General features: G+C 65.7%; 413 protein-coding genes, 6 tRNA genes, 1 other RNA gene and 1 pseudogene (1 of these 421 only partly in view). 275 read left to right on the top strand and 146 right to left on the bottom strand.

Annotation, left to right across the window (positions count from 1 at the left end; translation table 11 throughout):
* Window positions 1-698, bottom strand: the 5' end (the start) of a protein-coding gene (locus QNO03_RS06240; RefSeq protein WP_289602543.1) for a PspC domain-containing protein. 883 nt of this gene lie to the left of the window's left edge; 698 of the gene's 1,581 nt are visible here — the first part of the coding sequence; the start codon lies at window positions 696-698; its stop codon lies off the left edge, out of view.
* A 134-nt stretch (window positions 699-832) separates the two neighbouring features.
* Between QNO03_RS06240 and QNO03_RS06235 the strand changes: the two genes are divergently transcribed.
* Both QNO03_RS06235 and QNO03_RS06230 read left to right on the top strand, forming a co-directional pair.
* Window positions 833-2,299, top strand: coding sequence for an ATP-binding protein (locus QNO03_RS06235; protein ID WP_354003881.1), 1,467 nt, complete (start codon window positions 833-835; stop codon window positions 2,297-2,299).
* Complete coding sequence (locus tag QNO03_RS06230; protein WP_229947238.1) at window positions 2,296-2,958, top strand: LuxR C-terminal-related transcriptional regulator; 663 nt, start codon at window positions 2,296-2,298, stop codon at window positions 2,956-2,958. Before QNO03_RS06235 ends, QNO03_RS06230 begins: the two co-directional genes overlap by 4 nt.
* A 38-nt stretch (window positions 2,959-2,996) precedes the next feature.
* Here QNO03_RS06230 and QNO03_RS06225 read toward each other — a convergent pair whose 3' ends face one another.
* Window positions 2,997-4,226, bottom strand: a complete 1,230-nt coding sequence (locus QNO03_RS06225; protein WP_229947240.1) for a pyridoxal phosphate-dependent aminotransferase — start codon at window positions 4,224-4,226, stop codon at window positions 2,997-2,999.
* A gap of 310 nt (window positions 4,227-4,536) precedes the next feature.
* On the opposite strand from QNO03_RS06225, the gene QNO03_RS06220 reads away from it, so the two are divergent.
* From QNO03_RS06220 to rplL, 8 genes are all read left to right on the top strand, one after another.
* Window positions 4,537-4,609, top strand: a tRNA-Trp gene (locus QNO03_RS06220).
* An 84-nt stretch (window positions 4,610-4,693) separates the two neighbouring features.
* Window positions 4,694-4,975, top strand: coding sequence for a preprotein translocase subunit SecE (gene secE, locus QNO03_RS06215; protein ID WP_227918785.1), 282 nt, complete (start codon window positions 4,694-4,696; stop codon window positions 4,973-4,975).
* 97 nt (window positions 4,976-5,072) lie between these two features.
* Window positions 5,073-5,849, top strand: a complete 777-nt coding sequence (nusG, locus tag QNO03_RS06210; RefSeq protein ID WP_289602540.1) for a transcription termination/antitermination protein NusG — start codon at window positions 5,073-5,075, stop codon at window positions 5,847-5,849.
* A 129-nt stretch (window positions 5,850-5,978) separates the two neighbouring features.
* Window positions 5,979-6,410, top strand: a complete 432-nt coding sequence (gene rplK / locus QNO03_RS06205) for a 50S ribosomal protein L11 (protein WP_227918781.1) — start codon at window positions 5,979-5,981, stop codon at window positions 6,408-6,410.
* Between the two features lie 113 nt (window positions 6,411-6,523).
* Window positions 6,524-7,231 carry a 50S ribosomal protein L1 gene (rplA, locus tag QNO03_RS06200; protein WP_229947245.1) on the top strand — a complete coding sequence of 236 codons (708 nt, stop codon included), beginning with the start codon at window positions 6,524-6,526 and terminating at the stop codon, window positions 7,229-7,231.
* Window positions 7,232-7,368: 137 nt separating this feature from the next.
* Window positions 7,369-8,442 carry a GNAT family N-acetyltransferase gene (locus QNO03_RS06195; RefSeq protein WP_289602537.1) on the top strand — a complete coding sequence of 358 codons (1,074 nt, stop codon included), beginning with the start codon at window positions 7,369-7,371 and terminating at the stop codon, window positions 8,440-8,442.
* Between the two features lie 320 nt (window positions 8,443-8,762).
* The gene (gene rplJ / locus QNO03_RS06190) at window positions 8,763-9,332 is read left to right on the top strand and encodes a 50S ribosomal protein L10 (RefSeq protein ID WP_229947248.1); all 570 of its coding nucleotides are present in this window, start codon (window positions 8,763-8,765) and stop codon (window positions 9,330-9,332) included.
* A 61-nt stretch (window positions 9,333-9,393) separates the two neighbouring features.
* Entirely contained in the window at window positions 9,394-9,768 is a 375-nt protein-coding gene (gene rplL, locus QNO03_RS06185) for a 50S ribosomal protein L7/L12 (RefSeq protein ID WP_229947251.1), read from the top strand.
* 116 nt (window positions 9,769-9,884) lie between these two features.
* Here rplL and QNO03_RS06180 read toward each other — a convergent pair whose 3' ends face one another.
* Window positions 9,885-11,114, bottom strand: coding sequence for an acetyl-CoA C-acetyltransferase (locus QNO03_RS06180; protein ID WP_289602536.1), 1,230 nt, complete (start codon window positions 11,112-11,114; stop codon window positions 9,885-9,887).
* A gap of 541 nt (window positions 11,115-11,655) precedes the next feature.
* Between QNO03_RS06180 and rpoB the strand changes: the two genes are divergently transcribed.
* The 18 genes from rpoB (at window position 11,656) to tuf (ending at window position 35,346) form a co-directional block, all read left to right on the top strand.
* A complete protein-coding gene (gene rpoB, locus QNO03_RS06175) occupies window positions 11,656-15,156 on the top strand; it encodes a DNA-directed RNA polymerase subunit beta (RefSeq protein ID WP_229947256.1) in 3,501 nt (1,166 codons plus the stop codon).
* Between the two features lie 190 nt (window positions 15,157-15,346).
* Entirely contained in the window at window positions 15,347-19,237 is a 3,891-nt protein-coding gene (locus tag QNO03_RS06170) for a DNA-directed RNA polymerase subunit beta' (RefSeq protein WP_229947259.1), read from the top strand.
* Window positions 19,238-19,355: 118 nt separating this feature from the next.
* Entirely contained in the window at window positions 19,356-20,123 is a 768-nt protein-coding gene (locus tag QNO03_RS06165; protein ID WP_229947261.1) for an IclR family transcriptional regulator, read from the top strand.
* A gap of 184 nt (window positions 20,124-20,307) precedes the next feature.
* On the top strand, window positions 20,308-21,582 hold the full coding sequence (locus QNO03_RS06160) for an MFS transporter (protein ID WP_289602535.1): 1,275 nt from the start codon (window positions 20,308-20,310) through the stop codon (window positions 21,580-21,582).
* Between the two features lie 144 nt (window positions 21,583-21,726).
* A complete protein-coding gene (locus QNO03_RS06155; RefSeq protein ID WP_289602533.1) occupies window positions 21,727-22,923 on the top strand; it encodes a 4-hydroxybenzoate 3-monooxygenase in 1,197 nt (398 codons plus the stop codon).
* Window positions 22,924-23,049: 126 nt separating this feature from the next.
* Window positions 23,050-23,874 carry a protocatechuate 3,4-dioxygenase subunit beta gene (pcaH, locus tag QNO03_RS06150; RefSeq protein ID WP_502874550.1) on the top strand — a complete coding sequence of 275 codons (825 nt, stop codon included), beginning with the start codon at window positions 23,050-23,052 and terminating at the stop codon, window positions 23,872-23,874.
* The gene (gene pcaG, locus QNO03_RS06145; RefSeq protein WP_229947267.1) at window positions 23,874-24,440 is read left to right on the top strand and encodes a protocatechuate 3,4-dioxygenase subunit alpha; all 567 of its coding nucleotides are present in this window, start codon (window positions 23,874-23,876) and stop codon (window positions 24,438-24,440) included. Before pcaH ends, pcaG begins: the two co-directional genes overlap by 1 nt.
* Before the next feature lie 3 nt (window positions 24,441-24,443).
* Window positions 24,444-25,865 (top strand): lyase family protein, encoded by a 1,422-nt coding sequence (locus QNO03_RS06140; protein ID WP_289602530.1) that lies wholly within the window; start codon window positions 24,444-24,446, stop codon window positions 25,863-25,865.
* On the top strand, window positions 25,862-26,674 hold the full coding sequence (locus tag QNO03_RS06135) for an alpha/beta fold hydrolase (protein ID WP_289602529.1): 813 nt from the start codon (window positions 25,862-25,864) through the stop codon (window positions 26,672-26,674). Before QNO03_RS06140 ends, QNO03_RS06135 begins: the two co-directional genes overlap by 4 nt.
* A 4-nt stretch (window positions 26,675-26,678) precedes the next feature.
* Window positions 26,679-27,080 carry a 4-carboxymuconolactone decarboxylase gene (gene pcaC / locus QNO03_RS06130; RefSeq protein WP_283995864.1) on the top strand — a complete coding sequence of 134 codons (402 nt, stop codon included), beginning with the start codon at window positions 26,679-26,681 and terminating at the stop codon, window positions 27,078-27,080.
* A 57-nt stretch (window positions 27,081-27,137) separates the two neighbouring features.
* Window positions 27,138-28,337 carry a thiolase family protein gene (locus QNO03_RS06125; protein WP_229947272.1) on the top strand — a complete coding sequence of 400 codons (1,200 nt, stop codon included), beginning with the start codon at window positions 27,138-27,140 and terminating at the stop codon, window positions 28,335-28,337.
* A gap of 29 nt (window positions 28,338-28,366) precedes the next feature.
* Window positions 28,367-29,050: a 3-oxoacid CoA-transferase subunit A gene (locus QNO03_RS06120; RefSeq protein ID WP_229947274.1), complete on the top strand. Its 684-nt coding sequence runs from the start codon at window positions 28,367-28,369 to the stop codon at window positions 29,048-29,050.
* Entirely contained in the window at window positions 29,047-29,712 is a 666-nt protein-coding gene (locus tag QNO03_RS06115; protein ID WP_289602526.1) for a 3-oxoacid CoA-transferase subunit B, read from the top strand. Before QNO03_RS06120 ends, QNO03_RS06115 begins: the two co-directional genes overlap by 4 nt.
* Window positions 29,713-29,720: 8 nt before the next feature.
* The gene (locus QNO03_RS06110; protein ID WP_502874549.1) at window positions 29,721-30,524 is read left to right on the top strand and encodes an IclR family transcriptional regulator domain-containing protein; all 804 of its coding nucleotides are present in this window, start codon (window positions 29,721-29,723) and stop codon (window positions 30,522-30,524) included.
* A 340-nt stretch (window positions 30,525-30,864) separates the two neighbouring features.
* Entirely contained in the window at window positions 30,865-31,239 is a 375-nt protein-coding gene (gene rpsL / locus QNO03_RS06105; RefSeq protein WP_146361060.1) for a 30S ribosomal protein S12, read from the top strand.
* Between the two features lies 1 nt (window position 31,240).
* Window positions 31,241-31,711, top strand: a complete 471-nt coding sequence (gene rpsG / locus QNO03_RS06100; RefSeq protein WP_146361062.1) for a 30S ribosomal protein S7 — start codon at window positions 31,241-31,243, stop codon at window positions 31,709-31,711.
* A 110-nt stretch (window positions 31,712-31,821) separates the two neighbouring features.
* Window positions 31,822-33,936 (top strand): elongation factor G, encoded by a 2,115-nt coding sequence (fusA, locus tag QNO03_RS06095; RefSeq protein WP_229947279.1) that lies wholly within the window; start codon window positions 31,822-31,824, stop codon window positions 33,934-33,936.
* A gap of 219 nt (window positions 33,937-34,155) precedes the next feature.
* Window positions 34,156-35,346 carry an elongation factor Tu gene (gene tuf / locus QNO03_RS06090; protein WP_227918747.1) on the top strand — a complete coding sequence of 397 codons (1,191 nt, stop codon included), beginning with the start codon at window positions 34,156-34,158 and terminating at the stop codon, window positions 35,344-35,346.
* 103 nt (window positions 35,347-35,449) lie between these two features.
* On the opposite strand, the gene QNO03_RS06085 is transcribed toward tuf, so the two are convergent.
* The 3 genes from QNO03_RS06085 to aroA (QNO03_RS06075) are packed head-to-tail and all read right to left on the bottom strand — an operon-like array spanning window position 35,450 to window position 41,792.
* A complete protein-coding gene (locus QNO03_RS06085; RefSeq protein ID WP_289602522.1) occupies window positions 35,450-37,456 on the bottom strand; it encodes an oxidoreductase in 2,007 nt (668 codons plus the stop codon).
* A gap of 8 nt (window positions 37,457-37,464) precedes the next feature.
* Window positions 37,465-38,715 carry an acyl-CoA dehydrogenase family protein gene (locus tag QNO03_RS06080; RefSeq protein ID WP_289602520.1) on the bottom strand — a complete coding sequence of 417 codons (1,251 nt, stop codon included), beginning with the start codon at window positions 38,713-38,715 and terminating at the stop codon, window positions 37,465-37,467.
* Window positions 38,712-41,792, bottom strand: a complete 3,081-nt coding sequence (gene aroA / locus QNO03_RS06075) for a 3-phosphoshikimate 1-carboxyvinyltransferase (RefSeq protein ID WP_289602518.1) — start codon at window positions 41,790-41,792, stop codon at window positions 38,712-38,714. The genes QNO03_RS06080 and aroA (QNO03_RS06075) overlap by 4 nt, the downstream gene beginning before the upstream one ends.
* Before the next feature lie 178 nt (window positions 41,793-41,970).
* Between aroA (QNO03_RS06075) and QNO03_RS06070 the strand changes: the two genes are divergently transcribed.
* The 35 genes from QNO03_RS06070 to glmM all read left to right on the top strand — a co-directional run bounded on the left by QNO03_RS06070 (window position 41,971) and on the right by glmM (window position 63,302).
* Complete coding sequence (locus QNO03_RS06070; protein WP_289602516.1) at window positions 41,971-42,102, top strand: hypothetical protein; 132 nt, start codon at window positions 41,971-41,973, stop codon at window positions 42,100-42,102.
* 519 nt (window positions 42,103-42,621) lie between these two features.
* Window positions 42,622-42,930, top strand: a complete 309-nt coding sequence (gene rpsJ, locus QNO03_RS06065) for a 30S ribosomal protein S10 (RefSeq protein ID WP_146361073.1) — start codon at window positions 42,622-42,624, stop codon at window positions 42,928-42,930.
* A gap of 16 nt (window positions 42,931-42,946) precedes the next feature.
* Window positions 42,947-43,603 carry a 50S ribosomal protein L3 gene (gene rplC, locus QNO03_RS06060; protein ID WP_229947286.1) on the top strand — a complete coding sequence of 219 codons (657 nt, stop codon included), beginning with the start codon at window positions 42,947-42,949 and terminating at the stop codon, window positions 43,601-43,603.
* Between the two features lie 4 nt (window positions 43,604-43,607).
* Complete coding sequence (rplD, locus tag QNO03_RS06055; RefSeq protein WP_229947288.1) at window positions 43,608-44,222, top strand: 50S ribosomal protein L4; 615 nt, start codon at window positions 43,608-43,610, stop codon at window positions 44,220-44,222.
* On the top strand, window positions 44,219-44,524 hold the full coding sequence (gene rplW, locus QNO03_RS06050) for a 50S ribosomal protein L23 (protein ID WP_229947289.1): 306 nt from the start codon (window positions 44,219-44,221) through the stop codon (window positions 44,522-44,524). Before rplD ends, rplW begins: the two co-directional genes overlap by 4 nt.
* 30 nt (window positions 44,525-44,554) lie before the next feature.
* Window positions 44,555-45,394 carry a 50S ribosomal protein L2 gene (rplB, locus tag QNO03_RS06045; RefSeq protein WP_229947290.1) on the top strand — a complete coding sequence of 280 codons (840 nt, stop codon included), beginning with the start codon at window positions 44,555-44,557 and terminating at the stop codon, window positions 45,392-45,394.
* Window positions 45,395-45,406: 12 nt separating this feature from the next.
* Window positions 45,407-45,688 carry a 30S ribosomal protein S19 gene (rpsS, locus tag QNO03_RS06040; RefSeq protein WP_104052734.1) on the top strand — a complete coding sequence of 94 codons (282 nt, stop codon included), beginning with the start codon at window positions 45,407-45,409 and terminating at the stop codon, window positions 45,686-45,688.
* Between the two features lie 38 nt (window positions 45,689-45,726).
* Window positions 45,727-46,092 carry a 50S ribosomal protein L22 gene (rplV, locus tag QNO03_RS06035; protein WP_229947291.1) on the top strand — a complete coding sequence of 122 codons (366 nt, stop codon included), beginning with the start codon at window positions 45,727-45,729 and terminating at the stop codon, window positions 46,090-46,092.
* Window positions 46,093-46,935 carry a 30S ribosomal protein S3 gene (gene rpsC, locus QNO03_RS06030; protein WP_229947292.1) on the top strand — a complete coding sequence of 281 codons (843 nt, stop codon included), beginning with the start codon at window positions 46,093-46,095 and terminating at the stop codon, window positions 46,933-46,935.
* Entirely contained in the window at window positions 46,936-47,352 is a 417-nt protein-coding gene (gene rplP, locus QNO03_RS06025; protein WP_055239353.1) for a 50S ribosomal protein L16, read from the top strand. It begins immediately after the preceding gene.
* A 2-nt stretch (window positions 47,353-47,354) separates the two neighbouring features.
* A complete protein-coding gene (rpmC, locus tag QNO03_RS06020; RefSeq protein WP_269437801.1) occupies window positions 47,355-47,684 on the top strand; it encodes a 50S ribosomal protein L29 in 330 nt (109 codons plus the stop codon).
* Window positions 47,681-47,986, top strand: a complete 306-nt coding sequence (gene rpsQ / locus QNO03_RS06015) for a 30S ribosomal protein S17 (RefSeq protein ID WP_279326965.1) — start codon at window positions 47,681-47,683, stop codon at window positions 47,984-47,986. Before rpmC ends, rpsQ begins: the two co-directional genes overlap by 4 nt.
* Before the next feature lie 394 nt (window positions 47,987-48,380).
* Entirely contained in the window at window positions 48,381-48,749 is a 369-nt protein-coding gene (gene rplN / locus QNO03_RS06010; RefSeq protein WP_055239356.1) for a 50S ribosomal protein L14, read from the top strand.
* Window positions 48,750-48,752: 3 nt separating this feature from the next.
* Window positions 48,753-49,112 carry a 50S ribosomal protein L24 gene (rplX, locus tag QNO03_RS06005; RefSeq protein WP_229947293.1) on the top strand — a complete coding sequence of 120 codons (360 nt, stop codon included), beginning with the start codon at window positions 48,753-48,755 and terminating at the stop codon, window positions 49,110-49,112.
* A complete protein-coding gene (gene rplE / locus QNO03_RS06000) occupies window positions 49,112-49,681 on the top strand; it encodes a 50S ribosomal protein L5 (RefSeq protein WP_229947294.1) in 570 nt (189 codons plus the stop codon). The genes rplX and rplE overlap by 1 nt, the downstream gene beginning before the upstream one ends.
* Before the next feature lie 90 nt (window positions 49,682-49,771).
* Window positions 49,772-50,170 (top strand): 30S ribosomal protein S8, encoded by a 399-nt coding sequence (rpsH, locus tag QNO03_RS05995; protein WP_146361106.1) that lies wholly within the window; start codon window positions 49,772-49,774, stop codon window positions 50,168-50,170.
* Between the two features lie 18 nt (window positions 50,171-50,188).
* A complete protein-coding gene (gene rplF / locus QNO03_RS05990) occupies window positions 50,189-50,725 on the top strand; it encodes a 50S ribosomal protein L6 (protein ID WP_229947296.1) in 537 nt (178 codons plus the stop codon).
* 2 nt (window positions 50,726-50,727) lie between these two features.
* A complete protein-coding gene (rplR, locus tag QNO03_RS05985) occupies window positions 50,728-51,111 on the top strand; it encodes a 50S ribosomal protein L18 (protein WP_229947298.1) in 384 nt (127 codons plus the stop codon).
* Between the two features lie 29 nt (window positions 51,112-51,140).
* On the top strand, window positions 51,141-51,821 hold the full coding sequence (rpsE, locus tag QNO03_RS05980) for a 30S ribosomal protein S5 (protein ID WP_229947301.1): 681 nt from the start codon (window positions 51,141-51,143) through the stop codon (window positions 51,819-51,821).
* Entirely contained in the window at window positions 51,821-52,033 is a 213-nt protein-coding gene (rpmD, locus tag QNO03_RS05975; protein ID WP_227918717.1) for a 50S ribosomal protein L30, read from the top strand. Before rpsE ends, rpmD begins: the two co-directional genes overlap by 1 nt.
* Window position 52,034: 1 nt before the next feature.
* Window positions 52,035-52,490, top strand: coding sequence for a 50S ribosomal protein L15 (gene rplO / locus QNO03_RS05970; RefSeq protein ID WP_229947302.1), 456 nt, complete (start codon window positions 52,035-52,037; stop codon window positions 52,488-52,490).
* A gap of 247 nt (window positions 52,491-52,737) precedes the next feature.
* On the top strand, window positions 52,738-54,048 hold the full coding sequence (secY, locus tag QNO03_RS05965; RefSeq protein WP_229947305.1) for a preprotein translocase subunit SecY: 1,311 nt from the start codon (window positions 52,738-52,740) through the stop codon (window positions 54,046-54,048).
* The gene (locus QNO03_RS05960) at window positions 54,045-54,617 is read left to right on the top strand and encodes an adenylate kinase (protein WP_229947307.1); all 573 of its coding nucleotides are present in this window, start codon (window positions 54,045-54,047) and stop codon (window positions 54,615-54,617) included. Before secY ends, QNO03_RS05960 begins: the two co-directional genes overlap by 4 nt.
* Window positions 54,618-54,664: 47 nt before the next feature.
* Window positions 54,665-55,489, top strand: a complete 825-nt coding sequence (map, locus tag QNO03_RS05955; protein WP_289602506.1) for a type I methionyl aminopeptidase — start codon at window positions 54,665-54,667, stop codon at window positions 55,487-55,489.
* 136 nt (window positions 55,490-55,625) lie between these two features.
* Window positions 55,626-55,886 (top strand): glycerophosphodiester phosphodiesterase family protein, encoded by a 261-nt coding sequence (locus tag QNO03_RS05950; RefSeq protein ID WP_289602504.1) that lies wholly within the window; start codon window positions 55,626-55,628, stop codon window positions 55,884-55,886.
* A 171-nt stretch (window positions 55,887-56,057) separates the two neighbouring features.
* The gene (gene infA / locus QNO03_RS05945; protein ID WP_055239372.1) at window positions 56,058-56,279 is read left to right on the top strand and encodes a translation initiation factor IF-1; all 222 of its coding nucleotides are present in this window, start codon (window positions 56,058-56,060) and stop codon (window positions 56,277-56,279) included.
* Between the two features lie 84 nt (window positions 56,280-56,363).
* On the top strand, window positions 56,364-56,477 hold the full coding sequence (gene rpmJ, locus QNO03_RS05940; protein ID WP_012397712.1) for a 50S ribosomal protein L36: 114 nt from the start codon (window positions 56,364-56,366) through the stop codon (window positions 56,475-56,477).
* 199 nt (window positions 56,478-56,676) lie between these two features.
* The gene (gene rpsM / locus QNO03_RS05935; RefSeq protein ID WP_227903828.1) at window positions 56,677-57,054 is read left to right on the top strand and encodes a 30S ribosomal protein S13; all 378 of its coding nucleotides are present in this window, start codon (window positions 56,677-56,679) and stop codon (window positions 57,052-57,054) included.
* 66 nt (window positions 57,055-57,120) lie between these two features.
* Window positions 57,121-57,522, top strand: coding sequence for a 30S ribosomal protein S11 (gene rpsK / locus QNO03_RS05930; RefSeq protein ID WP_104052715.1), 402 nt, complete (start codon window positions 57,121-57,123; stop codon window positions 57,520-57,522).
* A gap of 184 nt (window positions 57,523-57,706) precedes the next feature.
* Window positions 57,707-58,717: a DNA-directed RNA polymerase subunit alpha gene (locus tag QNO03_RS05925; RefSeq protein WP_229947310.1), complete on the top strand. Its 1,011-nt coding sequence runs from the start codon at window positions 57,707-57,709 to the stop codon at window positions 58,715-58,717.
* Window positions 58,718-58,782: 65 nt separating this feature from the next.
* Window positions 58,783-59,337, top strand: a complete 555-nt coding sequence (gene rplQ, locus QNO03_RS05920) for a 50S ribosomal protein L17 (protein WP_229947311.1) — start codon at window positions 58,783-58,785, stop codon at window positions 59,335-59,337.
* A 38-nt stretch (window positions 59,338-59,375) separates the two neighbouring features.
* Complete coding sequence (locus QNO03_RS05915) at window positions 59,376-60,305, top strand: tRNA pseudouridine synthase A (protein WP_229947312.1); 930 nt, start codon at window positions 59,376-59,378, stop codon at window positions 60,303-60,305.
* Between the two features lie 306 nt (window positions 60,306-60,611).
* Window positions 60,612-61,055, top strand: coding sequence for a 50S ribosomal protein L13 (gene rplM / locus QNO03_RS05910; RefSeq protein WP_227918698.1), 444 nt, complete (start codon window positions 60,612-60,614; stop codon window positions 61,053-61,055).
* A 39-nt stretch (window positions 61,056-61,094) separates the two neighbouring features.
* Complete coding sequence (rpsI, locus tag QNO03_RS05905) at window positions 61,095-61,592, top strand: 30S ribosomal protein S9 (protein ID WP_227918696.1); 498 nt, start codon at window positions 61,095-61,097, stop codon at window positions 61,590-61,592.
* 339 nt (window positions 61,593-61,931) lie between these two features.
* Complete coding sequence (gene glmM, locus QNO03_RS05900) at window positions 61,932-63,302, top strand: phosphoglucosamine mutase (RefSeq protein ID WP_289602491.1); 1,371 nt, start codon at window positions 61,932-61,934, stop codon at window positions 63,300-63,302.
* A gap of 24 nt (window positions 63,303-63,326) precedes the next feature.
* Here the strand turns inward: glmM and coaA are convergent, their stop codons facing one another.
* Complete coding sequence (coaA, locus tag QNO03_RS05895) at window positions 63,327-64,307, bottom strand: type I pantothenate kinase (RefSeq protein ID WP_289602490.1); 981 nt, start codon at window positions 64,305-64,307, stop codon at window positions 63,327-63,329.
* A 123-nt stretch (window positions 64,308-64,430) separates the two neighbouring features.
* On the opposite strand from coaA, the gene glmS reads away from it, so the two are divergent.
* The 13 genes from glmS (at window position 64,431) to tsaD (ending at window position 80,460) form a co-directional block, all read left to right on the top strand.
* Entirely contained in the window at window positions 64,431-66,317 is a 1,887-nt protein-coding gene (glmS, locus tag QNO03_RS05890) for a glutamine--fructose-6-phosphate transaminase (isomerizing) (RefSeq protein WP_289602488.1), read from the top strand.
* Between the two features lie 12 nt (window positions 66,318-66,329).
* Complete coding sequence (locus tag QNO03_RS05885) at window positions 66,330-66,680, top strand: holo-ACP synthase (protein ID WP_229947321.1); 351 nt, start codon at window positions 66,330-66,332, stop codon at window positions 66,678-66,680.
* Window positions 66,681-66,690: 10 nt separating this feature from the next.
* On the top strand, window positions 66,691-68,250 hold the full coding sequence (locus tag QNO03_RS05880; RefSeq protein WP_289602485.1) for an NAD(P)H-hydrate dehydratase: 1,560 nt from the start codon (window positions 66,691-66,693) through the stop codon (window positions 68,248-68,250).
* A 49-nt stretch (window positions 68,251-68,299) separates the two neighbouring features.
* The gene (gene glgX, locus QNO03_RS05875) at window positions 68,300-70,480 is read left to right on the top strand and encodes a glycogen debranching protein GlgX (RefSeq protein WP_289602484.1); all 2,181 of its coding nucleotides are present in this window, start codon (window positions 68,300-68,302) and stop codon (window positions 70,478-70,480) included.
* Complete coding sequence (gene treY / locus QNO03_RS05870; RefSeq protein WP_289602482.1) at window positions 70,477-72,813, top strand: malto-oligosyltrehalose synthase; 2,337 nt, start codon at window positions 70,477-70,479, stop codon at window positions 72,811-72,813. The genes glgX and treY overlap by 4 nt, the downstream gene beginning before the upstream one ends.
* Window positions 72,810-74,552: a malto-oligosyltrehalose trehalohydrolase gene (gene treZ, locus QNO03_RS05865; RefSeq protein ID WP_289602480.1), complete on the top strand. Its 1,743-nt coding sequence runs from the start codon at window positions 72,810-72,812 to the stop codon at window positions 74,550-74,552. Before treY ends, treZ begins: the two co-directional genes overlap by 4 nt.
* Window positions 74,553-74,672: 120 nt before the next feature.
* A complete protein-coding gene (gene mgrA / locus QNO03_RS05860) occupies window positions 74,673-75,719 on the top strand; it encodes an L-glyceraldehyde 3-phosphate reductase (RefSeq protein ID WP_289602479.1) in 1,047 nt (348 codons plus the stop codon).
* Window positions 75,720-76,244, top strand: a complete 525-nt coding sequence (locus tag QNO03_RS05855; protein WP_289602477.1) for a GNAT family N-acetyltransferase — start codon at window positions 75,720-75,722, stop codon at window positions 76,242-76,244.
* Window positions 76,241-77,521 (top strand): alanine racemase, encoded by a 1,281-nt coding sequence (gene alr / locus QNO03_RS05850; protein WP_289602475.1) that lies wholly within the window; start codon window positions 76,241-76,243, stop codon window positions 77,519-77,521. Before QNO03_RS05855 ends, alr begins: the two co-directional genes overlap by 4 nt.
* Window positions 77,518-78,135 (top strand): tRNA (adenosine(37)-N6)-threonylcarbamoyltransferase complex ATPase subunit type 1 TsaE, encoded by a 618-nt coding sequence (gene tsaE, locus QNO03_RS05845; RefSeq protein ID WP_289602473.1) that lies wholly within the window; start codon window positions 77,518-77,520, stop codon window positions 78,133-78,135. The genes alr and tsaE overlap by 4 nt, the downstream gene beginning before the upstream one ends.
* 62 nt (window positions 78,136-78,197) lie before the next feature.
* Window positions 78,198-78,866, top strand: a complete 669-nt coding sequence (gene tsaB, locus QNO03_RS05840; protein WP_289602471.1) for a tRNA (adenosine(37)-N6)-threonylcarbamoyltransferase complex dimerization subunit type 1 TsaB — start codon at window positions 78,198-78,200, stop codon at window positions 78,864-78,866.
* Between the two features lie 29 nt (window positions 78,867-78,895).
* Complete coding sequence (gene rimI, locus QNO03_RS05835) at window positions 78,896-79,381, top strand: ribosomal protein S18-alanine N-acetyltransferase (protein ID WP_289602811.1); 486 nt, start codon at window positions 78,896-78,898, stop codon at window positions 79,379-79,381.
* Window positions 79,378-80,460: a tRNA (adenosine(37)-N6)-threonylcarbamoyltransferase complex transferase subunit TsaD gene (gene tsaD / locus QNO03_RS05830; protein ID WP_289602469.1), complete on the top strand. Its 1,083-nt coding sequence runs from the start codon at window positions 79,378-79,380 to the stop codon at window positions 80,458-80,460. Before rimI ends, tsaD begins: the two co-directional genes overlap by 4 nt.
* Window positions 80,461-80,548: 88 nt before the next feature.
* On the opposite strand, the gene QNO03_RS05825 is transcribed toward tsaD, so the two are convergent.
* Window positions 80,549-81,694 carry a glutamate--cysteine ligase gene (locus tag QNO03_RS05825; RefSeq protein ID WP_289602467.1) on the bottom strand — a complete coding sequence of 382 codons (1,146 nt, stop codon included), beginning with the start codon at window positions 81,692-81,694 and terminating at the stop codon, window positions 80,549-80,551.
* Window positions 81,695-81,855: 161 nt separating this feature from the next.
* On the opposite strand from QNO03_RS05825, the gene QNO03_RS05820 reads away from it, so the two are divergent.
* The gene (locus QNO03_RS05820) at window positions 81,856-82,668 is read left to right on the top strand and encodes a shikimate 5-dehydrogenase (protein WP_289602465.1); all 813 of its coding nucleotides are present in this window, start codon (window positions 81,856-81,858) and stop codon (window positions 82,666-82,668) included.
* Between the two features lie 52 nt (window positions 82,669-82,720).
* Here the strand turns inward: QNO03_RS05820 and QNO03_RS05815 are convergent, their stop codons facing one another.
* The gene (locus tag QNO03_RS05815; protein ID WP_289602463.1) at window positions 82,721-83,950 is read right to left on the bottom strand and encodes a class I SAM-dependent methyltransferase; all 1,230 of its coding nucleotides are present in this window, start codon (window positions 83,948-83,950) and stop codon (window positions 82,721-82,723) included.
* Between the two features lie 53 nt (window positions 83,951-84,003).
* Between QNO03_RS05815 and QNO03_RS05810 the strand changes: the two genes are divergently transcribed.
* Entirely contained in the window at window positions 84,004-85,158 is a 1,155-nt protein-coding gene (locus tag QNO03_RS05810; RefSeq protein ID WP_289602461.1) for a MalY/PatB family protein, read from the top strand.
* Between the two features lie 43 nt (window positions 85,159-85,201).
* Here the strand turns inward: QNO03_RS05810 and QNO03_RS05805 are convergent, their stop codons facing one another.
* The 5 genes from QNO03_RS05805 to QNO03_RS05785 all read right to left on the bottom strand — a co-directional run bounded on the left by QNO03_RS05805 (window position 85,202) and on the right by QNO03_RS05785 (window position 89,530).
* Window positions 85,202-85,501, bottom strand: coding sequence for a hypothetical protein (locus QNO03_RS05805; RefSeq protein WP_289602459.1), 300 nt, complete (start codon window positions 85,499-85,501; stop codon window positions 85,202-85,204).
* 170 nt (window positions 85,502-85,671) lie between these two features.
* On the bottom strand, window positions 85,672-86,430 hold the full coding sequence (locus tag QNO03_RS05800; RefSeq protein WP_289602458.1) for an iron ABC transporter ATP-binding protein: 759 nt from the start codon (window positions 86,428-86,430) through the stop codon (window positions 85,672-85,674).
* A 37-nt stretch (window positions 86,431-86,467) separates the two neighbouring features.
* Window positions 86,468-87,484, bottom strand: a complete 1,017-nt coding sequence (locus tag QNO03_RS05795; RefSeq protein ID WP_289602456.1) for an iron chelate uptake ABC transporter family permease subunit — start codon at window positions 87,482-87,484, stop codon at window positions 86,468-86,470.
* Window positions 87,477-88,517, bottom strand: coding sequence for an ABC transporter permease (locus QNO03_RS05790; RefSeq protein ID WP_289602454.1), 1,041 nt, complete (start codon window positions 88,515-88,517; stop codon window positions 87,477-87,479). The genes QNO03_RS05795 and QNO03_RS05790 overlap by 8 nt, the downstream gene beginning before the upstream one ends.
* Window positions 88,518-88,582: 65 nt before the next feature.
* Entirely contained in the window at window positions 88,583-89,530 is a 948-nt protein-coding gene (locus QNO03_RS05785; protein ID WP_289602452.1) for a siderophore ABC transporter substrate-binding protein, read from the bottom strand.
* Between the two features lie 335 nt (window positions 89,531-89,865).
* Here QNO03_RS05785 and groES point away from each other — a divergent pair, with 335 nt between their 5' ends.
* The 10 genes from groES (at window position 89,866) to QNO03_RS05735 (ending at window position 104,282) form a co-directional block, all read left to right on the top strand.
* Window positions 89,866-90,162 (top strand): co-chaperone GroES, encoded by a 297-nt coding sequence (gene groES / locus QNO03_RS05780; RefSeq protein ID WP_229947356.1) that lies wholly within the window; start codon window positions 89,866-89,868, stop codon window positions 90,160-90,162.
* 76 nt (window positions 90,163-90,238) lie between these two features.
* Window positions 90,239-91,849 (top strand): chaperonin GroEL, encoded by a 1,611-nt coding sequence (groL, locus tag QNO03_RS05775; protein WP_289602450.1) that lies wholly within the window; start codon window positions 90,239-90,241, stop codon window positions 91,847-91,849.
* A 214-nt stretch (window positions 91,850-92,063) separates the two neighbouring features.
* On the top strand, window positions 92,064-93,581 hold the full coding sequence (gene guaB, locus QNO03_RS05770) for an IMP dehydrogenase (RefSeq protein WP_229947360.1): 1,518 nt from the start codon (window positions 92,064-92,066) through the stop codon (window positions 93,579-93,581).
* A gap of 155 nt (window positions 93,582-93,736) precedes the next feature.
* The gene (locus tag QNO03_RS05765; protein ID WP_289602448.1) at window positions 93,737-94,876 is read left to right on the top strand and encodes a GuaB3 family IMP dehydrogenase-related protein; all 1,140 of its coding nucleotides are present in this window, start codon (window positions 93,737-93,739) and stop codon (window positions 94,874-94,876) included.
* A gap of 99 nt (window positions 94,877-94,975) precedes the next feature.
* On the top strand, window positions 94,976-96,700 hold the full coding sequence (locus QNO03_RS05760) for a glycerol-3-phosphate dehydrogenase/oxidase (RefSeq protein ID WP_289602446.1): 1,725 nt from the start codon (window positions 94,976-94,978) through the stop codon (window positions 96,698-96,700).
* A 102-nt stretch (window positions 96,701-96,802) separates the two neighbouring features.
* A complete protein-coding gene (locus QNO03_RS05755; protein WP_289602810.1) occupies window positions 96,803-97,279 on the top strand; it encodes a PTS sugar transporter subunit IIA in 477 nt (158 codons plus the stop codon).
* Window positions 97,280-97,365: 86 nt separating this feature from the next.
* Window positions 97,366-98,184: an SURF1 family protein gene (locus tag QNO03_RS05750; protein WP_289602444.1), complete on the top strand. Its 819-nt coding sequence runs from the start codon at window positions 97,366-97,368 to the stop codon at window positions 98,182-98,184.
* On the top strand, window positions 98,181-98,597 hold the full coding sequence (locus tag QNO03_RS05745) for a DUF3817 domain-containing protein (RefSeq protein ID WP_229947368.1): 417 nt from the start codon (window positions 98,181-98,183) through the stop codon (window positions 98,595-98,597). Before QNO03_RS05750 ends, QNO03_RS05745 begins: the two co-directional genes overlap by 4 nt.
* A gap of 83 nt (window positions 98,598-98,680) precedes the next feature.
* Complete coding sequence (gene guaA / locus QNO03_RS05740; protein ID WP_229947370.1) at window positions 98,681-100,270, top strand: glutamine-hydrolyzing GMP synthase; 1,590 nt, start codon at window positions 98,681-98,683, stop codon at window positions 100,268-100,270.
* A gap of 157 nt (window positions 100,271-100,427) precedes the next feature.
* Window positions 100,428-104,282: a DUF4011 domain-containing protein gene (locus QNO03_RS05735; protein ID WP_331460322.1), complete on the top strand. Its 3,855-nt coding sequence runs from the start codon at window positions 100,428-100,430 to the stop codon at window positions 104,280-104,282.
* Between the two features lie 365 nt (window positions 104,283-104,647).
* On the opposite strand, the gene cpaB is transcribed toward QNO03_RS05735, so the two are convergent.
* The 3 genes from cpaB to QNO03_RS05720 all read right to left on the bottom strand — a co-directional run bounded on the left by cpaB (window position 104,648) and on the right by QNO03_RS05720 (window position 106,628).
* Window positions 104,648-105,304, bottom strand: coding sequence for a Flp pilus assembly protein CpaB (gene cpaB, locus QNO03_RS05730; RefSeq protein ID WP_289602442.1), 657 nt, complete (start codon window positions 105,302-105,304; stop codon window positions 104,648-104,650).
* Between the two features lie 342 nt (window positions 105,305-105,646).
* Entirely contained in the window at window positions 105,647-105,958 is a 312-nt protein-coding gene (locus QNO03_RS05725; protein WP_229947373.1) for an FmdB family zinc ribbon protein, read from the bottom strand.
* 52 nt (window positions 105,959-106,010) lie between these two features.
* Window positions 106,011-106,628 carry a 5-formyltetrahydrofolate cyclo-ligase gene (locus tag QNO03_RS05720; RefSeq protein WP_289602440.1) on the bottom strand — a complete coding sequence of 206 codons (618 nt, stop codon included), beginning with the start codon at window positions 106,626-106,628 and terminating at the stop codon, window positions 106,011-106,013.
* A gap of 67 nt (window positions 106,629-106,695) precedes the next feature.
* Between QNO03_RS05720 and galU the strand changes: the two genes are divergently transcribed.
* The 4 genes from galU (at window position 106,696) to QNO03_RS05700 (ending at window position 110,581) form a co-directional block, all read left to right on the top strand.
* Window positions 106,696-107,601: a UTP--glucose-1-phosphate uridylyltransferase GalU gene (galU, locus tag QNO03_RS05715; RefSeq protein ID WP_229947378.1), complete on the top strand. Its 906-nt coding sequence runs from the start codon at window positions 106,696-106,698 to the stop codon at window positions 107,599-107,601.
* A gap of 6 nt (window positions 107,602-107,607) precedes the next feature.
* Entirely contained in the window at window positions 107,608-108,222 is a 615-nt protein-coding gene (locus QNO03_RS05710; RefSeq protein ID WP_289602438.1) for a GNAT family N-acetyltransferase, read from the top strand.
* 81 nt (window positions 108,223-108,303) lie between these two features.
* Complete coding sequence (locus QNO03_RS05705) at window positions 108,304-109,269, top strand: hypothetical protein (RefSeq protein WP_289602437.1); 966 nt, start codon at window positions 108,304-108,306, stop codon at window positions 109,267-109,269.
* A 25-nt stretch (window positions 109,270-109,294) separates the two neighbouring features.
* The gene (locus tag QNO03_RS05700) at window positions 109,295-110,581 is read left to right on the top strand and encodes an aminoglycoside phosphotransferase family protein (RefSeq protein WP_289602435.1); all 1,287 of its coding nucleotides are present in this window, start codon (window positions 109,295-109,297) and stop codon (window positions 110,579-110,581) included.
* Window positions 110,582-110,601: 20 nt separating this feature from the next.
* Here the strand turns inward: QNO03_RS05700 and QNO03_RS05695 are convergent, their stop codons facing one another.
* Window positions 110,602-111,078: an Lrp/AsnC family transcriptional regulator gene (locus QNO03_RS05695; RefSeq protein ID WP_289602433.1), complete on the bottom strand. Its 477-nt coding sequence runs from the start codon at window positions 111,076-111,078 to the stop codon at window positions 110,602-110,604.
* A 133-nt stretch (window positions 111,079-111,211) separates the two neighbouring features.
* On the opposite strand from QNO03_RS05695, the gene QNO03_RS05690 reads away from it, so the two are divergent.
* The 8 genes from QNO03_RS05690 to QNO03_RS05655 all read left to right on the top strand — a co-directional run bounded on the left by QNO03_RS05690 (window position 111,212) and on the right by QNO03_RS05655 (window position 118,990).
* Window positions 111,212-112,459 carry an MFS transporter gene (locus tag QNO03_RS05690; RefSeq protein ID WP_289602431.1) on the top strand — a complete coding sequence of 416 codons (1,248 nt, stop codon included), beginning with the start codon at window positions 111,212-111,214 and terminating at the stop codon, window positions 112,457-112,459.
* A gap of 36 nt (window positions 112,460-112,495) precedes the next feature.
* Entirely contained in the window at window positions 112,496-113,416 is a 921-nt protein-coding gene (locus QNO03_RS05685) for an N-acetylglucosamine kinase (RefSeq protein ID WP_289602430.1), read from the top strand.
* Window positions 113,406-113,891, top strand: a complete 486-nt coding sequence (locus QNO03_RS05680; RefSeq protein WP_289602429.1) for an NUDIX hydrolase — start codon at window positions 113,406-113,408, stop codon at window positions 113,889-113,891. The genes QNO03_RS05685 and QNO03_RS05680 overlap by 11 nt, the downstream gene beginning before the upstream one ends.
* A 223-nt stretch (window positions 113,892-114,114) precedes the next feature.
* Window positions 114,115-115,215 carry an ABC transporter ATP-binding protein gene (locus QNO03_RS05675; protein ID WP_229947441.1) on the top strand — a complete coding sequence of 367 codons (1,101 nt, stop codon included), beginning with the start codon at window positions 114,115-114,117 and terminating at the stop codon, window positions 115,213-115,215.
* Between the two features lies 1 nt (window position 115,216).
* Complete coding sequence (locus QNO03_RS05670) at window positions 115,217-115,975, top strand: ABC transporter permease (RefSeq protein WP_289602427.1); 759 nt, start codon at window positions 115,217-115,219, stop codon at window positions 115,973-115,975.
* 2 nt (window positions 115,976-115,977) lie between these two features.
* A complete protein-coding gene (locus QNO03_RS05665; protein WP_289602425.1) occupies window positions 115,978-116,736 on the top strand; it encodes an ABC transporter permease in 759 nt (252 codons plus the stop codon).
* Window positions 116,733-117,686 (top strand): ABC transporter substrate-binding protein, encoded by a 954-nt coding sequence (locus QNO03_RS05660; RefSeq protein WP_502874548.1) that lies wholly within the window; start codon window positions 116,733-116,735, stop codon window positions 117,684-117,686. Before QNO03_RS05665 ends, QNO03_RS05660 begins: the two co-directional genes overlap by 4 nt.
* A gap of 86 nt (window positions 117,687-117,772) precedes the next feature.
* Window positions 117,773-118,990: a pyridoxal phosphate-dependent aminotransferase gene (locus QNO03_RS05655; RefSeq protein ID WP_289602422.1), complete on the top strand. Its 1,218-nt coding sequence runs from the start codon at window positions 117,773-117,775 to the stop codon at window positions 118,988-118,990.
* Between the two features lie 230 nt (window positions 118,991-119,220).
* Here QNO03_RS05655 and QNO03_RS05650 read toward each other — a convergent pair whose 3' ends face one another.
* On the bottom strand, window positions 119,221-119,466 hold the full coding sequence (locus QNO03_RS05650; protein WP_229950243.1) for an exodeoxyribonuclease VII small subunit: 246 nt from the start codon (window positions 119,464-119,466) through the stop codon (window positions 119,221-119,223).
* A 49-nt stretch (window positions 119,467-119,515) separates the two neighbouring features.
* A complete protein-coding gene (gene xseA / locus QNO03_RS05645; protein WP_502874547.1) occupies window positions 119,516-120,784 on the bottom strand; it encodes an exodeoxyribonuclease VII large subunit in 1,269 nt (422 codons plus the stop codon).
* Between the two features lie 151 nt (window positions 120,785-120,935).
* Between xseA and QNO03_RS05640 the strand changes: the two genes are divergently transcribed.
* The 3 genes from QNO03_RS05640 (at window position 120,936) to ychF (ending at window position 124,017) form a co-directional block, all read left to right on the top strand.
* Window positions 120,936-121,757, top strand: a complete 822-nt coding sequence (locus tag QNO03_RS05640) for a hypothetical protein (protein ID WP_289602419.1) — start codon at window positions 120,936-120,938, stop codon at window positions 121,755-121,757.
* Between the two features lie 67 nt (window positions 121,758-121,824).
* On the top strand, window positions 121,825-122,910 hold the full coding sequence (locus tag QNO03_RS05635; RefSeq protein WP_229950249.1) for a 4-hydroxy-3-methylbut-2-enyl diphosphate reductase: 1,086 nt from the start codon (window positions 121,825-121,827) through the stop codon (window positions 122,908-122,910).
* Window positions 122,911-122,931: 21 nt separating this feature from the next.
* Window positions 122,932-124,017 (top strand): redox-regulated ATPase YchF, encoded by a 1,086-nt coding sequence (gene ychF / locus QNO03_RS05630; RefSeq protein ID WP_289602416.1) that lies wholly within the window; start codon window positions 122,932-122,934, stop codon window positions 124,015-124,017.
* 89 nt (window positions 124,018-124,106) lie between these two features.
* Here ychF and QNO03_RS05625 read toward each other — a convergent pair whose 3' ends face one another.
* The gene (locus QNO03_RS05625; RefSeq protein ID WP_289602414.1) at window positions 124,107-124,463 is read right to left on the bottom strand and encodes a hypothetical protein; all 357 of its coding nucleotides are present in this window, start codon (window positions 124,461-124,463) and stop codon (window positions 124,107-124,109) included.
* A 547-nt stretch (window positions 124,464-125,010) separates the two neighbouring features.
* Between QNO03_RS05625 and QNO03_RS05620 the strand changes: the two genes are divergently transcribed.
* Together QNO03_RS05620 and QNO03_RS05615 are read left to right on the top strand one after the other, a co-directional pair.
* On the top strand, window positions 125,011-125,400 hold the full coding sequence (locus tag QNO03_RS05620; protein WP_289602412.1) for a hypothetical protein: 390 nt from the start codon (window positions 125,011-125,013) through the stop codon (window positions 125,398-125,400).
* A gap of 424 nt (window positions 125,401-125,824) precedes the next feature.
* Window positions 125,825-126,133: a hypothetical protein gene (locus tag QNO03_RS05615; protein ID WP_255764818.1), complete on the top strand. Its 309-nt coding sequence runs from the start codon at window positions 125,825-125,827 to the stop codon at window positions 126,131-126,133.
* 410 nt (window positions 126,134-126,543) lie between these two features.
* Here the strand turns inward: QNO03_RS05615 and QNO03_RS05610 are convergent, their stop codons facing one another.
* Entirely contained in the window at window positions 126,544-128,409 is a 1,866-nt protein-coding gene (locus tag QNO03_RS05610; RefSeq protein WP_289602411.1) for a hypothetical protein, read from the bottom strand.
* 841 nt (window positions 128,410-129,250) lie between these two features.
* Here QNO03_RS05610 and QNO03_RS05605 point away from each other — a divergent pair.
* The 3 genes from QNO03_RS05605 to QNO03_RS05595 all read left to right on the top strand — a co-directional run bounded on the left by QNO03_RS05605 (window position 129,251) and on the right by QNO03_RS05595 (window position 136,267).
* Window positions 129,251-129,532, top strand: a complete 282-nt coding sequence (locus tag QNO03_RS05605) for a hypothetical protein (RefSeq protein WP_289602409.1) — start codon at window positions 129,251-129,253, stop codon at window positions 129,530-129,532.
* Between the two features lie 406 nt (window positions 129,533-129,938).
* Window positions 129,939-132,977 carry a DEAD/DEAH box helicase gene (locus tag QNO03_RS05600; RefSeq protein WP_289602407.1) on the top strand — a complete coding sequence of 1,013 codons (3,039 nt, stop codon included), beginning with the start codon at window positions 129,939-129,941 and terminating at the stop codon, window positions 132,975-132,977.
* 2 nt (window positions 132,978-132,979) lie between these two features.
* A complete protein-coding gene (locus tag QNO03_RS05595) occupies window positions 132,980-136,267 on the top strand; it encodes a sacsin N-terminal ATP-binding-like domain-containing protein (RefSeq protein ID WP_289602406.1) in 3,288 nt (1,095 codons plus the stop codon).
* Window positions 136,268-136,662: 395 nt separating this feature from the next.
* On the opposite strand, the gene QNO03_RS05590 is transcribed toward QNO03_RS05595, so the two are convergent.
* Entirely contained in the window at window positions 136,663-137,289 is a 627-nt protein-coding gene (locus QNO03_RS05590) for a hypothetical protein (protein WP_289602404.1), read from the bottom strand.
* Window positions 137,290-137,788: 499 nt separating this feature from the next.
* On the opposite strand from QNO03_RS05590, the gene QNO03_RS05585 reads away from it, so the two are divergent.
* Window positions 137,789-138,655 carry an AraC family transcriptional regulator gene (locus tag QNO03_RS05585; RefSeq protein ID WP_289602403.1) on the top strand — a complete coding sequence of 289 codons (867 nt, stop codon included), beginning with the start codon at window positions 137,789-137,791 and terminating at the stop codon, window positions 138,653-138,655.
* A 102-nt stretch (window positions 138,656-138,757) separates the two neighbouring features.
* Here the strand turns inward: QNO03_RS05585 and QNO03_RS05580 are convergent, their stop codons facing one another.
* Window positions 138,758-139,357: a TetR/AcrR family transcriptional regulator gene (locus QNO03_RS05580; RefSeq protein ID WP_289602401.1), complete on the bottom strand. Its 600-nt coding sequence runs from the start codon at window positions 139,355-139,357 to the stop codon at window positions 138,758-138,760.
* A gap of 63 nt (window positions 139,358-139,420) precedes the next feature.
* Between QNO03_RS05580 and QNO03_RS05575 the strand changes: the two genes are divergently transcribed.
* The 5 genes from QNO03_RS05575 to QNO03_RS05555 all read left to right on the top strand — a co-directional run bounded on the left by QNO03_RS05575 (window position 139,421) and on the right by QNO03_RS05555 (window position 146,079).
* Complete coding sequence (locus QNO03_RS05575) at window positions 139,421-140,284, top strand: SDR family NAD(P)-dependent oxidoreductase (protein ID WP_289602399.1); 864 nt, start codon at window positions 139,421-139,423, stop codon at window positions 140,282-140,284.
* Between the two features lie 449 nt (window positions 140,285-140,733).
* Complete coding sequence (locus QNO03_RS05570) at window positions 140,734-142,383, top strand: peptide ABC transporter substrate-binding protein (RefSeq protein WP_289602397.1); 1,650 nt, start codon at window positions 140,734-140,736, stop codon at window positions 142,381-142,383.
* A 132-nt stretch (window positions 142,384-142,515) separates the two neighbouring features.
* Window positions 142,516-143,442, top strand: a complete 927-nt coding sequence (locus QNO03_RS05565) for an ABC transporter permease (RefSeq protein ID WP_289602395.1) — start codon at window positions 142,516-142,518, stop codon at window positions 143,440-143,442.
* On the top strand, window positions 143,435-144,388 hold the full coding sequence (locus QNO03_RS05560) for an ABC transporter permease (RefSeq protein ID WP_289602394.1): 954 nt from the start codon (window positions 143,435-143,437) through the stop codon (window positions 144,386-144,388). The genes QNO03_RS05565 and QNO03_RS05560 overlap by 8 nt, the downstream gene beginning before the upstream one ends.
* Window positions 144,385-146,079 carry an ABC transporter ATP-binding protein gene (locus tag QNO03_RS05555; RefSeq protein ID WP_289602392.1) on the top strand — a complete coding sequence of 565 codons (1,695 nt, stop codon included), beginning with the start codon at window positions 144,385-144,387 and terminating at the stop codon, window positions 146,077-146,079. Before QNO03_RS05560 ends, QNO03_RS05555 begins: the two co-directional genes overlap by 4 nt.
* On the opposite strand, the gene QNO03_RS05550 is transcribed toward QNO03_RS05555, so the two are convergent.
* Window positions 146,076-146,207: a hypothetical protein gene (locus QNO03_RS05550; protein WP_289602391.1), complete on the bottom strand. Its 132-nt coding sequence runs from the start codon at window positions 146,205-146,207 to the stop codon at window positions 146,076-146,078. The genes QNO03_RS05555 and QNO03_RS05550 overlap by 4 nt on opposite strands.
* 208 nt (window positions 146,208-146,415) lie before the next feature.
* On the opposite strand from QNO03_RS05550, the gene typA reads away from it, so the two are divergent.
* Together typA and QNO03_RS05540 are read left to right on the top strand one after the other, a co-directional pair.
* A complete protein-coding gene (gene typA, locus QNO03_RS05545; protein WP_229950276.1) occupies window positions 146,416-148,338 on the top strand; it encodes a translational GTPase TypA in 1,923 nt (640 codons plus the stop codon).
* An 86-nt stretch (window positions 148,339-148,424) separates the two neighbouring features.
* Entirely contained in the window at window positions 148,425-148,784 is a 360-nt protein-coding gene (locus QNO03_RS05540; RefSeq protein WP_289602389.1) for a hypothetical protein, read from the top strand.
* Between the two features lie 78 nt (window positions 148,785-148,862).
* Here QNO03_RS05540 and QNO03_RS05535 read toward each other — a convergent pair whose 3' ends face one another.
* Window positions 148,863-149,105 (bottom strand): putative acetyltransferase, encoded by a 243-nt coding sequence (locus tag QNO03_RS05535; protein WP_289602388.1) that lies wholly within the window; start codon window positions 149,103-149,105, stop codon window positions 148,863-148,865.
* Window positions 149,106-149,244: 139 nt separating this feature from the next.
* On the opposite strand from QNO03_RS05535, the gene fdxA reads away from it, so the two are divergent.
* From fdxA to QNO03_RS05520, 3 genes are all read left to right on the top strand, one after another.
* Window positions 149,245-149,568 (top strand): ferredoxin, encoded by a 324-nt coding sequence (gene fdxA / locus QNO03_RS05530; protein ID WP_229950282.1) that lies wholly within the window; start codon window positions 149,245-149,247, stop codon window positions 149,566-149,568.
* Complete coding sequence (dapC, locus tag QNO03_RS05525) at window positions 149,565-150,728, top strand: succinyldiaminopimelate transaminase (protein ID WP_289602387.1); 1,164 nt, start codon at window positions 149,565-149,567, stop codon at window positions 150,726-150,728. The genes fdxA and dapC overlap by 4 nt, the downstream gene beginning before the upstream one ends.
* A 185-nt stretch (window positions 150,729-150,913) precedes the next feature.
* A complete protein-coding gene (locus QNO03_RS05520) occupies window positions 150,914-152,206 on the top strand; it encodes a citrate synthase (protein WP_229950287.1) in 1,293 nt (430 codons plus the stop codon).
* Window positions 152,207-152,354: 148 nt separating this feature from the next.
* On the opposite strand, the gene galE is transcribed toward QNO03_RS05520, so the two are convergent.
* From galE to dapD, 3 genes are all read right to left on the bottom strand, one after another.
* Entirely contained in the window at window positions 152,355-153,371 is a 1,017-nt protein-coding gene (gene galE, locus QNO03_RS05515; protein ID WP_229950289.1) for a UDP-glucose 4-epimerase GalE, read from the bottom strand.
* A 62-nt stretch (window positions 153,372-153,433) separates the two neighbouring features.
* The gene (locus QNO03_RS05510) at window positions 153,434-154,303 is read right to left on the bottom strand and encodes a VldE C-terminal domain-containing protein (RefSeq protein ID WP_289602384.1); all 870 of its coding nucleotides are present in this window, start codon (window positions 154,301-154,303) and stop codon (window positions 153,434-153,436) included.
* Between the two features lie 12 nt (window positions 154,304-154,315).
* A complete protein-coding gene (dapD, locus tag QNO03_RS05505; protein WP_289602382.1) occupies window positions 154,316-155,287 on the bottom strand; it encodes a 2,3,4,5-tetrahydropyridine-2,6-dicarboxylate N-succinyltransferase in 972 nt (323 codons plus the stop codon).
* Window positions 155,288-155,317: 30 nt separating this feature from the next.
* Between dapD and dapE the strand changes: the two genes are divergently transcribed.
* Window positions 155,318-156,412 carry a succinyl-diaminopimelate desuccinylase gene (dapE, locus tag QNO03_RS05500; RefSeq protein WP_502874546.1) on the top strand — a complete coding sequence of 365 codons (1,095 nt, stop codon included), beginning with the start codon at window positions 155,318-155,320 and terminating at the stop codon, window positions 156,410-156,412.
* 82 nt (window positions 156,413-156,494) lie between these two features.
* Here dapE and QNO03_RS05495 read toward each other — a convergent pair whose 3' ends face one another.
* The 4 genes from QNO03_RS05495 to QNO03_RS05480 all read right to left on the bottom strand — a co-directional run bounded on the left by QNO03_RS05495 (window position 156,495) and on the right by QNO03_RS05480 (window position 159,911).
* Window positions 156,495-157,397, bottom strand: a complete 903-nt coding sequence (locus QNO03_RS05495) for an amino acid ABC transporter permease (RefSeq protein ID WP_289602380.1) — start codon at window positions 157,395-157,397, stop codon at window positions 156,495-156,497.
* Window positions 157,394-158,071, bottom strand: coding sequence for an amino acid ABC transporter permease (locus tag QNO03_RS05490; protein WP_229950297.1), 678 nt, complete (start codon window positions 158,069-158,071; stop codon window positions 157,394-157,396). The genes QNO03_RS05495 and QNO03_RS05490 overlap by 4 nt, the downstream gene beginning before the upstream one ends.
* Window positions 158,072-158,158: 87 nt before the next feature.
* Window positions 158,159-159,013 carry a glutamate ABC transporter substrate-binding protein gene (locus tag QNO03_RS05485; protein WP_289602379.1) on the bottom strand — a complete coding sequence of 285 codons (855 nt, stop codon included), beginning with the start codon at window positions 159,011-159,013 and terminating at the stop codon, window positions 158,159-158,161.
* A 118-nt stretch (window positions 159,014-159,131) separates the two neighbouring features.
* Window positions 159,132-159,911 carry an amino acid ABC transporter ATP-binding protein gene (locus tag QNO03_RS05480; protein ID WP_289602378.1) on the bottom strand — a complete coding sequence of 260 codons (780 nt, stop codon included), beginning with the start codon at window positions 159,909-159,911 and terminating at the stop codon, window positions 159,132-159,134.
* Window positions 159,912-160,065: 154 nt separating this feature from the next.
* Here QNO03_RS05480 and QNO03_RS05475 point away from each other — a divergent pair, with 154 nt between their 5' ends.
* From QNO03_RS05475 to QNO03_RS05450, 6 genes are all read left to right on the top strand, one after another.
* Entirely contained in the window at window positions 160,066-160,830 is a 765-nt protein-coding gene (locus tag QNO03_RS05475) for an LOG family protein (protein WP_289602377.1), read from the top strand.
* A 48-nt stretch (window positions 160,831-160,878) separates the two neighbouring features.
* On the top strand, window positions 160,879-161,220 hold the full coding sequence (locus QNO03_RS05470; RefSeq protein ID WP_289602376.1) for a DivIVA domain-containing protein: 342 nt from the start codon (window positions 160,879-160,881) through the stop codon (window positions 161,218-161,220).
* Window positions 161,217-161,795 carry a DNA-3-methyladenine glycosylase I gene (locus QNO03_RS05465; protein WP_289602375.1) on the top strand — a complete coding sequence of 193 codons (579 nt, stop codon included), beginning with the start codon at window positions 161,217-161,219 and terminating at the stop codon, window positions 161,793-161,795. Before QNO03_RS05470 ends, QNO03_RS05465 begins: the two co-directional genes overlap by 4 nt.
* Window positions 161,785-163,014 carry a hypothetical protein gene (locus QNO03_RS05460; RefSeq protein ID WP_289602374.1) on the top strand — a complete coding sequence of 410 codons (1,230 nt, stop codon included), beginning with the start codon at window positions 161,785-161,787 and terminating at the stop codon, window positions 163,012-163,014. The genes QNO03_RS05465 and QNO03_RS05460 overlap by 11 nt, the downstream gene beginning before the upstream one ends.
* 146 nt (window positions 163,015-163,160) lie before the next feature.
* A complete protein-coding gene (locus tag QNO03_RS05455) occupies window positions 163,161-163,328 on the top strand; it encodes a DUF3117 domain-containing protein (protein WP_146361313.1) in 168 nt (55 codons plus the stop codon).
* Window positions 163,329-163,338: 10 nt separating this feature from the next.
* Complete coding sequence (locus QNO03_RS05450; RefSeq protein ID WP_289602373.1) at window positions 163,339-164,976, top strand: leucyl aminopeptidase family protein; 1,638 nt, start codon at window positions 163,339-163,341, stop codon at window positions 164,974-164,976.
* On the opposite strand, the gene map (QNO03_RS05445) is transcribed toward QNO03_RS05450, so the two are convergent.
* Both map (QNO03_RS05445) and QNO03_RS05440 read right to left on the bottom strand, forming a co-directional pair.
* Complete coding sequence (map, locus tag QNO03_RS05445) at window positions 164,973-165,755, bottom strand: type I methionyl aminopeptidase (protein WP_289602372.1); 783 nt, start codon at window positions 165,753-165,755, stop codon at window positions 164,973-164,975. The two genes, QNO03_RS05450 and map (QNO03_RS05445), sit on opposite strands and share 4 nt — an antisense overlap.
* A 51-nt stretch (window positions 165,756-165,806) precedes the next feature.
* On the bottom strand, window positions 165,807-166,442 hold the full coding sequence (locus QNO03_RS05440; RefSeq protein ID WP_229950314.1) for an O-methyltransferase: 636 nt from the start codon (window positions 166,440-166,442) through the stop codon (window positions 165,807-165,809).
* Window positions 166,443-166,687: 245 nt separating this feature from the next.
* Here QNO03_RS05440 and sigE point away from each other — a divergent pair, with 245 nt between their 5' ends.
* Genes sigE through QNO03_RS05425 form a run of 3 tightly spaced genes read left to right on the top strand, consistent with a single transcriptional unit; the run spans window position 166,688 to window position 168,754 of the window.
* Window positions 166,688-167,296 (top strand): RNA polymerase sigma factor SigE, encoded by a 609-nt coding sequence (gene sigE, locus QNO03_RS05435; protein WP_229950316.1) that lies wholly within the window; start codon window positions 166,688-166,690, stop codon window positions 167,294-167,296.
* A gap of 3 nt (window positions 167,297-167,299) precedes the next feature.
* Entirely contained in the window at window positions 167,300-168,244 is a 945-nt protein-coding gene (locus tag QNO03_RS05430; RefSeq protein ID WP_289602371.1) for a zf-HC2 domain-containing protein, read from the top strand.
* Window positions 168,245-168,292: 48 nt separating this feature from the next.
* A complete protein-coding gene (locus tag QNO03_RS05425) occupies window positions 168,293-168,754 on the top strand; it encodes a twin-arginine translocase TatA/TatE family subunit (RefSeq protein WP_229950320.1) in 462 nt (153 codons plus the stop codon).
* 7 nt (window positions 168,755-168,761) lie between these two features.
* Here the strand turns inward: QNO03_RS05425 and QNO03_RS05420 are convergent, their stop codons facing one another.
* The 3 genes from QNO03_RS05420 to QNO03_RS05410 are packed head-to-tail and all read right to left on the bottom strand — an operon-like array spanning window position 168,762 to window position 171,838.
* Window positions 168,762-169,964 carry an Mrp/NBP35 family ATP-binding protein gene (locus tag QNO03_RS05420; RefSeq protein ID WP_289602370.1) on the bottom strand — a complete coding sequence of 401 codons (1,203 nt, stop codon included), beginning with the start codon at window positions 169,962-169,964 and terminating at the stop codon, window positions 168,762-168,764.
* A 4-nt stretch (window positions 169,965-169,968) separates the two neighbouring features.
* Window positions 169,969-170,559: a DUF1003 domain-containing protein gene (locus QNO03_RS05415; RefSeq protein ID WP_229950324.1), complete on the bottom strand. Its 591-nt coding sequence runs from the start codon at window positions 170,557-170,559 to the stop codon at window positions 169,969-169,971.
* Window positions 170,552-171,838, bottom strand: coding sequence for a magnesium transporter MgtE N-terminal domain-containing protein (locus QNO03_RS05410; protein ID WP_229950326.1), 1,287 nt, complete (start codon window positions 171,836-171,838; stop codon window positions 170,552-170,554). The genes QNO03_RS05415 and QNO03_RS05410 overlap by 8 nt, the downstream gene beginning before the upstream one ends.
* A 118-nt stretch (window positions 171,839-171,956) precedes the next feature.
* Here QNO03_RS05410 and QNO03_RS05405 point away from each other — a divergent pair, with 118 nt between their 5' ends.
* Window positions 171,957-172,880, top strand: coding sequence for a YflT domain-containing protein (locus tag QNO03_RS05405; RefSeq protein WP_289602369.1), 924 nt, complete (start codon window positions 171,957-171,959; stop codon window positions 172,878-172,880).
* Window positions 172,881-173,075: 195 nt separating this feature from the next.
* On the opposite strand, the gene QNO03_RS05400 is transcribed toward QNO03_RS05405, so the two are convergent.
* On the bottom strand, window positions 173,076-174,653 hold the full coding sequence (locus QNO03_RS05400; RefSeq protein ID WP_289602368.1) for an aminopeptidase P family protein: 1,578 nt from the start codon (window positions 174,651-174,653) through the stop codon (window positions 173,076-173,078).
* A gap of 102 nt (window positions 174,654-174,755) precedes the next feature.
* Between QNO03_RS05400 and QNO03_RS05395 the strand changes: the two genes are divergently transcribed.
* Complete coding sequence (locus tag QNO03_RS05395) at window positions 174,756-175,613, top strand: PHP domain-containing protein (protein ID WP_289602367.1); 858 nt, start codon at window positions 174,756-174,758, stop codon at window positions 175,611-175,613.
* A gap of 56 nt (window positions 175,614-175,669) precedes the next feature.
* On the opposite strand, the gene QNO03_RS05390 is transcribed toward QNO03_RS05395, so the two are convergent.
* Together QNO03_RS05390 and QNO03_RS05385 are read right to left on the bottom strand one after the other, a co-directional pair.
* Window positions 175,670-176,566 carry a DNA-methyltransferase gene (locus QNO03_RS05390; protein WP_289602366.1) on the bottom strand — a complete coding sequence of 299 codons (897 nt, stop codon included), beginning with the start codon at window positions 176,564-176,566 and terminating at the stop codon, window positions 175,670-175,672.
* An 18-nt stretch (window positions 176,567-176,584) separates the two neighbouring features.
* Complete coding sequence (locus QNO03_RS05385; protein WP_289602809.1) at window positions 176,585-178,219, bottom strand: DEAD/DEAH box helicase; 1,635 nt, start codon at window positions 178,217-178,219, stop codon at window positions 176,585-176,587.
* Window positions 178,220-178,639: 420 nt separating this feature from the next.
* On the opposite strand from QNO03_RS05385, the gene QNO03_RS05380 reads away from it, so the two are divergent.
* On the top strand, window positions 178,640-179,353 hold the full coding sequence (locus QNO03_RS05380) for a ferritin-like fold-containing protein (protein ID WP_289602365.1): 714 nt from the start codon (window positions 178,640-178,642) through the stop codon (window positions 179,351-179,353).
* Between the two features lie 153 nt (window positions 179,354-179,506).
* Here QNO03_RS05380 and QNO03_RS05375 read toward each other — a convergent pair whose 3' ends face one another.
* Genes QNO03_RS05375 through QNO03_RS05365 form a run of 3 tightly spaced genes read right to left on the bottom strand, consistent with a single transcriptional unit; the run spans window position 179,507 to window position 180,697 of the window.
* The gene (locus QNO03_RS05375) at window positions 179,507-179,806 is read right to left on the bottom strand and encodes a hypothetical protein (RefSeq protein WP_289602364.1); all 300 of its coding nucleotides are present in this window, start codon (window positions 179,804-179,806) and stop codon (window positions 179,507-179,509) included.
* 5 nt (window positions 179,807-179,811) lie between these two features.
* The gene (locus QNO03_RS05370; RefSeq protein WP_229950337.1) at window positions 179,812-180,036 is read right to left on the bottom strand and encodes a DUF3107 domain-containing protein; all 225 of its coding nucleotides are present in this window, start codon (window positions 180,034-180,036) and stop codon (window positions 179,812-179,814) included.
* 46 nt (window positions 180,037-180,082) lie between these two features.
* Window positions 180,083-180,697, bottom strand: a complete 615-nt coding sequence (locus tag QNO03_RS05365) for a TetR/AcrR family transcriptional regulator (RefSeq protein WP_229950339.1) — start codon at window positions 180,695-180,697, stop codon at window positions 180,083-180,085.
* 118 nt (window positions 180,698-180,815) lie between these two features.
* On the opposite strand from QNO03_RS05365, the gene moeB reads away from it, so the two are divergent.
* Window positions 180,816-182,006, top strand: coding sequence for a molybdopterin-synthase adenylyltransferase MoeB (gene moeB / locus QNO03_RS05360; RefSeq protein ID WP_289602363.1), 1,191 nt, complete (start codon window positions 180,816-180,818; stop codon window positions 182,004-182,006).
* Window positions 182,007-182,025: 19 nt separating this feature from the next.
* Here the strand turns inward: moeB and QNO03_RS05355 are convergent, their stop codons facing one another.
* Window positions 182,026-183,351, bottom strand: a complete 1,326-nt coding sequence (locus QNO03_RS05355) for a glutamyl-tRNA reductase (RefSeq protein WP_289602362.1) — start codon at window positions 183,349-183,351, stop codon at window positions 182,026-182,028.
* Window positions 183,352-183,495: 144 nt separating this feature from the next.
* On the opposite strand from QNO03_RS05355, the gene hemE reads away from it, so the two are divergent.
* The 8 genes from hemE (at window position 183,496) to hemL (ending at window position 192,289) form a co-directional block, all read left to right on the top strand.
* A complete protein-coding gene (hemE, locus tag QNO03_RS05350) occupies window positions 183,496-184,557 on the top strand; it encodes a uroporphyrinogen decarboxylase (protein ID WP_229950343.1) in 1,062 nt (353 codons plus the stop codon).
* Between the two features lie 2 nt (window positions 184,558-184,559).
* Window positions 184,560-186,137 carry a protoporphyrinogen oxidase gene (hemG, locus tag QNO03_RS05345; protein WP_289602361.1) on the top strand — a complete coding sequence of 526 codons (1,578 nt, stop codon included), beginning with the start codon at window positions 184,560-184,562 and terminating at the stop codon, window positions 186,135-186,137.
* 74 nt (window positions 186,138-186,211) lie between these two features.
* Entirely contained in the window at window positions 186,212-186,919 is a 708-nt protein-coding gene (gene hemQ, locus QNO03_RS05340) for a hydrogen peroxide-dependent heme synthase (protein ID WP_227918413.1), read from the top strand.
* Window positions 186,916-188,109: a ferrochelatase gene (locus QNO03_RS05335; RefSeq protein ID WP_289602357.1), complete on the top strand. Its 1,194-nt coding sequence runs from the start codon at window positions 186,916-186,918 to the stop codon at window positions 188,107-188,109. Before hemQ ends, QNO03_RS05335 begins: the two co-directional genes overlap by 4 nt.
* Window positions 188,109-189,065, top strand: coding sequence for a hydroxymethylbilane synthase (hemC, locus tag QNO03_RS05330; protein ID WP_289602356.1), 957 nt, complete (start codon window positions 188,109-188,111; stop codon window positions 189,063-189,065). The genes QNO03_RS05335 and hemC overlap by 1 nt, the downstream gene beginning before the upstream one ends.
* A 24-nt stretch (window positions 189,066-189,089) precedes the next feature.
* Complete coding sequence (locus tag QNO03_RS05325; protein ID WP_229950351.1) at window positions 189,090-189,953, top strand: uroporphyrinogen-III synthase; 864 nt, start codon at window positions 189,090-189,092, stop codon at window positions 189,951-189,953.
* Window positions 189,954-189,986: 33 nt separating this feature from the next.
* Window positions 189,987-190,970 (top strand): porphobilinogen synthase, encoded by a 984-nt coding sequence (gene hemB / locus QNO03_RS05320; protein WP_289602355.1) that lies wholly within the window; start codon window positions 189,987-189,989, stop codon window positions 190,968-190,970.
* Window positions 190,970-192,289, top strand: a complete 1,320-nt coding sequence (gene hemL / locus QNO03_RS05315) for a glutamate-1-semialdehyde 2,1-aminomutase (protein ID WP_289602354.1) — start codon at window positions 190,970-190,972, stop codon at window positions 192,287-192,289. The genes hemB and hemL overlap by 1 nt, the downstream gene beginning before the upstream one ends.
* Window positions 192,290-192,361: 72 nt before the next feature.
* On the opposite strand, the gene QNO03_RS05310 is transcribed toward hemL, so the two are convergent.
* The 4 genes from QNO03_RS05310 to QNO03_RS05295 form a co-directional block, all read right to left on the bottom strand.
* A complete protein-coding gene (locus tag QNO03_RS05310) occupies window positions 192,362-193,201 on the bottom strand; it encodes a MetQ/NlpA family ABC transporter substrate-binding protein (protein WP_289602353.1) in 840 nt (279 codons plus the stop codon).
* A 126-nt stretch (window positions 193,202-193,327) separates the two neighbouring features.
* Window positions 193,328-194,119, bottom strand: coding sequence for a methionine ABC transporter permease (locus QNO03_RS05305; protein WP_229950359.1), 792 nt, complete (start codon window positions 194,117-194,119; stop codon window positions 193,328-193,330).
* Complete coding sequence (locus QNO03_RS05300) at window positions 194,116-195,096, bottom strand: methionine ABC transporter ATP-binding protein (RefSeq protein ID WP_229950360.1); 981 nt, start codon at window positions 195,094-195,096, stop codon at window positions 194,116-194,118. Before QNO03_RS05300 ends, QNO03_RS05305 begins: the two co-directional genes overlap by 4 nt.
* Window positions 195,097-195,411: 315 nt before the next feature.
* Window positions 195,412-196,134 carry a 3'-5' exonuclease gene (locus QNO03_RS05295; RefSeq protein WP_289602350.1) on the bottom strand — a complete coding sequence of 241 codons (723 nt, stop codon included), beginning with the start codon at window positions 196,132-196,134 and terminating at the stop codon, window positions 195,412-195,414.
* 75 nt (window positions 196,135-196,209) lie between these two features.
* Between QNO03_RS05295 and QNO03_RS05290 the strand changes: the two genes are divergently transcribed.
* Genes QNO03_RS05290 through QNO03_RS05280 form a run of 3 tightly spaced genes read left to right on the top strand, consistent with a single transcriptional unit; the run spans window position 196,210 to window position 203,545 of the window.
* Window positions 196,210-196,719, top strand: coding sequence for an MGMT family protein (locus QNO03_RS05290; RefSeq protein ID WP_289602348.1), 510 nt, complete (start codon window positions 196,210-196,212; stop codon window positions 196,717-196,719).
* Window positions 196,716-200,081 (top strand): ATP-dependent helicase, encoded by a 3,366-nt coding sequence (locus QNO03_RS05285; RefSeq protein WP_289602347.1) that lies wholly within the window; start codon window positions 196,716-196,718, stop codon window positions 200,079-200,081. Before QNO03_RS05290 ends, QNO03_RS05285 begins: the two co-directional genes overlap by 4 nt.
* Window positions 200,078-203,545 carry an ATP-dependent helicase gene (locus tag QNO03_RS05280; protein WP_289602345.1) on the top strand — a complete coding sequence of 1,156 codons (3,468 nt, stop codon included), beginning with the start codon at window positions 200,078-200,080 and terminating at the stop codon, window positions 203,543-203,545. Before QNO03_RS05285 ends, QNO03_RS05280 begins: the two co-directional genes overlap by 4 nt.
* Before the next feature lie 42 nt (window positions 203,546-203,587).
* On the opposite strand, the gene QNO03_RS05275 is transcribed toward QNO03_RS05280, so the two are convergent.
* The 4 genes from QNO03_RS05275 to QNO03_RS05260 all read right to left on the bottom strand — a co-directional run bounded on the left by QNO03_RS05275 (window position 203,588) and on the right by QNO03_RS05260 (window position 207,152).
* On the bottom strand, window positions 203,588-204,277 hold the full coding sequence (locus QNO03_RS05275; RefSeq protein ID WP_229950371.1) for a hypothetical protein: 690 nt from the start codon (window positions 204,275-204,277) through the stop codon (window positions 203,588-203,590).
* The gene (locus QNO03_RS05270) at window positions 204,274-205,212 is read right to left on the bottom strand and encodes an ABC transporter ATP-binding protein (RefSeq protein ID WP_289602342.1); all 939 of its coding nucleotides are present in this window, start codon (window positions 205,210-205,212) and stop codon (window positions 204,274-204,276) included. Before QNO03_RS05270 ends, QNO03_RS05275 begins: the two co-directional genes overlap by 4 nt.
* Window positions 205,209-205,589, bottom strand: a complete 381-nt coding sequence (locus QNO03_RS05265) for a GntR family transcriptional regulator (RefSeq protein WP_289602340.1) — start codon at window positions 205,587-205,589, stop codon at window positions 205,209-205,211. Before QNO03_RS05265 ends, QNO03_RS05270 begins: the two co-directional genes overlap by 4 nt.
* Window positions 205,590-205,766: 177 nt before the next feature.
* Window positions 205,767-207,152: a phosphotransferase gene (locus QNO03_RS05260; protein ID WP_289602338.1), complete on the bottom strand. Its 1,386-nt coding sequence runs from the start codon at window positions 207,150-207,152 to the stop codon at window positions 205,767-205,769.
* 142 nt (window positions 207,153-207,294) lie between these two features.
* On the opposite strand from QNO03_RS05260, the gene nudC reads away from it, so the two are divergent.
* Both nudC and QNO03_RS05250 read left to right on the top strand, forming a co-directional pair.
* On the top strand, window positions 207,295-208,257 hold the full coding sequence (gene nudC / locus QNO03_RS05255) for an NAD(+) diphosphatase (protein WP_229950375.1): 963 nt from the start codon (window positions 207,295-207,297) through the stop codon (window positions 208,255-208,257).
* A complete protein-coding gene (locus QNO03_RS05250) occupies window positions 208,254-210,380 on the top strand; it encodes an ATP-dependent DNA helicase UvrD2 (RefSeq protein ID WP_289602335.1) in 2,127 nt (708 codons plus the stop codon). Before nudC ends, QNO03_RS05250 begins: the two co-directional genes overlap by 4 nt.
* 70 nt (window positions 210,381-210,450) lie before the next feature.
* On the opposite strand, the gene QNO03_RS05245 is transcribed toward QNO03_RS05250, so the two are convergent.
* Entirely contained in the window at window positions 210,451-211,572 is a 1,122-nt protein-coding gene (locus QNO03_RS05245) for a ThiF family adenylyltransferase (protein ID WP_289602334.1), read from the bottom strand.
* 126 nt (window positions 211,573-211,698) lie between these two features.
* On the opposite strand from QNO03_RS05245, the gene QNO03_RS05240 reads away from it, so the two are divergent.
* On the top strand, window positions 211,699-212,283 hold the full coding sequence (locus tag QNO03_RS05240) for a M48 metallopeptidase family protein (protein ID WP_289602332.1): 585 nt from the start codon (window positions 211,699-211,701) through the stop codon (window positions 212,281-212,283).
* A 100-nt stretch (window positions 212,284-212,383) separates the two neighbouring features.
* On the opposite strand, the gene QNO03_RS05235 is transcribed toward QNO03_RS05240, so the two are convergent.
* Window positions 212,384-213,868, bottom strand: a complete 1,485-nt coding sequence (locus tag QNO03_RS05235) for a zinc-dependent metalloprotease (protein ID WP_289602331.1) — start codon at window positions 213,866-213,868, stop codon at window positions 212,384-212,386.
* A gap of 277 nt (window positions 213,869-214,145) precedes the next feature.
* On the opposite strand from QNO03_RS05235, the gene QNO03_RS05230 reads away from it, so the two are divergent.
* The 4 genes from QNO03_RS05230 to QNO03_RS05215 all read left to right on the top strand — a co-directional run bounded on the left by QNO03_RS05230 (window position 214,146) and on the right by QNO03_RS05215 (window position 219,346).
* The gene (locus QNO03_RS05230; RefSeq protein WP_289602330.1) at window positions 214,146-215,339 is read left to right on the top strand and encodes a YlbL family protein; all 1,194 of its coding nucleotides are present in this window, start codon (window positions 214,146-214,148) and stop codon (window positions 215,337-215,339) included.
* A gap of 212 nt (window positions 215,340-215,551) precedes the next feature.
* On the top strand, window positions 215,552-218,542 hold the full coding sequence (locus QNO03_RS05225) for a UPF0182 family membrane protein (protein WP_502874545.1): 2,991 nt from the start codon (window positions 215,552-215,554) through the stop codon (window positions 218,540-218,542).
* Between the two features lie 142 nt (window positions 218,543-218,684).
* Window positions 218,685-218,758, top strand: a tRNA-Met gene (locus QNO03_RS05220).
* 81 nt (window positions 218,759-218,839) lie between these two features.
* A complete protein-coding gene (locus tag QNO03_RS05215; protein WP_289602328.1) occupies window positions 218,840-219,346 on the top strand; it encodes a DUF6328 family protein in 507 nt (168 codons plus the stop codon).
* A gap of 61 nt (window positions 219,347-219,407) precedes the next feature.
* On the opposite strand, the gene QNO03_RS05210 is transcribed toward QNO03_RS05215, so the two are convergent.
* Together QNO03_RS05210 and QNO03_RS05205 are read right to left on the bottom strand one after the other, a co-directional pair.
* Window positions 219,408-220,145 (bottom strand): PspA/IM30 family protein, encoded by a 738-nt coding sequence (locus QNO03_RS05210; RefSeq protein ID WP_289602327.1) that lies wholly within the window; start codon window positions 220,143-220,145, stop codon window positions 219,408-219,410.
* A 102-nt stretch (window positions 220,146-220,247) separates the two neighbouring features.
* Window positions 220,248-222,356: a TPM domain-containing protein gene (locus QNO03_RS05205; RefSeq protein ID WP_289602326.1), complete on the bottom strand. Its 2,109-nt coding sequence runs from the start codon at window positions 222,354-222,356 to the stop codon at window positions 220,248-220,250.
* 343 nt (window positions 222,357-222,699) lie between these two features.
* On the opposite strand from QNO03_RS05205, the gene QNO03_RS05200 reads away from it, so the two are divergent.
* From QNO03_RS05200 to QNO03_RS05185, 4 genes are all read left to right on the top strand, one after another.
* On the top strand, window positions 222,700-224,109 hold the full coding sequence (locus QNO03_RS05200; protein WP_289602324.1) for a S1C family serine protease: 1,410 nt from the start codon (window positions 222,700-222,702) through the stop codon (window positions 224,107-224,109).
* A 199-nt stretch (window positions 224,110-224,308) separates the two neighbouring features.
* Entirely contained in the window at window positions 224,309-225,148 is an 840-nt protein-coding gene (locus QNO03_RS05195) for an electron transfer flavoprotein subunit beta/FixA family protein (protein WP_229950395.1), read from the top strand.
* Between the two features lie 59 nt (window positions 225,149-225,207).
* Window positions 225,208-226,152, top strand: a complete 945-nt coding sequence (locus tag QNO03_RS05190; RefSeq protein ID WP_289602323.1) for an electron transfer flavoprotein subunit alpha/FixB family protein — start codon at window positions 225,208-225,210, stop codon at window positions 226,150-226,152.
* Window position 226,153: 1 nt separating this feature from the next.
* The gene (locus QNO03_RS05185; protein ID WP_289602321.1) at window positions 226,154-226,897 is read left to right on the top strand and encodes a PIG-L deacetylase family protein; all 744 of its coding nucleotides are present in this window, start codon (window positions 226,154-226,156) and stop codon (window positions 226,895-226,897) included.
* 46 nt (window positions 226,898-226,943) lie between these two features.
* On the opposite strand, the gene QNO03_RS05180 is transcribed toward QNO03_RS05185, so the two are convergent.
* The 4 genes from QNO03_RS05180 to QNO03_RS05165 form a co-directional block, all read right to left on the bottom strand.
* Window positions 226,944-227,744: a class I SAM-dependent methyltransferase gene (locus tag QNO03_RS05180; RefSeq protein ID WP_289602320.1), complete on the bottom strand. Its 801-nt coding sequence runs from the start codon at window positions 227,742-227,744 to the stop codon at window positions 226,944-226,946.
* 15 nt (window positions 227,745-227,759) lie between these two features.
* Window positions 227,760-228,227 (bottom strand): tRNA (cytidine(34)-2'-O)-methyltransferase, encoded by a 468-nt coding sequence (locus tag QNO03_RS05175; protein ID WP_230020863.1) that lies wholly within the window; start codon window positions 228,225-228,227, stop codon window positions 227,760-227,762.
* Between the two features lie 41 nt (window positions 228,228-228,268).
* Window positions 228,269-229,252 (bottom strand): J domain-containing protein, encoded by a 984-nt coding sequence (locus QNO03_RS05170; protein WP_289602317.1) that lies wholly within the window; start codon window positions 229,250-229,252, stop codon window positions 228,269-228,271.
* A 181-nt stretch (window positions 229,253-229,433) separates the two neighbouring features.
* On the bottom strand, window positions 229,434-230,165 hold the full coding sequence (locus tag QNO03_RS05165) for a nucleoside/nucleotide kinase family protein (RefSeq protein ID WP_289602316.1): 732 nt from the start codon (window positions 230,163-230,165) through the stop codon (window positions 229,434-229,436).
* A gap of 179 nt (window positions 230,166-230,344) precedes the next feature.
* Between QNO03_RS05165 and QNO03_RS05160 the strand changes: the two genes are divergently transcribed.
* The 4 genes from QNO03_RS05160 (at window position 230,345) to QNO03_RS05145 (ending at window position 234,293) form a co-directional block, all read left to right on the top strand.
* On the top strand, window positions 230,345-231,571 hold the full coding sequence (locus QNO03_RS05160) for a cysteine desulfurase family protein (RefSeq protein WP_289602314.1): 1,227 nt from the start codon (window positions 230,345-230,347) through the stop codon (window positions 231,569-231,571).
* Complete coding sequence (mnmA, locus tag QNO03_RS05155) at window positions 231,568-232,719, top strand: tRNA 2-thiouridine(34) synthase MnmA (protein WP_289602312.1); 1,152 nt, start codon at window positions 231,568-231,570, stop codon at window positions 232,717-232,719. Before QNO03_RS05160 ends, mnmA begins: the two co-directional genes overlap by 4 nt.
* Window positions 232,720-232,813: 94 nt before the next feature.
* Window positions 232,814-233,191: a chorismate mutase gene (locus QNO03_RS05150; RefSeq protein WP_229950412.1), complete on the top strand. Its 378-nt coding sequence runs from the start codon at window positions 232,814-232,816 to the stop codon at window positions 233,189-233,191.
* Window positions 233,175-234,293: a uroporphyrinogen decarboxylase/cobalamine-independent methonine synthase family protein gene (locus QNO03_RS05145; protein ID WP_354003880.1), complete on the top strand. Its 1,119-nt coding sequence runs from the start codon at window positions 233,175-233,177 to the stop codon at window positions 234,291-234,293. Before QNO03_RS05150 ends, QNO03_RS05145 begins: the two co-directional genes overlap by 17 nt.
* Window positions 234,294-234,314: 21 nt before the next feature.
* Here the strand turns inward: QNO03_RS05145 and QNO03_RS05140 are convergent, their stop codons facing one another.
* Complete coding sequence (locus QNO03_RS05140) at window positions 234,315-234,989, bottom strand: DUF4166 domain-containing protein (RefSeq protein WP_289602311.1); 675 nt, start codon at window positions 234,987-234,989, stop codon at window positions 234,315-234,317.
* 283 nt (window positions 234,990-235,272) lie between these two features.
* Here QNO03_RS05140 and mtrA point away from each other — a divergent pair, with 283 nt between their 5' ends.
* The 7 genes from mtrA (at window position 235,273) to secA (ending at window position 245,481) form a co-directional block, all read left to right on the top strand.
* A complete protein-coding gene (mtrA, locus tag QNO03_RS05135) occupies window positions 235,273-235,950 on the top strand; it encodes an MtrAB system response regulator MtrA (RefSeq protein WP_229950415.1) in 678 nt (225 codons plus the stop codon).
* Window positions 235,951-235,972: 22 nt separating this feature from the next.
* Window positions 235,973-237,667 (top strand): MtrAB system histidine kinase MtrB, encoded by a 1,695-nt coding sequence (gene mtrB, locus QNO03_RS05130; RefSeq protein WP_229950416.1) that lies wholly within the window; start codon window positions 235,973-235,975, stop codon window positions 237,665-237,667.
* Window positions 237,657-239,393: an LpqB family beta-propeller domain-containing protein gene (locus QNO03_RS05125; protein ID WP_289602307.1), complete on the top strand. Its 1,737-nt coding sequence runs from the start codon at window positions 237,657-237,659 to the stop codon at window positions 239,391-239,393. Before mtrB ends, QNO03_RS05125 begins: the two co-directional genes overlap by 11 nt.
* A 112-nt stretch (window positions 239,394-239,505) precedes the next feature.
* Window positions 239,506-240,510 carry a ComF family protein gene (locus tag QNO03_RS05120; RefSeq protein ID WP_289602306.1) on the top strand — a complete coding sequence of 335 codons (1,005 nt, stop codon included), beginning with the start codon at window positions 239,506-239,508 and terminating at the stop codon, window positions 240,508-240,510.
* Between the two features lie 126 nt (window positions 240,511-240,636).
* Window positions 240,637-241,362, top strand: coding sequence for a ribosome hibernation-promoting factor, HPF/YfiA family (gene hpf, locus QNO03_RS05115; protein WP_289602304.1), 726 nt, complete (start codon window positions 240,637-240,639; stop codon window positions 241,360-241,362).
* Between the two features lie 28 nt (window positions 241,363-241,390).
* Window positions 241,391-242,608: a winged helix-turn-helix domain-containing protein gene (locus QNO03_RS05110; RefSeq protein ID WP_289602302.1), complete on the top strand. Its 1,218-nt coding sequence runs from the start codon at window positions 241,391-241,393 to the stop codon at window positions 242,606-242,608.
* Window positions 242,609-242,700: 92 nt separating this feature from the next.
* Window positions 242,701-245,481 (top strand): preprotein translocase subunit SecA, encoded by a 2,781-nt coding sequence (gene secA, locus QNO03_RS05105; protein ID WP_289602300.1) that lies wholly within the window; start codon window positions 242,701-242,703, stop codon window positions 245,479-245,481.
* Between the two features lie 29 nt (window positions 245,482-245,510).
* Here secA and QNO03_RS05100 read toward each other — a convergent pair whose 3' ends face one another.
* Together QNO03_RS05100 and QNO03_RS05095 are read right to left on the bottom strand one after the other, a co-directional pair.
* Window positions 245,511-246,092: an Rv3235 family protein gene (locus tag QNO03_RS05100; RefSeq protein ID WP_289602299.1), complete on the bottom strand. Its 582-nt coding sequence runs from the start codon at window positions 246,090-246,092 to the stop codon at window positions 245,511-245,513.
* A gap of 36 nt (window positions 246,093-246,128) precedes the next feature.
* Window positions 246,129-246,986, bottom strand: a complete 858-nt coding sequence (locus QNO03_RS05095; RefSeq protein WP_289602297.1) for a LysM peptidoglycan-binding domain-containing protein — start codon at window positions 246,984-246,986, stop codon at window positions 246,129-246,131.
* 305 nt (window positions 246,987-247,291) lie between these two features.
* Here QNO03_RS05095 and QNO03_RS05090 point away from each other — a divergent pair, with 305 nt between their 5' ends.
* Complete coding sequence (locus QNO03_RS05090) at window positions 247,292-247,855, top strand: hypothetical protein (protein WP_289602295.1); 564 nt, start codon at window positions 247,292-247,294, stop codon at window positions 247,853-247,855.
* A 95-nt stretch (window positions 247,856-247,950) separates the two neighbouring features.
* On the opposite strand, the gene QNO03_RS05085 is transcribed toward QNO03_RS05090, so the two are convergent.
* On the bottom strand, window positions 247,951-248,184 hold the full coding sequence (locus QNO03_RS05085) for a helix-turn-helix domain-containing protein (RefSeq protein ID WP_229950433.1): 234 nt from the start codon (window positions 248,182-248,184) through the stop codon (window positions 247,951-247,953).
* A 297-nt stretch (window positions 248,185-248,481) separates the two neighbouring features.
* Between QNO03_RS05085 and QNO03_RS05080 the strand changes: the two genes are divergently transcribed.
* The 4 genes from QNO03_RS05080 (at window position 248,482) to QNO03_RS05065 (ending at window position 256,873) form a co-directional block, all read left to right on the top strand.
* Complete coding sequence (locus QNO03_RS05080; protein ID WP_289602292.1) at window positions 248,482-249,144, top strand: CpaB family protein; 663 nt, start codon at window positions 248,482-248,484, stop codon at window positions 249,142-249,144.
* Window positions 249,141-250,457: a CpaE/TadZ family protein gene (locus QNO03_RS05075; protein WP_289602291.1), complete on the top strand. Its 1,317-nt coding sequence runs from the start codon at window positions 249,141-249,143 to the stop codon at window positions 250,455-250,457. The genes QNO03_RS05080 and QNO03_RS05075 overlap by 4 nt, the downstream gene beginning before the upstream one ends.
* Before the next feature lie 83 nt (window positions 250,458-250,540).
* Window positions 250,541-255,379 (top strand): NAD-glutamate dehydrogenase, encoded by a 4,839-nt coding sequence (locus QNO03_RS05070; RefSeq protein WP_289602290.1) that lies wholly within the window; start codon window positions 250,541-250,543, stop codon window positions 255,377-255,379.
* A gap of 12 nt (window positions 255,380-255,391) precedes the next feature.
* A complete protein-coding gene (locus tag QNO03_RS05065; protein ID WP_229950442.1) occupies window positions 255,392-256,873 on the top strand; it encodes a sensor histidine kinase in 1,482 nt (493 codons plus the stop codon).
* An 81-nt stretch (window positions 256,874-256,954) separates the two neighbouring features.
* On the opposite strand, the gene QNO03_RS05060 is transcribed toward QNO03_RS05065, so the two are convergent.
* Window positions 256,955-257,203, bottom strand: a complete 249-nt coding sequence (locus QNO03_RS05060) for a WhiB family transcriptional regulator (protein ID WP_055239553.1) — start codon at window positions 257,201-257,203, stop codon at window positions 256,955-256,957.
* A 317-nt stretch (window positions 257,204-257,520) separates the two neighbouring features.
* On the opposite strand from QNO03_RS05060, the gene QNO03_RS05055 reads away from it, so the two are divergent.
* Entirely contained in the window at window positions 257,521-257,943 is a 423-nt protein-coding gene (locus tag QNO03_RS05055) for a hypothetical protein (RefSeq protein WP_229950444.1), read from the top strand.
* Window positions 257,944-257,981: 38 nt separating this feature from the next.
* On the opposite strand, the gene QNO03_RS05050 is transcribed toward QNO03_RS05055, so the two are convergent.
* Window positions 257,982-262,016 carry an FtsK/SpoIIIE domain-containing protein gene (locus tag QNO03_RS05050; RefSeq protein ID WP_289602287.1) on the bottom strand — a complete coding sequence of 1,345 codons (4,035 nt, stop codon included), beginning with the start codon at window positions 262,014-262,016 and terminating at the stop codon, window positions 257,982-257,984.
* Window positions 262,017-262,204: 188 nt separating this feature from the next.
* On the opposite strand from QNO03_RS05050, the gene QNO03_RS05045 reads away from it, so the two are divergent.
* From QNO03_RS05045 to QNO03_RS05020, 6 genes are all read left to right on the top strand, one after another.
* Window positions 262,205-264,220 carry an acyltransferase family protein gene (locus QNO03_RS05045; protein ID WP_289602286.1) on the top strand — a complete coding sequence of 672 codons (2,016 nt, stop codon included), beginning with the start codon at window positions 262,205-262,207 and terminating at the stop codon, window positions 264,218-264,220.
* A 139-nt stretch (window positions 264,221-264,359) separates the two neighbouring features.
* Complete coding sequence (gene glf / locus QNO03_RS05040; RefSeq protein WP_289602284.1) at window positions 264,360-265,547, top strand: UDP-galactopyranose mutase; 1,188 nt, start codon at window positions 264,360-264,362, stop codon at window positions 265,545-265,547.
* Window positions 265,544-267,574: a glycosyltransferase gene (locus QNO03_RS05035; protein WP_289602283.1), complete on the top strand. Its 2,031-nt coding sequence runs from the start codon at window positions 265,544-265,546 to the stop codon at window positions 267,572-267,574. The genes glf and QNO03_RS05035 overlap by 4 nt, the downstream gene beginning before the upstream one ends.
* Window positions 267,574-268,473, top strand: a complete 900-nt coding sequence (locus QNO03_RS05030; protein WP_289602282.1) for an ABC transporter permease — start codon at window positions 267,574-267,576, stop codon at window positions 268,471-268,473. Before QNO03_RS05035 ends, QNO03_RS05030 begins: the two co-directional genes overlap by 1 nt.
* Before the next feature lie 3 nt (window positions 268,474-268,476).
* On the top strand, window positions 268,477-269,208 hold the full coding sequence (locus QNO03_RS05025) for an ABC transporter ATP-binding protein (protein WP_289602280.1): 732 nt from the start codon (window positions 268,477-268,479) through the stop codon (window positions 269,206-269,208).
* Window positions 269,209-269,287: 79 nt separating this feature from the next.
* Window positions 269,288-271,252 (top strand): DUF6541 family protein, encoded by a 1,965-nt coding sequence (locus tag QNO03_RS05020; RefSeq protein WP_289602278.1) that lies wholly within the window; start codon window positions 269,288-269,290, stop codon window positions 271,250-271,252.
* A 7-nt stretch (window positions 271,253-271,259) separates the two neighbouring features.
* Here the strand turns inward: QNO03_RS05020 and QNO03_RS05015 are convergent, their stop codons facing one another.
* Window positions 271,260-272,528 carry a lipopolysaccharide biosynthesis protein gene (locus tag QNO03_RS05015; protein ID WP_289602276.1) on the bottom strand — a complete coding sequence of 423 codons (1,269 nt, stop codon included), beginning with the start codon at window positions 272,526-272,528 and terminating at the stop codon, window positions 271,260-271,262.
* A gap of 169 nt (window positions 272,529-272,697) precedes the next feature.
* Here QNO03_RS05015 and QNO03_RS05010 point away from each other — a divergent pair, with 169 nt between their 5' ends.
* Together QNO03_RS05010 and QNO03_RS05005 are read left to right on the top strand one after the other, a co-directional pair.
* Window positions 272,698-273,603 carry a glycosyltransferase family 2 protein gene (locus tag QNO03_RS05010; protein WP_289602274.1) on the top strand — a complete coding sequence of 302 codons (906 nt, stop codon included), beginning with the start codon at window positions 272,698-272,700 and terminating at the stop codon, window positions 273,601-273,603.
* A gap of 67 nt (window positions 273,604-273,670) precedes the next feature.
* Window positions 273,671-274,609, top strand: a complete 939-nt coding sequence (locus tag QNO03_RS05005; RefSeq protein WP_289602272.1) for a glycosyltransferase — start codon at window positions 273,671-273,673, stop codon at window positions 274,607-274,609.
* Here the strand turns inward: QNO03_RS05005 and QNO03_RS05000 are convergent.
* On the bottom strand, window positions 274,606-275,382 hold the full coding sequence (locus QNO03_RS05000; RefSeq protein ID WP_289602270.1) for a glycosyltransferase: 777 nt from the start codon (window positions 275,380-275,382) through the stop codon (window positions 274,606-274,608). The genes QNO03_RS05005 and QNO03_RS05000 overlap by 4 nt on opposite strands.
* A 184-nt stretch (window positions 275,383-275,566) precedes the next feature.
* On the opposite strand from QNO03_RS05000, the gene QNO03_RS04995 reads away from it, so the two are divergent.
* Complete coding sequence (locus QNO03_RS04995) at window positions 275,567-276,451, top strand: glycosyltransferase family 2 protein (protein ID WP_289602269.1); 885 nt, start codon at window positions 275,567-275,569, stop codon at window positions 276,449-276,451.
* Between the two features lie 93 nt (window positions 276,452-276,544).
* On the opposite strand, the gene QNO03_RS04990 is transcribed toward QNO03_RS04995, so the two are convergent.
* Genes QNO03_RS04990 through rfbB form a run of 4 tightly spaced genes read right to left on the bottom strand, consistent with a single transcriptional unit; the run spans window position 276,545 to window position 280,055 of the window.
* Window positions 276,545-276,925, bottom strand: a complete 381-nt coding sequence (locus QNO03_RS04990; RefSeq protein WP_289602267.1) for a DUF2304 domain-containing protein — start codon at window positions 276,923-276,925, stop codon at window positions 276,545-276,547.
* 5 nt (window positions 276,926-276,930) lie between these two features.
* Window positions 276,931-277,596 carry a glycosyltransferase family 2 protein gene (locus tag QNO03_RS04985; RefSeq protein ID WP_289602266.1) on the bottom strand — a complete coding sequence of 222 codons (666 nt, stop codon included), beginning with the start codon at window positions 277,594-277,596 and terminating at the stop codon, window positions 276,931-276,933.
* 4 nt (window positions 277,597-277,600) lie between these two features.
* On the bottom strand, window positions 277,601-279,052 hold the full coding sequence (locus tag QNO03_RS04980; protein ID WP_289602265.1) for a sugar nucleotide-binding protein: 1,452 nt from the start codon (window positions 279,050-279,052) through the stop codon (window positions 277,601-277,603).
* 4 nt (window positions 279,053-279,056) lie between these two features.
* Complete coding sequence (gene rfbB / locus QNO03_RS04975; RefSeq protein ID WP_289602264.1) at window positions 279,057-280,055, bottom strand: dTDP-glucose 4,6-dehydratase; 999 nt, start codon at window positions 280,053-280,055, stop codon at window positions 279,057-279,059.
* A 56-nt stretch (window positions 280,056-280,111) separates the two neighbouring features.
* On the opposite strand from rfbB, the gene rfbA reads away from it, so the two are divergent.
* A complete protein-coding gene (gene rfbA / locus QNO03_RS04970; protein WP_289602262.1) occupies window positions 280,112-280,978 on the top strand; it encodes a glucose-1-phosphate thymidylyltransferase RfbA in 867 nt (288 codons plus the stop codon).
* A 99-nt stretch (window positions 280,979-281,077) separates the two neighbouring features.
* Here rfbA and QNO03_RS04965 read toward each other — a convergent pair whose 3' ends face one another.
* Entirely contained in the window at window positions 281,078-283,723 is a 2,646-nt protein-coding gene (locus QNO03_RS04965; RefSeq protein ID WP_289602260.1) for a GH25 family lysozyme, read from the bottom strand.
* A gap of 320 nt (window positions 283,724-284,043) precedes the next feature.
* On the opposite strand from QNO03_RS04965, the gene QNO03_RS04960 reads away from it, so the two are divergent.
* Window positions 284,044-285,081: an acyltransferase family protein gene (locus QNO03_RS04960; RefSeq protein ID WP_289602259.1), complete on the top strand. Its 1,038-nt coding sequence runs from the start codon at window positions 284,044-284,046 to the stop codon at window positions 285,079-285,081.
* A gap of 42 nt (window positions 285,082-285,123) precedes the next feature.
* Here QNO03_RS04960 and QNO03_RS04955 read toward each other — a convergent pair whose 3' ends face one another.
* On the bottom strand, window positions 285,124-286,422 hold the full coding sequence (locus tag QNO03_RS04955; protein ID WP_289602257.1) for a hypothetical protein: 1,299 nt from the start codon (window positions 286,420-286,422) through the stop codon (window positions 285,124-285,126).
* A gap of 412 nt (window positions 286,423-286,834) precedes the next feature.
* On the opposite strand from QNO03_RS04955, the pseudogene QNO03_RS04950 reads away from it, so the two are divergent.
* The 3 genes and pseudogenes from QNO03_RS04950 to QNO03_RS04940 form a co-directional block, all read left to right on the top strand.
* Window positions 286,835-287,489: pseudogene (locus tag QNO03_RS04950) on the top strand (ATPase, T2SS/T4P/T4SS family); the annotation flags it as partial.
* A gap of 213 nt (window positions 287,490-287,702) precedes the next feature.
* A complete protein-coding gene (locus tag QNO03_RS04945) occupies window positions 287,703-288,674 on the top strand; it encodes a hypothetical protein (protein ID WP_289602255.1) in 972 nt (323 codons plus the stop codon).
* Between the two features lie 212 nt (window positions 288,675-288,886).
* Window positions 288,887-289,699 (top strand): TIR domain-containing protein, encoded by an 813-nt coding sequence (locus tag QNO03_RS04940; protein ID WP_289602253.1) that lies wholly within the window; start codon window positions 288,887-288,889, stop codon window positions 289,697-289,699.
* A gap of 553 nt (window positions 289,700-290,252) precedes the next feature.
* Here QNO03_RS04940 and QNO03_RS04935 read toward each other — a convergent pair.
* Both QNO03_RS04935 and QNO03_RS04930 read right to left on the bottom strand, forming a co-directional pair.
* Window positions 290,253-291,725, bottom strand: coding sequence for a HEPN domain-containing protein (locus QNO03_RS04935; protein WP_289602252.1), 1,473 nt, complete (start codon window positions 291,723-291,725; stop codon window positions 290,253-290,255).
* Window positions 291,726-291,838: 113 nt separating this feature from the next.
* Window positions 291,839-292,561 carry a DUF5677 domain-containing protein gene (locus QNO03_RS04930; RefSeq protein ID WP_354003888.1) on the bottom strand — a complete coding sequence of 241 codons (723 nt, stop codon included), beginning with the start codon at window positions 292,559-292,561 and terminating at the stop codon, window positions 291,839-291,841.
* A gap of 140 nt (window positions 292,562-292,701) precedes the next feature.
* Between QNO03_RS04930 and QNO03_RS04925 the strand changes: the two genes are divergently transcribed.
* Window positions 292,702-292,989 (top strand): hypothetical protein, encoded by a 288-nt coding sequence (locus QNO03_RS04925; RefSeq protein WP_289602249.1) that lies wholly within the window; start codon window positions 292,702-292,704, stop codon window positions 292,987-292,989.
* Window positions 292,986-293,459 (top strand): hypothetical protein, encoded by a 474-nt coding sequence (locus QNO03_RS04920; RefSeq protein WP_289602248.1) that lies wholly within the window; start codon window positions 292,986-292,988, stop codon window positions 293,457-293,459. Before QNO03_RS04925 ends, QNO03_RS04920 begins: the two co-directional genes overlap by 4 nt.
* Before the next feature lie 15 nt (window positions 293,460-293,474).
* Here QNO03_RS04920 and QNO03_RS04915 read toward each other — a convergent pair whose 3' ends face one another.
* The gene (locus QNO03_RS04915; protein WP_289602246.1) at window positions 293,475-293,759 is read right to left on the bottom strand and encodes a hypothetical protein; all 285 of its coding nucleotides are present in this window, start codon (window positions 293,757-293,759) and stop codon (window positions 293,475-293,477) included.
* A gap of 162 nt (window positions 293,760-293,921) precedes the next feature.
* Between QNO03_RS04915 and prfB the strand changes: the two genes are divergently transcribed.
* The 8 genes from prfB (at window position 293,922) to QNO03_RS04875 (ending at window position 300,553) form a co-directional block, all read left to right on the top strand.
* Entirely contained in the window at window positions 293,922-295,040 is a 1,119-nt protein-coding gene (gene prfB, locus QNO03_RS04910; RefSeq protein WP_289602245.1) for a peptide chain release factor 2, read from the top strand.
* A 167-nt stretch (window positions 295,041-295,207) separates the two neighbouring features.
* On the top strand, window positions 295,208-295,963 hold the full coding sequence (gene ftsE / locus QNO03_RS04905; RefSeq protein WP_229950519.1) for a cell division ATP-binding protein FtsE: 756 nt from the start codon (window positions 295,208-295,210) through the stop codon (window positions 295,961-295,963).
* Window positions 295,960-296,862 (top strand): permease-like cell division protein FtsX, encoded by a 903-nt coding sequence (gene ftsX, locus QNO03_RS04900; RefSeq protein ID WP_229950524.1) that lies wholly within the window; start codon window positions 295,960-295,962, stop codon window positions 296,860-296,862. Before ftsE ends, ftsX begins: the two co-directional genes overlap by 4 nt.
* 62 nt (window positions 296,863-296,924) lie before the next feature.
* Window positions 296,925-298,322, top strand: a complete 1,398-nt coding sequence (locus tag QNO03_RS04895; protein ID WP_289602243.1) for a peptidoglycan DD-metalloendopeptidase family protein — start codon at window positions 296,925-296,927, stop codon at window positions 298,320-298,322.
* Window positions 298,323-298,366: 44 nt separating this feature from the next.
* Window positions 298,367-298,840 carry an SsrA-binding protein SmpB gene (gene smpB, locus QNO03_RS04890; RefSeq protein ID WP_229950528.1) on the top strand — a complete coding sequence of 158 codons (474 nt, stop codon included), beginning with the start codon at window positions 298,367-298,369 and terminating at the stop codon, window positions 298,838-298,840.
* A complete protein-coding gene (locus QNO03_RS04885) occupies window positions 298,837-299,196 on the top strand; it encodes a hypothetical protein (protein ID WP_229950531.1) in 360 nt (119 codons plus the stop codon). The genes smpB and QNO03_RS04885 overlap by 4 nt, the downstream gene beginning before the upstream one ends.
* Window positions 299,197-299,259: 63 nt before the next feature.
* Window positions 299,260-299,631: a transfer-messenger RNA gene (ssrA, locus tag QNO03_RS04880) on the top strand.
* Between the two features lie 289 nt (window positions 299,632-299,920).
* On the top strand, window positions 299,921-300,553 hold the full coding sequence (locus tag QNO03_RS04875) for a uracil-DNA glycosylase family protein (protein WP_289602241.1): 633 nt from the start codon (window positions 299,921-299,923) through the stop codon (window positions 300,551-300,553).
* Between the two features lie 68 nt (window positions 300,554-300,621).
* Here the strand turns inward: QNO03_RS04875 and QNO03_RS04870 are convergent, their stop codons facing one another.
* Together QNO03_RS04870 and QNO03_RS04865 are read right to left on the bottom strand one after the other, a co-directional pair.
* Window positions 300,622-300,999: a hypothetical protein gene (locus QNO03_RS04870; RefSeq protein ID WP_289602239.1), complete on the bottom strand. Its 378-nt coding sequence runs from the start codon at window positions 300,997-300,999 to the stop codon at window positions 300,622-300,624.
* A gap of 82 nt (window positions 301,000-301,081) precedes the next feature.
* The gene (locus QNO03_RS04865) at window positions 301,082-301,582 is read right to left on the bottom strand and encodes a DUF1269 domain-containing protein (RefSeq protein ID WP_229950538.1); all 501 of its coding nucleotides are present in this window, start codon (window positions 301,580-301,582) and stop codon (window positions 301,082-301,084) included.
* Between the two features lie 194 nt (window positions 301,583-301,776).
* Between QNO03_RS04865 and QNO03_RS04860 the strand changes: the two genes are divergently transcribed.
* On the top strand, window positions 301,777-303,489 hold the full coding sequence (locus tag QNO03_RS04860) for an alpha-glucosidase (RefSeq protein ID WP_289602237.1): 1,713 nt from the start codon (window positions 301,777-301,779) through the stop codon (window positions 303,487-303,489).
* Between the two features lie 4 nt (window positions 303,490-303,493).
* On the opposite strand, the gene QNO03_RS04855 is transcribed toward QNO03_RS04860, so the two are convergent.
* The 8 genes from QNO03_RS04855 to QNO03_RS04820 all read right to left on the bottom strand — a co-directional run bounded on the left by QNO03_RS04855 (window position 303,494) and on the right by QNO03_RS04820 (window position 310,162).
* Window positions 303,494-304,588 carry a carboxylate-amine ligase gene (locus tag QNO03_RS04855; protein WP_289602235.1) on the bottom strand — a complete coding sequence of 365 codons (1,095 nt, stop codon included), beginning with the start codon at window positions 304,586-304,588 and terminating at the stop codon, window positions 303,494-303,496.
* 74 nt (window positions 304,589-304,662) lie between these two features.
* A complete protein-coding gene (locus QNO03_RS04850; RefSeq protein WP_289602234.1) occupies window positions 304,663-305,040 on the bottom strand; it encodes a fluoride efflux transporter FluC in 378 nt (125 codons plus the stop codon).
* Window positions 305,037-305,471, bottom strand: a complete 435-nt coding sequence (locus QNO03_RS04845; RefSeq protein ID WP_289602233.1) for a fluoride efflux transporter FluC — start codon at window positions 305,469-305,471, stop codon at window positions 305,037-305,039. The genes QNO03_RS04850 and QNO03_RS04845 overlap by 4 nt, the downstream gene beginning before the upstream one ends.
* The gene (locus QNO03_RS04840; protein ID WP_289602231.1) at window positions 305,468-306,250 is read right to left on the bottom strand and encodes a class I SAM-dependent methyltransferase; all 783 of its coding nucleotides are present in this window, start codon (window positions 306,248-306,250) and stop codon (window positions 305,468-305,470) included. Before QNO03_RS04840 ends, QNO03_RS04845 begins: the two co-directional genes overlap by 4 nt.
* Window positions 306,251-306,252: 2 nt before the next feature.
* Window positions 306,253-307,062: a histidinol-phosphatase gene (gene hisN / locus QNO03_RS04835; RefSeq protein ID WP_289602229.1), complete on the bottom strand. Its 810-nt coding sequence runs from the start codon at window positions 307,060-307,062 to the stop codon at window positions 306,253-306,255.
* A gap of 114 nt (window positions 307,063-307,176) precedes the next feature.
* Window positions 307,177-308,292, bottom strand: a complete 1,116-nt coding sequence (rsgA, locus tag QNO03_RS04830; RefSeq protein WP_229950556.1) for a ribosome small subunit-dependent GTPase A — start codon at window positions 308,290-308,292, stop codon at window positions 307,177-307,179.
* Window positions 308,289-309,608, bottom strand: a complete 1,320-nt coding sequence (gene aroA / locus QNO03_RS04825; protein ID WP_289602227.1) for a 3-phosphoshikimate 1-carboxyvinyltransferase — start codon at window positions 309,606-309,608, stop codon at window positions 308,289-308,291. The genes rsgA and aroA (QNO03_RS04825) overlap by 4 nt, the downstream gene beginning before the upstream one ends.
* Before the next feature lie 5 nt (window positions 309,609-309,613).
* Window positions 309,614-310,162: a DoxX family protein gene (locus tag QNO03_RS04820; RefSeq protein WP_289602225.1), complete on the bottom strand. Its 549-nt coding sequence runs from the start codon at window positions 310,160-310,162 to the stop codon at window positions 309,614-309,616.
* 186 nt (window positions 310,163-310,348) lie between these two features.
* Between QNO03_RS04820 and QNO03_RS04815 the strand changes: the two genes are divergently transcribed.
* Both QNO03_RS04815 and rsrA read left to right on the top strand, forming a co-directional pair.
* Window positions 310,349-311,152 (top strand): sigma-70 family RNA polymerase sigma factor, encoded by an 804-nt coding sequence (locus tag QNO03_RS04815; RefSeq protein WP_269437874.1) that lies wholly within the window; start codon window positions 310,349-310,351, stop codon window positions 311,150-311,152.
* A complete protein-coding gene (gene rsrA / locus QNO03_RS04810) occupies window positions 311,149-311,409 on the top strand; it encodes a mycothiol system anti-sigma-R factor (protein WP_255764679.1) in 261 nt (86 codons plus the stop codon). The genes QNO03_RS04815 and rsrA overlap by 4 nt, the downstream gene beginning before the upstream one ends.
* Before the next feature lie 110 nt (window positions 311,410-311,519).
* Here the strand turns inward: rsrA and QNO03_RS14685 are convergent, their stop codons facing one another.
* Window positions 311,520-311,594 carry a 50S ribosomal protein bL37 gene (locus QNO03_RS14685; RefSeq protein WP_369299106.1) on the bottom strand — a complete coding sequence of 25 codons (75 nt, stop codon included), beginning with the start codon at window positions 311,592-311,594 and terminating at the stop codon, window positions 311,520-311,522.
* Window positions 311,595-311,724: 130 nt separating this feature from the next.
* Between QNO03_RS14685 and QNO03_RS04805 the strand changes: the two genes are divergently transcribed.
* A complete protein-coding gene (locus QNO03_RS04805) occupies window positions 311,725-312,690 on the top strand; it encodes a zinc-binding dehydrogenase (RefSeq protein WP_229950570.1) in 966 nt (321 codons plus the stop codon).
* A 51-nt stretch (window positions 312,691-312,741) separates the two neighbouring features.
* Here QNO03_RS04805 and QNO03_RS04800 read toward each other — a convergent pair whose 3' ends face one another.
* The 6 genes from QNO03_RS04800 to QNO03_RS04775 all read right to left on the bottom strand — a co-directional run bounded on the left by QNO03_RS04800 (window position 312,742) and on the right by QNO03_RS04775 (window position 323,673).
* Window positions 312,742-314,526 (bottom strand): ABC transporter ATP-binding protein, encoded by a 1,785-nt coding sequence (locus QNO03_RS04800; protein ID WP_289602221.1) that lies wholly within the window; start codon window positions 314,524-314,526, stop codon window positions 312,742-312,744.
* On the bottom strand, window positions 314,523-315,560 hold the full coding sequence (locus QNO03_RS04795; RefSeq protein WP_229950576.1) for an ABC transporter permease: 1,038 nt from the start codon (window positions 315,558-315,560) through the stop codon (window positions 314,523-314,525). Before QNO03_RS04795 ends, QNO03_RS04800 begins: the two co-directional genes overlap by 4 nt.
* Before the next feature lie 12 nt (window positions 315,561-315,572).
* Window positions 315,573-317,105 carry an ABC transporter permease gene (locus QNO03_RS04790; RefSeq protein WP_289602219.1) on the bottom strand — a complete coding sequence of 511 codons (1,533 nt, stop codon included), beginning with the start codon at window positions 317,103-317,105 and terminating at the stop codon, window positions 315,573-315,575.
* A gap of 111 nt (window positions 317,106-317,216) precedes the next feature.
* A complete protein-coding gene (locus tag QNO03_RS04785; protein ID WP_289602217.1) occupies window positions 317,217-318,965 on the bottom strand; it encodes an ABC transporter family substrate-binding protein in 1,749 nt (582 codons plus the stop codon).
* A gap of 246 nt (window positions 318,966-319,211) precedes the next feature.
* Window positions 319,212-319,811: a GDSL-type esterase/lipase family protein gene (locus tag QNO03_RS04780; protein WP_229950587.1), complete on the bottom strand. Its 600-nt coding sequence runs from the start codon at window positions 319,809-319,811 to the stop codon at window positions 319,212-319,214.
* Window positions 319,812-319,875: 64 nt separating this feature from the next.
* Window positions 319,876-323,673 carry a multifunctional oxoglutarate decarboxylase/oxoglutarate dehydrogenase thiamine pyrophosphate-binding subunit/dihydrolipoyllysine-residue succinyltransferase subunit gene (locus QNO03_RS04775; RefSeq protein WP_289602215.1) on the bottom strand — a complete coding sequence of 1,266 codons (3,798 nt, stop codon included), beginning with the start codon at window positions 323,671-323,673 and terminating at the stop codon, window positions 319,876-319,878.
* Window positions 323,674-324,196: 523 nt separating this feature from the next.
* Here QNO03_RS04775 and QNO03_RS04770 point away from each other — a divergent pair.
* The 5 genes from QNO03_RS04770 to QNO03_RS04750 all read left to right on the top strand — a co-directional run bounded on the left by QNO03_RS04770 (window position 324,197) and on the right by QNO03_RS04750 (window position 329,417).
* Window positions 324,197-325,585, top strand: coding sequence for a hemolysin family protein (locus QNO03_RS04770; RefSeq protein ID WP_289602214.1), 1,389 nt, complete (start codon window positions 324,197-324,199; stop codon window positions 325,583-325,585).
* The gene (locus QNO03_RS04765) at window positions 325,582-326,646 is read left to right on the top strand and encodes a hemolysin family protein (protein WP_289602212.1); all 1,065 of its coding nucleotides are present in this window, start codon (window positions 325,582-325,584) and stop codon (window positions 326,644-326,646) included. The genes QNO03_RS04770 and QNO03_RS04765 overlap by 4 nt, the downstream gene beginning before the upstream one ends.
* Before the next feature lie 95 nt (window positions 326,647-326,741).
* Entirely contained in the window at window positions 326,742-327,725 is a 984-nt protein-coding gene (locus QNO03_RS04760; protein WP_289602211.1) for a metal ABC transporter solute-binding protein, Zn/Mn family, read from the top strand.
* Window positions 327,722-328,543 (top strand): metal ABC transporter ATP-binding protein, encoded by an 822-nt coding sequence (locus QNO03_RS04755; protein WP_289602209.1) that lies wholly within the window; start codon window positions 327,722-327,724, stop codon window positions 328,541-328,543. Before QNO03_RS04760 ends, QNO03_RS04755 begins: the two co-directional genes overlap by 4 nt.
* Window positions 328,530-329,417 (top strand): metal ABC transporter permease, encoded by an 888-nt coding sequence (locus tag QNO03_RS04750; RefSeq protein WP_229950603.1) that lies wholly within the window; start codon window positions 328,530-328,532, stop codon window positions 329,415-329,417. The genes QNO03_RS04755 and QNO03_RS04750 overlap by 14 nt, the downstream gene beginning before the upstream one ends.
* Here QNO03_RS04750 and QNO03_RS04745 read toward each other — a convergent pair.
* Entirely contained in the window at window positions 329,414-329,845 is a 432-nt protein-coding gene (locus QNO03_RS04745) for a Fur family transcriptional regulator (protein WP_229950606.1), read from the bottom strand. The two genes, QNO03_RS04750 and QNO03_RS04745, sit on opposite strands and share 4 nt — an antisense overlap.
* A 161-nt stretch (window positions 329,846-330,006) precedes the next feature.
* On the opposite strand from QNO03_RS04745, the gene QNO03_RS04740 reads away from it, so the two are divergent.
* From QNO03_RS04740 to QNO03_RS04730, 3 genes are all read left to right on the top strand, one after another.
* A complete protein-coding gene (locus QNO03_RS04740; RefSeq protein WP_289602207.1) occupies window positions 330,007-330,666 on the top strand; it encodes an MBL fold metallo-hydrolase in 660 nt (219 codons plus the stop codon).
* A complete protein-coding gene (locus tag QNO03_RS04735; protein ID WP_289602205.1) occupies window positions 330,666-331,532 on the top strand; it encodes a sulfurtransferase in 867 nt (288 codons plus the stop codon). Before QNO03_RS04740 ends, QNO03_RS04735 begins: the two co-directional genes overlap by 1 nt.
* Before the next feature lie 93 nt (window positions 331,533-331,625).
* Window positions 331,626-332,054 carry an HIT family protein gene (locus tag QNO03_RS04730; protein ID WP_229950612.1) on the top strand — a complete coding sequence of 143 codons (429 nt, stop codon included), beginning with the start codon at window positions 331,626-331,628 and terminating at the stop codon, window positions 332,052-332,054.
* Window positions 332,055-332,103: 49 nt separating this feature from the next.
* Here QNO03_RS04730 and hrpA read toward each other — a convergent pair whose 3' ends face one another.
* Both hrpA and QNO03_RS04720 read right to left on the bottom strand, forming a co-directional pair.
* A complete protein-coding gene (gene hrpA, locus QNO03_RS04725; RefSeq protein ID WP_289602203.1) occupies window positions 332,104-336,030 on the bottom strand; it encodes an ATP-dependent RNA helicase HrpA in 3,927 nt (1,308 codons plus the stop codon).
* A 13-nt stretch (window positions 336,031-336,043) separates the two neighbouring features.
* Window positions 336,044-337,042 carry a helix-turn-helix transcriptional regulator gene (locus tag QNO03_RS04720; protein WP_229950616.1) on the bottom strand — a complete coding sequence of 333 codons (999 nt, stop codon included), beginning with the start codon at window positions 337,040-337,042 and terminating at the stop codon, window positions 336,044-336,046.
* A gap of 103 nt (window positions 337,043-337,145) precedes the next feature.
* Here QNO03_RS04720 and QNO03_RS04715 point away from each other — a divergent pair, with 103 nt between their 5' ends.
* On the top strand, window positions 337,146-337,739 hold the full coding sequence (locus QNO03_RS04715) for a DinB family protein (RefSeq protein ID WP_502874544.1): 594 nt from the start codon (window positions 337,146-337,148) through the stop codon (window positions 337,737-337,739).
* Window positions 337,740-337,744: 5 nt separating this feature from the next.
* Here QNO03_RS04715 and QNO03_RS04710 read toward each other — a convergent pair whose 3' ends face one another.
* Window positions 337,745-337,888 carry a hypothetical protein gene (locus QNO03_RS04710; RefSeq protein ID WP_229950619.1) on the bottom strand — a complete coding sequence of 48 codons (144 nt, stop codon included), beginning with the start codon at window positions 337,886-337,888 and terminating at the stop codon, window positions 337,745-337,747.
* A 93-nt stretch (window positions 337,889-337,981) separates the two neighbouring features.
* Between QNO03_RS04710 and QNO03_RS04705 the strand changes: the two genes are divergently transcribed.
* From QNO03_RS04705 to QNO03_RS04695, 3 genes are all read left to right on the top strand, one after another.
* Window positions 337,982-338,956, top strand: a complete 975-nt coding sequence (locus QNO03_RS04705) for a GlxA family transcriptional regulator (RefSeq protein WP_229950622.1) — start codon at window positions 337,982-337,984, stop codon at window positions 338,954-338,956.
* Between the two features lie 169 nt (window positions 338,957-339,125).
* Window positions 339,126-339,899 (top strand): 3-oxoacyl-ACP reductase FabG, encoded by a 774-nt coding sequence (gene fabG / locus QNO03_RS04700; protein WP_289602200.1) that lies wholly within the window; start codon window positions 339,126-339,128, stop codon window positions 339,897-339,899.
* 2 nt (window positions 339,900-339,901) lie between these two features.
* Complete coding sequence (locus tag QNO03_RS04695) at window positions 339,902-340,354, top strand: MaoC family dehydratase (RefSeq protein WP_289602199.1); 453 nt, start codon at window positions 339,902-339,904, stop codon at window positions 340,352-340,354.
* Window positions 340,355-340,476: 122 nt separating this feature from the next.
* Here QNO03_RS04695 and QNO03_RS04690 read toward each other — a convergent pair whose 3' ends face one another.
* The 7 genes from QNO03_RS04690 to QNO03_RS04660 form a co-directional block, all read right to left on the bottom strand.
* Complete coding sequence (locus QNO03_RS04690) at window positions 340,477-341,757, bottom strand: ABC transporter substrate-binding protein (RefSeq protein WP_289602198.1); 1,281 nt, start codon at window positions 341,755-341,757, stop codon at window positions 340,477-340,479.
* A complete protein-coding gene (locus QNO03_RS04685) occupies window positions 341,757-342,902 on the bottom strand; it encodes a branched-chain amino acid ABC transporter permease (RefSeq protein WP_289602196.1) in 1,146 nt (381 codons plus the stop codon). Before QNO03_RS04685 ends, QNO03_RS04690 begins: the two co-directional genes overlap by 1 nt.
* On the bottom strand, window positions 342,899-343,777 hold the full coding sequence (locus QNO03_RS04680; protein ID WP_289602195.1) for a branched-chain amino acid ABC transporter permease: 879 nt from the start codon (window positions 343,775-343,777) through the stop codon (window positions 342,899-342,901). The genes QNO03_RS04685 and QNO03_RS04680 overlap by 4 nt, the downstream gene beginning before the upstream one ends.
* Window positions 343,777-344,496, bottom strand: coding sequence for an ABC transporter ATP-binding protein (locus tag QNO03_RS04675; protein WP_289602193.1), 720 nt, complete (start codon window positions 344,494-344,496; stop codon window positions 343,777-343,779). The genes QNO03_RS04680 and QNO03_RS04675 overlap by 1 nt, the downstream gene beginning before the upstream one ends.
* Window positions 344,493-345,287, bottom strand: a complete 795-nt coding sequence (locus QNO03_RS04670) for an ABC transporter ATP-binding protein (RefSeq protein WP_289602192.1) — start codon at window positions 345,285-345,287, stop codon at window positions 344,493-344,495. The genes QNO03_RS04675 and QNO03_RS04670 overlap by 4 nt, the downstream gene beginning before the upstream one ends.
* A 187-nt stretch (window positions 345,288-345,474) precedes the next feature.
* Entirely contained in the window at window positions 345,475-346,053 is a 579-nt protein-coding gene (locus tag QNO03_RS04665; RefSeq protein ID WP_289602190.1) for a TetR/AcrR family transcriptional regulator, read from the bottom strand.
* Window positions 346,054-346,440: 387 nt separating this feature from the next.
* Window positions 346,441-346,513: transfer RNA gene (locus tag QNO03_RS04660), tRNA-Arg, on the bottom strand.
* 312 nt (window positions 346,514-346,825) lie between these two features.
* On the opposite strand from QNO03_RS04660, the gene QNO03_RS04655 reads away from it, so the two are divergent.
* Window positions 346,826-348,592, top strand: a complete 1,767-nt coding sequence (locus QNO03_RS04655; RefSeq protein ID WP_289602188.1) for an HNH endonuclease — start codon at window positions 346,826-346,828, stop codon at window positions 348,590-348,592.
* Between the two features lie 339 nt (window positions 348,593-348,931).
* On the opposite strand, the gene QNO03_RS04650 is transcribed toward QNO03_RS04655, so the two are convergent.
* Genes QNO03_RS04650 through QNO03_RS04640 form a run of 3 tightly spaced genes read right to left on the bottom strand, consistent with a single transcriptional unit; the run spans window position 348,932 to window position 351,800 of the window.
* Window positions 348,932-350,452 (bottom strand): FAD-dependent oxidoreductase, encoded by a 1,521-nt coding sequence (locus QNO03_RS04650; protein ID WP_289602187.1) that lies wholly within the window; start codon window positions 350,450-350,452, stop codon window positions 348,932-348,934.
* Window positions 350,449-351,318 (bottom strand): FAD:protein FMN transferase, encoded by an 870-nt coding sequence (locus tag QNO03_RS04645; protein ID WP_289602184.1) that lies wholly within the window; start codon window positions 351,316-351,318, stop codon window positions 350,449-350,451. Before QNO03_RS04645 ends, QNO03_RS04650 begins: the two co-directional genes overlap by 4 nt.
* Window positions 351,319-351,326: 8 nt before the next feature.
* Entirely contained in the window at window positions 351,327-351,800 is a 474-nt protein-coding gene (locus QNO03_RS04640) for an FMN-binding protein (RefSeq protein WP_289602183.1), read from the bottom strand.
* Between the two features lie 159 nt (window positions 351,801-351,959).
* On the opposite strand from QNO03_RS04640, the gene argS reads away from it, so the two are divergent.
* The 9 genes from argS to QNO03_RS04595 all read left to right on the top strand — a co-directional run bounded on the left by argS (window position 351,960) and on the right by QNO03_RS04595 (window position 363,985).
* Window positions 351,960-353,609, top strand: a complete 1,650-nt coding sequence (gene argS / locus QNO03_RS04635; protein WP_289602182.1) for an arginine--tRNA ligase — start codon at window positions 351,960-351,962, stop codon at window positions 353,607-353,609.
* A gap of 3 nt (window positions 353,610-353,612) precedes the next feature.
* Window positions 353,613-355,037, top strand: coding sequence for a diaminopimelate decarboxylase (gene lysA / locus QNO03_RS04630; RefSeq protein ID WP_229950652.1), 1,425 nt, complete (start codon window positions 353,613-353,615; stop codon window positions 355,035-355,037).
* 25 nt (window positions 355,038-355,062) lie between these two features.
* A complete protein-coding gene (locus QNO03_RS04625) occupies window positions 355,063-356,358 on the top strand; it encodes a homoserine dehydrogenase (RefSeq protein ID WP_289602179.1) in 1,296 nt (431 codons plus the stop codon).
* Window positions 356,359-356,361: 3 nt separating this feature from the next.
* Complete coding sequence (gene thrC, locus QNO03_RS04620) at window positions 356,362-357,489, top strand: threonine synthase (RefSeq protein WP_289602178.1); 1,128 nt, start codon at window positions 356,362-356,364, stop codon at window positions 357,487-357,489.
* Window positions 357,490-357,498: 9 nt separating this feature from the next.
* On the top strand, window positions 357,499-358,491 hold the full coding sequence (thrB, locus tag QNO03_RS04615) for a homoserine kinase (protein ID WP_289602177.1): 993 nt from the start codon (window positions 357,499-357,501) through the stop codon (window positions 358,489-358,491).
* Between the two features lie 392 nt (window positions 358,492-358,883).
* Window positions 358,884-361,142: a transcription termination factor Rho gene (gene rho, locus QNO03_RS04610; protein WP_289602176.1), complete on the top strand. Its 2,259-nt coding sequence runs from the start codon at window positions 358,884-358,886 to the stop codon at window positions 361,140-361,142.
* A 146-nt stretch (window positions 361,143-361,288) separates the two neighbouring features.
* The gene (prfA, locus tag QNO03_RS04605; protein WP_229950666.1) at window positions 361,289-362,368 is read left to right on the top strand and encodes a peptide chain release factor 1; all 1,080 of its coding nucleotides are present in this window, start codon (window positions 361,289-361,291) and stop codon (window positions 362,366-362,368) included.
* Window positions 362,355-363,278, top strand: a complete 924-nt coding sequence (prmC, locus tag QNO03_RS04600) for a peptide chain release factor N(5)-glutamine methyltransferase (RefSeq protein WP_502874543.1) — start codon at window positions 362,355-362,357, stop codon at window positions 363,276-363,278. The genes prfA and prmC overlap by 14 nt, the downstream gene beginning before the upstream one ends.
* Complete coding sequence (locus tag QNO03_RS04595; protein WP_289602174.1) at window positions 363,275-363,985, top strand: L-threonylcarbamoyladenylate synthase; 711 nt, start codon at window positions 363,275-363,277, stop codon at window positions 363,983-363,985. Before prmC ends, QNO03_RS04595 begins: the two co-directional genes overlap by 4 nt.
* Window positions 363,986-364,062: 77 nt before the next feature.
* On the opposite strand, the gene QNO03_RS04590 is transcribed toward QNO03_RS04595, so the two are convergent.
* Genes QNO03_RS04590 through QNO03_RS04580 form a run of 3 tightly spaced genes read right to left on the bottom strand, consistent with a single transcriptional unit; the run spans window position 364,063 to window position 366,981 of the window.
* Complete coding sequence (locus QNO03_RS04590; RefSeq protein WP_289602172.1) at window positions 364,063-365,061, bottom strand: NAD-dependent epimerase/dehydratase family protein; 999 nt, start codon at window positions 365,059-365,061, stop codon at window positions 364,063-364,065.
* Window positions 365,058-366,080 carry a glycosyltransferase gene (locus tag QNO03_RS04585; RefSeq protein WP_289602170.1) on the bottom strand — a complete coding sequence of 341 codons (1,023 nt, stop codon included), beginning with the start codon at window positions 366,078-366,080 and terminating at the stop codon, window positions 365,058-365,060. Before QNO03_RS04585 ends, QNO03_RS04590 begins: the two co-directional genes overlap by 4 nt.
* Window position 366,081: 1 nt before the next feature.
* The gene (locus tag QNO03_RS04580) at window positions 366,082-366,981 is read right to left on the bottom strand and encodes a glycosyltransferase (protein WP_289602169.1); all 900 of its coding nucleotides are present in this window, start codon (window positions 366,979-366,981) and stop codon (window positions 366,082-366,084) included.
* 157 nt (window positions 366,982-367,138) lie between these two features.
* Between QNO03_RS04580 and QNO03_RS04575 the strand changes: the two genes are divergently transcribed.
* The 13 genes from QNO03_RS04575 to murA all read left to right on the top strand — a co-directional run bounded on the left by QNO03_RS04575 (window position 367,139) and on the right by murA (window position 379,947).
* The gene (locus QNO03_RS04575; protein WP_289602167.1) at window positions 367,139-369,070 is read left to right on the top strand and encodes a polysaccharide biosynthesis protein; all 1,932 of its coding nucleotides are present in this window, start codon (window positions 367,139-367,141) and stop codon (window positions 369,068-369,070) included.
* Window positions 369,070-370,065: an MraY family glycosyltransferase gene (locus tag QNO03_RS04570; RefSeq protein WP_289602166.1), complete on the top strand. Its 996-nt coding sequence runs from the start codon at window positions 369,070-369,072 to the stop codon at window positions 370,063-370,065. Before QNO03_RS04575 ends, QNO03_RS04570 begins: the two co-directional genes overlap by 1 nt.
* 144 nt (window positions 370,066-370,209) lie before the next feature.
* Window positions 370,210-370,692, top strand: a complete 483-nt coding sequence (locus tag QNO03_RS04565; protein ID WP_289602164.1) for a hypothetical protein — start codon at window positions 370,210-370,212, stop codon at window positions 370,690-370,692.
* A gap of 353 nt (window positions 370,693-371,045) precedes the next feature.
* Window positions 371,046-371,849, top strand: coding sequence for a F0F1 ATP synthase subunit A (atpB, locus tag QNO03_RS04560; RefSeq protein ID WP_289602162.1), 804 nt, complete (start codon window positions 371,046-371,048; stop codon window positions 371,847-371,849).
* Between the two features lie 72 nt (window positions 371,850-371,921).
* On the top strand, window positions 371,922-372,137 hold the full coding sequence (gene atpE, locus QNO03_RS04555) for an ATP synthase F0 subunit C (RefSeq protein ID WP_191807777.1): 216 nt from the start codon (window positions 371,922-371,924) through the stop codon (window positions 372,135-372,137).
* Between the two features lie 43 nt (window positions 372,138-372,180).
* Entirely contained in the window at window positions 372,181-372,729 is a 549-nt protein-coding gene (locus QNO03_RS04550) for a F0F1 ATP synthase subunit B (RefSeq protein ID WP_229950686.1), read from the top strand.
* Window positions 372,729-373,544, top strand: a complete 816-nt coding sequence (locus tag QNO03_RS04545) for a F0F1 ATP synthase subunit delta (RefSeq protein WP_289602149.1) — start codon at window positions 372,729-372,731, stop codon at window positions 373,542-373,544. Before QNO03_RS04550 ends, QNO03_RS04545 begins: the two co-directional genes overlap by 1 nt.
* 99 nt (window positions 373,545-373,643) lie before the next feature.
* On the top strand, window positions 373,644-375,281 hold the full coding sequence (atpA, locus tag QNO03_RS04540; protein WP_289602148.1) for a F0F1 ATP synthase subunit alpha: 1,638 nt from the start codon (window positions 373,644-373,646) through the stop codon (window positions 375,279-375,281).
* Between the two features lie 98 nt (window positions 375,282-375,379).
* Window positions 375,380-376,273: a F0F1 ATP synthase subunit gamma gene (locus tag QNO03_RS04535; protein WP_289602147.1), complete on the top strand. Its 894-nt coding sequence runs from the start codon at window positions 375,380-375,382 to the stop codon at window positions 376,271-376,273.
* Window positions 376,274-376,350: 77 nt separating this feature from the next.
* Entirely contained in the window at window positions 376,351-377,814 is a 1,464-nt protein-coding gene (gene atpD, locus QNO03_RS04530; protein ID WP_289602145.1) for a F0F1 ATP synthase subunit beta, read from the top strand.
* 5 nt (window positions 377,815-377,819) lie between these two features.
* Entirely contained in the window at window positions 377,820-378,113 is a 294-nt protein-coding gene (locus tag QNO03_RS04525; protein WP_289602143.1) for a F0F1 ATP synthase subunit epsilon, read from the top strand.
* 9 nt (window positions 378,114-378,122) lie between these two features.
* Window positions 378,123-378,551 (top strand): DUF2550 domain-containing protein, encoded by a 429-nt coding sequence (locus tag QNO03_RS04520; RefSeq protein WP_289602141.1) that lies wholly within the window; start codon window positions 378,123-378,125, stop codon window positions 378,549-378,551.
* 130 nt (window positions 378,552-378,681) lie between these two features.
* Window positions 378,682-379,947 carry a UDP-N-acetylglucosamine 1-carboxyvinyltransferase gene (gene murA, locus QNO03_RS04515; protein WP_289602139.1) on the top strand — a complete coding sequence of 422 codons (1,266 nt, stop codon included), beginning with the start codon at window positions 378,682-378,684 and terminating at the stop codon, window positions 379,945-379,947.
* A 173-nt stretch (window positions 379,948-380,120) separates the two neighbouring features.
* On the opposite strand, the gene QNO03_RS04510 is transcribed toward murA, so the two are convergent.
* The 3 genes from QNO03_RS04510 to nucS all read right to left on the bottom strand — a co-directional run bounded on the left by QNO03_RS04510 (window position 380,121) and on the right by nucS (window position 382,573).
* Entirely contained in the window at window positions 380,121-380,324 is a 204-nt protein-coding gene (locus tag QNO03_RS04510) for a cold-shock protein (protein ID WP_146361532.1), read from the bottom strand.
* Between the two features lie 241 nt (window positions 380,325-380,565).
* Window positions 380,566-381,795: an N-acetylglucosamine-6-phosphate deacetylase gene (locus QNO03_RS04505; protein ID WP_289602136.1), complete on the bottom strand. Its 1,230-nt coding sequence runs from the start codon at window positions 381,793-381,795 to the stop codon at window positions 380,566-380,568.
* Window positions 381,796-381,877: 82 nt separating this feature from the next.
* The gene (gene nucS, locus QNO03_RS04500) at window positions 381,878-382,573 is read right to left on the bottom strand and encodes an endonuclease NucS (RefSeq protein ID WP_229950706.1); all 696 of its coding nucleotides are present in this window, start codon (window positions 382,571-382,573) and stop codon (window positions 381,878-381,880) included.
* A 40-nt stretch (window positions 382,574-382,613) separates the two neighbouring features.
* On the opposite strand from nucS, the gene QNO03_RS04495 reads away from it, so the two are divergent.
* Window positions 382,614-382,958, top strand: coding sequence for an Rv1322 family protein (locus tag QNO03_RS04495; protein WP_229950708.1), 345 nt, complete (start codon window positions 382,614-382,616; stop codon window positions 382,956-382,958).
* 51 nt (window positions 382,959-383,009) lie between these two features.
* Here the strand turns inward: QNO03_RS04495 and QNO03_RS04490 are convergent, their stop codons facing one another.
* Window positions 383,010-384,320 (bottom strand): AI-2E family transporter, encoded by a 1,311-nt coding sequence (locus QNO03_RS04490; protein ID WP_502874542.1) that lies wholly within the window; start codon window positions 384,318-384,320, stop codon window positions 383,010-383,012.
* Between the two features lie 292 nt (window positions 384,321-384,612).
* Here QNO03_RS04490 and QNO03_RS04485 point away from each other — a divergent pair, with 292 nt between their 5' ends.
* The 7 genes from QNO03_RS04485 to QNO03_RS04455 all read left to right on the top strand — a co-directional run bounded on the left by QNO03_RS04485 (window position 384,613) and on the right by QNO03_RS04455 (window position 393,181).
* Entirely contained in the window at window positions 384,613-386,286 is a 1,674-nt protein-coding gene (locus QNO03_RS04485) for a DUF8094 domain-containing protein (protein ID WP_289602135.1), read from the top strand.
* A 50-nt stretch (window positions 386,287-386,336) separates the two neighbouring features.
* Entirely contained in the window at window positions 386,337-387,296 is a 960-nt protein-coding gene (locus QNO03_RS04480) for a tetratricopeptide repeat protein (protein WP_289602133.1), read from the top strand.
* Between the two features lie 9 nt (window positions 387,297-387,305).
* On the top strand, window positions 387,306-388,427 hold the full coding sequence (locus QNO03_RS04475) for an NADH:flavin oxidoreductase/NADH oxidase (RefSeq protein ID WP_289602132.1): 1,122 nt from the start codon (window positions 387,306-387,308) through the stop codon (window positions 388,425-388,427).
* 113 nt (window positions 388,428-388,540) lie between these two features.
* Window positions 388,541-389,314 (top strand): ABC transporter ATP-binding protein, encoded by a 774-nt coding sequence (locus tag QNO03_RS04470; protein ID WP_289602131.1) that lies wholly within the window; start codon window positions 388,541-388,543, stop codon window positions 389,312-389,314.
* The gene (locus tag QNO03_RS04465) at window positions 389,296-390,870 is read left to right on the top strand and encodes a transporter (RefSeq protein ID WP_289602129.1); all 1,575 of its coding nucleotides are present in this window, start codon (window positions 389,296-389,298) and stop codon (window positions 390,868-390,870) included. Before QNO03_RS04470 ends, QNO03_RS04465 begins: the two co-directional genes overlap by 19 nt.
* A 24-nt stretch (window positions 390,871-390,894) precedes the next feature.
* Window positions 390,895-391,203, top strand: a complete 309-nt coding sequence (locus QNO03_RS04460; protein WP_229950726.1) for a DUF3039 domain-containing protein — start codon at window positions 390,895-390,897, stop codon at window positions 391,201-391,203.
* A 184-nt stretch (window positions 391,204-391,387) separates the two neighbouring features.
* Window positions 391,388-393,181 carry a DEAD/DEAH box helicase gene (locus tag QNO03_RS04455; protein ID WP_229950728.1) on the top strand — a complete coding sequence of 598 codons (1,794 nt, stop codon included), beginning with the start codon at window positions 391,388-391,390 and terminating at the stop codon, window positions 393,179-393,181.
* Window positions 393,182-393,230: 49 nt separating this feature from the next.
* On the opposite strand, the gene QNO03_RS04450 is transcribed toward QNO03_RS04455, so the two are convergent.
* Window positions 393,231-393,848, bottom strand: coding sequence for an isochorismatase family protein (locus QNO03_RS04450; RefSeq protein WP_289602127.1), 618 nt, complete (start codon window positions 393,846-393,848; stop codon window positions 393,231-393,233).
* A 2-nt stretch (window positions 393,849-393,850) separates the two neighbouring features.
* Window positions 393,851-395,176, bottom strand: coding sequence for a nicotinate phosphoribosyltransferase (locus tag QNO03_RS04445; protein ID WP_289602125.1), 1,326 nt, complete (start codon window positions 395,174-395,176; stop codon window positions 393,851-393,853).
* An 86-nt stretch (window positions 395,177-395,262) separates the two neighbouring features.
* Between QNO03_RS04445 and clpS the strand changes: the two genes are divergently transcribed.
* The 8 genes from clpS to QNO03_RS04405 all read left to right on the top strand — a co-directional run bounded on the left by clpS (window position 395,263) and on the right by QNO03_RS04405 (window position 401,397).
* Entirely contained in the window at window positions 395,263-395,571 is a 309-nt protein-coding gene (gene clpS / locus QNO03_RS04440; protein ID WP_229950737.1) for an ATP-dependent Clp protease adapter ClpS, read from the top strand.
* Between the two features lie 58 nt (window positions 395,572-395,629).
* Entirely contained in the window at window positions 395,630-396,187 is a 558-nt protein-coding gene (locus QNO03_RS04435; protein WP_229950738.1) for a DUF2017 domain-containing protein, read from the top strand.
* A 94-nt stretch (window positions 396,188-396,281) separates the two neighbouring features.
* On the top strand, window positions 396,282-397,280 hold the full coding sequence (murI, locus tag QNO03_RS04430) for a glutamate racemase (RefSeq protein ID WP_289602123.1): 999 nt from the start codon (window positions 396,282-396,284) through the stop codon (window positions 397,278-397,280).
* Window positions 397,277-398,122, top strand: coding sequence for an MBL fold metallo-hydrolase (locus tag QNO03_RS04425; RefSeq protein ID WP_289602122.1), 846 nt, complete (start codon window positions 397,277-397,279; stop codon window positions 398,120-398,122). Before murI ends, QNO03_RS04425 begins: the two co-directional genes overlap by 4 nt.
* A 60-nt stretch (window positions 398,123-398,182) precedes the next feature.
* The gene (rph, locus tag QNO03_RS04420; protein ID WP_269437876.1) at window positions 398,183-398,947 is read left to right on the top strand and encodes a ribonuclease PH; all 765 of its coding nucleotides are present in this window, start codon (window positions 398,183-398,185) and stop codon (window positions 398,945-398,947) included.
* Window positions 398,948-399,592, top strand: coding sequence for an RdgB/HAM1 family non-canonical purine NTP pyrophosphatase (gene rdgB, locus QNO03_RS04415; RefSeq protein ID WP_289602120.1), 645 nt, complete (start codon window positions 398,948-398,950; stop codon window positions 399,590-399,592).
* A gap of 94 nt (window positions 399,593-399,686) precedes the next feature.
* Entirely contained in the window at window positions 399,687-400,388 is a 702-nt protein-coding gene (locus QNO03_RS04410; protein WP_289602118.1) for a DedA family protein, read from the top strand.
* Entirely contained in the window at window positions 400,381-401,397 is a 1,017-nt protein-coding gene (locus QNO03_RS04405) for a 3'-5' exonuclease (RefSeq protein ID WP_289602117.1), read from the top strand. The genes QNO03_RS04410 and QNO03_RS04405 overlap by 8 nt, the downstream gene beginning before the upstream one ends.
* A gap of 25 nt (window positions 401,398-401,422) precedes the next feature.
* Here the strand turns inward: QNO03_RS04405 and QNO03_RS04400 are convergent, their stop codons facing one another.
* On the bottom strand, window positions 401,423-402,034 hold the full coding sequence (locus QNO03_RS04400) for a TetR family transcriptional regulator (protein ID WP_229950752.1): 612 nt from the start codon (window positions 402,032-402,034) through the stop codon (window positions 401,423-401,425).
* A gap of 126 nt (window positions 402,035-402,160) precedes the next feature.
* On the opposite strand from QNO03_RS04400, the gene QNO03_RS04395 reads away from it, so the two are divergent.
* On the top strand, window positions 402,161-403,126 hold the full coding sequence (locus QNO03_RS04395; RefSeq protein ID WP_289602803.1) for an aldo/keto reductase: 966 nt from the start codon (window positions 402,161-402,163) through the stop codon (window positions 403,124-403,126).
* 16 nt (window positions 403,127-403,142) lie between these two features.
* On the opposite strand, the gene QNO03_RS04390 is transcribed toward QNO03_RS04395, so the two are convergent.
* Window positions 403,143-404,165, bottom strand: coding sequence for an ADP-ribosylglycohydrolase family protein (locus QNO03_RS04390; RefSeq protein WP_289602116.1), 1,023 nt, complete (start codon window positions 404,163-404,165; stop codon window positions 403,143-403,145).
* Window positions 404,166-404,631: 466 nt separating this feature from the next.
* On the opposite strand from QNO03_RS04390, the gene QNO03_RS04385 reads away from it, so the two are divergent.
* From QNO03_RS04385 to QNO03_RS04365, 5 genes are all read left to right on the top strand, one after another.
* On the top strand, window positions 404,632-405,669 hold the full coding sequence (locus QNO03_RS04385) for an aquaporin (protein WP_289602114.1): 1,038 nt from the start codon (window positions 404,632-404,634) through the stop codon (window positions 405,667-405,669).
* A 103-nt stretch (window positions 405,670-405,772) separates the two neighbouring features.
* Window positions 405,773-406,930, top strand: a complete 1,158-nt coding sequence (locus QNO03_RS04380) for an exonuclease SbcCD subunit D (RefSeq protein WP_289602113.1) — start codon at window positions 405,773-405,775, stop codon at window positions 406,928-406,930.
* Window positions 406,927-410,019, top strand: coding sequence for an AAA family ATPase (locus QNO03_RS04375; RefSeq protein ID WP_289602112.1), 3,093 nt, complete (start codon window positions 406,927-406,929; stop codon window positions 410,017-410,019). Before QNO03_RS04380 ends, QNO03_RS04375 begins: the two co-directional genes overlap by 4 nt.
* 109 nt (window positions 410,020-410,128) lie before the next feature.
* A complete protein-coding gene (locus tag QNO03_RS04370) occupies window positions 410,129-411,520 on the top strand; it encodes an MFS transporter (protein ID WP_289602110.1) in 1,392 nt (463 codons plus the stop codon).
* An 80-nt stretch (window positions 411,521-411,600) separates the two neighbouring features.
* Window positions 411,601-411,762 (top strand): hypothetical protein, encoded by a 162-nt coding sequence (locus QNO03_RS04365; RefSeq protein ID WP_229950763.1) that lies wholly within the window; start codon window positions 411,601-411,603, stop codon window positions 411,760-411,762.
* 94 nt (window positions 411,763-411,856) lie between these two features.
* Here QNO03_RS04365 and QNO03_RS04360 read toward each other — a convergent pair whose 3' ends face one another.
* The 6 genes from QNO03_RS04360 to QNO03_RS04335 form a co-directional block, all read right to left on the bottom strand.
* Window positions 411,857-412,843: a serine/threonine-protein kinase gene (locus QNO03_RS04360; protein ID WP_289602109.1), complete on the bottom strand. Its 987-nt coding sequence runs from the start codon at window positions 412,841-412,843 to the stop codon at window positions 411,857-411,859.
* 164 nt (window positions 412,844-413,007) lie between these two features.
* Window positions 413,008-413,817, bottom strand: coding sequence for an alpha/beta fold hydrolase (locus QNO03_RS04355; RefSeq protein ID WP_289602108.1), 810 nt, complete (start codon window positions 413,815-413,817; stop codon window positions 413,008-413,010).
* 3 nt (window positions 413,818-413,820) lie between these two features.
* Window positions 413,821-414,150 (bottom strand): biotin/lipoyl-containing protein, encoded by a 330-nt coding sequence (locus QNO03_RS04350; protein WP_229950768.1) that lies wholly within the window; start codon window positions 414,148-414,150, stop codon window positions 413,821-413,823.
* Window positions 414,143-415,108 (bottom strand): alpha-ketoacid dehydrogenase subunit beta, encoded by a 966-nt coding sequence (locus QNO03_RS04345; RefSeq protein WP_229950850.1) that lies wholly within the window; start codon window positions 415,106-415,108, stop codon window positions 414,143-414,145. Before QNO03_RS04345 ends, QNO03_RS04350 begins: the two co-directional genes overlap by 8 nt.
* Before the next feature lie 133 nt (window positions 415,109-415,241).
* On the bottom strand, window positions 415,242-416,261 hold the full coding sequence (locus tag QNO03_RS04340) for a thiamine pyrophosphate-dependent enzyme (RefSeq protein WP_289602106.1): 1,020 nt from the start codon (window positions 416,259-416,261) through the stop codon (window positions 415,242-415,244).
* Between the two features lie 138 nt (window positions 416,262-416,399).
* Entirely contained in the window at window positions 416,400-417,731 is a 1,332-nt protein-coding gene (locus QNO03_RS04335) for an amino acid permease (RefSeq protein ID WP_289602103.1), read from the bottom strand.
* A gap of 281 nt (window positions 417,732-418,012) precedes the next feature.
* Between QNO03_RS04335 and QNO03_RS04330 the strand changes: the two genes are divergently transcribed.
* From QNO03_RS04330 to QNO03_RS04320, 3 genes are all read left to right on the top strand, one after another.
* The gene (locus tag QNO03_RS04330) at window positions 418,013-418,489 is read left to right on the top strand and encodes an Lrp/AsnC family transcriptional regulator (protein WP_229950775.1); all 477 of its coding nucleotides are present in this window, start codon (window positions 418,013-418,015) and stop codon (window positions 418,487-418,489) included.
* Between the two features lie 80 nt (window positions 418,490-418,569).
* Window positions 418,570-419,952 carry a M20/M25/M40 family metallo-hydrolase gene (locus QNO03_RS04325; RefSeq protein WP_289602101.1) on the top strand — a complete coding sequence of 461 codons (1,383 nt, stop codon included), beginning with the start codon at window positions 418,570-418,572 and terminating at the stop codon, window positions 419,950-419,952.
* 29 nt (window positions 419,953-419,981) lie between these two features.
* Window positions 419,982-421,415, top strand: a complete 1,434-nt coding sequence (locus tag QNO03_RS04320) for an MFS transporter (protein WP_289602099.1) — start codon at window positions 419,982-419,984, stop codon at window positions 421,413-421,415.
* Here QNO03_RS04320 and QNO03_RS04315 read toward each other — a convergent pair.
* From QNO03_RS04315 to QNO03_RS04295, 5 genes are all read right to left on the bottom strand, one after another.
* Window positions 421,412-421,879, bottom strand: a complete 468-nt coding sequence (locus QNO03_RS04315) for a MarR family winged helix-turn-helix transcriptional regulator (protein WP_289602097.1) — start codon at window positions 421,877-421,879, stop codon at window positions 421,412-421,414. The two genes, QNO03_RS04320 and QNO03_RS04315, sit on opposite strands and share 4 nt — an antisense overlap.
* A 9-nt stretch (window positions 421,880-421,888) precedes the next feature.
* Window positions 421,889-423,004 carry an LLM class flavin-dependent oxidoreductase gene (locus tag QNO03_RS04310; RefSeq protein WP_289602095.1) on the bottom strand — a complete coding sequence of 372 codons (1,116 nt, stop codon included), beginning with the start codon at window positions 423,002-423,004 and terminating at the stop codon, window positions 421,889-421,891.
* Window positions 423,005-423,126: 122 nt separating this feature from the next.
* Window positions 423,127-426,273 carry an efflux RND transporter permease subunit gene (locus QNO03_RS04305; protein ID WP_289602094.1) on the bottom strand — a complete coding sequence of 1,049 codons (3,147 nt, stop codon included), beginning with the start codon at window positions 426,271-426,273 and terminating at the stop codon, window positions 423,127-423,129.
* A gap of 119 nt (window positions 426,274-426,392) precedes the next feature.
* Entirely contained in the window at window positions 426,393-427,886 is a 1,494-nt protein-coding gene (locus QNO03_RS04300; RefSeq protein ID WP_229950786.1) for a malate:quinone oxidoreductase, read from the bottom strand.
* Between the two features lie 129 nt (window positions 427,887-428,015).
* A complete protein-coding gene (locus tag QNO03_RS04295; RefSeq protein WP_289602092.1) occupies window positions 428,016-429,713 on the bottom strand; it encodes an ABC transporter substrate-binding protein in 1,698 nt (565 codons plus the stop codon).
* 126 nt (window positions 429,714-429,839) lie between these two features.
* Here QNO03_RS04295 and QNO03_RS04290 point away from each other — a divergent pair, with 126 nt between their 5' ends.
* Window positions 429,840-431,579, top strand: a complete 1,740-nt coding sequence (locus QNO03_RS04290; RefSeq protein WP_289602091.1) for an ABC transporter ATP-binding protein — start codon at window positions 429,840-429,842, stop codon at window positions 431,577-431,579.
* Between the two features lie 2 nt (window positions 431,580-431,581).
* Window positions 431,582-432,130: a tetratricopeptide repeat protein gene (locus QNO03_RS04285; RefSeq protein ID WP_354003878.1), complete on the top strand. Its 549-nt coding sequence runs from the start codon at window positions 431,582-431,584 to the stop codon at window positions 432,128-432,130.
* 122 nt (window positions 432,131-432,252) lie between these two features.
* Here QNO03_RS04285 and QNO03_RS04280 read toward each other — a convergent pair whose 3' ends face one another.
* From QNO03_RS04280 to bcp, 5 genes are all read right to left on the bottom strand, one after another.
* Window positions 432,253-433,197, bottom strand: coding sequence for an ABC transporter permease (locus QNO03_RS04280; protein ID WP_442860285.1), 945 nt, complete (start codon window positions 433,195-433,197; stop codon window positions 432,253-432,255).
* Window positions 433,194-434,198, bottom strand: a complete 1,005-nt coding sequence (locus tag QNO03_RS04275) for an ABC transporter permease (protein WP_229950792.1) — start codon at window positions 434,196-434,198, stop codon at window positions 433,194-433,196. The genes QNO03_RS04280 and QNO03_RS04275 overlap by 4 nt, the downstream gene beginning before the upstream one ends.
* A 99-nt stretch (window positions 434,199-434,297) precedes the next feature.
* On the bottom strand, window positions 434,298-435,992 hold the full coding sequence (locus QNO03_RS04270; RefSeq protein WP_229950793.1) for an ABC transporter substrate-binding protein: 1,695 nt from the start codon (window positions 435,990-435,992) through the stop codon (window positions 434,298-434,300).
* Window positions 435,993-436,227: 235 nt separating this feature from the next.
* Window positions 436,228-436,309 (bottom strand) — tRNA-Leu (locus tag QNO03_RS04265).
* 57 nt (window positions 436,310-436,366) lie between these two features.
* Complete coding sequence (gene bcp, locus QNO03_RS04260) at window positions 436,367-436,834, bottom strand: thioredoxin-dependent thiol peroxidase (RefSeq protein WP_229950794.1); 468 nt, start codon at window positions 436,832-436,834, stop codon at window positions 436,367-436,369.
* A gap of 191 nt (window positions 436,835-437,025) precedes the next feature.
* On the opposite strand from bcp, the gene QNO03_RS04255 reads away from it, so the two are divergent.
* The 3 genes from QNO03_RS04255 (at window position 437,026) to QNO03_RS04245 (ending at window position 439,666) form a co-directional block, all read left to right on the top strand.
* Window positions 437,026-437,550 (top strand): MarR family winged helix-turn-helix transcriptional regulator, encoded by a 525-nt coding sequence (locus tag QNO03_RS04255; RefSeq protein WP_289602089.1) that lies wholly within the window; start codon window positions 437,026-437,028, stop codon window positions 437,548-437,550.
* A gap of 110 nt (window positions 437,551-437,660) precedes the next feature.
* A complete protein-coding gene (locus QNO03_RS04250) occupies window positions 437,661-438,833 on the top strand; it encodes an RtcB family protein (RefSeq protein ID WP_289602087.1) in 1,173 nt (390 codons plus the stop codon).
* Between the two features lie 35 nt (window positions 438,834-438,868).
* A complete protein-coding gene (locus QNO03_RS04245) occupies window positions 438,869-439,666 on the top strand; it encodes a GNAT family N-acetyltransferase (protein ID WP_229950799.1) in 798 nt (265 codons plus the stop codon).
* A 66-nt stretch (window positions 439,667-439,732) separates the two neighbouring features.
* On the opposite strand, the gene QNO03_RS04240 is transcribed toward QNO03_RS04245, so the two are convergent.
* The 3 genes from QNO03_RS04240 to QNO03_RS04230 all read right to left on the bottom strand — a co-directional run bounded on the left by QNO03_RS04240 (window position 439,733) and on the right by QNO03_RS04230 (window position 440,513).
* A tRNA-Lys gene (locus QNO03_RS04240) sits at window positions 439,733-439,808 on the bottom strand.
* 173 nt (window positions 439,809-439,981) lie between these two features.
* Window positions 439,982-440,057: transfer RNA gene (locus tag QNO03_RS04235), tRNA-Lys, on the bottom strand.
* Between the two features lie 117 nt (window positions 440,058-440,174).
* Window positions 440,175-440,513, bottom strand: coding sequence for a hypothetical protein (locus QNO03_RS04230; protein ID WP_289602085.1), 339 nt, complete (start codon window positions 440,511-440,513; stop codon window positions 440,175-440,177).
* Window positions 440,514-440,637: 124 nt separating this feature from the next.
* On the opposite strand from QNO03_RS04230, the gene QNO03_RS04225 reads away from it, so the two are divergent.
* Window positions 440,638-441,603, top strand: a complete 966-nt coding sequence (locus QNO03_RS04225; protein WP_289602083.1) for a 2-hydroxyacid dehydrogenase — start codon at window positions 440,638-440,640, stop codon at window positions 441,601-441,603.
* Window positions 441,604-441,619: 16 nt separating this feature from the next.
* Here the strand turns inward: QNO03_RS04225 and QNO03_RS04220 are convergent, their stop codons facing one another.
* Entirely contained in the window at window positions 441,620-442,081 is a 462-nt protein-coding gene (locus tag QNO03_RS04220) for a hypothetical protein (RefSeq protein ID WP_229950806.1), read from the bottom strand.
* A gap of 149 nt (window positions 442,082-442,230) precedes the next feature.
* On the opposite strand from QNO03_RS04220, the gene ilvD reads away from it, so the two are divergent.
* The 6 genes from ilvD (at window position 442,231) to metG (ending at window position 451,249) form a co-directional block, all read left to right on the top strand.
* The gene (gene ilvD / locus QNO03_RS04215) at window positions 442,231-443,934 is read left to right on the top strand and encodes a dihydroxy-acid dehydratase (RefSeq protein ID WP_229950808.1); all 1,704 of its coding nucleotides are present in this window, start codon (window positions 442,231-442,233) and stop codon (window positions 443,932-443,934) included.
* A 405-nt stretch (window positions 443,935-444,339) separates the two neighbouring features.
* A complete protein-coding gene (locus QNO03_RS04210; protein WP_289602081.1) occupies window positions 444,340-446,244 on the top strand; it encodes an acetolactate synthase large subunit in 1,905 nt (634 codons plus the stop codon).
* A 3-nt stretch (window positions 446,245-446,247) separates the two neighbouring features.
* The gene (gene ilvN / locus QNO03_RS04205) at window positions 446,248-446,760 is read left to right on the top strand and encodes an acetolactate synthase small subunit (RefSeq protein ID WP_229950812.1); all 513 of its coding nucleotides are present in this window, start codon (window positions 446,248-446,250) and stop codon (window positions 446,758-446,760) included.
* A gap of 49 nt (window positions 446,761-446,809) precedes the next feature.
* Window positions 446,810-447,835: a ketol-acid reductoisomerase gene (gene ilvC / locus QNO03_RS04200; protein WP_229950813.1), complete on the top strand. Its 1,026-nt coding sequence runs from the start codon at window positions 446,810-446,812 to the stop codon at window positions 447,833-447,835.
* Window positions 447,836-447,997: 162 nt separating this feature from the next.
* A complete protein-coding gene (gene serA / locus QNO03_RS04195; RefSeq protein WP_289602079.1) occupies window positions 447,998-449,593 on the top strand; it encodes a phosphoglycerate dehydrogenase in 1,596 nt (531 codons plus the stop codon).
* 96 nt (window positions 449,594-449,689) lie between these two features.
* A complete protein-coding gene (metG, locus tag QNO03_RS04190; RefSeq protein WP_289602077.1) occupies window positions 449,690-451,249 on the top strand; it encodes a methionine--tRNA ligase in 1,560 nt (519 codons plus the stop codon).
* 84 nt (window positions 451,250-451,333) lie between these two features.
* Here the strand turns inward: metG and QNO03_RS04185 are convergent, their stop codons facing one another.
* The 6 genes from QNO03_RS04185 to QNO03_RS04160 all read right to left on the bottom strand — a co-directional run bounded on the left by QNO03_RS04185 (window position 451,334) and on the right by QNO03_RS04160 (window position 457,550).
* Complete coding sequence (locus QNO03_RS04185; RefSeq protein WP_229950817.1) at window positions 451,334-451,831, bottom strand: hypothetical protein; 498 nt, start codon at window positions 451,829-451,831, stop codon at window positions 451,334-451,336.
* Window positions 451,832-451,942: 111 nt separating this feature from the next.
* Window positions 451,943-454,459 carry an ABC transporter permease gene (locus QNO03_RS04180; RefSeq protein WP_289602076.1) on the bottom strand — a complete coding sequence of 839 codons (2,517 nt, stop codon included), beginning with the start codon at window positions 454,457-454,459 and terminating at the stop codon, window positions 451,943-451,945.
* Between the two features lie 2 nt (window positions 454,460-454,461).
* Window positions 454,462-455,232 (bottom strand): ABC transporter ATP-binding protein, encoded by a 771-nt coding sequence (locus QNO03_RS04175; RefSeq protein WP_289602074.1) that lies wholly within the window; start codon window positions 455,230-455,232, stop codon window positions 454,462-454,464.
* A gap of 68 nt (window positions 455,233-455,300) precedes the next feature.
* Window positions 455,301-455,615, bottom strand: coding sequence for an MmcQ/YjbR family DNA-binding protein (locus tag QNO03_RS04170; protein WP_289602072.1), 315 nt, complete (start codon window positions 455,613-455,615; stop codon window positions 455,301-455,303).
* A gap of 4 nt (window positions 455,616-455,619) precedes the next feature.
* Entirely contained in the window at window positions 455,620-456,339 is a 720-nt protein-coding gene (locus QNO03_RS04165; RefSeq protein WP_229950825.1) for a response regulator, read from the bottom strand.
* A 5-nt stretch (window positions 456,340-456,344) separates the two neighbouring features.
* Window positions 456,345-457,550, bottom strand: coding sequence for a sensor histidine kinase (locus QNO03_RS04160; protein WP_289602071.1), 1,206 nt, complete (start codon window positions 457,548-457,550; stop codon window positions 456,345-456,347).
* A 204-nt stretch (window positions 457,551-457,754) separates the two neighbouring features.
* On the opposite strand from QNO03_RS04160, the gene QNO03_RS04155 reads away from it, so the two are divergent.
* From QNO03_RS04155 to QNO03_RS04145, 3 genes are all read left to right on the top strand, one after another.
* Window positions 457,755-458,819, top strand: a complete 1,065-nt coding sequence (locus tag QNO03_RS04155; protein WP_229950830.1) for a 3-isopropylmalate dehydrogenase — start codon at window positions 457,755-457,757, stop codon at window positions 458,817-458,819.
* Between the two features lie 61 nt (window positions 458,820-458,880).
* Window positions 458,881-459,987 (top strand): branched-chain amino acid aminotransferase, encoded by a 1,107-nt coding sequence (locus QNO03_RS04150; RefSeq protein ID WP_289602068.1) that lies wholly within the window; start codon window positions 458,881-458,883, stop codon window positions 459,985-459,987.
* A 6-nt stretch (window positions 459,988-459,993) separates the two neighbouring features.
* Window positions 459,994-460,788 (top strand): MBL fold metallo-hydrolase, encoded by a 795-nt coding sequence (locus QNO03_RS04145; protein WP_289602066.1) that lies wholly within the window; start codon window positions 459,994-459,996, stop codon window positions 460,786-460,788.
* Window positions 460,789-461,373: the final 585 nt, after the last annotated feature.

Below are 461,373 nucleotides of genomic sequence, written 5' to 3'. Positions count from 1 at the left end.
ACGCCCGGCGATGTGCCGGGAGCACCGGATCCGTCCGCCGCGGGGTGGTGGGCGGAGAGATGCTGCCGCCCCTTCGCCGTGGAGAACCAGTAGATGAAGGCGACGCCTGAGCCGATCCAGAGCAGGGTCCAGATGACGCCCCCGAACCAGCTCTCCGAGCCGAGGAACGGAATGCCGGGGCCGCCCACGCCCAGGATGGCGAAAATGAGTGCTCCGGTCATCCCGGAGGTCCAGGTTCCGCGTGCAGCCTCTTCCAGATGGATCCTGCCGTCGGGTTCCGGGAGCAGGGCCCAGGCGACGCCGTAGACCAGGAAGCCGACGCCGAAGATACCCAGGACAACAAACAGGCCGCGGACCAGGACGGGGTCCAGTCCGGTCCGGGCAGCCAGGCCCGTGGCGACTCCGCCAAACCAGCGGTCCTCGCCGCGCACAATGCCTAGGGAGCGGACCCAATGATGGAAGCCGCTGTGGAATCCGCCGGATCCGGGGGCAGCAGTGGGGGAGGTGCCGGGTTCGCCGGGCGCTGCCGGTCCAGTGCTGGGCGAGCCGTTGCTGGAACCGCCTGCGGAACCGGTGCCTGCCGGCCCGCTGCCAGCCGGATGGCTGCCTGCCGGGGCCGGACGGGGGGACGGCTGCGGTGCGGGGCCCTCAGGCGCGGGGCCGTCGGATGCCGGGCCGGAGGATGGGGAAGGATTCATGTATCCAGTCTTCCCCCGGCGCGTCCGAGCCGCATCAGGGACTACCCTGACCCGCCCCTGAACGTCCCCTGAAGATCAGCAAATATTGCCGTCAGGGCCGGTGCGGCGAAGCTTCCACGTGTTTGGATAGGTCCATGAGAGAACCCTTGGTGCGTCCCCGCGACCGGATGATTGCAGGCGTCTGCGCCGGATTGGCCGCGCACCTCGGCTGGCCCGTGAAGCTGACCCGGATAGTCATGGCCGCGCTGGTGCTTGGCGCCGGCAGCGGGCTCGTACTCTATGGCTGGTTGTGGATCCTGGTCCCCACGCAGGAAGAGCAGGAAAAGAAGGAGCAGGTCCAGGCGAACCCCCGCAGCATCGCCGAAAACTACGCGCGGCAGCTCCGGGAAGGGACAACCCCCGCCCGGGCGCTGGGAAAGGCCGGCCAGCGGGAGATAGCGGCGGGCCTGGTGCTGCTGCTGGTGGCTGCAGCATTCATTGCCCAGCGGCTGGGAGCCGAGCTGAACTGGGGACTGTTCCTTCCGATCGCCGCGATTGCCTGCGGTGCGGTGCTGGCATGGAGCCAGCTCGACGCCGGCCGTCGCGCCGGGTTGGTGAACAGTGCGGGCGCGGACCGTACCTCCGGCCTGATCCGTGTGGCGGCAGGCCTGCTGCTCGTAGTCGCCGGGGTGCTCGTGGTGGTCTCCGGTGCGGTGAGCTGGGACATTCTGGTCTCCGGGCTGCTGGCCTCGGGTGCCGTGCTGGCCGGTGTGGCGCTGGTGTTTACCCCCTGGGCGGTGAAGCACTGGCGGGATCTGGAGGCCGAGAGATCGGGACGGATCCGGCAGACTGAACGCGCGGAAATTGCCGCACACCTGCATGATTCCGTTCTGCAGACCCTGGCCCTGATCCAGAAACGTGCAGGTTCCGAGCAGGACGTGATCCGGCTGGCCCGGGCGCAGGAACGGGAACTGCGGCAGTGGCTGTACTCCGACCGTGCACGCGCGGAAGACCATCTGGTGGAATGCCTGCGCCGGATCGCTGCTGAAATTGAGGACGCCTATGGGCACCCGATTGAGCTGGTGGCCGTCTCGGACGCTGAGTTGGACGAGCGGACGGAAGCCCTCGCCTCGGCCACCAGAGCGGCAGTGCTGAACGCAGCCCAGCATGCCGGCGGCACGGTTTCGGTCTACGTCGAATGCAGGCCCGAGCAGCTGGAAGTCTTTGTGCGGGACCGTGGTTCCGGATTCGATCTGGACGCAGTGCCGCCGGACCGGATTGGGGTGAGGGGATCGATCATCGGGCGCATGCAGCGTGCCGGGGGAAATGCCGCCATCCGCAGCACCGCGGACGGCACCGAGGTCCGGCTGGTCCTGCCGGTGCTCAAGGGTGCCGACAACGGGTACGGCGAAAGCTCCGCGGGACCCGGCCGCAACGGCACGGCAGCAAGCCATAACGGCACGCCGGCAACGGGCGCCACAGCAGTAAACTCCACAGCAGGAAGCCCCACAGCAGAAACCCATGCCACCGAAAAAACCGGTGCCGCGGCAGCCACCGGCGCAGTCCATGGGGAATCCCTGCCGGGCACTGCCGCATCGAGAAACGGAGCACAAGCACAATGACGGCTGCCCCCTTGGCGCCCATCGACGTCGTCGTGGTCGATGACCATGCCATTTTCCGTTCCGGACTGCGCGCGGACCTGGATGCCCGGATCAACGTCGTCGCGGAAGCGGACAGCGTGGAAACGGCAGTCGCGGCGATTACTGCGCGGCGGCCCGCCGTCGTCCTACTCGACGTCCACCTGCCGGGCGGCAACGGAGGCGGGGGCGCAGAGGTGCTGGCAGGGTGCGCAGGACTGCTCGGGGCAACCCGGTTCCTGGCGTTGAGCGTCTCGGATGCCGCCGAAGACGTCGTCACCGTGATCCGGGCCGGTGCCCGGGGGTACGTCACCAAGACCATCTCCGGGCCGGAAATTTCCGACGCCGTCCTGCGGGTGGCTGGCGGCGACGCGGTGTTCTCTCCGCGCCTGGCGGGATTCGTGCTTGACGCCTTCGGGACAGTGAGCGTGGCGGCGGTCGACGACGAGCTGGACCGCCTCTCGGCGCGCGAGCTGGAGGTCATGCGGCTGATTGCCCGCGGCTACAGCTACAAGGAGGTGGCCCGCGAGCTCTTCATCTCGGTGAAGACAGTGGAAACCCACGTTTCCTCGGTGCTGCGCAAGCTCCAGCTCTCCTCACGCCATGAACTCACCCGCTGGGCCGCGGACCGCCGCCTGCTCTAGGAACTAGGAACTAGGGGCCAGGGGCCAGGAGCCAGGAGCTAGGAGCCCTGCACACCCTTACCGAGGAAGTCCTGCAGCCGCTCCATGCCGGTGGCGAGGTCTTCGTCGCCCAGTGCGTAGGACAGACGGAGGTAGCCCGAGGGGCCGAACGCCTCACCCGGCACCACCGCAACCTCGACGGTGTCCAGGATCAGCGCAGCCAGCTCGGCGGAAGTCTGCGGGCGGACCGGACCGTCCTTGCCCGGGAATTCGCGTCCGAGCAGTCCCCGGACATCGGCATAGGCGTAGAACGCACCTTCGGGCATGGGGCATTCGATGCCGTCGATGGAGTTCAGGGCAGTGACCATGGCACGGCGGCGCCGGTCGAAGGCCAGTTTCATGTCATCCACGGCCGTGAGCGGTCCCGAAACGGCAGCCAGTGCAGCCATCTGCGACACGTTGGACACGTTGGAGGACAGGTGTGACTGCAGGTTGGTCGCTGCCTTGATGACGTCCGGCGCGGCAATCATCCAGCCCACCCGCCAGCCGGTCATGGCGTAGGTTTTGGCGACGCCGTTGAGCACAACCACCTTGTCGCCGAGCTCCGGCGCGGCCGTGGCAATCGACGTGAACGGCACGCCGTCGTACGTCAGGTGCTCGTAAATCTCATCGGTGATGACCCAGAGCCCGTGTTCCGCAGCCCACCGGCCAATCTCCGCCACCTGCTCCGGCGGGTACACAGCGCCCGTGGGGTTGGACGGCGAGACGAACAGCAGCACCTTGGTGCTCTCCGTGCGGGCGGCCTCGAGCTGCCCGACCGTGACCAGGTAGCCCTGTTCCGGCCCGGCGAAGACCTCCACCGGAACACCGCCGGCCAGCCGGATAGCCTCCGGGTACGTGGTCCAGTACGGGGTGGGGACAAGGACTTCGTCGCCCGGGTTCAGGAGCGTGGCAAAGGATTCGTACACGGCCTGCTTGCCGCCGTTGGTCACCAGGACCTGGGCGGGATCCACGGCGTAGCCCGAATCACGCAGGGTCTTGGCCGCGATGGCCTGCTTCAGCTCGGGCAGGCCACCCGCGGGGGAGTACCGGTGGAAACGCGGCTGGCGGGCGGCTTCCACGGCTGCCTCGACAATGTAGTCCGGGGTGGGGAAGTCCGGTTCGCCGGCGCCGAAACCGATGACCGGGCGTCCTGCGGCCTTGAGTGCTTTGGCCTTGGCGTCCACTGCGAGTGTTGCGGACTCGGCAATGGAAGCAATGCGCTCTGAAATACGGCCGGTGGAAGACATGGGATTCCCGTCTGGTGTGTGGCGGCGGCTAACGTGCTCTCGTCTGTCCTGGTCTGACAGGGCCTGTGAAGGTCTGTCCTGCCGGACGACGGCGGCGTACCCCAGTTTAGGCGCTTCCAATCCGCCCCGCAGGTCAGGGCGGCGTCAGGGCCGGTGGGCACCGGTTCGACGGGACGCCAAAGTTTGCGTAGACTGGTTCTTCGGTGGTTGACCTCACCACACTGTTTTGCGCCTGTCGGTCGGAATGATTTGCGAAATAATCTTCCGTCCGCTGTGGCTACAATGGTGCGGTAGGGGAATTTTCCTCCATAGGGTAGTGGCGCAATTGGTAGCGCAGCGGTCTCCAAAACCGCAGGTTGCAGGTTCGAGTCCTGTCTGCCCTGCGCAGAACTGTCATTTCCGGCAGCTCAGCAGTCCTTCATGGAATGAGCAGTCCCAGCGCGTGCTGCGATTGTGAACCGACACAGATGAGTGAGGCGAAGGTGACCGAGACAGCTGCCAGCAGCTCCAAGGGACACCCCTCCAGCGGGCCCAAGAAGCGCGGGTTCTTCGCCGGGATCGCTCTCTTCCTGCGCCAGGTGATTGCCGAGCTGAAAAAGGTGGTCACCCCCACCCGCAAGGAACTGCTGAGGTACACGCTCGTTGTCCTCGCGTTTGTGATGGTGATGATGCTTATCGTCACGGCTCTCGACTTTGCCTTCGGCAGGGGCGCGCTGTGGATCTTCGGATCGGGCGGCGGCGAAAGCTAGCCACAGACCTAAGGTTCCGCCCGCTGGGGATGGGAACCCGAGACCATGAGCTAGTGACAAACCCGATAGTGCTCTGAAGAAGAAAGCAGGAATCTACGTGTCCGAGCAAGAACTCGAATCACAGATCAATGACAACGCTGATCTGGATACCGAGGATCAGATGGCCGCAGCCGACGTCGACGAGGCGCCCGCTGCTGTTGATGCATCGGCCGACGAAGAAAACGCAGCCGACGAGGCCGCCGATTCCGCAGAAGACGCTGAGCCCGAAGAAGAAGATCCGGCTGTTGCCTTCAAGGCCAAGCTGCGCCGCCAGGAGGGTGACTGGTACGTCATCCACTCCTACGCCGGCTACGAAAACCGCGTGAAGTCCAACCTTGAGACCCGCATCCAGACCCTGGACATGGAAGAGGATATCTTCGAAATCCAGGTCCCGATGGAGGAAGTCGTCGAGATCAAGAACACCGCGCGGAAGATCGTCAACCGCGTCCGCATCCCCGGCTACGTCCTGGTGCGCATGAACCTCACCGACGAGTCCTGGGGCGTTGTCCGGCACACTCCCGGCGTCACCGGCTTCGTCGGCAATGCGCACAACCCGACTCCGCTGAGCCTGACCGAGGTGTACTCGATGCTCGAGCACACCATCGTTTCCCCGAAGACCGAGGCCGGCAAGCCCGCCCAGCAGCAGGCATCGAACATTGCCGTTGACTTCGAGATCGGCGAGCCCGTCACGGTCAACGAAGGCCCGTTCGAAACGCTCCAGGCCACGATCTCCGAGATCAAGCCCGAATCGCAGCAGCTGGTGGTCCTCGTGACCATCTTCGAGCGCGAAACGCCTGTGACCCTCGGCTTCGGTCAGGTCACCAAGCTCCAGTAGCTTTTAGATTTCGCTGTCCGCAGGTCCGCTTTAACCTGCAGCCAGCGTCCGGCCGCCAAGCCATGGCAGCCACCACCCCGGACGGACGCTCCTGTCCCCCGGGAACATAATTTAGAGAAGGACCCTTTCATGGCCCCCAAGAAAAAGGTCACCGGCCTCATCAAGCTGCAGATCAACGCAGGTGCCGCCAACCCGGCTCCTCCGATTGGTCCGGCACTTGGCCAGCACGGTGTCAACATCATGGAATTCTGCAAGGCGTACAACGCTGCAACGGAATCCCAGCGCGGCAACGTTATCCCGGTGGAAATCACCGTCTACGAAGACCGTTCCTTCACCTTCATCACGAAGACTCCTCCGGCTGCACAGCTGATCAAGAAGGCTGCCGGTGTTGCCAAGGGTTCCGCAACCCCGCACACCACCAAGGTTGCCAACCTGACTCAGGCCCAGGTCGAAGAGATCGCCACCATGAAGATGGAAGACCTCAACGCCAACGATGTCCAGGCAGCTGCCAAGATCATCGCCGGCACCGCCCGTTCGATGGGCATCACGGTACAGGGCTAAGTCCCCGTACTCGTTTCACATTCACATAACTGCCGCCGCCCCTGACGGGCGACGGCGCGTGGCAGGGCCCGGCGCGGTCCGACAGACCACAACTGCACAAGGAGAAAAAGCAGATGGCAAAGCGCAGCAAAGCATATGAAGCAGCTGCAGCCAAGATCGATGCGGACAAGCTGTACGCACCGGTCGAGGCTGTAGAGCTGGCGAAGGACACCAATCCTTCCAAGTTCGACGCAACCGTTGAGGTCGCATTCCGCCTGGGCGTTGACCCCCGTAAGGCTGACCAGATGGTCCGCGGCACGGTCAACCTGCCCCACGGCACCGGCAAGACGGCCCGCGTCCTCGTTTTCGCGACCGGCGAGAAGGCTGAAGCGGCAATCGCCGCCGGCGCCGACTTCGTTGGTTCCGACGACATGATCGAAAAGGTTGCAGCAGGCTGGACCGACTTCGACGCCGCAGTGGCTACCCCGGACATGATGGGCAAGGTCGGCCGCCTGGGCCGCGTGCTCGGCCCGCGTAACCTCATGCCGAACCCGAAGACCGGTACGGTTACCCCGAACGTGGCCAAGGCTGTCACGGACATCAAGGGTGGCAAGATCGACTTCCGCGTCGACAAGCACTCCAACCTGCACTTCATCATCGGCAAGGTGTCCTTCGACGCCCAGAAGCTGGCTGAGAACTACGCAGCAGCTCTGGAAGAGGTCCTTCGCCTCAAGCCGTCGGCATCCAAGGGCCGCTACATCTCCAAGGCGACCGTGTCCACCACGTTCGGCCCGAGCATCAGCGTTGACCCCAGCGTCACCAAGGTTCTCGCCGACGCCTAGTCAGCAGTAGCACCCGGGGGAGTCTTCCCTCGAAGGGCGGCCGCAGCATTTTGCTGCGGCCGCCCTTTGGTGTTTTCCGGGGAGTGCGGATTACCCGCCGTTTCGGCATCCCCGCGTCATCGGGCAGGATGTGTGCCATGGCACACATCGACATTGAGGTCCTGCAAGTTCCTTCAAGCCTGGAGGCGCCGGGTGCTGCGGACTTCATGGCCGTTGCCGAACTGCTCAACGCCCAGCAGCAGGAATTCTGGGGCAACAACGACTTTTACGGTCCGCCGCAGGCGCAGCTTGCCGGCCGCCGCAGCACTCCAACGAGGCGCCGCGAACTCCTGGCTGCCAGGGTCGGCGGCAGCATCGTGGGAGTGGCCCAGATGAACTCTCCACTGACCGATAACCTCCACAGCGCAACCGTGAACGTGGTGGTGTCCCCGGCTGCACGCCGCAGTGGTGTGGGAACCCGGCTTTATGCGGCCGCCGAACATCTGGCAGCCGCAGGGAACCGCCGGCTGCTGCTGGCGGAGACGGACCACCTGCTGGCCGGGGACGCTGTATCCGGAGCCGGTCCGGCGTCGTTCATCCCGGACGACGCAGCAGCCGCCTTCGCGGCCGCGCTGGGTTTCCGGCTGGAGCTGGTGGACCGGGTGAGCCGGCTGGATCTCGCGGACAACGACGCCGGGCAGGCAACGCTGCAGCAGGCGGCGTCGGCCGCGGGTGCCGGCTATGAACTGCTGTTCTGGCAGGGGGCGTGTCCGGATCACCTGGTGGACGCCTACGCGCAGCTGCGGCAGAAAATGAGCACGGACGCGCCGCTTGGCGGAATGGACCTGGCGGAAGAAGCGTGGGACGGGGCGCGGGTGCGTGAGGCGGAAGGGAAGGCCCGCGACATGGACGCCGAGGTGCTGGTTGCGGCGGTACGGCACGTTGCCTCCGGCGAGCTGGCAGGGCACACCGTCCTGGAGGTCTTCCGGAACAATCCTGCGGTGGTTTTCCAGGACGACACACTGGTCCTGGGCAGCCACCGCGGCAACCGGCTGGGCATGCTCCTCAAGGCCGCGAACCTGGTGCAGCTGCGGCAGGCCATTCCGGAAGCGCGCCGGGTCTATACCTGGAACGCCGAGGAGAACCGCTACATGCTGTCGATCAACGAACAGCTGGGATTCCGGGCCGTTGGGTACTCCGGGGAATGGCAGAAGGAGCTGTCCGCGGGGTAGCGGGGGCGTGCGGGGGTTGCCCGGTGCAGGCCCCGCCGCCGGGATTTGTTCCCCGCCGGAATCTCCCGTACTCTTGAACTACCAAAGACCGTCGGTCGATGTGCATTCAATCCCACCGTAAGGCTGAACCTTCAGCCCTCCACGTGTGGAACCCGGTTGGAGATACATCCGAAAGTCCCTTGATAGGGCGGCCTGCGCAGGTGAACGAACTGCACTCCGGAACTTAGTGTGTCCGTAGAGTGAAGCCCCGTGCATCTGCCCGGGGCGTTTTTTATGTTCGGGACCCGATCCACCGGCACTATTTCCCCGGAAGGAGGGTTATGGCAACGCCAACAAAGGTGTCAGCAGTCGAGGAGATCACTACCGATTTCAAGGAATCGACCGCTGCTGTCCTAACCGAATACCGCGGGCTCACCGTTGCACAGCTCAAGGAGCTGCGTCGTTCGCTCGGCCAGGACACCAAGTACTCGGTCGTAAAGAACACCCTGACTGGCATTGCAGCCAAGGAAGCCGGCATCGACGCGTTCGAAGGCCAGCTTGCCGGACCTACTGCAATTGCCTTCATCAAGGGTGACGCAGTTGCAGCTGCAAAGAGCCTGACGGATTTTGCCAAGACCAACCCGCAGCTCATCATCAAGACCGGTGTCTTCGAGGGCAATGCCCTGGATGCCTCCGGTGTAGCCGCACTGGCTGCCCTTGAGTCCCGTGAGTTCCAGCTTGCACGCGTCGCCGGTGTCCTCAAGGCACCGATGTCCATGCTCGCCCGCACGGCTGATGCACTGCGCACGAAGCTCGAAGAGGAAAGCGGCGCCCCCGCTGCCTCGGCTGCAGAAGAGGCTCCGGCCGCTGCAGAAGAAGCTCCGGCAGCAGAAGCAGCCACCGAAGAGTAAAACCTCTTCTCCACCAATCTCCGGTGCCTGCGTGCACCAACTATAGGAAGGACGCCACACCATGGCGAAGCTCACCAACGAAGAGCTCATTGAAGCTTTCAAGGAACTGTCCATCATCGAGCTCTCCGATTTCGTGAAGCTCTTCGAGGAGACGTTCGACGTCACCGCTGCTGCTGTTGCAGTTGCCGGCCCCGCTGCCGGTGCCGCTGAAGCCGCTGAAGAGAAGACTGAATTCGACGTCATCCTCGAAGCAGCCGGCGACAAGAAGATCGCAGTGATCAAGGAAGTCCGTGCCCTGACTTCCCTGGGTCTGAAGGAAGCCAAGGACCTGGTTGACAGCGCTCCGAAGGCCGTCCTCGAAGGCGCCAACAAGGAAGCCGCTGACAAGGCCAAGGAAGCTCTCGAAGCTGCCGGCGCCACCGTCACCGTCAAGTAGTTTTTACTGCCTCACAGCATAAAAAACGCTGACAAAAGCCCCCGTTCCGCAAGGAACGGGGGCTTTTGTGTGTTCGGGCTCCTGCTGGGAAGCCTGCTGCGCCCCGTTGCGCTCTGCTATGCGTCTTCGCGGTAAAGCAGCAGCGCTTCGCCCTGCCCGCCGCCGCCGCAGAGGGAGACGCCGGCCCGGCCCGAGCCGCGCCGGGCGAGTTCATGTGCCGCAGTAAGGGCAAGCCGGGCACCGGAGGCACCAATGGGGTGCCCCAGCGCGATCGCCCCGCCGTGGAGGTTGCACTGCTCCAGGTCCATACCAAGTTCATTCAGGGACTGCACGGCGACGGCGCCGAAGGCTTCGTTGATCTCGATGAAGTCCAGGTCCGAGGTGCTCCAGCCGGCCCGCCCCAGCGCGGCGAACAGTGCGTTGGAGGGCTGGGAATGCAGCGTGTTGTCCGGGCCGGCCACCTGGCCGGGCATGCCGACTGCGGCGAGGATCTCCAGTCCCTTCGCGTCGGCATACTCCCGGGTCGTGAGGATCAGGGCTGCAGCGCCGTCGGACAACGGAGAGGAGTTGCCGGCAGTGATGGTTCCGTCCGTATCAAAGGCAGGCCGCAGAGCCGCCAGGGTCTCCACGGTGGTCTTGGGCCGCACACCCTCGTCCTCGGTCAGGACCACGGGCTCCCCACGGCGCTGGGGTACCGTCACTGGAACGATTTCCGCGTCGAAGACGCCCGACGCCATGGCCGCAGCCGCACGCTGGTGCGAGGCTGCCGCTACTTCGTCCTGTTCCAGCCGCTTGATGGCCAGCTTGGTGTTGCCGCGTTCGGTGGAAATGCCCATGGAGTCGTTGTCGAAGGCGTCGGTCAGCCCGTCGTGGGCCACCGAATCAAGGGCGGAGATATTCCCGTAGTTCCAGCCCTGGCGGGAGCCCGGAAGCAGGTGCGGTCCGCGGCTCATTGATTCCTGGCCGCCGGCCACCACCACGGTCGCCTCGCCGCCGCGGATCAGCCGGGCGGCGTCGATGACCGCAGCCAGACCGGACAGGCAGACCTTGTTAACGGTGACGGTGGGAACCTCCCAGCCGATCCCGGCCTTGATGGAAGCCTGCCGGGCGGGATTCTGTCCGCAGCCTGCCTGCACCACATGCCCCATGATGACGGCGTCGACATCTGCGGCGGCTACGCGGGACTTATCCAGGGCCCCCTTGATGGCAAAGGCTCCAAGCTCGACAGCCGTGAAAGCGGACAGCTGGCCGTTCAACCGTCCCTGGGGCGTCCGTGCGCCCCCGACAATGACCACTTCGGGAACGGCTGCGCGGGCGGCGGAGGTGTTTATGGGTGCGTTTGTCACTCGTGGGTCGCTTTCGTCGTTGTATTCGTCATTGAAGACAGGGATAAGGCTACGCCAACCCGCAGGGCCGGGGGAGAGCGCCGTCACAGGCGCCTGCGGCCCCGCCCACCGCACTACGAGCGGAGAACCGCCCTTATGCGGTAAGGTATCTGTATCCGATGCGTGAACGGTGCGCCGGTGTTGCCTGTAGCTCCCCCTCAGGCCGGGATTCGATTGCCTGGTTCCGGGCCTGAATTCGATACTGGGTCCGACTGCTGGATGTCGATCCGGATCCCACCCGGGACGTCCTTTCGGAGGGGTTGAGCGAAGCAGGGTCCAATTACCGGCTAGACTTGTCTGCCCATAATGCCCTATAGTGGATATTTGCTTCCTCCTGTTAACCTTCAGCCTTCATATAGCGGTGGGCTTCGTTCCGTGCCGGGCAGTATCCGCAACCTGTGGATGTGCCCTACGCCGGACACTGGGACGCACACGGACTCGGTCCGCATCGTGCAGGGGAGGAGGCGTGAAACACGCCTGAAGGTCTGTGGAAGGATCCCTCTTGGTCGCCTCGAGCACCTCTAATAACGAAACCGCTACTAATCCGGAGAACGCAGCTTCCCGGATTTCATTCGCAAAGATTCACGAACCGCTTGACGTTCCCAATCTTCTTGCCCTGCAGACAGACAGCTTCGACTGGCTCGTCGGCAACGAGCGCTGGAAGGCGCGCGTTGAAAAGGCGCGGGAGACCGGCGAACAGGGTATTGCCACCACTTCCGGCCTGGCTGACATCTTCGAGGAAATCTCCCCGATCGAAGACTTCCAGGGCACCATGTCCCTGAGCTTCTCGGAGCCGGAGTTTGCCGACCCGAAGTACACCATGGCGGAGTGCAAGGACCGGGACGCTACGTACTCGGCCCCGTTGTACGTTAAAGCCGAATTCATGAACAACAACACGGGTGAAATCAAGCAGCAGACCGTGTTCATGGGCGACTTCCCCCTCATGACGGATAAGGGAACGTTCGTCATCAACGGCACCGAGCGTGTTGTTGTTTCCCAGCTGGTCCGCTCCCCGGGCGCGTACTTCGAGCGCACCGCTGACAAGACCAGTGACAAGGACATCTACACCGCGAAGATCATTCCTTCCCGCGGTGCATGGTTTGAACTTGAAATCGACAAGCGCGACCAGGTGGGCGTCCGCCTGGACCGCAAGCGCAAGCAGTCGGTCACCGTGCTCCTCAAGGCACTCGGCTGGACCGAAGGCCAGATCCTCGAGACCTTCGGTGAGTACGACTCCATCCGGGCCACCCTGGAAAAGGACCCCACGGAAACCCGCGAAGATGCCCTGCTGGACATCTACCGCAAGCTCCGTCCGGGCGAGCCGCCCACGGTTGAGGCTGCCCAGACCCTGCTGGACAACCTGTACTTCAACCCGAAGCGCTACGACCTGGCCAAGGTTGGCCGTTACAAGATCAACCGCAAGCTGGGCATCGACAAGCCGCTGACGGATTCCGATGCCTCCGTGCTGAACAATGACGACATCGTCGCCATGATCAAGTTCCTCGTAGCACTGCACGCCGGCGAGAAGACGGTTCCGGGCAAGCGCAACGGCGACGACGTGGACATCCGCGTCGAGGTCGATGACATCGACCACTTCGGCAACCGCCGCATCCGCGCCGTGGGCGAACTGATCGAAAACCAGATCCGCACGGGCCTGTCCCGTATGGAGCGCGTGGTCCGCGAACGGATGACCACCCAGGACGTCGAGGCCATCACGCCGCAGACCCTAATCAACATCCGTCCCGTTGTTGCTGCGATCAAGGAGTTCTTCGGAACCTCCCAGCTCTCGCAGTTCATGGACCAGAACAACCCGCTGGCCGGCCTGACGCACAAGCGCCGCCTGTCCGCGCTGGGCCCGGGCGGTCTGTCCCGTGACCGCGCAGGCATGGAAGTACGAGATGTGCACCCGTCCCACTACGGACGTATGTGCCCCATCGAAACCCCTGAAGGCCCGAACATTGGCCTGATCGGTTCGCTGGCTTCGTACGGCCGCATCAACGCCTTCGGCTTCATCGAGACCCCGTACCGCAAGGTCGAGCAGGGTGTCGTCACCGACAAGGTTGACTACCTCACCGCCGACGACGAAGTAGAGCGCACCATTGCCCAGGCAAACGCTCCGCTGCAGGCCGACCAGCACTTCGCCGAGGACCTCGTCCTCGTCCGTGCCCGTGGCGGTTCCGGTGAGCCCGTCCTCGTTGAGCCCAACGAGGTCGAGTACATGGACGTCTCCCCGCGCCAGATGGTGTCGGTGGCTACGGCCCTGATTCCGTTCCTCGAGCATGACGATGCCAACCGTGCCCTCATGGGTGCGAACATGCAGCGCCAGGCTGTGCCGCTGCTCCGTTCCGAGCGCCCCGTGGTGGGCACCGGTATGGAGAAGTACACCGCCGTTGACGCAGGCGACTCCGTGACCGCCAAGAAGCCCGGTGTTGTCACCGAGGTTTCCGCTGACCTCGTCACCGTCATGAACGACGACGGCACCGAGACCAGCTACCCGATCATGAAGTTCGAGCGCTCCAACCAGGGCAACGCCTACAACCAGCGCGTGCTGGTTTCCGAAGGTGCCCGGGTTGAGGTCAACAGCATCATCGCCGACGGTCCCGCAACGGACCAGGGTGAACTGGCCCTTGGTAAGAACCTGCTCGTGGCATTCATGTCATGGGAAGGCCACAACTACGAAGATGCCATCATCCTGTCCCAGCGGATGGTCTCCGACGACGTCCTGACCTCCATCCACATTGAGGAGCACGAGGTTGACGCCCGCGACACCAAGCTTGGTGCCGAGGAAATCACCCGTGACATCCCCAACGTCTCCGAAGAGGTGCTCTCGCAGCTCGACGAGCGCGGCATCATCCACATCGGTGCCGAGGTTGAAGCAGGGGACATCCTGGTTGGCCGTGTCACCCCGAAGGGTGAAACGGAACTGACCCCGGAAGAGCGCCTGCTGCGCGCAATCTTCGGTGAGAAGAGCCGCGAAGTCCGCGACACCTCCCTGAAGGTTCCCCACGGCGAGTCCGGAACCGTCATCGGCGTGCGTATCTTCGACCGCGACAACGACGACGAGCTGCCCCCGGGCGTCAACCAGCTGGTCCGCGTCTACGTGGCGCACAAGCGCAAGATCACGGACGGCGACAAGCTGGCCGGCCGCCACGGCAACAAGGGCGTCATCTCCAAGATCCTCCCGATCGAAGACATGCCGTTCATGGAAGACGGAACCCCCGTCGACATCATCCTGAACCCGCTGGGTGTTCCGGGCCGAATGAACGTCGGACAGGTCCTGGAAATCCACCTGGGCTGGGCTGCCAAGCAGGGCTGGAAGATCGAGGGTGAGCCGGACTGGGTCAAGGACCTGCCGAACCTGCCCCGCGAGACCGGCCCCACCACGGTCGCCACCCCGGTGTTCGACGGTGCCAGCGAGGACGAGATCACCAACCTGCTCGACTCCACCAACGTGACCCGTGACGGCAACCGCCTGATCGGTGCCTCGGGCAAGGCCCGGATGTACGACGGCCGCTCCGGCCAGCCGTTCCCGGACCCGATCTCGGTCGGCTACATGTACATCCTGAAGCTGCACCACCTGGTGGACGACAAGATCCACGCACGCTCCACCGGACCGTACTCCATGATCACGCAGCAGCCGCTGGGTGGTAAGGCACAGTTCGGCGGACAGCGCTTCGGTGAGATGGAAGTCTGGGCCCTGGAAGCGTACGGCGCCGCCTACACGCTGCAGGAACTGCTCACGATCAAGTCTGATGACATCCATGGCCGCGTGAAGGTCTACGAAGCCATCGTCAAGGGCGAGAACATCCCGGAGCCCGGCGTTCCGGAATCGTTCAAGGTCCTGATCAAGGAAATGCAGTCGCTCTGCCTGAATGTGGAAGTCCTCTCCACCGAAGGCAACACGATTGAAATGCGTGACTCGGATGAAGAAGTCTTCCGGGCCGCGGAGGAACTGGGTATCGATCTGTCCCGTGCAGAGCCCAGCTCCGTCGAAGAGGTTTAGCTGGTAGATCCGTCCCGGTCGGTGCCAGGACGGTCCGGAACGGCGGCAACGAAATTCCTAGCTCGCAGAGCTCGCAAGGAATATTAAAGCCGCCTAACCCGGACCGGCTGGCGCCGGCCCCGATGGTCACCTTCAATCTTTTCCGCACCCGAGACATTCAGATTTAGAGAACAAGAGAGAACAGGGACCCATGTCCAACGATTCCACGTTCGGCCTCATGCGAATCGGCCTTGCCACCGCGGATGAAATCCGCGGTTGGTCTTACGGCGAAGTGAAGAAGCCGGAAACCATCAACTACCGAACCCTGAAGCCGGAGAAGGACGGTCTTTTCTGCGAAAAGATCTTCGGTCCTTCCCGCGACTGGGAATGCTACTGCGGTAAGTACAAGCGCGTCCGCTTCAAGGGCATCATCTGTGAGCGCTGCGGCGTCGAGGTCACCCGTGCCAAGGTGCGCCGCGAACGCATGGGCCACATTGAGCTCGCCGCTCCGGTTACCCACATCTGGTACTTCAAGGGTGTTCCGTCCCGTCTGGGCTACCTGCTGGACCTGGCTCCGAAGGACCTCGAGAAGGTCATCTACTTCGCTGCCTACATGATCACTTCGGTCGACGAAGAGAACCGCCACGCCGAACTGCCGAACCTGCAGGCCGAGCACGACCTGGAGCGCAAGCACCTCGTCGACCAGCGTGACTCCGACATTGCCGCGATCGCCAAGGACCTCGAAGGCGAGCTTGCCCGCCTCGAGGGCGAAGGCGCCAAGGCTGCCGATAAGAAGAAGGCCCGCGACTCCGCCGACCGCCAGATGGCCAAGGTCCGCCGCGACGCCGACAACAACATCGAGCGCCTCGAGCAGGTCTGGGACCGTTTCAAGAACCTCAAGGTCGGCGACCTTGAGGGCGACGAGGGTCTCTACCGCGAACTGCGCGACCGCTACGGCCTGTACTTCGAAGGCTCCATGGGTGCCGAAGCCATCAAGAAGCGTCTTGAAGACTTCGACATGCAGGCAGAGTCCGAGAACCTGCGCGACATCATCCAGAACGGCAAGGGCCAGCGCAAGACGCGTGCCCTGAAGCGCCTGAAGGTTGTCAACGCGTTCCTGACCACCACGAACAGCCCGCTGGGCATGGTCCTCGACGCCGTTCCGGTCATCCCGCCGGAACTGCGCCCGATGGTCCAGCTCGACGGCGGCCGTTTCGCGACGTCGGACCTTAACGACCTGTACCGCCGCGTGATCAACCGCAACAACCGCCTGAAGCGCCTGCTGGATCTCGGTGCCCCCGAGATCATCGTGAACAACGAAAAGCGGATGCTCCAGGAAGCTGTTGACTCCCTGTTCGACAACGGCCGCCGCGGCCGTCCGGTCACCGGACCGGGCAACCGCCCGCTGAAGTCGCTGTCCGACATGCTCAAGGGCAAGCAGGGCCGCTTCCGCCAGAACCTTCTGGGTAAGCGCGTTGACTACTCCGGCCGTTCCGTGATCGTTGTCGGCCCGCAGCTGAAGCTGCACCAGTGTGGTCTGCCCAAGCAGATGGCCCTGGAGCTCTTCAAGCCGTTCGTGATGAAGCGCCTGGTTGACCTCAACCACGCACAGAACATCAAGAGCGCCAAGCGCATGGTCGAGCGTTTCCGCCCGCAGGTCTGGGACGTGCTGGAAGAGATCATCACCGAACACCCGGTGCTGCTCAACCGTGCACCCACCCTGCACCGCCTCGGCATCCAGGCCTTCGAGCCGCAGCTCGTTGAAGGTAAGGCCCTTCAGCTGCACCCGCTGGTCTGTGGCGCCTTCAACGCTGACTTCGACGGTGACCAGATGGCAGTCCACCTGCCGCTGAGCCCCGAAGCCCAGGCTGAAGCACGCATCCTGATGCTGTCCTCGAACAACATCCTGAAGCCGTCCGACGGCCGCCCGGTCACCCTGCCCTCGCAGGATATGATCATCGGCCTGCACCACCTCACCACCAAGCGTGACGGTGCTGCCGGTGAAGGCCGCGTGTTCGGCTCCATGGCCGAAGCCATCATGGCCTTCGACATGGGCGAGCTGCACCTGAACGCCCTGGTGAAGATGCGCGTGGACGGCTTCGTCCCCAGCGCAGGCCAGCCCGCTCCGGAAGGTTGGGAAGAGGGCACTCCTGCCCTCATCGAAACCTCCCTCGGACAGGTCATCTTCAACCAGACGCTGCCTGCGGACTACCCGTGGGTCAAGGAAGTTGCCGACAAGGGCCAGCTCTCCGCTATCGTCAACGATCTCGCTGAGCGGTACCCGAAGGTCGTCACGGCAGCAACGCTGGACAACCTGAAGGACGCCGGTTTCTACTGGGCCACCCGCTCGGGCGTTACCGTCGCCATTTCCGATATCGCGGCTCCGATCGACAAGCCGGCCATTATGGAAGGCTACGAAGCCCAGGCTGCCAAGGTTGAAAGCCAGTACGGCAAGGGCCTGATCGCTGAAGACGAGCGCCGCCAGGAACTGATCGACATCTGGAACAAGGCCACCAACGAGGTTGCTGCTGCAATGCGGGCGAACATGCCCGAATTCAACAACATCAACCGCATGGTGTCCTCCGGTGCCCGTGGTAACTGGCTGCAGGTCCGCCAGATTGCCGGTATCCGTGGCCTGGTGGCCAACCCTAAGGGTGAGATCATTCCGCGCCCGATCAAGTCCTCCTACCGTGAGGGCCTGTCGGTGCTGGAATACTTCATCGCCACCCACGGTGCCCGTAAGGGTCTGGCCGATACCGCTCTGCGTACCGCCAACTCGGGTTACCTGACCCGTCGTCTGGTGGATGTGTCGCAGGACGTCATCGTCCGCGAGGAAGACTGCGGCACCGAGCGCGGCCTGAACGTGACCATCGCGGTTCCGGATTCCAACGGCGAGCTGCAGCTGCACGAAGAGGTCGAGAACTCGGCGTACGCCCGTACGCTGGCCACCGACGTCTCCGATGCCCAGGGCAATGTCCTGGCAAAGGGCGGCGACGATGTGGGCGACGTCCTCATCGCCAAGCTGTTCGAAGCCGGCGTTACCGACATCAAGGTCCGCTCCGTACTCACCTGTGAGTCCGCCGTCGGTACCTGTGCACTTTGCTACGGCCGCTCCCTGGCCACGGGTAAGACCGTGGACATCGGCGAGGCCGTGGGCATCATTGCCGCACAGTCCATTGGTGAGCCGGGTACCCAGCTGACCATGCGTACCTTCCACACCGGTGGTGTTGCTTCCGCTGAGGACATCACCCAGGGTCTGCCCCGTATCCAGGAGCTCTTCGAAGCACGTACGCCTAAGGGTGTTGCTCCGATCTCCGAGACCGCGGGCCGGGTCACCATCGAAGAGACCGACCGCCAGATGCGTCTGGTTGTCACTCCCGATGACGGCTCCGAGGAAATCGCCTACCCGGTCCTGCGCCGTGCCCGCCTGCTGGTTGCCGACGGCGACCACGTAGAGGTTGGCCAGCAGCTGGTCTTCGGTGCGGTGGATCCCAAGCAGATCCTCCGTATCCTCGGCCCGCGCAAGGCACAGGAATTCCTGGTGGACGAAGTCCAGCGCGTGTACCGCAGCCAGGGTGTGGGCATCCACGACAAGCACGTCGAGGTTATTGTCCGCCAGATGCTGCGCCGCGTGACCGTGATCGAGTCCGGCGATTCCGATCTGCTCCCGGGTGAGCTGACCGAGCGCCGCCGCTTCGAGAAGGAGAACCGCCGCGTGGTTTCGGAAGGCAAGAAGCCTGCTTCGGGCCGTCCGGAACTCATGGGCATCACCAAGGCCTCCCTGGCCACCGAGTCCTGGCTGTCCGCAGCTTCCTTCCAGGAGACAACCCGCGTCCTGACGCAGGCTGCCATGGAAGGCAAGAGCGATCCGCTGCTCGGCCTCAAGGAGAACGTCATCATCGGTAAGCTGATCCCGGCCGGAACGGGCCTGCCCCGTTACACCGAGGTCACTGTCGAGCCGACCGAAGAAGCAAAGGCCAATCTCTTCACCGGCCCCAGCGCCTTCAGCGACTTCGACTACGCCGGCGTTGACGGCGGTCTGAGCCCTGAGTTCCACGCCATCCCGCTGGATGACTACGACATGGGCAGCGACTTCCGCTAACCAAGGCTGAACCGCCGGCTGTGCGCATGCGCACTCCCGGCGGCCCGGTATCAACGGCAGGTCCCGCACCCCAGGGTGCGGGACCTGCCGCGTTTAACGGCTGTGCCAGACTTAAAGGATGGCGAATTCCCCAAGCGGCGAATCCATGACGAGCCGGATCGTCCGGATCATCAGCGCCTTCGACGAAACCCACCAGTCCATGCCGGTGGCCGTGCTGGCCCGGCGCGCGGAACTGCCGCTGTCCACCACGCACCGGATGGTGAAGGACCTGGCCGGGCACGGTTTCCTGCAGCGGGAGCCCGACGGCGGCGTCCGGCTGGGCCTGCGCCTGTGGGAACTGGCCAACCGCAGCTCGGCGGCCCTTGGGCTCAAGCAGATTGCGATGCCGTACATGGAGGACATCCAGGCCGTGGTCCGGCAACACACCCAGTTGTCCGTCCTGCGGCAGGACGAGGTGTTGTTTATCGAGCGCCTTTCCAGCCATGGGTCGGTACTGAACCACGCCAAGGTCGCCGGCCGGCTGCCGGTCCACGTCTCCTCTTCGGGGATGGTGATGATGGCCCACTCGCCGCGGCACGTGCAGGAGGCCTATCTGCTCCGGCGGAACCTGGCAGACCGAGAAGAGCAGGACCTGCGTGCGTCCTGGACCCGGATCCGCCTCGAGGGCAGCGCCAGCCTGCCCGGTGCCGTCGTGCCCGACACCACCGGAATCGCCGTGCCCGTCTTCGGCGCCTCAGGCACGGCCGTTGCGGCCATCGGCGTCGTGGTGCCCACGGGCAGCGAGCACACTACGGCGACCGTCCCGGCCCTGATGACCGCTGCCCGCGGTATCTCGCGCGGACTTGGCGTGCGGGCCGACGCCGCGGGTCCGCACTACACGCGCTGACCCTGGCCGCAATCCACAGCGGCAGACTCCAGCGGAACGAAGCAGTGCAGCGTGGCGCTGCAGGGCTGCGCCTCTCTCCCGGGCGATAGTAGTGCCGGGTCCACAGCACTACCGGACGGGAACCATCCCCGGCGGCAGCGGTTCCGGGCCCAACAGAACAGGGCGGGCAACGCAGGGGGAAGCAGTGGCAGCATCAGGAGTGGCCTCGCTGCCCGCATTCCGTGGGTTATGGCTCGCCACGACGGCGGTGCATGCCGGGAGTGACATCGCCGTTTTTGCCGTGTCGGTGGGAATGATCACCGTGCTCGGAGCGTCGCCGTTCGAGGCCGGGCTCGCGGCCCCGCTCAGCAGCGCCGGGCCGCTCCTCTTCGGGCTGGTGGCGGGAGTGGCGGTCGACAGGTGGGGTCAGCGGCGCACCATGCTCGCCATGACCTGGCTCCGTGCTGCTGCCTACGCGTGTGCGGTTGCCTCGTTCTTCTGCGGCTGGCTGCAGGCATGGCAGCTGCTCCTGGTGATCCTGGTGGTGAGTATTGCGGACGTGTTTTTCATGGCCGCGTACACCTCGGTATTGCCCCGCCTGGTCGGCCGGCACCGGATCGCTGACGCTTCGTCTTCAGTGATGGTCGCCGAACAGGTGGTGTCCCTGGCCGGCCCCGCGGCAGGCGGCATCCTCGTGCGGTTCCTTCCGGCGCCGGCCGTCCTGGCGGTAAGCGCAGCCATGCAGCTGATCGCCGCCGCGGGACTTAGCCGGCTGCCCCCGGACAACCCCGCCCTGCCAAAGCCGGACCGGCCGGGCGTACGTGAGTCCATCGCGACGGGGATCCGGTTCATTGCCGGCCACCGCCTGCTGCTGGCGCTGATTTTGACGACCGCAACCAACAACTTTGCAGCCGGGATCTATCAGGCGGCTGAGACCTGGTTCATCCTTCACGATCTGGCCATGGATCCGGCCCTCTTCGGTGCCATCTGGTCCGTCAGCGCGGTTGGCGGCATTGCCGGTGCGGTGCTGGCTCCGCGGGTGGGACGGGCAATGGGTCCGCTCCGGGCCATGCTGCTCGCGGCGGTGATGATGCCGGTGAACTTCGCACTCATTCCGCTGACCGCGCTCTGGCCGCATCTCGCAGTGCCGGGCATCGGGCTGTCCTTTACCCTCTTCGGCCTGGCGCTTGGCCTGATGATGGTGAACAGCGCGGCCCTGACCACGGCGCTGATTCCGGATGACCTCCTCGCCAGGGTCTCGTCCACCCGCCGCACGCTCACCCAGGGTGCGGTGGTGCTGGGCGGCGTGCTCGGGGCGCTGCTGCTGGGCTGGATCGGCGCCGTACCGACGCTTTGGCTGGCCGTGGCGGTGGCCCTGGGCCAGTGCGTGTTCCTGCTGCGGATGGGGGTTCCGCGGCGGGGCATACCGCTGCCGTCGGAACTTCCCGCGGAACCGGATCCGCTGCCGGCAGCACCGTGAACCGGGGCACTGGATGCGCCGGAACGGCAGGCAGGCAGCGGCAGCGGCTTTCCCAATCAATGAGAATGGCTTTGGAACTCCGTGTGTGCCGGCAGTCACACTTGGATGTAGTGTCCGCTACATAGCTTTCCAAGGGAGTACGAGATGGGTGCAGAGCGCACAATCCTCACAACGCAGGTCGGCATCGTGGGCGGCGGCCCTGCCGGGCTGATGCTTTCGCATTTGCTGTCCAAATCGGGCATCGACAACATCGTGGTGGAAAAGCGGGACCACGAAACCATCCGCACGACCCACCGGGCCGGCATCCTCGAGCACGGCAGCGTCCGCATGCTCACGGAAACCGGAGTCAGCGACCGGGTGCTGACGGACGGGTACCGGCATGAGGGTATTGACCTGCGCTTCGGCGGCGAAAGCCACCGCATCGATTTTGAAGACCTGGTGGGGGAGTCCGTGTGGCTCTACCCGCAGAACGAAGTGTTCACGGACCTCGCCGCGGCCCGAGAACGTGACCATGGCGATGTCCGGTACGGGGTCAGTGATACTGCCGTCACCGACCTGGCGACGGACACCCCGAAGATCCTCTTCACCGACAGCGAGGGCCGGGACTTTGAAATCCGCTGCGGGATCCTGGTGGGCTCGGATGGGTCCGGCGGTATCTGCAAGCGCTCGATCCCCAAGGAAGCCCGCACGGACAACTTCATCGAATACCCCTTCGCCTGGTTTGGGATCCTTACCGAGGCCGCGCCCAGCGCGCCGGAACTGATCTATGCCAACTCGGACCGTGGTTTTGCGTTGATCAGCCAGCGCAACGACAAGATCCAGCGCATGTACTTCCAGGCGGATCCGAACGAGGACGCGGACGCCTGGAGCGAGGAGCGGATCTGGGACGAACTCCAGGCACGGGTGGACGGCCCGGACGGTCTTGAACTCAAGCGCGGACCGATCTTCGAGAAAACGGTCCTGAAGTTCCGCAGCTATGTCTGCGAACCAATGCGCTACGGCAACCTCTTCCTCGCCGGAGACGCCGGGCACACCGTGCCGCCCACCGGTGCCAAGGGACTGAATCTTGCCCTGGCGGATGTCCAGGTGCTGTTCGAGGCCATCGACTCGTTCTACGCCACCAGGTCTCCGGACCTCCTGGACGGTTACAGCAGCAAGGCGCTGCAGCGGGTCTGGCGTGCCCAGAACTTCTCCTATTGGATGACGTCCATGCTGCATACCCGTGCCGATGCCAGCCCCTTCGAACGCAAGCGCGCGCTCGGCGAGCTCAGCGGCGTCGTCGCCTCCCGCCACGGCAGCGCCTACCTGGCAGAGGCCTATACAGGGTGGCCCAACAGCTGAAACCCTCCTTGTGTGCGTATATCGAACACTTGTACATCCAATGAACAAGCGGTGTAACGTGGTGTGGACCACGTGGATGCTTGGAAAGCCGGAGCGCGAGGGTGCGCTTCATTGAAAGGAATAACCATGGAAATGGAAGACAATCTTTTCCAGAACAGCCATGTCATCGAGAAGCTGGATGCGGCCGAGGCCTCGCAGGACCAGATCTCGGCTGAAATCGCTTCGGTCCACGCCGACTACGACAAGGGAGTGGACGACGGCGCCGCCGAGGAAACGCAGCCGCGCATCGACTTTTCTCCCTACCGCAGCTCGCTCCTGCGCCACCCCACCAAGGATCCGCACCACGTGGACCCCGAAACCATCGAACTGTGGTCCCCGGCCTTCGGCCACCATGACGTCCACGCCCTCGAGAGCAACCTGACCATCCAGCACAACGGCGAACCGATGGGGGAGCGGATCATCGTCCGCGGGCGCATCCTCGACGGCGACGGGCACCCCGTGCGCAACCAGCTGGTGGAAATCTGGCAGGCCAACTCCGCCGGCCGCTACATCCACAAGCGCGACCAGCATCCGGCTCCGCTGGACCCGAACTTCACCGGCGTCGGCCGCTGCATCACCACGGATGACGGCTCCTACGAGTTCACCACCATCAAGCCGGGGCCGTACCCGTGGAAGAACCACTACAACGCGTGGCGCCCGGCGCACATCCACTTCTCGCTCTTCGGCACCGACTTCACCCAGCGCATGATCACCCAGATGTATTTCCCGGGTGACCCGCTGTTCGCCCTGGACCCGATCTACCAGTCGATCACGGACCAGAAGGCACGCGACCGCCTCGTGGCCACGTACGACCACAACATCACCTCGCATGAATGGGCCACCGGCTACAACTGGGACATCGTGCTCACCGGCAGCAACCGCACCTGGATGGAAGACGAGGACGCAGAGTAATGAGCGATCAGAAGCTAACCGCCACCCCCGGCCAGACCATCGGACCGTTCTACGGCTACGCCCTCCCCTTCGAGAAGGACAACCAGCTGACAACCCCGGGCCTGCCCGGGAGTATCCGCCTGCAGGGCACCGTGACCGACGGTGCCGGGGACACCATTCCGGACGCCCTGCTGGAAATCTGGCAGGCTGACGCAGACGGCAACATTCCGCAGCACACCGGCTCACTGGTCCGTGACGGCTACACCTTCACCGGCTGGGGGCGCACCGCCGTCGACAACACCGGAAACTACACTTTCACCACGGTCAACCCGGGCCCCACGGAGGAAGGATCGGCACCCTTCATTTCCTTCGTCATCTTCGCCCGCGGCCTGCTGAACAAGCTGCACACCCGGATGTACCTGCCGGACGACGAAGAGGCACTGGCCCGCGACGCCCTGCTCTCCTCGCTGCCCGAAGACCGCCGGCGCACCCTGATCGCCACCCGCGAGGCCGACGGCGGCCTGCGCTGGAACATCTGCCTGCAGGGCGAGGACGAAACCGTTTTCCTCACCTACCCCGGAGCCTGACCGGTGGGTGCCACAGACAGTGCAGATTACGGGCTGCTCTCCCCGGCCTGGGCGGGTACACGCGCCGCAGACCTGACGGGTGACCGCCAGCTGCTCCAGGCACTGCTGGACGTTGAACTCGAATGGGTGCGGGTGCTGGCCGGCGCCGGACTGGCCGATCCGGAAGCGCCCGCCGCGGTGGCCGCCGTCAGCGATGCCTCCCGGTACGACGCCGCGTCCCTCGCCGAGCGTGCGCAGGGCGGCGGCAATCCCGTCATTCCCCTGCTGGCCGACCTGCGGGCCCAGGCCCGGGCCCAGGATCCCAAGGCAGCCGCCGCAATCCACCGCGGTGCCACCAGCCAGGACATCATGGACACGGCCCTGATGCTGCTGGCCCGCCGAACCCTGGAAGCGGTCCTGGCGGACGCAGGCAGGGCCGCCGCCGCCCTGGCCGAACTGGCACGCCGCCACGCCGCGACGCTGTGCGTGGCCCGCACCCTGACCCAGCACTCCCTGCCCTCCACCTTCGGCCTCCGTGCCGCCCAGTGGCTGCACGGCGTCGGGTCCGCCACGCAGGGCCTGCGCACCGCCGCCGACAACCTCCAGCTGCAGTGGGGCGGCGCCTCCGGCACACTCGCTGCCCTCACCCTCGCCGCCGGGTCCGCTTCCTCTGACGGCGGCGGCGCACGGCCCACCGCCTTCGACCTCACCGCACGCCTCGCCGACGGGCTCGGCCTCGTGGGACCCCTTGCGCCGTGGCAGACCAACCGGCTGCCCGTGACCGCCCTCGGAGCCGCCCTGCAGGACTTCACCGCCGCTGCCGGGAAGGTCGCCAACGACGTCCTGCTGCTGAGCCGCCCGGAAATCGGCGAGGTGTCCGAACCCCGTGCCGCCGGCCGCGGCGGGTCCTCCGCCATGCCGCAGAAGCAGAACCCCGTCCTGTCCGTCCTGATCCGCAGCGCCGCCCTGGCCGCCCCCGGCTATGGGATGCAGCTGAACGCCGCTGCCGCCGCCGCGGATGATGAACGCCCCAGCGGCTCCTGGCACGTGGAATGGCAGGCACTGAGGTCCCTGCTGCGCCTGGCCGGGGGAGCCGCGGAAAAGCTGGCCGAACTGGCCGAAGGCCTGCAGGTGCACACCGACGCCCTGGCCCGGAACCTGGACGCCGCCGGACCGCTTGTGGTCAGCGAAAAGATCATGGCCGTAGTGGCACCGCTGCTGGACGACGGCGTGCCCGGACGCGGCAAGGAAATCATTACCGAAACGGTCGCCCGGTCCCTCTCCTCGGGGAAGTCCTTCGAAGAACTGCTGCGCCGCGCCGTTCCCGCCGGGGCCCTTTCCGACGCGGAACTCAAGAGCGTCCTCGACCCCGCCGAATACCTAGGGGAGGCCACCGCCCTCATCGAGCGGATCACCGCCGCCTACCCCGGAAAGACCCCAGCATGAGCATCCCCGTCATCAAGGCCTCGCGCCTCTCCGACGCCGGCCCCGGAGCTCCGGTCCTGATCGCCGGACCATCCCTGGGCACCGCGTCCATCCCCCTGTGGAGCCGCGCGGCTGCCGCACTGGACACCTTCACCGTCATTACCTGGGACCTGCCCGGACACGGGGTCAGCCCCGCCGCCCATGAACCCTTCAGCGTCGCGGACCTGGCCGCCGGCGTCGCCGGCCTGGTCACCGCTGCCCGCAGCGCCGGAGACATTGCCGCCGACGCACCGGTGTTCTATGCCGGTGTGTCCCTGGGCGGCGCCGTCGGGCTGCAGCTGGGACTGGACCACGGGGCACTGTTCGACGGCATCGCAGTCCTCTGCTCCGGCGCGAAGATCGGCGAGGCCGAAGGCTGGGAACAGCGGGCGGAAACCGTACGGGCCCAGGGCACTCCCACACAGGTGGTCGGCTCGGGGCAGCGCTGGTTTGCGCCGGGCTTTATGGACCGGGAACCGGGGGCAGCGGCCGCCCTCCTGCACTCCCTGCAGGATGCGGACCGCTTCTCCTACGCCCTGTGCTGCGAGGCGCTGGCAGCCTTTGACCTCCGCCGCCGGCTGCCGGACATCACGGTGCCCATCCTCGCCGTCGCAGGCGCCGACGACGTCGTCACCCCGCCGTCGTTCGCGCAGCTGATCGCGGACCGCGTCACCAACGGAACCGCCGCCGTCGTTGACGGCGCCGCCCACTTGGTCCCCGTGGAGCAGCCGCAGCGGACCGCGGAACTGCTGAAGAATTTCTTCGGCGCCCAGTACCTGGAAGGGAAATAACGCAGTGATTGCAGATGCCAACAAGAGCCGGCAGGACGTGTACGACGAGGGCATGGCGGTGCGCCGCGAGGTCCTCGGCAGCGAGCACGTGGACCGGGCCAACGCCGGCAAGGACGACTTCACCACCGATTTCCAGGATCTGATCACCCAGTACGCGTGGGGCACCATCTGGACCCGTCCGGGGCTGCCGCGGACCATGCGCAGCGCCATCACGCTGACCGCCCTGATTGCGCACGGCCACCTGGAGGAGTTCGCCATGCACGTGCGCGCTGCGCTCCGAAACGGGCTTAGCCGGGACGAGATCAAGGAGATCGTGCTGCAGTCCGCGATTTACTGCGGCGTCCCTTCCGCCAACTCCGCCTTCAAGGTGGCCCAGGGCGTCTTCCGGGAGATTGACGCGGCCTAAGCCGCGCAGGTCCCTTCCAGCCATTCGAGTTTTCGCTTTCCAGTTCAAGGAGCACCGGTGAACCAGGCCTATATCTACGACGCAGTCCGCACCCCCTTCGGCAAGTTCGGCGGGGCCCTGGCAGGAGTCCGCCCGGACGACCTGGCCGCGCAGGTCCTGAAGGCTTCCGTGTCCCGTGCTCCGGGGCTCGATCCCGAGCGCATCGATGAAGTGGTGTTCGGCAACGCCAACGGCGCCGGCGAGGAGAACCGCAACGTGGCCCGCATGGCCACCCTGCTGGCCGGCCTGCCCACCTCCCTCCCCGGCACCACGGTCAACCGCCTCTGCGGCTCCTCCCTGGACGCGGCCCTGATCGCTTCGCGGCAGATCAACACCGGCGAAGCGGACCTGATGCTCATCGGCGGCGTGGAATCCATGAGCCGCGCCCCCTGGGTGCTGCCCAAGAACGAAAAGCCGTACCCGGCCGGAGACCAGACGCTGGCCTCCACCACGCTGGGGTGGCGGCTGGTCAATCCGGCCATGCCCAAGGAATGGACCGTCTCCCTGGGGGAGGCCACCGAGCAGCTGCGCGAGAAGTACGGCATCACGCGGGAGCGCCAGGACGAATTCGCTGCCGCTTCGCACGCCCTCGCCGCCAAGGCCTGGGACGACGGGAAATACGCGAACCTCACGGTCGCCGTCGACGGTGTGGACCTGGCCCGGGATGAAAGCATCCGTGCAGGCTCGACGGTGGAGAAGCTGGCCACACTGCGCACCGTCTTCCGCCCGGTCTCGGACGATGCCTCCGGCGGCACCGTGACCGCCGGCAACGCCTCGCCGCTGAACGACGGAGCCTCCGCAGCCTGGCTCGGCAGCGAGAACGCGGCCGGAATCCTCGGGCTGGCGCCGTTGGCCCGGATCGCCGGCCGCGGGGCGGCCGCCAACGAGCCGCAGTTCTTCGGTTACGCCCCGGTCGAAGCGGCCAACACGGCGCTGAAGCGGGCCGGCATCAGCTGGAGCGACGTCGGGGCAGTTGAACTCAACGAAGCCTTCGCCGCCCAGTCCCTGGCCTGCCTCGACGCCTGGGACATCGACCCCGGAATCGTCAATGCCTGGGGCGGCGCGGTAGCCATCGGCCACCCGCTCGGAGCCTCCGGCACGCGCATCCTCGGCACCCTGGCCCGCCGCCTGCAGGAATCGGGTGAACGCTGGGGGGTGGCGGCGATCTGCATCGGCGTCGGCCAGGGCCTCGCCGTCGTGCTCGAAAACGCCAACTGAGAACCGTCACCTAGACGTAAGGAAAAACCGTGCTCAACATTGTGCAGGACGTCGATGAGGCCGTTGCGCCCATCCACGACGGCGCCACCGTCATGATCGGCGGGTTCGGACGCGCCGGCCAGCCCGTGGAACTCATCGAGGCGCTGCTGCGCCAGGGTGCCAAGGACCTGACAGTCGTGAACAACAACGCCGGGAACGGCGAACAGGGCCTGGCCGCCCTGATCGGCGCCGGCCGGGTGAAGAAGATCATCTGCTCCTTCCCCCGGCAGTCCGATTCGCAGATCTTCGATGCCAGGTACCGGGCCGGCGAGATCGAACTGGAACTGGTGCCCCAGGGCAACCTGGCCGAACGCATCCGGGCCGCCGGTGCCGGCATCGGCGGGTTCTTCACGCCCACCGCCTACGGAACCCCGCTGGCCGAAGGCAAGGAAACCCGGATGATCGACGGCCGCGGCTATGTCTTCGAGACGCCGCTCCATGCCGACTTCGCCCTGGTGAAGGCGCTGCGCGCCGACCGGGCAGGCAACCTCGTCTACCGGAAGACCGCCCGCAACTTCGGTCCGATCATGGCCGCCGCGGCCAAGACCGCGATTGTGCAGGTCCGCGAGATCGTGGACATCGGAGAAATGGACCCCGAATCCGTGGTAACCCCCGGAATCTACGTCAACAGCCTGGTCCGCGTGGACCAGGAGAAAGCACCGGCCGCAGCATGAGCACCACAACCGAGAAGCTGGGCAAGAACGAACTCGCCGCCCTGGTGGCGTCCGACATCGCCCCCGGGTCCTTCGTGAACCTGGGCATCGGCCAGCCGACCCTGGTCTCGAACTACCTCCGGCCCGAACAGCACGTCACCCTTCATACCGAGAACGGCATGCTGGGAATGGGGCCGGAAGCCACCGGCGACGAGGTGGACCCGGACCTGATCAACGCCGGCAAGATTCCGGTCACCGAACTGCCGGGCGCCGCGTACTTCCACCACGCCGACTCCTTCGCGATCATGCGCGGGGGACACCTTGACGTCTGTGTCCTGGGTGCCTTCCAGGTCTCCGCCTCGGGTGACCTGGCCAACTGGCACACCGGTGCCCCCGATGCCATTCCGGCGGTGGGCGGCGCCATGGACCTGGCCACGGGCGCCAAGGACGTCTACGTCATGATGTCCCTGTTCACCAAGGACGGCCTCAGCAAGCTCGTGAAGGAATGCAGCTACCCCCTCACCGGCGTCGGCTGCGTCACCCGCGTCTACACTAATGAGGCGGTCTTCCTGCTGAAGGACGGCGGCGTCCACGTGCGCGAGACCTTCGGCACGACGTTCGAGGAACTCGCTGCGAAGATGGACATTCCGCTGGTCCGCGCCGCAGCCGGCAAACAGCAGTAACCAAACATATGGGGGGACAGGTGGGCGACACGGTACAGTCCAGCGACCAGTTCGTGCAGTCGCTGGCGCGTGGGCTCCTGGTGATCCGGGCCTTCGACGCCGACCACGTGCAGATGACCTTGAGCGAGGTCTCGCGCCGCACCGGGCTGACCAGGGCCACCGCCCGCCGCTTCCTGCTCACGCTGGTGGAGCTGGGCTACGTCCGCACCGACGGCCGGGCCTTCGAGCTGACGGCACTGGTGCTGCAGCTGGGGTATTCCTACCTATCCGGCCAGTCCCTGCCACGGCTGGCACAGCCCGTGCTGGAGGACCTTTCCCGGGAAATTTCGGAGTCCACATCGGCGTCGGTGCTGGACGGCGGCGAGATCGTCTACATTGCCCGCATCCACACGCGGCGCCTGATGACTGTGGGGATCAACGTGGGCACCCGGTTCCCCGCCTATGCCACGTCCATGGGCAGGGTGCTGCTGGCCGGGCTCCCCGAGGAGCGTTTCGAGGCCTACGTCGCGACGGCGGAACTGCTCCCGCTGACGGAGCGGACCGTAACCGATCCGGACCGGCTGCGTGCACTGGTGGCACAGGCACGGGACCAGGGCTGGGCAGTCGTGGACCAGGAGCTGGAGCTGGGCCTGCGGTCCATCGCCGTTCCCGTGCGCGATCCGCAGGGATCGGTCGTGGCGGCCCTGAACACATCCATGCAGGCGGCCATGGGCCTGAATGCTCCGACATTGGACGAGGCGGCCGCCCGCGTCCTGCCGCACCTGCAGCGGGCTTCTGCCCGGATCACCGAGGCGCTGGCTGCCCGCAGTTAGTGACCTCGCCCGCACTTTCCGCGGGGACCGGTTAAGTCTGCTAGACTGAAAACCAATTGTTTGTGTGGCAGTGGATGAAGGCCGCTCGCGTGCCCTCCGTGGTGAGATACTCGGAGGAATGCATTCCGAAAGGAATGGGCGGGCCTGTTTCCGGGTTGCGGGGTCCTTGCGCAACGAATGCCACACTTTTGCACGCCTACGGTCGCTTTCGGCGAGAAAATCGGAACTTCTCGGGGCATTGCGGCAACGACTTGAAGCGCGTCGCCCCGGTCCGGCTTTCAGCTGGCAGCGGGACGAGGCAACCAGAGAATTATCTCGAGAAAAAACGGAGAACACGAAAGTGCCTACGATTCAGCAGCTGGTCCGCAAGGGCCGCTCACCCAAGGTCTCGAAGACCAAGGCTCCTGCCCTCAAGGGCAGCCCGATGCGCCGTGGTGTCTGCACCCGCGTCTACACCACCACCCCGAAGAAGCCGAACTCGGCTCTGCGTAAGGTTGCCCGTGTCCGCCTCAACGGCGGCATCGAAGTAACTGCATACATCCCCGGTGTGGGTCACAACCTTCAGGAACACTCCATCGTGCTGGTGCGCGGCGGTCGTGTGAAGGACCTTCCCGGTGTCCGCTACAAGATTGTCCGCGGTGCCCTCGATACCCAGGGTGTCAAGAACCGCAAGCAGGCTCGCAGCCGCTACGGCGCGAAGATGGAGAAGAAGTAATATGCCCCGCAAGGGTCCGGCCCCCAAGCGGCCGCTCGTACTGGATCCCGTCTACGGCTCCCCGCTGGTCACGCAGCTGATCAACAAGGTTCTGGTAGACGGCAAGAAGTCCACCGCAGAGCGCATCGTTTACGGTGCACTTGCAGGCGCCCAGGAGAAGACCGGACAGGATCCGGTTGCAGCCCTGAAGAAGGCAATGGACAACATCAAGCCGAGCCTTGAGGTCAAGTCCCGCCGTGTTGGCGGCGCCACTTACCAGGTTCCCGTCGAGGTCAAGCCGGGCCGTGCAACCGCACTGGCTCTGCGTTGGCTGGTCGGCTACTCCAAGGCCCGCCGCGAGAAGACGATGACTGAGCGTCTGCGCAACGAAATCCTGGACGCTTCCAACGGTCTTGGTGCAGCTGTGAAGCGCCGCGAGGACACCCACAAGATGGCCGAGTCCAACAAGGCCTTCGCCCACTACCGCTGGTAATACGCCAAGCTGACGGCAGCCGCTGAAGGCCCTGTGGCCCGCATTTGCGGGCCGCAGGGCTTCAGCCGGATAAGCGCCGTTGACGGAAGCAACCAAAAAAGGGAGAAACCGTGGCACTTGACGTGCTTACCGACCTGAATAAGGTCCGCAACATCGGCATCATGGCCCACATTGATGCCGGCAAGACAACTACCACTGAGCGCATCCTGTTCTACACGGGTGTCAACCACAAGATCGGCGAGACCCACGACGGTGCGTCCACGATGGACTGGATGGCACAGGAGCAGGAGCGGGGCATCACCATCACCTCCGCAGCTACTACGTGTTACTGGGACAACAACCAGATCAACATCATCGACACCCCGGGTCACGTTGACTTCACTGTCGAGGTTGAGCGGTCCCTGCGCGTCCTCGACGGCGCCGTTGCTGTCTTCGACGGCAAGGAAGGCGTGGAGCCGCAGTCCGAGACTGTCTGGCGCCAGGCTGACAAGTACGACGTTCCGCGTATCTGCTTCGTCAACAAGATGGACAAGCTCGGTGCTGACTTCTACTTCACCGTAGACACGATCATCAACCGCCTCGGCGCCAAGCCGCTGGTCCTCCAGCTGCCGATCGGCTCCGAGAGCGAATTCGAAGGCGTCGTTGACCTCATCGAAATGCGTGCACTCACCTGGCGCGGCGACGCCAAGGGTGACGTGACCATGGGCGCCAAGTACGAAATCGAACCGATCCCCGCAGAACTGCAGGAAAAGGCCGAATCGTACCGCGCACAGCTCGTCGAGACCGTTGCTGAAGCCAGCGACGAACTGATGAACAAGTACCTCGAAGGCGAAGAGATCAGCATTGCCGAGCTGAAGGCCGGCATCCGTAAGCTGACCATCAACTCCGAGGTCTACCCGGTTCTTTGTGGCTCTGCCTTCAAGAACCGCGGTGTGCAGCCGATGCTGGACGCCGTCGTCGACTACCTGCCCAGCCCGCTTGACGTCCCGAACATCAAGGGCCACGACATCCGCGACGAAGAGGTCATCCTCGAGCGCGCCGCTGATGCCAAGGCTCCGTTCTCGGCTCTCGCCTTCAAGGTTGTGACGCACCCGTTCTTCGGCCGTCTGACCTACATCCGCGTGTACTCCGGTCACGCTGCTTCCGGCGCCCAGGTCATGAACGCGACCAAGCAGAAGAAGGAGCGCATCGGAAAGCTCTTCCAGATGCACGCCAACAAGGAAAACCCGGTCGAGGAAATCACGACGGGCCACATTTACGCGGCCATCGGCCTGAAGGACACCACCACGGGCGATACCCTGTGCGACCTTCAGGAACCGATCGTGCTGGAATCCATGAGCTTCCCGGAGCCCGTGATTTCCGTGGCCATCGAGCCGAAGACCAAGGGTGACCAGGAGAAGCTCTCCACGGCCATCCAGAAGCTCTCCGAAGAGGATCCGACCTTCCAGGTCTCCCTCGACGAAGACACCGGCCAGACGATCATCGCCGGCATGGGCGAGCTCCACCTGGACATCCTGGTGGACCGCATGCGCCGCGAGTTCCGCGTCGAGGCAAACGTGGGCAAGCCCCAGGTCGCCTACCGCGAAACGATCCGCCGTGCAGTCGCCAAGCACGACTACACGCACAAGAAGCAGACCGGTGGTTCGGGTCAGTTCGCAAAGATCCAGATCGCCATCGAGCCGCTGGATACTTCCGACGGCACGTTCTACGAGTTCGAGAACAAGGTCACCGGTGGTCGTGTTCCCCGCGAATACATCCCCAGCGTTGACCAGGGTATCCAGAGCGCGCTCACTGACGGTGTGCTCGCCGGTTACCCGGTAGTCGGCATCAAGGCGACGCTGCTTGACGGCGCCTACCACGATGTTGACTCCTCGGAAATGGCGTTCAAGATCGCCGGACGGCAGGCTTTCAAGGAAGCCGCCCGTATGGCGAGCCCTGTCCTGCTTGAACCGCTGATGGATGTTGAGGTCCGCACCCCTGAGGAATACATGGGTGAAGTTATCGGTGACATCAACTCCCGTCGCGGCCAGATGCAGTCCATGGAAGATGCAGCCGGCGTAAAGGTCATCCGGGCACACGTCCCGCTGTCCGGCATGTTCGGTTACATCGGCGACCTGCGGTCCAAGACCCAGGGCCGCGCCGTGTACTCCATGTCCTTCAACAGCTACGCCGAGGTCCCGAAGGCAGTTGCCGACGAGATCATCCAGAAGACGCGCGGCGAGTAAAACTTGGAGGGTGGACCGGTTCCGACCGGGAAACCCGCCGTGTGCGCCAGGTCCGGGCTTCGGCCCGGACCGGGCGCATAGCCAGACTGAGCGGCCTTACGAGGCTGCTGCGGAAATCGGCAATTTCATCAAATAAACAGCCCCAAGTAGACTTACATCAGTTTCAGTTGCGAAAAGCGCGGCTGGAGATTGAGTCTTCTAACTCTCTAGGAGGAACCCGTGGCGAAGGCAAAGTTCGAGCGGACTAAGCCGCACGTCAACATCGGCACCATTGGTCACGTTGACCATGGAAAGACGACGTTGACCGCTGCCATTTCGAAGGTGCTTGCTGACAAGTACCCTGATCTGAATGAAAAGCGCGATTTCGCTGCTATCGACTCTGCACCTGAAGAGCGCCAGCGCGGCATCACCATCAACATCTCGCACATCGAGTACCAGACCGAGAAGCGCCACTACGCACACGTAGACGCCCCCGGCCACGCTGACTACATCAAGAACATGATCACTGGTGCAGCTCAGATGGATGGCGCAATCCTCGTGGTTGCCGCTACTGACGGTCCGATGGCCCAGACCCGCGAGCACGTTCTGCTCGCCCGCCAGGTTGGCGTTCCCTACCTGCTGGTCGCACTGAACAAGTCCGACATGGTTGACGACGAAGAACTGCTCGACCTCGTGGAAATGGAAGTTCGCGAACTGCTGAGCTCCCAGGACTTCGACGGCGACAACGCTCCCGTCGTCCGCGTTTCCGGCCTCAAGGCTCTCGAAGGCGACCCCAAGTGGGTTGCAGCCGTCGAAGAGCTCATGGAAGCCGTTGACAACAACGTGCCGGACCCGGTTCGCGACAAGGACAAGCCGTTCCTGATGCCGATCGAGGACGTCTTCACGATCACCGGTCGTGGAACCGTTGTCACGGGCCGCGCCGAGCGCGGTACCCTCGCCATCAACTCCGAGGTCGAGATCGTCGGCATCCGTCCGGTCCAGAAGACCACGGTTACCGGTATCGAGATGTTCCACAAGCAGCTTGACGAAGCATGGGCCGGCGAGAACTGTGGCCTGCTGCTCCGCGGCATCAAGCGCGAAGACGTAGAGCGTGGCCAGGTTGTCGTAAAGCCGGGTTCCATTACCCCGCACACCGACTTCGAAGCCAACGTCTACATCCTGTCCAAGGATGAAGGCGGACGCCACAACCCGTTCTACTCGAACTACCGCCCGCAGTTCTACTTCCGTACCACGGACGTAACCGGCGTCATCACCCTCCCCGAGGGCACTGAAATGGTTATGCCCGGCGATAACACTGAGATGACCGTTGAGCTCATCCAGCCGATCGCTATGGAAGAGGGCCTCGGCTTCGCTATCCGCGAAGGCGGCCGCACCGTTGGATCAGGCCGCGTCACCAAGATCATCAAGTAATTTGATGATTTAGCCTGAACCGTTTCGGTTCTTAGCAGGGCCCCGTTGCTTCGGCAGCGGGGCCCTGCTCCTTTTAACCCTTCTGTCAGCTGGAGTCCGTGCCTTACCCTCTGCCGCTGCCCTCGCGCTGGCTGCGGGTGCGGCAGGCCAGCAACCGCGCCACGGCGGTACCTGCGGAGAGTCCCTGGTCGAAGGCACGGACCGCGTTCAGCCCGGTGGCATCCAGGGCACCGCCCGCCACCGTGAAAGCCGTGCCGCGGTCCTCCAGCTGTGCCTGCAGGGGATTATGCGGAACCTGTCCGGCAGCGAGGACGACGGCGTCGGCCGGCAGGATCCTCCCGCCCGTGCGGTCCCGGACCCGGAGGCCTTTTGGGGTGACGCTCAGGGGAACGGTGCCGGACAGCGTACGGACTCCGGCCGCCCGGATGTCCTGCAGCACCGCCCACCGGGTGGACGGGCCGATGCCTTCGCCGATCCGGATGCCGCGGCGCAGGATCGTGACGTTCCGGGGACCGCCCGGAGCCCGGGGGTCGGAAAGCAGGCGGGACAGGTCCACGGCTATGCCACCGGCTCCCACGATCACCACGCGCGCTCCCAGCCGCTCCACGTCTGCGAACGCCTGCCGGTAGTCCAGCACGGGAAGCAGGCCGGCACCCGGCAACGGAACGGGACGGGGCAGCACACCGGTCGCGAGGACCACGTGGGCGTAGCCTGCCAGGTCCCCGGCCCCCGGAGGAGCGCCGGTCAGCACACGCACCCCCAGCCGTGCCAGTTCGTTCCTGAAATACCTGATGGTCTGCAGGAAGTCCTCTTTGCCCGGGACCCGGCCGGCCAGCTGGAACTGGCCGCCGATGGAGCTGTCCCGTTCATAGAGGTCCACCGGATGTCCCCACTGCGCCAGCGTTGCGGCAGCCTGCATGCCCGCGGGACCTGCTCCCACCACGGCAACCCGTACCGGGGCACTGACGCGCCGCCGGTCCGGCCGCAGCGGGAGCGGGAATTCCGTTTCACGGCCGGCCCGCGGGTTGACCAGGCAGGAGACAGGTTCGGCGCCCAGCGACCGGTCGATGCAGGCCTCGTTGCAGGCAATGCAGGTGTTGACCAGGTTCGACTCTCCGCGCCGGGTCTTGGCCACGATAGCCGCGTCGGCGAGGAAAGGGCGTGCCATCGAAACCAGGTCCGCGTGCCCGGCGGCCAGGGAACGCTCCGCAAGCTCCAGCGAGTTGATCCGGTTGCTGCCGATGACCGGAACGGGCTGTCCCGCAGCCGCCAGGGCCGTGCGGATGCCGCCGGCAATTTCCATCCACCGCCCGTGCGGAACCAGGCCCTGGACAGTAGGGACCCGCGACTCGTGCCAGCCTATGCCGATGTTCAGCGCATCAGCGCCGGCCACGGCCAGCGCCACAGCCAGGTCCCTTGACTCCTCCCTGGTGCTGGAGCCCGTCACGAAGTCGGCACCGGACGTGCGGTAAATGACTGGATAGGCAGCTCCGACGGCTTCGCGGACAGCCTGCAGCACGGCAAGCGGGAAGGACTGCCGCCGCTGTGGATCCCCACCCCAGCGGTCCTGCCGCCGGTTGGTCAGGGGAGAGGCGAACTGGTTGATCAGGTAGCCTTCGGAACCCATGATTTCCACGGCGTCGAAGCCCAGGGCGCGTGCAGCGGCGGCACCTGCAGCGAAATCCCCCACTGTGTCCTCGACCTCCCGAGACGTCAGGGCGCGGGGCAGGCAGCGGGAAAAGTCCGAGTAGATTTCCGACGGTGCTGTGGGGCGGATGCCGTAGGTGGCCTCCCACGCATAGCGCCCGGCGTGGAACAACTGAAGGGCAAGCCTGCCGCCTGCTTCATGCACGGCGTCGAGAACCGGTGACATCAGGGCTGCCGCGCCGGGTTCGTTAATCAGCAGGTAGTTTGCCCCGCCCGCACCCGCGCGGTTGACCGCCGCACCTCCGGTCACGATGAGTCCGGCACCGCCTGCGGCCCGTTCCCGGTAGAACGCCGCCAGGGCCAACGGGTCCTCCTCTCGGTTCAGGTGCATGGACCCCATAACGATCCGGTGGTCCAGCCGGAGCGGCCCGAGGGAAACAGGGGAGAAGACCCGGTCCAGCATCTGCGCCGTCAGGGGCGGGCAGCCGGTGCCGCTGCGGGCCGGGAAAGCGCAGGACCGTCACCGGATGGAGGTGGCTGGAGCCGGGCCTGGTTGAAGATGCTCCGGGCTATCACCGTTTTCTGGATCTCATTCGTCCCTTCTTCGAAGCGCTGCGCCCGCGCGTCGCGGTAAACGCGCTCGATGGGCGTGGTCTTCCAGTACCCAATGCCGCCGTGGACCTGAAGCGCCTTGTCGGTTACCCGGGTGAGCATGTCGACGGCGGTGAGCTTGGCCATGGAGGACAGCGCCCCGGCGTCGGCGGTACCGTCCTGCCAGGCGGAGGCCGCGTGCAGGGTCAGGGCGCGGGCCGCTTCGATGTCGGCGGCGTTTTCCGCCAGGGCAAAGGCAACGGCCTGCCGGGTGGCCAGCGGCTTCCCGAAGGTGGTGCGCTCCAGGGCATAGGCGACGGCGAGCTGCTGGGCACGCTGGGCCAGCCCGACGCAGCTCATGGCGACGGAGATGCGGCTGGGGGTGAGGAAACCGCCCAGGGCGACGGCCAGGCCGTCTCCCTCCGTCCCCAGGCGGTTGGTGACGGGAACGGGAGTTTCCGTGAAAGCGAGGGAGGCATGGTCAGTGCCGCGGACCCCCATGGTCTGCGAGGTGTCCTCCACTTCGATGCCGGGCGCATGCCGGTCCACCAGCAGCGCCACGGTGCCGTCGCTGCCCGTGGTCCCCGCGAGCCGGGCGAAAAGCAGCCAGTAGTCACAGCGCACACCGAAGGTGATCAGGTGCTTGCGGCCGGTGAGGTAATAAGTGGCGCCTTCCCGCCGCACGCTGGAGGTAATGTCTGCACCCGTGCCGTTGTCCGGCTCGGTCAGCGTGAACGCAACCACCACGTCCCCGGTGACGGACGGACGGACGAACTTTTCCCGCTGCACCTCATCGGCATACGGATTCATGGCCCGCCAGGTGCCGTTGACCACGTGGACAATCATGCGGATTGAGGCGTGGGACCGGGAGAAGACCTCCATGAGTCCCATCCACTGGAGGAAGCTCAGCCCCCGGCCACCGAGGACCTCCGGGGCTGCCAGGGAGAGGAAACCGGCCCCGCGCAGCTCCTTCCAGAGAGCATCGGGCACGCAGCCGGTGGCTTCAATGCGGGTGGCCCAGTCCTCACCGGGACCTTCCACCCATGCCGTCACGGCTGCCAGCAGAGCGCGGTATTCCGGTTCCGGGATACTGCTGCCCCGGCCGTCGGCGCTCATGGCCGGGGCGGTCATTGGCTGCTCCTGTCTACGGGAAACACACCTGCCGGCTTCGAGCCGGAAAAACCCCGCGCCGCTTCCCGGAGCAGGTACTTCTGCACCTTGCCGACGGCGTTGCGGGGGAGGGCCTCGACCAGCACGAGGTGCTCCGGCCAGTAGTGCCGGGAAACCCGGTGCCGGTCGAGGAAGACAGTGAGATCGGCCAGCTGAGGAGCCGCCCCCGGGACCGGGACTACGAAGGCGCACGCCCGCTCACCGAGCCGTTCATCCGGCATGGCAGCGAGTGCAACATCCCGGACCGAGGGATGCCGGTAGAGCAGCTGCTCAATCTCCGCCACTGGGATTTTCTCCCCTCCACGGTTGATGATGTCGCGTACCCGCCCGGTGACGCGCAGGAAGCCGGTGCCGTCGAGGACGGCCGTATCGCCGGTGCGGTACCAGCCGTCTTCGGTAAACACTTCCTTGGTCAGGTCCGGCCGGTCAAGGTAGCCGTCGAAGACGGTCGGGCTGAGAAGTTCGAAGTTGCCTTCAACCCCGGGCGGCAGGAGATGCCCGTCGTCGTCGACAATCCGGGTCCGCACTCCTTCGAGCGCCCGGCCGTCGGTGCCCCACACCTTTACGGCCTCATCCCGGGGCGAGGCCAACGTACCCAGACAGGTTTCAGTAGTGCCGAACGCACCGCAGACGGCGGCGCCCAGGACCCGGGTGGCCCGCTCGGACAGGTGCCTGGGAACAGCTGCACCCGTGGCGACGAAGATGCGCAGGCTGGAAGGTGCGGGCGCGCCGCCGTCAACCGCGTGGACCAGGTCCGTGAGGAACGGGGTGGCCGCCTGGACGAAGGTCACCCGCCAGCCCCGCATCAGTTTCAGTGCGTGTTTGGCATCCCACACCGGCTGCAGGACCTGCGGGCAGCCCAGCACGAACGCAAGCCACATGCCGTAAAGGAAACCGGTCTGGTGGGCCAGCGGTGAGGGGATGAAGACCGCGTCGTCGCTGGTCAGGCCCAGATGCGCGGCCTCCATGGCGGCGGCCCGGCTCAGGGTTCCGTGCCGGTGCACCACGCCTTTCGGCTCCCCGGAGGTTCCGGAGGTAAAAAGCAGCTGGGCCGGATCGCCGGCGGCCGGGCCCGCCGGGCCTCCCGCGGCCGGTCCGGGAAGGGCGCCGGATCCCTCGGGTGCCGCTCCCAGTGCCGCGTCCCAGTCCGTGAACCGCCGTCCTCCGGTCGACTGGGGGAGAGGAGCGGGTGTTTCCGGATCGCGCAGTACAAGGATCTCCGCTACGGACAGGTCCCGGGTGGCTTCGGTTCCGTCACCGCCCTGCAGCAGACCCGCCAGTTCCTCAGCAGGCCGCCGCCCCCGGTATTCCTGCATCACCACGAAGACGCGGGCGCGGGCCCGGTGCAGCGCAAACGCGACCTCCCGCTGGCGGAAGATCGGCATGATGGGGGCCGCGACGGCGCCCAGGCGCAGGATGGCCACGGTGAGGACAACGAACTCGCTGCGGTTGGGCAGCTGGAAGGCCACCCGTTCGCCCGGCTGCACCCCCAGCCGGCCCAGCGCCGCCGCGGCACGGTCGGCCTGCAGGTCGAGTTCCGCCCAGGTGAGATGCCCGGAGGCGCGTGCACCGCCGTCGACCACTGCCGTTTCGCCGGGCCGCTCCGCCGCCCACCGGCGTACCCAGTCGGGCCCGGGCACGGATGCCGCAGCGTCCACGTCCGCCGGGCCGGTAATGGTCCGGAGGCGGCTTCCGCGCGCGGTCCGGACCGGGCGCCTGGGGCCGGGACGGCGGATGGTGCCCTCCACCACCTGCATCCGCAGTCCGAAGGTGGTCATGGCCTGCAGGTACTCGGGGTAGGAAATGCGGTACGCGTTCGGGTAGGTCAGGGTGCTCCGTCCTTCCGCGGCGGAAGCGGCCACGGCCAGGGACATCAGCACCCTGTGGTCGTTAAAGGAGGAGAGATCGGCGCCGCCCAGGCCGCCGGCACCGCGCACCGTCAGGGTGGACCCCTCCACAGCCAGGTCCGCACCCATGGAGTTAAGCTGCAGCATGGCAGCGACCCGGTCGGACTCCTTCATCCGAACGTGGTCAATGTTCCGGAACACACTGCGGCCCCGGGCGAAGGAGGCCATGACCGCCAGGACCGGAAGCATGTCCGGCACACGCCGGCAATCCACGTCGATTGGTTGCAGGTCCAGGCCGGAATGCCGGACGCGCACCGCGTCCGCAGCCTGGTCGTAGGTCATGGGCACCCCCATGTCACCGGCCAGGTCCAGGAAGTCCGCCTCGGGATGGTCCGAGCCTGCAGATGAGGTGGACCTCAGGCCGGCGAGGGCGACGTCGGCCGGGTGCAGGGCTGCAGCGGCCAGGCCGAAGGCCGCGGATCCGATATCCGGCGGCATCCGCAGATCGGCGGGAACGGCCTGCTGGTTCGGTGGGACGCGGAAGCGCCGGAAGTCTGAAGAAGCTTCGACCTGCAATCCGAAGTGGGCCATCATGGCGAGCGTGAGTTCGATGTAGCTGCTTTCGTTCTGCTCTCCTTCCACCACCACGGTGGTTTCGGAACGGGCAAACGGTGCCAGCAGCAGCAGGCCCGAAATCCATTGCGACAGCGTCCCGGCTATCCGCACCTCGCCGCCCTGTGGCCGTCCGTGAACCACCCGGAGGGGAGGGCAGTCATCGGGCGAGGTAATGTCCACGCCCATGGCACGGAGGGCAGCCAGCAATGGCCCCAGGGGACGGCGCTGGAAGTACTTCTGGCCGGTCACGACGACGTCGCGCGTCCCCAGCGCCGCAAGTCCGGCCATAAAGTACAGGGTGGTTCCGGAGCTGCCGGCGGAAACACTGGACCGCCGCGGTTGATACGGCCCGCCGTGGACCACGAAGGTGTCATCCTGTGCTTCGACCACCGTGCCGAGCTGCCGCAGCATCGCCACCGTGTACTGCACATGGCGTGCGTCCGTCAGGCCGGAAATGCGGGTGGTTCCGGGCGCGAGCGAAGCCAGGATGAGTGCCCGGTGGGCGTGGTACTTGGAGTTGGGAACCTGCACCGTTCCGGAAATACCTGTGTGCGTTCCGAGGACCGAAAGATACATGGCCGCAAGGCCTTCCTGTCGTCCGGGCTCCTCCAGCTGAGCCGTCGTGGGCCGACGCTACCAGTTCGCTATGCGGGCTGGAACAGCCTTCCTGCAGACAGGGATACGGGCGCGCCGGATCCGGTCTCCTGCGGGGGCTCCCGCTGACGCCGCACTGGACCTCCGCTAGGCTCGGAGGATGGAAATCCTTATTCTCCTGGTCATCGTGGCTGCAGTCGCCGCAGGTACGGCGTGGTCCCGGAAACGCTTCCGTCCCGAGATCGACCGGGCGAAACGCATCCGCCGGGCCAACCGGGACGGCAGGGCCTGACTTTCCCGCCCCTGCCGGGGGTGCGTTAGACTGGTCGCAGTAACACGCTGCCCATCCAGTGCGTGCCCGGACCAGCTCCAGGGTTCCACCCCGGAGACGGAACCACAGGGGACAGCGTGCGCTGGATTCAGGAACCCCTTCGGGGCGGTTGCCAATTAGCCATCCGTGCCTGAGTCTGGCAGACTAGAGAAGTTGTTCAAGCGCTTTTGTGCCCACATGCGCCCAGGTTCCTGCGATGAGCAGGAGCAAGGCAGTGGTGAGATTGCGTCCCGGTCAGGATAATGCCTGATGCAGGGTCGGATCCTTCAGGGAAAGAGCCCATATATAACCCGCCCCTATTCTTGCTCGGCGTCGTTGGTCTCAACACCGCGACACGCCCGAGCGCGGGGGTCGGAGCCTCGGCAGGGTGAGGAACCCGGAATTATCCGGATTCAGTCTGTTGGAGGGGCGCCAGGCCGTAAGGCAGTTCGGTGCAAAAACTGTACAGAGAGCAATACTCGAAGAAAGAGGCACGACGCCATGGCGGGACAAAAAATCCGCATCCGGCTGAAGTCGTACGACCACGAGGTCATCGACGTATCAGCACGGAAGATCGTTGAGACGGTCACGCGTGCAGGCGCAACGGTAGTAGGCCCCGTGCCGCTGCCCACGGAAAAGAACGTTTACGTTGTTATCCGTTCGCCGCACAAGTACAAGGACAGCCGCGAGCACTTTGAAATGCGCACGCACAAGCGTCTGATCGACATCATTGACCCCACGCCTAAGGCCGTTGACTCGCTCATGCGTCTCGACCTGCCTGCAGACGTGAACATCGAAATCAAGCTGTAGGGGAGAGCGGATACTTATGTCTACTTCACTTACACGCCAGGTAAAGGGACTGCTGGGCACCAAGCTCGGCATGACCCAGGTCTGGGACGAGAACAACAAGCTCATCCCCGTAACCGTCGTCCAGGCTGACTCCAACGTCATCACGCAGCTGCGCAACGCGGAAAAGGACGGCTACACCGCCGTTCAGATCGGCTACGGCCAGATCGATCCGCGCAAGGTGACCAAGCCGCTGGCTGGCCACTTTGAAAAGGCCGGCGTCACGCCGCGCCGCCACGTAGTTGAACTGCGTACCGCCGATGCCGACACCTACGAGCTGGGACAGGAACTCTCCGTCGAGATGTTCGCTGCCGGCCAGAAGGTCGACGTCACCGGAACCTCCAAGGGTAAGGGCTTCGCAGGCGTCATGAAGCGTCACGGCTTCCACGGCGTCGGTGCCTCCCACGGTGCGCACAAGAACCACCGTAAGCCGGGTTCCATCGGTGGCGCATCCACCCCGGGCCGCGTCTTCAAGGGCGTTCGGATGGCGGGCCGCATGGGCGGCGTCCGTCACACCACCATGAACCTCACGGTTCACGGTGTGGACGCCGAGAAGTCGCTCCTGCTGATCAAGGGTGCCGTTCCCGGCGCCCGCGGCCAGGTCGTCCTCGTACGCACCGCCGTGAAGGGAGATTAGTCTCATGGCTAACGAAACCACTGTTGAATTCCCCGCAGAGATCTTCGACGTTCAGACGAACGTACCGCTGCTCCACCAGGTGGTAGTTGCTCAGCTTGCAGCCGCCCGCCAGGGTACGCACAAGACGAAGACGCGCGCCGAGGTAAGTGGCGCAGGCCGCAAGCCGTTCAAGCAGAAGGGCACCGGCCGGGCTCGTCAGGGCTCCATCCGTGCTCCTCACATGACCGGCGGCGGTGTGGTCCACGGACCGACGCCCCGCGATTACAGCCAGCGCACCCCCAAGAAGATGAAGGCTGCTGCACTGCGCGGCGCCCTGTCGGACCGGGCACGCAACGGCCGTATCCACGTCCTCGAAACCCTGGTTGCCGGCACTGCGCCGTCCACCAAGGATGCACTGAGCGCCCTGCGTTCGGTTTCGGACCGCAAGAACCTGCTCGTCGTCATCGAGCGCGCCAACGATGTTGCTGCACTGTCCGTGCGCAACGTCCCGGAAGTTCACGTGATCTACGTAGATCAGCTGAACACCTACGACGTGCTGGTTTCCGACGACGTGGTCTTCACCAAGGCTGCCTACGACGAGTTCGTCGGCAAGAACACAGTCAAGGAGGACGCCAAGTGAGTGCGACCACCGTGAAGGACCCGCGCGACGTAGTGCTTGCACCCGTCGTCTCGGAAAAGAGCTACGGCCTGATCGACGAAGGTAAGTACACCTTCCTGGTCGACCCCCGCTCGAACAAGACCGAGATCAAGCTGGCCGTGGAGAAAATCTTCTCCGTCAAGGTCGACTCGATCAACACCATCAACCGTGCCGGTAAGCGTAAGCGGACCAAGTTCGGATGGGGACAGCGCAAGAACACCAAGCGCGCCATTGTCACCCTCAAGGACGGCACAATCGACATCTTCGGCGGTCCGCTCAGCTAGGGCGGAGACCACTTTAACGAGGAATAAATAATGGGAATCCGTAAATACAAGCCGACTACCCCGGGCCGTCGCGGCTCGAGCGTAGCCGACTTCACCGAAATCACGCGGTCGACGCCGGAAAAGTCGTTGGTACGTCCGCTGCCCAAAAAGGGCGGCCGTAACAACACCGGTAAGATCACGACCAGGCACAAGGGTGGTGGACACAAGCGTCAGTACCGTCTGATCGACTTCCGCCGCCACGACAAGGACGGCGTTAACGCCCGCGTTGCAGAGATCGAATACGATCCGAACCGCACCGCCCGCATTGCGCTCCTGCACTACGTTGATGGCACCAAGCGTTACATCATTGCTCCGAACAAGCTGAAGCAGGGCGACTTCGTAGAGGCCGGTGCCGGTGCTGATATCAAGCCCGGCAACAACCTGCCCCTGCGTAACATCCCCGTGGGTACCACCATCCACGCCGTTGAACTGCGTCCGGGTGGCGGCGCCAAGATGGCCCGCTCCGCCGGTGCATCCGTTCAGCTCGTTGCAAAGGAAGGCCGCTTCGCCCAGCTGCGTCTGCCTTCCGGCGAAATCCGCAACGTTGACGTGCGCTGCCGTGCCACGGTCGGCGAGGTCGGCAACGCCGAGCAGTCGAACATCAACTGGGGCAAGGCCGGCCGTATGCGCTGGAAGGGCGTTCGCCCGACCGTCCGCGGTGTCGCCATGAACCCGGTCGACCACCCGCACGGTGGTGGTGAAGGTAAGACCTCCGGTGGACGCCACCCGGTCAACCCGAACGGTAAGCGCGAAGGCCGTACCCGCCGTCCCAATAAAGAGAGCGACAACCTCATTGTGCGTCGCCGTCGTTCCGGCAAGAACAAGCGATAGGAGCCTGGAAACATGCCACGCAGCCTGAAGAAAGGCCCCTTCGTCGACCAGCACCTGTTTCTCAAGGTAGCGGCCGAAAACGAAAAGGGCACCAAGAACGTCATCAAGACGTGGTCCCGCCGTTCGATGATCATCCCCGACATGCTCGGGCACACGATCGCCGTACACGACGGACGTAAGCACATTCCGGTGTTTGTCACCGAGTCGATGGTCGGGCACAAGCTCGGCGAATTCGCTCTGACGCGGACATTCCGCGGCCATGTGAAGGACGACCGCAAGGGCAAGCGCCGCTAGGCGCTGCTCTTTCGGCAGAAGACGAGAGAAGGAAAGCAATGGAAGCCAAGGCAATTGCGCGTCATATCCGCGTAACGCCTATGAAGGCCCGGCGCGTCGTCAACCTTGTTCGTGGCAAGCAAGCGAATGAGGCTCTGGCAATTCTGAAGTTTGCCCCCCAGGCAGCTTCGGAGCCGGTACTTAAGGTAGTTCAGTCGGCTATGGCCAATGCACGTGTCCTCGCGGACCGTGACGGCGTGGCCTTCGACGAAGGTGACCTCTTCATCAGCGAAGCATTTGTTGATGAAGGACCCACCATGAAGCGGTTCCAGCCGCGGGCCCAGGGCCGCGCGTACCGCATCAACAAGCGCACCAGCCACGTCACCGTGGTAGTCGCAACCCCTACGAACGAGGAGGAACGCTAAGTGGGACAGAAGGTAAACCCGCACGGGTTCCGACTCGGCATCACCACTGACCACGTATCGCACTGGTTTGCTGACAGCAACAAGCCGGGCCAGCGTTACAAGGACTTCGTCCGCGAGGACATCAAGATCCGTCAGCTGATGTCCACCGGCATGGACCGCGCCGGCATCGCCAAGGTTGAGATCGAGCGCACCCGCGACCGTGTCCGTGTGGATATCCACACTGCACGTCCGGGCATCGTGATCGGCCGCCGCGGCGCCGAAGCGGACCGCATCCGCGGCGAGCTCGAAAAGCTCACCGGCAAGCAGGTCCAGCTGAACATCCTCGAGGTCAAGAACCCCGAGATGGAAGCACAGCTGGTTGCCCAGGGTGTTGCTGAGCAGCTCTCTTCCCGCGTGGCTTTCCGCCGTGCGATGAAGAAGGCCATCCAGTCCGCACAGCGTGCAGGCGCCAAGGGTATCCGTATCCAGTGCTCCGGCCGTCTGGGCGGCGCTGAAATGAGCCGTTCGGAGTTCTACCGCGAAGGCCGTGTGCCCCTGCACACCCTCCGCGCGCAGATCGACTACGGTTTCTTCGAAGCCAAGACCACCTTCGGCCGCATTGGCGTAAAGGTCTGGATCTACAAGGGCGACGTTACCGCTAAGGAACTGGCTGCACAGCAGGCTGCTGCACCGTCCCGCGGACGCACCAACGACCGTCCGGGCCGCGGCCCGGCCGACCGCGGTGACCGTGGCGGCGACCGCCGTCGTCGTCCCGAGCGTGGCGACAAAGCCGCCGCGCCTGCTGCTGCAGAGGCTCCGGCCGCTGAGGCAGCTGCCCCCGCAGCAGAAGGAGGACAGGCTTAAATGCTTATCCCACGTCGAGTCAAATACCGTAAGCAGCACCACCCGGGTCGCTCCGGCGCTGCAACCGGCGGCACTGCCGTCAGCTTCGGCGAGTGGGGTATCCAGGCTCTGACGCCTGCATACGTCACCAACCGCCAGATTGAAGCTGCACGTATTGCCATGACACGCCACATCAAGCGCGGCGGTAAGGTCTGGATCAACATCTACCCGGACCGTCCGCTGACGAAGAAGCCTGCTGAAACCCGTATGGGTTCCGGTAAGGGTTCTCCGGAGTGGTGGGTTGCAAACGTCAAGCCGGGCCGGGTTCTCTTCGAACTCTCCGGTGTTTCCGAAGAGGTAGCTCGTGAGGCACTGCGCCTGGCGATCCATAAGCTGCCGTTGAAGGCACGCATTGTGCGTCGCGAGGGTGGTGAATAGAAATGGCAGTTGGATCAAAAGAGCTGACTACTGAGCAGCTGGACGGCTTCGATAAGGACCGTCTCGTAGAGGAACTGCGCAAGGCCAAGGAGGAGCTGTTCAACCTCCGTTTCCAGTCGGCCACGGGCCAGCTGGAGAACCACGGTCGTCTGCGCGCAGTCAAGCGCGACATCGCCCGCATCTACACGGTGCTGCGTGAGCGTGAACTGGGCATTCGTCCCGACGTTGCCGTTTCCGTACCGGAAGCAGCAGCTGAGGCACCGAAGAAGTCCAAGAAGAAGGCTACTGAGTCTGAAGCTGAAGCCAAGGTCGCTGAGGATGATGCCAAGTGAGCGAAAACAAGAATGAGGCAGCAGTGACAACTGACGCAAACGGCGCCGATGCCCGCGGGTACCGGAAGACCGCACGCGGCTACGTGGTCTCGGACAAGATGGACAAAACCATCGTCGTCCAGGTTGAAGACCGCGTAAAGCACGCCCTTTACGGCAAGGTTATTCGCCGGACCGAGAAGCGCAAGGCCCATGACGAGCAGAACGCTGCCGGCATTGGTGACCTCGTGCTGATCGCCGAGACCCGGCCGCTGTCCGCTACCAAGCGGTGGCGCCTGGTCGAGATCCTCGAAAAGGCCAAGTAACCTAGTAGTAAGAAGTACCGGCCGGCCCGCCGGTGTGAACCAGGCTTTGAGTCTGGGACACACCGGCACCGTCCACAGCGTGAGGGCCCCGGCCGCGTTATCATCTTCGATTTCGCATCCGGGGCCTTTTCGCGATAAACTTGAAATCTTGTCTGTGTGGTGCGGAAGTGTGTCCAGAGTCCGGTCGGAAGTCCGACGAGGAATCCGGCCAGAACCCGGCACTGTTTCCTCACCGCCGAATGAGACAAAAGCCCGATAATCTTGTTCGACGCCGCAACGCGGCCGCACTGGCGTGTGGCCCGCAGAGCCGGCGTTGAGTACCAGTATTACGGGGTCCACCCATATCCGTTCCGCAAGGCTCATTAGAGAACCGGCGCGACGACAGGAGTAATAAGTGATTCAGCAGGAGTCGCGACTGAAGGTCGCCGACAACACGGGTGCCAAGGAAATCTTGACCATCCGCGTTCTCGGTGGATCCGGCCGTCGCTACGCAGGCATTGGCGACACCATTGTTGCCACCGTCAAGGATGCAATCCCCGGCGGCAACGTCAAAAAGGGCGACGTGGTCAAGGCCGTCATCGTCCGTACCAAGAAGGAACGCCGCCGCCAGGACGGTTCCTACATCAAGTTCGATGAGAACGCTGCAGTGATCTTGAAGAATGACGGCGACCCCCGTGGTACCCGTATCTTCGGGCCCGTTGGCCGCGAACTTCGCGACAAGAAGTTCATGAAGATCATTTCGCTGGCTCCGGAGGTGCTGTAGTCCATGGCAAAAATCAAGAAGGGTGACCTCGTTCAGGTCATCACCGGCGCAAAGGCTGAGCGCGGCGGCGACCGCGGTAAGCAGGGCAAGGTTCTGAAGGTCTTCCCCGAGAGCAACCGCATCCTCGTTGAAGGCATCAACCGCGTCACCAAGCACACCAAGGTTGGCCAGTCCTCCCGCGGTTCCAAGACCGGCGGCATCGAGGTTGTCGAAGCCCCGATCCACGTTTCCAACGTCGCCATTGTCGACCCGGAGACGAAGAAGCCGACCCGCGTTGGCTTCCGCACCGCAACCGTCGAAAAAGATGGCCGTGAGCGCATTGTGCGTATCCGCGTGGCCAAGGGCTCTGGGAAGGACCTCTAATGACTGAGACTGTCACCAAGATCGTTCCCCGTCTGAAGACCCGCTACGCAGCGGAGATCAAGCAGACCCTGCAGGACGAATTCAACTACTCGAACGTCAACCAGGTTCCCGGCCTCGTCAAGGTCGTCGTGAACATGGGTGTTGGAGATGCCGCCAAGGACTCCAAGCTCATTGACGGTGCTGTCCGCGACCTTACCCAGATCACGGGCCAGAAGCCCCAGGTCACCAAGGCCCGCAAGTCCATCGCCCAGTTCAAGCTGCGCGAAGGCATGCCGATCGGTACGCACGTTACGCTGCGCGGCGACCGCATGTGGGAATTCGTGGACCGTCTGGTCACCCTGGCACTGCCCCGTATCCGTGACTTCCGCGGCCTGAACGGCAAGCAGTTCGACGGCAACGGCAACTACACGTTCGGTCTGACCGAGCAGTCGATGTTCCACGAAATCGATCAGGACAAGATCGACCGCGTACGCGGCATGGACATCACCGTGGTTACCACTGCAAAGACCGATGACGAGGGACGCGCGCTGCTGAAGGCGCTCGGCTTCCCGTTCAAATCCGAAGATTAATTACTACGTAACAGGTCCGACGGAGACCCGTGAGGCCAAGCCGCACGGAACTCCTGCAGGAAACCGTTACGAGGGAGGGCAAGAGCCCAAATGACAATGACAGATCCTGTCGCAGATATGCTCACGCGTCTGCGCAATGCAAACTCGGCATACCACGATTCCGTGTCCATGCCTTACAGCAAGCTCAAGGCGCGCGTTGCTGACATCCTGAAGGCCGAGGGCTACATCGCCGGCTGGAAGGAAGAAGAGGCCGAGGTTGGCAAGAAGCTGACCCTGGATCTCAAGTTCGGTCCGAACCGCGAGCGTTCCATCGCCGGCGTTCGCCGCATCTCCAAGCCCGGTCTCCGTGTTTACGCGAAGTCCACCAACCTGCCGCACGTGCTGGGTGGCCTGGGTATCGCAATCCTGTCGACGTCGTCAGGTCTCCTGACCGACCGTCAGGCCGCCAAGAAGGGCGTAGGTGGGGAAGTCCTCGCCTACGTCTGGTAGCAGGGAAGGGAAAGAAAAATGTCACGTATTGGACGTCTGCCCATCCCGGTTCCTGCCGGAGTAGATATCGCCATCAACGGCAACGTTGTATCCGTCAAGGGCGCGAAGGGCGAGCTGAGCCACACTGTGCCCAGCCCGATCACCGCATCGCTTGAAGACGGCACCATCACCGTTACCCGCCCGAATGACGAGCGCGAATCCCGCTCCCTCCACGGCCTGACCCGCACGCTGATCAGCAACATGATCACCGGCGTGACCGAGGGCTACAAGAAGGACCTGGAAATCGTTGGTACCGGTTACCGCGTTGTAGCGAAGGGTTCGGACCTCGAGTTCGCCCTGGGCTACAGCCACCCGGTCCCCGTCAAGGCCCCCGAAGGCATCACGCTTACCGTGGTTGGCCCGACGAAGGTCACCGTGTCCGGTATCGACAAGCAGCAGGTGGGCGAGGTTTCCGCCAACATCCGCAAGCTGCGTAAGCCCGACCCGTACAAGGGCAAGGGTATTCGTTACGCCGGCGAGATTGTCCGCCGCAAGGTCGGAAAGGCTGGTAAGTAACCATGGCCATCAGCATTAATAAGAAGCGAAACAGCAAGAGCAAGTCTGCCCTGCGCAGCCGTCGCCAGCTGCGTATCCGCAAGCGGATTTCCGGGACCGCGGCTCGTCCGCGCCTCGTGGTCAACCGCTCGGCCCGCCACGTATTCGTCCAGGTTGTCGATGACAGCCGCGGCGTAACCGTGGCTTCCGCCTCCACCATGGAAGCGGACCTGCGTGCACTGGACGGCGACAAGACCGCCAAGGCCAAGCGCGTCGGCGAGCTCGTCGCTGAGCGGTCCAAGGCCGCCGGCGTCGAAGCCGTTGTCTTTGACCGCGGTGGTAACCGCTACCACGGCCGTATTGCTGCAGTTGCAGACGGCGCACGTGAAGGTGGGCTGGCACTGTGACCGAGGTAAACAAGGAAAAGGAAAATCAGGTGACTGAAGCTACAGCTGCTGAGGCAACTGAGACCAAGGACGCTGCAGCTCCCGCCACTGACGACCGCCGCGGCGGACGTCGGGGCGAGCAGCGCGGCTCCGACCGTGGAGGCCGCGGAGAACGCGGTGGCCGCGGTGGCCGCGACGGCGGACGCAACGATGAGAAGGACAAGTTCATTGAACGCGTCGTGACCATCAACCGCGTTGCCAAGGTGGTCAAGGGTGGCCGTCGCTTCAGCTTCACCGCCCTCGTTGTTGTCGGAGACGGCAACGGCATGGTCGGCGTTGGCTACGGCAAGGCAAAGGAAGTTCCCTCCGCTATCGCGAAGGCCGTTGAAGAAGCCAAGAAGTCCTTCTTCCGCGTCCCCCGCATCGGTGGAACCGTCCCGCACCTCGTCCAGGGTGAAGCTGCCGCAGGCGTTGTCCTGCTGCGTCCGGCTTCCCCGGGTACCGGCGTTATCGCCGGTGGTCCGGTCCGTGCCATTCTCGAATGCGCCGGTATCCACGACGTCCTGTCCAAGTCGCTCGGGTCCTCCAACGCGATCAACATCGTGCACGCCACGGTTGACGCGCTGAAGCGCCTCGAAGAGCCCCAGGCAGTGGCAGCACGCCGCGGCCTTCCGCTCGACCGGGTTGTTCCCTACGCGATGCTCCGCAACATGCAGAAGGCAGGTGCCTGATGTCGACTCCGAAGAACGTTGTCGTTAGCACGGCTCGGCTGGAAATCACTCAGATCAAGTCCACCATCGGTGGTAAGCAGAATCAGCGCGACACGCTGCGTTCACTTGGCCTCAAGCACATCGGCGACTCTGTTGTCCGTACTGCTGATGCCGTGACCGTTGGCATGATCAACACGGTTCCGCACCTCGTGAAGGTTGAGGAGGCGAAGTAACATGCCCGAAGAAATCAAGACTCTCAAGGTCCACCACCTGCGTCCGGCACCCGGTGCCAAGACGGCCAAGACCCGTGTAGGCCGCGGTGAAGGTTCCAAGGGTAAGACGGCAGGCCGCGGTACCAAGGGTACGGCTGCCCGCTACCAGATCAAGGCCGGTTTCGCAGGCGGGCAGCTTCCGCTGCACATGCGCCTGCCGAAGCTGCGCGGCTTCAAGAACCCGTTCCGGGTCGAGTTCCAGGTTGTTAACCTGGACAAGATCTCGGAGCTGTTCCCCGAAGGCGGCGCCGTGACCATCGAAGCACTGGTTGCCAAGGGTGCGGTTCGCAAGAACCAGCCCGTGAAGGTTCTCGGCTCCGGCGACATCACCGTCAAGGTTGATGTCTCCGCCAACGCCTTCTCCGCCAGCGCTGCCGAAAAGATCGCTGCAGCCGGCGGATCCACCACCGCGGTCTAAAGACCTGCGTGGCGGTTCTGCTGCCCACCCCTGCCGGACGCGTAAGGCGCCCCGGCGGGGGAGGGCTGCACGATCCACTGATTCACCACTGAACTCCTGGCGGACCCAACCCGGTCCGCCGGGAGTTCAGTTCCGTTTAAGGCAACTACCGCGCTCCGTACGCCGTTAACGCAGTACGGGCCGCGAGCGGCTAGACTCTGTTTCTGTCACAAGTCCGCATTGGACTTTCCAAACCTCAGGAGGACGCTTGCTTAGCGCTATTGGCCGGGCTTTCCGGACGCCGGATCTGCGACGCAAGCTGTTGTTTACGCTGGGAATCATCACTATCTTCCGCATGGGTGCTTTTATCCCGGCCCCGGGTGTTGACTACGGCAATGTGCAGCAGTGCTTGAATCTGGGTGCCACCTCGGGTGGTATCTACCAGTTCGTCAATCTTTTCAGCGGCGGTGCGCTGCTGCAGGTCTCCATCTTTGCCCTCGGCATCATGCCGTACATCACCGCCAGCATCATTGTTCAGCTGCTGCGCGTCGTGATCCCCCACTTCCAGGCCCTCTATGACGAAGGCCAGCAGGGGCAGTCCAAGCTGACCCAGTACACGCGGTACCTCACCATCGCGCTGGGCCTGCTTAACGCAACCACCGTCGTTTCCCTGGCCCGCTCGGGTGCACTCTTCAACAACCAGTGCACCCTGCCGGTCATCCCGGACGACAACCTGGTCACCATCCTCCTCCTGATCGTCACCCTGACCGCCGGTACCGGCGTCATCATGTGGATGGGCGAACTCGTGACGGAGAAGGGCGTGGGCAACGGCATGTCGCTGCTGATCTTCACCTCGATCGCCGCATCCTTCCCCAGCGCACTCGGTGCCATCCTCAGCGCCCAGGGCTGGACCATCTTCCTGGCCGTGATCGCCGTCGGCGTCCTGACGGTTGCCCTGGTCATCTTCGTGGAACAGTCGCAGCGCCGCATCCCGGTGCAGTACGCCAAGCGGATGATCGGCCGGCGGACCGTCGGCGGCACGAACACCTACATTCCCATCAAGGTGAATATGGCCGGCGTGATCCCCGTGATCTTCGCGTCCTCCATGCTCTACCTGCCGAGCCTGCTGGCGCAGTTCAATACGCCCAGCGAAGGAACGCCTCCGGGCTGGGTGGTATGGATCAACAACTACCTCGTCAGCGGCGACCACCCGCTGTACATGCTGGTGTACTTCCTGCTGATCGTCTTCTTCACGTACTTCTACGTCTCCATCACGTTCAACCCGGACGAAGTCTCGGAGAACATGAAGAAATACGGCGGCTTCATCCCGGGCATCCGGGCAGGCCGCCCCACCGCCGAATACCTGCAGTACGTGCTCTCCCGGATCACGCTGCCCGGCGCCCTGTACCTGGGCTTTGTCGCCCTGATCCCGCTGATTGCTCTGGTGTTGGTTGGAGCTAACCAGAACTTCCCGTTCGGCGGAACGTCAATCCTCATCATGGTTGGTGTGGGACTGGAAACGGTTAAACAAATTGACGCGCAGCTCCAGCAACGTCACTACGAAGGGTTATTGCGATGACAAGAATGCTCATTATCGGGCCTCCCGGCGCCGGTAAAGGAACTCAGGCTGCTCGGATTTCCGACCGCCTCGGTGTCACGGCAATATCGACCGGCGACATTTTCCGCACGAACGTCAAGGGCGGAACACCCCTGGGCGTAGAGGCCAAGAAGTACATCGACGCCGGCAACTTCGTTCCGGACAGCGTCACCAACGCCATGGTCCGCACCCGGCTGGCCGACGGCGACGTCGAGCCCGGCTTCCTCCTGGACGGCTACCCGCGCACCGTGGCGCAGGTCGAGGAGCTGGACGACATCCTCGCCGGCAACGGCCAGAAGCTCGACGCAGTGCTGCTGCTGACCGCCGACGACGACGAGCTGGTTGCCCGTCTGCTGCGCCGTGCCGAGGTTGAAGGCCGCAGCGACGACAACGAAGACGTTATCCGGCACCGCCTGGACCTCTACAAGAAGCAGACGTCCGACGTCGTGGCCCGCTACGAGGACCGCGGAATCGTGACGCGGGTGGACGGCCTCGGTGCCATCGATGAAGTCACCGAGCGCGTTATGGAAGCCTTGAAGGACCTGCGCTAAGAAGTCCCGGCGCTGCAAGTTATCCGCTAGAAAAAGTTAGAAGACTCATGTTCGGCCAACCCCGAATCGAATACAAAACCAACGAGCAGATGCGCATCATGCGCGACGCCGGCCTGGTATTGATCTCCGCTCTCGACGCAGCCGTCAAGGCCGCCGACGTGGGAGTCAGCACCCGGGAAATCGACGCGGTGTTTGCCCGGGTGCTCAAGGAAGCGGGAGCCACCTCCAACTTCCTGGGGTACTACGACTACCCGGCCATGGTCTGCACGTCAGTGAATGAGGAAGTTGTCCACGGCATCCCGGGGGACCGGGTCCTGCAGGACGGCGACATCATCTCCATTGACGGCGGGGCCGTGGTGAACGGCTGGCACTCGGACTCGGCGCGCACCGTCATTGTGGGCACCCCCGACCCCGAGGACCAGCGCCTGTCCGACGTCACCGAGAACGCCATGTGGCACGGCATCGCCGCCGCCGCGAAGGGCAAGTTCGTAGGTGACATCGGCGAGGCGGTGGATGACTACGTCAGCAGCGTCCCGGGCAAGCGCCTGGGCATCCTGGAGGATTACGTCGGCCACGGTATCGGCAGCGAAATGCACCAGGCACCGGATGTGCTGAACTACCGGACCGGACACCGCGGCCCCAAGCTGCGTCCGGGGCTGTGCCTGGCCATCGAACCGATGCTGGTGCGCGGCAAGATCCTCACCCGCACGCTCGATGACGACTGGACGGTTGTCACTGAAGACGGCAGCCGGTCCAGCCAGTGGGAGCATTCCGTTGCGATCCATGAAAAGGGGATCTGGGTGCTCACATCGCCCGACGGCGGCGCCTCCCGGCTCGAACCGCTGGGCGTCACACCGGTTCCGATTCCGTAGGAATCCGCCGCAGCTGTATCCGCAGGCGGATACAGCATGCGGATACAGCAGGATAAACAGTCAGGCCCCGTTCCCACCCAGGAGCGGGGCCTGACTGTTTATGCGGGGCAGATGCGGGACGGGCCCCGCCCAGCCCGTGGACAAACAGGCTCTGGGAACAACGCGGGATGCCACGGGGAACACCCTTCCGGCGTTTGCCGCGGCGGCGGCTGCCGGAGCCGCGGGCCCGCGGATGCGTGCCGACGGGCCGGCAGTGTATCCGTGGACGCTGGACCGCCCGGCGCAGTGGTCGGCGGCTGCGGATGCGGGGGCGGACGGGATTATCACCAACCGCACCGGGGCGTTGACGGAGTGGGGAAACACCCGCGGCAGGAACTGGACAGCGCGGGCGATTTAACTTATGGGGGGTCTTCCCGTAGAGTTATCTGTTGGTTGTCTCTACATTCGTGCCCGGATTGACCGCTTTCGATGCCTTGTGTGCCGAAGCGGTTGGCCCGGCAGGTGGAGCTGCCACATTCGAAAAACCGTTTCCGGTGATCTGCCGGGGACACAGACGTTAGCGGAGGATATGGCCAAGAAAGACGGCGTCATTGAGATCGAGGGCTCGGTAAACGAAGCCCTGCCCAACGCGATGTTCCGCGTTGAGCTGGCCAACGGCCACATTGTGCTCGCACACATCTCGGGAAAGATGCGTCAACACTACATTCGCATCCTCCCAGGAGACCGCGTTGTGGTGGAACTTAGCCCGTACGACCTCACCCGGGGTCGCATCGTCTACCGCTACAAATAAACCGCTGCAAAGACGGACAGCGTACCGGCACTGCCGGTGTGCCGGCCGTTCAAGCTCAACCCTGCAACCACGCAAAGGAAAACCATGAAGGTCCAGCCGAGCGTCAAGCAGATCTGCGATAAGTGCAAGGTGATTCGCCGTAACGGTCGAGTCATGGTGATCTGCGAGAACCCGCGCCACAAGCAGCGCCAGGGCTAATCAGCCTTTCTGCTCCGGAGTCCGCAAGGGCAACGGTAAGAGGGCCCCTGATTCAGGGATCAGCCCACGCGTAGTTAATTCAATATGGCAGTGCAGCGTCTATACGCGTGACGCATACCCCCGGTACGGAGGCCGGGGACCTGGCAACAGGGACGCACTGCTTCAGACCTCCGGTAATAACCAAAGGAGAACCGCCGATATGGCACGTCTCGCTGGCGTTGACATTCCCCGCGAAAAGCGGGTAGTGATTGCGCTTACCTACATCTACGGCGTGGGCAAGACCCGTGCAGAGCAGACCCTTGTAGAGACCGGCATCAGCCCGGAAACTCGCGTCAAGGACCTCACGGATGCTGAACTCGTTCAGCTGCGTGACTACATCGAGGGCAACTTCAAGGTTGAGGGTGACCTCCGCCGTGAGGTGGCCGCCGACATCCGCCGCAAGGTCGAAATCGGCAGCTACCAGGGCATCCGGCACCGCCGCGGCATGCCCGTCCACGGACAGCGCACGAAGACCAACGCTCGTACCCGCAAGGGCCCGAAGCGCACCGTTGCCGGTAAGAAGAAGGCCGGCCGCTAAATAAGCGGTCTTTCGGCCACGGCCCGAATCCGGGCCACCTAAACCAAACTCTTTGTAGGAGAAGTAATGCCCCCCAAGACTCGTGGAGCGGTCCGCAAGCCGCGTCGCAAGGATAAGAAGAATATCGCGCTCGGCCAGGCGCATATCAAGAGCACTTTTAACAACACCATCGTGTCCATCACGGACCCGTCCGGTGCTGTTATCTCATGGGCTTCCGCCGGTGAGGTTGGCTTCAAGGGCTCCCGTAAGTCCACCCCGTTCGCTGCTCAGATGGCTGCTGAAGCTGCCGCTAAGCGCGCACAGGAGCACGGCGTCCGCAAGGTCGACGTCTTCGTGAAGGGTCCGGGCTCCGGCCGCGAAACCGCTATCCGCTCGCTCCAGGCCACCGGCCTGGAGGTTGGCTCCATTTCGGATGTCACCCCGAGCGCGCACAACGGTTGCCGTCCCCCGAAGCGCCGCCGCGTATAAGCAGCACTGCGGTTCCGGGTTTCCTCCGGCGGGCACGGCCACTTTCCGAAGTGGCCTGCCCGCCGCAGGTCCCCGGTCCCGGGCTGGCTGTTAGCCGTCCAAGACGCCCGCGGAAGACCCGTCGTCGTCGTTTCCACCATTTGTGTTGCGTCATATAGCGGATGCTCGCTGAAAGGAAATGCAAGTGCTCATTGCACAGCGCCCCACCCTCACTGAAGAAGTCGTAGCCGACAACCGCTCACGGTTCATCATTGAACCCCTGGAGCCCGGTTTCGGGTACACCCTTGGTAACTCCCTCCGTCGTACCCTGCTGTCCTCCATCCCCGGTGCCGCTGTAACCAGCATCCGGCTCGAAGGCGTGCTGCACGAGTTCACGACGGTTCCCGGCGTCAAGGAAGATGTCACCGAGATCATCCTGAACGTCAAGAACCTCTCGGTTTCCTCCGAGCACGACGAACCCGTTGTGGCTTACCTGCGCAAGCAGGGCCCCGGCGTGGTTACGGCTGCGGACATCGCTCCGCCGGCCGGCGTGGAGTTCCACAACCCCGACCTGCACATTGCCACGCTGAACTCGAAGGGCAAGTTCGAACTCGAACTGACCATCGAGCGCGGCCGCGGCTATGTGTCGGCCAGCCAGAACAAGTCCGGTGACCAGGAGATCGGCCGCATCCCGGTCGACTCCATCTACTCGCCGGTCCTGAAGGTGACCTTCCGCGTGGAGGCCACCCGCGTTGAGCAGCGCACCGACTTCGACCGCCTGATTGTCGACGTCGAAACCAAGGATGCCATTGCACCGCGCGACGCCGTCGCCTCTGCCGGTACCACCCTGGTTGAACTGTTCGGCCTGGCACGTGAACTCAACACCGCCGCTGAAGGTATCGAAATCGGTCCGAGCCCCACGGATGCCGCACTGGCAGCCGATATGGCACTGCCGATCGAAGACCTCGAGCTGACCGTGCGTTCGTACAACTGCCTCAAGCGTGAAGGCATCCACACTGTGGGTGAACTCGTAGCCCGCTCCGAGGCTGACCTGATGGACATCCGCAACTTTGGTGCGAAGTCCATCGACGAGGTGAAGGCAAAGCTGGTTGAACTGGGTCTGTCCCTGAAGGATTCCCCTCCCGGGTTCGATCTGGCCGCCCGTGCCGCAGCTATTGAAGAGGACGAGTCCGAGTATTCGGACGACGAGCTCTAACTGAAGCAAATTCTTGCCGTCGGGCTTATGAAGCACCGCACGGCACCGTTTGAGGAGAAAATGTAATGCCTACACCCACCAAGGGTAAGCGCCTCGGAGGCAGCCCGGCACACCAGCGCCTGATGCTGGCCAACCTTGCCGCGCAGCTGTTCGAGCACAAGCAGATCACCACCACGGTGACCAAGGCCAAGCGTCTGCGTCCCTACGCAGAACGCCTGATCACGTTCGCAAAGCGCGGGGACCTGTCCTCCCGCCGCCGCGTCCTGGCCCTGATCTCCGACAAGGGCATCGTCCACGAGCTCTTCACCGACATTGCTCCGGCAGTCGAGAAGCGCGACGGCGGTTACACCCGTATCACCAAGATCGGCAACCGCAAGGGCGACAACGCTCCCATGGCCGTCATTGAACTGGTACTGGAACCCCTTTCGGCCAAGCAGTCGGTTGTTGCTGAAGCCAGCACCGCCGCAGCCGCCGCAGCTCCGGCTCCGGCCGTCGAGTCTGCTGACTCCGCAGAATCTGCCGATTCCGCTGAGTCCGCCGATTCCGCTGATTCCGCTGAGTCTGCCGACTCCGCTGAAGAGGCACCCGAAGCAGTCGTAGAGACCGAAGAGAAGAAGTAATTCTTCGCTGACGTCCCGGTGCCCTTAATATGGGTGCTATGACTATTGAAAGGCCCGCCGTCCCCGAAATGGACGGCGGGCCTTTCCGCGTCCGGATGGACCTCGCGTATGACGGGGCCCCCTTCTCCGGCTGGGCCGCCCAGCCTGGCCTGCGGACCATCCAGGGCCTGGTGGAGGACGCCCTGGAAGTCCTGCTGCGCCGCCACGTCCGGTTGACCGTGGCGGGCAGGACCGACGCCGGCGTGCACGCCCGGGGACAGGTGGTGCACTTCGACCTCACCGAAGCCGAATGGCATGAACTGGCCCGGGGACGGGACCTTGACCCGGGGGTGTCCCTGCGGCGCAGGCTGCACGGGGTGCTGAACAAGGAACTGACGATGCCGGCACGGCAGGCCGGCCTCCAGCGGCGTGCCATTGACGCTTTGGGCGGTGCCGTGGAAGTTCTGTCGGCCGCCCCCGCCCCGGCAGGCTTCGACGCCCGTTTCTCGGCACTGTGGCGGCGCTACAGCTACCGCATCTGCGACCTGCCGGAGAGCCGGGACCCGTTGTCGCGGCACACCACCCTCTGGTTCAAAGCACCCCTGGACGTCGACCGGATGAACGAAGCCGCCGCGGGAGTCCTCGGGATCCGGGACTTCCTGTCGTTCTGCAAACCGCGGACAGGCTCCACCACCACGCGCGAACTCCTGGAGTTCGACTTCCGCCGGGGAGCCGACGGGATCGTCACCACGCACATCCAGGCAGATGCTTTCTGTCACAATATGGTCCGGTCGCTGGTGGGCGGTTCCCTGCTGGTCGGCGCGGGGGAGCGGAGGCCCCAGTGGCTGGCCGAACGCCTGATTGCCCGGGTCCGGGACTCGAAATCGCTCCTGGCGCCGCCCCACCCGCTGGTGCTGGAAGAGGTCCGCTACCCGGCGGACGCCCACCTGGCACTCAGGGCCGAGCTGACCCGGGCGCAGCGCAAATAGCGCATCCCGGCGTTTGGGTCGTAAAATGGGGGCAAATCCCATATCCCGGCGCCCGGCAGCTTTTGACCAGACTACGTAAGCAGGCTATTGTTTATAGTCGTTGTGCGTGTCCTACCTCGATAGGCCTATGCCCACGGGAGCGGCTCAGTTGCAGAGCCACCTGGCCCCGGGGAAATAGCCGAGATATCAGGACCACTGGTTAATTCAGTCCTCACCTGACCATCCGGTAACGCATAGAGAAGCTGCACTGTCCATGGCATCCATGGGCGGCGCGCCACCTAAGAAGAAGAAACGAAGGCAAACACCGTGCGTACGTACACCCCGAAGCCCGGCGACATCAACCGCCAGTGGCACGTCATTGACGCCACCGACGTTGTCCTAGGCCGTCTTGCCAGCCAGACCGCAACACTGCTGCGCGGAAAGCACAAGCCGACCTTTGCTCCCCACATGGACATGGGCGATTTCGTCATCATCATCAACGCCGAGAAGGTTGCCCTCACCGGCGCCAAGCTCGAACAGAAGCGTGCCTACCGCCACTCGGGTTACCCGGGCGGTCTGTCCTCCGTCAACTACGCCGAACTGCTGGAGCAGAACCCGGTACGTGCAGTTGAGAAGGCCATCCGCGGCATGCTGCCCAAGAACTCCCTGGCTGCTGACCAGATCAGCAAGCTGAAGGTCTACCGCGGTGCCGAGCACCCGCATGCCGCTCAGCAGCCCAAGACCTACGAAATCAACCAGGTCGCCCAGTAGTTCTGGCCCGCCAACTAAGAAATTAATTCAAGGAGAATCGTGGCTCAGAACACTGAAGAGCTGAATGAAAACACCGAGGAGCTTTCGAGCTACACCTCGGAATCCTCTGACTCGGTTCAGGCCGATGTCAAGGAACGCCCCGCCCTGACCGTCCCCGGTTCCGCCGTGGGTCGCCGCAAGCAGGCTATTGCCCGCGTGCGCCTTGTTCCGGGTACCGGCAAGTGGATCGTCAACGACCGCGAGCTCGAGGATTACTTCCCGAACAAGCTGCACCAGCAGGAAGTCAACGAGCCGTTCAAGCTTCTTGACCTCGAAGGCGCCTACGACGTCATCGCACGCATCCACGGCGGCGGCCCCTCCGGCCAGGCCGGCGCGCTGCGTCTGGGTGTTGCCCGCTCGCTGAACGAGATCGACCGCGAGAACAACCGCCCCGCCCTGAAGAAGGCAGGCTTCCTGACTCGTGACGCCCGCGTCATCGAGCGTAAGAAGGCCGGTCTCAAGAAGGCCCGTAAGGCACCGCAGTACTCCAAGCGCTAATTCAGCGCTTCCCTTCGTGCAGTCGCTGGAGCGACCGCACGAAGGGTCCCTCGCGCTGAATTGGCGCTTGGCTCCACAAGCGCCGCCCATCGGGGTTTGTGAACAAGAGCCGGTTCGGTGCCGGGGTTTGATCAAAAGGCAGTCGCTACGGCGGCTGCCTTTTGGCGTTTAAGTGCTGCCGCCACGTTGGGTTCACCACACCCGCGGCGGTATTTACCCGCCAACCGCGTACTTTGCTCTTTGCCGTTTCGGCGGCAGGGGCCCGGCGGTGGCAGAATGGGCCAGTAAGTTGCCCGTGGGCGGCTCCCGCCGTGGCTAGAACCTGCTTGAGGATTCGTAATGACTAGATTGTTTGGAACGGACGGCGTCCGTGGGCTGGCTAACGGGCTGATTACCGCCGAAGTGGCCCTCGGGCTCGCCCAAGCCGCTGCTGTCGTGCTGGGCCACCGCCGCGTTGAACAGGGCCGCCGTCCGGTGGCCGTTGTGGCGCGTGACCCGCGCATCAGCGGTGATTTCATTTCCGCTGCCATGGAAGCCGGCCTTGCGAGCTCCGGCGTGGACGTGTACGACGCCGGTGTCCTCCCGACCCCGGCCGCAGCATTCCTGGTCGCCGACCTCGGTGCCGATTTCGGCGTCGTTATCTCCGCTTCCCACAACGCGGCCCCCGACAACGGCATCAAGTTCCTGGCCCGCGGTGGGCAGAAGCTGGATGACGCCGTCGAGGACGCCATCGAAGCAGAGATGGCGCTTCCCAGCATGCGTCCCACCGGAAGCGAGGTGGGGCGGATCCACCGCTTCGCCGACGCCGAGGACCGCTACGTGGTCCACCTGCTGCAGACCCTCCCGAACCGGATTGAGGGCCTGAAGGTTGTCCTGGACTGCGCGCACGGGGCGGCCAGCGGCTGCTCGCCCCAGGTCTTTGCCGACGCAGGCGCAGAGGTGGTGGTCATCGGTGCGGAGCCGGACGGCATCAACATCAATGACGGCTACGGATCCACACACCTGGAGCAGCTGCAGGCGGCAGTCGTGGCACACGGCGCCGATCTGGGCATTGCGCACGACGGCGACGCGGACCGCTGCCTGGCCGTGGACCATGAGGGCGCGGTCGTCGACGGCGACCAGATCATGGCGATCATGGCCGTGGCCATGAAGGAAGCCGGCAAGCTGAAGGACGATGCCCTGGTGGCAACTGTCATGAGCAACCTCGGCCTGAAGCTCGCCCTCCGCGACGCAGGCATCCAGGTGATCGAAACCGGTGTGGGGGACCGCTACGTGCTCGAAGGGATGCGCGGCGGCGGCTACAGCCTCGGCGGGGAGCAGTCCGGGCATGTGATCTTCTCCGAGTACGCAACCACCGGAGACGGAGTCCTCACCGGCCTGCAGCTTGCCGCGCAGGTGGCACGGACCGGAAAGAGCCTCAAAGAGCTCGCCGGCGTGATGCAGAAGCTTCCGCAGGTGCTCATTAACGTCAAGGGGGTGGACCGGTCCGCCGTCCACTCGAATGAGACGGTCCAGCGTGCGGTCGAGCAGGCAGGACAGGCCCTGGGCGAAACCGGCCGGGTACTGCTGCGCCCCTCGGGAACCGAACCGGTGGTCCGGGTCATGGTGGAGGCAGCGGACATGGAGACCGCCGCTGAAACGGCCCGCCGCCTCGCGGAAACGGTCGAGCTTAACCTGGCGCTCAGCGCCGACGCCGGCGCAGCAGTCTAGCGGGGAACCTGGCCGGCGCTTCGGTCAGGTCTTCCGCAGCAGCATCCGCCGCACGGAGTGGTCCGCGTCCTTGGTGAGCACCAACTGGGCGCGGCCCCTCGTGGGCCGGACATTGGTGGTGAGGTTCGGCTCGTTGATCCGCTTCCAGATGTCCAGCGCGGTGGCCCGTGCTTCTTCGTCCGTGAGGTCTGCGTAGCGGTGGAAGTACGACGCCGGATCGGCGAAGGCCCCGGTGCGCAGCGACTGGAAACGCTGGACATACCATTCCTCGATGTAGGAGGTCCGGGCATCCACGTAAATGGAGAAGTCAAAGAAATCGCTCAGTGCGAGGCCGGTGCGTCCGTCCGCACGAATCCGCGCCGGAGCCAGGACGTTCAAGCCCTCAACGATGAGCACGTCGGGACGGCGGACCACCACCTCTTCACCCGGCACGATGTCGTACGTCAGGTGTGAATACTTTGGCGCCCGCACTTCCTCGGCGCCGCTCTTGACCTCGCTCACAAAGCGCAGCAGCCGGCGCCGGTCATAGGATTCCGGAAAACCCTTGCGCTGCATCAGGCCGCGGCGTTCCAGTTCGGCGTTGGGGTACAGGAAACCGTCCGTCGTGATCAGTTCCACGTTTGGGGTTTCCGGCCACCGGCGCAGCATCTCCCGCAGGACGCGGGCAGTGGTGGACTTGCCTACCGCCACGGAACCGGCCACTCCGATGACGAACGGCGTGCGGGTGGTCTTCTCACCGAGGAACGTGGTGGTGGCGCTGTGCAGCCGGCCGGCCGCAGCCACATAGAGGTTAAGCAGCCGCGAGAGCGGGAGGTAGACCTCCCGGATTTCTTCGAGGTTCAGCTGGTCGCCAAGGCCACGCAGCCGCAGGATGTCCTCCTGGTTCAGGGGAGAACGGATCTCGTGTGACAGACGCGACCAGGTTTTCCGGTCCAGTTCGACAAAGGGGGTAAAACTGCTCTCGGGCGGGTTTGCCGCGGAGGACTTTACATGGCGTTCGGTCACGTAAGGAATTCTGCCCTGAACAGCAGGCAAACCCAAACGGCCCGACCGGCCCGCACGCGCTGCGGCTTCGCGCCCGCCCCGGTGCTTTCGGCAACCGGTGCGCGGCCCGGTACGCTTAGTGCTATGTGTGGAATTATTGGATATGCGGGCCGTCCGGACGCCGGTGCAGGAATCAATGCGCGGGGCCATGGTGCCCTTGACGTAGTGATGGAAGGCCTCCGGCGGCTGGAATACCGCGGCTACGACTCCGCAGGTGTCGCCGTTCTCACTCCCCTCGGCGTCGAGTACCGGAAGAAGTCCGGCAAGCTGGCCAACCTGGTGGCTGAACTGGAGTCGTCACCGCTGACTCCGGCCACCACCGGCATCGGACACACCCGCTGGGCGACCCACGGCGGCCCCACGGACGAAAACGCCCACCCGCATCTCGCGGACAACGGCCGTCTGGCCGTGATCCACAACGGCATCATCGAGAACTTCGCCGAACTCAAGGCCGAACTGCTGGCCGCGGGCGCCGTGTTTGTCTCCGAAACCGACACCGAGGTGGCCGCTGCGCTTCTGGCGTCGATCTACCGCGGCGAAGGCGCAGGGGACCTTGCGCGGTCCATGCAGCTCGCCTGCCAACAGCTTGAGGGTGCGTTCACCCTGCTGGCCGTCCACATGGATTCCCCCGGAACAGTGGTTGCCGCCCGGCGTAACTCCCCGCTCGTCGTCGGGCTGGGCGAGGGCGAGAACTTCCTCGGCTCGGACGTGTCCGGCTTCATCGACTTCACCCGCCGCGCCGTCGAACTGGGACAGGACCAGGTAGTGACCATCACTCCCGACTCCGTCCAGATCACGGACTTCTTCGGAGAACCGGCCGAAGGCACCGAGTTCCACGTGAACTGGGACGCCGCCGCAGCCGAAAAGGGCGGCTACGACTCCTTCATGGAGAAGGAAATCAACGACCAGCCGCAGGCCGTGGGCGACACCCTCCTGGGCCGGTCCGACGTTGACGGACGCCTCACCCTCGACGAGCTGCGTGTCAGCCCCGAGGAGCTGAAGAACGTCAACAAGATCATGGTGCTGGCCTGCGGCACCTCCGCGTATGCCGGCCAGGTCGCCAAGTACGCCATCGAGCACTGGTGCCGGCTGCCGGTCGAGGTGGAGCTCAGCCACGAGTTCCGGTACCGGGATCCGATTGTGGACTCGAATACACTGATTGTCGCCATCTCCCAGTCCGGGGAAACCATGGACACCCTGATGGCCGTCCGCTATGCCAAGGAGCAGGGCGCGAAGGTCCTGGCCATCTGCAACACCAACGGCTCCACGATCCCGCGGGAATCGGATGCCGTGCTGTACACACACGCAGGACCGGAGATCGCCGTGGCCTCCACCAAGGCCTTCCTGGCACAGATCACCGCCGCCTACCTCCTGGGCCTCTACCTGGCACAGATCCGCGGCAACAAGTTCCAGGGCGAGATCAAGGACATCCTCGCGGACCTGGCAAAGGTGCCGGACAAGATCCAGCAGGTGCTGGATAACTCCGAGCAGATCAAGGAGCTGGCCCAGTTGATGGCCAACACCCGCTCCGTCCTGTTCCTGGGCCGCCATGTGGGCTTCCCGGTAGCCATGGAAGGCGCACTGAAGCTGAAGGAACTGGCCTACATCCATGCTGAAGGATTCGCCGCAGGCGAGCTCAAGCACGGCCCGATCGCCCTGATCGAGGAAGGCCAGCCGGTCTTCGTGGTGGTTCCGTCGCCGCGCGGCCGCGATTCCCTGCACGCGAAGGTGGTCTCCAACATCCAGGAGATCCGCGCCCGCGGCGCCAAGACCATCGTGATCGCCGAAGAGGGCGACGACGCCGTCAAGGCCTACGCGGAACACATCTTCTACGTGCCGGAAACCCCGCCGCTGCTGGCGCCGCTGCTCACGACCGTGCCGCTGCAGATCTTTGCCTGCGAGCTGGCGACGGCCAAGGGCTTCGACGTCGACCAGCCGCGCAACCTGGCCAAGTCCGTCACAGTGGAATAAGGAGCATTACCGGTGATTATCGGAATCGGCGTCGACGTAGTGGACGTGCCGCGGTTCGGCCGTCAGCTGGAGCGCACGCCCGGTCTGCGGGCGCGGCTCTTCGCCCCGGCGGAACGTGAGCTGAACCTGCGCTCCCTTGCCGCGCGGTTCGCGGCAAAGGAAGCCGTGGCCAAGGCGCTCGGCGCCCCGGCCGGCATGAACTGGCAGCACTGCGAGGTCCTGCTGGATTCGGCCGGAGCGCCGCAGCTGAAGATCGACGGCACTGTCGCCGCCGTCGCCGAGGGCAAGGGCGTGCAGACCTGGCATCTGTCACTGAGCCATGACGGGGACATGGCTACGGCAATGGTCATCGCCGAAGGCTAGGACCGGGCGCGTGATCAGTGCGTACACCGGGACGGCCGTCCGCCGGGCCGAAGCCCCCCTGCTCGCCGCCGGGCAGGGCGGGGAACTGATGCAGCGTGCAGCCTACGGGCTGTACGCCGCCACGGTGTCCCGGCTGGGAGCCCGCCGCGGCCGGATCTACGGTGCACGGGTTGTTGTGCTGGCCGGCAGCGGCAACAATGGGGGAGACGCATTGTTTGCCGCAGCCCGGCTCCTCGGGCGGGGAGCCTCGGCGACGGCGGTGCTGACCTCCGCCCACGCGCATCCCGAGGCGCTGGCCGCCTTCCAGGCGGCCGGCGGGACAACCGTGAGCCTCACTCAAGACAATGCCGCAGCACTTGCCGGCGGGGCCCTGGCAGCCGACGCCGTGCTCGACGGCGTGCTCGGCACCGGCGGCAGCGGCGGACTCCGCGGCCCGGTGCGGGACCTGGCCGAGGCATTGAACACGGCACGGCTGCAGGGGCGGTCGCCGCTGGTCGTCGCCTGCGACCTGCCCAGCGGGGTGGATGCCGATTCCGGCCGGACAGGCGGAACCTGCCTGCGGGCGGACCTGACCGTCACTTTCGGAGCCGTCAAGACCGGCCTGCTGGCCGGACCGGGCGCCGTCGCCGCCGGAGAAATCCACTGCGTCGATATTGGGCTCGGCCCCTATCTGGGCAGCCCGGACGCCTACCGGCTGCAGGCGGAGGACCTGGCGGAACTGATCCCCCTACCCGCGCCGCAGGACCATAAATACAGCCGCGGAGTCCTCGGCATTGCCGCAGGGTCGGACACCTATCCCGGGGCCGCGCTGATGGCTGCCGGGGCGGCGCTGGCCACCGGCGTCGGCATGGTCCGCTACCTGGGACCGGAGAGCGTGGCCCGGCTGATCAACCTGGCGCATCCGGAGGCCGTCTGCGGAACAGGCAGTGTTCCGCAGACCCATGTCCAGGCCTGGCTCGCCGGTCCGGGCGCCGGCAACGACGCGGACCAGCGCCGCCGGGCAGAGGATGCCATGGCCTCGGGGCTGCCCGCAGCCATCGACGCCGACGCGATCGGCGCCGTCCGCCCCGGGCTGCACCCCGGCGTCGTGCTCACTCCCCACGCCGGGGAACTGTCAGCACTGCTGGGTTCCCTGGGCGAGGACGCCGAACGTGTGCAGATCGAAGCCGATCCGCTCCGCTACGCCCGCCTCGCGGCCGCCCGCACCGGCGCCACCGTCCTGCTCAAGGGGTGGGCGACAGTGGCGGCAGCACCCACCGGCGAGGTGTACAGCCAGGCCGACGCCACACCGTGGCTCGCGACGGCGGGGAGCGGAGACACCCTCTCGGGCATCCTCGGGGCGCTGCTGGCGACCGACCGTACCCCGGAGGACGCGCGGGGACCGGGACACTATGCCCGTCTGGCGGCAGCCGCAGCCCACCTGCACGGCCGCGCAGGAGCACTTGCAGCCGCCGATGGTCCCGTTCAGCCGTCACAGCTCGGGCCGCGGATCCAGGCGCTTGTTGCGGAACTCACCCGACAGGGGAGTACCCGAATTCAAGTAAGATCCATGTCTGAGGTAAAAAAGTAAGTAGACATATCAATTTTGTGTTGTCAGGGAACTAGTTCAGGAGCACTACATGGAAGTTTGGCCGGGAGATGCCTATCCGCTGGGCGCAACCTACGACGGAAACGGCACCAACTTCGCTCTCTACAGCGAGGTGGCGGATTCCGTAATCCTGTGCCTGTTCGATGAGGACGGCACGGAGCACCAGGTCCGGCTGACCGAGGTCGACGGGTATGTCTGGCACTGCTACCTGCCGCAGGTGATGCCGGGCCAGAAGTACGGCTACCGTGTGGAAGGGCCGAATGACCCGGAGAACGGCAACCGGTGCAACCCGAACAAGCTGCTGCTGGACCCCTACGCCAAGGCCGTTGCCGGCGAGATCGACTGGGACCAGGCGCTGTTCGGCTACAACTTCGGCGACGAACACTCACGCAATGACGAGGATTCCGCCCCCCACATGATGATGGGCGTGGTGATCAACCCGTTCTTCGACTGGGACGGGGACCGGAAGCCGAAGATCCCGTACCACCAGACCGTGATTTACGAGGCGCACGTCAAGGGCCTCACCGAAACGCACCCCGACGTGCCCGAGGACCAGCGCGGCACCTATGCCGGCGTCGCCCATCCTTCCGTGATCGCACACCTGCAGAAGCTCGGGATCACCGCCATCGAACTGATGCCCGTGCACCAGTTCGTCAACGACTCCACCCTGCAGGAAAAGGGGCTGTCGAACTACTGGGGCTACAACACCATCGGCTTCTTCGCCCCGCACAACACCTACAGCGCCACCGGCGACCAGGGCCAGCAGGTCCAGGAGTTCAAGGCCATGGTCCGTGCGCTGCACCTGGCAGGCATCGAAGTCATCCTCGACGTGGTCTACAACCACACCGCCGAGGGTAACCACATGGGCCCCACGCTGTCCTTCCGGGGCATCGACAACGCGTCCTACTACCGGCTGGTGGAGGACGACAAGAAGTACTACATGGACTACACCGGTACCGGTAACTCCCTCAACGTGGGCAACCCGCACTCGCTGCAGCTGCTTATGGATTCGCTGCGCTACTGGGTCACCGAAATGCACGTTGACGGTTTCCGCTTTGACCTGGCCTCCACCCTGGCCCGCGAGTTCTACGACGTCGACCGCCTCTCCGCCTTCTTTGAACTGGTGCAGCAGGACCCGGTAGTCTCCCAGGTCAAGCTGATCGCCGAGCCGTGGGACGTTGGCCCCGGCGGCTACCAGGTGGGCAACTTCCCCCCGCAGTGGACCGAATGGAACGGCAAGTACCGGGACACCGTCCGCGACTTCTGGCGTGGAGAACCTTCCACGCTGGGCGAGTTCGCTTCCCGCATCACCGGCTCCGCGGACCTGTACGAGTCCTCGGCCCGCCGCCCCGTGGCGTCCATCAACTTCGTCACCGCCCACGACGGCTTCACGATGCATGACCTCGTGTCCTACAACGAAAAGCACAACGAGGCCAACGGCGAAGACAACAACGACGGCGAATCCCACAACCGGTCCTGGAACTGCGGCGTCGAGGGCCCCACGGATGATCCCTCGGTCCTGTCGCTGCGGGCACGCCAGCAGCGCAACTTCATTGCCACCCTGCTCCTTTCGCAGGGCGTGCCGATGATCGCCCACGGCGACGAGCTGGGCCGGACGCAGCAGGGTAACAACAACACCTATGCGCAGGACTCCGAGCTGAGCTGGATCAACTGGGATACCATGGACGCCCCGCTCCTGGAATTCACCGCCGCCGTCAACACGCTGCGTGCCGAGCACCCCACGTTCCGCCGCCGCCGCTTCTTCGACGGCCGTCCCGTCCGCCGGGGCGAGGGCGAGGCGCTGCCGGACATCGTTTGGCTGAACGAGGACGGTTCCACCATGTCCCCGGATGACTGGGACACCCCGGTCAGCCGTTCCCTGGGCGTGTTCCTGAACGGCCAGGGGATTTCGGGCAAGGATGCACGTGGACAGCGCATCACTGACCTGAACTTCCTCCTGTACTTCAACGCGCACGACGAAGCCGTGAAGATCACCCTTCCGTCCAAGGAATACGCCCCGATGTGGGACACTGTCATCGACACCGCCGGTGAATACGCAGGCTCCGAGCCGGTTGCCGCTGACGGCCAGCTGACCGTGGCCGCCAAGTCGATGGTGGTCCTGCGGGCACATGCAGAGGAAGAGGAGCACGACCACTCCGTAGCGGCGTCCCTCGCCGCCATGGCAGCCCAGAACACCGAGGCTGCTGAATGAGGACACCGCTCTCCACGTACCGCCTGCAGATCCGTCCGTCCTTTACCCTGTTCGACGCCGCGGAGCTGGTGCCGTACCTGGCCGGCCTCGGCGTGGACTGGGTGTACCTTTCACCCATCCTCACCGCCGAGGAGGGCTCGGACCACGGCTATGACGTGACCGACCCCTCCTCAGTGGATCCGACCCGGGGCGGCGCGGAGGGCTTGAAGGCCCTGTCCGACGCCGCCCACGCGGCCGGACTGGGCGTGCTGGTGGACATTGTGCCCAACCACATGGGCATCGCCACGCCGCACCGGAATAAGTGGTGGTGGTCCGTGCTGGCCGAGGGGCGCAACTCCCGGTATGCCGAGGCATTCGACATCGACTGGGACGCCGCGGACGGGAAGCTGCGGCTGCCCGTCCTGGGCGACGGCGGCAACGAACTCGAGCAGCTCAAGCTGATCGGCGATGAACTGCACTACTACGACCACCGTTTCCCGGTGGCTGCCGGCACCGCTTCGGTTGGTGACAGTGCGCAGGACGTGCATGCCCGCCAGTCCTACGAGCTGGTCAACTGGCGCCGTGCCGACAACGAGCTGAACTACCGCCGGTTCTTCGGGGTCAACACCCTGGCCGGTATCCGTGTGGAGGAACCCTGGGTCTTTGACGAGGCCCACGCCGAAGTTAAGCGCTGGTTCGATGAAGGCCTCGTGGACGGACTCCGCATTGACCACCCGGACGGCCTGGCCGATCCGAAGGGTTACCTGGCCCGCCTGCGCGAGATCACCGGCGGCGCGTACATCCTGGTGGAAAAGATCCTGGAACCGGGCGAGAAGCTCGCCGCGGACTGGGAAACCGAAGGCACCACCGGCTATGACGCGCTCGCCGACATCGACCGGCTGTTCGTCGACCCTGCGGGCAACGAAACACTGACTGCGCTGGTGCCCATGGAGCCGTATGCGGACATGATCCACGGCACCAAGCGGGTTATTGCCGATGCCCTGCTGCACTCGGAAGTCCAGCGCCTGGTGCGCCTGCTTCCCGCGGACTCCGGGCTGGACGCAGAGACGGCAGCTGACGCGATCGCTGAACTGCTGGCCTGCTTCCCGGTGTACCGCAGCTACCTGCCCGAAGGCGCCGACCACCTCACCGAGGCCGTTATTGCCGCAAAGGTCCGCCGGCCCGATCTGGCTGCTGCCCTGGACATCCTGCATCCGCTGCTGAACCCGCTGCCGGCGGACGGTTCCGCGGATGCTGTGTCCCTCGACAGCCTGGGGGAGCTGGCGGTCCGCTTCCAGCAGACCTCCGGCATGGTGATGGCCAAGGGTGTGGAGGACACGGCGTTTTACCGGTACTCCCGCCTGACGTCGCTGAACGAGGTGGGCGCAGACCCGGCACATTTCTCGGTGGCGCCGTTTGACATGCACACCCGCCTGCTCCGCCGGCAGCTGGAACAGCCGGCGGCCATGACTGCCCTGACCACGCACGACACCAAGCGCAGCGAAGATACCCGCGCCCGGATTTCCGTGTTCGCGGAAATTCCGGACGAGTGGAGCGAGGCGTTCACGCGCCTGGACTCCCTGGTTCCGATGGGCGACGGGCCGATGGCGAACCTGCTCTGGCAGACATTCGTCGGAGCCTGGCCGCTGAGCCGGGAGCGTGCCCACGCCTACGCCGAGAAGGCCGCACGGGAAGCCTCCAGCAGCACCACCTGGACGGCCCCCAACGCGGAATTCGAGAAGCGCATGCATGCAGCCATCGATGCCGCGTTCGACAATCCCGAGGTCAACGCCGTGATCACCGCGCTGGTCGACCGGGTCCGCGCGGCGGGATACAGCAATTCGCTCTCCGCCAAGCTCCTGCAGCTGACCATGCCGGGCGTTCCGGATGTCTACCAGGGCACGGAATTCTGGGACCGCTCGCTGGTGGACCCGGACAACCGGCGCGAGGTGGACTTTGCCCGCCGGCGCGGGGTTGCGGCGTCGTTCGCCGACGCCGGTGTACCCGCGCTGGATGAGGATGCGGCAGCGAAGCTGCTGGTCACCACCCGTGCGCTGCAGCTCAAGCGCGGCCGGCCCGAGCTGTTCACGGGGTACGTTCCCGTGGCGGTGGAGGGATCCGCAGCGGAACACCTCTTTGGGTTCGACCGCGGCGGCGCGGTGGCCCTGGTGACCCGCCTTCCGCTGGGACTGGAACGGAGCGGCGGCTGGCAGGACACCGCCGTCGTCCTGGCTCCCGGCACCTACCGGGACGTCATCACCGGCAACACGCATAAGAGCAGCGGCCGGCTGGCGGCTGCTGACCTGTTGGGCACCTATCCGGTGGCGCTGCTTGTTCGGGAGGACGGCAAATGAGGACCGACTTTGACGTGTGGGCACCGAAAGCCGGCACCATGACACTGCTGGCCGACGGCCGGCGCCTGTCCATGACCCGTGGAGAGAACGGCTGGTGGCACGCCCAGCACGCCGAACTCACCGAGGACATTGACTACGGGTACCTCATTGACGACGCCGAGACGCCGGTGCCGGACCCCCGGTCCCGGCGGCAGCCCGGGGGAGTACATGCACTCTCGCGGACCTTTGACCCGGACCTGCACCAGTGGAACGACTCCGGCTGGGTCTCGCCGGGGCTCGACGGCAGCGCGATCTACGAGATGCACGTCGGGACCTTCACTCCCGAGGGAACGCTGGACGCGGCGATCGGCCGGCTGGACTACCTGGTGGACCTGGGGGTCCGCTATGTCGAACTGCTGCCGGTGAACGCCTTCAACGGAACCCACAACTGGGGTTACGACGGAGTGCTCTGGTACGCGGTGCAGGAGACCTACGGCGGGCCGGAGGCCTACCAGCGGTTTGTGGACGCCGCACACCAGGCCGGCCTGGGCGTGATCCAGGACGTTGTCTACAACCACCTCGGCCCCAGCGGCAACTACCTCCCGATGTTCGGCCCCTACCTCACGGAGGGGAAGTCGAACACCTGGGGTGACTCGGTAAACCTGGACGGACCGCTCTCCGACACCGTCCGCGAGTACATCGTGGACAACGTCCTGATGTGGTTCCGCGACTACCACGTGGACGGACTGCGCCTGGATGCAGTTCACGCCCTGCACGATGAACGGGCCGTGCACATCCTGGAGGAGATCGCCGCCGCGACGGATCAGTGCGCCGAGGCCCTGGACAAGCCGCTGTTCCTGATCGCGGAGTCGGATTTGAACAATCCCCGGCTCATCACCCCGCGCAGCGTCAACGGCTACGGCCTCGCCGGCCAGTGGTCCGATGACTTCCACCATTCCGCCCACACCAACCTGACGGGCGAAAACGGCGGCTACTACGAGGACTTCGATTCCATCGAGGCCCTCGCAAAGGTGTTGCAGGAAGGCTTCTTCCACAACGGAACATTCTCCTCCTTCCGGGAACGCGGCCACGGCCGTCCCCTGGACAAGGAGCAGGTGACGGCCCGCCAGCTGGTGACGGCCATCCAGAACCACGACCAGATCGGCAACCGTGCCGCGGGCGACCGGCTGAGTGCGGCCCTGGGCTACGAGCAGCTGGCCCTCGGCGCGGTGCTGAGCCTGGCCTCACCGTTCACCCCCATGCTCTTTATGGGTGAGGAATTCGGGGCGTCCACGCCTTGGCAGTTCTTCACCTCGCATCCGGAACCCGAGCTGGGGAAGGCCACGGCGGAGGGCCGGCTGAAGGAATTCGAACGGATGGGCTGGGACCCGGACACGGTGCCCAATCCGCAGGACCCGACGACCTTCACCAACTCGAAGCTGGACTGGTCCGAGGTGGAGGAAGGTGACCACGGCCGGCTGCTGGACCTGTACCGCAGGCTCCTGACGCTGCGCCGGGACACCCCCGACCTGATGGACCCGGACCTGCGTAACGTCCAGGTGGATTATGACGAGGTGGGACGCTGGCTGGTGATGCGGCGGGGGTCCACGGCAGTGGCGATGAACTTCGCCGACACGCCCCGGGAAGTGCCGCTTCCGTTCGGTAAGCAGGCGGAAGTCCTGCTGGAAACCGTACCGGTGGAGCTTTACGGCGACGCCGTGCAGCTGCCCGCGTACGGCGCGGCCATCCTGGCCGGTTAAGTCACCCCAAGCCGCAGGACCGGCCGGGACGGGCATCAGCCTGTCCCGGCCGGTCCGGCTTTAACGCCCTGCAAGGGCAGGCCCGAGCGGTGACCCACGCAACAGTGGCAGTATGGTGCCATGACTTATGTTGCTGCGGAAAACCGATACGAATCCATGCCCTACCGGCGCGTCGGACAGAGCGGGCTCCAGCTCCCGGCAGTCTCGCTGGGACTCTGGCACAACTTTGGTGATGACAAACCCTTCGAGACGCAGCGCGCCATCCTGCGACGGGCCTTCGACCTGGGCGTCACCCACTTTGACCTGGCGAACAACTACGGCCCGCCCTACGGCTCCGCCGAAACCAACTTCGGCCGGCACTTCCGCGACGATTTCCGTCCGTACCGCGACCAGCTGGTGATTTCCAGCAAGGCCGGCTACGACATGTGGCCGGGCCCGTACGGCAACTGGGGATCCCGCAAGTACCTGCTTTCCTCCCTGGACCAGTCCCTGGAACGCATGGGCCTGGACTACGTCGACATTTTCTACAGCCACCGTCCCGATCCGGAAACCCCGCTGGAGGAGACCATGGGGGCACTGGACACCGCCGTGCGCTCGGGCCGCGCCCTGTACGCCGGCATCTCGTCCTACTCCCCGGAAAAGACCATTGAAGCGGCGCGGATCCTGCGCGAAATGGGCACCCCGCTGCTCATCCACCAGCCGTCCTACTCCATGCTCAACCGCTGGGTGGAGGACGGCGACCCGGACCTCTTCGCAGCCCTCGATGAAGTGGGTGCCGGCTCCATTGCCTTCTCGCCCCTGGCGCAGGGCCTGCTGACCAACAAGTACCTCAACGGTGTGCCGGAGGATTCCCGCGCCGCAGCCGGAAAATCCCTGGACCAGTCCCAGCTCTCGGAGGAGAACCTGGAACGGGTACGCGGCCTGAACGGCATCGCCGAGTCCCGCGGCCAGAGCCTGGCGCAGATGGCCATCGCCTGGGTCCTGCGCGCCCGGCCGGAGAGCGCACCCATCACCTCCGCCCTCATCGGGGCCTCGAGCGTGAAGCAGCTGGAGGACTCGCTGGCAGCAGTGAACAACCTGGAGTTCTCAGCAGATGAACTGCGCCGCATCGACGAGTTTGCTGTCGATTCCAAGATCAACCTGTGGGCAGCAGCCCTCGAGGCGTAAATGGCCGCACTGGCCATCCGGGAGGCCCGCGCCGCTGACTGGCCGGCCATCTGGTCGCTGATGGAACCCATTGTGCGTGCCGGGGAAACGTACTGCTGGGACACCGGAACCACCGGGGAGCAGGCCCGTGAGCTGTGGCTGGAGCCTGCCCCCACGGTGGTGTTCGTCGCGGAGAAGGACGGCGTGGTGGCAGGCACCGCCCAGCTGCACCCCAACCGGTCCGGGAACGGCAGCCACGTTGCCAACGCCTCCTTCATGACCGCCCCGCAGTTCAGCGGACAGGGCATCGCCAGGGCCCTGGCCGAACACGTCCTGGACGAGGCTGTGCGCCGGGGCTACCGGTCGATGCAGTTCAATGCCGTGGTGGAAACCAACACGCGGGCGGTGGCGCTCTGGCAGTCCCTCGGGTTCGGCATCCTTGCCACGGTGCCCGAAGCCTTCCGGCATCCAACCGAGGGGTTCACCGGGCTGCACATCATGTACCGCACCCTGGCGGCTGGCAGGAGTGAAACAATAGGTTCGTGAACTACCCTGAATTCCCGCCGCCGGCCGAGCGTTCCGCCGTCATCGACCTGGCTGCCATCCGGCACAATGTCCGCCACCTGGCCCATGTGGTCAGCCCCGCCCGCGTTATGGCGGTGGTCAAAGCGGATGCCTACGGCCACGGCGCGGTGGAGACTGCGCGGGCAGCGGTCTCCGCCGGTGCCGCCTGGCTGGGTGTGGCGCACATCAGTGAAGCACTGGCGCTCCGCTCGGCCGGCATCACCGAACCCGTCCTTGCCTGGCTGCATACCCGTGAGGCGGAATTCGGCGAAGCCATCCGGGCCAACGTGGATCTGGGGGTTTCCGGCTGGGATCTGGAAGAGGTGGTCGCGGCCGCCCGGGAACTGGAAATGCCGGCCCGCGTACACCTGAAGATCGACACCGGACTGGGCCGCAACGGCTGCCCGGAAGACCTTTGGGAAGCCTTCGTCGGCAGGGCGCTGGCCTACCAGGAAGAAGGCCTGCTGCGGGTTGTGGGGATCTTCTCCCACTTTGCCGTAGCGGATGAACCGCACCGTCCGGAAACCGATGAGCAGCTGCGGAAGTTCCGTGACGCTGTCGCGGTTGCCGAAGACGCGGGTGTGGACCGCGAGGTGCGGCATATCGCGAACACCCCCGGAGCCCTGTCCCGTCCCGATGCACACTTTGACCTGGTGCGGATTGGACTGGGCATATACGGGCTGTCGCCTTTTGCCGGACAGAGCTCGGCGGAACTGGGCCTGAAGCCGGCCATGACTGTGAAGACCACCATTGCGGCCTGCAAGGAAGTACCTGCCAACCAAGGTGTTTCCTACGGCCTGCATTACCGTACGCAGGAGCCGACAACCCTGGCCCTCATCCCGCTGGGGTACGCCGACGGTATCCCGCGTGTCGCCACCGGCGGTCCTGTGCAGGTGGATGGGCAGGTGTACCCGGTGGTGGGACGCGTTGCCATGGACCAGATGGTGATTGACCTGCACCGGACCGGCATCGCCGGCACCCCGGACTCGCTCGTGGGACGGGAAGCCGTCCTCTTCGGCGGCGAGGGCCAGCCAAGCGTCGACGAGTGGGCCTCCGCAGCCGGCAGCATCAATTACGAGATCATCAGCAGGATCGGCGGCCGCGTCCCTCGCACCTACATCGACAGCGAACCCCTCGGCGGGGCAGGGGACACCGAAGGGCTGCCCATTGCCCTGGAGGCAGCGCCGGAAAGTACTACGGCCCCGGAAGGGGCCACGGACCCGGAGCCGCAGACAGCACAGGCGGTAGAAGCCCCGTGACGGTCACCGAAACACCAGCCTGGGAAGCCGAATACCGGACTGCCGGCGCCGAAGAGACGCAGGCGCTCGCCGAACGGCTCGGCGGCATCCTGCGCCGCGGCGACCTGCTGCTGCTGACGGGCGAACTCGGTGCCGGAAAAACCACCTTCACGCAGGGACTCGGCGCCGGCCTGGGCGTACGGCCGGGCATCATCTCGCCCACCTTCGTCCTGGTCCGGGAGCACCCCAACCTGGGCTCCGGACCGGACCTCATCCACGTAGATGCGTACCGGCTCGGTTCCGAGGGCGAGGTTGACGATATTGACCTCGAAGCCTCCATGGACCGGTCCGTCACGGTGGTCGAGTGGGGCCGGGGCCTGGTGGAGCACCTCTCCGACAGCCGGCTGGAAATCACGCTCATCCGGGCAGTGGGCGGACAGTCCGCTCCGGGCAGCGCAGACACCCCGGGTGGGGACTCCACGCCGGACCAGGAACCCCGTGGCGGAACCAATCCGGCCAGCGAGTTTTCCGCGGACTTCTCCACGGACTTCTCTGCGGAAGACACGGACGAGGAACGCACCATCCACCTGGCGGGCTACGGTCCGCGCTGGCAGCAGGCACCGGACCTGGGCTGAGCCCGGCGGCGCTGCCGGCTGCGGAAAACGGGTCCTTCGGACAGCGCCGTAGAATGGACACCGTGCTGATTCTCTCCATTGATACCTCCGCCATTGCCAGTGCGGCTCTGCTCAACGGGGACGGAGAGACGCTGGCGTCCTTCGCCACCGAGGACACCCGCTCCCACGCCGAAGTGCTCGCCCCCGGGATTGCCGGCCTGCTGGCCGAGGCAGGGGTCGCCGGAACGGACCTCGACGCGGTGGTTGTAGGGGTGGGCCCCGGTCCCTTCACCGGACTCCGCGCCGGAATCGCCACCGCCCGGACCCTCGCCTTCGCCTGGAACAAACCGCTGCACGGGGTGATGAGCCTGGATGCCCTTGCCGTGGATGCGGCCCTGGATGCCTGGCGCCTGGGCATCGACGAATTCGCCGTTGCCACTGATGCCCGCCGCAAAGAGGTGTACTGGGCCGCCTACCGCAGTACCGGCGGAACCCCCGAACTGCTGGACGGTCCGCATGTGACGGATCCCGCCCAGGTCCCGGCCCTGCCGGTCTACGGTGCCGGAGCCGGCCTGTACCCGGATACCCTGCACGCCGTGGAGGGTTTCGCCGATGCGCAGCCGACGGCCGAGGCGCTGGGGCGCACCGCCGCCGCCCGCCTGGTCCGCGGCCTGCCGCTGCTGCCCAGCACCCCGCTGTACCTGCGCGAGTCCGACGCCAAGGTCCCCGGCCCGCGGAAGCGCGCCCTGTGACCGCCGCCGAGAACGTGCGCATCCGGCCCATGGACGCCGGGGACATTCCCGCCGTGGATGCCCTGGAACGCAGGTTGTTTCCCGTCGACGCGTGGCCGCTGCAGATGTTCCACGATGAGCTGGCGCAGGCCTCCACCCGGTCCTACTACGTGGCGGTGGATTCCGCCGGAACCGTCATCGGTTATGCCGGCCTGATGTGCGTGCTGCCCATCGCCGACGTCCAGACCATCGCCGTCGTCCCTGAGAGCGAGGGTGCGGGCATCGGATCGCGGCTGCTCGCCATCCTGGTGGATGAGGCCAAGCGGCGCGGCGCGGAGGACGTGCTGCTGGAAGTACGTGACGACAATCCGCGCGCCCAGCGCCTGTACCGCTGGTTCGGCTTTGAACAAATCCACGTCCGGCCGCGCTATTACCGCGACGGCGCCTCCGCCCTGATTATGCGCCTGACCCTGGCCGGGTGGTCGGGAGCGCCGACGGCGGCCGGGACTGCACCAGAAACGAAGGACAGTAAATGAACCGCACCGACCCCCTGGTGCTCGGCATCGAATCCTCCTGCGACGAGACGGGCATCGGCATTGTCCGGGGCACCGAGCTGCTGACCAACACCGTCTCCTCCTCCATGGAGGAACACGTCCGGTTCGGCGGCGTGATCCCCGAGATCGCTTCCCGTGCCCACCTCGATGCAATGGTTCCCGCTCTGCAGGCGGCCCTGGCCGAAGCGGGCGTGACGCTCGATGACCTGGACGCAATTGCCGTCACCTCCGGCCCCGGCCTGTCCGGGGCGCTGATGGTGGGCGTCAGCGCCGCGAAGGCCCTGGCCCTGGCCACCGGCAAGCCGCTCTACGCGATCAACCACCTGGTGGCGCACGTGGGCGTGGGCGTGCTCGACGGCGGCGCGCTGCCGGAGAACCTCGGCGCACTCCTGGTCTCCGGCGGGCACACCGAGATCCTGCGCGTCGCGGACCTCACCAGCGACGTGGAACTCCTGGGTTCAACCATCGACGACGCCGCGGGCGAGGCCTATGACAAAGTGGCACGCATTCTCGGCCTGGGCTACCCCGGCGGACCGGCCATTGACCGGCTGGCACGCGAGGGTAATCCCAAGGCCATCCGGTTCCCGCGTGGACTGACCCAGCCCAAGTACATGGGCTCGGCGGAGGCCCCCGGACCGCACCGCTACGACTGGTCCTTCTCCGGCCTCAAAACCGCCGTGGCCCGCTGCGTGGAGCAGTACGAGGCTGCCGGCCAGGACCTGCCGGGTGCCGACATTGCCGCGTCCTTCCAGGAGGCGGTGGTGGACGTGATCACGGCCAAGGCGGTGCTGGCCTGCACGGAGCACGGCATCACCAACCTGCTCCTCGGCGGGGGAGTGGCTGCCAACTCGCGGCTGCGGGCCCTGACTGAGGAGCGCTGCGCCGCGGCGGGCATCAAACTGCGGGTCCCGCCGATTTCCCTGTGCACCGACAACGGCGCCATGGTTGCCGCACTGGGTGCGCAGGTGGTGATGGCCGGCGGCGAACCGTCGGGGATCGGCTTCGGCACGGATCCGTCCTTGCCGGTCACCAGCATCCATGTGGCGGCCGCCCGGGCCTAACCCACCGCGGATGCAGAAGGGCCCCGGCGCTGGTTTTAGACCAGTTCAGTTCGCCGGGGCCCTTTCCTTATGCGGTTCTGTCTGCGGCTCAGGCGCCGCGGAGCTGCCGGATGCCGTCGAAGACGACCGCGCGCAGGTCGCCGTCGTTTTCCGCCGCGACCCGGCGCTGCTGCTGGTAGCCGGCGCCGCGCTCAATGATGGTCCGAACATCGGCCAGTTCGGTGCTGCAGCCCAGCTCCTCCGCCACTGCTTCCAGGCGCGGCAGGACGTCCTCCAGCAGGTGGTCGGTGACGAGCTTTTCGTTGCCCTCGGCGTCCAGGATCACGATCGCCTCGAGACCGTACCGCGCAGCGCGCCACTTGTTTTCCTGCACGTGCCAGGGCGGCATGGTGGGGATGGTGCCGCCGGCGTCGATGATCGAGGAGAACTCGTGCACGAGGCACTGGGTCAGCGCCGCGATGGCGCCCACGTCCCGGATATCCGCCAGCCCGTCGCAGACCCGCATTTCAATGGTGCCCAGACCGGGCACCGGCCGGATATCCCAGCGGATTTCACTGATCGAATCGATGACGCCGGTGGTGAACATGTCCTGCACGTAGGACTCGTATTCCGACCAGGACGCAAACTGGAACGGCAGCCCGGCAGTGGGCAGCTGCTGGAACATGAGGGCGCGCTGGGAGGCGTAGCCGGTGTCCTCGCCGGACCAGAAGGGGGAGGACGCCGAGAGGGCCTGGAAATGCGGGAAGTAGTTCACCAGTCCATCCAGGACGGGCAGAACCTTGTCGCGGCTGTCCAGCCCCACATGCACGTGCACCCCGTAAATGAGCATCTGCTGGCCCCACCACTGGGTCCGGTCGATGAGCTTGGCGTAGCGTTCCTTGTCCGTGACCGGCTGTGAACGCGGGGTGCTGAAGGGGTGCGAGCCGGCGCAGAACAGTTCAACGCCCATCGGGTCCGTGACCCGCCGGACCGCCGCGAGCGAGCGGGACAGATCCGCCTTCGCCTCCGCTACGGTGCTGCAGATGCCGGTCACCAGCTCAACGGTGTTTTCCAGCAGTTCCTGCTTGATGTGCGGATGCTCATCGTCTTCATGCAGTGCCGGGTCATTGACGTTCACACCGCGCAGGACTTCATCCGCCACGGAGACCAGGTCTCCGGTGGTGCCGTCCACAAGGGCCAGTTCCCACTCGACTCCCAGTGTTGACTGGGCCGATTTGGCGAACTCGATTTCCAAACTGTCTCCTGCTTTGTGCGTTGCTGACTCCAGTTCCCGGACCCGCATCTTTGCGTTGGGAACCTCACTAATCCTATAGCCGCAGGCGCCTGTGCCCGTCCCCGGCCCGGAACCTGCACGGAAACCGGAAGGTGCCGCCCCTGTCCGGACATAATGGGGGGATGCCGATCCTGAACAAAGACATGACCCTGTGCATTTCCCTGGCCGCGCGGCCCAGCAACATTGGTACGCGCTTCCACAACTACCTCTATGACCAGCTGGACCTGAACTACGTCTACAAGGCGTTCGCGCCCACGGACCTGGCCCAGGCCATTGCCGGCGTGCGGGGCCTGCCGATCCGGGGCTGCGCCGTGTCCATGCCGTACAAGGAGGACGTGATTGCGCTTGTGGACCGGATGGATCCGTCGGCGAAGGCCATCGACTCCGTCAACACGATCGTCAACGACGACGGTGTGCTCACCGCCTATAACACCGACTACCTCGCCATCGCCCGGCTGCTGCGGGACCACCGGGTCCCGGCCACGCACTCGGTGCTGATGCGTGGTTCCGGCGGCATGGCCAAGGCTGTGGCAGCTGCGCTGCGGGACGCCGGATTCTCCGACGTCACGGTGGTCGCCCGCAATGAGGCCGCCGGCCGGGCGCTCGCGGACCTCTATGACTTCGCCTGGCAGCCGCAGCCGGGCACCTCCACCGCGGACCTGCTGATCAACGTGACCCCGCTGGGCATGTCCGGACAGGACGAGGATGTGCAGGCCTTCAGCAACGAGGCCGTCGCCGCCGCACGGGTGGTGTTCGACGTCGTCGCGCTGCCCGCGGAAACCCCGCTGATCACTGCCGCCCGCGCCGCAGGGAAACCGGTGATCACCGGGGCGGAAGTCATCGCCATCCAGGCCGAGGAACAGTTCGTGCTTTACACCGGGGTGCGGCCGACACCGGACCAGGTGCGCGAAGCCAGCGAGTTCTCCCGCTCCTGACCCGGTTTCCGGGAGCCGGACGGCCGGTCACCGTTCCGCCTAGGCGGAGACCCTACGCGGAAGGAACCGGTTCCACCACCAGGGCCACGCGGTCCTCGCCGATCCGGGTGAGGACCAGCGTGGCTCTGTTTTCGCCCTTGTTTCCCCCCTTGCCGGAGCCGGTGAGCAGGGCCTTGCGCAGCTCCTCCGGGGTCACGGACATTCCCCGCTTTTTGATGTCCAGGACCCCGATGCGGTTTTCCCGGACCCAGGCCTTGAGTGCCTTGACGTTGTACGGGCGCACTTCGAGGATCCGGTAGGCCCGGGCAAAGGGCGTCTCGCGCAGTTCCGGTGCGCAGATGTAGGCAATGTGGGGATCCAGGAGGTGCCCGTCCAGGGTGGCAGCGACGTCGGCCACCAGGCCGGCGCGGATCACTGCGCCGTCGGGTTCATACAGGTATCCCTCGGCAGGCCCCATGGCCACGTCCTGCGCACCGGCGTCGTAGTCCACCGGTGAGGTCAGTTCCGCCGCACCCCCGGACCCGATCACCAGGGCGGCCCGCCGGACGCCGTCGCGGCGCAGGGAATTGAACCACAGGGTTGCCTCGGTGACGTCCCCGTCCACCGACACCCACTGCGCCTCGCAGCCGGCCGGCAGCGCCTCGTGCGGGATGCCGGGGCCCATCTTGACGCCGACGGGCAGGCCGGAATCGGCCAGGGACTCCACAAAGGACAGGGGAGGGGAGAAGGCTTCCGGGTCGAAGATGCGGGTGGTGCCCGACGTCGATGTGGTCCGGCGTGCCGGGTCCAGCCAGACGCCGTCGAACCCCGACAGGTCGAATTCCTCCGCCCTGCCCTGGACCACAGTTGCCTCCGGCCACGGCATGAGGTTGATGGTGGCGGCCGCCGCTGTGATCTCATCGAGCTCGACGGCGGTCACCTGCCGGTCGAGGGTGGCCAGCGCCAGGGAATCGGCACCGATCCCGCAGCCAAGGTCCGCAACCTTTTCCAGTCCGGCGTCCTGGAAGCGGCGGGCATGCAGGGCAGCCACATTCAGCCGGGTGGCCTGCTCCAGGCCGGGAGAGGTAAAGACCATGTGCTCGGCGAACGGCCCGAACTTGCCCCGGGCCTTCATCCTCAGTTTCGCCTGGGTCAGGACGGCCGCCACCAGCTCGGAGGAGTGCCCGGCCTTGCGCAGGTCGGTGTTGAGTTTCAGGGATTCGGACTCGAGGTAGGGGGGAAGCGAGTTCAGCAGCTGCCATCCCTCGGGAGTCAGAACATGTGCAAGGGAAGTATCGGGCATGCCCTCCAGCCTAGTTGTTCCGCCTCCCGCCGCGTTAGCTGTAGGTTGGCGCCATGAGGAAGATCGCCGCCGAGCCGCTGGCAGTGCTGAGGGCACGGACCAGCTTCAAATGGCAGACCTATCCGGAGGACGTGCTGCCGCTGTTCGTGGCGGAGATGGACTACCCGCTGGCGGAACCGGTGCAGCAGGCAATCATCGCCCGGGTGCTGGCCTCCGACACGGGGTATATCGCCGGACCGGAGCCGGTGGCGGAAGCATTCGCCGGGTATGCCGGACGTACATGGGGGTGGATGGTGGCTCCCGAGGACGTCCGGAGCACCACGGACGTGAGCGTGGGCATCGTGGAGTGCCTGCGGCAGGCGGTGCCGGTGGACGGCAGCGTCATCATTACCCCGCCGGTCTACCCGCCGTTCTTTGAGCTGCCGGTGGAAGCGGATGCCTCCGTGGTGGAAGTGCCGCTCCTGCCCACGGACGACGGCTGGCGGCTGGACCTGGCGGGGATTGAACGGGCCTTTGCCCGCGGAGCGGACGCCCTGCTGCTGTGCAACCCGCACAACCCGCTGGGGCTGGTCCACTCCGCCGAGACCCTCCGGGCGCTCGCAGACCTCTCGGCCCAGTACGGCGTGGCAGTGGTCAGCGATGAAATCCACGCCCCGCTGACCTATGAACCAGGGGCCTTCACGCCGTACCTGACCGTGTCGGACAGTGCCCGGGAGTACGGCATCTGCGTCACTGCGGCCAGCAAGGGGTGGAACATTGCGGGCACCAAATGCGCCGTCATGGTGGCCCAAAGCGACCGGACCCGGCTGATGCTGGCCTCCATGCCCGAGGAAGTCTCCGCACGGACGAGCATCCTGGGCCTGCACGCTTCGGCCGCCGCGTACAACGACGGCGGACCCTGGCTGGCAGGAGTCATGGCGTCCCTGGCGGATAACCGGCAGCTGCTGGGGGATCTGCTGGCAGACCTATTGCCTGGCGTGGTGTACCGGCCGCCGTCGGCAGGCTACCTGGCCTGGCTCGATTTCCGTGCGTTGGGCTGGAACGCGGATCCCGCCGCCCTTGCCCTGGACCAGGCGCGGGTCGCACTGGAACCGGGTCTGCGGTTCGGGCGCGCGGGTGCAGGCTTCGCCCGGCTGAACTTCGCCTGTTCCCCGGAGGTCCTGACCGAGGCCTTGGAGCGGTTGGCCGGTATCCGGTCCCACGCGTAGCGGGCCCCGCATTACAGGTCAGGTCCGTGGCCAGGTGCCCGGATCAGGCCGGAGCGAGGATGCTCGGCTGGCGGGGAGCCAGTGTCCCGCCCTTGACCTGCACGACGGGCACGGGCAGGAACCCGGTTTCCGAACTGCGGACCAAGCCGGCCATTGCATCCTCCGTCACCGCCGCCCGGCGCAGGTCCAGGAGCACAGTGAGGCCGGGAAGGGCGCTGTTCGCCCTCCGCACCAGCACGTAAAGCACCCTGCAGTTCTGCTCGGTGACCATGCCGCGGACTTCCAGCCGTGCCGTGCGGCGATCAAGGTCAAAATGGATGCCGACACGCAGTTTGGGCTCCATGGCCGGTCCTTCCCCGAAGGGCCGCAAAAGTGCGACGGATTCCAACCTAGGAGTGCCGGACAGCACGGCACAATGCACCAGGCCCATACTGCCCCCCCGGGCAGTACAGATTCTGCCTGTGGCCGGGCCGGGATGGCCAAACAGCCCCCCGGGTGGCCTCGGCAGGACCGTCAGGCGAAGTAGACGCCGATCCGGTTGCCGTCGATTTCCTCAATGCGGATATCAATGTCGTAGATGTCCCGCAGGACCGCGGGCTGCATGATCCGGGCCGGCGGCCCCTGATGGATCAGGCGGCCCTCGCGCATCGCGATGATGTCATCCGAATAGCAGGAGGCGAAGTTGATGTCGTGGATGACCAGGACCACGGTCTTCCCGAAATCGTCGGTGAGCCGGCGCAGCAGCCGCATCATTTCCACCGAGTGCTTCATATCCAGGTTGTTCAGCGGCTCGTCGAGCAGCAGGTAATCCGTGTCCTGCGCCAGCACCATCGCAATGAACGCCCGCTGGCGCTGTCCGCCGGAGAGTTCGTCCACGAACCTGTCCGCCAGCTCGGACAGGTCCAGGTAGGCCATGGCCTGGTCAATGCGGACTTTGTCGTCAGGGCCGGGGCGGCCGCCGTTGTGCGGGTAGCGGCCGAAGCCCACGAGGTCGCGGACCGTCAGCCGGACGGTGAGCTGGTTGTCCTGGCGCAGGATCGCCATCTTCCGCGCCAGGTCCCGGCCCGGGGTGGAAACGACGTCGAGCCCGTCCACGGTGACCGTGCCGGAATCCAGAGGCAGCAGGCGGCTGATCATGGAGAGCAGTGTCGACTTGCCCGCGCCGTTGGGTCCGATGATCGAGGTGATGCCGCCTTCCTTGATCTCGCAGCTCACCCCGTCCACGACGACGGCGGAGGAGTAGCGCTTGGTGGCGCCGTTGACGGAAATCATGAGGCAGGGCCTTTCGGATGGCGCAGGCGGGACTCAGTCATCGGACCGAACCCCTCAGCAGCAGGATGAGGAACACGATGCCGCCGACGAACTCGATGACAATGCTCAGGGCCGTGTCGAAGTCGAAAATCCGTTCCAGCACCAGCTGCCCGCCCACCAGGGCGATGATTCCCAGCAGGACGGCGATCGGCAGCACCGCGGCGTGCCGGAACTTGGTGCAGAGCTGGTAGGCCAGCGAGGCCACCAGCAGGCCGAAGAAGGTCACGGGACCCACGAGCGCGGTGGACACTGCGACGAGCACGGAGCAGATGATCAGCGTGGCGGTGACTGCCCGTTTGTGGTCCACGCCCAGGTTCACAGCGGTTTCGCGGCCCAGGGCCAGGACATCGAAGGAATGGCGCATCCGCCAGGCAACGGCGCTGACTACCGCGACGGCGGCCGCTGAATAGCCCAGCAGGGCCGCATCGACATTGTTGAAGCTGGCGAAGAACAGGTCCTGCAGGATGATGAACTCGCTCGGGTCGATCAGCCGCTGCAGCAGCGAGGAGAAGCCGCGGAACATGGTGCCGAAGACAATCCCCACCAGCAGCATCAGGTGCAGGGACTTCCCGCCGCCGGTAAACAGCCAGCGGTACAGCAGGAAGGAGAAACCCACCATCAGGAGCACTTCCACGCAGAACCGCACCGGAGCGCCGAGGGACAGCAGCGTCCCACCGCCCAGGGCAAACACGAGGACGGTCTGGATCAGCACATACAGGGCATCAAAGCCCATGATCGACGGCGTCAGGATCCGGTTGGCGGTGACTGTCTGGAACAGGACCGTGGAGACACCCACGGCGTAGGCCACCAGGATCATGGACCCGACCTTGACGGCCCGCCGGGGCAGCGCATAGCCGAGGTTGCCGCGCAGCTCAATGGTCATAAAAACCGCAACCAAAGCGGCCGCGGTGATCCCGAGGGCGATAATCCAGAACTTTGCGGGGACGGTCCGGACCGGCCGGCCGCGGTGCTGGGTGAGTGCAGCGGGCAGCGCGCTGGTGGAGGTGTCAGGCATGGGAACCGCGCTTACGCAGGAGGAGGTACAGGAAGATGACGCTGCCGACGGCGGAGACCACAACACCCACCGGGATTTCATACGGGTAGCGGATGGTGCGCCCGATGATGTCGCACAGCAGGACGAAGCCCGCTCCGAAGACGGCGACCCAGGGCACCGCCCGGCGGACATTGTCGCCGATCAGCAGGGACACCAGGTTGGGCACAATCAGCCCGAGGAAGGGGATGGAACCAACGCTGACCACGACGACGGCGCTGATCAGGGAGACGATGACGAGCCCAAGGGCCATCACCCGGTTGTAGTTCAACCCGAGGTTGGTGGTGAAGTCCTGCCCCATGCCCGCGACGGTAAACCGGTCCGCCGCGAGGTAGCCGATCACCGTCAGGGCCCCCACGATCCAGAGCAGCTCATATCGGCCGCGCAGGACGCCGGAGAAATCCCCGATCATCCAGCTGTTCAGGGTTTGCAGCAGGTCCGTGCGGTAGGCAAAGAAGGTGGTGACGGCGGAAATCACGCCGCCGAGCATGATGCCCACGAGCGGAACGATCAGGGTGTTGCGCAGCGGGATCCGGCGCAGGATAAGCAGGAAGAGGGCGGTTCCGGCGGCGGCAAAGACGGAGGCTGTGGACATCTTCAGGAACATGGACGCGCCCGGCAGCAGCACGGTCACCGCGAGGATTCCCAGCTGTGCCGATTCCACCGTCCCGACGGTGGACGGTTCCACAAACTTGTTCCGGGCCATCAGCTGCATAATCAGGCCGGCCACGCTCAGGGCCATGCCCGCCAGGACAATACTCAGCGTGCGGGGGAGCTGGCTGACCCAGAACAGCATGGCCGTGGTGGGATCCCCGGCCAGCAGCGAGGCCAGGGACAGGTCTCCAACCCCTACGAAAAGGCTGACGGCGGCCAGCACGACGACGGCGCAGACCCCCAGTACCAGCGCGGCGGTTGAACGCACAAAGCGCCGCCGTTCCGGGGGAGCGGCGGCGGAGGCAGGAGCCGGTGCAGGCGCCGGCGTGGAGGGGACCGTCATGGGGATATCCAGTTCCTCCGCTGCCCGGAACGGCAGGTTCCGGGCAGCGGAGCGCAGAGGTGCGGTTAGAGAGCGTCGTGGACGGTGTTAACCATGGTGTCCACGTTGTTCAGGCCGTATCCGACCAGGTACCAGCTGGCGGAATCCAGCGGAACGATCTTGCCGTTCCGGGAAGCGTTGGTGCTCTTGACCAGCTCGTTGTCCAGCACTGCGGAGGCGGCTTCACCGGAGGTGCCGACGGCAACGTCGCGGTCGATCACGAACAGGTGGTCCGGATTGGTGTCTGCAATGTAGTTGAAGGAAACCGATTCGCCGTGGGTTCCTTCGGACTTGACCTCGGCTGCGGGTGTCACGCCGAGGACGTCGTGGATGATGCCGAAGCGCGAACCGGCGCCGTAGGCAGTCATTTCCCCGCCGCTGGTCATCACAATCAGGCCGTTGCCGGCGTCGGCCGCCAGTTCCTTGGTGTCCTCGACCTTGCCCTCGAGGGCATCCAGCTTTTCTTCGACCAGATCTTCCTTATCGAAGATGCTGCCCAGGGTCTGGGTGTTCTTCTTGAAGGAGTTCCAGGCATCGGCGTTGTCGACGCTCAGGTCAATCGTGGGAGCAATCTTGCTCAGTTCCTCATAGGAGTCGGCAACCCGGCCGGAAATGATGATCAGGTCGGGGGCGCCGGCGTTAATCGCCTCGAAGTCCGGCTCCTTCATGCTGCCGATCTTCGTGATCTCCTCGGCACCGTACTGGGACAGGCTCTCGGGGAAATTGGCGGCGGGCACGCCGTCGACGTCAATGTCGAGGGCATCCATCGTGTCGAGGGCACCGAGGTCGAACGTGTAGACGGTCTCCGGGTTCACCGGTACGTCGGTGCTTCCCTGTGCGTGCTCGACCGTCACCGTCGAGGCCTGGGTCGACTCGGCGTCGGCATTGGCGTCTGCTGCTTCGGTGGAGCAGGCGCTGAGCGCAAGGAGGGACACAAGGGCGGTTCCGGCCAGCAGGCGGGACTTGATGATCATGGGGGCTCCGGTGAGAGTCGATGTGCCTATCCGGGGATTAGGTCACAGAAATGTTTTCTAATGGTGCGCGCAGATGAAAACTATCCCGGTGAGGTAAACCTAAGCAAATCCCCCTTCGTCGGGGGCGCCCCGGCAGGTAGGGAAGGGCCCCGCTGTTTGCGCTACTCGCTGGCACTCGCCTTGACCGAGTGCTAACCGTTGCATAAAGTCTGAGTTAGCACTCCGCACGTGAGGGTGCTAACTCCCGAAGGGAAAGCGCGAACCGGCACCGCGACGACGGCCAGCGCCAGACCAACGGCCCCATTCCGTTAGAAACTACGCAAAGGAGAGCCCGAGTGTCGGTCTCTATTAAGCCCCTTGAGGATCGTATTGTTGTCCGCCCGCTGGAAGCCGAGCAGACCACTGCTTCCGGCCTCGTGATCCCGGACACTGCAAAGGAAAAGCCCCAGGAGGGTGAAGTAGTTGCAGTTGGACCCGGCCGCGTTGACGACAACGGCAACCGCATCCCGGTTGACGTTGCCGAAGGCGACGTAGTCATTTACTCCAAGTACGGCGGAACCGAAGTCAAGCACAGCGGCCAGGAATACCTGGTTCTCTCCGCCCGCGACGTGCTGGCCGTCGTCGTAAAGTAGTTCCCCTGGAAAACCCCGGCCAAGATTCTGGCCGGGGTTTTCTGATGCAGATGTAGTTGTCGGAAAGGACACACACATGGCAAAGCAGTTGGAGTTCAATGACTCCGCCCGCCGCTCGCTCGAAGCCGGCGTCGATAAGCTCGCCAACACCGTCAAGGTGACCCTCGGCCCGCGCGGCCGCAACGTCGTCCTGGCCAAGACCTGGGGCGCTCCCACCATCACCAACGACGGCGTCACGATCGCCCGCGAAGTTGAGCTGGAGGATCCCTACGAGAACCTCGGCGCACAGCTGGCCAAGGAAGTAGCCACCAAGACCAACGACGTCGCCGGCGACGGCACCACCACGGCCACCGTGCTGGCCCAGGCGCTGGTCAAGGAAGGCCTGCGCAACGTAGCAGCCGGTGCTGCCCCCGGGCAGCTCAAGCGCGGCATCGAGGTGTCCGTGGACGCCGTTGCCAAGCGCCTGCTGGAGAACGCGAAGGAAGTTGAAGGCAACCAGGTTGCCCACGTTGCCGCAATCTCCGCACAGAGCACCGAGATCGGCGAACTGCTGGCCCAGGCGTTCGACACGGTCGGCAAGGACGGCGTGATCACGATCGAGGAGTCTTCCTCGACGCAGACCGAGCTGGCCATCACCGAAGGCATGCAGTTCGACAAGGGTTACCTCTCGCCGTACTTCGTCACCGATCCGGAGCGCCAGGAAGCCGTCCTCGAAGACGCACTGATCCTGATCAACTCCGGCAAGATTTCCTCCGTTGCCGAGTTCCTGCCGCTGCTGGAAAAGGCGCTGCAGACCTCGAAGCCGCTGTTCATCATTGCCGAAGACGTCGACGGGGAAGCCCTGTCCACCCTGGTGGTCAACAAGATCCGCGGCACCCTGAACGTCGTCGCTGTGAAGGCGCCGGGCTTCGGTGACCGCCGCAAGGCCATGATGCAGGACATCGCGACCCTCACCGGCGCACAGGTGGTCAGCCCCGACCTCGGCCTGAAGCTGGACCAGGTTGGCCTTGAGGTGCTGGGCTCCGCCCGCCGCATCACGGTCACCAAGGACAACACCACCATCGTTGACGGCACCGGCTCCGAAGCCGACGTCGCCGACCGCGTGGCACAGATCCGCGCCGAGATCGAGCGCACCGATTCGGACTGGGACCGCGAGAAGCTGCAGGAGCGCCTGGCCAAGCTGTCCGGCGGCATCGGCGTCATCCGCGTCGGTGCGGCAACCGAGGTGGAACTGAAGGAAAAGAAGCACCGCATCGAAGATGCTGTTTCCTCCACCCGTGCCGCACTCGAAGAAGGCATCGTGGCCGGCGGCGGTTCCGCACTGGTCCACGCTGCCCGCGCACTGGACACCGATCCGGAGGTGACGAAGCTGGAAGGCGACGCCGCCACCGCCGTCGGCCTGGTCCGCCGTGCACTGGCCCAGCCGCTGCGCTGGATCGCCGAGAACGCAGGTTCCGAAGGCATGGTCGTCGTTGCCAAGGTCGGCGAGCTGGAAGTCAACAACGGCTTCAACGCCGCCACCGGCGAATACGAAGACCTGATTGCCGCCGGCATCATCGACCCGGTCAAGGTCACCCGTTCGGCACTGCGCAACGCCGCCTCGATCGCTTCGCTGGTGCTCACCACCGAAGCCCTCGTGGTGGAGAAGCCCGCCGAAGAGGATGAAGGCTCCGGCCGCCAGCACTAACCGCTGACCGCACATATCAGTGCGGAACGCATCCTGGGCCCCGTCTTCCGGAAACTGCTTCCGGAAGCGGGGCCTTGTGCATTTCCCGTGGCGTCTCTCACAGGCGGTGAATACCTTCGGGATGGAATAGGGGTAGGCGCCCTTTCGTTTTACGATAGGTGCAGGCTAAAATGGGCCTTCTCCTTCCTCTCGTCCCCCCGAAAGAGGCGCAGCTTTGAGCCAGCAGTACCCAGAACATGATCCGTTCGGCTTCGTCGGCCTGACCTACGACGACGTCCTCCTGCTGCCCGGCCCCACGGATGTTATCCCTTCCGAAGCCGACACCAGCTCACGGCTGTCCAAACGCATCACGGTTCAGACCCCGCTGCTCTCTGCCGCGATGGACACCGTGACCGAATCCCGGATGGCGATCGCCATGGCCCGCCAGGGCGGCCTCGGCGTCATCCACCGCAACCTTTCGATCGCCGACCAGGCCGAACACGTTGACCGGGTCAAGCGCAGTGAATCCGGCATGATCACCAACCCGGTGACGATTTCCCCCGACGCCACGTTGTTGGAACTCGACGACCTCTGCGCGCATTTCCGGGTCTCCGGGCTGCCGGTGGTTGACGCGGACAACACGCTGCTGGGCATTGTTACCAACCGCGACACCCGCTTCATTCCCCGTTCGGACTACCCGAACCGCAAGGTCGAAGAGGTCATGACCCGCATGCCGCTCATCACCGGCCGGGTCGGCATCAGCGCCGAAGAGACCATGGAGCTGCTGGGCAAGAACCGGATCGAGAAGCTGCCGCTGGTGGACGACGCCGGCAAGCTGCAGGGCCTCATCACCGTCAAGGACTTCGACAAGGCCGAGCAGTACCCGCTGGCGACCAAGGACGACGAGGGCCGGCTGCGTGTCGGTGCGGCCATCGGCTTCTTCGGCGACGGCTACGAGCGGGCCATGTCCATGGTCGAGGCCGGCGTCGACATCCTCGTCGTCGACACAGCCAACGGCCACAGCGCCGGCGTGCTGGAAATGATCGCCCGCCTCAAGAAGGACCCCGCCGCCGCGCACGTTGACATCATCGGCGGCCAGGCAGCCACCCGTGAGGGCGCCCAGGCACTGATCGACGCCGGCGCCGACGCCATCAAGGTAGGCGTTGGACCCGGTTCCATCTGCACCACCCGTGTGGTTGCCGGTGTGGGCGTTCCGCAGATCACCGCGATCTACGAAGCCTCCAAGGCAGCCATCCCCGCCGGTGTTCCGCTGATCGCCGACGGCGGACTGCAGTACTCGGGCGACATCGGCAAGGCCATCGTGGCCGGCGCCGACACCGTGATGCTCGGCGGCCTGCTCGCCGGTTCGGCGGAAAGCCCGGGCGACCTGGTCTTCGTCAACGGCAAGCAGTTCAAGTCCTACCGCGGCATGGGCTCGCTCGGAGCCATGCAGTCCCGGGGCAAGAACACCTCCTACTCCAAGGACCGTTACTTCCAGGCCGACGTCCCCAGTGACGAGAAGCTGATTCCGGAAGGCATCGAGGGCCAGGTGCCCTACCGCGGCCCGCTGTCCGCCGTGGCGCACCAGCTGGTGGGCGGCCTGCGCCAGACCATGTTCTACACCGGCGCACGCACTATTCCCGAGCTCAAGGCCAAGGGCAAGTTCGTCCGGATCACACCGGCCGGCCTGAAGGAATCCCACCCGCACGACATCATGATGACGGCCGAGGCGCCGAACTACGGCCGCCGGTAACACCGCTTCACCGCCAAGGGCAGCTTCTGCGCACACCGCGCAGGGCTGCCCCTGCGGGTTAAGGGCAGGAACTTCCGCCCCGGCGCATCATGCCGTTACCGTCTGGCCACATGAACTTTCCGGCGTACGCCCCGCACTGGGATAACCTAGGGGACGTGAGTAACGAGATTGAAATTGGCCGAGGCAAGCATGGGCGCAGGGCCTATTCCCTGGATGACGTGGCAATAGTGCCCTCGCGGCGCACCCGCGACCCACAGGATGTTTCAATCAACTGGCAGATCGATGCCTACCAGTTCGAGATGCCGGTGATCGGTGCGCCGATGGACTCGGTGATGTCGCCGGCGTCGGCCATCGCGCTCGGCAGGCTCGGCGGCCTCGGTGTGCTGAACCTCGAGGGACTGTGGACCCGCTACGAGGATCCGCAGCCGCTGCTGGATGAAATCGCGGCTCTCAGCAGCGACAACTTCAACCCCGCAGCCACCGCCCGCCTGCAGGAAATCTACTCGGCTCCCATCCGGGCCGAACTGATCAGCTCCCGCCTGGCCGAAATGCGCGACGCCGGGGTGACGGTTGCCGGGTCCCTGACCCCGCAGCGCACCCAGGAGTTCTACAAGACCGTCCTGGCAGCCGGCGTCGACGTCTTCGTTATCCGTGGCACCACCGTTTCGGCCGAACACGTGTCCAAGTCCGTTGAACCGCTGAACCTGAAGCAGTTCATCTACGAACTCGACGTCCCGGTGATCGTCGGCGGCGCGGCGGGCTACACCCCGGCACTGCACCTGATGCGTACCGGCGCAGCCGGCGTCCTCGTCGGCTTCGGCGGCGGCGCGACCACCACCACCCGCCGGGCCCTGGGCATCCACGCCCCGATGGCCACCGCCATCTCCGATATTGCCGAGGCACGGCGTGACTACATGGACGAGTCCGGCGGACGCTACGTGCACGTGATTGCCGACGGCGGCATGGGCACCAGCGGCGACATCATCAAGGCCGTCGCCATGGGCGCAGACGCCGTGATGCTCGGTTCCGCACTCGCCCGCGCCGAAGAGGCTCCCGGCCAGGGCTGGCACTGGGGCCAGGAAGCGCACCACAGCGAGCTGCCTCGCGGCGACAGGGTCCGGCTGGATACCGTCGGACCGCTGAAGGAAGTCCTCTGGGGTCCCTCCCACCACACCAACGGCACCTCGAACCTCATGGGTGCGCTGCGGCGGGCCATGGCCACCACCGGGTACTCGGACCTGAAGGCGTTCCAGCGTATTGAAGTGCTGGTTTCGCCGTACCAGTACAACCTGTAGTTCCTTACAGCGCAGGAATTCCGGCAGCGCTGACAAAGCGGGTGCGCAGTGCCTAGAGTGGACGCAGCTACGGCAGGACCCTAGAGAGGAACCTGGACCATGACTGCAGATGCCCTGAGCCCCGAGTACCGGACCGAGGCCATGGACACGCTCCGGGCCACCACCCGGCCAGGTAATGAACTGGACATCCTGATTGTCGGCGGCGGTGTGGTTGGGGCCGGCGCGGCCCTGGACGCGGTGACGCGGGGGCTGAAGGTCGGCATGGTGGAGGCCCGGGACTGGGCGTCGGGGACCTCGTCACGTTCCTCCAAGCTCATCCACGGCGGGCTGCGCTATCTGGAGATGCTGGACTTCGCCCTGGTCCAGGAGGCACTGAAGGAACGCGGCCTCCTGCTGCAGCGCATCGCCCCGCATCTGGTGAAGCCTGTGGCGTTCCTGTATCCGCTGACCCGGCGGTTCATCGAGCGGCCCTACGTCGGCGCCGGCATTTTCCTGTACGACACCATGGGCATGACCTCGGGGAACTCCCGCGGGGTGCCGAGGCAGAAGCACCTCACACGGCGCCAGACCCTGCGGATGGCCCCAAGCCTCAAGGATGACGCCATGGTGGGCGCCATCCGCTACTACGACGGCCAGGTGGATGATGCCCGGTACGTGGCCACCATGGCCCGCACATCCGCGCACTACGGAGCCGCCGTCGTCAACCGCCTCGCCGTCGTGGACTTCCGGCGCGAAGGGGAGCGCGTGGTCGGTGCCCGCGTCCGGGACCAGGAGACCGGTGAGGAATTCGACATCGCGGCGAGCCAGGTGGTTAATGCCACCGGTGTGTGGACGGATGAAACGCAGGCCATGGTGACCGACCGCGGACAGCTGAAGGTCCGTGCCTCCAAGGGTGTCCACCTGGTGGTTCCCCGGGACCGGATCCAGTCGACCGTGGGCATGATCCTGCGGACCGAAAAATCCGTGCTGTTCGTGATCCCCTGGGGCAGGCACTGGATCATCGGCACCACGGATACCGACTGGAACCTGGACAAGGCCCATCCGGCGGCCACCTCGGCGGACATCGACTACATCCTGGAGCACGTCAACCTGGTGCTCAAGACCCCACTGACCCGCGAGGACGTCGAGGGTGTGTACGCCGGCCTGCGGCCGCTGCTCGCCGGGGAAAACGATTCCACCGCGAAGCTTTCGCGCGAACATGTGGTGGCCCACCCGGTCCCGGGACTCGTGGTGGTGGCAGGCGGCAAATGGACCACATACCGGGTCATGGCCAAGGACGCCGTGGACGAGGCGGCACGGGCACTTGATGAGAAGGTCCCCGAAAGCTGCACGCAGACCATCCCGCTCCTGGGTGCGGTGGGCTACAAGGCGGCGTGGAACCGCCGGCACCGCACGGCTGATGAGTACGGGGTGCATGTGGTGCGGGTGGAGCACCTGCTCAACCGCTACGGCTCCATGGCCTATGACCTGCTTGAACTCATCAAGGCGGACCCGACCCTCGCGGAACCGCTGCCCGGAGCCGACGACTACCTGCGCGCGGAAGTGGTTTATGCAACCACCCACGAAGGTGCCCGGCACGTCGAGGACGTCCTGGCCCGGCGTACGCGCATCTCCATTGAGGCCTTTGACCGCGGCGTCTCGGCCGCTCCGGTGGCCGCGGACCTGATGGCACCGCTGCTGGGATGGGACCTGGAACGGGTGCAAAGCGAAGTCGCGCATTATCTGGCGCGGGTCGACGCGGAGCGCCTCAGCCAGGAGCAGCCGGACGACACAAGTGCCGACGCCGCCCGGCTGGCCGCCGAAGACATCGCCCCGCGCATCTAGCGCTGGTTGCTGCGGATCCACGGAAACGAAGAATGCTCCTTGAACGAACAACAGTCTCCGGCCCCTGAAAGCCCTCCGGACTCCCGGACGGGAGAAGTCTCCCTGCACGAATCGGGGGCGGTGCTGACCGAGCCCGGGCTCGTGATCCTCGAAATGGAAGCCGCAGACCGGTACGATGCCGCGGCGCAGCTGGCCGAGCGGTTGTACCGGGCCGGGCGGATCACCGATCTGGAGGGGTTCCTGGAGCAGGTCCGCGCCCGGGAACACCAAATGGCCACCGGCCTGCCCGGCGGAATCGGCCTGCCGCATGCCCGGAGTGGCTATGTCAAGGAAACCTCCATAGCGGTGGGCATCACCCGCTACGGCCACAGCGTGGATTTCGGCGCGTCCGACGGCCCTGCGACCGTGGTCCTGCTGATCGCAACCCCGGAGGCCTCCTTCTCCCATCACCTGGAGGTCCTGGCCACCCTCGCCCGGTCCCTGTTCAGGCCGGCCTTCCGGGATTCCCTGCGCCGGGCCAACGATGCGGAGGTCATTTCCGAACTGATCAACTCCTCCCTCGTCTTTTTTGACCACTGAGGCTTCCTGGGTGCCGAGGTGTCCTTGACTGCGGGGCCCGGAGCGGGCATTGGGTTTTCTACAGCTTGACGAAGTACCGTTAACGAGTGCTCAAAACTGCCCTGCAGCCGCGATGGATCGCCGGCCTGCTCTTTGCCCTCGTTATCTCGACGGTCTTTGTGCTGTTGAGCCAATGGCAGTTCTCCAGTGCCGAATCGGAAGATTCCGGCGAACCCCGGGCCACCGAAGACGTTCGGCCGCTGACTGAGGCCTTCACACCGGGCAAACCCATGTACGAAACCGAAGCCGACCAGATGGTCTCCCTGACCGGGACATTCGACCCCGCCCGGTCCGTCCTCGTGGAGGAGCGGCTCCAGGACGGCGAGATGGGCTACTGGGCGGTGACCGCCTTCAACGTCGACGGGGCACCCGCCGGCGAATTCATTCCGGTGGTCCGCGGCTGGGTCTCCGATCCGGACGACGTCACCGAGGCACCCGACGGCGCCGCCGCCGTCGTCGGCCGCCTGCTGCCTTCCGAGGCTCCGCTGCCCGCCACACCCGAGGACGGCCGCGTGTCCGCGCTCTCCACCGCCGAACTGATCAACCTGTGGGATGCTCCCGCCTACGCGGCGTTCGTCACCGCCACGGAGATCACCGTCGACGGCGCAGCGGCCGACCAGGGCAGCATGGAGACCGTGGTGGTGGGTGCCCAGCCGGAGGACACCCCGGTCAACTGGCTCAACATCTTCTACGCCCTGGAATGGATCGTTTTCGCCGGCTTCTCGGTCTTCCTCTGGTGGCGCCTGGTCGCCGACGAGCACCGCCGCAGCCTCGAGGATGACGAGTATGAGGACGAGTACGACGACGAGTATGACGACGCATCCGAACCCGAAAACGACCATCCCAGCAGCGAGGTAACCAAGTGACCGAATCCGCAAGCACCGCCAAGGCACCCAGGAAAAAGAAGCGCCGGTTTGGGGGTACCCACGCCCAGATCCGCTCGGCCCTGAAGTTCTACAAGGTCTTCTCCTACGTCACCGGTGTACTGCTGCTCGCCCTCGTGGTGGAAATGATCGCCAAGTACGGCTTTGACACCGAGATCATTGTCGGCGGAGTGAATCTTTCCATCGGCGTGCTCATCCTGCACGGCTGGATGTACGTGGTGTATCTGCTTTCGGACTTCCGGTTGTGGCAGCTGATGCGCTGGCCGTTCTCGAAGTTCATCCTGATTGCGCTCGGCGGCGTTGTGCCGTTCCTCTCCTTTGTGGTCGAAGGCCGCATCCACAAGCAGGTGCTGGCCGAGCTCGAAGCGCATCCTGAAGCGGCCAAGCGCTACTAAGGCAGTGTTGAGCCGCCGGTCCCCGGGGCCGGCGGCTCCGCGCCGGTGTGCATGCCCGGCGGCAGGCCGACTATCCTTGGAACGTGACTAATCCCGCGACTGATCCCATTGAAGAGCGGCCCGTCCTTGTTGTGGACTACGGAGCGCAGTACGCCCAGTTGATTGCCCGCCGGGTGCGCGAAGCAGACGTCTACTCCGAGGTGGTTCCCCACACCTACAGCACCGAGCAGCTGCTGGCGAAGAACCCGGCTGCCATTATTCTTTCCGGCGGCCCCTCAAGCGTTTACGCCGAGGGCGCCCCCAAGGTTGATGCCGACCTGTTCGAAGCCGGCGTGCCGGTCTTCGGCATCTGCTACGGCTTCCAGGCCATGGCTGCCGCCATGGGCGGCAAGGTCGCCAAGACGGGGCTGCGGGAATACGGGTCCACCGACGCACGCGTCGTCGGCGGCGCCCGGTCCATCCTCGAAGGCACCCCCGAGGAGCAGAACACCTGGATGAGCCACGGCGACAGCGTGCAGGAAGCACCCGAGGGCTTCGACGTCCTGGCCAGCACCGCCGGCGCGCCCGTCGCTGCCTTCGCCAACGAGGCGAAAGGCCTCTACGGGGTCCAGTGGCACCCCGAGGTCAAGCACTCGGCCCATGGCCAGGCCGTCCTGGAGAACTTCCTCTTCAAGGGCGCCAAGCTCGAACGCAGCTGGACCACCGGCAACATCGTCGAAGAGCAGGTCGCCCGCATCCGCGCCCAGGTCGGCAACGCCCGCGTCATCTGCGGCCTGTCCGGCGGCGTGGACTCCGCAGTGGCCGCAGCCCTGGTGCAGCGCGCCGTCGGGGACCAGCTCACCTGTGTATTCGTTGACCACGGACTGCTCCGTGAAGGCGAAGCCGAACAGGTGGAGCGGGACTTCGTGGCTGCCACCGGCGTCAACCTTTACGTTGCCAACGAGCAGGAACGCTTCCTCACTGCCCTGGCCGGCGTCTCCGACCCGGAGACCAAGCGCAAGATCATCGGCCGCGAATTCATCCGTGCCTTCGAAGAAGCCGAGCGGGCCATCATGGCCAAGGCCGAGGCAGAAGGCGAACCCATCCGTTTCCTGGTCCAGGGCACCCTGTACCCGGACGTCGTCGAATCCGGCGGCGGCGAGGGAGCAGCCAACATCAAGAGCCACCACAACGTGGGCGGGCTTCCGGAAGACATGAAGTTCGAACTGGTTGAGCCCCTGCGGGCACTCTTCAAGGACGAGGTCCGCGCCGTGGGCGCCGAGCTCGGCCTGCCGGCCGAAATTGTTGGACGCCAGCCCTTCCCGGGCCCCGGCCTGGGTATCCGCATTGTGGGCGAGGTCACGCACGAGCGGCTGGAACTGCTGCGCCGCGCGGACGCGATTGCCCGCGCCGAGCTGACCAGCGCCGGGCTGGACGACGAAGTGTGGCAGATGCCGGTAGTGCTGCTGGCCGATGTCCGCAGCGTCGGTGTGCAGGGTGACGGCCGGACCTACGGCCATCCGATCGTGCTGCGGCCGGTCTCCAGTGAAGACGCGATGACCGCCGACTGGTCGCGCCTCCCGTACGATCTGCTGGCCCGCATCTCCAACCGCATCACCAACGAAGTGGACGGAATCAACCGCGTTGTGCTGGACGTCACCAGCAAGCCGCCGGGCACAATCGAGTGGGAATAGCCTAAAGGGGACAGGGGACGGCCGTTTCGGCCGTCCCCTGTGTTGTCCCTGAGCTGTCCCCGCGTTGCTATGTTCGGGAAACCCCGCCCGACGCGATAGTTTTGAAGGTATGCCAATTTGGTCGAAAACGCGCGGAAGTGCAGAAAAGAGGGCACTAGTGTCTGAGCAGAATACCGGGGAGAATCCCTCGGACTTCCTGCTGCCGTGGCTGGGACAATTGGGACAGCATGCCGGAACGGACACCTTGCTCCATTTCACCCCGTCCGCCGCCAACAGCATCGACCTGACGCACGCGCATCCTTCCGGGCTGGCACAGCTGCTCGCCGGCCGCCGGACCCGCCTGTCCACCCTGCTGCGCGATCCCGACCAGTACGGTGCCGCCATGAAGGCAGGCCGCCTGCTGCGTGCGAAGATCTACGAGCTGGGCACCGACCGCGGCATCGACGTCGGCTACATGGCTGCCGGCACGGCGTCCTGGCGCTACGCCTCGGACGAAGCGCTCCGCCCCGAGTCCCTGACCGCCCCCGTGCTGCTCACTCCGGTAGCACTGACGGTCCATGCTTCGCAGGATGACTACGAGCTCCAGCTGACCGAAAAGGCAGCACTGAACCCCGCGCTGGTCCGCCACCTGCAGCACGAGCAGGGCCTGGACATCGACGTCGACGCCCTCACCCGGCTCGCCTACGGCACGGCACGCTTTGATCCGCACCCGGTGCTGGAAAAGCTCCGCGCCGTCACCGGCAGTGTCCGCGGGATCAACATCGAGCACCGGCTGCTGGTATCGACCTTCGCCGACCTCTCCGACCCCAGCGAAGACCCCGCGCTGGACCCCGCGCATCCGATCCTCCGCGCACTCATCAACGCGGCCCGGGACGGCTCCGCCGGCCCCGCCACCGCCGCACCGCTGGACCTGCCGGCACTGGATGAGCGCGACCCCGCGGATGAGCTGCTCATCCTCGACGCCGACCGGCAGCAGCAGGAAGTCCTGGACCGCATCAATGCGGGCCAGTCGCTGGTGGTCTCCGCCCCGGCAGGCACGGGACAGACCCAGACCGCACTGAACGCCGTCGCGGCCCTGGCCAACGCCGGCAAGTCGGTGCTGGTTGTGGCCGAACGGCGCAGCACCCTGAACCAGTTCGTTTCCGAACTGGACGCGCTGCAGCTGGGCTCACTGGTCCTGCAGGTCAACGCCGGGCTCACCCAGCAGCAGCTGAAGGACCAGCTGGTCCGGGCCATCGTGCGCAACGAAAAGTCGCAGGCTCCGGAGCTGAACAGCCTGCACAAGGTCCTGCTCGAGAACCGCCACCAGCTGCGTGACCACGTAAAGTCGCTGCACAACGTCCGCAGCCGCTGGGGCTGCTCGCCGTACCAGGCCATGCAGTCCCTGGCCGAGCTGACCTCGATGAACCCGGCACCGGCCACCACCGTCCGGCTCAAGCGAAGTGTCCTGGACAGCATCACCGACCGCACCGAACTTGGCGGCCGGCTGCGCCGCGCCGCTGAGCTCGGCAGCTTCAGCCGGGCTGCCACGGCGAGCCCGTGGTACGGCGCCAAGCTGCTCAACCGCAAGGAAACGGAAGAGGCCTACGAGCTGACCCAGACCCTTGCCGCGGACCTGCCCGCCCTGCGCGCCAAGGTCCAGGACGTGGCCGAACACTCCGAAATCCGCCTCGGTGAAACCTTCGCCCAATGGGGCGAGCAGCTGGAACTGCTGGTGGCCGTGCGCGAAAGCCTGGATAAGTTCACCCCGGACATTTTCGACCGGCCGGTAACCGACCTGATTTCCGCCACCGCATCCTCGTCGTGGCGCCGTGAGCGCGGCATCGACATGAGCTCCATGACCCGCTCCCGCCTGCGGCGCGTGGCCAAGGAATATGTCCGTCCCGGCGTGCACATTTCGGACCTGCACGCCTCCCTGGCGGAGGTCCAGCAGCAGCGTGCCGTCTGGACCCGTTACGCGACCACCCAGCGCCACCCGTCGGTGCCCACGGGCCTGGCGGAAATCAACCGCTCCTACCTTCTGGTGAAGCGCCAGCTGGATACCCTCACCGGCATCCTGGCGGAGACGCCGCAGCATCCGGACCTGGCCTCGCTGCAGCTGGACGAACTCGAGAAGCAGCTCAGCCAGCTGGCGGGGGACCGCGAAACCCTCGAGACGCTGCCCGAACGGACCCTGCTGCTCGACGAAATGCGTGCACAGGGCCTGGGGGAGCTGCTGGACGATCTGGCCAAACGCGAGGTCCAGCCCCGCCACGTCGGCTACGAACTGGAACTGGCCTGGTGGCAGTCCGCCCTTGAAGCCATGATCAGCGGAGACGACTACCTGGCCATGTCCGACGGCAACAGCCTGCGCCGCCTGGAAGCGGAATACCGGCTGGCGGACAACGCCCATATCGCCTCCGGCGGCTCCCGCCTGCGCTGGAGCCTGGCCTCGCGCTGGCGCGCCGGCGTCGCGGCATCAAGGGGCGCGGCGGAGGACCTGCGTGAGCTCATCAAGGACGGCGAGCTTTCCCTGGAAAGCCTGTCCGAAGAGTCCGAGGAACTCGTCTCGGCCCTCCTGCCGGTCTGGGCGGCAAGCCCCCTGGTGCTTCCGATGGTGCTGCCCGAGCACCGCCGCTTCGACACCGTGGTCCTGCTCGACGCCGAGTCCACCAGCCTGCAGTCCGCTATCCCGGCCCTGGCCCGCGCCTCACAGGTGATTGCCTTCGGCGACAGCTGCCTCGGTGGTCCCCGTCCGTTCACGATTGGCGTGGAACCCGCCGGGACCCAGCCGCAGCACGTGGACCTGGTCAGCGCCTTCGAAGCGCTGGAACGGGTCCTGCCCACCCGGTGCCTCTCCACCGTCTACCGGGGCACCGACAAGGCACTGCTGCGCCAGCTCAGCGATTCCTTCTATGGCGGCCGGCTCTCCATGATTCCCAGTGCGGACGAGGTCACCACCGGCCACCGTTCCCTCTCGGTGGAATACCTGCCCGACGGCACAGGCATGCCCAGCTCGGACCACGAAGGCGTCGAAAGCGTCGCAGCCGAGGTCAACCGCGTGGTTGACCTGGTCTTCGAACACATCCGGCGGCGCCCGCACCAGTCCCTGGGTGTCATCACCGCCAGCCCGCGCCATGCGGTACGGGTGGCAGAGGCGATCCGGGTCCAGATGGCCAACTTCCCCTGGGCGGCCGATTTCTTCACGGCGAAAGCCGAGTCCTTCCGGGTTGTTCCGGTGGACCGTGCCGTCGGCATGGTCCGGGACTGCGTGATCTTCTCCCTCGGGTTCGGCCGGACTCCGCATGGCCGTGCCCTGCATAACTTCGGCCCGCTCTCGGCACCGGACGGACGGAAGAAGTTCGTCACGGCCATGACACGGGCACGCTACAAGCAGCATGTGCTGACCTGCTTCCAGCCCGCAGACCTGGACCGGACCCGGCTGGGCTACGGTGCCCTGGACTTCTACGAACTCATCAAGCGTGAGCTCGAGCCGGAGACCGGCAGCCGGGAAGCACCAACCGGCGGCGGGATCCTGGAAGAAGATCCCTTGGTCGCGGACCTGGTGGGCCGCCTGCGTGAGCGCGGCGCCAAGGTGTGGGACCACTACGACGGCGGCGCCATCGACATTGTTGCGGCAGCTCCGCATTCGGCGGACCCGACGGGCAATCCCGCGCCGCTGGCCATTGAATCCGATGGCACCGAACGGTACCGGGCCATGTCCGTCCGCGAACGCAGCCGGCTCCGGCCGCAGCTGCTGGAACGCCGCGGCTGGAGGTACATGCCGTTGTGGACTATTGAAGTCTTCAGCGACCCGTCCGCCTGCGCCGATCTGGTCAGCCGCTCCCTTGAGCTGCCGGAAATCCCCGTGGGCCAGCAGCCCGTACCCCGCACTGCCGGGGAGGGTTCCGGCCGGACCCGCCCCGCGGAAGATCCCCGGGTAGGCAAGCAGGTCAAGGTCACCCCGCACGGAAGCAGCCGCATGCGCGAACGGAGGGCGGGGTCAGGCCCCGACACCGCCGCAGGAGAGTGAGCTATGACGGACGATCCAGTTCGGCCTGAAGAAGCGGGGGAGCCCGGAGCCGCGGCAGAGCCGCAGGCTCCGGGGCCCTCGGCCGCACCCCGCAGGCGCGGGAACCGGCGCGCGGTTTCGGCGGGTCCCGCCGGCGTGCTGCCGGTGTCGGCCAAAGAAGACAATCCCCGGGCCTGGGGCGCCCCGCCCGAGGATACAGAGGATACCGGGGATACCGAGTCTTGGCTGCGGGAGCAGCGCCCCCCGCACTGGGAATAACCGGGCGCCTGCCGGTGTGTCCCGGGAGTAGCCGGCAGCCTACCGGACGCCTGCCGGTGCGGCCCGGGTTGCTGGCCGGACTCCGGCAGTCCGGCTGATCCGGACAGCTAGCCCGTCAGGACCAGATGGATGCCGCCCGTCCCGGAGGCGGCAGTGAGCCGGGCTGCGTTCTCCCGGTCCGCAGCCACGACCACCAGGCCTTCGCCGCCGCCGTTTCGCGGCCAGCCGCCGGCAGGCTCAGCTCCGGACACCCACAGCACCGGTACAGAGAAGGCCAGGACAACCGCACCGTTTCCGTCCTCAGGGGATATCCCCGTATTCCATGCGGTGTCGGCGCCCGCCACCACATTAACCAGCTGTCCCGGCCTCAGGAGCCCGAGGACGGATGGGTCTGCCGGGCGGAGCGGCACGGCCACCGAACCTGCCGGAGCACCGGTCAGGAGTCCTGGTCCGGCCAGGGAAAGCTGTGTGACGGGACTGCCCCGGAGCAGCGGAGTCGCGAGTCGTTGGCCAATGAGGGAATCAGGATGGTTCCGGGCGCCAGGCGGCACCGCGTCGGCGGGCACCCGGACTGTCTCCAAGTCCCCGGCGTCCAGAAGCGTACCTGCGGGGAGGTCCCGGGCGGCCTGGACCAGTACGGAGCGCTCCGCGGTGCCGGGGACCAGCGACTCTACTGCCGACCCTGCCGCGGCGCAGCAGGCCAAGGCTGCCAGCAGGCGGCGGTGGCGGACAAGGAAGCGCCGGAACCTGGAGAGGCGGTCCACGGAGCCTGCGGACGGCCGGGGAAACGCGGCAGTGCCGGAAGTATTTCGGCTAGGGGAGCGGCGCAAAGACATGCCGCCACGCTAGCCACCGGGCATCCCGGGGCAGGTGCAGCTTCCGCGGATGTGGTCCCGGAGCGGCCGACCTGCACCCCGGCGCCGATGTGGAGGCAAAGTCGAAGCAGGACGGCCGGCCGGAAGTCTGGATGCGGGCCCGGAACTCGGCTGCGAAAAACTCCGCTGCGAAAAGCTGCGGGAGGCCGGCTGGGAAAGCTATGCCGGAAGAGCCGGCTGGGTAGGCCGCCGGAAGACCCGGCTGGGTAACCGTGCCGGAAAAGGCGGTGCTTAGGCCTGGGAACCGGTGGAGCTTGAAGCGGGCGACGCTGCCGGGGTACTGCTGCCCGACGTGGACGTGGACGCAGGTGCCGAAGCCGTGGAACCCTCGGTCTTGGACGGGGTAGCCGGAACGCTGGAGGCGGCCTCACGTGAATCGGTGCGGTAGAAACCGGAGCCCTTGAAAACAACTCCGACGCTGTTGAACTTTTTCCGCAGCCGGCCGCCGCATTCGGGGCAGACCGTCAGGGAGTCTTCGCTGAAGGACTGCTGGATATCGAACGAATGGGTGCAGTCCTTGCAGGCGTAGGCATACGTGGGCACTCTGGTAATCCTCCTTGGACACTCTCAGGCTGGCACTCTCAAGCCTTGAGTGCTAAGTATACATGTGCCCGGCGGGCACCCCCCGCCAGCTGGACGGCGTCAGGACCGCATCCACGGCGGCATCCAGGGGTGTCGTTTCAAAGCTTCCGGCCGGGACATACTCGTGCTCAAAAACCACCGCGACCGCCGGGGCCGGATTGCCGTCCGCCCTCAGTCCGGCCAGGAATCGGTCATAGTATCCGCCGCCCTTACCCATTCGTCCGCCCGAAGAATCCGCTGCCAGCGCGGGAACGAAAACCAGCCCGAGGTCCGGGAAGTCGGAGACGGCATGCCGCGGGCCAACGGGCTCCAGAAGCGAGGCATGCAGTCCAGGCGCCAGCTCTATCCCCGGTGACCATTCGCACCAGGACAGCCGGCGGCCGGGTTCACACACCGGCACCAGCACCCGGTATCCAGACCGGAAGAGCTCCTGCAGCAAGGCTCCCGTGCCGGGTTCGGTCCCGGTCGAGAGGTAACCGGCCACCGTGCCACCGGCGGGCACCACTTCCTGCACCCCGCGCAGCCCGAGGCGGGCAAGACCTGCGGCGGCTTCGGCCCTCTCCGTCTCGGTCAACTCCCGGCGCGACTGCAGATAGTCCCTTCGGGCCTGTTCCTTGTTCAACGAGCGCATATCCCTATTCTCTCTACCCGCATGCTTATTTGGTGCAACGTGAGCGGTGTTGGGTACGCTTACCAGCATGACCACGTCACGACGCACTGTAACCAAAGCCGTAATCCCAGCCGCCGGGCTGGGCACCCGCTTCCTGCCTGCCACCAAGGCGATGCCCAAGGAAATGCTCCCCGTGGTGGACAAACCCGCCATCCAGTACGTGGTCGAAGAAGCAGTCAATGCCGGCATGCCCGACATCCTGATGATCACCGGACGCAACAAGCGCTCCCTCGAGGACCACTTTGACCGTGTTCCCTTCATCGAAAAGACGCTTGAAGACAAGGGCGACCTTGAAAAGCTCGCGATGGTGCGGGCGGCATCCGAGCTCGGGGAGATCCACTACCTCCGCCAGGGCGATCCCAAGGGACTGGGCCACGCAGTGCTGCGGGCCAAGCTGCATATCGGTGACGAACCCTTTGCCGTCCTCCTCGGAGACGACCTGATCGATGCGCGCGACGACCTGCTCGAAAAGATGGTTGAAGTCCAGGCCAAGACCGGCGGATCCGTGATCGCCCTGATCGAAGTGGATCCGGAACAGATCAGCGCCTACGGCTGCGCCGACATTTCCGTGGTCGAGGGCGAGGATTACGTCCGCGTGAACAAGCTCGTGGAAAAGCCCGACGTCGAGGACGCACCCTCCAACCTTGCCGTGATCGGCCGTTACGTGCTGCACCCGTCGGTCTTCGGAGTCCTTGAAGAGACCGGACCCGGCAGGGGCGGGGAAATCCAGCTGACGGATGCGCTGCAGACACTGGCTGCCGCCGAAGGCGAAGGTGCCGGCGTGTATGGCGTGGTCTTCCGCGGCCGCCGCTATGACACGGGCGACAAGCTGAGCTACCTCAAGGCAGTGGTGTCCCTGGCATCCGAGCGTGAGGACCTTGGACCGGCCCTGAGGGACTGGCTGAAGGACTTCACCGGCACTCTCGAAGACTAAGTACCAATGCAGGGCGCATGGCCGGTGACGCTGGAGAGTGACGACGTCATTCTCCGGCCGATCCGGCACCGCGACCGGCGGGAATGGACCGAGGTCCGGTCCCGGAACGCCCGTTGGGTGGGTCCGTGGGAGGCCAGCAATCCCGTCCTGGGCGGGGAACCGCCTACCTACGGCGACATGGTGCGGAGCCTCAACCGCCAGGCCCGCCAGGACTCGGCACTGCCCTTCGTTATCACCGAGCGCCGCGATCCTTACCGGCAGCCGGCGATCGTCGGGCAGCTGACCGTCTCGACCATTGTCTGGGGGTCGGCCCGGATGGCCACCCTGGGGTACTGGGTGGACCAGGAGCGGGCCGGCCGCGGCATTGTCCCCACGGCTGTGGCCCTGGCCACGGACCATTGCTTCCAGGCACTGGCCCTGCACCGGATGGAAATCAACATCCGCCCCGAGAACGCCCCGAGCCTCCGGGTGGTGGAAAAACTCGGATTCCGGGACGAGGGACTGCGCGAACGGTACCTGCATATCGACGGCCACTGGGCAGACCACCGCAGCTTCGCCCTTACCGCCGAGGAGGTCCCCGAGGGCCTCCTGAACCGCTGGAAGTCCCGCAGGGCACTCTAGTTAACTATTTTCACAGCAGACACGCCGACACACCGGTCCGAATGCAGGTGGGCGCGCCTCCAAGCTTCTACCGTCGTAGATGTGGACTTCCCTCTTTATCACTCCGTGAACAGCTCACTGGTGCTGGCGCTTGCCGTTGCACTGTGGCTGGTGTGGGTAGGTCCCTATTTCCTTAGCCGTCCACCTGTTTTCAGCGCATCGGCTGCCCGCGTCCGTCCGGCCGCCAAGTCCATCCACCCGCCCGCCTCACCCGACAAGGGGTCCCAGGGGATCATCATGAACAACATCAGCAATACACCCAGCGGGGGCGGGTCTACGCAGTTTTCCACCCAAGGTCAGCAGCCTGCGCCCCAGGCGCAGCCGGCGCCGGTCTTCCGTATCCGTATGGGCCGGACAGTCCTCGCTGCCGCAGGACTCCTCGCTGTGTTCACAGTGGTGGGCGGCACGCTCCTCGCGGCACTCACCTCCGTGTCCTGGCTCCTCCCCGCCGCAGGGTTGGCAGGTCTGGCGGCGGTAGTCGCAGCGCTTCGCTCGCTCGCGCTGCGGGACCGCCGGCGGAAGGTCGAAAACGCCTTCCGGGCCGCCATGGGACCGGAACCGCGCCAGCGCCGGACAGCCGCCGAGCTGCCGGCAGAAGCGCAGGCCCCTGCGGTGCCGGCCGAACCGCAGCCCGAAACGGTCCTTTTCGACCGCGAATCCACCTCTGCACCCAGCGGAACCGCCGTCGAAGCCAAGGCTGCGCCCAGGTTAACAGCCGAGGAGCTGCGGGCCGAAGCCTTGAAGGTAGCTGCCGCTGTGCACATGCCGCCGCGGCCCAGCACCACACCGTGGCAGCCTGTTGAGCTGCCGAAGCCGGTTTACGTTGATGCGCCCAAGGCCGAGCGGCCCGCGCCCGAGCCGATCGTCCTGCCCGAAACGCCCCGGTCCCTGTCCAAGACTCCGCTGCGTCCTGCTACGCCCCCGGCCCTGCCCGCGCAGGCGGACCAGGCACGTCCGGAGACCGGCAAGATCAACCTGGACGACGTCCTGCAGCGCCGGCGGGCCTAAGGGCCTGAACGCGCCGGCGCCCGCTGTGCCCGACGATCCGAAACGGCACCCCGGCCGTCTTTCCAGCCGGGCGGCGCACGCCGTCGCCGTCCTGGGCGGCGCGGCCATGCGCGGCCCGCTCCAGGACCTGCTGCGGTCCCGTGGACTGCGGCTGGACCACTGGGAGCACCTGCGCAGCCACCACCGGCCCGGGGGAGCCGTCTCCGCCCTGTACCGGGTCCGGTGCCGTCCGGCCGGGCCGGTGCCTCCGGCGGGAGCGGGAAGCACCGCGGACCTGACGCTTTACCTCGGGGCGACCACGGCCGGTGCCGCTGAAACCGGGGAAACCCCACTGAACGCCGCCGGACCGGAAACCGCAGCCGCGCGGATCGCCGGCCTGGATCTATGCCTGTGGTTCCATCCCCATGACCCCGTCCTCCGGTCCCTGCCCTGGGCGACCGATGCCTCAGCCGTAGCGAGGGACGTCTTTGCCTCGGCCGAACCGGGACGGCTCGCCCTCGCCGCCTACCGCCCGCTGCGCCGGGCCGTACTGCGGGCCGAGCACGCCCACGGAACCGCCTACCTGAAACTCCTGCCACCGGCGCAGCTGCCTGCCCTGCGGCGGCGCCACCGGCTGCTGGAGGCCAGCGCGGTGCCGGCCCCGCTGCTGCTGCCGGCGGATTCCGCGGCCGCCCGGGACGCGGTGGTCCTCGGCGCCCTGCCCGGCACCTCCCTGTTCCGGCTCCTGGTCGACGACGGCGCCGCCGGGGTACGTCCCGGGGTCCTCCTGGAACTGCTGGACGCCTTGCCGTCCGGGGCGCTGGACCTGCCGCTGCGCCTCAGCTGGGCGGACCGCGTCGAGGAGTATGCCGGGACGGCTGCTGCTGCGGTCCCTGCCGAAACAGACAGCATTTGGAAACTTGCGGGTGAAATCCGGGAGGTCCTGGAATCCGCGCCTGCGGGACCGCTGGTTCCGGTCCACGGCGACTTCCACGAGGGAAACCTGCTGCTCTCCGACGGGACGGTTACGGGCCTGCTCGACATTGACGGGCTCGGCCCGGGGCACCGGGTCGATGACCTGGCCTGCCTGCTGGGCCACCTGGCGGTCCTGGCGGCGGCACATCCGGACCGGCCGCAGCTGGGACAGGCCCTGGCCGACTACCGGCGGGTTTTCGAGGAGGCCGTGGACCCGGCCGCCCTGCACGCCAGGGCCGCCGGCGTCGTGCTGACCCTGGTGGCGGGCGCACGGGCCCGGCGCGGGGTGAGCCGCGGCCGGAACGCGGTCCTCAGGCTGGATACCGCGCGCCGGCTGCTCCGCGAAGCCCAGCAGTAGGGCAGCCCCGGACCAGCGGCTCACTCCGCAGGCGGGACCAGTTTTTCCAGCAGCGGTTCAGTGCGGTACGGGATGTGCTCGTGCAGGGCCAGGACCGTTTCCGTACGGATCACGCCCTTGATCCGAAGGACGGAGCGCAGGGCCTGCTGCAGCTGCTGGGTGTCCGTGGCGGTCATCCGGCACCACACGTCACCCCGGCCGGAAATCTCGTGGACCTCCAGCACCTGGGGGAGGGTACGGAGTCCGGCGATCACGCCGTCGAGCTCGCGGTGGTTCACTTCGATGGTGATGAATGCCTGCACGTCGTAGCCGAGCTGCGAAAGGTCGACGTCGCGGCCGGACCGGCGGATGACTCCGGCCCGCAGCAGGTGCCGGACATGGGCCTGGGCAGTATTGCGGGCAACACCAAGCCGCTCGCTCAGGTCGCTGATCTGCGCCCGAGGATCCCGAACCAGTTCCAGCAGCAACCGGCGGTCGAGCGGGTCCAGATTGGCCATCTAGCGCATCTCCTGTCAGTAGCACCGAACTAAATTGAGCGTTTCGATCAAAAGATCACTCTAATGTGTCTTTGCTGCTTGGCGACACTTCATCCTGTAGGAGCATTAGCTACAAATAGGATGGAAGTGCCCCGTGACAGTGCTCAGTGAGCTGCGCATGCAGCCCGCCGCCCGCACCAGGCGGAAGGAGTGGGACGCGGCCATCCGGCCCCGGCTGATCCTGACGCTTGCCGTAATGAGCACGCTGCTCATCGGCGCGAACCTTGCGACCCCGCTGTATCCGCTGCTCGGCGACTCCCTTGGCCTCTCCTACTTCGGCGTGACGCTGGCATTCGCCTCGTATGTCCTCGTCCTGGTCGCCGGTCTGCTGCTCGTAGGGCACTGGTCCGACTACATTGGCCGCCGTGCGGCACTCGTAGTGGCCGCCGTCGTCTCCCTGGCAGGCGGGCTGATCTTCGGCACCGCCACCGACGTAGGTGCCCTGATGCTCGGCCGTGCCCTCCAGGGCGCTTCGGTAGCCCTCGCCACCGGCGCCAGCTCGGCCGCCCTGCGCGAACTGCTGCCGCATAAACCCGAATGGGCCACCCGCTTCACCCTGCTCGTGTCCGCCGGTGGCGTGGCTGCCGGCCCGGTGATCGGCGGCCTCCTGTCCCTGCTGCCCGCGCCCACCCTGACGCCCTTCCTGATCCACTCCGCGGTCCTGGCAGCCCTCCTGATTCCGCTCTGCATGCTGAAGGCACGGCCGGCCATCTCCCTCGCCGAAGGCCCGCCGCTGGCCATGCTGCGGCCGCGGAAACCGGCCGTCTCGCATCGTGCCCGCACACAGTTCTGGATTGCGTCAACCACCGGGTTCCTGAGCTTCGCGGTCTTCGGGTTCTGCCTCTCCCTGGCGCCCACCTACTTTTCCTCCATTGCAGGAACCACGTGGCGGCCCGCGATCGGGCTGCTCGCCGCCCTCGCCCTGGGCGCCTCAGCGGTCAGCCAGCTGACCGGCATCCGGGGCCGCTACACCGCACCCATCGGACTCGCTGCGATGGGTACCGGCACCGCACTGATTCCCGTGGCCGGAGGCACCGGGAGCCTCGTACTCCTGACGGTCGCCTGCGTGCTGGCCGGATTCGGCCAGGGCATGGCTTTCCGGGTGGTGTTCAACGAGGTCGCCGCAGCGGTTGAGGCCGCCGAACATGCCCGGATCATCAGCACCGTCTACGTCATCACCTACCTCGGCAGCGCCATTCCCGTGCTGGGCCTCGGCGCAGCGGGCGGGATCTGGGGGCTGGACGCTTCGGTGGCCGGTTTCTCGGCACTGATCACGGCGGCGTGCCTCGTCCTGGCGGTCCTGAGCCTGCGGCGGAACCGGCGCCGGGCCGCCGCCGGCTAGGTTCGCCGGACGCCCGCGGGAAAGTAGGGTGGTCCAATGCATGCATTTCCACCTCCGGCTCCCCACTACGCCGGCCCGGACACCATCGGCCTCGACATTGGCGGAACGAAGACCCACGGCATCCGGCTGCACCGCGGCGTCGGCACCCTCGAAGCCATTGCCGGCAGCGCCAATGTCCAGAACGTTCCGGTGGAGGCTGCCCGGGCGTCCCTGGCAGAGGTTTTCGGCGCGCTGGGGACCGACGGCGTGGGGCGGGTGATTGCCGGGTCCGGGGGAGTGGACACCGAACAGGACGCCGCCGCGCTCCGAGCCCTGATTGCCGAACACGTGCCCGACGCCGTCGTCGAGGTTGTGCACGACACCCGACTGATTCTCGCCGCAGGCGAAGCTCCGTCCGGCATCGCGGTCATTGCCGGCACCGGATCCGTGGCCTGGGGGATTGACGGCTCCGGCCGGGAGGCCCGTTCGGGCGGCTGGGGGTACCTGCTGGGCGACGAAGGCAGCGGCTACTGGGTGGGACGCGAAGCCGTCCGGCACACGCTCCGGCGCAGCAACCTGGAACTGGAACCGGATCCGCTCAGCGTTGCCCTGATGCGGCAATGCGGCGCCGAGAACCCCGACGCGCTGATCAGCCTGTTCCACGGTGCGACGGACCGCCCCTACTGGGCCGGAAAGGCAGGGCTGGTCTTCGACGCCGCGCAGGAAGGAAATCCGGCGGCCGTGGACATCGTGGGCGAGGCGGCGGAGCACCTGGCCGGACTCATCCTCGACGTGGCCGGCCTCCTGAAGATCCCCGGCCCGGTCGTGATCGGCGGGGGACTGGGCATGCACCAGCCGCTGCTGCAGGACCTGCTCCGCACCCGGCTGAACGCAGCAGGACTGACCGACATCCGTTTCCTCACCACAGACCCCGTGTTCGGGGTGGCCTACCTGCTGGGTGCCGGCAATGTCCGCTGACTTCGACGTCCGGGTGGGGGCGTACGCCGTGATTGTCCGCGACGGGATGCTGCTGCTGGCGCACTGGAACGAGCACGGCAACTCGCACTGGACCCTGCCCGGCGGCGGGCTTGAACGGGGCGAGGACGCTCCGGCCGCCGCAGTGCGGGAGGTGCGGGAGGAGACCGGCTATGAAGCGCGCCTTGAGGGCCTGCTGGGAGTGGACAGCATCTTCATTCCGCCCGAACAGCGCATGCACGGCGAACCCCGGATGCTGCACGGCCTGCGGATCATCTACCGCGCCGACGTCGTGGACGGCGCCCTCCGCGATGAAGAAAACGGCAGCACAGACCAAGCCGCCTGGGTGCCACTGGACGAGGTTCCGGCCCTGGACCGGACCGGCCTGGTGGACGTGGGACTGCGCCTGCTGGCCGCAGGTACATACACCTCCAACGGGTCCGCACCACCCCTCGACCCGGCCCGCCCCATCCACTAACCCGTCCCGCTTGACGCTGGACTACCGCTGCAGGTGTGAAATACCGTGATGCTTCACGGCACGTCGCGAGCTGCCCGGCATACCGGCATCCCCACGGAAGGCATGCACCATGACCCCGCCGCCAGACCCCGCTACCCCTGACCGCACGGATTCCTCCACGCGGCAGTCCGGCCCGCATTCCGGTATTGCCGCCGGCACGCAGGACGCCACACCCGGCACGCCGATGATCCGGTTCCGGGCGGTGACCAAGACCTACGGCGATGCCGCACCGGCGGTCCGGAACCTGGACCTGGATATCGAGCGCGGATCCATCACCGTCTTCGTGGGCCCGTCGGGCTGCGGAAAAACCACCTCGCTGCGCATGATCAACCGGATGGTGGAGCCGACGTCGGGCAGCATCGAAGTGGACGGCGTGGACATCTCCACCGTCAAGGCCGCCCAGCTGCGGCGATCCATGGGCTACGTGATGCAGTCCTCGGGCCTGCTGCCGCACCGGACCGTACTGGACAACGTGGCCACGGTTCCGCGCCTGAACGGTACCCCGCGGCGGGACGCGCGGCGCCGCGCCGCGGAACTGCTCGACGTCGTCGGGCTGGATCCGACCCTCGGGAACCGGTATCCCGCCCAGCTGTCCGGCGGCCAGCAGCAACGGGTGGGCGTGGCCCGGGCCCTCGCCTCCGATCCGCCCGTGCTGCTGATGGACGAACCCTTCAGTGCCGTGGACCCGGTGGTCCGTGCGGAGTTGCAGGAGGAACTGCTGCGGCTGCAGCAGGACCTGTCCAAAACCATCGTCTTCGTCACCCACGACATTGACGAAGCCACTATCCTGGGCGACAAGGTGGCGGTCTTCGCCACCGGCGGCAGGCTCGCCCAGTATGCCGCCCCGGAGGAAATCCTCCGGGCACCGGTGGACGATTTCGTCGCCGGCTTCGTGGGACGGGACCGCGGTTTCCGCCACCTGTCCTTCCAGGACGGGACGGCCGTGCCCGTCCACCCGGTGCAGGTCATTGCCGCGGAACGGCTGCCGGACCCGGCGGCCAGGGTGGACGGAAGCTGGGCACTGTGCGTAGATGCCGACGGCGCCCCGCTGGGCTGGGTGCCTGCGGACCGCCGCGACGCAATCACCGGAACCTCGGGCCTGGTGCCGGGCGGATCCCTCTACCCGGAGGGGACAAGCCTGCGCCGGGCCCTGGACGCAGCCCTCTCGTCCCCGTCCGGGCTGGGAGTCGCGGTGGACGCTGACGGGCGGGTGACCGGCGTCGTGCAGGCGGCGGAAATCCTGGGCCTGATCGAGGCCGCGCGCCTGCAGCGGACCGGGAGCTGACATGGAATGGTTCCTGGCCCACACCGATGACGTCTTTCGGCTCAGCGGGCTGCACCTCTACCAATCGATACTGCCCCTGGTGATCGGCGTGCTGATTGCCCTTCCCCTGGCACAGCTGGTGCGCGGCCGGCGGAAAATCCGCGGCTTTGTCCTATCCGCAGGCTCGCTGCTCTACACGATTCCGTCGCTGGCCCTGTTCGTCACCCTGCCGGCTCTTCTGGGGACCCGCATCCTGGACCTCGCCAACATCATCGTGGCCCTGACCATCTACGCCGTGGCCCTGATGCTGCGGGTAGGCATCGACGCGTTCGACTCCGTTGACGACGGCGTCCGCCAGGCCGCGGTGGCCATGGGCTACCGGCCGCTGCGCCGCTTCCTGACGGTGGACCTGCCGCTGTCCGTTCCGGTGCTGATTGCCGGCCTGCGCGTGGTCTCGGTCAGCAACATCTCCATGGTCAGCGTGGGCGCCCTGATCGGCGTCGAAAACCTGGGCTTCTTCTTCAGCGACGGCCTGCGCCGCTATTTCCTGACGGAGATCGTGGTGGGGATTATCGCCACCCTCGTCCTGGCCTTCCTGATGGACCTGCTCCTGGTCCTGGTGCAGCGGCTGCTCACGCCCTGGACCCGTGCCGGCGTCACCGGCCGGGGCGCGCGGGGCCGCACCAACCGCAGCGGCGGCACGGACGGCGGCGGCCCGGTACCCACCCTCCGGCCGGCGCCGGTGGCGGCCGCACCCGACGTCGCACTGAAGGGGGCCTAGGCATGGTTGGCATCCCGCGCACCGACTACACCAGCACCAACCCCCTCGGCCATGGGTGGGAATGGCTCACGGACCCGGCCAACTGGTCCGGAGCCGCAGGCATCCCGGTGCGGACCCTGGAGCACCTGCAGTACACCGGCCTCGCCCTGTTGATCGCCGCGCTCATCGCGGTGCCGCTGGGCCTGTTCATAGGGCACACCGGGCGCGGCCGTGTGGCGGTGGTGGCGGTCTCGGGGCTGCTGCGGGCGCTGCCGACCCTGGGCATGCTCACCCTGTTCGTGCTGCTCGCCGGGCTGGGCCTGATGCCGCCCATCTGGTCCCTGGTGCTCCTGGCCGTCCCGCCGCTGCTGGCCGGCACCTATGCCGGAATTGCATCCGTGGAGCCAAACGTCGTGGACGCCGCCCGCAGCCTGGGAATGAATGAAGCGCAGGTACTGTTCCGGGTAGAGATCCCCAACGGCATGCGGGTCCTGCTGGGCGGGCTGCGCGGTGCCACCCTGCAGGTGGTGGCCACAGCGGCCGTGGTTGCGACGATCAACCTCGGCGGGCTGGGACGCTATCTCATCGACGGCTTGGCGGTGGGGGACTACGGGCGGGTCTTTGGCGGGGCGGTCATCATTGCCCTGTTGGCGCTCGCGGTCGACGGCGTCATCGCGCTGGGATCACGTTTCTTGATCCCGTCAGGACTCGGCCGCCCGGAGGCGACCGGTAAATCGAGCGGCAGCGGAGTTCCCGCCGCCGGAGCACAAGGAGGAAAATGATGAAGCACCACGCGCGCCGCAGTTCCCGGCAGGCCCTGGCGGTCCTGGCCGGCGGAATGGCCCTGGCCCTCGCGGGCTGCAGCGGAGGCGGGGACCCGCTGGAGAATGAAAGCGCGCCGGAGCCCTCCGGCAGCAGCACCGCACAGGCACTGGTTGTCGGGTCCGCGGACTTCCCGGAGAGCAGCACCATCGCCGAAATCTATGCCGGTGCCCTCAACGCAGCAGGCATCCCCGCCGAAACCCGGCTGGGCATCGGATCCCGCGAGGTTTACATCCCCGCCCTCGAAGACGGTTCGATCGACCTGATTCCCGAGTACACCGGGGCCCTGCTGGTGGAGGTGGACCCGGAAACGGACCTCGTGGAGCCCGGCGAGATTGTCGACTCCCTCACCGAAAAGCTGCCGGAGAACCTGGTGGTCCTTGAGCCTTCCGAGGCTCAGGACAAGGACGCCATGGTGGTCACCGCAGCCACGGCCGAAAAGTACCAGCTCGAAAGCATCGAAGACCTGGCGAAGGTGTGCGGTGAACTGACCCTCGGCGCACCTGCCGAATTCGCCGAGCGCACCCAGGGCCTCGCCGGCCTGAAGGAGAAGTACGGCTGCGAATTCAAGGAATTCACCGCCATCGGCGACAGCGGCGGGCCGCTCACCGTCGACGCCCTGCTGAACAACGACGTCCAGGTGGCAGACATCTACACCACCACCCCCGCCATCGAGGAAAACGGCCTGGTGGTCCTGGAGGACCCGAAGCAGAACTGGCCGGCGCAGCAGGTCATCCCGCTGATCGCCGATGACCGTGTCAGCGACGAGGCCCGGGAAGTGCTGGACAAGGTTTCCGCCCAGCTCACCACTGAGGACCTCATCATGCTGAACCAGGCCGTCAGCGGCGACCAGAAGCTCGATCCTTCCGAAGCCGCGCAGGACTGGCTGGAGGAAAAGGGCCTGGCCTAGCCTGCGGCGCCTCCTGGAACCGGCCGCGGCGTCCCGTGCAGCGAAACATACGCTGCCGGGACGCCGCCCTGTGGCATCCTAAGGAAATGGTCGAATTCAAGCAGTCGCACAAACTCCACAACGTCCTGTATGACATTCGTGGACCGTTGCTGGAACACGCGCAGCGGATGGAAGCAGCAGGGCACCGGATCCTCAAGCTGAACATCGGCAATCCCGCGCCGTTTGGCTTCGAAGCGCCCGAGGCCATCCTGGTGGACATGATGCGGCACCTGCCCAAGGCCCAGGGCTACAGCGATTCCCGCGGCATCTTCTCCGCCCGCACCGCCGTCGTGCAGTACTACCAGGGCCGCGGCATCAACAACATCGACGTCGACGACGTGTACCTGGGCAACGGTGTCAGTGAACTGATCACCCTCTCCATGCAGGCGCTGCTGAACAACGGCGACGAGATCCTCGTGCCCGCCCCGGACTACCCGTTGTGGACCGCTTCGGTGTCCCTGGCCGGCGGCACGGCGGTGCATTACCTGTGCGACGAATCCGAGCACTGGTGGCCCGACGTCGACGATCTGGCCTCGAAGATCACCGACCGCACCAAGGGCATTGTCCTGATCAACCCGAACAACCCCACCGGTGCCGTCTACCCGGAGCACGTGGTGAAGTCCATCGTGGACCTGGCGCGAAAGCACGGGCTGATCATCTTCTCGGACGAGATTTACGAAAAGATCCTGTACGACGACGCCGTGCACGTGAACTCTGCAACGGTCACCGGCGACGACGTCCTGTGCCTGACCTTCAGCGGCCTGTCCAAGGCCTACCGGATAGCCGGATACCGCAGCGGCTGGATGGCGATCTCCGGCCCGAAGGCCGCGGCGGCGGATTACATCGAAGGCATCAACCTGCTGGCCAACATGCGCCTGTGCGCGAACGTTCCAGCCCAGCACGCCATCCAGACCGCACTGGGCGGCTACCAAAGCATCAATGACCTGATCCTGCCCGGCGGACGCCTGCGCGCCCAGCGCGACAAGGCGCACCAGATGCTCAACGACATCCCCGGCGTGACCTGTGAGCTGGCGCAGGGTGCCCTGTACCTGTTCCCGCGCCTGGATCCGGACGTCTATCCGATCAAGGACGACGAGCAGTTCGCCCTGGACCTGCTGAAGCAGCAGAAGATCCTGGTGTCGGTGGGGACGGCGTTCAACTGGGTGCGCCCGGACCACTTCCGGATGGTCACTCTGCCCAACGTGGAGGACATCGAAGACGCCATGAACCGGCTGGGGGAGTTCCTGAGTAGCTACAAGCCGTAGGTGGGTGGGGCGGGGGCAGGGGACAGCCCGCCGCCCCTTAGCGCAGCCAACCCACCCTGGCCTCGCAAGCTCAGTCAGGGAACCCTGGTTCGCTGCTTCCCCGCTCGTTCCTCGCTCGGCGATGCGGGGCTCACGGGCTGTCCCAGCCCCGCCCGCGCCTTAGCAGCGCAGGTTCGGTCAGCGAGGTTCGCCGCGCTAAGGGGCTGCGGAGTGCCCCAGTCTTGTTGCGGTTACTCGCCGGAAGCCTGGGTGCGGGCAGCGTCCAGACGCTGGCGGGCGCCCTCAAGCCAGGATTCGCACCGGGTGGCAAGGTGTTCTCCGCGTTCCCAGAGGGCCAGGGACTCCTCGAGGCTGGCGCCGCCGGTTTCGAGCCGGCCCACCACGGCGAGCAGCTCGTCGCGGGCCTGCTCGTAGCTCATGGCCTGGATGTCCTCGGGTACTGCCGGTGTGGCCTGTGCTGCGGGTGTTTCACTCATGTCTGGTCCTCTTCGTTTTCGGTAATGATCAAGGGGCAGCCGGTATCGGCTACCGGGTGCCTTCGGTGGCGGTGAGTTCGCCGACGGCCACGCGGATCCGCAGCTGTGCGGCGGCGGGCACCGTTGCGGCGTCGCGCACCACGGAGCCGTCCTGGAGCTGGACCACCGCGTAGCCGCGGTCCAGCGTGTTCTGCGGCGACAGTGCGCGCACCTGCGCCCGCAGATGGCCTATCCGGTCCGCATCCCGGCGGACCTCCGCGGTCACGGCGGACATGGCGCGGGACCGCAGCCGGGAAATCTCTTCCTGCCGCCGGTCCACCATGGACAGCGGTGCGGCCAGGGCCGGACGGGAACGGATATGCGCCAGGCGGTCGGTTTCCCGGCCCAGCAGGGTGGTGAGGACGCGCCGCAGTTGCGCGCGGGACTGCCGGACCCGTGCCAGCTCCTCGCCGACATCCGGCACCACTCGCTTGGCGGCGTCGGTGGGCGTGGACGCGCGCAGGTCGGCCACTTCGTCGAGCAGGGGACGGTCCGCCTCGTGCCCGATGGCGCTGACCACCGGAGTCTGCGCCGCTGACACTGCCCGGACCAGGTCCTCGTGGCTGAAAGCCAGCAGGTCCTCCAGCGAGCCGCCGCCGCGGGCAATGATGATCACGTCCACTTCGGGCATGGCATCCAGTTCTGCCAGGGCACGGCTGACCTCGGCCACCGCATTGACGCCCTGCACCGCGACTTCGCGGACTTCAAACTCCACCGCGGGCCAACGCAGCGCGGCGTTGCGCATGACGTCCTTCATGGCGTCCGAGTTCCGGCCGGTGATCAGGCCGATCCTGCCAGGCAGCAGCGGCAGCGGCAGCTTGCGGTCCTCGCGGAAGAGGCCTTCGGCCGCCAGTGCGTGCCGCAGGCGTTCAATCCGTGCCAGCAGATCACCCAGCCCCACCGGCCGGATGTCCCGGGTCTGCATGGACAGCCGTCCGGTCTTGACCCAGAAATCAGGCTTCACCAGGGCCACCACCCGGGCACCGCGTTCCAGTGGAAGCTCGAGCCGGTTCATGACCGTGCTCCACGCGGTCAGGGACAGCGAGACCTCGGCGTCGACGTCGCGCAGGGTGATGTAGGAGGCATTGGCGCGACGGTTCAGCTCGATCACCTGGCCCTCCACCCAGGTGGCGGGGGCGCGGTCGATGTAGCTTTTGAGGTTCTTCGAGAGCAGCGCCAGCGGCCAGGGGTTCTCGGGGGACGTCTCAGCCGCCGTGGCGGGCAGGGTGGTCTGCTCCGGGGTATTCTCGGGACTCAATGGTCCGCTGTCATCTTGCATCTGGATGCTCCCGCAGTGGATTGGAACTGGCTCTCGGGCCGGTGGAAGAAACCGGCGCAGGCTTAATGTCTATCAGGTGCTTCCCCCGGTCCGGTTCCGCCTGCCCGTCAAGGGTGTGCGGAACCCCATGGACAAAGGAACTTTTTCTCTTATGCGCAACTTCGCCTCCGTCGTCTTCGGACTGCTGGCCGTCCTGCTCGCCGCGGCGGCGTTCTGTGGTGCATGGCTGAACACGAATGTGGTTTCGGAAACCGGCTTTGCCGCGCTGGGGGAGCCGCTGGCACAGGACGAATCCCTCCAGGGTGAACTCGCCACGTCCCTGTCCGGCGCCGTGTCGGTGGATGTTCCCGCGCCGCTGGCCGGACTGGTGGGGCCGCTGATCACCACGGCCGTGGAACAGGTCCAGTCGCTGCCGGAGTACCCGGAGGCCTGGAGTGAGACGCTGCGCCGCTCGCATGCACTGACCTTCGGTAACGCCGCGGAGGGGACGGGCAGCGCGGTGACGCTCGACGTCGCGCCCCTGGTAGGACTTGTCACCGGCAGCGTGGGCGGGGAACTGGGCGCATCGGTGCCCGCCCCGGAGCAGGTTCCGGTGGAGATCGGGGGAGCGGGGCAGGCGGATCTGATCTCCAATGTGCAGCGGGCCGGCGAGGCCTGGCCGCTGCTGGCGCTTGCCGCCGCCGTTGCAGGCCTCCTGGCCCTGATCGCGGCCCGACGCCGGTCCACCACCTTCGCGATGCTCGGGCTTGGCGTGGCGGTCGCCGGGGGAGTGCTGTGGCTGGGAGCCGGATTGGTGCCCGTCCGGCTAGTCGCGCAGCAGCTCGGCAGTCCGGTGGCATCCGCGTTCGCCGAAGCCTTTGCCGGGCAGGCAATCGGAAGCCTGAGGAGCTGGACCGTCGGCCTGATGCTGGCCGGAGCCGCGGCCTTCGTGGTGGGGATGCTCGCACGGGCCCTCAGGCGTTCGCGGCGGTAGGTCTGCTGTGAGCGTACCCACCGCCGCGGGGGACGGGATGGCCGGGTCCACCCGATAGCATGGGTGCATGACCAGCACAGTTATCTCCGTGCCTATGCCCACCGTGCCCCGGCGGCGCCGCACCCCCGAGGAAGTGGCCGCTGCCGCTCCCGTTTTCGGTCCGCGGCGCGTGATGCTGGCTGCACCGCGCGGCTACTGCGCCGGAGTGGACCGGGCCGTCATCGCCGTCGAAAAGGCGCTGGAGGCCTACGGGCCGCCCGTGTACGTCCGCAAGCAGATTGTCCACAACCTGCACGTGGTGACCACCCTGGAGGAAAAGGGTGCGATCTTCGTGGATGAAACCGACGAGGTGCCCGAGGGCTCGCTGCTGATCTTCTCCGCCCACGGCGTCTCTCCCGCCGTCGTGCAGTCCGCGGCGGACCGGCAGCTGCGCACCATCGATGCCACCTGCCCGCTGGTCACCAAGGTGCACCGCGAAGCCGTCCGGTTTGCCCGCGACGACTTCGACATCCTGCTGATCGGACACGAAGGCCACGAAGAGGTCGAGGGCACCTACGGCGAGGCGCCGGAGCACATGCAGATTGTCAACGGCCCCGAAGACGTGGACAAGGTCACCGTCCGGGACCCGGACAAGGTCATCTGGCTGTCCCAGACCACGCTGAGCGTGGACGAAGCCATGCACACCGTGAACCTGCTGCGCGAACGCTTCCCCTCCCTGCAGGATCCGCCCAGCGACGACATTTGCTACGCAACCTCCAACCGGCAGGCAGCCATCAAGAAGATTGCCCCGGAAGCGGACCTGGTGCTGGTGGTGGGTTCGGCAAACTCCTCCAACTCCGTCCGGCTGGTGGAGGTGGCACTGGAATACGGCGCCAAGGCCTCCTACCGGGTGGACTTTGCCAACGAGGTGGACGAGAGCTGGTTCGAGGGTGTCGCCACGGTGGGCGTGACCTCCGGTGCCTCCGTTCCGGAGAACCTGGTCCAGGATGTGCTGCACCTCCTGGCCCAGTACGGCTACGGCGACGTCGAAGAGGTAGTGACGGCCGAGGAGGACATCATCTTCTCCCTGCCGAAGGAAATCCGCGCCACGCTGAAGGCCATGGGTGACTCTTCCCGCGGCCTGGGCGGCCGCCGTCGTGCCGACGAGTCCTAGCGCCCGGTATCATTTACTAACGTGGCTCTTACTATTGGCATCGTCGGCCTGCCCAACGTCGGCAAATCAACCCTGTTCAATGCGCTGACCCGCAACAACGTGCTGGCGGCGAACTACCCGTTCGCCACCATCGAACCGAACGTCGGCGTCGTGTCCCTTCCCGATCCGAGGCTGGCCAAGCTGGCCGAAATCCACGGTTCGGCGCGCATCCTCCCGGCGACCGTGTCCTTCGTGGACATTGCCGGGATCGTCAAGGGCGCTTCCGAAGGTGAAGGCCTGGGCAACCAGTTCCTCGCCAACATCCGCGAAGCGGAAGCCATTGCCCAGGTTATCCGCGTGTTCGATGACCCCGACGTCATCCACGTGGACGGCAAGGTGGACCCGCGTTCGGACATGGAAACCATCAACACCGAACTGATCCTCGCGGACCTGCAGACACTCGAAAAGGCGATCCCGCGGGTGGAGAAGGAAGTCAAGATCAAGAAGCGCGACGCCGCGCAGCTGGCTGCCATGCAGGCGGCCCAGACTGTGCTCGAGCGCGGCGACACGATCTTCTCCTCGGTGGCCAGCGACAAGCTGGACATGGAGCACCTGCGCGAGCTGAGCCTGCTCACCGCCAAGCCGTTCATCTACGTGTTCAACGTCGACGACGCCGTGCTGGGCAACCCGGACCGCCAGGCCGAGCTGCGCGAACTCGTGGCACCGGCGGACGCGATCTTCCTTGATGCCAAGCTCGAAGCCGACCTGGTGGAGCTGGACGAAGAAGAGGCCCGCGAAATGCTGGAAATGAACGGCCAGGAGGAATCCGGCCTGGACCAGCTGGCCCGCGTCGGCTTCCACACCCTCGGCCTGCAGACCTACCTGACTGCCGGCCCCAAGGAAACCCGCGCCTGGACCATCCGCAAGGGCGACACCGCCCCGCAGGCTGCCGGCGTCATCCACACCGACTTCCAGCGCGGCTTCATCAAGGCCGAAGTTGTTTCCTTCGACGACCTGGTCGACGCCGGCTCCATGGCCGAAGCCAAGTCCCGCGGCAAGGTCCGCATCGAAGGCAAGGACTACGTTATGGCCGACGGCGACGTGGTGGAGTTTAGGTTCAACGTCTAGTCTCTTCGACTGAATCAATAGAAATGCCGCTCCGCGAATGTGGGGCGGCATTTTTTGTGCGAAATTGAATCACGTTACCGCCTCGCCACTCAGCTCGGTTGCGACAGACCTTTGAGCATGGCGCCGAGGCTGGAGTGGAAGGCTCTCAGGCCATCGAGATTCATGTATAGGTTCGCGCTCTCCTGCGGGTCATCACCCGCATCGTAGAACTGGAAGCGCAGGAGGGGCTGCGCGTCTTCTTCGTCCTGGGATGCGCTGAGGGCTACCCACGAGATTTCTGGTGGAAGTCCACCTCCGCCTAGAGCCTCGAGTCGTTGCGCCATCGCGGGTGGAGTTGCCTCTTGCCTGCCGTCATCGTAGATAACGAAACGCGTGCAGCAGGAGTTATCCTCGGAATCGGTTTGGTGGTCGTCACACCAAGGCTTGCAATTCGGTGATGCGGTCATATCTTCCCCCAATAATTCGTTCTTTTGATCGAGGCTACGGGCAGTAGAGTCTCTGCCCTGCCAGGTTGCTGATTTGCTATCACTGACGTCCGTGAATGACGGTGATGCTGCGAGTGGGGTCGTCGGTTTTTCATTCCTTCGCAGCCCTAGTCAGCATCCTGAGCTCGTTGTCCAGTGACTTCCGCAGTCGACGTTATCCGGTTAAGGAACGTGGTGGAGTTTAGGTTTGTGCTCTAACTTCTGAAGGCGCGGTGTGGGCGACCCCTACCTTGCGGTCAACCGTACCAGTGGTGACCAGATCTCGGGTTTTTGTTATCGACTTCAAGCAATCTTGTCTTCCTGTACGGAAAGGAGAACCAATGGACCTCGAAGATGCTCCCCACGGTGAATGCATTAGCTGTGGAGCCACTACTTTTTCTTGGTGCCAGAAAGTGGACAACTGGCACTGTACAAGTTGTGACATTAAGTGCTCGTAGGTGCCATCTGTGCAAAGCTAAGAGCCCAGAGAGCGTGATCGCTCTGGGATTCACTGTGAGGGGGAATTCGAATGACGGACTCTAACTGGAACGCGGCCGTCCAGCGACTCGTCGAAGCCAAAAAGCAGGCCATGGTCCGCAAGTTGGAGATCGAGGTAGCTCGGGAGCACGCTGAAATTGAGTGGCGGGCGGAGTACGAGCCGGTCGTTCGGAAAGTCGCGCTCAGCGTCGCGTACGATGCCGTGCACGTTACGGTCGCCGAGGTTTCGAAGTGGCTGCTCACGGAAGATGAAGTGGGGGAGAGGCTGGCTGATGCGCTCCGTGAGCATCACTCAGTCGCCGATCCGCTCGTATCGGAAATCGTCGCAACTGTGCGATCGGTTCTGTCCGCGCTAGTGGCGGATATTGAAATCGTTGATGAATCCGGCGATGATTCGGACGCGTGCCCGCTAGTCCCCTAGGTGACGATCGTTTCTGGAACGTATTCCTTTTGCGCAGATGGCACCCACGGCCCATGAGTCTTCCTTCATGCTGATCCATGTGAATACGAGGAAGAAACCACCTACGCCGGCCTGACTGTGGCATTGGGGGGGGGGCGTCAGCACCGTAGCCTTGGCGAAAGTCCCGGAGTATACGGAGACGGCATTTCATTCCCTTGCCGAGGTGGCCAGCAGAAAGTCTCCGGTCAAGCACGTGGTCAATGGGTACCAGCGATTGCCGCGTGACGGTCCCGGCGGCACCGAGGCTAAGATCGTTGAAATCTCGTCTTACTTGCGAGGGGGCCGCGACTAACAGGCGCATGGCATACTGGCCGTGTCTAGAAGTGCGGTTTGCTTGTCGTCAGCGGTTGGTCTCACAAACCAGAGGACCGCTTCGGCGGGCCGAATGGGGGTAGGTCTTTTGGGTTTATTTGATTTCCTTTCGAAGAAGGAAAAGAGCTGGGACGAGATCAATGTCTACGTGGGTGAAACGCCCCCATGTCCCAATTGTGGAACTCCCTTGGTGAAGAGATTTGTCTACTCCGAGATGTACTGCCTCGACTGCCGCTACGGCCTAGACGATGACGATGACGACAGCGATGACGACAGCGAGACGCTAAATGTTTACGAAGCTGCTCAGATCTGGGCCTCAAACGGTAAGGATGAGGACTACATGTTCGGGTACTCCTGGACGGAACTCGAAGCGGCCCTCTAATGTCGCAGGTCGCTGAGGGTTCAGACCGGTACAGCAATCAGGCGGGCCTTGGCACGGGAAAACAGCCGTAGTCCACAAGGCTCGCGATGAAGGTCTCACTCGGTGTTGGTGAACGCGGAATAGATAAGTTCGCGAACGGCTCGGTACAGGTCGCAGGATGTGACTTTTTCTACGGCCTTGAGCGTCTGCAGCCGCGGCATGCGGGGTTGTCCTGCGCTGCAGGCCCTGCAGCCACCATTAATGTTGCCGATGCCGCAGTAGAGATGCTTGCCGGGAGCTGGTCGGAAAACCTTGAGACACGCGATTACATGCGCAGACTGTCTGCCGCCGCGCGGGGATCAGGAAGCCCCCCCGTCGGCGGGATGTCCGCGGGGAGAGCCCCGGACATCCCGCCGACGGGCCCGTTCAGCTCAGATGCCCATGTCGTCGTGGACACCGACGGTGGCGAACATGACCTTGCCGTCGGTGCCGCGCCAGAAGTGCAGCCGGCGGGCCGATGCGGTGGCGACCTGCAGGGCAACCCGCCAGGCGGTGCCGTACTCTGCGTCCTCGATGAAGCCGGTTCCAGCCTTGGGCCCACCGCGGAGCCGGTGCATGTCGCGGCCGGCGGATGTGTCGGCGATGCCGGTGAGAACCTCCACAACGACAGCGACAATCTTGGACCGGTCGACGCCCTGAATCCGGTCGACAGTCTGCAGGAATTTTTCCGTGAAGCCGTATTCCGCAAGAGGTGTTTCGGCCTTGGACGCGGCCGGGATCCGAGTCGCCCACTCTAGGTAGACATCGTGGCGGAACTGTTCGGCGGGGTCGGCGAACAGCGGTCCGGTGAATACGCCAGCAGAGATTTCCCGGGAGAGCTGACGGGCACGGGCAGCACGGGTCTGCTCCGTACGGACACTTTCCCGCAGGCGTTCGTTCTCATGGGCCAAGGCGGTGTTCTCAGCGGCTAGGGTGTCCGCATCACCGAGTGCCCGGGTGAGGTCCCCGACGAGTTCGATCCGCTCCCGTGTCAGCAGGGCAACTTGCCGCTGGGCCTGGTCCAGGGCGGCGCCGCCGGGCCCGGGCGAGGGCACGGGGCCTGCCGACTTTTGATTTGAGGCCGTATGACGCAACGCGGTGGCCTCGGCTTCAAGGCGGCGGTTGGTTTCGTCGAGATCGTGAAGTGTCGTCCGGATCAATTCCAGGGCGGAGGTGACGTCGGTGTGCGCAGCAGCAGGGGGCGCCGACGAAGGCGGCGTCTCACCATCGTCGGCCGCGGCTGGCGCGTTGTCTTGAGTTGGGGCGTGTTCTTCCCCTTCTGGACCCGGTTTCGGTTCCGCGGGCTCATCGGACTCAGCGATCTCCACGGGCTGCGCGGCCCGAGGGCTCCAGACGATCCAGGGTTCGTCGCCGACGTAGAACGGCAGGGCCGGTGTGATTGACTCCGGTTCTGGGTCCTCCGCGGTGGAGAACTTCCAGCCCTTGCCATCGGCACGGCCGGAAAGCTCGACGCGGACGGCAATGACACTGCCCGGCTCTCGTGGGGAGGTGTGGCGGACGACCAGGCCGGGGAACAGGGCGATGCGCTTCTCGTTCAGGACCAAGGCCGGGTAGATGGTGCCGGCGGGGGCGTGGGCGACGGCTTCGGCGACGGTATGGATGCCGGAGGTGATGGTGAGCAGCCCGTCCTGGACGGTGCCGGTCAGCTTCTGGCCAGGCGTGAACAGGCGCTCCGGCTCGATTCCGGGCGCCAGGGTGGCGGTGTCGATGCGGGCCATGCCGTGAGCCAGTTTCACCAGCACCCCGTCCGGGGGCAGCAGCATGGAGACCTCGCACCCAACAACTTGGGGCACCGTCGAGCGGGCCGGTGTGCTTGAAGTGGTGACCGGAGGCGCGTACGGGTCCATCTTGTCGACGTCTTGGGCGAGGAGGTCGACAGCGTCGCGGGCTTCAGCGTCCGCGTAGGCCAGGCGGAGGACGGAAATCCTCTGGTTGCTGTGCCATGCACTCCCGGTCGGGTAGGAGCGGGCGGCGCCGCCGTAGACGGATGTCTCCTCAGGCATGGCCTCATCGAAGGGGTAAGCCACCGCAGGTGTGGCCAGGAGGTAGACCGTGGCCTTGTTTCCGAGACGCCCGGCGACGGCGGCCGGATCAATCCGTGGCCCGTCCTTGGTGGAGGAGATCACCACGACCGGGTGGTCCCGCTCCGGGTGGCAAAGGAATGCCGCCAGGTCGATGGCGTCACGGGGCGTATCGACCGTCGAGTAGGTGACGGCTGTCTCAGGTGCGGTGGTCAACGGGTCCTCCAACGGTGGGTATTCAGCCACCATGTGCGGACGACGGAGGCCACCTCCCCAAGGCGGGCATAGTACTGGGTGCAACGACAGCATAGCCGGAATGCGTAATCGAGCGTCGACCCGATCAATTGTGGGGTGGTGACGCACTTCGACCACCTAAGCCACTTGGGTTAGGCAACCGATACATGCTGCACACGTTCAAACAATCGGACTCACTGTAAGGAAATGCCGACGCGAAATCAATTGAAGTCGCTCTAGTGGGTGGCTCGTGCTAAGCCCTGTTCGAGTTCCAATACAATACCTGAACGAATGGCCCTAGATAAGGCTTGCGGATGCGCCGCTTGATGGTTCCGGGTCGTCGTGCCTCACCGCTATATAGCACGCCGGTATGGTTAAATGTGTCTTTGTTGACGTGCTGCTGAATTATGGTCAAGGGGAGTTGTAATGGCTTGTGCTGCGTGCGGATTTGAAGGCCACAACAGTCGCACCTGTGAGGGTCCCAACTGGCCCTGTCCGAACTGTGGCAAGCCGACCGCCAACATGACCGACTATTCCGAACGCCACGACAGTTCGTATTGTTCCCCATTCACTAGCCCGGTATGTTGGGACTGGCCAAAACCAGGCTCCGAAGGAGGGCCGTCTTGACGCTCACCTGCACGTCATGTGACGAAAAAGTCGAAGACGAGACTGACTGGGACACGGAGTCCTAAATGTGCAACTCTTGCTTTGAGGTCACTGATGCATTGTTTTCTGCATGCAGGATCAATGCTTAGGGCGGATTCGTGCTCACGCCCAGTCGTGTGTGCAACCGGAATTACCGACATAAGGATAGAGTGACCGAGTGCCTGACCTCGATCAAGAAGACCCGTTCGACGGGGATCGGCCGCTCGAGCCATCATCACTTGGGCAGCCGAAGGACAAACCAGCAAAGTCTGAGTCCATTGGTGTGCGCAAGCATGAGGCGAAGACGGGCGAACAAGATATGAGCCAGATTCCGAGCCGGTGGGAGCGGATCAAGGAGCATAGAGCTTTCAAACCGGGCCTTGCTGTTGTCGGTCTTATGGCTGCTGTTGGGGTCACGCTCTTGACATCGAGGCCGGACGAAGGGGACCGAGCAGCTTAGCTCCGCGGGCGCGGAGCGAGTCCCCGCGTCTACGTTGCCGGCTTCCGAGGGCATCGGCGAGGAGCCGAGCAGAAAGTCTCCCAACGAACATATGGTCAACGGGCACCAGCGTCTGCAGAAGTTCGGTCCTGACGGTACACAGACAAAGGTCGTTCAGGTCTCGCCCTACTCCCGTGGAGGCAGCGCCCAACAGTCGCGTAGCACGCTGGGCGAGTCAGAATTGCGATTGTAATTGTTGTAAGCGATTGGTTTCGTATCAGAGGATCGCTTCGGCGGGATGCATCAGGACGGTGAATTCTTGGGCTTCTTCCTTGCAAAGAAGGAGAAAGGCTGAAACGAGATCAATGTACACCACTTCGCCGGTGGACTGGTCTCGAAAATGTCTAATGGAAGGAAGAATTGCGTCATGTCTGTCGACGAAAAATCAACGATTGGTCCCGGTACGCTCGTTCGTCTTATCGCCCGTCCCGAGGTCAGTGGGGCGGTTTTAGGAACAGATCAGGTGGGTGGGGCGATTCGCTACTCAGTCTTCCATGACGGAGCGACGCACCAATATTTTGCCCCTCAGATTGAAACGGTTTCTAAGAACGATTCAGTTGCATCGGTAACTGCGAGCGAGCTCCATGCGGCGCTGACTGCTTTACTGCTGCTTGATCCCAACAGCGACTACCTTCATTCCCGGAACGCAGGACGAGTCGACTTCGAGCCGTATCAGTACCGGCCGGTCCTTAAACTTGTCCAGTCAGACCGCCCTCGCATCCTGATCGCCGATGACGTGGGTGTCGGTAAGACGATCGAAGCGTGTTTGATCATTAAGGAGCTTCAAGCACGAAAGAGGGCTGAGTCCGTTCTCGTGATCTGTCCGCGTCCGCTCGTGGTCGACGATAAGTGGCGAGACGAGTTAAAGCGTTTTGACGAGGATTTTGTTCATCTGGATAGCAAGACGCTCCGCTGGTGCCTCGAGGAAACCCTTCGGGACGGGTCTTGGCCAGTTCGCTACCAAAAAGCGATTCTCCCCTTCTCCTTGCTCGATGAAACACTCCTGACTGGTACGCGGACTGGTTCTAAGACGAAGGTAGCAAGCCTCAATGACCTTGCCGGTGAGTTGGGCTTCGACCTCGTAATTGTCGATGAAGCACACCACATCCGAAACCGTGAGACGAAGGCTTATCAGTGCGTTCAACGCTTTGTCGACGCCGCCGAAGCCGTCGTGATGCTCTCCGCGACCCCTATCCAGACCCACAGTCAGGACCTCTTCACGATCGTCAATCTCCTGCGAGACGACCTCGTCCTCGACTGGAATGACTTCCGCGTCATGCTCGAGCCCAACGAGCACCTCTTCAACGCGTCCCGAGCAGCACGCACCGCAGAGAATGACTGGCAGGCTGACGTCAAAGGCCACCTGCAGAAAGCGCTGCAGACGGAATGGGGCCGAGATGTACTCGCGCTGGATCGTCGCGTGGACGAGGTGCGTGAGCTACTGAACGACGCGCCCTTCGATGATCGAGCTCGCATCAGGGTCATCCGCTCGGTTGAGGCACTTAACACCTTCTCTGAGATCGTCACCCGGACCCGGCGGCGTGACATTGGCGAATTCACAACTCGAAAGCCGTCATCCCCCACGGTCCATTTCACCGATGCTCAACAAGCTGTCTATGACGCTGTACTCGCGCTGGGTGAGAAGATCGCAACATTGCGGACACCAGGGATTTCGGTCAAGTTCTTGATGTCTACCCTTCACCGGCAGGCAGCAAGTTCCATAACGGGACTGGCGCCCCTGATCACGGACCTTTTCGAGAACCGCCTGACTGGTACGGACGTCGACGGCGAGGAGGAGGTCATTTCCTTCACTCCCGAGCAGATTGAGGGCTTTCGGGTAGAGGCGTCCTCGATACAAGAGATGGCCCAGCGGCTCGACGACGAGCTTGACCCGAAAGCCGAACTGCTCAAAGAGATCATCGACGGCAAGACGGCGGACGCCAACAACAAGGTCCTGATCTTCAGTACTTTCCGGCACACCATCAGGTACCTCGAAACCCGGTGTCGCATGTGGGGAGTGCGCGTTGCAGTCATGCACGGCGGAGTACCCGACGACGACCGCAAGGCTATTCGCCGCCGATTCAAGCTCGACCGCTCAGATCCACAGGCCATCGACGTCATGATCTGTTCCGAGGTAGGAACCGAAGGCCTCGATTACCAATTCTGCGACACCCTGGTTAATTACGACATCCCCTGGAACCCGATGCGTATCGAGCAGCGCATCGGGCGCATCGACCGCCGGGGCCAGCGAAGCGAAGCTGTGGCTATCATCAACATCCTGACGCACGGCACCATCGAAGCGGAGATCTACGATCGGTGCCTCTCCCGCATCGGCGTCTTTCACCATGCGATCGGAGGAAGCGAGCAGATCCTCGGCGACGTCACTGCCGCCATTGTCAACATCGCCACCAACCTTCAGATGGAGCCCCACGAACGACAGGCTGCGCTCCGACAACTCGCGGACAACGACATCGCACGCATTGAGGAAGAGCAACGGCTAGAAGATCAACAAGCGGACCTACTGGGATACACCGGCTCCTCATTTGAAGAGAACGTAGCGGAAGCATCCAGTGAATGGCTGAGCGCCCGCAAGATTTCCGCCGTTGTAAGAAGATACTTCGAATCAGTACAGCCAGGCCGATCCATTGCACTCCGTCCAGGCCGCATCGCACGAGTACCACTCAACGCGGAGGCTGCTGCTCGAATAATCGACGAGCTCGACGCCCAGAACATCGATGCCCGTCACCTGAAGCGGCTGCTCCGCGGGGACCGGATCGTGCTGAGCATGACTACCGATCCGGAACTTACAGAAGAGGCGGGGAACGTCGAGCTCCTAAGTCCTAGCCACCCCCTTGTACTCCTGGCAGCTAGACGGTTTCACCTGTCTGATCCTGTTCATGTTTCCGCGGTCGTCACTTCGAAGGAGGTCGAACCCGGCGACTACCCTGTCGCTGTATACGCATGGACAAGGTTCGGCGTGCGAGATTCGTTGACATACCGATTCGTGGCCGAGAACGAGGCAATCGAAGAACGAGCAGCATCACTTCTCGCTGCTTGCACCGATAGTGGAGGCAAACACATTGAAGAGGTGCAGAGCGCCCGACTAGATGAGCGACATGCAACGGTGTGGACGCAGGCGAGAGCAAAGCACCAGAGCCAACACATAGCAGCAGTCGAGCGTCGCACCGTTGCCCTTTCATCCCAGAAAGCTCGTCGGCTCAGCATTATCGAACGCCAACTCGAGTCCGCAACCCACCCCGACATAATCGTCATGAAAGCTGGCGAGCGGACAAGCGCCGAAGCATCATTCGACCGGCTCATTTCAGCTCAACGGCAAGCTGCTAGCCGAGCAGACCTCGCCTCGCGCCACGTCGCCAGCATCCTGCTGAGAGTAGTAGCCCCATGACAATGTTCGATACCCTTACCGCGAACCGCCGGGCCTACATAGACGCCGCACGAAGCAACGGGTTCGAAGAGGGTCTCCGTAAGCTCCTCGCCGATCTGTACCCAGACAACGCCCATTTCATCTACGAACTCCTGCAGAACGCAGAGGATGCTCACGCCCGAGAAGTGAACTTCGAGTTGAGAAACGACGGTCTCCTCGTCGAACACGACGGCTCCCGGATCTTCAATCTGCAAGACATCGAATCAATCACCGGAATCGGTCAATCTACCAAGGCCGATGAAGCCACCAGCATTGGGAAGTTCGGGGTGGGGTTCAAAGCGGTTTTCGCTTACACGCAGACGCCCCAGGTCCAGTCCGGTGAGTACGCCTTCGCTATCCAGGACCTGTTTGTGCCCACCCGTACCGAACCGTTCGCACGCAATCCGGACCGGACGACGTTCTGGTTTCCCTTCGACCGGCCGGGAAAGAACGCAGCGCAAGCCATCGTTGAGGTAAGTAAAGCACTCACCGAAATCTCCCGGTCCACCCTGCTGTTCCTCGACAACATCCGTCTCATTGCCACCACCTTCCTCGATGGCAACGTCCGATTGCTCGAACGTCGAGATCTAGACGAACATATCATCGAGATCGACAGCCTGCATGGGGACTCAGGACCAAGCTACTGGTACCGGATTCAAGGAACTGCACCCGTCGACGGCACGACCTTTCCCATCGCGGCCGCATTCTCCTTGACCAAAGGAGACAAGATGGCCGACAAGGGCATCGGGGGGTCACGTTCGAGCACAACGCTCGATGCACGCAACTTCACCGTGGAACCCGTCGATGGACGCGTATTCATCTACTTCCCTGCAGTCAAAGAGACCTCCGGACTCAAGTTCCATATTCACGCGCCCTTCGCATCCACCGTCGCTCGAGACAGCGTCCGTGAAGGGGACGGCAACGACGAACTCCTCGAAGGGATTGCCGCTCTCGTGGCGAACGCTTTACCCCACATGCGGGACGCAGGGCTACTCGACGACGGACTGCTCAGCGCACTGCCCAACAAGAGCGATGACCTTCCGCGCCGATACGAACCCCTTCGAAAACACATCATTTGGGCCTTCGAGACAACCCCAATCACGCCAGTCCTGAGTGGCAGCAACTACGACAACTCGACCCGCCTCATCAGATCAGTAAGCCCGTTGCGTGCAGCTCTCGACTTGAAAGACGCCGACTTCCTCCGAAGCATTTCGGTCAATATAGAGGACAATCCTGCGACGGGGTGGCTTCCCGAACGGGAAGGCAGGCCTCGCGCGTTCTTCAACTCACTAAATGCGATCGACTTCGCGACGAGCGAGCTTGGCGACGCCTTCGAACGCATCAGCCAGATCAGCGAGCAAATCGAATCATGGGGCGATGACGCCGGGGAGTATGAGGCCGAGGAATATGTCGAGGAGGAAGAGGAGGAGTATCGAGCCGAACTCCGGGCTTGGCACTCGTGGATCGCCGATAAGAGTGACCCGTGGCTCAGGTCCTTCTACACGGCACTCGGACGGTTGGCTACGAGCGTTCGCAATCCCTATCGAAGCAGTGACCCGCGCTCCTATAGCTACGACGACACCTTCTCAGACAGTCTTCGCACCATACCTGTCCTTCGAGTGCAGGGTAGCGAAGGCATTGAACACGTAGCCGGCCCCAAAGCCTATTTACCGGCCGCCGCCGGTCTGCAAGCGTTTGGGCTTGTCCTGGACTCACTTGTCGCTTTTGACGAGGACGACGAGGGGGGGCAGAGACCGGAGGCCGCTGCCCTTCGCCAGTTCTACGCCTCGGCTGGAACTAAGAAATGGGATGCAGCCGCCCGGCTCAGCGCCCGCTTCCGCACCTACTCGAGTGTGCCGGCAGAGGTCACTCCTTTGCACGTGGAGGATCTCGTCAACCTCCAACAACTGATCAGCGAGCGAGCACTCGCTCCCACTTCCTACGCGAATGCGCCCATCCTTGTGGCAGAACGGGTGGATGGATCTCTTAGCTGGTCAGCGCCGTCCAACACTTTCATCGACAGCCCTTTCCGAGCATCCGGACTATCAGCGCTCTACAGATCAGACTCATTGGGCCGCACCCCCCCGCTGCAACTCGTCGCCGCCTACGATGAGCTCGAGATCGACGTTGCTGCACTGGCCGGGGAGATCGGCGCGATAACAGGAATCACGATCAAGCGGACACCCATATGGCGTAACGCACAGTTCCAGAATTCTTGGCGCTTCCAGAACCGTGAGACCAGTAAAATTATCAATCAGGACTGGGTCATACCCGACTTCGCCGCCATCGTCGAAACCCATGATGCAAATCTTCTTCAGGGGCTCTGGGACGTCGTTGCACGCGCTGGGATGGACAAAGCAGGAGCGATCTATCGGGCCAATGCGTCCGCTGCCAGTCATCGAATTGAATCGCAGCTGATGCAGGCCCTGACTACGGTGCCTTGGATCCTGGACCGGGATGGCAACCTTCGATTACCCGCCGACACAACTGCTGAGGATCTCGCCGACGGGCTGGCCGTTCATCCTGATTCACCTCTTTTGGAAAGAGCACACTTCGGACGGCCCGCCCTCTTGCACGCGCAAAAGGAGCGAGGAGAGGAGGACGCAGCGAAGGTCCTTGGTTTCCCTTCTCCCGAGGCCGCTCTCAAGGCCAAGGAGATGCTCAAGGACTGGGACTTGTTCCAAGCATTCAAACAGCAGGAGAAGGGCCCTATTTTGCCCGAAGGACCCTCGCCAACGCCAGAGCGTCGCGCTCAGCGAGTCCGCGAGCAAGCAACCGACGCACCCTTGCGCCAGTACGCGGAGCGCATTCGACAAGTCCGCATTCAGGAGCCCGGGTTCCGGAGCACTGCAAAAAGCTATTTGACCGAGCTGTACTCGAACGAGGACGGAATCATGGTGTGCCAGGTCTGCAACACGGAAATGCCTTTTAAGGTGAGTGGACAGTACTACTTCGAGGCAGTGCAATTTGCCGGTGATGTAACACAGGACCTCACCGAGAACAGACTCGCACTCTGTCCGACCTGCGCCGCGAAGTACAGGCACGCCTGCTCAACTCCCGTTGAGGAGCTTCGGGAGGACCTGCTCACCCAGAAAGTAGGAGAGCGGGGAAGCGTGACCGTCTCCGTCACGCTTGCGGGAAAGGAACAGCAGCTGCGGTTCGTGGGAAAGCACGCAATAGACCTGCAAGCGGCGCTTGAAGCTCGGGAGATGTCAGGGGGCGCCGACCAGGACTGGGTTCTGCAAACCCATGAGGAGGAGTTTTTTCACTAGACCCTTCCCGTTTCGAAACGCGGCACTCGAGCACCGCCGCGGTTGATGCTGATAGAGACACCGGCCCCGACCAGCTGGGGCTGACCGAAGACGGCCTTGACCCCGAAACCGACAAACCCCGGTTAGCTCAGACGTTGCTTTGTTACGGAACGTGGTGGAGTTTAGGTTTAATGTATAGATTTCTCTTCTGAATCAATAGAAATGCCGCCCTCCGCGAAAACGTAAGAGGGCGGCATTTCTATATCGGGGGCAAGCTTTGATAAGTGTCTATTCCGGCAGGCGCCAGTCGGTTACCTTCGACTGCTTGCCGACGATGCTTACACCACCAATCAGGATTTCTCGCCCGCAGGCGCCCGAAAAACCTAGTCTAAACAAGGACGCGGCGCTGCGGGCATCTACCCTGCGAAATCAAAGGTGATGGTGATCTCGGGATCGATGCTTGCGATGATTCCGGAGTAGAACACCTTGGCCTGCTCTTTCAATGCTGCTTCGTTTTGGCTGATGTACTCCTGCTTGTTCTCGTCGCTGAGAATGTTGGTGATCACGCGGGTTTGAACGGCTGGCGGTGCCAGCCAGCCAAGCGCGTTGTTGTCCTCGAGGGGGTCCTCGAACACGGGATCGTCAAAGCCGATGCCGATGAATTCAGGGATAGTCACGTGAAACGACCCTGCGCCGGTGGGTTCGATCTTCACCTGTGACCCGTCGATGCCTAATTTTGCGTCGAAATTGTACTGGATCAGCGTCGTTTTCTCGCTCGCGGGTATGGCCATGCCGAAAATCTCGCCATTGCTTTCTTGTCTCTCGATACCCTCGATGTAAAGGCTCAGCAAGGCGACCTCTTGCATTTGCGTGACGGACTGAACCACCTGCGAATCGCGTTCGTTCGAACTGCTGGTGAACAGCGAATTGAGAGCGAGACCTTTGAGTCCACCGAATGCGAAAGCGGCGCCCGTTCCCGCGAGAACCAAGAAGGTGATCAGTAGGAGAGTCCAAAGTGGAACCCGTGCTTTGAAAAAGTTCATTAAGATTAAGTCTCCAGTTTCGTTCGACGTCGAAACGCCTTCGGAATTCCGCGGTGTTGAATGGTCACAACAGGTCGCCGCGTCAAGTCCCCTCGAACCATATACGCAATTAGGAGTTGGCTGATTATGACGCGCCTTCCGACCTGGATATGCGGCTGCGAGCCGATGCGGACGTGTCGGGTGCCTTGAAGCCGGAGGTGGGCGGTTCCCTTGCCTCGGGCTCGACTGCCAGCTTCCAGTGGGTATTCGGCTACGGAACGTGGTGGAATTCCGCTTCAACGTTTAGTACTCGACTGATTGCGTGAGGAAGGTCCCGGGTGCCTATTGCATCCCGGGCCTTTCTGTCTTCGCTGCCTCGACCGGATCATCGACTAGGCCTAGCCAGGGGTTCGATGCCCACGCACGCATGGTTTTTTCGCCGGCACCCGGCAGAATCGAACCGGAAAAGTCGGGCGGAGCGATCCCGTGCCAGCGAGAGTGGATAGCGGAGGGAACGAATGTGATACAAATCCTCAACCGCCTCGTCGACGAGATCGAGCTGCGCCTCGGTGAAGACCTGGACATCGACGAACTCGCCGGAACTATGGGAACGACGGGCTATCACGCGCGGCGCATGTTCTCGGCGCTGGCTGGCATGCCGGTGTCGGAGTATGTGCGACGGCGGCGCATGACCGTCGCAGCGGCTGATGTGGTCGGGGATGAGGATCTGCTCACGATCGCAGTGCGCTACGGCTACGGTTCGACAGAGGCCTTCGGGCGGGCTTTTCGTGCCGTGCACGGCGCAAGTCACGGCGATGTCCGTCGTCAGGGCGGTCCCCTTCAAAGCCAACCGTTGCTCAGGTTCCGCCTGACCGTCGAAGGGAGTACCCCCATGGATGCCCGAATCATCGAACGCCCCACCTTCCATCTCATCGGCCACGCCGTCCGTGTGCCGCTGATCTACGAGGGAGTCAACCCTCACATCCAGCGGCACATCGCTTCCCTGCCCGTCACCGAGCACGAGCGTCTGAAGCAGCTCAGCGGCACTGAGCCTTCGGGGCTGCTGCAGGTCAGTGCCGATGTCGATGCCGACTACGCTGAGGGCAGCGAATTAACCTACCTGCACGGCGTGGCGGTCGACATCGGAGCCAACGTTCCCGACGACCTCGACGTGATCGAGGTGGACGCGGGGAAGTGGGTGGTCTTCCGTGTCTCGGGTCCGCATCCCGCCGCCCTACAGGAGGCATACGCGGCATCCGCGGCGGACTGGTTCCCCTCCAACCCGTGGAGGCTGCGCCCCGGTCCGTCCATCGTCTCGGTGCTTGATCATGCCCCTGACTTCAGCACGGCCACGTGCGAACTCTGGTTCCCGATCGAGCGCACTTGAGGTACCCAATGGCCCACTGTCTGTGGAGCACGGCCTGGCACCGATTCACGCGTTATTCCGCGTCGGAGTGCGTTCCGTTCAAGGTCGGCGTCGCCCATAGTCCTATGGTGCGGTTCCTTTAAGGAACTGCTGCACGGCTGCCTCGGTCAACTCGTCCAGTTGTTCCGCGTCGACGAGTCCGCTGTTGATGAGGGTGGCGAGACCGTTGATCGTGGCATAAAGGATGATTCCGATCTTTTCGTAGGGACCCGCCTGAAGGATGTGACTGTCCTGGCCTTCGCGAATAAGGTCCACAAGGGGCTCGAAGGCTCTCTCCGCCGAGAGCCGGACCTCTGCCTTGTTCGGCTGGTGCTTTGTCGCATTCATCAGTTGCAGGAGTGCCGGGTTCTCCGTCGCGAAGTCCGCGAACGCTGCGGTCGCGTGCCCGAGTCGGGAGGCGAAGTCGGCGTCCCCGTTCGCGACGGCGTGGCGGATCCTCTCGCCGAGTCGACGGAATCCTGACTCTGCCAGGGCATCGAGTAAATCCTGACGCTCCGGGAAGTGCCGGCGCGGGGCGGCGTGGCTCACGCCCACCTCCCGGGCGAGGTCGCGCAGGGAGAGTTGCTCAGTGCCTCGTTCCCGCAGGCTGCGCTCGGCAGCCTCCAGGAGAGCTGCGCGGAGCCCTCCGTGGTGATACCGGCGCTGTTCTGTCCGTTCGCTCATGGGACCACAATAGCCGGGCAGTAGGCATCGACAACATACGTAGGCAGTGCCTACATTGTGTACATGACAGTTCGGGATCGGTGCAGCGTTACGTCCATGTCGACGGGGGAACTGATCGTCGTCTCGGGCGCCTCGACAGGGATAGGTGCTGCCACCGCGCGCGAGCTCGCTTCCCGCGGTTACCACGTCCTCGCCGGCGTCAGACGGGACGAGGACGCTGATGCTATCCGCGCTGCGCGCATTGAACCGGTGATGCTGGACATTACGATCGGCAAACACGTCGAGGCGCTAGCCAGCCGGATAGCCCTTGATTCCAAGAGGCGACTGCTGCGCGCGGTGATCAACAATGCCGGGATCGAGATCAACGCTCCTATCGAGGTCCTCCCGCTGGACACATGGCGGGAGCTGTTCGAGGTCAACCTCTTCGGGCACATCCGGGTCATCCAGGCGTTGCTGCCCGCCCTGCGGCAAAGCCGGGGGCGTGTGGTGAACATCAGCTCCGTCGGCGCGGAGGCCACTTTGCCCATCTACGGCGCGTATGCCGGATCCAAGGCCGCGTTCGAGTCCGCCAGCGATGCCCTGCGACGGGAAGTGGCCCCGCAGGGCATCCAGGTAGTGATCGTCCAGTCCGGCGGCGTGAAGACCCCGATGGCCGCCAAGAGCGGGCCGCTCTCTCTCAAACTCGCGCAGGGTATGAATGTGGAGCACACCCGACTCTATGGGGCCTTGATCTCTTCGACCGTGACCTTCCAGTCCTCGTTTCTGCAGCGGGCGATGACGGCAGAGCAGGCCGCGAAAAAGATCAGGAAGATTACTACCACCAAGCGTCCCCGCACCCGATACGGCCTTGGTCTGGATGCCGCCTTCACGCTGCCAATGGCGCGGTTCCTGCCTGCACGCCTCATGGATCGAGTCGTCCCCGGATAGCTCAGGACACTGCACGAACAAATGTTGTGGTCCGTGGTTGCTATGCGCACGGCGAGTGGGGTGCTTTCGCGGTGCCTCAGCGAACAGTGTTCGGATCGGACTGCGTTGCCTCGCCAATCGGCGGAGAGCTCATCGAGTGCAAGGCGCGCGGCACAGGGCCGCCAGTCTGTCACCCGGTCCGCAAATGTGACATGCCGTTGCATGTATTACGCACCGCGGTTACCAAATCGTTACCGAGGCCCATCCGGTGACGAAAATGCACGTGAGGGGCCGTTTTTTCTGGCGGCAGGGCGCCCCACCCGCCTCCGGAAAGAGTGCTGCCTCACAGTTTGTTACCTGGAGGCAACAATGTGGGCTTATGCTTTTGGCTTTGTGAGTCGGTTCACCATTTGGCAGAGCCGCAACGCCGGCGTCATCAACGCCGGCACCGAACAGAACTAGGAGGCGGAATGCGCGTCACACGCACTTCCAAAATGCTGAGCGTAGCGGCCCTCGCCGCACTTACGCTGAGCGCCTGCGGTGGGGGATCCGACGAATCGGCCGAAGGCTCGAATGAGGGCGAAGGTAACTCCACCGCCATCATCACGGCCAACGGCACCGAGCCCCAGAACCCGCTGATGCCCGTAAACACCAACGAAGTTGGTGGCGGACGCATCATGGACCTGCTCTTCGAAGGCCTCGTCAGCTACGACGCTGACGGCAACACGGTCAACGAGCTCGCGGAATCCATCGAGACCGAAGATTCCCAGACCTACACCATCAAGGTGAAGGCCGACCAGAAGTTCACGAACGGCGAGCCCATTACGGCCAAGTCCTTCGTTGATGCCTGGAACTTCGGTGCAGCCGCGAAGAACGCCCAGCTGAACTCGTACTTCTTCGAGAGCATCGAAGGCTACGACGTGGTCAGCGCCGAAGGCGCCACGGAAGAGACCATGACCGGTCTGACCGTTGTGGATGACAGCACCTTCACGGTCAAGCTCAGCCAGCCCGAGTCCGACTTCCCGCAGCGTCTTGGCTACACGGCCTTCTTCCCGCTGCCCGCCGAGGCCCTTGTGGACCCGGCCGCATTCGGTGAGAACCCGATCGGCAACGGTCCGTACATGCTCGACGGCGAGGGCGCCTGGCAGCACGAGGTCCAGATCGATCTGGTTGCCAACCCGGATTACACCGGTACCCGTGTCCCGCAGAACGGTGGAGTGACCTTCAAGTTCTACTCCTCCTTCGATGCAGCCTACGCAGACCTGCAGTCCAACAACCTGGACATCCTGGACACCATGCCCACCGCCGCCTTGAAGACCTTCAAGACCGACCTGGGTGAAGGCCGCTACTCCGAGAAGGCGTACGCCGGTAACCAGACCATCACCATCCCCGGCTACCTGCCGGAGTTCTCCGGTGAAGCCGGCGAGCTCCGCCGCCAGGCGATCTCCATGGCCATCGACCGGGAGGAAATCACCGACGTCGTGTTCTCGGGTTCCCGCGAACCGGCCACCGAGTTCACCGCTCCGGTGATCGAGGGCTACAGCGACAGCGTCCCCGGCAACGAGGTGCTCGAGTTCAACCCCGAGAAGGCCAAGGAACTCTGGGAAGAAGCCGAAAAGGTTTCCCCCTGGCCCGCCGACAAGCCCTTCACCATCGGCTACAACGCCGACGCCAACCACAAGGAGTGGATTGACGCCGTCGCCAACGGTCTGAAGAACAACCTGGGCATCCAGGCTGAAGGCAAGCCCTACGCAACGTTCAAGGAACTGCGCGCAGATGCTTCGGCCAAGACCCTGACCGGCGCCATCCGCACCGGCTGGCAGGCTGACTACCCGTCGCTGAACAACTTCCTCGGCCCGCTGTACGGCACCGGGGCAGGTTCCAACGACGGCGAGTACTCGAGCGAAGAGTTCGACAACCTCCTCAGCGAAGGCCTCTCTGCTTCTTCTCCCGAAGAAGGAGCCAAGATCTTCAACAAGGCCCAGGAAGTCCTGCTGAAGGATCTTCCCGTCCTCCCGCTGTGGTACCAGGTGGCACAGTCCGGCTGGAGCGAAAACGTGGACAACGTTGAGACCGGCTGGAACGGCGTTCCGGTTTACTACAACGTCACGGCCAAGTAGCAGTATCTAGACCGACCGATCCGGGGCCCGGCCAGATGGCCGGGCCCCGGCTTGTTCGGGTTCTATACCAAGAACAGGCATACAAAAAATGCGAGATAAGAATCCCCCACAGCTGGCAGGAGGCCACCCCTAATGGCCGGCTACGTCATCCGACGCTTCCTCCAAATGATCCCCGTTTTCTTCGGGGCCACCTTCCTCGTTTACTTCCTCGTATTCTCCCTGCCGGGAGACCCCATCGCCGCGCTCTTCGGCGACAAGCCGGTTAATGAGGCCGTCGCCGCGCAGCTGCGCGACCAGTACAACCTGGACGAGCCCTTCATTGTCCAGTACCTGCTCTACCTGAAGAACCTGGTCACCTTTGACCTCGGCGTCGACTTCTCCGGACGCGAGGTTTCGGCCGTTCTGGCCCAGGCCTTCCCGGTCACCATGCGCCTTGCCGTCCTGGCCCTGGTTTTCGAAGCCGTCTTCGGTATTGCCTTCGGCCTCATCGCCGGCCTGAAGAAGGGCAAGATCTTCGACAGCACGGTGCTGGTTGTTTCCCTGATCGTGATCGCCATCCCGGTGTTCGTGCTTGGCTTCCTGCTCCAGTTCCTGGTGGGCGTCAAACTCCAATGGACGTCTCCCACCGTCGGCGGCGACGCCGGATTTACGGACCTGATCCTTCCGGCACTGGTGCTTGGCCTGGCGTCCTTCGCCTATGTACTGCGCCTCACGCGTACGTCGGTCATTGAAAACATGAACGCCGACTACGTCCGCACCGCCACCGCCAAGGGGCTTTCCCGGCCCCGCGTGGTCACCGTGCACATCCTGCGCAACTCCCTGATTCCCGTGGTGACCTTCCTCGGAGCGGACCTGGGTGCGCTGATGGGCGGCGCCATCGTCACCGAAGGCATCTTCAACGTCCCCGGAGTGGGGCAGCGACTTTACCAGTCCGTCGTCAGGGGAGAGGGGCCGACGATCGTTTCGATCGTGAGCGTTCTCGTCTTCGTTTACGTGATCGCCAACCTGCTCGTCGACCTCCTGTACGCCTGGCTTGATCCGAGGATCCGTTATGCATAAAGACACCACACACATCGAGCACTACGTTGCTCCGCTGGAGGAGACCCCTCTGGCCGAGACCGACAGTGTCAAGGAAGATGTCCAGCCGCTTAGCCTCTGGGGGGAGGCCTGGCGGAACCTGCGCACGCAGCCGCTGTTCATCATCTCCGCACTGCTGATCATGCTGATCCTGACGGTGGCGGCCTTCCCCGGCCTGTTCACCAGCGCCTCGCCGGACGAAGGGTGCATGCTCTCCAATTCCGACGGCGGCCCCGCACCCGGGCACCCGCTCGGCTACACCTTCCAGGGCTGCGATGTCTACGCACGGGTCATCTACGGAACCCGCGCCTCGCTGATGGTAGGCGTGCTGACCACGCTCGCCGTCGTGATCATCGGGGGCATCCTGGGTGCCCTGGCCGGTTACTACGGCGGCTGGCTCGATGCAGTGCTCGCCCGCATCGGTGACATCTTCTTCGCCCTGCCGCTGATCCTCGGTGCCATCATCATCATGCAGCTGCCCGCCTTCCGGGAGAACCGCACCGTCCTGACGGTGGTGTTCACCCTGCTGATCTTCGGCTGGCCGCAGGTTGCGCGCATTACGCGCGGGGCCGTGCTCTCGGTGCGGAACGCAGACTTCGTGGTCGCTTCGCGCTCCCTGGGAGTCTCGAAGTTCTCCGCCCTGATGAAGCACGTTATCCCCAACTCCATGGCGCCGGTCATCGTGATCGCCACCATTTCGCTGGGCACCTTCATCGTGGCGGAAGCAACGCTGTCCTTCCTGGGCATTGGCCTGCCGCCCAGCATCATGTCCTGGGGCAATGACATTTCAGCGGCCCAGACGTCGCTGCGGTCCAACCCCTCGACACTGCTCTGGCCCGCCGCAGCACTGTCCCTTACCGTGCTGAGCTTCATCATGCTCGGTGACGCTGTCCGTGATGCTCTTGATCCGAAGGCGCGCAAACGATGACCATCAATATCCAAAACACGCCCGTGCAGCCGCTGCTGGAAATCCGTGACCTCGCAATCACCTTTGCCACGGCCAACGGCAATGTAGAGGCCGTCAAGAATGCGCACCTGACCGTCATGCCCGGGGAAACCGTGGCAATTGTCGGGGAATCCGGGTCCGGAAAGTCGACCACCGCGTTGGCTGCCATCGGCCTGCTGTCCGGCAACGGACGGGTCAGCGCCGGCCAGATCCTGTTCGACGGCGAGGATATTTCCCAAGCCAGCGAGAAGCGGATCCAGGAACTGCGCGGCAACTCAATCGGCATGGTTCCGCAGGATCCGATGTCCAACCTGAACCCGGTCTGGAAGATCGGGTTCCAGGTCAAGGAGACCCTGCGGGCCAACGGCCTGCCGCACGCTCCGGCGGACGTCACCAAGGTGCTGGAACAGGCCGGACTGCCGGACGCGGAACGCCGTGCCAAGCAGTACCCGCACGAATTCTCCGGCGGCATGCGCCAGCGGGCGCTTATCGCCATCGGCCTGTCCTGCCGGCCGCGCCTGCTGATCGCGGATGAGCCGACGTCGGCCCTGGACGTCACCGTCCAGCGGCAGATCCTGGACCATCTCGATACGCTGACCGACGAACTCGGCACAGCGGTCCTCCTGATCACCCACGACCTCGGCCTCGCTGCCGAACGTGCCCAGAAGGTAGTGGTGATGTACAAGGGACGCGTGGTGGAATCCGGGCCCGCCCTGGAGATCCTCACCAACCCGCGCCACCCGTACACGCGCAAGCTTGTGGAATCAGCGCCGTCGCTTGCGTCGAAGCGCATCGACTCCGCCAAGCACCTGGGCCTGGAGAGCGCGGATCTGCTGACCTCCGAGGACGATGCGAAGCTGAAGGCAGCGGACAACGTTATTGAGGTCAAGGACCTGACCAAGGTCTTCAAGCTCCGCAGCGGGCTGGGCCGGTCCACGGATTTCACCGCCGTGGACAACGTCTCGTTCAACATCAAGCGCGGCACCACCACCGCCGTGGTGGGGGAGTCCGGCTCGGGCAAGTCCACCGTGGCGCGTATGGTGCTGAACCTGGAAACGCCCACCAGCGGTTCCATCCTGTACAACGGCGTCGACATGACCACGTTGAACAGCAAGCGGCTGTTCGAATTCCGCCGCCGGGTCCAGCCGATCTTCCAGGACCCGTACGGCTCGCTGGATCCGATGTACAACATCTTCCGCACCATTGAAGAACCCCTGCGGGTGCATAAGATCGGTACGGCCAAGAGCCGCGAGGCCAAGGTGCGCGAGCTCCTTGACCAGGTGGCCCTGCCCTCCTCGGTGATGCGCCGGTTCCCGAACGAGCTTTCCGGCGGCCAGCGCCAGCGCGTCGCCATCGCCCGGGCACTGGCACTGGATCCCGAGGTGGTGATCTGTGACGAAGCGGTATCGGCCCTGGACGTACTCGTGCAGGCGCAGATCCTGAACCTGCTGGCGGACCTGCAGTCGGAGCTGGGATTGAGCTACCTGTTCATTACCCATGACCTTGCTGTGGTCCGGCAGATCGCGGACTTCGTCTGCGTTATGGAGAAGGGCAAGCTGGTGGAAACCGGCACCACGGACGAGGTGTTTGACGCACCGAAGCAGGCCTACACGCAGGCCCTGCTGGCAGCCATCCCCGGATCCCGGCTGGAACTGCCGCCGGAAGTTGCCTAACCGCTGAACAGCACCGCGATGAAGGCGGGGAACCGGACCGGGTTCCCCGCCTTCACTGTGTCCGGCGTGGGAACCTCTGCACCGCCGGTGCAGGGTCCGTACACCCCGGCGCCGGGCGTACTGTGCATCGTTCCTGCGGGCCGCATTAGGGATCGTATGGTATTGCGACTAGAATGTTAGCGTGCCCGCTGACGGCGGGGCCTTCGGTGGATTCTGACTGGTGATTGAGCAAGCGATTGAATCAGCATTCGTACAGAACAGCCGGAAAACGCCGGTACCAATCCGGCCGAAAAAGATACACCCCGAACTGATCTCCTATGAATTGAGTCCTCACGCATGTCAGAAACCAACACGGCTGTAAATACCGCAGTACGAAGCGATCTCCGCAACGTTGCGATTGTGGCCCACGTTGACCACGGTAAGACGACCCTCGTCGACGCCATGCTGAAGCAGACAAACTCGTTTGCCGCCCACGGTGACGTGGAAGACCGCGTGATGGACTCCGGTGACCTGGAGCGCGAAAAGGGCATCACCATCCTGGCCAAGAACACCACCGTGTTCTACAACGGTCCGGCTGCCAAGGGTGAAACCATCACCATCAACGTCATCGACACCCCCGGCCACGCCGACTTCGGCGGCGAGGTCGAGCGCGGCCTGTCCATGGTCGACGGCGTTGTCCTCCTCGTTGACGCATCCGAGGGCCCGCTGCCGCAGACCCGTTTCGTGCTGCGTAAGGCGCTGGCCGCGAAGCTGCCGGTAGTCCTTCTGGTCAACAAGACCGACCGTCCCGATGCCCGGATCGACGAAGTTGTCAGCGAGTCCATGGACCTGCTGCTCGGCCTCGCCTCCGACCTCGCCGACGAAGTTCCGGACCTTGACCTTGACCTGATCCTGAACGTTCCCGTTGTGTACGCCGCCGCCCGCGTCGGTGCCGCTTCCCTGGAACAGCCGGCCGACGGCGACGCTCCCGCGAATGACAACCTGGAACCGCTGTTCCAGACGATCCTCGAGCACATCCCCGCCCCCACGTACGATCCCGAAGGTGTCCTTCAGGCGCACGTCACCAACCTGGATGCCTCCCCGTTCCTCGGCCGCCTGGCCCTGCTGCGTATCTTCAACGGCACCCTGCGCAAGGGCCAGACCGTTGCCTGGGCCCGCCACGACGGCACCATGAAGACCGTCAAGATCACCGAACTGCTGGCCACCAAGGCACTGGACCGGGTTCCGACCGAATCCGCCGGACCGGGCGAGATCGTTGCCGTCGCCGGTATCGAGGACATCACCATTGGTGAGACCCTGACCGACGTCGACAACCCCAAGCCGCTGCCGCTGATCACCGTGGATGATCCTGCGATCTCCATGACCATCGGTATCAACACCTCGCCGCTGGCCGGCCGGGTCAAGGGCGCCAAGGTCACCGCCCGCCAGGTCAAGGACCGCCTCGACAAGGAACTCATCGGCAACGTGTCGCTGAAGGTTCTTCCGACCGAGCGTCCGGATGCCTGGGAAGTCCAGGGCCGCGGCGAGCTCGCGCTGGCCATTCTCGTGGAGCAGATGCGCCGCGAAGGCTTCGAGCTGACTGTCGGCAAGCCGCAGGTGGTCACCAAGATCGTTGACGGCAAGGTCAACGAGCCGATGGAGCACATGACCATCGACGTACCCGAGGAATACCTGGGTGCGGTCACGCAGCTGATGGCCGTCCGCAAGGGCCGCATGGTCAACATGGCCAACCACGGCACCGGCTGGGTCCGCATGGAATTCATCGTTCCCGCCCGCGGCCTGATCGGCTTCCGCACCAAGTTCCTCACGGAAACCCACGGCGCCGGCATCTCCTCGTCCATCGCCGAGGGCTACGAGCCTTGGGCCGGCCCGATCGAGTACCGCACCAACGGTTCGCTGATCTCCGACCGCTCCGGCGTCGTCACCCCGTTCGCCATGATCAAGCTGCAGGAACGCGGTTCCTTCTTCGTGGAGCCCACCTCCGAGGTCTACGAAGGCATGATCGTCGGCGAGAACTCCCGCGCCGATGACATGGACGTGAACATCACGAAGGAAAAGCAGCTCACCAACATGCGTGCTGCGTCCTCGGACACCTTCGAGAACCTCACCCCGCCGCGGAAGCTCACCCTGGAAGAGTCGCTTGAATTCGCCCGTGAGGACGAATGCGTCGAGGTCACCCCGGAAGCGATCCGCATCCGCAAGCTGGTCCTGAACGCCAACGACCGGGCCAAGGCCAACCGCGCCCGCGCCAAGGCCTAGTCATTTCCACTTCGGCTGAATCCGGCAAGAGGTCCCCGCGCTGGCGGGGGCCTCTTGCCGCCGTTGCCGGCGGACTCCTCGCGGCGGTGCTGGGTACGTCCCTGCACAGTCACGTGGTCTACGCCGGCGATAACGGGCTGCCGGTCGGTGCCCTGCTGGCAGTGGTGTTCAGCAGTGCCGTGGCGCTGCTGGTCGGGCTGTGGCAGCGCAGCGCGTTGCTGAGTGCCGCGACCGGCGTCATCACCTACCTGCTGCTGGGGCTTTTCTCCCTGGACCTCGTCAGCGAGGTTCCGCTGATCGTGACCGGTTCCTCTGCGGAGGAACAGCCTCCGGTGGTTACCGCGGGCGTGGTGTGGCTTTTCGGCCAGGCCGTCGCCACGGTCATCGCTGTGCTGGCCTGTGCACGGGTGCTGGGCCGCGACCGCGCAGCCGGGACCGCAGCCTAGGCGCCGCAGAACCCAAAAAGTATGTAGGAAGGCCGCTGGAACATTGTTCCGGCGGCCTTTGTCATGGGATCTTCAGGGTCAGAGCGGACGCGTCCGGGCAGCCCGGCGAGGGGGAGCGGGCGGTACGGTCTTGGCGGCCGTCACCAGGGGGTAGGGAATGACGACGTCGCCGCGCCGGGTGGATACGGTGCACTCGCCGGCCCCGATGCTGCTGAGCGTGCCGAGCGCATCGGTCAGGCCGCCTTCGATGCGGTATCGCACCACCACGCGCACCCCGGGCTGCAGGCCGCGCAGCACGGCGGCTGGTTCGGAGGAGGTCATGCTCCCATCCTATGGCGGGGCCGTAGTCACGGGGACGCTCCGGCTGGGAGATAATGGACAAGGCTACTAACGTGGAACCAACACCCAGCGACCCGCCGTCCTACCGGCCGACGGTCCGCAGATCAGGAAGGCAAGGGACGTGACGTACGTAATTGCGCAGCCGTGCGTGGATGTAAAAGACAAGGCATGTATTGAAGAGTGCCCCGTGGACTGCATCTATGAAGGCGAACGCTCCCTCTACATCCACCCGGACGAATGCGTCGACTGCGGCGCCTGCGAACCCGTCTGCCCGGTGGAGGCCATTTATTACGAAGACGACACTCCCGAGGAATGGGCCGACTACTACAAGGCCAACGTTGAGTTCTTCGATGAGCTTGGCTCGCCGGGCGGTGCCGCCAAGGTAGGCAACACCCACATGGACCACCCGATCATTGCGGCCCTGCCGCCGCAGAACCAGGCATGAGCGTGGCGGCGTCCCGGGCTTTCGGGCTGGACCTGCCGGAATACCCCTGGGACGCCATGGCGCCATACCAGCGCCGGGCCGCCGAGCATCCCGGCGGTGCCGTGAACCTCTCCATCGGCACGCCCGTGGACCCCACTCCCGCCGTCGTCCGTGAGGCGCTGGCGGCGGCGTCGGACGCCCCGGGGTATCCCACCACGCACGGCACCGCAGATCTGCGTGCCGCCGTCGTGGAGTGGTTCGCCCGGCGCCGGAACGTCCCCGGACTGGATCCCGAGGCTGTGCTGCCCACCGTGGGCTCGAAGGAGCTCGTCGCGTGGCTGCCGCTGCTCCTGGGACTGGGGGAGGGCGACGTCGTCGTCCGTCCCGTGGTCGCCTACCCCACCTACGACATGGGCGCGGTATTTGCCGGCGCGACGGCGGTGGCCGCCGACCACCTCTCTGACCTGGACGAACAGACCCGTGCCCGTGTACGGCTGGTCTGGGTAAACTCCCCGGGCAACCCCACCGGAATCGTGCGCTCGGCCGAGTCGCTGCGTGCGCTCGTGGAAGAAGCGCGGGCCGTGGGCGCCGTGGTCGCCTCCGACGAATGCTATGCCGAACTCGGCTGGGGCCAGTGGGACCCTGCTGTTGGCGGAGAACCCGTCCCCAGCATCCTGGATCCGCGGGTCAGCGGCGGGAGCACCGACTCCCTGCTCGCGGTGTATTCGCTCAGCAAGCAATCGAACATGGCCGGTTACCGTGCCGCCTTCACCGCCGGCGATCCGGCGCTCATTGCCAACCTGGTCAACAGCCGCAAGCACGCCGGGATGATTGTGCCCGCACCGGTGCAGGCGGCCATGGCCGCAGCACTGCGCGATGATGTGCACGTGGCCGCACAGAAGGACCTCTACCGTTCCCGCCGGAACCGGCTGGTGCCGGCGCTCGAGGCGTTCGGACTGAAGATTGAACATTCCGAGGCCGGGCTGTACCTGTGGGCGAGTGCGGGAGCGGACACCTGGGCAACCGTGGCACGCTTCGCGGAACTGGGCATAGTGGTGGGGCCGGGTGTTTTCTACGGTGACGCAGGGGCTGGCTTTGTCCGGATCGCCCTGACCGGCACGGACGAGGGCGTCAATGCAGCCGCAGACCGCCTGCACGCAGCATCGACCGCGCGGGAATAGTATTAGGCACTGCACCGGCATAACGCGGCAGCCCATGTTGCGCTTGTACAACAGTACCCGCCCCGATTAGTGGTAAGGGCACTGAAACCGGTAGCGTTTTAGCGAAATAGTTTAGTGGAATGCACTATGTCCGCCGGAAGCGGATGTACATAGCGGCGGTTTCGAAAACTCCTAAAGGAGAATTAATGACTGAGCAACCAAGTGCCAAGCTCCAGTACGGGCCAAACCCGGAAGATGAGCTTGTACTGCCCCGCGTTGCCGCAGCTGAGGGAAACAACGGTTACGACGTTTCCAAGCTGCTGAAGCAGACCGGCACCGTCACTTTTGACCCCGGCTTCATGAACACGGCGGCCACCACCTCCGCGATCACCTACATCGACGGCGACCAGGGCATCCTGCGCTACCGCGGCTACCCGATCGAGCAGCTGGCAAAGCACTCCAGCTTCCTCGAGACCTCCTACCTGCTGATCTACGGGGAACTGCCGACCCCCACCGAGCTGGAGAACTTCGACCAGCGGATCCGCCGCCACACCCTGCTCCACGAAGACCTCAAGGGCTTCTTCGGCGGATTCCCGCGCGATGCGCACCCGATGCCGGTGCTGTCCTCGGCAGTCAGCGCCCTCTCCACCTTCTACCAGGACTCCCTGGACCCGTTCGATGAGGAACAGGTGGAGCTCTCCACGGTCCGCCTCATGGCGAAGCTGCCCGTGATTGCTGCCTACGCGCACAAGAAGTCCATCGGCCAGCCGATGCTCTACCCGGACAACTCCATGAACCTGGTGGAGAACTTCATGCGTCTGTCCTTCGGCCTGCCGGCCGAGCCGTATGAAATCGATCCCGACCTGGTGAAGGCCCTGGACCTGCTGCTGATCCTGCACGCGGACCACGAGCAGAACTGCTCCACCTCCACTGTCCGCCTGGTGGGCAGCTCCAACGCCAACATGTTCGCGTCCGTCTCCGCCGGCATCAGCGCCCTCTTCGGCCCGCTCCACGGCGGTGCCAACGAAGCCGTGCTGAACATGCTGCGGGACATCCAGTCCACCGGCATGCAGCCGGAGGCGTTCATGGAGAAGGTCAAGAACAAGGAAGACGGCGTGAAGCTCATGGGCTTCGGGCACCGCGTCTACAAGAACTACGATCCGCGCGCCAAGATCGTCAAGGCCACCGCCCACGACATCCTCGCCAAGCTCGGCGGCAACGACGAGCTGCTGGATATCGCCATGCGCCTGGAAGAGAAGGCCCTGGCCGATGATTACTTCATCGAGCGCAAGCTGTACCCGAACGTGGACTTCTACACGGGCCTGATCTACAAGGCCATGGGCTTCCCCGAGAAGATGTTTACGGTGCTGTTCGCCATTGGCCGCCTGCCGGGCTGGATTGCCCAGTGGCGCGAAATGATGCAGGATCCGCAGACCAAGATCGGCCGCCCGCGCCAGCTCTACACGGGTGCCCCGGAGCGCAGCTACCCGCAGCGCTGATCCACTGCAAAAACACGCAAAAACATAAAAGACAGAAGGTCCCCGGAAAATTCCGGGGACCTTCTGTTTTTCTTTACTGCCGGCGCCTGCCTTTGCTGCCGGCGCCTGCCTTTGCTGCCGGCGCCTGGCAGGGCCTGCAACGCAGAAATTATTCGGCGGCGTAACCCTCGGGGTTGTTCTTCTGCCAGCGCCAGTGGTCCTCGCACATGCTTTCCAGCGTGCGCTCGGCTCGCCAGCCCAGATCCGCGTGCGCTGCGGCGGGGTCGGCGTAGCTGACGGCTGCGTCGCCCGGACGCCGGGCGGCGAATTCGTACGGGATTTCCTTACCGGCTGCGGCGGAGAAGGCGGAGAGGACCTCCAGGACGGAGGAGCCGTTGCCGGTGCCCAGGTTCCAGCGGTGGACGCCCGGGGTTTCGCCCAGGAAGTTGAGGGCGGCCAGGTGGCCGGCGGCGAGGTCCACCACGTGGATGTAGTCGCGGACGCCGGTGCCGTCCGGCGTGGGGTAGTCGTTGCCGAAGACCATAACCTTCTCGCGGCGGCCGACGGCTACCTGCGCCACGAACGGCAGCAGGTTGTTCGGGGTGCCGGTGGGGTCCTCGCCGATACGGCCGGACTCGTGGGCGCCTGCGGGGTTGAAATAGCGCAGCAGGGCAACGTTCCACCGTTCGTCGGCGGCACCGAGGTCGCTGAGGATGTCCTCGATCTGCTCCTTGGTGCGGCCGTACGGGTTCACGGCGTCCATGGGGGAGTCCTCGGTGAGGGGAACCTCTTCGGATGCCCCGTAGACGGTCGCCGAGGAACTGAAGACGATGGTCCGGACGTCGTGCCGGTCCATGGCGTGCAGCAGGTTGATGGTGCCGACCACGTTGTTGGAGTAGTAATACAGCGGTTTCGCCACGGATTCGCCCACGGCCTTCAGCCCGGCGAAGTGGATGACGGCGTCGATGGGCCGGCTGTCGAAAACCGCCTCCAGCGCGGCCTCGTCCAGCAGGTCTGCCTTGATGAACTCGGCCTTACGGCCGGTCAGCTCCTGGACGCGCCGGAGTGACTCTTCGCTGGAGTTCAGGAGGTTGTCCACAACCACCACGTCGTGGCCCGCTTCGAGCAGGGCCAGCGTGGTGTGGGATCCGATATAACCGGTGCCACCGGTGACTAGAATGCGCATGCTTCTAAGCCTAAACGCTTGCCCGGCGGCATCCGCGGTGGAAGGCCGCTGGGTCGGCCGGATTATTCCGCGGGGAGGGTAAACGCGGTGACGGCAACCTGCCCGGCGACGGCGTCCGATTCCTCCCAGACAGCGCTGCCCTGATGCCAGGTCCGCCCCTCGTACGCCACCGACTCGATGCCGAGCGCCTTGGCATTGGCGACAAACCACTGCGCAATGGACCAGCCGTAGGCGCCCTCGACGTCGGCCAGGTACAGCGGGCCCAGGACGGAACCGTTGAGCGGCCCGTAGACTTCCTCGACGGCCGCAGCGCTCTGCGCGGGGTCAGCGGTGGCAGTCGGGGTGTGCAGGGTGCAGGACAGGGCGGCGGGGGTCTGCCCGGTCAGGGCGGACGCGAAGGCCCGGGCAGGTCCTTCGTGTTTGGCGTAGGCATCCGGGAAGGCGCTGCGCTGGACGGTCTGGGCCGCCTCCGTGATCGGGAGGTCCAGGTAGCCGGGCACCTGCTCCAGCCCGTTGTAGAACGCGTTTGCGGCGTACACCGGGTCCATGATCTGTTCCTGGCTGCCCCAGCCCTGGGAGGGGCGCTGCTGGAAGAGTCCGCGGGAGTCCGGGCCGGCGTCGTCACCGTAATCCACGTTGCGCAGCCCCGATTCCTGCAGGGCGGTGGCCAGGGCTATCGAGACGGCGCGCGGCGGCAGCCCGCGGGCCACCGCCACGCCGGAAATAGTCGAGGCGTGCGCGGCCTGCTCGAGCGTCAGCCGGTATTCCGCGCCGCCGACGACAGCGATGCAGCGTTCGGCAATCACCGGCGCCTGCTTCCTGCCCGAGAGCGCGGACGCCGCGAACAACGCGGCGAACGCAGCGAGGCACAGCACCAGCAGCAGGACCAGCACGCGGAAGCTGCGGGTCTCATGCTGCTGGAGCAGTTGCATCGGACTGGCCTGCTAGTTCGCGTGCAGCGCGGAGTTCAGCTCCACGGTGCGTCCGTTGCGGGGGAGTGCCTCTACGGCACCGGTGGTGGAGTTACGGCGGAACAGGAGGTTCGGCACGCCGGAGAGTTCAGCAGCCTTCACCAGCCGCGGCTCGCCGCCGTCCTGCACGGACACCCGGGTGCCGGAAGTGACGTACAGGCCGGCCTCGACCACACTGTCGTCACCGATGCTGATGCCGACGCCGGAGTTGGCGCCCAGGAGCACCCGTTCACCCAGCGTGATTTTTTTCTTGCCGCCGCCGGAAAGGGTGCCCATGATGGAGGCTCCGCCGCCGACGTCGGTCCCGTCACCCACCACTACGCCGGCGGAAATGCGTCCTTCGACCATCGAGGTGCCGAGGGTGCCGGCATTGAAGTTCACGAAGCCTTCGTGCATCACCGTGGTGCCTTCGGCCAGGTGCGCTCCCAGCCGGACCCGGCCGGCGTCGGCAATCCGCACACCGGAGGGCAGGACGTAGTCGGTCATACGGGGGAACTTGTCCACGCCGAAGACGGTCACGGGGCCGCGGCTGCGCAGCCGCAGGCGGACAGCCTCGAAGTCGGCGACCGCGCACGGGCCGTAGTTGGTCCAGACGACGTTGGGCAGGGCGGCGAAAATGCCGTCCAGGTTGATGCTGTTCGGCTGCACCAGGCGGCTGGAGAGCAGGTGCAGGCGAAGGTAGGCGTCGGCGGTATCCGATGGGGCGGCGTCCAGGTCCACCTGGACGGACAGCACCTCGCCGTGCGTGCCGCGGATGCCGTCGGCCATGGCAGCGGCCGCGGCTTCAAGGTCGGCCTGCAGGGCCGGGTCGGAAGCGGAGGCGCCCAGCAGGGGGCGCGGGAACCAGGTATCCAGCACAACACCGTCGGAAGTGACGGTGGCCAGGCCAAGGCCCGAGGCGGTGCGGATGGTTTCAGCGGGGGTGGGGGCAGCGCTTGAAGTCATGGGCCCCAGTCTACCGAGCGGTACTGTGGGGTGGTGACTTCTGCAGCCTTGCCATCCTTGGACCTTGCCGGTGATGTGGCGGACCTGACGGCCGCCCTGATGGACTACGAGAGCGTCTCCGGAAACGAAACCGCCCTCGCCGACGCCGTTGAAACCGCCCTGCGCGCCTACCCGCACCTTGAGGTGTCCCGGGACGGGGACTCCGTTGTGGCCAGGACCCGGCTCGGGCGGGCCGAGCGGGTCATCCTCGCCGGGCACCTGGATACCGTGCCGCTGCCGACGGTGCCCGGCTCGCGCGGAACCGTGCCGTCGTCGTGGGACGGGGAGATCCTGTACGGCCGCGGCGCCACCGATATGAAGGGCGGCGTGGCGGTCCAGCTGGCGCTGGCGGCTTCCCTTACCGACCCGGCCAGGGATGTCACCTACATTTTCTACGATCACGAAGAAGTGGAGGCCTCGCTCAGCGGACTCGGCCGGCTGGCCGAAAGCCACCCGGACTGGCTGAAGGCGGACTTCGCAGTCCTCCTGGAACCCACCAACGGCACGGTCGAGGGCGGCTGCAACGGCACCATGCGTTTCCATGCCACCACTACCGGCAGGGCGGCGCACTCGGCCCGGGCCTGGATGGGGGAGAACGCCATCCACGCAGCCGCGGAGATCCTGGTACGGCTGCGCGACCATTCACCGGCCACGGTTTCCGTGGAGGGACTGGACTTCCGCGAATCCCTGAACGCCGTGCGGATCTGGGGCGGGAGCGCCGGCAACGTGATCCCGGACGCGGCCACGGTGGAGATCAACTACCGCTTTGCCCCGGACAAGGGCATCGAGGAGGCCGACGCCTACGTCCGCGAACTGCTGGCAGGGTTCGACGTCGTCCGCACGGACGCCGCCGCCGGAGCCCGGCCGGGGCTGAACCTCCCGGCCGCCGCGTCGTTCGTGGCCGCGGTGGGTGCCGAGCCCAAGCCGAAATACGGCTGGACCGACGTCGCCCGGTTCAGTGAACTGGGGATCCCGGCAGTGAACTTCGGTCCCGGGGATGCCCTGCTCGCCCACACGGATAACGAGCACGTCCGCGCGGGCGCCATCCGGGACTGCCGCGCGGCACTGCGTTCCTGGCTGGGCTAGGACCGCCGGCAGGAAAACAGCACAAAAGGAGGGGACCGGCAGTGCCGGTCCCCTCCTTTTGTGTTCTGTGTCCGGGTGGGGGCTAGTTGGCCGCACCCTTTGCCGGTGCCGTAGCCGGTACCGGAGTAACGCCTTCGGGTTCGAGGGTCTCCTCGATCTTCAGCACCTTGCCCGCGCGGGCGCCCAGGCGCCGGGAGAGGCGTCCGGCAGCGAAGGTGAGCAGCCAGTTGAGGGCGATGAAGATTGCCGCGGTAATCAGCAGGGCGGGCAGGATGTTGCCTTCACCCGCCGCCAGGCGCCGGGCGTAGTCCAGCAGCTCGGTGTAGCCGATGAAGGTGCCCAGGGCGGAGTCCTTGAGGATCACCACGAACTGGCTCAGCAGTGCCGGCAGCATGGCAACCAGTGCCTGCGGCATCTCGATGCTGCGCAGCGACTGTCCGGGGGTGAGGCCAATGGCGAGGCCTGCCTCGCGCTGGCCCTTCGGCAGCCCGTAGACGCCGGAGCGTACCAACTCGGCAATCACCGAACCGTTGTAGAGCGTCAGGGCAATGACCACCGCCACGAAGGGAACCTGTGCCGGTTCCACCGAAGTGTTCTTCGAGAGGAACTGGTAGAAGAACACCATCATCAGCAGGACGGGAACGGCGCGGAAGAATTCCACCACGATCCCGCAGACCCAGCTGACCGGCTTGAAGCTGGACAACCGGCCAATGCCGAAGAGAAGGCCGAAAACAACCGACGTCACCACGGCAACGGCGGCGGCCTTCAGCGTGGAAAGCAGGCCCGGAAGCAGGAAGAACTCCCACGTCCGCCATTCCAGGAAGGGCGTCCACTTTGCCGCGTCGAACTGGCCCTTGTCCGCGAGCCCGGAGACAGCCGTCCAGAGCAGTGCGGCAATCAGCAGCACGCCCAGGACATTGCCGATCCTGATGTTCCGGCGGGCTTTGGGACCGGGAGCATCAAACAGGACATTCTGCGCGCTCATCGTGCGACCGCCAGTTTCTTCGAAGCCCAGGTGGTGAGCAGGCCGATGGGGATGACGATGATGACGTAGCCAATCGCAAAGGTGAGGAAGATCTGCGTCATCAGGTTGGGGGAGAACTCAATCATTGTCTTCATCACGCTGGAGGTTTCCAGGGCAACACCGGCAGTGGCAGCCACGGTGGTGTTCTTCACCAGGGCAATCAGCACGTTGCCCATCGGGGCGATGGCTCCGCGGAAGGCCTGCGGCATGATGATCAGGCCGGCGGCCGGCAGGAAGCCCAGTCCGATGGCACGTGCGGCTTCAGCCTGTCCCAGCGGAACGGTGTTAACGCCGCTGCGGATGGCCTCGCAGAAGAACGCTGCGTGGTAAATGGTCAGGGACAGCACGGCCAGGCGGAAGAAGTTGGTGGTGAAGTCGCTCGAGAGGCTGACGTTCAGCTGCGACCACAGCGCAAGCGAACCGAACACCATGATGATGGTCAGCGGCGTGTTGCGGAAAATGTTGACATAGGCGGCACCGAACCACTGCAGGCTGGGGATCGGTGAGATCCGCATCAGTGCCAGCACGGTACCAAGTATCAGCGACCAGAGCGCCGCCCAGAACGCGAGCTGGATATTGACCCAGAAAGCGCCGACGACGTCGTACTGATCGAAGAGGGCAGTGAAACCCTCCATGTGTCACCTCTTTACGGTGGAAGAAAACCCGCAACGGGGAAGCCGGACCAGGATCCGGCTTCCCCGCGGGGGTGGAACGTTCAGGAACTAGGCGCAGGCGTCCGGCGTGGGCGGGTTCAGGTCTTCGTTGAACTTGTAGTCGGCGCCTTCAGTGTTCTTCTTGATGGCTTCCTCCCACGCACCCTCTTCGACCATCTTGGTGATGGCTGCGTTGACGTCCTCACACTTGACGAGGCCGCCTGCCTTCGGCAGGCCGACGCCGTACTTCTCCTCGGAGAAGGTGTTGCCGACAACCTTGAATTCGCCCTTGTTGGCGTCGGTGGACGCCAGGCCGGCGAGGATGATGTCGTCAGTGGTGACGGCGTCAATGGAGCCGCCCTGCATGGCGGTAACGCACTCGGCGTAGCTCGGCTGCTCCAGCAGGTTTACGCCTGCGGAGTAGTTGTCCTTGATCTTCTGCGCGGACGTGGAGCCGGTGACGGAGCAAAGGTTCTTGCCGTCCAGGTCGTCGGGTCCGGTGATGTCGCTGTCGGCGGGAACCAGAAGGTCCTGGCCGGCCACGAAGTAGGGTCCTGCGAAAGCAACCTTTTCCTTGCGGGCGTCAGTGATGGAGTAGGTCGCGAAGATCATGTCCAGCTGGTCGTTCTCGAGCATGTTCTCGCGCTGGGCGGAGGGGCTGGAGATGAACTCGATCCGGTCCTCGGGGTAGCCCAGCTCGTTGGCGACGTACTTGGCGACGTCGACGTCGAAGCCGGAGTAGCTGCCGCCCTCGTCGAAGCCCAGGCCCGGCTGGTCGAACTTGATGCCGATGCGGATCTGCTCGCCGGCGCCCTCGGTGCTGCCGGACTCGGAGCCGGCCTCATCGGAACCGCCGCCACAGGCGGACAGGGTCAGTGCTGCGGCGGCGGCGATGGCCGCTGCGGCGTAACGGGTCTTGCGCATGTTTTTCTCCTTGCATTGCGGTCCTCCGCGCAAAAGCGGAGGACCTAGCCTCATAAGGGTTGCCCCCAACTGGTGAAACCCCGGTACTGCTGGTGGAGCGTGTAGTGCTTGGAACGGTTTAGTGGGAGAGGATTTTGCCCAGGAAGTCCTTGGCGCGGTCGCTCTTCGGGTTCGTGAAGAATTCCTCGGGGGTGCCTTCCTCGACGATTTGTCCGTCGGCCATGAAGATCACCCGGTCCGCAGCCTTGCGGGCGAAGCCCATTTCGTGGGTAACCACGACCATGGTCATGCCGTCCTTCGCCAGACCGACCATGGTGTCCAGGACCTCGTTGATCATTTCCGGGTCCAGGGCGGAGGTGGGCTCGTCGAAGAGCATGACCTTGGGCTTCATGGCCAGCGCGCGGGCAATGGCCACACGCTGCTGCTGTCCGCCGGAGAGCTGTGCGGGGAGTTTGTTTGCCTGGTTGGCAACACCCACGCGTTCGAGCAGCTCCATGGCCAGCTTCTTGGCTTCGGCCGGCTTGGACTTGCGGACCTTGACCGGACCCAGGGAGACGTTGTCCACGATGGACTTGTGGGCGAACAGGTTGAAGGACTGGAAGACCATGCCGACGTCGGCGCGCAGCTTGGCAAGCGCCTTGCCTTCCGACGGCAGGACGGCGCCGTCAACGGTGATTTCGCCGTCGTCGATGGTCTCGAGCCGGTTGATGGCACGGCACAGGGTTGACTTGCCGGACCCGGAGGGCCCGATCACCACCACTACCTCGCCGCGGGCAATGTCGAGATTGATGTTCTGCAGGACATGGAGGTCCCCGAAATGCTTGTTCACGTTCTTCAGCGAAACAAGCGGTGCAGCGGATTCAGGCACGGATATACCTGGGGATGTGTCACTGGTCATAAGGAAAATCTAACCATTGTTTATTGCCGGCGTGTGTCACGGGCCACCAGGGGAGGTAATTGTGACGTAAGCGCAACCTGTTCGGCGCAGCGCCGGCCGACGTCGCCGGCCGCGTTGCCAGCGGCGCCATCACGGCTAGCCTAGAGGAATGCCTATGAGTGAAGACCCCCGTCCCACACCTTCTGATCATCCGCGCAAGCGGGGGCCGGTGGAGCTGCGCCGGGGCGCGGCCCTGGCCCCCCAGTCGGACCGGTTCCTGCTGGATTCGTCCGACGGAACCCATTTCACCCACACCGACCCCTGGCGGGTGCTGCGGATCCAGAGCGAATTCGTGGAAGGTTTCGGCACCCTCTCCGAACTCGGGCCAGCCGTAAGCGTGTTCGGGTCCGCGCGGAGCGTTCCCGGCTCCCGGTACTACAAGCTTGGCGAAGAGGTGGGCAGGCTGCTGGCCGAGGCAGGCCTGGCAGTGATTACCGGCGGCGGACCGGGTTCCATGGAAGCCGCGAACAAGGGGGCGGTGGGCGCCGACGGCCTGTCCGTGGGCCTCGGCATCGAGCTCCCCTTCGAGACGGGGCTGAACGAGTGGGTGGACCTGGGGGTTAATTTCCGGTACTTCTTCGTACGCAAGACCATGTTCGTCAAGTACGCGCAGGGCTTCATCGTCCTGCCGGGCGGGTTCGGGACCCTGGATGAGCTCTTCGAGGCCATGACCCTGGTGCAGACGCAGAAGGTGACCTCGTTCCCGATCGTGCTGATCGGCACGGAGTTCTGGAATCCGCTGCTTGGGTGGATCAGGGAGACCCTGCTGGCCGAGGGGATGGTGGGCGAAGCCGACCTCAAGCTGCTGCACGTGGTGGACGACCCGGCCGACGCCGTGCGGCTGATGATTGCCGACAGCGCCGGACACGTTTCACCCTGACCCCCGCCGCCACGGCCCGCAGGCCCGCGCATCTGGCACGATTGTCCTGTGACTCTCCTGCTGGTATTCCTTGCCATCGCCGTGCTGGGTGTGGCGGCCGTGTTCGGTATCGGAAGGCTGCGCCCCGGAATCCCCGGCGCAGGCGTCATCACGGACGCCCAGGGCCTGCCGGAGCCGGATCCCCGCCTGCCGCCCGTGCTGCTGCCGGAGCACCCCGCGGCCGGTGATGTGTCCCGCCTCCGGTTCTCGGTGGCCCTGCGCGGATACCGGATGGACCAGGTGGATGCGGTGCTGGACCGGCTGGCCGGCGCCCTGGCCGAACGGGACGCCCGCATCGCCCGGCTGGAGGCTGCGGGACCGGATGCCGCTCCCGGCGGAGACGCTTCATGAGCGCAGAACCAGGGGCCGACGGACGGCTGCGCTGCGGCTGGGCGCTCGCCAGTGCGGACTACCAGCACTACCACGACACCGAATGGGGGCGTGCCGTGGAGGGCGAGGCAGCCCTCTTCGAACGGTTGAGCCTTGAAGCCTTTCAGTCCGGGCTGAGCTGGATCACCATCCTGCGCAAGCGGGAGGCGTTCCGTGCCGCCTTCGCCGGCTTCGAACCGCGGGCGGTGGCAGCCTTTGGCGACGCCGACCGGCAGCGGTTGCTGGCCGATGCCGGGATAGTGCGCAACGCCGCCAAAATCGATGCCGTGATCAACAATGCGCGGGCCCTTCTGGAGCTCCCTGCCAACGAAAGCCTCGGCGGCCTGCTGGCCCGGTACCGCGCCCCGGCGGACAGTCCCGCGCCGAAGACCCTTGATGACGTCCCCGCAGCGACCCCGGACTCCGCCGCCCTGGCCAAGGACCTGAAAAAACGCGGTTTCCGGTTTGTAGGGCCGGTTACCGCCTATGCAATGCTCCAGGCGACCGGCTACGTGAACGACCACCTCGCCGACTGCTGGGTACGCGATGGAAGCTGAAGCACCCCTGGACACGGTCCACCGGGCAAAGGCGGCGGCGGGCCGTGCCGGCGCAGCCCTGACGCGCTGGCCCTGGTATCTGCAGGTCCTTTCGCTGTGGGCAGCCGCCCGGCTCTTCTCCTGTGCGGTGCTCGCCGCCGCCGCCCGGTTCCAGCCTGCCGGACCGTGGTGGGACGCGTCGCCGTCGTACTGGGAATTCATCAATATCTGGGATGGCGAGTGGTATTCACGGATCTTCGCGGACGGCTATCCGGATAGCGTCCCGCGGGACGCGGCCGGTAACGCGGTGGAGAACGAGTGGGCCTTCTACGCGCTGTTTCCGCTGCTGGTGCGCGTGCTCGACGCCGGTACCGGCCTGGGCTGGAATGTCCTGGCCCCGGTGGCGGCCACTGCCGCCGGTTTTGCCGCCGCACTCGTCATCTACCGGTTGTTCCGGCTGCGTGCGGGGAAGGGCACCGCGATGTGGGCGGTGCTGTTTGTGGCCGTCTTCCCCGTGTCCCCGATCCTGCAGGTTCCGTACGCGGAGTCGCTGAACCTGCTCCTGCTCGCGGGATCGCTGTATCTGTTTGTGGCCGGCCGCTACCTCACCGCCATTCCGGTGGTGGCGCTGATGTGCCTTTCCCGGCCCGTCGGCGTTCCCTTTGCGCTCGCGGTCGGGCTGGTGCTGGCGGTTCGGTTCCTCCGCAGGCGGCAGGTCGGCTTTCCCGCCCGGCAGGCCTGGCGGCTTCTGGCTCTTGCCGGTGCGGCCGGAGTCTCGGCGCTGGCCTGGCCGGTGATCGCATGGGTGTCCACCGGAGACCTTCGCGCCTATACCGACACGGAAAGTGCCTGGCGGTTCGGCAATCTCGTGCCGTTCAAACCCTGGCTGACCATGACCGGGAACCTCTTTGGGCCGCTGTTCGGTCCCGTGGTTCTGGGAGCTTTGCTGGTGGCCGTGGCGCTCTACCTCACGTCGGAACCGGTCCGGCGGCTGGGACTGGAACTGCAGTTATGGTGTGCGGCCTATGTCCTTTATCTGCTGGTATTCCTGAATCCGCAGACAAGTACCTTCCGCCTTCTGCTTCCGCTGTTTCCGCTGGCGCTCTCCGCGGCCTGGCTGAGCCGGTCCAGGGCGTACCGGGGGACCGTTGCCGCAGCGTTCGCCGTACTGCAGATTGTCTGGGTGGTATGGCTGTGGAGGTGGACGGAATTACCCGGTGGCGGGGACTATCCGCCCTAGTCTGTGGCCCGCAACACACGAAATTTCGTTTGCCGGCTACTTGTGCGGAATAATGACAGCAATTGCCGGGCGGATATTTTACTTCCAGCGGCAGCGGATTACAGGTAGTCCGGGTAAACCGGGCGCTGTGAAAGGGGAATCTCGAAATGGCTGCGATGAAACCACGTACGGGCGACGGGCCTATGGAGGTTACAAAGGAAGGGCGCAGCCTCATTTTGAGGGTGCCCATAGACGGGGGCGGACGCCTGGTGGTCGAGCTTAATGTGGAAGAAGCCGGAAAGCTGAAGGACTGCCTTCTGGGTGTTACGGGCTAGCCTTTAATCCATGCAGCTGCCTCCAAAGTCTTCAGCCAGGACCGGATCTGCTCCGGTATCGCCCTACGTCACCGCATCACTGCCGGAAGTCACTGCCCTGGCAGGGTTGAACATGCGCACGGGCAGGGCGGAGTCCGGCACCGGACTGAAGCCTGACCCGGCTGAAGGCGTGGATATCCTCGCCGTGGCCATGACTCCGCCACCGGCCGGGTCGGGACCGGAGGACATGGACGAGGCGGCGGACCCGGTTCCGCAGCCACGGCGCGGCGCTGTCGAGGCGGCGGTCCGGTATGGGGCCGACGTCGCCGCACGCGCCCGCAGCGCCAAGGTCACCGGCAAAGCCGGCGACATCCTGGTGATCGAACCTCCCCGCGAGGACGCAGGCCTGCCCGGAAAGCTGATCTATGTGGGCGCCGGCGATGAATCTCCGGCCGAACTGCGCCGCGCCGGTGCCGGTCTTGCCCGCGCGACCATGGGTGCCCGCCGGGTCCGTGCCAGCGTCGTCGACGGTCTTGAACCGGCTGCCCAGGAAGCCTTCATTGAAGGGTTCCTGCTCGGCGGTTACCGTCCGCCCCGGTCCGGTATCACCAAGGCGCCGGCCCCCATCGCGGAGCACCTTGAGCTGACCGGCCTGGACGGGTCCGCAGCCGCACGTGCCCTCGCGACCGCACGGGCCGTCTGGACGGCACGCGACCTGACGAACACGCCGGCCGAAACAGCCACCCCGGAGTGGATCGCGGAGCAGGCCCGCGTAATAGCCGGCCGTAGCGGGCTGACCGTGCGCGTGCGCGGCGAGGACGAACTGCGTGCCGAAGGTTTTGGCGGGCTGCTGGCCGTCGGCTCCGGATCCGAGCACCCGCCCCGGCTGGTGGAAGCCGCGTACCTGCCCGACGGCGAGGACCTGCCGCACGTGGTGCTCGTCGGCAAGGGGATCACTTTTGACTCCGGCGGAATCTCGCTGAAGCCGCGGGACGCCATGATGACCATGAAGACGGATATGGCCGGTGCCGCAGCCGTACTGGCGGTGGCGGAGGCTGCGGCCGTGCTGCAGCTTCCCGTTCGGGTCACGGCCGTACTGGCCTTGGCCGAGAACGCCATCGGCGCCGCCTCCTACCGGCCCGCCGACGTCGTCACCACCTACAACGGGACCACCGTTGAGGTCGGGAATACCGACGCTGAGGGCCGCATGGTCCTCGCCGACGCCCTGGCCTACGCCGCAGCGGAACTGGCTCCGGATGTCCTGGTGGATGTGGCCACACTGACCGGTGCCGCCGCCTTGGGGCTTGGAATGCACCATGCGGCCCTGTTCGGTAATGCGCCCGGGCTGCTGGCCGGGCTGGAGGCTGCAGGCGAGAGCTCGGGCGACGCCGTGTGGCAGCTGCCGCTGGTGGCCGAGTACGGCTACGTGCTGGACTCCGATATCGCCGATGTCTCCCACATTGCGCCCGTCAAAGCGAAGTTCGGTGCCGGCGCGATTGTTGCCGCACTGTTCCTGGAGAAGTTCACCGGCGGCGTCCCGTGGGCGCATGTCGACATTGCCGGTCCGTCGCGTGCCACTAAGGACAGCCGCGAATTGACCAAGGGGGCCACCGGGTTCGGGGTGCGGCTGCTGCTGTCCTACCTTGCCGGCCTGCGCCAGGCAGGCTAGGCGGCGGATCCCTTCGGGAGGGTGAGGATTTCCGCGCCGTCGGCGGTGATGGCCACCGTGTGTTCGCTGTGCGCCGTCATGCAGCCCGTGGCGCTGCGGAGGGTCCACCCGTCCGCATCGGTGACCAGTTCCGCGGTATCCGCCATGACCCACGGCTCCAGGGCCAGCAGCAGTCCGGGACGCAGCTTATAACCGCGGCCGGGACGCCCTGCGTTCGCAATGTGCGGGTCCTGGTGCATCGTGGATCCCACACCGTGCCCGCCGAATTCGGTATTGACCGGGTAGCCCGCCTCGGTGAGGACCGAACCGATGGCAGCGGAAAGATCGCCGATACGGGCACCGGGCCGGGCCGCTGCTATGCCGGCGGCCAGCGCCCGCTCGGTCGCATCGATCATTGCGGCGTTCTTCGGTGACTGGACACCGCCCACGATGAAAGTGATGGCCGAGTCTGCAACGATTCCGCCGAGGGAGACAGCCAGGTCCAGTGTCAGCAGGTCACCGTCGGCAAGCGCGTAGTTATGCGGCAGTCCGTGAAGTACGGCGTCGTTGACCGACGTGCAGATGTAGTGCCCGAACGGCCCGCGTCCGAAGGACGGCGCATAGTCGATGTAACAGGACTTGGCACCCGCCTCGAGGATCATGGTCCTGGCCCACCGGTCGATGTCCAGCAGATTGGTGCCGGCCGCGGTGCGGCCCTTGATCGTCTGCAGGATATCTGCGACCAGGGCGCCGGTTTCCCTCGCCCGGGACAGTTCGGTTGGATTCAGGATCTCGATCATGTGGTGCCTTTCCTGGTGCCCCGCTTCCGGGCCGCCCTGGTGGAGTGGGCTCTACGCGGTCTTCACTGCCAGCAGCAGGCCGTCGCCGGTGGGGAGCAGGGCGGAGACGAGGTCTTCATTGTCACGGATGGCCTTGCCCACCTTGCGCATGGTGTTAGTGGTGGCTTCCCGCACTGCCGGGTCGGTGACCTTGCCGTGGTCCAGCGCATCGTTGACCACCAGCAGTCCGCCACGCTTGAGCAGCCGTACGGCCTGGGTGACGTAGAGCGGGAAGGAGGGCTTGTCGGCGTCGATGAACACCATGTCGTAGGCGGCATCCGTGAGGCGGGGGAGGACTTCGGCCGCCCGGCCGGAAATGGTCCGGGTGCGGTTGCCCGGAATACCCGCTTCCGCATACGCTTCCCGCGCAGCGCGGAGGTGGTCGACGTCGGAATCGATGGTGGTCAGTACCGCGTTGCGGCCAAGGCCCCGCAGCAGGCAGACGCCTGAGACACCCGCACCGGTGCCGACTTCGACGACCGTGGTGGCCTTGCTCGCGGCGGCCAGGACGGTCAAGGCGGCACCAACACCGCTGGAGACGGCGCTGACACCCAATTCGTAGGACCGTTCACGCGCGCGGAGCAGCACCTCATCCTCAGAGGGCAGGGCCTCCGTGTAGGACCAACTGGTCTGCTTGTCGGCGCGCATGGGTTTTTTCACTTTCGGTCCGGAGGAATTCCTGCTTCTACAAGCTTAAGGGCAAGGCGGGCGTAAGCGGGCACGCACGGCCGGAGGCGCCTTGTCCCAGTACTGGAAGCGTGCTAACAGCCAACTCCCAGATTGTTGCGTAAACATTGTTAATCAGTGATGCGTGCCCGCAGCGGCACCGGACCAGGCACCGGTCTTGAGAGTGATCTTGGCAGTGATTCTGATCGGAAGGAAGGAGGAAGACTATGGCAACGACCCCGAATACGGCAGCCGCGGACATGGCCGCGGAATGGGTACGTCCCACTTGGGAGGAAGTGGTGGAGGCGCACTCGGCCAAGGTGTACCGGCTGGCCTATCGGTTGACCGGCAACAAGCACGACGCCGAGGACCTGACCCAGGAAGTCTTCGTCCGGGTCTTCCGCTCGCTGGCCAATTTCCAGCCCGGCACCCTGGACGGGTGGCTGCACCGGATCACCACCAACCTCTTCCTGGACCAGGCAAGGCGCCGCAGCCGGATACGTTTCGACGGCATGACTGAGGAAACCTCCAGCAAGCTGCCGAGCAACGGCCCGGGACCGGAGCGCAGCTTCGAGTTCAACAACCTCGACGTGGATATTGCCCGCGCACTGGAAGAACTGCCCCCGGACTTCCGCGCCGCCGTTGTGCTGTGCGATTTGGAGGGCCTCTCCTACGATGAGGTCGCCCGTGCGCTGGACGTCAAGCTGGGCACGGTCCGTTCCCGCATCCACCGCGGCCGCGCAATGCTGAAAGAGAAGCTTGCGCACCGGGACCCGCAGCTCCGGCCGGCTGCCCGTCCACGGCTCACGCTGCCCCGTGTCGCTGGAGCCAGCTGAGTAGTGCGACACCCCACGCGTCAGCTCCGTAACTACCTTGACGGCGAAAACTCCCCCCGGCGCCAGCAGGCCATTGAGGCACACCTCTCTCGCTGTGCCGCCTGCCGCGCTGCCCTCTCCGAAGAGCGGCGTCTGCGCAGCCGCCTGCGTTCGCTTCGGGTGCCCGACGCCGGTCCTGACCTCGCCGCCCGGATAGCCGAGAGTGCGGCTGCGGCTGCCCGGTCCGCCGGTCCTCAACCTGCCGGGCTGCAACCTGCCGGGCTGAAGCCCGGGCGGCGCGCTTTGGTATCCCGGCGGAGCCATGCGTTCGCCGCTGCAGGCGCCGTGGCCGCCGCCGGGGCAGTGCTTCTTGGCGGCGCCTATATCACCGGCAGCATCCTCGAAACCCCGGTGCAGGCGGGGGCCCGCGCCGCCGTAGGGGCGGGGTGGGATGAAGTCGCCGGTAAAGGGGCCCTCGGAGCGGATCAGCTCCAGTTGCTGCGGGCACACGGCTGGGCCTGCCCCGAATTCACCGAGCTTGGACTCAGCGTGGAGTCCGCCCGTTCCCTGAGCGTTCAGGGGCGTCCCGCCGTCGAAATGATTTTAGCCGGGGACGGCGAACGGATCCGGCTCGTGGAACAGCATCCGCTGCCGGGGGAAGACCATCAGCCGGTGATCAATGCCGTGACCGGACAGACTGTTGCAGCGGATGGCTTTGCCGTGGCCGGATCGCCGGCCGGCGCAGCGGTTTTTGGGTCCGGGGAGCATCCCGGCCAGAAGGTAGTGGCCGCGGGCAGCGTCACCTACACCTTGGATTCCAGCCTGCCCGTGAAGTCGATGCCCCGTGCGGCTGAAGAGCTGTCACGCTTCGAATCCACGCGCCTGGCCCGTGCCGGCGCCGACCCCGAGCCGATGGAACGCATAGCCCGGGGGCTCGCCATCTTCGCGCGGACCGGCTGGAGCCTCTAGGATGCCGGCAAGTGGCTCCCTGCTCCCGGGAAAAGGTAGTCTTCAAGAGTGGTAGGAATCAACGGTTACGAGTTCATCCTCCTGGCGATAATCGCCGTGGTGGTGCTGGGTCCTGAACGCCTGCCCGAATACGCCTCGCAGCTTGCCCGGCTGGTGCGGGAAGTGCGGCGGATGGCCAGCGGAGCCCGCGAACAACTGCGGGAAGAAGTTGGCCCGGAAATTGACGAGGTGGACTGGCGGAAGCTGGACCCGCGGCAATATGACCCGCGGCGCATCATCAAGGAAGCGCTGCTGGACGACTTCGACGAGGCAGCCAAACTGGTGAGCGGGCGCCCCGCGCCGGCCCCCCGGGTGCCGGCCGCTTCCGCCGCAGCTTCCCCCACACCGCAGTCCGCCGGATCCTCCACGGTCGCGCCGGCAACCGCAGCAGCTCCAGCGGCCCCTGCGGTGAAACCGCTGGAACGCCTCGCCGAGGGACAGCCCGCCCCGTTCGACGTGGAAGCCACGTAGCCCGGTCCTAGACCGGGCTGACCCCAAGGCTCCGTCCGGCCAGGCCGCGCGGCCGGTGGGCCAGCTCAGCGGCGATCCGCCGCAGTTCCGCAGCAGCCGTGTCCGAAGCCGGGGCCACGGCTCCTTCAGCGCCGTCAGCATTAGCCGCAGCGCCGTCAGCATTAACGGCATCCGCGAGCACGACGGGCAGGCCGCCGTCACCGCCTTCGCGGAGCGCAACATCAAGCGGAATGCTGCCCAGCAAGGGAACCGGGTAGCCCAGGGTGTCTCCCAGCCGGCCGGACACCGCAGCGCCGCCGCCGGATCCGAACACCTCGAGGCGTTCACCGCCGGGCAGGGCAAGCCAGGACATGTTTTCGATGACGCCCGTGACCTTCTGGCCCGTCTGCGTCGCCACGCTGCCCGCGCGTTCTGCAACGTCCGCGGCTGCGCTCTGCGGAGTGGTGACCAGCAGGATTTCCGAGCCGGGCAGGAGCTGTCCCACGGAAATGGCGATATCGCCGGTGCCGGGCGGGAGGTCGAGGAACAGGACGTCCAGGTCACCGAAGTACACATCGGTCAGGAACTGCTCCAGCGCGCGGTGCAGCATGGGTCCACGCCAGGCCACCGGCTGGTTGCCGTCCACAAACATGCCGATCGAGATGGTCTTGATGCCGTAGGCCACGGGAGGCAGGATCATCTCGTCCACCCGGGTGGGCGGACGCGTGATTCCGAGCAGGCCCGGCACAGAGAACCCGTGCACATCGGCGTCGACAATTCCCACGCGCAGTCCGAGCGAGGCCATGGCCGCCGCGAGGTTTACCGTGACGCTGGACTTGCCCACGCCGCCCTTGCCGCTGGCCACCGCGTACACACGGGTCAGCGAATCGGGGCGGTTGAAGGGGATGGTCCGCACCGGGTCGCCGCCGCGCAGCCGGTCCTTGAGCGCGTTGCGCTGCTCCGGGGTCATCACGTCGAGGTTCACGGTCACAGCGCCGACGCCGGGAACCGCAGCCAGTGCGCGTTCGACGTCGGCCGTGATGGTGCCGCGCAGCGGGCAGCCGGCAATGGTCAGCAGCACGTCGACGGCCACGCCGCCGTCGGCATCCACGTGGACGTCCTTGAGCATGCCCAGTTCGGTGATGGGCCGGCGCAGTTCCGGGTCCTGGACAGTGTCCAGGGCGCGGAGCACCTGTGCTTCCAGTCCGGAAGCCGGTTCGGATACTGGCACGGCTCTAGCGTTCCCTCCCGCCGGGATTCAGTTTCGGCATGCTGTCGGTGCTTTCCCCACTGCGGCGGCGACGGCGTGATCCGCCGTCCTCGCGGTCGTCATTCGCCTCGAGCAGCTCTTCGAGCAGGCTCCGCATTTCCGAGCGGACATAGTCGCGGGTGGCGACTTCACGCAGGGCGATCCGGAGTTCGGCAATTTCCCGCGTGAGGTATTCCGTATCCATGAGGTTGCGCTCGGCGCGTTCACGGTCCTGCCGGACGGAGACGCGGTCCCGGTCATCCTGCCGGTTCTGCGCCAGCAGCAGCAGGGGAGCGGCGTAGGAAGCCTGGAGCGAGAGCATCAGCGTCAGGACGGTAAAGCCCAGGGCGGCACTGTCAAAGCGGGCGGACTCCGGTCCCCAGGTGTTCCACGCCAGCCACACGAGGCAAAAAACCGTCATGTAGACCAGGAACTGCGGAGTACCCATAAAGCGGGCAAAGTTCTCCGTGGCGTGCCCGAACGCGTCGGGGTTCGGGGAGAGCCGCGGCAGCCATCGGGTCCGTGCAGAGCGGGGAGTGTCGAGGCCGGTGGTTGTTGACTTGATTTTTTCAGCCATGTGTCCTTCCCTGCTGCGGTAGTGGGCCGGTTTCGTCGGAGACGCGCCAGTCGTCCGGCAACAGGTGGTCCAGCACATCGTCCACTGTTACCGCCCCGACCAGGCGTCCGCCGTCGTTGATCACCGGCAGTGAGTTCAAGTTGTAGGTGGCCAGCATCCGGGACACTTCGCTGATGGTGGCGTAGTCCCGGACAGGCTCGAGGTCCGAGTCCAGGATGTTGCCCAGTGCCTCCGGCGGTGCCGAGCGCAGCAGCTGCTGGATGTGCACGACGCCGAGGTACTTGCCCGTGGGCGTTTCCAGCGGTGGGCGGCAGACATAGATGGAGGACGCGAGGGCAGGCGTGAGCTCTTCGCGGCGCACGTGGGCCAGCGCTTCGGCCACGGTTGCCTCCGGCGGAAGGATGACCGGCACGGGGGTCATCAGCGACCCGGCGGTGTCCTCTTCATAGTTCAGCAGACGACGGACGTCGCGGGCGTCTTCGGGCTCCATCAGCGCCAGGAGCTCTTCCTTCTGCTCCTCCGGCAACTCGTTGAGGAGGTCCGCGGCGTCGTCGGGGTCCATTTCCTCCAGCACATCGGCGGCACGCTCGACGTCCAGGGACTGCAGGATCTGGACCTGGTCGTCGTCGGGCAGTTCCTGCAGGACGTCTGCGAGGCGTTCGTCCTGCAGTTCGCTGGCTACTTCGATGCGGCGTTTGCCACTCATTTCGTGCAGTGCATCGGCGAAGTCCGCGGCCTTGAGATCGTCGTTCTGGGCGACGAAGGATGTCGCGGCCTGGGGGCCGGTGGCATCCCAGTGGGCGATGTCCTTCCAGTCCAGGATGATCTGCTCCCCGCGGCGGCGCAGGGACCGCAGACGGGAGACCGTGCCGCCGCGGCGGACGAAAAGGTTGGAGACGTACCAGTCCCCGGCGCGGTTCTGCTCAATGGCAATGTCTTCAATGGTGGCTTCACCGCTGCCGTCGCGCAGCTGGACGCGGCGGTCGAAGAGCTCCGCGACCACCAGCATCTCTGCTCCACGCTGTTCGAAGCGGCGAAGGTTGACCAGCCCGGTGCAGATGATCTGTCCGGGATCCATCGAGGTGATCCGGGTGAGCGGAACGAAGACACGCTTCTTTCCGGGGACCTCAACCACGATGCCCACGGCCTGGGGCGGGAGACCCGGCCCGCGGTCAAGCACGACCGCATCGCGCAGCCTGCCCAGACGATCACCCAGGGGGTCGAAGACGTCAAGGCCCAGCAGGCGCGCAATAAAGACACGGGTTGGATTTGTAGTCACATTCTTAGGCTACTTTGTGCCCGGTCCTAACGCCGTATTAACGGGTACGCGGACGCTTTCCCGTTCACTGCCAGCGATACGTTCACCTTCTTTGGCGGGCATGCGCGAGAATGGAGCAATGTCGAACCTATTTGGTGCCACACCTCCGCGTGATGCGGGCCGCAGCCTGCCCAAGGGCGAAACAGTTGGCCGCTACACGGCCTACCTCGACGCCCAGAAGGCAGTGGATTACCTTGCCGACAACAAGTTCCCGGTTCAGCTGGTTTCGATTGTCGGCAACGAACTCAAGTCCGTGGAACGGGTGACCGGCCGCCTGACGTACCCGCGGGTTGCACTATCCAGCGCCGCCACGGGTGCCTGGTTCGGCCTCTTTGTGGGGCTCGCCCTGATGCTGTTCGGGGGCAGCGCCGCAGCCATTTCCCTCATTCCGTCCATGGCGCTGGGCGCCGTGTTCTGGGTTCTCTTCGGTGTCCTTGCCTACGCTCTACAGCGGGGGCGCAGGGACTTCACCTCCACCAGCCAGGTAATTGCCACCAGCTATGACGTAATCGTGGCGCCCGAGGCAGCCAACGATGCCCGCCAGCTCCTGCACCGGCTGCCGATGGTCGGCCAGGCGGGACATCCCCAGGCACCGGCGTCGGCCCCCCGCCATGAGGCCCTGCGCCCGCCGGCCGGCGGTCCGCAGGCACCGGAACGGCCTTCGGGCTGGGCCAACCCGTATGGACAGCCTTCCCCGGACTCCGATCCCGCCGGGCAGTCCCCGGCCGGTGCCGGCCAGCAGAACCCCGCAGAGGCCGACCCCGCAGGCAACACCACGCCCCGGGGGCAGTTCCCCGACCTTCCGGACGGCCGCCCGCAGTACGGTGTCCGCCGGCCTGCGCAGCCGGCCCAGCAGCCGGAAGCTGCCCAGGAAGCCGTCCAGCCGGGCCAGCCGGCCCCAATCGAGCCAGCTTCCACGGAGCAGCGCTCAACGGAGCCGGCTTCGACTGAGCAGGGTTCCCACCAGCAGGACGTCCCCCGGGACGAGCAGCCCCGCCAGTAAGGCCCCGTCGGCAAGACCGTCCGTCGGGAGGCCCCGGCAAGCCTTAGGCCCCGGACGTAAAGAAGGCCCGCACCCCTTTGGGGGATGCGGGCCTTTTTCGTGTGGGCGGTTCACGCCGGTGAGGCAAACCCTGCCGCCATGCAAAAGGTCCGCATCCCTTTCGGGGATACGGACCTTTTGCGGAGAACCGGAGGGTTAGGCGTAGATGCCGGCCATCCAGTCCTCGACGTCGCCCGGGTTGCGCGGCAGGGCGTCGCTGAGGTTTACGGGACCGTCGGCGGTGATGAGGACGTCGTCCTCGATCCGCACGCCGATTCCCCGGTATTCCTCGGGCACCGCGAGGTCGGTGTCCTTGAAGTAGAGGCCGGGCTCGATGGTGAAGACCATGCCCTCGGTGATGGTTCCGTCCAGGTACAGCTCCGCGCGGGCCTGCGCGCAGTCATGCACGTCCATGCCCAGGTGGTGGCTGACGCCGTGCGGCATCCACCGGCGGTGCTGCTGGCCTTCGGGGGACAGGGCTTCCTCGAGCGGCACGGGCAGCAGGCCCCAGGCATCCAGGTTTTCAGCCAGCACCTTCACGGCTGCGGCGTGGACATCGCGGAACTTCGCCCCGGGCTTGGCGGCTTCGAATCCTGCGTCGGCGGCGTCGAGCACTGCCTGGTAGACCCGCCGCTGGACCTCGGTGTAGGTGCCGTTGACGGGCAGGGTGCGGGTGATATCCGCGGTGTAGAGGCTTTCGGCCTCGACTCCGCCGTCCAGCAGCAGCAGGTCGCCGGCATGGACGGCGCCGTTGTTGCGGATCCAGTGCAGGACCGTGGCGTTGTTACCGGAGGCGGCAATGGTGTCGTAGCCGAGGTCATTGCCCTCTTCCCGGGCGCGGGCAAAGAAGGCGCCTTCGACGACGCGTTCGCCGCGGGGGTGGGACATCGCGCGGGGGAGTTCCTTGACCACTTCGGTGAAGCCGTTGACCGTGGCGGCCACGGCAGCCTTCATCTGCTCGATCTCCCATTCGTCCTTGACCAGGCGGAGTTCGGACAGGGCTTCGGTCAGTTCGCCGTCGAGGGCATCCAGGGCGCTGAGGTCGGCGTTTTCCGGGTCCAGGGCGGTGTTGTAGCGGACGGTGTCCACCAGGGCGTCGACCATCTCGTCGACACTGCGCAGCAGGCGTACGGAAATGCCGCCGAACTGCGGGTCGCCAACGTTGTTGGTGATGGCGGTTTCTGCCTCGTCGAGGTGCCGGGTGGGCAGGCCGATCAGTGCGCTGACCTCTTCAAGGCCCAGCCGGTTCCCAATCCAGAAGGAGCCGTAGCGGGCGTTGGAGTAGAACTCGTCGCTGTCGGTGCCGGCCAGCGGCCGGAAGTACAGCACGGCGGTGTGGTTGCCGCCGTCGTCGCCGGCACCGGGTTCGGTGGGTTCCATCACCAGCACGGCATCGGGTTCGCGGTCCACGCCGAGGCCGGTCAGGTGCGCAAAGCCGGAGTGCGGCCGGAAACGGTAATCGGTGTCGTTGGAGCGGACCTTCAACGGACCGGCCGGAATAACCAGCCGTTCGCCGGGGAAACGCTCGGAAAGGGCACGGCGGCGGCGGGCTGCGTACGGCGCCACGGCGTCGGCTTCGGGCAGCTCACCGGATTCCGCAGCCCAGCCGGAAGACATGAACTTCTTGAAGGCTTCCGAGGAGGGACGCTGGGACCGGTTGTTGACCCGGTCTTCGAGCGGCTGGCCTTCGGAGGGCTCGGGCAGGGATGTCGTCGAATTCGCTTCAGTAGTCACCCCTCCATCGTCTCACTGCCTCCGGGAGGGGCAAAACACCCCCAGGTACCGCGGGGACTATCCCGGGCGGGAGGCAGTGTCCGGTGCGAGTAGATTGAAAGCGTGAGAATCGACCTGCACACCCACTCCTGCGTCTCCGACGGCACCGAGCAGCCGGCCGGCGTGATCGCCTCGGCGGTGAGGGCCGGATTGGATGCCGTTGCCCTGACCGACCATGACACGACCGCGGGCTGGGACGACGCCGGAGCTGCCGCCCTGGAGCGGGGCATCACCTTTGTGCCGGGCATGGAGGTGTCCTGCCGCAGCAGCGAGGGGATCAGCGTCCATGTGCTGTCCTATCTGCACGATCCAACGCATCCTGGACTGCTCGAAGAAATTGCCAAATCCCGTGCGGCCCGGGTTACCCGGGCGGAGCTGATGGTGCAGCGGCTGGCCGAGGATTTCCCCATTGACTGGGAGGCGGTGCAGGAGCAGGTGGCGCCAGGGGCGACGATCGGGCGGCCGCACATTGCCGACGCCCTGGTGGCTGCGGGTGTGGTGCCGAACCGCTCGGCGGCGTTCAGCGGGATCCTCACGGCGAGGTCGCCGTACTTCGTGGCGCATTACGCTCCGGATCCTGCCCGCGCCGTGGAACTGATCCGGCAGGCCGGCGGAGTGCCGGTCTTCGCGCACCCCGTCGCGTCCTCCCGCGGCCGCGTGGTGGGGGAGGCAACCTTCGCCGAAATGATCGACGCCGGCCTCCTGGGTGTGGAAGTCAACCACCGGGACAACCCTGAGCAGGGCCGGGAATGGCTGCGCAGGCTGGCGAAGGACAATGACCTGCTGGTCACCGGTTCCAGTGACTACCACGGCACCGGGAAACCGAACCTCCTGGGCGAATTCACCACCGAACCGTCAGTGCTGGAACGTATTGCCGGGCTGGCGACCGGTACCGCCGTCGTCGGCCCCCTGCCGCGGTAGGAAGCCCGGACCCAAAAGCCCGGGCCCGGACCCGAAGGTCCGGACCCGGATAAAACCTACGCCCCGGCGGCGGGCAGCGGTGATTCCGTTTCGGCGGAGACCACGGTTGCCGCGGAACCGAGCCGGCGGGCCATAACGTCGATGGCCTGCGGGTTGGCGTCCACGCAGACGAAGCGGCGGCCCAGCTTGGCTGCCACCGCTCCCAGCGTGCCCGACCCGGCAAAGAAGTCCAGGACCCAGTCGCCCTCGCGGCTGCTGGCAGCGACCGCCCGGCGCAGCAGCCCCTCGGGTTTCTGCGTGGGATACCCGGTTTTTTCCCTGCCGGTGGGGGAGACGATGGTGTGCCACCAGACATCGGTGGGCAGCTTCCCCAGTGCCACCTTTTCGGGTGTCACCAGGCCCGGGGCCATATAGGGTTCCCGGTCCACCTCGGCATTGTCGAAGTGGTACTTATCCGGGTTTTTGACATAAACCAGGATGTTGTCGTGCTTGGCCGGCCAGCGGTTCTTCGCGCGGCCGCCGTAGTCATACGCCCAGATGATTTCGTTCAGGAAGCAGTCCCGGCCGAACAAGGCATCCAGCATTACCTTGGCGTAGTGCACCTCACGGTAATCGAGGTGCACGTACAGCGTGCCGTCGTCGGCCAGCAGCCGCCAGGCCTGCGCGAGCCGGGGCTCCAGGAACGCCCAGTAGTCTTCGAAGGCGTCGTCGTAACTCGAAAGCAGCCCCTTGACCGTGCTGTAGCTGCGGCCCTTGAAGCCGATCCGGTCGCCGCTGCCGTCCGCGCTGCGGACCATGGTGGTCTGCTGGCGGCGCTGGGACCTGCCCGTGTTGAAGGGCGGGTCAACGTAAATCATGGTGAAGGAGCCGTCCGGCAGGGTCGGGAGGTATTCCGCGTTGTCCGCGTGTACCACCAGCGACCCGCCGTCCGGCGTCCACGAAGGGGTGCTCATTGCCGGCCTACGGTCGCGCTATTCAGCGGCCGGGCTGGTCTTGGGAACAACCTCGCCGTTGCGGCGGCGGGTCCTGCTGCGGCGCGGGCGGTCCGTGGCGGCACCGTCCGCGGCGGGTGCCGCGGCACGGGTTTCCGCCGGACGGGATTCCGGGGTCCGCACTTCAGCAGGACGGTCTCCGCCCGAACGGGAGGTGCCGCGCCGGGATCCGTCACGGGATCCGTCGCGGGAGCCGCTGCGGGCGTTACCGCCGCGGGATCCGGTATCCCGGCTGGAACCGGAACGGCCGCCGTCGCGGGAGGAGGAGGTGCCGCGGCCGCCGGACTTGCCGGTCTCGCCGAGGTCTTCGATCTTCTCCGCATCGATGCCGGCGTGGGTGCGCTTGTTGCGGGGCAGGCGTCCCTTGGTGCCTTCGGGGATATCCAGGTCCGTGTACAGGTGCGGGGAGGAGGAGTAGGTTTCCACCGGCTCCGCCTGGTCCAGGCCGAGGGCCTTGTTGATCAGGCCCCAGCGGGGGACATCGTCCCAGTCCACGAAGGTGACGGCGGTGCCCTTGTTCCCGGCGCGGCCGGTGCGGCCCACCCGGTGCAGGTAGGTCTTCTCGTCTTCGGGGCACTGGTAGTTGATCACGTGGGTGACGTCGTCGACGTCGATGCCGCGGGCGGCGACGTCGGTGGCCACCAGGACGTCCACCTTTTCATTGCGGAAGGCGCGCATGGCCTGTTCGCGGGCACCCTGGCCCAGGTCGCCGTGCATTGCGGCCACGGCGAAACCGCGGTCCACCAGTTCCTCGGATAGCTTCGCGGCGGTGCGCTTGGTCTTGGTGAAGATGATGGTGCGGCCGCGTCCGCGGGACTGCAGGATGCGGGCCACGACTTCGCTCTTGTCGAGGTTGTGCGCCCGGTAGACCACCTGGCGGATGTCCTTCTTCGTCAGGCCCTCGTCGTCGGGATCAGCGGCCCGGATGTGGGTGGGCTTGGTCATGTAGCGGCGGGCCATGGAAACGACGGCGCCGGGCATGGTGGCCGAGAACAGCAGGGTCTGGCGCACGGTGGGCGTGGCAGCCATCAGCGTTTCGACGTCGGGCAGGAACCCGAGGTCCAGCATCTCGTCGGCCTCGTCGAGGACCACGATCCGCACGTTCTTCAGCGAGAGGTGCTTCTTGTTGTAAAGGTCGATCAGGCGGCCCGGGGTGCCGACCACGATTTCGACGCCGGCGGCCAGGGCCTCGGTCTGCGGCTCGTAGGCACGGCCGCCGTAGATGGTGACAATGCGGGCGCCGCGGCGCCGTGCAGCCGTGGTGAGGTCGCCGGCCACCTGGACTGCCAGTTCACGGGTGGGAACCACGATCAGGGCCTGCGGTGCGCCGGGGACGGCGAGTTCGGCGTAGCCCTTGTCCTCCGGGCCCACCACGCGCTGCAGCGCGGGAATGCCGAAGCCGAGGGTCTTACCCGTACCGGTCTTCGCCTGGCCGATGATGTCGTGGCCGCTGAGGGCCACGGGCAGGGTCATCGACTGGATGGGGAAGGGGTGCGTGATGCCGGCGTCGGCGAGGGACTCGACGATGTCGGCACGGACGCCGAAATCGGCGAAGGTCAGTTCGGGGATTTCCGCAGCCTCGGCCTTGACGGCCAGGGTGTCGGCAACCTGCAGTTCTTCGGTGCTGTCATCGGCTGTGAGGTGACGATCGTCATCAACCTGGGAAAGTTCAGTGTTCAATTAAATACCGTTCAGTTTAGGCAGCGCGGGGGCGCCAGGCTCGACGAGTGGCTGTTACAGCCCATCCCGGAGCGGATGGCACGCACACGGTGCGTCCAGCGGAAGCCGATCGCGGGCTAACAACTGCGGGCCGCCTGTGCTCCATTGGCCACAGCGGCGGCCGAAAATTCAAGATCGCGTAGGGTTTGCGGGTCTGGTCAATACAACTACTTCAAATGACAATTACAACAAATCACATGACAGACGACCGGGCATCCAGTTACTACTTTCCCAGTCTACCCGTACGGCGCTGATCGCCGCGCATCCGGGACCACGGCGCGGTCCACCGCGACGCCGGAAGGTACGCTGGCGGGTATGACTAACGGGCACCATTCGGACCATCCGGCCGCTTCCGGCGCGGCCGCACAGCACGACGGCGACACCTATCACCGGTTTCTCACGGACCTCTTCGGGGCCATTGCCTACGGTGAACTCTCGGCTTTTGAGCGCATGTCTTCCGATGCCCGGTTCTCGCCCACGCTTCACGACCGCGCCACGCTGGGGCGCCTGGCCGTGCACGAGTATGCGCATTTCGAATTGATCTGCGCCCGGCTCAGCAGTATGGGCGTGGACCCGGAAGAGGCCATGCGGCCCTTCCAGTCCTCCGTCGATGCCTTCCATGACCGCACCCGGCCGGCGGACTGGTACGAGTCCTTGATGAAGTTCTATGTCACGGACGCAATCTCGGACGATTTCTACTCCGCGGTGGCATCACGGCTGGACGCCGATACCAACAGCCTGTTCCAGGGCCTGAAGGCCACGGAGCAGCCCGGCGAGATCCTGCTCGGCAGGCTGCGGGAGGCGCTGGCGGATGATCCGCGCCTCGCGTCGAGACTGGCCCTCTGGGGCCGGCGGCTGGTAGGCGAAGCCCTGACCCAGGCCCAGCGGGTACTAATGGAGCGGGCCTTCCTGAGCGGGTTGGTTGACGACGGCGGCCAAGGTGCCGTTGACGCGGAAATCAAGTCGCTTACGGCCCAGCTGACCCGGAACCATTCAAAGCGGATGAACCTCCTCGGTCTCACCGCCTGACTCCCTGGGCGGCGCCACTCCGGCCCGGGAAAAGGTTCCGGAAGCCGGGGGAGTGGGACACGAAAAGGGGCGGTGCCGAAGCACCGCCCCTTTTCGTCTATCCGCGGTTTACGCGGTTCTATCAAAAGCCCAGTTGCCGGGCGCCGTTCCGGATCACATCCGCAGAATGCGCTCAGACTCCGCTGTGTCGGCCTTGGCCCGGCTGTTCCCGATCGGCACAACCGCCACCAGCGGTGCCAGGATGGCCACTGCCACGGGGATGGCCCAGCCGATCCATTCCGATTCAAAGGAAGCGGCTCCGGCGGCCTGCAGTGCCGTCCACGTGAGGACCGCAGCGCCCACCGAAATGCCGGGTAGCAGCAGGGCACCGTACCGGTCCCGATGGCGGTCTGCGGCCCAGACCGCGAAACCCGCGGCGACGGCGGTCAACGTAACCAGGATCAGGCTGAGCATGCGCTCTAGAGGGCCCCGAAGCCGACCCGGCGGACTTCCTCGGCACCGATTTCGACGTAGCCGATGGAGGCACCGGGAACGACGATCAGCCGGCCCTTGATGTCCTTCAGCCGCAGCAGGGCACCGCTGGCGAGGGACTGCTCCACCGCATCGGCAACCTCATCGGCGCTCTGGCCGGACTCGAAGACAATCTCGCGGGCTACATTCTGAATGCCGATTTTTACTTCCACCGTGGTGCCTCCTGTTAACGATTTCGAACTTATCGAAAAATCTACTCTAGATTTCCTTAGGGAACCGGCTGATTCCGCGCCAAGCTAAACGGTAGACCAGCTCGCTTGCCGCATCGATGTCCAGGTCACCGTCGGTTTCCAGCCAGTAGCGGGCACTGACCTGTGCCATTCCGGCGAGGGCCCGGCCCAGCAGGGTGGCCTCATGGTGGGAAAGTTTGGTGTCTTCGGCGATGACGCCGGCAATGCTGTTGGCGAAGCGGGCATTGAATTCCTCAATGCGGGCACTGACCTCGGCGTCGCTGGTGAGATCGGATTCGAAAACCATCCGGTGCCCCTGGCTGTCCTGCGCCACGAAACGGAAATAGGCACGCATGGTTTCGCGGACGCGGAGCTTGTTGTCCGTGGTGGACTTCAGCGCGGTCCCCAGAAACTCCGTCAGGGTGTTCAGGTGGTTGTCCAGCAGGGCCATGTACAGCTCCCGCTTGCCGGGGAAGTGCTGGTACAGCACGGGCTTGCTGACGTGGGCCGCTTCGGCGATCTCGTCCATCGCCGCACCATGGAAACCGTTGCTGACAAAGACCTCCTGCGCTGCGCTGAGCAGCTGCCGGCGGCGTTCCTCCCGCGGGAGTCGAACCGGTTTGCCGGCTGCCTGGTTACTCACTGGTGGACCTCTCAACAGTTCCGGAGCGCTTGAGCTGCACGGACAATGACCCTTAGTTTACCTGCGGGTATTCGATCCGATAGGTCCGCCGCCATACCCGTGGCTTAGATTGGACTTCATGACCTTAGCAAGCGCACCCGTATCCGGAGGGGAACTACCTGCGTTGGTGGCGCCCGGTCCTGAACTTACCCGCGAGGAAACCGAACGCTACTCCCGGCACCTGATCATTCCCGGCTTCGGGTCCACCGCCCAGCGCCGGCTGAAGAATGCCCGCGTGCTGGTTGTAGGAGCCGGCGGGCTCGGATCTCCGGCGCTGCTGTACCTGGCGGCCGCGGGAGTGGGCACGCTGGGAATTGTGGACGACGACGTCGTGGACGTCTCCAACCTGCAGCGCCAGGTGATTCATGGGGTATCCGACGTCGGCACGCCGAAGGCCGAGTCCGCGGCCCGGTCCGTGGCGGAACTGAATCCGCATGTCGAGGTGGTCCTGCACCGCGAGCGGCTGGACAACTCCAACGTCCTGGAGATCTTCGCCGGATATGACCTGATTGTGGACGGCACCGACAATTTCGCCACCCGCTACATGGTGAACGACGCCGCGGAAATCCTGGGCAAGCCGTACGTGTGGGGCTCGATCCTCCGCTACGACGGGCAGGTCAGCGTGTTCTGGGGCAAACACGGACCCACCTACCGGGATCTCTTCCCGCAGGCGCCTCCGGCCGGATCGGTGCCTTCCTGCGCGGAGGGCGGTGTGCTGGGCGTGCTCTGCGGGCAGATCGGTTCGGTCATGGTCAATGAGGCCATCAAGCTCATTACCGGGACAGGCCGCACCCTGCTGGGCCGGGTCCTGGTCTTCAACGCCCTGGAAATGAGCTGGCGGGAACTTCGGGTCCGGCGGGATCCGGACGCTGTTCCGGTGACGGAGTTGAGCGACTACCAGGCCTTCTGCGGCCTGACCCCGGCTGAACCTGCACCGGCAGGAGCGGAAGTGGACGTGGCAGAGCTGCGGGACCTCCTGGCCGAACGCGCCGCCGGAGCACGGGAATTCGACCTGCTGGACGTCCGCGAACCGGGCGAATACGAGATTGTGCGTATCGACGGCGCCCGGCTGGCGCCGCGCGCTTCAGTCCTGGCGGGGGAGTTCCGGCCTGACCGGGACCGGCCCGTGTATGTGCACTGCAAATCGGGTGTGCGGTCGGCGGAGGTCGCCGCCTATCTGCGCCGTGCCGGCTATCCGCAGGTTTACAACGTCACCGGCGGAATCCTGGAATGGGTACGCCGGGTGGAACCGGAGAAGCCGGTCTACTGAGCTGCCTGCGCGTAAGCCCCTACGCGGACTTCGGCTCGGCGTCGTCCTCGCCGGGGGTGGGGCCGCCGTCCTTGGCGGGAGCTGCCTCGCCGCGCTCCACGGTGATGCCGTACAGGGCCTCCAGGCCCCGGATGTATTCTTCCTGCTGGCCACTGGCGGCCAGTTCGCGGGCGCGCACGGTGGGGACATGGAGCAGCTGCTTAACCATCCGGCGCATGGCGAACTCCACTTCCTGGGCGGCACCGGTACAGCCGTGCTGGGCACGGACCTTGTCCAGCTCCGATTCCAGGACATCCAGGGTGTGCCGGCGCAGGGCGACGATGGCGGAATCCATCTCGCGGCTGAGCTGCTGCTTGGAGAAGTTCCGGGCGGCGTCGGCCACGATGGTGCTCGCCTGCTTCAGCGACTCGGCCTGCTCGGCCGGTGCGGCCAGGCGGACAGACTCGAGGGTGATCAGCTCGACGCCGTCGATTTCCCGGACCTCCGGATCGAAGTCATGCGTCAGGGCAAGGTCGATGATGATCAGCGGCTTGCCGGCGGCCTCACGGACGCGGCGGACATCTTCGGCGCTGACCTGGCTGTCGCTGCCGCTGCAGCCGATGACGACGTCGGCCCGCTTCAGGGCGGCGGGCAGGGACTCCCGGGTCAAGGGTGTCCCGCCGCGTGAGGCAGTGAAGGACCCGGCCCGGTTCGAGGACGAATAGACACTGATGTCGGTGCAGCCGCGCTCCTTGAGCAGGGCCATGGTGGCGCCGGCGTAGGCGCCGGTGCCGAAAACCACTACCGACTTCCGGGACCAGTCCCGGGCTTCGGACAGATCCGTTGCCAGGCCCAGGGCAACCGACACAATGGAAAGCCCCCGTTTACCGAGGGCTGTGAGGGCACCGACGTCCTTGGCGGTGCGGGATGCAGTTTGGAATAAGCGGGTGAGGCCGCCGCTGGCGGTTCCGCTTTCCTGGGCTTCGATGAGGGCGCGGCGTACCTGGCCGGCAATTTCCCGTTCGCCCACCACGGCCGAATCCAGTCCGGCGCCGACGGCAAACAGGTGCTGGGGAACGGATTCACCGGTGTTGGTGGCAAAGGAGCGGGACACCTGCTCCTCGCTCATGCCGGAGTGCCGGCTGATCTCCGCGACAACGGCGGAACGCGCGGCTTCAATATCGGCATCGGAGGGGGTTTCGCAATACACCTCCAGCCGGTTGCAGGTAGCGAGGACCACGGAGCCGGAGACGGCGGTTCCGGAATCGACCAGCGAAGACGAGACCTCGGATGCGCCGGCGCTCAGCCGGGCGACAGTCTCCAGGTCTACGTCGGTGTGCGTAGCAATGAGGGAAAGTAGAACCACAGTAGGTCAATAGTAGCCACGCCCGGGAGGATACCTTCAATCGGCCCTGCCGGAATTACCTCTTTAAAGCTGTGAGAAGCGCCACCGTGGCAGCCGAAAAGGCGCCGGTTATCGATTGCCCGGGATTTTGGAGAGAATCAAGGTATGACTCTTAGCGCCACTCACCCGCTGCTGGATGGCCGCACGGCCGATTCGCCCCTCATCACCGCGTACCGGGGCGGCACCCCCACCCGCCGCCCGGTATGGTTCATGCGCCAGGCGGGCCGGTCCCTGCCCGAGTACCTTAAGGCCCGGCAGGGGATCGGCATGCTGGAATCCTGCCTCCGCCCGGAACTGGCGGCGGAGATTACCCTGCAGCCCGTGCGCCGCCACGACGTGGATGCCGGCATCTTCTTCTCCGACATTGTCATTCCACTGAAACTTGCGGGCGTGGACGTGGATATTGTTCCCGGCGTTGGCCCCGTACTGGGCAGCCCGGTGCGGACCGCCGCCGACGTCGCCGCCCTGCCGCGGCTGACCGAAGAAGCGCTGGAACCCATCCGTGAAGCGGTCCGGCTGACCGTGGCCGAGCTCGGCTCCAAGCCGCTGATCGGCTTCGCCGGTGCGCCATTCACGTTGGCGGCCTACATGGTGGAGGGCAAACCCTCCCGTGACCACCTCGGCCCCCGCACCATGATGCACGCGGATCCGGATGCGTGGCAGGCACTGACCGCCTGGGCCGCGGATGCCTCCGGCATGTTCCTGCGTGCGCAGCTGGAAGCGGGCGCCAGCGCCGGGCAGCTCTTCGATTCCTGGGCCGGCTCCCTGGGCCTGGCCGACTACGTCAAGCACGTGGCACCTGCCTCCTCCCGTGCCCTGGACCACGTCCGCGGCCTTGGCGCGCCGCTGGTGCATTTCGGCACCGGCACCTCCGAGCTGCTGGTGGCCATGCGCGACGTCGGTGTGGACGTTGTCGGCGTGGACTACCGCCTGCCCCTTGATGAAGCCAACCGCCGCCTCGGCGGTACGACGCCGCTGCAGGGCAACATCGATCCGGCGCTGCTCAGCGCACCGTGGGACGTCCTGGAAGCCCATGTCCGTGAGGTCCTCGCCGCCGGCGCAGCCGCCCCCGGCCATGTGGTGAACCTGGGCCATGGGGTGCCGCCGGAAACCGACGCCAGCGTCCTGACGCGGGTGGTTGAACTTATTCACTCCGTGGAGCCGTAACCATGCCAGGCCGTTTCCTCCCGAAGCCGGAAAAAACCGCCAAAGCGGAAAAGCCGGCTAAGCCGGAAAAAACCGCTAAGCCGGAAAAAACCGCCAAAGCGGACAAGCCGTCCGGAAAAACCGGTACCCAGCATTCAGCTGCTGCGCCCGCCGGTCCCAGTGCCGTCGTCGTCGGCGGCGGCGTCTCCGGCCTGATCGCGGCCAGGGACCTGCAGCGCGCCGGCATCCGGGTCACGGTACTGGAAGCAGCGGAGCGGTTCGGCGGCTGCGTCGGCCGGCATAAGGTGGCCGGCGTTGTCCTGGACAGCGGTGCCGAATCCTTTGCCACGCGGTCACCGGCCGTCCCTGACCTGATTGCGGAGCTCGGCCTGGCCGCTGATGTGGTCCCGCCCAACCCGGCGGGTTCGTGGCTGCAGCTGGCAGCGGACGACCTGCCCTCGGGTGCGCAGCGGATGCCCAGCAGCGGCCTGCTAGGAATCCCCGCCGACCCGCGGCACCCGGACATCGTCCGCGCCCTGGGACGCGCCGGAGCGGCACGGGCAGCTATGGACAAGGTCCTTCCGGTGGGTTCCCTGAACCGCCGCGGATCCATGAGCCTGGGTGAGCTTGTGCGGACCCGGATGGGGGAGGCGGTGCTTCGCCGGCTCGTCACCCCGGTGGTCGGCGGCGTCTATTCGGCCGACCCCGACGTGCTCGACGTCGATTCGGTGGCCCCGGGACTGCGCGACGCCGTGGGACGGCACGGTTCCCTTGCCGCTGCAGTAGGCGCCCTGCGGTCTGCGGCCCCTGCCGGGTCGGCCGTGGCCGGGCTGGACGGCGGAATGGGCAGGCTGACCGAGGCGCTGGTCGCCGACCTGGAAACCTCCGGAGCACTCCTGCGTACGGGGGTACGGGCCGAAGCCCTGTCCCGTGACGGGCAACAGTGGCGGATCCGCTGCAGTGACGGGGAAGAGCTGGCGGCGGACGCCGTGGTGGTTGCCGCCGAGGGGCCGGCCGCCGTGGATCTCATCAGTACCGCCCTGCCCGAGGTTTCGGCATACCGGCCGCAGCCGGGTCCGGGCGTTGCCCTGGTCACCCTGGTGGTGGACCTGCCTGAGCTGGATGCCATGCCGCGCGGCACCGGGGTCCTGGTGGCCCGGGAAGTGGAGGGCATCGATGCCAAGGCGCTGACGCATGCCACCGCCAAATGGCAGTGGCTCGCGGATTCCACCGGGCCCGGAACCCATGTGCTCCGACTGTCCTACGGGCGGGCCCTGTCGGCGGAGGAGTCCGCCGCGCACCCCGCGCACGTGGACCGCGCCGATGACGACCTGTTCCGGCAGGCAGTGGCCGACGCGTCCGGCCTGCTGCAGGTGGACATCAAGGCCGACGACGTCGTGGGCTGGGACGTTGTCCGCTGGGTGGGCGCTTTGCCCTCTGCCGCCGTCGGACATAAGGACCGGGTGGGTGCTGTCCGCGCGGCCGTGGCTGAAGCGCATGGACTGGAAGCGGTCGGCGCCTGGCTGGCCGGTACCGGGCTGGCAGCTGTCACCGCGGACACCCGCATCCGCATGGCAGGGCTAACCAACGCCCTCCTGTGATGTTCCGCACTTTCTACACTTTGTAGAAGTGCGGTGTTTCGACTTACCTATACGCAAAGGGCAGACTGTTAAACATGAGTGAGACGATGGACCGCAGTGCCGCCGGAACGGCCGGCAACGACGAACAGTTCTTTACCCTCTGGACCGTTTTCAAGCGGTCCTCCATGCCGAAAGCGCCTGTTTCGAACGGTGCAGTTGATGCCTTCGAAACACTGACCAAGGACCTGGCAGCCAGCAACGTCACGCTCCGCGGTCTTTACGACGTCTCCGCCATGCGCGTGGATGCCGACGTGATGGTGTGGCTGCACGGCAGCGCGCCGGAAGCGCTGCAGGCGGCCCTGCGGCAGATCCGCCGGTCCGAGCTGTTTGCCGGCACCGAGATCGCCTGGTCCGCCATGGGCGTTCACCGCGACGCGGAGTTCTCCAAGAACCACTGGCCGTCCTTCGCCCGGGGCATCGACCCCGAGACCTGGATCTGCGTCTACCCGTTTGTCCGCTCCTACGAGTGGTACCAGCTGCCCGCCGAGGAACGAGGCAAGATGCTGCGCGACCACGGCATGCTCGGCCGGGAATTCCCCCAGGTCCTGGCCAACACCGTGGCTTCCTTCGCCCTCGGTGACTGGGAATGGATCCTGGGCCTTGAAGCCCCCAACCTGGTGGACCTCGTCGACATGATGCGCCACCTGCGCGCCACCGAGGCCCGCAACCACGTCCGTGAAGAAGTCCCGTTCTATACCGGCCGGCGTATTCCGGCCGCCGAAGTTGCCGAGGTACTCAAATGACATCCGCTGTTTCCAACGAGCCCGTCTTCGACCCGTTTGAGGGTGTCGACGAAAACGGCCGCATGGCCCCGAAGCATTACGACGCCATCCTGCTGGCTTCCTTCGGCGGCCCGGAAGGCCAGGAAGACGTCATTCCCTTCCTGCGCAACGTCACCGCCGGCCGCGGCATCCCCGACGAGCGGCTGGAGGAAGTGGCCACCCACTACCGGGCCAACGGCGGCATCAGCCCCATCAACGAGCAGAACCGTGCGCTGAAGGAGGCACTGGAAGGGGAGCTGGCACGCCGCGGCGTCGAACTCCCCGTCCTCTGGGGCAACCGGAACTGGGCGCCCTACATCAAGGACGTCCTGCAGGAGGCCTACGACGCCGGTCACCGCCGCATCCTCATGGTCACCACCAGCGTCTACTCGTCCTACTCGAGCTGCCGCCAGTACCGCGAAGACCTGGGCATGAACCTGATCAAGACCGGCCTGGACAAGAAGCTGCACGTGGACAAGGTCCGCCAGTACTTTGACCACCCCGGCTTCGTGGAGCCCTTCGTCGAAGGCGTCCGCGAGTCCGTGGCCAACGTCCGCGCGCAGCTGGCCGCCAAGGGCGTGGAAAACGAGAAGATCGAGATCCTCTTCTCCACCCACTCGATCCCCACCGCCGACGCCGAAGCCTCCGGTCCGCGCGACCGGGAGTTCGAAGAAGGCAGCGCCTACGTCGCCCAGCACCTGGCCAACGCCCGCGCCATCATGGAACGGATCCCCGAAGCTGCGGGCCTGGACTGGCAGCTGGTCTACCAGTCCCGCTCCGGCGCCCCGCACATCCCCTGGCTGGAACCGGACATCAACGACGCGATTGCCGAACTGCCTGCGAAGGGCGTCAACGGCGTGGTGATTGTGCCGCTGGGCTTCGTCAGCGACCACATGGAAGTCCTCTGGGACCTCGACACCGAGGCCATGGATACCTGCAGGGAGCTGGGCCTGGCCGCAGACCGGGCCCCGACACCGGGCATCCATGAGACCTTCGTGTCCGGCCTGGTGGACCTGCTGCAGGAACGCACCCTGGAGAACAACATCGCCATCCGCCCCGCCATGACCGACCTCGGCCCGTGGTACGACGTCTGCCGCCCCGGCTGCTGCGCGAACCTGCGCGGCGAGAAGCCGACTATTGCAGGCGCCGATTCCACTGTGGGCGTCGAATAGTGGCGCATTCGCCTGTCCTGATCGGCACCCGCGGCAGCGCCCTGGCCGTCACGCAGACCACCACCGTGTCCGAAGCACTGTCCAGCCTGGGCGGGTTCGACGTCGAACTGGTGCGCGTCCGCACCGAGGGTGACATCAACCGGGCCGCACTGTCGCAGATCGGCGGCACCGGCGTCTTCGTCGCCGCGCTGCGCGAATCGCTGCTGCGCGGAGACTGCGACGTTGCGGTGCACTCGCTCAAGGACCTCCCCACCTCACCGGCCGAAGGCCTGGCCCTCGGTGCCATTCCGGAACGCGTGGACGTCCGCGACGTCCTGTGTGCCCGCGACGGCCTGACCCTGGCCGGACTTCCGGCCGGAGCGAAGATCGGTACCGGCTCGCCGCGCCGGGCTGCCCAGCTGCGCGCCGCCCGTCCCGACCTCGAGATTGTGGACATCCGCGGCAACGTTGACACCCGCCTCGGCCGCGTGGCCGGACTGGTGGAAGGCGCTCCCGGGGACCTTGACGCCGTGGTGCTCGCCGCTGCCGGACTGGCCCGGCTGGGACGGCTGAACATGGTCAGCGAGTTCATTGACCCCGACGTTATGCTCCCGGCCCCCGGCCAGGGCGCCCTGGCAGTGGAATGCCGTGCTGCCGACGCCGCCGAAGGAGACCTCGGCAAGGCGCTTGCCGCGTACGACCACTTCGACAGCCGCCTGACCGTGGCTGCCGAACGGGCCATGCTCGGCCGCCTCGAAGCCGGCTGCACGGCTCCGGTAGGAGCACTGGCCCGCGTGGATGCCGACGGCATCACCCTGCAGGCCGTGGTCTGCAGCGACGACGGCACACGCCTGATGCGCCGCTCCGCCGTCACCGCCGAGCTCACCGAAGACGCCGCCCGCGCACTGGGTGTACAGATCGCCGAGGAGCTGCTCGCGGCCGGTGCCGCCCAGCTCACGGATCTCCCCGCCAGCTGATGCGCCACCTCCGGAGCTGCTGACATGGCGGCCAGTCAAAACGGTCCGGACCTTGCCGGACTGTTCGTCGTCCTGCCGCGCACCCCGGACCGGGCCTCGGCCATGGTCCGGGAGCTGCAGGACTGCGGCGCGTCGGTGGCCCTTATGCCACTGATCGATTTCCAGTACCCCACAGACACCGACCTGCTGGACCGTGCCCTCAATTCGCTGAAGGCAGGCCGGTTCGCCTGGGTGGTCTTCACCAGCGTGACCACGGTCCGGGCCGTGACCCGCCGGTGCGCCGCCCTGGGCATCCGCCCGGACGCCGTCGTGCCTCCGGATACCCGCATCGCCGCCGTCGGTGCCGGAACCCGGCAGGCGCTGGAGGAGGTCGGCTTCGACATTGACTTCCTTCCGGACACAGACCAGTCCGCCCGCGGCCTCGCGGCATCCTGGCCGGACCCGCTGGGCTCGGACCCGGAAGGCGGCGACCTGCGGGTGCTGCTGCCGCAGGCCGATGTTGCCGACCCGTCGCTGCACGAGGCCTTAACCTCCCTGGGCTGGGACGTCCGTGCCGTGACCGCGTACTGCACCGTGGACTATCCGGCCACCGGTGTGCGCTTTACACCGGAGGCAACCGGTGAAGGCATGCTGGACCCGGAAGCCTTTGCCGCGGCGGCACCTGCCGGGCAACGCGCCGTCGTCCTGACCTCACCGAGCATCGCCCGCAGGTTCGTGCGCAGATGCGCGCCGGTGCCGGACGGAACCCTCCTGGTGGCCATCGGCGAGAGCACAGCTGCACGGATGCGCGAGCTGGGGGTGGGGCCGCACGCCGTGGCGAAGCAGCCAACCCCGGCGGGAATAGCACAGGCACTCTCGGTTGCTATGTCTACGGGTCCTACCAACTAGTTCCCCATTTTTACCGGAAGGCAGAATATTTCCATGAGCTTCCCCCAGCACCGTCCCCGCCGTCTGCGCACCACCCCCGCCATGCGGCGGCTGACCGCGGAGTTCCGGCTGGATCCCGCCGAGCTGATCCTTCCCGTCTTCGTCCGTGAGGGCATCACTGAGCCCAACCCGCTCACGTCCATGCCCGGCGTCGTCCAGCACACCCTGGACTCCCTGAAGAAGGCCGCCGCTGAAGCAGTGGAACTGGGCATCGGCGGGATCATGCTGTTCGGCATCCCGGCCGAGCGCGACGCCGTCGGCAGCGCCGGCACGGACCCGAACGGCATCCTCAACCGAGGGATCCGGGCCGTCCGCGAGGAGGTCGGCGACGAGCTGGTCATCATGAGCGATGTCTGCCTGGATGAGTTCACCGACCACGGCCACTGCGGTGTGCTGGACGAAAACGGTGTCGTGGACAATGACACCACCCTGGAGATCTACGGCCGGATGGCCGTGGAGCAGGCCCGCGCCGGTGCCCACGTACTGGGCCCGTCAGGCATGATGGACGGGCAGATCGCCGTCATCCGGCAGGCACTGGACGAGGCCGGGTACACCGATGTTTCCCTGTTCGCCTACGCCGCGAAATACGCTTCCGCGTTCTACGGTCCCTTCCGTGAAGCCGTGGACTCCCAGCTCCAAGGCGACCGCCGGACCTACCAGATGGACGCCTCCAACCGCCGCGAAGCGATCCTCGAGGTGGAACTGGACCTTGAGGAAGGCGCCGACATGGTGATGGTCAAGCCCGCGATGAGCTACCTCGACGTGCTGGCCGACGTCGCCGCCATGTCACCGGTGCCGGTGGGCGCTTACCAGATCTCCGGCGAGTACGCGATGATTGAAGCTGCCGCCGCCAATGGCTGGATTGACCGCCGCCGGGCCATCGAAGAGTCCGTGCTGGGTATCAAGCGGGCCGGCGCCAATATGATTCTCACCTACTGGGCCACCGAGCTGGCGGCCTGGCTGAAGGAAAGCAAGTAATGTCCTCACCTGTCTCGACGTCCGAAGAACTGTTTGACCGCGCCCGGGCCCTGATGCCCGGAGGCGTGAACTCCCCGGTCCGGGCCTTCGGCTCCGTGGGCGGTACGCCGCGCTTCATGGTGTCCGCCAAGGGCCCGTACATCACGGACTCCGAGGGCCGCGAATATGTGGACCTCGTCTGCTCCTGGGGCCCTGCCCTGGTGGGCCACTCCCACCCGGACGTCCTGGCCGCGGTGCACGCCGCCGTCGACAATGGATTGTCCTTCGGCGCGTCCACGCCGGCGGAAGCCGAGCTGGCGCAGCTGGTGATGGACCGGGTGCCGGGCGTCAAGCGCCTGCGCATGGTCTCCACCGGCACCGAAGCCACCATGACCGCCATCCGGCTGGCCCGCGGCTTCACCGGCCGGAACCTGGTCATCAAGTTCGCCGGCTGCTACCACGGCCACCTCGACGGGCTGCTGGCCTCCGCCGGTTCCGGCCTGGCCACCCTGGCGCTGCCCGGCTCGGCCGGGGTCACCGAAGCCACTGCCGCTGAAACACTGGTGCTGCCGTACAACGACGTTGCCGCCGTCGAAAAGGCCTTCGCCGAGCACGGCGCCAACATCGCCGCGGTCATCACCGAAGCTGCTCCGGCCAACATGGGTGTGGTCACCCCCGACGAGGGCTTCAACGCGGCACTGTCACGGATCACCTCGGCGCACGGTGCCCTGCTGATCCTCGATGAGGTACTCACCGGCTTCCGTACCGGCCCGGGCGGCTACTGGGGCCTGACCGGCGCTAAGGAAGGCTGGACGCCGGATCTGTTCACCTTCGGCAAGGTCATCGGCGGCGGCATGCCCGTCGCAGCCCTCGGCGGCCGTGCCGACGTGATGGACTACCTCGCGCCGCTGGGCCCGGTCTACCAGGCCGGAACCCTCTCGGGTAACCCGATCGCCATGGCAGCCGGCGTCGCCACGCTCAAGGCCGCCACGGCCGAGGTCTACGCCACCGTGGATGCCCGCTCGGCGGAGCTCTCCGACGCCGTGTCCGCCGAACTGGACAAGGCCGGCGTCGACCACAGCATCCAGCGCGCCGGCAGCCTCTTCAGCGTCGCTTTCGGCACCTCCGCCACCGGCGTGCACAACTACGAGCAGGCCCAGGCACAGGAAGCGTTCCGCTACCGGCCGTTCTTCCACTCCATGCTCGACGCCGGCGTGTACCTGCCGCCGTCGGTCTTCGAGGCCTGGTTCCTGTCCGGCGCCCACGACGACGCCGCGATGAACCGGATCTACGACGCGCTGCCGGCAGCCGCGGCGGCCGCCGCAGCTGCGAAGCCGTAACGGCTCAGCCCGGGACAAGCAAAAACCCCGCACGTCCCTCGAGGGAGATGCGGGGTTTTTTTGTGCCTCTGCCTAGAAAGCAGCCGTCACGTCACCGTTCGGCCAGGTCTCTTCGATGAAGGCCTTGGTCTCGGGGGAGTGGAGCAGTTCTTCGAGCTTGTCGATCCGTGCGTCCTTGCTGCCGGCCTTCCACACCAGGAAGTTGGCATACGGGTTGTCTTCGACGGATTCCACCTGCAGGGCGTCGTCGGTGCTGAGCCCGGCTTCGAGGATGTAGTTGCCGTTGATGATGGCCAGGTCCACGGTGGGATCCTTGAGGTCATTAACGAGCAGTTCGGGCTGGTTTTCCTGGAAGTCCAGGTCCATGAAGTTCTGCTCGTCGGTCAGGGTCAGCACCGAGGCGTCCCCGGGGATGTCCTTCACGAGACCGGCTTCTTCCAGCAGCTTCAGGGCGCGGGCCTGGTTCGAGGGGTCGTTGGTGACCATAACCCGGGCGCCTTCCTTGATGGAGGAGACGTCGTCGTGCTTCTCGGAGAACGCGGCGTACGGCTCCACATGGATGCCGGCGCCGTGCTCGAACTCGTAGCCCTGGCTTTCCATCTGGGATTCCAGGTAGGGCAGGTGCTGGTAGTAGTTGACGTCGCTGTCGCCGTCGTTCAGGGAGATGTTCGGCGTGATGTAGTCGTCGAACTCCTGGATTTCCAGCTCCAGGCCGGAGTCTTCCGCGAGGTTGTCCCGGACAAACTCGAGGATCCGGGCGTGCGGTGCCGGGCTGGCGCCCACGGTCAGGGTTACCGGGTTGGCAGGGTCAAGGCTCTCCACGGCGCTGGAAGAGGAATCAGATCCTCCGCAAGCCGTCAGCGCCAGAGCCGTGGCCACTGAAGTGGCAACGAGGGTCAGTGCTTTACGCATCGAATGCGTTCCTTTCACGTAACCCGGGAAGCGGAACTCCGCCGTCCGGGGAATGTGCAGCTAGCGGCTACTGGCTGCAGGTCCGGCAGGGCCGGGGGCGTGCCCCGGCCCTGCCGAAGAGTTGGACTAGACCGTGGTCTTGTCGAGTGTGCGGTCCGTTTCCGGGCGGGCGGCGGGGCCGGTGCCGGGGTCAGCCAGCGCACCGGCCGGACGGCTGCGCCGGCCGGTACCGGAGGCCGAGCGGTGGTCCACCCGGCGGGAGGCGAAATCGCCGCCGATCTGGATGATCTGCACCAGGGCAACGATGATGACGATCGTGACCACCATGACCTGGGTGTCGAAGCGCTGGACGCCGTAGTTGTAGGCCAGCCGGCCGAGGCCGCCGCCGCCGATGATGCCGGCCATGGCGGAGTAGCCCACCAGGGTGACCAGCGTGGTGGTCAGGGCCGCGACGAGTCCGGGAAGGGCCTCGCGCAGCAGCACCTTGGTGACCACCTGCATCTTCGTTGACCCCATCACGAGGGCCGCGTCGATCTTGCCGCCGGAAACGTCGCGCAGCGCGTTTTCCACCAGCCGGGCAAAGAACGGGATGGTGGCGATGCTCAGCGAAACGGAGGCTGCCACGGGGCCGATCGAGGTGCCGGTGATGAGCCGTGCCAGCGGAATCAGTGTGACCATCAGGATGGCGAAGGGCACGGAACGGGTGATGTTGACGATGATGTCGCTGACGATCCGGTTAATGATCTTCATCGGGAGCAGGCCCCCGGGTGCCGTGACATGCAGGAAAACGCCCAGCGGCAGACCGACCAGCAGGGTGAAGAAGCCGGAAATGCCCACCATCTGGAGGGTTTCGATAACGGCCTCGGGCAGGGCCTTGGTGATTCCGGGGTTGTCGAAGAGTCCGGTCAGGAAGTTCATGCTGCCACCTCCACGGTGACGCCCTGCAGGGCGAGGTATTCATGGACGGCGGCCATGTCGGTGTGTGTGTCCAACTGGATGCGCAGCCGTCCGAAGCGGGTTCCGGCCAGCAGCTCCACGCTGCCGGCGAGGACGTTGACGTCGGTGTCGAACCGGCGGGTCAGTGCGGAAAGGACGGGATCCGAGGTGGTCTGGCCCGTGAACAGCAGTTCCAGGACCGGACCGCCGGGGGAGGGCGGAGTGACCGGCAGCGGGATCAGCTGCTTGGCCAGCCGGCCGCGGAGATCGGAAGCGACCTCGCGCAGGGGACCGTGTTCCACCACCCGTCCAGCCTCCAGCAGCGACACCGAATCACAGATCCGCTTCACCACGTTCATCTCGTGCGTAATGATCAGCACGGTCAGGTCCAGGCGCCGGGTCAGGTCCGAAATCAGGTCCAGGATGTCATCCGTGGTGCTGGGGTCCAGGGCCGAGGTGGGTTCATCGCACAGCAGCACATCCGGATCGGCGGCCAGCGCCCGGGCAATTCCCACCCGCTGCTTCTGCCCGCCGGACAGCTGGGCGGGGTACGCCCCGGCACTGCCTTCAAGGCCCACGAGGGCCAGCAGTTCCTTCACCCGGGCGTCGATGACGCTCTTTTTCGTGCCGACCAGTTCGAGCGGATGCGCGATGTTGGCGGCGGCGGTCCGGGAGTCCATGAGGTTCGCGTGCTGGAAGACCATGCCGATCCGGCGGCGGGCCGCACGGATCTCGGAGTCCTTCACGGCGGTGAGTTCGCGGCCGTCAATGGTGACGGAGCCCGACGTCGGCCGGTCCAGCAGGGTCAGGCAGCGGACCAGAGTGGACTTGCCGGCTCCGGAGTGGCCGATGATCCCGTGGATCGAACCCTTGGGTACGCTCAGGCTCACGCCGTCCAGTGCGGTGACGTTGCGGTCGCCCTGTCGGTAGACCTTGCGAAGGTCGGTAACTGTGATCATTCGTCCTCGTAATATGCGTTGAATGGCCGGACCGGTGCATGGGGAAAGAAGCACGGGTCTATGCCGTGCCTCTTTGTCGGCCGTGCGGAGGGTGCCTGCCAATCTCGTGGCGCGAGACGGTACGCGCGCGTCAAAACGCGGGTCCGCCTGGGGCGCCATCAGCGCCTGACACAGTAACCAGTATCGCATGTTGGCCGTGGCGCCCCGACAAAGTGACGGCCTGTGAAGGCCCGTCAACGCCGCCGGGGCGGCGGGAAAACCGGCGGGGACGAAGCCGCCTGGGGGAGTGCCGCCGGGAACGGTGCCAGTCTTCGGTCAGGCAGGATTCAGGACGGCCCCGGGCTCGTGGTCCGGAGCGGGACGCAGCGGCCAGCTGCCGTCGATCACGGCCTCCGGGTCCCGGCGGCGGAGGTATTCCTGGAAGCTGGCGGCCTGGCCGGCGGCCCAGCCGACCTGGAAATCGTGCAGGGTCTGCGCATCGCACTGCAGCTCCGGATACTTCTGCGCCATCACTGCGGCCACGGAGAGAGTCGCGGCGACGTCGGCCGCCGAAGTGTGCGCATTGTCGAACCCCACTCCGTAGTGCTCCGCCATGGCAGTGAGGGTCCGCTTGCCGCGGCGGAACCGGTCCACCTGCTTGTCCAGGATGTACGGATCGATCACGGGAGCCGGGTTCGGGGCCACCAGGCCGAAACGCTCGCATTCGCGGGCCAGGACCGTGAAGTCGTAGCAGGCGTTGAAGGCCAGGACCGGAATCCCGGCGGCGAACATGCCGGCCAGCACCTCCGCCACCTCAGCGGTCACTGTGGCCGGGTTCCCACCTTCGGCGCGGGCCCGCTCGTTGGTGATGCCGTGGATGGCGGCCGCCTCCGCGGGAATCGGGATTTCAGGGCAGGCCAGCCACTCGTGGTGCTGCAGGGTCTCGCCCACGCCATTGACCAGGATGATGGATGCGGTGACGATCCGCGCGGTCTGCGGATCGCGGCCGGTGGTCTCCAGATCGAAGGCCGCACGGGGAAGGTTCTGCCAGCTGTTCATGCTCCAAACCTATCCGGGAGCGGTGACATTCCCGGGATTGGCGGCGGCCGCCGCGGCGTCGGTACCCTACTGGATATGCGCAGGGACTACGCCGATGCGGTGCTTGCTGTGGCCGATCTCATACCGCCGGGGCAGGTGCTCTCCTACGGTGACATTGCCGAGCTGCTGGACGCCGGCGGGCCGCGCCAGGTTGGCGCCGTCATGTCCGCTCGCGGTTCCGAGGTGTGCTGGTGGCGGGTGCTGCGGTCTTCGGGACAGCCGCCCAGAAGCCACGAGGCACGAGCCTGGGAGCACTACCGGCTCGAGGGCACCCCGGTGCGCGGGACGGCGGACGACGACGGCGCGGGCTACCGGGTACGGATCGAGGCCGCCCGCTGGCAGCCCGGTGAAGCGGAATGGGACCGCCTGGACGGCCTCCGTGCGGACCTCCACGACGCCCTGCGTGCAGGCACCGAGACTGCCTCGTCGGCTGGCCCGTCGGCTACCCCGTCGGCTGCCCCACAGACTGCCGGCGGCAGCGGGCGGCGGCGGCCGGCAGCGCCGATATCGGGAATGTCGGCGGGACATGATGAAGTGGACCCATGAGCGTTGAACTCCAACTCGTCGGACCGGCTGCAGGCGCACTTTCCGCGCCCCGGCTCAGCGCGGACCAGCAGGCCGTGGTGGATCTGCCCACGGGCAGCGGCCCTGTACTCGTCCTTGGAGCGCCAGGAACCGGCAAGTCCACCGTCCTGGTGGAAGCCGCCGTGGCACGGATTGAACGCGACGGACTGGATCCGTCCCATCTGCTGATGCTGGCCCCCTCACGGCTTGCCGCCGCCGGGCTGCGGGACGCCTTGTCCGCCCGGCTGCAGGGAACACTGAGCACGGCACCCGCCCGGACCTGGGCCTCCTATGCCTTCGACCTGATCCGGCGGGCGAAGACCGAAGGCCGGCTGCCCTACCTCACCCGGGCGCCCAAGCTCCTCTCCGGCGCCGAACAGGACGTCATCATCAAGGAACTGCTGGCCGGACACGGGCAGCAGGGTGTGCCGGAGCTGCCGTGGCCCGACAGTCTGGACCTGGCCCTGGGCACCCGCGGCTTCCGGCAGGAAATCCGCCAGCTCTTTGACCGCGTCATCGAGTACGGCATCTCCGCCGAAGAACTGCGCGAACTGGGCCAACGGCACGGCCGCCCGGACTGGGTGGCAGCCGCAGGGCTCTACGCGGAATACCGGGACGTCCTGGACCTGCGCATGCCGGAGTCCTTCGACCCGGCGGGCATCATTACGTCGGCCCTGAACATCCTGCGTTCGGACCCGGAGTTCCTGGCCGCGGAGCGGGAACGCCAGCAGCTGGTACTGGTGGATGACCTGCAGGAAGCCAACCCGGCCATCCACAGCCTTTATGCACTGCTGGCAGGCACCGGAGATTCCATCGCCGCAGCCTGCCCCGACACCGTGGTGCAGGGTTTCCGCGGTGCCCGCCCGGACCTGGTGGGCCAGCTGGGACGGCGTTTTGACGGCCGTCTCGAGACCCGGGTCCTGACCACCTCGCACCGCCTGACCGGCTCGCTGGCCGGAGCCTGGACCCGGACGGCGTCGCGCATTTCGGTCGTCGGCCAGCTGCCTTCCTACCGCACCGCCGTGGCGGACGCGCGGTTCATCGGGACGGCCGCAGTGAATGCTCCAACCGACGGCGGAACCCCCGCCGATGCACCGCAGTCTGAAGTACCGGGAACCGACGCACCACACACTGGCGGATCCGGTACCGGCACTTCGGACTCCGCCGCTTCGGCAGCCGCCTCTGTTCCGGCAGCGGGCACGGCCGAGGCACACGTGGTGGATACCCCCATGCATGAGCAGCGCTACGTAGCGCAGCGCATCCTTGAAGCCCAGCTGCTGCAGGGCCGGTCGCTGGAGGACATCGCCGTCATTGTCCGCACCGGTGCCCAGCTGGCCGCCCTCCAGCGCTATCTCACCGGCCAGGGGATCGAGGTCAAGGTCCCGGTGGCCGAACGCGCCGTCCGGGACGAGGCCGCCGTGCGCCCGCTGCTGGACGCGTTCGCCGTCGTCCTGGACCCGGACCTGTTGACCCCGGAGCTGGCGGTGTCGCTGCTGACCTCGCGCATCGGCGGTGCGAGCACGCTGGAACTGCGCCGGCTGCGGCAGGCGCTGCGCCGCGAAGAACGCAGCGCCGGCGGCGGACGGACCAGCGACGCACTGCTGGTGGAGTCGCTGCTTGACCCCGAATCGGACTCCGGCCGCGCCCTGGCCGGCCTGAGCTGGGATGCCCGCCCGGCGGCCCAGCGCATTTCCGCCATGCTGGCCGCCGGACGGGAAGCCGCCCGGGAGCCCGGGGCTACAGCCGAAACCGTCCTCTGGGCCCTCTGGTCCGTCTCCGGCTGGTCCAAGCGCTGGGCGGAAACCGCTCTGTCCGGTGGTCCGGGAGCGTCCCGGGCGGACCGTGACCTGGACGCCATCATGGCCCTGTTCCAGACCGCTGAACGCTACGTTGACCAGCTGCCCGGCTCCACCCCGGCACAGTTCCTGGATTACCTGACCAGCTCAGAGCTGCCCATGGACACCCTGGCCGCCCGGGCGCAGCGCCGCGAGGCGGTGGAGCTGCTCACCCCGGCCAGCGCCGCCGGCCGGGAATGGCCCATGGTGATTGTCGCCGGCATCCAGCAGGATGTCTGGCCCAACCTCCGCCTGCGCGGTGAGCTGCTGGGCAGCGGGGAACTGGTGGCCGCCGTCGAGCACGGCGACAACTTCCGGGCCCACCGCAGCCCGCTGACGCTGATGCAGTCCATCCGCTTCGACGAACTGCGCAGCTTCTCTACCGCCATTTCACGTGCCCGCGAGGTGCTGATCTGCACGGCCGTCTCTTCCGAAGACGAGCAGCCCTCCTCCTTCCTGGACCTCGTGGCACCCCTGGAACCCGGCGCGGAGAAACGGCAGCGCACCGAAGTCCTTCGCCCGCACACGCTGCGCTCGCTGGTCGCGGAACTTCGCCGGTACGCCCAGCAGCCCGAAGAAGACCCGGAAGCGGCAGCCGAAGCCGTCCACCATCTGGGTACCATGCTGAACCACCCGGTTCCCGTTCCGGGAGCCCACCCCGGCCAGTGGTGGGGGCTCGCCCCGTTGTCGAGCACCGCTGCCATCCTGCCCCTGGATGCGCCCATCCCGGTCTCACCCTCCAAGGTTGACGCCGTACTCAAGTCGCCGTTGAGCTGGTTCGTCTCAGCGGCCGGCGGCGAACAGGCCACCGACTTCGCCCGGTCCCTCGGCACCCTGGTCCATGCCATTGCGCAGGATATGCCCGACGCCGCCGGCAGCGAATACGTGCAGGAGCTGCAGAAACGCTGGCCGTCCCTGGGCATGAAGGACAACTGGGAAGGACAGATGGACTACCAGCGGGCCGAAACCATGGTCCGCAAACTGGCTGAATACGTCATCACCATGCGCCGCAGCGGGCGTTCCCTCGTGGCGGTCGAAAAGGATTTCGAGGTGGAGCTGCCGGTGGAGATCGACGGCGCCGTCCGGACCGCGCTGCTGCGCGGGCAGATCGACCGGCTGGAAGCCGACGCGGACGGCCGGCTGTTCATCGTGGACCTCAAGACCGGAAAATCCGCCCCGAAGAAGGATGACCTGCAGGGCCACCCGCAGTTGGCGGCGTACCAGGAAGCTGTCCGCGAGGGCGCGCTGCCGGACGCTCCGCGGGTGCCGGGCGGAGCCGCGCTGGTGCAGCTGGGCACCACGAACAAGGGCGTTTCCGTGCAGGAACAGCCGCCGCTGGATCCGCAGGACACCACTGCGCGGGACATGGTCCGCGATGCGGCGGCACTGATGTCCGCGGCCTTCTTCGAGACGGTCCACGATCCCGGCCGCAGCGGGTTTGGCGGCAACGGCTGCCGTCTGCCCGAAATATGCCCCCTCTGCGCTGAAGGAAAGCAGGTAACCGAGTGAGTACGTCCGTAACCGACGAAGTGCCCGGCGGGCTGCCGCAGCCTGCACCCGCCCCCAAGTACTCGGCACGGGAACTGGCGGAGCTGCTCCACACCGATCCGAAGTCACCGGTGCAGTACCCCACCGACGACCAGGCCGGCATCATCGAAGGTCCCCTCGAGCCGTTGCTGGTCATTGCCGGCGCGGGGTCGGGCAAAACCAAAACGATGGCGGACCGGGTGGTCTGGCTGGTGGCAAACGAACTGGTCCGGCCGGAGCAGATCCTCGGGGTTACCTTTACCCGGAAGGCAGCCGGGGAACTGGCCACCCGCATCCGTGCCCGCTTGAACCTGCTGTACCGCCAGCTCGACGCCGGTCCGGGCGGGGCCGCGGATCCGGATACTGCCGGCGGCGGTGAGGAACGGATGGAACCCAGCGTTTCCACCTACCATTCCTATGCCAACGGCATCGTGAACGACTACGGCCTGCGGATCGGCGTCGAACGCGATTCCGTGATGCTCGGCGGCGCACAGTCCTGGCAGCTGGCCAATGAGGTGGTCGAAGCCTATTCCGGCGACTACGAGCACTTCACCGCCGCCAAATCCACCCTGGTTGGTGCCGTGCTGCAGATGGCCGGCGAATGCTCGGAGCACCTGCGCACGCCAGCGGAGGTCCGCGCGGAACTTGAGGCTCACGTGGCAGCGGTCTCTGCCTTGCCGTACCAGTTTGGCAAGCCGAAGGAACCCACCCAGGCGGCACGAAAGCTGCTGAACCGGCTGCGTACGCGCATCTCCGTCACCGAACTGGTGGAAGCCTACCGGCGGGCCAAGGCCGAACGACGGCAGCTGGACTTCGGCGACCTCGTGGAGCTCGCCGCCCGGATTGCGGCGACCATCGACGAAGCCGTGGAGATGGAACGGGCAAAATACAAGGTGGTGCTGCTGGATGAGTTCCAGGACACCTCCCACGCGCAAATGGTGCTCTTCTCCAAGCTGTTCGGCGACGGCCGGTCCGTCACTGCCGTCGGGGACCCGCACCAATCCATCTACGGGTTCCGCGGGGCCTCGGCCGGCCAGCTGGGCACCTTCCGGGAGAAATTCCCGCTGTTCACCGACAACGGCCGGGAGCTGGCACCGCTGGCCAACCTCTCCGTGGCCTGGCGGAACTCCACCTCGGTCCTGGCGGCAGCCAACACCGTCTCCACCCCGCTGAACGGCGTCGCGCCCTGGCTGAAGCACCAGCGGCTGCCGCACGTGCCCGAACTGCAGGCAAAGCCCAACGCCCCCGTAGGTGAGGTGTATCTGGGCCGCTACCTGTCGGATGTCTCCGTGGAGCCCGGCAGGGGAACCCCCGACCGGATCGTGGGGGAAGCGGAGGCAGTTGCCGAGCAGGTGGCTTTCCACCGCAGCCGCAGGGCAGAGCTCGGCGGCTTTGATGACCGGGGGAAGGAACAGACGCCCACCGTGGCGGTGCTCTGCCGGGGCCGCAAGCAGTTTGAACCGATCCGCAGGGAGCTGGAGCTGCGGGGGATCCCGGTGCAGATTGTGGGCCTTGGTGGACTGCTGTCCACACCGGAAGTGGTGGACCTGCTCGCGGTCCTTCGTGTCCTGGGCGACCCGGGGCGTTCGGATTCCATGCTGCGGATCCTGGCCGGAGCACGCTGGCGGATTGGGCCGGCGGACCTCATGGCGCTGGCCGACTGGTCCCGGCACCTGGTCCGGGTCCGTGAACGAGCCGTCCGGGTGGCCGATGCCGCCGATATCCACGGCCCTGATGAAGGCCCGGACCTCGTGGTGGAAGCCGACCTGGTGGAAGCCGGCAGCCTGGTGGAAGCCGTGGACTCCCTGCCGCGGCCCGGCTGGGTATCCAATGCCGGCCGGTCCCTTTCCGAGGAAGGACTGCGGCGCCTGAAGCTGCTGCGGAACGAGCTGCGGGACCTGCGCGGTTTCGTGGGGGAGGACCTGACCACGCTGATCGGCGAAGTGGAGCGGAGGATCCTGCTCGACCTCGAGGTAGCCGCCAAGCCGGGTGTCACCCTGCACGAGTCCCGGCGGAACCTGGACGCCTTCATCGACGCGGCGGCCACCTTCAGCTCCTCCGCGGAGCGGGTGGACCTGGCCGCGTTCCTCGCGTGGCTGGAAGCAGCCAACTCCGAGGAGAACGGCCTGCCCGTGACTCCGCTCGAGCCGAGCAGGGAAGCGGTCCAGCTCCTCACCGTCCATGCGTCCAAGGGTCTGGAGTGGGACATCGTGGTGGTTCCGGGCCTCAACGAAGCGTCGTTCCCCAGTGACAAGGATTCCCGCTGGAGCAGCGGCGACTCCGCGATGCCGTGGACCCTGCGCGGCGACAGCCTGGACCTTCCGCAGTGGGACTGGGAACAGGTGGACCAGAAGTCCTGGCTGGAGAGCGAAAAGCTCTTCAGCGAAGACGCGAAGGGCCATGCCGAGCGCGAGGAACGCCGGTTGGCCTATGTCGCGTTCACCCGCGCCAAGTCCGTGCTGATCTGCACCTCCTCCGCCTGGGGCGGCGGACGGTCCAAGCCGCTGGGAGTGTCGCGGTACCTGCAGGACCTTTACGAGCTGGAGCAGTCCGGTGCCGCAGGATACCGGCTCCTGACGTGGGTTATGCCCGAAGACGAGGGGACGGAGAACCCGGCCAACGCCGAGGCTGAACGGGCACGGTGGCCGGTCGATCCGCTTGGTCCGCGCCGGCAGGCGATGGAAACCGCGGCGGAGGCCGTGCTCCAGTCCGCGGGCAGCCGGGCCGGGGAGGCCCCCGGGTGGAGCGGGGAACAGGCCCCGGGGCGGTGGAGCCGCGAAACGGAACTGGTGCTGGCACGGCACCGGCCGCCGAACGAAGTGGTCCAGGTCGAGCTTCCGGCCCATATTTCGGCCTCCATGCTGGTGGACCTGAAGGACGACCCGGCGGAAGTCACCCGTCAGCTCCGCCGGCCGGTTCCACGGCAGCCGGGAATGGCCGCCCGCAAGGGCACGGCCTTCCATGCCTGGGTCGAGGAATTCTTCGGCACCAGCGGAATGCTGGACATCGACGAGTATCCCGGTGCAGCCGATGCCTACGTGGACGAGGCGTATGAGCTCGGGGACATGATTGCCACGTTCGAGGCCTCCGACTGGGCGCAGCGGACCCCTGCGTTCATCGAGGTGCCGGTGGAGACCAAGGTGGACACCGTCGTCGTGCGCGGACGCATTGATGCCGTCTTCCAGGACGCCGACGGCACCTGGGACCTCATTGACTGGAAGACCGGTGCGCCGCCGTCGTCCCAGAAGTTGGATGTGCGGTCCGTGCAGCTCGCCGTGTACCGGCTGGCCTGGGCCCGGCTCAAGGGGGTTCCGCTGGAGAAGGTGCGGGCCGCGTTCTACTACGTGGCGTCCGACATGCTGATCCGGCCGTACAACCTGGCCGGGGAGGCCGAGCTGGAGGAGATCATCCGGGAGGCAGCGAACACCCCGTCCGCCGGATTCTGAGTCCGGCGGGCGGGGTTCGGGGAGCTGAACCGGCGGGGAGGATCAGGGAACGGCACGCCGAAGCGTGGCGTAGGACGTCAGGGCTAGCAGCGCACCGGCAGCCAGCAGCCAACCGGCCAGGGAGATCGGCGTCAGCTGCACTATCCAGGCGCCGACGGAGGGCCAGGCCTCCCGCCAGGTGATCAGGGCGATGACTCCCAGCAGGACGGCGCCGGCGCCCACCAGCGCTGCCGTGAGTCCAATAGTCCGCCAGCGCTTGTAGATGGTCGAACTCCAGAAGCCCAGCAGGAACAGCAGGATGGTGACCGCGAAATAGAAGAGGATCTGGGTGTACCAGGCGCCCTCGGCAATCCACGGGATGGCGAAGATGGCGCCCTTCATGCCCCAGCCGTCGGTCGCCTGCTCCACCAGGCCCAGTACCCAGTACAGGACCGCGAGAGCCAGGGCGACCAGTGAGAACAATCCGATGGTGCCGATGTAGAAGGCGCGCCGGCTGACGCTGAGGGCCTGCGAGAAGGGGAAGAGCAGGGTCATGGCCTGGATGCCCAGGGCAAAGAAGTACCACATCACGGCCTGCCCGGAGCCCGAAATGACGTTCGAGGCGTCGTCCGGGATCATCGCGAAGATTGCCAGCGATATCAGCGTGGAGGCGACCAGGATGATCAGCGGAATCCACAGGTAGATCCATTTGTTGGTCAGCTGCATTCTCGCCACGGCTACTGCACGGTTCATTGGAAGGCCTCCAGGCTGTCTGTTGCCGCAGTGCCGGACGGCTTCTCTACGCCATCGGCATGCAGCGTCTTGCGGACAATGAGTTGCTGCAGGGATACCGGGGTCAGCTGCAACCCAAGCTCGGCGGCTTCCCGGCGCCCGGCGTCGTCCAGCCGATGCTCTACGGTCGCCGAGGCAAGGGACCCCAGGGATTCGCGGTGCAGCACCGGGTACCCGGTGATGAAGGACTCGACGACGTCCGCAGTGCCGGTGATGGTTACGGCACTGCCCCTGATGTTCTCTGCGTCGTCATTCAGGACAATCCTGCCGCTGTCGATCACGATCACGTGCTCCAGGAGAAGGGCGACTTCGTCGATCAGATGCGAGGAAAGCACGATGGTGCGGGGATGCTCTGCGAAGTCTTCGACCAGCCGGTCGTAGAAAATCTGCCGGGCCACGGCGTCGAGCCCCAGGTAGGGCTCGTCAAAGAAAGTGATTTCCGCCCGTGAGGCCAGTCCGAGAATCACTCCGACGGCGGAAAGCTGGCCGCGGGAAAGTTTCTTCAACCGGCGCTTGACCGGGAGGCGGAATTCCTCCGCGAGCGAGGCGGCGAACCGGGCATCCCAGTTGGGATACAGCAACCCGGCGGATGCAAAAGCGTTTGCCGCGGTGAAATCATCCGGGTACTTCTGCGATTCGCGGACGAAGCACAGCCGGCGCAGCACACGGTCATTTTCGAAGGGATGTTCTCCGAAAACCCGTACCTCGCCGGAAGACTCAAAGCCCTGGGCCGTGAGGATGGACATCAGGGTTGTTTTGCCCGCCCCGTTGCGACCGAGCAGCCCGTAAATGCGGCCGCCGGAAATATCCAGGTTAACGTTGTCGAGCGCTAGCTGGTCCCGGTAACGGCGTGTGAGGTTCCGGGTTTCTATCACGTTCGTGGTGCCGGCATTCATGGCGCCATGCTCCCTTCGGTGTCGACGGCGCTGCGCTGAATCAATCCGGCGAGCTGGGCGCCGTCAATACCCAGCTTCCGCGCTTCGATTGTCAGCGGACGGACGTACTGCTCGTAGAACTGTTCCCGCCGCTTCTTGAGGACGGCTTCCCTGGCTCCGGGCGCCACAAACATGCCGATGCCCCTGCGCTTATAGAGGATTCCCTCATCTACGAGGAGATTGATGCCCTTGGCAGCCGTCGCCGGGTTGATCCGGTAGAAGGCTGCGAACTCGTTGGTGGAAGGCACCTGGCTTTCCTCCTTGAGGGTTTCGTCAAGGATGTCGCCTTCGACGCGTTCGGCGATCTGTTGGAAGATCGGCCTGCTGTCATCTATCAAAGCGGCTCCCGTGGTTTCATCCCCGGGACCTAAGTGCCCGGTTCACTACTTGCTTGGTTCATTAGTTATGTAACTAACCTATCGGCGGAGCCGGGACATGGCAAGGGGGTGTGAAAGAAAAAAGGTGCCCCGCCGAAAAATCGGCGGGGCACCGGAGCCCGGGCTTGCGGAAAACGGTTACTTGTCCGGAACCGGGGTCAGCGGGAGGGCAGTGGTTTCCGTGCCCGGCTGACTGCTATGTCCGTCGCGCGGGGCGCCGTCACCGGGAGCACTGTCCGCAACCGGTTCGTTGCCGGATTCCGGATCGTTCCCGGGCTCAGCGTCCACGCCGGAGACCGCGGCTTCATCCGCTTCGGCTTCGGCTTCCACTGCGCGCACCGTTGCCCGCTCCGATTCGCCGGGTTCGGGGCTGTCCGTTGCGGTATCGGCGCCGTTTTCCGTGTCTGACCCTGTTCCGGTACCAACCACGCGGCTGACGCTGCCGGTGTCCGGGGCGGCGTCGTCGGAGCCTGACGCCGCGGGGGCCGCCTCGGGAGTAATCGGAGCAACGGTAACCTTGGCGGCAGCCGGCCGGACTGCCGCCGCGGCTTCGGCTTCCGCCGCCCGGGCATTGGCAGTGCGGGCCTGGCTGTCGCGCCGGTCAGACGCTTCCTGCGCCAGGACGTCTTCTTCGAGGGTTCCGAGCATTTCCACGGCTTCGTCGACCATGGTGGAGTTCTCTGCGGCGACGCCGCGCACCAGCCACTGCGCGAGGGCGAATTCGGCAGACAACGCTGCCCGGCGGATCAGGTGCGGATCCTCGGGATCGGAGCTGGCTTCCAAGTAGGCAGCGTGCACGGTCTCGGTGAACTTGGGATCGTTGGCCGCGATCAGCCACGCGAAGTCATCCGCGGGGTCGCCCACCCGGAGATCGGTCCAGCCGGTGACCGCGCTGACCCGTTCGCCGGTGAGCAGGATGTTGTCTTCATGCAGGTCGCCGTGGACCACGGTGGGCTTGAAACGCCACAGCGAGACGTCTTCCAGCGCGTGCTCCCAGCGCCGCAGCAGTACGGCTGGGATCTTGCCGGTGGTGGCGGCCTGGTCCAGCTCATTCAGACGGCGCTGGCGGAACTCGTTGGCGCTGTAGCTGGGCAGGTCAGCCTTGGTGACCAGTTCCCGGGGAATGGCGTGGATGGCAGCCATGGCCCGGCCGATTTCCGTGGCTACGGAACGCCCGGACGTCATCAGTGTGTCGATGCTCCGGATGGCGCCTGGAAGGTGGGAATAGACAAAGGTGCACAGCTCGCCCTGGCGCACGGTGCCCGCAACATACGGAAGCGCGAACGGCAGTTCGGCCCGGACCGCGGGGACAAACGTCCGCAGGACCAGGAGCTCGGTCTCCAGGCGCATGCTGGCCTCGAGGTGTTTGGGGGACCGGACGCGCCACCTGCGTCCGGCGTCGTCGATGAGCAGCGCCGCGTCAAAATCGGCGGCATCGTCCGGGGAACCGGCAACGCCGGTAGGGGTCAGCCCTGGGACGGCAGCGCTGGCCATTGCAGCCAATTCCATGGGAGTCCGTTTCACATCTTCAACCGTATGGGTAGATGTGGTCCGAATAACCATCCGTGGGCGGCGAGTCGCCTAAACCGTGAGGAAAAGCTCATGCCGGGCACGGCGCCGGGGGCCAACTACAGTTTGGGGGGAGAGAGTCAGTACGGTAGGTGGTATGAGTATCCCGGCACCGGCAGCAGAAGTTTCACCCCTGGGTTTGTTACCGCTGGCCCGGACGGCCGTGGACAGGGGATCGGACCGCCGTGTCGCCGCCGATCTTTTCGACACCATCCGCGCCGACGGCGGCACCCGCGTGATGTACCTGGCCGGGGGACGGACCCTGGTCCGCGAGGGCGTGCTGGTGCTCCTTGATCCGCCGGCTGCCGGCTTCGGAGATGTTCCCATCTATCTGGGACGCACCCTCGAGGACGCCCAGGTGCCCCTGGGAACCGACATCGTCCTGATGACGCTGCCCGAGCCGGATCCCGCATTAGCCGTCGACGGCGCCGCGTGGGTCAGCCTGCGCGAGTCCGCCACCCATCTGGGCGCCCTGGACGCCGGATTGTTCGTAGAGGCTGCCGCCGTCGCCAACTGGCACGCCGTGCACACCCACTGCCCCCGCTGCGGCGCCCCCACCGTTCCCGAGCAGGGCGGCTGGGTCCGCCGCTGCCCCGAGGACGGCAGCTCCCACTTCCCGCGCACCGACCCGGCCATCATCGTCGCCGTTGTGGACGAGCAGGACCGCATCCTGCTCGGCTCGGCTGCGGCCTGGCCGGGGAACCGGTATTCCACCCTCGCCGGTTTCGTTGAACCGGGGGAGTCGCTGGAGGCCGCTGTCATCCGCGAGGTGGCCGAAGAATCCGGGGTTGTTGTCCACACCCCGCAGTACCTCGGTTCGCAGCCGTGGCCGTTCCCGTGTTCACTGATGCTGGGCTTCACTGCCCGCGCCGAGAACGCGGAGGCGAAGGCCGACGGCGTCGAAATGTCCGACGTCCGCTGGTTTAGCCGGGCCGAGCTTGCCGAGGCCGTGTCCAGCGGAGAAATCACCATTGCAGGTCCCATTTCCATTGCCCGTAACCTGATCGAACGCTGGTACGGCGGGTCCATTCTTGAACCGGAGGCCAACACCCGCGCATGAGCAGCGAATCACCCGAAGCACGAATCCTGGCCGGGCTCGACGACGAGCAGCGCGAAGTTGCCACCACCCTCACGGGTCCGCTGTGCGTCCTGGCCGGTGCAGGGACCGGCAAGACCCGCGCCATCACGCACCGGATGGCCTACGGTGTGGCCACCGGCGTCTACAAACCGCAGCAGGTCCTCGCGGTGACCTTCACCGCGCGGGCGGCAGCGGAAATGCGGACCAGGCTGCGGGACCTGGGATCCGGCGGTGTGCAGGCGCGGACGTTCCACGCCGCGGCGCTGAAGCAGCTGCAGTACTTCTGGCCGCACACCGTGGGCGGAACCATGCCCGGTCTCCTGGACCATAAGGCGCAGATCATTGCCGAAGCCGCCCGCCGGCTCCGGCTGTCCACCGACCGGGCGGCCATCCGCGACGTCGCCGCGGAAATCGAGTGGGCGAAGGTCTCCATGCTCACTCCGGACAGCTACGTGCGGGCTGCCGGAGACCGGGAACCCCCGGCCGGGTTCGACCTGACCGCCATTTCACGGATCTTCCAGTCCTACGAAGACGTGAAGGTGGACCGGAACATCATCGACTTCGAGGATGTCCTGCTGATCATGGTGGGAATCCTGCAGGAGGACGAACGGGTCGCAGCCATGGTGCGGGACCAGTACCGGCACTTTGTGGTGGATGAGTACCAGGACGTTTCGCCGCTGCAGCAGCGGCTGCTGGACCTCTGGCTGGGCGCCCGGGATGAACTGTGCGTGGTGGGCGACTCCAGCCAGACCATCTATTCCTTCACCGGCGCCACGCCGCGGCACCTGCTCGACTTCACCAAGCGGTTCCCGGGGGCCGACGTCGTCAAGCTCGTCCGCGACTACCGTTCCACACCCCAGGTGGTTGGCCTGGCGAACCGGATCCTTGCGGCCCGGACCGCCGAGGGGGAGCGGAACCGGTCCGCTCCGGCCTGGCCCACACCGCTGGAGCTGGTGGCCCAGCGGCCGGCGGGACCGGAACCGACGTTCACCGAGTGCGCCGACGACGAGGCGGAGGCCGCACAGGTCGCCACCTCCATCAAGGCGCTCATGGAACAGGGGGTCCAGGCCAGCGAGATCGCCATCCTCTTCCGGACGAACGGGCAGTCGCAGGCCTACGAGCAGGCGCTCGCGTCGGCCGGCATCGGCTATCAGCTGCGGGGCGGCGAGCGGTTCTTCGCCCGGCGCGAGGTCCGCGACGCCGTGCTGCAGCTCCGTGCTGCGTCACGGTCCGTCGGGAACGAACCGGTGCCGCAGCTGGTGCGGGACATCCTGGCCTCGCTGGGATATACCTCCGAAGCCCCCGCCGGTGGTGGAGCCACCCGCGAGCGGTGGGAATCCCTGGCCGCACTGGTGTCACTGGCCGAGGAGCTGCAGGCCACCCGGACCCGCGATCCGGACAGCATTTTCACCATGCAGGATTTCGTGGCCGAACTTGAGGAACGTGCAGCGGCGCAGCACGCCCCGCGCGTCCAGGGCGTAACCCTCGCGTCCCTGCACTCGGCGAAGGGCCTGGAATGGGATGCAGTGTTCCTGGTCGGGTTGAGTGAAGGCCTCATGCCCATCTCCTTCGCGGACACTCCCGAAGCCGTCGACGAGGAACGGCGCCTGCTGTACGTGGGTATTACCCGTGCACGGGAGCACCTGGCGCTGTCCTGGTCGACGGCACGGACACCGGGCGGCCGTGCCAACCGGAAGCCCTCACGGTTCCTGGACGGTCTGCGCCCGCGCACCGAGCGCGACGCCGGCCGCACGGCGGGACCGGCAAAGCAGGCCCGGCGCAAGGTCACCGGCCCGGCGAAATGCCGCAGCTGCGGTTCCTTGCTGAACACGGGTGCCGAACGCAAGGTCGGACGCTGCGGGGACTGCCCCGTGACGTACGAGGAAGCGACCTTCGACGCACTGCGGGAATGGCGCCGGGCAGCCGCCGCCGAAGCGGGCATTCCCGCCTTCGTTGTCTTCACGGACGCGACCCTCGTGGCCATTGCCGAAGACCGTCCGCCGTCCCTGAACCGGTTGGCCACCCTCCCCGGAGTGGGTCCATCGAAGCTGGAGCGCTACGGCGAGGCCGTACTGAAGGTGCTTTCGGTGAGCTCCGACGCCTAGCCCCGGGCGCCCATGCGCCTAGCCCCGGGCGCCCGGATCCCTGGCCACGGGGCACGGCTCCGGGGCCGGGCTAGGCCACTTGGTTTCCGCGGCGCTGCAGCCGGCAGCCGCACGCCGGGTGGTAGTCCAGTTTCCGCAGCTGCGGGTAGCCGTCGGAGGTCCGCAGCCGAAGGACAGCGGACAACACGGCAGGCTGGTTGATGCCGTCCAGGAAGACGAGTGCCGCCATGGCTGCCGCTCCGGCGGCAAGCACCGAGCCGGCGAGCTCCTCACCCTCGGGACCCGAAAACAGCCCGCCCGCAGCGTCCTGCCTGTCCGCGGCTTCCGGCCGGCTGGCTGCCAGGGCCTCCCTGGCGGCGTACCACCCCGGATCGGTCTCTGCCCGGTGGCGGTCCAGGCATTCCAGGCACGGCGTGAGGCCGGGAACCACCAGGGGGCCGATGTCCCACCCGCTTTCCTGTGCCGTCAGTACCAGCCGGGGGACGCTGCCGTCGTCCTCCGCCGGTTCCGGTAGGCGTTCCCCCGCCCGGGGCACTGCAGCCACCGCGCGGATGGTCACGGCCAGGTCCACGGCAGGCGGGGACGGACGGCGACCGGCAGCTCCACGGCTGGTACCCGGCATCGTCAGCACCTGGAGGGTGGGGTCCACCCGGAAAAGGTGCCGTTTGACGGCTGCGGCCCGGTTCATTCCGATATCGGTCATGGCGTAGGCCGTTCCGACGTCGGCCGGGGAAACCACGTCCGGATCCGTGAGCAGCAGGGTTCCAATACCTGCCGAGCCGAGCGCGCGTGCCAGCAGGGCACCGGCGCGCCCCAGCCCGTCCACGGAAACCGCAGCGGCGGCCCGCCGCCGCACCGTTTCTTCGCCGTTGACGCTGTAGGCGGATGAGAGACGCTGTGTGTCCGGGAGCAGACGTTCCGTACGCAGGGAGGGGATGGGCTCAGCGGCGGCCTCATGCGGCACCAGGAGGGGGCCGAGAACCTGCAGCAGTGAAGCCGCCCGGTCCTGAGGAACGGACAATCCCGCTGCGGCGGCCTGTTCCGATCCATCCGGAACACCCCTGTGCAGGGCCGCCAGGAAAGCGAGGTCGGCGTCCTGGAGGTTGCGCAGGAGCAGGGACCCCGAACCGATGCCCAGCTGACGGGCACCAGGCGACACTTCGAGCACATGAATTCCAGGATTGATCCGCATTGGCCTGCTCCCGTGTCGACTCCCGTGGTCTGTTCCGGCTGCTGACCATGCTGACACGGCAGCCCGCGGCCCCCGGAGTTATCCACAGGTTCCAGGGCTGTCAGCGGCGGCGGCTAGGCTGGGAATATGCCTTCTCCGCACCGGACCGCCGACGTTTCGATTCCGGCAACAACCAGCACCGGAATACCGATCCAGGTGCGCCGGTCCGCCCGGCGGAAACGGACAGTCAATGCCGTGTTCCGTGACGGCGTGGCCCTGATCTCCATCCCGGCACACTTCTCCACCGCCCAGGAAGCGGAGTGGGTGCGGCGGATGGTGGCCCGGCTGGAGGAACGGTCCTCCACCGAGCCGGATCCCGGGGCCAGCGAAAGCGAACTGATGCTGCGCGCGGCGGAACTGTCCCGGACCTATCTTTCCGGACAGGCACGTCCACAGTCGGTCCGCTGGGTCAGCAACCAGAACTCACGCTGGGGTTCGGCGACGCCGGGCAGGGGCACCATCCGGCTGTCAGACAAACTGCAGGGAATGCCCGAATGGGTCGTCGACTACGTGCTGCTCCACGAGCTGGCCCATCTGCTCGTACCCTCGCACGGTCCGGCTTTCTGGCGGCTGCTGGAAACCTATCCGCAGACGGAAACCGCAAAGGCTTTCCTGTCAGGAGCGGCGTTCGCCAGCGCCCGGGGGCTGAAGGGGGAAATGGGGGAGGACTAACGGCTCCGCAAAACACAACTACTCCAGAGGCTGCTGCCTCTGGAGTAGTTGTTACCGGCAAAGTTCCGGTCCGCACGGAAGCCGGCCGGAACACACGCCGCTAGGGTGCGCCGGGCTTGCCGCCCTCGTCGGTGTCATTGTCGTTTCCCGTATCGCTGCCGTTCGCGGTGCCGCCGTCGGTATCCGCGGAAGTGTCCGCGTCGCCGGCGGTTCCGGACTCTTCAGCTCCCGGTGCACCGTCGCCGGCCGGGGTATCGAATCCACCGTCAAGCAGGCGTTTCAGCGCAGCATCGACATCGGAATCCGCAGCTTCCAGGAGCTCCCGCCGCCGGCTGAAGCCCTTGGGGTCGTCCAGGTCTTCCGAGGTGGGAAGCAGGTCCGGGTGCTCCCAGATGGCGTCCCGGCCTTCAATGCCGCGCTCTTCGGTCAGGTGCGCCCACAGGGCCGCTGCATCGCGCAGCCGCCGCGGCCGGAGCTCCAACCCGACCAGGGAAGCAAACGTGTGCTCGGCCGGACCCCCGCTGGCACGGCGCCGGCGGATCACTTCCCGCAGGGCACCGGCGGACGGAAGGTTCGCGGTGGCGGCGGCTGTGACTTCATCCACCCAGCCCTCCACCAGGGCCAATGCGGTTTCCAGCCGTTCGAGGGCCGCCTCCTGGGCGCCCGTGCGCTGGGGCTGGAAAACCCCGCCGGAAAGGGCAGCCTGGATGGACTCGGGATTGGAAGGGTCGATGTCCCGTGCGGCTTCCTCGATCTTGGAAATATCGATGTGGATGCCGCGGGCATAACTCTCAATGGTGCCGAAGAGATGGGGTGCCAGCCACGGGGCCTGTGCGAAGAGGCGGGCGTGGGCCGCTTCCCGGACGGCCAGGTACAGCCGGATCTCTGCCTCCGGAATGTCCAGTCCCTCTCCAAAGGCGGCAACGTTGGCCGGAAGCAGTGCCATGGTGCCTGCGGCGAGCGGCAGCCCGACGTCGGTGGAGCTCACCACTTCCTTGGACAGCGCGCCGACGGCCTGGCCGAGCTGGATACCGAACATCGCCCCGCCCATGTTGGCGAGCATGGAGGACGCCCCGCCCATCATGGACTTCATTTCTTCGGGCATCTGCGCGGTGATGGCGTTGGAAAGCGCTTCCGAAATGCTCACGGCTACGGGCTCGGTGAGCCGGCGCCAGGAATCCATGGTCGCTTCCACCCATTCCGCCCGGGACCAGGCCCGGCCAAGACTTGCGGTGGACGCGAAATCCGTGGCCGGGTCGAGCCAGAGTTCGGCCAGGTGCAGCGCCTCGTCAACCTCGCGGGCCGCCGTCGGGCCGGTGGAGGGATCGCTGCCGGTTGCGGCGACCCGCCGGGCATTGTCCTTGGCCAGCTGCCAGTTCACCGGCCCGTCCGATGAAGCACTGAACATGGCCTGCACCTGCTGGAAGATCATGGCCATGGCATTGGGGTCCGAGGGCAGTCCGGCAGCCTTCGCCAGTTCCGACGGATCCATGCCTCCGGCCCCGCCGGCGCCGAACAGGCGCGCGAGCATTTCGGACAGCGGATCCTGCGGGTTGTCCCCGCGGTCGGATGGATTGGAACTCATGGGATACCACCGGTCCTGTGGAAGAAGATAAAGCGGAAAGTCCTGCGTGCACATACTGCGTGCGGTTGTTGTGCGATGCCCGGCACTGCCGCGCATATTTCTCCTTACGTTACCGGCAGTGCCCAACACCTGTCCCGCACAGCGTGTTTTCGTTCGCTGTAGGCAAAGCCGGCCCTGCACGTTCGGTTCGGTTGCCGGGCGTAGGCTTGCAGGGTCGGCGGTCGGGTATCGGGTGCCGGCTCCGTACAGCACACGAGCGCAGGAAAAGGTTGGTCAGTTGCGCCACTCTCACGACGACAGCAGCACCGCAGCGCAGGACGGGCCGGGCACACCGGCCGCACCGGCCCCGCAGCCGGACGGCAGCTACTCCGTCTACCCATACCAGGGCCTGGGCAGCGGCCGCCCGGCACCGGCCAAGCGCACGCCGCGCACCCGGGCCATCCTTGTTTCCGGAGCGCTCGCCGTCGTACTCGGTGCCGCCGGGCTGCTGCTGCCGGCGCAGTACGTGGTGGAATCTCCCGGGCCGACGTTCAACACACTGGGCAGCGCCGGGGACGCGGAGATCATCGAGATCGAGGGACAGCGGACGTATCCGACGGACGGTGAACTGGACCTGACCACCGTGTACGTTTCCGGTGGCCCCAGCACCAACATCAGCATCTTCCAGGCTGTGGGCGGATGGGTGGACCAGGACGACGTCGTGTACCCCACCGAATTCCTCTACGCTCCGGGAACCACCAGCGACGAGGTGGATGAGGAGAATGCCGCCGCCATGACGTCGTCCCAGGAATCCGCAGTTGCTGCTGCCCTTACGCAGCTCGACATCGGCTTTACGCAGGAACTCACTGTGGCGGCCGTGGTGGAAGGCTCACCTGCCGAAGGAGTGCTGCAGCCGGGGGACACAGTGGTTGCGGTGGGGGAGACCAGGATCGAAGGCATCGACAGCCTGCGTGCCGCCCTGAACGACGGCGGAGGGTCAGCCGCGCAGCTCACGGTGCGGCGGGACGGGACCGAGGTCTCCGAATCCGTCACCCCGCGGCAGTCCGACTCCGGTGCCTACCAGCTCGGCATCGAACTGGCCACTTCCTTTGAGTTCCCGTTTGACGTGAGCATCGGTGCAGGCATGGAGAAGGTGGGAGGCCCGTCCGCGGGGATGATGTTCGCCCTCGGGATCGTGGACCGGCTGACTCCGGGCGCTTTGACGGACGGCAGGCATTTCGCCGGAACCGGAACCATCGACGCGGCGGGAAATGTTGGGCCCATCGGGGGAATCAGGCAAAAACTCATTGGCGCTTCCGATGCCGGGGCCGAGTATTTCCTGGCCCCGGCGGACAACTGCGGCGAGGTCGTCGGGCACATTCCCGACGGCCTGGACGTGGTGCGGGTGTCCACCCTGGACGAGGCCATCCAGGCGGTGGAAAAGCTCGCCGCCGGCGGCAGCGCGTCGGACCTCCCGCAGTGCACCCCCTAGAAGTGGACGGCCGTGCCTAGTTACGATCGGGACAAGGTTGTTTCCGGCACCGGATCGAAGTGGCCGCCAAAGAGCAATCCAAGGCAGAATGATTCACGGACGGCTTCCGGCCGTCCGGCGGGCAAACAGGGCCGGAATATATGTCCTGGCATTGTTCCCGCCGGTGCAGTCCGGAGCGGCCGCCAGCCGACGCACCGAACGATGAGGTAACTGTGACTTCCGGACCAAACGGCCCATTTTCCCGACCCGGCACGGCCACGGCCGTCGGCAGGCGACGACGGCGGAGTCCGCTGATCGCGACGCTGATCGTCGTTGCCGTGCTTGTCATTGGTTTTGTGTATTTCTCCCAGGTCTACGCAAACGTCCTCTGGTACAACCAGCTGGGCTACCTGGAAGTGTTCGTCAAGGAGAACCTGACCCGGATCTCCATGTTCCTCGCGGCCTTCCTCGTGATGGCCGCCGGAGTGTTCACCAGCATCCGGGTTGCCTACGTCTCGCGGCCCATCTACGCGCCCGACAGCGCCCTCCAGGACAACCTGAACCGGTACCAGGCCCAGCTTGAGCCGGTCCGCAAGCTGCTGATGATCGGTATTCCGCTCGTGGTCGGCGGCTTCGCCGGCACGGCGGCCATGTCGATGTGGCAGCAGGCGCTGCTCTTCTTCAACCGGCGCGACTTCGGGAAAACCGACCCCCAGTTCAACCTGGACTACAGCTTCTACCTGAACACCCTGCCCTTCATCGGTTTCCTGGTGGGCTTCCTGATCAGCGTCGTGGTGATTTCCGGGATTGCCGGCCTCCTGACGCATTACCTCTACGGCGGCATCCGCCTGGAGGAGAAGGGCGTGTTTGTCAGCCGCCCCGCCCGCCTGCACCTGGCCATCATCGCCGCAGCCTTCCTCCTGCTGCAGGGCGTCAATTTCTGGCTTGACCGCTACGACACCCTCCTGAGCACCTCGGGGACCTGGACCGGCGCGCTCTACACGGATGTGGAGGCAGTCATCCCGACCAAGGCCATCCTGGCCGTGGCCTCGGTGATAGTCGCAGTGCTGTTCATCCTTTCCGCCGTCATCGGCCGCTGGCGCCTGCCCATCATCGGCACCGCAATGCTGATCATCACGGCCATCGTCGCGGGCGGCGTCTACCCGTGGATTGTCCAGCGCTACCAGGTCCAGCCTTCGGAACTGAGCCTCGAACGCGAGTACATCCAGCGCAATATCGACATGACCCGGGAAGCCTACGGGCTCGCCGATACCGAGGTCATTCCCTACGACGCCACGGTGAACGCCAACGCGGGGGCCCTGGAACAGGACGCCGGGACCACCACCAACATCCGCCTCCTGGACCCCAATGTCGTCTCCGACGCCTTCGGCCAGCTGCAGCAGTTCCGCCAGTACTACCAGTTCCCCCAGACCTTGAACGTGGACCGCTACGAAATTGACGGCGAGGTGCAGGACACCGTCATCGCTGTCCGTGAGCTGAACGTCGGAGGCGTTCCCAGCGGCTGGGTCAACGAACACGTCCTCTACACCCACGGCTATGGAGTAGTCGCGGCGCGCGGTTCCACAGTCGCTCCCGACGGCAAGCCGAGCTTCATGGAATCCGGCATTCCCTCCACGGGCGTCCTCACCGACGGCGGGGACTACGAGCCGCGGATCTACTTCGGCGAAAACTCTCCGCAGTACTCCGTGGTCGGTGCCCCTGAAGGTGCCGCCCCGGTGGAGATCGACCGGCCGCAGACCGGCAACTCCGAGGAAGAGTCGCAGACCACCTTCAGTGGTGAAGGCGGCCCGAGCGTCGGCAACCTCTTCAATCAGCTGGTCTACGCAATCAAGTTCCAGTCCACGGAACTGCTTCTCGCGGATGCCATCAATGAAGAATCGCAGATCCTGTACGACCGGGACCCGCGTGAGCGGGTCGAAAAGGTCGCCCCGTACCTGACGGTGGACGGCAATGCCTACCCGGCGGTCATCGACGGGCGCGTGAAGTGGATCGTGGATGGCTACACCACGAGCAAGTACTTCCCTTACTCGACCCAGCAGGAACTGCAGGACGCCACCACGGACTCACTGACCCCGGGTGCCGCAGCGCTCCCGCAGGAACAGGTGAACTACATCCGCAATGCCGTCAAGGCGACTGTCGACGCCTACGACGGCTCCGTCGAGTTGTATGCCTGGGATGACGAGGATCCCCTGCTGCAGTCCTGGCAGAGTGTGTTCCCCTCCACGCTGAAGCCGTACAGCGACATGTCCGCGGACCTGATGGCCCACGTCCGCTACCCGGAGGACCAGTTCAAGGTCCAGCGTGAACTGCTCGGCAAATACCACGTCACCGATCCTGACTCCTTCTACAAGAACGACGACGCGTGGAGCGTTCCGAGCGATCCCACGGGCGGCAACGCCGACGTCAAGCAGCCTCCGTACTACCTGTCGCTGCAGATGCCGGGACAGGATGAGGCAACCTTCTCGCTGACGACGCCGTTCATCCCCTTCGTGAGCGAAGGCGGAGATCCGCGCAACGTGCTCTACGGCTTCCTCTCCGCGGAGGCGGACGCAGGCACCGGGGAACCGGGTGTCAGGAGCGAGGACTACGGCAAGCTCCGGCTGCTGGCGCTGCCCACGGACACGGCCGTTCCCGGTCCGGGACAGGCGCAGAACACCTTCAACTCCGATCCCACCGTGTCCAACGCCCTGAACCTCCTGCGCCAGGGTGCGTCCGAAGTCATCAACGGCAACCTGCTGACCCTGCCGGTCGGCGACGGCATCCTGTATGTCCAGCCCGTCTACGTCCAGTCTTCAGGTGAAGCGTCCTACCCGACGCTGCAGCGGGTCCTGGTGAACTTCGGCGAGAAGGTGGGCTTCGCGCCGACCCTCGACGAAGCGCTGAACCAGATCTTTGGTGGAGACTCCGGAGCCGCCACGGGTGACGCCGGCAATGTCGGTGCCACCCCTCCGGCGCCGGAGGGCGGGGGAGACGGAACGGCCCAGTCCGACCTGGCCACGGCGCTGTCCGATGCGGGCCAGGCTATCCAGGATGGCCAGAGCGCCCTCGGACGCGGTGACTTTGCCGCTTACGGTGAGGCGCAGAGCCGGCTCCAGGACGCCATCGCCCGGGCCACCGAAGCCCAGGAACGCATGGAAGGCGGCGAAGGCGCCGACGAATCCGGTGCCACCGCCCCGGCGGAGGACGGCGACGGCGGCAGCTAGCACAGCGGCCGCGGGGAACGGCCGGCGGCGGACTGATCTCCGCCGCCGGCCCCCCACGCCCCCCGGAGTTCCGCGGGGCTGCAGGCTCCCGCATCAGCGGTTTGCACCCGGGACCAGCGGCGGGTAGAGTTAGATATCGCGCCGCGGGGTGGAGCAGTTCGGTAGCTCGCTGGGCTCATAACCCAGAGGTCGCAAGTTCAAATCTTGCCCCCGCAACAAAGGAAAGTCCCTCGAGGATCCGAAAGGAACCTCGAGGGACTTTTGTTTTGCCCCGGTGAGCAGGAACTACACTGCACTATGGGCAATACCCCGGCGGAACGGGACCCGGAACGCGATGAAACCCCGCTGCAGAAACAGGACCGGAACTGGACGGACCTGCTTCAGGAACTCCGGGTGCTCCAGACCGGAATTCAGATCCTGACCGGTTTCCTGCTGACGCTGCCGTTCCAGCAGCGCTTCACCACCCTGAACCCGGTCCAGGTGGGAATCTACCTGTCCCTGGTGGTGCTGTCGGTCCTTGTCACGGCCCTGCTGCTGTCGACGGTGGTTATGCACCGTACATTCTTCCAGCGGCGGATCAAAAGGGATCTCGTCGACAGTGCCGACCTGCTGCTGCGCATCACGCTGGTGTTGGTCGGGCTGATCCTCGTGGGCACCATCGGCCTGGTATTCGACCTGGTGCTCGACGGCGCCGCGGGCGCCGTAGCCGCAGTGTCCGTGGCGGTCATGGTCGGCCTGCTTTGGCTGCTTCTGCCCCTTGTCCTGCGCCGGCGTGCCCTGCGGCGCCGCAGAGCCGATCAGTAGGACAGCAGAAGGGCGGGCGCCGTAACGGTGCCCGCCCTTCTGCTGTACGGAAGTGGAGCGGTTAGTCCTCGATGGCGGACTGCTGCGTGCCGGATGACTTCAAAGCGGCCAGGCGCGCCTCCACCTCGGTCTGCTCGCCGAGATCCTCCAGGGACTCGAACTGGGCGTCAAGGCTTGACGAGGCCAGCTCGTTGGCGCCGCGGACGCGCGCTTCCTCGCGGCGGATCTTCTCTTCGAAGCGGCCAACCTCGGACGTGGAGTCCATAACGTCGATGCTCTTCATGGCATCGTGCATCTGCGTCTGGGCCGAGGCATTGCGGGCGCGGGCAATGAGTTCATCGCGCTTGCTGGTCAGCTGGTCCAACTTGCCCTTCATCTGGTTCAGTCCGGTCTTGAGGCGTTCAACGATCTCCTCCTGGGAGGCGATCGTCGGCTGCGCACCCTTGGCTTCGTTTTCGGAGGCAATCTGCCGCTGAAGGGCCACCTTGGCGAGGTTGTCGAACTTCTCGGCGTCGGCGGTGTTGCCGGCAGCCCGGAACTCGTCAGCCTTGCGGGAAGCGGCCAGGGCCTTGTTGCCCCAGTTCTGGGCGTTCTGGATGTCCTCGTTGTAGTCGTCCTGGAGCATCCGGAGATTACCGATGGTCTGGGCGACGGCGCTCTCGGCTTCGGCGATGTTGTTGCTGTAATCCCGCACCATCTGGTCGAGCATCTTCTGCGGGTCCTCGGCCTGGTCGAGGATGGCGTTGATGTTGGCCTTGGCCAATTGAGTGATACGTCCGAAAATCGACTGCTTAACCACGGTGTCTGCCTTTCAATCTGCTGTGCTCGGAAAAATCCCGCGTTCGCCATGAAACGTTACGGGTACATCTTGGTGTAGTTTTGCGCCTTTGACCCGGGCAGGCTAGAAGTTTCCACCGGACGAGCCGAAGCCGCCGCCGCCGCCGCCGAATCCGCCTCCACCGAAACCGCCGAATCCGCCGCCGCCCCATCCGCCGCCGTGCGAGCCGCCGCGGAGGATCGAATCAATGAGGATACCGCCGAGGAGTGCGCCGCCCAGCCCGTTGCCGCCGCCGCCGAATCCGCCTCCGCCGAAGCCACCGCCGCCGCCGAAACCGTCTACGTCCTGCTGCGCCATTTCCGCAGCCTGCGCTGCCAGCGTATTGGCCTGCTGGGCGTAGGCAAGGGCACTCACCGGATCGCCGGACTGCATGGCGATGGCCTGCTGGAGGTTCCGTTCGGCCTCGGCCAGGCGGGTGCGTGCCTCGCTGCCCACACCGCCGCGGCGTGCCCTGATGTAATCGGACGTGCCGGAAATCTGGGCCTGAGCGGCCATGATGGCGTGCTGCAGGGAATCGCGGGCCCGCCGCTCCTGCTCCTGACGGTCCCGGATCCCCTCCAAAGCAGCGTCAAGCTGGCTGTTGGCTGTCTCCAGCCGGCGCAGCAGGTCAACCGGATCTATGGGGCCGGCGGAGGTTGACTGCTTCACGGCGTCCAGTGCGGCGCGGACCCCCGCCACCGGCCCCGCGAGCCCGGGAGTGGAGCCGCCGGCGGCAATGGCACCCGCCTGTGCCAGGTCCTGATTGGCATCAGCCACGGCACGCTGCAGTTCCTGCCGTGCCGAGTCGAGCTCCTGGCTGCGCTTGTCGATCGCATCGAGCAGGACGTTGGCCTGGTGCACCGACTCTTCCGCGGCTCGTACGGAAACCACCGCGGATGACGTGTCGCCTTCGGCCAGCTTTTCGTTCGCCGTTGCCGCGGCACTGGACACGAAGGCCAGCCGCTCATGGGCCTGGTCGATGTTGTCGCTGACCTGGCTTACAGCCGAGGCTGCGTAACGTGAGCGCAGCGCATCCAACGTCGCGGCCGCGGTGCTGAGGCGGGAAGAGGTTTCCTCCGCTGCCGCCCTGGCCGACGACAGGGCGGCAGGTGCATTCTTCTCGAGTTCCCGGAGGGAATCGAACTCTTCCTTATGCGCCTGCAGCGACTCGTTGACTGCCTCGCACCGGCGGATGATTTCCTTCAGCCAGGTGCGCTGCTGCTGTTCCGTGTCCGGGATGTGGTCGTCGAGCTGCTGCTGCAGCTTAAACGATTCGCCCATATGCGCCCGTGCGGCGGCGAGGTCCTCGGAGAAGGTGGTGACGGCGTCCTCCCCGTAGGCTGCCATGGCGAAACCGAGTTCCTGTTCGCTGGACTTGATCGCATCGTCGGCGGCCACCAGCAGACTTCCGGCCCGCTTGCGGAGGTCCGGCACGCTCATGGTGTCCAGCGGGTCCACAGGTTCCACCGGTCCCTGCTGCTGCACGGGTACGGCTGTTGAAGACTTGCGCCGGCGGCTGCGGATCAGCAGGGCCGTACCCAGTCCACCTGCGACGACGACGCCGCCGACCAGAAGGGGCGCCACGTCGGCTCCGCCGGATTCCTCCGCGGCGGCAACTTCTCCGTCTCCGCCGCGGGCAATATCCTCCAACGACTCCGCGGCGTTCACCGCACTGTTTGCCCACTGGGTGGAGGAGATGTCCTGCGAACCCAGCAGCGGGTCGGTGGCTGCGGCGAGGATGGCGTTGCGGCGCGCCTGGGTCAGGACGCTCTGGTCCCCGGTGGACACCTCGATCTTGCGGTCCTCCGTGGCGATGCTCAGGAGCGCTTCCTTGCTGCCCATACCCTTGCCGCGGACTACCTGTTCAGACCAGGCGACGGGGTCGGAGGGATTCGTGAAGGAATCCACATACACGACGTAGAGCGTGTAGCCGCTGTTCCGCTGTACCTCGGAAATGGCCTCTTCCACCTCGGAAGCATCGCTGCCGAGAACATCGGCGGGGTCTACGACGTACTCGCCCGGTGGAATCCGGACCGGGGATTCGGCAGGAACGTTGACCGCCGCAGGGACCAGTGCGGCTCCGGTGCGCCCGGCAGCGGCCGCATCCGCGGGTCCGGCAACGGCAGCGGCCGGGAGCAGGACCGTAACTGCACTCAGGCCGAGTACGGCCGCCCAGCTGTTCCGTGACCGCATAAACTTTTCCTTTGGTTATTTATCTCGTTCGGTGCTCGGTGCTCGGTACCGCAGGGGAGGGGTGCAGATGGGGCCCCCCGGACCTTGGTACCGATTCTATGGGCCGCCCCATGCCCCGTCCACCGGGTCCGGGCGGCGGGTCCACCCGGGGGAGGGCCGCAATGATCGCCTGACCTGCGCTTTTACTGAATCCCGCGAACGGTCACCCTGGGCCGCGGCGTCCGGGATTTTCACAGCGGACATCCAGCATTCGTCCCCGAATGTCCCAGCCGACGCTGTCATAGTGGTTACAACAATGTTGTGGCTACACCATGGGTAACCGAACCTTGAAAGGACAACCCACATGACTGAGCAACACGGCGGGCATGACGTACCGGAGCGCCCGCTGCCTCCCCGGCCGGCGACGCCGCCGTCGTCATACACGGGGTCCACAGAGGGACAGGCGGGCGCCGGATACGGCACTGCCGCACCCGGGGGAACCTACGGGCCCTACGGATCCCAGGGCAGCGCCTTCTCCAGCCCGGCCGGGGCCGCACCGGCCGGGGAGTCCCGGGCAAAGAAGTTCGGAGCCGGAACCCTGGTCACCGGCATGCTGCTTGCCGGGCTGCTCGGCGGCGGGGTGGCAGTCGGAGCCGAAGCATTGATGGACAGCAACAACACTGCCGGCCAGTCCGGCCGGTCCGAGACCGTCGTTGTCAACGACAAGGACAGCGTCAATGCCGTCACTGCGGCGGCCGTGAAGGCTTCACCGAGCGTGGTCACCATCGAAGTGGCCGCCTCCGGCAGCACCGGCACCGGGTCAGGGATCATCCTGGACGATGACGGGCATATCCTCACCAATACCCACGTGGTGACGCTGGGCGGGACCGCCGGCGATCCCGTGGTCGAAGTCCAGACGTCGGACGGACGGGTCCTGACCGCCACCATTGTCGGCACGGACCCCGTATCCGACCTCGCAGTCATTAAGGTGGATGCCTCCGACCTGACGCCGGCCGCCCTGGGGGATTCCGGAAAACTGAACGTCGGTGACACCGTGATCGCCATCGGTGCGCCGCTTGGCCTGGCAGGTACCGTCACGGACGGTATCGTCTCCACCCTGAACCGCACCATCAGTGTCCAGTCCTCGGCCGCCCCGGAGGAATCCGAGAGCTCGGACGAACCGGAAGACAACGGCTTCGGCTTCCGTTTCGCTCCGCCGGATGGACAGTCGCAGGAGCAGAGCTCCGCGGAGAGCTCGATCTTCCTCAACGTCATCCAGACCGACGCCGCCATCAACCACGGCAACTCCGGCGGCGCGCTGGTCAACTCTGACGGCGAAGTCATCGGCGTGAACGTTGCCATCGCTTCGGCCGCCTCGGGTGCCGCAGGCGAGGACAGCGGAAACATCGGCGTCGGGTTCGCCGTCCCGATCACGTATGCGGAGCGGGTCGCCGAGGAGATCATCGCCAACGGATCCGCCACCCACGGCTACCTGGGCGTCTCCGTGACGCCGGCAACCGCGTCCGAATCGTCGTCGTCCTTCACCGTGGGCGCCGAAGTCGCCGACGTGGTGTCCGGATCGCCGGGCGAGAAGGCGGGCCTGCGCAAGGGGGACGTCGTGACGTCGGTGAACGGCATTCCGGTGACCGATGCCCAGTCACTGACCGCCGCGATCCGCATGCAGCCGGCCGGCGGCAAGGCCACCGTCGATTACACGCGCGGCGGCAACGCCGACACGACGGACGTCACGCTCGGAGATTCCGCCAAGCAGTAAGAGTGTCCGTTTCACCGGCCGCGTTGAACGCAAACAGAAGGGCCGCCTCCCGGAGCACCGGGAGGCGGCCCTTCTGTTTGGTGAAGGGAAACCCCGGCCAGTGTGTGATTAGCTTTAAACGCACCGCCCACAGGCGGGGGGCGTCGGCGGGAGGATTTCCCGGCCGCCGGGAACCGATTTTCCTACCGGAAAGGCCGGAATGCAGGAGTCAGCCACCCATCCGCTGAACATCGTCGTCTTGGTCAAGCATGTCCCCGACGCGCAGTTTGACCGGCACCTCACCGGGCCGGGGCACACCCTGAACCGTGCTGAGAGCATCCTTTCGGAACTGGACGAGTACGCCCTCGAAGCGGCGCTGCAGCTGGCCGAGGCCCGCGGCGGAGAGGCTGCGGGCAACCGGGTCACCGCGCTGGCCATGGGCCCGGCGGCGGCAGTCAACGCGGTGAAGAAGTCCCTGCAGATCGGCGCCTACGCGGGCGTGCACCTGAACGACGACGCCCTGGCGGGCTCCGATGCCGCCGGCACCTCGCTGGCCCTTGCCGCCGCGGTCCGGGCCATCGCCGATTCGCAGGGACCGGTGGACCTGGTCATCACCGGGATGGCCTCCACGGACGGCGAAACTTCCCTGGTGCCGGCCCAGCTCGCCGAACGGCTGCAGCTGGCACAGGTGACCTTTGCTTCCGAGCTGGACGTGGCGGACGTCGACGGCGTGCCCGTCGTGAAGGCCCGCCGCGACGGCGACTCCTTCACCGAGACCGTGGAGGCACCGCTGCCGGCCCTGGTTTCGGTCACGGACCAGGCCAACAGCCCGCGCTACCCGAACTTCAAGGGCATCATGGCAGCCAAGAAGAAGCCCGTCACCGTACTAACGCTCGCCGAGATCGGGGTGGACCCTGCACAGGTGGGCTTCGACGGTGCCTGGACGGCGGTAGCGGCTTCGGCTCCCCGCCCGCCGCGCTCGCAGGGAACCATCATCACCGATGACGGGACCGCAGGCGTGCAGCTGGTGGAGTACCTCGCCGCGCAGAAACTGATCTAACTTCCTGCATTGAACCGGCGCCTGCAGGCGCCCCCGCCTACGTCCCAAAGGAGCGCATCATGGCGTCCGTCCTGGTTTTTCTTGATGTTCCAGCCCTGCCCCTGCCGCGGGCTGCCCGTGAACTGCTGACCCTCGCCCGCACGGTGGGCGAACCTGTGGTCGCCGCTGCGCACCGCGCCGAGCCCGCCATGTTGGAGGCGCTTGCCGCCAACGGTGCGGTGAAAGTCTACGAGCCGGCCGGAGAGCTGGATACCGTCCTGGTCGCCGCGAAGGCCGCGTTCCTGGCGGACGCCGCGAACGCCGAGCAGCCGGCCGCCATCCTGCTCGGCAATTCCTTCGAGGACCGGGAGATTGCCGCCCGCGCCGGAATCAAGCTCGGCTCCGGGGTCATTACCGACGCCGTTGCGGTGGCACCTGACCTTGCCGTCACCAAGTCCGTCCTCGCCGGGTCCTACACCTCGACGTGCCGGGTGCGGACCGGGACGCCCATCATCACGGTTAAGGCCAACAGTGTTGAACCCGCACCGGAGGTCCCGGCCACGTCCCTTGAGCGGGTCGAGGTGCCGCTCTCGGCAGCCGGTCCGGCAGCCCGGGTCACCGGCCGCTCCGGCAAGCGCGTAAGCGGCCGCCCCGAGCTGGCCGAAGCACGGGTGATCGTTGCCGGCGGACGCGGCATGGACGGCAACTTCGGCCCCGTGGAGGAACTGGCCGATCTGCTCGGCGGAGCGGTGGGAGCCTCGCGTGCCGCTACGGACGCCGGCTGGATCGAGCATTCCGCCCAGGTGGGACAGACCGGAAAGACGGTCTCCCCGCAGCTGTACATCTCCGCAGGTATTTCCGGCGCCATCCAGCAGAAGGCCGGTATGCAGACCGCCAAGGTCATCGTTGCGGTGAACAAGGACGCAGACGCGCCGGTGTTCGAGATCGCCGACTTCGGCATTGTGGGCGACGTGTTTTCCGTGCTGCCCCAGGCCGCTGAAGAGATCCGGAAGCGCAGGGCCTGACATGTTCCCGACGTCGGCTCCCGCCCGGGTCCTGGCTTTCGCCGCGCATCCGGATGACATCGACTTCGGTGCGGCCGGCACGTTGGCGCGCTGGGCCCGTGAAGGCACCGAAATCACCTACTGCATCATGACGTCCGGCGACGCCGGCGGGTTCGATCCCGCGGACCGTTCCAGTGTCAGCGCCGTACGCAGCGGGGAGCAGTGGGAGGCCGCCCGGCAGGTAGGCGTGCGCGACGTCGTCTTCCTGGGGGAGCGCGACGGCTATCTGGAGGCCACCCACGCGGTGATCGCCCAGGTAGTGGAGCAGATCCGCCGGGTGTGTCCCGACGTCGTGCTGTCCATGCACCCCGAGCGGAACTGGGACCGGCTCCAGGCAAGCCATCCCGACCATCTGGCCTGCGGCGAAATTGTCACCCGGGCGGTCTATCCGGCGGCCGAAAATCCCTTTGCCTATCCCGAACTCGCGGAGCGCGGACTCCAGGCGTACAAGGTGCCCTGGCTGTGGTTTTACGGTGCGCCGCGCGGGCGGGAAAACACCGCAGTTGATGTCAGCTCCACCGTGGACGTCAAACTGGCGGCCATCCGTGTCCACGCCAGCCAGCATCCGGATATTGAGGGCATGGACGCATCGGTGCGCGGGTTCCTGCATGACAACGCCCGCCGCCACGGCCTGCCTGAGGGTGCCAGCGCGGAAACCTTCCACGCCGTTGGCGTGAACACTCCCGAGACCATCGCCGGGTTCTGACGGTTACAGCGGCCGCCGTTCCTGCCCGGGGCCCGCGGGCGGCAGGCTAGGGGCGGACCGCCGTGGCGATCAGCGTGTCGGTGTTGAGCGCGAAGTCCTCGCCGAGTTCTGCGAGGAACGCCGTCCGGACCCGCTCCAATGCGTCAGGGTCCTGGGGCAGCAGCATGCGGTAACCGCCGCCGAGCACCAGTGACCAGGCGAGGGACGGATTGAGCTGGACCTGTCCGGGCGTAGCAGCGACGGTGATGTCCGTCAGCCCGAGGGATTCGAGCCATGCCGTGACTCTTTCAGGGGTCTGAAGCCGCTGCGCGTTCTCCGCTCCGGACTGGGGAAGGGCCTCGAGATCGGGCCGTTCCTGCAGGCAGGCTTTCCACAGCAGTTCCCGGAAGGGCTCCCAGGATCCTTCGGCCCACGTGCTGAGGGCGAAGCGCCCGCCGCTGCGGAGCAGTGACACCAGATGTGCGGCTCCGGCATCCATGTCCGGAAGGAAGAACAGGGAGTAGGCGCAGACCACGGCGTCGTAGGGCGCATCTGCGTGCCAGGATCCGATGTCGGCCTGCGCAAGGTGGACATTGTTGAGTGCAAGGGTGTCTGCCTTGGCCTGGGCCAGGGCCAGCATCCCTGCACTGAGGTCCACCCCGTCGACGACGCCGTCCGGACCGGCGAACTGCGCGGCCGGGATGGTGGTTGCTCCGCTGCCGCAGCCTGCGTCCAGGACCCGGTCGCCGAGCGTGATGTCCGCTGCGGCGACGAGCGCATTTCCCATGGGATTCCAGAGCGAGGGCGCGAGCCGCTCAAAGTCGGCGGCGCCGTCGTCGAACGCGTTGCCGATGTGGAGTTCAGGCATGGGAAGTGTCCTTCGCTAGAGCTGGGCACCGGCGAAGCCGTGCTGGCGCCAGGCTTCGTAAACGGCTATGGAGGCGGAGTTTGCAAGGTTCAGTGAGCGTAGGGTCGGCAGCATGGGCAGCCGGACCCGGGCGGTGACATGCGGGTCCTTCTTCACCTCGTCCGACAGCCCGACCGATTCGCGGCCGAACATCAGGACGTCTCCGGCACGATACTCGATATCCGTGTAGGAGGTGTCACCGTCCGAGGTGAAGGCGTACACGCGTTCCGGTTTCAGCGCTTCCCAGGCGTCCTGCAGGTTCGCGTGGACGTGGAGGACGGCGAGGTCGTGGTAGTCAAGGCCGGCGCGGCGCAGCTTCGAGTCCTCCAGGCTGAAGCCGAGTGGCTCAACCAAGTGGAGCTCGGCTCCCGTAATGGCGGCAAGGCGAATCGCGTTTCCCGTGTTGCCGGGGATTTCAGGGGAATGGAAAAGGATACGGAACACAGCACCATCCTATGCCCGGCCCCGGGACGCGAACGCATCGGTCAGCGGGTGGACGCGTCGATCAATGGTGCCAGCACCGGCAGCTGGACGGTGTTCGGCTGGGGGCCTTCGGCAAAGAAGCGGCGCAGCTCCCGCAGCAGGCCGCCCGGGTTGGCAGCATGCAGGGCCGCGGGCGCTGACCGGCTGAGATTCGGCGGGTAATCGATTATCGGCTCGAAGGGATTGCCGTTGGGGCTGTGGAGGACGAGCCAGCCGGTGACGTTGCATTCGGGAAAGCGCATCTGCAGGGTCCGCACAGCATCGGCCAGACGGAGGGTGGTGGTCTCCCGGCCGCGGTGCAGCAGGTGCCGTCCGTCCCACCGGTAGTTGCCGGGGGAGGCCATCAGGGAACCCAGGACGGCCATGCGGTAGCCGCCCAGCAGGACGTGGCCGACGTCGAGGTTGCCGCCGCGCGGGCCGGTGTCCGGAATGTGCAGGCCGTTGACGAGCCGGGCGGCGGGGTAGTCCTCCAGCAGTTCCCGGTCCAGCAGGCGGAGCGTCCGGTTCTCGGCCTCGAAGCGCCCTGCGGCGTGGGAACGGATCCGCGAGAAGAAACCGGGACGGCGCGGCGTTCCATGGATCTGCTGGCCGGCCAGGGTGAGGGGGATGAGGGGAGGATTCTTTGGGGAGAAATCCGGGACAAACACCGGCGGCCGGTCCAGATCCGCGGCGGTACGTTCCGGGGCGGACCGGGTACCTGCAGCCCGGCCGGCCGGGGTACCGGGAGCGCCGGTCCCGCTGGCCGCACCTCCCGCCCCGCTGCCCGCACCCGTGCCGTGGCCCAGCTGCCGGTCATAGGCGGCTTTCCGCCGGGGATCCGAGAGTACCCGGTAGGCCTCCGTGACTCGGTGGAAGCGCTCGCTGGTACCGCCCTGGTCCGGATGGGAGCTTCGGGCGGCCTTCCGGTAGGCGGCCTTGATCTCCACCGCCGAGGCTGCGGGCTTCAGCCCCAGCACCTCGTAAAGCGTCCGGTCAGACGGGTTCACGGTGGTTCCTCTCGGCGGGTGCGGCATGCTCGTTCCGGTCGGGCGGCGGCGGGGGCAGGCCCCGGGCCGGGTGCGGCAATTCTACCGGGCGGTGCCGTGCGCTGCCGGAGGATGAAGAGTTCGGCGGACGCTGCCGGTCCGGGCAGCGCAGTCTCCAGGACGCGGTCCCGGCAGATCAGTTTCATCGGCTGCCCAAGCGGTAGCTGACATCCCCGGCGGAGATGACCCGCAGTGTCCGTTCATCGCCGTTGTCCAGCACCAGGTCCGCCCGTGCGGCGGGGTCTGCGGAAGCGAAATACCGCTGCTGCCCGCCGACATACCTGAGCGCGCCCGCGGGCTGCCGGACACCATCCCGCCGTGCCATCCGCGCGGCGCTGACATCGAACGGCACGTCGAGGAACACCGAGAAATCCCAGGACCCCTTGAGTTCCTCCCGGTGCAGGAACATTCCGTCCACCAGGACCAGGGCATCGCGGGCGGCCGGAACCGGTTCCGGATCCAGGACCGCGTCGGCGGCAAGGTCATGGCCGCGGGGACGGAACCGGTCGGCACCGGTGGCCAGGGGCTCCAGGACGTATTCCCGGAACTGCTCCAGATTGTAGGAATCCAGCCAGAAACCTTGCGGCGACCGGCGTCCACGCCGGTACCGGACCGAGCGGACATTGTGGAAGTCGTCCATGCCGATCCGCAGGACCTGACGGCCCCGGGTGCCGGCGGCGGAACGGAGAGCGGCCGCGAGTTCGTCGGCGAAGGTGGTTTTGCCTGCTCCGTCCACCCCGTCGACCGCTGCGAGCAGGCGGGAACCGGGCCGTGCGGAAAGCAGCACCGCGGCCAGATCCGAAATCACGGCGTCCCGCTTCCGGGCGGGTTGCCGGGGCAGGAGGCGGGCGGCTGCCGGGTTGTGGGTCTCCATCGGGGTCAGTCTGCCATGGATCCCGGCACCGGCTTCCGGGACAGCAAGAGGCACCTCGGTCGGTCTGGGGCCCGTTTGGAGCCGGTCCGGGCCCGGTGTCGCCGCAGCCATAGCTCACCGTCAGGAAAGTCCCAGCCCGCGGAATCGGCTACAGGCGCTTCGGCCGTTAGAATTAGCTGGTGCCCGTGTACCTAGATCACGCGGCGACCACGCCGATTTCGGCTTCGGCCCTCGCCGCACTCACCTCAGAACTCAGCCGCAGCGGCAATCCCTCGTCCCTGCACGGTTCGGGCCGACGTGCCCGGATGGTGGTGGAGGACTCCCGCGAAATCCTGGCCGCGGCAGCGGGCTGCCACCCTTCGGAGATTATTTTCACCTCCGGCGGCACCGAGGCGGACAACCTGGCCGTCAAGGGCCTCTTCTGGGCCCGGCGCGACGCCGACCCGGCCCGCACCCGGATCCTGGTCTCCGGCATCGAACACCACGCCGTCCTGGATACCGTCGAGTGGCTGGAAAAGCATGAAGGCGCGGTGCCGGTATGGATCCCGGTGGACTCCGACGGCGTGATTTCCCTGGACGACATCCGCCGGGAACTTGAGTCCAACGCCGACAGCACGGCCCTCCTTAGCGCCATGTGGGCGAACAACGAGGTGGGTACCGTCCAGGACATCCGGGCCATTGCGGCGCTGGCCCACGAGTATGGTGTGCCCGTCCACTCGGACGCGGTGCAGGCCTTCGGTGCACTGCCGGTGGACTTCCGCGCCGCCGGACTGGACACCATGGCCTTGAGTGCCCACAAGATCGGCGGTCCGGTAGGGGTAGGTGCACTCGTCGTCGGGCGGGCGGTCAAGCTCACTCCCGTCCAGCACGGCGGCGGACAGGAACGCGACATCCGTTCCGGCACCCTCGATACCGCGGGAATCGCGGCATTCGCTGCTGCGGCCCAGGACGCAGCGGAACATCTGCCGGATGAGTCCGAACGCCTCCGCACCCTGCGCAACTACCTCATTACCGGCGTCGAGCGGGCCATCCCGGACGCTGTGCTGCGCGGTGCGAGGGACGACGACGGCGGCGGGCGTCGGCTGCCCGGCAACGCGCACTTTACGTTCCCCGGCTGCGAAGGCGATTCCCTGCTCTTCCTGCTGGATCTGGCCGGCGTCGAGTCCTCCACCGGCTCCGCGTGCACCGCCGGCGTCCCGCGGCCGTCCCACGTCCTGCTGGCCATGGGCCTGAGCGAAACCGAGGCACGCGGAGCGCAGCGCTTCAGCCTCGGGCATACAACCACTGCCGAAGACGTTGACACGTTGTTGGAAGCACTACCCGAAGCGTATGAGCGGGCCAAGAAGGCCGGTATGGCCGGACACGTAAGCAGCATTCAAACCGCAGGAACAGGTTTTACTTCATGAAGGTATTGGCAGCAATGAGTGGCGGAGTCGACTCCGCCGTGGCCGCGGCACGGGCAGTTGAGGCCGGACACGACGTCGTCGGCGTCCACCTGGCGCTGTCCCGGATGCCGGGCACCCTGCGCACCGGCAGCCGAGGCTGCTGCACCATCGAGGACTCCCGGGATGCCTGGCGCGCCTGCGACATCCTCGGCATCCCGTACTACGTCTGGGACTTCTCGGAGCGGTTCAAGGAAGACGTCGTGGACGACTTCGTCGCCGAGTACGCCGCCGGCCGCACGCCGAATCCCTGCATGCGCTGCAACGAGCGGATCAAGTTCGCCGCCCTGCTGGAAAAGGCGCTTGCGCTGGGCTTCGACGCCGTGTGCACCGGCCACTACGCCAAGGTGATCACCAACGCCGACGGCAACCCTGAGCTTCACCGCGCCGCAGACTGGGCCAAGGACCAGTCCTACGTGCTGGGCGTGCTCACGGAAGAGCAGCTGCGGCACTGCATGTTCCCGCTGGCCGAAACGCCGTCGAAGGCCGAAGTCCGGGCCGAAGCCGAGAGCCGCGGACTGTCCGTGGCCAACAAGCCGGACAGCCACGACATCTGCTTCATCCCCGACGGCGACACCCGGGGCTGGCTCGAAGAGCGCATCAACATGACCGAGGGTGACATCGTGGACGAGACGGGCGAAAAGCTCGGCACCCACCCGGGAGCGAACGCGTTCACTGTCGGCCAGCGCCGCGGCCTGAAACTCGGGACTCCTGCAGCCGACGGGAAGCCCCGCTTCGTCCTGGAAATCCGCCCGAAGGAAAACAAGGTGGTGGTCGGCCCCGAGCAGCTGCTGAACATTGACCAGATGCGCGGCATCAAGATCTCCTGGGCCGGGGTGCCGATCCCGGAAATCGCGGCCCGGACACCGTTCGAGTGCATGGTGCAGGTCCGGGCGCACGGCGACCCCGTGGCAGCCACCGGCTGGATGGAAGACGTGGCCGACGGACCGGACGGAGCCACGCACCCGGAGCTTGTGGTCCGCCTGGTCGACCCCCTGCGCGGGGTTGCCCCCGGCCAGTCCATGGTGCTGTACCAGGGGACCCGCGTGCTGGGTCAGGCAACCATCGACTCGGCCCGTTCCCTTGAGTGGGATCCGGCAGCGGTTTCCTAACCGGGCCCAGGGTCCCGCCGGTAAGCCCGGCGTAACCTGCTCCGGGTTCGGTGCCGTGTCCACCTAAACTGGACCAATGAGCCAGACAGGACCAATGAGCGAATCACCGGACGCCGAGTTCGACCCGCGTGCAAGTTCCCTTTCGGGGAAAGTGGCACCCGACGTCATGGAGGAGCTGCTCGCCATGCGCAGCAGCATCGACAATATCGACGCCACCCTCGTGTACCTGCTTGCCGAACGATTTAAGGCAACGCAGCGGGTGGGCCATTTGAAGGCAGAGCACCACCTGCCGCCCGCGGACCCGGGGCGTGAAGTGGCGCAGATTGCACGGCTTCGCAGCCTCGCCGAGGATGCCAACCTCGATCCTGCTTTCGCGGAGAAATTCCTGAACTTCATCATCAGCGAGGTCATCCGCCACCATCAGGCGATTTCCCAGACCCGCAACGGTGGAACAGATGCCGCAGGCGAGTGACCCGAACGGGCCGCAGGACGCCGCCCGGGAGGTGCCGCGCCCCGAGGCGCGGAACGGGATGGTCACAGCCACGGCGTTGGGCAGCTGGCCCGGGACCGATCCCATCGAGGCCAGCCGGGTGGTCCGCGGCGAACTGGGGGATCCCCACCTGCCTTTCCTTGTTGAACTGCCGCAGCGCGGCCCGGGTGCGGACGCGCTCGGGCGCAGTGCCGCCTTGCTGGTGGACCTGTTCGTCGACATCCAGCCGCACGGGTGGCGGCTGGTGGACCGCCCGGGCAAGGACCACCGGCGCGCGGTATCCCTCCTGGGCCAGGACCTGAACGTCCTTGCCGACGTCGTGGGAGCGGAGGAGCGCACGGGCGAAGCGCTGAAAATCTCCCTCCGGGGACCCCTCTCGCTTGCGGCAAACCTCTATCTGCACAACGGTGAGCGGGCACTGTCCGACGCCGGGGCACGCCGGGATCTCCTCCAGTCCTTCACTGCCGGGCTGGGGGACTACGTGGCCCGGGCCGCGTCGTCGGCCCCCGGCGCGCGGATCACCGTCCAGATCGACGAACCCGACATCGCCGCGGTGCTGGCCGGCGGCATCCCCACCGCCAGCGGCTACCGCACCCTGCGTTCCGTCCCGTCCTCCGAGGTGTCGGGTGCCTGGCAGCAGGTCTGTGAAGCGGTCGAGGCCACTGGCGCGGACGCTGTCTTTGCCCTGCCGCGGGCGGAGGCATTCGGCCCGCTCCGATCCGGAACGCAGTCTCCCTTTGAACTGGCGGTCAGCGCCGGAGCGCGGGGTGCGGCCCTGGCTGCCGACGGATTGGACGCGCGTGACTGGGAAGCCATCGCGGAAGCTGTCGAAGGCGGCCGGAGGATCTGGCTGGGCATCCTGCCCGTTCCGGCCAGCGGGACGGAACTGCCCCAGGTGAGCGTCCTCGTCGAGCGTGTGCTGCGTCCCTGGCGGAAGCTGGGGTTGTCGCTGCAGGAGCTGCCGGCACTTCGCCTCACACCCGCGGAAGGACTTGCTGACCTTTCGCCCGCGGCAGCGCAGAAGGTCCTGGCCCGGCTCACCCAGACGGCTTCCGCGCTGGACCAGGTGGTCGCCGAGGGGTGAACCCGCGCCGCCGGAACGGGTCTAGGTCCGGTGTTCCCAGTGCTCCGGTTCGGCGTCTGCGGGCAGGACGCCGTCGAAATCCCGGTACCGGTAGCTAAAGGCGCCGTCGTATTCGAAAACCGTACCGATCTGCCGCTGGATCACCCGCGCGCGGATCCGGAACAGCTGCTGCTCCTCGTCCCACCACTGTTCCACCTGTGCATCGGCCGCAGTGACGGCGGGCAGGGGGAGCCGCAGTGGACCGAGGAAGAGCCGGCTGGCGGGGGACGTCATGTGCAGGTGCCCGTCCGCGTCCACCCGCAGCTGCAGGCCGGTGGCAAGATTGCGGCGGCGCCCCAGATAGTCAGTGAGGATTCCAGGCGCCGTCAGGACTGTGGTGTCCTCGAAGATCCGGGTCCTGCCCGGGAAATCGAAGCTGCGGACCGCGGTCAGCGCCGGCCGCCCCCACGGGTCACGGTGCGGATAGTTGCGGATCGTGAAGGGAACGTTTGTCCCGTACTCCGGGAAGAAGGCGTTGGTCACCGGAACCAGCGGGAGCACGGGACGCAGCCATGTCCGGGGGCACCCGGCCCGGCTAAAGACGCCGTGCCCTTCCCCGGACCGTCCCCCGTCCGGAGCGAGGCTGAAATAGTCCTGTAGCTGCGGCTGCAGCCGGCGGAATTCCGAGCCGAGGACCTGCTGGTAGATGGAGGCCACGGCTACGGCTTTCCCGGCGGCGTAAGCCGAAGAAACCCTGCGCCGGACGTGTGTTCTTGCTCGCTCATCCCTCCCCGTTTCCGCCGCGGACATCAGCGTTTGCTGTTTCGACTATAGTGGGGCCGCCTTCACCGGGCACCCGGCGAGCCGTGCCGGGGGATGTGTCCCTTAGGATGATAGGGATTAACCTAGGCGGCTTTGCACGCCGTGGGGGAGCGGCAGCCGATGCTGCCCGACGCGCGCAACGGCGCGCGTGGACGCAAGCAGCGAAAAACAGGGAGCTATGAAGGCACGCATACTGGTCGTAGACGACGACGAAGCACTCGCCGAAATGATCGGCATCGTGCTGCGCAATGACGGGTTTGAACCGGTCTTCTGCGCCGACGGCTCCTCCGCGCTGGAAGTGTTCCGCAACAGCAGGCCGGACCTGGTCCTGCTGGACCTCATGCTTCCGGGCATCGACGGCATCGAAGTGTGCCGGCAGATCCGCAGCGAGTCCGATACCCCGATCGTGATGCTGACGGCAAAGTCGGATACCTCCGACGTCGTCCGCGGCCTTGAATCCGGTGCGGACGACTATGTGCCCAAGCCCTTCAAACCCGCGGAACTGGTCGCGCGGGTCCGTGCCCGCCTGCGTCCGGGAGACCAGAAATCACCGGAAACGCTGCGGATCGGCGAAGTTTCCATTGATGTCGCAGGCCACTCGGTGACCCGGGGCAGCGACAGCATTTCGCTGACGCCGCTGGAATTTGACCTGCTCGTCGCGCTGGCACGCAAGCCGTGGCAGGTCTTCACCCGCGAGATGCTGCTGGAACAGGTCTGGGGTTACCGCCACGCCGCCGATACGCGGCTGGTCAATGTGCATGTGCAGAGGCTCCGCTCCAAGATTGAACGCGACCCCGAAGCACCCGAGATAGTACTGACGGTGCGCGGTGTCGGATACAAAGCGGGCCAGAGCTAAGGTGCCGGGTTTCCTGGCCGGGATGGCCGGGGACCCGAGATTCGACAAGACGCTGCAGGGCTTCGTGCGCCTGCGCGATTCCTTCCGCCGGGCCACCCTTCAACGGATAGCCCGGCAATGGCGGCGGTCGCTTCAGTTCAAGACCATCGTGTCCACGCTTCTGCTGGTGGCGCTGGCGGGTGCGGGGATCGGCGCGTTCCTCTCGCACCAGATTGCCGGTTCCCTCTATGAAGAGCGCCTGGCACAGTTCCGGACCGAGGCGACTACAGGCCTGACCAGTGTGAAGGACAACTTCCGCGACACCGCCGCGAGCGACCGCGAAAGCACAGACCGCCTGGTCATGGACACGCTTCCGCTGCTGCAGGGCCGTGGGGCAGACGCCGAACGGACCTACCTGCTCACCCCGTTGCCGACGAAGGACCCCCTGTACGTCACGTCCTCGGTCAACAGCGGAAACATCACCGCCAGTGGTATTCCCGTAACACTGAGCGATGCCGTCGTCGCCAGCAAAGCCGATGAGTCCGAGACGGATTACGTGTTCTGGTCTCCACTGGAGCTGGCCAATGGCGAGCCCGGCATTGCCTTTGGCACCAAAGTCACGCTGCCTCCGGACAACTCGGAATATGCCCTCTACCTGATCTACGACCTGCAGTCCATGCAGGAAACCCTCGACGACATCCACCGGATTCTCTGGATTGCAGGATTCCTGCTGCTCGCCATCAGCGGCACCATCGCGTGGATCGTGACCAAGGCCGGACTCGGCGCCGTCAGCGACGCGGCCGCCGTCTCCGAGAAACTCGCCGCGGGCGAACTGCAGGAGCGCATGGAGGTCAAGGGCGAGGATGAGGTCGCCCGCCTGGCTGCATCATTCAACCGCATGGCCGGCACCCTGCAGGACCAGATCACGCAGTTGGCCACGCTCTCACAGATGCAGCAGGTCTTCGTCTCCGATGTCTCCCACGAGCTCCGGACGCCGCTCACCACCGTGCGTATGGCCGCGGAGGTGCTTTACGACGCCCGCGAGAGCTTCGATCCGATGTACCGGCGTTCCACGGAGCTGCTCTATCACCAGGTGGAACGCTTCCAGGCGCTGCTGGCCGATTTGCTGGAGATCTCAAGGTTCGACGCCGGAGCGGCGGCCCTCGACCTGGAACCCACCGACGTCTTCCACATCATCCGGGACGTCATTGACGCGACGGAACCCCTGGCCAACAACCTCGGGTCCGAGGTTGTGGTGGTGTCCTCGGAGTCGAGCTGCGTGGTCGACGCCGATCCGCGCCGGATCGAACGCATCCTGCGGAACCTGCTGGTCAACGCGCTGGAGCACGGCGAGGGCGAACCCATCGAAATTGCCGTGGCAGCATCCGCAGACGCGGTGGGCATAGCCGTCCGCGACCACGGTATCGGGATGACAGAGGACGACGCGGGCCGCGTCTTTGACCGCTTCTGGCGCGCGGATCCGGCGCGGGCGCGTACTACGGGCGGCAGCGGCCTGGGCCTGGCCATCGCCACCGAAGACACCCGCCTCCACAGCGGCTGGCTTGAGGCCTGGGGCGAACCCGGGAATGGATCATGCTTCCGGCTGACGCTTCCCCGCCGTCACGGCGTGGACTTTGAATCATCACCGGTGCCCTTGTCTCCGGACGACGTTATGGCCGGCCCCCGCGCGCTCACGGCAGCGGCAGCGGCCGGGGAAGAGGATCCCGATGTCTATTAGCAAGAGCGTGGTGCCCGCGAGGCGCCCGGGGCAGCCGGGAAGGCTGCTGGTGCTGTGGCTCAGTGCTGTCCTCGTCCTGGTTGGCTGCTCATCCATTCCGACCGTGGGGCCGGTGGGCACGGCATCGGCCGAGCACGGCGGAGAAGCAGGGGAAGACGCCGTTTTCTCCCCTGAAGGCCCGGGGGTGGACGCCTCGGAGCAGGACATCATCCGTGGCTTCATGGAGGCGGGAAGGGGCGCAGTCGACGACTACAGTGTCGCCCGGCAGTTCCTGGCACCTGAGCTGGCCGGCACCTGGTCGCCCACGGAGCGGGTAACTATTTACCGGTCCTCCCGGATCGTGGCCATGCCCGAACCTGACCAGTTCCAGATTCAGCTGGAAGTCCAGGGAAGCGTGAATGCCCAGGGCATCCGGACCGACGAGCCCGAAGGAACCACCGAAACATATCCCGTCCGGCTGGAGAAAGTGGACGGGCAGTGGCGGATCAGCGAGGTTCCTAACGGAATCATCGTGTCCCTGGCCAGTTTCCCCGCGCTGTTCATTGACCACAACCTCTACTTCTACTCCAGCGATTACCAGTACTGGGTGCCGGATACCCGGTGGTTCGTCCAGCGCTCGGGTATCGCGGCCAACATCATCAAGGCACTCCTGCTTGGCCCCGCTCCCTACCTGCAGGGCGCCGTCGTCAGTGCCTTCCCCGCGGGAACCGCGCTGGCCCGGGACGCAGTGCCGGTAGCAGCAGGGGAAGCAACTGTAGATTTCACGTCCGAATCGCTGCGGGATTCCAGCGACCTGAACCGCCAACAGATGGTGAAGCAGCTTGAGCAGAACCTGCGGAGCCTGAACAACGGCACGTCGGTGAGGATGACGGTGGCGCAGCGGGACGTCGACCTGGGCAAGGGCAGCGGTGAATTGCGGTCCGCCATCGCGGACCCGTCGGCCGGAGCCACCCAGATTGTGGTCCATCAGGAGGAATTGGCCTTCTACGCCGACGGTCTCGAGCCGATAGCGGATATCCCTTCCGTGGCGGAATACGGTCCCCGGCATCCGGCCATGTCTGTGGACAGATCGGTCATTGCCTTCCTGGACAGCCGGGAGGGCACCCTGCGGATCACGGGACCCGGGCAGGATGTCCGGGTTGCGGCCGAGGCCGACCGGTTGACACCGCCCAGCATCGACCCCCGCCAATGGGTCTGGACAGCCCGGCCCGCGGGCTCCGGTTACCAGGTCCTCGCGATACCGCCTGATGGCGACCGCAGTTCCGCGGCCGTTCTCTCGGCGCCGTGGCTGGAAGGGCTCACGGTGACGGAGTTGAGGATTTCCCGCGACGGCAGCCGTGCTCTCGTCGCTGCCAACCAGGGCGGCCGCAGCCAGGTGATGGTTGCCGGCGTCGTCCGCTCCGCTGAGGGCGTTCCCGTTTCCCTGACGGCTCCGATGACTCTTCAGGTGCCCTCGGCGGCGGGAGAGGTGAACCGGGTGAAGTGGGCTTCGGAAGACACGGTGGTTGCGGTCCAGGCCGGCGTGCAGGAGGCTGCTCCAGTGATCCTTGGCCCCGGACGGAAGGAAGCTGACGTGCTTTCCCCGAAGCAGGGGATTACTGGACTGAGCGCGGGCAACGGCGTGGAGGACATTTTCATCCAGACCGGCGAGGGAATCTTCAGCAAGGTGGGCAACAGCTGGACGCTGCGGACCGAAGGGGTACGCGACCCGGGGTTCCCGGGCTGACCCGGCGCTGCTTTCCTCCACAGCGTTCTGATGCGGCGGGTCCGCGCCGGGGATATCCCCGGCGTGGCCCGTGACGTCACCCGATGGTTCCCCCCGGCAGCAGGGTGGATGGATGGGCGCACTGGGCACACTACGCGGGCAGCTGGACCGGTTGCTTTACTCCGGCCCTGGCCGGGCCCTTGCCGCCGCCGTATCCGACCTTGCCGCTGTGCTGGTGCCGGTCTCCTGTGTGGTGTGCGGCGCTCCGGACCAGTGCCTGTGCGGCGGATGTGCAGCCAGGATCCGGCGCGGTACCTTGCACCCGTATTTTGCCCAGGACGGCGCAGGAGCACTTCCAGCTGAGGAACCGCCGGAACACCCGGACCCGCAGTCTGCGCCTGTAGCCGCCGGCCAGGAGCCTGCCGAAGCGCCCTTTGCCCCGCTGCACGTGCTGGCTGCCGGCGTTTATGCGGGCGGATTGGCGCAGACCCTGCTGGCCTTCAAGAACCGGGGACACACCGACCTGGCTGGTTTCCTGGCCCCGGTGCTGGCGGGAGCACTGCAGGCCGCAGTGCTGGATGCGTACCAGAACCGGGGAGTTTATCCGTTGGTGCTTGTTCCCGTGCCCGGTACCAGCGCCTCACTGCGCAAACGGGGCTACGTTCCTTTGGTGCTGCTTCTGAAGCGGATTCAGCACCATCAGCTGCTGCCGGCGGGCTGCACCGTTAGCTCCCTGGTCTCCGTGTCGGCCGGGCACGGCATGGGGAAAAAACTTCCGCGGGTGATCAGCGGGGCAGCACGTCCGGGCGGTGCAGGTGGGTCCGGCAGATCCGTCCCGGCCGGGACGCAAAAGGGACTGGGCAGCAGCGCCCGGAGACGAAATGTCCGGAACACCATGACAGCAGGTCCTCCCGGGGCACTTGCCGGTATCGACTGCCTGGTGCTCGATGACGTCCTGACTACGGGAGCCACCCTTGCCGAAGCCGTGCGGGCTCTCCGGGCGGCCGGCGCCACGGTCCGCGGCGCGGCGGTTATTGCCGCAACACCGGCCCCTGCACGTAACACTGTTCCCATCTTCCCTGCCGTTCCGGGGGCGCTTCCCACCGGCGGCGGAAACGGAATCGGGAGACGTGAATAAAGGTCGGCGGTGATCTAACGTGTTGAGTATGGATAGCTTCAAGTAGCGGGGCTATCCTGCGGCAACGGTCGCGAAGCAACCTGACAGCGGCCGTTGTTGTGTCACCGAAATCTATTGGAGGGCACCATGGAATTCATGATCAGCGGACGCAATGTTGCAGTATCAGACCGGTTCCGCGAGTACGCCGAAGAGAAGATCGGCAAAGTGGAGGCGCTCGGCGACAAAGTCCAGCGGGTGGAGGCCAGGGTCACGAAGCAGGGTAACGTCCGGGACGCAGACAGCGCCCTGACCGTGGAGATCACGGTCACCGGACGGGGACCCGTTGTCCGTGCAGAGGCAACATCCGGGGACAAGTTCGCAGCGTTCGACCTCGCGTACGGAAAGCTGCTGGAACGGTTGCGCCGGGCAAGCGACAGGCGCAAGGTGCACCACGGTCGCCACACACCGGTACCGGTCCGGGTCGCCACTGCTGATCTTGGTCCCGTGAGTACCTCGGAGCCTCTTTACGTCCAGGTGGCAGCAGCCGCCGAGGAACGGGACCAGGAGGCCGAGGAAGCCGCAGCGGAAGAAGCCGCCGGCGAGTGCCCAGTATTGATCCGGCGCAAGGTTTTCCCGGGTGCCCCCATGAGCCTTGACGACGCCGTCGACAACATGGAACTGGTCGGCCACGACTTCTACCTGTTTGTGGATTCCGCCACCGGCGCGCCTTCGGTGGTGTACCGCCGCCGGGGCTGGACCTACGGGGTCATCACCCTGGACGCCAAGTGCGCCGAAGGCACGGAAGACCCGCGGGAAGAAATACGCGGCTACCGCGCCGCCGAAACCGCAGTTGACGGCCGCGCGACCGCCTGACCTGCACCTGCTCCCCTAGGATGAGGGGATGAAAAACACCAGGCTCTCGCTCCGCCAGGCACGCCGTACGGCCTTGGCGGCGCAGGGACTGGCCCGGGTACGGCCCACCGGCCTTGTTAACGCAAGGCAGGTGGGCCGTACTTTTGAACGGCTCGCGGTATTGCAGATCGACTCCGTCAACGTGCTTTCGCGCAGCCACTACCTGCCGCTTTTTTCCCGGCTCGGTCCCTATGACTCGAAAATCCTGGACCGGATGGCAGGCAGGCGGCCGCGCCGGATGGTCGAATACTGGGCGCACGAGGCCAGCTTTGTCCGCCCCGAACTGTTCGCGGACCTGCGGGCCGTCCAACGGCGGACATGGATGACCGCAGGATCGCTCCCGGAGGTCCTGGCAGAGGATCTCCGGGAACGCATCCTTGAGGTCCTGGAGTCCGCGGGAAGGCCCCTGACCTCCCGCGAGACCATGGACCTCCTCGGCCACAGCCGGGCCCGGGGCACCACGGACTGGGGCTGGAACTGGAACGCTGCCAAGCGGGTCCTGGAGGACCTGTTTGCCGCCGGCCTGATCAGTTCCGCAGGGCGGACCGCGCAGTTCGAACGGCTGTATGCGCCCACGCAGGCCGTTCATCCTGCCGGGGCGGCCGCATTGGCGCCATCAGACTTTGGCGATGCCGTGCTGCGCCTGACCGAGGCCGCAGCACGGGCGCACGGCGTTGCGACGGTCCGCGGGCTCGCCGACTACTTCCGTCTCCAGCAGCGTGAGACGGCACTGGCCGCAGAGGAACTGGCGGGCAAGGGGATTCTGGAGCGGGTGGAGGTGGCCGGCTGGCGGCAGCCGGCCTACCTGCATGCCGAAGCGGTGATTCCCCGGGCCGTCTCCGGACAGGCGCTCCTCAGCCCCTTCGATTCCCTGGTCTTCGAGCGTCGGAGACTCGAAGAGCTGTTCGGGTTCCATTACCGGATCGAAATCTATACGCCGCCGGAAAAGCGCAGGTTTGGCTACTATGTCCTGCCGTTCCTGCTCGGCGAGGAACTCGTGGCCCGGGTGGATCTCAAAGCGGACCGTGGCGCGGGTATGCTCCTTGTGCAGGCAGCCCATTCAGAACCCGGGGCGCCGCACCATACGGCGCGTCAACTGGCTGCCGAGCTGCGGCTCATGGCACAGTGGCTGGGGCTCGGGCAGATTACGGTGAAGCCCGCGGGAGACCTGGCTCCGGCCCTGAAGCTGGAAGTAAGCAGGGAATAAAAGGTCAATGGGGAACCACGGACCGCCACCGTACGTCTCTCACGTAGACTGGGGACGCCAGATTTCGGCAACACTAGATTGGGAGCAAATCAGTGGCATCACTACTCGAACGAGTTCTTCGTACCGGCGACAAGAAGACGCTGAAGACACTGCGTAACTACGCCGACGCGATCAACGTGCTCGAGGACGAGTTCAAGGGCATGACCGATGCCGAGCTCCGGGGTGAAACGGACCGCCTCAAAGAGCGCTACAACGACGGCGAGTCCCTCGATGACCTCCTTCCCGAAGCATTCGCCGCCGTCCGCGAGGCTGCCGGGCGTACCCTCGGCATGCGGCACTTCGACGTCCAGCTGATGGGCGGCGCGGCCCTGCACCTGGGCAACATTGCCGAAATGAAGACCGGTGAGGGCAAGACCCTTGTCGCCACGGCACCTGCCTACCTCAACGCCCTCACCGGGCGTGGCGTTCATATCGTCACCGTCAACGACTACCTGGCGGAGTACCAGTCGGACCTGATGGGACGGGTGTTCCGCTTCCTGGGCATGACCAGCGGCTGCATCCTTTCCAACCAGGACCCCGCGACCCGGCGTGAACAGTACGCCGCCGACATCACCTACGGAACCAACAACGAGTTCGGCTTCGACTACCTCCGCGACAATATGGCCTGGAGCGCCGCGGAGCTGGTCCAGCGCGGCCACCACTTCGCCATCGTCGACGAAGTGGACTCCATCCTCATCGACGAGGCACGTACTCCGCTGATCATTTCCGGCGCGGCCAGCGGCGACGTGAACCGGTGGTACACCGAGTTCTCCAAGGTCGTCCAGCGCCTGAAACTGGACACCGACTACGAAGTGGACGAGAAAAAGCGCACGGTCGGCATCCTGGAGCCCGGTATCGAGAAGGTGGAGGACTACCTCGGTATCTCCAACCTCTACGAGGCTGCCAACACCCCGCTGATCGGCTTCCTCAACAACGCCATCAAGGCCAAGGAACTCTTCAAGCGCGACAAGGACTACGTGGTCCTCAACGGCGAAGTCATGATCGTTGACGAGCACACCGGCCGAATCCTGGCCGGCCGCCGGTACAACGAGGGTATGCACCAGGCGATCGAGGCGAAGGAAGGCGTGGTCATTAAGGCCGAAAACCAGACGCTCGCCACGGTCACCCTGCAGAACTACTTCCGGCTCTACGAAAAGCTGGCCGGCATGACCGGTACGGCCGAGACCGAAGCCGCCGAGTTCATGAGCACCTACAAGCTTGGCGTGGTGCCGATTCCCACCAACAAGCCCATGTCCCGGATCGACCAGGCAGACCTGATCTACAAGAACGAAGTGGCAAAGTTCGACGCCGTGGTCAAGGACATTGCCGAACGTCACGCGTCCGGCCAGCCCGTGCTGGTCGGCACCACCAGTGTGGAGAAGAGCGAGTACCTCTCCAAGCAGCTGGCGAAGGCAGGCATCCGGCACGAGGTCCTCAACGCGAAGAACCACGCACGTGAAGCCGCCATCGTTGCCCAGGCAGGCCGCAAGGGGGCCGTTACCGTAGCAACCAACATGGCAGGCCGCGGCACTGACATCATGCTCGGCGGCAACGCGGAGTTCAATGCCATCGCAGAGCTGGAACGCCGCGGGCTGGACCCGAATGACAACCCCGAGGACTATGAGTCCGCCTGGCCGGATGCCCTGGAGAAGGCACGCCATGCCGTGGCCGCCGAGCAGCAGGAAGTGGTCGAACTCGGCGGGCTCTACGTTCTTGGTACCGAACGCCACGAGTCACGCCGTATCGATAACCAGCTCCGCGGCCGGTCCGGCCGGCAGGGCGATCCGGGCGAATCCCGCTTCTATCTTTCGCTCACCGATGACCTGATGCGGCTGTTCAACTCCGGTGCCGCTGAACGGATCATGAACAGCTCGTCCATGCCCGACGACGTCGCACTGGAATCCAAGCTGGTGTCGAAGGCCATCCAGAATGCGCAGGGACAGGTTGAGGGACGCAACGCGGAACAGCGCAAGAACGTCCTGAAGTACGACGACGTCCTGAACCGCCAGCGCGAAGCCATCTACGGCGACCGCCGCCGGATCCTGGAAGGCGATGACCTGCAGGAGAAGATCAGCTTCTTCCTGGAGGACGTCGTCACTGCGGTCGTCAACGAAGCCACCGCTGAGGGACACGGGGATGACTGGGACCTCGAGCAGCTGTGGACCAACCTCAAGACGCTGTACCCGATCGGCCTGACCATTGACGAGGTGGTTGAGGAAGCGGGCGGCCGGTCCCGGCTCACCCGCGACTTCCTGCACAACGAGATCCTGTCCGACGCGAAGCTGGCCTACCAGGCCCGCGAGGAAGCACTGGGGTCGGCCACGATGCGCGAACTGGAGCGCCGGGTCGTGCTCTCGGTCATCGGCCGGAAGTGGCAGGAACACCTCTACGAAATGGACTACCTCAAGGAGGGCATCGGACTGCGGGCCATGGCGCAGCGCGATCCGCTGGTGGAATACCAGCGCGAAGGATTCGTGATGTTCCAGACGATGATGGAGTCCATCCGCGAGGAAAGCGTCGGCTACCTCTTCAACGCCGACGTGCAGGTCAGCGAGCCTGCCGTCCCGGCAGCGAACGCCTTGGCCGGCGTAAAGGACGCGCGCGGCGTCGTCGGCACCCCCGTTATCAAGGCCGCCGGACTTGAAGCTCCGCAGCAGCCGGCCAGCCTCCAGTTCACGGCACCGAACAGCCAGGGCGGGGTGGATACCCGGGTCGAGCGGACAGGGTCCCGCGACAAGCAGGATTCCAAGGCCAATCCGGCTGCTCCTGCCGCCCGCAAGGCAGCGCAGACCGGCGCGAAGTCCGGAGCCAAGAAGGCGAAGCGCCGCAAGTAACAAGATGCACCGCCTCCACCGGGCGGGACCTATCCAATCTCCAGGGCGGTGACTTTCCAGAGCCCGCGCCGTAGCTGAACCCTCAGCGCAACGGCGCGGGCTCTTTCGTTTTCCCAGGCCACTACCGAGGCTTCATAGATCCCCTCCGCGACCGGGCACAGGTGGCAGGAGCGGATGCGTACACCCCGGTGCAGCAGCTGTGGGTCGGACCCCGGCCCTCCGCGGGGATTCTGCTTCAGCCCGCGGACCAGATTGGCACGCAGCTGCAGCCGTTCGTAGCTTTCCGGATCCAGCCAGCGCGCCATCTGCTGCAGCGGGCGGACGCCGCCCAGTACCTCCAAGGCGGCCAGTGCCACCGATTGGCAGATGGCCTTCACCCGGGCGTCGTCCGCTGGATCCGAGGCCCAGTTTGGGGCCGGAGAGACACGGGCGGGATCCGGTGCCGGGTCGGCCCGGTACCGCATCGGCGGGGTGGCGGGAACAGGTGCCGGAAGCACTTCCTGCACGGGTGCCAGATAAACAGCGATCGGGCCCGGTTCGCTCCCCGCCTGCCCCCGCTGCGCCAGCCCGGCCGGGGCATCCGGAGCCGGAAGGAATATCACGCTCGTCATGGTGCGTCCTTTCCTGTCAAGAATTCGGTGGGAACATCACCGGGGCGGCATGGCCAGGACCTGGCCGGGGTGGATAAGGCCCGGGTCGGGACCTATGACGTCCCGGTTCAGTTCGTACCAACGGGGCCAGAGGGCAGCCGTCTCGGCGTCGGTGGCGTACGGTCCCAGCTGTGCTGCCGCCAGCGACCAGAGGGTGTCTCCCGCCGCGACGACGACCTCCCGCTCGTCCTGCCGGGGCGAGCCGGTCAGCAGGTTGCCGGCTGCAGGCTGAGGGGGAGCCGGACGCCACAGCGGAGAGACAGCTTCCCCCGCGTCGGCCGTTTCCGGAGTTCCGGCACCGTCCGCGTCTTGTTGTCCTGAAGTCGCTGAAGTCGCTGAAGTAGCTGCTGCTGTGCCAGCACCGGGTGCATCGGCCGCCGTCGGGTGTGCCGTCTGGAGAGTCGTCCTGGCTGCCGCTGCTGCGGCGGCCACTGGCGTGGATGCCGCTGACATCGGTGCGGTGCCCAAGGCGCCCCCGGCAGCCAGGGAAAGCCCCAGTGCAGCCGCGGCCAGCCGGCGCAGCGGCCCCGGTGCCAGCGACAGCGTCCGCCTGGCGGCAGTGCGGAAACCGGACCGGTGCAGGAGGCACCCGGCCAAGGCGAAAATCGAGCCTGCAACCCACCAGAGCGTCAGCAGCACACCCGCGGCTGCGGCACAGAACCCGGCGATCTGCGTCAGCGTGGCGAATGAAAGCGGTTCCGGGGAGAGGGGATCCGGGGCGAACGCGGCAGAACCTGCAGCGGCGGCCGGAAGCATCCGGGAACCGCACCACAATAGCAACAGGCCGAGACCTGCCACGGCTGCGGCGGTAAGCGCGTCTGCCGCCAGTCCCGGACGGGGAACGGATACGGTCATGGCTTTCTCCGATCTGGGGAGCGCGGTGTTTCGGGACAGGTGTACGGATGCTCCGACCCGGTTAATGCGATTTGTTTAGTGCTGTGCTGGGCTTCTCTGGCCACGCCGTGTGGTGTCCGCTGGTTGCTTGTATTTGCCGGCATTTGATTCGTTTGCCGGTTTTTAGTTCTTTTGGTGACCCCTGACTTGTTTGGCAGGGAAGGGTTCTTTTGGCAATGCATGGTTCAGTTGATGCCCGTGTCTACACTTCGCTTCGGTCGGTGTCCAGAGTGGTCGGCCGGCTTCGTGGCCGCTAGCCTAGGGCGATGCGATGGGATGCCCTGTTTAGGGACATGGAGGCACAGATGGCCGCAGCTGCCGGGGTGGCTGTCGAAGGTGAGATCGCCGAACGGGTGCGGATAGAGCTCCGCGGGATCAGCCTGCAGGACAGGCTCCGCAGCCAATGCGGGAAGCACCTGGTGGTCGATCTCGGCACGGCGGGCCTGCTGCAGGGGATCCTGCGGCATGTGGGGGAAGGATGGCTGGTGCTGGAGCGGGACCGCGGCGCCGCCTTGGCGGTCCTGGCGCACGTGGTTTCCATCAGGGGCATGGACCGGTTTGCCAGCCAGCCTGCAGAGACAGTGCGGCTTGGAGTTGCCTCTGCGCTGCGGGGCATTGCCCGGGACCGCAGCGCCGTCGTCGTCCGTTCCGTCGGTTCGGCGGCGGAACGCGCCCTGCACGGCACCATCGACCGGGTAGGCAACGATTTCCTGGAACTGGCCGCCCTGCCGTCCGATCAGCCGCGGCGCCCAGCCAACGTCACAGCCGCCTATGTGCTGCCGATGGCCACGGTGGCCGCAGTCCTCTCACAACAGAGCGGCTGGGACTGAACCGGGCGGGACTGAACCTGGCAGGGGACAGGCAGGGCTGGGGCGGGCAAGGACAGTGCGTCCGAAGGAAGCTACGCGCTGCCGGCATCCCAGGCTCAGCTCCCAGCATTCTCCTCCACCGGCATGCCCTGCCGCACAGCTGCGGCGGACTTCCGGTAGGCGCGGGAAATGTAGTCCTCGAGCTGCTGCGCCTCCACCCGCCACTGGCCCCTGCCGCCAATCTGGATAGCTGGAAGTTCTCCGCTGCGGACAAGGGCATACGTCTGCGAGGAGGAGATGTTCAATACCTCGGCGACATCGGCCAGCGTCAGGAATCTCTTATCGCCCATGCCACTCACCTTTCGCACCGCACCACTGCGGTTTGCACCGTTGTATACCAGCAGCACCAGTGTGGCACCAGCAGGATCGGGCTGATGGGTTATCCACAGATTCGGCTTTCTCGAAAACCACCGTTTCCTTCCCTCCGGGCTTCCTCCACAATGGCGGCCATGGTCCCGGAGCGGGGCGGGAGAGTGGCACAGGGGAGTGTGGCACAGGGGGACGACACCTGAGCCTGGCACCCGGACATTACACCTGGGCATGACATAGGGGATCCGGACATGTGGAATCCAAGGGGGACGTGGAGCATGAGCCTGCATCTATCGGAACGTACAACCGGTGCGGAACCGGCCGCGGCGCGGCTGCGGAAACCGTCATGGCGGGATCCACGGCTCCTGCTGGGCATCCTGCTGGTGCTCGGATCCGTTGCCTCGGTTGTCGCCCTGGTGGACGCCGCGGACCGGACCACGGAGGTCTACGCTGCAAAACGGGATATTCCTCCGGGTACGTCCCTGACCGCTGAGGATCTGCTCGTGGTGCCGGTGCGGCTCGGCAATGCCGAAGAGTTTTATTTCCCGGTGGCGGCAGGATTGCCCAGGGACGCTGTTGCCGGTGCGGTGCTCCGCGAGGGGGAGCTGGTGGCCCGGTCCGCGCTGGTCCACCCTGACGCGCTGGACCGCAAACCCGTGGGGCTGCGGGTGGAAGACCCGCTGCCTGCCAGCACGGACGCCGGATCGCGTGTGGACATCTGGGCGGCCATGCCCAACGCAGTGAACGGATTCGACGAGCCGCGGCAATTGATCGAGGCTGCGGAGATATCGGAGATGGCCGTTACGGAGTCCGCTTTGGGAACCACCCGAAGCACGGAGCTGCTGGTCCTGGTGGAGGACGCGGACCTGCCGCTGCTCTTGAGTGCGTTGTCCAACCAGGCCAAGATCACCGTGGTCCACAACCCGTCGCCGGGCTCATGAATATCCCGGTGGCCACCGTGGGGGCCGCAACCGCCGGGGTGCTCGACGGGCTGGAACGCCTGCAGGGTCCAGTAACCGTGGTTCGGCGGTGTACGGAACTGGCGGAACTCGTCGCCGTTTCGCAAAGCGGCATCGTGCGGGCCGCCGTCGTCGCCGGGGACGCCGGTGAACTTACCGCAGCCCTGGCCCAGCGGCTCGGCGCCGCCGGCGTGGCACTGGTGGCTCTTACCGATGATCCCGTCCTCCGGCGGCGCCTGGATACCATCCGGATCCTCAATGCCCCCGCTGGTGTGGACCCCGGTGCGCTCGCGGGATTGATTTCCACCGCGGTACAGGTGCTGGAGCAGGCCGGGGATGCCTCCGCTAGTACGGGCAGCAACGCGCTCGCCGACCCGGCGGCTGCCTTCGGGACAGGCACGGGGGGACCGGGGCCGGGTCCGGCAGCCTCCGGCACGGGGGAACCGGACGTCCGCACCGGAACCGTCACCGCCGTCTGGGGACCGGCAGGCGCGCCCGGCCGGACCACGCTGGCCGTCAATCTGGCTGCTGAAGCGGCTGCGGCAGGCAAACGCGTGCTCCTGATCGACGCCGACACCTATGGCGCCAGCGTAGCCGTGAGCCTTGGCCTGCTTGACGAGTCCGCCGGGCTGGCGCAGGCCTGCCGCCTTGCCGACCAGGGCCTGCTCGACGACGTCGCGCTGCAGCGGATTGCCTCAGATGTCTCCCTCCGGGGGCACCGGTTGGCGGTGCTCACCGGTATCACGCGGTCCGACCGGTGGGTGGAACTGCGCCCCGCAGCGCTGTCCGGGGTCTTGGAGGTCGCACGCCGGACCGCTGATGTCACCATTGTCGACTGCGGGTTCTCGCTGGAAACCGATGAGGAACTGAGCTTCGACACCATCGCCCCGCGCCGCAACGCCGCCACGCTGCTGGTGCTTGAAGCAGCGGACACGGTCTACGCTGTTGGCGCTGCGGACTCTGTCGGTGTTCCCCGTCTGGTCCGCGCCCTCTCGGACCTTGCCGCAGCAGTGCCCGGCGTCGAGCCGAGGATCGTGTTGAACAAAGTCCGGGCCGCATCGGTCGGGCGGCAGCCGGAGAGCCAGCTGCGCGGCGCGTGGGAAAGATTCGGGCCGGGACGGGAAATCAGTGCCTTCCTTCCGGCTGACTACGACTCAGCGGATGCCTCCCTGCTCTCCGGAACGGCCCTGCTGGAAACGGCTCCGGCATCGGCCCTCCGGGGAGCCATCGCGGAGTTGGCTGGCGTCCAGGTACCCCGGCGGCGTCGCGGCGCACGGGGATGGGGAGCAAAGTGACCTTTGGTGCATTCGCGGATAGGCTCAAGGGGAGCAGGCTGCAACGGAGCAGCCGGACGTAAGCACTATCGGAGGCGTATTACATGTCGTCAGGATCCCGCATCGCGGATCTTTTCAGTTCGGACACTTCCCTGGATGAGTTCATCGGGAATTACTACGAGCATCTGGCGCGTGAAGATGCCCAGGCGTATGAGCCGTCGGTTCTGCGGGAACGGGCCCAGAAGCACATGGAACTGGCGCTCACCCGCGCCGAGGGCACCGCCGCCGTAGACGTGGTGGACCAGGGTGACACCAGCGTCATTCTCATCGTCACCGACGACATGCCCTTCCTGGTCGACTCGGTTACTGCAGAGGTGGTGCGCCGCAACGCCGCCATCCGGCTGGTGGTGCACCCGATTTTCCTCGCCACCCGGGATCCCCGCAGCGGCGAACTGCAGCAGGTGCAGCGCGTCCCCGCCACCGCCGGCGTCTCCAGCGGAGACACCGCCGCCCTGCCGAACCTGGCCGACCTGATGGGCGGAAACGGGGGCACCACCAAGGTGGAATCCTGGATTGCCATCGACGTCGCCCGGATAACGGACGCGGACAAACGCTCCGGACTCATTGAAGGCCTGAAAAAAGTGCTGGGCGACGTCCGGATTGCGGTCTCGGACTGGCCGGCCATGCGGTCGAAGGTGCATGAGATTGCCCGTTCCCTCGAAACCGTGCCCGGTGCGCGTGAGATCCCCGACCTCCAGCAGGCCCGTGAACTGCTGACGTGGCTGGATAACGGCAACTTCACCTTCCTTGGTTACCGCGAATACGACCTCATCACCGAAGACGGCGAAGATGCCCTGCGCCCCACGGAGGACAGCGGCCTCGGACTCCTTCGGCTGCACTCCACCAGGCGGGTCCAGCGCCTGACCGGCGCGGGCCGTGCGAAAGCACGCGAAAAGCGTGCCCTCGTCATCACCAAAGCCAACTCGCGCTCCACCGTGCACCGGCCCGCCTACCTCGATTACCTCGGGGTCAAGCGGTTCGACGAGCACGGCAACGTCACCGGGGAACGCCGCTTTATCGGCCTGTTCGCCACCGGTGCCTATACCGGGTCCGTCCGCAGCATCCCGATTGTCCGGGACAAGGTCCGGGAAGTGATGCGCACGTGCGGTTTCCCCGCCGATTCCCATTCGGGCAAGGACCTGCTCTCCATCCTGGAAACCTACCCGCGCGACGAACTCTTCCAGATCGACCCCTCGGCGCTGATGGAGACCTCCCTGGCAATCCTCCGCCTGCAGGAGAGGCGCCGCACCCGGCTGTTCCTCCGTCCCGACATCTACGGCCGCTTCATGTCCGCGATCGTCTTCCTGCCGCGCGACCGCTATACGACGCCGGTCCGGCTCCGGATCCAGGACGAACTGCGCTCCACGTTCAAGGCCGAATCCATCGACTTCGAGGCGCGGATGACGGAATCCGCCCTCGCCCGGCTCTTCCTGCGGATCCGGCTTCCCCGGGGCCAGGAAATCACGGATGTCGACGCCGCGGCCCTGGAGGCACGCCTGGTCCAGGCGACACGGTCCTGGGGCGAGGGCATCGAAGAAGTAGTGCGGACCAAGTTCTCCCGCCGGGAGGCGGAGAAGCTTTCCGCACTGTGGGCTGACGCCTTCCCCGCCGCCTACCGGGTGGCCTATGAGGTGGAGGACGCCCTCGAGGACATTGCCCGCTTCGAAGCCCGGGTGGCCTCCCCGGACACCGCCCCGGAACTCTTTGTCTACATCCCCTCCGGGGACGGCGGGCACGGTTCCGAGGACGCCCGGCTCAAGCTTTACCTGACCGAACCCAAGTCACTGACCCAGATCCTGCCGTTCCTGCACAATCTCGGCCTCGAGGTGCTCGACGAACGGCCGTTCGAAATCCAGCGCGCTGACGGCACGACTTTCTACCTTTATGATCTGGGCCTGGTGTATCCCGCCGGCATCGACCCGCTGCAGACCGGCACCCTGCTCGCCGAAGCCTTCCGCGCCGGACTGTCCGGGACCGCCGAGTCCGACGCCTTCGACCGGCTGATCCTCCGGCAGGGGCTGCGCTGGCGCCAGGTGGTCATCCTGCGGGCCTACGCAAAGTACATGCGCCAGGTCGGCACGGCGAACTCCTACGGTTTCGTGGCCGGCACCCTGCTGGCCAACCCCGACGTCGCCCATGCACTGATCGCCCTCTTCGAAGGGCGTTTCGATCCGGACCTGACGGACGAGGAGCGCCGTACCGCCGTCGAGCAGGCCGGAGCCGCGCTGGAGCGCGGCCTCGAGCAGGTACCCACCCTCGACGCCGACCGCGTCCTGAGGACCTTCGCAAACCTGATCAACGCCACCCTGCGCACGAACTTCTACCAGGACAAGGCATACGTCAGTTTCAAACTGAACACCGGTGCCATCGAGGGTGCTCCGTTCCCGCGTCCGAAATACGAAATCTGGGTGTACTCCCCGCGGGTGGAAGGCGTGCACCTGCGCTTCGGGGAAGTGGCCCGCGGCGGGCTGCGCTGGTCCGACCGGCGCGAGGATTTCCGCACCGAAGTCCTGGGCCTGGTCAAGGCGCAAACGGTCAAGAACGCCGTGATCGTCCCCACCGGAGCCAAGGGCGGGTTCTATGCGAAGAAGCTGCCCGACCCCGCGGTTGACCGCGGCGCCTGGATGGAAGAGGGAAAGAACAGCTACCGCACCTTCATCCGCGGTCTGCTGGACCTGACCGACAACCTCGTGGTGAAGGAATCCGGCGAGGAAGTAGTTCCGCCCGAACGCGTGGTCCGCCACGACGGCGACGACAGCTACCTGGTGGTCGCTGCGGACAAGGGCACGGCTTCGTTCTCCGATATCGCCAACTCCATCTCCGCGGAATACGGGTTCTGGCTCGGCGACGCGTTCGCCTCCGGCGGATCCGTGGGCTACGACCACAAGGCGATGGGCATCACCGCCCGCGGCGCGTGGGAATCGGTCAAGCGGCACTTCAGCGAACTCGATCTGGACACCCAGAGCCAGGACTTCACCGTGGTGGGTGTGGGCGACATGAGCGGCGACGTGTTTGGCAACGGCATGCTGCTGTCCAAACACGTCAAGCTGGTCGCCGCCTTCGACCACCGGCACATCTTCCTGGACCCCAATCCGGATGCCGCCCGGTCGCACGCCGAACGGCAGCGCCTGTTCGAGCTGCCGCGCTCGTCCTGGGCCGACTACGACGAGTCCCTGATCAGCGCAGGCGGCGGGATCTTCCCGCGCCAGTCCAAGAGCATCCCGCTTTCCGAAGAGGTCCGCCGTGTTCTGGGCCTGCCCTCTTCGGCGACGAAGATGAGTCCGCCGGAGCTGCTGAAGGCCATCCTGACGGCCCCTGTGGACCTGCTCTACAACGGCGGCATCGGCACCTACGTGAAGTCCTCGGACGAGACCTCCGCCGATGTGGGGGACAAGGCCAACGACGCCATCCGTGTGGATGGCCGCGACCTGCGGGTCAAGGTAGTCGGTGAAGGTGGAAACCTGGGCATGACCCAGCGTGGACGCATTGAAGCTGCACGCGCCGGCGTCATCCTCAACACCGATGCCATTGACAATTCCGCCGGCGTCGACTGCTCCGACCACGAAGTCAATATCAAGATCTTCGTGGACCGGATGGTTGCAGCCGGCCGGCTGGACCCGGAGGAGCGTGCCGCGTTCCTGCACTCGATGACGGACGAAGTGGGACACCTGGTCCTGCAGGACAACGTCGACCAGAACATGCTGCTGCTCAACGACCGGCAGCGGGTCCTGGAATCCAGCCCCAGCTTCGAGCGGTTGATGGACTGGCTTGAGGAACATGCCGACCTGGACCGTGAGCTAGAGGCACTGCCCACCAACGAGGAACTGCATGCACGCATCGCTGCGGGCGAGGGGTTGACCTCACCTGAGCTGGCCGTCCTGGCGGCGTACGCGAAAATCGAACTCACCAAGGCATTGACCCGTTCGAACCTGGCCGACGATCCGTACTTCGCAGGCACCCTGCGCAGGTATTTCCCGAAGCAGATCGTTGAACGTTTCGGGGACCAGCTGGACACCCATCCGCTGCGCCGGGAGATCATCTCGACGGTGGTTGCCAACGACATGATCAACATCGGCGGCATTACCTTCGCCTTCCGCATCATCGAGGAAACCTCCGCCACCGAAGCGGAGGCCGCCCGCGCCTTCACATCGCTGCGGGAAATCTACGGAATCGACAAGGTCCTCGCCGGACTCGGTGCGCTGCCCGCGGACTTCCCCACGCAGACCTGGTCCATGATGCACCTGGACCTGCGCCGGCTGCTGGACCGCGCGGTGCGCTGGTTCGTCAACCACGTGGGCCGGGGAACCACGATCGACGAAGACATAGAGGCGTTCCGGCCTGTCCTGCAGCCGCTCCTCGCCGAACTGACCCGGTACCTCCGCGGCGGAGACGCCGAGCGGGTTGAAGCCATGCGGCAGAAGGCCCGCGAGCTGGATATCCCGCAGGAGCTCGGCAAGTACTGGGCCGAACAGTTCGAGTCCTTCGGCCTGCTCGACGTCGCCCTGGCGAGCCGGGGCAGCGACGAGCCGGCCGCCGAAGTGGCGGGCGTGTACTACGCCGTCTATGACAAGTACGGCATTGACGGCCTGCTGGACCGGATCACCAACCTGCCGCGCGAAGATAGGTGGCAGTCGCTGGCGCGCGGTGCCCTGCGCGATGACCTGTACTCGACCGTGGCGGACATGACGGTGGCCGTCCTGGACGCAACGCCTGACCAGTCCGGCACGGATCCGGGGGAGCGGCTGCACGCCTGGGAGCAGGAGAACGCCGACAACCTGGAACGCGCCTCGAAAATGTTCAACGAAGTGAACCGCCTCGAGCAGGATGACATGGCGTCCCTTTCGGTCGCTCTCCGCGTGCTTCGCTCCATCGTCCGCCGCTAGCCCGGAGTCCACGTGGCAATTTTTACCGACCCGATCAAGGATCATGCGGACTTCGGCCCGGGAGACGCTGAATGGCTGCACCTGCTGGTGGGGGACTGGCAGCTGGTTGCCGATCTGGCGTTCGCGGACCTGGCGCTCTGGTTCCCGGTGCCCGACGGCGGATACGTGGCGTTGGCACATGCCCGCCCCTCGACGTCGCACACTGTGTTCCACAGCGACTTTGTAGGCGAACGCATCCGCTCCGACCTGCACCCGCTGGTCGACGCCGCGTGGCGGAGCCAGCACATCGAACGGTCCAGCGAAACCAGCTGGACCGCTGAAACGGCCATGCGGGTCGAGGCGATCCCCTTTGTCCGCAACGGCCGGACCCTGGCTGTGGTCACGTCGCACATGGACCTGTCCAGTTCGCGGATGCCTTCGCGGCTGGAACTGACCTACCGGCAGCTCGCCTATGACCTGCTGCGGATGGGAACCCTGGGCCTCTGGCCGGACTTCGCCACGCCCACGGGTTCACGCAGGGGCGCCCCCCGCGTCGGTGACGGATTGATCCGCCTCGATGCTGAAGGGATCGTGCAGTATGCGAGTCCCAACGGTGTCTCGGCGTTCCGCCGGCTGGGCGATATGGAGACGCTGGAGGGACGTTCCCTGGCGGAGATCACCACCGCACTGCTCAAGGACCGGCGGATGGTGGATGAAACCCTGCCGCTGGTGGTCACCGGACGGATGCCGTGGCGCACTGAGATTGAGTCCCGCGGCGTCAGCCTGTCCCTGCGCGCCATCCCGCTCCGGGACGAAAAAGAGCGGTTCGGTGCCCTCGTGCTCTGCCGCGATGTCTCCGAGCTGCGCCGCCGCGAGATGGAACTGGTCTCCAAGGACGCCACCATCCGGGAGATCCACCACCGGGTCAAGAACAACCTGCAGACGGTGGCGGCCCTGCTGCGTATGCAGTCACGGCGGATGGAGAGCGAGGAAGGCAAACTGGGCCTGGCCCAGGCCATGCGGCGCGTGTCCACCATTGCCCTCGTGCACGAGACACTCTCACAGGGCCTGACCCAGAACGTGGATTTCGACGAGCTGATCGACCGCCAGTTCCGGCTTTCGGCCGAAGTGGCCTCGCCGACGCAGGAAGTCCGGACCCGCCGCGAGGGATCCTTTGGGGAACTGCCCAGTGACCTGGCCACGCCGCTGGCCCTGGTCATCAACGAACTGGTGACCAACGCCGTCGAACACGGGCTGGCGGGCCGGCGCGGGACCGTCGGCCTGGCTGCCCGGCGGCACGGTGATGCAGGCCGGGAGGAACGGCTCACCGTGACGGTGACCGACGACGGCGTGGGGCTGCCGCCCGAGCCGCGGCGCGAGGGCCTGGGCCTGCAGATCGTCCGGACCCTGGTCCAAAGCGAACTGGACGGGACCATCGAGTGGTCCGCCAGCGACGGCGGCGGGACTGAAGTCACGATCGAAATGGGCCTGGATACCGAGTACCGCCGCACCTGAGTACCTCCACGTACGACGAAGGGCCGCTGCCATTGGCAGCGGCCCTTCAATTGCACCGGCCTAATGCCGGGATAAGTCCTGTTAGGAGGCGCGGCGGGCGCGGGCTGCACGGCGCTTCAGCGCGCGGCGCTCATCTTCGCTCATACCGCCCCATACGCCGGCGTCCTGGCCGGTTTCGATAGCCCACTGCAGGCAGGTGTCGATTACCGGGCAGCGCCGGCAAACACTCTTGGCTTCTTCGATTTGAAGAAGAGCCGGGCCGGTGTTGCCCACGGGAAAGAAAAGCTCCGGATCTTTATCCAGGCAAGCTGCGCGGCTCCGCCAATCCATACTGATCACTATCTCCTCTGAAAAGTTGACTCCTACGTGTTTGTGAAAACATTCACGAGCAACTACAAACTAAAGGGGCCGGTTTCGGCCCCTGACTTACCTCCTACTAGCGTGGCACGTCAACCCAAACCAAACAAGGGGTAACAAGCGGAAAATGCGGGCGCAGGCCTGAGGGATGCATCACAATCGGCCTCACGTTCGTCCTCCGGAGGTGCCTGCGGCAGAGGATCCGTACCGCGGCCGGGAGGCGCCGGTGGCAATAGTTCAGGGACCGCCTTCGGCGCTTCCCCGACAGCTATGTCCGGTATTCTTCCTGTGTGCCAACACCTGAAAACGCGCCTTCACCGCAGCGTTCACCCGCCGTCCTGGTTATCTCGGCAGTACTCGTTCTCGAAGCGCTGTGCCTGCTCGGCTTTGCTGCCTGGTATGGATATCAGCTGACCGTTTCGGCGCCGCTTTCCCTGGGTGGGGCCGTATTCACGCTGGCCTTCGCCGTGGCCCTTGCCGTCTGGCTGCTGGCAGTGGGGCACTTCTTTTTCCGGGGATACCGCTGGACCCGTGCGGCGGCCCTCGTCTGGCAGCTCTTCGTGGTGGTCCTGGCCGTGCCGACCCTGCAGGCCGGGCTGGTGCTGCCCGGACTGGTGCTGCTCCTGCCGGCGGCAGCCGTCCTGCTGCTGCTGTTTACGAAGCCGGTCCTTGCGCACACCACCCGGGTGACGGACAGCGGCAGAACCTTCTAGCAGCCGTATCTGGACTGCAGCGCAGCCCGCACCCCGGGTCATCCGGCCGGACTGTACGCGGTCTGTGCCTCACGGATGTCCGTTCCCTCGACGAGATAGCATCTGCCGGGCGGCCGCCGGAGGCCGGGGTCGATACGGACCCCGAAGATATCGCCGTCGGCCGGTGCCAGAGGCCGAAGCAGGGCGCCGTGCGGTGACGAACGTACCTGCAGGGCGAGCGGGACGCGTGCCGTCAGCTGGTGCCCCGAAACCCCCGCCAGCACCAGCCGTACCCCCAGGATCTGCAGGTCTGCCAGTTTCCGGTGGATAGGGGGCGGGAGGGAATCCGCGTCGTCTACAAGGAGCAGGAAACGCCTAAGCTCATCCGGCCGGTGCTCCAACGCCGAAACAGCGCGTTCCACTTCTTCGGGCGAGGATGCCAGGCAGCACAGGGCCGGGTCCGCCGACCGCCGCAGCTGCCGCAAAAAGGACGTCCGTCCGGAGCCACGGGGACCGGCAACCAGGAACACCGAACCGGACGGGATCCGGACTGAAGCGGTCAACAATTCGTCACCGGAAACGCCGACGGGCAGCCACTCAGCCGAGGAGGCCTTCCCCAATGTTTCCGGAGGAACGACCGCAGGCAGGCTTTCAATCCGGTGCGGCCGGGGGCTCTCGGGTGGCAGGGAGGGCAGCCGATCCGGGTCGACGGGGAGCTGCGGGTCCAGCATCTGGGCCGACAGGCCTTCCGGCGTTCCGCATCTGCCCTGTACGAGGGCGCGTCCCCTCACCCGGTCCATGGGTGGAAGGCGGGGCCAAAGGAGCAGCGTTTCCGCGCTGGCCTCCGCCGGGAAGAACATCCGGTTAGGGATCAGCGGGAAGAAGCGAGCGCCAAGGACTTCACGGTCGCCGGCCAGGACCACGCAGATATCCGCCCGTTCCCCATCACGGACAAGGTCGGCCAGGTCTTCTTCGCCGGAGAATCCGCGTCCGGACCGAAACGCGGTGCACCATCGGGCCCAGCCCGTAATGATGAGGGTGATTCCTGGGGGCGGCAAGCGTTTGTCCTGTCGCCGGGGCTCCCCGGAGGCAGGTGCTGCGGGCGTCATCCGGTGCAGTATTTCTCCCGCGAGGTAGGCCAGGATCCGCGCGGCACGGGAAGTTTCCGCGGGACCCGCGTATGCGCCGGTCTGTTCCGCCGCTGCGAGCCAGGCCAGGCTGCCGTCCGAGTCCAGGATGTAGACATGCCTGCCCGGCAGGCAGGTGAGGTGCTGCGCCGCGATGAGGCCGAGGGTATCCGGTGCCCCGGATCTCACGGCGCCAAGCACGGACAGGTGTGAGTCCGTGCCTGGATGCCAGGAAAGGATCCGCCGGCGCTGTTGTCCAGGCTCATCCAGCAGGCCGAGCACGAGTCCGTTCAGTGGCTGTTCCACGCTGCCGGGGACACAGCCGGTCAGCAGGTCCCGGGTGAGAACAGTGGGCAGCGGTGGCCGGACGGGGTTGAAGGGGACGGGATAGGTTCCGCTCTCCGCCGCTTCCCGCACGGCGGAAACGATCCGGTCCAGGGCTTCCGGATCAGCGGTTACGTCCGCTGCGGGCCGGGAACCGAGGGAAGAGAAGTATTCATCCAGTTCCTGCAGGGGGCTTTTCCCGGTGCCGTTGCGCAGGGAGGTGGAAAGGCTTTGAAATACCTCCGGGAGGCGCCCGAACCGGCTCAGGTAGGCGCGTCCCGGAACGTCCGGAGGGATGGACGAGGCCGAGTCCGCGTTAATGACGTCGCGGGACTCGGCGGGGGACTGGACCCGCAGCGCAATGCTGGTGGCGATATTCGCCCTGATGTCGCTGGTGACGGCTCCCTGCGGCCGCTGCGTGGCGAGTAGGAGATGCAGGCCGAGGGAGCGGCCGACGGCAGCGATCCGTAGCAGCTCGGGCAACGCCGTGGGCACCTCCTCGGTCAGCATCCGGAACTCGTCGACAACTACCAGTAGCCGCGGCAGTGCCTCCGGGCGGGGGCGCGCCGAATTGTAGGCGGACAGGTTGTCCGCTCCGGCGCCGGCGAGTAGGACTTCCCGGCGCCGCACTTCCGCCCGCAGGGAGACGAGGGCCCGCGATACGTTCTCCGCGGAGAAATCAGTCAAGAGTCCCACCGAATGCGGCAGCGCAGCCAGGGGGCCGAGTCCGGACCCGCCCTTGAAATCGATGAGCAGGACGGTGAAGGTGGTGGGTGGCTGGGAAACAGCCAGGGAAGCCACAAAGGTACGCAGGAACTCGGACTTGCCGGACCCGGTGGTTCCGGCCACCAGGAAATGAGGACCGTCCTTATCCAGGTCCAGAGTCGCCGGGCCGGCGGGCGAAACTCCGACGACGGCCGCAGCGCCGGGTGTCCCGGACTGCCACCGGTTGACGAGCAGATCTGGTGAGGGGGTATGAAATTCGTCGAAAGCCGCGGCAGGCGGGAGCCTGCCTGGGCCTTCGCCGCGGGTAGGCAGGGGCATTGACGGCAGGCGTGCCGCGAGGGCCCGGCTGAGCCGGGCAAAGGTCCCGGGCTGGATCAAGTCCGGCACAAAGTCGAAAGTTTGACCGCCGGACGCCACTGTTCCCCGGCCGGCCAGCAGTGACACAGTCACAGCCGCGGGCGGGCCGCCGACGCGCACGATGCTTGCCGCGGCACGGTGGGGACCGGGCACGGATTGAAGCAGCACGCCGGCATGCTCAGCCCAGGAGCGGTGGACAAAGAGGACAAGGCCACCGCCCGCATCCCCCGACGGAAGGTCAGCCAGCAGGGTGCCTATCCGGGCAGCTGCGGCCTCAAAGTTCAACGGGTCAGCCCGCGGCAGCGGCATCAGGGTGACGCCGGGAAGGAATCGGGCGTCGCGTTCCAGCTCCGATGCCGTTCCCGCGCACACGATGCGCAGCCCCGAGGCCGCGGCAGCCTGCAGGAGGACCGTCCTGCCCAGGGCGGCTGTGTCCCGGGCCGACCCTGTCAGGCAGACGTCCCGGTCCCTGCCGAAGGCCAGGATTACCGGTGCGTCGGGTATCCGCGGCGGAGTGAAATGCGGTTGTGCCGGGACCACCTCAAGGTTCGCGGGCCGGAGCCCCGCACCGATGCGGACCGGATGCCCGGCGACCGGTCCGGAGCCGCCGCTGCGCCGGTGACCCGGTTCTGTGGCCAGCGCGGTTTCCCCCGGGTCCGGAGCAGCCAGTCTCAGCCGCCGGCCGTCCTCCCGGGCCGCCCGGGCAACGGCCGCCGCCTGTTCCCGGCGCCGGCGGCGGGAACCCGCCGCGGCAAGGACTGCGGTAACCGTGGAGAGCGCGCTGAAGGCCAGGAACATCCACATGCCGGTGGTCAGTGCCAGGACCACTCCGAGGAGCAGCGGCAGCAGGGCACCAACCAGAAGCAGGCCGGTTCTCTGGCCCTGCTCCGGGAGCTGGACCGTCAGTGGCTTCAAAGGGTCCTCGGGCGGGTCCTCGACGGTGGGCACGGTACCGGGAATCACCAGGTGGCAGTAGCTGTAGCCGAGCCGGATGGCGGATCCGGTGTCCACGGCGGCCGTGTGGATCCGGCGGCCGTCGACCCACGTGCCGTTGGCTGATCCCAGGTCCCGGATCATTACAGACTCGACTCCCACCACAAGCTGCGCATGGCGCCGGGATAGGGCCGGATCGTCAATACCGATCTTTCCGCCTGTTCCACCGCCCTCCTGCACCAGCCGGCCGATGGTGTAGGTTCCCCGCTGAAGGTAAGTGATGCTTCCGGCATCGGGTCCGGCTGAGACAGACAGCAGCAGGGGATAGGCCGGGGTGCGGACAGCGGCGCCGGGCTGGGTTCCCGTTTCCGGGGACCCGGGGGACCCGGGGGAGCGAAGGATCACGGCCCCGGTAACGAAGGGGGGCCGCCCCGGCGTCAGATCCTGCAGCCTGCAGCCTTGGACCGTATACACAGCGGAGCCGTAGCGCTCCTCGAGGAGTGCGGCGATGCTGCTTCCGGAACTATTGACTGTGACGTTTATCACGAGCTCGCGGAGCGTCGGGTGCGCGGACAACGATGGAAGGGGTCCGCCGGGCGCCGCGGCCAGGGACACATGAAGCAGCACTGGTCCTCCAAACCGTCCACGGTTGCAGAGAGTGTTCCCGTGGAGCGATCATCCTAGGCAGCACCGTGTCGTCCCGGCCGCAACGATGCATCAGCTGGGCATAACCTGGCGCCTCCCACGGCTGTGGAGGGACAGTCAGCGATCGGCGCTAAACTGCTGCGGGGGATTAACGGTTTAGAAAGGCATGTGTGGCTCATCTCTTCCCGACCCTCGCGCAGGTCCGGCCCTCGCCGGCAGGCAAGGCCCGCAAACCCGGTTACAGGCCCGAACTGCAAGGCCTTCGCGCGCTGGCAGTGCTTATGGTGGCCAGCTATCACGTCTGGTTCGGCCGGGTATCCGGCGGTGTTGATGTCTTCCTCCTGATCTCCGCTTTCCTTCTCTCCATGTCCTTCCTGCGGAAGGTTGAAAGCGGACAGGGCCTGCATCTGAGGCACTACTGGGCGCACGTTTTCAAACGGCTGCTGCCTGCAGCGGCCGTTGTGATCCTCGGGACGCTCGCCGCCACCGCGCTGTTCGTCCCCCGTAGCCGGTGGACCGAAATCCTCTCGCAGGCCTGGTCATCCCTGCTCTACGTACAGAACTGGGCCCTGGCAGCGGACTCGGTGGACTACTACGCGGACCACAGTATGGCTAGCCCGTTCCAGCATTTCTGGTCGCTTTCGGTCCAAGGACAGGTCTTCATCCTGTGGCCGCTGCTGTTCGCACTCTCGGCCCTGATCGCCCGGACGGCACAGAAGCGGTTCCGAAGCGTGGTCCTGTACGTCTTCGGCGCGGTCTTCGCAGCCTCGCTGGCCTTCTCTGTCAGTGAGACCTACACGAATCAGGCGCATGCGTACTTTGATACCCGCACACGCCTGTGGGAATTTGCCTTCGGAACACTGCTTGCCCTTGCGCTTCCATACCTAAAGCCGGGCGGGGCGTTCCGGGTAGCCGCGGGATGGTGCGGTCTTGCGGCGATTCTCAGCGGCGGCTTCATCCTTGACGTACAGGGCCAGTTCCCGGGTTACGTGGCGCTTTGGCCGTTGGTTGCTGCCGCGCTGGTGATTGTTGCCGGACAGACCGGCAGCAGATACGGCGCGGACCGGTTCCTGTCCTGGGGTCCCCTCGTACGGATGGGGGATATGTCCTATGCGCTCTATCTCTGGCACTGGCCGGTCCTGGTCATCTACCTTGCGTGGCGGGACCGGCAGGAAGTGGGTCCGGTCGGCGGAGCACTCATTATCGGGCTTTCGCTGCTCCTGGCGTACTTAACGACTCAATTTGTGGAAAAGCCGCTCCGGTCCGGGAAACGCGCAGTAGCGGTGATCGCCGTGTGCGCGGCGGTTGTGGCCGTCCCGCTGGGAGTGTTGCAGTACTCCCTCAAGGCTGCCGATGAAAGGTTGCTGGCGGAGGCGGAAGTCAATTATCCCGGTGCCAGGGTACTTTTGCCCGGATACGACGGCGAGCCGACCGGAGTTCCGGTCCGACCGGCCTCGAACGCTGATCCCGAGAGCTGGGGGCACCTCCCGCTCGATTGCTCGAAGATTCCGGACGGCCCGTCGGACCCGGTCCTGACCGGTATCTGCTTCAGCACGCCGAATACGACGTCGGCCGAGCGGACGATCCTCATCATCGGCAGCTCCCACGCCCAACAGTGGGTGGAGGCTGTCGAGCCGATGGCGGAGACCCGCAACTACCGGGTCATCGCGCTGTTGAAGGGCGGCTGCTCATTCAGTGATGTTACGGATGTGGACACTGCCGAGTGCAACCGGTTCAATGAGGCTGCCATCGAGTACGCCCTCGACCTCAAGCCGGACGCCGTTGTGGCGGTTGCAACTGCTGCGATGCCCGAGACGGCAGCTGATCCCCTGGTGGTAGGCCTTCCGGAAGCCGCGGAGCGGCTGGGCAAGGCGGGTATTGAAGTTGTTGGTATCCGGGACAACCCCCGGTTCACCTTCGACATGCAGGTCTGCGCCGAACAGAAAGGGGCGGACGCCTGCACCATTCCGGCCGCGGACAAGCTGTCGCCGGTTTTCCCGCCAACGGATTATGCCGGAGATATGGCCTTCCTCGATTTTTCCGACCTGATCTGTCCGGAAGGAACCTGCCGTCCAGTGATCGGAAACACCTATGTCTATCTGGACAACAACCACCTGACCGCTGGTTTCACCGGATCGCTGGCAACGGAATTCGAGCGGAGATTCCACCAAGTTCTCGGTTGGTAGCGAAGACGTGGCCTTCGTGTTTGCCAGGCGTTGGAGGCTGCCCGCGCGGCGTGCTGAAAGTGCCTGCAGGGCAATAGTCCGATACCCTTGACCCGGGTATAGGCCGGATCGGCCATACCGTACCAAACAGGAGATACAAGTGAACGTTGACCTCGTCGTTGTTGGGTCGGGCTTCTTCGGCCTCACCGTAGCTGAGCGCGCTGCAAAGGAACTGGGCCTGAAGGTCGCGGTACTGGACCGCCGCCACCACATTGGCGGCAACGCCTATAGCGAGAACGAAGCCCAGACCGGAATCGAAGTGCACCGCTACGGCGCCCACTTGTTCCACACCTCCAACGAGCGGGTCTGGGAGTACGTCAACCGGTTCACCGAATTCACCAACTACGTCCACAAGGTCTACACCAGCCACAAGGGCGAGGTGTACTCCATGCCCATCAACCTGGGCACGATCAACCAGTTCTTCCGCTCCTCGATGGGCCCGGCCGAAGCAAAGGCCCTGATCCAGGAGCAGGCAGGCGAACTTGCCGGCACCGACCCGGCGAACCTCAACGACAAGGGCATCCAGCTGATCGGCCGCCCGTTGTACGAGGCCTTTATCAAGTACTACACCGGCAAGCAGTGGCAGACGGACCCCAAGAACCTCCCCGCGGAGATCATCAGCCGCCTGCCCGTCCGGTACAACTACGACAACCGGTACTTCAACGACAAGTACGAGGGCCTGCCCGTCGACGGGTACACCGCATGGATCGAACGGATGGCCGACCACCCGAATATCCAGGTGCACCTCAAAACCGACTTCTTCGACGAAGGCCACGAGTTCTCCCGGAACAACACCCTCGGACAGGTTCCGGTCATCTACACCGGCGCCGTCGACCGCTACTTCGACTACGCGGAGGGTGACCTGTCCTGGCGCACGATCGACCTCGAAGAAGAGGTCCTTCCGGTCGAGGACTTCCAGGGCACCTCGGTGATGAACTACCCGGACGAGGATGTTCCCTACACGCGGATCCACGAGTTCCGGCACTTCCACCCCGAGCGCGAATACACCAAGGATGCCACGGTCATCATGCGCGAATTCTCCCGCTTCGCGGAAAAGGGCGACGAGCCGTACTACCCCGTGAACACGGCCGAGGACCGGGCCAAACTGCTGGCCTACCGCGACCTGGCCAAGGGGGAAAAGGACGTCCTCTTCGGCGGGCGCCTGGGCACCTACAAGTACCTTGACATGCACATGGCCATCGGGTCGGCGCTGTCGATGTTCGACAACAAGATCAAGCCCCACTTCACCGGTGGCGCAAAGCTGGAAAGCGGAGGAGTCGACGCGTGAGCACGCAAGTCCAGAAGGTAATGGTTCCGTCGGAGGACACAGCAGTGCGCCCGTGGAGGACCGTTCACCGCGTGGTCCTGCCCGTCAACGGCGACATGGATACCCTTCCGCTTTATGTTGACTTCAACTCCGCACAGCGCGTGGTGGACAGCCGTACCAGCACCTCGCGCTCGGGTGCCAGCACCAACAGCGTTGTAGGTGCGTCAGCGAACCAGCGGACTGATTTCATTGTCGGACGCCGTCAGGTACGCCTTCCGGAGTACAACCGGGTCTCCTTCGGCACCTACTTCAACGCCTTCCCCGCCAGTTACTGGCAGAGCCACACCGACGTGGAGCAGGTACGCCTGAATGTGCAGGTCGACGCCGAGGCAACGGTGATCGTCTACCGGTCCTCCCCCCGCGGGACCTCCAACCGGGTGGAGAGCCTGCACACCGACGAGGCAGGCACGCTGTCCATCGACCTGCCGCTTAAGCAGTTCGGCGACGGCGGTTGGTACTGGTTCGACCTGGTGTCCCACGCCTCGGGTGTGACGCTCCTCGATGCGGAATGGGCCGTGCCCACCCCGGAAGGGTTCGTGCCGGGAACGGTGTCCATTGCAGTAACGACATTCAACCGCCCCGACTTCTGTGTCCGCCACCTCACCACCTTCGCTGAGTCCCAGGACCTCCTGGATGTCCTCGACTGCCTGATCATCACGGACCAGGGCAACAAGCGGGTCCGGGACGAGGACGGCTATGAAGAAGCCGCAGCAGTGCTGGGGGACAAGTTCCGGCTGGTCGAGCAGGGCAACCTCGGAGGTTCCGGTGGTTTTGCACGCGGAATGTTCGAGACCGTAAACGACGGCAAAAGCGATTACTGCCTCCTGCTGGACGATGACGTGATGGTCGAAACGGAAGGAGTGCTGCGGGCAGTTCAGTTCGCGGACTTCACCCGCACGCCCACCATCGTTGGCGGGCACATGTTCAACCTGTACGAACGCTCCGTCCTGCACACGTTCGGCGAGACCATCAACGAGTGGCGCTTCTACTGGGGCCCCCAGCACGAAACCAAGGAAGGGCACGACTTCGGCGCCAGCAACCTGCGCACCACCCCGTGGATGCACCGGCGGATCGACGTCGACTTCAACGGTTGGTGGATGTGCCTGATCCCGACCACCATCATCCGCGACATCGGTCTGGCTCTGCCGGTCTTTATCAAGTGGGACGACGCCGAGTTCGGCATCCGTGCCAAGCGCAGCGGCTACAAGACGGTGTCCCTTCCGGGCGCCGCCGTCTGGCACATGCCCTGGACTGAAAAAGACGACACGATCGACTGGCAGGCATATTTCCACCAGCGGAACCGGTGGGTTGCCGCGATGATTTATTCGCCTTACAAAAAGGGCGGCAACCTGATGAAGGAAAGCTTCGCCGTCGACGTTCGGCACCTGCTGTCGATGCAGTACTCCGCGGTGGAACTCCGTCTGGAGGCACTTGAGGACGTCTTGAAAGGTCCGCAGCACCTGCACCAGACCATCCAGACCAAACTGCCCGAGATCCGCAAGCGCCGTGGCGAGTTCCCGGACGCCCAGGTGAGCACTGACGCAGCTTCCTTCCCCTCGGTCCAGCGGGTCCGCCCGCCCAAGCGGGGAGTCCAGCCGAGCGCGCCGCAGTCCATGCCGGTGGCCCTCGCCAGGGCAGTAACGGGCGCCGTCAGGCAGATTATCCCGGTGCGCGACCACGCACGCGAATACCCGGAGGCTGTCGTGGCAGCCATGGATGCACGATGGTGGCGCCTGTCCCAACTGGATTCCGCCCTGGTCTCGTCCGCCGACGGCACCGGTGCCTCCTGGTACAAGCGTGACAACGTACAGTTCCGTCAGATGGTGGCCCGGAGCCTCAAGCTGCACCAGAAACTCCTGGCGAACTGGGACCGCCTCAGTGACGAATACCGTGACGAACTTCCCGCCTACACGTCACCGGAGGCGTGGAAGGAAACGTTTGCGGCCATGACCCCGGCCGAGACCTCCGAATCCAAGCCGGGGAATTGATGTCGATAATCGGATCCAAGGGGGATTCTGCGTTGCCGGAACTGACTACGCCGGGCCTGGGACGTGGGCTGCGTGACGTACTGAAGTCCCGGTTCCTCCTGAAACTGCTGATCTCCAAAGAGCTGAAGGTACGTTACCGCGGCTCTGTGCTCGGGCTGGTGTGGTCCTACGTCAAGCCGGCTGTCCAGTTTGTTGTGTTCTACATTGCGCTGGGTGTGTTCCTCGGGCTCGAGCAGAGCCCGGGGAACCCCAAGGGGCTGCCGAATTACGCGATCTATTTGTTCTCCGGCATCGTGCTGATCAACTTCTTTACGGAAGCGCTCGGCAACGCCTCACGCGCAATCGTGGGCAACGGTGGGTTGATCAAGAAGATCTACCTTCCGCGGCAGTTGTTCCCGGTTGCCTCCGTCTGGGTATCGGGCGTCCACTTCATTCCGCAGATGGTGATCCTGGTGGTCGCCTGCCTGTTCAACGGCTGGCGGCCGTCCTTGCTCCAGTTAGCGGCAGCGGTCTTCGGGTTTGTGATCGTAGCTCTGCTGGCCACCGGTCTTGGGCTGCTGTTCGGCGCTATCAACGTGTATTTCCGGGATGCGGAGAACATTGTTGATATGCTGCTGATGATCGCCACCTGGGCGTCGCCGGTGCTGTACTCCTGGATGATGGTCAGGGAAAAGCTGGGGGAGACGTTCTTCAATATCTACCAGCTGAACCCGCTGACCGTGGGCGTTGAGGCCTTCCACTACGCGTTCTGGCTGCCGACCACAGACGGCGCTGAAGCCATTCCGCCGCACTTGCTGTCGGTATGGCTGCCGGTTGGCCTGGCTATTTCCCTTTTGACCCTTCTGCTCGGCCAGTTTGTCTTCCGCCGGCTTGAAGGCCGATTCGCGCAGGAGCTTTGAATCGTGGCCAACGCCATAGAAGTCCGCAATATCAATAAGCAGTTCGTCCTCCGGCACACCCGCTCCATGAAAGAGGCTTTCGTCTGGCTTGTAAAGGGCCGGAAGGGTGACCTGTCGGAAAAGTTCCATGCCCTGAAGGACGTCTCCCTTGATATCAAGCAGGGGGAGACGGTGGCATTGCTGGGCCTCAACGGCTCCGGCAAGTCCACCCTCCTGAAGCACATTTCCGGGGTGATGCTTCCGGACACCGGTGCCGTGGGCACCAGGGGCCGGGTGGCCGGACTCATCGAGGTGGGTGCCGGTTTCCACCACGACCTGAGTGGACGCGACAACGTGTATCTCAACGGCGCCATCCTGGGGATGAGCGAGGATGAGATCAACGCGAAGTTCGATTCGATTGTCGAGTTCTCGGAAATCGGCCAGTTCATCGACACCGAGGTCAAGTTCTACTCCTCGGGCATGTACCTGCGCCTCGCCTTTTCCGTGGCAGTGCATACGGATCCCGAGGTTTTCCTCGTGGATGAGATCCTTGCGGTTGGTGACGAGCCCTTCCAGAAGAAGTGCATCGCCAAGATCAAGGAGCTGGCCGGAGAGGGAAAGACCCTTGTGGTGGTCAGCCATGACCTCGACCTGGTGTCCGGCATCTGCGACCGTGGAGTGCTCCTGGAACACGGCCAGATAGTCATGGATGCCCCCGTGGGCGAAGTAGTCAGCCGGATGCGCGGCGGCTCGTAGCTATTCGCGAGTCTGCACGCGTTGTTTTTGACCATCAGGTACAGCATGTCGTGACGCCCACGGCACCGGAAGGAACATAGTGACCTGGATTTCCGTCACGCCGCAAATAATCGTCGCCCTGTGCATCGTTCTCGTCCCCGGCGGGTTGCTGGCATTTATCGGGTTCCGGCTCCGGTGGCTGGCGGCCTTGGCTGTCGCACCGGTTCTATCCGTATCCCTTGTCGCGGTGACGGCGGTGCTGGCCGATCTGGTGGGTATCCAGTGGTCCCTGCTCCCGGTTGCCGTCATGACTGTGGCGGCTACGGGAATAGCCGCCCTGCTCAGGCATGTCTGGATGCAGCGGAAGGTCCTCCCGGCTGAGGATCCGAACCCCGGGATCCTCCTGGCGGAAATTGCTGCGGTACTGGGCGCCGCGGCGCTCGTTGGCCGCCGCCTGGTTTATGCCTTCGGGTCTCCTGAAAGCTTTTCCCAGACCTTCGATAACGTCTTCCATCTCAACGCCATCCGGTACATCGCGGAAACGGGATCAGCTTCCTCGCTCAGCGTCGGGGGGATGACCGGTATCGGTTTCTATCCGTCGGGCTGGCACGGTCTGGTTTCCCTGGTCAATTCGCTGACCGCCTCCTCCGTTCCGGTCAGTGTGAATGCGGTTAACCTGGTCATCGGCGCCGTCGTCTGGCCGCTCGGATGCATTTTCCTTGTGCAGCAGATCGCCGGCAGGAAGATCGTTCCCACCTTGCTCGCCGCAGTGCTTTCCGGAGCGTTCGGAGCGTTCCCGCTCATGCTGGTGGACTTCGGAGTTCTCTACCCCAATTTCCTGGGCGTGAGTCTTGTGCCGGCCGTTCTGGGAGTTCTGCTCGGTGTCCTGGGCCTGGCCCGGCGCTCAGGTTCCCTTCGCCTGATGTGGCTCCTCCTGATCCTGGCCGTGCCGGGTCTGGGACTGGGCCATCCGAGTGCCTTCCTGGCCGCCACGGCATTCTCGGTTCCCTTGGTTATCGCCGCGGTGATCCGGCGCGTGCGGATCGAGTATTCGAATGACCGGTCCGCGCGGGCGTGGCTCTATGTTCTGGCCTTCGTGCTGTACGCCGTCGCAGTCGTGGTGCTTTGGAACGCCGTGCGTCCAGAGGAGGACACCCTCATCTGGAATCCGTATCAGACCGAGGCGCAGGCGATGGGCGATGTGCTGGCCAGTGCCCCGATGCTCTCGGCAGTCTCCTGGGCCGTGCTGGTTATGTCGATCTTCGGTTTCGTGTCCGTGATCCTCCGGCGTGCTCCATGGTGGGTGGCCGGGATGTACCTGGTCGGCGGGTTCCTCTACGTCGTGGCCACCGGTTCGCCTGATGGTGACTTCCGCGATCTGATCACGGGCGGGTGGTATACGGACAACCACCGGCTTGCGGCACTCCTGCCCATCGCCATCCTGCCGATGGCGGCTTTCGGTGGAAGCTTGATTGTCGATTGGCTGTACAACCGTGCGTGGCGGCCGGTGCTGGAGCGGATGTCAGCCCGTGGCTGGCGTGCGGACGCGATGCGGGGTGCTACCGCTGCTGCACTGCTGCTCGTGGTGCTGGTTGCCGCCGTCGCGACCCAAAAGCAAAACGTCCGCGGCGCTGCCATGTCGGCGGCCGGCAATTACCGCCTGTCCGACGAGTCTCCGCTGGTATCCCGGGATGAGTATGAGCTGATCGAACGGCTGGACGAGGAAGTTGAAGACGGCGCCCGCGTGGTGGGCAATCCTTGGAATGGAAGCTCGCTGGTGTACGCGCTTGCCGGGCACCGGCCCATGCAGATGCATATACTCGCGGCTTTGAGCCCGGTCGAAGAGGAAATCTACGCAGACCTGCGCGACGCCGACGCGGATCCGGACGTATGCCAGGCACTCGAGGAGGCCCAGGCGGAATACGTTCTGGACTTCGGGGACCAGGAAGTGCACGGCGGGGAGCATCCCTATCCCGGGCTGGAGGATCTCGAGTCCAGCGATGCCGTGGAGCTCGTGGACGCCGAGGGTGAGGCGAAGTTGTACCGGATAACCGCCTGCGGGTAGATAGGCGTCAGGGACGCTGAACCGGTACCTGCTTCGATGCGGGACCGGCGTTCCGGGCGGCGCGGCGGAAGTGGCGGCGCACTACGCCGAGCTGGTACACGGCCACGGCAAGCTCTGAGATGGCCACAGCCCAGGCGACCGCCGATACTCCGAAGGCCAGGGCTCCAACGAGGATCAGGGGCAGGCCGATGGCCGCGCCCAGAACGGTTGAAACCGCCAGCGCCTTCCCTTTACCCAGGGGAATGAGGCAGGCCAGGCCAACAACCTGGGATACCGCGACCGCGCCGAAGACGACGCCCATCGGAACGCTGAGGTCGAATCCGACTTGGATGTTGCCCTGGGACAGCAGGATGCTGGCCCAGGGGATGCACAGTGCCATCACGGCGGCGCAGAGTGCAGCCGCGAGCGGAGACCACTTGGCGGCCACGCGGATGCGCGCCTCCTGGAGCGCGTGGTCCGGATCGGCTATCGACCCCTGAAGCACCTGGACCACCGGCCCGACTGCGGTAAGCCCGTATTTGAAGAACCTCTCCGCCATGGCATACAGCGCCAGAGCACCCGGCAGGACGGCTCCGACCACCAGGACCGGGGTACTGACGTAGAGACTCGATGTGGCGGCGGTGACGACGCCGTGCCGCTGCCCGCGCAGCCGCCTCATGGCCCTGCCGACATGGAAGTCGAAACGGGGAACGGAGAGCGACCGGTTCCGGATCAGCAGGCCGCTGGCCGTTATGCCCACAACGTTCATGGCCAACTGCACCGCGAGATACACGTACACATCGCCGGTGAGGACCAGACCCACCAGTCCGAGCACGGTGCCTAGCGTGATGGGAAGCGTGTCAAAAACGAGGAGCCTCCCGGGGCGTCCGTCACCCACGAAGAACCACGAAGCGCCCAGGAACGGTACCAGGTAGGCAAGGCAGGCCAGCACGGCAACGGAGTCATCGGCTATGAGCCAGACCGTGAGGGCAGCCAGTGGAGCCGTCACGAGGAACAGGTACAGCCGGCTGACGAGTGAGTCCGCAAACATCTGGGGCCGGGCCGCAGCAGGCAGGCCCGCCACCATGGCGGGACCGACGGTTCCCCAGCCAAAGGACACCAGGACACCGAAAAGAAGGGCGGCGGACTGCCCAAGTGCGATTATGCCCCAGGGATCCTTTCCGACATTGGCGATGACCACAGGGATCGCGAGCAGTCCCACCACCGTTGTAATGGCAACGGAAGCGCCGAAGGCCCCTATACGTTGGACGTGCCGCAGGAACGTACGCTGACCCAAGAAAATAATCCTCCGTTGCAGGGTATCGGCAAGCTGCGGGCCGTCTGCCCGTGCATGCCCCCTGAAGATTCTAGCGATCTAATGGGTTGATATCATCAACCTAGCGCCGCCTACCTAATGCATGCCTTTCGGCGCCTGACTGAGGTGTGCTCCGAATGATGGGAACTCTTTGTCTGTAGCAGCGGTTGTTGTGTCCTATAACCGGGTCGACTTGCTCCGTAAGTGCCTGTCCGCACTCGAAAACCAGGACAGGCGTCCGGACGAGATCATCCTTGTGGACAATGGCTCCACTGACGGAAGCGTGGCCATGGTGCGGCGGGAGTTCCCCGGGGTCACGGTTTTCGAGACCGGTGCCAACCTTGGAGGTGCCGGCGGGTTCGCCTGGGGCATCGAACGCGCCCTCGCGGCGGGACATGACGCAGCATGGTTGATGGACGACGACGCCGAGCCGCTAGCCGGGAGCCTTCGGCCGCTGGTCGAGGCAATGGAAAATGCCCCGGTTCGGCCCGGCTTCGTCACGTCGCTGGTGGTCAATCCCGAGGGGGAGCCGAATAACGGACACCTTCCGGATTTCTCCCACGATGCTTCGCAGCAGCTGAAAGCCACCGAGCTCGGCGGCATGGCGGTGAACAGCGCCAGTTTCGTGGGTGTCCTGATCGACTTGGTGGCAGCAGCCAAAATGCCGTTGCCCTTCGCCGACTTTTTTATCTGGTTTGACGACGCGGAATACACCCGGCGCCTCAGCCGCGGTGCGTATGGAGTCCTCCTTCCGAAGAGCCGGATCAGCCATCCCGAAAAGCAGAACCAAACGGATATGGGCGGACGGCTGTATTACTACATCCGCAACAACCTGTGGCTGCGGCGGCAGGACCCGGCTCCGAGGACGCTGCTGCAGAACCCGGTCCGTTGGGGCGCCGGCATGACGGTCCTGGCCCTGCGGCAGGGCATGCATGCGCAGGACCGCTCGCTGTGGCTGCGGTCGGCGGCCAAGGGGCTGTATGAGGGCCTTGCCCGTTCGCCGAGGACTATCTGGCCGGGCCAACTGCTGTCCGGGTCCGTCGAACTGGGCAGATAATCCCGTCCGCCGGCGTCTTCCGGCACTTCGTTCCGCTTCGTCCGTTCCACTGAGAGAGATACAAAGCATGACCCCGTCGCATCGTGTCGCCGCGGTAATTTCCGCGTATAACCCGCCCGCTGACCTGATTGCCAAGGTGGAGCGGCTAGCCAACCAAGTTGACAGCATCATCGTGGTCGACGACGGATCTCCGTCAGATGTCTCCGGCGTCCTGCAAGGCCTGGAGGAGGTCGGCGCCGTCGTGCTCAAGCAGGGCGTCAACAGCGGAATCGCCGCCGCCCTCAACGCGGGAATCCGCCATGGCGCGGATTCGTCGCCGGATTTCTTCCTGACCCTTGACCAGGACTCCGAACTGGATCCGGACTACGTTGCCCGCGCTCTCCAGGCTTACGCGGACGCGTCAGCCCAGGGCGTGGCAGTAGGGATGGTCTGCGCAGAGTCGCACAATAAGCAGCCGGTCATGCTGCAGAAACCCGGCGTTTCGTTTCCCGAGGCCTTCGACCCGATGCAGTCGGGAACACTGATTCCGGCCGCCACATTCGATGCGGCGGGCCTGCTGGAAGAGGACCTGTTCATTGACTGCGTGGATTCCGAGTTCACTGCGCGGATCCGCGAACTGGGGCTGAAGGCGATTATCGCTCCCGGTTGCAACATCAGCCATGCGGTGGGGGAATCACGGCCCATGCTGGTGGGTAAGTGGCACGTTAACATCGGCGGGCAGAAACGCTTTGTGCACTCCCATGCGCCCTTCCGGGTCTACTACATCACCCGCAACGGACTGGTGATGTACCGCCGTTACCTGCCGAAGCAGCCTGTCTGGGTACTCCGCCGGATCGGGTTGGAAGTTGTGTTCTATGGCGTCCGCGTGGTGTACGGGCCGCACCGCTTCCGCCAGATCGCCGCTATCGCCTTCGGAATACGGGATGCCTTTACCGGCCGCATGGGCCGGATCGGCGCCAAGGAAAACGCGTTGGTGTCGCCGCGTCGGAAGAAGGCCGCTGCTTAGGGCCGGGGTACGCTGCGGAGCCTGCGCATCCGCGTGAGAGCCACCGCGAAGGCCCGGACAAGCATGATCCGCGAACGCAGGATCAGCAGCAGACTCCGGGCCTTTTTGGGTGTGGTGTTGTTGTCGTGGAGCCGCCGGTCCAGCGTATTCGCCTCCAGATGGGCCATCGATCCGCGGAGGTTGCCTACCAGGGCAATCCACTGGTCATGGGTCTCGGTCAGGAAGGCAGGGAAGGGCAAAATCAGGTTCCGGACCTCGCCCCTGAACGCCATGGCGCAACCGTAGTAGGGGCGGACACCGATCCAGAGCATAAGCAGGTTGGCCCAGCGGCGGCCGCTGTCGGCGCTGCGCAGCCGGAGCGATTCGATCCGGCGGGGCTTCTGTCCGAAATATCCGAAATTGCTGGCAACCACATCGGCATGGCCGAGTTCGGCCACCATGGCGTCCACCCGTCCGGGGAGCCAGACATCGTCCTGGTCGGAGAGGAAGACGTACTCGCCCGTGCTGGCGGCGAGGGCCGCTTCGAAGGTTCTGACGTAGCCGCGGTTGACAGCCGATCGAATCACCCGGATCCGCGGGTCCTCCAGCGCCTCGAGGATCTTGGCTGTGTCGTCCGTTGACGCGTCGTCAACGATCACCAGTTCATCGCCGTGCGCCAGCTGCGGCAGGATCGAGGCAACCTGTTCTTCGATATGCGCGGCGCCGTTGTATGCCGCCATGCAGACGCTGACCTGACCGCGGTCCGCGGCGGCCGGGAAGATGCTGGAGTTCATTCTTATCCTGGTGATTCTTCGATATGGGCAGGGGATACCCGAACCAGCTTACCGGTTTCACGGTTTCGACTTAGCCGCGCGCCCTCCCTATAGTGGAGTAGTTCCCCGACCCTCCGGCCGCCCTTGACTGCGGCGCCATCCGCCGGCTCTGCCGCCGTCGAACTGTAGTGAAAGAAGCCAAGCCGTGACTGCCGTAGATGTTATGTTCCCGTACTACGGGGACGTTGAACTTATGAAGCAAGCCGCCCGGAGCGTGATGGGCCAGCAGCATCAGGACTGGCGGCTGGTGGTCATCGACGACGGCTACCCTGACCCTGAACCTGCCCGCTGGTTTGCAGAGATCACCGATCCGCGCGTCAGTTACCAGCGCAACGCGGTCAACCTCGGAGCCAACGGCAACTACCGGAAGGCCGTCGAGCTCGTCGAAGCACCCATTGCCGTCATGATGGGTGCGGATGACATCATGCTTCCGAACTACCTCACGGCGGTTGTCGAGTCCTTCGAGGCTTTCCCCCAGGCCAGCGCCGTGCAGCCCGGAGTGCAGGTCATTGACGAACTCAGCCGTGCGACCACCCCGCTGGGCGACCTGGTGAAGAAAGCGGTCCTTCCGCGCGGAAACGAACGGCGGCTGCTGAGCGGTGAGGACCTCGCTACGAGCCTTCTGCGTGCCGGCTGGCACTATTTCCCGTCCATTGCCTGGAAGTCGGAGACCTTGAAGCGTATCGGCTTCCGGTCTGAGTTCGACGTCGTGCAGGACCTTGCGCTTCTGCTCGACATTGCCGCTGACAGCGGCTCGATGGTTCTAACCCCTGAGCTGGCCTTCCTCTACAGAAGGCACTCCGGGTCTGATTCCTCCGTCCGGGCTTTCGATGGCCGCCGGTTCGACGAGGAGCGGCGCTTCTTTGAGGGCGAGGCCGTCAGGTTCCGGCAGGTCGGCTGGGACCGGGCGTCCCGTGCAGCCCGCTTCCACCTCACCTCGCGGTTGAACGCGGCGGCGCTGATTGCCCGTTCGGCGGCCGGCGGGAAGTTCGGATACATCCCGAAGCTGGCCAAGCACGTGGTCGGATAGCCAACCGGAAACGGCGGAAAAAAGCAGGGCGGCCCCAACGGGGCCGCCCTGCTTTTTGTTCGCCGGAACTGGGGGGAGTGACAGTGGCCAGTGCTACTGCCGGTGGTCGTCCGCGCAATTCTGGCCCTGTTTCGCTGCCCAGGGCTTAGGCGCCTCGTCCAGGGCAATGCGCCGCGAGAGTGTCGTAATGGAGGTCTCCATATTGCGGAAACGCTGGTACGTCGTGGCCATAAACACGAAGAAGGAGACGATGGTCGCGTAAAGCACCAAATCGGTGCCGCGTCCGATGCCGAGGTACGATGCAATCCGCGTCAACGTGTCCGGGAAGAAGATGGACAGCGCAGCCGCCACGGCGAAGGTCATCAGCATAATCCGGCGAACGGCCAGGTGCTTGGCGTTGACGCCACCGCGCATCAGGACCAGGGAGACCAGGATGACGGCGACGACGAGTGCGATCTGGACGATGAGTATCAATTAGTTCACCTAAAAAAGAGTTCGGCCAGAATGTTCACGGAATTGAGCAGGGACTGCCCTTTGGACTTTGAGTAGTCCGTGTAGATGATTTCCACCGGATGCTCCACCCAGCGGGGCTGAATGACCGCAAGCTGGTTAACGAGCTCGGACGCGTGAGCCATTCGGTTCTGCGTCAGGTGAATCCTGGAGGCGACATCGCGGTTGATGGCGCGCAGGCCGTTGTGCGCATCGGTGAGGTTCATCCCGGTGGCCATCCGTGACTGCACGGCGGCCGTCTTCAGGACAACTCGTTTCTGCAGCGAGATCTTGGTCCGGTCGTCGAGGAACCGTGATCCCAGGACTACATCGGCTTCCCCGGACTCGATCCGTGCGACCATCGCCTGTGCGTCCACCACCCGGTGCTGTCCGTCGGCGTCGAAGGTAACAATGCTGGTCATGCCCGGGTCCTGCAGCGCGTACTCGATCCCTGTCTGCAGGGCAGCCCCCTGGCCGAGGTTTATCGGGTGCTGGACTACCACGGCACCGGCTGCGGTTGCTGCGGCCTGCGATCCATCACGACTGCCGTCGTCCACGCAGACTACGTGCGGAAACGACTTCCGGAGTTCTTCGATCACGGAGCCCACAACGGTTGCTTCGTTGTACATCGGGATGACAATCCATGTGCGGCTCACGATATTAGTATTCCATATTCTGTACAACGCCAGTTTCGCCCGCCGCGGAGCCGCCCAGATATGCGCGGAGCCGGTCCATGGCATCCGCGGGAGTAAAACCGGCGGCCTTGAGCTTATCCAGGGGAAGCACGCTGTTCTTAGGGCGGGGGGCGGCTGCCTTGCCCGCGAAGTATTCTTCGGTGCTGACACCGGTTACGGCGTCGGCAGTGTGGCCGGTCAGCTCGTAAACGCTGCGTGCGACGTCGGCCCAGGAGACCGGATCGCCGTCGTTCGTAAGGTTGTAGACCCCGTACGGAGCGCCGGAGGAGAGCAGATGGATGATGCCGGCGGCAATGTCCTCGGTGAAGGTAAGCCGGCCGATCTGGTCGTCCACCACGGACGGGGTGATGCCCCGCCCGGCCAGCGACGCCATGGTGCGGACGAAGTTCCTGCCTTCGCCGATCACCCAGCTGGTACGCACGATGTAATGCTCGGGCACGGCGGACACCAGCGCGTCGCCGGCGGCCTTGGTCTGCCCGTAGACGCCCAAGGGGGAGAAGGGCTCGTCTTCGGGATGGTCGGCGGCGGTGCCATCGAAAACATAGTCCGAGGAGACATGGACCAGCGTGATCCGGTTCTCGGCGGCGACGCGGGCCAGATGCGCGACGGCGGCCACGTTGATCGCCCAGGCGGCCTTCCGGCCGTCAGGGGACTCGGCGTCGTCCACCGCGGTGTAGGCAGCCGCGTTGATGATCGCGGTGTAGTTCTTCCAGTTCCGTCCGGCGTAGGCCGCCGGATCGGTGAGGTCGAAGTCGGAGCGGGCGGCGAATTCGACGTTCCCGTCGCCGGCGTAGGCAGCGCGCAGGGCCTTGCCCAGCTGTCCGTCGGCGCCCAGGACGAGGGTCTTCTTCGGGGCCATGGGAACGACGTCGGCCAGGCACGGGTGGGCCCGGTCCTTGTCGGAGAGCTCAGCCTGTTCCAGTGGAATGGGCCATGAGATGGCCGCAGTCTCGTCACCCAGGTTCAGGAACGTGTACTGCCCCTGTGCGTCCGCGCTCCAGTGGTCGTTGACCAGGTACGAATAGGCGGTATTGTCTTCCAGCGTCTGGAAGGCATTGCCCACGCCGCGGGGAATGAAGATGGCCTGGCTGGCATCAAGTTCGGCGGTGAAGACGGCACCGAAGGACGGGCCTTCGCGCAGGTCCACCCATGCTCCGAAAATACGGCCGGTGGCAACGGAAATGTACTTGTCCCACGGCTCTGCGTGGATGCCGCGCGTGGTGCCGGCCTTCTCATTGAAGGAAATGTTGTTCTGCACCGGGCCAAAGTCCGGCAGGCCAAGAGCGACCATCTTCTCGCGCTGCCAGTTCTCCTTGAACCAGCCGCGGTTGTCGCCGTGCACTGGCAGGTCGTAAAGGACAACGCCGGGAATGGGGGTGGGGCGGGCCGAAAGGGACTTGGAAAATTCCGGTGCCACGGCGTTACTGTCCCTGTTCCTTGTACTTGGCTTCCGTTGCGTCCTTCTGCGGCCGCCACCAGGCCTCGTTCTCGCGGTACCACCGGATGGTGTCTTCGATGCCCTGCTCGAAGTCGGAGAACTGGGGGCTCCAGCCGAGCTCCCGGCGGAGGCGGGAGGAATCGATGGCGTAACGCAGGTCGTGTCCGGGCCGGTCGATCACCTGGTCGTAGCCGTCGGCGGGCTGGCCCATGTGCTTCAGGATCAGTTCAACAACTTCCTTGTTGTTCTTCTCACCGTCGGCGCCGATCAGGTAGGTCTGGCCGATCTCGCCCTTCTCGACGATGGCAAGCACTGCCGAAGAGTGGTCAGTGGCATGGATCCAGTCCCGGACGTTTTCCCCGGCGCCATACAGCTTGGGGCGCACACCGTCGATCACATTTGTGATCTGCCGCGGGATGAACTTTTCCACGTGCTGGTATGGGCCGTAGTTGTTCGAGCAGTTGCTGATGGTGGCCCGGAGGCCGAAGGAACGCACCCAGGCGCGCACCAGCAGGTCCGAACCGGCTTTGGTGGAGGAATAGGGGCTGGACGGATTGTAGGGAGTGGATTCCGTAAACCGCTGCGGATCATCCAGTTCCAGATCGCCGTAGACCTCGTCGGTGGAGATGTGGTGATACCGGGTGTCGTGCTTGCGTGCCGCTTCAATCAGCGTGTAGGTGCCGATGATATTGGTGTCCAGGAACGGGCGGGGGTCATGCAGCGAGTTGTCGTTGTGGGACTCGGCCGCGAAATGGACCACCACGTCCGTTTCGCTGACCAGACGGTCCACCAACTGCGCATCACAGATGTCGCCCTGCACAAACGTGAAACGGTCTTCCGGCAGTCCCTTCAATGACTCGAGGTTGCCTGCGTACGTCAGCTTGTCCAGCACGGTGATTGAGTAATCGGTGCTCTTGAGCGCGTAGTGCACGAAGTTGGAGCCAATGAAGCCGGCGCCGCCGGTGACTAGGAGTTTCTGCATGTAGGTAAACGTTACCGGATTTGCCGTCACATCACCGAGCCGGGATGATGAGGGGCATGCGCGGAATTATATTGGCAGGCGGCACCGGGTCCAGACTGCACCCGATCACCCTCGGGGTCAGCAAGCAGCTGGTACCGGTCTACGACAAGCCGATGATCTACTACCCGTTGTCCACCCTGATCCTGGCGGGCATCAAGGACATCCTGATCATCACCACGCCCCACGATGCAGACCAGTTTGAACGGCTGCTCGGTGACGGCAGCCGCTTTGGCGTCAGCATCACCTACAAGCAGCAGCCCTCACCCGACGGACTCGCGCAGGCTTTCGTCCTCGGCGCCGAACACATCGGCAGCGGCCCGGTTGCCCTGGTGCTGGGCGACAACATTTTCTACGGCCAGGGGATGGGCACACAGCTGCGCCGGTTCGCGGACATCGACGGCGGGGCCGTCTTCGGATACTGGGTTGCGGACCCCTCCGCCTACGGTGTGGTCGAGTTTGACGCAGCCGGGCGGGCCATCTCGCTCGAGGAAAAGCCCGCGAACCCCAAGAGCCACTACGCGGTGCCCGGCCTGTACTTCTACGACAATGACGTTGTGGAGATTGCACGGAACCTCGAACCGTCTCCCCGCGGCGAACTGGAAATTACCGACGTCAACCGCATCTACCTGGAGAAGGGCAAACTGCAGGTGGAGATCCTCCCGCGCGGCACCGCGTGGCTGGATACCGGTACATTCGACTCGCTCAACGAAGCCTCTGAGTTCATTCGTACGGTGCAGAAGCGTCAGGGCCTGTCGATTGGCTGCCCCGAGGAAATCTCCTGGCGCTTGGGCAACATTACTGATGACGAACTGCGCCAGCGCGCCGAGCCCCTCGTGAAGAGCGGATACGGCCAGTACCTGCTGGAGCTCCTCAAACAGAAGTAACATGCCGGAACGCGGTTCCTGCACAAAAGAGCCGGTCGGGAGATTTCCCGACCGGCTCTTTCAATGCCCGGCGCCTAGGCCGTCACGGGCGGAAATCGATCAATTCCGAACGACGACGGCGCCGCCGGCCTGGTCCGAGTCGATTCGCCCGCCCTGGAAGGACTGTGTGCACTTACCCGACTTGCAGGATTCATCCGATACCGGGTAACCCAGCACTCCGGTTTCAAAACCCGTGGACTGCCATTTACTGCGGATGACCCCTGAAGTGGGGTGCGCGCCAGTCGATTTCGTCCAGGTGATGGCGCCGCGTTGGAAGTTCTGGTAGCAGCCGCCGTCCTTGATGCCGCAGACCTCGCCGCTGGTGGGGTAGCCGAGGGAACCGTTTTCGAACCCGCTGGTTTGGTAGGCGGTCCGGATGGGACTGTTGGCGCTTACCTGGGCTCCGGTACTTGGGGACCAGAGGATGGCGCCGCGTTGGAAGTTCTGGAAGCAGCCGCCGTCCCTGATGCCGCAGACTTCGCCGCTGGTGGGGTAGCCGAGGGAACCGTTTTCGAACCCGCTGGTTTGGTAGGCGGTCCGGATGGGACTGTTGGCGCTGACCTGGGCTCCGGTACTTGGGGACCAGAGGATGGCGCCGCGTTGGAAGTTCTGGAAGCAGCCGCCGTCCCTGATGCCGCAGACTTCACCGCTGGTGGGGTAGCCGAGGGAACCGGTTTCAAAGCCGGACTGCCGGTACGCGGTCCGCATGGGGCCCTCGGGGCTGACCTGGGCTCCGGTACTTGGTGACCAGAGGATGGCGCCGCGTTGGAAGTTCTGGTAGCAGCCGCCGTCCTTGATGCCGCAGACCTCGCCGCTGGTGGGGTAGCCGAGGGCACCGGTTTCGAACCCGCTGGTTTGGTAGGCGGTCCGGATGGGACTGTTGGCGCTTACCTGAGCTCCGGTGCCGGGGGACCAGAGGATGGCGCCGCGTTGGAAGTTCTGGAAGCAGCCGCCGTCCCTGATGCCGCAGACCTCGCCGCTGGTGGGGTAGCCGAGGGAACCGTTTTCGAACCCGCTGGTTTGGTAGGCGGTCCGGATGGGGCTGTTGGCGCTGACCTGGGCTCCGGTGCCGGGGGACCAGAGGATGGCGCCGCGTTGGAAGTTCTGGAAGCAGCCGCCGTCCCTGATGCCGCAGACCTCGCCGCTGGTGGGGTAGCCGAGGGCGCCGGTTTCAAAGCCGGACTGCTGGTACGCGGTCCGGATGGAGCTGTTGGCGCTGATTTGGGCTCCGGTGGCGGAGGACCAGAGGATGGCGCCATTTTGGAAGTTCTGGAAGCAGCCGCCGTCCTTGATGCCGCAGACCTGGCCGCTGGTGGGGTAGCCGAGGGCACCGTTTTCAAAGCCGGATTGCTGGTACGCGGTCCGGATGGGGCCGTTGGGGCTGACCTGGGCTCCTGTGGCGGAGGACCAGAGGATGGCGCCATTTTGGAAGTTCTGGAAGCAGCCACCGTCCCGGATCCCGCAATGCACGGGCGTGTCAGCTGCTCCCAACCCGGGGCTTGATGCAGCTGCCGCACCGATGGCAGAGGCGCCCGGCGATCCGCTGCGGACAAACCGGTCCAGGTCGGCTGTGCTGCCGTTGAAGACATTTGAATCACCGGCGAACGGGCCGGTGCTGGAGTACTGCCAGACCGTGTACGCGGACCACCCGTTCGGCAGGGCCCCGGGGGCCTGCGCGTAGGAGGCAAGGTGGAGCGGGTGGTTGCCGAAGGCGTTCGTGTTACCGGTGCAGGTACGCCACCAGTCGGTGGTCGAGTAGATCATCGGAACGCGGCCGGTCCGGGCCTGGATGGTGTTGGAGAAATCCCTGATCCAGGTGACCATCTCCCCGGCGCTCAGGTTGTAGCAGGTGTTACCAAGCTGGGGGTACGGGTTGTATTCGATGTCCAGCAGGGGCGGCAGGGTGCGTCCGTCCGCAGACCAGCCGCCTCCGTTGTCCACGAAGTAGTTGGCCTCCTGCGCCCCGGAGCCGACGGAGGGGATCGCAAAGTGGTAGGCCCCCCGGACCATGCCGACGTTGGCTGAGCCGTTGTACTGCTGGTTGTAATAGGGGTTCTTGTAGTAGGTGCCTTCGGTCGCCTTGGTGTAGGCGAAACGTGATCCCTGGCGCCAGGCCCCGGCCCAGTCGACATTCTGCTGGTGGCTGCTCACGTCCATGCCCTGGATGCCGGACGGCATCCAGGTGTTCGCGGCGGCCGCGGCAAATGCAGGAGTTGCGCGGAACGTCGTCGAGGTATTAGTCATCGACGACGTAACAGTAGCGGCAGGTGGTTTATCCGCAGTGGTGTCCGGAACAGTCAGAGGAGTTTGCAGTCGCCCAGCCTCGGCGTCGAGCTCTTGCTTTTCCTCTTCCGGAGTTGGAACCTGTGGGTCACCGGTGGTCAGCAGCCGTTCAAGGCCTTGACCCATCCGGGCACCCAGCAGCCCTGCTTCTTCTGCGACGGTCTCTTCAAGGGGGGTCGCTTCCGTTTCGACCGCTTCGGAGGGCTGCGGATCGGTAGCCGGAACTCCAGCAGTGGAACCGGTGTCCGTCGGCGGAGCCTGTTCCTGCTGTGTTGACGTCGTGGCAGGTGCGGAAGGAGTTGGGGCCGTCGTGGCCGGAGCGGGCGGGTGCAGGGGGCCGGCCAACGCGGGCGACATGCTGCAGACCAGGGCACCGGTCAGGGCCGCACTCCCCAGCCAGCGGGTGAGCGTTTTTGTATTCACGGTATCTCCAGGTGTTTGCCCTAGGTAGGGCACGGGGCATCTCTGGATACTATCGGCCGTTTCCCGCAGTCCGGTAGGAAACTGAGAGGTTCAAAGATGCAGGAGCGGAAATCCGGGTCCACACCGCCGCCCGTATATATACGGATCCGTTGCCGTCTGCATTAGGCTGGCTGACGGTTCGAGGCGGATTACAGGAGTACCGGCGTTACCGTTCGGGAAGAGTATTCCGCGCTCCGCCAAGTCCAGTTGGTATATCGAAAGATGCGTGAATGTCCGGTTATCCACCACCACTCCCCAAGGTTCGACGTCAATCACCCGGGATGCTGGGAGAACTGTTCGACCCGAAAAACAACTCGCTCAACGCGATCCGGCTTGTGTTCGCTTGTCTCGTGGTGGTGTCCCACGCCTGGGTCATCGGGGGCCTGGGGGACGAGCCCGAGCTGGGCGGCAGGACGCTCGGCGCGTGGTCAGTGCTCGGCTTCTTCGGAATTTCCGGCTACCTGATTACCCGGAGCCGGCTGAACGGACAGCCCGCTGCCCGTTTCTTCCGTGCGCGTTTCCTGCGCATCTACCCTGGGTTCCTGGTTGCGCTCCTCATGGTTGCGTTTGTCTTCGCACCGCTCTCGGTTGTTTTAGGGTCGCCTGGATCCTTTGCCCTTGAACAGTCGCTGACATACGTGGCCCGCAATCTCTTCCTTTACCCGCCGGTCATTTCCCAGAGCACTATCGGGACCACACTGGCAGACGGCGAAATCTGGAACGGTGCACTGTGGAGTCTCTTCTGGGAGGCCTGCTGTTACGTCGGCATCGGCGTCCTTGGCATCACGGCGTTACGCGCTGGCCGCAGCCTTGTACTGGCGGTTACCTTCCTTGGAGCCACCGGGGCATCCCTGGCCGCGCACGCAGGACTTATTCCAGCCAGTGAGCTCACCCTGGCCCCTCCGCTCATTGCGGCGTTCACCGGAGGGGCACTCCTGTACGTCTACGCGGACCGAATCAGGGTGCTGCCGGCCGTGGCCGCGTCCGCCATTGTTCTCCTGATTTCCATCATGACGGGAACTGCAACTGTTCTGGCACCACTGCCGTTTGCACTGATCGTCTTCGTGCTGGGAGCGGTTCTCCCACTCCGGCGTGTAGGTGCGAAACGGGACCTGTCGTACGGCATCTACATCTATGGCGTTCCCGTCCAGAACCTTTTGGAGGTCTGGCTGCCGGGCCTTTCATTGCCTTGGTACCTTCTCCTCACCTTCGCCTGCGTTGTGCCACTGGCACTGGCAAGCTTTACATGGGTAGAGGCTCCTGCAATGCGGCTCAATCGGCCGAAGCTATCCAAGCCGGGCCTGCCCGCTGCCCGGTAAGCTTCGGCCGATTGAGCCGGGGGCACGCCCCCCGGGGCAGGGTTACAGGTCCTCGCAGCGGATAACCGTGGCCCAAGTGCCCGGCGCATGCTGGATGTCGACGCTCTCCAGCCCCGGATCTGCTTCGCAGGCCTGCCTTGCTGCGGGGATCTGGGGGGCCCATTCCGGGCCTGTCTCGCGTGCGGGATCCAGGGCAAAGAAATGCACGGTCTGCAGAACCACAAAAGCACCGATCAGTCCCCACCGGAACTGTGGGCTTGCGGTGAGCCCGGCCAACCGGCTGGAACCCACGGCAGGATCGCGGTCGGACCCGATCACCATGAGCAGCGGTATCAGGGCAAGCAGGAACATTGACGGAACGGTGCTGTAGCGGCTGAGGAAGAAGCCGCCCCAGGCGGCTGGTTCGAAGTGCGCATAGTTAAACCAGGGGGCGGGGTTGAGGATGACTGCACCTCCCCAGACTGCTCCCGATGCCAACAGGAAAGTAGCTCCGGCCAGACGCTGAAGGCGATTGCCCAGAATGGCCACAAGGAGCGCAACAGCCACAAACGGCAGTGCACTGGCCACGATCGGCAATGCCCCGAAGTTCTGAACGTTGTCCCTAATTGCCGCGCTGCTTCCGTAGACAAGGGCAGAGCTGGAGTTTAGGAAGTAGCCGTAGAAGACCGAAAGGAGGTCGGCCTTTGCTCCCGTGTTGTTGTCGAAGCGGGGATACATCCACATCGTGAACAATTGGCAGGCCACTCCGGCGGCAAGTCCCGCCTTCGCCCACCAGAGGCTTTTGTTCCGCCAGCGGAAAAGGACCAATGGCAGGAAGATCGCGGTCTGAATCTCCGTCAGTCCGATGACAAGCGCGGAGACACCCAGCAGTATTTTCTGGCCAACGGTCGTTGGTGACTTGACGAGGACCCATGGGGCCAGCCACAGGAGATACCAATGCAGGTTGGCGACGTTGGCCATTGTCTCGAGGGCGCCGGGAGCTACCAGAACGGGAATGGAGGCCCAGCAAAGCCGCGCTGCGAGGTTGCTGGTGAGTGCAGATGCACAGTAAAAAGTGAGTGCTGCCACCAATCCCAAGATCATGCTGCAGGCCACGGTGATGGCCAGGGCGTAGGCATCCAGACCGAAAAGCGGCGTCACGACCGCTACGACTATCCGCGGCAGCAGGTGCAGATACCCGGCGTAGGGGTGCAGCAGGCCCGGTCCCTGGTCGAAGTATTCGTGGAGGAACAATGCCCCGTCCTCCGCCCAGATAGTTCTGGCCGAGACGTCTGGAACGCGGAGAAACGCCGCCACGGTACCCAGGACGGCGACAGCGAGAATCGGGAGTAAGGAGGCCACGCGGGGGTGCCCCCTGGTCCATTTGCGACGCGACATCCGACGTGACATCGGCGGAGAACCTGTGTCCCCATGCAGTGAAGCGTCTGTATCGGCAAGGGCATGCGACATGTTGCTGAATCTTTCGTTGTTTCGATGTGGATGCTCCCCGTCATCCCTGCACGAGAATACCGGGTTATCCGAGTCCGCACTGCGTGCCGGGCATCAGCCGGTGGGCCGAAGCCACAAAACAGGGGGAATCCAGGGATTGGCTCTTAACGGTATGCAGGGTTATCCACACGGGTAGGGACTACCCTCGCCAAACCAGGTCCCCGCTCCTAGCCTCTTCGCTGTGGCCGGCCGACCAGGCCATGGACCGAAGAACTTGCGACAGTCTCGTACCGGGCCCCGTGCCCGGCGGTTGCGGGGGATGTAGATGGATGCGGTGCAGATAGTCGAGGATGAGGTGCGGGAGCTCATCCGCGTGCGCGGGCTGGATCCGCAGGAGCAGTTCGCCGAAGTCCGGCGGTTGGTGGATGCGGCCGTGTCCGACTACGACGAGCGTTCCCTGCTTGGAAGCCTCCCGCCGTTGGGGGCGCCCGGACGCCGTGCGCCGGCAGGTGTTCGACGCCGTTGCCGGCTTCGGTGCCCTCCAGCCCCTCCTGGATGACTCCACTGTGGAAGAGGTCTGGATTAACTCACCCACGGAGATATATCTGGCACGGGACGGGCGGTCGGAACTGACATCGTTGTCGCTGACGCCGGAGCAGGTCCGGCTCCTGGTGGAGCGCATGCTCAAGTTCTCCGGCCGGCGTCTGGACCTGTCCTCTCCTTTTGTGGACGCGGCGCTGCCGGACGGGTCCCGCCTGCATGTGGTCATCCCGGATGTGACGAGACGGCAGTGGGCGGTGAATATCCGTAAGTTCGTGGCCCGGGCCCGGCGCCTGGATCATCTCGTGGAGTTGGGAACCCTTTCCCCGGCGTCCGCCCGCTTTCTGGCCGCCGCCGTAGCTGCCGGGCTGAACATACTGGTTTCAGGAGCCACGCAGGCGGGAAAGGCGACTAACTCTCAATACACCGCCATATCTGTGTTGTAGGTAGGGAAGGACACCTGTCTGGTTAACTAGGTGAACATTCATAGGTGAGGGGTATTAGACGTGCAGTTACTTACTCGGACGCTAGCGGCAAGAGCGTCCGCTATACAGCTGGTGGCAGTGGCCGTCGTACTTGCGGTTAGCGCAAGTTTAGTAGCGACGTATGTACGGGAGACCGCAGGCGCAGCCACGGCTATATGGATAGCCATTGTGACAATTCTCGTGGTGCTGTTTTTAGTCACCGCATACGAGTTTCGACAGTTGCACGAACACGTCGCCGTGAAGGGAATCCTTGTTCTTCACGACGGAGGATTCGTTGACATACCTCGCTACAAGTTAAGTCGTGATATAAATGCGGCATTCAAAGCAATTCTGAATGAGAATGAAGCTATTAGTAGACAGTGGGGCGACGGCGACTTAAGAGACAATGATGAGGAAGATCCAGGGCCTAAAAGGCTCAGGGTCAAATTGATGCATGAAGTTATGGAGTACGTGCTCCTACAAAAGCTCGGCAGTCACCTTGCGGACAAAAATGGAAGCACGCCTGCTAGTCAGATAAGCAGCTACGAGCGTCCCGACCTGCTCCCGCTGCTGACGGACAACAGGGTGCTTGACCAGCTTTCTCGCCCCGTGGAGGACCGTATTGCTCTGGTGAAAGCCCGGGATGGGCAAGCGAAGCACTTCCTAGAGATTATCCGCAAAGGTCCAAGGGACGGTGAAGGAATTCTATGGCAGGCCTCAGACGGAACGCATATGTACTCCAGGTTGATACTGGAACTACCAAGGGGTGCGCGCGTCGTCCGAGTGGAGTCGGAAAATATACGAATCATCTCCAAGTATGTCGAGGTTGACCTCTTTGTAAATTTCGGGGGTAGCGGGATACTTGATTCCGAGTTTCTTGAGGAATATTTGGGTCTCCCGCCGATAGACTTTTACCGCGGGAAAACGGGGAAAGGTCAAATATGGAATCTCACTTTTCATGTTGGCGTTCGACTTAAGTGGCGCGCCCTTTTCTCCCCAAACGCTTGGAAGCTGTACCTCTGGTGTGAATCGTTCGCTGACGCATGCCGCAAAGACTACGGATGGGAAGCATTTCAGGCCCACATCGGGTGGGAGACTGCGCGGACGTTGCTCATCGCTCGAGCTAGCTCGCGGCGGAACAAGAGCGAAGACCATTCATGAACCGTGCTGCTGAGGTCAGCTAGAGTCCGGCGCGCAGCGCCGGACTCTAGCCTTTAACGGTTAATGGAAGCTTCCTTCGTTGCGTAGCTCGAGGTAGCAGTATCTCCTGGCGCAAGGGTTGTCGGGGCGCGATGGACCCGCCAAAGCCCCCGAAGCACGCGATTGGAAAGCAACGGCTGAGTTGCTGGCGCGTGGCCGCCATACTATTGAGCATGCAAATTTTTATCAGTTGGTCCGGTTCCGAGAGCCACACTATGGCACTTCTGCTAAGAGAATGGCTTGTTCGAGTCCTTCAGTACTCAGCGCCGTTTGTCTCGTCGCAGGACATAAGCAAGGGAGCGCAGTGGCTGATCACAATCAGCGATGAGTTGAACGACACCTCGGAAGGGATTGTGTGCGTGACCGGCCGCAATTACGAATCTCCGTGGCTCAACTATGAAGCTGGTGCACTCGCGAAGACAACCGGTCAGACCGCCGTAAGAACTGTGCTCCTGGGGTTGGCAGCAAGAGACATCCCGCCAAGCATGCCGCTCTCTAACTTTCAACATACGATCGCGTTAGATAAGTCTGAAATGTGGGCCCTCGTCCGTTCTATTCATTCTCGAAGCGGGGCCGGGGACGCAGATATTTCGGCAATCGAATGGGCATTTAACCAGTCCTGGCCAGAGTTGAAAAACAACCTGGAAGCGATCGAGGTTCCGCCGCAAGCGGTTACTGAGTCAGGCGACGAGCAGTCTCTGATCAAAGATGTGCTTCAGGAAGTGAAAAGCTTGTCAATTTCCCTGGCTGCGTTGGGTGAATCAGTTCGTAAGGCAGACGAACCTCCTGAGGATTCTAAGGAACGATTGAGCGACGAGGAGATAAGAGTCGTCAGGCCTGGTACGGCCTTGAGGCACCGGACCTTCGGCATCGGTTTGGTGATCGCTGTTGAGAAGGAAGGGAAAGAGAAAGTAGCGACAATCAACTTTCGCGACGGCCAGAAGCGGTTACTGCTGAGATATGCGCCAGTAACGATCGTTCCATAGCGGTCGTTGTCTCGGCGGGATTGTTTCCACCCCGCAGCGAGAACGCCCTTGAGTTGCTGCCGGTGCAGAGCGTTTCTGACTGGGATGCGTGGGGCACGATCGGCAACGGACCGCGAGACCAGAAGCCCCGCCAACGTAACTCGTGGACAGCAGGGAAGAAGGTGGGGCCTTTTTATGCATGGTTGCGCTAGCTGGTGCGTCCCGTGAGTACTCCTTGTCCAGAACATCGACACGTGTGTGACGCCCGTCGGGTGCATCAGCATGTGAAACAGTCGCTGGTGCCGGTGGCCGCAGACGACATGCGCTAGAACCAAAACATCGACAACTTCTCTTATAAGGAGTCGCGATCGGTTGGCGCGATCAAACATCTGCTCAGAGAGCTCAAAGTTTGACACAACTGGAACCCCTGAGGGGCATCATGAGTGGGAAACGCCGTGCTGGTCTGGCCAGGCCCGCCGCGTTTAGACCGGAGCCCCTCCGTGTCAGCGGGACCTAGACCCCAACCCTCCTTCGCGATCTGACAGCCCTCCCTTTGCTTTGAGTCCTCCCAATGTCACGACTGCGAGTCTGATGAGGCATACCCGCCGGCGCGGCCGAAGCTATCCAGGATTCGCTGATCTAGGGAGGCGGCATCCCAAGGGTCTTCCGCCACGAGACGATTCTTAAGGAGACTGCGCAGAAGGAACGTGCCTATGAAGACAGCGCTCCACTCGTGGTCTCCCAGCTTGCAGGTCCACCGTTTGGGCGTTTCCCCATGAGCTATCTTGGACCGGATGCTGTAGAACTGCTTCAACAGGCTATATGTATTCTCCGGTGGCATCTCGTCCGCCAACGCGACAGCTGCACGTTGAGCCATGCGGTGGGTTAAAGCGTCTGCTTCACTGCCAACAAGCGCTTCGATCCCGATCGCGGCGTCCAGAAGCATGTCTTCCGCATCGTCACGGAAGCCGGTTCGCCTGAGGCGGCGTGCTGCGATCTGGACGTTTCTGGGCGCGGCGCTGAGCCCCCGTGCTATACGAAGAATCTCATCAGTACTTTCCGCGCTGATCGCGACTTTTTCCCTCGCCCAAGTCCGATTGTTCAGATTTTCCGGGTAAGCGCGACCGGTCCAAGCTATCCACAGTGGAGGCAGGTCTTGCACCCACGTAGATGCCCAGTCTAAGGGGCGAACGAGCACCTGCGCGTAGCCGGTTTGGGACTCGGCAACGATATGGACGGCTTCCGTCACTGCATTCACAAATTCGACCGAGATACCCGGAGGGAGCTCACCTCCTCGTGTGAATTCGTGGACTTGGTTGCTAAAGCGCACGCTGCGGAACACGATTGCGTGTGTAGCGGCAGCAGCAACGTATGGGTCGGCCGGTCCGTGACCTGCCCAGTCCATTGCCCGTAGCACGTGGTCAATCTCAGTCAGGGGTTCAAGCCATATGTCATCGGCTAGGTGTAGGGGTTTATCTGCCGCGAAACTTACAGCAAGTAGTGGGACAACGACATCACCACTCAGTTCTGCTGCGAATCTTCCACGTTCGAGGGGAAGGTAGATTGCGACTAACTCTTCGTCGGTTTCGCTATCCGTAGCATGCGCCCGATTCAGGATCGTTCCAAGCAGCCTCAGCACACCGTATTGGATCTCCTCTTTGATTTCTTCAGCTGAACTCTTCTGCATGAGGGCGGCCACAGGGCTCAAAGCATGTTTTAGCTCATCATCTCCCATAGCTAGCGTGCTAATCGCCTCTATGGATGTTGCCAAGTCCGGAACATGGGAAACCAATATGTGGGTAAACGGTCCTTCTTTGAGGCCGAAGAGTGCTTTCCAATCTATTGGCCCACTCGAATCGAAGCTAAAAGCGTCCTGGGTGGTCGCAGGCCAGCCAGCACTGTTAGCGTCGAATTTTCGCTCTTTCTGCCGGGGGTAATACGACCCGGAATTCATACGGTCCTGCCCAGCACGGATGGCCGCTTTCAGGCCAGGGAGAAGTAGATTCCACAAATCTGGGCGAATAAGATCAGTGTCAGTTCCGGTCATGCCTCTCGAGGCCCTTCCATGAGAATCACATTGCATTCCTAACTCAGGCGCGTGCTCTTATCAAGTCTTCATGGGAATCGTTGGTGCGACACCTGCGTCTGAGTTTTCAAATTTTACTTAGGGTAGCTCTGTCTTTGGGATGCTTCAGCGAACCGCTGAACGATGGTTTTCAGAGGAGCATCGTAGTAGGACCCGAGGCCGGAAATCTCTGCGTATCCGTCTATCGCGGCGATCAGGGCATAACAACACTTTATTGCGATTGCTGAATCAAACCTTGATTGTGCTAGTAACGAATATCCTTCGCCAGATTCTACTGATTCGAAATAATGGCGAGCTGTTATGAGGGAAGGATGGCTATCCTGGGTATCGAATAACCAAGCCATGTAAAGGGATCCCAGCCTGTCTTGGTCAGCTTCGACAATAGTTCGAAGTGCTGTCAAGTGGCTCATGGATTTGTACTCGTCACTAGCCTCAGCAGAGTGTTCCTCCAATGAATCTGCCAGCTCCGGACTGAATTCCCAGTGCTGAGTTTGAGCGCCCTGAAGATTGGAGTTTCCCTTCTTTTGAGCTATGAGCGCCACCTCAATGAACTCGTCCCCGTGTTTAGCAGCCCACCTGAGCCTGATGGCATGTTCCAGGGCCGATCTGACGAGCGGCGCCGCCTCGGCGCCGTATCCGTTGCCTTCGATAGCGATTGCTGCCTCTCCGGTGCGGAGGGTGCGCATCAACCACCCCCATGCGACAGCGGGCGCCAACACTTGACGCTGCGCAGGGCGTGTAAATTCAGGCGACCACTTGGGCGCTGGTGGGGGTGCAGCTCGTACCAGAGCCGTCATGTCCTTATAGATGCTTTCAGGAGTCACAGAGCTGGTCTCGTTCGCTGCCTGACTCTGTCTGCGTCGCTTGTGGGTCACACCTCAGTGTTTCATTAGGCGGTATCGTTGCGGCCGGCCAGGTCCAGGCCGCGTCGTCCGCGGTGGTCGGTGCAGCGGATTCCGCAACCAACGTTTATGCGTCAGCACCGGATGCCTTGATTGCCGAGCAGCGTGCGGCCGCTGCGGCGGAACTGGCCCTGGCTGACTTCGGTCTGGATGCAGAGGGAATGTCAATGGAGGTCAGCTGTTCGGAAGCATGCCTGGCACCGGGCTCGACGGTCACGGTGAGCGTGCAGTTCACCAGTCCTCTTCCCGGGTTGCCGTGGCTCAGCGGGTCGCCGGTGCTGGTGGATTCGCAGTCCACCCAGGTTGTGGAGCGGTTCGGATGAGCCAGCCGGTGCACATGGCCATGGCAGCCCGGCAGCGCGGGGACGGGGAAGCGGGACAGATCGGGGTATTGATTGTCGGGTTTACCCTGCTGGCGCTGCTGACCGTCACTGTGGTGATGGCGGCGTTGGCCGTCTACATCGGGCAGAAAAAGCTGCTGTCGGCAGCCGATGGTGCGGCAGTCGCTGCGGCGGACGACTTCGCACTGGGGGAGTCGGCCGCGGGGGCCGGTCCTGCCGCTGTCCTGAAGGCCGACACGGTCCGGGCTGCCACGCAGAGGTACCTCACACAGACCGGAGCGGATGAGCGGTTCACGGACCTCACCGTGGCTCCGGATACCGGCACGGAGGACGGCCGGACCGCGCGCGTGGTGCTGGCCGCCCGGGTGCATCCGCCGATCGTGAACTTCCTGGTGCCGGACGGCATCCCGGTGACCGCGGTGAGTGAAGCCCGCGCCCGCCTGCTGCAGTAACTACGGCAGCAGTAACTACGAAGCCTTCCGCTGTTCCTCAGCCTCACGGACCGGTCCGTGCCCCCAGCCGCCGTGGTCCACGTCCAGGATCCGGCCGTCGTCGCCGTAGCAAATGGTCACCGGCTCTCCGAACTGTTCGCAGCCGCTGTCAGGGCAGCGGTCCTTCATATTGCCCACATACTCGTTGGAGAAGTGCTGCTCCCACTCATCCACCTTGCCCATGGCCCAGGGGTCGCCCTGCTCGGCCAAGTCATTGAGTTCGTCCAGGGTGTACATGCGTCCGCGCTCGGGATGGGTCAAGGCTTAGCTCCTTCGAAAGGGCATTTCCGTATCCGTTCCTTTAATCTAACGCCGACCACCGGCAGTGCCGTGCGCACGCGTCCGGCGCGTCCGGTATCGGGACAACTGCCCGACGACGCCGGCAGGCGGCGGCGCAGGGACATGGCGTAGGCTGTAAGCACCATGGCAGAAATAGATTTTCCCGCAGAAATCCGCGCCCTCCGTTCCACTTTCGCCTCTATTGAAGAGGTCTCGGACGTGGCAAAGATCAAAGAGGACATCGAAGAACTGAGCGAGATGGCCGGCGTTCCCGACCTCTGGGACGACCCCGCCGAAGCGCAGAAGGTCACGTCCAAGCTCTCGCACCGCCAGTCGGAGCTGGAGCGCCTGCAGACCATCGAGTCCCGCATCGACGACCTCGAGGTCATGGTGGAGCTGGCCCAGGACGAGTCCGACGCCGAGACCAGGGCCGAGGCCGTCACGGAACTGGAGTCCCTGCGCAGGTCCCTGTCCCAGCTGGAAGTGGTCACCCTGCTCTCCGGCGAGTACGACGAACGCGAAGCAGTGGTGACCATCCGCTCCGGCGCCGGGGGAGTGGACGCTGCCGACTTCGCGGAAATGCTCCTGCGGATGTACCTCCGCTGGGCCGAGCGCCACGGGTACCCCACCACCGTCCTTGACACTTCCTACGCCGAAGAGGCCGGCCTGAAATCGGCCACGTTCGAGGTCAAGGCCCCCTATGCCTTCGGTACCCTGGTGGTCGAGGCCGGCACCCACCGGCTGGTCCGCATCAGCCCGTTCGATAACCAGGGCCGCCGGCAGACCTCGTTTGCCGCCGTCGAGGTTATTCCACTGATTGCGTCCACCGACCACATCGACATTCCGGACAACGACATCCGTGTTGATGTGTTCCGTTCCTCCGGACCGGGTGGCCAGTCAGTGAACACCACCGACTCCGCCGTCCGGCTGACCCACCTTCCCACCGGCACCGTGGTGTCCATGCAGAACGAGAAGTCGCAGCTGCAGAACCGCGCGGCAGCCATGCGCGTCCTGCAGTCCCGCCTGCTGCTGCTGAAGAAGGAGCAGGAGGACGCGGAGAAGAAGGCGTTCGCCGGCGACGTCAAGGCTTCCTGGGGCGACCAGATGCGGTCCTACGTGCTCAATCCGTACCAGATGGTCAAGGACCTGCGTACCGAACACGAGGTCGGTAACACCTCCGCAGTGTTCGACGGCGAGATCGACGACTTCATCGATGCCGGTATCCGCTGGCGTGCGCACGGCAGCGTTTCGGCCCGCAAGTAACCCGTCCCGTCACGCAGCCTCCCGGCCGGCACCGGAATCAGAGCGGGTCCGACACGCACCTTTAGGTCGTGGCTCACTTAGCAGAAGCTGGCTATAGTCGAAAAGCCGGTGCCCTTACCCCGAACAAAGGCCCGTGTCTCCGGCCGCTTCATGGGCACAAAGTAGTGATGATCACTTTCGACAATGTCACCAAGCTCTATGACCGGAACTCCCGGCCCGCGCTCAACTCCGTCAGCCTTGACGTTGACCGCGGCGAGTTCGTCTTCCTTGTGGGCGCTTCCGGCTCCGGGAAGTCGACGTTTATCCGGTTGATCATGAAGGAAGAGCACGCCACCAAGGGCACGGTCTACGTGGCCGGCGCCAACGTGGCCCGGATTCCCAGCTGGCGGGTCCCGCGGCTGCGCCGGGGGATCGGCGTCGTCTTCCAGGACTTCCGCCTGCTGCCCAACAAAACGGTTTTCGCCAACGTTGCCTTCGCCATGCAGGTCATCGGCCGCAGCCGCGCCGTCATCCGCGACTCGGTGCCCGAAGTCCTCAAAACCGTAGGCCTGGAGGGCAAGGACAACCGCATGCCCCATGAACTTTCCGGCGGCGAGCAGCAGCGCGTCGCCATTGCCCGCGCCATCGTCAACAAGCCGGGCATCCTGCTGGCGGATGAGCCCACCGGAAACCTGGACCCCACCACCTCGCTGGGCATCATGAAGGTGTTGGACCGGGTCAACCAGAACGGCACCACGGTAGTGATGGCCACGCACGACGACGACATTGTCAACGCGATGCGCAAGCGCGTGGTGGAACTGCGCAACGGCAAGATCATCCGTGACGAGTATGAAGGCATCTACCTGGGTGAACCCGGACCGGGGCGCGGGCCGGAGACCGTGACGGATGTTTCCGGACGCCGGGAGAGCGGGGTAGCCGAATGAGGCTCGCGTTTGTCCTGGGGGAAATCGGCTCCGGCCTGCGCCGGAACCTGTCCATGGTCGTCTCCGTAGTCCTGGTGACCTTTGTGTCCCTGACCTTTGTGGGGGCCGCCGGGTTGCTGCAGCTGCAGATCGGCCAAATGAAGGGCTACTGGTATGACCGGGTGCAGGTAGCCGTTTACCTCTGCACCGACAACGACACGTCGGCAGCCTGCGCTTCCGGTGCCGTCAGCGACGAGCAGCGGGCAGCCATTGAAGCGGACCTGCAGGCGGACCCCTACGTGGAGAGCGTCGAGTACGAAGACCAGGAAACGGCGCTGACGCATTTCCGGGAGCAGTTCGCCAATTCGCCGATCGTGGACAGCATCACCGCCGAAATGCTTCCCGAATCCTTCAGGGTGAGCCTGGTGGACCCGGAGAAATACGAGGTCATCAACGAGGCCTTTTCCTCCAAACCGGGCGTCGAATCTGTCAGCGACCAGCGTGAGCTGTTCGAAAAGATGTTCACGTACCTGAACCTTGCCTCCGTGGCCGCCCTGGCTGTTGCCGGGGTCATGCTGGTCTGTGCCATCCTGCTGATCGCCACCACCATTCGGCTGTCGGCGTTCAGCCGGCGGCGGGAAACCGGCATCATGCGTCTGGTCGGTGCTTCGAAGGCCGTGATCCAGCTTCCCTTCGTGCTGGAAGGCGTCATTGCCGCCGTCATCGGCGCGGTCCTGGCATCTGCCGCCCTTTGGGCCACGGCACACTTCTTTATCGGCAACCTTGCCCGGCAGTACCCCACTACAGCCTTTATTTCATCAGAGCAGGTCCTGTACCTGACACCCGTTCTACTTGTTCTCGGGGCGGTGTTGGCGGGAGTATCCTCGCTGTTGACGCTCCGCCGATACCTAAAGGTCTAGAGTCATGAACACTGGGAATGGAATCTGGAAGATCAGCTTGAAGATCATGGAGAGTCTCGTTAATGGATAGTCGTGTGCCTCAAGGGATCGGACGTGCACCGGCGACCCGGGCACTGGCGGCGGTTGCCGCCCTCGCTGCCCTGGCCCTTTCCATGACCTTCAGCGCCCCTGCCCGCGCGGACAGCCTGGAGGACCGGAAGGCGGCAATCGAATCCGAGAAGCAGCAGGTCCTGCAGGACTACGAGTACCTCGGGGAAGACATTGCCGAGACGGTAGCCAAGCTGAACATCTATAACGGCCAGCTTCCGGGCGCCCAGCAGCAGCTTGCCGACGCCGAGGGCCGGGTTGATACCGCTGCCGGCAAGGTCAGCGCCTTGAACGAACGCGTCGCCCTCGCCCAGGACACCCACAGCACCATCACCGCCCAGATCGAGAAGGACCGTGAGGATATTGCGGCCTCGGAAAAGGCGATTGGCCAGATTGCCTCCCAGGCCTACAAAAACGGCGGTGTCCCCTCAACCTTGTCGCTGATCTTCGGTGCCAAGGGGGCGGACAGCCTCTCGGATTCCCTAGGCATGGCTGAACAGGCGCTCAAGGGCCAGAACGCGGCCGTGGAAAAACTCTCCCAGCAGAACGCCAACAACGTGAACTCCGAGGCCCGGCTGGCGGCCGTCGCCGAAGAGATCAGCAAGCTCAAGGCCCAGGCGGATGAAGCGCTCAAGGCCGAGCAGTCCGCACGGGACGCCGCCGCCGCCGAGAAGGCAAAGGTGGACGACCTCATTGCCCAGACCGCGGCAATAAACAAGGAGCTGGAAGCGCAGAAACCGAAGCTCCAGGCCCAGATCTCCAGCCTGGAGAAGGAGACCGCGCAGATCAACGCCGACATCGCGGAACAGCAGCGGATCCAACTGGAACAGTACCGGCAGCGGGAGCAGGCACGGATCGACGCCGCCAACCGTGCGGCCGCGGAAGAAGCGGCCCGGAACAACCGGCCCGCTCCACCTGTCCAGAACATTCCGGCGCAGGGCAGCCCATCGTCGTTCGGGCTCCAGTTCCCCGTGCGTAACGCGCCGGTCTCCTCCGGCTACGGCCACCGTCCGACACCGCCAGGAACCCTGGAGCTTGGTTCGATGCATACCGGCATCGACTTTGCCCCGGGCTGCGGCAGTCCCGTTTACGCAGCCGCTGCCGGCGAGGTCTGGCGTGCTGTTCCGCAGAACGACCAGCGGGAAATGATCGGTGCCGGAAACTATGTGGTGCTCAACCACGGAGTGGTCAGCGGCAACGTGCTGGCGACCAACTATTACCATCTGCAGCAGTACGTTGTAGGCCAGGGACAGTGGGTCAACCAGGGACAGCTGATCGGTTATGTGGGTAACACCGGCAACTCCAGCGGCTGCCACCTGCACTTCGAGACCGTGCTCAACGGGAACCTCGTAAACCCGATGAGCCTGCTGTAGGCCTACAATAGAACTTTCGTTTCCACCTACTAAGGAGTTGCCCCGTGCCTAAGGAAAGTGGCCGTAAGGTAGTGGCCACCAATCGCAAGGCCCGGCACGACTACGAGATCCTCGATACCTACGAGGCCGGCATGGTTCTCATGGGGACCGAGGTGAAGTCGCTGCGTGAGGGCAGGGCCTCACTGGTGGACGGGTTCGCGACGTTCTATAACAACGAGCTCTGGCTCGAAGCCGCCTATATTCCGGAATACCTCAACGGGAGCTGGACAAACCACTCGGCCAGGCGCCGGCGCAAGCTGCTGCTACACCGCGAGCAGCTGGAAAAGATCCTGCGCAAGACCAGCGAATCCGGATTCACCATCGTGCCGCTGCAGCTGTACTTCCTGGACGGCCGGGCCAAGGTGGAGATCGCCGTCGCACGCGGTAAGCGCGAATACGACAAGCGCCACACACTCCGTGAGAAGCAGGACAACCGCGAGGCACTTCGCGCGATGCGCGAAAAGAACCGCGGCGCATGAGCGGAACGTTCTGGGAACCGCAGGCCGACGCCGCCGAGGAGGCTGCTGCCCGCAAGCCGGTATGGACGTGGCTGGTCACCGCTGTCGACCTGTTGATAGTCCTTGCCGTCGTGCCCGTGGTGATCCTGGTGGTGGTTCCGTTCTTTGCGGCGTACTACCTCTACCTTGCGCACGTCCTGGTATGGCTCGCACCAGTGCTGCTCGCCGCGAACATTGGACTGTTCGCGTGGGCCTTCAGGAGCAAGGCTCCCGGGATGACCGCGCTGAGCATCCTTACGGTCCTCTTCGTCCTCGTCTCGTGGATCCTGCTGGTGGTCTGGGGTTCACCCGTCACGGTGCTGGGGTTCCGGCTCTGAACCGTGCATGCTCCATACGCTACAATGGGTGTTCCGGCTTCGGCCGGATTGGTAACTCAATAAGGGGATGACCGGTTTCGACGATGTTTTGTTGAGACAGGGGAAGCGGGCCGAGGATACAGGGTTATCTCGTTAACGATCTCTGTAAACCAATAAGTGCCGAATCAAAGCGCACTGACTTCGCTCTTGCTGCCTAAGCAGTAAGGCATAGTCCGTCAGCCCGGGGATGCTCTCGCCCCGGTGCCTGGCGTCATTTAGAGGGCCACTGCTGAACACCTTCGCCGTTGGGGTGTTCGGGACTTTTAGACGGCTGGGTCCGGATCAGCCACTTGTCTGCGTGATGGCTGGGACCGAGAAATTCCGATGCAGACTGCGCCCGGAGAAGCCCTGACAAAGCGACATCGGACGGGGGTTCGATTCCCCCCATCTCCACTGAGAAACTCCGCACACAGCGGGGAGCGTCCACGGACGCTCCCCGCTGTGTTTGTTTAACCGCTGTTTGTTTACCTGCCGGGCTGGTTTAGCTGCTGTTGTGGGTTGCCGGCCGGACTGCGCCGGTGGAGTTGTTTCTCACACCAGGGCCCTTTCACCTGTCACGGAGGCACTTTCAGTCCGGGCGGGCGGACCGCGTTGGTAAACTTTGTTTTATGCAGGACCCGCGCGGGCAGGACCCGGAGCGGGCGATATGACCGGTCGCAAGACCTTGTAGGAGACGCACCACCTTATGCAGAGCCCGGCACTTGAATCCCAGCATGACGACCTTTGGAACCGACGCTACGACCCCAATGTCGCCGATGTGAACCAGCTTTGCGACTCCCTCGCGGAAATGAAGCCGGGCAGCCAGGTGCCTTACATAGACCCTATGCACGACATCGGGGAGTGCCGGATTGTCAGTCTCTTCTCGAACATCGGCACCGCCCACGAGTCGGGGTTCATCACCGCCGGGGACAACGACGCCGTGGCACGCCTTCTCGGCGTGCACTGGCAGGCGGGGCTGCGGCCTGAGTTCGTGATGCCGTGGAACGCCTACCCGTGGCATGTACCGGGTGAACCGAACGGCAAACTGACCAAGGAGCAGGTCCAGGAGGGGCTGCGGCCGCTGCTGCGCTTCCTGGCACTGGTTCCCCGTGCCTCGGTCATCGTGGCGCACGGCACTGAGGCCCAGCGCCTGGCTGCATTGTTCATCAAGACCGAGAACCGGATGATCTACCGCCGCAGCATCAAGGTCTACAAGGCGCGCTCACTTTCCGGCCGTTCCTTCGGTGCGACAGCGGAACGGCAGCAGGAGGCCCTGGACGAAATGCGTGCGGCCTACACTGACGCAATGGCCCGCACCGGGCTGGCCGTTCCGCAGTAACAGCAGAACTAACAGCAGCGCGGGGCCGGCGCTGTGTGCGCCCGCGCCGCGGCTCCTCCGCTGTTGCGTCAGCCCGCAGGCGGTTCCACCGGCGCGTCCACGACTCCGATGAAACGGGAGCCGACGCCCGGGTACTCGCTGCGTACCGCTCCGGAGGGAAGCTCAGGGAGTTCCCGGATGCTGTGGTCCTCGCACGCCAGGAAGGTAAATTCCGGCCACCACTTCTTGGGCCGTGCCGCCTCGGTGTGCCCGCACACGGTACAGGTCAGCTGCACCCACACCGGCCGCTTTCCCGTGCGGTTGGCCCTGGACTGCGCCAGCCACCCGGGCGGGTCAGCCTGCAGCCGGGCCAGTTCGGCGTCGTCCACGTGCGCGGGGATACCGTGGCGGACGGCCATTTCAAGCGGAATATCTAGGATCAGTGCGGCCTGGCGTCGAGTAGTCATCGGTTAAACGATACGCGGAAATGCCTGCCAGCCGGCACGGCCGGGCGGCTGGCTGCACGCCGCCCGGCCGTGAATCCGTGCCCTACGCGGGGGTGGACTCAAAGAAGGCCTCGCGCAGATTGGCCTCCTGGTCCTTCGAAAGGTTTGTGTAAATCAGCTTGGCGCCTGAGTAGTCCTTGAACGCTTCCGCCACCCGGTCTTCGACCGCGTTGCTGGACAGGACGAACAGCGCAGAGCTTCCCGGCGTTACTTCCTGCCGCACCTGCGCGATGAAGTCGTCGTTGATGCCGACATCCACCATCGATCCGGACATTGCGCCGATGGCGGCACCCACCGCAGCGCCGATCAGCGGTACAAAGAAAATGAGCCCAAACAGAAGTCCCCAGAACCCGCCGCCCAGGGCGCCGGCCCCCACGAGGTTGTGTTCCTGGATGGTCTTGGGCTTTTTCCGCCCCTCGGGCCACGTCACCAGGGCCTCGTCCTCGACTGTAATCAGACCCTGCGACTGCAGGCTGGCGAGGGTCTGCGTGGCCCGTTCCGCAGCGTCCGCGTCAGAGAATTTCCAAACGGTAAGTGTTGCCATGGCAGTTACTCCAAACGTTAGAGTTCTTCGATAAGTCCACACGCGGGACCTATCGGCAGCGCCAACGTTAGTGCCGCGTCCGGGCCGGTACAAGGAAAACCGGCGTCCCGGGCAGAGCCGGCACCGTATCCCGCCCGGGCCCTGTGCCGCCCGGCGGCGCGGACGTATTATGCAGGAACGCCGTGAAAGGACGAATGTCCATGGAGCCTCCCGCCGGTCCCGCCTGGTGGACGAACGCCGTCGTCTACCAGATATATCCCCGCAGCTTTGCAGATACCTCCGGCGACGGCATTGGCGACATCGGCGGCATCATCGAGCACCTGGACCATCTGGCCGAACTGGGCATCGATGTCCTCTGGCTGTCGCCCATCCAGCAGTCACCCCAGTTCGACAACGGCTACGACATCAGCGACTACCACCGCGTTGACGAAATGTTCGGTACGGAAGAGGAATTCGATGAACTCCTGGCCGGACTGCATCAACGGGGAATGCGGCTGATCATGGATCTGGTGGTCAACCACACGTCCACCGAACATGCGGACTTCCAGTCCTCGAAAGCGTCCAGATCCTCTCCGGTGCGGGACTGGTACTGGTGGCGGGATGCCCGTCCCGGATTCGAACCCGGGGAACCCGGGGCGGAGCCCAATAACTGGCGGTCGTTTTTCGGTGGCTCGGCCTGGGCCTTCGAACCGCTCACCCGCCAGTACTACCTGCACCTGTTCACCCCTCAGCAGGCGGACCTGAACTGGGAAAATCCACAGGTGCGGGCCAAGGTCTACGCAATGATGAACTGGTGGCTGGACCGCGGTGTGGACGGCTTCCGGATGGACGTCATCAACTTCATTTCGAAGGACCCCGCGCTCCCTGACGGGGTGGTGGACTCGTCCGGGATCTGGGGGGACGGAGCGCCGCACTTCGTCTCCGGTCCCCGTATCCACGAATTTCTGCAGGAGATGCACCGCGAGGTTTTCGAAGCCCGCACCGGGCAGTACCTGACAGTGGGGGAGACGCCCGGGGTCACCCTGGACCAGGCGTTGCTGTTCACCGATCCGCGCCGGCACGAGCTGGACATGGTCTTCCAGTTCGAGCACGTCAGCCTGGACCAGGGCGCGGATAAGTTCGAGTACCGGCCGCTGGCCCTCCCGGAGCTGAAAACCAGTTGGAACCGGTGGCAGCGGGGACTCGCCGATACCGGCTGGAACAGTCTGTACCTGAGCAACCATGACCAGCCCCGCGTGGTCTCCCGCTTCGGTGACGACACAAAGTACCGGTACGAATCCGCCACCATGTGGGCGACCCTGCTGCACCTGCAGCGGGGGACGCCCTATATCTACCAGGGCGACGAGATCGGCATGACCAACGCCGGTTTCACCTCGATCGGACAGTACCGGGATGTCGAATCCCTGAACTATTACGCGGAGCAGCTCGAACGGGGAGTGGACCCGGAACCGGTCCTGGAAGCACTGCGCCGGATGAGCCGGGACAACGCGCGTACTCCCATGCAATGGACCTCCGGACCGAACGCGGGCTTCAGCCAGGTCACTCCGTGGATTCCGCTGGCCGCCGGCCATACCGAAGTAAACGTGGAATCGGACCGTGCGGCGGAACGCTCAGTTTTCCGCTACTACCAGGAACTGGTGCGCCTCCGGCATGAGTCGGACCTGGTCTCGCTGGGGGATTTCCACCTGCTGGATCCCGGCCATCCCTCCCTGTTTGCCTTCCGCCGCTCCCGGGGCGGACGGGCGCTGCTGGTCCTGGGCAACGCCTCCGGCACCGAGCTGGGGGTGCCCTCCAACCTGGACGCCGGGGAACGCATCCTGGGAAATTATCCCGACGCCGGAGACCGGCATCTGCTGCGGCCCTGGGAAGCACGGATCCTGGACGTGACCACGTACCAGGACGGCTGAGGGGCTACTCCGCGGTCAGGCTCCGGGTGTACAGGTCAGCCAGTTCCGTGTAGCCGCCCGAGCGGAACGCTGTGCGTTGCTGTTCAGCCCCGGTACCGGCGGCCAGCAGGCGGGAGATCCCCGCCGCCACAAAATCCCCGTCTCCGGCGTCATCCAGTGCGGGCCCGACGAAGTCCAGCAGCGCGGCCAGGTGCTCCGCAGCAGGCACGCTGCCGCCGGGGTGCGAAACCAGGTTCCCGCCCATACCGAACCGTGCCGCCTGCCACAGGCCGACGTCGAGCAGTTCCGGATCCGCTGCCCGACCGGCAGCGGGGCCCGCCGTGGGTACGGATGCCAACTTGTCCACCAGGGCCCGCACTAAAACCGCAAGCAGCAGCGAGTCCTGCGCCTGGAGCTGGGCGTCGGCGATCCGGACCTCCACCGTGGGAAAGTTCTCCGAGAGACGGGCCGCCCAGCCCACATGCCCGGCGTCGGGCACCACATCGGTGGCCAGCAGGCCTGCCAGCCTTCGGGCATAGTCCTCTGCGTCGGCAAAGACAGGCGGGCAGCCCTGCACGGACCAGCGCCGGTAGTGGACCATCCGCCAACTGGCGAAGCTACTGTCCTGTCCGCGCCAATAGGGGGAATTGGCGGCCACGGCACCGAGCAGGGCGAGCCAGGGACGGAGGCCGTTCAGCACCCGCACTCCAACGTCACGTGAGGGGATGCCGACGTGGATGTGGGTTCCATTGACGTACTGCTCGTGCGCGACAGCCCCGGCGAGACTGCCCATCCGTCGATACCGGGCCGAGGAATTAATGACCGGCGGGCTGTCCGGAATCCGGGGGGCCGCTCCCGTAGCGGCGACCAAAACCCCCGCTGCCGCGGCGGCCTCCGCCAGCCTGGAGCGGAAACCCAGCAGAGCGTCCAGTGCTTCGCGGCGGGTAGTGCAGACCCTGGTGGAGCTTTCCACCTGTGCGTCCAGCAGTTCCGCCGATGTGGAGAAGCCGCTGTGCCGCGGGTAGGCAAGCGCACGCCTCGCTGCCCGTGCTCCGGTGGGGAACCCGGTCCGGGTATCCATCAGGAGGAACTCTTCTTCGATGCCGAAGGTGAAGACCATGTGCATTTCTCCCTGCACCAACCACGCCGGACTCCGACAATTCTATGTACGCCGCGCAGGCGGCGCACTCGAAATCAGACAGACAGCCCCGCCAGGAGCCCGGCTGCGGCCGCGAGGCAGCCAAGGAACAGGTTCAGCAGGACGTTCGCCGCCGCCGCCCGGCGCCGGCCATCCGTCCACAAGGCCAGTGTGGCAACAGTCCACGAGCTGAAGGTCGTCAGCCCGCCGGCGAATCCCGTGGCGGCGGCCTGGTACCCAGCCTCCGAAAGCGCAGCCGTACCCAGCAGCCCGGCGGCGAATCCGATGAGCAGCGATCCGGCAGTATTGACCAGCAGCGTTCCCCAGGGGAAGCCGGGCCGGTCGGGGCGGCTGCGGCGGGCCAGCAGCGAGTCCAGCCCGAACCGGAGCAAGGCACCGGCCATGCCGCCCAGCCCGATCCAGAGGGCAGTCATGCCTGCTCCAGCCGGGTCTGGCTCCGGCGCCCGGAAAGCCGTCCCATGGCGAGGCCAGCGGCGGCGGCCAGAAGTCCAAGGACCATGGACAGCAGGAGGTAGAGGGCAAAAGTCATGGGGAGTCCGGCAGCCAGCAGCTGGTCCAGATGCAGGGCCAGGGCCGAGAACGTGCTGAAGGACCCCAGAAACCCCGGGCCCAGGCCGGCCCGGACCCACAGCGGCACAGAAGGAGTGAACAACCACCGGGCGGTGAGGAAACCGAGGAGCAGGGAAGCGGCAGCGTTAATGCCCAGGGTGGTCCAGTCGAAGGTCAAGCTCCCGGGCGGGAAAGCCAGCAGCAGACCGTACCGCGCCTCGGTACCCGCCAGCCCACCAACAGCCACGGCCGCCCAGGTGGCCGGCCCAAACCGGTTTACACCCGCCGTGTTCATACTGTCCGTACCGCCCGCCAGGTCAGCGTGAGATAGGGGAGGTCCAGGACTTCGCCTTCTGTGTGGCCGAGGTGCTCGTACAGGTACCAGGACAGGTTGGCGGAGAGTTTCTCCCGTGCGGCGGCACCGGCGGAGAGGTAGAACGCCCGTGACTTCGCCAGTTCGAACAGGTCTTCGGGGGTCATCTGCTGGGTCCAGGCCACGGTGGAGGACTCTGCCAGCGTGAACTCCGGTCCCAGCCCGGGCCGGAATTCCGGACGCAGGACGTCTCCGGCATGGATGATGCGTGAATAGCGGTGGACCCACGGCACGCTGACGTCCAGCTGGTTCCAGACCAGGCCGACGACGCCGTGCGGGCGCAGGATGCGGGCGAACTCCCGGCTGGACGCGGCCGGGTCGCACCAGTGCCAGGCCTGTGCCACCGTCACGGCGTCCAGGGAGGATGCGGGCAGGCCGGTGTCCTCCGCCGTCCCGACACGCACCGGGACCTCCGGAAGCATCCGGGCGAGCTGGTCGAGCATGTCGCGGGATGGATCCACCGCAACGGCGTTCAACCCGGCGGCACGCAGTTCGCGGGTGTACTTTCCGGTGCCTGCGCCGACGTCGGCCACGTCCCGGACTGCGGGGGAGCCCGGGGTGCCGGGGCGGGAGACCAGCCAACGCACCGCTTCGGCGGGGTACCCGGGACGGATACGGTCGTAGTGCTCCCCGCCGGCCTGGTAGCTGTCGGCCAGCTGCCTGCGCCGCAGCGCTTCGAGCCGGGGTCCGGTGGCGCCCACTGTTACAGGAGGTCGTCCAGATCGGGGTTCAGGCGCTGCAGCACTTCGTTGTGCAGCGTCCCGTTGGTCGCCAGGGCGTTTCCGCCGAAGGGACCGTCCTCTCCGTCAAGCGAGGAGAAGCGGCCGCCGGCCTCGGTCACGATCGGTACGAGGGCGGCCATGTCATACAGGTTCAGCTCGGGTTCGCAGGCAATGTCGACGGCGCCTTCGGCGACCATGCAGTAGGACCAGAAATCGCCGTAGGCGCGGGTGCGCCACACGGACTCGGTCAGGTCCAGGAATTCTTCGAGATTGCCGCGGTCCTTCCAGCCACCGAGGCTGGAATAGGACAGTGAGGCGTCGGACAGGCGGGACACGTTGGACACGTGCAGGCGGGTCGCGGCGGCCAGCGACCGGCCCATGTAGGCGCCGGTACCGGTGGCAGCCCACCACCGCTTGCCCAGCGCAGGTGCGCTGACCAGGCCCACGACGGGGACGCCGTCGTCCACCAGGGCAATCAGGGTGGCCCAGACGGGAACACCGCGGATGAAGTTCTTGGTGCCGTCAATCGGATCAATGATCCACCGGCGCGGGCCGGATCCGCTGGAACCGAATTCCTCACCGAGCACGGCGTCACGGGGACGGGCACGGGAAAGCTGGCCGCGGATGGCGTCTTCGGCAGCTTTGTCGGCGTCGGTGACCGGGGTGAAGTCCGGCTTGGTTTCGATCTTCAAATCCAAGGCGCGGAAGCGTGACATGGTCTGGTCGTCCACGGAATCGGCCATCACGTGGGCCAAGCGCAGGTCATCGTTGTAGTTTTGAACGAACGGCATACTGTTCAACTTATCCTTATTCGGCGGGCACAGCCCCGCATTAGGCCCGTAAGCGGGCAGTGTCCTGGTGGTTCCACGCCCGAATCCGAGCGGCGGGAGTCCGCGGCAGGGCGGCTACTGCTCGCCGAGCTCCTTGGCGGAGGACTTGTTCTCGGTCCGGGTTCCGGTGCCCAGCAGCCGGCGGAGGGACGCCAGGCGCGCGGGTCCTGCCGGGCCGGCATGTCCGCCCTCCACCCACGGATCCAGGCCGCAGCCCACGGCCACGGAATCGTGCCGGCAGCCGCGCTCACAGTCGGCGGTGCCCGGTTCCAGGTCAGGGAAGGCCTGCAGGATCCGGTCCGGGTCCACATGGGCCAGGCCGAAGGAGCGGATGCCCGGGGTGTCGATGATCCAGCTGCCGGCCGGCGAATCGCTGAGCCGCAGGGCCAGGGCCGAGGAGGACGTGTGCCTGCCGCGTCCGGTCACGGCATTGACTCCGCCGGTTGCACGCGCCGATCCCGTGAGGGCATTGACCAGAGTGGACTTGCCGACGCCGGAGGGGCCGACCAGGACGCTGACGTTGCCTTTCAGCACCTCGTGGAGGGCCTCGACGGCGGTGCCCTGCAGGCGCGCGGAAAGGCCGTCGTCGGAGCGGGCGTCGATACCGGAGGCGTCGGCTGCCGCGGTGCGGCTGATGATGACGTCCATGTCCAGGTGTTCGTAGTTGGCCAGCAGCTCGGCGGGGTCCTTGATGTCTGCCTTGGTGATGCACAGGACGGGGGAGATCCCGGCGTCGTAGGCGGCGACGAGGGCGCGGTCGATGAAACCGGTCCGGGGTTCCGGGTTGGCGGCGGCCACCACGATGACCAGCTGGTCGGCGTTGGCCACCACCACGCGTTCCACTGGATCGGTGTCGTCGGCGCTGCGCCGCAGCAAGGTCCGGCGTTCCTCGACGCGGACCAGCCGGGCCAGGGTGTCCGGGGCACCGGTTACGTCGCCGACCAGTGCCACCAGGTCTCCGGCCACCACCGGGGTGCGCCGCAGTTCCCGGGCCCGGGCGGCAATGACGGTGCGTTCAGTAGGTGTGTCTTCGTCCACCACGGCGGTATACCGGCCGCGGTCCACGGTGATGATCCGTCCGATGACGGCATCATCGTGGGCGGGCCGGTCCTTGGTGCGGGGGCGGGAGCCTTTTTTGTTCGGGCGGACGCGGACGTCGGATTCGTCCCAGCCGCTTGTACTGCGTGTCATGCTTCCGCCGATCGGGTCAGCTGCTGCCAGAGTTCGGGGAACTGCGGCAGGGTCTTGGCTGTTGTGGAAATGTCCTGGACGACGACGCCGGGTACGGCCAGCCCGATCAGGGCACCGGCGGTGGCCATCCGGTGGTCGGCGTAGGTTTCCCAGAGGCCGCCGTGCAGCGCTGCCGGGCGGATCACCAGGCCGTCCGCCGTTTCTTCCGCGTCTCCGCCCAGACGGCGGATTTCGGTGGCAAGTGCTGCCAGCCGGTCGGTTTCGTGGCCGCGCAGGTGCGCGATGCCGGTAAGTGTGGAGGGTGAGTCCGCCAGGGTGCAGAGTGCGGCAACGGTGGGCGCAAGTTCGCTGGTGTCCGCCAGATCCGCTCCGGAAATGGTGCCGGTGCCGGTGACGGTGAGGGTGCCGCCGGCCAGCTCTGCGGATGCGCCGAGGGCGGGGAGGATGCTTCGCCACCTGTCTCCCACCTGGGTGGTCGACTCCGGCCAGCCGGGCACCCGGACGGTGCCGCCGGTGACCAGTGCTGCGGCGAGGAACGGGCCGGCATTGGACAGATCCGGTTCAATCACGGTGTCGAAGGCGGCGATGGGGCCGGGGGCCACCCGCCATTCGTTCGGTACGGAATCGTCAACGTCCACTCCAACGCCACGCAGGACGGAAACGGTCATCGCAATGTGGTCGGGACTGGGCAGGGTAGTGCCGCGGTGGACCAGGTGCAGCCCCTCGTCGAAGCGCGGCGCGGCCAGCAGCAGGGCGGAGACGAATTGGGAGGAGGCACCGGCGTCGATCTCCAACCGGCCGCCGGCCACATGTCCGGACCCGGTGACTGTGAAGGGCAGGGAACCGCTGCCGCCGTCGTCGACCTGTACGCCGAGGGCACGGAGGGCATCGATGATGGTGGACATCGGGCGCGTGCGGGCGTGCGGATCGCCGTCGAACGCGGTGGTGCCGGCGGTCAGGGCCGCCAGCGGCGGCACGAAACGCATCACTGTCCCGGCAAGGCCGCAGTCGACCTGCCGCGCCTGCGGGGCGGGCGCGGCGGGGAGCGGATCTATCAGCAGGTCCGGTCCGAACGCGCCATCACCGTCCGTTTCGGTGATTATTGCTCCGAGGGCCCGCAGGGCGGAGACCATAAGCTCCGAATCCCGCGAATGCAGGGGTGCCCGCAGCCGGGACCTGCCGTCCGCCAGGGCGGCCAGGACCAGGTATCGGTTGGTCAGCGACTTCGACCCAGGCAGGGAGACGGTTGCGTCCACCGGCGAGGTCACGAAGGGCGCCGGCCAGGTTGCCGGCACCCCGGCATTCGGAGCACTCATTGCTGCTAGGAACCGACGATGTCCGAAGCGGCGTTCGACACGGCCTTGAGCTGCTTACGCGTGCTCTTCGAGACCGACTTCGAGACGGCACGGGTCTTGCGGCCCGTACCCGAGGCCAGGTGGCCGGCGCGCCAGGCAAGTCCCGGACGTCCGTTGGTATCCACGGCGGAGAGCAGGACCCCGCCGATCAGGGACAGGTTCTTGAGCAGCTGGCTGCGCCGTTCCTTGCGCTCGGCGGCAGTGGAGGCTTCGGCGTTGCGGTATTCCACGACCGAGGTGAGCGCGGCGGTGCCGGCGAGCAGGAAGGACGCCAGGCGGGAGAACTTGCCCATGCCGAGCATCGTGGCAGCACCGACCTGTGTGTAGCCGACAACCTTGGCTACGAGCGCGGGGTTGGACGTCACGGCTGCGGCGGCAGGAACGGTTTTGCCGATCATCTTCAGCGTGGGGGTGAGCTGTTCAGCGGTCTGGTCAGCGTTCCGAAGGCGCTCCACGCCTGCGGCTACGAAGCCGGTGGCGAGCAACGGGCGTGCAAACATACGGACTATCGACATAAGTGCCTCCTGGGAAATCCATCGGTTACGCGAAAAAACTACATGTGGTGCTGCTTCCACCTTAGTCTGGCATTTTGCGGACCTTGGCACACGCTGGCACACGGTGGCAGGGGACAGGCCCGCACCCCGGAAGGGGAGCGGGAAGGGAATAGCCGGCCGGGCGCCGTCGTTGGCACCAGTATCAGGATGTGCTTTGCCGACAGTCAGGAGAAAAGCAACGTGCCAGCCGACACGCTGACCGCAGAGCGGTCTGTCCGGGCGCCGAAGCTACGCGTACGGGTTCCGTCCCGCACCGTAGACTTGGAGGTGATGAGAACTGATGCGCCGGAAGGCAGCCCCGTGGAAAACTTCGAACTCGACGTTGCCACCGAATCGGACGAGGCACGCAAGCTGCGTTTTGAGCAGGACGCCATGCAGTATGTGGACCAGCTCTATTCAGCGGCCATGCGCATGGCGCGGAATCCTTCGGACGCCGAGGACCTGGTGCAGGAGGCCTACACCAAGGCTTTCTCCGCTTTCCACCAGTACCGGCCGGGAACGAACCTCAAGGCCTGGCTGTACCGCATCCTGACGAATACGTACATCAACCTTTACCGGAAGCGGCAGCGGGAACCCCTGCAGGCCAACTCCGAGGGGGTTGAGGACTGGCAGCTGGCCCGTGCGGCCGAGCACACCTCCGCGGGGCTCCGTTCCGCGGAAGCCGTGGCACTGGACCATCTGCCGGATTCCGATGTCAAGGATGCCCTGCAGGCCATTCCGGAGGAGTTCCGGCTTGCCGTGTACTTCTCCGATGTGGAGGGCTTCGCGTACAAGGAAATTTCAGAAATCATGAACACGCCGATCGGCACCGTGATGTCCCGGCTGCACCGCGGGCGCAAGATGCTCCGCGAACTCCTGGCCGAGTATGCACACGAACGCGGAATCAAGGGCAAAGTGCCCGCAGCCGAAGCCGTCGGCGCATCAACAAAGAAACAGGGGAATGAGCTATGAGCGATTGCCAGAGCCTGGGCGATTGCGACGACGCCCGCATCGAACGGCTGTATGAATACCTGGACGGCGCCCTGTCCCACGAAGACCTTGTGGAAATCAAAGAGCACCTTGACGGGTGCCCCGAGTGCGCGCAGGAACATGACCTGGAGTGCGTGATCCGGTCGGTAGTGAAGCGTTCCTGCACCGAGGCGGCGCCCGAAACGCTGAAGGCAAGCATCCTCAGCCGCATCAGCCAGATCCAGACGGCGGACCACTAGGACCGCCGGCAGCCAACGCAAGCCGCAGACACAAAGAAACCCCCGGTACCAAGAGGTTCCGGGGGTTTTTTGTGCCTGACCTACAGGTCACGCGGCTACCAAAGCTTTGCTTAGGTGTTGGGACGCTTACCGTGGTTAGCGCCGCCGCGCTTACGGTCACGACGCTTGCGTGCACGCTTGCTCATAGCTGCCTCCTTTGATTCCGAAAAGTTCTGCCCTCCAGTGTCCCACATGCCTCACGTGCACGCCTAACGCATACACGGGTGCCCGGCCGGTGGTCCCCTAGGATGGGAGCACCCAACCGAAGGAGTCCCGATGCGAGCCGTGTATGCACAGACCCAGTCTGCCGAAGATCCCCTCAGCGGCCTGAGGGTCGGCGAGCTTGAGCTGCCGCAGCCGCCGGAGGGATTCCGGCGGGTGCAGGTGTTGGCATCGGCGCTGAATCACCACGACCTGTGGTCGCTGCAGGGCGTTGGCCTGCCGGCCGACCGCCTCCCGATGGTGCTGGGCTGCGACGCTGCAGGGATCGACGACGACGGCAACGAGGTCATCGTCCACGCGGTCCTGTCCACTCCGGGCTGGGAAGGGGATGAAACCCTTGACCCGAAGCGGAGCCTGCTTTCAGAGCGGTATCCGGGGGCAATGGCCGACGAAGTATGGGTCCCGGCCCGCAACCTGGTACCCAAGCCGGCCGGCCTGAGCTTCGAGGAAGCCGCCTGCCTGCCCACGGCCTGGCTGACCGCCTACCGCATGCTTTTCACTGTCAATCCCGCTGCCCCGGGTTCCACCATCCTGGTCCAGGGCGCCGGCGGGGGAGTCGCAACGGCCCTGATCAGCCTGGCCTCCGCCGCCGGGTTCCGGGTGTGGGCGGCCAGCCGCAGCGCGGACAAGCGCGAGCAGGCGCTGCGCCTCGGGGCTGAGCAGGTGTTCGACGCCGGTGCCCGCCTTCCGGAACGGGTGGACACGGTCTTCGACTCCGTCGGTGAAGCCACCTGGGCGCATTCGCTGAAGTCACTCAAGCCCGGCGGTGCGCTCGTGACCTGCGGCGCCACCAGCGGCCCCAATCCGCCGGCGGACCTGAACCGGGTGTTTTTCCTCCAGCTGAAGGTCCTGGGCTCCACCATGGGCACCCGCGCGGAACTGCAGCGGCTGGTGGCTTTCCTGCTCGCCACCGGCGTCCGGCCGGAGATCGATTCCGTGCTGCCGCTGGAGGACGCACAAAAGGGCTTCCGGAAAATGCACGACGGCGACGTCGTGGGAAAGATTGTCTTCCGCCACTGACGCCGCCGTCGGGGGTGCAGCCGTCCGGTACTGCGTTTATCCGGTACCGCTTTATTCGATACTGCCGGCCGCGAGCAGCGCATTGCGCTGTTCGCGGCGGTAGGCCTGCTCGGCCGGGTCCGGCACCGGTGCCGCTGCCAGCAGGCGGCGGGTGTACGGATCCTGCGGGTACTTCAGGATCTGCTCGGTGGAGCCCTGCTCCACCATCCGGCCCTTGTTGAGCACCGCAATGTGGCTGGCCAGGATCTCCACCACGGCCAGGTCGTGGCTGACGAACAGGCACGCGAAACCGTATTCCTGCTGCAGGTCCTGCAGCAGCGCCAGGACGCGTGCCTGCACGGAGACATCCAGGGCCGACGTCGGCTCGTCGGCCACCAGCAGGGAGGGCCGCAGCGAGAGCGCCCGGGCAATACCCACGCGCTGGCGCTGGCCGCCGGAGAGCTCATGCGGATACCGGTTGCGGAAGCTCGTGGGCAGCTGCACGTCGTCAAGCAGGTTCTCCACCCGCCGGTCCAGTTCAGCTTTGGAGAGCTTCTCATGCAGGAACAGCGGTTCGCCGATGCTTTCGCCGATGGACATGCGCGGGTTCAGCGACGCGGCGGGGTCCTGGAAGACGATGGCGAACTTCCGCCGGAGCGGGCGCATCTTCTTCGGTGACAAACCGGCAATGTCGGTTCCGCCGATCCGCACGCTGCCCTCCGCAACCGGCAGCAGTCCGGTGACGGCGCGCCCAATGGTGGACTTGCCGGAACCGGATTCGCCCACCAGGCCCATCACCTCGCCGGGCATGATGGTGAAGGAGACCTTGGAAACAGCGCGGAAAGCCGGCTGCCGGAAGCGTCCCGGATACTCGATGGCCACATCCTCCAGCTGGAGGGCGGGGGTCAGCGACGAGGTCGGTTCCACCACTTCGTCCGAGGCTTCGAGCACCGCCCGGGGTGCATCGGTGATCTGCAGGGAACCATCATCCTCGACCTCGACCGCCGCCAGCACGCCGCCCACCTTGGAACCCAGGTGGGGAACGGCGTCGAGCAGGGACTTGGTGTAGTCCTGCTGCGGGGCGCCGAAGAGCTCCGCGGCGGAGGCGGCTTCGACGATCCGGCCGTTCTGCATCACCACAACGTTGTCCGCCAGGTCGGCCACCACACCCATGTCGTGGGTGATGAGCAGGATGGCGCTGTTCAGCCGCTTGTTGAGCTTGCGCAGCAGCTCCAGCACTTCCGCCTGCACCGTGACGTCCAGGGCCGTGGTGGGTTCATCGGCAATCAGCAGGATGGGGTCATTCGCAATGGCAATGGCGATCATGGCCCGCTGGCGCTGTCCGCCGGAGAACTGGTGCGGATAGCGGTGGTAGCGGGTCTCCGGGTCCGGGATCTCCACCATGCGCAGCAGCTCGATGGCGCGGAGCTTGGCGTCGGCCGGGGAGGCGTCCGTGTGCTGCTCGATGATCTCCTTGATCTGCTCGCCCACGGTCAGGACGGGGTTCAGGGCCGTCATGGGTTCCTGGAAGATCATGGCGATGTCATTGCCGCGGATTTTGCGCAGCGTGGACTGCGTGGCGCCGATAAGTTCCTTTCCGTGCAGCTTGGCGCTGCCGGTGGACCGCCCGTTGGCGGGCAGCAGGCCGAGCAGTGCCATGGAGGACATGCTTTTGCCCGAGCCGGACTCGCCGACGATTGCCAGGATCTCGCCCGGGTAGACCCGGTAACTCACGTCTTCGGCAGCCATCACCCATTTGTTGTCGACGCTGAAGTCGACGCCGAGGCCGGACACTTCGAGGATCGGGGCGGCAGCGGACGGTGGAATGACATCGCTGTACAGGGGTGCCGAACTCATTGCTTGTTCCTTGTCTGCCGGGGATCAAACGCATCCCGCAGGCCGTCTCCGATGAAGTTGACCGTGAGGGCGATGGCCACAATGAAGATGCCGGGCCAGAAGAAGAGCCAGGGACGGGTGGTCATCGCGGCCCGATTCTCGTTGATGAGTTTGCCCAGCGACGTATCCGGGGGCTGGACACCCAAACCTAGGAAGCTCAGGGCCGTTTCCAGCAGGATGGCACCGGAGATTGCCAGCGTTGCGGAGACGATGATGACGCCCACGGTGTTGGGCAGGATGTGCTTGAAAATAATGCGGCTGGAACTCGCGCCCACGGATTTGGCCGCTTCAACGAATTCCTTTTCCCGCAGGGAGAGGAACTCGCCGCGGACAATGCGTGCGAGTCCGGTCCAGGTCAGCAGGCCCAGGAAGACGGCAAACACCACGATGCCGAAATCGGACACGATGCTTGCCAGCACTGCGGCGACGACCAGCAGCGGAATGGTGATGATGACGTCGGTGAAGCGCATCAGTACGGCTTCGGTGAAGCCCCGGAAGTATCCGGACAGGGCGCCGACGACGGTTCCCACCACGGTCCCCACGATCCCGACAATGAAGGCAATGGTCAGGGAAATCTGGGCACCGCGCATGGTCATGGCGAAGTAGTCGCGGCCCAGGGTGTCCTGGCCAAAGGGATGCCTCCCCAGACCGGTCCAGGAAAGGGTGGGAGCTCCGCCGTCTTCCAGCGGCATCACCGTGGAAAAGGCATACGGCCACCAACCCGGGATACGGAGCGGGCCGACGGAAAGGCCGATCGAGGTGAACGAGAGGAGCACGATGAAGATGAGCCCGCTCATGCCGACCAGTGCACCCTTGTGTCGCAGGAACCGTTCCCGGACCAGCCGGCCCTGGCTCTTGGCGGCGGTGATTTCAGGATCCGCAGTCACTGCCCGCGTTGCGGGTGCATCTGCGATGTCCGTCCGCTGGCTCTCCAGCGTCATGGCGGTGAGTTCCGGGCTGCTGCCCGGGGTTCCCGACGGTATTTTTTCGGTCATGGTGTCCGCCTATCAGTTCAGGCTAATGCGCGGGTCGAGGAAGGCATATGCGATATCGGCCAGCATGTTGAAGGCTACGGCGGCAACACCGGTCACCAGGAAGAAGGCCATGATGACGTTGGGATCCACGTCATGAAGGCCGTCCGTGAACATTCGCCCCATACCGCTCCAGCCAAATACGGCCTCCGTGATGACGGCGCCCCCGAGGACGCCGGCAAAGTCAAAGGCCATCAGGGTCGTGATGGGGATCATGGCATTGCGGAACGCATGCTTGACGACCACGCTCCGTTCGCTTAGGCCCTTGGCCCGCGCCGTCCGGACGTAGTCCTGGTTCATGACTTCCAGCATGCTGGCCCGGGTGTAGCGGGTGTAGGTGGCGAAGGAGATGAGCATGATGGCGATGGTGGGCAGCACCAGGTACAGGGCGTAGTCCAGGTTGGTTTCCCAGAAGGTGCCCTGCAGGTTGGGTGTTGATGATCCCGTGGTCGGGATGGCCCGGCCGCCGTTCTTGCGCGAGAGGGACGGATAGGCGCCCAGGAGTGCGTCCATGAAGACGAAGAACGCGATGCCGAGCCCAATCACGGCGGTCAGGCTGCGGGCCTGCCTGGCATACGGCCCGCCGATGACATGGCCGATGCCCAGCGAAATAAGCAGCGTCAGGACGGCGAGTCCGGCGATGACCGTCCAGCTCGGATCAACCATGAGCGGCTGCGTAATGAGGTATCCGGCGAAGCCCGCCGCAGCGGTGGCAAGTGCTGCGTACAGGATCCGGCGGCGGCGGAATCCGGCCAGCAGGGCCGTGAGGCCGAGCGCCAGACCGAAGGCGGTGACGAACAGGCCGATCGGTCCAAGCCCCGGTGTCTTGAACCAGTTCGTGATGAGCAGCAGATAGAACGTGACCGAGGTGGCGACGGCGGCAATGGCGAAGACACGCAGACGGCGGCGGCGGTCTCCGCCAATGGCCACGGCCCCGATGGCACCGGCAACCAGGCCGACGGCGGCGATGCCCAGATAGGACATTTGCGGGTTGGCCAGCCAGTTGTTCAAGTCGATCGCCAGGTACTGCTTGAGCAGGGTGGAGAGCCAGAACAACGGCATCGAGAAGAGCAGGAAGGCAACGAACGTAATGGAGTAGTCGAAGACGCTGTACTGCCGAAGGGCGGTAACCAGGCCGATGGCCACGCCGAGCACGATCGCAACCAGAGTAGCGACGACGACGAGCCGGAAGGTGGAGCCGATGGCGGTCTGGAGTTGCTCAAGGACCGGGGAACCCGACCGGTTCAGTCCCAGGGTGCATTCCGCACCGCCGGGAATGACGCAGCGCCCGACCTCCTGGAGCCAGAGCAGGTAACGGGCCGCAACGGGCTGGTCAAGATGCAGTGCTTCCGTGCGCTGGGCAATGCGCGCTTCGCGTTCAGCGCCCTGCAGCTCGATCAGGTCAGCCAGGGGATCACCGGCATTGACGGCCAGGAGGAACATCAGCACCGTGGCTGCAAGAAGAATGAAGAACGAGGTAACCGCTCGTTTAAGGATGAAGAAGAACACCGTCAGGCTCCTTGGGGGTGGTACGGAAAACCTTTTCGGCATAAAAGCCGGGATGGGCAGACCAGTGGCCTGCCCATCCCGCTTTCTAACCGTTCAGGCGCGGTGCCTTGGTTAGGCCTGCTTGGTCCACTTGAAGGCGTTCCAGGTGACGCCGCTCTGGGTGGGGTTGTAGACCACGTTCTCCATGCTGGAGTTGTGGGCAACAATCTCGGCCTGTGTGTAGAGAACGACGTTGTAGACGTTCTTGGCCAGTTCCTCTTCAAGCTCCTTCTTCAGTTCCAGTACGCGGTCGGCGTCCGTGGTGGTGGCAATTTCATCCCACAGCTCGTCGACCTTTTCGCTCTTGAACTTGCCGTAGTTCTGGACGCCTTCCGAGTCGTAGATCGACTGCCCGCTGGCTACCAGGCCGGAACCGGCCCATCCGAACAGTGCAGCGTCCCAGGAGCCGAGCTCATCGAGCTTCGTGGTCCACTCGGCGTCGGGGGAGGCGATGATGTTGAAGCCGGCCTGGTCGCAGGAAGCCTTGATCAGGGCGGTGATGTCGGCACGGAGCTGGCTGGCGGAGGAGAACAGCATCCGCACGTCAACAGGCGCGGTCTTGCCGGCTTCTTCCATCAGTTCCTTGGCACCTTCGAGGTCAACCTCGTCGTACTTACTGGCCGAAGGGGCAGCTTCGAGCACCTCTTCGTATTCCGGCTGCGACTGCTGGTATTCACGCAGGTTGAGCACGGTGGCGTCCGGGGCGACCGGAGTAACGAACTTGTCAACGATGTCCTGGCGCGGCACGCACTTGGAGAATGCCTCACGCACCTTCAGGTCCTTGAACACACCGTTTTCGGACTGGTCGAGGTCGATGTGCGTGAAGGTCATGCCGGTGTCGGTGACCGTGGTGACGCTGTCGCCGATTGCCTCGATCTGGTCCTTGGTGTCGCCGGTGGGACCGGACGGTTCGATGATGTCGACGTCGCCGTTCTGCAGCGCCTGGACAGCCTCGGTGTCTTCAATGGTCTTGAAGATGATGCTTTCGGTGGCGGCCTCGCGCTCGTCGCCCCAGTAGTTCTCGTTCTTGGTCAGCGTCAGGTTTCCGCCGGCGGCGTTGTCCAGCTTGTACGGTCCGGACGAGGGGATCAGTGCTGCATCCGGAAGTGAGGGGAGGCCTTCGGCATAACCCCATCCGGTATTCCAGAACTCGGCCACGGGCTTCAGGCCGGCAATATCGCTGTCCTGGATCGCGGCAATCAGCTCCTCGCCGTCGTTCTCGCTGCTCATCCCGCCCTGCTCGGCGGCGATGTGGGCCGGCATGAGGGAGCCGATCATCAGGTTTTCCCAGTCGGCGTACGGAGTCTCGAAGACGTACTCGAACTCTTTTGCTCCTGCTTCACCCTCGGGCATTGCAAGGTACTCGTAGCCGTTGTTCGAGGACGGCTCGAAGATCTCAGCCTCTCCTTCCACGACCTTGCCCGAGAAAGCGGCCCAGTTCAGGAGGATGTCGTCGAAGTCGATCGGTGTGCCGTCGGACCACTGGGCGTCCTCGTTGATGGTGTATTTCACCGTCAGGGGATCGTCACTGGTCTTCTCGAACGTTCCGAACTCCTCATTGCGGATGACGCCCTCAGGGCTGTACTCCGAGAAGTTGCTGTGGACCAGGTTGTCAACATAGGTGTTGTACACGCTGTTCGACTTGGACGTGCCGCCGTTGTAGAAATCCGGAGCCTGGCTGATGGCCACGGAGATCGACGAAGCGAGGTTGGCGTCCTCGGTGGCTTCACTTTCGGTGCCGCCCCCGGCGGAGCCGCAGGCGCCCAGGAAAAGGGCTCCGACGGAGAGTGCGGCAAGAGATGCCGCGCGCTTAGTACGCATCTGTAGTCCTAACTGGTGATGAGGAGTCAGGAACCACCAATGATGGCCCCCCAAGCGGCCGTGATGACCGCCACATGTGGACAAACACTAGCCACAAAATGTTTACGCTGTGAGCTAAGTTACATGTTGTTAACCGATCGTTATCACGGTGAACTCATGGCGCAGCCGGAAACCGCGGGGGAATACGGAAAAACCCTCCCGGCTTAGGCCGGGAGGGTTTTTGAAAGTCCGATTGTGACGGGGATTTCAGTTCATTTCGGGCAGGTCCAGCCACTGGTACCAGCCGCGGTGCAGCACCAGCCAGGCCATCAGGCCGTAGCCGGCCTGGCCGGGTGTTCCGCCGTTGGCTGCCAGGTCCGTCCGCCACTGTTCATGGTTAAGCAGCGGGTTGAGGGTATCCACGTACATGTGCTTCCGCCGCGTGGTGACGTCGCCGAAGGCTGCCGAAAGATCCGCCAGCTTCCGGTTCCGTTCGGGGTTGAGGCCCGGGGGAGGGCCCACCACAAAGACCTTGATGCTCATCTGGGCGGCCCCATCAAGGATGTTCGCCAGGTTTAGCCGGCTTCGCGCCGTCGTCAGCTCTAGGTCAAGATCGCGGTCCGACAGTCCGATAACCAGGCGGTTCTCGCACCCGTCCTCGAACCGGCGCCCGGCCTCCGGGAGCCACCGGTTGGCCAAAGCCTCGGTTCCCTCGTGCGGTGCAGCCAGACTGTATGCCTGGAGGTCAACGTTTTCAGGCCTGGTCCGGGCCAGGACCCGTCCCAGCCAGCCAAGTGCGCGCGGATCCCCGTGTCCGGCCAGCAGTTCGTCACCGACAGCAGCAAGCCGAATTCTGCGTTGTTCCACTAGTCACCTTCTCAAATCAAAAAAAACAGGGTGGGACGCCGAAGCGCCCCACCCCAAATCTAGCCTACTGACGTTCGAAGGCCTTCTTCACGAGGATGTCCTGCTCCACCGCATGGCGCTTGGCCGAGCCCGTGGCGGTGGACGCCGACGCCGGGCGTGACACCAGCCGAAGGCGGCGGTCCAGGTGCTGCGGGAGGTTCAGGCCAATGAAGGGCCACGGGCCCTGGTTGGCCGGCTCGTCCTGTGCCCAGACGATGTCCGCGTTCGGGTACTGCGCCACGGCCGCCTGGATCTCCTCCACGGGGAGCGGGTAAAGCTGCTCCACGCGGATAATGGCTGTCTTCTCATCTCCGGTCTTCTGGCGGTTGGCCAGCAGATCGTAGTAGAGGCGGCCGGAGACCAGCAGGACGCGCTCGACGGCGTTTCCGTCCAGTTCGGCGTGTTCCCCGATGACCGGCTGGAACTCGCCGTGCGTGAACTCCTCCACCGAAGTGGCTGCAGCCTTCAGGCGCAGGAGCTGCTTGGGCGTAAAGACCACCAGCGGCTTGCGCGGCCGGCTGTAGGCCTGCCGGCGCAGCAGGTGGAAGTGCGAGGCGCCCGTAGTCGGGTTGGCAACAATCATGTTGTCCTCGGCACACATCTGCAGGAACCGCTCGATCCGTGCGGAGGAGTGGTCCGGACCCTGGCCTTCATAGCCGTGCGGGAGCATCAGCACCAGTGAGGAACGCTGGCCCCACTTCTGTTCGGCCGAAGAGATGAACTCGTCAATGATGGTCTGGGCACCGTTGACGAAGTCGCCGAACTGGGCCTCCCACAGCACGAGGGCGTCCGGGCGTTCCACCGAGTAGCCGTATTCGAAGCCCATGGCTGCGAATTCGGAGAGCAGGGAATCGTAGATCCACAGCTTCGCCTGGTTCGGGTCCAGCTCCGCCAGGGGTACCCATTCCGCGCCGGTGGCGCGGTCATGGAAGACGGCGTGCCGCTGGGTGAACGTTCCGCGGCGGGAGTCCTGCCCGGCAAGGCGTACGGGGACGCCTTCCATCAGCAGGGAGCCGAAGGCGGCAATTTCGGCAAAGCCCCAGTCGATATTGCCCTCGCGGGACATCTGTTCGCGCTTTTCCAGCAGGGACTTCAGCTTCGGGTGGACCGTGAAGCCTTCCGGCACGGCCACGTGGGCCTTGCCGATGTGGGCCAGGACCTCCGGCGAAACCGAAGTGCTTGCCGGCTTGATGATCGTGGTGCCCTCCTGCTGTGCGGCAGGACGTTCCAGATCGGAGACCGCTTCCGAATCCTTGGTGATCACCGGGATGGGTGAGGTCTGCGCAGCGTGGGTCTCGGCAAAGACACGTTCCAGGCGGCCCTGGTAGTCGCGGAGCGCCTGCTCGGCTTCGTCCTGGCTGATGTCCCCGCGTCCGATCAGGGACTCGGTGTACAGCTTACGGACGGAGCGCTTGGCCTCGATCAGGCTGTACATCATGGGCTGCGTCATCGAAGGATCGTCGCCTTCGTTGTGGCCGCGGCGGCGGTAGCAGACCATGTCGATGACGACGTCCTTGTGGAAGCGCTGCCGGTATTCGTAGGCCAGCTGGCCCACCCGCACGACTGCTTCGGGGTCGTCTCCATTGACATGGAAGATCGGTGCCTGGACCATCTTCGCGACGTCGGTGGAGTAGACCGAGGACCGGGAGGACGTAGGCGAGGTGGTGAAGCCCACCTGGTTGTTGACCACCACGTGGATGGTTCCGCCGGTGCGGTAGCCGCGCAGCTGGGAAAGGTTGAGCGTTTCCGCCACCACTCCCTGCCCGGCGAAGGCAGCGTCGCCGTGTACCAGGATCGGCAGCACGGGGAATTCGTCGCCCTGGTCCAGGCGGTCCTGCTTGGCGCGGACAATGCCTTCCAGCACCGAGTCGCCGGCTTCGAGGTGCGACGGGTTGGCCGCCAGGTAAACCTTGGTCTCGTTGCCGTTGTCGGAGGTGAAGGTTCCCTCGGTGCCGAGGTGGTACTTCACGTCGCCGGAGCCCTGGACGCTGCGCGGGTCCTGGGTGCCTTCGAATTCCCGGAAGACCTGGGCATACGTCTTGCCGGCAATGTTTGTCAGGACGTTGAGGCGGCCACGGTGGGCCATGCCGATGCCGACTTCCGCGAGGCCGTCGTCGGCGGCGCCGGAAATCACGGCGTCCAGCAGCGGAATCAGGGACTCGCCGCCTTCAAGCGAGAAGCGCTTCTGGCCGACGAACTTCGTCTGCAGGAACGTCTCGAAAGCCTCTGCCGCGTTGAGCTTGCTGAGGATCCGCAGCTGCTCTTCGCGGGTCGGCTTCGTGTACTTGGTTTCCAGGCGGTCCTGGAACCACTGGCGTTCCTCCGGATCCTGGATGTGCATGTACTCGATGCCCGCGGTGCGGCAGTACGCGTCGCGCAGCACACCAAGGATCTTGCGGAGCTTGAGCATCGGCTTGCCGCCGAAGCCGCCCGTGGGCCACTCCCGGTCCAGGTCCCACAGCGTCAGGCCGTGGTTCAGGACGTCCAGGTCGGCGTGCCGGCGCTGTACGTATTCCAGCGGGTTCGTGTCCGCCATGAGGTGTCCGCGGACCCGGTACGCGTGGATCAGCTGCTGGATGCGGGCAACCTTGTTGATCTGCTCGTCCGGGTTGACCTGGATGTCAGGGCTCCAGCGGACCGGCTCGTACGGAATCCGCAGGGATTCGAAGATCTCGTCGTAGAAGTTCTGCTCACCCAGCAGCAGCTGGTGGATGATCCGCAGGAACTCGCCGCTGCCGGCACCCTGGATGACCCGGTGGTCGTACGTGGAGGTCAGGGTGATGATCTTGCTGATGGCGTTGCGGGCGAGGATCTTCTCGTTGGCACCCTGGAATTCGGCCGGGTACTCGAGGGCGCCGGCGCCGATGATGGCGGCCTGGCCCTTGGAGAGGCGGGGCACGGAGTGCACGGTGCCGATGCCGCCCGGGTTGGTCAGGGAGATGGTGGTGCCGCGGTAGTCATCAGCGCCGAGCTTGCCGCTGCGCGCACGCTTGACCAGGTCCTCGTACGCGTGCCAGAACTCCGAGAAGTTCAGCGTTTCGGCCTTCTTGATGTTCGGCACCACCAGCAGACGGGTCCCGTCCGGCTTGGGCATGTCGATGGCCAGGCCGAAGTTCACGTGTGCGGGCTGGACGGCTACAGGCTTGCCGTCCACTTCGTCGTAGTACACGTTCATCGACGGGAACTGCGCGGCGGCACGGATGATGGCGTAGCCGAGCAGGTGGGTGAAGGAGATCTTGCCGCCGCGGGCACGCTCAAGGTGGCTGTTGATGACAATGCGGTTGTCGATCAGGAGCTTGGCGGGGACCGCACGAACGGTGGTCGCCGTGGGGACGCTCAGGCTGAGGTCCATATTCGTGGCGATCGCCTTGGCCGGACCGCGGAGCACGGTGACCTTGTCCTCTTCCGCAGCCGCGTCACTGGGCTGCGTCTTGGGCAGCTGGGCCGGAATGGGTGCGGCCTTCGCCGTTTCCTTGGGCGCGGATTCGGCCTTTGCCGATTCCTTGGGGACCGGCGGTGTGCCCGACTGCTGCGTTGCAGCGGGGGATTCGCCGGAGGCCTTGGGTGCATTGGGTGCTGTGGTCTCAGCCTTTACCACCGGCAGCTGCCGGGTGGCCGGCCGGGCGCCGTCCGGAGAACCGGCGGTGTTTCCGTTGGAGCCGTTACCGGACTGGGAGTCTTCAGCCTTGAAGGATTCGAAGATGCTCCACCACTTCTTGTCAACGGAGTCCTTGTTCGACAAATACTGCTCGTAGAGTTCATCGACAAGCCACTCGTTGCCGCCGAATTCTTCCGGCAGGCGGTGGTTGGATTGGTCTGGCACTAGATATACGCCTCTTCCATGAGTTGCCGTTTGCCCTGATGGCACCATGTTCGGGGCGCTTCCGCCTCAACTGGTGGTGCTGGCCCGGTGCGCAGTGACCGAGACTTCATGCCAGTCTAGTGACATAGGCGAAGATGTGGCCAATCCCGCATCTTCGGATGACGCAACAGACAGCGGCTTATCGGTTTTCCGGTGACGGCGGCATGCCGGACGCCCGGCCCCGAAGCCGAATCCGAGTGCTGTGGCAGGGTCCGGCCAAACCTGTAAACTGATAATTCTATGGACAGTTTCTCTAGGCGCCGGCCTGTGCAACGGACTGCGGTTACCGCAGACGGTGCGCCCCGAGCCGGCAACGCCAGCACACCCACGGCCCAGCATTCGCCTGCCGCTGCATCGGAGCCTTCCAGTCCGGCCGCAGCCGACCACCCTCCGTCTGAACGTTTTCCTGCAGCCTTTGCGCCCCTTTCCCTGTCCCTTTCGTTAAGGCGTGGCCTGTCAGCCCCCACCGCGGGGGTGCGCTGACATGGAGTGGCTCTACCTGCTCTTTGGCCTTCTCCTTATTCTTGGCACCGGCTTCTTCGTTGCCGTGGAATTTGCCCTGGTGGCGCTGGACCAGCCATCCGTCCGCCGCGCAGTGGAGGACGGTGACAAGGCGGCCGAGCCGCTGCTGCGCTGCCTGACCACCCTTTCCACCCAGCTTTCCAGCTGCCAGCTGGGCATCACCATGACCACCCTGCTGACCGGCTTCGTGATGGAACCATCGGTGGGCCGCCTGCTGGAGGCGCCCCTGGCGTCCCTGGGCCTGCCGCCCGTGGCCGTGGACTCCGTGTCCGTTACCGTGGCGTTGATCCTGGCGACCTTCCTGTCGATGCTGCTGGGTGAACTGATCCCCAAGAACATGTCCATCGCCATGCCGTTCCGCATCGGCAAGGCGCTTGCCCGCCCACAGCTGGCCTTTACCGTGGTGTTCAAACCCGCCGTACTCCTGCTGAACGGGTTTGCGAACAAGATCCTGAACCTCTTCGGCCTCGAAGCCAAGGAGGAGGTCAGCGGAGCGCGGACCCCGTCGGAGCTGTCCTCCATGGCACGCCGTTCCGCAGAGATGGGCACCCTGGACAAGGGCACCGCCGACTTCCTGTCCCGGACGTTCTCCTTCGCCGGGCGCACGGCGGCCGATGTGATGACGCCGCGCATCCGGCTGGAAACCATCGATGCCGAGCAGCCGGTGGCCGATGTCATCGAAGCAGCCCGGCGCACCGGGTACTCCCGGTTCCCGGTCCTCGGCGATTCCCCGGACGACATCCGCGGCGTGGTGCATGTCAAGAAGGCCGTAGCCGTTCCCCGCAGCCGACGCGGAACGCTGCCTGCTGCCGCGATCATGAGCGAAATCCTCCGGGTTCCCGAAACAGTCCACCTGGACTCGCTGCTTTCGGAACTGCGCAATGCAAACCTGCAGCTCGCCGTCGTGCTGGACGAGTACGGCGGCACCGCCGGCGTCGCCACCCTGGAGGACCTCGTCGAGGAGATCGTCGGCGAAGTGTCCGATGAACACGACAAGGCGAAGCCCGGAGTGCTGCAAAGCGCGTCCGGTGCCTGGTTCTTCCCGGGCATCATGCGCCCGGATGAGGTCACTGCGCTGGTTCCGCTGCTGCGGATGCCGGACGAGGCCGGATATGAAACCGTGGGCGGCTACATCATGGCTGAACTGGGACGCATCGCCGAGGCCGGGGACCGCGTCTCCGTCCCCGGCGGCGTGCTGGAAGTGGAGCGGATGGATGGACGCCGCATTGACCGCGTGAGCTTCATTCCCGCCGAGGAAGGCGCCGATTCCGGGCAGCCCGAACATGTCGAAGACGAAGACAGCGCCGACCGGCCTACGGAGCGCCAGGACCGCAGGGAAGGTATCCGATGAGTGACGTAGCGGGAATCTTCTGGCTGGTTGTCCTTTTGCTGGGCAACGCGTTTTTCGTTGGCAGCGAGTTTGCCGTGATGTCGGCACGGCGCAGCCAGATCGAGCCGTATGCGGAGGCCGGTTCCAAACGGGCCAAGACGACCCTGTGGGCCATGGAGCACGTCTCACTGATGCTTGCCTGCGCGCAGCTCGGTATTACTGTCTGCTCCCTGCTCATCCTGTCAGTGGCGGAGCCGGCCATCCATCACCTGCTTTCGGTTCCGCTGAAAGCCGTCGGACTGCCGGTGGAGATTGCGGACGGCGCCGGTTTCCTGATTGCACTGCTGGTGGTGACCTTCCTTCACGTCACGATTGGCGAGATGGTCCCGAAGAACATTTCGGTGTCCGTTGCGGACCGGGCAGTGCTTTTGCTGGCGCCGCCGCTGGTCTTCATTTCCAAGCTCGTGCGCCCGGTTATCGGGTCGCTGAACTGGCTGGCAAACCACGCCTTGCGGCTGATGGGCATCACCCCCAAGGACGAGGTCGCCTCAGCCTTCACCCTGGAGGAAATGCAGTCCATCGTGGAGGAATCCACCAAGCACGGGACCGTGGCCGATAATTCCGGCCTGATCTCCGGTGCGCTGGAATTCTCCGGTCAGACCGCAGGGACCGTGATGGTGCCCCTGGATGAACTCGTAAGCCTGGGCACGGACTCGACCCCGGCCGAATTTGAGCGGGCGGTCGGCAGGACCGGTTTCTCCCGGTTCGTCCTTGTGGACGACGCCGGGAACCTCACCGGGTACATGCACCTGAAGGACATCATGTCGATCCCGTTGGAGGCCTATGAGCGGCCGATCACGGAGAACAAGGTCCGGACATTGGCGAACCTGCGCCTCGACGACGAAATCGAGGACGCGCTGGCCGTGATGCAGCGGACGGGTTCCCACCTGGCCCGCGTTCTGGGGCCGGACGGAAGCACCCGGGGCGTCCTGTTCCTGGAAGACATCATCGAACAGCTGATCGGGGAAATCCGGGACGCCACCCAGGCCCAGGGCATCCGCCGGACGGGCGAACACCTGTAGGACGCTAGATGCGAACGATTCGCGTTTAGGTTATGCTGAAGGGGTTCCGGCGGCGCCGGAGCCCATCCGCCCGCCTAACCAGGGACATCAACCTTATGCACCGCTTCCCCGTCCGCGTGGCCGGAACCGTATTGGCTGTCGCCGTCCTGACCGGATGCGCGGCCGGCAGCGGGGACCCCGAACGTGGAGGAGCCGACGACGGCGTCATCACCGTCGTGGCGTCCACCAACGTCTACGCGGGCATCCTCACGGAGATCGGCGGGGACAACGTGGAGGTCACTGCCCTGATCGACCGGCCCAGCCAGGATCCCCACTCCTATGAGGCCACTGCCCGGGACCGGCTGGCGGTTTCCAAGGCGGACCTGGTGGTGCTTAACGGCGGCGGCTATGACTCGTTCCTGGAGAAGCTGGCAGCTGATGAAGGCATCCCTGCCGAGGACATCCTCAACGCCGTGGAGATCTCCGGCCTGGAGGACTCCGGGGAGGATGCCGAAGGCGCCCACGGGGCGGAAGCCGGCCATGACGGTGGGGAAGACCACCACGGCCATAACCACGGTTCCTTCAACGAACATGTCTGGTACAGCCCGGAGGCGATGGGCCGGCTGGCCGGCGCCGCAGCGGAACGCCTAGCCGGGCTGGACGCGGAAGCCGCTGACTCTTTCCAAGCCAACGCCGCGGATTTCGAGGCGGGCATTGCTGACATTAATGCTGCCCTGGCGGCGCTTCGGGACGTCTCGGCTGGACGCGACGTCGCGCTGACCGAGCCGGTGCCGGATTACCTGGTGGCGGCTGCCGGGCTGCACAATGCCACCCCCTCCGACTTCACCGAAGCAGTGGAGGAAGGCGCCGACGTGCCACCCAAGGTGCTGAAGGAAATGGAGGATCTGGTCACCGGCGGCTCGATCGCTTTCCTGGGCTACAACGAACAGACGTCCACGTCCCAGACCGAGACCGTGCGGGAGGCCGCCGTGTCTGCGGACGTGCCCGTCGTGGACTTCACCGAAACCCTGCCCGAGGGGCAGGACTACCTGCAGTGGATGGCCGCCAATACCGCCGCCATGGAAAGCGTGCTCCGATGACGCCGCCGGCTCCCGTCGTCCGCTTGCGGGACGCAGGACTGTCCTTCGGGGACCGCACCCTGTGGAAGAACCTCGACCTGGACATCAATGCGGGGGAGTTCCTTGCCGTCCTCGGCCCCAACGGGTCCGGCAAAACCAGCTTCCTGAAGGTCCTCCTGGGCCTGCAGCCGCTCACCGGCGGCACCGTGACCATCAACGGCCGGGATGTCCACCGCGGTAGCAAGGACATCGGGTACATCCCGCAGCAGAAATCCTTCAGTGCGGGCACTCCGCTGCGCGGCCGCGACCTGGTGGGGCTCGGCGTCGACGGCGACCGCTGGGGCCTGCGTCTGCGCCGGAAGCCGGTGCGCCAGCGGGTGGACCGGCTGCTTGAACAGGTGGGAGCCACCGCCTACGCGGATGAACCCGTCGGACGGCTGTCCGGAGGCGAGCTGCAGCGCCTGCGCGCAGCCCAGGCCCTGGCCACCAATCCGGACCTGCTTCTTTGCGACGAGCCGCTGCTTTCCCTGGACCTGCACCACCAGCAGGCGATCAGCTCGCTGATCGAGCGGCGCTGCCACGACGAGGGAGCCGCCGTCGTCTTCGTGACCCACGAGATCAACCCGGTCATCGAGTACGTGGACCGTGTGCTGTACCTGGCCGGCGGGCAGTTCCGCACCGGCACCCCCGCCGAGGTCCTGCGCAGCGATGTGCTCTCGGAAATGTATGGCAGCCGCGTGGAAGTACTGCGCAGCCACGGACGGATTGTGGTCCTGGGCATTCCCGACGCCACCACCCATCACCACGGAGAAAGCGAGGGCGACCTTGGACCTGCGTAGTTTCTTCGATGCTGTTTTTGATTTCAGCGACTATGGGGAGCTGCTCCCGCTGGTGCAGAACTCCATCTGGGCGGCCGCGGTCCTGGGCCTGGTCGGCGGCTTGATCGGTACCTTCGTGCTGATGCGGGACCTGGCCTTCGCCGTGCACGGCATCGCCGAACTTTCCTTCGCCGGAGCTTCCTTTGCCCTGCTGATCGGCGTGAACGTGGTGGTCGGTTCGCTGGTGGGATCGGTGGCGGCCGCCGTCCTGCTGGCCGTCATGGGCCTGCGGGCACGGGACCGGAACTCGATCATCGGCGTCATCATGCCCTTCGGGCTGGGGCTGGGGATCCTGTTCCTGGGCCTCTACGAGGGCCGCTCGGCCAACAAGTTCGGGTTGCTGACCGGTCAGATCGTCGCAGTGGATACGGTGCAGCTGAATCTGCTGGCCGGGGTTGCCGCCGTCGTGGTCGCTGCCCTGCTCATCATCTGGCGCCCACTGACCTTCGCCAGCGCGGACCCGGACCTCGCCGAGGCGCGCGGCGTGCCGGTGCGGGTGCTGTCCATTGTCTTTATGTTCCTGCTGGGTCTTTCCGTAGCGCTGTCCATCCAGGTGGTGGGCGCGCTGCTGGTGCTCTCGCTGCTCATCACTCCCGCTGCCGCGGCGCTGCTCGTGACCTCCTCACCGCGCCTCGTGGTGTTCCTGAGCGTGGTCTTCGCCCTGGCTTCCTCGGTGGGCGGCATCCTGCTGGCGCTGGGCGGGCGGATCCCGATCAGCCCCTACGTCACCACGGTGTCCTTCGCGATCTACCTGGTGTGCCGGATCATCCGGCGGGTGCGCGGCGGACACCGGCGGCGTGAGCTGAGCCGGAACACCGCCACCGCCGCGGCCTAGCTCTTACGGGCGCTGCATTCCGGGCACAGGCCGAAGACCTCGACGGTGTGCGCCACCTCGGTGAAGCCGTACCTGGTGCCGAGTCCGGCAGCCCAGGTCTCCACTGCCGGAGCCTCCACCTCGACGGCCTTGCCGCATTCGCGGCAGACCAGGTGATGGTGGTGATGCCCGACGGCGCAGCGCCGGTACAGTGCCTCGCCGTCGCCGCCCCGGAGCACATCCACCAGGTTCTCGTCCGCCATGGACTGCAGCACCCGGTACGTGGTGGCAAGCGAAACGCGTTCCCCGCGCTCCTGCAGCAGCCGGAACAGTTCCTGGGTGCTGACAAAGTCATCGAGGTCGTCCAGGGTGCGGCCCACGGCCAGGCGCTGGCGGGTCACGCGCGGCTCCGGTCCGCGCTTGGACGTCCGGGATGTCTCGGGTGACACGGAAGTTCCTCCAGGCGGGGTGGTACGGGCGGGATCGTATGGGTACGGTGGCACGGCAGGGGATGGGGTACCAAACCCTGGTTAAACCAGGACCCTAAGATTACCAGCAGCACTGCGGCATATCCGGAGACCCGGGGATGCTCCGGGAGTAGGGTGGCGCTATGCAAATGACCAAGTTCACGCACTCCTGTGTCCGCTTTGAGCAGGGTGGGAAGGTCCTGGTGCTGGATCCCGGCACGTTCTCCGAGGTCGAGACCGCACTGCAGGGCGCCGACGCCATCCTGGTCACCCACGAGCATGCGGACCATCTGGACCGCGGCCGGGTGCTTGCCGCAATGCAGGCGCAGCCGGCGCTGGAGCTCTACGCCCCGGCGTCCCTCGCGGCACTCCTTCGAGCCGATGCCCCGCCGGAACTGGCCGGCCGCATCCACGACGTCGAACCCAACACCAGCTTTACGATCGCCGGTTTCGGCATCCAGTCGTTCGGCGGCCAGCATGCACTGATCCACCCGCTGATTCCCCTTGTTGCCAATATCGGTTACCTAGTGGAGGGCCGGGTCTACCACCCGGGCGATTCCTTCGTGGTTCCGAACGGGCTGCGGCCGCGCACAGTGCTGGTTCCCGTGCACGCACCGTGGTCCAAGGTGGGGGAGGTCCTGGACTTCGTCATCGCCACCGGCGCCGAGCGCGCGTATCCCATCCACGATGCCCTGCTGAACGAGCGGGGACTGGGTATGGTCGAGGGCCACGTCACCCGGTTCGGCAAGACCTACGGCACCGAGTTCCGGCATCTGGACGCCGGGGAAACCGTGGACCTGTAATGGAGGTCCTGATCTCCGTTCCGCAATTGCGCGGCCGGCTGGAGTCCGCACGTCCGCCTGTACTGCTGGATGTCCGCTGGACCTTGGGTGCCAGTGATGGCCGGGATAAGTACCTGGACGGACATTTGCCCGGTGCGGTGTACGTGGACATGGACACCGAGCTGTCGGCCCCCGCAGCTCCGTTGGAGGGACGGCACCCCCTGCCCGGCCCTGCGGAATTCGCCGGGACCGCCCGCAGCTGGGGCCTGAACGACGGCGACACGGTGGTGGTTTACGACGACGCCGGCGGCACCTCCGCGGCCCGTGCCTGGTGGCTGCTGCGGCATGCCGGCTGGGAGGACGTACGCCTGCTCGACGGCGGGCTAGGCGCCTGGCGCGCAGCCGGACTGCCGCTGGAAAGCGGCCCGGTATCGCCGGAGCCCGGGAGCGCATACCTGTCCTGGGGGCACATGCCCGTGGCGGAGCTGCAGGACGTGGGCACGGTGGCCGCGGCGGGAACGCTTATCGACGCGCGGGCGCCGGAACGCTACCGGGGAGACACCGAACCCGTCGATCCCCGGGCCGGACATATTCCGGGAGCCGTGAACCGGCCGTCCACCCACAACCTTGCCGCGGACGGCACCTTCCTCAGCCCCGCCGAACTCCGTGCCTCATTCGAAGCCCTGGGGGTGCGGCCGGATCGACCCGTTGCCGCGTACTGCGGATCGGGCATCTTCGCCTCCCACGAGGTTGCGGCCCTGGCACAGGCGGGGATCACCGCGGCACTGTATCCGGGGTCCTGGTCGCAGTGGTCCAACACGCCCGGTACGCCGGCAGCCGTGGGGACCGGGCCGGGCCGGGCCGAAACCCTGCCCGAAAAGGGGTAGCGTCGAATCATGTTTACCGGCCGACCGGTTCCTCCGCCGCTGCGGGCACCCCTGCCTGCCGCCGCACCAGGGGAACAACCCGAAGGAGCACCCATGCCTACCCTGTTTACCCGGATTATCAACGGCGAAATTCCCGGCCGCTTCGTCTGGAAGGATGACGACGTCGTGGCGTTCCTCAGCATTGGTCCGCTCAGCGACGGCCATACGCTCGTGGTGCCGCGCCAGGAGATCAACAAGTGGACGGACGCACCTGCGGACCTCCTGCAGAAGCTGACGGCGGTTGCCCACGCCATTGGCCAGGCCCAGGTGGAGGTCTTCGGCTCCGAGCGGGCCGGCCTGACTATCGCCGGTTTCGAGGTGGATCACCTGCACCTGCATGTCTGGCCCGCCAACTCCATGCAGGACTTCGACTTCAGCCGCGCCGAATCCGATCCGGATCCCGAGCGGATGGAAGCCAACGCGCAGAAGCTGCGCCAGGGCCTGCGCGACGCCGGGCACGGGGCCTTCGTCCCCGAGGCCTAGCAACAGGCACCTGGCAGCGGCGCCGGCGGCAGGGGACTTCCCCCGCCGCCTAGGCCGGAGCCAGCGCCGAGTTCAGGGCGGCCCGGATCCGTTTCTCCGAAACGGTCCGGGCCGTTCCCAGTTCCTGGGCAAAGAAACTGATCCGCAGCTCCTCGATCATCCACCGCACCTCCGCCAGCTCCGGGGGAGTGCCGCGGCCCGGCGCAAGTGCCGCCACGGCGTCGTCGTACTCATCCTCGAGGCGATGGACCACAGCCATGGACAGGCCGTCCCGCTGCACGTTGCCGGGCAGCTTCTCCAGCCGGCGTTCAATCCCGGCCAGGTACCGCGGCAGGTGCATCAGCTGGGCATAGCCGGTGCGGGCCACGAAGCCGGGATACACCAGGGCATCCAGCTGTGCCCGGATGTCGTTCAGGGCGCTGATCAAGGCCAGGGACGTAGTGCCCTTCAGTGCTTTGGTAATCCGGCGGGTGCTGGCGAGGATCTTCTCCACGATTGCCGTGACGCCGAAGACGGTGTCGATCAGTTCGGCCCGGACGGTTTCATACAGGGCATCCAACTCGGCCCGCGTCCAGGGGAGCTTCTCGGGGGTGAGCTTATCCACCGCGGCCAGGGTGCAGTCCTCGATCAAGGCAGCGACACTGCCGTGCGGGTTCTGGCTGAAGGTCAGTTTCTCCGTGTTGCTCAGGTGCTCCAGGACGTATTTGGCCGGGCTGGGAACACGCAGCACCAGCAGCCGGATGACCCCGGCACGCATTGCGGTCTGCTGCTCGCCGGCGCTCTGGAAGATCCGCACGCCCGCCGTCGACCCTTCGTCCACCAATGCGGGGTAGCCGGTCACGGTATGCCCTGCCACCAGCCGCTGGACCTGCTTCTCCAGGGTGCCGACACTCCACTCCGTCAGGCCGGTCTGCTCCGCCACGGAGGCACCGCCGGCGGGGGAGGCGGAGCCACCGTTCAACGAGGCGGCGCCGTTTGTAGCCTTCCCCCGGGGATTGCCGGCACCCTTGGGTCCGCGCGGCTGGACGGTCGACGGCGTGGCGCCGAGGGACTCGGCGATGGCCCGCCGGGTGGCGGGAGCCAGGGCTTCCTGCAGGGCCGCGAGGTCCTTGCCCTCGTCCAGCACCCGGCCCGAGGAATCCACCACGGTGAAGGTCATCCTCAGGTGGTCCGGGACCGCGTCCCAGTTCCAGGAACCCGGCGGAATGATCGATCCCTTCAACCGGCGCAGCACCAGTTCCAGCGACGGCTCCAGCTCGTCCGACGCCGGATCGAAGTCCGCGGCCAGCGCAGCGGCAGCCGAGCGGGCGACGTCGGGCGCCGGAACGAAGTTCTTCCGGATGGCCTTGGGCAGCGACTTGATCAGGGCGGTAATGAGTTCGGCGCGCAGGCCCGGGATCTGCCAGGTGAACGGGCCGGGGGTGAGCTGGTTCAGGAACAGCACGGGCACTTCCACGGTCACGCCGTCGTTGGCCGAGGGCACCCCGGGGGTGAACTCGTAAGTCAGCGGAAGTTCGAAGGAGCCGTAGAAGAAGGACTTCGGGAAGTCGTTCTCATCGAGTCCCTCGGCGTCGTCGGTGCGCAGTGCGTCCGGGTCGAAGTCCAGCAGCGCCGGATTCTCGTGCCGGGCGTTTTTCCACCACTTGTCGAAGTGGCGTTCGGAAACGACGTCGGCGCCCACGCGCTCGTCATAGAACTCGAAGAGGGTTTCATCGTCCACGCGCAGTCCGCGGCGGCGGACCCGGTTCTCGAGTTCCTCCACCTCGGCGAGCAGCGCCTGGTTGCGGGAGAAGAACTTGTGGTGCGTGCGCCAGTCGCCTTCCACCAGGGCATGCCGGATAAACATCTCGCGGGAGAGGACGGGATCGATGCGTCCGTAGTTGATGCTGCGCTGCGGCACGACGGGGACACCGTAGAGCGTGACCTTTTCATAGGCCATGACCGCTCCGCGGCTTTTGGACCAATGGGGTTCGCTGTAGGTGCGCTTGATCAGGTGCCCGGCAACGTCTTCGACCCAGAGTGGATCAAATTTCGCCGCCACCCGCGCCCACAGGCGTGAGGTTTCCACCAGTTCGGCAGCCATCACCCAGTCCGGGGATTTCTTGAACAGGGCCGAGCCGGGGAAGACCGCGAACCGGGTGCCGCGGGCACCGGCGTATTCGCGCTTGCGCTGGTCATAGAGGCCGATGTGGCTCAGCAGGCCGGCCAGCAGGGACATGTGGATTTCACGGTACTTGCCGACCGGGTCCACCGGCTCGGGGGAGAGCGTGATGCCGAGCGGCTTGGCCAGCTGCCGCAGCTGGGCGAACAGGTCCTGCCATTCGCGGATGCGCAGGAAGTTCAGGAACTCGTTTTTGCACAGGCGCCGGAACGCCGAGGAAGAGAGCTCTTTCTGCTTTTCCTCCACATAGCGCCACAGGTTCAGGTACCCGGTGAAGTCCGAGTTCTCGTCCACGAACCGCTTGTGCATTTCGGCGGCCTTCTGTGCCCGGGCGGGATCGTCCTTCGAGGGACGCTCGCGCGGATCCTGGATGGTCAGCGCAGCAGTAAGGACCATAACCTCCTTGGTGCAGCCGCGGTTCCCGGCTTCGACGATCATCCGTCCCAGCCGGGGATCCACCGGGAGCTGGGACAGCTTGCGGCCCACGTCCGTGATGCCGCCCTGGGGATGCAGCGCCCCGAGTTCGCGCAGCAGCACGGCACCGTCGTTAATGGCCTTGGAATCCGGAGGCTGGACGAACGGAAAATCCGCCACATCCTTGGGTCCCTTGGCCACACCCATGGCGGCCATCTGCAGGATGACGGCGGCGAGGTTGGTGCGCAGGATTTCGGGATCGGTGAATTCGGGCCGGGCCTCGAAGTCCTCCTGCGAGTACAGCCGGATGGCGATGCCGTCCGAGACGCGGCCGCAGCGGCCTGAACGCTGGTTGGCCGAGGCCTGCGAGATCCGTTCGATCGGCAGGCGCTGGACCTTGGTGCGGTGGGAGTAGCGCGAGATGCGTGCCGTACCGGTGTCGATGACGTACTTGATGCCGGGGACCGTCAGGGAGGTTTCGGCCACGTTGGTGGCCAGGACGATCCGGCGGTTGCGGCCCTGCGAAAAGACCTTGTGCTGCTCGGCGAGGGAGAGCCGGGCGAACAAGGGCAGGATTTCGGTGTTGGCCAGCCGGGGATTGCGGGCGACGGAGGAGCGCAGTGCCTCGGCGGCGTCGCGGATTTCGCGCTCGCCGGAGAAGAACACGAGGACGTCGCCGGGCGCCTCTCGGGAGAGCTCGTCCACGGCGTCGCACACCGCGTCCACCGGGTCCCGGTCCTCTTCGAGCTCGTCCTCGAGGCCCTCTTCGTCGCTGCCGCCGTCAGCCGGCTGGTTGAGCGGGCGGTAGCGGATTTCGACCGGGAAGGTCCGGCCGGAAACTTCGATGATGGGTGCCGGGGTCCCGTTGGCGTCGGCGAAGTGCTCGGCGAACCGCTGCGGGTCGATCGTGGCCGAGGTGATGATGACCTTCAGGTCCGGGCGCTGGGGCAGCAGCCGGCGCAGGTACCCGAGGATGAAGTCGATGTTCAGGCTGCGCTCGTGGGCCTCATCGATGATGATGGTGCTGTATTTCTTCAGCTTCGGATCATGCCGGATTTCCGCCAGCAGGATGCCGTCGGTCATGAGCTTGACCTTGGTCTTCCGGCCGGTTTCCCCGGTGAAGCGGACCTGGAAGCCCACTTCCTCGCCGAGTTCGACGTCGAGCTCGGAGGCGATCCGCTCCGCCACCGTGCGGGCGGCAAGGCGCCGGGGCTGGGTGTGCCCGATCAGCCCGTTATCGGCCAGGCCGAGCTCCAGGCACATCTTCGGAATCTGCGTGGTTTTTCCGGACCCGGTTTCGCCGGCGATGACGGTGACCTGGTTGGCGGCAATCGCTGCCATGATGTCTTCGCGGCGCTCGGAAACGGGCAGCTGTTCGGGATAGGAAATTGTCAGTGCCATGATTGCCACCAGTCTAGTGGCTTGGCCCCGCGGTCTGCCCGGATTCCGCCGTGGGCGGGATTCCGACGGCGTGCTGCAGCAGGGAGACCGCCCGCCGGGCACGTTCGCGCATTTCCGGGGGTTCGAGAATCTCGAAGGGCACACCCCAGGAGGTCAGGTCGATCAGGGGCAGGTCCAGTGAATCCCAGCCGCCCCGCACAATGGTGTGTCCGGGGCCATCGGCTTCGACGCTGGCGACATCCGGTGGTACCTGCTCGGCCACGGCCGCCAGTGGTGCGGCCAGCCGCACCACCACCGTGTAGCGGTAGGGGTTACGGGTAATCGAGGCCTGGACGTAGGCGGCCAGGTCCCGGGCCGGCAGGGGCCGGGGCGTAAACCGCTCGCGTGGGGCGGGAGTGCTGGTGCAGCGGTCCACCCGGAAGGTCCGCCAGTCACGGCGGTCCAGGTCCCACGCGACGGCGTACCAGCGCCGTCCGGTGCTCACCAGCCGGTAGGGCTCCACGATCCGGCGTCCGGTGCCGCCGTCGGCGGCGGTGTAGCGGAAGCTGACGATCCGGTGCTCGGTGATGCCTGCGGAAAAAGCGGTGAGGATTCCCGGATCAACGGCGCCCGGAGGTCCGGAAAGGGTGGATACCGACTGCCGCAGGGCGGAGAACTTGGGACGCAGGCGCGCCGGCAGTACCTGTTCCAACTTGGCCAACGCCCGCACCGAGGCTTCTCCGATCCCCGTCACCGGTCCGGTGGCCACGGCGGCGAGACCGAGTGCGACGGCAAGGGCTTCGTCGTCGTCGAGCAGAAGGGGCGGCAGCTGCGCCCCGGCACCGAGCTGGTAGCCGCCGGCTATGCCGGGGGACGCCGAGATGGGATAACCCAGGGTGCGGAGCTTGCCGATATCCCGGCGTACCGTGCGTTCGGTGATGGACAGCCGCTCCGCGAGTGCGGCGCCGGTCCACTCGCGGCGCATCTGCAGCAGCGACAGCAGCTGCAGGAGCCGGGCGGATGTCTCCAACATGGAATCCAAGCTACGCGCCGATCAGGTCAAAAGCTGTCCTGATTGGAAACTAATCTGGCCGCAGGCACACACCGACGGGGGCACCCGCACAAAGGAGGCAGGCATGGCGCGCAGGGGATCCATGGAACCAGTCAGGGATCTGGATGTCCCTGCGCGGCTGGCCGGGCAGCTTCAATGGCATTGGGAGAACCTGGCGCGGCCGCGCCTGGAGGGCCTGGGCGACGCGGAGTACTTCTGGGAACCCGTGCAAGGGTGCTGGAGCGTGCGGCCGCGGGGGGCCTCGCCGGTAGGCGTCGGCTCTGGCCCGTACGTCATCGACTTCATGCACCCTGAGCCGGTTCCGGCGCCGGTCACCACTATCGCCTGGCGGTTGGGGCACCTGCTCGTGGGCGTGCTCGGTGCCCGCAATGCTTCGCAGTTCGGCGGGCCGCCGGTCTCCTATGACAGCTTCGAGTACCCGGCGACGGCTGCCGGGGCGCTGGCCGTGCTGGATGAGCATTACGGGAGATGGATCAGTGGGGTGTTCTCCCTGGACGACGCGGCGCTCGCAGCACCGGTGGGACCGGCCGAAGGCAAATGGGCAGACGCTCCCATGGCGCAACTGGTGCTGCACATCAACCGGGAAATGATCCACCACCTGGCGGAGATTGCCCTGCTGCGGGACCTGTATGCGCACGGGCAGCCAGACCCGGAGTAAGCGGGTCAGTACACCGTTCCGTCCCAGGAGCGGTGGGACGGGACATCAGGGAGGTGGCCGTGGCCGTCACTGGCCAGGAACCGAAGGGTGGCTCCGAGGACGAGGGTGAAGGCAACCGCCGCGGCGAGGAGCATAAGCACAATAACCATGACTCCATGCTGGCGCTGGATCCGTCCAGAAATAAGTGGCAGAAATGCCCATTACCGTAGAAATCCTGCCACCACAGGGTCCACACTGAAGCCATGCTCCACTCTGTAGCAGTCATCGTCCTGGACGGCACCGCGCCGTTCGAATTCAGCGTGCTGGCCGAAGTCTTCGGCATCGACCGTTCCCAGCGCGGCGGCGGAGTGCCGGCCTTCGATTTCCGCCTCTGCACGCCCGAACCCGGCCTCGTGTCCACCAAGGCAGGGTTCAGCATCGCTGTGGATGCCGGGCTGGAGGCAGCCGCGGATGCAGACCTGGTGGTGATGGCTCCCGGAGGGGACTATGCGGGGGAAACAGATGCCCGCGTACTGGAGGTGCTGCGCAGTGCTTACGGGCGGGGTGCCTGGGTGATGAGCATCTGCACGGGGGCCTTCCGGCTTGCCGAGGCGGGGCTGCTCGATGGACGCCGGGCCACCACTCACTGGATGTATTCGGCGGACATGGCAGCCCGTTACCCGGCCGTCCAGGTGGACGAGGATGTGTTGTATGTCCAGGACGGCACCGTCATCACGAGCGCGGGCACGGCGGCCGGTATTGATGCGGCGCTGCACCTGGTCCGGATCACCCACGGGGCCAAGACCGCCGCCGCCATCGCCCGGGACATGGTGGTGCCGCCCCACAGGGACGGGGGACAGGCGCAGTACATTGACCGGGCGGTGCCGGCCGGGGCAGGTGACACTCTCGAACCGGTCCTGGAATGGATCGGGGAACACCTGGCGCAGGAGCATTCCGTGAAGGACCTGGCCTCCCGGGCCGCCATGTCGCCGCGGACCTTCGCCCGCCGCTTCCGTGCCGAGACCGGCACCACCCCGGCGGCGTGGATCAACGCCCAGCGGGTGCTCTACGCGCAGGAGCTGCTGGAAGATACGGATCTCACGGTCGAAGAGGTGGCGCGTGCCGCGGGGTTCGGGCAGCCCGAACTGCTGCGCCATCATTTCCACCGGGATGTGGGCGCAAGCCCCGCGGCCTACCGCCGGACCTTTCGGGGGCGGAGCGTGCCGCAGCCCGGCTAGGGCTACGGCTTTACCCGGCACTGTACTTACCGGCACTGTACTTCCCGGCCCTGTCGTCCCCGCCGTTCCCCATCCCGCCGTTGCGTCCGTACCGTCCGGTCGGTACCCTCGGCAAAAGAGACGCAGCACACAGTCAGTGGGCCGCCGCTCATTTGCCGACAGGAGAGACATGACAGAGGCATCAGCACCGCTGGACCAGCGCACCGCCGTCGTCACCGGAGCAGGACGGGGGATCGGCGCCGCCGTCGCCATGCGCCTGGCTGCGGACGGGCATCGGGTGGCAGTCCTGGACCTCCGGGAAGAAGACACGGCAGCCACCGTGGAGGCCATCAACAATTCCGGCGGCAAGGCGGTGGGCGTCGGCGCCGACGTTGCCGATGCCGCCGCCGTCGAACAGGCTGTGGGCCGTATCGCCGGGGAGCTGGGCGCGCCCACCATCCTGGTGAACAACGCGGGCATCCTCCGGGACAACCTGCTGTTCAAAATGACCGATACGGACTGGGATGCCGTCATGGGGGTGCACCTGCGTGGAGCGTTCCTCATGAGCCGCGCCGTGCAGGCCCACCAGGTGCAGCAGAAGTGGGGCCGCATCATCAACCTGTCCAGCACCTCCGCCCTTGGCAACCGAGGCCAGGCCAACTACGCCGCCGCCAAGGCGGGCATTCAGGGCTTCACCAAGACGCTGGCCATCGAGCTGGGTCGGTACAACGTCACGGTCAACGCGATTGCTCCGGGCTTCATCCAGACCGACATGACGCGGGCGACGGCGGAACGCGTCGGGGTGCCGTTCGAAGACTTCGTGGCGCATGCGGCAAAGGAGATTCCCGTGGGCCGGGCCGGGACCCCGGCGGACATTGCTGCGGCAGCGTCCTTCTTCGCCCGCGAGGAGGCCTCGTTCGTTTCCGGACAGGTGCTTTACGTTGCCGGCGGACCGAGGGCCTAGCGGTGGCGCACTTCGGTTCCGTGCAGGAACTTACCGAGGCCGTGGGGCAGGTGGAGACCAGCGAATGGATCAGCATTGACCAGGACCGTGTGAACCTGTTTGCCGATGCCACGGATGACCACCAGTGGATCCACGTGGATCCCGAGCGGGCGGCTCAGGGACCCTTTGGCGGGCCGATCGCGCACGGCTACCTGAGCCTGGCGCTGCTTCCCGCGCTCGCCTCCAGCCGGTTCCGGGTGGACGGCATGGTGATGGGCGTGAACTACGGCCTGGACCGGGTGCGCTTTCCGCATCCGGTGCCGGTGGGCAGCCGGGTACGGGCCCGCTCGGAGATTGCCTCGGTGGAACCCGTGGCGCAGGGCGTACGCGTCAAGCTCCTGGTAACCGTGGAGATAGAGAGCGTGGACAAGCCTGCCTGCGTAGCGGAGTCGATTTCCCTCTACGTGCTCGGCTAGCAGCACCCGGATTCACTGTCCGCACCAAGAAGGGGCCCGTCCAGTGCGGACGGGCCCCTTCTAGTGGGAAGTTCTAGTGGAAATGCCTCTGGGGGCGACTCCGGCTGCTCAGGCTGCTCAGGCTACTCCGGCAGGCCGTCAGCCGGCATGGCTGGACGTTCCTCGGTGTATTCCTCCACTTCCTCGCCGGACACCACGTACGGGGTGCCGAAGTAGGACTGCACGCCGTTGTCCACCTTGGTCAGCATGGCGCCGGTGTACCCCCGGTGGGAGTCCTCGCCGAAGCCCAGCGGCGCATGGCCGTTGCCGGTGACGTTGCCGGACTCGAGCGCCTCCAGCAGGGATTCGCGGGTCGGGTTTTCGCCGGCTTCCTTGAGCGCCTCGACAAAGAGGTAGCCAATGGACATTCCGAAGATGGTGTTGCCGTCGAAGGGAGCCCCGGCGTTGTATTCCTCGTTGATCTCCTTGAACTGGGCGGTCCATTCGTCCTCGGTGTCCGAATAACCGGGCAGATAGTTGGCGCTGACGAAGCCCTGCAGCAGTTTGTTGGTGTTTTCTCCGAGGTAGCCGGAGAGGGTGTTGAAGTCACCGCCGGCTGAAGAGGCCATCCACTGCGGGAAGTAGCCGAGCTTTGCGGCCGTCCCCACCGCCTGCGCACTGAAGCCGTTGATGGTCGCCAGGAAATTGACCTCGCAGCCGGCCTCCTTCATGGAACTGATCTGCGCCGCAATGTCGGTATTGGCCGTGGAGTAGACCTGGGCATCGGCCAGTCCGTCTTCGCCGAGAACCGCTTCAAGCCCCGCCTGGAATTCTTCGCCGAAGTCATCATCCTGGCCGAAGAAGCAATAGGTCTTGTCCGGGAACTCCTCCTGCGCGTAGGTGGCCAGGATCCGGGACTCAGTGGGGTAGTCCACCATGAAGCCGTAGGTGTAGGGATAGTCCTCCGGCTGGTTCCAGGTCGGGCTGCCCGAGGCCACAAAGAGGTCCGGCACTTCATTGTCATTAACGAAGTCCAGGACCGCGCTGTGCGGCGGCGTGCCCAGGCCGCCCACCAGGGCGAACACTTCGTCCTGGAGCACCATCTCCCGGACGGCGGTCTGGGTGTTGGCGGGGTTGTAGCCGTCATCCTTCACGATGTACTCGATGGTCCGGCCGTTGATTCCGCCGTTGTCATTGACGTAGTCGAAGTAGGCCTGGGTGGCCGGGGAAATAGTGGAGTAACCCGCTGCGGCCGGACCGGTGAGCGGCTGGTGTGTGCCCACCGTGACCGTGGTGTCCGTGATCCCGGGAACGTCTTCGGGTGCTGCGGCCTCGCCGCCTTCTTCCGCGGAAGCACAGGACGCGAGGCCGAGTGCTGCGGCTGCAAGGACGGCGGTGCCCAGACGGAGTTTGGAGCTGATCATCATTGACCTTTCGGGGTTGCCGGTAGCTGCTCGGACTCATGCCGGGCGGATAACCGGGTGGTTGTAGTTGATGCTGACGGTGGTGCGGGTTCGAAGGAGCTGTCCGGAACGGATTCGGAACGCGGTGGCGTTGCCCGGCTGCGGAGCCGGGAACGGAGCCGGACCAGCAGGCCGTAGATGCCCTGCGGGGCAAGCAGCACCACGAGGACCAGGACCAGGCCGAAGATGGCTACGGCGAGGTTGCCGTCCAGCCGCTGGGACAGGTCTGCGGACAGCTGAAGCCGGGATGTGGCCGTGCTGATCAGGTGAGGCAGGGCCACCAGGAGCACGGCGCCGAAGACGGCTCCGGTCAGGGAGCCGATGCCGCCGACCACGGCGGCCATCAGCAGGAACAGGGAGAACACCAGCGAATAGGCGCCGGGGCTCGCACTCTGCGTGGTGTAGGCCAGCAGCCCGCCGCCCATACCGGCTGCTGCGGAACTGATGACGAAGGCGGTGACCTTGGTGCGGGCCGGGTTGATGCCTGCCAGGGCAGCCGCCACGGGGTTGTCCCGGACTGCCCGCAGTTCGCGTCCGAAGCGTCCGTGCAGCAGGTTCGCCAGCAGGGTCAGGACAAGGACGGAGCAGACGACGGCGAGCCACGCCTGCCACGCCTCGTTGGAGACCATGCCGCGCAACGCCGTCGGGCGCTTCTCCACGGTGATCCACAGTCCCTGGTCGCCGCCGAGCACTGAGGAAAAGGTGCTGGTCACCGCCGGCAGTGCCACTACGAGTGCCATGGTGAAACCGGCGAGGTACGGGCCGTGGAGCCGGCCGGCAGCCAGGCCGATGACCAGCCCGAGGACGGCCGCACCTCCCACCGCTGCCGCCAGCGGCAGCAGGAGCAGCAGCGGACCTTCCGTGCCGGCGTCGGCCATTGTGTTGGCAGTCAAGGCGTAGCTGTAGGCTCCGGCAGCCATCAGGGCCGCCTGGCCGAGGGACAGCTGGCCGCCGGCGCCAGTCAGCAGGGTCAGCCCGGCGATGCCGCACAGATACGCGCAGACGGTGGCGAGCTGGTAGGAGGAGAAGGAAGGGACCACGAAGGTGAGTCCGATCAGGACGGCCGCCGCTATGGCGGCGAAGAGATACCTTCTGGCGACCGTCATACCGTCCGCTCCTTAGCCATGGAGAAGATTCCGCCCGGGCGGATCAGCAGCACCGCCAGCAGCAGCACCAGGATGGCGACCGGCGCGAGGGTGGCGCCCCAGTAGCCGCTGACCCAGCTGAGCAGTACACCCACGGCCAGTCCGCCCAGGACGGCGCCTGCGGGGGAATCGAGCCCGCCGATGACCGCCACGGTGAAGGCATAGACGAAGACCGAGTCCGCGGCATGCGGGTTGAGGCCAAGTTCGGTGGGGATCACCAGAAGCGCGGCCAGGGCGCCGAGGGCGGAGGACAGAGCCCAGCCGAGGGTGAGCATCCGCGAGGTCCGGACCCCGAGGAGGCGGGCCAGATCCGGGGCGAAGGCCGAGGCCCGCAGCCGCAGCCCCAGCGGCGTCTTCGTGAAGAGCAGGACCAGGCCGCCCACAAGCACTGCGATGCAGGCAAAGACGAACAGGTCGTAGGAGGAGAAAGCGGTGATGCCGAAGATCTCCACCGGTTCCGAGCTGAACGGCGTCACCATGGTGCGGTAGTTGTTTCCGAACACCATGCCCAGGATGGCCTGGATCAGCATCAGCAGCCCCAGTCCGGCAATCACCGGGTTCAGCGCCGAGCCGTGGCCCACGAAGCGCATCACGCCGCGCTCCACCACGGCGCCGATGAGGAAACCGGCAGCGAGGGCGGGAGCGAGTCCGGCCCAGTAATTGCCGGTGAGCGCGGTGACCGTGAAGGCGATGTAGGTTGCCGCCACGGCCATGGCTCCCTGCGCAAAATTCACGATCCGCGCTGCACGCCAGATCAGGACCAGGGAGAGGGCGAAGGCCGCGAGGACGGCGCCGCGTGCGAGGCCGTCAAAGGTGAGGAAAAGGAATCTGTCCATTAGAACCCCAGGTAGGTGTGGCGGAGATCGGTGTCTTGAGCCAGGGCGGCGGCGGGCCGGGAGGCGACAATCCGGCCCAGATTGAGGACGACGCCGTGGTCGGCGACGGCTAGGGCGCTCCGGACGTTCTGCTCGATCAGCAGGACGGTGAGTCCGGTGTCGTCGCGCAGGCGGCGCAGCATGCCCAGGATCTGCGCACTCACCTTGGGTGCCAGGCCCAGGGAAGGTTCATCCAACAGAAGCAGTGACGGCGCAGCCATCAGGGCCCGGCCGAGTGCCAGCATCTGGCGCTCGCCGCCGGAGAGCTGGTGCCCGGCCGCTTTCCGCCGTCGGGCGAGAGGCTCGAAAAGTTCGTACATATCCGCGAGCACTGCCTCCGCTGCCCTGCGGTCCTTCCGCCACAGTCCGCCCAGGCGCAGGTTTTCCTCCACCGTCAGTTCGGTGATCACGCCGCGGCCCTCGGGAACCAGGGCGACGCCGTGGCGGACCACGTCCTCGACCGCCACCCTGGCCAGGTCCACGCCGTCCTTGATCCGGATGCTGCCGGATGAGGGGCGCAGCTGCCCGGTAATGGTGCGCAGGAGGGTGGTCTTCCCGGCGCCGTTGGCCCCCACCACTGCGGTGATGGAACCTTCCGCTACCGCAAGGTCAATGTCATGTAGCACCTGTACGGCGCCGTAGCCGGCACTGACGCCGTCGAGGGCAAGTGCGCTGCTCATGCCGCCTCAACTCCCAGATAGGCGTCGGCGACGGCAGGATCGGCGCCGATTTCAGCCGGTGTGCCTTCGGCAATGAGGCGGCCGAAGTCGAGGACGGCGATGCGGTCGCAGACCGCCATCACCAGGTCCACGTGGTGTTCCACCAGCGCCACCGAGCATCCGTCGCCGGGAACGGTGCGGATGATCGACGCCAGTTCGTCGATATCGTCCTGTCCGAGCCCGCCTGCGGGTTCATCCAGCAGCAGCAGCCTCGGCTCGCTCACCAGTGCGCGGGCAAGCGCCACCTTCTTGCGGATGCCGTAGGGGAGCGTGTCGGGGAGGGCGGCGGCATAGCGGCCGACGCCGAGGGCCTCCAGCGCATCTTCCGCACGTTGAGCGAGGCGGGCTTCCCTGCGCACGGAGCCCGGCAGGGCCAGAAGGCCGGGGCCGGGGCCGCGGCGTGGGCCGCCGGCCGCCAGGCCTGTCATGACGTTTTCGAGAACCGTCAGGCCGGGGAAGAGTCCCAGTCCCTGCAGTGTGCGGGCTACACCGGAACGGGTGAGGAGGTGCGGTTTCGGCGTGAAGCCCTGGCCGTCGAGTTCGAGGCTTCCCTCGTTGGGCGCGAAAACCCCGCAGATCACGTTAAACAGGGTGGTCTTGCCGGCACCGTTCGGTCCCATGATCCCCACGATCCTGCCTGCGGGAATGTCCAGGGAAACTGAGTCGAGTGCTGTCAGTCCGCCGAACCGGACCGTGATGCCATCCAACCGGAGACGGGTCGGAACCGACCGGTCGGTTTGTTGCTCCTGCATGAGTACTCCATCGTCTCTGCTCTTACCTTGCGTACGGCGTCTGGTGCTGTAGGGCGGTAGTGCGGGAGGTGCGGTGGTGCCGGCAGTGCTGTGGTGCGGTGGTCCTGTGAGGTGCGGTGGTGCGGTGGTGCTGTGGTGCGGAAGTGCGGGTGGCGCTGGGGTGCTGCGCTGCTGTGGGGGTGCGGAATTACGGTTTACGGAGGCCGGCCAGATACAGCTCGGTCAATTGGGCGGCTGCCTGTTCGCGGGTAATCGCCCCACCGGGGGAGTACCAGTACGAGAGATAGTGCGGGTCGGAGAAGAAATTGGCTGCGAGTACCGGGATGGGGATGTCGGTGCGGAAGACGCCGTCGGACTGGCCGCGGACCAGGAGGGCGGTGAATGCCTCGTTGTATTCGCGCCGCCTCCGCTTCACTTCTTCCTGCCGGTCCTCGCTGAGCATGTGCTGCGAACGGAAGAACACTGATCCTTCGCGGATCCAGTCGATGGAGGTCATCACGACGTCCTCGCAGACCAGGCGCATTGTTTCCACCGCCGGAAGCCTCCGGCCGATGATCTCGGTCAGGTGTTCGTGCTGGAGGGTCAGGATGCGGTCGTATATGTCAAAGAGCAGGTCATCCTTGGAATTGAAGTAGTGATAGAGCGCTCCCTTCGTCACGCCGGCCGCATCCACAATCTGCTGCACGCTGGTCTTTGCGTAGCCGTGCCGCGCGAAGAGTTCTACGGAGGTCCGTGCGAGCTCTTCTTTGATGTTCATGGTCTTCATGCGGCGGGTGTCCGGGTTTCTCGTGGCAGGTCCGGCGATCGGAACCGACCGGTTGGTATGTGCGAACACCATAACCCCGGGAGGGGTTGGTGGCGCAAGGGTTTTGGAGAAAGAATTCCGGCGGAGGGAAGCCTTCTCTGGTTTCCCTCCTATCGGGGGCAGGAGTCGACCGTGCACCTGTCTCTCCCGTTCGAACCCGCCGCCCCGGCCTTCCACGGCTGGGCGTGCCGCGGTCGAGCATGCCACTGTTGCCGCCGGGGAGGTTGCCGCCGTCGGGGCCGCCCGGCCCGAGGATGGAGCTGGCTGGGGCGCGGCGGTAAGAGCTGCGAGCTTAAAGAGAAGAACCCCGCAGCCGGGGCTGCGGGGTTCTTCTCTTTTGTCTCAATGTGCCCTCGATAGGATTCGAACCTACGGCCTGTTGCTCCGGAGGCAACCGCTCTATCCCCTGAGCTACGAGGGCAAGGACGCCGTAAACGGCAGGTCCTGTGGGACTCAAGAAGCTTAGCAGGTTTCAGCGGGGCGAAGGAAACTCGAGCACCTGCGGAAGGCCTGTCCGTCGGATGAGCTGCCCAAGCTTCAACGTTCGTGACCCCGAAAAAGCGTACGTCTTGGTGATCTATGCAGGAATGTAGCGGCGGGCCAACAGAGCAAGTATCAGAACTGGAAAAACCAAGTGGATGAGCCGGAAAGACGCGTATTTTCGGTTTGTGGGAGGGCCGTTTTGGGCCTGTTTTCGGTCCGGAAATGTCAGTGCCAGATGAAATCCTTAGGCATGGATCAGCTCGGGAACACCGAACGGATAACCGAAGAGCAGGATGGCGAAGAGCAGCAGCCGGAAGAGCAGGCCGGCGGCGCAGAGACGCGTTGCCCTTCGGTGACTCTGGCTGTGTACCGCGCGGAACCCGATGTTGATCCTGGCCGCTCCGTCTTCCCTGCTTCCTCCGAGCCGGCCGCAGCCGAGCCGTACACAGCCGAGCCGACCGCAGCCGGTTCCGCTGCTACCGGATGTCCTGCCGACTCTGCCGGCGCCGCTGGTCTTCCGAATACTTCCACCGCCGAGGGCCCGGGTGTCGACGGAGGGGCGGCCAGCGCGTACCCGGATGGCTTCACGGGAACGTTGGCACTGCAGAACCTTGAAGCCTTTGACGAGCAAACCGTCGGAGAAGCCTTAGCCCGGGTCGCGCATCTGATTTCGTGGGCGCAGGCGCAGCAGGCCCGTCTGATGGACCGGATGGAAGAGGTTTTCCGGGACCGCTTCTTCAATGCGTCAGGGCGGGTTGAGCCCGGGATCGCGTTCAGCCTCGCGGCCGCCGAATGTGCCACCATCCTGAACGTTCCCCAGACCACCGCGCAGCGGATGATGTACGAAGCAGGCAGCCTGTGCAGTACCCATACCGCCACCCTGGCCGGTCTGGAAGAAGGACGGTTCAGCTACTCCCACGCGCAGGTGGTGCTGGACCAATGCCAGAACGTTCCTCCCGCTGCACTGCCGGAATTCGAAACCGAGCTGCTCCAGGCTGCCGAGGGGCAGACCCGGGCGCAGTTTTCCGCGAAGGCCCGGAGGCTGCGCGAAAAGCAGTATCCGGAAACCATCGCGAAAAGGCACCTCACCGCGTTCGAGCAGCGCAAGGTAACCCTGGACCGCGAAGAGGACGGCATGTCCTGCCTGTCCGCCCACCTGCGGGCCGAAGAAGCCCAGCAGATTTACACGACCCTGACCACTGCAGCCCGGGGAGAGCAAGCGGGTGGGGATTCCCGGACGGCGGATCAGCTGCGTGCAGACATCCTCGCGCAACTGCTGATGGGCGGGCTCGGGAGGATGCGCGTAAGCGGTGGTGCGGGTGGAGCCGCCGGTCCTGGCCCGCTGCTGGTCGCTGGAGATGGCGCTGGGGGAATTATCGGGCGTGGCCCAACGCGAGTCCCTAGTGATGGTGGAGCAAAGCGGGCGAGCGGTTCGACCGGTACGGAAGGACCTAACTGCGATGACATGGGTGCCGTCCCGCGGGCAGAAATCATGGTCCTGATCAACGCCGAAACACTCTTCGGCGCCAACGAGCAGCCTGCCGAACTGCACGGCTACGGGCCTATCAGCGCCGAAGCAGCCCGCAGACTGGCACGCAACGCCGCAGGCTGGACCGGACTGGCACAGGATCCGCACACAGGGGAGATCCTGGGTGTCGGGAGGCGAAGGAAGGTTCCGGCCGGGCTCCGCCGCTGGCTTCGTGCCCGGGATGGAACTTGCAGGTTCCCCGGGTGCCGGGTCAGCACTGCAAGCTCGGACATTGACCACACCGTCGACTGGTCCCGGGGCGGTCCCACCGACCACGGGAATCTGGAACATCTGTGCCGGCGGCATCACCGGTTCAAGACCCTGGGCTATTGGAAAGCCTGCCAGCCAACACCCGGCGTGATCGAGTGGACTTCGCCGACCGGCCGGGTCTACAGGACTGAGCCGTTCCTGGAACTCGGCCCGATCAAACCAGGGGCATCAGTGGGATCGCCAAGCCCACCTACGCCGGAAGCGGTACCGCCTTTTTGACTGTGTCTGCGTGCAGGGCGGGCACGGTAGGGAGGGTGTGCAGGGCGGGCATGCGTAGGAGGAGAGCAAGACAGGCACGTCAAGGAGGAGGTGCAGTGCCGTCCAGACCATGGGCACAAGGACCCAGCTCCGTGGGCAGGAAGAATTCATAGTCCCTGCGGAGCCGCCGTGCTCAACTGCCGGGGTCCTGCTGATGTGGTGAACTCGTGCTGATGCAGTGGAAGTCGCCGTGGCCTGCAAGCGCGGCGGCCCCGTAAGCGCAGTGGCCCCGTAACCGCGGCGCCCCAGTACCTCCAGGGAGGGTCGGTGCGGAGCCGGCGGGCCCGCCTGCCGCCGCCCCTAGTACCCCAGGAACGGGTCCGTACGGATCCGTCGTCCGCCGGCACCCCGCACTGCCTTCCGGGCTGCAGCAACAGCCTGCGGAGAGCCGGAAACGTAAACCGCACGGTCTCCAACGTCGGGAACCTTTTCGCGTAGAACATCGGAATCAGGCAGCCCAGGCCCCAGCCAGGTCCAGCCCGGAATGCCGGGATCGGAAGGCATACAGACGAGCACCCGGACGTCCAGCTCCTGAAGCTCCGCGGCATAAGCGAGCTCATCAGCGGAGGATGCCGCGTACACCAGCACAATGTCCCGCTCCTCGCCGCGGACCTCCCGCAGCTGGCTGATAAACGGAGTGATGCCAATGCCTGACGCAATCATCAGCATCGGTGTCCGCGCATCCCGCGGCAGAAGGAAATCTCCGGCAACGGTAGTGGCACCGATCTCCGCACCAGGCCGCAGCCGAAGCAGTGCCGTTTTGAAGCTGCTGCCCGGTTCAGCCACCCGCAGCCCCACAGCCACTGTGCCGGGTTCCGAAGGCGCAGTGGTGATACTGAAAATCCGCCGCGAACCCCGCGAATCGGGTTCAAAGTGCGGCACGGCCAGCTCCAGATACTGTCCGGCACGGAAACGGACAGGACGGGAGGGTTCAAACACCAGCTCACGGGACGTCGGCGTCAGGTCCCGGGTTTCGCGCAGCCGCAGCCGGACAGCTCCGCGCTGGCCCATCGCAAACGCAAGCGCGTTGCCTGCCAGCAGCGCCAGCTCCGGGGACATCATCACGGGGCCCAGGGAGAGCGGCACAGCGAAGAGAACGCCGACGACGGCGGCCTCCACGAGCCTCTGCACGCGCAGCGGAGGCAGCGTCAGCGGTTCGGTAAGCATGAATCCGGCCAGGAACACCACCGGATAGGACAGGACGATGGTAGTGAGGGCATCCGGGACGGATTCACCGGCCGTCACGAAGCGCGCCAGGACAACAGCCGCCGCAGTGAAGGCAAAAACCCCGGCCATTGGCAGCAGCCGGTTCCGGTACAGCCCCAGCAGGGCTGCAGGAAGGACGACGACGAGCATCCCGGGAGTTGCAACCCACCAGACTGCACCACCCAGCCCGGTCACGGCCACCACGAATGCCCCCACCGCAGCAGGATTGAAAATGTGCCGGCGCCGGAAGACCAGCAGATATTTCGACGCCGTCGCCACTGCTCCAGCCAAGGCAACGGTCGCCAACTGTGCACCCTCGGTGCTGGGCCAGAAGAGGAAAAACAGCAGCAGTCCGGTGATCAGCGAGGAGTCCGTCTGGGGACGGGTGCGCAGCAGCAGCCCGGCGACACGGCTGGTGATCAGGGTGGAAGCCACCGCAGTCGCCGCCGTCGCACCCAGCTCGGCAGGAGTGTAGAAGAGCACTCCCGCAAAGGACAGGACAAAGGACCAGGCCGCAATCGCAAGCAGCAGCCACACGGTGAACCGGTACATGGTCCAGCGTCCCAGGACGGTGTTCAGGGTGCGGCGCGGCGCGGCGGGGGCGGAAACACTCATGGGAATAGGACTCCAGCCATTGCAGGGGAATAGTCGGCCCGGCCGTCGGTGAACATCCGGACATAGTCGAACGTGAATGACCGGGACAGTTCCTCCGGCCCGGTGAAGAACAGTGCCGTCGCCAACCCGTCCGCAGTCATGGCGTCCGGAGCCAGCGTCCAGGTTGCAGCCACTGCGTCCACCGGCGACCCGGTGCGGGCATCGAGGACGTGGTGCAGGCCGTCGCCCCACTGCCGGCGGTTGACCGCAGAGGCACAAAGCGCCCGGTCGGCGAGTGTCAGTACGCCAATCGCCCGGGTGGCATCGTACGGATGCTCCAGGGCCACCCGCAGGGGAGTGCCCCCGGAATGGCGAAGGTCAGAGCCGGCATCCACCACATACTCCCGGTGGCCTGCCTCGTCCAATACTGCGCAGACCAGGTCCACCAGCTGGCCTTTTCCGGCAGCACCGATGTCGAAGGTCACCGGCGCGGAGGTAGTCAGCGTCGTGCCGCGGCCGTCGGCAGTCCAGGACACGGTGTCGTCCCAGGCTGCGGCAGGTGCGGACGGGCCGGACCTCTGGAAGGTGTAGGCGGCGTCGTACCCCAGGACCTCCAGCGAGCGCCCAACCAACGGATTGACTGCCCCGCCGGTGAGTTGCTGCAGCGTGTCGAAGAGCCTCAGCAGAGGGGCGGCCGAGGCAGGCAGCTCGAAGCGGCCCGCCGTCTCGGCCATCCGTGCCACGGTGGAATCGGACCGGAACCGTGACCAGGTCCGGTCGTAGCTTTCAACCAGTTCCGTGACGGCACCGCCCGTTCCCGGGCTCAGGGGCGCGGCAGTGGTCAGCTGCCACTGCGTACCGATCGCCTCAAAGTCCAGGGTGTGCACAGTGTTTCCTAGGAGGCAGCTACGGACCGGACGGCGTCCAGTGCCCGGTTGAAACCTTCGCTGGTCAGGGAAGATCCGGCGACCTTGTCCACGTCCAGCTCGTCCAGGCTCTTGCCGACCACCTGCTCCTTGACGCCGGAGGTGAACTCCCGCTGGTACTGCTTGGAGGTCGGATTCTTCTGCGAGGTCTCCACCTCCAGCTCCGTGACCACGCCGCCTTCAAGCGTCAGGGTCACGTCCACGTCCTCGGATGTGCCCGACGGCGGGATGTAGCTGCCGGTGCCGGAGTACTCACCGTCGGCGTAGCTTTCGGACGCCGAGCCCGAGGCGCTGGCGGTGCCGGAAGTGCTGGGGGATGCTGTGGGGGACTCTGCCGGGGCCTGCCCGGCGTCGGCGGTGTCTTCGCCTGCGGCACAGCCGGCGGCGGACAGCAGGGACAGGCCGGCAGCGGCACACAGCAGGGACTTGCTCGCTCGGTTCACGGTTCTCCTTGGTGCTGGGGGTTCAGGGGTATGGCCTCCGCGCGGGACAGGGCGGCACCCTATTCATTACATCGCATCATTAATGCCGCCGTGGTGTCCGCAAGCGTAAGGCCTGTCATAGACAACGGGACCCGTGCCGCACCCCGCTATGCTTAACCGGTGACTCCTGAAGAACTTTCCTCCGCCGTAACTGCCTGCCTCCAAGACGCCATCGCTGCCGGTGACTTCAGCGTCGAGCTGCCCGGGGAGGTGCGCGTGGAGCGTCCGAAGAACCGGGACCACGGTGACTGGGCCACCAACATTGCCCTGCAGCTCTCCAAGCAGGCCGGTATGAACCCCCGCCAGTTCGCCGAGATCCTCAAGGGCCGGCTGGAAAAGATTGCCGGCGTTGCGAAGGTCGACATTGCCGGCCCGGGCTTCCTGAACATCACCCTCGACGCCGGTGCCGCCGGAGAACTCGTCAAGACGATCGTTGACGCCGGACCCGCCTACGGCACCTCGGAAATCCTCAAGGGCACCCGGATCAACCTGGAGTTCGTCTCCGCCAACCCCACCGGCCCCATCCACCTCGGCGGCACCCGCTGGGCCGCCGTCGGCGATGCCCTCGCCCGGGTCTTCCAGTCCCAGGGTGCGGAGGTCACCCGCGAGTACTACTTCAATGACCACGGCGCGCAGATTGACCGCTTCGCCCGCTCCCTGCTCGCCTCGGCCAAGGGCGAGCCTGCTCCGGAAGACGGCTACGCCGGCGAATACATCGTCGACATCGCCAACCGCGTCCTGGCCGCCGAGCCGAACATCACCGAGCTGCCCGACGCCGAGGCGCAGGAACGCTTCCGCGCCGTGGGCGTCGACTTCATGTTCGGTGACATCAAGGAATCCCTGCACAACTTCGGCGTGGACTTCGACGTTTTCTTCCACGAGGATTCGCTGCACGAAAACGGCCAGGTCGCCAAGCTGCTGGAGCAGCTCAAGGGCTCCGAGAACCTGTACGAGAAGGACGGCGCCTGGTGGCTGAACTCCACCGAGTTCGGCGACGACAAGGACCGCGTGGTCATCAAGTCGGACGGCAACGCCGCCTACATCGCCGGCGACATTGCCTACATCCACAACAAGCGCGAACGCGGCTTCGACCTGAACGTCTACATGCTCGGCGCTGACCACCACGGCTACGTCGCCCGCCTGAAGGCCGCCGCCGCAGCCCTGGGCCACGACCCGGAGTGCGTGGAGGTGCTGATCGGCCAGATGGTGAACCTGGTCAAGGACGGCAAGCCCGTGCGTATGTCCAAGCGTGCCGGCACGGTGGTCACCCTCGAAGACCTCGTCGATGCCGTAGGCGTGGACGCCGCGCGCTACACGCTGGCCCGCTTCTCCGCCGATTCCAACATCGACGTTGACCTGGACCTGCTGACCAAGCGCAGCAACGAGAACCCCGTGTTCTATGTCCAGTACGCCCATGCCCGCACCTACGCCCTGGCCCGCAACGCCGAGGCGGCCGGCGTCGACGATTCCGTGTTCGACGCCTCGCTGCTGGTCCACCCCACCGAAAGCGCACTGCTGGCAGCACTGGGGCAGTACCCCGGCATCGTCGCGCAGGCCAGCGCCTTCCGCGAACCGCACCGCGTGGCCCGCCACCTGGAGGTCATCGCCGGCACGTACCACCGCTGGTACGACGCCTGCCGCATCGCACCCCAGGGCGATGAGGAAATCACCGACACCAACCGCACCCGCCTGTGGCTGAACCTTGCCGCACGCCAGGTCCTGGCCAACGGCCTGGGCCTCCTGGGAGTTTCCGCACCCGAACGGATGTAAATGATGACCGCTTCACCCCTGGCTCCGCAGTGGCTGAGCCATCCCGAGGACACCAATGCCCTGCGTCCTCAGATGTGGGCGCAGGACGTGGCGCGCGGCGCCGGCGGGGAACTGGAAATCTCCGGCATCCCCGTGTCCCGGATTGCCGAGGAATTCGGCACCCCGGTGTTCGTGATGTCCGAGGCGGATTTCCGGGCACGTGCCCGCGACTTCAAGGACTCCTTCGACGCCGCCTTTGCGGGCTTGTGCGGGGGAGTGGACGTCTACTACGCCGGCAAGTCCTTCCTCTGCACCGAGGTGGCCCGCTGGGTCTCCTCCGAGGGGCTGCGGCTGGACACCTGCTCCGGCGGAGAGCTGGCAGTGGCCCGGCGCGCCGGCCTGCACGGCAGCCAGCTCGGACTGCACGGCAACAACAAGTCCCTCGCCGAAATGACCCGCGCCCTGGACATGGAGCTGGGCCGGATCGTGGTGGACAGCCTCGGAGAGCTTGAACTGCTGGGGGACCTCGCGTCCTCCCGGGGGGAACGCGCCAACGTGATGCTGCGGCTGACCCCGGGTGTGCACGCCTCCACGCACGAGTTCATCGCCACAGCGCATGAGGACCAGAAATTCGGCCTCTCGATGCTGCCCGATCCGGACCTGGACGGCGTTTCCCCGGCCATGGCCGCCGTGGAGAAGGCACTCAAGCACGACGGCGTGAACCTGGTGGGCGTGCACTGCCACATCGGCTCGCAGATCTTCGAGTCCGCGGGCTTTGAACTGGCGGCCCGGCGGCTGCTCGGTTTCCTGGCCGAAGTGAAGCAGTCCTACGGCGTCGAACTGGCCGAACTGGACCTCGGCGGCGGCTACGGCATCGCGTACACCGAAGCCGACGCCCCGCGCCCGCCTGCCGAAATCGCCAACGCGATGGCCGCCGTCGTCGGCAGCACCTGTACCGAGCTGGGCCTTGCCGTGCCGCGGATCTCCATCGAACCCGGACGTGCCATCGTGGGCCCGAGCACCTTTACGCTCTACCGCGCCGGCACCACCAAGACGGTCAGGGTGGACACACCCGACGGCGGCACCTCGCCGCGGCGCTACGTCAGCGTGGACGGCGGCATGAGCGACAACGCCCGGCCCGTGCTGTACGGGGCCGACTACTCGGCGGTTTTGGCCTCGCGTACGTCCGAAGATGACGCGGTTATTTCGCGCGTCGTTGGCAAACACTGCGAAAGCGGCGACATAGTGGTGAGGGACGCCTACCTTCCCGGTGACGTTACCGCTTCGGATCTGCTGGCCGTCCCCGGAACGGGCGCCTACTGCTGGGTCCTGTCCAGCAACTACAACTACCTGGCCCGCCCGCCCGTTGTCGCCGTGCGGGACGGAGCCGCACGGCTGATAGTCCGCGGCGAAACCGAAGACGACCTGTTGGCACGCGACGTTTCCTAACCTCTGCAAGGAGTTGGCACAGCACATGAAGACCCTGAAAGTAGCCCTGTTGGGATGCGGAAACGTGGGTTCGCAGGTCGCCCGGATCCTCCTCGACGACGCAGACGACCTCACCGCCCGCCTCGGCGCCCGGCTGGAGCTGGCCGGCATCGCGGTGCGCAACCTCGACGCACCCCGCGACGTGGACCTGCCGCGGGAACTGTTCACCACCGACGCCGAAGCCCTCGTGGAGGGTGCGGACATCGTGATCGAGCTGATGGGCGGCATCGAACCGGCCCGCAGCCTGATCCTGCACGCCCTCGGTTCGGGCGCGGCCGTGGTCACCGGTAACAAGGCCCTGCTCGCCGCAGACGGCGCAGCGCTTTACGAGAAGGCCGACGCCGCCGGCGTCCAGCTGTCCTACGAGGCAGCCGTGGCCGGTGCCATCCCGATCCTGCGCCCCATCCGGGACAGCCTGGCCGGGGACCGGATCACCAAGGTCATGGGCATCGTCAACGGCACCACCAACTACATCCTCGATGCCATGGATTCGACCGGTGCCCAGTTTGCGGACGCCCTTGCCGAGGCCCAGCGCCTCGGTTACGCCGAAGCGGACCCCACGGCCGACGTGGAAGGCCACGACGCCGCAGCCAAGGGCGCCATCCTCGCGTCCCTGGCGTTCCACACCGGGTTCGACCTCTCGGCGGTTTCCTGCGAAGGCATCAGCTCCGTCACGGCCGAAGACATCAAAGCCGCACAGGACGCGGGCTTCGTGATCAAGCTGCTGGCCATCGCGGAGAAATTCCCGGACGCTGATGGAACCGAGGGCGTCAGCGTACGGGTGCATCCCACCCTGCTGCCGCGCCGGCATCCCCTGGCCGCCGTGCACGGTGCCTTCAACGCCGTCTTCGTCGAGGCCGAGAACGCCGGCGAACTGATGTTCTACGGCCAGGGCGCCGGCGGCGCACCCACCGCGTCCGCCGTGATGGGCGACGTCGTGACCGCCGCCCGCCGGCTGGTGCTGGGCGGCCCGGTTCCGGGCGGCCGGCCAACCGGCTCCCTGCCGGCCCTGCCGCTGGAACAGGTCACCACCAGCTACTCCATCGGCCTGGACGTGGCCGACCAGCCCGGCGTGCTGGCCGCTGTTGCCCGTGTGTTCTCCGAGCACGGCGTCTCCATCGAAACCATGCGCCAGACCATCCACGGGGCCGGAGCCAGCGCCGAGCTGCGCTTCGTGACCCACCGTGCCCCCGAGGCCGCCCTGACGGCCACCGTCGAGGCCATCAAGGGCCTCGACGTCATCAATTCAGTCCAATCCGTCCTGCGGGTAGAAGGAGTCTGAGCCGTGGCTCACCAATGGCGCGGCGTTATCCGCGAGTACGCCGACCGTCTCCCGGTCACCGACAGCACCGAGGTCATTACCCTCGGTGAAGGCGGCACGCCGCTGGTCCGTGCCAAGGCACTGTCCGAGCTGACCGGCTCCGAGGTCTATCTCAAGGTCGAAGGTATGAACCCCACCGGCTCCTTCAAGGACCGGGGCATGACCATGGCCATGACAGCCGCCGTGGAATCCGGGGCCAAGGCCGTGGTCTGCGCGTCCACCGGCAACACCAGTGCCTCCGCCGCCGCCTACGCCACGCAGGCGGGCATCACCTGCGCCGTGCTGGTGCCGGACGGCAAGATCTCCATGGGCAAGCTCAGCCAGGCGATTGCCCACGGCGCCCAGCTGCTCCAGGTCCGCGGAAACTTCGACAACTGCCTCGAGGTGGCCCGCAAGCTTGCCGAGGCCTACCCGGTGTTCCTCGTGAACTCCGTGAACCCGGCGCGCATCGAGGGGCAGAAAACCGCATCCTTTGAAGTGGTGGACTACCTCGGCGACGCCCCGGACTACCATCTGCTGCCCGTCGGCAACGCCGGAAACATCACCGCGTACTGGAAGGGCTATTCCGAATACGCGAAGCCCTGGACCAACGTGGCCGGCGAGGAGCTGGCCCCGGTGGCCACCAAGACCCCGCACATGTGGGGCTTCCAGGCCGAGGGCGCGTCGCCGCTGGTGAAGGGGCACCCGGTCACCGACCCCGACACCATCGCCACCGCCATCCGGATCGGCAATCCGGCGTCCTGGGACCAGGCCATTGCCGCCCGTGACGAGTCCGGCGGACTCATCGAGGCCGTGACGGACACCGAAATCCTTGACGCACACCGCTGGCTGTCCTCCCGGGAAGGCGTGTTCGTGGAACCTGCCTCCGCCGCAGGCGTGGCCGGGCTGCTCAAGAAGCACGCCGCCGGGGAAGTCCCGACCGGTAAAACCATCGTCATTACGGTCACCGGGCACGGACTCAAGGACCCGCAGTGGGCGCTGCGCACCGCCGACGGCTCCGACGTCGAACCCACCAAGGTGGACTTCGACGTCGTCAGCGTGGCTGCAGCGCTGGGCCTGGAAGCGGCGCAGCCCGCCGGATCCGACAAGTAGGGGCAGGCAATGCAGGTGGATCTGCCGGGCGGGCCGCGGTCCGACTCCCGTACCGTTTCCCGGGTCCTTGCACCGGGGCAGGACGTGAGCGTGGCTGTGCCCGCGACCAGCGCCAACCTGGGCCCGGGATTTGATTCCCTGGGCCTTGCGCTGACGCTCTATGACACGGTGCGGGTGCGGACGTCCGAGGATGAGGGCATCTTCGTGGAGGTCGCGGGGGAGGGTGCCGGAAATGTTCCGCTGGATTCCTCCCACCTGGTGGTCCGCACCCTGCTCTCCACCCTGGAGGCCGCGGGCTACCGGGCCCAGGGACTGCACCTGAGCGCCGAAAACGCCATTCCGCATGGTCGCGGACTGGGGTCGTCTGCGTCGGCAATCGTCTCCGGCGTGCTGGCAGCCAACGCGCTGCTGCCTGCGGACGCGCGGCTTGACGCCGCAGGCCTCCTGCACAGCTGCTCGGCACTCGAGGGTCACCCGGATAACGTGGCTCCCGCGCTGGCCGGCGATCTAGCGATTTCATGGGAGACCGACGGCGTCTTCCGCTCCACGCGCGCCGCCGTGCACCCCGACGTCGTACCCGTAGTTGCCGTTCCGTCCGTCGAGCTGTCCACCGAAAGCGCGCGCGGACTGCTGCCGGCCACCGTGGCGCACCGGACCGCAGCCGCCAATGCCGGGCGGGCCGCACTGCTGATCCACGCCTTGACCGTGGATCCAACCCTGCTGCTCGAAGGCACGTGGGACGGACTGCACCAGGACTTCCGGGCACCGGCCATGCTGCCCAGCGCCCGGCTGCTCCAGTCTCTGCGAACAGACGGGTTTGCTGCGGTGATTTCCGGGGCGGGCCCTACGGTTATGTGCCTCGCCAACGGAGACGCTGCAGCGCTGGAAGCGGAGCAGGCCATGACCGGGCACCTGAACGCGGCAGGAACCGGCGCAAATTGGCGTGTTCTACGGCTTGGCGTAGAGCGAGATGGTGCTAGAGTGGAAGTGCACCAGCGGTAATTTTCCGTTCCTGTGCTCCCGCAGGTAGCCGTCCTTTCAGGGCCGCCCCGGGCTTTCGTTGAAAACACTTTGCCGCCGTCAGGTGTGACTACACCCCTCTCGCGGTGATTTCCGTTGATTCAATCGCCCACCAGCGGAGGCGCAGTCTCCGGTGTAGCCTTCAAACGGAACCGCCAAGAAGCGGCGTGTCCCACCTGAATGCCGCGTGTTCGGCAGCGAAGCTGACCAAACCCCGCGTGGATTCTTCTTAACAAGGCACCCAGTAGATTCGCCTCTCCGGCCACCGGGCCGGCAGTAGGCGGACCCTGACCCAATGTCTGATTTTTGGGACCAGGGCCAATCACCGCGGCCGGCATTGCGCCGAACCGCCCGACGAGGGGGAAGGATCCTTCGTGACAGATACCACCAGCCTGACTGCAGGCGTGGATTCAGCATCCGCCGGTTCGACCGGCGAGAACACATCCAAGAGCACAGGCCTTGCAGGCCTTAAGCTCGCGCAGCTCCAGGCGCTTGCCGGACAGCTCGGCATCACCGGTGGCTCCCGGATGCGCAAGGGAGACCTGGTTACGGCTATCTCCAACCACCAGCGCGGCGGCGCCGTAGCCGACCGTCCCGTCCGTGGTTCCGGCGACGACGCAGCCAAGGGTGCCCCCCAGAAGGCTTCTGCAGCCCCGGCGGAACAGTCCGCCGATGCAGAAACGACCCGCCCGACGCGTACCCGTAACCGCAACCGGCGCGCAGCGAGTGACGGCGTCGTTACCTCCGCCCCGGCAGAGACTGCCGCTGCTGAGTCACCGGCTCCCGCCGCCGCGGAAAACACCGAGGCTCCGGCCCGGAACCGCGAAGCACGCGAAGAGAACGGCCGCGAAGAGGGCCAGCGTGAGCGCGGCAACCGCCGCAGCCGCAACCGCCGCAGCGATTCCAACGGCACGGACACCAACGCCCAGGCCGAAGCCCCCGCAGAGAGCGCAGGCAACGCTGCTTCCGCCAACGGTGCTGCCAACAACGGTGCTGCCAACAACGCAGCTGCCGGCAACGGCGCTTCGGCTAACGGTGCTGAGAACCGCACCCAGGGCGACGACGAGCGCGGCGAACGCCGTGAGCGCCGTAACCGCTCCGACCGCGACAACGGCAACCGTGAGAACAACCGCGACAACGGCGGCAGCCGTGAGAACAACCGCGACCGCGACAGCAACCGCGAGAACAACCGCGACCGCGACAGCAACCGCGACAACGGCGGCAGCCGCGAGAACAACCGCGACCGCGACAACGGCGGCAGCCGCGAGAACAACCGCGACCGCGACAACAACCGTGACCGCGACAACCGCGATGACAATGAAGAGAACGGACGCGGGCGTAACCGCCGCAACCGTAACCGCAGCGACCGTAACGACCGCAACGACCGCGGAGACCGGAACGACCGTTTCCGCGACCGCAACGAGCGCCGCCGCAACCGCAACCAGAACCCCGAGGTCGACGACGTCGAGGTCACCGAGGACGACGTCCTGCTGCCCGTAGCGGGCATCCTCGACGTCCTGGAAAACTACGCCTTCGTCCGGACCTCCGGCTACCTGCCGGGCCCGAACGATGTCTACGTTTCCCTGGCCCAGGTGAAGAAGTACAACCTGCGCAAGGGTGACGCCGTCGTCGGCGCAATCCGTGCACCCCGCGAAGGTGAGAACCAGGGCGGCAACCAGCGCCAGAAGTTCAACGCACTGGTCCGCCTCACGTCCGTCAACGGCAAGCAGGCCGAGGACAACAAGGACCGCGTGGAGTTCTCCAAGCTGGTCCCGCTGTACCCCTCCGAGCGTCTGCGCCTGGAGACCAACGCCAAGGTGATCGGCCCGCGTGTCATCGACCTCGTGGCTCCGATCGGCAAGGGCCAGCGCGGCCTGATCGTTTCCCCGCCGAAGGCCGGCAAGACCCTGATCCTGCAGGCCATTGCCAACGCGATCACGATCAACAATCCTGAGGTCCACCTCATGATGGTCCTCGTGGACGAACGTCCCGAGGAAGTCACGGACATGCAGCGCACGGTTAAGGGTGAGGTCATCGCCTCCACCTTCGACCGCCCCGCCGATGACCACACCACCGTTGCCGAACTCGCCATCGAGCGCGCCAAGCGCCTGGTGGAAATGGGCAACGACGTCGTGGTGCTGCTTGACTCCATGACCCGCCTGGGCCGTGCCTACAACCTGGCCGCTCCGGCGTCGGGCCGTATCCTCTCCGGTGGTGTGGATTCGTCCGCACTGTACCCGCCGAAGCGCTTCTTCGGTGCCGCCCGCAACATCGAAAACGGCGGCTCGCTGACCATCCTGGCTACGGCCCTGGTGGAGACCGGATCCAAGATGGACGAGGTCATCTTCGAGGAATTCAAGGGCACCGGCAACATGGAACTGCGCCTGTCCCGCAACCTTGCGGACAAGCGCATCTTCCCGGCCGTGGATGTCAACGCGTCGGGCACCCGCCGAGAAGAGAACCTGCTCTCCCCGGATGAAGTCAAGATCATGTGGAAGCTGCGCCGGGTCCTTTCCGGCCTGGATACCCAGCAGGCACTGGAACTGCTCACCGGCAAGATCCGGGAGACGCAGTCCAACGTCGAGTTCCTGATGCAGGTTCAGCAGACCACCCTGGGCACCAAGGACAACTAGCTGCCCTACGAGCCGCTCATGCTCCCTCCCGCCGATCCGGCGGGCAGGGGGCCTGGGCGGCTCGTGCGTTAACGCCCCGGACAGCGGGGCGGAGATGAACCGATAAACTGCTTGTGGTAATCACAGCCGAAAGAGGAATCTAAAACATGTTTGAGTCCATTCAGGGCCTGTTGGATGAGCACGCTGAGCTTCAGCTGCGCCTGTCCGACCCGGCAGTGCACGCGGACCAGGGCCTGGCCCGCCGGCTGGGGCGGCGCTACGCCGAACTGAGCCGGATTGTGGACGCCTACAACCGCTGGCACGGACTCGAGGATGACCTCGCCGCCGCCGCCGAAATGGCGGACGAGGATCCCGAATTCGCCGCTGAGGTTCCCGTACTCAAGGAGCAGCTGGACGAGGCGCAGGAGAAGCTGCGCCGCCTGCTGATTCCGCGCGACCCCAACGACGGCCGCGACGTCATCATCGAGGTCAAGGGCGGCGAAGGCGGCGACGAAGCTGCACTGTTCGCCGGCGACCTGCTGCGTATGTACACCCGCTACGCCGAGCACCGCGGCTGGCGTACGGAAATCATCTCCGCCACGGAATCGGACCTGGGCGGCTACAAGGACGTTGCCATGGCGATCAAGGGCAACTCCAACGATCCGGCTGAAGGCGTCTACGCCCGCCTGAAGTACGAGGGCGGCGTGCACCGCGTCCAGCGCGTTCCCGTCACCGAGTCGCAGGGCCGGATCCATACCTCCGCGGCCGGCGTGCTGGTCCTGCCCGAAGTCGATGAGCCGGAAGAAGTCGCGATCAGCCAGAATGACCTGAAGATCGACGTCTACCGTTCCTCGGGCCCGGGTGGACAGTCTGTGAACACCACCGACTCCGCCGTACGCATCACCCACCTGCCCACCGGCATCGTGGTGGCCATGCAGAACGAAAAGTCCCAGCTGCAGAACCGTGAAGCGGCCATGCGTGTGCTGCGCTCACGCATCCTGGCACACGAGCAGGAGAAGATCGACGCCGCGAACTCCGACATCCGCAAGTCGCAGATCCGCACGATGGACCGCTCGGAGCGCATCCGGACCTACAACTACCCGGAAAACCGGATTGTGGACCACCGCACCGGCTACAAGGCCTACAACCTGGATACCGTCCTGAACGGCGAGCTTGAGGCAGTGGTGCAGGCCGCCATCGAAATGGACGAACAGGCCCGTCTGGACGCCATCGGTGACGAAAGCTAATACCGCCACGGGCGTGGAACCGGGCAACGGGGCCACCCTGGCCGAGGCGCTGCGGCGGGCGACGGCGGAACTTGCCGCAGCCGGAGTTCCTTCGCCGCGCGTCGACGCCGAGCTGCTGGCCGCGCACCTCCTGGGAGAGAGCACCGGCCGGATCCGGGCCCTGGCCTTCACCGATGCTCCGGCGCCGGAGGGATACAACGCGCTCGTGGCCGAGCGCGCAGCACGCGTACCGCTGCAGCACCTGACCGGCAAAGCACATTTCCGCTACCTCGAGCTGGCTGTGGGCCCCGGTGTTTTCGTGCCGCGGCCGGAAACCGAAACGGTGGCGCAGCTGGCTATTGATGCAGCACGCCGGGCCGGCCCGGCAAAGGTCGTGGATCTGGGCACCGGGTCCGGTGCCATTGCCGCAGCGGTGGCTTCCGAGGTCCCCGCAGCCGAGGTGTACGCCGTGGAGCTGAGCCCCCTGGCCTTCGCCTGGGCGGAACGGAACCTGGCCCCGCTGGGTGTCCAGCTGGTCCTGGACGACCTGAGGACCGCACTGGCGGAGCATAACGCCAGCTTCGACGTCGTGGTGTCCAATCCGCCGTATATCCCCGCCGAAGCGGTCCCGAACGAACCCGAAGCCGCCGGGCATGATCCGGCCATGGCCCTGTACGGCGGGGGAGCGGACGGGCTGGAACTACCGATGGCCGCGGCCCGGTCCGCAGCACGCCTGCTGGTGCCGGGCGGGTACTTCGTGATGGAACACGCCGAAGTGCAGGCCCCGGCGATTGCCCGGCTGCTGGCTGCCGACCCCGCCTGGACCGACGTCCTCTCCCACCGGGACCTGAATGACCGCCCCCGCGCCACGTCGGCTGTCCGGCGTACCGGACCAATGGCAGCATCCACTAGTGAAGGAATATTGCCGTGAGCACCAGTTATGACTGCAGTAACCCCGAGGAACTCAGCGCGGGCCTGGCGGCGGCCCAGCGGGCAATAGCCGCGAAGGCGTGTGTTGTGCTGCCCACGGACACCGTCTATGGGATCGGCGCCGATGCCTTTTCGCCGCAGGGCGTGGCTACCCTGCTCGCCGCCAAGGGACGCGGCCGGAGCATGCCCCCGCCCGTGCTGATCCCACGGGTACAGACCATGGACGGCCTGGCCATGGATATCTCCGAGGATGCCCGCATTCTGGCCCGTACCTTCTGGCCGGGCGGACTGACCTTGATTTTCCATGCGCAGCCGTCCCTGAGCTGGGACCTGGGGGACACCCTGGGAACCGTTGCACTGCGGATGCCGGATGACAGTGTTGCCTTGGATCTGCTGGGGGTCACGGGACCGCTGGCCGTATCCTCGGCTAACCGGACGGGTTCCCCGGCCGGGCAGACCGCGGCGCAGGCACGCGGGCAGCTGGGGGAATCCGTCGAGGTCTATCTGGAGGCCGGGCACCGGCCCGTCGCCGGGAGCGACGGCGTGCCCTCCACCATTGTGGATGCCACCAGCGCGCCAATGCGTGTGGTCCGCCGGGGTGCGGTCAGCATCGACGCCCTGCGTGAAGCGGTTCCGGGGATCCTGGATATTGGGGAAGAACCCCCTGCCGCCGGCGCCGGCACCGCACCTTCCCTGGCCAAAGACTAGGCCCGGCAAGGACTAGTCCCAGCAAAGACTAGGCCTGCGGCGGACCCGGCCCCGGGCGGGGTCAGTTCAGGCCCGGGTCAGCCGCGGGACGCCGCCAGGACGTCCTGGACGCGGGCTTCGGGGACGTTGCCCGTCAATTCCGCCCATCCCGGCTCCTGGCGTTGGCCGAACCACATCAGTTCGACCCGGCGCAGCGGCCCGTGGAGCCGTTCCCCTGCCAGCGAGGAGACCGCGTAGCCGGCACGCAGTGCCAGCCGGCAGAACCAGGCAGGCAGGTGCGCCGGACGCCGGCCGCCGGCGGCCTCAAGCACGGAGGAGACCGAAGCCTGCTCCCAGGGCTGCAGCACTACGGCCGGCACCGGTCCCTGGTGCGACGCCACCCGCAGCACGAAGTCAACCAGGGAATCCACTGAACTGACCGGGCTCGGCGCGGTTCCCGGTGCAGCCACGGACGCCAGCGGCGAGGCAGCGAGCCGGGCCAGTTTCGCCGTCGTCGCACGCTCCGGACCCTGAACCGATGTGGCCCGCACGGTGACAACGCTGCCGGAGCCGCCCTTCCGGGTGGAAAGGACCTGTTCCCCGAGGGCCTTGGACCGTGAGTATGCCGAGAAGGGCTCCACGTGCGGGCTTTCGTCCAGGAACGGCCGGTGGCCCTGCACCGCTGCGCTGCTCAGGTGCACGAACCTGCGGACGCCGGCGGCATCCGCAGCATCCGCGGCCACCAGCGGCAGCAGGGAATTCGCGCCGCGGAGTTCGGGGGAGTCAGTTGCTCCCGGCGTGGCCAGACCCGCAGCGTTGATGACTACTTCCGCACCGGCGAAGGCCTCCGCCAACAGGTTCCGTTCGGCGTCGGCCGCCTGGTGGAGCACGGCGGCGGCGTCGGTGCCCTCTGCCCGTAGGCGCGGGGCTGGAACCGGGCGAACGCTGATGCCGCGCGCTGACAGGGCCGAGTGGATGGCCGAACCGATGAAGCCGGAGGCTCCGAGGACCACCCACACCGGCGCGGCGGAACCGGCAGCAGCGTCGGGGGAGGAGATGGAGTCTGCGGAAGACGACGGGGCGGAAGGGATACTCAAACCTGCTGCTTTCGGGGAGATTGCTGTGGCTTGCCGTTCTCCGGCTGCGCCGGCTGCTCCGGCACGGCCAGCGGGGACACCGGTGACCAGGTCCGGTCGCGGAGGATGCGCCGGGCGCCCCGCCAACCGGCCCAGAGCCGGCCGGCACCGTGCAGGGTACGCTCCACAGCAACCAGCCGGAGCAGTTCCTTGCCCGCCGTGAGGACGGTGCCCAGGGCAAATCCGTACCGGTGATAGCGGCCGTGGACCTGCAGGTACCGGGCGGTGTGGCCGCGGTTGCGCATCGCGGTGAAGCGGCCGAGATCGCTGGAGTCGTTCAGGTGCCGGATGCCGAGGTCGATCTGCCGCTGCGCGCGGACCTTCCGAAGCACAAAGTCGTTGACGTACGCCACCGGCCGGTCCAGTGAGGCGAGCCAGCCGTAGATGACATCGTCGCCGTTGATGAAGTAGCGGGCATCCGGCAGCCCGATCCGGCGGACCTGGTCCGCACTGATCAGCATTCCCTCGAAGCAGCCCACATTGGTGGAGAAGACTGGGGAATCCCGGAAGACGTTGCCCCGCACCGGCAGATGAACGCCCAGGAAGGGGACAAAACGGTGCTGCCAGAAAAACGGTGCGCCTTCGTCGTCGTACCGCCGGCCGTGGATGCACTCATAACTGCCGGTCCACTTACGCAGCGCGGCTACGGCACCCGGGAGGACCTCGACGTCGTCGTCCATCAGCCACAGCCACTGTGCGCCGGAGGCCAGTGCGGTCTCGATCCCGGCGGCAAAGCCGCCGGCCCCGCCGGTATTGTCCTCCAGCCGCCGGACCGTCAGCGGGACCGGGAAACCGGACCGGGCTGCTTCGAGGATCTGCGGAGTTCCGTCGGTGCTGGCGTTGTCCACCACGACCACCGCCGCAGGGGCAGGGTCGAGCGCCTTAATGCTCTCCAGCAGCCCGGAGAGGTAACCGGAGCGGTTAAAGGTGGTGATGACAATGGTCAGCGCGGCTTCGGTCGGCACCCCGGACGCAGTCACGTTAGAACCCGAAGTCCGACGGCGGCCCGAAGCGGCGCCCGCTCATGCCGGCGGTGTATGCGCGCAGCCAGTTCCGCAGGCCCTTGGGATCCCGGGTCCTGGCAAAGTGCAGCGGGTAGCCCACGGCGTCGGCCACGAACGATTTCACCCGTCCGTAGCGGCGGGTCAGGTGTCCGCGGTTGCGGTAGAAGTAGAACTGTTTGAACGGTGTTTCCGGGACCAGGACATGCAGGCGGTCCCCGAGCACGGGCTGGACCTCGGCCCACGCGGCGGGATGCGTCAAAGCTGCCGTGGTTACGGTGCCGAACTCGATTCCGGCGCGCCGCAGCCGGATCATGAAGTCGGTTTCATCGCCGCGGATGAACAGCCGAAGGTCCGGCAGGCCCACGCGGTAGAACACGTCGGCCCGGATCAGGGCCCCGTTGAAGAAGTGCCCCACATTGGGCAGGAAACCACGGGCGGCAACCTCGGCCCGGTCGTGGGTCAGCTTCCCGTCGAGGCGGAAGTGGAATGACAGGGTGTCCGGCGCGCCGGGTGCCACCACGAGGGGCAGGACGACGTCGAGCCCACGTTCCTTGGCAGCCGCCAACAGGGTGGCCGCGCATTCCGGATCTTCGGGATGGGCGTCGTCGTCCATGATCCAGATCCAGTCGGCGCCGGTGGCCATTGCGGAAAGAATTGCCAGCGAGAATCCACCGGCACCGCCGAGATTCGTGTTGGACCGAATGTAATTGACCGGTGCCGACGAGTTTTCAGCGATATCCTGAACCGGGCTCTTGCCGGAATCGACGAGCGCCACGGACGTAATGTTCGTGCTCTGCGCTGCCAGGGCCTCCAGGAGCGTCTTGACGTCGTCGGGACGGTCGAAGGTTACTGCTGCTACGGCCACAGAGTCCGGCAAGATGGTCCTTTCGGGCACCCCGGTGGATCGGCCTAAACCGAAACGGAAGAGGGTGTGCAGTTAGTATGCTGAGTAGATTCCAGTCTATTACACCGGATTCTTCCACTTGTTCTTTGCATCACCGAGAAGAGAGCCGGGTACCTACCCGTTGAGGACCATGAGGCAAAAACCTACGGACAACAGCAGCCTTCCCAGAGAGGAAAAGCCTGTCCTGTGGCTCTGGTCGCAGTACATGCTGGACTCCCTGGCCTGGATCGTGTCCATCTGCCTTGCGCTGGTGCTGCGGTATGAACTCACCGTTGAGCAGATCAACCCGGCCGGGCTTGCCGTCTTCTGCGGTGTGGCGGTCCTTACGCAGCTGATAGTGGGCTATTCGTTCGCCCTCTACCGCGGCCGCTACAGCTTCGGCAGTTTCCACGAAATGCGCCTGCTGGCCGTGGTGACCCTTATTGTCTCCGCGATCCTGGTGCTGGCCAGCGCATTGTTCGGCCTCGTGATCGACATCCCGCGCAGCACCGGCATGATCGCTTTCCCGTTCGCCTGCCTGTTTATGGCAGCCATCCGCTACGTCAAGCGGATGTATGTGGAGAGCCGGGCACGGCCGGGTGAGGAAGCGCAGCGCACCCTCGTCTACGGTGCCGGTTTCCTGGGCGGTTCCCTTGTGTCCCGGATGATGAAGGATCCGGAGTCCCCGTACTACCCTGTGGGCCTGGTCGACGACGATCCGGCCAAGAAGCACCTGCGGCTGGCGACGGTTCCCGTTATCGGCAAACTCGTGGACCTGCCCGAACTGGTGCACCGCACCCGCGCCACCGTGCTCATCGTGGCCATCGCCCAAATCGAAGCCCGCCAGGTGCGCGAAATCACCGACCTCGCCGAAGGCCTGGACCTGCGGGTGCTTGTCCTTCCTCCGCTCAAGGACATGCTCGCCACGGGCGACGGCGCAGGGCTGGCCGACTTCCGCGACGTCGCTGTCGAAGACCTCATTGGACGCCGGCCCGTGGACATCCACGTGGACGAGGTAGCGGGTTACCTTTCCGGGAAGAAGGTACTCGTCACCGGTGCCGGCGGCTCCATCGGTTCCGAGCTGTGCCGCCAGATCACGGCTTTCTCTCCAGGCGAGCTGATCATGGTGGACCGGGACGAGACCGGCCTGCAGCTGACCCAGCTCTCCATTACGGGCCGCGGCCTGCTCGACGGCCCGGACACGGTGCTGGCGGACATCCGCGACCCGGAAGCGCTGGAACGCATCTTCCGTGAACGCCGTCCCGACGTCGTTTTCCACGCCGCAGCGCTGAAGCACGTCTCACTGCTGGAGCAGTACCCGCAGGAAGCCTGGAAAACCAACGTCATCGGCACCGCGAATGTCCTGGCCGCCGCCCGCAAGGCGAATGTCCGGCACTTCGTGAACATCTCCACCGACAAGGCCGCCAACCCCACCACCGTCCTTGGCCATTCCAAGCGCGTGGCGGAGAAGCTGACCGCATGGATGGCCCGCGCCACCGGGGAACAGTATGTCTCCGTCCGGTTCGGCAACGTGATAGGCAGCCGCGGCTCCATGCTCCCGCTCTTCAGCGAACAGATCCGCCAGGGCGGACCGGTGACCGTGACCGATCCCGAGGTCACCCGCTTCTTCATGACCATCCCGGAGGCCTGCCAGCTGGTCATCCAGGCCGGTGCGATCGGCCGCGGGGGAGAGGTGATGATCCTGGATATGGGCGAGCCCGTGAAGATCCTCGACGTCGCCCGCCGCATGATCGCGATGTCCGGCAAGGACATCGAGATTGTCTTCACCGGACTGCGCCAGGGCGAAAAGCTGCACGAGATCCTCGTCGGCTCAGGTGAAACGGATTCACGTCCCCTTCATCCGAAAATCTCCCACGCGGGGGTTGCCGTCCTGGATCCCGATGACCTGGACCTGGCCGACTGGCTGCGGCGCTGCGGAATCGAACCCGCCAGCGTGCCCACGGACGGAGCCGTCACCGACGCCGGTGAGATTGTGCGCATGCCGGGTACCCGCGGCCCAGGCACGGCCGGCGACGCCGCCAACGATCCCGGCGAGCCCTACAGCGAACGGCGGACCGGCTGATGCTGCTGGCCATCTGCGCTGCAGCGGCCTTCCTGATCAGCCTGCTGCTGCCCTTCGTCTTCATCCCGGTGCTGCGCCGGCTGGGTGTCCTGGACATCCCGAACGAGCGGTCCTCCCACACCAAGGCCGTCATCCGGGGGGTAGGCGTAACGACTGCCGCCGGTGTGCTGGCCGGTCTCCTGCTGGCCTTGGCCACGGGACTTGTTGCCGTGGACCGTTCGGTGCTTGCCATCCTGATTGCCGTGATCGGCGCTGCCTCGCTGCTGGGCTGGATTGAGGACTGGCGCGGTGTTTCAGTCCGGACCCGGGCGGCAACCCAGCTGGCCATCGGCCTGGCCGGAACGGCAGGCCTGGCCTGGACCATGGAACAGAGCTGGTGGTGGGTTCCCGTGGGCGGACTCGCCATTGCCGCCTACATTAATGTTGCCAATTTCATGGACGGCATCAACGGGATCTCCGGCCTGCACGGCCTTGTGGTGGGAGCCCTGTACTCCGTCAGCGGAGTGCTTTCGGACCATGTCTGGCTGACTGTGACCGGGGCGGTGGTGGCCGCGGCGTTCGCCGCGTTCCTGCCATGGAACCTCGGGAGGGGACAGGTTTTCCTCGGGGATGTGGGCAGTTACCTGCTGGGTTCCTCCATTGCAGGCATTGCCGTCGCCGCGTTCCTGGCCGGCGTTTACGTGGAATACCTCCTGTTCCCGATCCTTGTTTATCTTGTGGACACCTTCTCCACGCTGCTGCGCCGTGTCCGCCGGGGCGAGCGGTGGTACACCGCGCACCGCCAGCACGTGTACCAGCGGCTGACCGACGCGGGACTTAGCCATGTGCAGGTTTCCCTGGTCGTGACCGGCTGCACCCTCGCCGTCGGAGCCACCGGGCTGCTCACTGCCGGAGCCGGTGCCGGGGCGACGGTGGCCGGAGTCCTCTTTGCCGTTGCAGTGCTGGCTTTCTATCTCTCCTCGCCGCGCCTCTTTGCCCGCCGTCCCGTGGCCTAGGCGGGAAACGCAGGCCTGCAGGGAGCGACTTCTATGTACTGTAGAATTCAAGGGTCGCGGTAGCCCGCGTCTTTGACGGCTCTAAGATGGCCGCTCTTTTATCACCGCACGCCCGAAGGCCCAGCAAGGAAGACTGACTCCGCCATGAGATCCGCAGATGGTTCCCGCTCCGGCGGGTACCTGACCCCCTCCGGGCCCACGAAGGCCCCCTGGCTGGGGATCCTCAGGACAGCCCTTGCCGTTACCGGTGGCGCAGCGGTCCTCGCGGCCGTTGTGGCCGCTCTCAGCACCGGTGCCGGCGCTGCGGCGAGTGCCCTTTCGGGCTGGTTCCTTATTGCCGCATTCTTCGGAATCAGCCTTTTGGTCGGCCATGTCGTAGGACGCAGTAATCCGTCCGGTGCGATTGGAATGTTCGTGGTGACCTATGCGATTAAGGTCGTGGGGTTCGCCGTCATTCTTTTCGGGCTCGGAACGCCTGTTTGGCTGCACCGTGAATGGTTTGCCCTGACCGCAGTCGGTGCCGTGGTCCTCTGGCAGGTTGCCGAAATCCGGGCCTTTTCCCGGACACGTCACCTGATCTTCAATGACGCTGCCGACACAACCCCTGAAGGAGGCGGACTTGCCTAAGAATCAGCGCGCGTCCGGCCCTGCTGCCTTCTCTCCACCGTCCTCGGGGCGGCGTGCCCTGCTCCAGTATCTGCTGGCGGGAATCATCGCCCTGGGTTTGATAGGGTGGAGCCTGGATAGTCTCCTGGGAACTCGCTGGATTTTACCGGCCGGTATCGTCCTGGGTGCGGTCAGTGGCTACTATGTGGCCTTCGCACACAGGCGGGCCACGGGTGCAGACCGACCCATCACGGGCGGAAAACAGCCGGATACGGATAAATCGAATTGATTTCACAAAAACGAAATAACGGGCGCACTTCTTGTGTGCCCGCCAATGATATGCCCAACGATGGACACAGCAGAGAGGAAACGCGTTGATCGCGCTTGCGCTTCCCGCCTCCAATGAAGAGGGATTTGTTCCACCCACCCTCGAAGATATGCACCTCCCTGAGATCCTTCCCTGGGGCGCCGAAAGTGGTGAAGGATTTGGAAAGCAGATGCTGCTCATCCTTCTCTCCGTCATCCTCATCGGCTGGTTCTTCGTAGCCGCAGCCCGCAAGGGCCAGATGGTTCCGGGCCGGCTGCAGTTCCTGGGTGAATGGAGCTACAACTTCGTCCGTAACTCGATCGGCCGGGACATCATCGGTGAAAAGGATTTCAAGTCCTTTACCCCGCTGCTGTTCGCACTGTTCTTCTTCATCCTGATCAACAACCTGTGGGGCACCATCCCGCTGGCCCAGCTGCCGACCACCTCACATGTGGGAACGGCCTACGCGCTGGCAGCGATTGTCTACTTCACGTGGATCATCGTTGGTATCAGGAAGCACGGACTGGCCTACTTCAAGTTCGCCACCGTTCCGTCGGGTGTGCCGATGGCCATCCTGCCGCTCGTGGTGCTGATCGAAATCATCTCCACCTTCCTGGTCCGCCCGATCACGCACAGCCTGCGACTCTTCGCAACCATGCTGTCGGGCCACCTGATCATCATGCTGGCGGGTGCCGGAACCTCGTTCCTGCTGCTCGAGGCTGAAGGACTGTTGAAGCCGCTGGGTCTGCTGACCCTGGCAGGCGGCGTCGCCATGTTCCTGTTCGAAGTTTTGATCCAGGTCCTGCAGGCCTATGTCTTTACCCTGCTGACCGCGATCTACATCCAAGGCTCCCTGGCCGAGGAACACTAAACCTCCCCTCTCCGGGGAACCCCCTGAACCATACAACCTGCCCTCGGGCATCTTGAAAGGAACAAAGCCATAATGATTGGTGAAATCAACGGCAACATCAACCTCGTCGGTTACGGCCTGTCCGCCATCGGCGGCGCCATCGGCGTGGGCCTGGTCTTCGCGGCCTACATCAACGGCGTTGCCCGCCAGCCGGAAGCCCAGCGCGTCCTGCAGCCCATCGCCTTCCTGGGCCTGGCCCTGACCGAAGCACTGGCTATCCTTGGTCTGGTTTTCGCGTTCGTTCTCTAACGTCAGCGCGTATTTTCCAACCAAGTAGATAGGACGGATTGAAATGAACGAGGCACTAATCCTCGCCGCCGAAGAAGGCGCGAATCCACTGGTCCCGAACATCTGGGAGATCCTCGTAACACTGCTTGGCTTCGCCGTGCTGATGTACATCGTCGTCAAGTTCGTCGTCCCGATGTTCGAGAAGACGTATGCGGAGCGCACCGAGGCCATCGAAGGCGGACTCAAGAAGGCCGAAGCCGCACAGGCTGAAGCCAGCGCCGCCCTGGATGAATACAAGCAGCAGCTCATCGACGCCCGCACCGAGGCCAACAAGATCCGTGAGGAAGCACGCGCCGAAGGCGCCCAGATCCTTGCTGACCTGAAGGCCAAGGCAGGCGCCGAATCCGCCCGCATCATGGAACAGTCCCACGTCGCCATCGAAGCGGAGCGCCAGGCAGCTGTCGTTTCCCTCCGCAGCGAAGTGGGAACCCTCGCCACCGAACTGGCCAGCAAGATCGTCGGCGAGTCCCTCGCAGACGATGCGCGTGCCGGCCGTGTGGTCGACCGTTTCCTTGACGACCTGGAATCCCAGAACGCAGGTGCGGTCAAGTAATGGCAGGTATATCGAGCGAGTCACTGGCCGCGGCGCAGGAGAAGCTGGAAGCAAAGCTTCCCAACGCGACCCTGTCCCTGGCCGAGGAACTCTTTGGAATTCTGGGTCTGCTGGACAGCGACGCTGGCCTGCTGCGTGCCCTGACGGATCCGGCTCGTGAAGCCTCTGCCAAGGCAGCCCTGGTCTCCAAGCTGGTCGGCGGCAAGGTTTCGGCCGATGCCGAGCAGCTGGTTGCTTCTCTGGTGGAGTCCCGGTGGCGCACAGGCCGTGACATCGGCGATGCCCTGGAAACCCTGGGTGCAACGGTTGTTTCCGCTGTCGCGGAAAACAAGGGCCCCGGCCTGGCCGGCCTTGAAGCACTGGAAAGCGATTTGTTCCGCTTCAACCAGGCCGTTGCAGCCAACCACGAGGTACAGCGTGCCCTGCAGGAACCGCAGGCATCCGCTTCCGCCAAGTCCGTACTGGCGCAGAAGCTGGTACCGGGCATGGGCGCCGAAGCAAAGGTGCTGATCACGCAGGCAGTTACTGCCCCGCGCGGTCTGCGTCCCGCAGCACTGGTGGCCCGTTTCATGGAACTGGTAGCCGGCCGCCAGCAGCGGTGGATTGCAGAAGTGCAGTCCAGCCGTCCGCTGACGCAGGAACAGCTGAAGCGTCTGCAGTCTTCCCTTAACGGACTGTATGGCCGCGAGCTGAAGATCAACGTCAATGTGGACCCGGCAATACTCGGCGGCATCCGTGTCACAGTGGGGGATGAAGTAGTTGACTCCACCGTGACCACGCGCCTGACCGAACTTCGCCGCAAGCTCGCTGTCTAGCCACCTCGTTGGCCTTCACGGGCCTTCAGAACATTGAAGAACCAATCACGGTCATCGGTTGTACATGATGATCACAACATAGGAGAGCAGGGACTGCAGATGGCCGAATTGACCATCAACGCCGACGACGTCCGTAATGCGTTGAATGAATTCGCGGCGTCCTACGAACCCGGAAACGCAGAGCGCGTTGAAGTTGGCCGCGTAACAACCGCCAGCGACGGCATTGCCCGTGTGGAGGGCCTGCCCTCCGTTATGGCGAATGAGCTGCTTCGGTTTGAGGACGGCACGCTGGGCCTCGCCCAGAACCTTGACACCCGTGAAATCGGTGTCGTTGTACTTGGCGATTTCGCCGGTATTGAAGAAGGCCAGGAAGTACACCGCACCGGTGAAGTCCTGTCCGTACCCGTAGGCGATGCCTTCCTGGGCCGCGTTGTCGACCCGCTGGGCGAGCCGATGGATGACCTGGGCCCGATCGCCGCTGAGGCACGCCGTGCACTGGAACTCCAGGCGCCGGGCGTGACCATGCGCAAGTCGGTCCACGAGCCGCTTCAGACCGGCCTCAAGGCAATTGACGCCATGATCCCGATCGGCCGCGGCCAGCGCCAGCTGATCATTGGTGACCGCAAGACGGGTAAGACCGCCATTGCCGTTGACACCATCCTGAACCAGAAGGCCAACTGGGAGTCCGGTGACGTCCAGAAGCAGGTTCGCTGCATCTACGTAGCCATCGGCCAGAAGGCTTCCACGATCGCTGAAATCAAGCGCACGCTGGAAGACAAGGGCGCCATGGAGTACACCACGATCGTGGCCTCCCCGGCATCCGACCCCGCCGGCTTCAAGTACCTGGCACCGTACGCCGGCTCGGCCATTGGCCAGCACTGGATGTACGGCGGCAAGCACGTCCTGATCATCTTTGATGATCTGTCGAAGCAGGCTGAAGCCTACCGCGCCGTGTCGCTGCTGCTGCGCCGCCCGCCGGGACGCGAAGCCTACCCGGGCGACGTTTTCTACTTGCACTCCCGCCTGCTGGAGCGTTGCGCCAAGCTCTCCGACGAGCTCGGTGCCGGCTCGATGACCGGCCTGCCGATCATCGAAACCAAGGCAAATGACGTGTCGGCCTACATCCCGACCAACGTCATCTCCATCACCGACGGTCAGATCTTCCTCCAGTCGGACCTCTTCAACGCCAACCAGCGCCCCGCCGTCGACGTCGGTATTTCCGTCTCGCGCGTCGGTGGTGCTGCACAGCAGAAGGCCATGAAGAAGGTCTCCGGTACGTTGAAGCTGGAACTGGCCCAGTACCGCGACATGCAGGCCTTCGCCATGTTTGCCTCGGACCTGGATGCCGCTTCGCGTCAGCAGCTGACCCGCGGTGCACGCCTGATGGAACTGCTCAAGCAGGGCCAGTACGCGCCGTACCCGGTGGAAGACCAGGTTGTCTCCATCTGGATGGGCACCAACGGCTTCCTCGATGACGTTCCCGTTGAGGACGTCCGCCGCTTCGAGTCCGAGTTCCTGGAGCACGTACGCCACTCCTCGTCCGTCATGACCGTCCTGGCCGAGACGAACAAGCTCGAGGATTCCACGGTTGATGAGATGAAGAGCCTCATCACCAAGTTCAAGCAGGGTTTCTTCGGTGAAGGTGACGACCGCATGGTCGCCGCCGGAAACGAAGCCACCTCGGCCTTGGACGAGGACGCCGTAGACCAGGAAAAGATCGTCAAGCAGAAGCGCTAGCGGTTTTGAGTTCCGCTGCCGGGCCATGTGCCCGGCAGCGGAACCCTTGGCCATTGCCTTAGCCCCCGGTACTAACGCCGGGAACTGAAAGGAAGAGTATGGGAGCCCAAATTCGGGTCTACCGCCAGAAGATCGCGTCGACCACGTCGATGCAGAAGATCTTCAAGGCGATGGAGCTGATTGCTGCCTCTCGCATTGGAAAGGCGCGCACCCGTGTGGCTGCGTCGCTGCCGTATTCCAATGCGATCACCCGTGCCGTTTCTGCTGTGGCATCCCAGACGGAGATCGATCATCCGCTGACCACCGAACCGGAGCAGATCCGGCGCGCAGCCGTGGTCATCATGACTTCCGACCGCGGTCTCGCCGGATCGTACTCCGCCGGTGTCCTCAAGCAGGGCGAAGCACTTAACGAATTGCTCCGTGACGAGGGCAAGGAAGTAAAGACCTACCTTGTTGGACGAAAGGCGCAGGCGTACTACGAGTTCCGTAACCGTTCAGTAGAACGGGTATGGACCGGTGGTACCGATGCACCTGAGTTCGAAACAGCCCGTGAAATCGGCAAGGCACTCCTCGATGACTTCAACACGGCCTACGAAGACGGCGGTGTGGATGAAATCCACATCGTGTACACGCGCTTCAAGTCCATGGTTATTCAGGAACCTGCGGTCATCCGACTGCTGCCGCTGGAAGTAGTGGAGGAAGAAGCCCAGTCGACGGCTGAGTTCCTGCCTCTCTACGAATACGAGCCCGAACCGGAAAAGGTCCTGGACGCACTGCTGCCGCGCTACATCGAGTCGCGCATCTTTGCAGCCATGCTCCAGGCCGCCGCTTCCGAGCTTGCTGCCCGCCAGCGCGCCATGAAGTCCGCAGGGGACAACGCTACGGACCTGATCAAGAAGTACACGCGCCTGCGCAACAACGCCCGTCAGGCCGAAATCACCCAGGAACTTTCCGAGATCGTAGCCGGTGCGGACGCGCTCAGCGCCTCCTGACCGGTTCCAGTCGAAGAGAAGTTCCAACGCATAAAAAACTTAGTCCACACGCCATCTAACTGAGTGAAGTGAGAGAGATGACTGCCCAAACTGTCGAGCACGGAACTGATTCCGTAGCCTCGGGTGCCACCGGCCGTATTGCCCGTGTCATCGGCCCGGTTGTCGACGTCGAATTCCCGGCTGACGCAATTCCCACCATCTACAACGCACTGACCACCGAGCTGACGCTCGACGGCCAGACCCGCACCATCACCTTCGAGACCTCCCAGCACCTGGGTGACAACCTCGTCCGTGCCATTTCCCTGCAGGCCACCGACGGCCTGGTCCGCGGCGCTGCCGTGTTCGATACCGGTGCTCCGATCTCCGTCCCCGTAGGTGACGGCGTCAAGGGCCACATCTTCAACGTCCTGGGCGAGCCCCTTGACGTCACCGAAGACAAGCTCGAGATCACCGAGCGCTGGCCGATCCACCGTTCGGCTCCGAACTTCGCCGACCTTGAGGGTTCCACCGAGATGCTGGAAACCGGCATCAAGGTGATCGACCTTCTCACCCCGTACATCAAGGGTGGAAAGATCGGACTGTTCGGCGGTGCCGGCGTCGGCAAGACCGTGCTGATCCAGGAAATGATCACCCGTGTTGCCCGCAACTTCGGCGGTACTTCGGTATTCGCCGGTGTCGGCGAGCGTACCCGTGAAGGTAATGACCTCTGGGTTGAAATGGAAGAGGCGAACGTCCTGAAGGACACCGCCCTTGTGTTCGGCCAGATGGATGAGCCGCCGGGAACGCGCCTCCGCGTGGCACTGTCGGCTCTGACCATGGCGGAATACTTCCGCGATGTGCAGAACCAGGACGTGCTGCTCTTCATTGACAACATCTTCCGCTTCACGCAGGCAGGCTCCGAGGTTTCCACCCTTCTCGGCCGCATGCCTTCCGCTGTGGGCTACCAGCCGAACCTGGCTGACGAGATGGGTCTGCTGCAGGAGCGCATCACGTCCACCAAGGGCCACTCGATCACGTCTATGCAGGCCATTTACGTGCCTGCAGATGACTACACCGACCCGGCCCCGGCCACCACGTTCGCCCACCTGGACGCGACCACGGAACTTTCCCGTGAAATCGCTTCCCGTGGCCTGTACCCGGCCGTGGATCCGCTGACCTCAACGTCGCGAATCCTCGACCCGCAGTACGTCGGCCAGGCGCACTACGACACGGCCATCCGCGTCAAGCAGATCCTCCAGAAGAACAAGGAACTGCAGGACATCATCGCCATCCTCGGCATTGACGAGCTCGGCGAAGAGGACAAGATCGTCGTGTCGCGTGCACGCCGTATCCAGCAGTTCCTGTCCCAGAACACCTACACCGCCAAGCAGTTCACCGGTGTTGAGGGTTCGACGGTTTCCATCAAGGACACCATCGAAGGCTTCCGGGCCATCTGCGACGGCGACGTTGACCACATTGCCGAGCAGGCGTTCTTCAACGTCGGCGGCATGGATGACGTTGAGCGTCAGTGGGCGAAGATCCAAGAGCAGACCGGGAAGTGAGCCCCATGGCGGACACTGCTGAACTCGAAGTTGAGATTGTTGCTGCCGACCACTTCGTGTGGTCGGGAGCGGCAAAGATGGTCAAGGCCCGCACCACCGACGGCGAGATCGGGATCCTTCCCGGCCACTCGCCGGTGCTGGCCATCCTGGCAGAGGGCGGACTGGCCATCGAACCGGTGTCCGGTTCCCGCATTGAGGTAAGCGTTGACGGTGGATTCTTCTCCGTCGACAACAACCGCGTGGTCATCGTGGCCGACAATGCCAAGGTGACCAGCGAAGCAACCGCCGGGACCCGCTGACCCCTTCCGATGGACAGCTCCTATGTGTTCATTACGCTGGCAGCCCTCTTTGGGCTGCTGGTCCTTGCAGTAGTGCTTTTCGGGGTGCGCCGCAGCCAGCTGCGGCGCGCCCTGGGCACCTTCGACGCCTCCATCTGCCTTCCCCCTGCGGGATGGCGGATGGGGGTTTGCCGTTATACGGACACGCACCTGGAGTGGCTGCGCCTTGTCTCGCTCAGTCCCCGTCCGCCGTACCGTTTCCTGCGCAGTTCACTGGAAATGGCCGGGTGGCGGGAACCCACTGAAGCGGAACGGGCCCGCATCCAGCCCGGCGCCGTCGTCGTCCGCCTGAACTATCAGGGCAGCGAAGTGCTGGTCGCCATGAAGTACGAGACCTACACCGGCCTGTCCTCGTGGGTTGAGGCCGGTCCGGTCATCGGCATCGGCACCTGGCGCTAGGGACACGTTCTCCACCGCCGGCTGAAAGGCACAGGGATTCTTCCCTGTGCCTTTTTTGCTGCCCGCTTTTTGCTTCCCGCGCGGGCCTGGCCGCCCGGGGCCAGCTGCTGCGTCCGCCTACTATGGAGTAATGGAAGACGTCATTGTTGTTACCGGCCCGTCCACCCTGAACGGCGCCGTCACTGTCCCGGGGGCCAAGAACAGCGTCCTGAAGCTTATGGCGGCGACGCTGCTGGCCCGGGGGCGGTCGGTCATCACGAATGTGCCCAATATCCAGGACGTATGGATCATGGCTGAGCTGCTGCGCCGGCTGGGCTGCACGGTGGATTACGACGTCGACGCCGCGTCGGTTTCCGTGGACGTTCCGCAGGAGCCGGGGCACCAGGCGGACTATGACCTGGTCCGTGCCATGCGGGCCTCGATCTCGGTGCTGGGGCCGCTGGTGGCACGGTGCCGCCGCGCCGAGGTTGCGCTGCCCGGCGGCGACGCGATCGGGTCGCGGGGTCTGGACATGCACCGGGCCGGCCTGGAGCTGATGGGGGCGGAAATCGGCATTGACCACGGTTACCTGGTCGCCTCGGTCCCCGAGGGGCTGTACGGGGCCGAACATATCCTTGACTTCCCTTCCGTGGGGGCCACGGAAAACCTCATGATGGCTGCCACGCTGGCCCGGGGCCGCACCGTCATCGACAATGCCGCGCGGGAACCCGAGATCACCGACATTGCCCGGATGCTGAACGGCATGGGAGCCAAAATCAGCGGCATGGGAACCAGCACGCTGGTGATCGAGGGTGTGCCGGAGCTGCATCCCGTGGAGCACCGCGTGGTGCCGGACCGGATTGTTGCCGGCACGTGGGCCTTCGCGGCAGCGATCACCGGCGGCGAAATCGAGGTGCGCTCCGCTGATGCCTCCGCGCTGACTGTGGTGCTGGACAAGCTCGTCCAGGCAGGCTGTGAAATCAGCACGGGGGAGGACAGCTTTACGGTCAAGGGACCGCAGCGTCCGGAACCGATCAATGTCTCCACGCTGCCGTACCCGGGATTCCCCACTGATCTGCAGCCCTTCGTGGTTGCCCTCAACGCGGTCTCCGCAGGGTCGGGAATGGTCACGGAGAATGTGTTCGAGGCGCGCTGGGGCTTCACCTCCGAGCTGGCCCGCCTGGGAGCGGTGGTCCGGCTCGACGGGCACCATGCCTTGATCCAGGGCGTCCAGCTGCTTTCCGGTGCGCCGGTGGTTGCCAATGACATCCGTGCCGGGGCCGCCCTGGTCATTGCCGGGCTCGCTGCCGATGGAACCACCGAGGTGCGAGGTGTGGACCACATCGACCGGGGCTATGAACGGTTCATGGAAAATCTGAGGGGTCTCGGCGCCAACGTGGTCCGCCGCCGGGCATAGATGCAGCAATTGGGGAAACGCCGGGGAACCGCTCACCACGGGAAACCGGAAAATTCTGCCGAACTGCTAAAACAGCGGGACCTGCGCGGAAGCGAATAACCTGAAAAGAGGAAAGCCCCCGGCATGTGCCGGGGGCTTTCCACTTTTTCCGTTAGGAAAGGAACTTCGGGACCTTAGAGGGCGGTGACGCCGGTGGCCTGGGGGCCCTTGGCGCCCTGGCCGATCTCGAAGGAAACGCGCTGGTTTTCGTCGAGGGTCTTGAATCCGTTGGTCTGGATTTCGGAGTAGTGGACGAAGACGTCGCCGTCGGAGTCGTCCGGAGTGATGAAGCCGAAGCCCTTTTCGGCGTTAAACCATTTGACGGTACCCTGAGCCATTGTTTCTCCTCATTATGTGGAACTTACCTGCACAGTCCGTGCCGGCCATGTTACTGAAGCAAGAAAGCCCAAGTTCTTGCCGTTCAGCAGTTCCTTGAGGAGCTTCTCACTCGCAACGGTCTTGCGAGCATGAAAAAACACCTGCACAAAGACTTGGTAATAGAGTCGCATAACCGAAATGTTTGGTCAATGCCGGAATACGAAAAACTTTTCCGGAGCGTTTTCCCCTAGGTGTTGTCCGCTAGGTGTTTTCGGGGAGCGGCAGGAACGTCCCGCAGCGCAGGACGGCATGCAGCTGCAGGTCCGGCGACACCACAAGGGCGTCGGCCCGCAGCCCGCGGCGAAGGGCACCTACTTCATCGGCCAGGCGGAGGACGTCCGCCGGCACCTCGGCGGCTGCCGTCACCGCATCAGCCAGGGGAACCCCTGATGCGACGGCGGTGCGTACGCACTGCAGCAGCGTGGCGGTTCCGCCGGCCAGTGCTCCATCGCTGAGGCGGGCCGTTCCGTCGCCGACCAGGACATCGGCGGATCCCAGCCGGTAGCTGCCGTCGCCCAGCCCGGTGGCCGCCATGGAATCGCTGACCAGCGCCACGTTTGGTGCCCCCACCAGCTCGAAGACGGTCCGGATGACCGCAGGATCCACATGCACGCCGTCCGCAATCAGTTCCACCACCGCCGCCCCGCTGCGCGCGGCCCGCAGGCCCGCCGGGACGGGGCCGGGGGAGCGGTGGTGCATCGGGGCCATGCCGTTGAATAAATGCGTCACCGTGGGGCGGGCAGCGTAGCCGCCGAAGCCGGCCTCCTCCATTTCCTCCTGGGCGGATAACAGGGAAGCGGCAGCGACGGCGTCAGAGGCCCCCGTATGGCCCATTGAAGGGGTGACCCCGTGGAGGATGAGACGGTCCACCAGATCGTCGGCTCCGGGCAGCTCAGGGGCATAGGTCATGGTGACCAGTTCGCTGTCCGAGGCATCAAGGAGTTCGTCTACGAAGTCCGGATCCGGGGCAAGGAGGGATGCCGGGTCCTGTGCGCCGCAGTGCTCCGGCGAGAGAAACGGTCCCTCGGCATGGATGCCGGCAATAAGCCCCTCCCTGGCCAGGGCTCCGAGCCTGGCGGCGGCCGCCAGCAGTTCCGGGCGCGGCACCGACATCGTGCTTGCCAGCAGGGTGGTGGTTCCGGACGAGTGCAGGAAGGCCACTGCCTGCCGTACTCCGTCGGCATCGGAGGTGGTGAAGTCGCTGCCTACCGCTCCGTGGCAATGCAGGTCCACGAGCCCGGGAAGGATGAGCGAACCCTCGGGTATCCGTACGGGCGCCGGCCAGCCGTCGTCGTCGAAACCGTCCGCTGGACCGGCGTAGGTGATCCGGTCCCCTTCAAAGGCGAGGACGCCGTCGGGCAGCAGTGCGTCCGGAGTGTGCAGGGTGCCCCGGAGATAGCCGCGGTCCCGCGGGCGTGCCGATGGGTTCATGCACCGATTCTAGGCATGCCCGACGGCGGCGGCGAGTGCGCCGTGCCGTCCGAAGCAGGCCGGAGAGCTGAGGGAAAGGGCGTCAGAACAGCCGGGAATCGCGGTCGTCGACACCGCGCATCGCGTCGTAGTCGAGCGTCAGGCAGGTGATGCCGCGGTCCTCGGCCAGTACGCGGGCCTGGGGCTTGATCTGCTGCGCGGCGAAGATGCCGCGGACCGGAGCGAGCAGCGGGTCCCGGTTGAGCAGTTCGAGGTAGCGGGTCAGCTGTTCGACGCCGTCAATGTCACCGCGGCGTTTGAGTTCCACCGCGACCGTGGCGCCGGACGCGTCGCGGGCGAGGATGTCCACGGGGCCGATGGCGGTCATGTACTCCCGGCGGATCAGTGTGTGGCCTTCGCCGAGCCGGTTGATCTGTTCGGCGAGCAGGCGCTGCAGGTCCGCTTCCACGCCGTCCTTGATCAGTCCGGGGTCGGTGCCGAGGTCGTGCGAAACGTCGGAGAACCGCTCATGGATGCTGATCACCAGACGGTCATCCGTCTTGGCGCTCTGGACATTCCAGACTTCGGTGACGCCGGCTGCGGCGTCAATCTCATCCGGTTCCACGCTCCGCATGGTCGCCGGAGGGCTCATCCAGTTCAGCGGCTTGTACGATCCGCCGTCGGAATGGATCAGGACGGAACCGTCCGCCTTCACCATAAGCAGCCTCACGGCAAGGGGCAGATGGGCACGGAGGCGGCCGACGTAGTCAACGGAGCATCGGGCTATTACTAAACGCACAGTTGCACTTTACCGGCTGAACTACGGCAAAATGACTTCTATGCCCCGTTCCAACCGTCCCCGCCGTGTGCCCGCCGCCGGCAGCGCTGCGGGCCGGAACGCCCGTCGTAAGTGGGCATCAGCCCCGCCCGAGGTGGATCTGGAGCGCACACGTGCCGGTATTCCGCGGCGCGAGACCGGTCCCGACGGCGAATGGTCGGTGCGGCAAATCACGGCAGTCAACGCCGCGAAGGACTACCGGTGCCCCGGCTGCGGGCAGAGGATCCCGCCCGGAACGGCGCACCTGGTCGTATGGCAGGAAGACTCGCTGCTCGGCCGGCAGGCAGCCGTCGAGGGACGCCGCCACTGGCACAGCCACTGCTGGCGGACCCGCCGCCGCTACTGAGGCTGCAGCGGTAGCCGCAGCCTCAGCCTCAGCCACAGGCACGGGACCGGGTCAGATCCTGTCCTGCCGGGCAATGAAGACTTCCTTCAGCAGCAGCAGGATGGCTGCCGCCGTCGGGATGGCGATGAGTGCTCCCAGTACCCCGAGCAGGCTGCCGCCGGCGATCACGGCAATAACCGCCACCGCTCCGGGCACTGCAACGGCCCGCTGCATCACGCGCGGTGAGACAAAATACGCCTCGAACTGCAGGTAGGCCATGTAAAGGATGGCGAACACCACCGCCGTCTGCCAGCCCTCGGTCAGGGCCACGAGGGAAACCAGGACCAGGGCAATGGGCGGGCCGACCAGCGGGATGAACGCCAGCAGCGCGACCAGGAACGCCAGCAGCACGGAGAACGGCACTCCGGTGATGGTCATGACGATGAACGCATACGTCGCATCGAGCAGTGCCACGAAGCCCTGGCCGATCACGTAGTTGCCGACGCTGCCGGTGATTTCCTCGGACAGGGCCTCCACCCGGCGCCGCCGGCTGCGCGGCGCCAGCCGGTAGCCCCACTTCTTCATCGACGGCAGCGAAGCCAGGAAATAGAGGGTGAGGACCAGGATGATCAGGGCGCCGAAGAGGCCGTTTGCAATCACGGTGCCCACGCTAAGGACTCCGCCGAAGATGCCGCCTACGGCGTCACTGTTCGAGAAAAAGCGGCTAACTTCGTCTTCGATGCGGTCGCGCACCTGGAACTGGCTGTCGATGTTGACGAAGAAGTCCGACGCCAGGAACTTGTTGATGTACCCCGGAGCGTTGGCAATGATCTCGGACGTCTGGCTGACGATGGTTGGAATGAGCGTCGCAAAGAACGCCGTCACGACTCCGGCCAGCACCAGTACGGTGATGGCGATACCCGCCGGGCGGGGAATCCGCCGCGCGCCCAGCCAGCGCACCACCGGGTCCAGGCCCAGGGCGATGAACAGTGCGGCGCCGATCCAGACGAGCAGCTCGCCGACATTGGTGATCACGAAGTAGAGCAGCAGGGCCAGGCCAACGCCGACCGCGAGCATAAAGCCGAAGTAGATGGGGTGCGCGCGCACGCTTCCGGGCTCCGAGCCGGTTCCGGCACCACTGATGCTCAGCCGTTCATCCGGAAGCCGCACCTCGGGATCAACGGTGACTTCCGCATCCGCAACATTCTCCGGCGGGAATTCAAAGCGCCGCCTTGGGCGGGCACCCGGGACGCCGTGGCGCAGGCTGTAACGCATCCGGTCCGCAGCCGTGGAAAGGAATCCGGGCAGCCTGGGGCGCTTTTCCGTCCCGTCCTCCGGACCGGGGAGCGGCGCGTGGACAGGCACGTCCTCGTTTTCGCTCATATTCCGCGTTTCTCCTCTGCCGTCCTTCGGTCCTGATACGAACCGAAACCCTACCAGCAGGCGGTGCCCCGCAGCCCTTCCCATCGCTGCGGGAATGCGGAAGCGGCACCCATTGGGTACGCGCGAATGGGTGCTCCGTAGGGATTTCGTTACCATTGGGTTATCAAGTGCCAGGACATCAATGACCCCGCTGTGTTTTCGCCGCCGTTTTTCAGGAACACCTTTCCTGCCTGCCGGTCGGGAAATGCGCCGCCCTGCCATGTCATTTGCCCAGACTGAAGATAGGTAAGTTGTGCGAAACAAATTTGCAGTTCCGCTGATCGTCCTTGGAGTGCTGCTGATGCTGATAGGCATTGGCCAGCGGACCATCTGGGCGCCCCCGGAGACCGAATCGGTGTCCGCTCCCGCTGAAGCGGGCAACGCCGTTATCACCGTTCTCGATACGGAACTGCTGGCCGAGCACCCGGACGGCGTGGAAATCACCGTCCGCTCGGAGGCACCCTTCACGCTGGCCGTAGGCCGCGCGAACGACGTCGAGGCATGGGTGGGAGAGGCCGCCGTCAACCGCCTCGGCGCGGCGGACGGTGAACTGGCGGTCGAGACGGAGAACGGCGAAGCCCAGACACCGAACCCGGCCGGATCCGATCTCTGGGTCGTAGAGGAATCCGGCGAAGGCGAACTGTCCTACGACTGGGACGCGCCGGAAAGCGGCGAGTGGGAGATCCTGCTGGCTGCTGACGGCACTGCCCCCGCGCCCACGGACGTGACCATGACCTGGGAAAACGACGCCACCCGTCCCTTCGCCGTGCCGCTGATTGTTGTGGGTGCCCTGCTGGCGGTCCTCGGCCTGGCACTGGCCTTCCTGCGCAGCGGCTCCGACGGCCCGCGCAGGAGCGGCCGCCGCAGCAGCGGTACGGAGACCGGCAGCGGAGACCGGCAGCACAGCGTCTCGGGCTCGACGTCGGCTTTCACGGCAACAGCCCGCCGCCGCCCGGCCTTCCTTGCCGCTGCCGCAGCTGCTGTCCTGGCAGCGGGCAGCGCTCCCGCAGCGGCGCTGGCCGCTGAGTCCGACGGCGGCAGCCTGCCGGTAGTGGGGGATGCCCAGCTTGAGCGCATCCTGGATTCCGTTGCAGCGACCGTAGGGGCCGGGGACGCCGCCAAGGACGCCTCCATGCTGAAGCCGCGCGTCGAAGGCGCTGCGTACGCCATGCGCGAGGCCAACTACGCCGTCGCCGGGAAGTCCGGCGACCAGGAGGCCCCGGTTCCCGTGGCCGCCGAGGCGCTGCGGACCCAGTCCGTGAGCGGCGCCGCCGGGTGGCCCCGCACCGTCGTCGCCGTCACCCAGGGCGACGGCAACCCCGTGCCCCAGGCCCTCCTGCTGGTCCAGGCCTCGGCCCGGGACAACTACAAACTCGTTTCCGCCGTCCAGATGCTGCCCGCCAGCACCTTCCCGCAGCCTCCCACCGGCACCGGGGCGGACCAGATCCCGGCCGACTCGGACAACGGCCTGGTGATGTCCCCGCAGGATGCCGTCTCGGCCCTGGCGGATTCCCTGACCGCGCCGGACGGTGAAAACAAGGACACCTTCGCAGCCAACCGGTTCAGCGAGGACGTGGTGAAGTTCCAGCAGCAGGTACAGGGCGACCCGAAGAACGAGCACGCCCTGAACGCGTTCCAGCATGCTGCCGACCCGGCGGGAACCTACGCCCTCCGCACGGACGACGGCGGTGCGGTCGTGTTCGGCTACCTGTCCAACACCTTCTCGAGCACGCCGAAGGAAGCCGGTGACTCGATCAACCTCGAGGGCACTGTCTACGAGGCACTGACCGGCCAGGCAACCACGGACAAGGGCATCGATGTCACGCACGGCGAGGCCGTCATGCTCTACGTACCGGCTTCCGGCAGCACCGGCCAGGCCGTGGTGGTGGGTGCGGACCAGGAACTGCTGTCCGCAAAGCTGAAGTAGGCAGGAGGCAGGCTTGCCGGTGGACGGGCACGGCGTAATAAGGTGAATGGATGAGCACACCGAACCACCGCCCGTCACCGGCTCCTTCCTCCATGAACCTGCGGGGGGCAGTCGACCTCTCCGCCCTCAAGGCGCGCTCCGCAGCGCCGGCGGCCCCGGCCGCCGGCGCCACGGAACCCGGTGCCGCCCCGGGTCCGTCGCCGTTCGTGGTGCAGGTCTCTGAGCAGACGTTCCCGCAGGTGGTCCAGCTGTCCGCCGAAGTGCCGGTGGTCATTGACCTGTATTCGGACGCCAGCGCCGACTCGCAGCAGGTGTCCGCCATCCTGGCCGCCATCGCGGTGGAACAGAACGGGCGCATGCTGCTCGCACGCGTGGACGTTGATGCCTACCCCCAGATCGCCCAGGCCTTCGCCGCCGCGTCCGTGCCGACCGTGGCTGCCGTCCTCAAGGGCCAGCCCGTGCCCCTGCTTGACCGGCTGCTGCCGGAGGAACAGATCCGTGCCCTGGTCGGCGAACTGATGCAGGTCGCCGCAGCCAACGGGGTCGCGGGATCCCTCGAGGGCGGCACCCAGGAGGCTCCGGCGGAGGAAGCACTCCTGCCCCCGCTCCACCAGGAAGCTTTCGACGCCATCAACGCGGAGGATTACGACGCCGCCGCGGCCGCGTACCGCCGTGCCCTGGCCGAGCAGCCCGCCGACGCCGAAGCCAAGGCCGGCTTGGCCCAGGTGGAACTCATGGCACGCCTGCGCGGCGCCGACGCCGACGCGGTCCGCCGGGACGGCGCCGAGCAGCCCGACAACGTGGACGCACAGCTTGCGGTCGCCGACCTGGACATTGCCGGCGGACATGTCGAGGATGCCTTCCGGCGCATTACCGGACTGATTGCCAGGGTTTACGGCGACGACCGCGAAAAAGCCCGGCTGCGGCTGCTGGACCTCTTCGAAGTGGTGGGCATCGCCGACCCCCGGGTCACCAAGGCGCGTTCGGCCCTCGCCCGGGCACTTTTCTAGGCCATATCCATGGATACAGCGTCCCTCTTCGACCCCCTCACCCTGCGCGGACTGGAACTGGCCCACCGCGGCTGGGTGGCCGCCATGTGCCAGTACTCCGCGGACCCGGTGGATCCCGCCGATCCGGACAATGCTCCCGGGGTACCCAACGACTGGCACCTGATGCACCTGGGATCCTTCGCCGCCGGCGGCGCGGCCCTGATCATCACCGAGGCCGCGGCTGTCAGCCCCGAAGGCCGGATCAGTCCGCAGGACGCCGGCATCTGGAACAGCGGACAGGCCGCCGGCTGGGAGCGGATCACCCGGTTCGTGCACCGGCACGGCGCGGTGGATGCGAGGATCGGCATCCAACTGGCACACGCCGGACGCAAGGCCTCCACCTACGCTCCATTCGCCGCGGGCCAGGGCAGTGTCCCGCTCGACGACGGCGGCTGGCAGACCGTGGGACCCACCGCGGAACCCTTCGGGACTTACGCGGCGCCGGCGCAGCTGGATGAAGCCGGCATCCGGCAGGTCATCCGCGACTTCGCCGACGCAGCCGTCCGGGCGGTCGACGCCGGATTCGACACCATCGAAATCCACGGCGCACACGGCTACCTGCTGCACCAGTTCCTCAGCCCGCTGGTCAACACCCGCACCGATGCGTGGGGCGGCGACGCCACCCGGCGCAACCGGCTGACCCTTGAGGTCATCGACGCGGTCCGGGCCGTCATCCCCGATTCCATGCCGCTCCTGCTGCGGATCTCCGCGACGGACTGGCTGCCCGGGGGAGTGGACGCCGAATCCTCGGTGGTCCTGGCCCGCGCAGCCCGCGAGCACGGCGTGGACCTGGTGGACGTGTCCGCCGGCGGAGCTGTTCCCGGTGCCGTCATCCCGGTGGGCCCGAACTACCAGGTGGAGTATGCCGACGCCGTACGCCGCGGCGCGGGCGTACCGACCGCCGCCGTCGGGCTGATCGACTCCGGTGCCCAGTCCCAGGAGATCCTCCAGTCCGGCTCCGCTGACGCGGTCCTGATTGCCCGGGCAGCCCTGCGGGACCCGCACTGGTGGATGCGCGCCGCAGCCGAGCTGGACGCGAAGCTGCCGTGGGTACCCCAGTATGAGCGGGCCGCCCGCCGCGGCATCTTCTAGCCTGCGTTAGCCGGCGGTTTAGTCCCTGCGGGGGATTCCGGGGTCGACACCGGAGCGGAAACCTCGTCCTTCCTGCCGAGGACGTGCCGGCCGCGGCTCGGTAGGCTGGCGCCATGACATCAACACCGGCTTCCGTCCCGGCACTGGCCATCCGCGGCCTGGCAAAACGCTTCGGTACCAAGACCGCCGTCAACGGCATCAGCCTCGACGTCCCGCAGGGCTCGTTCTACGGTCTGGTCGGTCCCAACGGGGCAGGCAAGACCACCCTGCTGTCCCTGGCCACAGGGCTGCTGCGTCCGGATGCGGGATCCGCGCTGGTCCACGGGACCGACGTCTGGTCCCGTCCGCTGGAAGCCAAGCGGCTCATGGGGATCCTGCCGGACGGGGTCCGGCTCTTCGACCGGCTGACGGGCGAACAACTGGTGACGTACGCCGGGCTGCTGCGCGGGATGGACCGCGAGACGGTGGCCGCCCGCACCGGGGACCTCCTGGCCGCCATGGACCTGACTGCGGACGCCGGCAAGCTGGTGGTGGACTACTCCGCAGGTATGACAAAGAAGATTTCGCTCGCCTCCGCATTGATCCATGCGCCCCGGCTGCTGGTCCTGGACGAACCGTTCGAAGCGGTGGATCCGGTGTCCGCGGCAAATATCCGCGACATCCTCTCCAACTACGTTGCTTCCGGCGGAACAGTGATCGTCTCCAGCCACGTGATGGACCTGGTGCAGCGGATGTGCGACCACGTGGCAGTGGTGGCGGGCGGAAACCTGCTGGCCGCAGGCACCGTGGACGAGGTCCGTGCCGGCAGCAGCCTGGAGGACCGGTTTGTGTCGCTCGTTGGCGGGCGTACCCGGACGGAGGGGCTGGAATGGTTGCGCACCTTCTAAGACTGAAGCTGGTCCTGCTGCGTAACTCCCTCAAGCGGAGCCCCTGGCAGCTGGTCGGAATCGTGCTGGGCGGCCTGTACGCCATAGGGCTTCTCGCGGTCCTGCTGGCAGCCCTGTTCATCGTCGGAACGGACCCGGGGCTCGCCCGCACGGCGGTGGTCCTGGCAGGAGCCGTGGCCGTGCTTGGCTGGGCACTGGTCCCGGTGGTGTTTTCCGGGCTGGACCTGACCCTGGATCCGGCGCGCTTCACCACGTACGCCGTACCCACCCCGCAGCTGCTCACCGGCCTTGCCATCGGCGGGCTGATCGGCATTCCCGGGGCCACCATGCTCCTGGCAGTGCTGGCACAGGCCGTGAGCTGGTTCCGCTCGCCCGCCGCGCTGGCCGCAGCGCTGGTGCTCTCCGCCGTGGCGGTCTTCACCTGCCTGATCGCCGCCCGGGTCACCGTGGCAGCGGCTGTATCAGTGACCGGATCGCGCAGGTTCCGCGACTTCACGGGACTGCTGCTGGTGGTTCCGCTCGTCCTGCTGGGACCGGTCATCGCTGCGGTGAGCGAGGGCATCCAGGCCGGCGGCAGCTACCTTCCACGCCTCGCGGACTGGCTTTCCTGGACGCCGCTGGGGGCAGTCTGGGCAGTGCCTGGGGATATTGCCCTGGGCCGCTACGGCGCAGCCGGGGCAAAGGCGCTGATCGCCCTGGCCTTCCTTGCCGTGCTGGTTCTGGCCTGGCGGGTCCTGCTCCTGCGGGCACTGGTCCGGCCGCCGCAGACGGCAGCCACCCGCCGGACCTCCGGGACGGGACTGTTTGCCCGTTTTCCAGCCACACCCACCGGTGCGGTTGCGGCCCGTGCCCTGACCTACTGGCTGCGGGACCCGCGCTACAGCGCATCCCTGCTGATTGTGCCGCTGCTGGCCGTGGTGCTGGTGTTCACCGGCAACAGTGCGGGTGCCGACGGCGCCCTGCTGGTCACCCTGGCCCTCGGGCCGCTGGTCGGATTCCTCATGGGCTTCTCCCTGCACGCCGATGTGTCCTATGACAACACCGCGTTCGCCCTGCACCTGGCTGCGGGCGTGGAGGGCCGTGCGGACCGTGCCGGCAGGGTGCTGGCGTGTGCGGTCTTCTCTGTTCCCGCCGTCGTCCTGTCATCGGTGCTCCCGGCGGTCCTGACCGGCCGGGCCTCAGTGGCCGTGCCCGTTCTGGGCGTTGGCCTGGCTGCCCTGCTGATGGGGCTGGGCCTGTCCAGTGTCGTCTCGGCACGCTACACCTACAACGTTCCGCTGCCGGGCGAAAATGCCTTCAAGACTCCGCCGGGAAGTGCGGGCAGGTCCGCGCTGGTCCAGGGTGCCTTCAGCCTGCTGCTGTTCGTCCTGCTGGTACCCGTACTGGTGCCCGGCGTTGCCGCCGTCGTTATGCAGAGCCTGCTGTGGGGGATTGTGACACTGGCCGCAGGACTGGTCCTGGGGATGGCGGCGCTGGTCTTCGGGATCCGGCTGGGCGGGCGCTGGCTGGACGCGCGCGGGCCGGAACTGCTGCAGCAGGTCGCCGTCAACAAATAGCCGGCGGGTACTAAGATGGAACGCATGAGCCTGCCTCCCGATCCTTTCGAAAACGATCCCCGCCGCCTGGATGACAACGGTACGTCCACGGCCACCATCGAGCGCGAAGAACTGCGCGAAGAGCTGGAACCCGGCGACAGTGAGCGCTTTGCGCACTACGTGCGCAAGGAAAAGATCATGGAATCGGCGCTGTCCGGCGAGCCGGTCATTGCCCTCTGCGGCAAGGTCTGGACCCCGGGACGGGATCCGCAGAAGTTCCCGGTGTGCCCCACCTGCAAGGAAATCTACGAGGGCCTGCGTCCTGAAGCCGACAACCCCAAGGGCAAGAAGTAGTCCGTCCCGCCCGCCGTTGTGACCGCTCCGCTCCCCAGCCTTCCGCGGTGAAGGCAGTTAGTCCTGATGCCTGCATGACCTATGTGTTTACGCCTGCGCCTTCGTGCAGGCGCCCAGTGCCGATTCCGTCCGGTGCCCGCGCGGCCGCAACCACTCGAGAACTGCGAAAGGCTGTGTTCCCCGCGTGAGTTCCGAAACCCTTTTCGGCGCCGGTGCGTCCCTGCCGCCTGCCTATCCCGAGCGTGCTGCCTGGGGCACTGCCCCGAAGCTGCGCCAGTGGCAGGAAGAGGCGCTGGCGAAGTACTTCGAATCCAATGCCAGCGACTTCCTGGCCGTCGCCACCCCCGGGGCCGGTAAAACCACCTTCGCCCTGCGTGTGGCCAACGAGCTGGTGGAGCGGGGGATCGTCAACCGGATCACCGTCGTCGCGCCCACGGACCACCTGAAACGGCAGTGGGCCGACGCGGCGGCGAAGGTCGGCCTTGCCCTGGATCCAAACTTCAAGAACGCCGACGGCCGGCACGGCCACGGCTTCATCGGCGTCGCCGTCACCTACGCCCAGGTGGCCTCCAAGCCCATGCTGCACCGCGCCAAGACCGAAGCGGCCCGCACCTTGGTGATCCTGGATGAGGTGCACCACGGAGGCGATGCCCTGTCCTGGGGCGACGGCATCCGCGAAGCGTTTGAGCCGGCGGTCAAGAGGCTGTCCCTGACGGGAACCCCGTTCCGCTCGGATACGGCCGCGATTCCCTTCGTGGAATATGTCGAGGACCGGGACGGTATCCGCCGCTCCAAAGCGGACTACACCTACGGGTACGGCCAGGCGCTCAAGGACCATGTGGTCCGGCCGGTCATGTTTATGGCCTATTCCGGACAGATGCGCTGGCGCACCAGCGCGGGCGATGAGATGGCTGCGTCGCTGGGCGAAGCCGCTGTCACCAAGGACATCACGGCGCAGGCCTGGCGTACCGCGCTGAACCCCACGGGCGAGTGGATCCCGGCCGTCCTGGCCGCCGCGGACCGCCGCCTCACCGAGGTCCGCCGGTCCGTGCCCGACGCCGGCGGCCTGGTCATTGCCACGGACCACGACGACGCACGGGCCTACGCGGGGTGGCTGAAGAAGATCATGGGCGAATCGCCCACGGTCATCCTGTCCGATGATGCCAAGGCCTCGGAAAAGATCGAAGAGTTCTCCGCCGGAACCCAGCGCTGGATGGTCGCGGTGCGGATGGTGTCCGAAGGCGTGGACGTGCCGCGCCTCGCCGTCGGCGTCTACGCCACCTCCACCGCAACCCCGCTGTTCTTTGCGCAGGCCGTGGGGCGTTTCGTGCGTGCCCGCAAGCGCGGCGAGACGGCGTCGGTGTTCCTTCCCTCCGTGCCGAACCTGATGGCCCTGGCCAACCAGATGGAAGTCGAGCGGGACCACGCGCTGGACCGTCCGGACAACCATCTGGAAGAGGAAGGCTTTGGTCTCGAGGACAGCCTCATGGAGGCCGCCAACCGCGAGGAAAAGGCCTCCGGTGAGCTGACCAAGCAGAAGTTCGAGGCGCTTGAATCCCAGGCCTCGTTTGACCGGGTGCTGTTCGACGGCGGCGAGTTCGGTACCGGCGGTGCGCTCGGCAGCGAGGAGGAGCAGGACTTCCTGGGTATTCCCGGCCTGCTGGACGCGGACCAGATGAGCATGCTGCTGCGGCAGCGCCAGCATGAACAGGTCTCCCGCCGGGGACGCCGCAACAGCGAAGCGGCAGCGCCGCCGGCGGAAGCCCCGGAGGTGGTGGACCACCGCCGGCTCACCGAGCTGCGCGGCGAGCTGGCAAAGAACGTCTCGGCCTGGTCCGCGCGTTCCGGCATGCCCCACGGCGTGGTGCACAGTGAACTGCGCCGGATCTGTGGCGGTCCACCCGTGGCGCAGGCCAACGAGGAACAGCTGAACAAGCGGCTCAAGAAGCTGCAGGACTGGTTCATCGGGCGTAAGTAGCAACAAAAAAGGGCCGGACCGCTTTGCGGTCCGGCCCTTTGGCATCCGGTTACAGGTCGATGATCTCGACGCCGGCGTCTTCGAGTTCCGCCCAGGCGGCCAGGGTGGTCTCCCGCTTGATGCCGCGGGAAAGTTCGGGAATCACGGCTGTGGTGTATCCGGCGGCGACGGCGTCCAGGGCGGTGGCCCGCACGCAGTAGTCCGCGGCCAGGCCCAGCACCACCACCTCGTCCACGTCGTGGTCCCGCAGCCAATCATCGAGGCTCAGCGTCTCGGTCTCGGCGTCAGGCTCCGCGTCCGGGTCGCCCAGGGGCACCTCGACGTCCGGCGCCAGGACCCCCTCGAACCCGGAGTACGCCGCCTCATACTGGCCCTTGCGGAAGAAAGCATCCACCAGTTCCGTGTCCAGGTCCGGGTGCGGCTGCGCGCCGGCGGTTCCGGCTACACAGTGCGGCGGCCAGGAGTCCACAAAGTCCGGGGTTTCGGAGAAGTGCGTTCCGGGATCGATGTGCCAGTCCTGGGTTGCGGCCACCAGGTCATACCGGCCCGCGGAGGTCTCCACGTAGTCGGTGATCTCTCCGGCGAGGTCTGCCCCGCCGGACACCGCCAGCGAGCCGCCTTCGCAGAAGTCGTTCTGCACATCGACAATAATCAGGGCGCGGGCCATGCTTACTCCTCGTATTCGGTAGGGATTGCCGGTTCGCCGCGCTGCAGGCGGTTCACCGAGGTAGGCAGTTCAGCCAAGGAAGCGGCATGCTGCCGGGCCGCCCGCGTCACCGCTTCGGGTCCGGTCCAGCCGGGCAGGACTTCGCCGTCGGCGACGAACTGGTGCAGCAGCGTACGGTCATTCCCGTCATTCTCCGGTGCGTGGCCGATGCCCACAACCTCCGCGGTTGCCGTGCCGCCTTCGTTCAGCCGGCGCAGCGCGTACTTACGCCCGCCGAGCGAAACCTTGTTTTTTGCGGCCTTGGCTACGGACACGAACTCGTGGTCGTCTCCCTCGCGGCTGACCAGCTTGTAGACCATGCCGGCAGTGGGTGCACCGGATCCGGTGACCAGGGAGGTGCCGACGCCGTAGGCATCCACGGGGGCCGAGGCCAGCGCCGCGATGGCGAACTCGTCCAGGTCGGAGGTGACCATGATGCGCGTGTTGGTGTTGCCCAGCTCATCCAGCAGTTCGCGGACCCAGCGGGCCTGCGCGACGAGGTCACCGGAATCGAGCCGCACGCCGCCCAGGGCGGGGCCGGCGACCTCGACAGCGGTGCGGACGCCCTGTTCGACGTCGTACGTATCCACCAGGAGGGAGGTCCCTGCCCCGAGGGCCGCGACCTGGGCCGTAAAGGCTTCCTTCTCGGAGTCATGCAGCAGGGTGAAGGAATGCGCCGCCGTGCCGACGGTCTTGAGCCCGTAGCGCCGGCCTGCCTCCAGGTTGGAGGTGCTGTTGAACCCGGCGATCACTGCCGCACGGGCAGCGGCAACGGCTGCTTCCTCATGCGTGCGGCGGGAGCCCATTTCGATGCACGGACGGCCGTCGGCGGCGGAGGTCATGCGGGAGGCTGCGGAGGCAATGGCACTGTCGTGGTTGAGCATGGACAGGATCATGGTTTCGAGGATGCAGGCCTCGCCAAACGTGGATTCCACAATCAGCAGGGGGGACTGCGGGAAGTAGGCCTCGCCCTCGGCATAGCCGTAGATGTTGCCCGAGAACCGGAAGTCCGCGAGCCAGGCGAGGGTGCGCTCATCCACCACGTTGGTGCTGGCCAGGAAGTCCAGCTGCGGCTGATCGAAGCGGAAGTTTTCCAGGGCTTCCAGGATGCGTCCGGTTCCGGCGGCGATGCCGTAGCGGCGGCCATCGGGCAGGCGCCGGGCAAAGACTTCGAACACGGACCGGCGGGACGCGGTGCCCGCGTGGAGGGCGGCTTGGAGCATGGTCAGCTCGTAGTGGTCCGTGTAGAGGGCTGAATTAGGGGAGTGCCGGACGGCGGGACTGTTCACAGGCAAAACTCTAACCCGCGGATCCCCTTTGAGTAGAAGGCGGCCCGGCGGAGGACCGGACCGGATTCCTCACTACAATTGAACGCATGGCTACCAGCACTGCGACCGGCACGGACACCCTGACACGCGAGGAGACGGATACCCTCCCGGCAGCGGACGTCCCCTGGGTCGTTATTGTCTGGAATGACCCCGTCAACCTGATGAGTTACGTCAGTTACGTTTTCCAGAGCTATTTCGGCTACTCCGAATCCAAAGCCCACCGCCTCATGCTGGAGGTCCATCAGGCCGGCAAGTCGGTGGTGGCAACGGGATCCCGGGAATCCGCGGAACGCGACACCCTCGCCCTGCATACCTACGGGCTGTGGGCCACGTTCCAGAAGGCGGACGCGGCGTAGCGCCGCAGCGATTCCTTCCCCCGGCCCCCTCAAACACGCAGAACAGAAACGGATATTCGTGGCAACCGGATTCAAGCTCACCCGCAAGGGCATCACCGCCAACCTGGAACCGGGGGAGCGGGACCTGCTGCGCAAGCTCTTCTCCGATGTGCAGGAGCTGCTGGAACCGGAGACGGCAGCCGACGCCGATCCGCTGGCGGCCATGGTGGGAATCGACCCGTCGGCGGTTGTTCCCGATGATTCCGCCCTGCTGCGGCTGCTTCCCAACGGCATCCAGGGGAACGGCGACGATGCCCTGGAGTTCCGTCGTTTCACCGAGCGCTCGCTGCGGGAATCGAAGCAGGCGGCCCTCCGCGCAGCCGCCCTGCAGCTGGAGGCAACACCGCTGCGCCTGGACACCGAGCAGGCACAGCTGTTCGCCCGCGCCCTGAACGACGTCCGGCTGGTGCTGGGGGACCGCTTGGGCCTGGAGGATGACGAAGCCGCCGAGCGGCTGCATGACATCACGGATCCGTCGAAGGCGCAGGACGTGGACGGGTACCTTGCGCTGGTGTACAACTTCGTCACATGGCTGCAGGAAACCCTGATGCAGGCACTGCTGGACTCCCTGAACTGACGCGGATCTTCCCGCACCGCCGGACAGTTCTGTGACCAAGGGCACGGAGCCGTGAATGTGCCCGCCGGTGGGGGAGGACTATTGTCGTTACATTATGAGTTCGAACCCGGTCAGCCCCTCCGCACATCCACTGCCGGCGTTCCACGAAGCCGTGCGGGTCAAGGACCCGGACGCGCCGATCGGAATCTTTGACTCCGGCGTCGGCGGGCTGACTGTGGCACGCGCGGTCCTGGACCAATTGCCCCACGAAGCCATCATGTACGTGGGTGACACCGCCAACGGTCCCTACGGGCCGCTGCCGATCGCCGAAGTCCGGGCCAAGGCGCTCGGCGTGATGGACGAACTGGTGGATTCCGGCGTCAAACTCCTGGTTATCGCGTGCAACTCCGCCTCGGCCGCCGTGCTGCGTGACGCCCGCGAACGCTACACGCGGCGGTACGGCATTCCGGTCATCGAAGTCATCCAGCCGGCCGTCCGCCGGGCGGTGGCCGCCACCCGCACCGGGCGGATCGGCGTGATCGGCACTGCCGCCACGGTCGGCTCGCGCGCCTATGACGATACCTTTGCCGCCGCCCCGCACCTGCAGGTGTCCTCGGTGGCCTGCCCGGCCTTCGTGGAGTTCGTCGAAGCCGGCATCACCTCCGGGCCGGACGTGCTGGCCACAGCGGAGGAATACCTCGCTCCGCTGAAGGCCCGCGACGTAGACACCCTCGTCCTCGGCTGCACCCACTACCCGCTGCTTACCGGCGTGATCTCCTACGTGATGGGCGACGGCGTCACGCTGGTCTCCAGCGCCGAGGAGACCGCCAAGGACGTATACCGCGCGCTGATCTCCCACGGGATTGAACGGCGCTCCCAGGCGGCCCCCCGGCACACGTTTGTGGCCACCGGAGACTCGGCCTCCTTCGAACTGCTGGCCCGCCGTTTCCTGGGGCCGGAAGTCCTCAGCGTGCAGCAGGTTGAACACGTGGCAGCGCATTACCCCACGGGCAGCATGGCGAGGGTGACCCCAGAAATGATTGACTCCGCCAGGGCAGACGCCCCCGAACGCATGGAGGCGCCCACCAGTGCCGCCTGGAACGGCACCGCATGAAACTGACCATTGTGGGCTGCAGCGGCTCCTTCCCCGGCCCGGCCTCGCCGGCGTCGTGCTATCTCGTGACCGCCAACGACGGCGTCCGTGACTGGCGGATCCTGCTGGACCTGGGCAACGGGTCGCTGGGATCCCTGCAGCGCTACATGGACTTGCGGGACATTGACGCTGTCCTGCTGACCCACCTGCACCCGGACCACTGCATGGACCTGTGCGGCCTGCACGTGGCCGTGCACTGGGACCCGTCCGGCTGGAACCGCGACCGGATCAAGGTCTGGGGTCCCGCGGCCACGGCGGACCGGATGGCCACGGCCTACGGCCTGGAGCTGGATCCGGGAATGCATGATGACTTTGAGTTTGCCAACTGGACCGCGGGCAGCCCGGTGCAGATCGGACCGTTCACCGTCACCCCCTACCCGGTGCGGCATCCGGCCGAGGAGGCCTACGCCCTGCGGGTGGAGGCCCGCACCGTGGACGCGGCGGGCGAACCGGTGCTCCGGACGCTGGCCTATTCCGGGGACACCGACTCCTGCCCCGGGCTGGAGGAAGCGGCCCGGAATACCGACGTCTTCCTGTGCGAAGCGGCCTTCCACGAGGGCCGCGATGACGCGATTGAAGGGGTGCACCTCACCGGACGGCGGGCCGGCGAAGCGGCCACCGCGGCGGATGCCCGGCGGCTGCTCCTCACGCACCTGCCGGTCTGGAACGATGCGAGCATCAGTGTTTCGGAAGCACGCGAAACCTACAGCGGAGACCTGGCGGTGGCCGTCGCGGGAGTCTCCTACGACGTCGGCACCCCCTTCGCCGAGCCGCTCGCGGTGCAGAGGGCACGCAGCCTCTAGCCGCTCGGGCGCGTCCACAGCGGAACGGGCTCCCGCCGGACCCGGCGATAGACTGAACCCATGACTACAGTCCCCACCCCTGCCCCGTCCGCCGACATCCTGCGTGCCGACGGGCGTACCCCGGACCAGCTGCGCAGCATCACGATCACCCGCGGCTGGTCGAAGCAGGCCGAAGGTTCGGCCCTGATCGAGTTCGGCAATACCCGCGTGCTGTGCACCGCCTCGCTGACTCCCGGCGTGCCGCGCTGGCTCAAGGGCGAGGGCAAGGGCTGGGTCACCGCCGAATACGCGATGCTTCCGCGGGCCACAAACACCCGTAACGACCGCGAGTCGGTCAAGGGCAAGCTTGGCGGACGTACCCACGAAATCTCCCGGCTGATCGGACGCTCGCTGCGTTCGATCATCGATACCAAGGCCCTGGGCGAGAACACCATTGTCCTGGACTGCGACGTGCTGCAGGCCGACGGCGGAACCCGGACCGCCGCCATCACGGGTGCCTACGTCGCCCTCGCCGACGCCGTAGCCTGGGCCAAGGAAAACAAGCTCATTGCCCGCAACGCCTCTCCGCTCCTGGACACCGTGGCCGCCATCAGCGTGGGGATCATCGACGGAGTCCCGATGCTGGACCTGCCGTACGTCGAGGATGTCCGGGCGGAAACCGACATGAACGTAGTCGTCACCGGATCCGGCAAGTTCGTTGAGGTCCAGGGCACCGCCGAGGGCGCTCCGTTCGACCGGGCGGAACTCGATGCCCTGCTTGACCTGGCCCTGCAGGGAACTGCCGAGCTGGCCGCGATCCAGCGGCAGACCCTGGGCGCGGCGTAAATGACTCAGCCTTCCGCCCGCCTGGTCCTGGCCACCCGCAACCCGGGGAAGCTGCGTGAACTGCGGGAACTGCTGCGCGGCCAGGTCCCCGGGCTCGACGTCGACACACAGGTGATCGATGCCGCGGCCGCAGGGGTTCCCGACGTCGCCGAAACCGGCGTGACCTTTGAAGCGAATGCGCTGCTGAAGGCCCATGCGGTGGCAGCTGCCACCGGCCTGCCTGCGGTGGCGGACGATTCGGGGCTGGCCGTGGACGTCCTTGGGGGAGCGCCGGGTATTTTCTCCGCGCGCTGGTCCGGCCGGCACGGCGACGACGCTGCGAACCTCGAGCTGCTCCTGGCCCAGCTGGCGGACATTTCCGCCGAGCACCGGGGAGCCGCTTTTGTCTGCGCCGCCGCCCTGGCGCTGCCCGACGGCAGCGAGACCGTGGAGCGCGGTGAACTGCGCGGAACCCTGCTGGAATCGCCGAGGGGCGCGGGTGGCTTCGGCTACGATCCGATCCTGCAGCCGGCCGGGCTGGACCGCAGCTGCGCGGAACTGACCGGTGCGGAAAAGAACGCCATCAGCCACCGCGGCCAGGCGTTCCGCGCCCTGCTGCCGGCCATTGTCCTCGCGCTGGCGGATAGGACTCCGCGCGTTTCCTGACCGCGGCCCGGTTGTGTGATGTGTCCCAAACACGCCGGGCGACGCGGCTCCGATTCTTCCGCGCCGGGGGGCCTAGGGCAGAATTGAGCGCGAGATGACTATTACACAAGCCGTTACCCCAGCCACCTCCGTAGCCGCAGCGCAAAGCTCCGGCGATCCCTCAGCCCTCGGGGGTGTGGCGGACTGGGCGGTCGGCATGATGGAAACCATCGGTGCTCCCGGCGCGGGGCTGGCCATTGCCCTCGAAAACCTCTTTCCCCCGCTGCCGAGCGAAATTATTCTCCCGCTGGCCGGATTCACCGCCAGCCAGGGCAACTTCTCGATCATCGCCGCACTGTTCTGGACGACGCTGGGGTCCGTCGTCGGTGCCCTGGCGCTCTACGCACTGGGCGCCTTGCTGGGCCGAAACCGGATGCGCCGGCTGGTCGCGAAGGTTCCGCTGGTGGACCTGGAAGACGTGGACAAGGTTGAAGCCTGGTTCGGACGGCACGGCAACAAGGCAGTGTTCTTCGGCCGGATGATTCCGTTGTTCCGCAGCCTCATTTCCATTCCCGCAGGGATCGAGCGGATGCCGCTGCTGACCTTCACGGCCCTGACCACGGCCGGAAGCCTGATCTGGAACGCGATCTTCATCGCGGCCGGCTACTACCTGGGCGAAAGCTGGCACATCGTCGAACAGTACGCCGGGATCTTCCAGAAAATAGTCATCGTTGCAGTGCTCGTTGCAGCCGTATGGTTTGTGGCCGCCAAGATCCGGAGTTCACGGCAGAAGCGTGCAGCCCGCCAAGATGCCTGACACGGGACTTAGCTTTACCGCAATAGATTTCGAAACAGCCAACGGTTTCCGCGGTTCGCCCTGCTCCGTGGGACTCGTCCGGGTCCGCGGCGGCCAGGTCGTCGAGGAAGCATCCTGGCTGATGCGGCCGCCGGAGGGCCACGACTATTTCGACCCGCGCAATGTCCGGATCCACGGGATCGAACCCGGAATGGTGTCGGGAGCTCCGCGGTTCGGTGAGCTCTTTCCGGAGATCGGCGCCTTTATCGGCGACGACCTGCTGGTGGCGCATAATGCAGCCTTTGACCTGGGCGTCATCCGCTCCGCCTTGGAAGTCTCAGAGCTGGCCGGACCGGCCTACGACTACACCTGCACGGTGGTCCACTCACGGCGCACGTACCAGCTGCCCTCACATTCGCTGCCGTTCGCGGCGGAAGCCGCCGGGGTGCCCCTGCTGAACCACCACGACGCCACCGAGGACGCGCGTGCCTGTGCCGGGATCATGATCGATATTGCCCGCCGCAGCGGTGCGCAGTCCATGCCGGAGTTCTTCCTGCGCGACGGCCGGCCTGCATCCCACCTGCCCGCCTATGTGCCGGGGCAGCACCCGCTTTCCAAAGCGACCCGGGACGCCCTGGCCCGGGGCACCGGGACTCCCGCTGCGGCAGCCGGCGGGTGGGAGGGCTGGCCGTCCGAGGGGGAGAACCCGCCGCCGAATCCGCTGGCGGATCCTGCCCATCCGCTGTTCGGACAGACGGTTGTCTTCACTGGAAACCTGGGTATGGCCCGGCAGACCGCCAAGGACCGGGCCGCTGAGGTCGGTGCCCGCACGGCCAGCAACGTCACGCGTGCCACCAGCGTCCTGGTGGTTGGGGACGGCTTTGAGCCCGGAGACCTGCGCAGCGGGCGGTTGACCGGCAAGGCCCGGCGCGTCCTGGACCTGCACGAACGCGGCCAGCGCATCGAAGTGCTCTCGGAGGCGGAATTCCTGCAGACCCTCGGTGGAATCTGGCCCCGGGCCTCGCAGTAGCGGCACGCCCGGGCTGTCCGTACAGCTAGTCGACCAGTGTTGTGGGTTTCAGGAGCCTGAAGGCTTCATCGAGCAAAACCCGGTGGGTCGCAGCACCGTTGCGGTGCACCAGTTCGGCTGAGGAGACGTCGAGGCAGGTCAGCGCACACAGGGTGATTGCCCGTGCACGATACTGCCGTTCCGCTTCGGGGCCGGCCAGGGCGGTGGCGACCAGCGGCACAAGAACCGTCATCCAGGCCAGGTGCTTCTCCGTGTTCCGCGCGCGCAGACAAGGCGTGTTGATCATTACCCTCGTTGCACGCAGGGTCCGTTCAGGGTCCGCTTCCACTGTCTCGACGACCGGCTCAAACCCCGCCCGCAGGGCCTGCCATACCGGCATCGTTTCCAGGCTTTCGGCAAGGCGCTCTCGAACGGGCTCGCCGTAGAGCATGGGGTCGCCGAGAACCACGTCCTCTTTGGAGGCGAAGTAGCGGAAGAAGCTCCGGGGCGACATGCAGGCCGCTGCCGCGATCTGATCGACGGTGGTCTCGTCAAAACCCTGTTCGTCGAACATCACCAGGGCAACCTCAGCGATCTGCTGACGCACGGTATCGCGTGTGCGCTGCCTCAACCCCATGCCATCAGTACCTGCACTCATAGGTCGAGGATACAAGGCGAAATGCATCCGCCGCCCTTATTGACAGTGACTGACACAAAGGGCATAGACTGCACGCACGTTCAGGGGCGTCATAGGCGCCGCCCGGTCCACACCTGAGGAGACATGATGCAGACACGCACATTGGGCAAACTAGGCCTGGCCACGTCCGCGATCGGCTACGGCTCGATGGGAATCTCGGATTTTTACGGTCCCGGCGACGAGCTGGAGGGTATTGCCGCCATCCGGAAAGCGCATGAGCTGGGGGTGACGCTCTTTGACACAGCTGAAATGTATGGCTGGGGTGCGAACGAGGAAATCGTCGGCCGGGCCGTCAGGTCCTTCCGTGACGAAGTCGTCATCGCCACGAAGTTTGGATTCAGGGCACCCGATTTCAGTCTCGACAGCAGCCCGGAACACATCCGCGAGGTCGTCGAGAACAGCCTGCAGCGTCTCGGGGTGGACCACATCGATGTGCTTTACCAGCACAGGGTGGACCCCAACGTCCCCATCGAGGACGTCGCCGGCACCGTCAAGGAGTTTATCGATGCCGGCAAAGTGAAGTACTTCGGTCTCAGCGAAGCCGGCCCGGAGACCATCCGCCGCGCCCATGCCGTCCAGCCCGTCTCGGTCCTTCAGACCGAGTACTCCCTCTTCGAACGTGAAGTGGAGGTGCTGTTCCCCGTCCTGAACGAGCTGGGCATCGGCTTCGTTCCGTACTCGCCGCTCGGGCGTGGGTTCCTCACCGGCAGCGCCAAACCGGCCTCCGAGTACGACGAGACCGACATGCGCCGCGCCGACCCCCGCTGGCAGCCCGGCAACTTCGAGAAGAACGTCGACGCCACACGCCAGCTGACGGAACTCGCCGCTTCCAAGGACGCCACGGTCGCTCAGCTGGCCCTCGCCTGGCTGCTCGCGCAGGGGGAACACATCGTCCCGATCCCCGGCACGCGCAGCGCCAAGCGCGTCGAGGAGAACGTCGGTGCCGCCAACCTCACGCTCACCGAAACCGATCTCACCCGGATCAAAGAGATCCTTCCGGAGGGAGGGTTCGGCTCCCGCTACCCCGAGGGTCTGCGGCCGACCTGGACGTAGGCAACGGGCCCGGCGGCTAGGGTGCGATCGTGGCGGCGATGAACCCCGAAGCGAGTTTCTCGATGACGCTGCGTTCGCGCAGGGCATCCAGGCTGGCCTCGGGCAGCGAAGCGAAGAGAGTGCCCAACAGGCTTCCCGCCACGATGGCGGCAGGTGCTCCTCCGGCGGCGGCAGCTTGTTGGACGGCTGTGGTTGTTGCGGCGGCCCGGTCCTCTGACGGGCCTTGTGCGTCCTTTTCAGCCGCGAGGGCTGCACGGAGCCCGGTCAGCAGGGCATCCTCCGCCGTGTGTCCCGCTCCGTCCGTACCCGTAGGGCCTGCGGGGGAGTTCAGTACCGCCTGCACCTGTCCGGCGAGTTCGACAGCTCCGTTTGCGTTGGCGTGTTCCAGGGCTGCTTCGGCAGCGCTGCGGAGCGTTGCCCCTGGAGCCAGCAGGCCGTGGATCATGGAGGCAAAGACGGCTGCGCTGTGCCGGGCTGAGGAGTGACCGTGCGTGAGCGATGCCGCGTCCAGGGCGAGTTTGTAGACGGTCTCGGTCTCAACATAGGGCAGCAGGCCAAACGGGGCCGAACGAACCAGCGCAGCCGGAGTATTGACACCGGTATTGACCGGACGCTGCCGGGTGCCCATTTCCCCTGTGGACAGTGCGGCAAGGACATCGCCGTCCGGGCCGGACGGGCCGCCGTCTGCAGCTGCCTGCAGAAGCGGTTCGGAATCAATCGGCCGGGGCAGCGGGGACGGGCCGGACTCGGGAAGGGGCAGCCCCTGGCCGCGCATCCACCGCAGATAGGCCAGCCAAAGGCACGCTGTCTCGTCGGCGCCGACTCCCTCGTTCGCCCATTCAATGGCCTCGAGCAGTCCGTCGAGGGAGTAGAGCGCAAGCTGCGTGTTGGCGGAGATGGAGGTGCCGGCTCCAGTCGGGCTCCCGGCGGCCGTTGCCGCAGCATCACCCAACGCGCCCCCGAGGAGGCAGCCGCGGATCTTTGCGGCCAAATCGGCGGCGGACGGGGAAACAGGGGCGGGGCGGGGATCGTTGCTCACTCTTCCAGCATAGGTGCCGGGCGGATGCAGGCCGGAGGAGCAGGGTTGCCGTGCGGCAGCAGCACGGTGTCCCACCCGGTGGGACGGGAGTGCCCTCCTGTGGTCCCACGGGCATCAGCAGCACCACCGGGTGGGATGCTGTGTCCGGCAATGATCCGCGGCAGCACGGTGTCCCACGGGGAGGGACGGGAGTGCCCTCCTGTGGTCCCACGGGTATCAGCAGCACCGCCCGGTGGGATGCTGTGTCGAAAAGGTGTCCAGGGCATACCCCGGCTGAGGACTCAGGCCGTGCAATTCACGCTGCGCACAGATCAAACTCAGGGAGTTCACAGGCTGCGCTGACACGGTGGGGTAGTTTGTTGTGAGTCCGGCATGGTCGCTACCGCCCATATCGCAGTACCGGCCATGTCCCTATCGGCGACCGAGTATCCGTTGCCACCATCCACACGTTAGGAATTCCTCTTTCATGTCATCTGAGTCCTTACCACTCAGCGGTGCCCGGGCTGTTGCCCCCGCCCGCGGCGCAGCACCTGCGAACGGTGGCCACACTTACGGGCTGGTCGGACGGTCGGTAGCTGAGGCGATCGGTTCGTTCCTGCTTCTCTTCGTCGGCATCGGGATTGCCATCTTCGGCAGCAGCACCGGCGGCGGTATTACGTCGCCGCTGGCGTTCGGCCTGGCCCTTGCGGCCGCAATGGTCGCGTTCGGCTACGTTTCGGGCGGCCACTTCAACCCCGCGATCACCCTCGGCAGCGCCGTCGCCGGACGTACGCCCTGGAAATTCGTCCTGCCCTACATCGTCGCCCAGCTGGTCGGTGCCGTACTCGGCGTCGCGATCCTGTGGGTCGTCATCACCGGCCACGAGCAGATCGGTGAGCAGGCACGGCAGTTCATGAGCGGTACGGCCAACGGCTACGGTGAGCACTCCGTGAACCTCTTCCCGCTGGCCAGCGCGCTGCTGATGGAGGTCATCGCCGGTGCACTGCTGGCAGCTGTCTTCCTCGGTGCAGCATCCCGCCGCCCGGGTACGGACGCCCGCCGGTCCCTCGCCGTCAAGGGCGCTTTCGCCGTCGGCGTGACCTATGCGGTCCTGCTGACTGTGCTTGCCCCCGTCACCAACGGCGGCATCAACCCCGCACGTTCCACCGCCGTCGCATTCTTCGCTGAAGGATGGGCCCTGGAGCAGCTTTGGCTGTTCTGGGTGGCACCGCTGCTGGGCGCCGTCATCGCCGGCCTGATCTTCCGCAGCGTCGACATGACCGTCGACGCCCACCGCAGCGACGCCGTCGTTACCGATGACGCCGTCGTTACCGCGGACACCACGCCGGCCGTTGAGAACGACGCCGCCGCCAAGCCGGCAGCCAAGCCTGCCAAGTCCGCCGTCGCTGACTCCAGCAAGCCGGAGCCCGTTGTGGACGAGGAAGCCCGCGGCTTCTTCGACAAGCCCGGCACCGGTACCGGCACTGCCCGTCCCGAGGACGGCACGCCGGGCAACCGCGCCTAGAACGATCCTGGTCCGGCTTTAGCTAGCAGGACACCCGGGGGCAGTGGCACACGCCGCTGCCCCCGATCCGTTAACTGTCGGAGCCGGGCTGTAGTTTTGAAACATGCGTTTACTGCACACTTCAGACTGGCACCTGGGCAGGTCCTTCCACGGCGTCGGAATGCTCGATGCCCAGGCTGATTTCATCGACCGGCTCGTGGACACTGTCCGGGAACAGCGGATAGATGCCGTCCTGATTGCCGGTGACGTGTATGACCGGGCGCTTCCAGCGGTGGACACCGTACGCCTGCTGGATTCTGCCCTGGCACGCATCACCGGCGCGGGCGCAGCAGTCGTGCTGTCCAGCGGCAACCATGATTCCGCGGCCCGGCTCGGTTTCGGCAGTGCGCTGTTTGAACGTGCCGGCGTCCACCTGAGGACCCGGTATGAGGACATTGCCCGGCCGGTGATCCTGCCCCTGGAAGGCAGGCCCGTGGCCATCTACGGCATCCCGTTCCTGGAACCGCGGCTCGCCGCCGGGGAGCTCGGCGTCGAACTCCCCAACCATTTCTCCGTCACCGAAGCCGCCGTGCAGCGGATCCGCAAAGACATCCTGGCCCGGGAGCAGGCCGGCGCACCCGTCTCCTCGGTGGTGCTGGCCCACACCTTCGCCAGCGGCGGCATCAGCAGCGACAGCGAACGCGACCTCGCCGTGGGCGGCCTGGGCGCCGTGCCGCTGGATCTCTTCGAGGAGTTCTCCTACACCGCCCTGGGCCATCTCCACGGCCGCCAGCAGCTCAGCCCCACGGTGCGCTACAGCGGCTCTCCGCTGCCGTATTCCTTCTCGGAGGCGCGCCAGGCCAAGGGCGGCTGGCTGCTGGAGTTCGACGGCGGCGGCCTCGTCTCGGTGGAACCGGTCACCTGGCCGGTGCAGCGCAGGCTGGCCGTGCTGCGCGGAAAACTGGAGGAGCTGCTCGCTGACCCGGGCCTGGCAGACGCGGAGGACGCGTACTGCCAGGTGACCCTGACGGACGCCCAGCGTCCAGCGAAGGCCATGGAACTGCTGCGCCGCAGGTTCCCCGACACCCTGGTGCTGGCCTTTGACCCGGAGGGCGGCACCCGCGGACCGGCGCAGACCTACAGCCAACGGCTGGCCAAGGCCACCGACGATCTGGATATCTGCTGCGGCTTCCTTGAACATGTCCGCTCGCGCAGTGCGGCGGATGCGGAAAAAGACCTCTTCATCGAAATCCTGGACAAGGTCCGCGAGGCTGCACAGTGAGAATCCACCGGTTGGAAATGCAGGCCTTCGGCCCCTTCGCGGACCGGCAGACCATCGACTTTGATGAACTCGGCGCCCACGGGCTCTTCCTGCTGAACGGGCCCACGGGTGCCGGCAAGACCAGCGTGCTCGATGCCATCTGCTTCGCCCTCTACGGCACTGTTCCGGGCGCCCGCCAGCAGGGGCGACGGCTGCGCAGCGACCACGCCGGACCGGACACCGCACCGGAGGTCGTCTGCGAGTTCAGCTCCGGTGTGCGGCGTTTCGAAGTTGTCCGCAGCCCCCAGTGGGAGCGTCCGGCCAAGCGGTCGGGCGGGAAAAGCACTGTGACCGAGCAGGCCAAGACCCTGCTGCGCGAATTTGTCGACGGTGCCTGGGTCCAGAAGTCCTCCCGCAATGACGAAGCGGCGGCGGAAATCACCGAACTGCTCGGAATGAACCGGGAGCAGTTCACCCGGGTCGTGATGCTGCCGCAGGGGGATTTCGCCGCCTTCCTCCGCGCTGACGCAGCCTCCCGCGAGCAGCTTCTGCAGCAGCTGTTCGGAACCTCCCGGTTCGAAGACATTGAACGCCGTCTCAAGGTGGAGCTGATCGAAGCCACCGAACATTTCGACGCCGCGCAGGAGGAGTCCGAGCATGTGCTGCGCCGTGCCCGCGACGAAATCCGCCGCTACCGCGACGAGCTGACGGCCGGATCGCAGCAGGCCGACCCCGCCGACACGGCTGACACAGTAGAAGCACCCGACACGGCCGGAACGGATGAGGCCGAAACGGAGATAGCGCAGTTCCGGGCCGAACTGGACTCCCGGAGCGCAGCTGCCCGCAAGGAGCTCGCCGAGCTGCGGACGGCGCGGGAACGTGCGGAGAAGCACCTGCAGGAATTGGAGCGTCTGAGGGCCCGCGGCCTTGCCCTCCAGCAGCTGGTCCGGGAGGAAGCCCAGCACGCCGCCGTGGAAGCGGACATTGACCCCCAGCGGGCGGCACTGGCAACCCACGCAGCCGCGTCCCTGCTGGCAGGATCCGTACGGGCAGCCGACGCAGCCACCCGGCGGGCGGAAAACCGGCGTGCCGCGGCTTCGGCAACGCTGAAGGACCTGGCCGGTCACCGGCTGGCTCCTGCCTACAGTGCGCTCCCGGAGGACGGAACCGGTCTGCCGGAGGGGCTGGAGGCACTGATCGGCGCGGACCTGGCAGCCGCCCGCGCCGCATTGGAGGATGAGGAACGGACCTCGGCCCTGCTCGCCCGCGCCGCGGCGGAGACGGATGCCGCGGAGGCTTTCCGGGTGCAGGCGGCCGACGCCGCCGGAAAACTGGATTCCCTGCGGGTGGAAGAATCCACACTGGCAGGCGAAGCAGCCGCACTGGAACGGCTCGCGGAAGGTGAATCCCGGGCCGAGACCGCCCTGGCCGCTGCGGAAGAACTGGTGGCAACCATCAGCGGTTACGCCGTGGCCAACGAGCGGGCGGAGGCAGCCGAAAAGACAGCCGCCGACGCGCGCCAGGAATACCAGGACCGCCGTCAGGCGTGGCAGGACCTGCTGCAGGCCAGACTGGACCAGTCCGCGGCCGAACTGGCGCAGCAGCTGGCCGACGGGGAGCCCTGCCCTGTCTGCGGCGCCGCGGAGCATCCCCGTCCGGCAGCCCTTCCCGACGGCGAAGCGCCGGTGACGCGGGAAGCCGAGCAGGAAGCCAAGGAACGTGCCGGCAAGGCAGAGGCTGCCTACGACGACGCACGGCGCCTGGCCGGGACGGCGGCCGAGGAAGCAGCGGCGCTGCGGGCCCGCGGCGGCGGGGGAGACATGGACCAGGCCCAGGAGCAGCTCGATGCTGCCCGGGCTGACGTGGAAAGCGCCCGCGCCGCAGTCCGGTCACTGGCGCAGGCCAGCCGGCGCCTGGCGGCAATCGCGACGGAACTTGCGGCTGCTGAAACAGCCCGTTCCGAGGCACTTATCGCCGCCGCCCAAGCCGATTCCCGTGCCGGGGCAGCCCGGGAGCAGGCCGCAGACCTGGCGGACCGCACGGCGGCGGCACTGAGCGGTTTCGGCAGCATCAGCGAACGGGTCCAGGCCCTGACAGCGTTTGCGCAGCTGGCCGCAGCAGCCCGGGAAGCAGCCGGGGCGGCGGACACCGCTGACGAGGAAGCTGCCCGGGCAACCGCTGAACTGGAGACTGAACTGTCCGGCACCGCGTTCGGATCCGCGGCAGAGGTTTCTGCCGCCTTGCTGGATCCCGGAACCGCCGACTCCTATGCCTCGGCGGTCGCGGAGTGGGAAGAGCAGGGCAGGAGGCTGCAGCTGCGGCGGGAGGCCCAGGCTGCCGCCGGACCGGAGGACGCAGCGGGGGAGCCGCTGGCCGTGCCGGATGAGGAAGACGTGGCCGAAGCAGCGGAACAGGCCGCGGCGGCACGGAAGGCACAGGAAGAAGCGGCCCTGCTCGTCCGGCTGCTGGAAGGCTCGGCCATCCGGCTCGCGGAGTATTCGGCGGAACTGGTGGAGGCGCTTGAACGCACAGCGCCCCTGCGGGCCCGCCGGGACCTGCTGCAGTCAGTCACGGACACTGCCAGGGGCGGGGGAGAGAACGAATACAAGATGACGCTGAGCACCTACGTCCTCGCCGCCCGGCTGGAGCAGGTGGCGGCCGCGGCCACGGAACGGCTCGCCGCAATGACCGGCGGCAGGTACGCGCTGGTGCACAGCGATTCCAAGTCCGGAAACCGCAAGGCAGGCCTGGGCCTGCACGTCACGGACGAATGGACCGGCCAGCGGCGGGACACCTCCACCCTGTCCGGCGGCGAAAGCTTCATGGCCTCGCTGGCCCTTGCCCTGGGCCTGGCCGACGTGGTCCAGCAGGAAGCCGGGGGCGTGAATATCGAGACCCTGTTTGTGGACGAAGGTTTCGGCAGCCTCGACGAGCAGTCCCTGGAACAGGTCATGGACGCGCTTGAGGGACTGCGCGACGGCGGCCGCGTCGTCGGTTTGGTCAGCCATGTGGCCGAAATGAAACAGCGGATCCCGGCGCAGCTCCAGATCCTGAAGGGCCGAAGCGGGTCCACGGTCCGCTACAGCGCCGGGGACGTGCTGGTCGGGTGAACCCCGGGTTAGGTCGAGCGGCAGGGCGTGGGTAAAATCGACGGGTACTAGGGTCGGGCACACCGGGAGGGGGGACGGTGTGCGGTTCGACGTACCTGGATACCGCACCATGACCCACAACAACACTTCCCCCACCCCGGCCGTCACCGCTGCCGCGGCCAACGCAGCCGCAGACACTGCAGTTCACGAGGCCTCAGCACATAACGCCGCAGCACCGGCAGCATCCTCACCGGGCGGCCGCTACCAGGCGATCTTCGCACTGGCCGGCAAGTCCTTCTTCCCCGTCGCCTTCCTCGCACGGCTGCCCCTGGCCATGCTTACGGTCGGTGCACTTACCCTCATCACCGAAGTTTCCGGCTCCTACGCCCTCGGCGGCCTCGCCGCCGGCGGTGTGGGTATCGGTTCGGCCGTGGGCGCCCCGCTGCTGGGCTACCTCGCCGACCGGATCGGACAGCGTCCCGTCCTGCTGGGCACCGCCGTCCTGAACCCCGTAGCCATCGGCCTGTTCCTGCTCTCAGCGGCACTGCTGGACCCCTCCGACGGTCCGCTCTGGATGCTGGCCGCGGCCCTGTTTATGGGCATCTCCTGCCCGCAGGTCGGACCCATGGCACGCGTCCGCTGGATGGCCATGACCGCACGCCGGCCGCAGGGACGCGAAATGGACACGGCCCTCGCCTACGAAGGCACAGCAGATGAACTGACCTTCGTGCTGGGTCCGGCCCTCGTGGGCCTCCTCGCGGCCGCCGTCGCCCCCTGGATGCCGCTGGCCCTCGCCGCGGTGCTGACCGCGAGCATGGTGACTGCGTTTGCCGTGCACCGCACCGTGGAGCACGTGGTTCCCGCAGCCCGCCGGGCCAGGACTTCCCGCAAGGGTGTGGCTCCCGCCGCCGGACAGGCAGACGATACGGCCCCGGTGAACCGTCCGCAGTGGCTGGTCATCATGGTTCCTGTGCTGGGCATGGTCGCCATGGGATCGTTCTTCGGTTCCACCCAGACCAGCCTGACGGCATTTGCCGGCAGCTTCGGCGTCGCCTCGTCGGCCGGCCTGATTTACGCCGTCATGGCGCTCAGCTCCGCCGTCGCAGCCCTTTCCGTCGCCTTCTGGCCCGAGCGTTTCGGGACGGCCGGCCGGTGGGTGCTGTGCGCCGCTGCCATGACCGCATTCACTCTCCTGCTTTTCCTGCCCGCGGATATCGGCACCATGGTTGTGGTGCTGCTGGTCCTGGGCATCCCGGTAGGCCCGACCATGGTGAGCATCTTCGGTATCGGCGCCATTGTGGCACCCCGTGAACTGATGGGTACCGTCATGACCATGCTGGCCAGCGGCGTCGTCACCGGTACCGCGCTTGGTTCGTCCGTAGCCGGACGGCTGGCGGACTCCCATGGCTACAGCCACGCCTTTATGGTGCCGACGGCGTCCGCCGCGGCCCTTCTGGTCCTGAGCCTGGTTGCCGTCCGCGCAGCGTCGCGGAACGCGTCCCGGAAACAAGCGCAGGCCTGAACCGTCCGCAGGTGTTGGCTGCGCCACGGTTGGCCTAGTATCGATAAGTAGGCCAGCGAGCATCACAAAGGAGAAACACCATGGGAAACAAGGAATCCGGCCGCGAAGATCAGCCGAAGACCGGTTCGCAGGGCCCGGACGGCACCATCCCCCAGAGTGAGGATGGAATCGCGGCCGCGAGCACCGAGGAACCCTCGAACTTTGAGCCCGAAGAGGACGACGCGGCCGACGACGGCAAATAGGCGTCCCTGTTCGGCGCACGGATACTCCAGGCAAGAAAAAACGGATCGGCCCCTCGGGACCGATCCGTTTTTGCGTTGGCTTTATCGAAAGCGCCTACCCCAGGCTGGGGGCATGCGCCGGCGGAGCCGGAATGTAGATGTTCCCTGTGGTGACGCCGCCCGTGGCGGGTTCGCCGGTGACCGGCTGGCTGTCCGCTGAGCTGTCCGGGGTGCCGTCCTGCGGCGGAGCCGCCATTCCGGGACCGTCCAGCAGGAGGGCTTCGGAAGCGAGGGAGCGAAGCGCCACCGCCACGTCGTGGATCTCGGGGCGTGCATCAACCAGGCGGGACGTCATGGCACGCAGGATGTCAGTCCAGTCGGAACCTACCCATTCGGGGATCTCGGGGTCCCGGAGCAGGCGTGCCACGGCGGCTTCCACAATGGGGCCGGGGAACGCCTTTTCGCCGGTGAGGCACTCCAGGAGCACCAGGCCCAGGGAGTACACATCGGTGCGCGGTTCCACGGCGGCGCCCTGCGCCTGTTCCGGGCTCAGGTAGTTGGCTGTTCCGATGGTGGCGCCGTGGGCCGTGGCGACGGTGGCCTCAACCATCCGGGCGATCCCGAAGTCCGTGAGCCGCGGATACAGCCGGGTGTCTTTGTCTTCCTGGGGGAACAGCAGGATGTTCGCGGGTTTTACGTCGCGGTGGATGACTCCGTTGCTGTGCACGTAGCTCAGGGCGTCGGCCACATCCGCGCCGAGCGTTGCCGTGGCGGTTGAGGAGAGCGGACCCTCTTTGAGCTTCCCGCGCAGGTCCGGCCCGTCAACGAGTTCCATCACGAGGTAGCTGGACGTCCGGCCTTCGGAGTCAACGGTGACTCCGGCGTCCAGGAGCGTCACGAGGCCGGGGTGGGTCAGGGTTGCCAGCAGCTGCATCTCGGTCTGCTGGCGGCGTGCTTCGTCGTCTCCGTGGATCCCGGCACCGAAAATCTTGACGGCGACTTCCCGCCCGAGGTTCTGGTCCACTGCCCGGTACACCGATGCGGCACCGCCGGACCCTATGAGTTCGGTGGTGCGGTAGCGGTGCCCAAGGAGTACATCCACGGGTGTCCTCCTAGAGGGGTAAACGGTGAAGCAGGAAGAGGGCCTGAAACAATCAGTACGCTGATCAATCTCAGGCTAGCCCACCAGCGGTCCCATCTTAGCGCCCGGATCTGCGTGTCGGCGGCAAAATCCGGCGTATGTGACCAAGCTGTAACCTCCGGGCGTCAGCCGTTCAGGAACTCCAGGGCGGCGTTCTTGAACGCCCGTGAGGTCACGGCGTTGGTGTGGGTGCGGGCAGGAAGCTGCACCAGTTCGGCGGAACCGCTCAGGGCCGCCAGTTCCGGTGCCGTGACCGCCAGCGCGTCCCGGTCCCCGGCGACCAGCAGCAGCGGCATGGCCGGCACGGCCGCGGCGGGGGAGAAGGGCTCCTCCTTGATGGCTTCGATCATCCGGAACAGGGCGGTCAGGCGGTTCTGCGGGACCAGTTGTGCCATCCGCAGCAGTTCGGCGGTGCCGGGATCCGCCACGGGTGCCCCGCCGGCCGCCGCTTCCCGGGCGGCGTCCAGGTCGAAGTCGGCCAGCGGGTCGCCGCTGCCCGGCCCGCCCAGCACCATGCGGTGCACCAGTTCGGGCTGGGTCGCCCCGAATTCCCAGGCGAGCCTGGAGCCGAGCGAATAGCCGATGATGTCCAGGCCGCTGGCGGGATCGTTGTCCGTGAGAGGGGATACCCCGGCGTCCTGCAGCACCTGCAGCAGGTCCGCCCGGATGCGGCTTGGACGGTAGGAATCAAGGTCGTCCGGGGCGGCACTGCCGCCGTGGCCGGGAAGATCCACCGTGATGACGCGCCGGCCGGCGGCGGTCAGGGCGGGGATCCACCCCGAGGTCTGCCAGTTCAACTCCGAGCTGGAGGCAAAACCGTGCAGCAGCAGCACCGGCCGCAGGGCACCCACGGCACCCGTACCGCCGTCGGGCTCGGTGATCTCCACCAGCAGGTGCGGGTTGGTGCCTTCCACCACGGAACCCGGGCCGGCCACCGCCTAGTCCTCGTCCGGAACGGCGGTCAGGCGGACCCGGCGCCGGGCCGGTGCCTCCGAGGGGACCGTGCCGACGATGCCGGCCGTGTTGTCGGGCACCTCGAAGACGATCAGCGGCTCGCCCACGTTGATTTTTTCACCGGGTTCGCCGTACGTGCGTGCCACGCGTCCGGCCTGCGGGGACGGCAGCTCAACAGCGGATTTGGAGGTTTCCACCTCCACGAGCGGCTGGTTGCGTTCCACCTGGTCGCCCTCGGCCACCAGCCATTCCAGCACGGTCGCTTCGATCAGGCCTTCGCCGAGGTCGGGAAGGGGGAAGGGGATTTCAGCCACGCCGGTACTCCAATACTCGCTGGATTCCGAACAGGATGCGGTCGATGTTCGGAATGTATTCGTCTTCAAGATCGCCTGAGGGATACGGTACGTCGAATCCCGTGACCCGCCCAACCGGTGCGCGCAGGGTGTCGAAGCAGCGTTCGGTGATCAGGGCGGCCACCTCGGCGCCCAGGCCGGAGGTCAGCGGCGCCTCATGGACGACGACGGCGCGCCGGGTCCGTGCCACCGAGGCCGCCAGTCCGTCGGCGTCGATCGGCTTCAGCCAGCGCAGGTCCAGGACCTCCACCTCGATCCCGTCCTCGGCAGCCAGTTCGGCCACGGCGAGGCAGCGGGCCACCATGGCACCCCACGCCACCAGCGTGACGTGTTTGCCCGGGCGGACCACCTTGGCGCCCTCCAGGGGGCCGGCGTCGTCAAGGGCCACATCGCCCTTCTGCCAGTACCGGGACTTCGGTTCCATGAAGATCACCGGGTCCGGACGTGCCACGGAGTGCTTCAGCAGGTGGTAGGCCTCATGCGGGCTGGACGGTGAGACCACCTTCAGTCCCGGCACATGGGCGAACAGCGCTTCGAGGGATTCGCCGTGGTGTTCGGGGGCGCGGATGCCGCCGAAGCTGGGCACCCGCAGCGTCACCGGCATCGGCAGGGTGCCGCGGCTGCGGTAGTTCATCCGGGCCAGCTGGGTGATGATCTGGTTCACGGCGGGGTAGGCGAAGCCGTCGAACTGCACTTCGGGAATGGGACGGAAACCGGCCATCGCCAGTCCCACCGACATACCGAGGATGCCGGATTCAGCCAGCGGGGTGTCAAAGACGCGGTCGGCGCCGAAGCGCTGCTGCAGGCCGTCGGTGATCCGGAAGACGCCGCCGAGCCGCCCCACGTCTTCGCCCAGGACCACGGCTTTGGGATCCTCCGCCAGGATTTCGGCCAGGGCGCGGTTCAGGGCCGCCTGCATCGACAGGTTTTCCACCCGTCCTGCGCCGTCCGCGGGGGAGGGGACCGGACCGGACCGGGCCTGCCCGGCGTTCCGGGCGGCGGCTTCCAGGTCAGAGGAGGGAACGGCGTCGACCGCCGTGGTGCTTTGCTGATCAGACATGTTCGGATTCCTCCCGCCAGGCGCGGGCCTGGGCCTTCAGTGCTTCGGTGGGTTCGGCGAAAACGAAGTCGAACATTTCGGATCCGGGCCGGGCTCCCAGCTGCATAACGCCTTCGCGGACGCGGTCGGCATTGGCATTCGCGTCCTGCAGTGCGGTGTCGAGGAAGCCGCGGTCCGCGATTCCCTCGGCCAGGAGCCGGTCGGCGAGCAGCTGGACCGGGTCGGCGCCGGCGTCGCGGCGCTCCTCCTCCAGGCTGCGGTACCTGCCGGGATCATCACTGGTGGAGTGCGGGCCGCGGCGGTAGGTCATGGCCTCGATCAGTACGGGTCCGTGTCCGGCGCGGGCATGCGCGGCGGCCTCGCGGGTGGCGAGGACGACGGCGGCGGCGTCGTTGCCGTCCACCGTGATGGCTTTGATGCCGTACCCGGCGGCACGGGCGGCGACGGTGCCGCCGGCCACCTGGGCCTCGGTGGGCAGCGAAATGGCCCAGCCGTTGTTCTGGACAAAGAAAATGACCGGTGCTTTCAGCACGCCGGCGAAGTTCATCGCTTCATGGACATCGCCCTGCGAGCTCGCGCCGTCGCCGAAATAGGTCAGGGCGACGCCGCGCGTGCCGGAGAGGGTCTGGCCGTGTGCCCAGCCCACGGCGTGCAGCACTGATCCGCCGACCACTGCCTGGATCGGAGCAAGCCGGGTCTGCACCGGATCGTAGAGGCCGCCGTGCCAGCTGGCCTTGTGGGTGGACATATAGGCGGTCATGTCCACGCCCATGGTCAGGGCAACCCCCATTTCCCGGTAGGTGGGGAAAACGAAGTCCAGTTCGGGGTCCATGGCGAAAGCGCTGCCCACCTGGGCCGCTTCCTGGCCCAGTTCCGGGGCGTAGCCGGGAATGATGCCCTGGCGCTGCCAGGCGATCGCGGCGAGGTCCAGCTGCCGGACGGCGGTGACCAGGCGGTAAAGCTGCCGGAGTTCCTCCGCGGGCAGGGCCGCAGGCTGCAGATTATTGTCCATAGTCCGCAACCTAGTGCCTTGCGCCACAGTGGGCAAACAGCATCAGGAACATGACACAGTCTGTACAAATGTGTCGGTCAGCCGGCACCTGGGCATGGCAGTTTGCCTAAGGCATGCTCCGGGCCTGACCCCGCCCGGCTATTCCGCCGGGTTGCGGGGCGCGGTGCGGGCCTTGGCGGCGCTCCGGCGCTCGAAGGACCAGGCCAGCAGCACCAGGAGGGTGCTCAGCGCCGCCGTCGCCAGCAGCTGGACGCGGACGTCGGGATCGAAGAACCCGAGAATGACGATGCCCGCCAGCAGGGCGAGGGCGAAGTAGGAGAGCCAGGGGAAGGCCCACATCTTGAAGCTGAGTTCGACGCCGGCCGCTTCCGCGCGCTTGCGCAGGATGATCTGCGAAACGATGGAGATGCCCCAGACCACCAGGCAGGTGGAACCGACGGTGTTGAGCAGGATCATCAGCACCGTCTCGGGGTAAAGGTAGTTCAGCACCACGGCAATAAAGCCGAAGACCACCGAGGCCAGCACCGCGCGGCGCGGCACCCCTCCGGACCCGAGCCGGCCCAGGGCTGCCGGTGCCCGGCCGCGCTCGCCCAGGGAGTAGATCATCCGGGACGCGCCGTAGAGGTTCGCGTTCATGGCCGACAGCAGCGCAATGACGATCACGACGGCCATGACGGTGTCAGCGCCGGGTACCTGGGCGGCGTGCAGGACGGCCACGAAGGGCCCGGTGCTGAGGGCTTCGCTGTCCCAGGGCAGCACGGTGACCATCACCAGGACGGAGCCGATGTAGAAGACCAGGATCCGCCAGATGACCGAGTTGATCGCTCCGGCAATGTTCTTGGACGGCTCTTCGGTGTCCGCCGCCGCGATGGTGATGATCTCGGTGCCGCCGAAGGCGAACACCACCAGCAGCAGGCCCGAGGCCACGCCGGTCAGCCCGTTGGGCATAAAGCCGCCGTTGCCGAAGAGGTTGGAGGTGCCCGGTGACGGGACACCGGGCAGCAGGCCGGCCACAAAGGCAACGCCGACGCCCAGGAAGATAATGATTGCCGCAACCTTGAGGATCGCGAACCAGTACTCGAATTCACCCAGGCTGGCAGCCCCGGCCAGGTTGACGGCGGTAAACACGATGATGAAGGCAAGGGCCAGCACCCACTGTTCGACGCCGGGAACCAGGGAGGCGACGATGGCGGCAGCGGCCGTGGCCTCCGCGGCTATGACGATCACGATCTGGAACCACCACATCCACCCGACAGTGGTGCCGGCCGTACGTCCCAGGGCTTTCTCCGCATACACGGAAAACGCCCCGCTGCTGGGGTCGGCCGCAGCCATCTCGCCCATCATGCGCATGATGAGAATCACCATGGTTCCGGCGATCAGGAAGGAGATCAGCACGGCGGGACCGGCTGCTGCGATGCCTTCCCCGGAGCCCACGAAGAGGCCGGTGCCGATGGCACTGCCCAGGCTCATCAGGACGAGGTGCCTCGGCTGCATCTTCCGCGTACCGGACGGTTCCCCCGCCGGAAGTGCAGTATCAGCGCTGGACGGGCGGGTGGAACTGGGCATAACGGGAGAGGCCTTAGAACGAACGGATTGGCTGCCGGTGGGTCCGCCGGCAGGCGGGGAAGCCGCTGCGGAAATGTACACCTGATTCCATCTTAAGGCCGCTTTGTGTGTGCCCGGTTCCGGCGGACAGCCGTGCTGCCTCTACAATTTGTACACTGCCTGTGCTTAGTCCCGGAAAGGACCCCATGCCCACCGACGCGCTGGACGCCCGTATCGTCACCCTGTTCACCGACAACCCCCGGATGTCGGTGCTGGAGGCCTCGCGCCGGCTCTCAGTCGCCCGGGCCACGGTGCAGGCACGCCTGGACCGGATGCAGGAAACAGGCGTGATCGCCGGCTGGGGTCCGCGGATCGACGCCGAGGCGCTGGGCTACGACGTCGTCGCCTACTGCTCGCTCACCATCCGCCAGGACACCGGCCATGATGCCGTGGTCGCGGCGCTGTCCCGGATTCCGGAAATCCAGGAGGTGCATACCGTGTCGGGGGAGAGCGACCTGCTGGCCCGGGTTGCCGCGCGGTCCAATTCGGACCTGCAGCGGGTGATCGACGCGATCGTGGCCACCAACACCGTCCTGCGGACCTCTTCGGTCATTGTGCTGAACACGCACTTCCAGGGGCGGATGCTGCCGCTGCTGCACGCTGCGGCAGCCCCGGAGGCCTGACCCGCCACAGTTGGTTGCTGCTCAGTAACATTCCTTCCACGGCTGACTGTGGCCCACGGCACTCCGGTTACACTCGCCCCATGCTTACCACCCCCGCGCCGTCCGCGGCACTCCTGGGCCACATGGCTGCCCCCAAGCTTGCCCGGCTCCTGACCTGCCGCACTGTCTCTTCGCGGGTGCCCGGGGAGGTCGAGACGGACCAGTTCGAGGCCTTCATCGCCGCGCTGCCCGAACTCTTTCCACGTGTTTCCACAGCCCTGCAGCTGGAACGGGTCAACGGCTTCGGACTGCTGTACCGCTGGCCCGGGAAAGCCGCGGCGGAGCCTGCCGCGGGCGCGGCGGACGGCCGGGGTCCCACGGTGCTGATGGCCCACTATGACGTGGTCCCCGTGGAGGACCCGGACCGGTGGGACTATCCGCCGTTCGCCGGCACGGTCACCGAGACCACCATCGAGGGCCGCGGCGCCCTCGATGACAAGGGCGCGCTGGCCGCAGTCATGGAAGCGGCCGAACAGCTCCTCGCCGAGGGGTTCGCACCGGCGGCGGATATCTACTTTTCCTTCGGCAACAACGAGGAGACGGCCGGCGACACGGCTGCTGCTGCGGCTGCCCTGCTCGCTGAACGCGGCATCCGTCCCTGGCTGGTGCTGGACGAAGGGGGTGCGGTGGCCTCCGGCGCGTTCCCGTTCGTGTCTGTGCCGCTCGCCGTCGTCGGCGTTTCCGAAAAAGGCATCCTCGACGTCGAACTGGCGGTGGAGGACGCCGGCGGGCATGCGTCCACGCCGCACCGGATGGGCGCGACGGCGCGGCTGGCCCGCGCGGTCGTCCGCCTGGACCAACGCCCGTTCCCGGCATCCCTGCCGGACGTCAGCGTGGACATGATCCAGCGGCTGTCCGCGGCGGCGCCGCTGCTGCCGCGCCTGGTCCTGGCCAACGCAGGCCGTCTGCGCAGTGTGCTGACCCGGGTGTTCGGCCTCCTTGGCGGCGAACCCAACGCCATGACCCGCACCACCGTCGCCGTGACCCAGCTGCGGGGGAGCAAGGGATCCAACGTCCTGGCCACGCGGGCCACTGCCAACGCCAACATCCGGGTGGCCGTGGGGGAGACGGTGGAATCGACGGTGGCGCGTCTGCGGTCGATTATCCGTGACCCCAAGGTGAGCCTGCGCGTGGTCGAGGGCAACGAGCCTTCTCCGGTCTCCGCGACGGACAACGCCCAGTTCACCCTGCTCTCGGACACCATCAAGGGCTGCTTCCCGGACGCCGTTCCGGTGCCGTACATCATGCTGGGCGGAACCGACGCGCGCCGCTTCACCTCCATCTGCGACGCCGTGTACCGGTTTGCCCCGTTCCGTATGAGTGCTGCGGACCGGGCCAGCATCCACGCCGACAACGAACGCCTCGGCATTGAGACCTTCGGCGAAGGCATCCTCTTCTACAAATCGCTGATGGGTGCGCTCTGATGCCCGCGCCCTCCGCGTCCGGGCTACGCATGATCGGACCCCTCGTGTGGTTCCTGGTACTGGTGGAAATCACCAGCGGTATCCTGCAGGGCTACTACACGCCGCTGCTCACCGACATTGCCCGGCACCTGAAGATCGACGACGGCGACGTCAACTGGTTTGAATCCGCCCAGCTGATGCTCAGTGCGCTGGCCGTACCGATCCTGGCCAAACTCGGCGACATCTACGGGCACAAACGCATCCTGCTGGCCGCCACGGTCCTGACGGCTGCAGCGTCCTGGGGGGTGGCCTTCGCACCGGATTTCTGGACCTTCCTGGCGGCGTGGTCGTTCCAGGGCTTCTACGTGGTCTGGCTGCCGATGGAAATCGCCCTGATCTTCAGCCGGCTGCGGCATGCGCCGGACCGTGCGGTCCTCACCCGCAAGGCGGCGGGCCTGCTGGTCGGCGCCCTCGAGCTGGGGGTGATCGGCGGAGCCCTGCTGGGCGGGGTCCTGGTGGAGCACCTCCCGCTGTGGCTGACGCTGTGCCTGCCCGCGGCTGCGGTGACCCTGTGCATCTTCGCGGTGCACTTCGGGGTACCCGAATCCACCGCTTTGGACGGCGGCACCGTGGACCGCACCGGGTTCGTGCTGCTGGCTGCCGGGCTGCTGCTGCTGACCTCCGGCTTGACCTTCCTGCGGATCAACGGCCCGGAGACCTGGTGGGTATGGGCCGTCCTGGCCGCCGGTGCGGCAGTGTTTGTTCCCTTTGTGCGGTATGAACTGGGGCAGAAGGACCCGCTGGTGGACTTCCGGATGCTGCGCAGCCCGTCCATGTGGCCGGTCCAGCTCACCGCGGGGCTGTTCGGCATCTCGGTCCTTGGTGCCCAGGCGCCCATGTCCACGTTTGCCCGCACCGATCCGGGACTGCACGGCTACGGCCTGGGACTGGCGGCCTCGCAGGTGTCCATCATCATCGGTACCTACGTCTTCGCCCTGCTTCTAGGTGCGCTGCTCTTCCCCCTGGCGGCCCGGCGGACCACTCCGCGGAACACGCTGGTGGGGGCATCGCTCCTGGTGGGCATCGGGTACGGACTCTTCCTGCCCTTCCACGACACGCTGCCGCAGGCCCTGGTGAACATGGTGGTGGCCGGGCTCGGTTCCGGGGCGCTGGTGGCCGCGCTTCCCTCGGCTGCTGCCGCCGCGGCGCCTTTGAACCGGACCGGCATGGCGACCGGGCTGACCAACACCACCAAGACCATCGGCGGGTCCTTCGCCTCGGCGGTCTTTGGGATTGCGCTGGCGGGCGCGGCAGCTGACGCGCTCTCGGGCGGATCCGCGGACGCCGGGACGGTGGCCCCGCTGCAGGGTTACCTGACGGTCTGGGCCGTGTGTTCCGTGACGGCGTTTATCGCGGCGGCTGTCCTGCTGCTGGTGCCCAGGCTCGCGTTTGCCGACCCTCCGCTGACGGAGGCGGCTGCCTAGTCCCCGCTCGGGTCCGCCAGGCTCGCCAGGACCTTGTCCGTGAGTTCCTTCAGCTGTGCCAGTTCCGCGCTGTCCAGGGCAGGTGCCAGCAGTTTCTGGATGCCGCGTACGTGGATACGGCCCAGGCGGCGCTGGACGGCCCGTCCCTCATCGGTGAGCGAGAGTTCCACGCCGCGCTGGTCCTGCTCGGCCGGGCGGCGCTGCACCAGTCCCCTGGCCTCAAGCCGGTCCACCATCCGGCTCAGGCTGGGCTGGCTGATGAGCAGGTGTTCATTGAGCTCGTTCAGCCGGGTCCAGCCCCCGGGGCAACGGGTCAGGTTAAACAGGACGTCGTACTCCCGCATGGTGAGTTCCCGGAATTCCGGGTCCCGCTGCAGGCGCCGCATCACGCCGACCTGGACGCGGAACAGCGACTCCCATGTTTCGGCGGCCTGTTTCGCGGTGACGTCGTCTGTGGGGTGCATCGTTCCAGCCTACTGAACCGCAGCGGAGGCAGACGCCGTGCCGGCTGCCGCTGGGGTGCGGGCGGCGACGCGCGCTGCATGGGTGGGACCCTCCGGAACGTCCTGCGGGCGGCGCGAATCGAATTCCTTCCGAAGCTCGGGCAGCACGTATTCACCGAAGAGGTCCAGCTGCTCCAGGACGGTCTTGAGCGGCAGCCCGGCGTGGTCGATGAGGAAAAGCTGGCGCTGGTAGTCACCGAAATACTCCTGGAAACTCAGGGTCTTCTCCAGCACTTCCTGCGGGCTTCCCACGGTCAGCGGAGTCTGCGCCGTGAAGTCCTCCATGGACGGACCGTGTCCGTAGACGGGCGCATTGTCGAAGTACGGGCGGAACTCGTTGACGGCGTCCTGGGAGTTTTTCCGCATAAAGAACTGGCCGCCCAGGCCCACTATGGCCTGGTCCGCGCGGCCGTGTCCGTAGTGCTCGTAACGCTCGCGGTACAGGCCGATGAGCTGCATGTAGTGCTCCTTCGGCCAGAAGATGTTGTTGGCGAAGAACCCGTCGCCAAAGTAGGCGGCGATCTCAGCCACCTGCGGAGTACGGATGGAGCCATGCCAGACGAACGGGGCGACGCCGTCGAGCGGCCGCGGCGTAGCCGTGAAGTTGTGCAGGGGAGTGCGGAACTTGCCCTCCCAGTTCACGGTGTCCTTGTCCCAGAGCTGGCGGAGCAGGTTGTAGTTCTCCACGGTCAGTTCCACCGAGTCCTGCGGATCCTTGCCGAACCAGGGATACACCGGTGCAGTGTTGCCTCGGCCCAGGACCAGGTCCACGCGGCCGTCCGCCAGGTGCTGGAGCATGGCGAAGTCCTCGGCGATCTTGACCGGATCATTGGTCGTGATCAGCGTGGTGGTGGTGGAGAGGATGATGCGCTCGGTCTGGGCGGCAATGTAGCCCAGCAGCGTGGTGGGGGAGCTGGCATAGAAGGGCGGGTTGTGGTGCTCGCCGGTGGCATAGACGTCCATGCCGATCTCTTCGACCTTGCGGGCAATGGCCACCGCGGCCTTGATCCGCTCAGCCTCGGTGGGGACGAGCCCGGTGACGGGATCCCGGGTGATGTCGCTGACGCTGAAGACACCGATCTGCATGCTGGCCTCCGGAGGGGTGGTTGGAAGTTTCTTCAAGTATATGCAAATGCATATACCTTCCCTAACCGCCGGCGGCGGAGGTTCATTCCCGGCACAGCCTTCCCGGACGGGGGGGCGTCCGGCTAGACGCCGGTCTTTACCCCGGCTGCCCCGGCTGCCGCGGTTGCCCCGGTGTCCTGCTTCCGCTGCCGGCGCTTCTCGCGGGAACCCTCCAGCAGGCGGTAGAGCACCGGCACCAGGATCAGGGTCAGGGCGGTGGAGGAGATCAGGCCGCCGATCACCACTATGGCCAGCGGGCGCGAGATAAAGCTGCCCTCACCGGTCACGCCCAGGGCCATCGGGGTCAGGGCGAAAACGGTGGCCAGGGCGGTCATGAGGATGGGACGCAGCCGCTGCCGGGAACCGCGGAAGACGGCGTCCTCCACGTTCATGGCCGGCTCGTCCCCCCGCGGCTGACGGTACTGGTTGATCAGGTCCATCAGGACAATTGCGTTCGTCACCACAATGCCCACCAGCATCAACATGCCTACCAATGACGCCAGTCCCAGGGGCACACCCGTGATCAGCAGCAGCAGGATGGCTCCGGTAGCCGCGAACGGGATGGAGACCAGCAGGATCAGGGGCTGCAGCAGGGACTTGAAGGTGGCCACCATGATCACGTAGACAATCGCGATGGCTATCAACAGGGCCAGTCCCAGCTGCGTGAAGGACTCGTTCTGCTGTGTCGCGGCGCCGCTGAGCTCGGCGGTGACGCTGGCCGGCAGGTCAACGTCGTCCAGCCTGGCCTGGACCTCGGTGATGGTGCCGCCCAGATTGTCTCCGTCGGGGGAGACGGAGACGACGGCGGTGCGTTCGCCGCCGGAGGAGGAGACCGACGTCGGCACCTCCACCTCCTCGATGGTTGCCAGCGCACTCAGCGGCACGGTCCCGCTCCCGGCCGGCACGGAAATGCCGTTGAGCTGTTCCAGCGAGGTGACCGGGGTTCCTTCACCGATGAGCACCGGCAGGTCGTCGGTGCCCAGCCGGACCGTTCCGGCGGGCAGGGGGCTGATGGTGGAGGCCACCAGGCCGGCAATCTGCTGCTCGTTCAGGCCCGCAGCCACCGCCTTGGCACGGTCGATGGTGACCTGGACCTGGGGCTGGGAGGCGGAGAGGTTGGAGCTGGCCTGGGCGACCCCGGGCAGATCGGACATGGCGTCGACGACGGCGTCACTGGCCGGCTGCAGTTCCGCGGGGTCACCGGCGGACAGCGAGATTTCGACGGTGTTGGAGGTTCCGAAACCGCCGCCGGTGCTGCCCAGGGTGACCTCGCCGGCGTCGTCGGCCTCTTCGAGTGCGGACCGCACGTCTTCCCGCAGGGCCTCCTGGTCCACTCCTTCCTCGGTGATCACGGTGAAGTTGGCCACCGAGGAACCGCCTGCAGTGAAGGCCGCCAGGCCGGAGGTGGAGGTGCCCATGGTGACCTGGACATCCTTAACGCCCTCGATGCCGCCCAGGATCTCCTCGACCTCTCCGGCCGCCTCCGATGTGCGGTCCAGCGAGCTTCCGGCGGGCAGCTCCTGCCGCACGCTGAAGGTGTTTTGGCCGGTGTCGCCCAGGAGGTTGGTCGGCAGCAGCGGAGTCATGGCAGCCGTAGCCGCCAGGATGACCACGCCGGCGGCAACTGTGAACACGGGGTGGCGCTGGGTGGTGCGCAGGATCGGCAGGTAGCCGCGCTGCAGGATGGTCCGCGATTCGCGTTCCTCAGCCTGGGCCCGGTAGGCGGCCGGATCGGCAACCGGCGGGGACGACTTCAGGAACCAGTAGGCGAGTACCGGCACGATGGTCAGGGAGACCAGGAGCGAGGCGAGGAGCGCCAGGGAAGTGGTCACCGCGAACGGCCGGAACAGCTCTCCGGCCAGCCCTCCGACAAAGGCGATGGGAGCGAAAACGGCCACTGTGGTGAGGGTGGAGGCCGTGACCGCACCGGCGACCTCACGGACGGCCGTGAGGATGGCGGCGGTTTTGTCCTCGCCGTACCCCAGGTGCCGTTTGATGTTCTCGATCACCACAATCGAGTCATCCACCACCCGGCCGATGGCGATGGTCAGGGCCCCGAGGGTCAGGATGTTCAGGGAGTACCCGAACGCCAGCAGCCCGATGAAGGTCACCAGCAGCGAAAGCGGGATGGAAACCGCGGTGACGAGCGTGGAGCGGAGGGAGAGCAGGAAGACCAGGATTACCAGGACAGCGAAGCCGAGGCCGAGCAGCCCTTCGGTGGTGAGGTCCGAAATGGACTTTTCAATGAAGGGTGCCTGGTCGAAAATGACGGTGAAGACCGCGCCTCCGCCCAGTTCGTCCTGAAGCGACGGCAGCAGGTCCATGACCTGGTGCGAGATGCCCACGGTGTCCCCGGCCGGGGTCTTGGTGATGGACACTGCCAGGGTGGCTTCACCGTTGGTGCGGGTGATGGAACTGGACTCGTCCTCGGTGATGTCCACCGATGCCACGTCGCCGATGGTCACCGGGGCGCTGTCCGCCGCCGGGGAGCTGGATTCGACCGGCAGGCCCGATATCTTTTCGAGACTGTCCAGGGGTGCGCCCACCTGGATCGAGAGGGTGCGGCCGTCTTCCTGGACCGTGCCGGCCGGCAGCAGGTCTCCGCTGTTCTCAAGGGCGTCGACGATGGCCGCGGGGGTGACCCCGGAAGCGGCAAGGGCCGCGTTGTCGGGCAGGATGGCGACGTGCCGGGTTGCACCGCCGGTGACTTCGGCCGTGCGGACCCCTTCGATCTTCTGCAGGCGGGGAACGGTCAGGCGCTGCAGGTCCGCGTTGAGCTCCGCCAATGGTTCATCCGAGGACACCGCAAGGTAGACGATCGGGAAATCGCTGATGCTTCCGGCCAGGGACTGGGGATTGGCGTCCTCGGGAAGCAGCTGGCGGGCGTTGGAAATGGCCCGGTCCACCTGCCCGCGCGCCCGGTCCAGGTCCGTGCCGTAGGCGAAGGTGAGGCTGATGGTGGAAATGCCGGAACGGGACGTGGCGGTGGATTCCTCGAGCTCTTCCACAGCGGTCAGGGCGCCTTCGAGCGGTTCGCTGACCTGGGCATCCACCACCTCCGGGGAAGCCCCCGGCAGGGCCGTGATCACGCTGATCTGGGGAAACTCCAGCGACGGGATCAGTTCCTGCTTCAGCGAGCCCATCGAGATGACCCCGAAAACGGCCACGAACACCGTGATCAGGGCAATGAGCGCCCGGTTGGAAAGGGACAGCCTGGCCAATCGGTCCATGATCCTGCCTTACGAAGGGCGAACTGGAGTTGGGCGGCGCCGATGTTCCGGGGCCGGGAAACGCTTCGCGGCGCAACCCCACCCGGGAGGGAAGGGCTGCGCCGCGGGCGCGGCCGGGGCTAGGAGAGCCCCAGGACCTTATTGGTGTCGGTTTCGATCTCTTCGGCGAGGTGCTCGTTTTCGTTGAGCTTGACCCCGTAGCCCGGGATCATTTCCTTGATCTTCGGCTCCCAGCCATCGAACTGGCGGGGGAAGGCACGCTTGAGGAGGTTGATCATGATGGGCGGCGCCGTGGACGCACCGGGGGAAGCACCGAGCAGGGCGCCGATGGACCCGTCGGCTGCGGTAATGAGTTCGGTGCCGAACTGCAGCACGCCGCCCTTCTTCGGATCCTTCTTGATCACCTGCACGCGCTGGCCCGCAGTGATGAGGTCCCAGCCTTCGGTCTGTGCGGACGGCATGAATTCCTGCAGCGCCTGCGTCTTGCCCTCGCGAGTCTTCATCACCTCGGTGACGAGGTACTTGACCAGGCTCATGTTGTCCTTGGCCACGCCCAGCATGGGGACGAGGTTGGACGGGCGGACCGAAAGCGGAAGGTCCAGGTAGGAACCGGTTTTCAGGAACTTCGGGGAGAAGCCGCCGTACGGCCCGAACAGCAGTGACCGCTGGCCGTTGACGAAGCGGGTGTCCAGGTGCGGCACGGACATGGGCGGTGCACCAACCGAGGCCTGTCCGTACACCTTGGCGTTGTGGCGGGAGATGATGGATTCGTCCGTGGAGCGCAGGAACTGGCCGGATACGGGGAAGCCGCCGAAGCCCTTGCCCTCGGGAATGCCGGAGGCCTGGAGCAGGTGCAGGGCTCCGCCGCCGCCGCCTATGAAGACGAAGCGGGCGGAGACGGTGCTGGTGGTGCCGCTGGCGCGGTCCTTGACCTTGACGTCCCAGCCGCCGGTGGAGGAACGCGACACGTTGCCGACCTCGTGGCCGAAGTGCATGTTCACGCCGTTGGCGCCGAGGTAGTTCGTCAGTTCACGGGTAAGCGCACCGAAGTCGACGTCGGTGCCGCCGGCGACGCGTGAGGCGGCGACGCGCTGTGACGGGTCGCGCCCTTCCATGATCAGGGGAGCCCATTCCGCCAGCTTGGCCGGGTCCTCGGAGAACTCCATGGTCTTGAACAGGGGCTGTGCGCTCAGGGACTCGTAGCGGCGGCGCAGGTACTCGGAGTGTGCGTCACCCCAGACAAAGCTCATGTGCGGCAGCGGATTGATGAAGGTGTTGGAGATGTGGCCTGCGGAGACGAGGTGCGCCCAGAACTGACGGGAAACCTGGAACTGCTCGTTGATACCCACTGCCTTGGCCGGGTCAACCGATCCGTCGGCCGCGGCCGGGCTGTAGTTCAGTTCGCAGAGGGCGGCGTGGCCGGTTCCGGCGTTGTTCCAGGGGTCGGAACTCTCCAGGCCTGCGCGGTCGAGGCGCTCGTAGAGGGAAATGTCCCAATCCGGCTGAAGCTGCTTCAGGAACGCCCCAAGGGTTGCGCTCATGATGCCGCCGCCGATCAGCAGTACATCAGTTTTCGTTGCGGAATTATCCGCCGGGCTATTAGCAGTCAACATCTTCTCCAGTCGCGTGGGCGCTAGCCATAGAAGCGTATCCCGATCAGGTGCCTTCCTAAAATTATTGCCGCAGGTAATCCGTCAGCGGGAGAGGGTGCGCCTATTGCGGTGGAGGGGTGCCGCGCGGACTCAGCGTTCCGTGAGCGTAATCCGGTTGAAGATTTCGTGCAGGACCGGGCTGGTGGGATAGGAGGAAACACGGGGGGAGAGGGCGAGAGCGGAAATCGGGAAGGCGAGCGGGACCGCCGGCACGCGTTCGGAAATGCGGTCGGTGATCGCGTGGTAGGCATCGGTTTGTTCCTGGCCTTCCGGGAAGGCCCGTGCCTTGTCGACACCGAGGAATACCTCGGGGTCGTTGAAAGCGAATTCCTCGGTATAGCGTCCAAAAAGTGTTCCGACGAAGTTGTCCCCGGCTTCGTAGGTGCCCGCAAGTCCCAGCAGGTGGAACGCCCGGTCCTCCTTGCCCTGCACCCTATCGAGGTACCCTTCCGACCAGTCCACCGGGACCGGACGGATGTTGAACCCCGCTGCGGTGAGCTGGCTGCTCAGCCTGGCGTAGACCTTCTCCGGTGTGGGCAGATACGTGCGGGTGACGTGGCGGGGGTAGTAGAAGGGGAGCTCCCGGCCGTCGTAGCCGGCTTCCAGGAGCAGTTCCCGGGCCTTGTCGGTGTCATACCCGTAACCTGTGGCGGAGTCGGAGGTCAGCCCCAGCTTTTCCGGGAGGAACTGGTTGGCCGGCTTGGTGCCGTTGAGGAACAGGCCGTCCAGAACCGCGGGCTTGTCGATGGCGTGGGCTACGGCCCGGCGCATCAGGACGTTGTCCAGGCCGGGGAAATTCGAGTTGATGCCCAGGTAGAGGATGGAGTAGGGATCACGCTGCTGGATCTGCTGGCCGTTGCGCGCCAGGTCGCCGACGTCGTTGACGGTCACCAGGTCGTAGCCGTCCACCTGTTCCTTCTTCAGCGCCCGCAGCCGGCCCTCAGGGCTGGAAATCGTCTTGAAGACCACGGTGCCGATCTGGCCTGGTTCGCCCCAGTACTCCGGGTAGGCGGCCAGCTCGACGGTGTCGCCGTCCCAGCCGACGAAGCGGAACGGGCCGGTGCCGACAGGCTGCACGCCGTAGGCGGAAACCTTCCGCCCGTTGCGTTCCTGGGTGAGCGCATCGGCGCTGCCGTCAGCCAGGGCCTTCGGCGAGGACATGCCGAAGGCCGGGGCGGCGAGTGCGGGGATGAAGCTGTCCAGCGGCTCCGTCAGCTGCACCCGTACCGTGTATTCATCGACCGCCGTGCATTCCTTGTAGACCGCGGTCTGGGGGGTATCCGAGAACCCCCGGAAGACCGACCGGTACATGAGGGAATCGCTGCGCGCGGATTCGGGCAGGTTGAACCAGCGTTCGAAGTTCCGGCGGACGGCCTCCGCGTTGAAGGGTTCACCGTCGTGGAACGTGACATCACGGCGCAGTTCAAACGTGTACGTCCTGCGGTCCTCCGACTTCGTCCAGCTCTTCGCCAGCAGCGGTGTCGGGGCGGAGGTCAGGGGATCGACGCCGACGAGGCCTTCAAAGACCTGCCGGGTCACCCGGAAGGACTCAGTATCGACGGCCAGCGCGGGGTCCAGGGTTACCGGATTGGCGGCGGTGGCCATGGTGAACCGCCCGTTCGGGCCGGCCGGTCCGGTTGCGGTCGGGCTCGGCGCCGGGGTCGGGGTTTCATCTGCCGCTGCCTTGCAGCCGGCAAGCATAAAAGCCGCCGCTGCGGCGCCGATAAGTGTGCGGCGGGACAGGGCAGAACTGCCGCTTCCGGGTTTTGCAGTGCCGGGATTCGCCACGGTGAATACTCCTCCGGGACGCTCCATCCCTCATAAATCGATGATTTTCCATTCTAAATGATTAAAAACCGGTAAACAGCTGTGAGACACGCGTCACAAGGGGCGTGAGTGGGGCAGGATGGGGAAATGACTGATTTGACCACTGCTTCGCCCCTGCTCGAGGTGAGCAACCTCGCCGTTAACTTCCGGACCATGGACGGAGAAGTTGCTGCCGTGCGCAACGCCGGTTTTTCCCTCCCGGCAGGGAAGACCCTGGCCATCGTCGGGGAGTCCGGCTCCGGTAAATCCACTACCGCCATGGCCGTCATCGGCCTGCTGCCGGGCAACGGCACCGTGGCGTCGGGCAGCATCCGCTTTGATGGGCAGGAGCTGGTAGGCCTTCCCGAGTCGAAGATGCGGGCCATCCGTGGACGGTCCATTGGACTGGTGCCGCAGGACCCGATGTCCAACCTCAATCCGGTGACGAAGATCGGGACCCAGGTTGCCGAAACCCTGCTGGTGCACGGCATGGCGACGTCGAAGGACGTGGACCGGAAGGTCGTGGAGGTCCTGACCGCCGCCGGTCTGCCCAACGCCGCGGAGCGGGCCAAGCAGTACCCCCATGAATTCTCCGGCGGCATGCGCCAGCGGGCCCTGATTGCCATCGGCCTGGCCTGCCGTCCCCGCCTGCTGATCGCGGACGAACCCACCAGCGCCCTGGACGTCACGGTCCAGCGGACCATCCTGGACCAGATCGACCGGATGACCGAGGAACTGGGCTCATCCGTCCTGCTGATCACCCATGACCTGGGGCTGGCGGCCGAACGTGCCTCCGAACTCGTGGTGATGCACCGCGGCGAGGTCGTCGAAACGGGTCCCGCCCGGCAGCTCCTGGAGGATCCGCAGCACCCGTACACCCAGGCCCTGGTCCGCGCAGCGCCCAGCGTCGCTGCGGTGCGGCTCAGCCCCGGCGCCTTTGCCGGGCATGCCGCACCGAAGAGCGGGACAGCAGCGGCGCCGTCCGCAGCGGGCGACCCGGATGCCGCCCCCGCCGGGACCGAAACCGCGCCGGACAACATCGTGGAATTCCGTGACCTGACCAAGGTCTTCAAGATCCGCGGCCGTGCCGACGATTTCTACGCCGCGAAGAACGTCACGCTGGACATCCCGCGCGGACGCACCGTGGCCATTGTGGGGGAGTCGGGGTCGGGCAAGACCACGACCGCGCGGATGCTGTTGAAACTGATTGAACCCACCAGCGGAACCATGACCTTCGACGGCATGGATGTCGGCACCCTGGACAAGGCCCAGCTGCGGAACTTCCGCCAGCGGGTGCAGCCGATTTTCCAGGACCCCTATTCCTCGCTGGACCCGATGTACACCATCGAACGCATTCTGGAAGAGCCGCTCAAGACCTACCGCCGCGGGGATAAGGCCGAGCGCCACCGGCGCGTGCTGGAACTGATGGACCAGGTGGCGCTGCCCAAGGAGATGCTGCACCGCTATCCGGCCGAGCTTTCCGGCGGGCAGCGGCAGCGCGTGGCGATTGCGCGCGCCCTGGCGCTGCAGCCGGAGCTGATTGTCTGTGACGAACCGGTCTCGGCACTGGACGTCCTGGTGCAGGCCCAGATCCTGCAGCTGCTGGGGGACCTGCAGCGCGAGTTCGGCCTCAGCTACCTCTTCATCTCCCACGACCTGGCGGTTGTCCGCCTCATCTCCGACTACGTGTGCGTGATGAAGGACGGCGAACTGGTGGAAGCGGCGAGCTCCGAGGAAGTCTTCTCCAATCCCCGCCATCCCTACACCCGGAAGCTCCTGGCCTCGATACCCGGCAATGAGCTGAACATTGACGGCGGACTGACCGTCGACGACGAGCTGGCTTCCTAGCAGTGGAGCAACCACCGGATACCGCCGGGAGGGAACTGGAGGCCGAGCTGGAGGCACTGCTTTCCGCCCGGAACCGTGAGGACATGGCGCCAACCATTGCGGCGCTGCTCGGCGTCCACCGCCGGTATCCGGACAACGCCCGGGTCCTGTATGAGGTCGGCGGTGCCTATGACACCGCCGGTGAAGAGTCGACGGCGGCGGGATTCTATGAGCGGGCCCTGGCCCGGGGCCTGGAAGGCGATGTGCTGCGCCGCTGCTACCTGCAGTACGGCAGCACCTTAAGGATCCTTGGCCGCACGGAGGAATCGCTGGCGGTCTTTGCCCGTGCCCGGCAGGCCTTTCCCGGCTCGGTGTCCCTCGGGGCCTTCGAGGCCCTGACGCTGCATGCGGCGGGCAAGGTGAACGCCGCGCTCGCAGGGCTCCTGGTCCTGCTTGCGGAGAATGTCTCCGCGGAGGAGCTGGAACGGTACCTGCCGGCGCTGCACGGCAATGCCGGGTATCTCGCCTCGCTTGACGCGGTGGCAGGAGCCGGGGCCGGTCAGGGCACCTGAGGACAGCGGACAGCGGACAAACGGAAGGGCCCTCCCGGTGGGAGGGCCCTTCCGTTCGTTGGATGCTGTTCTAATGCTGCCTTGAGGCCGCGCACCCGGTTCCGGGGCTACGTTCCAAGTGGCTATTTTCTCCGGGTCTTGGGGTCCAGCGCCTCGCGGAGGGACTCGCCCAGCAGTGTGAAACCAAGTGCGGTGACTGCAATGCAGATACCCGGGAGGAAGGCCAGCTGCGGAGCCACGGCCAGTTCGGCCTGCGCGTAGGTAAGCATCCGGCCCCATTCGGCGGTCTGCGGCAGGCCGCCGCCGAGGCCCAGGAAGGACAGCGCCGCGGCGTCGATGACCGCTGTTGCCAGGGTCAGGGTCGCCTGCACGATCACCGGTCCCATGCTGTTCGGCAGCAGGTGGCTCATGGTGATGGTGCGCCGGCTCAGCCCCAGCGTCTGCGCCGACAAAATGTAGTCGGCGCTGCGCTGGGAGATCATCGACGAGCGCAGCAGCCGGGCAAAGATGGGCACCTGCGAGACGCCGATGGCAATCATGATTGCCAGCGAACTCTGTCCCAGGAGGGCTGCGATACTCACTGCCAGCAGCAGGTTCGGCACGGAGAGCAGGATGTCGACGAAGCGCATGATCACGCTGTCCACCCAGCCGCCGAGGCCGCCTGCGATCACACCGAGCAGCACCCCGCCCGCAAGGCCAAGCGCCGTGGAGACCACGCCGATGATCAGCGACGCGCGGGCGCCCCAGATGAGCTTGGAGAGGACATCGCCGCCGAAACGGTCCAGGCCCAGGGGATAGCCGTCCAGGTCTCCCGGCCCCGGAATGCGGGTGGGGGTGATATCCGTGCGGCCCGGCAGGTCATTGCCGCCGTAGGGTGCCAGCAGCGGAGCCAGGATGGCGACCAGGATGAACAGGCCAACGATGACGGCGCCGGTGACGGCGGCCGGGTTGCGGCGCAGGCGGCGGAACGCGTCTTTCCACATGCCGCTGCCGGTGGCGGGCTTGGCCGTCGGAGCGCCTTCCGGAAGGACGGACCCGCCGGCAGCGGGAGGCAGAGTAGTACTCACTGGACACGCACCCTTGGATCGATGAAGCCGTAGGACACATCAACCAGCAGGTTGATCAGTGAATACGCCACGGCGATGAACACGATGAATCCCTGCAGGACGGGATAGTCGAGGGCGAAGATCGCATCCCTCAGGAACCTGCCGATACCGCTGAAGGCAAACACCGTTTCCGTCAAAACGGCGCCGGAGATCAGCAGCCCGGTCTGCAGGCCGATGGTGGTGGTCACCGGCAGCATGGCGTTGCGCAGCACAAAGCGGCCGCGGATGGTTTTCTCCATCAGGCCCTTGGCGCGGGCGGTGCGCACGTAGTCCGCACCCTGGACTTCCAGGACCGACGCCCGCGTGATGCGCACGATGATCGCCAGGGGAATGGTGCCCAGTGCGATGGCCGGAAGCACCAGGTGCAGGATGGCGTCCCAGGACGCGTCCCATTCCCGGGTGAGCAGACCGTCCAGTACATAGAAATCGGTCACGTGCGTGGCGTCGATACGTGGATCCTGGCGTCCGTCGGTGGGGAACCAGCCCAACTGGATGGCCAGCACCCACTTGAGGATGAAGGCGAGGAAAAACACGGGGACAGTAATGCCGATCAGGGACAGGACCACGGAGGAGTGGTCCCAGAAACGCCCGTAGTGGCTGGCCGCCAGGTAGCCCAGCGGAATGCCGATGCCGATGGCGAAGATGAGGGCGACGACAGCCAGTTCCACCGTGGCGGGGAAGCGGGTGGCGAATTCCTCCAGCACGGGGCGTCCGGTGACGATGGACGTTCCGAAGTCGCCCTGCAGGAGCTTGCCGACATAGGTGAAGTACTGCTCGATCAGCGGGCGGTCGAACCCGTAGGCCTTATTGATGTTGGCAATGGCTTCGGGGGAGGCCTTGTCGCCCAGCAGGGCAGTGGCCGGACCTCCGGGCAGGTTGCGCACCCAGAGGAACAGCAGGATCGAAAGGCCGATCAGGGTGGGGATCAGCATAAGAAGGCGTTTGCCGATGACTCGTAGCACGAGTGTCCTTTCCCAGCTGTGGGGCTGGAGGATCTGGGAGGAAAAGACGAGGCGCGGAGGAGGCCGGGGACCCGCGGGTCCCCGGCCTCCTCTAAGGTGTTACTTTTTGAGCTTGATGTCGCTGAAGACCTCGTCGTTCACCGGGCTGGCCGGGTAGGACTCGACCCGCTCGGAGAACGCGAGCGACGGCGCCGGGTGGGCCAGCGGGACGGCCGGTGCGAACTCGGCAATGTCTTCATTGATCTGCTCGTAGAGCGGTGTCTGCTCCTCGAGGGTGGACACCTGGCGTGCCTCTTCCAGGGCAGCGAAGATGTCCGGGTTGTTGAAGCCGAACTCCGGCTTCTCCTGACCGAAGAACACACCCACGAAGTTGTCCGTGTCGTTGTAGTCGCCGGTCCAGCCCAAAAGGTGCAGACCGTGGTCGGAGCCGGCCTGCACGCGGTCCAGGTAGTCCGGGGACCACTTGTCGGGCTGCGGGTTGACGGTGATGCCAACTTCGGCCAGCTGGGCGCTCAGGTTGGTGAAGACCTGCTCAGGGGTGGGCATGTACGGCCGGGAGACGCCGGTCGGGTAGTTGAAGTCCACGCTGAAACCGTCCGGGTAGCCGGCTTCGGCGAGCAGGGACTTGGCCTTCTCGGGGTCGTACTCGTACGTGGTGACGTCTTCGTTGTAGCCGTTGACCACGTCGGGGATGAACTGGGTGGCGACCTTGGTGCCCTCGGGAAGCGTCTGGCTGACCAGTGCTTCCTTGTCGATGGCGTGCGAGATTGCCTGGCGGACCTTGGGATCGGCCAGTTCGGGCACCTGCTGGTTCATGCCCAGGTACAGGATGGTGAAGGGATCGCGCGGGACCACGTTGAAACCGGCGGCGGCCAGTGACTCAGTGTCGGCGGGGGCCACGAGGTCGTAGCCGTCAATGTCGCCGGACTCCAGCGACTGGCGGCGGGCCTGCGGATCGTCGATCACGCGGAAGATGATGTCGGTGACCTGGGGTTCGCCGCCGCCCCAGTAATCCTCGTTCAGGGACAGGGTGAGCTGGTTGCCCACGTCCCACCCGTCGAACTTGTAGGGGCCGGTGCCGGTGGGGTGGGCCTTGGCGTATTCGGTCAACTCAGGAGCCTCGGCCGTTCCGGACGAGTTGTTGGCACCGAACTCCTCCAGGGCCGCCGGGCTCTGCATGCTGAACGCGGGCAGGGAGAGGGCGGCAACGAAACCGGCGAAGGGCTTGTTCAGGCTCACCACGGCTTCGGAGTCCGAGGAGGCTTCGCAGGACTTGTAGGTCGCGGTGTCAGGGGAGTCGGAGAAGCCCTTGAACAGCATGCCGTAGTAGTAAGCCTGGCTTTCGGCCTGCTGGATGCCGGTGAAGTTGTACCAGCGGTCAAAGTTCGCGCAGACCGCTTCGGCGTTGAAGTCGGTGCCGTCGTGGAACTTGACGCCTTCCTCGAGATCGAAGGTGTAGGTCATGCCGTCGTCGGAGGCTTCCCAGGACTTGGCCAGCAGCGGTGCCGGGTCCGCGGTGCCGGGTTCGACGCCGACAAGGCCTTCGAATATCTGGCGGCTGACGCGGAAGGATTCGCCGTCGGAGGCGAAGGCCGGATCGAGGGACTTGGGATCGGACGAGGCTGCGAAGACGAAGGTGCCGTCTACATCACCGGAAGCACCGGCGTCGCCTTCTTCGCGGTTGCTTTGGGCGCAGCCCGAGAGCACGAGGGCGCTCAGGGCAAGGCCGGCGGTAAGGGTGGACGCGCGCTTCTTCGCGGACCGGCCTTTCCGGACGCTGTCTGCTGGGAACATGTTTTGGGTACTCCTCATGGGCGGATGAACGCTAAGCGAGTGGTGCCTGCGGCCGGAAAGCCGGCCCGTTTGTGTCCTCGGACACAAACGTATGGACAGAGCCTAATGGGGAAGTGTTTCTGTTACGTGACATTCATCACCGTCGGCGTGGTCACGATTCGGTCACGTCGGGCCGGAGGAGTTTACCCGGACATACAAAAAGCCCCGGTCCGAAGACCGGGGCTTTGATGTTTAGTGCGCGAGGAGGGACTTGAACCCACACGTCCGAAGACACTGGAACCTAAATCCAGCGCGTCTACCAATTCCGCCACTCGCGCCGATTTTCCCTGCAGGCGTTACGCGCCGCCGGGAAACCGGTTTTAGTCTACCCGAGGTTAGTCGAGCCCCAGATCGCGCCGGAGCTTGGCAACGTGGCCGGTGGCTTTGACGTTGTACTGGGCCAGAGCGACCTTGCCTTCGGGATCCACCACCACGGTGGACCGGATCAGCCCCTCATAGGTGCGGCCGTAGTTCTTCTTCTCGCCCCAAGCGCCATAGGCTTCGGCCACAGCGTGGTCGGCGTCGGAGAGCAGCGGAAAGTTCAGGTCCTCGGATGCTGCAAACTTTTCCAGCTTCCCGACCGGGTCGGGGGAGATGCCCAGGACGGTGTAACCGGCGCCTTTGAGGCTGTTCAGGTTGTCACGGAAGTCGCAGGCCTCCTTGGTGCAGCCGGGAGTGGCCGCGGCCGGATAGAAATACACAATGGTGCTGCTGCCGCGCAGGTCCGCCAGGGAAACGGTGGTGCCGTCGGCGGCAGGGAGAGCGAATTCCGGGGCGGTTTCGTCCGGGCTGAGGCGTGGCATGAGGTGTCTCCTTGGTATCGATTTCGCCGGTGGGGTGTCGTAAGGCGACATTCCAACGCGCGGTGGCTATCCTAGACTGTGGATCGGTCCATAATCAGCAAACTGACTGTTGCCCTGCAATTTCTGCACAGCACCTTTCCCCAGCTGATTGGTGCGGACGGATCCGTCGCCGAGAGGAAGAGTTTTATTTTATGCCGGATATGGAGCGTTGGCCCACCGGTCGTCTGCTGTCAACAGCAGCCCGCCTGGTAGAGCATGCCTGGAACGAGCGGCTCGTCAGCATTGGACTGACCCATGCGGGTGTTATCGCCCTGGGCGTTCTGGATTCTCAGGGACCGATGACCCAGGCCCGCCTGGCGCAGCTGGTGCGTGTACAGGCCCAGACCATGGGTAAGACCCTGGCCCGCCTCGAGACCCATGGCCATGTCAGCCGTGTGCGCAATGACCTCGACAAGCGCAGCCATATGGTGACCATCACCGCCCAGGGTGTAGAGGCCCTGCGCGAAGCCCAGAACATTGAGCGCACCCTGCTGGAGGGTGGCGAACTGCTGTCCGATGCGCTCCGCGGCCAGCTGCGGAACGTCATCACCGAACTGGGCAACCCGCGGTGGCAGACCGGCGTCGACGTGCCCGGGCTCCCGGTCCCGCCCGAAAGCGGGCTGGTGATCCTGCCGGAAGCCACGGAAGCTACGGAAGCCACGGCAGACAGCCGCTGACCGCAGCGCGAAACGTAGGACATGTAAAGAGGAGGCACATCCACCGGATGTGCCTCCTCTTCCGTTCTGCCCGCCGGCGTCGAAGGTGGGCAATGTATGGGAGGGCGCCCGTGGAGCAGAAGGTCAACGAAAAGTACATCAACTTCGCCAGCGTGATCGACGACGGAACCCTGGAGCAGAACACCAGGACGTCCCGGATGCCGTTTATCTATCCGCATCTGGCCTCCATGCCGGACGCCCATTTGGGGAAAGGCGCGGCGGTGGGCTCCGTGATCCCCACCCTGGGGGCGATCATCCCGGCGGCGGTCGGCGTCGATATCGGCTGCGGGATGATTGCCGTCCGCACCCAGCATGCCGCCGCGGATATTGACGGGTTGAACCGCCGGGTCCTCCGTGAGTCCATTGAGCACGCCATTCCGCTTTCGGCCGGCAACAACAACCGCAGCCTCACGGATTCGGCGCGCCTTCGGGTTGAGGAACTGGCAGACGACGCCGCTGCCGCCGGCTTTGACCCCGCGTCCTATCTCAAAGGCTGGCGGCTGCAGCTGGGCACCCTGGGCTCGGGGAACCACTTCATCGAAGTCTCCCTGGACGAAGAGGACGCCGTCTGGCTGTTCCTCCATTCGGGCTCGCGCGGTGTCGGGAACAAGATCGCGCAGCAGCATATCTGGGCGGCACAGAACTACTGTGGGAAGCGCTCCATCGACCTGCCGGACCGGGACCTGGCCTATCTTCAGGAGGGGACCGCGGAATTCGACCGGTACATTGCGGAACTGATGTGGGCGCAGAAGTTCGCCCTGCTCAACCGCGAGGAAATGATGGACCGCGTCATCGGGTGTTTCAGCGCGTGGACCGGTGAGCCGGTGCAGGAGCGGGAGCGGATTAACTGCCACCACAACTACACCGAGGTGGAGCACCACTACGGCCGGGACGTCTGGCTTTCCCGCAAGGGTGCCATCGACGCTTCACCGGGACGCCCCGGGCTGATTCCCGGATCCATGGGCACGGCGTCGTACGTGGTGGAAGGCAAGGGCTATGCGCCGTCGCTGAACTCCGCGCCCCACGGCGCGGGCCGTGAGTATTCACGGAACAAGGCGCGGAAGACATTCAGCCAGGAGCAGCTGCGGAAGGCCATGAAGGGGATTGAGTTCCGGGACACTCCGGCCTTCATCGATGAGATTCCCGCCGCGTACAAGGACATTGACGCCGTAATGGCGGACGCCAAGGACCTGGTCACGGTAAAGCATGTGCTCCGCCAGATCGTGAACGTCAAGGGAAACTAAGGGGAGTTCCCGCACCGGCGGTAGGCTGTGGTCCCATGCCCTCATCCACGGATCTCCTTGCCGCCTACGACTCCCAGCTGCGCACCGACGCCGAAACACCGGGCGCAGCCGCCGTCGACCGGCTGGGACCGCTGCGCCTGGTGACGTTCGGCGGCGGCCGGGGCTTCATCACCTACGCCGATCTGGACGGGGCGGATGCCGGAACCATTGCAGGCTGGGTCGCCGCGGCACTCGCGCACTTCCGGAGCAATCCGGAGATCAACCAGGTGGAGTGGAAGACCCGGGGCCATGACCGGGCGCCCGGCCTGCACAGGGCCCTCGTCCGGAACGGCTTTGAGCCGGGGGAACCCGAATCGATCATGATCGGGCGCGCCGCCGATCTCGCGGTGGACGTCGAGCTGCCCGCCGGCGTCGCCCTCCGGCGGGTGACGGAGGAGGAGGATGTCCGTGCGATGAGTGCCATGGCGGATGAGGTGTTTGGAGATCCGGTGTCCCCGGCGACGGCAGACTCCCTCCTTCACCGGTTGTCACGCGGTGACGGGATGGAACTCTGGGTGGCGGAAAGCGGCGGAACGATTATCAGCACCGGACGGCTGGAACCGGTGCAGGGTACGGAGTTCGCCGGTATCTGGGGCGGCGCAACCCGGGAGGGCTGGCGGGGCCGGGGGATCTACCGTGCCCTTACCGCAGCCCGTGCCCGTTCTGCCCTGGCCGCGGGTAAGACCCTGATCAACAGCGATTCAACGGAGTACTCCCGTCCCATCCTGGAGCGTTCAGGCTTCCGCAAAGTGTCCACCACAACGCCGTATCTCTGGCGTGCTGAGGCTGCGTAGGCCGGGGGAGACAGCAAAAGACCCCGCCCTGACCGGCAAACAGCCGGATCGGACGGGGTCTTTCGTTGGTGCACCCCCCGGGACTTGAACCCGGAACCCATTGATTAAGAGTCAATTGCTCTGCCAATTGAGCTAGAGGTGCGTGCTTTGCTGGACGGAAGACCTGCGCCGTGAGGCACCGTTCGTTCTCCGCAACGACATGAAACACTACCATGTCCGGCGCCCCGGCGCGAAACGGCACCGCCTGCCGCGGCGGCCCCCGGACAACGAAAAACCCCGCCCGGCCAGGCGTTGAGCCTGAGCGGACGGGGTTATTGGTGCACCCCCCGGGACTTGAACCCGGAACCCATTGATTAAGAGTCAATTGCTCTGCCAATTGAGCTAGAGGTGCGCATTTGAAGCGATGGATACCGGCGGTTTTTCTTCCGCAGCCGCCATCAGCAACGACATGAAACATTACCAGCAGTTCCGCCGGAGAATGAAATCCCGGCGGCATATGTGTCCCGTCTCACTGTTTATCCCGTTCCGGCGGCTCCCCTTCCGGCGGCTGCCGGGAGTGGGGGAGGACCACTAGTTCACCCGGATTCCCGTCCCAGCCGGTTCCCTCGTCCACCACCCAGGTCCGGTCGGGCAGGTCCGACGCCGGGTCACCGGTGGTCACAGTGGTGACGGCATCGCGCGGCACCGGGGTAACCGGTAGATCGGGTTCGGCCAGTCCGGCAGTGTCAAGACCCGCCGCCAGCCGGAGCGGACGCCGGTCCAGCATCCGCACCACTGTGCGGGCCGCCCAGACCGCCGCAGCGGAGCCGATCCCCAAAGCTGGGAAGAGAAGTGATTTCCGAGGCACGGCGGCATCCTTTGGTCGGCGGACGGCACGTTTTTCACGTTACGGCGGGCGCCTGCCCCTGTCCATAGCCGGGATAGCGGCTGCTGGCCTGCCGTCCGCCGTCCCAGCCGTTACGCTGTCTGGCATGTCCGATTCGACTCCCCGCAGCGTCCCGGTGCGGACCCTGACCGTACCTACCCCCGAACTGCTTGATGCCCTGCAGCCGCTGCCCGAGGGCATGCGCGCGGCCGTGTGGGACCTGATCCACGAGCCCGAGGGGCTGGAGTACCCGGAGATCGACGTCGTAGTCCTGCCCTACGCCAACGGATCCGACTATGGCGAAGCGCTGCAGCGGGTACCCCACCTGCTGCTCCTGCAGGCGCAGTCCACGGGCTACGACGGGCTGCCCGAACTCGTGGGGGAGCAGACCGCAATCGCCAGCGCCGCCGGGGTCCATGCCGCAGCCACGGCCGAGATGGCACTGACCCTGATCCTGGCCGCACAGCGGGGCATCGACGATGCATTGGCTGCCCAGCATGAGGGCCGCTGGGAGGCGGTCCGGTACCCGGGCCTGGCCGACCGGCGGGTGCTCCTGGTGGGGGTGGGCGGGATCGGCCGTGAGATCGCCGCACGCCTGAACCCGTTCGACGTCGAACTCACCCGCGTGGGCAGGACCGCCCGGACGGACGAGGACGGCGCCGTGCACGGGACGGACGAACTGGTCGATCTGGCGGCCCGGGCGGAGATCCTGGTGGTCATCACGCCGCTGGACCGGCAGACCCGCCACCTGATCGACGCCCGCGTCCTGGCCGCCCTGCCGGACGGGGCCCTGGTGGTCAATGTTGCCCGCGGTGCGGTCGTGGACAGCGGGGCCCTGACCAAGGAAGTGGTGTCCGGAAGGCTGCGCGCGGCTCTCGATGTCTTCGACCCGGAACCCCTGCCGGCGGACCATCCCCTGCGGCAGGCGCCCGGGGCCATCATTACCCCGCACTGGGGCGGGAACACTGCGGCGTTCGAGCCGCGGATCAAGGCGCTCCTGCGGAAGCAGGTACGCCGGCTGGCGGAAGGACAGGAGCCGCTGAACCTGGTCCGCCCCGGCCCCTGGGGCTAGGAGAAGACCTGGGGCGTTACGCCAGTTCCAGGTAGGAGTCCACGAAGGAGCAGAAATCCTCCCAGTCCGCGGCCTGCTCCAGCAGGCGCTCGCTCTCTGTTGCGGTGGCCGGCAGCGCGGCCTGCGGTTCGACGGCGAACTGGAAAACGCGGCCGGTGCTTGTGCCCACCTCGTAGGCGTCCGTGTCCAGCTCGTCCGTGTGGCTGAGGTTGGTCGTGTTCACCGAGGTGGGTGCTTCCAGCGCGGCGAGGGAGTCGACGTCAAACGGAGCGAACACCACCTCGGCTGGACGCCAGCGGTAGCCAAGCACATAGAAACCGGTTTCCCCGTCGAGTGCCGGCGTGGCCAACACCAGGTTGTAGTCCCCATAGTTGGGAATCTGGGATTCGAAGACGCGGCGCAGCACCAGCTTCAGGTGATCACTGGTGGGGGCCTCCGGCGCAGTGTCTGCGTCCGGACCCATGGATCCTGTTGTCATACCCCCAGTCTATGAACACTGTCCCCCGATCGGGGAAGCCCGCTGCGGCCGTGACCCAGAACTTCATCCGCTGTTCACAGGCCGTAACAACCGGTGCCTCTGTCCGTCACAAGGGCGAAGCAACTGGCCTTAAGTCCTACGATCTACCCATGAGCGGAGACAACACACCGGACATCAAGCCCCGCAGTCGAGTAGTCACTGACGGCATCCACGCGGCACCTGCCCGCGGCATGTTCCGTGCCGTAGGGATGGGAGACGACGACTTCGCGAAGCCGCAGATCGGCGTCGCCAGTTCCTGGAACGAGATCACTCCCTGCAACCTGTCACTGAACCGGCTGGCCCAGGGTGCCAAGGAAGGGGTGCACGCCGGCGGTGGGTTCCCCATGCAGTTCGGCACCATCTCCGTTTCCGACGGCATCTCCATGGGCCACGAGGGCATGCACTTCTCCCTCGTCTCCCGCGAGGTCATTGCCGATTCGGTGGAAACCGTGATGATGGCCGAGCGCCTGGACGGCTCCATCCTGCTGGCCGGCTGCGACAAGTCCCTGCCGGGCATGCTGATGGCCGCGGCACGGCTGGACCTCGCCAGCGTCTTCCTTTACGCCGGTTCGATCATGCCCGGCTTCGCCAGGATGGAAGACGGCACGGAGCGCGAAGTCACGCTCATCGACGCCTTCGAAGCCGTCGGCGCCTGCGCCGCGGGCAAGATGAGCCTCAAGGACCTGGACACCATCGAGCGGGCCATCTGCCCCGGCGAAGGCGCCTGCGGCGGCATGTACACCGCCAACACCATGGCCTGCATCGGCGAGGCGCTGGGCATGTCCCTTCCCGGCTCCGCCGCGCCGCCCTCCGCCGACCGCCGCCGCGACGATTTCGCCCGCAAATCCGGCGAAGCCGTGGTCAACCTGCTCCGCAAGGGCATCACCGCCCGCGACATCATGACGAAGAAGGCCTTCGAAAACGCCATCGCGGTCACGATGGCCTTCGGCGGCTCCACCAACGCCGTGCTGCACCTGCTGGCCATTGCCCGCGAGGCGCACGTGGACCTCACGCTGGAAGACTTCAACCGCATCGGCGACCGCATCCCGCACCTGGGCGACCTGAAGCCGTTCGGCCGCTACGTGATGCACGACGTCGACAAGATCGGCGGCGTTCCGGTCATCATGAAGGCACTGCTCGACGCCGGCCTGATCCACGGCGACTGCCTCACCGTCACCGGCAAGACCGTCGCGGAGAACCTGGCGGCCATCAACCCGCCGGATCCCGACGGCAAGGTCCTGCGCGCCATGGACAACCCGATCCACAGGACCGGCGGCATCACCATCCTGCACGGCTCCATGGCTCCGGAAGGTGCCGTGGTCAAGAGCGCCGGCTTCGACGCCGACGTCTTCGAGGGCACCGCCCGCGTGTTCGAGCGGGAACAGGGCGCCCTCGACGCGCTCGATGCCGGGCAGATCCACGCCGGCGACGTCGTCGTCATCCGCTACGAAGGCCCCAAGGGCGGCCCGGGCATGCGCGAAATGCTGGCGATCACCGGCGCCATCAAGGGTGCCGGGCTGGGCAAGGACGTCCTGCTGCTCACCGACGGCCGGTTCTCCGGCGGCACCACCGGGCTGTGCATCGGCCACGTGGCACCGGAAGCGGTCGACGGCGGCCCCATCGCCTTTGTGCACGACGGTGACCGGATCCGGGTGGACATTGCGGCCCGCAGCTTCGACCTGCTGGTGGACCCGGAGGAACTCGAGGCCCGCAAGGTCGGCTGGCAGCCGCTGCCGGGCAAGTTCACCACCGGCGTCCTGGGCAAGTACACCAAGCTGGTCAACTCGGCTTCCACCGGGGCGTATTGCGGGTGAAACCCTTCCTCATACGTCAGGCGCTGGAGCGCCTGACGTATGGGGCCCCTAAAGGGTTTCACCCTTATTAAGCCCTGCCGCCTTCCGTGGGCAGGTCCCAAAAGCCGAGACACACGTCCAGATAGTGAGACGGGCGTCTCATATGATTGACACCCCCGCAGGGGAACGCGAGACTGAACGGTATGCAGATCGTACCCGTCGTCCTTATCAAGCGCGTGGCGTAACAGCCCGACTTGTCTAAGACGTCACGCGCGAACCCCTACGGAGCCAACAGGCACGAGGGGTTTTTTTATTGGCATCGTCAGTTTTGGCTTCGCTGAACACAGAAGCCGTACCGGGCACCACCCGGGCCGGCCGCCGCTTGACCGCATTGACCATGGATTAGCATCCGCAAAGGAAGTTCCGATGAGTAAGGGATCGCCAATCAGCCCTTCGCTGATGGCCTCAAAGGCAAATGCCGCTGCACGCGCGGCGGCGGCCAAAACCAAAGACGTAGCCAGTTCCGTGGCCTCCTCCACGGAAGCGGATGAGCGTATCCAGGGGCCCAACAACATTGTTCCGCCCACCGAAATGACGGGTTCCTCCGCCATCGTCCGTTCGCTGGAGGAACTCGGCGTCGACGAAGTCTTCGGCCTGCCCGGCGGCGCCATCCTGCCCACCTACGATCCCCTGATGGATTCCAAAAAGATCCGGCACATCCTCGTGCGCCACGAACAGGGTGCCGGGCACGCAGCCGAGGGCTACGCCATGGTGACCGGGCGTGCCGGTGTCTGCATCGTGACCTCGGGACCCGGAGCCACCAACCTCGTCACCGCCATCGCCGATGCCCACATGGACTCGGTCCCGATGGTAGCCATCACCGGCCAGGTCTCCAGCGCCTTCATTGGTTCCGACGCCTTCCAGGAAGCCGACATCGTGGGCATCACGATGCCCATCACCAAGCACTCCTACCTCGTGACGGACGCCGCCGATATTCCCCGGGTGCTTGCCGAGGCCTTCCACATTGCGACGTCGGGACGCCCCGGACCGGTCCTCGTGGACATCGCCAAGGACGCCCAGCAGGCGAAGACCACGTTCTCCTGGCCGCCGAAGATTGACCTGCAGGGCTACCGCACGGTGGTCCGCGGCCATTCCAAGCAGGTCCGTGAAGCTGCGCGCCTGATTGCCGCTTCGCAGCGGCCGGTGTTCTACGTGGGCGGCGGCGTGCTGAAGGCCAATGCCTCGGAAGAGCTGCTCGAACTGGCCGAACTGGTGGGCGCTCCTGTGGTCACCACTTTGATGGCCCGTGGTGTGTTCCCCGATTCGCACCCGCAGCACGTCGGAATGCCGGGAATGCACGGCGCGGTGTCGGCGGTGACCGCCCTGCAGCAGTCGGACCTGCTCATCACCCTCGGCGCCCGCTTCGACGACCGGGTCACCGGTGTACTGAGCTCCTTCGCCCCCGCCGCCAAGGTCATCCATGCGGACATCGACCCGGCGGAAATCTCCAAGAACCGGCCGGCGGATGTGCCGATTGTCGGCTCGGTGAAGGAAATCATGCCCGAGCTGGCCGACGCCGTGCGCGGACAGTTTGAAGCGGGTAAGCCTGACATTTCCGCTTGGTGGGCGGTGCTGGACCGGCTGCGCGAAACCTATCCGATCGGCTATGCCACTCCCGAAGACGGGTTGATCGCCCCGCAGAAGGTGATCGAACGCATCGGTGCCATGACCGGACCCGAGGGTGTCTATGTAGCCGGTGTGGGCCAGCACCAGATGTGGTCCGCCCAGTTCATCAAGTACGAACGCCCCCGCGCGTGGCTCAACTCCGGCGGCCTCGGCACCATGGGCTACTCCGTACCGGCGGCCATGGGCGCCAAGGTGGGTGCACCGGACCGGGTGGTCTGGGCCATCGATGGTGACGGCTGTTTCCAGATGACCAACCAGGAACTGGCCACCTGCCTGATCAACAACATCCCGATCAAGGTTGCCATCATCAACAACTCCTCGCTGGGCATGGTCCGGCAGTGGCAGACCCTCTTCTACGAGTCCCGCTACTCCAACACGGACCTCAACACCGGGCATGACACCGTACGGGTGCCGGACTTCGTCAAGCTCGCCGAAGCCTACGGCTGCGTGGGCCTGCGCTGTGAACGCGATGAGGACATCGACGCGACCATTGCGAAGGCCCTGGAGATCAACGACCGCCCCGTCGTCATCGACTTCGTGGTCAGCCGCGACTCCATGGTGTGGCCGATGGTTCCGACCGGGGTCAGCAACGACCTGATCCAGATTGCCCGCAATATGACCCCCAAATGGGAAGAGGAGGACTAGGACATGGCCCGTCATACCCTTTCCGTGCTGGTGGAAGACGTTCCCGGCGTGCTGACCCGGGTGGCGTCGCTGTTTGCCCGCCGGGCCTTCAACATCAATTCCCTGGCCGTGGGTCCCTCGGAAGTGCCGGGCATGTCCCGCATCACCGTGGTGGTCGACGCCGAAGGCGACCTGCTCGAGCAGGTCACCAAACAGCTGAACAAGCTCATCAACGTCATCAAGATTGTCGAGCTGGTTCCCGATTCCTCCGTACAGCGGGACCACATCCTGGTCAAGGTCCGTGCGGATGCCGCAACCCGGCTGCAGGTAACCCAGGCAGCCGAGCTGTTCCGCGCTTCGGTAGTGGATGTTTCCACCGACTCGCTCATCGTCGAGGCCACCGGCACCGCTGAGAAGCTCAACGCACTGCTTTCGGTGCTTGAGCCCTTCGGCATCCGCGAAATAGTCCAGTCCGGAACCCTGGCCGTTGCCCGCGGCTCAAAGTCCATGAGCGACCGCGCGCTGCGCAGCGCCTGAGTTCCACCCCCAGACCCTTAGCCTCAGAAACCAGTAGGAGATAACCAAAGTGACTGACATGTACTACGACGACGACGCCGACCTGTCCATCATCCAGGGCCGTACCGTCGCGGTCATCGGCTATGGAAGCCAGGGCCACGCCCACGCCCTCAGCCTGCGCGATTCCGGCGTGGACGTCCGCGTCGGCCTCAAGGAAGGTTCGGCTTCCCGCGCCAAGGCCGAAGCCGAAGGCCTGCGGGTCCTCAACGTGGCGGACGCCGTAGCCGAAGCCGACCTGATCATGGTGCTCACCCCGGACCAGGTCCAGCGCTTTGTCTACGCGGAGGACATCGCTCCGAACCTGCAGGCCGGCGACGCTCTGTTCTTCGGCCACGGCTTCAACATCCGCTACGGCTACATCCAGCCGCCGGCCGACGTCGACGTCGCGCTCGTGGCACCCAAGGGTCCCGGACACATTGTGCGCCGCGAATTCGAAGCCGGCCGCGGCGTCCCGGACCTGATCGCCGTCGAGCAGAACCCCTCCGGAACCGCCAAGGAACTGGCCCTGTCCTACGCCAAGGCCATCGGCGGCACCCGTGCCGGCGTCATCGAGACCACCTTCACCGAAGAGACCGAAACGGACCTCTTCGGCGAGCAGGCGGTACTCTGCGGCGGCGCGTCGCAGCTGATCCAGTACGGCTTCGAAACCCTGACCGAAGCCGGCTACCAGCCGGAGGTCGCCTACTTCGAGGTGCTGCACGAACTGAAGCTGATCGTGGACCTGATGGTCGAAGGCGGCATCGCCAAGCAGCGCTGGAGCGTCTCGGACACCGCCGAATACGGCGACTACGTCTCCGGCCCGCGCGTCATCGACGAGCACGTGAAGGAAAACATGAAGGCCGTCCTGGCCGACATCCAGAACGGTGCCTTCGCCAAGCGCTTCATCGATGACCAGGACGCCGGCGCCCCGGAGTTCAAGGCACTGCGGAAGAAGGGCGAGGAGCACCCCATCGAATCCACCGGCCGGGAACTGCGCAAGCTCTTCTCCTGGATCAAAAACGACGACGATTACACCGAAGGCTCCGTGGCCCGCTAGTAATCTCCGGCGCCGATACGTCTTCTGCCGCTGCCTGCGCGATAGGCTCGAAAGGCACGTAACGGCAAGGAGGCCGGACCCGCAACGGGTCCGGCCTCCTGCACGAAAAGCCCCAGTCAACTGTCCTGCGTAAAGAAATAGTCCAGTGTAAAGAGGTCACCGGTGTCTGCCACCAAACCAGTCGTACTCCTTGCGGAGGAACTCTCGCCCGCCACCGTCGAGGCCCTGGGCCCCGATTTCGACATCCGCACGACCGACGGCGCCGACCGCTCCCAGCTCCTGTCCGCAATTGCCGACGTCGACGCCATCCTCGTGCGCTCCGCCACGCAGGTGGATGCCGAGGCGATTGCCGCCGCCAGGAACCTCAAGGTGATTGCCCGGGCCGGCGTGGGTCTGGATAACGTGGACATTAAAGCCGCCACCCAGGCCGGCGTGATGGTGGTCAACGCGCCGACGTCGAACATCATCTCCGCAGCGGAACTGACCGTGGGGCACATCCTGTCCCTGGCCCGGAACATCCCGCAGGCCAGCGCCGCCCTGAAGAACGGCGAATGGAAGCGCTCGAAGTACAGCGGAACGGAACTGTTCGAAAAGAAGATCGGCATCATCGGCCTGGGCCGCATCGGCGCCCTGGTGGCCGCCCGGATGCAGGGCTTCGGTACCGAGATCCTCGCCTACGACCCGTACGTCACCTCGGCCCGCGCCGCACAGCTGAATGTCCGGCTGGTGTCCCTGGACGAGCTGCTCGCGGAGTCGGACTTCGTGACCATCCACATGCCCAAGACCCCGGAAACCCTGGGCATGCTCGGAGCCGACGCCTTCGCGAAGATGAAGGACACCGCCTACGTGGTGAACGTGGCCCGCGGCGGGCTCGTCGACGAAGCCGCCCTGTACGAGGCGCTGCAGGCAGGGACGATTGCCGGCGCCGGCGTCGACGTGTTTGTGAAGGAACCCAGCACCGACCTGCCCTTCTTCGCCCTGGACAACGTGGTGGTCACCCCGCACCTGGGCGCCTCCACCGCCGAAGCCCAGGAAAAGGCCGGCATCTCCGTGGCCAAGTCCGTCCGCCTGGCCCTCGCCGGCGAGCTGGTGCCCGACGCCGTGAACGTAGCCGGCGGCATCATTGCCGAGGATGTCCGTCCCGGCATCCCGCTGATCGAAAAGCTGGGCCGGATCTTTACCGCCCTGGCGCACGACTCCGTGACTGCCATCGACATCGAGGTGGCCGGTGAGATTGCGGCACTGGATGTGAAGGCGCTGGAACTGGCAGCGCTGAAGGGCATCTTCACGGATATTGTGTCCGAGCAGGTCTCCTACGTGAACGCCCCGGTCCTGGCCGAGCAGCGCGGCATCGAGGTGCGGCTGATCACCACGCCCGACGTCGACGACTACCGCAACCTGCTCACCATCCGGGGTGCCCTGTCCGACGGGACACGGCTGGAAGTTGCCGGCACCCTGACCGGTCCGAAGCAGATCCAGAAGCTCGTGGGCGTGAACGGCTACGACCTGGAAATCCCCATCAGCGAACACCTCATTGTGCTGATTTACCAGGACCGTCCCGGCGTCATCGGCGCGCTCGGCCGGGTCCTGGGGGAAAAGGACATCAATATTGCCGGCATGCAGGTGGCCCGCAACTCCGAGGGTGGCCAGGCGCTGTCCCTGCTGACCGTGGACTCCTCCGTGCCGCAGGATGTGCTGGAGGCCCTGAAGCTGGAAATCGGTGCCTCCGTGGCCCGGGAAGTGGACCTGCAGGACTAGCAGCAGGCATCCAGCAGTCCGGCGCCGGTTCCGCCTCCGCGGGGCCGGCGCTGCTGCAGTGCGACACCGGCGGGCAAAACAGGGTAATTTTCTTATGTGACTTCTTCCGATTCCCAGACCCCGTTCTACATCACCACGGCCATCTCCTACCCCAACGGCGAGCCCCACATTGGGCACGCCTACGAGCACATCGCCACCGACGCCATGGCCCGCTTCAAGCGGCTGGACGGCTACGACGTGTTCTTTATGACGGGTACGGACGAGCACGGGCTGAAGATGCAGCAGTCCGCGGATAAGGAAGGCGTGACCGCCAAGGAACTCGCGGACCGCAACTCCGCCGCCTTCAAGCAGATGGAAGCGGACATGGGCACCTCCTATGACCGCTTCATCCGGACCACCGATGCGGACCACTACGCTGCCGCGCAGGCCATCTGGAAGCGGATGGAGGAGAACGGAGACATTTACCTCTCCAAGTACTCCGGCTGGTACTCCGTCCGGGACGAGGCCTACTACAACGAAGACGAAACCGAAGTCCGTGAGGACGGTGTCCGCTACTCCAAGGAGACAGACACCGAGGTGACCTGGACCGAAGAGGAAAGCTACTTCTTCCGGCTCTCGGCCTACCAGGACCGGCTGCTGGCCCTCTACGAGTCGCAACCGGACTTCGCCGCGCCGCGCTCGCGGTTCAATGAAGTCATCAGCTTCGTCAAGGGCGGCCTGGAAGACCTCTCCATTTCCCGCACCACCTTCGACTGGGGTGTCCCGGTGCCGGGCAACCCGGACCACGTGATGTACGTGTGGGTGGATGCGCTGACCAACTACCTCACCGGCGTCGGCTTCCCCGATACCGAAAGCGAATCCTTCAAGAAGTACTGGCCGGCCGATGTGCACGTGATCGGCAAGGACATCTCCCGCTTCCACGCCATCTTCTGGCCCGCGTTCCTGATGTCCGCGAAGCTGGAGCTGCCGAAGCGCATCATGATCCACGGCTTCCTGCACAACAAGGGCGTCAAGATGTCCAAGTCCCTGGGCAACGTGGTGGCACCGAAGGCCTGGGCCGACCAGTACGGGCTGGACTCGGTCCGGTTCTTCCTGCTGCGCGAAGTGCCCTTCGGCGCGGACGGCTCCTACAACCACGACGCCGTCGTCGGCCGGATGAACTCCGACCTCGCCAACAACCTGGGCAACCTGGCCCAGCGTTCCCTGTCCATGGTGGCGAAGAACTGCGGCGCGGCCGTGCCGCAGCCGGGCGCCTTCACCCCCGAGGACACGGCACTGCTGGAAGCTGCCGGGAACCTGCTGCGGATTTCCCGCGAGGCGTACGACGTCCAGGATTTCCACGGCGCCCTGGAAGCCACCTGGAAGGTCCTCGGCGACACCAACGCCTACTTCGCCGACCAGGCACCCTGGGTACTGCGGAAGACAGACGTCGAGCGTATGAACACGGTGCTCTACGTGACCCTGGAGGTCCTGCGGATCGTCGCGATCCTGATCCAGCCGGTGATGCCTCAGAGTGCGGCGAAGCTGCTCACCGTCCTGGGCCAGCCCGACGGCGATGCCCGCCTGTTCGGCGCCATCGGCACTCCGCTGGTGCCGGGAACGGAGCTGCCGGCTCCGGCGCCCATCTTCCCGAAGTACGAAGAACCGGCCGAATAGGGCCACGCCCAACGGATCTCAAAACAAAAACACCCCCGGCGGATTGCCGGGGGTGTTTTTGGATCCTGCGCAGGTGGATTCGGCTCAGCCGAGGAACCGCTGCGCGGCCGTCTGTTCCATCACCCCGGCCACGTCTTCCTGCTGGCGGCGGGCGGTTTCGGCGAGTTCCTGCAGGCGGGCCGTGTTGAACCGGTGGTCCGTGGCGGAAAGCACCAACAGGGTCCGCCACAGGGATTCCTTCATCCGCACCAGCGACTGCAGGGATTCCAGTTCCAGCTGTCCCGTGGCGCCGCCGCCGGTGCTGAGCGGATTCAGCGGACCCAGCTTGCCTGCCGCGGCACCCACCATGGCAGCAGCCGCCTTCACCTTGCTGCGCGAATAGCCCAGCGCATGGATCAGGGATTCCAGCTCGTCGCGTTCATCGGAAATCTCCTCCACGAGCCGCGCGAAGGTCTCCTCATAGGGGGATCCCTCCCAGGTGCGCTGCGCGGCGGTGAAAAGGCGGACGCCCGTCTCTGCTCCGACCAGATGGTCGTCCAGGTAGGCGGCCAGTGATTCGTGTTCCGTCTGGGACTGCTGCATGTGCTCTCCTCACGTCGTCCGGATGCATCTCGTGGTGCCGGCTGAAATCAGCCTGCTTAGTAATTCATCCTGTTCAGTATCCTTGCAGATCGGCGCCCGGACCGCGAGGAGCTAGTCCGCTGCCAGCCCGGCGACGGGGGAGAGCCGGGCCGCGCGGCGTGCCGGAAGCACCGAGGCAGCGAGTCCGGCCAGGAGCGCTACGCCCAGGACAGCGAGCAGCTGCAGCCAGGGCAGCGACGGCGCCACAGTGGTAAATGAACCCAGCGCCGACTGCGCTCCCAGCCAACCGTAGAGCGAGCCCAGGACACTGCCCATCAGGGCCGCGACGCCGGCAATCAGCACAGCTTCCAACGCGAGCATGCCGCGCAGCTGGCCCCGGGTGAGACCGAGGGCGCGCAGCAGGGAGGATTCCCGCGTGCGTTCCAACACGGAGAGGGAGAGGGTGTTGGCCACGCCCACGAGGGCAATCACCACCGCGACTCCCAGCAACCCGGTGACCACCATCAGCAGGACATTGATGACCTGTTCAAAAGCACCCCGCTCAATGGCCGAGCCGGAGACAGCGTAGTCGTCCACGTCCAGGGCTTCCGCCACATCGGTGCGCAGGTCGATCAACGCGTTGGTGGCGAGACCTTCCGCTACGGACAGCCACATCTGCGGCAGCGGCTGGTTAGGGTCGTCGAGTGGCGGTCCGCCGAGGGATTCGGCGGTGGAGGTGCTGATCAGCGGCAGCATGTTGCTGCTTTCGGAGACGACCACATCCAGTTCCACGCTGGAGTCGGCTCCCCGCACCGTGAGGGTTTTGGCGTCAATGCCTTCCGGCATCAGGATGGTGTTCCCCTCCGGCACCAGTGAGGAATCCCGTAGGACCTTCGCCGCATCGGAAGGATCCACAGCGTAGACAGCAAACGGTCCGCCGTGGAGCTGGGCCACGCCGCCAACGGGCAGCAGAACGGCCTCCTGCACGCCGTCCACGGCGAGTGCCGCTTCGACATCTGCGGAGGTGAATGGGGAGGCGGCGTCGGCGGTACCGCCAACCGCCGTCCCGCCGCTGACGGCGATGTCCACCGGGTACTCGGCGGTCAGCACGTCGTCCAGGGAGGTCCGGACGGTTGCAGCGCCGGTCATCATCATGGTGACCAGGGTGACGCCGATCACCAATGCCGCAGAGGTCGCAGAGGTGCGCTGCGGGTTCCGGACGGCGTTGACCGCCGCCAGTTTGCCCGGCACACCCAGTGGTGCGGCAATCCTGCCAACAGTGCGCACCAGGGAGGGGACAAACAAGGTGGCACACATGAGCACACCCACGAAACTGAGTATGCCGCCGGGCAAAGCGATGATGAGGTCCGATCTGACGGCACCGATGCCCAGCAGTGCGCTGCCGACCGCCAGCAGCACCAGTCCAATGCCGAGCCGGACGCGTCCGCGGCGGGTGCCGGCACGGACGTCCTCGGCAGGACGCAGGGCTGCAAGCGGCGCAACGGCCGTTGCGGCCCGGGCCGGAACCAACGACGCCAGCACGGTCAGCAGGATGCCGGTTACCAGCCCGGCAACAACCGAGAGTGGGGAGACGGACAGCGTCGCGAAACCGCTGTCGGGCAGGGTCCGCAGGTACGCGATGGTCCCTCCAACCAGCCCGACGGCGGCCAGCACCCCGGCGGCGGACGCAACGATTCCAATGATCAGCGCCTCCACGATGACCGAACGCCGGATCTGGGACCGGGCCGCACCGATGCACCGCAGCAACGCCAGCTCGCGGGTGCGCTGGGCCACCAGTACCGAGAAGGTATTGGAGACCACCAATGCGCACACCAACAGCGCCACGGCGGCGAAGGCCATGAGGATAGTGGTGAGGATATTGTTCCCGCCGGTGAAGGAAGCGACCATGTCATCGGTCTGCTCCTGTGGGGTGCGGACGTCGATGCCCGCTAGACCGCTGAGGTCTTCCTGCAGGGCTGTGCGGACATCCTCGACGGCGGCGCCGTCGGCCACTGCCACCTGGATGCTCCTCAAACCCGCCTCTGGTTCGGCAAATCTGGCAACCGTAGCGCCGGTGGAGTACAGCTGCGGGGTTCCCCGGACCTGGGGATCGTCGGAAGTGGAGACCAGCGCCCTCACGGTGAGCTGGGCTGTCGCCGGCGCGGCATCGGCCAGGCTCGCTGTGATGCCCAGCACCGATCCCTCCATCAGGTCATAACGCTCGGCGGTGTCCCGGTCCACGGCTACCTCGGAGTCGGAGGCGGGGAGCGTTCCCTGCAGCACCTCCACGGGGAAAAGTTCCGCGGAGTCTGAGGTGTTGCCCAGTTGGGCGAACACGGAGCCCCGGTCCTGGCTGAACGTGACGAAGGACTGCTGGGCGGCATAGATCTCATCCACACCGGGGGTGTCCCGGACCAGGACGGCGGTGTCCTCATCGAGCACGGCGGCGTCATCGACGTACATGTCGCGGGTGATGAGCAGGTCGGCGTTCCGGTACGCCCCGCCGACGCTCTGCGTCAGTGAGGCCTTGGATGAGGAATTGATAATGAGGGTGGCGGTGAGGAAGCCGACGGCGATCAGCACCGCCAGGGAAACGGCGATGAACCGCCGGGCATTCAGGCGCACCTGCGCCAGGGCTACCTGCAGCATGCTTATGCCCCCAGCTTGGTGAGGGCGGCGAGCACGGACTCGGGGGTCGGCTGCGTCAGTTCCCCAACGAGTTCGCCGTCGTTCATCAGCACCACCCGGTCCGCGTAGGAAGCGGCCACGGGGTCATGCGTGACCATGATGATGCTCTGGCCGAACTCCTTGGTGGAGCGGCGCAGGAGCGAGAGGACCTCTGCACCGGACTTGGAGTCCAGGTTGCCGGTGGGTTCGTCGCCGAAGAGGACATGCGGCCGGGTCAGCAGGGCGCGGGCAACGGCCACGCGCTGCTGCTGTCCGCCGGAAAGTTCGTGCGGGCGGTGCCGCAGCCGGTCCCGCAGCCCGAGGGTCTCCGTTATGAAGTCCAGCCATTCACGGTCCACAGTGCCATTGGCCAGGGCCACCGGCAGGGTAATGTTCTGCTCCGCGGTCAGCGTGGGCACGAGGTTGAAGGCCTGGAACACGAAGCCGATGCTGTCGCGGCGCAGGCGGGTGAGGTCGGCGTCGTTCAAACCGGTGATTTCCGTACCGCCGATCCAAATGCGCCCCGAGTCGGCGGTGTCGAGGCCCGCGAGGCAGTGCATCAACGTGGACTTGCCGGAGCCGGAGGCGCCCATGATGGCGGTGAACGTACCGGTTTCGAAGCTGACGTCCACGTCCTTCAGTGCGTGGACGCGGGTGTCCCCGGTTCCGTACGTCTTATTCAGGAGCTGGGCTGCTGCGGCGAGACGCGGTTTTCCGGAGCCGGACGCAGGGGAATGCTGTGCAAGTGATGTCATACCGCCAGCGTATGGACCAGCCGGGTGCCCTCACATCGGAGGGCAGGTGGGTCCTGTTCCTCCGTGTCTCATACCGTGGGTGGAAGGGGGCCGGCCAGCCGGTAGGACTCGCGGAGCAGCTCGGACAGTTCATCCGGGGGCAGACGCTCCAGCCGGGCCAGCAGGAGCAACGGGGACCGGTCGTGATGCGGCGTCCAATAGAACACGTCCGGCGATATCGCTGCCAGCGCCTCGCGTTCGGCGCTCTTCACGGTCAGGACATCTTCCTCCCACATCCGCGCCATCAGGGTACGGGCGAACCAGGCCGGCTGCTTCCAGCTGAGGCGCTCGTTCACGCCGGGGAGGGAGAGACAGATGGAGCGAACGTCGTCGACCGTGGACATGTCCCTAGGGTGCGACAATTCCCGTCTCGTAGGCAATAACCACTGCCTGTACCCGGTCCCGCGCCTCAAGCTTGGCCAGGATGTGTCCCACATGGGTTTTTACCGTGGCCTCGGACAGGTACAGTTTTGCGGCAATTTCCGGGTTGGACAGGCCTTGGGCAATCAGGGTGAAGACCTCGTGTTCGCGCGGGGTCAGGGAAGCGACGGCGGCGGCATGCCGGCTGCCGGGAGCGCCGGCCGTGCGCAGCAGGGGAGCGACGTGGTCCAGCAGGCGGCGCGTGGTGGACGGAGCGATGACCGCGTCCCCGCGGTAGACCGTCCGAATGGCCTCGAGGAGTTCCTCGGGCGGGGCGTCCTTGAGCAGGAAACCGCTGGCTCCGGCCTGGATGGCGGAGAGCGCGTATTCGTCCAGGTCGAAGGTGGTCAGGACCACGACCTTCGGTCCGGCGCTGCTGGCTCCTCCGTCCAGCATCCGGGATGTGGCCTCGATGCCGTCCATGCCGGGCATCCGCACGTCCATGAGCACGACGTCGGCGGATACCGCCGCCAGCGCGGCGAGGGCCTCGCGTCCGTTACCGGCCTCGGCAACAACCGTGAGGTCCGGCTGGGAATTGATCAGCATCCGGAAACCTCCGCGCACCAGCTGCTGGTCATCCACCAGGAGTACCCGGATGGGTTCCGTGGGTGAGGGGTCGGACGCTGCCGTCCAGGGGGAATCCGGCACTGTGCCTAGGCCTCCGTGTAGGGGATGAATGCTTCAACGCGGAATCCTCCGCCGGCCGCAGGGGCGGCCTTCAACGTTCCATCGTAGAGCGAGAGCCGTTCGTCCATGCCCTTGATGCCCTGCCCCTCGCCGTCGTCGTGCAGGGCTGACGCCGCGCCCAGGCCGTTATCGAGGACACCGAGTTTCAGTCCCGCTGGAGTCCATTGCAGGGTGACCTCGGCGCTCGCCTCCGGTCCCGCATGCTTGAGTACGTTGGTCAGGGATTCCTGTACCACCCGGTAAGCGGTCAGCTCGGCACCGGGCGGCAGGGGGCGGCGGGGTGTTCCCGTGATGCTGAGCGCGGTTTCCAGGCCGCTGCGCTTGACCGTCCCCAGCAGTTCCTCGACGTCGGCCAGGGAGGGGAGGGGGCGGGTCGAGGCGGCCTCGTCGCCGCGGAGCACCCCGAGCAGGCGGCGCATCTCCCGCAGGGAACCGCGGCCCGTTTCCGCAATGACGCCCAGCGTCTTCGGCGCGACGGCCGGGTCCTCCGCGCTCGCATACCGGGCGCCGTCGGCCTGGGTGATGATCACGGAGAGTGAGTGCGCCACGATGTCGTGCATCTCGCGGGCAATGTGGCTGCGTTCATCGGCCGCGGCGAGTTCACGTTCCTGTTGGCGCTCAACCTCCAGCCTGCGTGCCCGGTCCTGCAGTGCCTGCAGGGCGAGGCGGCGGGTGCGGGTCAGGTCGCCGAACATCCAGGCCACCAGCAGCCCTGCTTCCAGGGCGACCCAGACAGGCGCGTCCTGTTCCAGCGCGGTCTTCAGCTGATATCCGGTCTCCATGAACGGTATAACCGAGTACTGCACGATAAAGAGGACCCCGCCGACCGAAGCGAGGATGAGGCCGCCCACGCTGGCCCAGCGCGGGGCAAAGGCGGCCAGGGAGTACACAGCGACCAACGCGAAGAAGTCGGCCGGCAGGGCGGTGACGGGTACGAGGAACAGCTGGAGGATGCAGGCGGCAGCCTGGATGGCGGCACCGGCCACCGGACGGCGCCGCCGCCACGCCAGCGCCATGCAGATCGCCGCGGACAGGACGAACTCGACAAACTGACCTCCCCTCATCAGCAGGAAGGGCAAGGCGAAGATCAGCGTGGCAGCCACGGCCAGCCAGAAATCCACTTTCCCGGGGTTCGCCTGGATCCAGGCATAGAATCTTCGATGCACGAGCATGGATACCAACTGTAGGGGGCCGAAGGCTGGCTCCGCGTCATACTGCGGGGTGAACTCCAGCTGCCCCGGGTGGCAACTGTCCCCGGGTGCCTGGTGCGTCCCCGGGTGTCCACCATGCGGCCCGCGTGTCCACCGTGGTCCCCGGGTGTCCACCATGCGGCCCGCGTTGCCCGGCTGGCGGTCCGGCTCCCTAGGATGGGCAGCATGAGCGATGAAACACCCCGGACCATTTCCCTGGCCGTCATCCCCGGAGACGGAATCGGCCCTGAAGTTACCGCGGAAGCCGTGAAGGTGCTGCTGGCGGTCACCAGCGGCAGCCCAGTCACCGTTGACCTGACTGAGTATCCGCTGGGGGCGGAGCACTGGCTCCGCACCGGGGAGACCCTTCCGGAACAGACCCTGGAAGCCCTCAAGGGGCATGACGCCATTCTGTTCGGCGCTGTGGGGGCAGCACCGGGTGACACGCTCGTCCCCTCCGGGCTGATCGAACGCGACCTGCTGCTGAAGCTGCGGTTCAGCCTGGACCACTACGTCAACCTGCGTCCGTCCCGGCTGTACCCCGGGGTGGACAGTCCCCTCGCGGCACCCGGAGACGTGGATTTCATTGTGGTCCGGGAAGGCACCGAGGGGCCATACGCCGGGAACGGGGGAGTGCTGCGCGAGGGCACCCCGCAGGAAATTGCCACCGAGGTATCGCTGAACACCGCCTACGGTGTGGAACGCGTGGTCCGCGATGCCTTCCACCGTGCCGCAGCCCGGCCACGCCGGCACGTGACCCTGGTCCACAAACACAACGTCCTGGTGAACGCCGGCCGGCTGTGGAAGCGCACCGTGGAAAAAGTGGCGCAGGAGTTCCCCGACGTGACCCATGACTACCTGCACGTGGACGCCGCCACCATCTTTATGGTGAGCGATCCGTCACGCTTCGACGTGATTGTCACTGACAACTTGTTTGGTGACATCATCACCGACCTCGCGGCCGCGATCACCGGCGGGATCGGCCTCGCCGCCTCCGGGAACATCAACATGGACCGCACCTACCCCTCCATGTTCGAGCCGGTCCACGGGTCCGCACCCGATATTGCGGGGCAGCAAAAGGCCGATCCGACGGCAGCCATCCTTTCCGCCGCGCTCCTGCTGCAGCACCTGGGCTTCAGCGAAGAAGCCGGCCGCGTGGAACGGGCAGTGGAAAAGGACCTTGCAGGCCGGGACGGAAACCGGCGTTCCACTGCAGAGGTGGGCAATGCCATCGCCGCCGCGGTGTCATAAGCTCGTGGGTAGCCAATAAGTAGTCATAGAACGGTTTTTTGCCGTTCACAGTGGAGGAATCATGACCGTCAGCGCACTGGAATTTTCCCAGGAGCTTTCCACCAGTCCCAAGTCCGCCGTCGAGCGGGCCGCCATCCTGGCGAATCCCGGTTTCGGCGACTACTTCACCGACCACACCGCCGTCATTGACTGGAAGGCGGGGGAGTCGGGGGAGCAGGAATGGCAGAACGCCCGCATCGAGCCCTACGGCCCCATTTCGATTGACCCGGCCGCCGGCGTACTGCACTACGGCCAGGAGATTTTCGAGGGACTGAAGGTCTACCGCCACGCGGATGGATCGGTGGTGAGTTTCCGTCCGGAAGCCAACGCCGCACGGCTGAACCTTTCCGCCCGCCGGCTTGCCCTGCCGGAGCTGCCCGAGGAACTGTTCCTGGAGTCCATCCGCCAGCTGGTGGCCCTGGACAAGGACTGGATTCCGGACGGAGAAGGTGCTGCCCTGTACCTGCGCCCATTCATGATTGCCACTGAACCGTTCCTCGGTGTGCGTCCCGCCCGCGAGGTCTCCTACCGCGTCATTGCTTCCCCGGCCGGAAACTACTTCGGCGGGGAACTGAAACCGGTCTCCATCTGGCTCTCCACCAAGTACGCCCGTGCAGGCCGCGGCGGCACCGGTGAAGCCAAATGCGGCGGCAACTACGCGGCGTCGCTGATTGCCCAGATGGAAGGCGAAGCGAACGGCTGCAAGCAGGTCCTGTTCCTGGACGAGTTCAATGACAACGCCGTTGAAGAGCTGGGCGGCATGAATGTGTTCTTCGTCTTCAAGGACGGACGCCTGGTGACTCCCGCCCTGTCCGGCACCATCCTGCACGGCATCACCCGCTCGTCGGTGCTGCAGCTGGGCCGCGACCGGGGCATGGACGTCCAGGAACGCAAGATCACCCTGGACGAATGGCGCGAAGGCATTGCTTCCGGCGATATCACGGAGGTCTTCGCCTGCGGCACGGCTGCCGTCATCACTCCGATCGGCCAGCTCAAGTCCGACGACGAGGTGATTGGCTCTGCCGATGCCAAGCCGGGCGAAGTGACCATGTCCATCCGCGAGCAGCTGCTCGGTATCCAGACCGGCACCGTGGAGGATACCCACGGCTGGCTGACCCGCCTGGCCTAGGTGCCCATGTCCACCACATACCTTCCGGACTCCGGACTTGTCCGCAGCAGCGACCTGACCCGTGTACGCCTCGCGCCGAACCCGGGACCGATGTCGCTGGACGGGACCAACAGCTACGTTGTGGCTGCTCCCGGTTCCGGAAGCACAGTGGTGGTGGACCCGGGTCCGCAGGATGAGGGGCACCTGCGGGCCCTGGCGGAAGCCGGCACGGTCGAGCTGGTGCTTATTACCCACCGGCACGCCGACCACACGGAGGCAAGCCGGCGCTTCGCCGAACTGACCGGTGCTCCCGTGCGGGCATTCGATCCCGCCTTCTGTGTGGCAGGAAGCCCGTTGACGGCGGATGAAGAGATTTCCGCTGCCGGCGTGGACATCCGGGTGCTGGCAGCTCCGGGCCACACTTCGGATTCGGTCTGCTTTTGGCTTCCCGACGACGGCGCCAACGGCTCCGTCCTGACGGGGGACACCATTCTGGGACGGGGCACCACAGTGCTGGACTTCCCGGACGGAACCCTCGACGATTACCTGCGGACGTTGGATATGCTCTCCGGACTTGGGCCGGCAGTGGTGCTGCCCGGGCACGGACCGGTCCAGCCGGATCTCAGTTCACTCGTCCTGACCTACCGCGACCACCGTGAAGAGCGCCTGGAGCAGATCCGGTCTGCCTTGCATGAGGCCGGATCGGACGCCGGGGCAGGAGTCATAGCCGATCTGGTCTACTCAGATGTGCCGGCGAATGTCCGCCGGGCCGCGGAACTGTCGGTGGCCGCGCAGCTGGCCTATCTCCGCGGCGAAGGTTAACCCGGACATCGGAGCAGCCGGCACCGGGCCGGACAGTGACGAGGACAACCCTCCAGGGGCTTGCATCGAGCACACGGGGGAGTCCTAAAATAGAGCTATCGGCCGCCGGACCGGGACTACTCAAAGGGCCCCGGAGGCTGTGCGGCGGATCACCCCGATCCGGTTTGCAAGGACCGGAGCCGGTGTGTAAAGTTGCATGAGTCGCCGCGGCCGGGACGCTGGAAAAGCGCCCGAGCATGGCGGCTAAACCCCATCACAAAACAGAGTCCAACCAGTGCGCCCTTCACGGGGACGGTGGAAAAGACTCCGGTGAGTGCTGGGTCCGGAACGGCGGAAACGCTTTTCACGGTGGTCCGGATCACGGATACCGCGAATTGCGGAAAACGCCGGAATGGAATAAGATATATAAACATTGCAGCGAAGAAGAAAAGGAAAACATTGGTTTTCCCGAGTATTTTCGGATTGCGTCTGTTGTTTGAGAACTCAATAGTGTGCCAAGTTTATTGATACCAATTTATTTATATTGATTGGTTGAACAGGCCGTTTCCGCCCACCCCGTGGGTATGGGACGGTTTTTTTAGCCGG

Origin of the sequence: Arthrobacter sp. zg-Y877 (assembly GCF_030373105.1) — a bacterium.
Lineage (GTDB): Bacteria > Actinomycetota > Actinomycetes > Actinomycetales > Micrococcaceae > Arthrobacter_B.
The sequence above is the reverse complement of the archived record's forward strand: the minus strand, read 5'-3'. Positions and strand labels throughout refer to the sequence as shown.

What these genes read in the sequence shown, in the direction of transcription:
- hemL (WP_289602354.1), top strand. Translation starts at nt 190,970, where the DNA reads ATGTCCTCACCTGTCTCGACGTCCGAAGAACTGTTTGACCGCGCCCGG.
- atpA (WP_289602148.1), top strand. Translation starts at nt 373,644, where the DNA reads ATGGCCGAATTGACCATCAACGCCGACGACGTCCGTAATGCGTTGAAT.
- QNO03_RS05295 (WP_289602350.1), bottom strand. Translation starts at nt 196,134, where the DNA reads ATGAACAGCTGGCAGAACCTTCCCCGTGCGGCCTTCGATCTGGAGACC.
- QNO03_RS04210 (WP_289602081.1), top strand. Translation starts at nt 444,340, where the DNA reads ATGAGTAAGGGATCGCCAATCAGCCCTTCGCTGATGGCCTCAAAGGCA.
- QNO03_RS05620 (WP_289602412.1), top strand. Translation starts at nt 125,011, where the DNA reads ATGACGGACTCTAACTGGAACGCGGCCGTCCAGCGACTCGTCGAAGCC.
- QNO03_RS04270 (WP_229950793.1), bottom strand. Translation starts at nt 435,992, where the DNA reads ATGTTCCCAGCAGACAGCGTCCGGAAAGGCCGGTCCGCGAAGAAGCGC.
- ilvN (WP_229950812.1), top strand. Translation starts at nt 446,248, where the DNA reads ATGGCCCGTCATACCCTTTCCGTGCTGGTGGAAGACGTTCCCGGCGTG.
- rplL (WP_229947251.1), top strand. Translation starts at nt 9,394, where the DNA reads ATGGCGAAGCTCACCAACGAAGAGCTCATTGAAGCTTTCAAGGAACTG.
- QNO03_RS04720 (WP_229950616.1), bottom strand. Translation starts at nt 337,042, where the DNA reads ATGTTGGAGACATCCGCCCGGCTCCTGCAGCTGCTGTCGCTGCTGCAG.
- QNO03_RS05790 (WP_289602454.1), bottom strand. Translation starts at nt 88,517, where the DNA reads ATGACGGTCCCCTCCACGCCGGCGCCTGCACCGGCTCCTGCCTCCGCC.
- moeB (WP_289602363.1), top strand. Translation starts at nt 180,816, where the DNA reads ATGACCTTAGCAAGCGCACCCGTATCCGGAGGGGAACTACCTGCGTTG.
- QNO03_RS05615 (WP_255764818.1), top strand. Translation starts at nt 125,825, where the DNA reads ATGGGGGTAGGTCTTTTGGGTTTATTTGATTTCCTTTCGAAGAAGGAA.
- QNO03_RS04785 (WP_289602217.1), bottom strand. Translation starts at nt 318,965, where the DNA reads ATGCGTACTAAGCGCGCGGCATCTCTTGCCGCACTCTCCGTCGGAGCC.
- rpsK (WP_104052715.1), top strand. Translation starts at nt 57,121, where the DNA reads ATGCCCCCCAAGACTCGTGGAGCGGTCCGCAAGCCGCGTCGCAAGGAT.
- QNO03_RS05600 (WP_289602407.1), top strand. Translation starts at nt 129,939, where the DNA reads ATGTCTGTCGACGAAAAATCAACGATTGGTCCCGGTACGCTCGTTCGT.
- QNO03_RS04520 (WP_289602141.1), top strand. Translation starts at nt 378,123, where the DNA reads ATGGACAGCTCCTATGTGTTCATTACGCTGGCAGCCCTCTTTGGGCTG.
- ftsE (WP_229950519.1), top strand. Translation starts at nt 295,208, where the DNA reads ATGATCACTTTCGACAATGTCACCAAGCTCTATGACCGGAACTCCCGG.
- QNO03_RS05460 (WP_289602374.1), top strand. Translation starts at nt 161,785, where the DNA reads ATGGAAGCTGAAGCACCCCTGGACACGGTCCACCGGGCAAAGGCGGCG.
- QNO03_RS05290 (WP_289602348.1), top strand. Translation starts at nt 196,210, where the DNA reads ATGCGCAGGGACTACGCCGATGCGGTGCTTGCTGTGGCCGATCTCATA.
- rpsM (WP_227903828.1), top strand. Translation starts at nt 56,677, where the DNA reads ATGGCACGTCTCGCTGGCGTTGACATTCCCCGCGAAAAGCGGGTAGTG.
- QNO03_RS05915 (WP_229947312.1), top strand. Translation starts at nt 59,376, where the DNA reads ATGACTATTGAAAGGCCCGCCGTCCCCGAAATGGACGGCGGGCCTTTC.
- bcp (WP_229950794.1), bottom strand. Translation starts at nt 436,834, where the DNA reads ATGCCACGCCTCAGCCCGGACGAAACCGCCCCGGAATTCGCTCTCCCT.
- QNO03_RS04340 (WP_289602106.1), bottom strand. Translation starts at nt 416,261, where the DNA reads ATGGACAATAATCTGCAGCCTGCGGCCCTGCCCGCGGAGGAACTCCGG.
- QNO03_RS05510 (WP_289602384.1), bottom strand. Translation starts at nt 154,303, where the DNA reads ATGCAACTGCTCCAGCAGCATGAGACCCGCAGCTTCCGCGTGCTGGTC.
- QNO03_RS05855 (WP_289602477.1), top strand. Translation starts at nt 75,720, where the DNA reads ATGGCCGCACTGGCCATCCGGGAGGCCCGCGCCGCTGACTGGCCGGCC.
- QNO03_RS04570 (WP_289602166.1), top strand. Translation starts at nt 369,070, where the DNA reads ATGCTGCTGGCCATCTGCGCTGCAGCGGCCTTCCTGATCAGCCTGCTG.
- rpsJ (WP_146361073.1), top strand. Translation starts at nt 42,622, where the DNA reads ATGGCGGGACAAAAAATCCGCATCCGGCTGAAGTCGTACGACCACGAG.
- QNO03_RS04505 (WP_289602136.1), bottom strand. Translation starts at nt 381,795, where the DNA reads ATGAACCCATCGGCACGCCCGCGGGACCGCGGCTATCTCCGGGGCACC.
- QNO03_RS05120 (WP_289602306.1), top strand. Translation starts at nt 239,506, where the DNA reads ATGGGCGCACTGGGCACACTACGCGGGCAGCTGGACCGGTTGCTTTAC.
- atpE (WP_191807777.1), top strand. Translation starts at nt 371,922, where the DNA reads ATGATTGGTGAAATCAACGGCAACATCAACCTCGTCGGTTACGGCCTG.
- QNO03_RS05565 (WP_289602395.1), top strand. Translation starts at nt 142,516, where the DNA reads ATGGCCGGCTACGTCATCCGACGCTTCCTCCAAATGATCCCCGTTTTC.
- QNO03_RS04225 (WP_289602083.1), top strand. Translation starts at nt 440,638, where the DNA reads ATGTCCGATTCGACTCCCCGCAGCGTCCCGGTGCGGACCCTGACCGTA.
- QNO03_RS04850 (WP_289602234.1), bottom strand. Translation starts at nt 305,040, where the DNA reads ATGACTGCCCTCTGGATCGGGCTGGGCGGCATGGCCGGTGCCTTGCTC.
- QNO03_RS05475 (WP_289602377.1), top strand. Translation starts at nt 160,066, where the DNA reads ATGAGTGAAGACCCCCGTCCCACACCTTCTGATCATCCGCGCAAGCGG.
- QNO03_RS05060 (WP_055239553.1), bottom strand. Translation starts at nt 257,203, where the DNA reads ATGGATTGGCGGAGCCGCGCAGCTTGCCTGGATAAAGATCCGGAGCTT.
- QNO03_RS04575 (WP_289602167.1), top strand. Translation starts at nt 367,139, where the DNA reads ATGAGGCAAAAACCTACGGACAACAGCAGCCTTCCCAGAGAGGAAAAG.
- hemQ (WP_227918413.1), top strand. Translation starts at nt 186,212, where the DNA reads ATGAGTGAGACGATGGACCGCAGTGCCGCCGGAACGGCCGGCAACGAC.
- rplE (WP_229947294.1), top strand. Translation starts at nt 49,112, where the DNA reads ATGACTGAGACTGTCACCAAGATCGTTCCCCGTCTGAAGACCCGCTAC.
- mgrA (WP_289602479.1), top strand. Translation starts at nt 74,673, where the DNA reads ATGACTTATGTTGCTGCGGAAAACCGATACGAATCCATGCCCTACCGG.
- galE (WP_229950289.1), bottom strand. Translation starts at nt 153,371, where the DNA reads ATGCGCATTCTAGTCACCGGTGGCACCGGTTATATCGGATCCCACACC.
- QNO03_RS06170 (WP_229947259.1), top strand. Translation starts at nt 15,347, where the DNA reads ATGTCCAACGATTCCACGTTCGGCCTCATGCGAATCGGCCTTGCCACC.
- murI (WP_289602123.1), top strand. Translation starts at nt 396,282, where the DNA reads ATGAGTTCGAACCCGGTCAGCCCCTCCGCACATCCACTGCCGGCGTTC.
- QNO03_RS05685 (WP_289602430.1), top strand. Translation starts at nt 112,496, where the DNA reads ATGCATGCATTTCCACCTCCGGCTCCCCACTACGCCGGCCCGGACACC.
- hemE (WP_229950343.1), top strand. Translation starts at nt 183,496, where the DNA reads ATGACTCTTAGCGCCACTCACCCGCTGCTGGATGGCCGCACGGCCGAT.
- QNO03_RS04795 (WP_229950576.1), bottom strand. Translation starts at nt 315,560, where the DNA reads ATGACCGAAAAAATACCGTCGGGAACCCCGGGCAGCAGCCCGGAACTC.
- QNO03_RS04330 (WP_229950775.1), top strand. Translation starts at nt 418,013, where the DNA reads ATGCCCACCGACGCGCTGGACGCCCGTATCGTCACCCTGTTCACCGAC.
- groL (WP_289602450.1), top strand. Translation starts at nt 90,239, where the DNA reads ATGGCAAAGCAGTTGGAGTTCAATGACTCCGCCCGCCGCTCGCTCGAA.
- QNO03_RS04960 (WP_289602259.1), top strand. Translation starts at nt 284,044, where the DNA reads ATGCTGGGAGAACTGTTCGACCCGAAAAACAACTCGCTCAACGCGATC.
- QNO03_RS05800 (WP_289602458.1), bottom strand. Translation starts at nt 86,430, where the DNA reads ATGATTTCCGTCAACGGCGCCACCAAGCGCTACTCCTCCGCCGTCGTC.
- mnmA (WP_289602312.1), top strand. Translation starts at nt 231,568, where the DNA reads ATGAAGGTATTGGCAGCAATGAGTGGCGGAGTCGACTCCGCCGTGGCC.
- QNO03_RS05535 (WP_289602388.1), bottom strand. Translation starts at nt 149,105, where the DNA reads ATGACCTCCTCCGAACCAGCCGCCGTGCTGCGCGGCCTGCAGCCCGGG.
- QNO03_RS04155 (WP_229950830.1), top strand. Translation starts at nt 457,755, where the DNA reads ATGAGCGATGAAACACCCCGGACCATTTCCCTGGCCGTCATCCCCGGA.
- QNO03_RS04875 (WP_289602241.1), top strand. Translation starts at nt 299,921, where the DNA reads ATGCAGAGCCCGGCACTTGAATCCCAGCATGACGACCTTTGGAACCGA.
- tsaD (WP_289602469.1), top strand. Translation starts at nt 79,378, where the DNA reads ATGAACCGCACCGACCCCCTGGTGCTCGGCATCGAATCCTCCTGCGAC.
- QNO03_RS05440 (WP_229950314.1), bottom strand. Translation starts at nt 166,442, where the DNA reads ATGCGCGCCGACAAGCAGACCAGTTGGTCCTACACGGAGGCCCTGCCC.
- QNO03_RS04320 (WP_289602099.1), top strand. Translation starts at nt 419,982, where the DNA reads ATGATCGGACCCCTCGTGTGGTTCCTGGTACTGGTGGAAATCACCAGC.
- QNO03_RS05720 (WP_289602440.1), bottom strand. Translation starts at nt 106,628, where the DNA reads ATGCGCTCGTTGAACAAGGAACAGGCCCGAAGGGACTATCTGCAGTCG.
- QNO03_RS05555 (WP_289602392.1), top strand. Translation starts at nt 144,385, where the DNA reads ATGACCATCAATATCCAAAACACGCCCGTGCAGCCGCTGCTGGAAATC.
- rimI (WP_289602811.1), top strand. Translation starts at nt 78,896, where the DNA reads ATGGACGCCGGGGACATTCCCGCCGTGGATGCCCTGGAACGCAGGTTG.
- QNO03_RS05145 (WP_354003880.1), top strand. Translation starts at nt 233,175, where the DNA reads ATGCCGCAGGCGAGTGACCCGAACGGGCCGCAGGACGCCGCCCGGGAG.
- QNO03_RS05760 (WP_289602446.1), top strand. Translation starts at nt 94,976, where the DNA reads ATGACTGCAGATGCCCTGAGCCCCGAGTACCGGACCGAGGCCATGGAC.
- QNO03_RS05485 (WP_289602379.1), bottom strand. Translation starts at nt 159,013, where the DNA reads ATGCGCAAGACCCGTTACGCCGCAGCGGCCATCGCCGCCGCCGCAGCA.
- QNO03_RS04935 (WP_289602252.1), bottom strand. Translation starts at nt 291,725, where the DNA reads ATGACCGGAACTGACACTGATCTTATTCGCCCAGATTTGTGGAATCTA.
- QNO03_RS06195 (WP_289602537.1), top strand. Translation starts at nt 7,369, where the DNA reads ATGGCACACATCGACATTGAGGTCCTGCAAGTTCCTTCAAGCCTGGAG.
- QNO03_RS05695 (WP_289602433.1), bottom strand. Translation starts at nt 111,078, where the DNA reads ATGGCCAATCTGGACCCGCTCGACCGCCGGTTGCTGCTGGAACTGGTT.
- QNO03_RS05240 (WP_289602332.1), top strand. Translation starts at nt 211,699, where the DNA reads ATGCCTTCTCCGCACCGGACCGCCGACGTTTCGATTCCGGCAACAACC.
- QNO03_RS04300 (WP_229950786.1), bottom strand. Translation starts at nt 427,886, where the DNA reads ATGTTGACTGCTAATAGCCCGGCGGATAATTCCGCAACGAAAACTGAT.
- nudC (WP_229950375.1), top strand. Translation starts at nt 207,295, where the DNA reads ATGAGTATCCCGGCACCGGCAGCAGAAGTTTCACCCCTGGGTTTGTTA.
- rplX (WP_229947293.1), top strand. Translation starts at nt 48,753, where the DNA reads ATGGCAAAAATCAAGAAGGGTGACCTCGTTCAGGTCATCACCGGCGCA.
- QNO03_RS04465 (WP_289602129.1), top strand. Translation starts at nt 389,296, where the DNA reads ATGGTTGCGCACCTTCTAAGACTGAAGCTGGTCCTGCTGCGTAACTCC.
- QNO03_RS05710 (WP_289602438.1), top strand. Translation starts at nt 107,608, where the DNA reads ATGCAGGGCGCATGGCCGGTGACGCTGGAGAGTGACGACGTCATTCTC.
- QNO03_RS04425 (WP_289602122.1), top strand. Translation starts at nt 397,277, where the DNA reads ATGAAACTGACCATTGTGGGCTGCAGCGGCTCCTTCCCCGGCCCGGCC.
- QNO03_RS04940 (WP_289602253.1), top strand. Translation starts at nt 288,887, where the DNA reads ATGCAAATTTTTATCAGTTGGTCCGGTTCCGAGAGCCACACTATGGCA.
- QNO03_RS04650 (WP_289602187.1), bottom strand. Translation starts at nt 350,452, where the DNA reads ATGAGTGTTTCCGCCCCCGCCGCGCCGCGCCGCACCCTGAACACCGTC.
- aroA (WP_289602518.1), bottom strand. Translation starts at nt 41,792, where the DNA reads ATGTATCTTTCGGTCCTCGGAACGCACACAGGTATTTCCGGAACGGTG.
- QNO03_RS04770 (WP_289602214.1), top strand. Translation starts at nt 324,197, where the DNA reads ATGGAGTGGCTCTACCTGCTCTTTGGCCTTCTCCTTATTCTTGGCACC.
- QNO03_RS04405 (WP_289602117.1), top strand. Translation starts at nt 400,381, where the DNA reads ATGCCTGACACGGGACTTAGCTTTACCGCAATAGATTTCGAAACAGCC.
- QNO03_RS04150 (WP_289602068.1), top strand. Translation starts at nt 458,881, where the DNA reads ATGACCGTCAGCGCACTGGAATTTTCCCAGGAGCTTTCCACCAGTCCC.
- rplO (WP_229947302.1), top strand. Translation starts at nt 52,035, where the DNA reads ATGCCCGAAGAAATCAAGACTCTCAAGGTCCACCACCTGCGTCCGGCA.
- dapC (WP_289602387.1), top strand. Translation starts at nt 149,565, where the DNA reads ATGAGCGTGGCGGCGTCCCGGGCTTTCGGGCTGGACCTGCCGGAATAC.
- QNO03_RS04245 (WP_229950799.1), top strand. Translation starts at nt 438,869, where the DNA reads ATGCCCTCATCCACGGATCTCCTTGCCGCCTACGACTCCCAGCTGCGC.
- QNO03_RS05405 (WP_289602369.1), top strand. Translation starts at nt 171,957, where the DNA reads ATGTCGAACCTATTTGGTGCCACACCTCCGCGTGATGCGGGCCGCAGC.
- QNO03_RS06155 (WP_289602533.1), top strand. Translation starts at nt 21,727, where the DNA reads ATGGGTGCAGAGCGCACAATCCTCACAACGCAGGTCGGCATCGTGGGC.
- QNO03_RS04145 (WP_289602066.1), top strand. Translation starts at nt 459,994, where the DNA reads ATGTCCACCACATACCTTCCGGACTCCGGACTTGTCCGCAGCAGCGAC.
- lysA (WP_229950652.1), top strand. Translation starts at nt 353,613, where the DNA reads ATGACCGCTTCACCCCTGGCTCCGCAGTGGCTGAGCCATCCCGAGGAC.
- QNO03_RS05305 (WP_229950359.1), bottom strand. Translation starts at nt 194,119, where the DNA reads ATGAACTTCCTGACCGGACTCTTCGACAACCCCGGAATCACCAAGGCC.
- QNO03_RS05185 (WP_289602321.1), top strand. Translation starts at nt 226,154, where the DNA reads ATGTTCCCGACGTCGGCTCCCGCCCGGGTCCTGGCTTTCGCCGCGCAT.
- QNO03_RS05960 (WP_229947307.1), top strand. Translation starts at nt 54,045, where the DNA reads ATGACAAGAATGCTCATTATCGGGCCTCCCGGCGCCGGTAAAGGAACT.
- QNO03_RS05820 (WP_289602465.1), top strand. Translation starts at nt 81,856, where the DNA reads ATGCCGATCCTGAACAAAGACATGACCCTGTGCATTTCCCTGGCCGCG.
- rph (WP_269437876.1), top strand. Translation starts at nt 398,183, where the DNA reads ATGACTACAGTCCCCACCCCTGCCCCGTCCGCCGACATCCTGCGTGCC.
- QNO03_RS05595 (WP_289602406.1), top strand. Translation starts at nt 132,980, where the DNA reads ATGTTCGATACCCTTACCGCGAACCGCCGGGCCTACATAGACGCCGCA.
- QNO03_RS06080 (WP_289602520.1), bottom strand. Translation starts at nt 38,715, where the DNA reads ATGACCGCCCCGGCCATGAGCGCCGACGGCCGGGGCAGCAGTATCCCG.
- QNO03_RS05450 (WP_289602373.1), top strand. Translation starts at nt 163,339, where the DNA reads ATGCAGCTGCCTCCAAAGTCTTCAGCCAGGACCGGATCTGCTCCGGTA.
- QNO03_RS04710 (WP_229950619.1), bottom strand. Translation starts at nt 337,888, where the DNA reads ATGGTTATTGTGCTTATGCTCCTCGCCGCGGCGGTTGCCTTCACCCTC.
- QNO03_RS05235 (WP_289602331.1), bottom strand. Translation starts at nt 213,868, where the DNA reads ATGAGTTCCAATCCATCCGACCGCGGGGACAACCCGCAGGATCCGCTG.
- QNO03_RS04480 (WP_289602133.1), top strand. Translation starts at nt 386,337, where the DNA reads ATGAGCACACCGAACCACCGCCCGTCACCGGCTCCTTCCTCCATGAAC.
- QNO03_RS05550 (WP_289602391.1), bottom strand. Translation starts at nt 146,207, where the DNA reads ATGCACAGTACGCCCGGCGCCGGGGTGTACGGACCCTGCACCGGCGGT.
- QNO03_RS04730 (WP_229950612.1), top strand. Translation starts at nt 331,626, where the DNA reads ATGCCTACCCTGTTTACCCGGATTATCAACGGCGAAATTCCCGGCCGC.
- QNO03_RS04545 (WP_289602149.1), top strand. Translation starts at nt 372,729, where the DNA reads ATGGCAGGTATATCGAGCGAGTCACTGGCCGCGGCGCAGGAGAAGCTG.
- QNO03_RS04705 (WP_229950622.1), top strand. Translation starts at nt 337,982, where the DNA reads ATGCTCCACTCTGTAGCAGTCATCGTCCTGGACGGCACCGCGCCGTTC.
- QNO03_RS05655 (WP_289602422.1), top strand. Translation starts at nt 117,773, where the DNA reads ATGGTCGAATTCAAGCAGTCGCACAAACTCCACAACGTCCTGTATGAC.
- QNO03_RS04550 (WP_229950686.1), top strand. Translation starts at nt 372,181, where the DNA reads ATGAACGAGGCACTAATCCTCGCCGCCGAAGAAGGCGCGAATCCACTG.
- QNO03_RS04385 (WP_289602114.1), top strand. Translation starts at nt 404,632, where the DNA reads ATGTCATCTGAGTCCTTACCACTCAGCGGTGCCCGGGCTGTTGCCCCC.
- rplV (WP_229947291.1), top strand. Translation starts at nt 45,727, where the DNA reads ATGGAAGCCAAGGCAATTGCGCGTCATATCCGCGTAACGCCTATGAAG.
- QNO03_RS05090 (WP_289602295.1), top strand. Translation starts at nt 247,292, where the DNA reads ATGCGATGGGATGCCCTGTTTAGGGACATGGAGGCACAGATGGCCGCA.
- QNO03_RS05005 (WP_289602272.1), top strand. Translation starts at nt 273,671, where the DNA reads ATGACCCCGTCGCATCGTGTCGCCGCGGTAATTTCCGCGTATAACCCG.
- QNO03_RS05215 (WP_289602328.1), top strand. Translation starts at nt 218,840, where the DNA reads ATGGGCAATACCCCGGCGGAACGGGACCCGGAACGCGATGAAACCCCG.
- QNO03_RS04450 (WP_289602127.1), bottom strand. Translation starts at nt 393,848, where the DNA reads ATGGCCCGCGCCCTGATTATTGTCGATGTGCAGAACGACTTCTGCGAA.
- mtrB (WP_229950416.1), top strand. Translation starts at nt 235,973, where the DNA reads ATGGCCGGGGACCCGAGATTCGACAAGACGCTGCAGGGCTTCGTGCGC.
- rpmJ (WP_012397712.1), top strand. Translation starts at nt 56,364, where the DNA reads ATGAAGGTCCAGCCGAGCGTCAAGCAGATCTGCGATAAGTGCAAGGTG.
- QNO03_RS05455 (WP_146361313.1), top strand. Translation starts at nt 163,161, where the DNA reads ATGGCTGCGATGAAACCACGTACGGGCGACGGGCCTATGGAGGTTACA.
- rsgA (WP_229950556.1), bottom strand. Translation starts at nt 308,292, where the DNA reads ATGACACGCAGTACAAGCGGCTGGGACGAATCCGACGTCCGCGTCCGC.
- QNO03_RS04380 (WP_289602113.1), top strand. Translation starts at nt 405,773, where the DNA reads ATGCGTTTACTGCACACTTCAGACTGGCACCTGGGCAGGTCCTTCCAC.
- QNO03_RS06235 (WP_354003881.1), top strand. Translation starts at nt 833, where the DNA reads ATGAGAGAACCCTTGGTGCGTCCCCGCGACCGGATGATTGCAGGCGTC.
- map (WP_289602506.1), top strand. Translation starts at nt 54,665, where the DNA reads ATGTTCGGCCAACCCCGAATCGAATACAAAACCAACGAGCAGATGCGC.
- QNO03_RS04180 (WP_289602076.1), bottom strand. Translation starts at nt 454,459, where the DNA reads ATGCTGCAGGTAGCCCTGGCGCAGGTGCGCCTGAATGCCCGGCGGTTC.
- typA (WP_229950276.1), top strand. Translation starts at nt 146,416, where the DNA reads ATGTCAGAAACCAACACGGCTGTAAATACCGCAGTACGAAGCGATCTC.
- QNO03_RS04310 (WP_289602095.1), bottom strand. Translation starts at nt 423,004, where the DNA reads ATGCAGATCGGTGTCTTCAGCGTCAGCGACATCACCCGGGATCCCGTC.
- clpS (WP_229950737.1), top strand. Translation starts at nt 395,263, where the DNA reads ATGGCTACCAGCACTGCGACCGGCACGGACACCCTGACACGCGAGGAG.
- rpmC (WP_269437801.1), top strand. Translation starts at nt 47,355, where the DNA reads ATGGCAGTTGGATCAAAAGAGCTGACTACTGAGCAGCTGGACGGCTTC.
- QNO03_RS05815 (WP_289602463.1), bottom strand. Translation starts at nt 83,950, where the DNA reads ATGCCCGATACTTCCCTTGCACATGTTCTGACTCCCGAGGGATGGCAG.
- rpsH (WP_146361106.1), top strand. Translation starts at nt 49,772, where the DNA reads ATGACAATGACAGATCCTGTCGCAGATATGCTCACGCGTCTGCGCAAT.
- QNO03_RS06110 (WP_502874549.1), top strand. Translation starts at nt 29,721, where the DNA reads ATGGGGGGACAGGTGGGCGACACGGTACAGTCCAGCGACCAGTTCGTG.
- QNO03_RS04680 (WP_289602195.1), bottom strand. Translation starts at nt 343,777, where the DNA reads ATGGACAGATTCCTTTTCCTCACCTTTGACGGCCTCGCACGCGGCGCC.
- aroA (WP_289602227.1), bottom strand. Translation starts at nt 309,608, where the DNA reads ATGAGTGCTCCGAATGCCGGGGTGCCGGCAACCTGGCCGGCGCCCTTC.
- QNO03_RS04490 (WP_502874542.1), bottom strand. Translation starts at nt 384,320, where the DNA reads ATGAGCGAAAACGAGGACGTGCCTGTCCACGCGCCGCTCCCCGGTCCG.
- QNO03_RS04370 (WP_289602110.1), top strand. Translation starts at nt 410,129, where the DNA reads ATGACCCACAACAACACTTCCCCCACCCCGGCCGTCACCGCTGCCGCG.
- prfB (WP_289602245.1), top strand. Translation starts at nt 293,922, where the DNA reads ATGGCAGAAATAGATTTTCCCGCAGAAATCCGCGCCCTCCGTTCCACT.
- rsrA (WP_255764679.1), top strand. Translation starts at nt 311,149, where the DNA reads ATGAGCGATTGCCAGAGCCTGGGCGATTGCGACGACGCCCGCATCGAA.
- QNO03_RS05275 (WP_229950371.1), bottom strand. Translation starts at nt 204,277, where the DNA reads ATGAACCGTGCAGTAGCCGTGGCGAGAATGCAGCTGACCAACAAATGG.
- QNO03_RS05380 (WP_289602365.1), top strand. Translation starts at nt 178,640, where the DNA reads ATGACTAACGGGCACCATTCGGACCATCCGGCCGCTTCCGGCGCGGCC.
- QNO03_RS05625 (WP_289602414.1), bottom strand. Translation starts at nt 124,463, where the DNA reads ATGACCGCATCACCGAATTGCAAGCCTTGGTGTGACGACCACCAAACC.
- glgX (WP_289602484.1), top strand. Translation starts at nt 68,300, where the DNA reads ATGGAAGTTTGGCCGGGAGATGCCTATCCGCTGGGCGCAACCTACGAC.
- QNO03_RS04740 (WP_289602207.1), top strand. Translation starts at nt 330,007, where the DNA reads ATGCAAATGACCAAGTTCACGCACTCCTGTGTCCGCTTTGAGCAGGGT.
- QNO03_RS06225 (WP_229947240.1), bottom strand. Translation starts at nt 4,226, where the DNA reads ATGTCTTCCACCGGCCGTATTTCAGAGCGCATTGCTTCCATTGCCGAG.
- QNO03_RS04800 (WP_289602221.1), bottom strand. Translation starts at nt 314,526, where the DNA reads ATGAGTTCGGCACCCCTGTACAGCGATGTCATTCCACCGTCCGCTGCC.
- QNO03_RS04325 (WP_289602101.1), top strand. Translation starts at nt 418,570, where the DNA reads ATGCTTACCACCCCCGCGCCGTCCGCGGCACTCCTGGGCCACATGGCT.
- QNO03_RS05125 (WP_289602307.1), top strand. Translation starts at nt 237,657, where the DNA reads ATGTCTATTAGCAAGAGCGTGGTGCCCGCGAGGCGCCCGGGGCAGCCG.
- QNO03_RS04815 (WP_269437874.1), top strand. Translation starts at nt 310,349, where the DNA reads ATGTGCTTTGCCGACAGTCAGGAGAAAAGCAACGTGCCAGCCGACACG.
- ilvD (WP_229950808.1), top strand. Translation starts at nt 442,231, where the DNA reads ATGAGCGGAGACAACACACCGGACATCAAGCCCCGCAGTCGAGTAGTC.
- QNO03_RS04885 (WP_229950531.1), top strand. Translation starts at nt 298,837, where the DNA reads ATGAGCGGAACGTTCTGGGAACCGCAGGCCGACGCCGCCGAGGAGGCT.
- QNO03_RS05465 (WP_289602375.1), top strand. Translation starts at nt 161,217, where the DNA reads ATGAGCGCAGAACCAGGGGCCGACGGACGGCTGCGCTGCGGCTGGGCG.
- QNO03_RS05480 (WP_289602378.1), bottom strand. Translation starts at nt 159,911, where the DNA reads ATGACCAGTGACACATCCCCAGGTATATCCGTGCCTGAATCCGCTGCA.
- ftsX (WP_229950524.1), top strand. Translation starts at nt 295,960, where the DNA reads ATGAGGCTCGCGTTTGTCCTGGGGGAAATCGGCTCCGGCCTGCGCCGG.
- rplR (WP_229947298.1), top strand. Translation starts at nt 50,728, where the DNA reads ATGGCCATCAGCATTAATAAGAAGCGAAACAGCAAGAGCAAGTCTGCC.
- QNO03_RS05640 (WP_289602419.1), top strand. Translation starts at nt 120,936, where the DNA reads ATGCGCAACTTCGCCTCCGTCGTCTTCGGACTGCTGGCCGTCCTGCTC.
- QNO03_RS04675 (WP_289602193.1), bottom strand. Translation starts at nt 344,496, where the DNA reads ATGAGCAGCGCACTTGCCCTCGACGGCGTCAGTGCCGGCTACGGCGCC.
- rplB (WP_229947290.1), top strand. Translation starts at nt 44,555, where the DNA reads ATGGGAATCCGTAAATACAAGCCGACTACCCCGGGCCGTCGCGGCTCG.
- QNO03_RS04870 (WP_289602239.1), bottom strand. Translation starts at nt 300,999, where the DNA reads ATGACTACTCGACGCCAGGCCGCACTGATCCTAGATATTCCGCTTGAA.
- QNO03_RS04510 (WP_146361532.1), bottom strand. Translation starts at nt 380,324, where the DNA reads ATGGCTCAGGGTACCGTCAAATGGTTTAACGCCGAAAAGGGCTTCGGC.
- QNO03_RS04365 (WP_229950763.1), top strand. Translation starts at nt 411,601, where the DNA reads ATGGGAAACAAGGAATCCGGCCGCGAAGATCAGCCGAAGACCGGTTCG.
- map (WP_289602372.1), bottom strand. Translation starts at nt 165,755, where the DNA reads ATGATCGAGATCCTGAATCCAACCGAACTGTCCCGGGCGAGGGAAACC.
- QNO03_RS05795 (WP_289602456.1), bottom strand. Translation starts at nt 87,484, where the DNA reads ATGCCTGACACCTCCACCAGCGCGCTGCCCGCTGCACTCACCCAGCAC.
- rplK (WP_227918781.1), top strand. Translation starts at nt 5,979, where the DNA reads ATGGCCCCCAAGAAAAAGGTCACCGGCCTCATCAAGCTGCAGATCAAC.
- infA (WP_055239372.1), top strand. Translation starts at nt 56,058, where the DNA reads ATGGCCAAGAAAGACGGCGTCATTGAGATCGAGGGCTCGGTAAACGAA.
- QNO03_RS04665 (WP_289602190.1), bottom strand. Translation starts at nt 346,053, where the DNA reads ATGAAGACCATGAACATCAAAGAAGAGCTCGCACGGACCTCCGTAGAA.
- QNO03_RS04185 (WP_229950817.1), bottom strand. Translation starts at nt 451,831, where the DNA reads ATGCAGCAGTCCCAGACGGAACACGAATCACTGGCCGCCTACCTGGAC.
- rplA (WP_229947245.1), top strand. Translation starts at nt 6,524, where the DNA reads ATGGCAAAGCGCAGCAAAGCATATGAAGCAGCTGCAGCCAAGATCGAT.
- rplJ (WP_229947248.1), top strand. Translation starts at nt 8,763, where the DNA reads ATGGCAACGCCAACAAAGGTGTCAGCAGTCGAGGAGATCACTACCGAT.
- QNO03_RS05270 (WP_289602342.1), bottom strand. Translation starts at nt 205,212, where the DNA reads ATGAATGCCGGCACCACGAACGTGATAGAAACCCGGAACCTCACACGC.
- QNO03_RS04255 (WP_289602089.1), top strand. Translation starts at nt 437,026, where the DNA reads ATGCCGGATATGGAGCGTTGGCCCACCGGTCGTCTGCTGTCAACAGCA.
- QNO03_RS04290 (WP_289602091.1), top strand. Translation starts at nt 429,840, where the DNA reads ATGACTGATTTGACCACTGCTTCGCCCCTGCTCGAGGTGAGCAACCTC.
- QNO03_RS05670 (WP_289602427.1), top strand. Translation starts at nt 115,217, where the DNA reads ATGGAATGGTTCCTGGCCCACACCGATGACGTCTTTCGGCTCAGCGGG.
- QNO03_RS05070 (WP_289602290.1), top strand. Translation starts at nt 250,541, where the DNA reads ATGTCGTCAGGATCCCGCATCGCGGATCTTTTCAGTTCGGACACTTCC.
- QNO03_RS05660 (WP_502874548.1), top strand. Translation starts at nt 116,733, where the DNA reads ATGATGAAGCACCACGCGCGCCGCAGTTCCCGGCAGGCCCTGGCGGTC.
- QNO03_RS05190 (WP_289602323.1), top strand. Translation starts at nt 225,208, where the DNA reads ATGGCGTCCGTCCTGGTTTTTCTTGATGTTCCAGCCCTGCCCCTGCCG.
- QNO03_RS05650 (WP_229950243.1), bottom strand. Translation starts at nt 119,466, where the DNA reads ATGAGTGAAACACCCGCAGCACAGGCCACACCGGCAGTACCCGAGGAC.
- QNO03_RS04805 (WP_229950570.1), top strand. Translation starts at nt 311,725, where the DNA reads ATGCGAGCCGTGTATGCACAGACCCAGTCTGCCGAAGATCCCCTCAGC.
- QNO03_RS04670 (WP_289602192.1), bottom strand. Translation starts at nt 345,287, where the DNA reads ATGCAGGAGCAACAAACCGACCGGTCGGTTCCGACCCGTCTCCGGTTG.
- pcaH (WP_502874550.1), top strand. Translation starts at nt 23,050, where the DNA reads ATGGAAATGGAAGACAATCTTTTCCAGAACAGCCATGTCATCGAGAAG.
- fabG (WP_289602200.1), top strand. Translation starts at nt 339,126, where the DNA reads ATGACAGAGGCATCAGCACCGCTGGACCAGCGCACCGCCGTCGTCACC.
- QNO03_RS04685 (WP_289602196.1), bottom strand. Translation starts at nt 342,902, where the DNA reads ATGACGGTCGCCAGAAGGTATCTCTTCGCCGCCATAGCGGCGGCCGTC.
- QNO03_RS04820 (WP_289602225.1), bottom strand. Translation starts at nt 310,162, where the DNA reads ATGTCGATAGTCCGTATGTTTGCACGCCCGTTGCTCGCCACCGGCTTC.
- QNO03_RS05000 (WP_289602270.1), bottom strand. Translation starts at nt 275,382, where the DNA reads ATGAACTCCAGCATCTTCCCGGCCGCCGCGGACCGCGGTCAGGTCAGC.
- QNO03_RS04475 (WP_289602132.1), top strand. Translation starts at nt 387,306, where the DNA reads ATGGATACAGCGTCCCTCTTCGACCCCCTCACCCTGCGCGGACTGGAA.
- QNO03_RS05805 (WP_289602459.1), bottom strand. Translation starts at nt 85,501, where the DNA reads ATGGAGCCCAAACTGCGTGTCGGCATCCATTTTGACCTTGATCGCCGC.
- QNO03_RS04735 (WP_289602205.1), top strand. Translation starts at nt 330,666, where the DNA reads ATGGAGGTCCTGATCTCCGTTCCGCAATTGCGCGGCCGGCTGGAGTCC.
- QNO03_RS04345 (WP_229950850.1), bottom strand. Translation starts at nt 415,108, where the DNA reads ATGCAGGCGGCCCTGAACCGCGCCCTGGCCGAAATCCTGGCGGAGGAT.
- QNO03_RS05095 (WP_289602297.1), bottom strand. Translation starts at nt 246,986, where the DNA reads ATGACCGTATCCGTTCCCCGTCCGGGACTGGCGGCAGACGCGCTTACC.
- QNO03_RS05495 (WP_289602380.1), bottom strand. Translation starts at nt 157,397, where the DNA reads ATGAGCGCGCAGAATGTCCTGTTTGATGCTCCCGGTCCCAAAGCCCGC.
- QNO03_RS05520 (WP_229950287.1), top strand. Translation starts at nt 150,914, where the DNA reads ATGACTGAGCAACCAAGTGCCAAGCTCCAGTACGGGCCAAACCCGGAA.
- murA (WP_289602139.1), top strand. Translation starts at nt 378,682, where the DNA reads ATGGAAGACGTCATTGTTGTTACCGGCCCGTCCACCCTGAACGGCGCC.
- hpf (WP_289602304.1), top strand. Translation starts at nt 240,637, where the DNA reads ATGGAATTCATGATCAGCGGACGCAATGTTGCAGTATCAGACCGGTTC.
- QNO03_RS05195 (WP_229950395.1), top strand. Translation starts at nt 224,309, where the DNA reads ATGCAGGAGTCAGCCACCCATCCGCTGAACATCGTCGTCTTGGTCAAG.
- rplP (WP_055239353.1), top strand. Translation starts at nt 46,936, where the DNA reads ATGCTTATCCCACGTCGAGTCAAATACCGTAAGCAGCACCACCCGGGT.
- QNO03_RS04845 (WP_289602233.1), bottom strand. Translation starts at nt 305,471, where the DNA reads ATGAACACGGCGGGTGTAAACCGGTTTGGGCCGGCCACCTGGGCGGCC.
- rpmD (WP_227918717.1), top strand. Translation starts at nt 51,821, where the DNA reads ATGTCGACTCCGAAGAACGTTGTCGTTAGCACGGCTCGGCTGGAAATC.
- QNO03_RS05250 (WP_289602335.1), top strand. Translation starts at nt 208,254, where the DNA reads ATGAGCAGCGAATCACCCGAAGCACGAATCCTGGCCGGGCTCGACGAC.
- QNO03_RS05075 (WP_289602291.1), top strand. Translation starts at nt 249,141, where the DNA reads ATGAATATCCCGGTGGCCACCGTGGGGGCCGCAACCGCCGGGGTGCTC.
- QNO03_RS06085 (WP_289602522.1), bottom strand. Translation starts at nt 37,456, where the DNA reads ATGCTGGACCGGGTCTTCTCCCCTGTTTCCCTCGGGCCGCTCCGGCTG.
- QNO03_RS05165 (WP_289602316.1), bottom strand. Translation starts at nt 230,165, where the DNA reads ATGGAGACCCACAACCCGGCAGCCGCCCGCCTCCTGCCCCGGCAACCC.
- QNO03_RS05560 (WP_289602394.1), top strand. Translation starts at nt 143,435, where the DNA reads ATGCATAAAGACACCACACACATCGAGCACTACGTTGCTCCGCTGGAG.
- atpD (WP_289602145.1), top strand. Translation starts at nt 376,351, where the DNA reads ATGACTGCCCAAACTGTCGAGCACGGAACTGATTCCGTAGCCTCGGGT.
- QNO03_RS05300 (WP_229950360.1), bottom strand. Translation starts at nt 195,096, where the DNA reads ATGATCACAGTTACCGACCTTCGCAAGGTCTACCGACAGGGCGACCGC.
- QNO03_RS04335 (WP_289602103.1), bottom strand. Translation starts at nt 417,731, where the DNA reads ATGAGCCTGGGCAGTGCCATCGGCACCGGCCTCTTCGTGGGCTCCGGG.
- QNO03_RS05335 (WP_289602357.1), top strand. Translation starts at nt 186,916, where the DNA reads ATGACATCCGCTGTTTCCAACGAGCCCGTCTTCGACCCGTTTGAGGGT.
- QNO03_RS04315 (WP_289602097.1), bottom strand. Translation starts at nt 421,879, where the DNA reads ATGCACCCCACAGACGACGTCACCGCGAAACAGGCCGCCGAAACATGG.
- treY (WP_289602482.1), top strand. Translation starts at nt 70,477, where the DNA reads ATGAGGACACCGCTCTCCACGTACCGCCTGCAGATCCGTCCGTCCTTT.
- QNO03_RS05110 (WP_289602302.1), top strand. Translation starts at nt 241,391, where the DNA reads ATGAAAAACACCAGGCTCTCGCTCCGCCAGGCACGCCGTACGGCCTTG.
- QNO03_RS05100 (WP_289602299.1), bottom strand. Translation starts at nt 246,092, where the DNA reads ATGACGAGCGTGATATTCCTTCCGGCTCCGGATGCCCCGGCCGGGCTG.
- rplF (WP_229947296.1), top strand. Translation starts at nt 50,189, where the DNA reads ATGTCACGTATTGGACGTCTGCCCATCCCGGTTCCTGCCGGAGTAGAT.
- xseA (WP_502874547.1), bottom strand. Translation starts at nt 120,784, where the DNA reads ATGCAAGATGACAGCGGACCATTGAGTCCCGAGAATACCCCGGAGCAG.
- QNO03_RS05030 (WP_289602282.1), top strand. Translation starts at nt 267,574, where the DNA reads ATGTCGATAATCGGATCCAAGGGGGATTCTGCGTTGCCGGAACTGACT.
- QNO03_RS04495 (WP_229950708.1), top strand. Translation starts at nt 382,614, where the DNA reads ATGCCCCGTTCCAACCGTCCCCGCCGTGTGCCCGCCGCCGGCAGCGCT.
- rfbB (WP_289602264.1), bottom strand. Translation starts at nt 280,055, where the DNA reads ATGCAGAAACTCCTAGTCACCGGCGGCGCCGGCTTCATTGGCTCCAAC.
- QNO03_RS05325 (WP_229950351.1), top strand. Translation starts at nt 189,090, where the DNA reads ATGGCGGCCAGTCAAAACGGTCCGGACCTTGCCGGACTGTTCGTCGTC.
- QNO03_RS04855 (WP_289602235.1), bottom strand. Translation starts at nt 304,588, where the DNA reads ATGGTCTTCACCTTCGGCATCGAAGAAGAGTTCCTCCTGATGGATACC.
- QNO03_RS05375 (WP_289602364.1), bottom strand. Translation starts at nt 179,806, where the DNA reads ATGCTCAGCCTGATCCTGGTTACGTTGACCGCCGTCGCCGCGGGTTTC.
- QNO03_RS04865 (WP_229950538.1), bottom strand. Translation starts at nt 301,582, where the DNA reads ATGGCAACACTTACCGTTTGGAAATTCTCTGACGCGGACGCTGCGGAA.
- sigE (WP_229950316.1), top strand. Translation starts at nt 166,688, where the DNA reads ATGGCAACGACCCCGAATACGGCAGCCGCGGACATGGCCGCGGAATGG.
- rplC (WP_229947286.1), top strand. Translation starts at nt 42,947, where the DNA reads ATGTCTACTTCACTTACACGCCAGGTAAAGGGACTGCTGGGCACCAAG.
- QNO03_RS04175 (WP_289602074.1), bottom strand. Translation starts at nt 455,232, where the DNA reads ATGACATCACTTGCACAGCATTCCCCTGCGTCCGGCTCCGGAAAACCG.
- QNO03_RS05080 (WP_289602292.1), top strand. Translation starts at nt 248,482, where the DNA reads ATGAGCCTGCATCTATCGGAACGTACAACCGGTGCGGAACCGGCCGCG.
- QNO03_RS04400 (WP_229950752.1), bottom strand. Translation starts at nt 402,034, where the DNA reads ATGAGTGCAGGTACTGATGGCATGGGGTTGAGGCAGCGCACACGCGAT.
- QNO03_RS05205 (WP_289602326.1), bottom strand. Translation starts at nt 222,356, where the DNA reads ATGCGGTCACGGAACAGCTGGGCGGCCGTACTCGGCCTGAGTGCAGTT.
- rpsS (WP_104052734.1), top strand. Translation starts at nt 45,407, where the DNA reads ATGCCACGCAGCCTGAAGAAAGGCCCCTTCGTCGACCAGCACCTGTTT.
- QNO03_RS05680 (WP_289602429.1), top strand. Translation starts at nt 113,406, where the DNA reads ATGTCCGCTGACTTCGACGTCCGGGTGGGGGCGTACGCCGTGATTGTC.
- QNO03_RS04895 (WP_289602243.1), top strand. Translation starts at nt 296,925, where the DNA reads ATGGATAGTCGTGTGCCTCAAGGGATCGGACGTGCACCGGCGACCCGG.
- QNO03_RS05200 (WP_289602324.1), top strand. Translation starts at nt 222,700, where the DNA reads ATGACTGAGCAACACGGCGGGCATGACGTACCGGAGCGCCCGCTGCCT.
- rplD (WP_229947288.1), top strand. Translation starts at nt 43,608, where the DNA reads ATGGCTAACGAAACCACTGTTGAATTCCCCGCAGAGATCTTCGACGTT.
- QNO03_RS05490 (WP_229950297.1), bottom strand. Translation starts at nt 158,071, where the DNA reads ATGGAGGGTTTCACTGCCCTCTTCGATCAGTACGACGTCGTCGGCGCT.
- QNO03_RS06165 (WP_229947261.1), top strand. Translation starts at nt 19,356, where the DNA reads ATGGCGAATTCCCCAAGCGGCGAATCCATGACGAGCCGGATCGTCCGG.
- QNO03_RS05785 (WP_289602452.1), bottom strand. Translation starts at nt 89,530, where the DNA reads ATGATCATCAAGTCCCGCCTGCTGGCCGGAACCGCCCTTGTGTCCCTC.
- QNO03_RS04755 (WP_289602209.1), top strand. Translation starts at nt 327,722, where the DNA reads ATGACGCCGCCGGCTCCCGTCGTCCGCTTGCGGGACGCAGGACTGTCC.
- QNO03_RS05590 (WP_289602404.1), bottom strand. Translation starts at nt 137,289, where the DNA reads ATGAACTTTTTCAAAGCACGGGTTCCACTTTGGACTCTCCTACTGATC.
- QNO03_RS04655 (WP_289602188.1), top strand. Translation starts at nt 346,826, where the DNA reads ATGGATCAGCTCGGGAACACCGAACGGATAACCGAAGAGCAGGATGGC.
- QNO03_RS04410 (WP_289602118.1), top strand. Translation starts at nt 399,687, where the DNA reads ATGACTATTACACAAGCCGTTACCCCAGCCACCTCCGTAGCCGCAGCG.
- QNO03_RS05570 (WP_289602397.1), top strand. Translation starts at nt 140,734, where the DNA reads ATGCGCGTCACACGCACTTCCAAAATGCTGAGCGTAGCGGCCCTCGCC.
- QNO03_RS05675 (WP_229947441.1), top strand. Translation starts at nt 114,115, where the DNA reads ATGATCCGGTTCCGGGCGGTGACCAAGACCTACGGCGATGCCGCACCG.
- QNO03_RS05245 (WP_289602334.1), bottom strand. Translation starts at nt 211,572, where the DNA reads ATGCGGATCAATCCTGGAATTCATGTGCTCGAAGTGTCGCCTGGTGCC.
- QNO03_RS05580 (WP_289602401.1), bottom strand. Translation starts at nt 139,357, where the DNA reads ATGAGCGAACGGACAGAACAGCGCCGGTATCACCACGGAGGGCTCCGC.
- QNO03_RS04760 (WP_289602211.1), top strand. Translation starts at nt 326,742, where the DNA reads ATGCACCGCTTCCCCGTCCGCGTGGCCGGAACCGTATTGGCTGTCGCC.
- QNO03_RS05415 (WP_229950324.1), bottom strand. Translation starts at nt 170,559, where the DNA reads ATGGCTGAAAAAATCAAGTCAACAACCACCGGCCTCGACACTCCCCGC.
- secE (WP_227918785.1), top strand. Translation starts at nt 4,694, where the DNA reads ATGAGTGAGGCGAAGGTGACCGAGACAGCTGCCAGCAGCTCCAAGGGA.
- QNO03_RS04860 (WP_289602237.1), top strand. Translation starts at nt 301,777, where the DNA reads ATGTCCATGGAGCCTCCCGCCGGTCCCGCCTGGTGGACGAACGCCGTC.
- prfA (WP_229950666.1), top strand. Translation starts at nt 361,289, where the DNA reads ATGTTTGAGTCCATTCAGGGCCTGTTGGATGAGCACGCTGAGCTTCAG.
- QNO03_RS04765 (WP_289602212.1), top strand. Translation starts at nt 325,582, where the DNA reads ATGAGTGACGTAGCGGGAATCTTCTGGCTGGTTGTCCTTTTGCTGGGC.
- QNO03_RS04690 (WP_289602198.1), bottom strand. Translation starts at nt 341,757, where the DNA reads ATGATCAGCTCCAAACTCCGTCTGGGCACCGCCGTCCTTGCAGCCGCA.
- hisN (WP_289602229.1), bottom strand. Translation starts at nt 307,062, where the DNA reads ATGCCGTTCGTTCAAAACTACAACGATGACCTGCGCTTGGCCCACGTG.
- QNO03_RS06070 (WP_289602516.1), top strand. Translation starts at nt 41,971, where the DNA reads ATGGAAATCCTTATTCTCCTGGTCATCGTGGCTGCAGTCGCCGCAGGT.
- QNO03_RS04170 (WP_289602072.1), bottom strand. Translation starts at nt 455,615, where the DNA reads ATGTCCACGGTCGACGACGTTCGCTCCATCTGTCTCTCCCTCCCCGGC.
- QNO03_RS05390 (WP_289602366.1), bottom strand. Translation starts at nt 176,566, where the DNA reads ATGAGCACCCCTTCGTGGACGCCGGACGGCGGGTCGCTGGTGGTACAC.
- rplQ (WP_229947311.1), top strand. Translation starts at nt 58,783, where the DNA reads ATGCCTACACCCACCAAGGGTAAGCGCCTCGGAGGCAGCCCGGCACAC.
- QNO03_RS05150 (WP_229950412.1), top strand. Translation starts at nt 232,814, where the DNA reads ATGAGCGAATCACCGGACGCCGAGTTCGACCCGCGTGCAAGTTCCCTT.
- hemB (WP_289602355.1), top strand. Translation starts at nt 189,987, where the DNA reads ATGAGCTTCCCCCAGCACCGTCCCCGCCGTCTGCGCACCACCCCCGCC.
- QNO03_RS04920 (WP_289602248.1), top strand. Translation starts at nt 292,986, where the DNA reads ATGAGCCAGCCGGTGCACATGGCCATGGCAGCCCGGCAGCGCGGGGAC.
- QNO03_RS04565 (WP_289602164.1), top strand. Translation starts at nt 370,210, where the DNA reads ATGAGATCCGCAGATGGTTCCCGCTCCGGCGGGTACCTGACCCCCTCC.
- QNO03_RS05665 (WP_289602425.1), top strand. Translation starts at nt 115,978, where the DNA reads ATGGTTGGCATCCCGCGCACCGACTACACCAGCACCAACCCCCTCGGC.
- QNO03_RS05310 (WP_289602353.1), bottom strand. Translation starts at nt 193,201, where the DNA reads ATGCGTAAAGCACTGACCCTCGTTGCCACTTCAGTGGCCACGGCTCTG.
- QNO03_RS04460 (WP_229950726.1), top strand. Translation starts at nt 390,895, where the DNA reads ATGAGCCTGCCTCCCGATCCTTTCGAAAACGATCCCCGCCGCCTGGAT.
- QNO03_RS06230 (WP_229947238.1), top strand. Translation starts at nt 2,296, where the DNA reads ATGACGGCTGCCCCCTTGGCGCCCATCGACGTCGTCGTGGTCGATGAC.
- QNO03_RS04220 (WP_229950806.1), bottom strand. Translation starts at nt 442,081, where the DNA reads ATGACAACAGGATCCATGGGTCCGGACGCAGACACTGCGCCGGAGGCC.
- dapD (WP_289602382.1), bottom strand. Translation starts at nt 155,287, where the DNA reads ATGACTTCAAGCGCTGCCCCCACCCCCGCTGAAACCATCCGCACCGCC.
- QNO03_RS05285 (WP_289602347.1), top strand. Translation starts at nt 196,716, where the DNA reads ATGAGCGTTGAACTCCAACTCGTCGGACCGGCTGCAGGCGCACTTTCC.
- glmS (WP_289602488.1), top strand. Translation starts at nt 64,431, where the DNA reads ATGTGTGGAATTATTGGATATGCGGGCCGTCCGGACGCCGGTGCAGGA.
- QNO03_RS04470 (WP_289602131.1), top strand. Translation starts at nt 388,541, where the DNA reads ATGACATCAACACCGGCTTCCGTCCCGGCACTGGCCATCCGCGGCCTG.
- galU (WP_229947378.1), top strand. Translation starts at nt 106,696, where the DNA reads ATGACCACGTCACGACGCACTGTAACCAAAGCCGTAATCCCAGCCGCC.
- QNO03_RS06115 (WP_289602526.1), top strand. Translation starts at nt 29,047, where the DNA reads ATGAGCACCACAACCGAGAAGCTGGGCAAGAACGAACTCGCCGCCCTG.
- QNO03_RS04395 (WP_289602803.1), top strand. Translation starts at nt 402,161, where the DNA reads ATGCAGACACGCACATTGGGCAAACTAGGCCTGGCCACGTCCGCGATC.
- mtrA (WP_229950415.1), top strand. Translation starts at nt 235,273, where the DNA reads ATGAAGGCACGCATACTGGTCGTAGACGACGACGAAGCACTCGCCGAA.
- rdgB (WP_289602120.1), top strand. Translation starts at nt 398,948, where the DNA reads ATGACTCAGCCTTCCGCCCGCCTGGTCCTGGCCACCCGCAACCCGGGG.
- hemG (WP_289602361.1), top strand. Translation starts at nt 184,560, where the DNA reads ATGCCAGGCCGTTTCCTCCCGAAGCCGGAAAAAACCGCCAAAGCGGAA.
- QNO03_RS05810 (WP_289602461.1), top strand. Translation starts at nt 84,004, where the DNA reads ATGAGGAAGATCGCCGCCGAGCCGCTGGCAGTGCTGAGGGCACGGACC.
- QNO03_RS04625 (WP_289602179.1), top strand. Translation starts at nt 355,063, where the DNA reads ATGAAGACCCTGAAAGTAGCCCTGTTGGGATGCGGAAACGTGGGTTCG.
- QNO03_RS04930 (WP_354003888.1), bottom strand. Translation starts at nt 292,561, where the DNA reads ATGACGGCTCTGGTACGAGCTGCACCCCCACCAGCGCCCAAGTGGTCG.
- QNO03_RS05635 (WP_229950249.1), top strand. Translation starts at nt 121,825, where the DNA reads ATGACCAGCACAGTTATCTCCGTGCCTATGCCCACCGTGCCCCGGCGG.
- hrpA (WP_289602203.1), bottom strand. Translation starts at nt 336,030, where the DNA reads ATGGCACTGACAATTTCCTATCCCGAACAGCTGCCCGTTTCCGAGCGC.
- QNO03_RS04525 (WP_289602143.1), top strand. Translation starts at nt 377,820, where the DNA reads ATGGCGGACACTGCTGAACTCGAAGTTGAGATTGTTGCTGCCGACCAC.
- pcaG (WP_229947267.1), top strand. Translation starts at nt 23,874, where the DNA reads ATGAGCGATCAGAAGCTAACCGCCACCCCCGGCCAGACCATCGGACCG.
- thrB (WP_289602177.1), top strand. Translation starts at nt 357,499, where the DNA reads ATGCAGGTGGATCTGCCGGGCGGGCCGCGGTCCGACTCCCGTACCGTT.
- QNO03_RS04305 (WP_289602094.1), bottom strand. Translation starts at nt 426,273, where the DNA reads ATGGACCGATTGGCCAGGCTGTCCCTTTCCAACCGGGCGCTCATTGCC.
- QNO03_RS04715 (WP_502874544.1), top strand. Translation starts at nt 337,146, where the DNA reads ATGGCGCGCAGGGGATCCATGGAACCAGTCAGGGATCTGGATGTCCCT.
- QNO03_RS05575 (WP_289602399.1), top strand. Translation starts at nt 139,421, where the DNA reads ATGACAGTTCGGGATCGGTGCAGCGTTACGTCCATGTCGACGGGGGAA.
- rpsG (WP_146361062.1), top strand. Translation starts at nt 31,241, where the DNA reads ATGCCCCGCAAGGGTCCGGCCCCCAAGCGGCCGCTCGTACTGGATCCC.
- QNO03_RS06135 (WP_289602529.1), top strand. Translation starts at nt 25,862, where the DNA reads ATGAGCATCCCCGTCATCAAGGCCTCGCGCCTCTCCGACGCCGGCCCC.
- QNO03_RS05085 (WP_229950433.1), bottom strand. Translation starts at nt 248,184, where the DNA reads ATGGGCGATAAGAGATTCCTGACGCTGGCCGATGTCGCCGAGGTATTG.
- rfbA (WP_289602262.1), top strand. Translation starts at nt 280,112, where the DNA reads ATGCGCGGAATTATATTGGCAGGCGGCACCGGGTCCAGACTGCACCCG.
- QNO03_RS05180 (WP_289602320.1), bottom strand. Translation starts at nt 227,744, where the DNA reads ATGCCTGAACTCCACATCGGCAACGCGTTCGACGACGGCGCCGCCGAC.
- QNO03_RS04160 (WP_289602071.1), bottom strand. Translation starts at nt 457,550, where the DNA reads ATGCTCGTGCATCGAAGATTCTATGCCTGGATCCAGGCGAACCCCGGG.
- treZ (WP_289602480.1), top strand. Translation starts at nt 72,810, where the DNA reads ATGAGGACCGACTTTGACGTGTGGGCACCGAAAGCCGGCACCATGACA.
- QNO03_RS04535 (WP_289602147.1), top strand. Translation starts at nt 375,380, where the DNA reads ATGGGAGCCCAAATTCGGGTCTACCGCCAGAAGATCGCGTCGACCACG.
- glmM (WP_289602491.1), top strand. Translation starts at nt 61,932, where the DNA reads ATGACTAGATTGTTTGGAACGGACGGCGTCCGTGGGCTGGCTAACGGG.